Origin of the sequence: Burkholderia sp. PR2, from assembly GCF_052372875.1 — a bacterium.
GTDB lineage: Bacteria > Pseudomonadota > Gammaproteobacteria > Burkholderiales > Burkholderiaceae > Burkholderia > Burkholderia diffusa.
This window is the reverse complement of record NZ_JBQRWH010000001.1, coordinates 1,426,228-1,885,627: the sequence shown is the minus strand read 5'-3', so window position 1 is coordinate 1,885,627 and position 459,400 is coordinate 1,426,228. Positions and strand designations below refer to the sequence as shown.

At 67.1% G+C, this 459,400-nt stretch carries 401 protein-coding genes, 2 tRNA genes, 6 pseudogenes and 1 riboswitch (2 of these 410 running past the window's edge); of the genes and pseudogenes, 252 read left to right on the top strand and 157 right to left on the bottom strand.

The window, feature by feature from the left end:
* Both ACT2FV_RS08215 and ACT2FV_RS08210 read right to left on the bottom strand, forming a co-directional pair.
* Positions 1-706, bottom strand: the 5' portion of a protein-coding gene (locus tag ACT2FV_RS08215; RefSeq protein ID WP_444503607.1) for an isoprenylcysteine carboxylmethyltransferase family protein. It extends 578 nt beyond the left edge of the window; only the first 706 of its 1,284 coding nucleotides appear in the window; the start codon lies at positions 704-706; the stop codon falls past the left edge of the window.
* A 120-nt stretch (positions 707-826) separates the two neighbouring features.
* Entirely contained in the window at positions 827-2,053 is a 1,227-nt protein-coding gene (locus tag ACT2FV_RS08210) for a collagen-like triple helix repeat-containing protein (RefSeq protein WP_444503606.1), read from the bottom strand.
* Between ACT2FV_RS08210 and ACT2FV_RS08205 the strand changes: the two genes are divergently transcribed.
* Together ACT2FV_RS08205 and ACT2FV_RS08200 are read left to right on the top strand one after the other, a co-directional pair.
* Positions 1,998-2,900, top strand: a complete 903-nt coding sequence (locus ACT2FV_RS08205) for a highly repetitive protein (RefSeq protein ID WP_444503605.1) — start codon at positions 1,998-2,000, stop codon at positions 2,898-2,900. The two genes, ACT2FV_RS08210 and ACT2FV_RS08205, sit on opposite strands and share 56 nt — an antisense overlap.
* A gap of 378 nt (positions 2,901-3,278) precedes the next feature.
* Positions 3,279-3,677, top strand: coding sequence for a carboxymuconolactone decarboxylase family protein (locus tag ACT2FV_RS08200; RefSeq protein WP_151048405.1), 399 nt, complete (start codon positions 3,279-3,281; stop codon positions 3,675-3,677).
* A gap of 40 nt (positions 3,678-3,717) precedes the next feature.
* Here ACT2FV_RS08200 and ACT2FV_RS08195 read toward each other — a convergent pair whose 3' ends face one another.
* The 3 genes from ACT2FV_RS08195 to ACT2FV_RS08185 are packed head-to-tail and all read right to left on the bottom strand — an operon-like array spanning position 3,718 to position 7,173.
* Complete coding sequence (locus ACT2FV_RS08195) at positions 3,718-4,704, bottom strand: alpha/beta fold hydrolase (RefSeq protein ID WP_124901402.1); 987 nt, start codon at positions 4,702-4,704, stop codon at positions 3,718-3,720.
* Positions 4,705-4,711: 7 nt separating this feature from the next.
* A complete protein-coding gene (locus ACT2FV_RS08190; RefSeq protein ID WP_444503604.1) occupies positions 4,712-6,274 on the bottom strand; it encodes a flavin-containing monooxygenase in 1,563 nt (520 codons plus the stop codon).
* Complete coding sequence (locus ACT2FV_RS08185; RefSeq protein ID WP_444503603.1) at positions 6,271-7,173, bottom strand: SDR family NAD(P)-dependent oxidoreductase; 903 nt, start codon at positions 7,171-7,173, stop codon at positions 6,271-6,273. Before ACT2FV_RS08185 ends, ACT2FV_RS08190 begins: the two co-directional genes overlap by 4 nt.
* A gap of 88 nt (positions 7,174-7,261) precedes the next feature.
* Here ACT2FV_RS08185 and ACT2FV_RS08180 point away from each other — a divergent pair, with 88 nt between their 5' ends.
* Entirely contained in the window at positions 7,262-7,918 is a 657-nt protein-coding gene (locus tag ACT2FV_RS08180) for a TetR/AcrR family transcriptional regulator (RefSeq protein WP_059601379.1), read from the top strand.
* A gap of 63 nt (positions 7,919-7,981) precedes the next feature.
* On the opposite strand, the gene ACT2FV_RS08175 is transcribed toward ACT2FV_RS08180, so the two are convergent.
* Positions 7,982-8,926: a LysR family transcriptional regulator gene (locus ACT2FV_RS08175; RefSeq protein ID WP_444503602.1), complete on the bottom strand. Its 945-nt coding sequence runs from the start codon at positions 8,924-8,926 to the stop codon at positions 7,982-7,984.
* 126 nt (positions 8,927-9,052) lie between these two features.
* Here ACT2FV_RS08175 and ACT2FV_RS08170 point away from each other — a divergent pair, with 126 nt between their 5' ends.
* From ACT2FV_RS08170 to ACT2FV_RS08160, 3 genes are all read left to right on the top strand, one after another.
* Positions 9,053-9,697: a glutathione S-transferase family protein gene (locus tag ACT2FV_RS08170; protein WP_124901398.1), complete on the top strand. Its 645-nt coding sequence runs from the start codon at positions 9,053-9,055 to the stop codon at positions 9,695-9,697.
* A gap of 31 nt (positions 9,698-9,728) precedes the next feature.
* Complete coding sequence (locus tag ACT2FV_RS08165; protein WP_444503601.1) at positions 9,729-11,786, top strand: pyridoxamine 5'-phosphate oxidase family protein; 2,058 nt, start codon at positions 9,729-9,731, stop codon at positions 11,784-11,786.
* A gap of 124 nt (positions 11,787-11,910) precedes the next feature.
* On the top strand, positions 11,911-12,114 hold the full coding sequence (locus ACT2FV_RS08160; RefSeq protein ID WP_021164122.1) for a DUF2970 domain-containing protein: 204 nt from the start codon (positions 11,911-11,913) through the stop codon (positions 12,112-12,114).
* A gap of 47 nt (positions 12,115-12,161) precedes the next feature.
* Here ACT2FV_RS08160 and ACT2FV_RS08155 read toward each other — a convergent pair whose 3' ends face one another.
* The 7 genes from ACT2FV_RS08155 to ACT2FV_RS08125 all read right to left on the bottom strand — a co-directional run bounded on the left by ACT2FV_RS08155 (position 12,162) and on the right by ACT2FV_RS08125 (position 21,378).
* Complete coding sequence (locus ACT2FV_RS08155) at positions 12,162-13,301, bottom strand: porin (protein WP_444503600.1); 1,140 nt, start codon at positions 13,299-13,301, stop codon at positions 12,162-12,164.
* 318 nt (positions 13,302-13,619) lie between these two features.
* Positions 13,620-14,945, bottom strand: a complete 1,326-nt coding sequence (qhpG, locus tag ACT2FV_RS08150; RefSeq protein ID WP_444503599.1) for a flavin-dependent monooxygenase QhpG — start codon at positions 14,943-14,945, stop codon at positions 13,620-13,622.
* On the bottom strand, positions 14,942-15,634 hold the full coding sequence (gene qhpE, locus ACT2FV_RS08145; RefSeq protein ID WP_444503598.1) for a subtilisin-like serine protease QhpE: 693 nt from the start codon (positions 15,632-15,634) through the stop codon (positions 14,942-14,944). Before qhpE ends, qhpG begins: the two co-directional genes overlap by 4 nt.
* Positions 15,627-17,354, bottom strand: a complete 1,728-nt coding sequence (locus tag ACT2FV_RS08140) for an ABC transporter ATP-binding protein (protein WP_444503597.1) — start codon at positions 17,352-17,354, stop codon at positions 15,627-15,629. The genes qhpE and ACT2FV_RS08140 overlap by 8 nt, the downstream gene beginning before the upstream one ends.
* 49 nt (positions 17,355-17,403) lie before the next feature.
* A complete protein-coding gene (locus ACT2FV_RS08135) occupies positions 17,404-19,335 on the bottom strand; it encodes a sigma-54-dependent Fis family transcriptional regulator (protein WP_444503596.1) in 1,932 nt (643 codons plus the stop codon).
* A gap of 232 nt (positions 19,336-19,567) precedes the next feature.
* Positions 19,568-19,864 (bottom strand): hypothetical protein, encoded by a 297-nt coding sequence (locus tag ACT2FV_RS08130; protein WP_444503595.1) that lies wholly within the window; start codon positions 19,862-19,864, stop codon positions 19,568-19,570.
* A gap of 20 nt (positions 19,865-19,884) precedes the next feature.
* Positions 19,885-21,378, bottom strand: a complete 1,494-nt coding sequence (locus ACT2FV_RS08125) for an aldehyde dehydrogenase family protein (RefSeq protein ID WP_175814759.1) — start codon at positions 21,376-21,378, stop codon at positions 19,885-19,887.
* 447 nt (positions 21,379-21,825) lie between these two features.
* On the opposite strand from ACT2FV_RS08125, the gene peaA reads away from it, so the two are divergent.
* From peaA to ACT2FV_RS08060, 13 genes are all read left to right on the top strand, one after another.
* On the top strand, positions 21,826-23,433 hold the full coding sequence (gene peaA / locus ACT2FV_RS08120; RefSeq protein WP_444503594.1) for a quinohemoprotein amine dehydrogenase subunit alpha: 1,608 nt from the start codon (positions 21,826-21,828) through the stop codon (positions 23,431-23,433).
* A gap of 71 nt (positions 23,434-23,504) precedes the next feature.
* Positions 23,505-24,935, top strand: coding sequence for a quinohemoprotein amine dehydrogenase maturation protein (gene peaB, locus ACT2FV_RS08115; protein WP_175814762.1), 1,431 nt, complete (start codon positions 23,505-23,507; stop codon positions 24,933-24,935).
* 1 nt (position 24,936) lies between these two features.
* Positions 24,937-25,260 (top strand): quinohemoprotein amine dehydrogenase subunit gamma, encoded by a 324-nt coding sequence (gene qhpC, locus ACT2FV_RS08110; RefSeq protein WP_059466008.1) that lies wholly within the window; start codon positions 24,937-24,939, stop codon positions 25,258-25,260.
* 28 nt (positions 25,261-25,288) lie between these two features.
* The gene (peaD, locus tag ACT2FV_RS08105) at positions 25,289-26,407 is read left to right on the top strand and encodes a quinohemoprotein amine dehydrogenase subunit beta (RefSeq protein ID WP_174908902.1); all 1,119 of its coding nucleotides are present in this window, start codon (positions 25,289-25,291) and stop codon (positions 26,405-26,407) included.
* Positions 26,408-26,451: 44 nt separating this feature from the next.
* On the top strand, positions 26,452-28,170 hold the full coding sequence (locus tag ACT2FV_RS08100; RefSeq protein WP_444503593.1) for an AMP-binding protein: 1,719 nt from the start codon (positions 26,452-26,454) through the stop codon (positions 28,168-28,170).
* Positions 28,171-28,648: 478 nt separating this feature from the next.
* Positions 28,649-30,880, top strand: a complete 2,232-nt coding sequence (locus ACT2FV_RS08095) for a TonB-dependent siderophore receptor (RefSeq protein WP_059601385.1) — start codon at positions 28,649-28,651, stop codon at positions 30,878-30,880.
* A 59-nt stretch (positions 30,881-30,939) separates the two neighbouring features.
* Positions 30,940-31,551 carry a nicotinamide riboside transporter PnuC gene (gene pnuC / locus ACT2FV_RS08090; protein WP_059531890.1) on the top strand — a complete coding sequence of 204 codons (612 nt, stop codon included), beginning with the start codon at positions 30,940-30,942 and terminating at the stop codon, positions 31,549-31,551.
* Positions 31,552-31,587: 36 nt separating this feature from the next.
* Entirely contained in the window at positions 31,588-32,796 is a 1,209-nt protein-coding gene (locus tag ACT2FV_RS08085) for a phosphotransferase enzyme family protein (protein ID WP_151048411.1), read from the top strand.
* 243 nt (positions 32,797-33,039) lie between these two features.
* Entirely contained in the window at positions 33,040-34,350 is a 1,311-nt protein-coding gene (locus ACT2FV_RS08080; protein WP_444503592.1) for a TolC family protein, read from the top strand.
* 26 nt (positions 34,351-34,376) lie between these two features.
* Entirely contained in the window at positions 34,377-35,846 is a 1,470-nt protein-coding gene (locus ACT2FV_RS08075) for an efflux RND transporter periplasmic adaptor subunit (RefSeq protein ID WP_151048413.1), read from the top strand.
* Positions 35,847-35,902: 56 nt separating this feature from the next.
* Positions 35,903-39,115 carry an efflux RND transporter permease subunit gene (locus ACT2FV_RS08070; RefSeq protein ID WP_444503591.1) on the top strand — a complete coding sequence of 1,071 codons (3,213 nt, stop codon included), beginning with the start codon at positions 35,903-35,905 and terminating at the stop codon, positions 39,113-39,115.
* The gene (gene irlR, locus ACT2FV_RS08065; RefSeq protein WP_124620948.1) at positions 39,115-39,798 is read left to right on the top strand and encodes a heavy metal response regulator transcription factor IrlR; all 684 of its coding nucleotides are present in this window, start codon (positions 39,115-39,117) and stop codon (positions 39,796-39,798) included. The genes ACT2FV_RS08070 and irlR overlap by 1 nt, the downstream gene beginning before the upstream one ends.
* Positions 39,795-41,222: a heavy metal sensor histidine kinase gene (locus ACT2FV_RS08060; RefSeq protein WP_444503590.1), complete on the top strand. Its 1,428-nt coding sequence runs from the start codon at positions 39,795-39,797 to the stop codon at positions 41,220-41,222. The genes irlR and ACT2FV_RS08060 overlap by 4 nt, the downstream gene beginning before the upstream one ends.
* A gap of 94 nt (positions 41,223-41,316) precedes the next feature.
* Here ACT2FV_RS08060 and ACT2FV_RS08055 read toward each other — a convergent pair whose 3' ends face one another.
* Entirely contained in the window at positions 41,317-41,601 is a 285-nt protein-coding gene (locus tag ACT2FV_RS08055; RefSeq protein ID WP_124620952.1) for a DUF4148 domain-containing protein, read from the bottom strand.
* 383 nt (positions 41,602-41,984) lie between these two features.
* Here ACT2FV_RS08055 and ACT2FV_RS08050 point away from each other — a divergent pair, with 383 nt between their 5' ends.
* On the top strand, positions 41,985-42,143 hold the full coding sequence (locus tag ACT2FV_RS08050) for a hypothetical protein (RefSeq protein ID WP_226114784.1): 159 nt from the start codon (positions 41,985-41,987) through the stop codon (positions 42,141-42,143).
* Positions 42,144-42,347: 204 nt separating this feature from the next.
* Here ACT2FV_RS08050 and ACT2FV_RS08045 read toward each other — a convergent pair.
* A pseudogene (locus ACT2FV_RS08045) lies at positions 42,348-42,638 on the bottom strand (porin); the annotation flags it as partial.
* A gap of 104 nt (positions 42,639-42,742) precedes the next feature.
* Between ACT2FV_RS08045 and ACT2FV_RS08040 the strand changes: the two are divergent.
* Together ACT2FV_RS08040 and ACT2FV_RS08035 are read left to right on the top strand one after the other, a co-directional pair.
* Positions 42,743-43,087, top strand: a complete 345-nt coding sequence (locus tag ACT2FV_RS08040) for a DUF4148 domain-containing protein (protein WP_444503911.1) — start codon at positions 42,743-42,745, stop codon at positions 43,085-43,087.
* A 33-nt stretch (positions 43,088-43,120) separates the two neighbouring features.
* Positions 43,121-43,618 carry a hypothetical protein gene (locus tag ACT2FV_RS08035; RefSeq protein WP_444503589.1) on the top strand — a complete coding sequence of 166 codons (498 nt, stop codon included), beginning with the start codon at positions 43,121-43,123 and terminating at the stop codon, positions 43,616-43,618.
* Between the two features lie 10 nt (positions 43,619-43,628).
* On the opposite strand, the gene ACT2FV_RS08030 is transcribed toward ACT2FV_RS08035, so the two are convergent.
* Both ACT2FV_RS08030 and ACT2FV_RS08025 read right to left on the bottom strand, forming a co-directional pair.
* Positions 43,629-44,354, bottom strand: a complete 726-nt coding sequence (locus ACT2FV_RS08030; protein ID WP_444503588.1) for a ZIP family metal transporter — start codon at positions 44,352-44,354, stop codon at positions 43,629-43,631.
* Between the two features lie 154 nt (positions 44,355-44,508).
* Positions 44,509-45,804, bottom strand: a complete 1,296-nt coding sequence (locus ACT2FV_RS08025) for an O-acetylhomoserine aminocarboxypropyltransferase/cysteine synthase family protein (RefSeq protein WP_174908462.1) — start codon at positions 45,802-45,804, stop codon at positions 44,509-44,511.
* Positions 45,805-45,937: 133 nt separating this feature from the next.
* Between ACT2FV_RS08025 and ACT2FV_RS08020 the strand changes: the two genes are divergently transcribed.
* The gene (locus ACT2FV_RS08020; RefSeq protein WP_151048419.1) at positions 45,938-46,606 is read left to right on the top strand and encodes an O-methyltransferase; all 669 of its coding nucleotides are present in this window, start codon (positions 45,938-45,940) and stop codon (positions 46,604-46,606) included.
* 108 nt (positions 46,607-46,714) lie between these two features.
* On the opposite strand, the gene ACT2FV_RS08015 is transcribed toward ACT2FV_RS08020, so the two are convergent.
* From ACT2FV_RS08015 to ACT2FV_RS08005, 3 genes are all read right to left on the bottom strand, one after another.
* A complete protein-coding gene (locus ACT2FV_RS08015; protein WP_444503587.1) occupies positions 46,715-47,530 on the bottom strand; it encodes a nucleotidyltransferase domain-containing protein in 816 nt (271 codons plus the stop codon).
* Positions 47,531-47,586: 56 nt separating this feature from the next.
* Positions 47,587-48,810, bottom strand: coding sequence for an RtcB family protein (locus ACT2FV_RS08010; protein ID WP_444503586.1), 1,224 nt, complete (start codon positions 48,808-48,810; stop codon positions 47,587-47,589).
* Between the two features lie 62 nt (positions 48,811-48,872).
* Complete coding sequence (locus ACT2FV_RS08005) at positions 48,873-50,012, bottom strand: slipin family protein (protein ID WP_226114789.1); 1,140 nt, start codon at positions 50,010-50,012, stop codon at positions 48,873-48,875.
* Between the two features lie 668 nt (positions 50,013-50,680).
* On the opposite strand from ACT2FV_RS08005, the gene rtcR reads away from it, so the two are divergent.
* Positions 50,681-52,297, top strand: a complete 1,617-nt coding sequence (rtcR, locus tag ACT2FV_RS08000) for an RNA repair transcriptional activator RtcR (RefSeq protein WP_444503585.1) — start codon at positions 50,681-50,683, stop codon at positions 52,295-52,297.
* A gap of 84 nt (positions 52,298-52,381) precedes the next feature.
* Here the strand turns inward: rtcR and ACT2FV_RS07995 are convergent, their stop codons facing one another.
* Both ACT2FV_RS07995 and ACT2FV_RS07990 read right to left on the bottom strand, forming a co-directional pair.
* A complete protein-coding gene (locus ACT2FV_RS07995; protein WP_059531846.1) occupies positions 52,382-53,008 on the bottom strand; it encodes a LysE family translocator in 627 nt (208 codons plus the stop codon).
* 128 nt (positions 53,009-53,136) lie between these two features.
* Positions 53,137-54,045 carry a LysR substrate-binding domain-containing protein gene (locus ACT2FV_RS07990; RefSeq protein ID WP_444503584.1) on the bottom strand — a complete coding sequence of 303 codons (909 nt, stop codon included), beginning with the start codon at positions 54,043-54,045 and terminating at the stop codon, positions 53,137-53,139.
* A gap of 108 nt (positions 54,046-54,153) precedes the next feature.
* On the opposite strand from ACT2FV_RS07990, the gene ACT2FV_RS07985 reads away from it, so the two are divergent.
* From ACT2FV_RS07985 to ACT2FV_RS07975, 3 genes are all read left to right on the top strand, one after another.
* On the top strand, positions 54,154-55,236 hold the full coding sequence (locus tag ACT2FV_RS07985) for a tartrate dehydrogenase (protein ID WP_444503583.1): 1,083 nt from the start codon (positions 54,154-54,156) through the stop codon (positions 55,234-55,236).
* A 195-nt stretch (positions 55,237-55,431) separates the two neighbouring features.
* The gene (locus ACT2FV_RS07980; protein ID WP_444503582.1) at positions 55,432-56,742 is read left to right on the top strand and encodes an MFS transporter; all 1,311 of its coding nucleotides are present in this window, start codon (positions 55,432-55,434) and stop codon (positions 56,740-56,742) included.
* A 109-nt stretch (positions 56,743-56,851) separates the two neighbouring features.
* Positions 56,852-57,217 (top strand): nuclear transport factor 2 family protein, encoded by a 366-nt coding sequence (locus tag ACT2FV_RS07975; RefSeq protein WP_444503581.1) that lies wholly within the window; start codon positions 56,852-56,854, stop codon positions 57,215-57,217.
* A 36-nt stretch (positions 57,218-57,253) separates the two neighbouring features.
* Here the strand turns inward: ACT2FV_RS07975 and ACT2FV_RS07970 are convergent, their stop codons facing one another.
* The 4 genes from ACT2FV_RS07970 to ACT2FV_RS07955 form a co-directional block, all read right to left on the bottom strand.
* Entirely contained in the window at positions 57,254-57,766 is a 513-nt protein-coding gene (locus tag ACT2FV_RS07970; protein ID WP_444503580.1) for a shikimate kinase, read from the bottom strand.
* A gap of 340 nt (positions 57,767-58,106) precedes the next feature.
* On the bottom strand, positions 58,107-59,444 hold the full coding sequence (argG, locus tag ACT2FV_RS07965) for an argininosuccinate synthase (protein WP_059601426.1): 1,338 nt from the start codon (positions 59,442-59,444) through the stop codon (positions 58,107-58,109).
* A gap of 329 nt (positions 59,445-59,773) precedes the next feature.
* Positions 59,774-60,844 carry an FUSC family protein gene (locus ACT2FV_RS07960; RefSeq protein WP_444503579.1) on the bottom strand — a complete coding sequence of 357 codons (1,071 nt, stop codon included), beginning with the start codon at positions 60,842-60,844 and terminating at the stop codon, positions 59,774-59,776.
* 151 nt (positions 60,845-60,995) lie between these two features.
* Positions 60,996-62,528, bottom strand: coding sequence for a GGDEF domain-containing protein (locus ACT2FV_RS07955; protein ID WP_124620981.1), 1,533 nt, complete (start codon positions 62,526-62,528; stop codon positions 60,996-60,998).
* 597 nt (positions 62,529-63,125) lie between these two features.
* Here ACT2FV_RS07955 and ACT2FV_RS07950 point away from each other — a divergent pair.
* The 4 genes from ACT2FV_RS07950 (at position 63,126) to ACT2FV_RS07935 (ending at position 67,284) form a co-directional block, all read left to right on the top strand.
* Positions 63,126-64,661 (top strand): amino acid permease, encoded by a 1,536-nt coding sequence (locus ACT2FV_RS07950; protein WP_151052481.1) that lies wholly within the window; start codon positions 63,126-63,128, stop codon positions 64,659-64,661.
* 264 nt (positions 64,662-64,925) lie between these two features.
* Positions 64,926-65,171, top strand: coding sequence for a DUF3717 domain-containing protein (locus ACT2FV_RS07945; RefSeq protein WP_006761486.1), 246 nt, complete (start codon positions 64,926-64,928; stop codon positions 65,169-65,171).
* Between the two features lie 240 nt (positions 65,172-65,411).
* Positions 65,412-66,329, top strand: a complete 918-nt coding sequence (locus ACT2FV_RS07940; RefSeq protein WP_444503578.1) for a LysR family transcriptional regulator — start codon at positions 65,412-65,414, stop codon at positions 66,327-66,329.
* Between the two features lie 112 nt (positions 66,330-66,441).
* Positions 66,442-67,284: an alpha/beta fold hydrolase gene (locus tag ACT2FV_RS07935; RefSeq protein ID WP_151051639.1), complete on the top strand. Its 843-nt coding sequence runs from the start codon at positions 66,442-66,444 to the stop codon at positions 67,282-67,284.
* Positions 67,285-67,335: 51 nt separating this feature from the next.
* Here the strand turns inward: ACT2FV_RS07935 and ACT2FV_RS07930 are convergent, their stop codons facing one another.
* Both ACT2FV_RS07930 and ACT2FV_RS07925 read right to left on the bottom strand, forming a co-directional pair.
* The gene (locus ACT2FV_RS07930; protein ID WP_059601439.1) at positions 67,336-67,689 is read right to left on the bottom strand and encodes a hypothetical protein; all 354 of its coding nucleotides are present in this window, start codon (positions 67,687-67,689) and stop codon (positions 67,336-67,338) included.
* A gap of 376 nt (positions 67,690-68,065) precedes the next feature.
* Positions 68,066-68,686, bottom strand: a complete 621-nt coding sequence (locus ACT2FV_RS07925; RefSeq protein WP_151051641.1) for a TetR/AcrR family transcriptional regulator — start codon at positions 68,684-68,686, stop codon at positions 68,066-68,068.
* Between the two features lie 94 nt (positions 68,687-68,780).
* Between ACT2FV_RS07925 and ACT2FV_RS07920 the strand changes: the two genes are divergently transcribed.
* Complete coding sequence (locus ACT2FV_RS07920) at positions 68,781-70,022, top strand: glycosyltransferase (RefSeq protein ID WP_151051643.1); 1,242 nt, start codon at positions 68,781-68,783, stop codon at positions 70,020-70,022.
* A gap of 16 nt (positions 70,023-70,038) precedes the next feature.
* Here ACT2FV_RS07920 and hutC read toward each other — a convergent pair whose 3' ends face one another.
* Positions 70,039-70,734 carry a histidine utilization repressor gene (gene hutC, locus ACT2FV_RS07915; protein WP_059466626.1) on the bottom strand — a complete coding sequence of 232 codons (696 nt, stop codon included), beginning with the start codon at positions 70,732-70,734 and terminating at the stop codon, positions 70,039-70,041.
* 495 nt (positions 70,735-71,229) lie between these two features.
* Here hutC and ACT2FV_RS07910 point away from each other — a divergent pair, with 495 nt between their 5' ends.
* The 7 genes from ACT2FV_RS07910 to ACT2FV_RS07880 all read left to right on the top strand — a co-directional run bounded on the left by ACT2FV_RS07910 (position 71,230) and on the right by ACT2FV_RS07880 (position 75,853).
* A complete protein-coding gene (locus tag ACT2FV_RS07910) occupies positions 71,230-72,003 on the top strand; it encodes an ABC transporter substrate-binding protein (RefSeq protein ID WP_151051645.1) in 774 nt (257 codons plus the stop codon).
* A 178-nt stretch (positions 72,004-72,181) separates the two neighbouring features.
* Positions 72,182-72,871, top strand: a complete 690-nt coding sequence (locus tag ACT2FV_RS07905) for an ABC transporter permease (RefSeq protein ID WP_059601448.1) — start codon at positions 72,182-72,184, stop codon at positions 72,869-72,871.
* Complete coding sequence (locus ACT2FV_RS07900; RefSeq protein ID WP_059601450.1) at positions 72,868-73,581, top strand: ABC transporter permease; 714 nt, start codon at positions 72,868-72,870, stop codon at positions 73,579-73,581. The genes ACT2FV_RS07905 and ACT2FV_RS07900 overlap by 4 nt, the downstream gene beginning before the upstream one ends.
* 33 nt (positions 73,582-73,614) lie before the next feature.
* Positions 73,615-74,382 carry an ABC transporter ATP-binding protein gene (locus ACT2FV_RS07895; protein WP_151051647.1) on the top strand — a complete coding sequence of 256 codons (768 nt, stop codon included), beginning with the start codon at positions 73,615-73,617 and terminating at the stop codon, positions 74,380-74,382.
* Positions 74,383-74,452: 70 nt separating this feature from the next.
* Positions 74,453-74,887, top strand: coding sequence for a cupin domain-containing protein (locus ACT2FV_RS07890; protein WP_444503577.1), 435 nt, complete (start codon positions 74,453-74,455; stop codon positions 74,885-74,887).
* A 292-nt stretch (positions 74,888-75,179) separates the two neighbouring features.
* On the top strand, positions 75,180-75,317 hold the full coding sequence (locus tag ACT2FV_RS07885; protein WP_167359252.1) for an HHHH-motif protein: 138 nt from the start codon (positions 75,180-75,182) through the stop codon (positions 75,315-75,317).
* A gap of 68 nt (positions 75,318-75,385) precedes the next feature.
* Positions 75,386-75,853: a DUF3761 domain-containing protein gene (locus ACT2FV_RS07880; protein WP_059503738.1), complete on the top strand. Its 468-nt coding sequence runs from the start codon at positions 75,386-75,388 to the stop codon at positions 75,851-75,853.
* 123 nt (positions 75,854-75,976) lie between these two features.
* On the opposite strand, the gene ACT2FV_RS07875 is transcribed toward ACT2FV_RS07880, so the two are convergent.
* Entirely contained in the window at positions 75,977-77,335 is a 1,359-nt protein-coding gene (locus ACT2FV_RS07875; protein WP_444503576.1) for a polyhydroxyalkanoate depolymerase, read from the bottom strand.
* Positions 77,336-77,635: 300 nt separating this feature from the next.
* On the opposite strand from ACT2FV_RS07875, the gene ACT2FV_RS07870 reads away from it, so the two are divergent.
* The 6 genes from ACT2FV_RS07870 (at position 77,636) to ACT2FV_RS07845 (ending at position 84,165) form a co-directional block, all read left to right on the top strand.
* Positions 77,636-78,298 carry a glutathione S-transferase family protein gene (locus ACT2FV_RS07870; protein WP_124620993.1) on the top strand — a complete coding sequence of 221 codons (663 nt, stop codon included), beginning with the start codon at positions 77,636-77,638 and terminating at the stop codon, positions 78,296-78,298.
* A gap of 235 nt (positions 78,299-78,533) precedes the next feature.
* The gene (locus tag ACT2FV_RS07865; protein ID WP_444503575.1) at positions 78,534-79,781 is read left to right on the top strand and encodes a Crp/Fnr family transcriptional regulator; all 1,248 of its coding nucleotides are present in this window, start codon (positions 78,534-78,536) and stop codon (positions 79,779-79,781) included.
* 22 nt (positions 79,782-79,803) lie between these two features.
* Positions 79,804-80,568 (top strand): flagellar motor protein, encoded by a 765-nt coding sequence (locus tag ACT2FV_RS07860; RefSeq protein ID WP_059531800.1) that lies wholly within the window; start codon positions 79,804-79,806, stop codon positions 80,566-80,568.
* A gap of 18 nt (positions 80,569-80,586) precedes the next feature.
* Positions 80,587-81,264, top strand: a complete 678-nt coding sequence (locus tag ACT2FV_RS07855) for an OmpA/MotB family protein (RefSeq protein WP_444503574.1) — start codon at positions 80,587-80,589, stop codon at positions 81,262-81,264.
* 149 nt (positions 81,265-81,413) lie between these two features.
* Positions 81,414-83,276: a methyl-accepting chemotaxis protein gene (locus ACT2FV_RS07850; protein WP_444503573.1), complete on the top strand. Its 1,863-nt coding sequence runs from the start codon at positions 81,414-81,416 to the stop codon at positions 83,274-83,276.
* Complete coding sequence (locus tag ACT2FV_RS07845) at positions 83,269-84,165, top strand: hypothetical protein (RefSeq protein WP_444503572.1); 897 nt, start codon at positions 83,269-83,271, stop codon at positions 84,163-84,165. The genes ACT2FV_RS07850 and ACT2FV_RS07845 overlap by 8 nt, the downstream gene beginning before the upstream one ends.
* A 116-nt stretch (positions 84,166-84,281) precedes the next feature.
* Here the strand turns inward: ACT2FV_RS07845 and wecB are convergent, their stop codons facing one another.
* Positions 84,282-85,499: a non-hydrolyzing UDP-N-acetylglucosamine 2-epimerase gene (wecB, locus tag ACT2FV_RS07840; RefSeq protein ID WP_151048341.1), complete on the bottom strand. Its 1,218-nt coding sequence runs from the start codon at positions 85,497-85,499 to the stop codon at positions 84,282-84,284.
* A gap of 1,244 nt (positions 85,500-86,743) precedes the next feature.
* Between wecB and ACT2FV_RS07835 the strand changes: the two genes are divergently transcribed.
* The 8 genes from ACT2FV_RS07835 to ACT2FV_RS07800 all read left to right on the top strand — a co-directional run bounded on the left by ACT2FV_RS07835 (position 86,744) and on the right by ACT2FV_RS07800 (position 97,202).
* Entirely contained in the window at positions 86,744-88,279 is a 1,536-nt protein-coding gene (locus tag ACT2FV_RS07835) for a glycosyltransferase family 2 protein (RefSeq protein ID WP_151048343.1), read from the top strand.
* A 3-nt stretch (positions 88,280-88,282) separates the two neighbouring features.
* Entirely contained in the window at positions 88,283-89,278 is a 996-nt protein-coding gene (locus tag ACT2FV_RS07830) for a polymer-forming cytoskeletal protein (RefSeq protein ID WP_226114805.1), read from the top strand.
* Between the two features lie 11 nt (positions 89,279-89,289).
* The gene (locus tag ACT2FV_RS07825; protein WP_124901360.1) at positions 89,290-90,306 is read left to right on the top strand and encodes a YaiO family outer membrane beta-barrel protein; all 1,017 of its coding nucleotides are present in this window, start codon (positions 89,290-89,292) and stop codon (positions 90,304-90,306) included.
* 14 nt (positions 90,307-90,320) lie between these two features.
* Positions 90,321-91,091 (top strand): hypothetical protein, encoded by a 771-nt coding sequence (locus ACT2FV_RS07820; RefSeq protein ID WP_444503571.1) that lies wholly within the window; start codon positions 90,321-90,323, stop codon positions 91,089-91,091.
* A gap of 309 nt (positions 91,092-91,400) precedes the next feature.
* A complete protein-coding gene (locus ACT2FV_RS07815) occupies positions 91,401-93,554 on the top strand; it encodes a hypothetical protein (protein WP_151048346.1) in 2,154 nt (717 codons plus the stop codon).
* 92 nt (positions 93,555-93,646) lie between these two features.
* On the top strand, positions 93,647-94,735 hold the full coding sequence (locus tag ACT2FV_RS07810; RefSeq protein WP_151048347.1) for a hypothetical protein: 1,089 nt from the start codon (positions 93,647-93,649) through the stop codon (positions 94,733-94,735).
* A 47-nt stretch (positions 94,736-94,782) separates the two neighbouring features.
* On the top strand, positions 94,783-96,600 hold the full coding sequence (gene glmS / locus ACT2FV_RS07805; protein ID WP_444503570.1) for a glutamine--fructose-6-phosphate transaminase (isomerizing): 1,818 nt from the start codon (positions 94,783-94,785) through the stop codon (positions 96,598-96,600).
* A 191-nt stretch (positions 96,601-96,791) separates the two neighbouring features.
* Positions 96,792-97,202 carry a TIGR02594 family protein gene (locus ACT2FV_RS07800; RefSeq protein ID WP_175915679.1) on the top strand — a complete coding sequence of 137 codons (411 nt, stop codon included), beginning with the start codon at positions 96,792-96,794 and terminating at the stop codon, positions 97,200-97,202.
* A gap of 63 nt (positions 97,203-97,265) precedes the next feature.
* Here ACT2FV_RS07800 and ACT2FV_RS07795 read toward each other — a convergent pair whose 3' ends face one another.
* From ACT2FV_RS07795 to ACT2FV_RS07775, 5 genes are all read right to left on the bottom strand, one after another.
* Positions 97,266-98,714: an efflux transporter outer membrane subunit gene (locus ACT2FV_RS07795; RefSeq protein WP_444503569.1), complete on the bottom strand. Its 1,449-nt coding sequence runs from the start codon at positions 98,712-98,714 to the stop codon at positions 97,266-97,268.
* Between the two features lie 16 nt (positions 98,715-98,730).
* Positions 98,731-100,305: a DHA2 family efflux MFS transporter permease subunit gene (locus ACT2FV_RS07790; RefSeq protein WP_151048350.1), complete on the bottom strand. Its 1,575-nt coding sequence runs from the start codon at positions 100,303-100,305 to the stop codon at positions 98,731-98,733.
* 13 nt (positions 100,306-100,318) lie between these two features.
* Positions 100,319-101,410, bottom strand: a complete 1,092-nt coding sequence (locus ACT2FV_RS07785) for an HlyD family secretion protein (protein ID WP_151048351.1) — start codon at positions 101,408-101,410, stop codon at positions 100,319-100,321.
* 64 nt (positions 101,411-101,474) lie between these two features.
* Entirely contained in the window at positions 101,475-101,906 is a 432-nt protein-coding gene (locus ACT2FV_RS07780) for a MarR family winged helix-turn-helix transcriptional regulator (protein ID WP_059601511.1), read from the bottom strand.
* 107 nt (positions 101,907-102,013) lie between these two features.
* Complete coding sequence (locus ACT2FV_RS07775) at positions 102,014-102,934, bottom strand: LysR family transcriptional regulator (protein ID WP_124621032.1); 921 nt, start codon at positions 102,932-102,934, stop codon at positions 102,014-102,016.
* A gap of 110 nt (positions 102,935-103,044) precedes the next feature.
* Here ACT2FV_RS07775 and ACT2FV_RS07770 point away from each other — a divergent pair, with 110 nt between their 5' ends.
* The 3 genes from ACT2FV_RS07770 to ACT2FV_RS07760 all read left to right on the top strand — a co-directional run bounded on the left by ACT2FV_RS07770 (position 103,045) and on the right by ACT2FV_RS07760 (position 105,230).
* Positions 103,045-103,473, top strand: coding sequence for a MarR family winged helix-turn-helix transcriptional regulator (locus ACT2FV_RS07770; RefSeq protein WP_059601516.1), 429 nt, complete (start codon positions 103,045-103,047; stop codon positions 103,471-103,473).
* A 67-nt stretch (positions 103,474-103,540) separates the two neighbouring features.
* Positions 103,541-104,788, top strand: a complete 1,248-nt coding sequence (locus tag ACT2FV_RS07765) for an aconitase X (protein WP_444503568.1) — start codon at positions 103,541-103,543, stop codon at positions 104,786-104,788.
* A complete protein-coding gene (locus tag ACT2FV_RS07760; protein ID WP_151048352.1) occupies positions 104,781-105,230 on the top strand; it encodes an aconitase X swivel domain-containing protein in 450 nt (149 codons plus the stop codon). Before ACT2FV_RS07765 ends, ACT2FV_RS07760 begins: the two co-directional genes overlap by 8 nt.
* 278 nt (positions 105,231-105,508) lie before the next feature.
* Here the strand turns inward: ACT2FV_RS07760 and ACT2FV_RS07755 are convergent, their stop codons facing one another.
* Positions 105,509-106,591, bottom strand: coding sequence for an AraC family transcriptional regulator (locus ACT2FV_RS07755; RefSeq protein ID WP_174908528.1), 1,083 nt, complete (start codon positions 106,589-106,591; stop codon positions 105,509-105,511).
* A 76-nt stretch (positions 106,592-106,667) separates the two neighbouring features.
* Here ACT2FV_RS07755 and ACT2FV_RS07750 point away from each other — a divergent pair, with 76 nt between their 5' ends.
* Complete coding sequence (locus ACT2FV_RS07750; protein WP_444503567.1) at positions 106,668-108,701, top strand: oxidoreductase; 2,034 nt, start codon at positions 106,668-106,670, stop codon at positions 108,699-108,701.
* A 199-nt stretch (positions 108,702-108,900) separates the two neighbouring features.
* On the opposite strand, the gene ACT2FV_RS07745 is transcribed toward ACT2FV_RS07750, so the two are convergent.
* The gene (locus tag ACT2FV_RS07745) at positions 108,901-109,305 is read right to left on the bottom strand and encodes a DUF2471 family protein (protein WP_059601528.1); all 405 of its coding nucleotides are present in this window, start codon (positions 109,303-109,305) and stop codon (positions 108,901-108,903) included.
* Positions 109,306-109,491: 186 nt separating this feature from the next.
* On the bottom strand, positions 109,492-110,385 hold the full coding sequence (locus ACT2FV_RS07740; protein ID WP_124901346.1) for a LysR family transcriptional regulator: 894 nt from the start codon (positions 110,383-110,385) through the stop codon (positions 109,492-109,494).
* A gap of 86 nt (positions 110,386-110,471) precedes the next feature.
* On the opposite strand from ACT2FV_RS07740, the gene ACT2FV_RS07735 reads away from it, so the two are divergent.
* Entirely contained in the window at positions 110,472-111,257 is a 786-nt protein-coding gene (locus tag ACT2FV_RS07735) for an NAD(P)H-dependent oxidoreductase (RefSeq protein WP_444503566.1), read from the top strand.
* Between the two features lie 288 nt (positions 111,258-111,545).
* On the opposite strand, the gene catC is transcribed toward ACT2FV_RS07735, so the two are convergent.
* From catC to ACT2FV_RS07720, 3 genes are read right to left on the bottom strand one after another with little or no spacing between them, the layout of a single operon-like run.
* The gene (gene catC, locus ACT2FV_RS07730) at positions 111,546-111,836 is read right to left on the bottom strand and encodes a muconolactone Delta-isomerase (RefSeq protein ID WP_011355923.1); all 291 of its coding nucleotides are present in this window, start codon (positions 111,834-111,836) and stop codon (positions 111,546-111,548) included.
* Between the two features lie 43 nt (positions 111,837-111,879).
* Entirely contained in the window at positions 111,880-112,782 is a 903-nt protein-coding gene (gene catA / locus ACT2FV_RS07725; RefSeq protein WP_124621045.1) for a catechol 1,2-dioxygenase, read from the bottom strand.
* Between the two features lie 36 nt (positions 112,783-112,818).
* Positions 112,819-113,952, bottom strand: a complete 1,134-nt coding sequence (locus tag ACT2FV_RS07720) for a muconate/chloromuconate family cycloisomerase (protein WP_059601568.1) — start codon at positions 113,950-113,952, stop codon at positions 112,819-112,821.
* 91 nt (positions 113,953-114,043) lie between these two features.
* Between ACT2FV_RS07720 and ACT2FV_RS07715 the strand changes: the two genes are divergently transcribed.
* Positions 114,044-114,934 carry a LysR family transcriptional regulator gene (locus ACT2FV_RS07715; protein ID WP_059601570.1) on the top strand — a complete coding sequence of 297 codons (891 nt, stop codon included), beginning with the start codon at positions 114,044-114,046 and terminating at the stop codon, positions 114,932-114,934.
* A 172-nt stretch (positions 114,935-115,106) separates the two neighbouring features.
* Here the strand turns inward: ACT2FV_RS07715 and andR are convergent, their stop codons facing one another.
* The gene (gene andR / locus ACT2FV_RS07710; protein ID WP_059601572.1) at positions 115,107-116,063 is read right to left on the bottom strand and encodes an anthranilate 1,2-dioxygenase regulatory protein AndR; all 957 of its coding nucleotides are present in this window, start codon (positions 116,061-116,063) and stop codon (positions 115,107-115,109) included.
* 212 nt (positions 116,064-116,275) lie between these two features.
* On the opposite strand from andR, the gene andAc reads away from it, so the two are divergent.
* From andAc to ACT2FV_RS07630, 16 genes are all read left to right on the top strand, one after another.
* The gene (gene andAc, locus ACT2FV_RS07705; protein ID WP_124621047.1) at positions 116,276-117,565 is read left to right on the top strand and encodes an anthranilate 1,2-dioxygenase large subunit AndAc; all 1,290 of its coding nucleotides are present in this window, start codon (positions 116,276-116,278) and stop codon (positions 117,563-117,565) included.
* A complete protein-coding gene (gene andAd, locus ACT2FV_RS07700; RefSeq protein WP_059601577.1) occupies positions 117,562-118,050 on the top strand; it encodes an anthranilate 1,2-dioxygenase small subunit AndAd in 489 nt (162 codons plus the stop codon). Before andAc ends, andAd begins: the two co-directional genes overlap by 4 nt.
* A 16-nt stretch (positions 118,051-118,066) precedes the next feature.
* Complete coding sequence (gene andAb / locus ACT2FV_RS07695; protein ID WP_039344765.1) at positions 118,067-118,393, top strand: anthranilate 1,2-dioxygenase ferredoxin subunit AndAb; 327 nt, start codon at positions 118,067-118,069, stop codon at positions 118,391-118,393.
* Complete coding sequence (gene andAa, locus ACT2FV_RS07690; RefSeq protein ID WP_444503565.1) at positions 118,383-119,603, top strand: anthranilate 1,2-dioxygenase system ferredoxin--NAD(+) reductase; 1,221 nt, start codon at positions 118,383-118,385, stop codon at positions 119,601-119,603. The genes andAb and andAa overlap by 11 nt, the downstream gene beginning before the upstream one ends.
* Positions 119,604-119,768: 165 nt before the next feature.
* Positions 119,769-121,055: a DUF445 domain-containing protein gene (locus ACT2FV_RS07685; RefSeq protein WP_444503564.1), complete on the top strand. Its 1,287-nt coding sequence runs from the start codon at positions 119,769-119,771 to the stop codon at positions 121,053-121,055.
* Positions 121,056-121,496: 441 nt separating this feature from the next.
* Positions 121,497-123,137: an acetolactate synthase large subunit gene (locus tag ACT2FV_RS07680; protein ID WP_059601583.1), complete on the top strand. Its 1,641-nt coding sequence runs from the start codon at positions 121,497-121,499 to the stop codon at positions 123,135-123,137.
* 29 nt (positions 123,138-123,166) lie between these two features.
* Positions 123,167-124,600 (top strand): aldehyde dehydrogenase family protein, encoded by a 1,434-nt coding sequence (locus tag ACT2FV_RS07675; protein WP_444503563.1) that lies wholly within the window; start codon positions 123,167-123,169, stop codon positions 124,598-124,600.
* 245 nt (positions 124,601-124,845) lie between these two features.
* Complete coding sequence (locus ACT2FV_RS07670) at positions 124,846-126,429, top strand: Na+/H+ antiporter (RefSeq protein WP_059601587.1); 1,584 nt, start codon at positions 124,846-124,848, stop codon at positions 126,427-126,429.
* A gap of 475 nt (positions 126,430-126,904) precedes the next feature.
* On the top strand, positions 126,905-128,038 hold the full coding sequence (locus tag ACT2FV_RS07665; protein WP_059601589.1) for a hybrid sensor histidine kinase/response regulator: 1,134 nt from the start codon (positions 126,905-126,907) through the stop codon (positions 128,036-128,038).
* Between the two features lie 121 nt (positions 128,039-128,159).
* Positions 128,160-129,836 carry a methyl-accepting chemotaxis protein gene (locus ACT2FV_RS07660; RefSeq protein ID WP_059601590.1) on the top strand — a complete coding sequence of 559 codons (1,677 nt, stop codon included), beginning with the start codon at positions 128,160-128,162 and terminating at the stop codon, positions 129,834-129,836.
* Positions 129,836-130,345: a chemotaxis protein CheW gene (locus tag ACT2FV_RS07655; protein WP_239007130.1), complete on the top strand. Its 510-nt coding sequence runs from the start codon at positions 129,836-129,838 to the stop codon at positions 130,343-130,345. Before ACT2FV_RS07660 ends, ACT2FV_RS07655 begins: the two co-directional genes overlap by 1 nt.
* A complete protein-coding gene (locus ACT2FV_RS07650; protein WP_444503562.1) occupies positions 130,342-131,757 on the top strand; it encodes a CheR family methyltransferase in 1,416 nt (471 codons plus the stop codon). The genes ACT2FV_RS07655 and ACT2FV_RS07650 overlap by 4 nt, the downstream gene beginning before the upstream one ends.
* Before the next feature lie 45 nt (positions 131,758-131,802).
* A complete protein-coding gene (locus tag ACT2FV_RS07645; RefSeq protein WP_444503910.1) occupies positions 131,803-132,507 on the top strand; it encodes a chemotaxis protein CheW in 705 nt (234 codons plus the stop codon).
* Positions 132,504-134,819: a hybrid sensor histidine kinase/response regulator gene (locus tag ACT2FV_RS07640; protein ID WP_444503561.1), complete on the top strand. Its 2,316-nt coding sequence runs from the start codon at positions 132,504-132,506 to the stop codon at positions 134,817-134,819. Before ACT2FV_RS07645 ends, ACT2FV_RS07640 begins: the two co-directional genes overlap by 4 nt.
* On the top strand, positions 134,816-135,835 hold the full coding sequence (locus ACT2FV_RS07635; protein ID WP_444503560.1) for a chemotaxis response regulator protein-glutamate methylesterase: 1,020 nt from the start codon (positions 134,816-134,818) through the stop codon (positions 135,833-135,835). Before ACT2FV_RS07640 ends, ACT2FV_RS07635 begins: the two co-directional genes overlap by 4 nt.
* A 60-nt stretch (positions 135,836-135,895) precedes the next feature.
* A riboswitch (Fluoride riboswitch) is annotated at positions 135,896-135,998 on the top strand.
* Positions 135,999-136,077: 79 nt separating this feature from the next.
* Positions 136,078-137,319, top strand: coding sequence for a voltage-gated chloride channel family protein (locus ACT2FV_RS07630; protein ID WP_444503559.1), 1,242 nt, complete (start codon positions 136,078-136,080; stop codon positions 137,317-137,319).
* 87 nt (positions 137,320-137,406) lie between these two features.
* Here the strand turns inward: ACT2FV_RS07630 and ACT2FV_RS07625 are convergent, their stop codons facing one another.
* Positions 137,407-138,120: a riboflavin synthase subunit alpha gene (locus ACT2FV_RS07625; protein ID WP_124621070.1), complete on the bottom strand. Its 714-nt coding sequence runs from the start codon at positions 138,118-138,120 to the stop codon at positions 137,407-137,409.
* Between the two features lie 116 nt (positions 138,121-138,236).
* Positions 138,237-140,099: an ABC transporter ATP-binding protein gene (locus ACT2FV_RS07620; protein WP_444503558.1), complete on the bottom strand. Its 1,863-nt coding sequence runs from the start codon at positions 140,097-140,099 to the stop codon at positions 138,237-138,239.
* A gap of 484 nt (positions 140,100-140,583) precedes the next feature.
* On the opposite strand from ACT2FV_RS07620, the gene ACT2FV_RS07615 reads away from it, so the two are divergent.
* On the top strand, positions 140,584-141,465 hold the full coding sequence (locus ACT2FV_RS07615; RefSeq protein WP_444503557.1) for a Dyp-type peroxidase: 882 nt from the start codon (positions 140,584-140,586) through the stop codon (positions 141,463-141,465).
* Between the two features lie 101 nt (positions 141,466-141,566).
* Here ACT2FV_RS07615 and ACT2FV_RS07610 read toward each other — a convergent pair whose 3' ends face one another.
* The gene (locus tag ACT2FV_RS07610; protein ID WP_059466564.1) at positions 141,567-141,968 is read right to left on the bottom strand and encodes an OsmC family protein; all 402 of its coding nucleotides are present in this window, start codon (positions 141,966-141,968) and stop codon (positions 141,567-141,569) included.
* A 118-nt stretch (positions 141,969-142,086) separates the two neighbouring features.
* Positions 142,087-143,007, bottom strand: coding sequence for a LysR family transcriptional regulator (locus ACT2FV_RS07605; RefSeq protein ID WP_444503556.1), 921 nt, complete (start codon positions 143,005-143,007; stop codon positions 142,087-142,089).
* A 467-nt stretch (positions 143,008-143,474) separates the two neighbouring features.
* On the opposite strand from ACT2FV_RS07605, the gene ACT2FV_RS07600 reads away from it, so the two are divergent.
* From ACT2FV_RS07600 to ACT2FV_RS07575, 6 genes are all read left to right on the top strand, one after another.
* Positions 143,475-144,536 (top strand): helix-turn-helix domain-containing protein, encoded by a 1,062-nt coding sequence (locus ACT2FV_RS07600; protein WP_124901329.1) that lies wholly within the window; start codon positions 143,475-143,477, stop codon positions 144,534-144,536.
* Positions 144,485-145,801, top strand: a complete 1,317-nt coding sequence (locus ACT2FV_RS07595) for an Nramp family divalent metal transporter (protein ID WP_175814852.1) — start codon at positions 144,485-144,487, stop codon at positions 145,799-145,801. Before ACT2FV_RS07600 ends, ACT2FV_RS07595 begins: the two co-directional genes overlap by 52 nt.
* A gap of 80 nt (positions 145,802-145,881) precedes the next feature.
* The gene (locus tag ACT2FV_RS07590) at positions 145,882-146,469 is read left to right on the top strand and encodes a phosphatase PAP2 family protein (RefSeq protein WP_444503555.1); all 588 of its coding nucleotides are present in this window, start codon (positions 145,882-145,884) and stop codon (positions 146,467-146,469) included.
* A gap of 432 nt (positions 146,470-146,901) precedes the next feature.
* The gene (locus tag ACT2FV_RS07585) at positions 146,902-147,690 is read left to right on the top strand and encodes an SDR family oxidoreductase (protein WP_444503554.1); all 789 of its coding nucleotides are present in this window, start codon (positions 146,902-146,904) and stop codon (positions 147,688-147,690) included.
* 34 nt (positions 147,691-147,724) lie between these two features.
* On the top strand, positions 147,725-148,741 hold the full coding sequence (locus ACT2FV_RS07580) for an NADP-dependent oxidoreductase (RefSeq protein WP_059601622.1): 1,017 nt from the start codon (positions 147,725-147,727) through the stop codon (positions 148,739-148,741).
* Positions 148,742-148,907: 166 nt separating this feature from the next.
* Positions 148,908-149,411, top strand: a complete 504-nt coding sequence (locus tag ACT2FV_RS07575; RefSeq protein WP_444503553.1) for a thioesterase — start codon at positions 148,908-148,910, stop codon at positions 149,409-149,411.
* Positions 149,412-149,420: 9 nt separating this feature from the next.
* Here the strand turns inward: ACT2FV_RS07575 and ACT2FV_RS07570 are convergent, their stop codons facing one another.
* The 3 genes from ACT2FV_RS07570 to ACT2FV_RS07560 all read right to left on the bottom strand — a co-directional run bounded on the left by ACT2FV_RS07570 (position 149,421) and on the right by ACT2FV_RS07560 (position 151,727).
* Positions 149,421-150,473 (bottom strand): AI-2E family transporter, encoded by a 1,053-nt coding sequence (locus ACT2FV_RS07570; protein ID WP_059678859.1) that lies wholly within the window; start codon positions 150,471-150,473, stop codon positions 149,421-149,423.
* Between the two features lie 231 nt (positions 150,474-150,704).
* Positions 150,705-151,289 carry a BPSL1445 family SYLF domain-containing lipoprotein gene (locus tag ACT2FV_RS07565; protein ID WP_059601628.1) on the bottom strand — a complete coding sequence of 195 codons (585 nt, stop codon included), beginning with the start codon at positions 151,287-151,289 and terminating at the stop codon, positions 150,705-150,707.
* Positions 151,290-151,340: 51 nt separating this feature from the next.
* Positions 151,341-151,727 carry a DUF883 family protein gene (locus ACT2FV_RS07560; RefSeq protein ID WP_059531622.1) on the bottom strand — a complete coding sequence of 129 codons (387 nt, stop codon included), beginning with the start codon at positions 151,725-151,727 and terminating at the stop codon, positions 151,341-151,343.
* Here ACT2FV_RS07560 and ACT2FV_RS07555 point away from each other — a divergent pair.
* The 10 genes from ACT2FV_RS07555 (at position 151,726) to ACT2FV_RS07510 (ending at position 159,476) form a co-directional block, all read left to right on the top strand.
* Positions 151,726-151,998, top strand: a complete 273-nt coding sequence (locus tag ACT2FV_RS07555; protein ID WP_444503552.1) for a hypothetical protein — start codon at positions 151,726-151,728, stop codon at positions 151,996-151,998. The two genes, ACT2FV_RS07560 and ACT2FV_RS07555, sit on opposite strands and share 2 nt — an antisense overlap.
* A gap of 393 nt (positions 151,999-152,391) precedes the next feature.
* Positions 152,392-152,745, top strand: coding sequence for a YciI family protein (locus tag ACT2FV_RS07550; protein ID WP_059466554.1), 354 nt, complete (start codon positions 152,392-152,394; stop codon positions 152,743-152,745).
* Positions 152,746-152,869: 124 nt separating this feature from the next.
* Positions 152,870-153,289, top strand: coding sequence for a YciI family protein (locus tag ACT2FV_RS07545; protein ID WP_059466553.1), 420 nt, complete (start codon positions 152,870-152,872; stop codon positions 153,287-153,289).
* 35 nt (positions 153,290-153,324) lie between these two features.
* On the top strand, positions 153,325-153,741 hold the full coding sequence (locus ACT2FV_RS07540) for a VOC family protein (RefSeq protein WP_059601629.1): 417 nt from the start codon (positions 153,325-153,327) through the stop codon (positions 153,739-153,741).
* Entirely contained in the window at positions 153,738-155,006 is a 1,269-nt protein-coding gene (locus tag ACT2FV_RS07535) for an RNA polymerase sigma factor (RefSeq protein ID WP_444503551.1), read from the top strand. The genes ACT2FV_RS07540 and ACT2FV_RS07535 overlap by 4 nt, the downstream gene beginning before the upstream one ends.
* A 283-nt stretch (positions 155,007-155,289) precedes the next feature.
* Entirely contained in the window at positions 155,290-155,712 is a 423-nt protein-coding gene (locus ACT2FV_RS07530; protein WP_059466550.1) for a rubrerythrin family protein, read from the top strand.
* Positions 155,713-155,835: 123 nt separating this feature from the next.
* A complete protein-coding gene (locus ACT2FV_RS07525; RefSeq protein ID WP_151048598.1) occupies positions 155,836-157,173 on the top strand; it encodes a heterodisulfide reductase-related iron-sulfur binding cluster in 1,338 nt (445 codons plus the stop codon).
* 45 nt (positions 157,174-157,218) lie between these two features.
* Positions 157,219-157,800: a DUF3501 family protein gene (locus ACT2FV_RS07520; RefSeq protein ID WP_444503550.1), complete on the top strand. Its 582-nt coding sequence runs from the start codon at positions 157,219-157,221 to the stop codon at positions 157,798-157,800.
* A 236-nt stretch (positions 157,801-158,036) separates the two neighbouring features.
* Positions 158,037-158,306 (top strand): hypothetical protein, encoded by a 270-nt coding sequence (locus tag ACT2FV_RS07515; protein ID WP_444503549.1) that lies wholly within the window; start codon positions 158,037-158,039, stop codon positions 158,304-158,306.
* 228 nt (positions 158,307-158,534) lie between these two features.
* The gene (locus tag ACT2FV_RS07510; RefSeq protein WP_175814860.1) at positions 158,535-159,476 is read left to right on the top strand and encodes a transposase; all 942 of its coding nucleotides are present in this window, start codon (positions 158,535-158,537) and stop codon (positions 159,474-159,476) included.
* A gap of 121 nt (positions 159,477-159,597) precedes the next feature.
* Here ACT2FV_RS07510 and ACT2FV_RS07505 read toward each other — a convergent pair whose 3' ends face one another.
* Entirely contained in the window at positions 159,598-161,124 is a 1,527-nt protein-coding gene (locus ACT2FV_RS07505) for a mannose-1-phosphate guanylyltransferase/mannose-6-phosphate isomerase (protein WP_124621106.1), read from the bottom strand.
* A gap of 427 nt (positions 161,125-161,551) precedes the next feature.
* Between ACT2FV_RS07505 and ACT2FV_RS07500 the strand changes: the two genes are divergently transcribed.
* The 10 genes from ACT2FV_RS07500 (at position 161,552) to ACT2FV_RS07455 (ending at position 174,370) form a co-directional block, all read left to right on the top strand.
* Complete coding sequence (locus ACT2FV_RS07500; protein ID WP_124621107.1) at positions 161,552-162,925, top strand: undecaprenyl-phosphate glucose phosphotransferase; 1,374 nt, start codon at positions 161,552-161,554, stop codon at positions 162,923-162,925.
* A 71-nt stretch (positions 162,926-162,996) separates the two neighbouring features.
* Complete coding sequence (locus tag ACT2FV_RS07495) at positions 162,997-164,412, top strand: UDP-glucose dehydrogenase family protein (RefSeq protein ID WP_059531601.1); 1,416 nt, start codon at positions 162,997-162,999, stop codon at positions 164,410-164,412.
* Between the two features lie 40 nt (positions 164,413-164,452).
* Positions 164,453-164,896: a low molecular weight protein-tyrosine-phosphatase gene (locus tag ACT2FV_RS07490; RefSeq protein ID WP_059531598.1), complete on the top strand. Its 444-nt coding sequence runs from the start codon at positions 164,453-164,455 to the stop codon at positions 164,894-164,896.
* Positions 164,890-166,068: a polysaccharide biosynthesis/export family protein gene (locus ACT2FV_RS07485; protein ID WP_444503548.1), complete on the top strand. Its 1,179-nt coding sequence runs from the start codon at positions 164,890-164,892 to the stop codon at positions 166,066-166,068. The genes ACT2FV_RS07490 and ACT2FV_RS07485 overlap by 7 nt, the downstream gene beginning before the upstream one ends.
* Positions 166,069-166,118: 50 nt before the next feature.
* Positions 166,119-168,344 carry a polysaccharide biosynthesis tyrosine autokinase gene (locus tag ACT2FV_RS07480; RefSeq protein WP_444503547.1) on the top strand — a complete coding sequence of 742 codons (2,226 nt, stop codon included), beginning with the start codon at positions 166,119-166,121 and terminating at the stop codon, positions 168,342-168,344.
* Between the two features lie 62 nt (positions 168,345-168,406).
* The gene (locus ACT2FV_RS07475) at positions 168,407-169,366 is read left to right on the top strand and encodes a glycosyltransferase family 2 protein (protein ID WP_059601641.1); all 960 of its coding nucleotides are present in this window, start codon (positions 168,407-168,409) and stop codon (positions 169,364-169,366) included.
* A 43-nt stretch (positions 169,367-169,409) separates the two neighbouring features.
* Positions 169,410-170,546, top strand: a complete 1,137-nt coding sequence (locus ACT2FV_RS07470; protein WP_059601642.1) for a glycosyltransferase family 4 protein — start codon at positions 169,410-169,412, stop codon at positions 170,544-170,546.
* 10 nt (positions 170,547-170,556) lie between these two features.
* On the top strand, positions 170,557-172,023 hold the full coding sequence (locus ACT2FV_RS07465; RefSeq protein WP_059531583.1) for an O-antigen ligase family protein: 1,467 nt from the start codon (positions 170,557-170,559) through the stop codon (positions 172,021-172,023).
* Positions 172,020-173,204 (top strand): glycosyltransferase family 4 protein, encoded by a 1,185-nt coding sequence (locus ACT2FV_RS07460; RefSeq protein ID WP_151048591.1) that lies wholly within the window; start codon positions 172,020-172,022, stop codon positions 173,202-173,204. The genes ACT2FV_RS07465 and ACT2FV_RS07460 overlap by 4 nt, the downstream gene beginning before the upstream one ends.
* Positions 173,204-174,370 carry a glycosyltransferase family 4 protein gene (locus tag ACT2FV_RS07455; RefSeq protein WP_124621117.1) on the top strand — a complete coding sequence of 389 codons (1,167 nt, stop codon included), beginning with the start codon at positions 173,204-173,206 and terminating at the stop codon, positions 174,368-174,370. The genes ACT2FV_RS07460 and ACT2FV_RS07455 overlap by 1 nt, the downstream gene beginning before the upstream one ends.
* Before the next feature lie 158 nt (positions 174,371-174,528).
* Here ACT2FV_RS07455 and ACT2FV_RS07450 read toward each other — a convergent pair whose 3' ends face one another.
* The gene (locus tag ACT2FV_RS07450; protein ID WP_444503546.1) at positions 174,529-175,761 is read right to left on the bottom strand and encodes an MFS transporter; all 1,233 of its coding nucleotides are present in this window, start codon (positions 175,759-175,761) and stop codon (positions 174,529-174,531) included.
* A gap of 156 nt (positions 175,762-175,917) precedes the next feature.
* Here ACT2FV_RS07450 and ACT2FV_RS07445 point away from each other — a divergent pair.
* Positions 175,918-176,373 (top strand): annotated as a pseudogene (locus ACT2FV_RS07445) (winged helix-turn-helix transcriptional regulator); the annotation flags it as partial.
* Between the two features lie 109 nt (positions 176,374-176,482).
* On the opposite strand, the gene ACT2FV_RS07440 reads toward ACT2FV_RS07445, so the two are convergent.
* The 3 genes from ACT2FV_RS07440 to ACT2FV_RS07430 all read right to left on the bottom strand — a co-directional run bounded on the left by ACT2FV_RS07440 (position 176,483) and on the right by ACT2FV_RS07430 (position 179,248).
* Entirely contained in the window at positions 176,483-177,940 is a 1,458-nt protein-coding gene (locus ACT2FV_RS07440; protein WP_444503545.1) for an MFS transporter, read from the bottom strand.
* Between the two features lie 172 nt (positions 177,941-178,112).
* Positions 178,113-178,880, bottom strand: coding sequence for a helix-turn-helix domain-containing protein (locus ACT2FV_RS07435; protein WP_444503544.1), 768 nt, complete (start codon positions 178,878-178,880; stop codon positions 178,113-178,115).
* 26 nt (positions 178,881-178,906) lie between these two features.
* Positions 178,907-179,248, bottom strand: a complete 342-nt coding sequence (locus ACT2FV_RS07430; protein WP_059601657.1) for an FKBP-type peptidyl-prolyl cis-trans isomerase — start codon at positions 179,246-179,248, stop codon at positions 178,907-178,909.
* Positions 179,249-179,829: 581 nt separating this feature from the next.
* Here ACT2FV_RS07430 and ACT2FV_RS07425 point away from each other — a divergent pair.
* From ACT2FV_RS07425 to ACT2FV_RS07415, 3 genes are all read left to right on the top strand, one after another.
* Positions 179,830-180,747 (top strand): metal-dependent hydrolase, encoded by a 918-nt coding sequence (locus tag ACT2FV_RS07425; protein WP_444503543.1) that lies wholly within the window; start codon positions 179,830-179,832, stop codon positions 180,745-180,747.
* A gap of 438 nt (positions 180,748-181,185) precedes the next feature.
* The gene (locus ACT2FV_RS07420) at positions 181,186-182,649 is read left to right on the top strand and encodes a sigma-54 dependent transcriptional regulator (RefSeq protein ID WP_124621126.1); all 1,464 of its coding nucleotides are present in this window, start codon (positions 181,186-181,188) and stop codon (positions 182,647-182,649) included.
* A 61-nt stretch (positions 182,650-182,710) separates the two neighbouring features.
* Positions 182,711-183,184 (top strand): hypothetical protein, encoded by a 474-nt coding sequence (locus ACT2FV_RS07415; protein WP_444503542.1) that lies wholly within the window; start codon positions 182,711-182,713, stop codon positions 183,182-183,184.
* Positions 183,185-183,628: 444 nt separating this feature from the next.
* Here the strand turns inward: ACT2FV_RS07415 and ACT2FV_RS07410 are convergent, their stop codons facing one another.
* Positions 183,629-184,411: an ABC transporter substrate-binding protein gene (locus tag ACT2FV_RS07410; RefSeq protein WP_059466532.1), complete on the bottom strand. Its 783-nt coding sequence runs from the start codon at positions 184,409-184,411 to the stop codon at positions 183,629-183,631.
* Between the two features lie 234 nt (positions 184,412-184,645).
* Between ACT2FV_RS07410 and ACT2FV_RS07405 the strand changes: the two genes are divergently transcribed.
* Together ACT2FV_RS07405 and ACT2FV_RS07400 are read left to right on the top strand one after the other, a co-directional pair.
* Complete coding sequence (locus ACT2FV_RS07405; protein ID WP_059601665.1) at positions 184,646-185,065, top strand: MbcA/ParS/Xre antitoxin family protein; 420 nt, start codon at positions 184,646-184,648, stop codon at positions 185,063-185,065.
* Between the two features lie 2 nt (positions 185,066-185,067).
* On the top strand, positions 185,068-185,766 hold the full coding sequence (locus ACT2FV_RS07400; RefSeq protein WP_226114840.1) for an RES family NAD+ phosphorylase: 699 nt from the start codon (positions 185,068-185,070) through the stop codon (positions 185,764-185,766).
* Between the two features lie 64 nt (positions 185,767-185,830).
* Here ACT2FV_RS07400 and ACT2FV_RS07395 read toward each other — a convergent pair whose 3' ends face one another.
* Positions 185,831-186,556: a metallophosphoesterase gene (locus ACT2FV_RS07395; protein ID WP_444503541.1), complete on the bottom strand. Its 726-nt coding sequence runs from the start codon at positions 186,554-186,556 to the stop codon at positions 185,831-185,833.
* 136 nt (positions 186,557-186,692) lie between these two features.
* Between ACT2FV_RS07395 and ACT2FV_RS07390 the strand changes: the two genes are divergently transcribed.
* Positions 186,693-187,346 carry a DUF1345 domain-containing protein gene (locus tag ACT2FV_RS07390; RefSeq protein ID WP_059601672.1) on the top strand — a complete coding sequence of 218 codons (654 nt, stop codon included), beginning with the start codon at positions 186,693-186,695 and terminating at the stop codon, positions 187,344-187,346.
* Between the two features lie 129 nt (positions 187,347-187,475).
* Here the strand turns inward: ACT2FV_RS07390 and ACT2FV_RS07385 are convergent, their stop codons facing one another.
* On the bottom strand, positions 187,476-188,186 hold the full coding sequence (locus ACT2FV_RS07385) for a class I SAM-dependent methyltransferase (RefSeq protein WP_124901310.1): 711 nt from the start codon (positions 188,184-188,186) through the stop codon (positions 187,476-187,478).
* A gap of 302 nt (positions 188,187-188,488) precedes the next feature.
* Here ACT2FV_RS07385 and ACT2FV_RS07380 point away from each other — a divergent pair, with 302 nt between their 5' ends.
* Positions 188,489-190,138: a DUF3459 domain-containing protein gene (locus tag ACT2FV_RS07380; protein WP_444503909.1), complete on the top strand. Its 1,650-nt coding sequence runs from the start codon at positions 188,489-188,491 to the stop codon at positions 190,136-190,138.
* Between the two features lie 39 nt (positions 190,139-190,177).
* On the opposite strand, the gene ACT2FV_RS07375 is transcribed toward ACT2FV_RS07380, so the two are convergent.
* The 5 genes from ACT2FV_RS07375 to ACT2FV_RS07355 form a co-directional block, all read right to left on the bottom strand.
* The gene (locus ACT2FV_RS07375) at positions 190,178-190,762 is read right to left on the bottom strand and encodes a thiamine phosphate synthase (RefSeq protein ID WP_151051376.1); all 585 of its coding nucleotides are present in this window, start codon (positions 190,760-190,762) and stop codon (positions 190,178-190,180) included.
* Between the two features lie 22 nt (positions 190,763-190,784).
* Positions 190,785-192,125 carry a hemolysin family protein gene (locus ACT2FV_RS07370; protein WP_059601678.1) on the bottom strand — a complete coding sequence of 447 codons (1,341 nt, stop codon included), beginning with the start codon at positions 192,123-192,125 and terminating at the stop codon, positions 190,785-190,787.
* A gap of 76 nt (positions 192,126-192,201) precedes the next feature.
* On the bottom strand, positions 192,202-192,981 hold the full coding sequence (locus tag ACT2FV_RS07365) for a sensor histidine kinase (protein WP_151051374.1): 780 nt from the start codon (positions 192,979-192,981) through the stop codon (positions 192,202-192,204).
* 67 nt (positions 192,982-193,048) lie between these two features.
* On the bottom strand, positions 193,049-193,972 hold the full coding sequence (locus ACT2FV_RS07360) for a DMT family transporter (protein WP_059601682.1): 924 nt from the start codon (positions 193,970-193,972) through the stop codon (positions 193,049-193,051).
* Positions 193,973-194,013: 41 nt separating this feature from the next.
* The gene (locus tag ACT2FV_RS07355) at positions 194,014-194,871 is read right to left on the bottom strand and encodes a LysR family transcriptional regulator (RefSeq protein ID WP_174919759.1); all 858 of its coding nucleotides are present in this window, start codon (positions 194,869-194,871) and stop codon (positions 194,014-194,016) included.
* Between the two features lie 109 nt (positions 194,872-194,980).
* Here ACT2FV_RS07355 and ACT2FV_RS07350 point away from each other — a divergent pair, with 109 nt between their 5' ends.
* From ACT2FV_RS07350 to ACT2FV_RS07340, 3 genes are all read left to right on the top strand, one after another.
* Positions 194,981-195,364, top strand: a complete 384-nt coding sequence (locus ACT2FV_RS07350) for a tautomerase family protein (protein WP_151048564.1) — start codon at positions 194,981-194,983, stop codon at positions 195,362-195,364.
* A 139-nt stretch (positions 195,365-195,503) separates the two neighbouring features.
* Complete coding sequence (locus tag ACT2FV_RS07345) at positions 195,504-197,135, top strand: CHAD domain-containing protein (RefSeq protein WP_444503540.1); 1,632 nt, start codon at positions 195,504-195,506, stop codon at positions 197,133-197,135.
* A gap of 48 nt (positions 197,136-197,183) precedes the next feature.
* Entirely contained in the window at positions 197,184-198,029 is an 846-nt protein-coding gene (locus ACT2FV_RS07340; protein ID WP_444503539.1) for a TOBE domain-containing protein, read from the top strand.
* Positions 198,030-198,202: 173 nt separating this feature from the next.
* Here ACT2FV_RS07340 and ACT2FV_RS07335 read toward each other — a convergent pair whose 3' ends face one another.
* The 4 genes from ACT2FV_RS07335 to ACT2FV_RS07320 all read right to left on the bottom strand — a co-directional run bounded on the left by ACT2FV_RS07335 (position 198,203) and on the right by ACT2FV_RS07320 (position 201,332).
* Positions 198,203-198,904 (bottom strand): sulfate/molybdate ABC transporter ATP-binding protein, encoded by a 702-nt coding sequence (locus ACT2FV_RS07335; protein ID WP_124621150.1) that lies wholly within the window; start codon positions 198,902-198,904, stop codon positions 198,203-198,205.
* Between the two features lie 106 nt (positions 198,905-199,010).
* Positions 199,011-199,688: a molybdate ABC transporter permease subunit gene (gene modB / locus ACT2FV_RS07330; protein ID WP_059601856.1), complete on the bottom strand. Its 678-nt coding sequence runs from the start codon at positions 199,686-199,688 to the stop codon at positions 199,011-199,013.
* 10 nt (positions 199,689-199,698) lie between these two features.
* Complete coding sequence (gene modA / locus ACT2FV_RS07325) at positions 199,699-200,496, bottom strand: molybdate ABC transporter substrate-binding protein (RefSeq protein WP_124901301.1); 798 nt, start codon at positions 200,494-200,496, stop codon at positions 199,699-199,701.
* 140 nt (positions 200,497-200,636) lie between these two features.
* On the bottom strand, positions 200,637-201,332 hold the full coding sequence (locus ACT2FV_RS07320; protein WP_059601697.1) for a phosphatase PAP2 family protein: 696 nt from the start codon (positions 201,330-201,332) through the stop codon (positions 200,637-200,639).
* Positions 201,333-201,581: 249 nt separating this feature from the next.
* Here ACT2FV_RS07320 and ACT2FV_RS07315 point away from each other — a divergent pair, with 249 nt between their 5' ends.
* Both ACT2FV_RS07315 and ACT2FV_RS07310 read left to right on the top strand, forming a co-directional pair.
* Positions 201,582-202,691 (top strand): extracellular catalytic domain type 1 short-chain-length polyhydroxyalkanoate depolymerase, encoded by a 1,110-nt coding sequence (locus ACT2FV_RS07315; protein ID WP_444503538.1) that lies wholly within the window; start codon positions 201,582-201,584, stop codon positions 202,689-202,691.
* An 81-nt stretch (positions 202,692-202,772) separates the two neighbouring features.
* Positions 202,773-202,949 (top strand): DUF3563 family protein, encoded by a 177-nt coding sequence (locus ACT2FV_RS07310; protein ID WP_069228557.1) that lies wholly within the window; start codon positions 202,773-202,775, stop codon positions 202,947-202,949.
* A 108-nt stretch (positions 202,950-203,057) separates the two neighbouring features.
* On the opposite strand, the gene ACT2FV_RS07305 is transcribed toward ACT2FV_RS07310, so the two are convergent.
* The 5 genes from ACT2FV_RS07305 to ACT2FV_RS07285 form a co-directional block, all read right to left on the bottom strand.
* On the bottom strand, positions 203,058-203,477 hold the full coding sequence (locus tag ACT2FV_RS07305) for an organic hydroperoxide resistance protein (RefSeq protein WP_031399791.1): 420 nt from the start codon (positions 203,475-203,477) through the stop codon (positions 203,058-203,060).
* Between the two features lie 154 nt (positions 203,478-203,631).
* The gene (locus ACT2FV_RS07300) at positions 203,632-204,084 is read right to left on the bottom strand and encodes a MarR family winged helix-turn-helix transcriptional regulator (RefSeq protein ID WP_059601701.1); all 453 of its coding nucleotides are present in this window, start codon (positions 204,082-204,084) and stop codon (positions 203,632-203,634) included.
* Between the two features lie 127 nt (positions 204,085-204,211).
* On the bottom strand, positions 204,212-205,021 hold the full coding sequence (locus tag ACT2FV_RS07295; RefSeq protein ID WP_059466514.1) for a BPSS1780 family membrane protein: 810 nt from the start codon (positions 205,019-205,021) through the stop codon (positions 204,212-204,214).
* On the bottom strand, positions 205,012-206,010 hold the full coding sequence (locus ACT2FV_RS07290; protein ID WP_174908630.1) for a homoserine kinase: 999 nt from the start codon (positions 206,008-206,010) through the stop codon (positions 205,012-205,014). Before ACT2FV_RS07290 ends, ACT2FV_RS07295 begins: the two co-directional genes overlap by 10 nt.
* A gap of 107 nt (positions 206,011-206,117) precedes the next feature.
* The gene (locus tag ACT2FV_RS07285; protein WP_444503537.1) at positions 206,118-206,516 is read right to left on the bottom strand and encodes a hypothetical protein; all 399 of its coding nucleotides are present in this window, start codon (positions 206,514-206,516) and stop codon (positions 206,118-206,120) included.
* Between the two features lie 140 nt (positions 206,517-206,656).
* Here ACT2FV_RS07285 and ACT2FV_RS07280 point away from each other — a divergent pair, with 140 nt between their 5' ends.
* Together ACT2FV_RS07280 and ACT2FV_RS07275 are read left to right on the top strand one after the other, a co-directional pair.
* A complete protein-coding gene (locus tag ACT2FV_RS07280) occupies positions 206,657-208,183 on the top strand; it encodes an AMP nucleosidase (RefSeq protein ID WP_059601858.1) in 1,527 nt (508 codons plus the stop codon).
* A 246-nt stretch (positions 208,184-208,429) separates the two neighbouring features.
* Entirely contained in the window at positions 208,430-208,756 is a 327-nt protein-coding gene (locus ACT2FV_RS07275) for a helix-turn-helix domain-containing protein (RefSeq protein ID WP_444503908.1), read from the top strand.
* Positions 208,757-208,900: 144 nt separating this feature from the next.
* On the opposite strand, the gene ACT2FV_RS07270 is transcribed toward ACT2FV_RS07275, so the two are convergent.
* Positions 208,901-209,752 carry a LysR substrate-binding domain-containing protein gene (locus ACT2FV_RS07270; RefSeq protein ID WP_444503536.1) on the bottom strand — a complete coding sequence of 284 codons (852 nt, stop codon included), beginning with the start codon at positions 209,750-209,752 and terminating at the stop codon, positions 208,901-208,903.
* 113 nt (positions 209,753-209,865) lie between these two features.
* Here ACT2FV_RS07270 and ACT2FV_RS07265 point away from each other — a divergent pair, with 113 nt between their 5' ends.
* Positions 209,866-210,534, top strand: coding sequence for an FMN-dependent NADH-azoreductase (locus tag ACT2FV_RS07265; protein WP_444503535.1), 669 nt, complete (start codon positions 209,866-209,868; stop codon positions 210,532-210,534).
* Between the two features lie 154 nt (positions 210,535-210,688).
* Here the strand turns inward: ACT2FV_RS07265 and ACT2FV_RS07260 are convergent, their stop codons facing one another.
* Both ACT2FV_RS07260 and ACT2FV_RS07255 read right to left on the bottom strand, forming a co-directional pair.
* Positions 210,689-210,979: a hypothetical protein gene (locus tag ACT2FV_RS07260; protein ID WP_124621246.1), complete on the bottom strand. Its 291-nt coding sequence runs from the start codon at positions 210,977-210,979 to the stop codon at positions 210,689-210,691.
* Positions 210,980-211,369: 390 nt separating this feature from the next.
* Positions 211,370-212,128 carry an LOG family protein gene (locus ACT2FV_RS07255; protein ID WP_059601715.1) on the bottom strand — a complete coding sequence of 253 codons (759 nt, stop codon included), beginning with the start codon at positions 212,126-212,128 and terminating at the stop codon, positions 211,370-211,372.
* Position 212,129: 1 nt separating this feature from the next.
* Between ACT2FV_RS07255 and polA the strand changes: the two genes are divergently transcribed.
* The 3 genes from polA to ACT2FV_RS07240 all read left to right on the top strand — a co-directional run bounded on the left by polA (position 212,130) and on the right by ACT2FV_RS07240 (position 217,787).
* Entirely contained in the window at positions 212,130-214,883 is a 2,754-nt protein-coding gene (gene polA / locus ACT2FV_RS07250; RefSeq protein WP_444503534.1) for a DNA polymerase I, read from the top strand.
* A gap of 279 nt (positions 214,884-215,162) precedes the next feature.
* Positions 215,163-216,497 (top strand): NAD(P)/FAD-dependent oxidoreductase, encoded by a 1,335-nt coding sequence (locus tag ACT2FV_RS07245; RefSeq protein ID WP_059601719.1) that lies wholly within the window; start codon positions 215,163-215,165, stop codon positions 216,495-216,497.
* Between the two features lie 414 nt (positions 216,498-216,911).
* Entirely contained in the window at positions 216,912-217,787 is an 876-nt protein-coding gene (locus tag ACT2FV_RS07240) for a dienelactone hydrolase family protein (protein WP_444503533.1), read from the top strand.
* A 49-nt stretch (positions 217,788-217,836) separates the two neighbouring features.
* On the opposite strand, the gene ACT2FV_RS07235 is transcribed toward ACT2FV_RS07240, so the two are convergent.
* Together ACT2FV_RS07235 and ACT2FV_RS07230 are read right to left on the bottom strand one after the other, a co-directional pair.
* Positions 217,837-218,706 (bottom strand): sulfurtransferase, encoded by an 870-nt coding sequence (locus ACT2FV_RS07235; RefSeq protein ID WP_124906248.1) that lies wholly within the window; start codon positions 218,704-218,706, stop codon positions 217,837-217,839.
* 115 nt (positions 218,707-218,821) lie between these two features.
* Positions 218,822-219,928, bottom strand: coding sequence for an aromatic ring-hydroxylating oxygenase subunit alpha (locus ACT2FV_RS07230; protein ID WP_059601725.1), 1,107 nt, complete (start codon positions 219,926-219,928; stop codon positions 218,822-218,824).
* A 271-nt stretch (positions 219,929-220,199) separates the two neighbouring features.
* Between ACT2FV_RS07230 and ACT2FV_RS07225 the strand changes: the two genes are divergently transcribed.
* The 4 genes from ACT2FV_RS07225 (at position 220,200) to folE2 (ending at position 224,323) form a co-directional block, all read left to right on the top strand.
* Entirely contained in the window at positions 220,200-220,493 is a 294-nt protein-coding gene (locus tag ACT2FV_RS07225; RefSeq protein ID WP_006479428.1) for an exodeoxyribonuclease VII small subunit, read from the top strand.
* Positions 220,490-221,374: a polyprenyl synthetase family protein gene (locus ACT2FV_RS07220; protein WP_059601727.1), complete on the top strand. Its 885-nt coding sequence runs from the start codon at positions 220,490-220,492 to the stop codon at positions 221,372-221,374. The genes ACT2FV_RS07225 and ACT2FV_RS07220 overlap by 4 nt, the downstream gene beginning before the upstream one ends.
* Positions 221,375-221,454: 80 nt before the next feature.
* On the top strand, positions 221,455-223,359 hold the full coding sequence (gene dxs, locus ACT2FV_RS07215) for a 1-deoxy-D-xylulose-5-phosphate synthase (protein ID WP_059601729.1): 1,905 nt from the start codon (positions 221,455-221,457) through the stop codon (positions 223,357-223,359).
* 154 nt (positions 223,360-223,513) lie between these two features.
* The gene (folE2, locus tag ACT2FV_RS07210; RefSeq protein ID WP_444503532.1) at positions 223,514-224,323 is read left to right on the top strand and encodes a GTP cyclohydrolase FolE2; all 810 of its coding nucleotides are present in this window, start codon (positions 223,514-223,516) and stop codon (positions 224,321-224,323) included.
* A gap of 92 nt (positions 224,324-224,415) precedes the next feature.
* Here the strand turns inward: folE2 and tsaD are convergent, their stop codons facing one another.
* A complete protein-coding gene (tsaD, locus tag ACT2FV_RS07205; RefSeq protein ID WP_151048552.1) occupies positions 224,416-225,456 on the bottom strand; it encodes a tRNA (adenosine(37)-N6)-threonylcarbamoyltransferase complex transferase subunit TsaD in 1,041 nt (346 codons plus the stop codon).
* A gap of 122 nt (positions 225,457-225,578) precedes the next feature.
* Here tsaD and ACT2FV_RS07200 point away from each other — a divergent pair, with 122 nt between their 5' ends.
* The 7 genes from ACT2FV_RS07200 to ACT2FV_RS07170 all read left to right on the top strand — a co-directional run bounded on the left by ACT2FV_RS07200 (position 225,579) and on the right by ACT2FV_RS07170 (position 234,290).
* Complete coding sequence (locus tag ACT2FV_RS07200) at positions 225,579-226,808, top strand: NAD(P)/FAD-dependent oxidoreductase (protein WP_444503907.1); 1,230 nt, start codon at positions 225,579-225,581, stop codon at positions 226,806-226,808.
* Between the two features lie 106 nt (positions 226,809-226,914).
* Positions 226,915-227,127, top strand: coding sequence for a 30S ribosomal protein S21 (rpsU, locus tag ACT2FV_RS07195; protein ID WP_006479415.1), 213 nt, complete (start codon positions 226,915-226,917; stop codon positions 227,125-227,127).
* A gap of 185 nt (positions 227,128-227,312) precedes the next feature.
* Entirely contained in the window at positions 227,313-227,759 is a 447-nt protein-coding gene (locus tag ACT2FV_RS07190; protein WP_059524656.1) for a GatB/YqeY domain-containing protein, read from the top strand.
* A 72-nt stretch (positions 227,760-227,831) separates the two neighbouring features.
* The gene (dnaG, locus tag ACT2FV_RS07185) at positions 227,832-229,703 is read left to right on the top strand and encodes a DNA primase (RefSeq protein WP_059601735.1); all 1,872 of its coding nucleotides are present in this window, start codon (positions 227,832-227,834) and stop codon (positions 229,701-229,703) included.
* 88 nt (positions 229,704-229,791) lie between these two features.
* Positions 229,792-232,209, top strand: a complete 2,418-nt coding sequence (gene rpoD / locus ACT2FV_RS07180; RefSeq protein WP_082728921.1) for an RNA polymerase sigma factor RpoD — start codon at positions 229,792-229,794, stop codon at positions 232,207-232,209.
* 138 nt (positions 232,210-232,347) lie between these two features.
* Positions 232,348-232,426 (top strand) — tRNA-Ile (locus ACT2FV_RS07175).
* A gap of 313 nt (positions 232,427-232,739) precedes the next feature.
* Positions 232,740-234,290: a phospholipase D family protein gene (locus tag ACT2FV_RS07170; protein WP_151048550.1), complete on the top strand. Its 1,551-nt coding sequence runs from the start codon at positions 232,740-232,742 to the stop codon at positions 234,288-234,290.
* A 139-nt stretch (positions 234,291-234,429) separates the two neighbouring features.
* Here the strand turns inward: ACT2FV_RS07170 and ACT2FV_RS07165 are convergent, their stop codons facing one another.
* The 4 genes from ACT2FV_RS07165 to ACT2FV_RS07150 all read right to left on the bottom strand — a co-directional run bounded on the left by ACT2FV_RS07165 (position 234,430) and on the right by ACT2FV_RS07150 (position 241,078).
* Positions 234,430-236,265, bottom strand: coding sequence for a S53 family peptidase (locus ACT2FV_RS07165; protein WP_059601741.1), 1,836 nt, complete (start codon positions 236,263-236,265; stop codon positions 234,430-234,432).
* 640 nt (positions 236,266-236,905) lie between these two features.
* Positions 236,906-237,193, bottom strand: coding sequence for a hypothetical protein (locus ACT2FV_RS07160; RefSeq protein WP_170296409.1), 288 nt, complete (start codon positions 237,191-237,193; stop codon positions 236,906-236,908).
* A 288-nt stretch (positions 237,194-237,481) separates the two neighbouring features.
* On the bottom strand, positions 237,482-239,908 hold the full coding sequence (locus ACT2FV_RS07155) for a mechanosensitive ion channel family protein (RefSeq protein ID WP_444503531.1): 2,427 nt from the start codon (positions 239,906-239,908) through the stop codon (positions 237,482-237,484).
* A 210-nt stretch (positions 239,909-240,118) separates the two neighbouring features.
* A complete protein-coding gene (locus ACT2FV_RS07150) occupies positions 240,119-241,078 on the bottom strand; it encodes an LLM class oxidoreductase (RefSeq protein ID WP_444503530.1) in 960 nt (319 codons plus the stop codon).
* A 1,259-nt stretch (positions 241,079-242,337) separates the two neighbouring features.
* Here ACT2FV_RS07150 and ACT2FV_RS07145 point away from each other — a divergent pair.
* Together ACT2FV_RS07145 and ACT2FV_RS07140 are read left to right on the top strand one after the other, a co-directional pair.
* Positions 242,338-243,234, top strand: coding sequence for an NAD-dependent protein deacetylase (locus ACT2FV_RS07145; protein ID WP_151048547.1), 897 nt, complete (start codon positions 242,338-242,340; stop codon positions 243,232-243,234).
* Complete coding sequence (locus tag ACT2FV_RS07140) at positions 243,231-243,872, top strand: DUF938 domain-containing protein (protein WP_151052497.1); 642 nt, start codon at positions 243,231-243,233, stop codon at positions 243,870-243,872. The genes ACT2FV_RS07145 and ACT2FV_RS07140 overlap by 4 nt, the downstream gene beginning before the upstream one ends.
* 15 nt (positions 243,873-243,887) lie before the next feature.
* Here ACT2FV_RS07140 and ACT2FV_RS07135 read toward each other — a convergent pair.
* Positions 243,888-243,962 (bottom strand): annotated as a pseudogene (locus ACT2FV_RS07135) (6-phosphogluconate dehydrogenase); the annotation flags it as partial.
* A 6-nt stretch (positions 243,963-243,968) separates the two neighbouring features.
* Here ACT2FV_RS07135 and gndA point away from each other — a divergent pair.
* Complete coding sequence (gene gndA, locus ACT2FV_RS07130; RefSeq protein ID WP_059601753.1) at positions 243,969-245,381, top strand: NADP-dependent phosphogluconate dehydrogenase; 1,413 nt, start codon at positions 243,969-243,971, stop codon at positions 245,379-245,381.
* 200 nt (positions 245,382-245,581) lie between these two features.
* Positions 245,582-245,926 carry a DUF4148 domain-containing protein gene (locus ACT2FV_RS07125; RefSeq protein WP_044845294.1) on the top strand — a complete coding sequence of 115 codons (345 nt, stop codon included), beginning with the start codon at positions 245,582-245,584 and terminating at the stop codon, positions 245,924-245,926.
* 114 nt (positions 245,927-246,040) lie between these two features.
* Here ACT2FV_RS07125 and ACT2FV_RS07120 read toward each other — a convergent pair whose 3' ends face one another.
* The gene (locus tag ACT2FV_RS07120; protein WP_006760526.1) at positions 246,041-246,361 is read right to left on the bottom strand and encodes a hypothetical protein; all 321 of its coding nucleotides are present in this window, start codon (positions 246,359-246,361) and stop codon (positions 246,041-246,043) included.
* A 425-nt stretch (positions 246,362-246,786) separates the two neighbouring features.
* On the opposite strand from ACT2FV_RS07120, the gene ACT2FV_RS07115 reads away from it, so the two are divergent.
* Positions 246,787-247,521 carry a peptidoglycan DD-metalloendopeptidase family protein gene (locus tag ACT2FV_RS07115; RefSeq protein ID WP_174919761.1) on the top strand — a complete coding sequence of 245 codons (735 nt, stop codon included), beginning with the start codon at positions 246,787-246,789 and terminating at the stop codon, positions 247,519-247,521.
* Between the two features lie 48 nt (positions 247,522-247,569).
* Here the strand turns inward: ACT2FV_RS07115 and ACT2FV_RS07110 are convergent, their stop codons facing one another.
* Positions 247,570-248,208: a Pr6Pr family membrane protein gene (locus tag ACT2FV_RS07110; protein ID WP_124621186.1), complete on the bottom strand. Its 639-nt coding sequence runs from the start codon at positions 248,206-248,208 to the stop codon at positions 247,570-247,572.
* A 231-nt stretch (positions 248,209-248,439) separates the two neighbouring features.
* Between ACT2FV_RS07110 and ACT2FV_RS07105 the strand changes: the two genes are divergently transcribed.
* The 5 genes from ACT2FV_RS07105 to ACT2FV_RS07085 all read left to right on the top strand — a co-directional run bounded on the left by ACT2FV_RS07105 (position 248,440) and on the right by ACT2FV_RS07085 (position 254,075).
* Positions 248,440-248,976, top strand: a complete 537-nt coding sequence (locus ACT2FV_RS07105; RefSeq protein WP_226114864.1) for a cytochrome b — start codon at positions 248,440-248,442, stop codon at positions 248,974-248,976.
* Positions 248,977-249,132: 156 nt separating this feature from the next.
* Complete coding sequence (locus ACT2FV_RS07100) at positions 249,133-249,501, top strand: DUF2946 domain-containing protein (RefSeq protein WP_059601761.1); 369 nt, start codon at positions 249,133-249,135, stop codon at positions 249,499-249,501.
* Between the two features lie 83 nt (positions 249,502-249,584).
* Positions 249,585-251,711: a TonB-dependent copper receptor gene (locus ACT2FV_RS07095; RefSeq protein ID WP_444503529.1), complete on the top strand. Its 2,127-nt coding sequence runs from the start codon at positions 249,585-249,587 to the stop codon at positions 251,709-251,711.
* 231 nt (positions 251,712-251,942) lie between these two features.
* On the top strand, positions 251,943-253,037 hold the full coding sequence (locus tag ACT2FV_RS07090; RefSeq protein ID WP_124904735.1) for a triacylglycerol lipase: 1,095 nt from the start codon (positions 251,943-251,945) through the stop codon (positions 253,035-253,037).
* Positions 253,038-253,040: 3 nt separating this feature from the next.
* Positions 253,041-254,075: a lipase secretion chaperone gene (locus ACT2FV_RS07085; RefSeq protein ID WP_174919766.1), complete on the top strand. Its 1,035-nt coding sequence runs from the start codon at positions 253,041-253,043 to the stop codon at positions 254,073-254,075.
* A 9-nt stretch (positions 254,076-254,084) separates the two neighbouring features.
* Here ACT2FV_RS07085 and pdxR (ACT2FV_RS07080) read toward each other — a convergent pair whose 3' ends face one another.
* Positions 254,085-255,605: a MocR-like pyridoxine biosynthesis transcription factor PdxR gene (gene pdxR, locus ACT2FV_RS07080; RefSeq protein ID WP_444503528.1), complete on the bottom strand. Its 1,521-nt coding sequence runs from the start codon at positions 255,603-255,605 to the stop codon at positions 254,085-254,087.
* 107 nt (positions 255,606-255,712) lie between these two features.
* Here pdxR (ACT2FV_RS07080) and ACT2FV_RS07075 point away from each other — a divergent pair, with 107 nt between their 5' ends.
* From ACT2FV_RS07075 to ACT2FV_RS07055, 5 genes are all read left to right on the top strand, one after another.
* Positions 255,713-256,804 carry an ABC transporter ATP-binding protein gene (locus ACT2FV_RS07075; RefSeq protein WP_059601771.1) on the top strand — a complete coding sequence of 364 codons (1,092 nt, stop codon included), beginning with the start codon at positions 255,713-255,715 and terminating at the stop codon, positions 256,802-256,804.
* 78 nt (positions 256,805-256,882) lie between these two features.
* Positions 256,883-257,929, top strand: coding sequence for an ABC transporter substrate-binding protein (locus ACT2FV_RS07070; RefSeq protein ID WP_151050422.1), 1,047 nt, complete (start codon positions 256,883-256,885; stop codon positions 257,927-257,929).
* Positions 257,930-258,031: 102 nt separating this feature from the next.
* Positions 258,032-259,288: an ABC transporter permease gene (locus tag ACT2FV_RS07065; RefSeq protein ID WP_444503906.1), complete on the top strand. Its 1,257-nt coding sequence runs from the start codon at positions 258,032-258,034 to the stop codon at positions 259,286-259,288.
* Positions 259,289-259,334: 46 nt separating this feature from the next.
* Positions 259,335-260,171, top strand: coding sequence for an ABC transporter permease (locus tag ACT2FV_RS07060; protein WP_059525632.1), 837 nt, complete (start codon positions 259,335-259,337; stop codon positions 260,169-260,171).
* 242 nt (positions 260,172-260,413) lie between these two features.
* Positions 260,414-261,841 (top strand): MFS transporter, encoded by a 1,428-nt coding sequence (locus ACT2FV_RS07055; RefSeq protein ID WP_444503527.1) that lies wholly within the window; start codon positions 260,414-260,416, stop codon positions 261,839-261,841.
* Between the two features lie 82 nt (positions 261,842-261,923).
* Here ACT2FV_RS07055 and ACT2FV_RS07050 read toward each other — a convergent pair whose 3' ends face one another.
* Positions 261,924-263,663 (bottom strand): S53 family peptidase, encoded by a 1,740-nt coding sequence (locus ACT2FV_RS07050; RefSeq protein ID WP_124621204.1) that lies wholly within the window; start codon positions 263,661-263,663, stop codon positions 261,924-261,926.
* 700 nt (positions 263,664-264,363) lie between these two features.
* Between ACT2FV_RS07050 and ACT2FV_RS07045 the strand changes: the two genes are divergently transcribed.
* From ACT2FV_RS07045 to ACT2FV_RS07035, 3 genes are read left to right on the top strand one after another with little or no spacing between them, the layout of a single operon-like run.
* On the top strand, positions 264,364-264,687 hold the full coding sequence (locus ACT2FV_RS07045) for an ArsR/SmtB family transcription factor (protein ID WP_151050426.1): 324 nt from the start codon (positions 264,364-264,366) through the stop codon (positions 264,685-264,687).
* Positions 264,687-265,118 carry an SRPBCC family protein gene (locus tag ACT2FV_RS07040; protein ID WP_444503526.1) on the top strand — a complete coding sequence of 144 codons (432 nt, stop codon included), beginning with the start codon at positions 264,687-264,689 and terminating at the stop codon, positions 265,116-265,118. Before ACT2FV_RS07045 ends, ACT2FV_RS07040 begins: the two co-directional genes overlap by 1 nt.
* On the top strand, positions 265,115-265,546 hold the full coding sequence (locus tag ACT2FV_RS07035; RefSeq protein ID WP_444503525.1) for a DUF1801 domain-containing protein: 432 nt from the start codon (positions 265,115-265,117) through the stop codon (positions 265,544-265,546). Before ACT2FV_RS07040 ends, ACT2FV_RS07035 begins: the two co-directional genes overlap by 4 nt.
* A gap of 122 nt (positions 265,547-265,668) precedes the next feature.
* Here ACT2FV_RS07035 and acnA read toward each other — a convergent pair whose 3' ends face one another.
* The 5 genes from acnA to ACT2FV_RS07010 all read right to left on the bottom strand — a co-directional run bounded on the left by acnA (position 265,669) and on the right by ACT2FV_RS07010 (position 273,105).
* The gene (gene acnA / locus ACT2FV_RS07030; protein ID WP_444503524.1) at positions 265,669-268,386 is read right to left on the bottom strand and encodes an aconitate hydratase AcnA; all 2,718 of its coding nucleotides are present in this window, start codon (positions 268,384-268,386) and stop codon (positions 265,669-265,671) included.
* 336 nt (positions 268,387-268,722) lie between these two features.
* Positions 268,723-270,174, bottom strand: a complete 1,452-nt coding sequence (locus tag ACT2FV_RS07025) for a bifunctional 2-methylcitrate dehydratase/aconitate hydratase (protein WP_444503523.1) — start codon at positions 270,172-270,174, stop codon at positions 268,723-268,725.
* Between the two features lie 22 nt (positions 270,175-270,196).
* Positions 270,197-270,706, bottom strand: coding sequence for a hypothetical protein (locus tag ACT2FV_RS07020; RefSeq protein WP_124621213.1), 510 nt, complete (start codon positions 270,704-270,706; stop codon positions 270,197-270,199).
* Positions 270,707-270,929: 223 nt separating this feature from the next.
* Positions 270,930-271,934, bottom strand: coding sequence for an HpcH/HpaI aldolase/citrate lyase family protein (locus tag ACT2FV_RS07015; RefSeq protein WP_444503522.1), 1,005 nt, complete (start codon positions 271,932-271,934; stop codon positions 270,930-270,932).
* Positions 271,935-272,118: 184 nt separating this feature from the next.
* Entirely contained in the window at positions 272,119-273,105 is a 987-nt protein-coding gene (locus ACT2FV_RS07010) for a malate dehydrogenase (RefSeq protein WP_044843799.1), read from the bottom strand.
* Between the two features lie 288 nt (positions 273,106-273,393).
* Between ACT2FV_RS07010 and ACT2FV_RS07005 the strand changes: the two genes are divergently transcribed.
* The 7 genes from ACT2FV_RS07005 (at position 273,394) to gltA (ending at position 279,316) form a co-directional block, all read left to right on the top strand.
* The gene (locus ACT2FV_RS07005) at positions 273,394-274,218 is read left to right on the top strand and encodes a GntR family transcriptional regulator (RefSeq protein ID WP_082728923.1); all 825 of its coding nucleotides are present in this window, start codon (positions 273,394-273,396) and stop codon (positions 274,216-274,218) included.
* 170 nt (positions 274,219-274,388) lie between these two features.
* Positions 274,389-274,805, top strand: coding sequence for a succinate dehydrogenase, cytochrome b556 subunit (gene sdhC / locus ACT2FV_RS07000; RefSeq protein ID WP_059601793.1), 417 nt, complete (start codon positions 274,389-274,391; stop codon positions 274,803-274,805).
* A 4-nt stretch (positions 274,806-274,809) separates the two neighbouring features.
* Positions 274,810-275,178 carry a succinate dehydrogenase, hydrophobic membrane anchor protein gene (gene sdhD / locus ACT2FV_RS06995; RefSeq protein ID WP_006399546.1) on the top strand — a complete coding sequence of 123 codons (369 nt, stop codon included), beginning with the start codon at positions 274,810-274,812 and terminating at the stop codon, positions 275,176-275,178.
* A 3-nt stretch (positions 275,179-275,181) separates the two neighbouring features.
* On the top strand, positions 275,182-276,957 hold the full coding sequence (gene sdhA, locus ACT2FV_RS06990; protein ID WP_151052550.1) for a succinate dehydrogenase flavoprotein subunit: 1,776 nt from the start codon (positions 275,182-275,184) through the stop codon (positions 276,955-276,957).
* Between the two features lie 21 nt (positions 276,958-276,978).
* Positions 276,979-277,680: a succinate dehydrogenase iron-sulfur subunit gene (locus ACT2FV_RS06985; protein ID WP_011658352.1), complete on the top strand. Its 702-nt coding sequence runs from the start codon at positions 276,979-276,981 to the stop codon at positions 277,678-277,680.
* Positions 277,681-277,688: 8 nt separating this feature from the next.
* Positions 277,689-277,961 (top strand): FAD assembly factor SdhE, encoded by a 273-nt coding sequence (locus ACT2FV_RS06980; protein WP_011355742.1) that lies wholly within the window; start codon positions 277,689-277,691, stop codon positions 277,959-277,961.
* A 53-nt stretch (positions 277,962-278,014) separates the two neighbouring features.
* Positions 278,015-279,316: a citrate synthase gene (gene gltA, locus ACT2FV_RS06975; RefSeq protein WP_050011289.1), complete on the top strand. Its 1,302-nt coding sequence runs from the start codon at positions 278,015-278,017 to the stop codon at positions 279,314-279,316.
* A 91-nt stretch (positions 279,317-279,407) separates the two neighbouring features.
* Here the strand turns inward: gltA and ACT2FV_RS06970 are convergent, their stop codons facing one another.
* Complete coding sequence (locus ACT2FV_RS06970) at positions 279,408-280,373, bottom strand: helix-turn-helix domain-containing protein (protein WP_151050116.1); 966 nt, start codon at positions 280,371-280,373, stop codon at positions 279,408-279,410.
* A gap of 72 nt (positions 280,374-280,445) precedes the next feature.
* Here ACT2FV_RS06970 and ACT2FV_RS06965 point away from each other — a divergent pair, with 72 nt between their 5' ends.
* From ACT2FV_RS06965 to iaaH, 6 genes are all read left to right on the top strand, one after another.
* Complete coding sequence (locus ACT2FV_RS06965; RefSeq protein WP_124628513.1) at positions 280,446-280,835, top strand: VOC family protein; 390 nt, start codon at positions 280,446-280,448, stop codon at positions 280,833-280,835.
* A gap of 112 nt (positions 280,836-280,947) precedes the next feature.
* Positions 280,948-282,201, top strand: a complete 1,254-nt coding sequence (locus tag ACT2FV_RS06960) for a DUF1479 domain-containing protein (RefSeq protein WP_444503521.1) — start codon at positions 280,948-280,950, stop codon at positions 282,199-282,201.
* Positions 282,202-282,429: 228 nt separating this feature from the next.
* Complete coding sequence (locus tag ACT2FV_RS06955) at positions 282,430-283,188, top strand: dimethylarginine dimethylaminohydrolase family protein (RefSeq protein ID WP_444503520.1); 759 nt, start codon at positions 282,430-282,432, stop codon at positions 283,186-283,188.
* 101 nt (positions 283,189-283,289) lie between these two features.
* A complete protein-coding gene (locus ACT2FV_RS06950) occupies positions 283,290-283,754 on the top strand; it encodes an Lrp/AsnC family transcriptional regulator (RefSeq protein ID WP_059524722.1) in 465 nt (154 codons plus the stop codon).
* Between the two features lie 111 nt (positions 283,755-283,865).
* The gene (locus tag ACT2FV_RS06945) at positions 283,866-285,383 is read left to right on the top strand and encodes an amino acid permease (protein ID WP_301845673.1); all 1,518 of its coding nucleotides are present in this window, start codon (positions 283,866-283,868) and stop codon (positions 285,381-285,383) included.
* Positions 285,384-285,505: 122 nt separating this feature from the next.
* Positions 285,506-286,927 carry an indoleacetamide hydrolase gene (iaaH, locus tag ACT2FV_RS06940; protein ID WP_444503519.1) on the top strand — a complete coding sequence of 474 codons (1,422 nt, stop codon included), beginning with the start codon at positions 285,506-285,508 and terminating at the stop codon, positions 286,925-286,927.
* Between the two features lie 32 nt (positions 286,928-286,959).
* Here the strand turns inward: iaaH and ACT2FV_RS06935 are convergent, their stop codons facing one another.
* Positions 286,960-287,865, bottom strand: coding sequence for a LysR substrate-binding domain-containing protein (locus ACT2FV_RS06935; RefSeq protein ID WP_444503518.1), 906 nt, complete (start codon positions 287,863-287,865; stop codon positions 286,960-286,962).
* Positions 287,866-288,003: 138 nt separating this feature from the next.
* Between ACT2FV_RS06935 and ACT2FV_RS06930 the strand changes: the two genes are divergently transcribed.
* From ACT2FV_RS06930 to ACT2FV_RS06910, 5 genes are all read left to right on the top strand, one after another.
* Positions 288,004-289,386, top strand: a complete 1,383-nt coding sequence (locus ACT2FV_RS06930; RefSeq protein ID WP_444503517.1) for an MFS transporter — start codon at positions 288,004-288,006, stop codon at positions 289,384-289,386.
* 8 nt (positions 289,387-289,394) lie between these two features.
* Complete coding sequence (locus ACT2FV_RS06925) at positions 289,395-289,793, top strand: DUF4440 domain-containing protein (RefSeq protein ID WP_151050128.1); 399 nt, start codon at positions 289,395-289,397, stop codon at positions 289,791-289,793.
* 156 nt (positions 289,794-289,949) lie between these two features.
* Positions 289,950-291,296 (top strand): aromatic ring-hydroxylating dioxygenase subunit alpha, encoded by a 1,347-nt coding sequence (locus ACT2FV_RS06920; protein ID WP_444503516.1) that lies wholly within the window; start codon positions 289,950-289,952, stop codon positions 291,294-291,296.
* A complete protein-coding gene (locus ACT2FV_RS06915) occupies positions 291,274-291,756 on the top strand; it encodes an aromatic-ring-hydroxylating dioxygenase subunit beta (protein WP_444503515.1) in 483 nt (160 codons plus the stop codon). Before ACT2FV_RS06920 ends, ACT2FV_RS06915 begins: the two co-directional genes overlap by 23 nt.
* A 39-nt stretch (positions 291,757-291,795) precedes the next feature.
* Complete coding sequence (locus tag ACT2FV_RS06910; protein ID WP_444503514.1) at positions 291,796-293,493, top strand: flavin monoamine oxidase family protein; 1,698 nt, start codon at positions 291,796-291,798, stop codon at positions 293,491-293,493.
* A 14-nt stretch (positions 293,494-293,507) separates the two neighbouring features.
* Here ACT2FV_RS06910 and ACT2FV_RS06905 read toward each other — a convergent pair whose 3' ends face one another.
* Both ACT2FV_RS06905 and ACT2FV_RS06900 read right to left on the bottom strand, forming a co-directional pair.
* Complete coding sequence (locus tag ACT2FV_RS06905) at positions 293,508-294,233, bottom strand: glutathione S-transferase (protein WP_444503513.1); 726 nt, start codon at positions 294,231-294,233, stop codon at positions 293,508-293,510.
* Positions 294,234-294,360: 127 nt separating this feature from the next.
* A complete protein-coding gene (locus ACT2FV_RS06900; protein WP_124628493.1) occupies positions 294,361-294,693 on the bottom strand; it encodes a cupin domain-containing protein in 333 nt (110 codons plus the stop codon).
* Positions 294,694-294,967: 274 nt separating this feature from the next.
* On the opposite strand from ACT2FV_RS06900, the gene leuC reads away from it, so the two are divergent.
* From leuC to ACT2FV_RS06810, 18 genes are all read left to right on the top strand, one after another.
* Positions 294,968-296,377 carry a 3-isopropylmalate dehydratase large subunit gene (gene leuC, locus ACT2FV_RS06895; RefSeq protein WP_057923944.1) on the top strand — a complete coding sequence of 470 codons (1,410 nt, stop codon included), beginning with the start codon at positions 294,968-294,970 and terminating at the stop codon, positions 296,375-296,377.
* A gap of 3 nt (positions 296,378-296,380) precedes the next feature.
* A complete protein-coding gene (locus ACT2FV_RS06890) occupies positions 296,381-296,527 on the top strand; it encodes an entericidin A/B family lipoprotein (RefSeq protein WP_444503512.1) in 147 nt (48 codons plus the stop codon).
* A 65-nt stretch (positions 296,528-296,592) separates the two neighbouring features.
* Entirely contained in the window at positions 296,593-297,243 is a 651-nt protein-coding gene (gene leuD / locus ACT2FV_RS06885) for a 3-isopropylmalate dehydratase small subunit (RefSeq protein ID WP_059599548.1), read from the top strand.
* 73 nt (positions 297,244-297,316) lie between these two features.
* The gene (leuB, locus tag ACT2FV_RS06880; protein ID WP_444503511.1) at positions 297,317-298,384 is read left to right on the top strand and encodes a 3-isopropylmalate dehydrogenase; all 1,068 of its coding nucleotides are present in this window, start codon (positions 297,317-297,319) and stop codon (positions 298,382-298,384) included.
* A gap of 120 nt (positions 298,385-298,504) precedes the next feature.
* Positions 298,505-298,624, top strand: a complete 120-nt coding sequence (locus ACT2FV_RS06875) for a 3-isopropylmalate dehydrogenase (RefSeq protein ID WP_151050140.1) — start codon at positions 298,505-298,507, stop codon at positions 298,622-298,624.
* Positions 298,625-298,706: 82 nt separating this feature from the next.
* Positions 298,707-299,828: an aspartate-semialdehyde dehydrogenase gene (gene asd, locus ACT2FV_RS06870; RefSeq protein ID WP_444503510.1), complete on the top strand. Its 1,122-nt coding sequence runs from the start codon at positions 298,707-298,709 to the stop codon at positions 299,826-299,828.
* Between the two features lie 513 nt (positions 299,829-300,341).
* Entirely contained in the window at positions 300,342-302,387 is a 2,046-nt protein-coding gene (locus tag ACT2FV_RS06865) for a FimV/HubP family polar landmark protein (protein ID WP_444503509.1), read from the top strand.
* Positions 302,387-303,199 (top strand): tRNA pseudouridine(38-40) synthase TruA, encoded by an 813-nt coding sequence (gene truA, locus ACT2FV_RS06860; RefSeq protein WP_059599546.1) that lies wholly within the window; start codon positions 302,387-302,389, stop codon positions 303,197-303,199. The genes ACT2FV_RS06865 and truA overlap by 1 nt, the downstream gene beginning before the upstream one ends.
* Positions 303,196-303,897 carry a phosphoribosylanthranilate isomerase gene (locus tag ACT2FV_RS06855; RefSeq protein ID WP_444503508.1) on the top strand — a complete coding sequence of 234 codons (702 nt, stop codon included), beginning with the start codon at positions 303,196-303,198 and terminating at the stop codon, positions 303,895-303,897. The genes truA and ACT2FV_RS06855 overlap by 4 nt, the downstream gene beginning before the upstream one ends.
* A 55-nt stretch (positions 303,898-303,952) precedes the next feature.
* On the top strand, positions 303,953-305,146 hold the full coding sequence (gene trpB, locus ACT2FV_RS06850; protein WP_059599544.1) for a tryptophan synthase subunit beta: 1,194 nt from the start codon (positions 303,953-303,955) through the stop codon (positions 305,144-305,146).
* A gap of 9 nt (positions 305,147-305,155) precedes the next feature.
* On the top strand, positions 305,156-306,007 hold the full coding sequence (locus ACT2FV_RS06845; protein ID WP_059524755.1) for a DNA-methyltransferase: 852 nt from the start codon (positions 305,156-305,158) through the stop codon (positions 306,005-306,007).
* Between the two features lie 88 nt (positions 306,008-306,095).
* Positions 306,096-306,911: a tryptophan synthase subunit alpha gene (gene trpA / locus ACT2FV_RS06840; RefSeq protein WP_059599542.1), complete on the top strand. Its 816-nt coding sequence runs from the start codon at positions 306,096-306,098 to the stop codon at positions 306,909-306,911.
* Between the two features lie 64 nt (positions 306,912-306,975).
* Positions 306,976-307,848 carry an acetyl-CoA carboxylase, carboxyltransferase subunit beta gene (gene accD, locus ACT2FV_RS06835; protein WP_044843820.1) on the top strand — a complete coding sequence of 291 codons (873 nt, stop codon included), beginning with the start codon at positions 306,976-306,978 and terminating at the stop codon, positions 307,846-307,848.
* Positions 307,849-307,948: 100 nt separating this feature from the next.
* On the top strand, positions 307,949-309,259 hold the full coding sequence (gene folC / locus ACT2FV_RS06830) for a bifunctional tetrahydrofolate synthase/dihydrofolate synthase (RefSeq protein WP_059599541.1): 1,311 nt from the start codon (positions 307,949-307,951) through the stop codon (positions 309,257-309,259).
* A 29-nt stretch (positions 309,260-309,288) separates the two neighbouring features.
* Positions 309,289-310,110 (top strand): SPOR domain-containing protein, encoded by an 822-nt coding sequence (locus ACT2FV_RS06825; RefSeq protein ID WP_174920228.1) that lies wholly within the window; start codon positions 309,289-309,291, stop codon positions 310,108-310,110.
* Between the two features lie 6 nt (positions 310,111-310,116).
* Complete coding sequence (locus ACT2FV_RS06820) at positions 310,117-310,611, top strand: CvpA family protein (protein ID WP_059524763.1); 495 nt, start codon at positions 310,117-310,119, stop codon at positions 310,609-310,611.
* Between the two features lie 51 nt (positions 310,612-310,662).
* Positions 310,663-312,195, top strand: a complete 1,533-nt coding sequence (gene purF / locus ACT2FV_RS06815) for an amidophosphoribosyltransferase (protein WP_059599539.1) — start codon at positions 310,663-310,665, stop codon at positions 312,193-312,195.
* Positions 312,196-312,453: 258 nt separating this feature from the next.
* Positions 312,454-313,644 carry an O-succinylhomoserine sulfhydrylase gene (locus ACT2FV_RS06810; RefSeq protein WP_124628480.1) on the top strand — a complete coding sequence of 397 codons (1,191 nt, stop codon included), beginning with the start codon at positions 312,454-312,456 and terminating at the stop codon, positions 313,642-313,644.
* A gap of 97 nt (positions 313,645-313,741) precedes the next feature.
* On the opposite strand, the gene ACT2FV_RS06805 is transcribed toward ACT2FV_RS06810, so the two are convergent.
* From ACT2FV_RS06805 to ACT2FV_RS06795, 3 genes are read right to left on the bottom strand one after another with little or no spacing between them, the layout of a single operon-like run.
* Positions 313,742-314,716 carry an NAD-dependent epimerase/dehydratase family protein gene (locus ACT2FV_RS06805; protein WP_444503507.1) on the bottom strand — a complete coding sequence of 325 codons (975 nt, stop codon included), beginning with the start codon at positions 314,714-314,716 and terminating at the stop codon, positions 313,742-313,744.
* A complete protein-coding gene (gene gmd, locus ACT2FV_RS06800) occupies positions 314,703-315,749 on the bottom strand; it encodes a GDP-mannose 4,6-dehydratase (RefSeq protein ID WP_059599537.1) in 1,047 nt (348 codons plus the stop codon). The genes ACT2FV_RS06805 and gmd overlap by 14 nt, the downstream gene beginning before the upstream one ends.
* Before the next feature lie 35 nt (positions 315,750-315,784).
* Entirely contained in the window at positions 315,785-316,849 is a 1,065-nt protein-coding gene (locus ACT2FV_RS06795; protein WP_059679259.1) for an acyltransferase family protein, read from the bottom strand.
* Positions 316,850-317,034: 185 nt separating this feature from the next.
* Between ACT2FV_RS06795 and ACT2FV_RS06790 the strand changes: the two genes are divergently transcribed.
* The 4 genes from ACT2FV_RS06790 to ACT2FV_RS06775 all read left to right on the top strand — a co-directional run bounded on the left by ACT2FV_RS06790 (position 317,035) and on the right by ACT2FV_RS06775 (position 323,506).
* Positions 317,035-317,238, top strand: a complete 204-nt coding sequence (locus ACT2FV_RS06790; RefSeq protein ID WP_170296470.1) for a hypothetical protein — start codon at positions 317,035-317,037, stop codon at positions 317,236-317,238.
* A gap of 103 nt (positions 317,239-317,341) precedes the next feature.
* Entirely contained in the window at positions 317,342-319,534 is a 2,193-nt protein-coding gene (locus ACT2FV_RS06785) for a hypothetical protein (RefSeq protein ID WP_444503905.1), read from the top strand.
* 43 nt (positions 319,535-319,577) lie between these two features.
* A complete protein-coding gene (locus ACT2FV_RS06780; protein ID WP_059599534.1) occupies positions 319,578-321,044 on the top strand; it encodes a flippase in 1,467 nt (488 codons plus the stop codon).
* The gene (locus ACT2FV_RS06775) at positions 321,041-323,506 is read left to right on the top strand and encodes a glycosyltransferase family 4 protein (protein ID WP_444503506.1); all 2,466 of its coding nucleotides are present in this window, start codon (positions 321,041-321,043) and stop codon (positions 323,504-323,506) included. The genes ACT2FV_RS06780 and ACT2FV_RS06775 overlap by 4 nt, the downstream gene beginning before the upstream one ends.
* 415 nt (positions 323,507-323,921) lie before the next feature.
* On the opposite strand, the gene ACT2FV_RS06770 is transcribed toward ACT2FV_RS06775, so the two are convergent.
* Complete coding sequence (locus ACT2FV_RS06770; RefSeq protein WP_444503505.1) at positions 323,922-325,097, bottom strand: acyltransferase family protein; 1,176 nt, start codon at positions 325,095-325,097, stop codon at positions 323,922-323,924.
* 213 nt (positions 325,098-325,310) lie between these two features.
* Between ACT2FV_RS06770 and ACT2FV_RS06765 the strand changes: the two genes are divergently transcribed.
* Both ACT2FV_RS06765 and galU read left to right on the top strand, forming a co-directional pair.
* Complete coding sequence (locus ACT2FV_RS06765) at positions 325,311-325,454, top strand: hypothetical protein (protein ID WP_006479318.1); 144 nt, start codon at positions 325,311-325,313, stop codon at positions 325,452-325,454.
* Between the two features lie 228 nt (positions 325,455-325,682).
* Positions 325,683-326,570 (top strand): UTP--glucose-1-phosphate uridylyltransferase GalU, encoded by an 888-nt coding sequence (galU, locus tag ACT2FV_RS06760; RefSeq protein ID WP_034179975.1) that lies wholly within the window; start codon positions 325,683-325,685, stop codon positions 326,568-326,570.
* A 323-nt stretch (positions 326,571-326,893) separates the two neighbouring features.
* Here galU and ACT2FV_RS06755 read toward each other — a convergent pair whose 3' ends face one another.
* A complete protein-coding gene (locus ACT2FV_RS06755) occupies positions 326,894-328,012 on the bottom strand; it encodes an acyltransferase family protein (protein ID WP_226114890.1) in 1,119 nt (372 codons plus the stop codon).
* A 311-nt stretch (positions 328,013-328,323) separates the two neighbouring features.
* Between ACT2FV_RS06755 and ACT2FV_RS06750 the strand changes: the two genes are divergently transcribed.
* Positions 328,324-328,773 (top strand): HU family DNA-binding protein, encoded by a 450-nt coding sequence (locus tag ACT2FV_RS06750; protein ID WP_011548077.1) that lies wholly within the window; start codon positions 328,324-328,326, stop codon positions 328,771-328,773.
* Between the two features lie 174 nt (positions 328,774-328,947).
* Entirely contained in the window at positions 328,948-329,274 is a 327-nt protein-coding gene (locus ACT2FV_RS06745; protein ID WP_444503504.1) for an aminoglycoside adenylyltransferase domain-containing protein, read from the top strand.
* 304 nt (positions 329,275-329,578) lie between these two features.
* On the opposite strand, the gene ACT2FV_RS06740 is transcribed toward ACT2FV_RS06745, so the two are convergent.
* From ACT2FV_RS06740 to ACT2FV_RS06730, 3 genes are all read right to left on the bottom strand, one after another.
* Positions 329,579-330,052 (bottom strand): VOC family protein, encoded by a 474-nt coding sequence (locus ACT2FV_RS06740; RefSeq protein ID WP_444503503.1) that lies wholly within the window; start codon positions 330,050-330,052, stop codon positions 329,579-329,581.
* 469 nt (positions 330,053-330,521) lie between these two features.
* Positions 330,522-331,679, bottom strand: coding sequence for a porin (locus ACT2FV_RS06735; protein ID WP_151050440.1), 1,158 nt, complete (start codon positions 331,677-331,679; stop codon positions 330,522-330,524).
* A 424-nt stretch (positions 331,680-332,103) separates the two neighbouring features.
* Positions 332,104-333,024 (bottom strand): YihY/virulence factor BrkB family protein, encoded by a 921-nt coding sequence (locus tag ACT2FV_RS06730; RefSeq protein WP_124628458.1) that lies wholly within the window; start codon positions 333,022-333,024, stop codon positions 332,104-332,106.
* A 142-nt stretch (positions 333,025-333,166) separates the two neighbouring features.
* On the opposite strand from ACT2FV_RS06730, the gene fdnG reads away from it, so the two are divergent.
* The 10 genes and pseudogenes from fdnG (at position 333,167) to ACT2FV_RS06680 (ending at position 344,167) form a co-directional block, all read left to right on the top strand.
* Positions 333,167-336,238 carry a formate dehydrogenase-N subunit alpha gene (gene fdnG, locus ACT2FV_RS06725; RefSeq protein WP_444503502.1) on the top strand — a complete coding sequence of 1,024 codons (3,072 nt, stop codon included), beginning with the start codon at positions 333,167-333,169 and terminating at the stop codon, positions 336,236-336,238.
* 10 nt (positions 336,239-336,248) lie between these two features.
* Positions 336,249-337,163 (top strand): formate dehydrogenase subunit beta, encoded by a 915-nt coding sequence (gene fdxH, locus ACT2FV_RS06720; protein WP_059679246.1) that lies wholly within the window; start codon positions 336,249-336,251, stop codon positions 337,161-337,163.
* Positions 337,160-337,786 (top strand): formate dehydrogenase subunit gamma, encoded by a 627-nt coding sequence (locus ACT2FV_RS06715; protein WP_059679245.1) that lies wholly within the window; start codon positions 337,160-337,162, stop codon positions 337,784-337,786. The genes fdxH and ACT2FV_RS06715 overlap by 4 nt, the downstream gene beginning before the upstream one ends.
* Positions 337,787-337,893: 107 nt before the next feature.
* Entirely contained in the window at positions 337,894-338,829 is a 936-nt protein-coding gene (gene fdhE / locus ACT2FV_RS06710; protein WP_444503501.1) for a formate dehydrogenase accessory protein FdhE, read from the top strand.
* Positions 338,830-338,902: 73 nt separating this feature from the next.
* On the top strand, positions 338,903-340,342 hold the full coding sequence (gene selA, locus ACT2FV_RS06705) for an L-seryl-tRNA(Sec) selenium transferase (protein WP_444503500.1): 1,440 nt from the start codon (positions 338,903-338,905) through the stop codon (positions 340,340-340,342).
* Positions 340,339-342,264 carry a selenocysteine-specific translation elongation factor gene (selB, locus tag ACT2FV_RS06700; RefSeq protein WP_444503499.1) on the top strand — a complete coding sequence of 642 codons (1,926 nt, stop codon included), beginning with the start codon at positions 340,339-340,341 and terminating at the stop codon, positions 342,262-342,264. The genes selA and selB overlap by 4 nt, the downstream gene beginning before the upstream one ends.
* 28 nt (positions 342,265-342,292) lie before the next feature.
* Positions 342,293-342,388: transfer RNA gene (locus tag ACT2FV_RS06695), tRNA-Sec, on the top strand.
* A gap of 287 nt (positions 342,389-342,675) precedes the next feature.
* Positions 342,676-342,897 (top strand): annotated as a pseudogene (locus tag ACT2FV_RS06690) (alcohol dehydrogenase); the annotation flags it as partial.
* Between the two features lie 56 nt (positions 342,898-342,953).
* Positions 342,954-343,448, top strand: coding sequence for a DUF2964 family protein (locus ACT2FV_RS06685; protein ID WP_151050448.1), 495 nt, complete (start codon positions 342,954-342,956; stop codon positions 343,446-343,448).
* Positions 343,449-343,855: 407 nt separating this feature from the next.
* Positions 343,856-344,167, top strand: a complete 312-nt coding sequence (locus tag ACT2FV_RS06680) for a hypothetical protein (protein WP_124904861.1) — start codon at positions 343,856-343,858, stop codon at positions 344,165-344,167.
* Positions 344,168-344,287: 120 nt separating this feature from the next.
* Here ACT2FV_RS06680 and ACT2FV_RS06675 read toward each other — a convergent pair whose 3' ends face one another.
* On the bottom strand, positions 344,288-344,662 hold the full coding sequence (locus ACT2FV_RS06675) for a DUF3564 family protein (RefSeq protein WP_444503498.1): 375 nt from the start codon (positions 344,660-344,662) through the stop codon (positions 344,288-344,290).
* A 70-nt stretch (positions 344,663-344,732) separates the two neighbouring features.
* Entirely contained in the window at positions 344,733-345,062 is a 330-nt protein-coding gene (locus tag ACT2FV_RS06670) for a c-type cytochrome (protein ID WP_444503497.1), read from the bottom strand.
* Positions 345,063-345,288: 226 nt separating this feature from the next.
* Between ACT2FV_RS06670 and ACT2FV_RS06665 the strand changes: the two genes are divergently transcribed.
* The gene (locus tag ACT2FV_RS06665) at positions 345,289-345,510 is read left to right on the top strand and encodes a DUF3562 domain-containing protein (RefSeq protein ID WP_124904845.1); all 222 of its coding nucleotides are present in this window, start codon (positions 345,289-345,291) and stop codon (positions 345,508-345,510) included.
* Positions 345,511-345,524: 14 nt separating this feature from the next.
* Here ACT2FV_RS06665 and ACT2FV_RS06660 read toward each other — a convergent pair whose 3' ends face one another.
* Positions 345,525-346,307 carry a helix-turn-helix domain-containing protein gene (locus ACT2FV_RS06660; RefSeq protein ID WP_151048755.1) on the bottom strand — a complete coding sequence of 261 codons (783 nt, stop codon included), beginning with the start codon at positions 346,305-346,307 and terminating at the stop codon, positions 345,525-345,527.
* Positions 346,308-346,708: 401 nt separating this feature from the next.
* The gene (locus tag ACT2FV_RS06655) at positions 346,709-347,053 is read right to left on the bottom strand and encodes an oleate hydratase (protein WP_239007257.1); all 345 of its coding nucleotides are present in this window, start codon (positions 347,051-347,053) and stop codon (positions 346,709-346,711) included.
* 89 nt (positions 347,054-347,142) lie between these two features.
* On the opposite strand from ACT2FV_RS06655, the gene ACT2FV_RS06650 reads away from it, so the two are divergent.
* Positions 347,143-347,862, top strand: coding sequence for a Bax inhibitor-1/YccA family protein (locus tag ACT2FV_RS06650; RefSeq protein ID WP_444503496.1), 720 nt, complete (start codon positions 347,143-347,145; stop codon positions 347,860-347,862).
* A gap of 114 nt (positions 347,863-347,976) precedes the next feature.
* On the opposite strand, the gene ACT2FV_RS06645 is transcribed toward ACT2FV_RS06650, so the two are convergent.
* On the bottom strand, positions 347,977-348,156 hold the full coding sequence (locus tag ACT2FV_RS06645) for a hypothetical protein (RefSeq protein WP_226114898.1): 180 nt from the start codon (positions 348,154-348,156) through the stop codon (positions 347,977-347,979).
* A gap of 334 nt (positions 348,157-348,490) precedes the next feature.
* Here ACT2FV_RS06645 and ACT2FV_RS06640 point away from each other — a divergent pair, with 334 nt between their 5' ends.
* From ACT2FV_RS06640 to mgtA, 3 genes are all read left to right on the top strand, one after another.
* Positions 348,491-349,144 (top strand): response regulator, encoded by a 654-nt coding sequence (locus ACT2FV_RS06640; protein WP_124904851.1) that lies wholly within the window; start codon positions 348,491-348,493, stop codon positions 349,142-349,144.
* Between the two features lie 471 nt (positions 349,145-349,615).
* Complete coding sequence (locus tag ACT2FV_RS06635) at positions 349,616-349,837, top strand: hypothetical protein (RefSeq protein WP_059599497.1); 222 nt, start codon at positions 349,616-349,618, stop codon at positions 349,835-349,837.
* Between the two features lie 213 nt (positions 349,838-350,050).
* Positions 350,051-352,750, top strand: coding sequence for a magnesium-translocating P-type ATPase (gene mgtA, locus ACT2FV_RS06630; RefSeq protein WP_444503904.1), 2,700 nt, complete (start codon positions 350,051-350,053; stop codon positions 352,748-352,750).
* A gap of 313 nt (positions 352,751-353,063) precedes the next feature.
* Here mgtA and ACT2FV_RS06625 read toward each other — a convergent pair whose 3' ends face one another.
* Positions 353,064-353,267 carry a hypothetical protein gene (locus ACT2FV_RS06625; RefSeq protein WP_226114901.1) on the bottom strand — a complete coding sequence of 68 codons (204 nt, stop codon included), beginning with the start codon at positions 353,265-353,267 and terminating at the stop codon, positions 353,064-353,066.
* A gap of 373 nt (positions 353,268-353,640) precedes the next feature.
* Here ACT2FV_RS06625 and ACT2FV_RS06620 point away from each other — a divergent pair, with 373 nt between their 5' ends.
* From ACT2FV_RS06620 to ACT2FV_RS06605, 4 genes are all read left to right on the top strand, one after another.
* Positions 353,641-354,093, top strand: coding sequence for a type II toxin-antitoxin system HicB family antitoxin (locus ACT2FV_RS06620; RefSeq protein ID WP_444503495.1), 453 nt, complete (start codon positions 353,641-353,643; stop codon positions 354,091-354,093).
* 61 nt (positions 354,094-354,154) lie between these two features.
* A complete protein-coding gene (locus ACT2FV_RS06615; RefSeq protein WP_444503494.1) occupies positions 354,155-362,761 on the top strand; it encodes a GH36-type glycosyl hydrolase domain-containing protein in 8,607 nt (2,868 codons plus the stop codon).
* A gap of 92 nt (positions 362,762-362,853) precedes the next feature.
* A complete protein-coding gene (locus ACT2FV_RS06610; protein WP_341774564.1) occupies positions 362,854-363,141 on the top strand; it encodes a glycine zipper 2TM domain-containing protein in 288 nt (95 codons plus the stop codon).
* A gap of 88 nt (positions 363,142-363,229) precedes the next feature.
* Positions 363,230-364,411, top strand: coding sequence for a DesA family fatty acid desaturase (locus ACT2FV_RS06605; RefSeq protein WP_444503493.1), 1,182 nt, complete (start codon positions 363,230-363,232; stop codon positions 364,409-364,411).
* 66 nt (positions 364,412-364,477) lie between these two features.
* Here the strand turns inward: ACT2FV_RS06605 and ACT2FV_RS06600 are convergent, their stop codons facing one another.
* From ACT2FV_RS06600 to ACT2FV_RS06585, 4 genes are all read right to left on the bottom strand, one after another.
* Positions 364,478-364,657 carry a hypothetical protein gene (locus tag ACT2FV_RS06600; RefSeq protein ID WP_082728782.1) on the bottom strand — a complete coding sequence of 60 codons (180 nt, stop codon included), beginning with the start codon at positions 364,655-364,657 and terminating at the stop codon, positions 364,478-364,480.
* 323 nt (positions 364,658-364,980) lie between these two features.
* Complete coding sequence (locus ACT2FV_RS06595; RefSeq protein ID WP_226114905.1) at positions 364,981-366,270, bottom strand: cation:proton antiporter; 1,290 nt, start codon at positions 366,268-366,270, stop codon at positions 364,981-364,983.
* A gap of 40 nt (positions 366,271-366,310) precedes the next feature.
* Entirely contained in the window at positions 366,311-366,571 is a 261-nt protein-coding gene (locus tag ACT2FV_RS06590; RefSeq protein WP_444503920.1) for a hypothetical protein, read from the bottom strand.
* An 80-nt stretch (positions 366,572-366,651) separates the two neighbouring features.
* A complete protein-coding gene (locus tag ACT2FV_RS06585; protein WP_444503903.1) occupies positions 366,652-367,431 on the bottom strand; it encodes a PRC-barrel domain containing protein in 780 nt (259 codons plus the stop codon).
* A gap of 679 nt (positions 367,432-368,110) precedes the next feature.
* On the opposite strand from ACT2FV_RS06585, the gene ACT2FV_RS06580 reads away from it, so the two are divergent.
* Complete coding sequence (locus ACT2FV_RS06580) at positions 368,111-368,293, top strand: hypothetical protein (protein WP_082728783.1); 183 nt, start codon at positions 368,111-368,113, stop codon at positions 368,291-368,293.
* A 151-nt stretch (positions 368,294-368,444) separates the two neighbouring features.
* Here ACT2FV_RS06580 and ACT2FV_RS06575 read toward each other — a convergent pair whose 3' ends face one another.
* The 4 genes from ACT2FV_RS06575 to ACT2FV_RS06560 form a co-directional block, all read right to left on the bottom strand.
* A complete protein-coding gene (locus ACT2FV_RS06575) occupies positions 368,445-369,164 on the bottom strand; it encodes a Crp/Fnr family transcriptional regulator (protein WP_124628431.1) in 720 nt (239 codons plus the stop codon).
* Positions 369,165-369,722: 558 nt separating this feature from the next.
* Positions 369,723-369,995, bottom strand: coding sequence for a hypothetical protein (locus ACT2FV_RS06570; RefSeq protein WP_444503492.1), 273 nt, complete (start codon positions 369,993-369,995; stop codon positions 369,723-369,725).
* A 62-nt stretch (positions 369,996-370,057) separates the two neighbouring features.
* The gene (locus ACT2FV_RS06565; RefSeq protein WP_409360410.1) at positions 370,058-370,282 is read right to left on the bottom strand and encodes a hypothetical protein; all 225 of its coding nucleotides are present in this window, start codon (positions 370,280-370,282) and stop codon (positions 370,058-370,060) included.
* A gap of 662 nt (positions 370,283-370,944) precedes the next feature.
* Positions 370,945-371,481: a papain-like cysteine protease family protein gene (locus ACT2FV_RS06560; protein WP_124628425.1), complete on the bottom strand. Its 537-nt coding sequence runs from the start codon at positions 371,479-371,481 to the stop codon at positions 370,945-370,947.
* Between the two features lie 84 nt (positions 371,482-371,565).
* Here ACT2FV_RS06560 and ACT2FV_RS06555 point away from each other — a divergent pair, with 84 nt between their 5' ends.
* Positions 371,566-372,072: a hypothetical protein gene (locus ACT2FV_RS06555; RefSeq protein WP_151048747.1), complete on the top strand. Its 507-nt coding sequence runs from the start codon at positions 371,566-371,568 to the stop codon at positions 372,070-372,072.
* Positions 372,073-372,330: 258 nt separating this feature from the next.
* Here the strand turns inward: ACT2FV_RS06555 and ACT2FV_RS06550 are convergent, their stop codons facing one another.
* Complete coding sequence (locus ACT2FV_RS06550; RefSeq protein WP_124628419.1) at positions 372,331-373,488, bottom strand: DUF4382 domain-containing protein; 1,158 nt, start codon at positions 373,486-373,488, stop codon at positions 372,331-372,333.
* Between the two features lie 336 nt (positions 373,489-373,824).
* Here ACT2FV_RS06550 and ACT2FV_RS06545 point away from each other — a divergent pair, with 336 nt between their 5' ends.
* Entirely contained in the window at positions 373,825-374,037 is a 213-nt protein-coding gene (locus ACT2FV_RS06545) for a hypothetical protein (RefSeq protein ID WP_059598746.1), read from the top strand.
* A gap of 48 nt (positions 374,038-374,085) precedes the next feature.
* Here ACT2FV_RS06545 and ACT2FV_RS06540 read toward each other — a convergent pair whose 3' ends face one another.
* The 3 genes from ACT2FV_RS06540 to ACT2FV_RS06530 form a co-directional block, all read right to left on the bottom strand.
* Complete coding sequence (locus ACT2FV_RS06540) at positions 374,086-374,388, bottom strand: hydrogenase maturation factor (protein ID WP_151048745.1); 303 nt, start codon at positions 374,386-374,388, stop codon at positions 374,086-374,088.
* Between the two features lie 86 nt (positions 374,389-374,474).
* Positions 374,475-374,897 (bottom strand): NUDIX hydrolase, encoded by a 423-nt coding sequence (locus ACT2FV_RS06535; protein ID WP_059598748.1) that lies wholly within the window; start codon positions 374,895-374,897, stop codon positions 374,475-374,477.
* A 98-nt stretch (positions 374,898-374,995) separates the two neighbouring features.
* Entirely contained in the window at positions 374,996-376,384 is a 1,389-nt protein-coding gene (locus ACT2FV_RS06530) for a nucleobase:cation symporter-2 family protein (protein ID WP_059598749.1), read from the bottom strand.
* 107 nt (positions 376,385-376,491) lie between these two features.
* On the opposite strand from ACT2FV_RS06530, the gene ACT2FV_RS06525 reads away from it, so the two are divergent.
* Entirely contained in the window at positions 376,492-376,893 is a 402-nt protein-coding gene (locus ACT2FV_RS06525) for an SDR family oxidoreductase (RefSeq protein ID WP_444503491.1), read from the top strand.
* 31 nt (positions 376,894-376,924) lie between these two features.
* Here ACT2FV_RS06525 and ACT2FV_RS06520 read toward each other — a convergent pair.
* Positions 376,925-377,902 (bottom strand): annotated as a pseudogene (locus ACT2FV_RS06520) (LysR family transcriptional regulator).
* Between the two features lie 133 nt (positions 377,903-378,035).
* Here ACT2FV_RS06520 and ACT2FV_RS06515 point away from each other — a divergent pair.
* The 3 genes from ACT2FV_RS06515 to ACT2FV_RS06505 all read left to right on the top strand — a co-directional run bounded on the left by ACT2FV_RS06515 (position 378,036) and on the right by ACT2FV_RS06505 (position 380,520).
* The gene (locus tag ACT2FV_RS06515) at positions 378,036-378,752 is read left to right on the top strand and encodes an SDR family oxidoreductase (protein WP_444503490.1); all 717 of its coding nucleotides are present in this window, start codon (positions 378,036-378,038) and stop codon (positions 378,750-378,752) included.
* A gap of 278 nt (positions 378,753-379,030) precedes the next feature.
* Positions 379,031-379,366 carry a putative quinol monooxygenase gene (locus tag ACT2FV_RS06510; RefSeq protein ID WP_444503489.1) on the top strand — a complete coding sequence of 112 codons (336 nt, stop codon included), beginning with the start codon at positions 379,031-379,033 and terminating at the stop codon, positions 379,364-379,366.
* Positions 379,363-380,520: an iron-containing alcohol dehydrogenase gene (locus tag ACT2FV_RS06505; RefSeq protein WP_444503488.1), complete on the top strand. Its 1,158-nt coding sequence runs from the start codon at positions 379,363-379,365 to the stop codon at positions 380,518-380,520. Before ACT2FV_RS06510 ends, ACT2FV_RS06505 begins: the two co-directional genes overlap by 4 nt.
* Here the strand turns inward: ACT2FV_RS06505 and ACT2FV_RS06500 are convergent.
* Entirely contained in the window at positions 380,502-380,798 is a 297-nt protein-coding gene (locus ACT2FV_RS06500; RefSeq protein ID WP_444503487.1) for a hypothetical protein, read from the bottom strand. The two genes, ACT2FV_RS06505 and ACT2FV_RS06500, sit on opposite strands and share 19 nt — an antisense overlap.
* 137 nt (positions 380,799-380,935) lie before the next feature.
* Between ACT2FV_RS06500 and ACT2FV_RS06495 the strand changes: the two genes are divergently transcribed.
* Complete coding sequence (locus ACT2FV_RS06495; RefSeq protein ID WP_175814991.1) at positions 380,936-381,520, top strand: putative glycolipid-binding domain-containing protein; 585 nt, start codon at positions 380,936-380,938, stop codon at positions 381,518-381,520.
* Positions 381,521-381,532: 12 nt separating this feature from the next.
* On the opposite strand, the gene ACT2FV_RS06490 is transcribed toward ACT2FV_RS06495, so the two are convergent.
* Together ACT2FV_RS06490 and ACT2FV_RS06485 are read right to left on the bottom strand one after the other, a co-directional pair.
* Positions 381,533-382,525: a sulfonate ABC transporter substrate-binding protein gene (locus tag ACT2FV_RS06490; protein ID WP_059598755.1), complete on the bottom strand. Its 993-nt coding sequence runs from the start codon at positions 382,523-382,525 to the stop codon at positions 381,533-381,535.
* A 211-nt stretch (positions 382,526-382,736) separates the two neighbouring features.
* On the bottom strand, positions 382,737-383,144 hold the full coding sequence (locus ACT2FV_RS06485; protein ID WP_151048738.1) for a DUF427 domain-containing protein: 408 nt from the start codon (positions 383,142-383,144) through the stop codon (positions 382,737-382,739).
* A 357-nt stretch (positions 383,145-383,501) separates the two neighbouring features.
* On the opposite strand from ACT2FV_RS06485, the gene ACT2FV_RS06480 reads away from it, so the two are divergent.
* Both ACT2FV_RS06480 and ACT2FV_RS06475 read left to right on the top strand, forming a co-directional pair.
* Entirely contained in the window at positions 383,502-385,163 is a 1,662-nt protein-coding gene (locus ACT2FV_RS06480) for an ABC transporter substrate-binding protein (protein ID WP_444503486.1), read from the top strand.
* A 469-nt stretch (positions 385,164-385,632) separates the two neighbouring features.
* On the top strand, positions 385,633-386,007 hold the full coding sequence (locus tag ACT2FV_RS06475) for a phage protein NinX family protein (RefSeq protein WP_151048736.1): 375 nt from the start codon (positions 385,633-385,635) through the stop codon (positions 386,005-386,007).
* A gap of 16 nt (positions 386,008-386,023) precedes the next feature.
* On the opposite strand, the gene ACT2FV_RS06470 is transcribed toward ACT2FV_RS06475, so the two are convergent.
* The gene (locus ACT2FV_RS06470) at positions 386,024-387,013 is read right to left on the bottom strand and encodes an ABC transporter substrate-binding protein (RefSeq protein WP_174919877.1); all 990 of its coding nucleotides are present in this window, start codon (positions 387,011-387,013) and stop codon (positions 386,024-386,026) included.
* A 166-nt stretch (positions 387,014-387,179) separates the two neighbouring features.
* Here ACT2FV_RS06470 and ACT2FV_RS06465 point away from each other — a divergent pair.
* Positions 387,180-387,389 (top strand): annotated as a pseudogene (locus tag ACT2FV_RS06465) (MFS transporter); the annotation flags it as partial.
* A 62-nt stretch (positions 387,390-387,451) separates the two neighbouring features.
* Here the strand turns inward: ACT2FV_RS06465 and ACT2FV_RS06460 are convergent.
* From ACT2FV_RS06460 to ACT2FV_RS06445, 4 genes are all read right to left on the bottom strand, one after another.
* On the bottom strand, positions 387,452-388,630 hold the full coding sequence (locus ACT2FV_RS06460; protein ID WP_059598771.1) for a LysR family transcriptional regulator: 1,179 nt from the start codon (positions 388,628-388,630) through the stop codon (positions 387,452-387,454).
* Between the two features lie 24 nt (positions 388,631-388,654).
* Positions 388,655-389,383, bottom strand: a complete 729-nt coding sequence (locus ACT2FV_RS06455) for an aspartate/glutamate racemase family protein (protein WP_124628374.1) — start codon at positions 389,381-389,383, stop codon at positions 388,655-388,657.
* A 22-nt stretch (positions 389,384-389,405) separates the two neighbouring features.
* A complete protein-coding gene (locus ACT2FV_RS06450; protein ID WP_444503485.1) occupies positions 389,406-390,938 on the bottom strand; it encodes an NCS1 family nucleobase:cation symporter-1 in 1,533 nt (510 codons plus the stop codon).
* Between the two features lie 320 nt (positions 390,939-391,258).
* A complete protein-coding gene (locus ACT2FV_RS06445; RefSeq protein ID WP_444503484.1) occupies positions 391,259-391,507 on the bottom strand; it encodes a hypothetical protein in 249 nt (82 codons plus the stop codon).
* 114 nt (positions 391,508-391,621) lie between these two features.
* Here ACT2FV_RS06445 and ACT2FV_RS06440 point away from each other — a divergent pair, with 114 nt between their 5' ends.
* Positions 391,622-392,170, top strand: coding sequence for a DUF3005 domain-containing protein (locus tag ACT2FV_RS06440; RefSeq protein ID WP_124628370.1), 549 nt, complete (start codon positions 391,622-391,624; stop codon positions 392,168-392,170).
* A 51-nt stretch (positions 392,171-392,221) separates the two neighbouring features.
* On the opposite strand, the gene ACT2FV_RS06435 is transcribed toward ACT2FV_RS06440, so the two are convergent.
* Both ACT2FV_RS06435 and ACT2FV_RS06430 read right to left on the bottom strand, forming a co-directional pair.
* Positions 392,222-392,986 (bottom strand): DUF4397 domain-containing protein, encoded by a 765-nt coding sequence (locus tag ACT2FV_RS06435; protein WP_059598774.1) that lies wholly within the window; start codon positions 392,984-392,986, stop codon positions 392,222-392,224.
* Between the two features lie 410 nt (positions 392,987-393,396).
* A complete protein-coding gene (locus ACT2FV_RS06430; RefSeq protein WP_444503483.1) occupies positions 393,397-394,704 on the bottom strand; it encodes an MFS transporter in 1,308 nt (435 codons plus the stop codon).
* 548 nt (positions 394,705-395,252) lie between these two features.
* Between ACT2FV_RS06430 and ACT2FV_RS06425 the strand changes: the two genes are divergently transcribed.
* Positions 395,253-395,699, top strand: a complete 447-nt coding sequence (locus tag ACT2FV_RS06425) for a MarR family winged helix-turn-helix transcriptional regulator (protein ID WP_059598821.1) — start codon at positions 395,253-395,255, stop codon at positions 395,697-395,699.
* A gap of 36 nt (positions 395,700-395,735) precedes the next feature.
* Here the strand turns inward: ACT2FV_RS06425 and ACT2FV_RS06420 are convergent, their stop codons facing one another.
* The 5 genes from ACT2FV_RS06420 to ACT2FV_RS06400 form a co-directional block, all read right to left on the bottom strand.
* The gene (locus ACT2FV_RS06420) at positions 395,736-398,015 is read right to left on the bottom strand and encodes a xanthine dehydrogenase family protein molybdopterin-binding subunit (protein ID WP_151051323.1); all 2,280 of its coding nucleotides are present in this window, start codon (positions 398,013-398,015) and stop codon (positions 395,736-395,738) included.
* Positions 398,016-398,217: 202 nt separating this feature from the next.
* Positions 398,218-398,865, bottom strand: coding sequence for an isochorismatase family protein (locus ACT2FV_RS06415; RefSeq protein WP_124628362.1), 648 nt, complete (start codon positions 398,863-398,865; stop codon positions 398,218-398,220).
* Positions 398,866-398,884: 19 nt separating this feature from the next.
* On the bottom strand, positions 398,885-399,925 hold the full coding sequence (locus ACT2FV_RS06410; protein WP_059598778.1) for a hypothetical protein: 1,041 nt from the start codon (positions 399,923-399,925) through the stop codon (positions 398,885-398,887).
* 47 nt (positions 399,926-399,972) lie between these two features.
* On the bottom strand, positions 399,973-400,803 hold the full coding sequence (locus tag ACT2FV_RS06405) for an alpha/beta fold hydrolase (RefSeq protein ID WP_444503482.1): 831 nt from the start codon (positions 400,801-400,803) through the stop codon (positions 399,973-399,975).
* A 26-nt stretch (positions 400,804-400,829) separates the two neighbouring features.
* On the bottom strand, positions 400,830-401,582 hold the full coding sequence (locus ACT2FV_RS06400; RefSeq protein ID WP_151051327.1) for a maleate cis-trans isomerase family protein: 753 nt from the start codon (positions 401,580-401,582) through the stop codon (positions 400,830-400,832).
* 298 nt (positions 401,583-401,880) lie between these two features.
* On the opposite strand from ACT2FV_RS06400, the gene ACT2FV_RS06395 reads away from it, so the two are divergent.
* From ACT2FV_RS06395 to ACT2FV_RS06380, 4 genes are all read left to right on the top strand, one after another.
* Complete coding sequence (locus ACT2FV_RS06395) at positions 401,881-403,044, top strand: FAD-dependent monooxygenase (RefSeq protein ID WP_151051329.1); 1,164 nt, start codon at positions 401,881-401,883, stop codon at positions 403,042-403,044.
* 193 nt (positions 403,045-403,237) lie between these two features.
* Positions 403,238-403,744 (top strand): (2Fe-2S)-binding protein, encoded by a 507-nt coding sequence (locus ACT2FV_RS06390; protein WP_151051331.1) that lies wholly within the window; start codon positions 403,238-403,240, stop codon positions 403,742-403,744.
* Positions 403,734-406,169: a c-type cytochrome gene (locus tag ACT2FV_RS06385; protein ID WP_444503481.1), complete on the top strand. Its 2,436-nt coding sequence runs from the start codon at positions 403,734-403,736 to the stop codon at positions 406,167-406,169. Before ACT2FV_RS06390 ends, ACT2FV_RS06385 begins: the two co-directional genes overlap by 11 nt.
* A gap of 214 nt (positions 406,170-406,383) precedes the next feature.
* Positions 406,384-406,716 (top strand): hypothetical protein, encoded by a 333-nt coding sequence (locus ACT2FV_RS06380; protein ID WP_059524879.1) that lies wholly within the window; start codon positions 406,384-406,386, stop codon positions 406,714-406,716.
* Between the two features lie 112 nt (positions 406,717-406,828).
* Here the strand turns inward: ACT2FV_RS06380 and mmsB are convergent, their stop codons facing one another.
* From mmsB to ACT2FV_RS06365, 3 genes are all read right to left on the bottom strand, one after another.
* Positions 406,829-407,719, bottom strand: coding sequence for a 3-hydroxyisobutyrate dehydrogenase (gene mmsB, locus ACT2FV_RS06375; protein WP_174919881.1), 891 nt, complete (start codon positions 407,717-407,719; stop codon positions 406,829-406,831).
* A gap of 64 nt (positions 407,720-407,783) precedes the next feature.
* Entirely contained in the window at positions 407,784-409,310 is a 1,527-nt protein-coding gene (locus ACT2FV_RS06370; protein WP_124628348.1) for a CoA-acylating methylmalonate-semialdehyde dehydrogenase, read from the bottom strand.
* Between the two features lie 124 nt (positions 409,311-409,434).
* Positions 409,435-410,754 carry an MFS transporter gene (locus ACT2FV_RS06365; RefSeq protein WP_226114933.1) on the bottom strand — a complete coding sequence of 440 codons (1,320 nt, stop codon included), beginning with the start codon at positions 410,752-410,754 and terminating at the stop codon, positions 409,435-409,437.
* A gap of 156 nt (positions 410,755-410,910) precedes the next feature.
* Here ACT2FV_RS06365 and ACT2FV_RS06360 point away from each other — a divergent pair, with 156 nt between their 5' ends.
* The gene (locus ACT2FV_RS06360) at positions 410,911-411,864 is read left to right on the top strand and encodes a LysR family transcriptional regulator (RefSeq protein ID WP_444503480.1); all 954 of its coding nucleotides are present in this window, start codon (positions 410,911-410,913) and stop codon (positions 411,862-411,864) included.
* 122 nt (positions 411,865-411,986) lie between these two features.
* On the opposite strand, the gene ACT2FV_RS06355 is transcribed toward ACT2FV_RS06360, so the two are convergent.
* Positions 411,987-412,709 (bottom strand): haloacid dehalogenase type II, encoded by a 723-nt coding sequence (locus tag ACT2FV_RS06355; RefSeq protein WP_059598787.1) that lies wholly within the window; start codon positions 412,707-412,709, stop codon positions 411,987-411,989.
* 303 nt (positions 412,710-413,012) lie between these two features.
* On the bottom strand, positions 413,013-413,651 hold the full coding sequence (locus ACT2FV_RS06350) for a hydrolase (RefSeq protein WP_059679170.1): 639 nt from the start codon (positions 413,649-413,651) through the stop codon (positions 413,013-413,015).
* Between the two features lie 234 nt (positions 413,652-413,885).
* Between ACT2FV_RS06350 and ACT2FV_RS06345 the strand changes: the two genes are divergently transcribed.
* Positions 413,886-414,779, top strand: a complete 894-nt coding sequence (locus ACT2FV_RS06345; protein ID WP_444503479.1) for a LysR substrate-binding domain-containing protein — start codon at positions 413,886-413,888, stop codon at positions 414,777-414,779.
* 243 nt (positions 414,780-415,022) lie between these two features.
* Entirely contained in the window at positions 415,023-417,272 is a 2,250-nt protein-coding gene (locus ACT2FV_RS06340; RefSeq protein WP_444503478.1) for a putative bifunctional diguanylate cyclase/phosphodiesterase, read from the top strand.
* Between the two features lie 4 nt (positions 417,273-417,276).
* Here the strand turns inward: ACT2FV_RS06340 and ACT2FV_RS06335 are convergent, their stop codons facing one another.
* The 3 genes from ACT2FV_RS06335 to ACT2FV_RS06325 form a co-directional block, all read right to left on the bottom strand.
* A complete protein-coding gene (locus tag ACT2FV_RS06335) occupies positions 417,277-418,377 on the bottom strand; it encodes a diguanylate cyclase (protein ID WP_444503477.1) in 1,101 nt (366 codons plus the stop codon).
* Between the two features lie 55 nt (positions 418,378-418,432).
* A complete protein-coding gene (locus ACT2FV_RS06330) occupies positions 418,433-419,437 on the bottom strand; it encodes a chemotaxis response regulator protein-glutamate methylesterase (protein ID WP_124628337.1) in 1,005 nt (334 codons plus the stop codon).
* Positions 419,438-419,831: 394 nt separating this feature from the next.
* The gene (locus tag ACT2FV_RS06325) at positions 419,832-420,056 is read right to left on the bottom strand and encodes a hypothetical protein (RefSeq protein WP_039357299.1); all 225 of its coding nucleotides are present in this window, start codon (positions 420,054-420,056) and stop codon (positions 419,832-419,834) included.
* Positions 420,057-420,429: 373 nt separating this feature from the next.
* Here ACT2FV_RS06325 and ACT2FV_RS06320 point away from each other — a divergent pair, with 373 nt between their 5' ends.
* The 4 genes from ACT2FV_RS06320 (at position 420,430) to ACT2FV_RS06305 (ending at position 423,571) form a co-directional block, all read left to right on the top strand.
* Positions 420,430-421,119 carry a DUF969 domain-containing protein gene (locus ACT2FV_RS06320; RefSeq protein ID WP_226114936.1) on the top strand — a complete coding sequence of 230 codons (690 nt, stop codon included), beginning with the start codon at positions 420,430-420,432 and terminating at the stop codon, positions 421,117-421,119.
* Positions 421,116-422,066, top strand: coding sequence for a DUF979 domain-containing protein (locus ACT2FV_RS06315; protein ID WP_444503476.1), 951 nt, complete (start codon positions 421,116-421,118; stop codon positions 422,064-422,066). The genes ACT2FV_RS06320 and ACT2FV_RS06315 overlap by 4 nt, the downstream gene beginning before the upstream one ends.
* A 43-nt stretch (positions 422,067-422,109) precedes the next feature.
* On the top strand, positions 422,110-423,132 hold the full coding sequence (locus tag ACT2FV_RS06310; protein WP_124628331.1) for a DUF2891 domain-containing protein: 1,023 nt from the start codon (positions 422,110-422,112) through the stop codon (positions 423,130-423,132).
* 115 nt (positions 423,133-423,247) lie between these two features.
* Positions 423,248-423,571 carry a hypothetical protein gene (locus tag ACT2FV_RS06305; RefSeq protein WP_059598795.1) on the top strand — a complete coding sequence of 108 codons (324 nt, stop codon included), beginning with the start codon at positions 423,248-423,250 and terminating at the stop codon, positions 423,569-423,571.
* A gap of 47 nt (positions 423,572-423,618) precedes the next feature.
* Here the strand turns inward: ACT2FV_RS06305 and ACT2FV_RS06300 are convergent, their stop codons facing one another.
* Positions 423,619-424,443: an IclR family transcriptional regulator gene (locus ACT2FV_RS06300; RefSeq protein ID WP_059598796.1), complete on the bottom strand. Its 825-nt coding sequence runs from the start codon at positions 424,441-424,443 to the stop codon at positions 423,619-423,621.
* Between the two features lie 184 nt (positions 424,444-424,627).
* On the opposite strand from ACT2FV_RS06300, the gene ACT2FV_RS06295 reads away from it, so the two are divergent.
* The 7 genes from ACT2FV_RS06295 (at position 424,628) to ACT2FV_RS06265 (ending at position 436,132) form a co-directional block, all read left to right on the top strand.
* The gene (locus ACT2FV_RS06295; RefSeq protein ID WP_444503475.1) at positions 424,628-426,283 is read left to right on the top strand and encodes a GMC family oxidoreductase; all 1,656 of its coding nucleotides are present in this window, start codon (positions 424,628-424,630) and stop codon (positions 426,281-426,283) included.
* A gap of 128 nt (positions 426,284-426,411) precedes the next feature.
* Positions 426,412-427,716: an MFS transporter gene (locus ACT2FV_RS06290; RefSeq protein ID WP_444503474.1), complete on the top strand. Its 1,305-nt coding sequence runs from the start codon at positions 426,412-426,414 to the stop codon at positions 427,714-427,716.
* A 488-nt stretch (positions 427,717-428,204) separates the two neighbouring features.
* Positions 428,205-429,620, top strand: a complete 1,416-nt coding sequence (locus tag ACT2FV_RS06285; protein WP_444503473.1) for an NAD(P)/FAD-dependent oxidoreductase — start codon at positions 428,205-428,207, stop codon at positions 429,618-429,620.
* Between the two features lie 180 nt (positions 429,621-429,800).
* Positions 429,801-431,222 carry an amino acid permease gene (locus ACT2FV_RS06280; protein ID WP_124904467.1) on the top strand — a complete coding sequence of 474 codons (1,422 nt, stop codon included), beginning with the start codon at positions 429,801-429,803 and terminating at the stop codon, positions 431,220-431,222.
* A 223-nt stretch (positions 431,223-431,445) separates the two neighbouring features.
* Positions 431,446-434,382, top strand: coding sequence for a molybdopterin-dependent oxidoreductase (locus tag ACT2FV_RS06275; protein ID WP_444503472.1), 2,937 nt, complete (start codon positions 431,446-431,448; stop codon positions 434,380-434,382).
* A gap of 16 nt (positions 434,383-434,398) precedes the next feature.
* On the top strand, positions 434,399-435,145 hold the full coding sequence (locus tag ACT2FV_RS06270) for a 4Fe-4S dicluster domain-containing protein (RefSeq protein WP_124904463.1): 747 nt from the start codon (positions 434,399-434,401) through the stop codon (positions 435,143-435,145).
* A 39-nt stretch (positions 435,146-435,184) separates the two neighbouring features.
* Entirely contained in the window at positions 435,185-436,132 is a 948-nt protein-coding gene (locus ACT2FV_RS06265) for a dimethyl sulfoxide reductase anchor subunit family protein (protein WP_124904461.1), read from the top strand.
* Between the two features lie 32 nt (positions 436,133-436,164).
* On the opposite strand, the gene ACT2FV_RS06260 is transcribed toward ACT2FV_RS06265, so the two are convergent.
* Entirely contained in the window at positions 436,165-436,917 is a 753-nt protein-coding gene (locus ACT2FV_RS06260) for an IclR family transcriptional regulator (RefSeq protein ID WP_124904459.1), read from the bottom strand.
* A gap of 186 nt (positions 436,918-437,103) precedes the next feature.
* On the opposite strand from ACT2FV_RS06260, the gene ACT2FV_RS06255 reads away from it, so the two are divergent.
* Both ACT2FV_RS06255 and ACT2FV_RS06250 read left to right on the top strand, forming a co-directional pair.
* The gene (locus ACT2FV_RS06255; RefSeq protein ID WP_444503471.1) at positions 437,104-438,093 is read left to right on the top strand and encodes an AAA family ATPase; all 990 of its coding nucleotides are present in this window, start codon (positions 437,104-437,106) and stop codon (positions 438,091-438,093) included.
* The gene (locus tag ACT2FV_RS06250) at positions 438,090-439,811 is read left to right on the top strand and encodes a cobaltochelatase CobT-related protein (protein ID WP_444503470.1); all 1,722 of its coding nucleotides are present in this window, start codon (positions 438,090-438,092) and stop codon (positions 439,809-439,811) included. The genes ACT2FV_RS06255 and ACT2FV_RS06250 overlap by 4 nt, the downstream gene beginning before the upstream one ends.
* 97 nt (positions 439,812-439,908) lie before the next feature.
* Here ACT2FV_RS06250 and ACT2FV_RS06245 read toward each other — a convergent pair whose 3' ends face one another.
* From ACT2FV_RS06245 to pdxR (ACT2FV_RS06225), 5 genes are all read right to left on the bottom strand, one after another.
* Positions 439,909-440,676 (bottom strand): sulfite exporter TauE/SafE family protein, encoded by a 768-nt coding sequence (locus tag ACT2FV_RS06245; RefSeq protein WP_444503469.1) that lies wholly within the window; start codon positions 440,674-440,676, stop codon positions 439,909-439,911.
* Positions 440,673-441,707, bottom strand: coding sequence for a phosphate acetyltransferase (pta, locus tag ACT2FV_RS06240; protein WP_444503468.1), 1,035 nt, complete (start codon positions 441,705-441,707; stop codon positions 440,673-440,675). Before pta ends, ACT2FV_RS06245 begins: the two co-directional genes overlap by 4 nt.
* Positions 441,708-441,835: 128 nt before the next feature.
* Positions 441,836-443,653 (bottom strand): sulfoacetaldehyde acetyltransferase, encoded by a 1,818-nt coding sequence (gene xsc, locus ACT2FV_RS06235; RefSeq protein WP_059598808.1) that lies wholly within the window; start codon positions 443,651-443,653, stop codon positions 441,836-441,838.
* Positions 443,654-443,824: 171 nt separating this feature from the next.
* Positions 443,825-444,223, bottom strand: a complete 399-nt coding sequence (locus tag ACT2FV_RS06230) for a nuclear transport factor 2 family protein (protein ID WP_444503467.1) — start codon at positions 444,221-444,223, stop codon at positions 443,825-443,827.
* 154 nt (positions 444,224-444,377) lie between these two features.
* The gene (gene pdxR, locus ACT2FV_RS06225) at positions 444,378-445,904 is read right to left on the bottom strand and encodes a MocR-like pyridoxine biosynthesis transcription factor PdxR (protein WP_444503466.1); all 1,527 of its coding nucleotides are present in this window, start codon (positions 445,902-445,904) and stop codon (positions 444,378-444,380) included.
* 271 nt (positions 445,905-446,175) lie between these two features.
* On the opposite strand from pdxR (ACT2FV_RS06225), the gene ACT2FV_RS06220 reads away from it, so the two are divergent.
* The gene (locus ACT2FV_RS06220) at positions 446,176-446,532 is read left to right on the top strand and encodes a GNAT family N-acetyltransferase (RefSeq protein WP_124904443.1); all 357 of its coding nucleotides are present in this window, start codon (positions 446,176-446,178) and stop codon (positions 446,530-446,532) included.
* 44 nt (positions 446,533-446,576) lie between these two features.
* Complete coding sequence (gene phnY / locus ACT2FV_RS06215; protein ID WP_444503465.1) at positions 446,577-448,031, top strand: phosphonoacetaldehyde dehydrogenase; 1,455 nt, start codon at positions 446,577-446,579, stop codon at positions 448,029-448,031.
* A 45-nt stretch (positions 448,032-448,076) separates the two neighbouring features.
* Here phnY and ACT2FV_RS06210 read toward each other — a convergent pair whose 3' ends face one another.
* Positions 448,077-450,314 (bottom strand): TonB-dependent receptor, encoded by a 2,238-nt coding sequence (locus ACT2FV_RS06210; protein WP_444503464.1) that lies wholly within the window; start codon positions 450,312-450,314, stop codon positions 448,077-448,079.
* A 323-nt stretch (positions 450,315-450,637) separates the two neighbouring features.
* On the opposite strand from ACT2FV_RS06210, the gene ACT2FV_RS06205 reads away from it, so the two are divergent.
* Entirely contained in the window at positions 450,638-451,702 is a 1,065-nt protein-coding gene (locus ACT2FV_RS06205; protein WP_124900524.1) for an asparaginase, read from the top strand.
* 81 nt (positions 451,703-451,783) lie between these two features.
* Here ACT2FV_RS06205 and ACT2FV_RS06200 read toward each other — a convergent pair whose 3' ends face one another.
* Positions 451,784-452,758 carry a LysR family transcriptional regulator gene (locus ACT2FV_RS06200; RefSeq protein ID WP_151051470.1) on the bottom strand — a complete coding sequence of 325 codons (975 nt, stop codon included), beginning with the start codon at positions 452,756-452,758 and terminating at the stop codon, positions 451,784-451,786.
* Between the two features lie 154 nt (positions 452,759-452,912).
* Here ACT2FV_RS06200 and aspA point away from each other — a divergent pair, with 154 nt between their 5' ends.
* Positions 452,913-454,319 carry an aspartate ammonia-lyase gene (aspA, locus tag ACT2FV_RS06195; protein ID WP_444503463.1) on the top strand — a complete coding sequence of 469 codons (1,407 nt, stop codon included), beginning with the start codon at positions 452,913-452,915 and terminating at the stop codon, positions 454,317-454,319.
* A gap of 113 nt (positions 454,320-454,432) precedes the next feature.
* Positions 454,433-455,938, top strand: a complete 1,506-nt coding sequence (locus ACT2FV_RS06190; RefSeq protein WP_151051474.1) for an amino acid permease — start codon at positions 454,433-454,435, stop codon at positions 455,936-455,938.
* A gap of 33 nt (positions 455,939-455,971) precedes the next feature.
* On the opposite strand, the gene ACT2FV_RS06185 is transcribed toward ACT2FV_RS06190, so the two are convergent.
* Together ACT2FV_RS06185 and ACT2FV_RS06180 are read right to left on the bottom strand one after the other, a co-directional pair.
* Complete coding sequence (locus ACT2FV_RS06185; RefSeq protein WP_444503462.1) at positions 455,972-456,661, bottom strand: alpha/beta hydrolase; 690 nt, start codon at positions 456,659-456,661, stop codon at positions 455,972-455,974.
* A 218-nt stretch (positions 456,662-456,879) separates the two neighbouring features.
* Positions 456,880-457,053 (bottom strand): hypothetical protein, encoded by a 174-nt coding sequence (locus tag ACT2FV_RS06180; RefSeq protein WP_444503461.1) that lies wholly within the window; start codon positions 457,051-457,053, stop codon positions 456,880-456,882.
* Between the two features lie 96 nt (positions 457,054-457,149).
* On the opposite strand from ACT2FV_RS06180, the gene ACT2FV_RS06175 reads away from it, so the two are divergent.
* A protein-coding gene (locus ACT2FV_RS06175) for an MCP four helix bundle domain-containing protein (RefSeq protein WP_444503460.1) crosses the window boundary here: on the top strand, positions 457,150-459,400 show its 5' portion. 143 nt of this gene lie beyond the right edge of the window; 2,251 of the gene's 2,394 nt are visible here — the first part of the coding sequence; it begins with the start codon at positions 457,150-457,152; its stop codon lies beyond the right edge, outside the window.

Here is a 459,400-nt window from a genome sequence, read left to right as displayed (position 1 = left end):
ACATCAGGTCCATCGTGAACGACAGGTCGTACAGGAACACGAAGGTCGCGATCGTCATCGGCGCGTTCACGGCGTGCGCGAGCGACGCGCTCAGGTGATCGGCGTCCTTCGACAGGTAGACGGTCATCAGCGGCAGGAAGAACGCCTTCACGCCCCAGCCGGCAAGCATCTCGCGCACGGGCTGCCAGCTCGCGGGCTGCTCGTGACGGAACAGGAAGCGGCCCCACAGCAGGTACGCGTCGTCGGTTTCGCGCTGGTGGCGATCCATCCACGCGAAGTAGAACGGCGCGGCGACGATCACGTACGGCGCGAGCGAGCGCAGCAGCGACCAGAACGGCAGGTAGAACGCGCCGTGATATTCGGGCAGGAGCCAGTAGATGACGCCGATGCCTGCGTAGATCGACGTCAGCGCGCCGAGCCGCGTCGCGACGCGGGCGAGCCCGAGCGGGCGCACGGCCTGCCGCGACAGTCCCGCGCTCGGGCGCAGGTAGACGCGCGAGATGAAGATTTCGTGCAGCGCGATCGTGCCGATGATCGCGAGGCTCGCGATGACCGCACGGGCGGCCGCGTCGAGGCCCGGCTGGTCGCGCGTTGTCCACAGCGCGAACAGGCCGGCCGCGATGCCGAGCAGGCCCGCGCGGAATGGCGTGGCGGAACGGGGCGGGCGGTCCTGGACCGCGGCGATGCCGTCGATGGTGGAGTTCATGATCGGATCCTCGTCGGGATGACGGCCGGCGCCCCCGCCTGGCGGGTGACGCCGGCCATCGGCCGGGCTTTGGTTTGGTATCTGCCCGGCCATTGGCCTGTGGTTCTGATACGTGAAGCGTTACTTCTTGGGGGTGGTGCCGCCGAGCAGACCGCCGAGCAGGTTCGTCACCGGCGCCAGCAGGTTGGTCGCGCCAGCCGTGCTGCCGCCGTTCGAACTGCCGGTCAGGCCGGCGGTGACGGTGCCGCTGCCGGACGGCGTCGTCACCGTGCCCGCCGCGCCGCTCGGGCTGGCCGTGCCGACTGCGCCGAGCGTGCCGGCTGCAGAGGTCAGCGAACCCGTCAGCGTGCCGACCGGGCCGTTCGTCAACGCACCGCCGAGGTTGCCGGTCAGGCCGCCGCCCGGCGTCGTGACCGTGCCGGTGAGGCTTGCGCCGAGCGGCGTCAGCGAGTTGACGAGGCCGGTGATCGGCGCGAGCAGGCCGCCGACGCCCGAGCCGCTGGTGCCGCTGGTACCGCTGGTACCGCCCGTGCCGCTCGAACCGAGGCCGCCGAGCGCGCCCGTCACCGAGCCGAGCAGGCCGGTGATCGGCGCGAGCGGGCCGCCGCTGGTGCCGCTCGTGCCACCCGAGCCGCTCGAGCTACTGCCGCCGCCGAGCGCACCCGTCAGCGAACCGAGCAGGCCCGTGATCGGCGCGAGCGGATTGGTGCCGCTGCTGGAGCTGCCGCCGGACAACAGGCCGCCGGCCGATGCCACAGTGTTGCCGAGCTGTGACACGCTGTTGCCGGCGCTCGTGCCGACCGGGTTGCCGGTCGCGCTGCCGATCTGCGAACCGGCGAGGCCGAGGCCGCTGCCGAGCGTGCTCAGCAGGCCGTTGAGCGGGGCGCCGAGCAGGGTGACACCGCCGAGGGTCTGCGTCGCGCCAGGCGTCGTGACGCCGCCGGTCAGCGTATTCGTGATCGGGTTGATCACGCTGCCGAGCTGCGTCTCGAGTTGCTGGACCGGCGCGCTGTTCAGCGCCGTGTTCAGCGCCGATGCGGTCGAGTTGACGGCCGTGCCGACCGTGTTGACGAGGCTGCCGACCAGGGTCGTGGCCGGCGCGAGCGGCGACAGCGGGCCGGTGCCGAGGCTCGTCACCGCGTTGCCGAGATTGTTGACCGCGCTGCCGGCGCCGGTCAGCAGACCGGTGGTCGACGTGAGCGTCGGGCCGAGCGGGTTCGGCGACACGCCGATCGAGCCGAGGCCGGCCGCGACGCCGTTTCCGAGCGACTGCACGCCGTTGCCAAGGCTGGTGACCGCGTTGCCGATGCTGGTGGCCGTCGTCGGGTTCGTGCCCGGAACTTGCACGCCGCCGATCTGCGAACCGCCGTTCGCGACCGTCGTGCCGAGTGCCGTGACGAGCGTGCCGGTTTGCTGGAGGACGTTGCCGAGCGGGGTGACGTTGGTGCCGGAGGTGCCGGAGGTGCCCGACGTGCCCGACGTGCCCGACGTGCCCGACGTGCCCGACGTGCCGGAGGTACCGGAGGTGCCCGACGTGCCGGAAGTGCCCGACGTGCCGGAGGTGCCCGACGTGCCGGAGGTACCCGACGTACCGGAGGTGCCCGACGTACCAGAGGTGCCCGACGTGCCGGAAGTACCGGAGGTGCCCGACGTGCCGGAAGTGCCCGACGTACCGGAGGTGCCCGACGTGCCGGAAGTGCCCGACGTGCCGGAAGTGCCCGACGTACCGGAAGTGCCCGACGTGCCGGAAGTGCCTGACGTACCGGAAGTGCCCGACGTGCCGGAAGTGCCCGACGTACCGGAGGTGCCCGACGTACCGGAAGTGCCCGACGTACCGGAAGTGCCCGACGTGCCGGAAGTGCCCGACGTACCGGAGGTGCCCGACGTACCGGAAGTGCCCGACGTGCCGGAAGTGCCCGACGTGCCGGAAGTGCCCGACGTGCCGGAAGTGCCCGACGTGCCGGAAGTGCCCGACGTGCCGGAAGTGCCCGACGTACCGGAAGTGCCCGACGTACCGGAGGTGCCCGACGTACCGGAGCTACCCGACGTACCGGAGGTGCCCGAGGTACCACCGCCGGACGTACCCGACGAGCTCGGCTTGATCGACGGTGTGACCGGTCCGTCGACCGAGCCGCAGCCGTACAGTGTGAGCAGCGACAGGACGGCCAGCGATACCGCCGTCTTTTTCAAGTAATGGTGCATGGTGGCCTCGACATTGGAAGTTGTGTCCGGGCCATCACTGCAAATTCCGCGCCATGACACCTTTCGCGCAATGCGTCAGCGCATTGTTGTGGGAATCGGGAATATCGGCGCGATTTAAACGGAGGAATGGCGGTTTCGCGCGACGGAGACGCCAGACGCGCCGACGCGCTCGCCGTGATGTTCCCGTAAGGAACCGTAACGCCGGGCCGGATGTTACGTAGCGTTCGACCCGACGTTCCGTGTGTGACGTGGCCGGCCGCGACCCGAGGCCGGCGTCTTTGACGAAACGCCCGTGCGCCGGGAACATGACGTGAACCAACCCGGCCGCGGGCGACGCCGAAGCGGCCACGACTCAAGACAGGGACACGACATGAGCGAACAGGACATGGAGCAGGGCAAGGCGCGCCGCACCGAGGTGATGGGCGAGGCGTTCGTCGAGCGCGCGATGCGCGACCTCGACGGTTTTTCGCGTCCGTTGCAGAACTGGCTGAACGAGCACGCGTGGGGCAGTACGTGGCAGCGCGGCGGGATCGACCTGAAGACGCGCAGCCTCTGTACCTGCGCGATGCTGGCCGCGCTCGGCCGCAGCGCGGAGCTGAAGGGCCACGTGCGTGGCGCCCTCAACAACGGCGCGAGCCTCGTCGAGATTCGCGAGGTGCTGCTGCATAGCGCGCTGTACGCGGGCGCGCCGGCGGCGGTCGAGGCGTTCCGCAGCGCGCGTGAGGTCATGACGGAGCTCGGGCTGTCGCTGCCCGACGACGAAGCCTGACCGGCACACGGCGCATGCCAGCCGTCAGGCCCGCCGACGATCAATGCTCGACGTGCGCGCCTTGCGTCGGCGCCTCGACCGGCGCGGCGGCGACTTCGAGCAGCCAGTCGGCCGTCGCGTCCGGAATCGTGACCGGCAGCATGTGCCCGCCCTCGACGACCTTCAGCCGCACGCGCGCCGACTTCCGCGCCAGCGCTTCGCCGTGCGTACGCCAGTTCAGGATCGGATCGGCGCGGCCATACAGCACGTCGACCGGCAACGAGAGGTCCGCGTAGCGGCGCTCCATCGCAGGGAGGTCGACGGGCGCCGACAGCAGGTCCGTTGCCGTCGCGTAGAACACGTGCGGCCGCAGCCCGAGCAATCCGCCGCCCTTCACCGGGAAGTCGCGCGGCACGGCTTCCGGCGCGAACACCTGGCTCACGGCCTTGCGGCCGGTCAGGATCGTCAGCGGGATCGCGAAGGTCCACGACACGAAGCGGCGCACCAGCGGCGACGGCAGCATCAGCGGCTTGAACGGCGCCGGCGGCTCGGTCTGCTCGTGCGACAGCGGCGCGATCAGCGCGAGCCGGCTGACGCGTTCCGGATGGTTGAGCCCGACCGCGAGCGCGATCGCGCCGCCGAGCGAGTGGCCGACGAGCACGGGCCGGTCGAGCTTCAGCGCGTCGATGAACGCGGCGACCGTGCGGGCCTGCGCGAACACGTTCGCCTGCGAACTGGCGCCGCGCAGCGAGCGGCCGGCGCCGGGCCGGTCGACGAGGATCACGCGATGGTGCTGCGCGAGCCGCGTGAGCGGCAGGTACGCGAAGTTGCGCCACTGCCCGGCGAGCCCGTGCACGAACACGAGCGGCGGGCCGCTGCCGTATTCGACGTAATGGATGTGGTCGCCGCCGATGTCGACGAAGCGGCCTTCGGGCGGAAACGCGCGCGTCACGCGGCGCGCGACGTAGCCGGAAAACAGCGCAAGCGCGGCGAGCACCGCGACGACGCCGAGCAGCACGTTCTGGATCAGGTGGAGCGTATGGGTCATGTCGGCCTCAACGGGATTCGAGTACGGGTTCGGCAACCGGCGCGGCGGCCGGGCCGGCTTTCGCGCGGCGTTCGAACTGCATCGCCGAATCGGCGAGCCCGCTGAATTTCAGCGACGCGAGATCGAGCACGTAGTTCTGATGGAATTTCCAGGGCTTGCGATGCCCCTGCTTCGGCAGGATGCCGGCCGCGCGCTGGATGTAGCCCGAGCTCAGGTTCACGGCCGGCATGTCGCCGAGGTCGCCGGCGCCGAGCCGCGGCACGCAGGTGTCGTAGCCGTTCGCGCGCATGTGGTTCAGCAGCCGGCACACGTAGCGCGCGATCAGCTCGGCCTTCAGCGTCCACGACGCGTTCGTGTAGCCGAACGACGACGCGAGGTTCGGCACGTCGCTGTACATCATTCCCTTATAAGACACGGTCTGCGGCAGATCGACCGTGCGGCCGTCGACCGTGACGCGCGCGCCGCCGAGCATCTTCACCTTCAGCCCGGTCGCGGTGACGATCACGTCCGCGTCGAGCTGCTGGCCGCTCTTCAGCTTCAGGCCGGTCGGCGTGAAGCGCTCGATCTCGTCGGTGACGATCGAGGCGCGGCCCGCACGGATCGACTTGAACAGGTCGCCGTTCGGCACGAGGCACACGCGCTGGTCCCACGGCATGTAGCGCGGCGTCAGATGCTTCGCGACGTCGAAGTCGGGGCCGAGCTGCTTGCCGGCCGCGCGGATGATGAACCGTTTGGTCTGCTCGGGCTTGCGGCGCGACACGTTGTACAGGTACATCGTCAGCAGTACGTTCTTCATGCGCACGATCCGGTGCGCGAGCCTGGACGGCAGCACGCGGCGCAACGCGTTCGCGATCTTGTCGCGCGCAGGCAGCGACACGATGTAGGTCGGCGAGCGCTGCAGCATCGTCACGTGCTTCGCATCGGCCGCCATCGACGGCACGAGCGTGACGGCCGTCGCGCCGCTGCCGATCACGACGACGCGCCGGTTTGCATACGACAGGTCCTTCGGCCATTGCTGCGGATGCACGATTCGGCCTTCGAACGAGTCCATGCCGGCCCAGTCGGGCAGGTAGCCGCCGTTGTAGTCGTAATAGCCGCTGCACATGTAGAGGAAGCGGCACGTGTAGGCGAGCGTGTCGACCGTGCCGTCGCGCGTGCGCTCGATGCGTACCGTCCAGCGTGCGCGATTCGAATCCCAGTCGGCCGCGACCACCTTCTGGCCGTAGCGGATCATCTTGTCGATGCCGTGTGCGCGCGCGGTGTCGCGGATGTAGTCGAGGATCGTCTGGCCGTCCGAGATCGCCTTGTCGCTGTGCCACGGGCGGAAGCTGTAGCCGAGCGTGAACATGTCGGAATCCGAACGGACGCCGGGATAGCGGAACAGATCCCAGGTGCCGCCGATCGCGTCGCGCGCCTCGACGATCGCCACGCTCGCATACGGGCAGCGCTGCTTCAGGTGATAGGCGGCACCGATGCCGGACAGGCCGGCGCCGACGATCAGCACGTCGAGGTCGCGGTTGTCGCCGCAGGCGGACGGCGCATCGCGCCGGTCGGTCGTCGTCGAGGTCATGCGGGATCCTTGGTCGGTGTGGTCGGGAGCGCGGCCGGTGCATGGGTGCGCTCGAGATTGCGTGCGCGGGCACGGCGCACGTGGCGCAGCACCAGCCGCTGGTAGCCGGCGCCGAGCAGGCGCGCGAGCTTGTCGAGGCGGCGGGCGTCGGCGCCGACCAGCACGCGGCGCGCGTTGCGCTCGACGCCGGCGAGGATCTGCCGAGCGGCATCGTCGGCCGTCGTCGCGTTGATCAGGCGATTCGCCTGACGGCGGTGGGTTGCTTCGTCCTGGCCCGTGAGCCCGCGGATGCTGGTGTCGACACGGCTCGCGTCGACGATGTTGGTCGCGACGCCGCCCGGATGCACGCAGGTCGCGCTGACCGGCGCGCCATCGAGTTCGAGCTCCATCCGCAGCGCCTCGGTGAAGCCGCGCACGGCGAACTTGGTTGCGTTGTACGCGCTTTGCGTCGGCATCGCGACGAGCCCGAACAGGCTCGACGTGTTGATCACGTGCCCGTCGCCCGACGCGCGCAGATGCGGCAGGAACGCCTGCGTGCCGTGCACGACACCCCAGAAGTTGATGCCGACGATCCATTCGAGATCGGCGATGCGCGCGGTCTCCGCGCTCGCGGCCAGCGACACGCCCGCGTTGTTGAAGATCAGGTTGACCTTGCCGTGTTCGGCGCGCACGAAATCGGCCCACGCGAACACCGCATCGCGATCGGCGACGTCGAGCCGACGCGTGCTCGTGCGCACGCCGTGCGTCGCGCACGCGGCCGCCGTGCCGGCGAGCCCGACCTCGTTGACGTCGGCGAGCGCGACGTCGCAGCCGCGCCGCGCAAGCTCGACCGCGAGGCTGCGGCCCATGCCCGAACCGGCGCCCGTGATCGCGGCGACCTTGCCGGAAAAACCCTTCATCCGTCGTTCCTCCCGTTCCGCTTGCGCTGCGTCGGCGGCGCGCTTATTGTGGTGTTGTTCGTCACCACTTTAGTTTTCGGGTGTCCTGATGTCAAATAGCGAAATGGAGAAAGCACTCGAAACGGAAAAACGGGGCCGGGCATACGGCGGCGTGGCGCCCGAGGTGCGGGCGGCCGAGCGGCGCGATGCGCTGATCCGTGCGGCGACGCGCGTGTTCGGCACGGTCGGCTTCCGCAAGGCGACCGTGCGGTCGATCTGCCAGGAAGCGAAGCTCAACGACCGCTATTTCTATGCGGCGTTCGACAGCACCGAGGATCTGCTGCGCTGCACCTACCTGCATCACGCGCAGCAGTTGCACGACGCGGTCGAGCGGGCGGTGGCCGAGCGCGGCGGCGATTTGCGCGAGCGCATCGACGCGGGGCTCGCCGCATTCTTCGGGTTCCTGCGCGACCCGTGCGCGGCGCGCGTGCTGCTGCTCGAGGTGATGGGCGTGAGCGCGGACACCGACATGACGTATCAGCGGATGCTGATCGACTTCGGCAAGCTGATCATGGCGATCGGCGCGACGGGCGAGGCCGTGACGCCCGCCGAGCGCACCGAGCAGCGGCTGGTCGGGCTCGCGCTGGTCGGCGCGATGACGAACGTCGGCGCGGCGTGGCTGCTCACCGGCTATCGCGACCCGGAGGCGCAGATGGTCGCGAGTTGCAGGAAGGTGCTGCTGGGGACGTTGCGGGAAGCGGGCTAGGATGCGGCGACGAACGGACTTGCGCGATTCGCATCCGGTTGCGTCGCAAAGCCATCCGACGCGTCACCCCCTCGAGCGTTTCGATCGTGCCGCCATCACTGACCGCGCGTCCCCGATCCTCGCCTTCATCGCATCGATGAACGCACGCACCTTCGGCGAAGGCAACCGCGTCGACGGATACACCGCGTGAATCCCGGCCGGCGCCGAGCGCCATGCGGGCAGCAGCCGGACGAGCCGGCCGGTCGCGACGTCCTCCGCGATCGAGAAATCCGTCAGGAGGCCGAAGCCACCGCCCGCGAGCGCGATTGCACGGCAGGCCGTCGCCGTGTTCGACACGATCGGTGCGATGCAGCGTACCGACGCGTGGCTGCCGCTCGGGTCGTGAAGTTCGAGCGTATGCGGGCGCGACAGCGTCGACAGCATCACGAACGGCAGCGCGGCGAGCGCGTCCGGATCGCGCGGCAGGCCGTGACGCGCGACGAACGCGGGGCTTGCGACCAGCCACTTCTCGTACTCGCCGAGCTGCACCGCGCGATAGTTCGAATCCGCGAGGCGGCCGATGCGGATCGCGACGTCGAGATTGTCTGCGACCAGATCGACGATGCGGTCGTTCGCGATCAGCTCGACGTCGAGGCCCGGATGCACGTCGCGCAGCGCGACGATGGCCGGCGCGACGACCAGCGAGCCATAGTCGATCGGCACGCTCACCCGCAGCGTGCCGCGCAGCGGCCCCGTGTCGGACGATACCGCGTCGAGCGCGCTTTCGGTCGCGCGCACGATGTCGCGGCACGCATCGTAGAACGCGCGCCCCGCATCGGTCACGCTCAGCCGCCGCGTGGTGCGTACCAGCAGGTTCGCGCCGACCTCTGATTCGAGGCGCTGCATGTGCGTGCTGACGACCGTTTTCGCGAGACCGAGCCGTTCGGCCGCGGCCGTCAGCGAGCCGGCATCGACTACCGCGACGAAGATCGCCAGCCGGTTCAGGTTCACGTCGCGCAGATCGGCCATCGTCGATTGTCCTATGGGAGAGGATAATGTTTCAGCGATTATCCGTCTTCTGGGCGTGAACGGCGAGCGCTACGCTGGGGCCGTTCGTCGCCGATTCCCGGCGGCGCGAGATCCAGGAGCCTTTCCATGCCCGCCGCCAGCAAGCCCGCCCGTCCGGTTCGTGTCTATTCGTTTCCGTTGTCGGGGCACGCGCATCGCGTCCGGCTGTTCCTGTCGCTGCTCGGGTTGCCGTTCGAGACGATCGACGTCGACCTCGCGGCCGGCGCGCAGCGCGAACCCGCGTTCCTCGCGCTCAATCCGCTCGGCCAGGTGCCGGTGATCGACGACGACGGCACCGTGCTCGCTGATTCGAACGCGATCCTCGTCTATCTCGCGAAGCGCTACGGCGACGCGCACTGGCTGCCCGACGATGCCGCCGGCGCCGCGACCGTGCAGCGCTGGCTGTCGTACGCGGCCGGGCCGATCGCGTCCGGGCCGGCCGCCGCGCGGCTCGTCACCGTGTTCAGCGCGCCGCTCGATCACGACGCCGCCAAGCGCACGGCCGCGAAGGTACTCGCGGTGATCGACGGCGAACTCGCCGGCAAGCCGTTCGCCGCCGGCGCGCAGCCGACGATCGCCGACATTGCCGCCTACACGTACATCGCGCACGCGCCGGAAGGCGGCGTGTCGCTGGAACCGTATCCGCACGTGCGCGCGTGGCTCGCCCGCGTCGAGGCCCTGCCGGGTTTCGTCGCGATGCCGCCGACCCGCGCCGGCCTGCTTGCCGCCTGACGCGAAGCCGCGCCTTTACCGGGAGAACGCGATGACCACGCCGACCGCCGCCGTACCGGGCTGGGAACTCGACGTTGCGCCGTTTCATGCGGGCGAACTTGCCGTGCAGCAGCGCGCGGGCGTGACGGAGGTCGCGGGCACGGCCGGCCGGCGCGGAATTCGCCGCTTCATGCCGGACCAGCACCGGACGTTCTTTGCGCAGTTGCCGTTCTTCGTGCTCGGCGGCGTCGATGCGGGCGGGCAGCCGTGGGCGACGCTGCGGGTCGGGACGCCGGGCTTCGTGACGACGCCGGACGCGCGCACGCTGCGCATCGACGGCGATGCGCTGCCCGGCGATCCGCTGGCGGGCGCGTGGCAGCCGGGCGCGCCGTTCGGCGGGCTCGGGATCGAGTTCGACACGCGCCGACGCAATCGCGTGAACGGCATCGTGCGCGCGGTAGACGACGGTGCGCTGACGATCGCGGTCGAGCAGAGCTTCGGCAACTGTGCGAAGTACATCCAGGGGCGCAAGTCGACGTTCGTGGCGCGTGAAGGCGATGCACTCGGCGAGGCCGACGTGTCGGACCGGTTGACCGATGCCGACCGCGCGCTGCTCGCGCAGGCCGATACGTTCTTCGTCGCGAGTGCGAACACGTCGGCCGGTGCGGGCGCCGCGCGCGGCGCGGACGTGTCGCATCGCGGCGGCATGCCGGGCTTCGTGCGCGTCGACGACGCGCAGACGCTGACGACGCCCGATTTCAGCGGCAATCGCTTCTTCAACACGCTCGGCAACCTGCAGCACGATCCGCGCGCGGGGCTGCTGTTCGTCGACTTCGACAGCGGCGACCTGCTGTATGTCGCCGCGCGGGCGGAGATCGTGTGGGACGGGCCGCTCGTCGCGTCGTTCGACGGCGCGCAACGGGTCGTGCGGTTTCATGTGCGGGAAGTGCGGCGCACGCGCGGCGTGCTGCCGTTCCGGTGGTCGGCGGTCGAGCGGGCGCCGCAGTTTGCGGGGATGGCGGGGGCGGCGAGCGCGGGCGGGGCGGTGGCGGCGTCTGTCTCATCGTCGGCATCGGCATCGCCCTCCACCTGGCGCCCGCTGCGCGTCGCGAAGATCGTCGACGAAGCGCGCGCGATCCGCTCGTTTCATTTCGAACCGGCGGATGGCGGCGCGTTGCCGGCCTACGAAGCCGGTCAGCATCTGACGCTGCGCGTCGCGCTGCCGGACGGCGATGTACCGACGATCCGCAGCTACACGCTGTCCGATGCGCCCGGCGCGTCGCATTACCGGATCACCGTGAAGCGCGAAGGACGTGTATCGGCCTGGTTGCACGACCATGCGCGCGCCGGGATGACGCTCGACGCGCAGATGCCGCGCGGCCGCTTCACGTTCGACGTCGCGAGCCCGCGTCCGGCCGTGCTGGTGTCGGCCGGCATCGGCATCACGCCGATGATCGCGATATTGCGCCGCGCGCTGGCCGACGACGCACCGTCGCGCCGCGTGGTGTTCGTGCACGGCGCGCGTGATACGGCCGACCGGCCGTTCGCGACGGAACTGACGCGCATCGCGGACGCCGACGCCCGCGTATCGCTGCACTGGTTCGACAGCCGGCCGCAGCGCGACGGCGCGGCGCGACCGGGCCGCATCGACGTCGCGCAACTGAAGCGCATCCTGCCGTTCGACGACTACGACTTCTACTTGTGCGGGCCGTCCGCGTTCATGCGCGATTTGTACGACGGATTGCGCGCGCTGAACGTGCCGGACGAGCGGATCCGCTTCGAGGCGTTCGGGCCGTCGAGCGTCGTGCGCAGCGTGGCCCGCACGGCAGGGGCGGCGGTGGCAAGCATGCCCGTCGTGTTCCGCCGCTCGGCGCGCGACGCCGCCTGGACCCCCGCGGACGGTACGCTGCTCGAATTCGCCGAAGACCAGGGGGTGGCGGTGCCGTCCGAATGCCGGTCGGGGGCGTGCGGTACGTGCGCGACGCGCGTGCTGTCCGGTGCGGTCGATTACGTGCAGCCGCCCGATGCGACGGTCGAACCCGGCTGCGCGCTGCTGTGCGTCGCGCGGCCGGCGGAAGGTGCCACGGAGCCGCTCGTGCTCGACCGCTGAACAACCCATGCGACATGCCGCCGCAGACGGCCTGCTGCGTGAAAAGCGCGCGCAACTGCTTCTTTTTTCGGATGCCGGTCGGATCGACGATAGCGTCAACCGATTCGATGAAAGGAGCATAACCATGAAACTGCTCGGCATGATCAAGCTGGTCCTATGGAGTTTCTTCGGCGTACGCAACAGCAAGGCGCACGCCGCCGATCTCGCGAACGTCAACTACACGTTGTTGCCGTTCGTGGCGATCGTGCTCGCGCTGCTCGTCGGCGCGGTCATCTACGGTGTCGTGCATCTGGTCGTCGATCCGACCGCGACGATGCAGGGGTTCTGAGCGGCGCGCGTGCCGCGCATTCCCGTTGCGGCACGCGACACCGTCGATCAGAACGTATGATTCACCGCGACGCGCGCGACGAGCTGGTGCCCGTTCGACGACGCACCGGGCGAGCCGGGCACGAGCCCGCCGTCGAGCGGCGTGCCGGTCGCGCTGCCGCCGACCAGTTGATACGCGACCTGCGTATAGACCGACGTACGCTTCGACAGCACGTACTGCGCCATCGCGCCGAACTGGTGCCAGTGCAGCGACGACTTCGCGCCGGCCTGGTCGAGCCCGCCGCGCGTATACGTGTACATGCCGCCGACGAGAACGGCCGGCGTGACGTTGTACTTCGCGTTGACTTCGAAGTTGTCGAACGTGAGCCGCGCATTCGCGAGACCGAGGCTGCCTGCATACAGCGACGCATCGGGCTCGCCGACGTTCACATGCGAATAGACCGCGCCGAGCGTCGCGGGTCCGATTCCGTAGTTCACGCCGATGCCGTAGATCTTCTGGTTGCCCGCGACGAAATCCGTGTCGTCCGGCGTGAGCGCCCCGCCCGTCGTCGTGCCGGGGTTCGACATGTTTTCATAGACCGCGGCGACCGACAACGTCTGGTATGTGTAGTTCAGGCCGACGCCAAGCATCCGATTCCGCGCGAAGCTGCCGGCCAGGTTGCTCAGTCCGTACATCACAGTGCCGGAAAAGCCGCCGAATGCGGGGCTCGTGTACTTCACCGCGTTGTTCGCGTGGAACGACGCATCGGTGTTGTCGTTGTCGAGCGGATGGGAGAACAGAAAGCCCGCCCAGCTGCCGTTGGCGGTCAGCGGCCCGATCGTGTCGGAGACGGTATCGAACTGGCGGCCGAGCGTCAGTGTGCCGAGTCGGTCCGACTGCAGCCCGACGTACGACTGGAAGCCGAACAGGCGGCCGCCGTAGCCGAGCTGGCCGCTTTCGACCGCGAAGCCGCTCTCCAGGTCGAAGATCGCGTGCAGTCCGCCGCCGAGATCCTCGTTGCCCTTGATGCCCCAGCGGCTCGTCGCGAGATCGCCGCTCGCCATCTGCCATGACGACTTGCCGCCGACATTGCTCGTGTAGTTGATGCCCTCGTCGAGGACGCCGAACAGCAGGACGGAACTTTGTGCATGCGCGTTCGCGCAACCGATCAGGAATCCTGCAGACAGGATGAAGCGTGCTTTTTTCATGTGGGATGCGGGCTCGAAAGATGAAACGGTCGATGGTCCGGCGCGCGGCGTGAGCGGCGCGTGACCTTCGATAAGCAGATGGCATGCCATCACCCGTTTCAAGACCGCGATGCGCCGGCTGCGTTCCGTTTCATCGGGATGTGGCCGTCGAATCGGGTTCGACCGCGCGCAAGTCGCGTAGCAACTCGCATCGCGTGTCGCATGTTGCGTCTCAGATTGAGACGAGCGCCGAAATTGAATGGCGCGGGCGAACAGGCGCATGCCGGGATGCGTGAGTCGCGGCATGGTGGAACGGAGGAAGGGGAGCGCGCGCGCGTGTCACGCGCGTACGAACGGATAACCCTGCGTCTCGAGCCAGCGCCGTACCAGCGCGGCCTGCGGCGGCGTGAATTCCGCGAGTACTTGCGCAACTGGCCGTTCGCGCAGCGCCGCGACGATCGGCGCGAGCGGGATGCCTTGCAGATGCCAGATCCCGAGCGGCTGGTCGGGGCTCGTGACGACATCGGCTTCGGCGATGGTGTCACCGTCGATCACGGGCGCCCGCTCGATCGCGAGCGCGTCGAAATCGGGCGCACGATGCGACGGCGCATCGTCGGGCCATGCGCGGCGCGCGTGCCAGAACGGACGGTCGGCCCATTGCGTGTCGAGCGCGTAGAAGTCGCGGCCGATCCGCGCGAAGCGCATGAAGAGTGCGCCGATGCGCCGTTCATGAAAGCGCAGCGCGAGTGCCGCGCGTTCGGGATGCGTGAGCAGCGTATGGATGACGGCCGGCGCCTGCAGCGCGGAAGACAGCGACTGGAAGATGCCGTTGCCGGACAGCGGATCGACGGCCATCGCCGCGTCGCCGACGCGCAGCCAGTTCGCGCCGCCGGTGTCGCCGCACAGCGTCGCGCTGCTGGTGCGCGCGAACACGCGCGCATCGGCGTCGGTATCCGCGCCACCCGCACCGAAGAAGCCGCGCGCGAGCGGCGTTTGCCGCAGCGTCGCGCACCACGCGGGCAGCGCGTCGCGCGGCGGGAGCGTAGTGGTCGCGACGTCGAGCGTCACCTGCCAGTAGCAGCAGCCGTCGGGCAGGCGTGCCATCCACGCCCAGCCGTCCGGCACGCTCTCGATCGCCGACGCCGCGTCGCCGGGCGTGCCTTGCCACACGTTCAGGAGGCTGAGCGTCTGCGGGCCGCGGATCGCGTCGCGCGTGCGCGGTGCAAGGCGACCGCGCGCCTCGACGACGAACGCCGCGTGCAGCGTGTGCTCACCGTCCGGCGTGTCGATGCGGATCGCATGCGCGTCGCCGTCGGCCTGCACCGCGCGGACCGTCGCTTCACGCACCGCAATGCCTGCATCGGCGAGATCGCGGCGCAGCGCCGTGTCGAAACGGCGGCGGTCGATCAGGTGTTCGTGGTTGAGCGTGCGCGTGTCGCCGTTCCAGCGCGTCGTGCGCGCACAAGGCGGCAATGCGCATGCGGCGGCCTGCGCGAGCCCGGCATGGCGCAGTCCTTGCAGCACGCGATCGGACACGCCTTCCACCGCGTCGAAGTGCCGCCATTCGCTGACGACCGTGACCGGATAGCCGAGCCGCGCGAGTCCGAGCGCGGTGGCGGCGCCCGCCGGCCCCGCGCCGAGCACGACGATCGATGGACGGCTCACGATGCCTGGGTGCGTCGCTCGACGCCGATGTACGTGGCATTCGCGCGCAGGTGCTCGAGCAGCGCTGCCGTGTCGGCATCCGGATGCCGCGCGAACCAGTCCGCCGCATACCCGCTGAGCGCCGCGCACGCGATGCTCGCACCGGCTGGTGCGCGCGGTGCGCCGCTCGACACGACCGCACCGAAATCGGCCTGCGCGCTGTCGAGCCACGACCATTGCCCCGGCGCGCAGCGCGCATCGCCCGTGACGCGCACGATCCCCGGATAGCTCGCCGGAAACACAGGCGCGCCTTGCGCGGGGCACGAAGCGAAGACGGTCACGCGTTGCGCGACGGCTGCCGCGCATGCGTCGCGCAGCGTGTCGCGATCGGCGCGCACACCGAGACTCAGGTTGATCAGGCGAACGCGTTGCGTGAGCAGCCAGTCGATTGCATGCGCGATCTGCGCGGCGCTCGTCACGCCGCGTGCCTCGAACACCTGCGCGACGACCAATCCCGCATCGGGCGCGACGGCCGCGAGCGTCCCGCAGATCGCGCTGCCGTGACCGACGCGATCGGGTTCGACGGCACGCGCCTGTACCGTCGAAGCATCGTCGAACGCGAAGCGCCGCGCGTCGACGACACGTGCGCTCAGCGACGGCGGATAGCCGCTGTCGACGATCCCCACGCGCACGGCCCGGTCGTCAGGCATGGGCCACATCGCGGTGCGCGCGTCGTGCGAGTCGTCCGTCCGCGAGTTCGAAATGCAGGTCGACGCCGACGAGCGTCGATGCACGGTGGCTGACGAGGATGCGCGTGCGGTCGCCGAACAGCGTGTCGATCTGCGCGATGACCTGTCGCTCGGTGGCTTCGTCGACGGCGGACGTCGCTTCGTCGAGCACGAGGATTGCCGGCGCCTGCAGCAGTGCGCGCGCGATCGCGATGCGCTGCTTCTGGCCGCCGGACAGTTGCTGTCCGCGTTCGCCGATGGGCCCGTCGAGGCCGCCCGGCAGCGTTGCGATCAGTTCGTCGAGCTGTGCGGCGCGAGCGGCATGCACGACGTCGTCGTGTGTCGCGAACGGCGCCGCGTAGCGGATATTGTCGGCGAGGCTGCCGCGAAACAGCACGATGTCCTGGCTGACGACCGCGATGTGGCGGCGCAGCGCGTCGAGATCGACGTCGCGCAGGTCGATGCCGTCGATCCGCACGCTGCCCCGCTGCGGGTCGTAGAAGCGCTGCAACAGGTCGATCAGCGTCGATTTCCCGCTGCCCGACAGTCCGGACAGCGCGACCTTGCTGCCGGCCGGCACGCGCGCGCCGGCACCGCGCAGCACCGGCCGCGCGCGCTCGTCGTGCGCGAACCACACGTCGACGAATTCGAGATCGCCGCGCGGTGGCAGTTCGCGCGCGTCGGTCGGCGGCTGCACGGCCACCGGCGCGCGCTGCAGTTCCATCACGCGGCCGAGGCTGACCGTCATCCGCTGCAGCGCGACATAGAGGCCGAGCAGGCTCTTCACGGGGCCGATCGCCATGCCGAGATAGCTCGAGAACGCGATCAGGGAGCCGAGCGGCCAGTCGCCGCGGATTACCCAGTAGCCGCCGACGATGAATGCGCCCGCGCGCGACAGCGACGTCAGCGTGCCGGGCACCGACTGCGTGATGAACTCGGTGACCTGCAGCTTCAGCAGGCGTTCCATGTAGCGGTCGCCGAGGCCGTCGAGCCGCGCCTGTTCCGCACGCTGGCGTCCGGCGGCCTGGATGAACTTCATCGCGGGCAGCGTCTCGACGAGGAACGACGACACGTCGGCCGCGCCTTCGCGCACCGAGCGCGCATCGCGCTCGACCTTGCGGCGCATCGTGCGCAGCCACAGAATCTCGAACGGAATCAGCAGCAGCGCGAGCAGCGACAGCTTCCACGACAGCATGACGAGCAGCGCCAGCGTGCCGGCCAGCCCGATCACGTTCGACACGGCGGAGAACAGCGCGTCGAGCGCGAAGCGCTGGATCTCGGCGACGTCGCCGTCGAGGCGCGACAGCAGGTCGCCGAGGCGGCGCTGGCCGTAGAACGACGGCGACAGCCGCTGCAGGTGCGCATAGACGGCGCCGCGCAGCGAGAACAGCACGCGGCCGGACAGCCGCGTGTGCAGGTAGCGGTTGACGCCGCCGAGCAGCGTGCCGATGAAGCCCGCGAACACCATCGCGAATGCGATCGCGACGAGCATCCGGAAATCCTTGCCGACCAGCCCGCGGTCGATCAGTTCCTTCGTGAGCCACGGTTGCGCGAGCGCGAGCAGTGACGCGCAGGCCGACAGCGCGAGCAGCCTGGCGATCGCGAGCCGGTGCGGCCGGACGAAACCGTACAGCCAGCCGAACGCGCGCGCGAGCTGCGCGCGGTCGTCAGTCTTCACGAAACGCAGGACGAGTTTCAGCATCGGCGCGATCGGTCCGTGACGAATGCAGTGGACGAACGCGCGGGCGACATCATGACTGCAGCCGCTTGAGGCGGCGGTACAGCGTCGCGCGGCTGATGCCGAGCGTCTGCGCGGCGGCCGCGACGTTACCGTCGTGGCGCACGAGCGATTCACGGATCAGGTCGTCCTCGTGGCGGCGGATCAGCCCGAACGACGCGTCCGGCGCCGGGCAAACGCCGTCGATGAAGCGGTCACACAGATGATCGAGGCCGAGCACGTCGTCATGCTCGTCGCGCACCGCGAGCGCGGTGCGCAGCACCATCTCGAGCTGGCGGATGTTGCCGGGCCAGCGATGCTGGCGGAACACGTCGGCGAGTTCGGCGTTTACGCTGACGTGCGGCGCGCCGAGCCGCGCGAGCAGCGCCGCGACGATCAGGTCGACGTCGTCGCGTTCGCGCAGCGCGGGCAGCAGCACGTTCACGCCGTGAATGCGGTAGTAGAGGTCTTCGCGGAACGACTTGTCGCGCACCATCGTCTGCAAGTCGCGGTGCGTCGCGCAGATCACCGCGATGTCGATCGACTGCTCGTCGCCCGCGCCGAGCGGCGCGACCTTGCGTTCCTGCAGCACGCGCAGCAGGCGCGCTTGCAGGTGCAGCGGCATGTCGCCGATCTCGTCGAGAAACAGCGTGCCGCCGTGCGCCTGCATCAGCCGGCCGGTCATCCCGCCCTTGCGGGCGCCCGTGAACGCGCCGTCGCGATAGCCGAACAGCTCCGACTCGATCAGCCCTTCGGGAATCGACGCGCAGTTCACCGCGACGAACGGCTTGCCGGCGCGTGCGCTCGCATCGTGCAGCGCGCGTGCAACGACTTCCTTGCCGGTGCCCGTCTCGCCCTGCACGAGCACGGGCAGCCCGTTGTTGAGCCCTTGACGCGCCATCGTGAGCGCGCGCAGCAGGCGCGGCTGGCGGCCGGCGAGGGCCGCGAGCGCCTGAGTGCCAGCATCGTCGCGGGCAGCGGCGGCCGGTGCCGGCGCGCGTTCGCGCGAGGCCGGCACGACGGTTGCGCGCGGCAGGCGCAGCGCCTTGCAATGGAACGCGGCGTCCACGCCTTCGACGCGCAGCATTCCGCCTTGCTCGGCGAATGCGACGAACGACGGCGTGCGCGCAACCGCCGCGCTTTCGCAGCGGCGACCGACGAGTGCGTCGCGCGCCGCGCCGAGCAGCTCGCACGCATGCGCGTTCGCGGCGACGATGTGGCCGGCTTCCGACACGGCCAGCACGCCGCTCCAGCTTGAACCGAGATACGCATGGCGCGGGTGAAACACGAGCACGACATGTTCGGGGAAATACGCGTCGAACAGGCGCGTCTCGATGTGCGTGGCCGCGGCGCTCATCAGCATCGACATGCCGTCGAGCGTGAGCGGCAGATCGCCTTCGCGCGTGAGGTCCAGCACGCCGATCGGCTGGCCGTGCGGATCGCATAGCGGCAGCGAGCGGCACGAGAAGCGGCTCAATCGGCCGAGGAAATGCTCGCCGCTGTCGATCGCGACCGCACAGCCTTCGACGAGCGCGGTGCCGAGCGCGTTCGTGCCGCGCAGCGATTCGCACCAGTTCGCGCCGGCGCGGATGTCGCCGATGCCGAGCGCGGCGAGCTGGCTCGCGTTGCCGTCGACCGACAGGATGGTCGCACGTGCATCGGCCAGCAGGATCATCCCGTCGTGTCCGCAGCGCTCGGCGAGGAAGGCGAGTTCGGGGGCGGCCGCGTCGAGCAGCAGGCGGTTCGCGTCGCGCAGCTCGTCGAGATTGCAGAATTCGTGCAGGTTCAGCCGCGTGTCGTCGTCCCAGCGCACGCCGTGATCGAGACTGCGCCGCCACGACTGATCGATTTCGAGGCGCAGGCAGCCTTGTGGCAGCACGCCGTCGGCCGTGAGGCGTTCGCGAATCAGGCGGGTTGCCTGCAGCCGGTCCGGCAGGCGTTGGCCGGAAGGGAAGTAGTCTTGCACGTCGCCCCTCCTCAGGAGAATGTCGGGCCGTCCGATCCGGCGCGGCCGCTCGCAAAAAGGCCCGCCGAGTCTGGCACAAGCCCGGGCATAAATCCATCCGGTCAAAAACCTAAAACCCAGGCGGGGCGCGGCCGTGCGGGCGATTGGCGCACGCGTGCGGGCCGCATTCGGCGTGCGTGACGGAGTGGCGTGCATGGCTCCAGGGCGGGCGAGCTTCGCGCGACGGCGGCGCTTACGTCCGCGGCTTGTACGCGTTGCACCGGCCGCCGTTCGCGACCCGTTTTCCGGCGAATATCGCGCTCGGTGCGTTCGGATCGGTTTCGTCCAGCAGCGGTGACGCGGCGCAGGCGGCGCGCGGCAGCGCGGCAGCCGACATCAGGCCGGCGGCCGCGACCGTGAACGCGCGGCGGGAAGCGGGAAGGCGCGGCATCGGGTGTCTCGTTGACGTGATGGATCGGGGAAAGGCGCGGGAGATACGCACGCGGGCGGAACTGGCGCGCCGCGCGACATCGTCGCGCGGCGCATGCATCGCTCACATCCGCGACGCGATCACACGTTCATCAGCACCGATTTCAGTTCCGTGTAGTGTTCGATCGCAGCCGCGCCCATCTCGCGGCCGAAGCCCGACATCCGGTAACCGCCGAACGGCAGTGCGGGATCGAGCGCGCTGTGGCAATTGACCCAGACCGAGCCCGAACGGATCTTCGGGATCATCCGGTGCGCGGCCGACAGGTTGTTGGTCCAGATGCTCGCGCCGAGCCCGTAGCGCGTGTCGTTCGCGAGGCGGATCGCATCGTCGATCGTGTCGAACGGCATCGCGACCAGCACCGGCCCGAAGATTTCCTCTTGCACGAGCGGGCCCTTCTGGTCGACGTCCACGAGCACGGTGGGCTTCACGAAGTAGCCTGGGCCGAACGCTTCGCCGCCGCACGCGAGCTGGGCGCCCAGTTCGCGGCCGCGCTCGATGTAGCCGGCCACGCGCTTTTGCTGCTTCGCCGAGATCAGCGGGCCCATGTCGACCGACGGGTCGAGCGCGTTGCCGAGCTTCATGTTGCTCGCGATGCCCGCGATGTCGCCTACCACGCGATCGAAGTGCTTGCGTTGCACGTAGAGGCGCGAGCCCGCGCAGCACACCTGGCCATGATTGAAGAAGATCGCGGTGGCCGCGCCCGAGGCCGCGACGGCCGGGTCCGCATCGTCGAACACGATCGTCGGCGACTTGCCGCCGAGTTCGAGCGTCACGCGCGTCATCGATTCCATCGCGGCCTTGCCGATCAGCTTGCCGACTTCGGTCGAGCCGGTGAAGGTCAGCTTGTCGACGTCCGGGTGATGCGCGAGCGCGGCACCCGCTTCGACGCCGGTGCCGGTCACGACGTTGAACACGCCGGCCGGGTAGCCGGCTTCCTGCACGAGTTCGGCGAGCCGCAGCGCGGTGAGGGGCGTTTCGTCGGCGGGCTTCAGCACCATCGTGCAGCCGGTCGCGAGGGCGGGGCCGAGCTTCCAGCACGCGAGCAGTAGCGGGAAATTCCACGCGACGATCGCACCGACCACGCCGACGGCCTCGCGCCGGATGAAGCCGTGGAACTGGCTGTCGGGCATCAGCGGCATCGACACGTCGACGGTCGCGCCTTCGATCTTGGTTGCCCAGCCGGCCATGTAGCGCAGGAAGTCGATCGCCAGCTGCACGTCCATCACGCGCGCGATCTGCGCGCTCTTGCCGTTGTTCACGCATTCGAGCTCGGCGAGCTGCTGGGCGTCGCGTTCGAGCAGATCCGCGAGACGCCACAGCAGGTTCTGTCTTTCGCGGGGCCGCATGCGGCTCCACGCGGAATCGTCGAACGCCTGGCGCGCGGCGCGCACCGCACGGTCGACGTCGGCCGCGCCGGACGCCGGCACGCGGCACAGTTCGTCGCCGGTCGCGGGGTTGTGGACGGCAAGGGTGGCGCCGCTTTCGGCGCTGCGCCACGTATCGCCGATCAGCATCGACGGCGTGCGTGCGATGAACGACTGGGTTTGCGGAAGTAACGACAACGTTGCCTGCATGGAAGCTCCTCGCTCATCGGGGTTCGGGTGTCGAGGCGAAAAGCAGCTTCCATACCAACGGCCGGGCGGCGGCGTGCGTGCACGCCGCATGCGCCATGCGGCGCGGGGCGTGCGGCGTGACGCCCGTCGTCGGCATACACGACCGGCATCGCGCCGCGTTCGCGGTGCGGCGTCTCAATTTGAGAATCCGGATGCAATGTGAGATGCGACATGCGGCACGCGCGCCGCCGGCCGCTCCAGCGACACCGCCGCAGAGGCGCGCGAGTGCCGGTTTCGCGCGCCGCTTTGAATCGGGATTTTCCCGAGCGTTCGGCGATAAAAGCGCGTGTTTTCCTTGTGGCAAACCCGACGTCGGCAATTGGCACGGGCTGTGCTTGAAGAGCGAGAGACAAGCGCCGCAGCGCTGCATGCCGGACGATTCGAGACCCCACGTAAAGGAGCAGAGCCTTGTTCAAGACTTTCATTCGACGCAGCAGGCCGCCCCGTGCGGCCGCGACCGTCGCTGCCGCCGGCGCGCTGGCGCTGGCCGCGGGTGCCGTGCACGCCCAGGCCCAGGCACCGCGCGACGCTCACGCGATCCTGAGCCAGACATGCGCGGCCTGTCACGCGGCCGAGTCGAAGGATTCGTGGAGCCGCATCAGCCATCAGCGCAAAACGCCGGAAGGCTGGCTGATGACGATCGCGCGGATGCAGACGATGCACGGCCTCACGATCAGCGACGACGAGCGGCGCATTCTCGTGAAGTACCTGTCGGATACGCAGGGCCTCGCGCCGTCGGAGACGAAGGATTTCCGCTATGCACCCGAGCGTCGCCTGAACACGCAGGAGACCGTCAACAACGAGGAATTCAAGCAGATGTGCGCGCGTTGCCACTCGGCCGCGCGCCCGCTGCTGCAGCGCCGCCCCGTCGCCGAATGGGACAAGCTCGTGAACTTTCACCTCGGGCAGTGGCCGTCGATCGAGTATTCGGCGATGGGCCGCGACCGTGACTGGCTGAAAGTCGCGCTCACCGAGATGGCGCCGATGCTCGCGAAGGACTACCCGTACGACAGCAAGGCATGGACTGCGTGGAAGCAGCACCATCCGCCTGCCACCGCGCTCGCCGGCACCTGGAGCTTCGGCGGCCACATGCCGGGCAAGGGCGACGCGTACGGCACGATGACCGTGAAGGGCGGCACGGGCGAGCGCTTCGACGTCGAGCTGAAGGGCCGCTTCGCGGACGGCAGCCCGCTCGTCGGCACCGGCACCGCGACGCTTTATACCGGCTACGAATGGCGCGCGAGCGTGAAGGTCGGCGACACGACGATGCGTCAGGTGCTGATGGCGCGCGACGGCACGCTGCGCGGCCGCATGTTCGACGATGCGCATGACGAGCGCGGCCTCGACTTCAACGCGGCGAAGCTCGGCAACGCACGGATCGTCGCGGTGCAGCCGGCGTACGTGAAGGCGGGTAGCGAGACCGACGTGACGATCGTCGGCGCGAACCTGCAGGGCACACCCGCGTTCGGCGCGGGTGTCACGGTCGCATCGGTGCTCGAGCGCACGCCGGGATACGTGCGGGTGCGGGTGAAGGCGGCCGACGGCAGCGCGGCCGGCGTGCGCCGCGTGAGCGTCGGCGCCGCGCATGCGGACGGGTTTGCCGTGTATCGCGAGATCCACGACGTGAAGGTCGAGCCCGACTTCGCGGTTGCGCGCATCGGCGGCAACGGCGGCTCGACGCCGAAGGTCGAAGGGCGGTTCGACGCGGTCGCGTGGGGCGTCGACGGGGCGGGCAAGCCGTTCCGCATCGGCGTCGTGCCCGCGCAATGGTCGGTCGCGCCGTTCGACGATCAGTCGAAGGGCGATCGCGACACGCAGTTCGCGGGCGTGATGCAGGCGTCGACGGGGATCTTCACGCCGGGCGACGCGGGCCCGAATCCCGCACGCCGGATGGGCACCAACAACACGGGCAACCTGAACGTCGTCGCGACGGTGACGGACGGCTCGCGCACGGTGACGGGCACCGGGCACATGATCGTCGCGGTGCAGCGCTGGAACAATCCGCCGCTGCCCTGACCGGCCGCCCATCCACTGGCGCCGGGCCGCGACGCGGCCCGGTTCGAATCGACGAACGCAAGGAGAATCCGATGAGCGCCCTGCTGAACGTGGTCGAACGCAACGTGCACGAAGTGCGCGTCGACGACGAGCGCCTGATGTTCCATGTGCCGAGCAGCTCGCTGTTCGCGGCCGATCGCGTGACGGCCGACATCATCGACGCATTGCGTGCGAGCAGCTGCACGGCCGACGAGCTGTTCGCGCGGCTGGCCGGCCGCTCGCCGCACAGCGAACTCGCCGAGACGCTCGGCGAGCTGATGGCCCTCGAGGTCGTCAGCGACGGCTCGCCGCTCACCCCCGAGATCGCGGTGAAGCGCGTCGAGCGCACCGCGATCGACACGGTCGTGCTGAACGTGAACACCGGCTGCAACCTGAGCTGCACCTATTGCTACAAGGAAGACCTCGACACGCCGTCCGCCGGGCGACGGATGGACATCGACACCGCGAAGGCATCGGTCGAGATGCTGCTGAAGGAGTCGCCCGACCTGCCGCGCTACACGGTCGTGTTCTTCGGCGGCGAACCGCTCAGCAATCGCAAGCTGATCGAGTGCATGGTCGAGTATTGCGAGCTGCGCTTCGGCGCGCTCGGCAAGCAGGTCGAATTCGTGATGACGACCAATGCGACGCTCTTGACCGAGGAGATCGTCGAGTGGCTCGACGCGCATCGCTTCGGGCTGTCGGTCAGCATCGACGGACCGCGATCGATCCACGATCTGAACCGCCGCACGGTCGGGGGCGCGGGCACCTACGACGTCGTGCGTCGCAAGGTCGAGATGCTGCTCGCGCGCTACCGCAGCCGCCCGGTCGGCGCGCGCGTGACGCTGACGAGCGGCGTGACCGACATCGAAGGCATCTGGGATCACCTGTTCAACGAACTCGGGTTCGCGGAAGTCGGCTTCGCGCCGGTCACGTCGGGGCAGCTCGACACGTTCAACCTGCAGCCCGCTGAGCTCGCACAGGTGTTCGCGAACATGAAGGCGCTCGGTCGCCGTTATCTCGCCGCCGCGCTCGAGAACCGCAACATCGGCTTCTCGAACCTGCACCAGCTGATCACCGACCTGCACGAGGGGCACAAGAAGTCGCTGCCGTGCGGCGCGGGGCTCAAGATGCTCGCGGTCGACCACAAGGGCGACCTGAACCTGTGCCACCGCTTCACCGGCTCGGCGCTGCCGACCTTCGGCAACGTGCATGAAGGCGTCGCGCAGGCGGAGCTCAACGACTTCCTGTCGCAACGCCTCGAGCGCAGCGGCACGGGCTGCGAAACCTGCCGGATCCGCAACCTGTGCTCGGGCGGCTGCTATCACGAGAGCTACGCGCGCTACGGCGATCCCGCGCATCCGACCTACCACTACTGCGAGCTGATGCGCGACTGGATCGATTTCGGCATCGAGGTCTACAGCCGGATCCTCGCCGGCAACCCGGCGTTCATCGGCAACCACATCACTCCGCGCAAGGCGAACTGACATGAAACATCTGAAGCCGCTCAACAACAAGGCGAAAAAGCTCGAGGAGGCCGTGCAGCAGGATCGACTCGAGGAAGTCGTCGCGATGACGTCCGTCGCGGGCTGCACGTCGACCACCGACCCCGGCTGGGAAACGGACGTGTTCGGCGGGGTCGCGTCGCTGTGCCAGCCGATGGAGGCCGACCTGTACGGCTGCTCCGACCCATGCTGGTGGCCCGCGCAGGTGCCCGACATGATGAGCACCTATCCCGACTGGAACAAGCACGCGGCCGATTCCGGCGCGGACTGGCGCCAGCTCGGCAGCGTGTTCCCCAAAGACAAGTGATCCACCCGGCACCGATCAAGGATTCTCCATGCGATTCACGACACCCCTGAGCCGCGCGCTCCTCGCCGCCGCGCTGGTCTCGGCCGCGTCGCTGTCGGCCGCGGCCGACGGTCCGCTGCAGACCGGCCACGAATACCTCGCCGTCACGAACTACCCGAACAACCTGACGGTGATCGATACGGGCACCGACAGCATCGTCAAGACCTGTGCGCTGCCCGACGCGTTCGGCCCCGGCACGATCCAGATCAGCCCGGACCGCACGCGCGCGTACGTGCTGAACAACCACTACGGCGACCTGTACGGCGTCGATCTCGATTCGTGCAAGACCGTGTTCCATGCGGAGCTGGCGGAAGCGGGCAACGAGCGGGCGCGCGCGATGTTCTCGGTCGCGCTGAGCCCGGACGGCAAGGAGATCTACAGCGTCGTCAATCCGACGAAGCTGAACCGCGACAGCTACGAAGTGCAATCGCCGCGCCTGCAGGTTTACCGTACCGACGCCGGGGCCGACGCGAAGCCGGTGCGCACATTCCCGGCGCCGCGCCAGACGACGATGCTGCAGGCCGCCGACGACGGATCGCTGTTCATCGTCGGCGCGGACATTTACCGGATGAACGTGCAGACCGGCAAGTACGACGTCGCGGTGCCGCTGCGCAACTGGAAGCGGCCGCTGCATGGCCAGCCGGACGTGTTGTACGTGTGGCCGCAGCAGCGTCCGCAGCACACGCTCAACCTGCTCTATACGGCCGACCGCTTCAAGGACGAGAAGAAGGATCCGGCCTCCGCGCAGACGATGTACGGCTACGTCGACATCGACCTGAGGACGGGCAACGCGACGGTCAAGGATTTCGCGCCGCTCACCGAGGTGTATTTCACGGGCGGGCTGTCGCCGAGGGATCCGAATGCGATGTACGGGGTGCTGAACCGGCTCGCGAAGTACGACGTGAAGAACGAGAAACTGGTCGAGGCCGCGCCGCTCGATCACTCGTACTACTGCCTGTCGTTCAATCGTGAGGGCAGCAAGCTCTATCTCGCGGGCACCTTCAACACGGTCGCCGTATACGATGCCGACACACTGAAGAAGCTGAAGGACATTCGCGTGCCGGGCGGCGACATGGCGATCACCACCGCGCAGATTTTCACACGATGATGGATGCGCCGGCCGCGCGCCGGCGCCGTAAATCAGGAGACTCCATGACCACCGCCATCGCCACCGGCGTGCCGTGCGACGGCCTGTCGATCGTGCGGGGCCGCACCGATGTGCCGCTGTCGGATGCGACCGTCGCCGCGCTGCTGCACGACACCGCGTCGCGCTTTCCGGCGCGGCCGGCCGTCGTGTTCCGCGAGCAGGGCATTTGCAGGGACTGGCGCGCGTTCGCGCACGAGGTCGACGTGCTCGCGGCCGGCCTCGCCGCGCTCGGGATCGTGAAGGGCGACCGCGTCGGCATCTGGTCGCCGAACCGTAGCGAATGGCTGCTCACGCAATTCGCGACCGCGCGCATCGGCGCGGTGCTCGTCAACATCAACCCGGCCTACCGGCTTGCGGAACTCGACTATGCGTTGAACAAGGTCGGCTGCCGCGCGCTGATCGCGGCCGAGCAGTTCAAGTCGTCGAAGTACCTGGAGATGCTGCAGGCGCTCGCACCGGAACTCGCGCATTGCGTGCCGGGTGAATTGCATGCGGCGCGGCTGCCGACGCTGCGCACGATCGTATCGATGGGCGAGGCGGCGCCGGCCGGCATGTTCCGCTTCGCGGACGTGATGGCGCGCGGCCGCGACACGCTCGATGTCGCGCGGCTCGACGCGATCGGCGCGACACTCGCGGCCACCGATCCGATCAACATCCAGTTCACGAGCGGCACGACAGGCAGCCCGAAGGGCGCGACGCTCACGCATCGCAACGTCGTCAACAACGCGCGCTTCATCGCGCTCGCGATGCGCTTCACCGAACAGGATTCGCTCTGCATCCCGGTGCCGCTGTATCACTGCTTCGGGATGGTGCTGGCCGTGCTCGCGTGCGTGTCGACGGGGGCCGCGATGGTGTTCCCCGGCGAGGCGTTCGATCCGGTCGCGACGCTCGCGGCCGTCGCCGAGGAGCGCTGCACCGCGCTGCACGGCGTGCCGACGATGTTCATCGCGGAGCTCGATCATCCGGACTTCGCGAAGTTCGACCTGTCGACGCTGCGCACCGGGATCATGGCCGGCTCGCCGTGCCCGATCGAGACGATGAAGCGCGTCGTGTCGCAGATGCATCTGTCCGAGATCACGATCGCGTACGGAATGACGGAGACGAGCCCCGTGTCGTTCCAGAGCTCGACCGACGACCCGCTCGAGAAGCGCACGACGACGGTCGGCCGCATCCAGCCGCACCTGGAGGTGAAGATCGTCGACCCAACCGGCGAGATCGTGCCGGTCGGCGCGACGGGCGAGCTGTGCACGAAGGGTTACTCGGTGATGCTCGGCTACTGGGACGACGAAGCGAAGACGCGCGAGGTGCTGGTCGACGGCTGGATGCATACGGGCGACCTCGCGACGCTCGACGCCGACGGCTACTGCAACATCGTCGGCCGGCTGAAGGACATGGTGATTCGCGGCGGCGAGAACGTGTATCCGCGCGAGATCGAGGAATTCCTGTTCAGGCATCCGAAGATTCAGAGCGCGCAGGTGTTCGGCGTGCCCGACGCGAAATACGGCGAGGAGCTGTGCGCGTGGATCGTGCTGCGTGCGGGCGAGCAGATGACGGAAGACGACGTGCGCGCGTTCTGCACCGGTCAGATCGCGCACTACAAGATCCCGAAGTACGTCTGCTTCGTCGACGAGCTGCCGATGACGGTGACAGGCAAGGTGCAGAAGTTCGTGATGCGCCAGCAGATGATCGACGCTTGGGGGCTGAAAGCCGCCGATACCGCGTAGTAGCGCACGGGCGGGCGTGTTGCCGCCCGCCACGCCTGTCATGACCGCCCGAGCGGCGGTTTTCCCTGCCGCCCCTTCCGCCCGGGGTAAAATGCGCGCCACGCCGCGATGTCGCGCGCGACGGGCATTGCGGCGTTCCGACGAACGGCGCAACGCCCGGCGCCCGCACCGGGGCTTTCGAAGCGTCCCCCCGCGTGACAAGACCGCGCGATGCGGCTGGCTGCCCGACCCGAACCCGATCCATGGACCGGCGGCCGCGTCGGTGCCGGGCGCGTCACCGGTATCCGATGCCCCTTCCCGCGCTTTCCAAATCGATCGGCACGCATGCGGCCCGATCGTCTGGCGAATCGTGTCGACGTTCGTGCCCGGTGGTTGCCGGGCACGGTCGCGGATTCTTGCGCGAGGTCGCGCTTCGCGGCTGCATAACGAGTTTCGAGTGTTTCGACAGGGTCGAGTGGCGAGTTTTCCATCCAGAACAATGACGGTGAATAGAACAACAGCGGCGCCCGCACGGCGGCGGCGCACGAAGGCCGGGCTTGGCGTCGGTCTCGGCATCACGCTTTTCGCGGCGCAGGCCGCTGCGGCACAGGGCGACGCACTGGCGCCGGACGCCGATGCGGCCGGCAGCGCAGCGCTACCGACGATCACGGTTACCGGCGCGCGCGGGAACACGTTTCGTGCGCGCGAAGCATCGGTCACGGGGCTCGACGATGCGCCGCTGCGCGACACGCCGGCGTCCGTCAACGTCGTCACGCGCGCGCAGATCGACGACCAGCAGGCGAAGCGCCTGAGCGACGTGGTGCGCAACGACGCATCGGTCGTCAACGACTACGCGCCGGTCGGCTATTTCGAAGGCTTCGCGATCCGCGGCTTCCCGGTCGATCTCGCGAGTGCGATCCGGATCGACGGTCTGACGGTGTCCGGCGAGCAGAACGTGCCGCTCGAGAACAAGGAGCGCGTCGAGATCCTGAAAGGGCTGGCCGGCATCGACAGCGGCGTGGTCGCGCCGGGCGGCGTGATCAACTTCGTGACGAAGCGCTCGGCGAACGTCGCGAGCGTGACGGGCGGCGTCGACAGCCGCGGCTCGACGTCGGCGGCCGTCGATCTCGGCCGCCGCTTCGGCCCCGACCATCAGTTCGGCTTCCGGATCAATGCCGCGAAGGAGAACATGCACTCGTACATCGACGGCACGAACGGACGGCGCACGTTCGGCTCGATCGCCGCCGACTGGGACATCAGCCCGCGCGCGAGCCTGCAGCTCAACGCCGAATTCCAGCAGTGGATCCAGCGCTCCGCGCCCGGCTACCAGTTGCTCGGCGGCACCGTCGTGCCGTCGGTCAAGACGACGTCGAAGGCGCTCGGCACGCAGCCGTGGGCGAAGCCGGTGACGACCGATGCGCTGAACCTGAACGCGCGCTTCGACTACCAGTTCAACGACGACTGGAAGGCGTATGTCGCGGCGGGCCGCAGCCGCACGATGATCGACGACAACAGCGCGTTCGCGTACGGCTGCTATTACGCGGCGAGCTGCGCGGCCGGCACGACGTCGCCGTTCTTCTTCGGCGCGAACGGCGACTACGACGTCTACGACTTCCGCAGCCCAGGCGAATACCGTCGCAACGACGACTTGCGCGCGGTGACGACGGGCAAGTTCGCAACGGGCCCGCTGCGCCATGAGCTGACGCTCGGCGTGAGCGTGCAGCGCCGCGTCGTGCACATGGCGAACGCCGTGTACGACTATGTGGGCAGCGAGAACGTCTATGGGCCCGACGTCGCGTTTGCGCCGTCGCCGAATACGGCCGGGCCGTCGTATCCGCAGCTCGATTCATGGCAGTACGGTGTGTTCGGGCTCGACCGCATCAGCATCGGCGAACACTGGCAGGTGCTCGCCGGCGGCAAGGAAGTGCTGCTGCGCCAGCGCAGCTGGAGCAGCCTCGACGGCGAGGCGACGCACACCGATCGCTCGGTGTTCCTGCCGCAGGTCGCGCTCGTCTACAAGCCGGTGAACGTGCTGTCGCTTTACGCGTCGTACAGCAAGGCGCTGTCGCTCGGCGACCAGGCGCCGGTGCGCGCGACCAACGCGTATGCGTTCCTGCCGCCGGTCGAATCGCACCAGTTCGAGCTCGGCGCGAAATACGACTGGCTCGACCGGCTGAGTCTGACGGCCGCCGTGTTCTCGATCAGCAAGCCGTTCCAGTTCGCCGATCCCGATGCGTCCGGCACGAGCTATACCTTCGTGCAGCGCGGCACGCAGCGCCACCAGGGGATCGAGCTCGGCGCGGCCGGGCGGCTCACGGAGCGGCTGTCGCTGACGGCGAGCGTCGCGGCGATTCGCGCGCGCGCGTACGATTCGGGTTCGCCGGCGTACGAAGGGCACCAGATCATCAACGTGCCGGCGCTGCGCGCGTCGCTGTATGCGGACTACGCGGTACCGGGCGTCGCGGGACTGAACATGCTCGGCGGCGTCGAATACAGCGCGGGCCGCAACGCGAACGAAGAGGGCACCGCGCGCGTGCCGTCGTGGTTCGTGTTCAATCTCGGCGCGCGCTACACGACGAAGATCGCGGGCCATCGCACGGTGCTGCGCGTGTCGGTGGACAACCTGTTCAACAAGTTCTACTGGCGCGACGCGGGCGAGCAGCAGGGCGACGCGTACCTGTTCCCGGGCGCGCCGCGCACCGCCCGCGTATCGTTGACCTATGATTTCTGATCGTCCGGACCCGGCCGCATGATGCGCGGCCCCGGCAGCCAACCAGGAGAGTACAGACGATGTCCCCACTCGAAATCGCCGGCGTGATCGTCAGCGCGCTCGCGATCTGGCTGACCGCGAAGCGGCGCATGCTGTGCTGGCCGGTCGGGCTCGCGTCGGTCGCGCTGTACGGCTGGATCTTCTTCGACGCGAAGCTGTATTCCGACATGCTGCTGCAGGGTGCGTTCGCGGTGCTGCAGGTGTACGGCTGGCGCCGCTGGATCGCGCAGCGTACGCTCGAGGCGAGCGGCGGCGCGGCGCCGGCAGGCGACGTCGCGCCCGTCACCGGCGTGCGGCCCCGGCAGATGTTGCCCGACCTGATCGCGGCCGTTGTCGGCAGCGCGTTGCTCGGCGGAATGATGGCGCGCTGGACCGATGCGGCGCTGCCGTTCGTGGACGCGTCGCTGACCGCGTTCAGCCTCGTCGCGCAATACTGGACCGCGCGGCGCTACATCGCGTCGTGGGGGTTGTGGATCGTCGTGAACGTCGTGTACGTCGGGATGTTCGTGTTCAAGGAACTGTATCTGACGGCCGGACTCTATGCGCTGTTCATCGCGCTCGCCGTCATCGGCTGGCGCGACTGGAGCCGGACGGCCGACGCGCTGCGTGCAACGGCGAGCCCGGCGGGCTGATTCACGGGCCGATTCAACTACGGAGCTGCGTCGTCCATGACATTTCCTCTCGAGCCGAACGCGCCTGCGTCGCGTGACGCTGCCGACGCGCGGGACGTCGCCCCGCCGCAATTCGGCGTCGACGGCGAGCAGGCCGAACGCGACTGGCCGCTGATGACGCACGACGAAGTCGCGGGCGTGCTCGCGCGGATCGATGGCGTCGGCGCGCCGGCGCGGCTTGCGTGGCACAGCCCGCGGCCGTTCTCGGCGGCCGTGCTGGTGCGCACGACAGACGAGCGCACGCTGTTCGTCAAGCGTCATCACGTGAGCCTGCGTGATGTCGCCGGGCTCGAGGAAGAGCATCGCTTCATCGCGCATCTGCGTGAACGCGGCATTCCGGTTGCCGACGTGCTCGCCGGTCGCGACGGTGCGACCGCGTTTGCATCCGGCGACTGGACCTACGAAGTGCACGCGGTCGCGCCCGGTGTCGACGCGTATCGCGGCGTGATGTCGTGGCAGCCGTTCACCCATGCTTCGCATGCGTACGCGGCCGGCCGCGCACTGGCCGAACTGCATCGCGCGTCGGCCGGCTACGATGCGCCGGCGCGGCCCGTGCGCACGCTGTTGTCGAGTTTCCGGGTGCTGTCGTCCACCGATCTGGCGGGCGCGCTCGAACGCTGGGTCGATGCGCAGCCGCTGCTGGTGCGCGCGCTCGGCACGCGCGACTGGCGTGGCGCTGTGGCGGATGCGATCGGCCCGTATCATGCGCGCCTCGTGCCGCTGCTGCCCGCGCTGCCGCCGCTGTGGACGCACGGCGACTGGCATGCGTCGAACCTGCTGTGGACCGATGCCGGCCCCGGCGCGCGGGTGCGCACGGTGCTCGACTTCGGTCTGTCCGATCGCACGTGCGCGGTGATGGACGTCGCGCTGGCGATCGAGCGCAATGCGATCGACTGGATGGCGCCGGCCGATGCGCGCCGCATCGAATACGCGCACATCGATGCGCTGCTCGACGGCTACGAATCGCTCGAACCGCTGAGCGACGATGCGTACGCGGCGCTGGTCGCGATGCTGCCGATCGTGCATGTGGAGTTCGCGCTGTCGGAGGTCGCGTATTTCGGGTGCATCATCGACGCCCCGGCGATCGTCGACATCGCGTACGACGGCTACCTGCTCGGGCACGCGCGCTGGTTCGGCGAACGCGACGGACGTGACCTGCTCGACTGGCTGGTGCAACGCCGGCGCGCGAAGCGGGGCAGCGTGTAACGCTGCGTGCCGGACATTGACGAGCCGGCAGTGTCGGCTGGCCGGGCCTCATTTTTCTTCCGCGCGGCAATCGCACCGCACATTCACTGAAATCCTCTGATCTACGAAGCGGATCCTGCTGCCGCAGGACGCCGCACGTCCGCACTCCGTCGCATTCAACATGACGGAATTGTCATCTTCGGCTCATGTTCGCACTGCACCCGATCCGTAGCATCGGTGCGAACCGTTATCGCAGAACCGAACATGCTCAAGCTCACCCTCGCCGTGGCCGTCGTCTTCGCGACGGCCGCGACGGCCCATGCGCAGTCGCTGCAGGTCACGGCACCGGTCCAGGCCTTGGCCCCGACGGCTTCCGGTGCCGCGTCGCCGTCCGACATATCTTCTTCCCCGTCGCTGACGCTGTCCGACGCGCTCGCGGCGGCAGCCAGCAACAACCCGGCACTGCGCGGCGCGCGTGCGGACGTCGATGCATCGGCCGGCGCGCTGATGCAGGCCGGTGCACGTCCCAATCCGGAAGTGTCGTTCCTGCAGGAAGGCTTCAGCCGCGCGGAACGCACGTCGACCGCGCTGATCAACCAGACCCTCGAGCTCGGGGGCAAGCGTCGCGCGCGGCTCGACGTCGCATCGTACGGCCGGGAGGCCGCGAACGCGTCGCTCGACGAGCAGGTTGCCGCTGTGCGCGCCGATGTGATCGCGGCGTTCTACGGATTGCTTGCCGCGCAGCGGCAACTTCAGGTTACCGAAGAGTCGGCCGCGATCGCCGCGCGCTTGGCGCACCTCGCGGGGCGCCGCGCGCAGGCCGGCAAGGTGTCGCCGGTCGAGGCGACCAAGGCGCAGGTGGCGGCGGCCGGCGTGCAGATCGAGGTGACGACCGCGCGCGGCCGTGTCGACGTCGCGCGCGAGAAGCTGAATGCGGCGATGGGTGAAGCGCGCGGCGACCGGCGCGTCGCGCTCGGCGATCTGGAAACGGTGCCTGCGGTCGAGCCGCTGTCGGCGCTGACCGCGCAGCTCGAAGACGCGCCGCTCGCCCGCGTCGCGCGTGCGGAGATGCTGCGCTCGAACGCGGCCGTGTCGCTCGAACGCGCGCGGCGTATTCCCGACGTGACGGTCAGCGCGGGCGTGAAGCGGGTGACGACCGGCGGCGTGCCCGACAACCAGGCGGTCGTCGGCGTGTCGATTCCGATTCCGCTGTTCGACACGAACCGTGGCGCGCTGCTCGAAGCGACGCACAAGGCCGAGCGCGCGAATGCCGATCTCGACCGCGAACGTACGCGGCTGCGGCTCGAACTTGCACAGGCGTATGCGAATTTCGACGCGGCGGCGCAGGAAGCGCGGCGGCTGAAGACCGACATCCTGCCCGGCGCGCGGCGCGCGCTCGACGCGATGTCGCGCGGCTACGAGCTCGGCAAGTTCAGCTTCCTCGACGTGCTCGACGCGCAGCGCACGCTGTTCCAGGGGCAATCGCAATACGTGCGCGCGCTCGCCGACGCGCATGCGGCCCGCGCCGACATCGGCCGGCTCGTCGGGACGCCGCTCGCGGCCGTCGCGCAATAGCCGCGCTTCTTACCTGAAGGATCATCATGTCACGCAGCAGAATCTTCATCATTGCGGCGGCCGTGCTCGGCGGCGTCGGGATCGTGCTCGGCGCGCTCGCCGTCACGCGAGGCAGTGTGTCCGCCCCCGCGGGCACCGAAGCCGCACAGGCGGCCGACGGCGTTGGCACCGGCTCGCACGGTGGCGTCGTGCTCACGCGCGGCAAACTGTCCGTCGAGATCGTGATGACGGAAAAGCCCGGCGACGCGCGGCTCGTCGTCTATCCGTTCGTCGACGGCAAGCCGGTCGATAAGGGCGTTGCGGTGTCCGGCACGCTGGTGCGGTACGACCGCTCACACGAACCCATGCGTTTCGACGCGGCAGGCCAGAAGTTCGTTTCGGCGCAGTCGATCGCGAAGCCGCACGTGTTCGACGCGACGATCGACATCAAGGCGGGCAACCAGGCCGCGTCGTTCCCGTTCGCCCGCGCGGACGGCGCGATCGCGCTGACCAACGCGCAATTGCGGACGTCGAAGATCGCGCTCGCGAAGGCCGGCCCCGCGCAGATCGCCACGCCGTTCCAGCTCCCGGGCGAGATCAAATTCAACGAGGATCGCACCGCGCACGTCGTGCCGCGCGTGGCCGGCATCGTCGAACAGGTGTCGGTGTCGCTCGGGCAGAACATCGCGAAGGGGCAGGTGCTGGCCGTGATCGCGAGCACCGATCTCGCGGACCGTCGCAGCGAACTACTGACCGCCGAACGCCGGTTGTCGGGTGCGCGCGCGACCTATGAACGCGAACGCACGCTGTGGCAGGAGCGCATCTCGGCGGAACAGGACTATCAGCAGGCGCAGGTTCAGTTGCGCGAGGCCGAGATCGCCGTGCAGAACGCGCGGCAGAAACTGGCCGCACTGAACGCGCCGGCGGGCGCGGGCGCGCTGAATCGCTACGAGTTGCGCGCGCCGTTTGCGGGCACGATCGTCGAGAAGCATGCGACGCCCGGCGAAGCGATCGCGGCCGACGCGAGCATGTTCGTGATCTCCGACCTGTCGACGGTGTGGGCCGAGATGGCCGTGCCCGCGCAGCGGCTGAACGACGTGCGTGTCGGCCGCGACGCGACCGTCAGCGCGACCGCATTCGAATCGCGCTCGAGCGGCCCGATCGCTTACGTGGGCTCGCTGCTCGGCGAACAGACGCGCACCGCGCCCGCGCGCGTCGTGCTGCCGAACCCGGACGGCGTGTGGCGGCCGGGGATGTTCGTGAACGTGTCGGTCGACGCGGGCAAGCAGGCCGTTGCGCTCGCGATCACGAGCGACGCGCTGCAAGACGTCGACGGCGTGCCGTCGGTATTCGTGCGCTCGCCGAAGGGCTTCGTCGCACAGGCCGTCGAGACGGGGCGGCGCGACGAACGCGCGACCGAAGTGCTGAAGGGGCTCAAGCCGGGCCAGGAATATGTGGCCTCGAACAGCTTCGTGCTGAAGGCCGAGCTCGGCAAGGGGAGTGCGGAACATGAATGAACGTCACGCACCGACGGCCCACGCAGTGGCCGGTCCCCGCCTCAAGGAATCCTGCCATGTTTGAACGCCTGATCCGCTTTGCGATTGCGCACCGCTGGCTCGTGATGCTGGCGATCGCGGCCGTGGCCGCGCTGGGCGTGTTCAGCTACCAGAAGCTGCCGATCGATGCGGTGCCCGACATCACCAACGTGCAGGTGCAGATCAACACGGCCGCGCCCGGCTACTCGCCGCTCGAGGCCGAGCAGCGCATCACCTACCCGGTCGAGACGGTGATGGCCGGGCTGCCGGGCCTCGAACAGACGCGCTCGATTTCGCGCTACGGGCTGTCGCAGGTCACGGTGATCTTCAAGGACGGCACCGACATCTATTTCGCGCGGCAGCTCGTCAACGAGCGCATCCAGGAAGCGAAGGACAAGCTGCCGGCCGGCATCGCACCCGCGATGGGACCGACGTCGACCGGCCTCGGCGAGATCTACCTGTGGACGGTCGAGGCCGACGCCAACGCACGCAAGCCCGACGGCACGCGCTATACGGCGGCCGACCTGCGCGAGCTGCAGGACTGGGTCATCCGGCCGCAGCTGCGCAACGTGCGCGGCGTGACCGAGGTGAACTCGATCGGCGGCTACGTGAAGGAATACCGCGTCGCGCCCAATCCGGCGAAGCTGATGTCGTACGGGCTGACGCTCGCCGACGTCGTGCGCGCGCTGGAGCGCAACAACGACAACGTCGGCGCCGGCTACATCGAAAAGCGCGGCGAACAGTATCTCGTGCGCGTGCCGGGCCAGGCGCGCACCGTCGACGACATCGCGAACATCGTGCTGACCAACGTCGGCGGCGTGCCGGTGCGGATGAAGGAGGTCGGGCAGGTCGACATCGGCCGCGAGCTGCGTACTGGCGCCGCGACGTCGAACGGCGAGGAGGTCGTGCTCGGCACGGTGTTCATGCTGATGGGCGAGAACAGCCGCTCCGTTGCGAAGGCCGTCGCCGCGAAGATGGAGGACGTGAACCGCACGCTGCCGGCCGGCGTGAAGGCGATTCCCGTGTACGACCGCACGGTGCTCGTCGAGAAAGCCGTCGCGACGGTGAAGAAGAACCTGCTCGAAGGCGCGGTGCTGGTGATTGCCGTGCTGTTCCTGTTCCTCGGCAACATCCGCGCGGCGCTGATCACCGCGCTCGTGATTCCGCTGTCGATGCTGATGACTTTCACCGGCATGGTCAACGCGAAGGTGAGCGCGAACCTGATGAGTCTCGGTGCGCTCGATTTCGGGATCATCGTCGACGGCGCGGTGGTGATCGTCGAGAACTGCGTGCGGCGGCTCGCGCATGCTCAGTCGGCGGCCGGGCGGCCGCTCACGCGCGACGAGCGCTTTGCGGAAGTGTTCGGCGCGTCGCAGGAAGCGCGGCGCGCGTTGATATTCGGGCAACTGATCATCATGGTGGTGTACCTGCCGATCTTTGCGCTAACCGGCGTCGAAGGCAAGATGTTCCATCCGATGGCCGTGACCGTCGTGATGGCGCTCGCGGCCGCGATGGTGCTGACCGTCACGTTCATTCCGGCGGCCGTCGCGTTGTTCATCGGCGAGCGGGTCGAGGAGAAGGAGAACCGGCTGATGGGCTGGGCGCGGCGCGCGTACGAGCCGGTGCTCGCCGCGTTCATGACGCGCCCCGCGCGCGTGATGCTCGGCGCCGGTGCGATCGTGCTGGCAACGCTCGGGCTCGCGACGCGGCTCGGCAGCGAGTTCATCCCGAGCCTGAACGAGGGCGATCTCGCGGTCGCCGCGCTGCGGATTCCCGGCACGAGCCTGTCGCAGTCGGTCGAGATGCAGAAGGCGATCGAGAAGACGTTGAAGGCGCGCTTCCCGGAAATCGAGCGCGTGTTCGCGCGCACCGGCACGGCCGAGATCGCGGCAGATCCGATGCCGCCGAACCTGTCTGACGGCTACATCATGCTGAAACCGGCCGACCGGTGGCCCGACCCGAAGAAGCCGCGCGATCAGCTCGTGCGCGAGATCGAGGCGGCGCTCGCGGAACTGCCGGGCAACGCGTACGAGTTCTCGCAGCCGATCCAGCTGCGCTTCAACGAGCTGATCTCGGGCGTGCGCAGCGACGTCGCGGTGAAGATCTTCGGCGACGACATGGCGGTGCTGAACCAGACCGGCGAGCAGATCGCGGCCGCGCTGCAGAAGGTGCCGGGCGCTTCCGAAGTGAAAGTCGAGCAGACCACCGGCCTGCCCGTGCTGACCGTCAACCTGGACCGCGACAAGCTCGCGCGCTACGGCGTGACGGTCGCCGACCTGCAGGATACGGTGGCCGCGGCCGTCGGCGGGCAGAAGGCGGGGACGCTGTTCCAGGGCGACCGGCGCTTCGACATCGTCGTGCGGCTGCCGGACGAGCTGCGCTCCGACATCGAGGCGATCAAGCGGCTGCCGATCGCGCTGCCCGCGCCGGCCGCGGGCGCCAGCGCGCCGCTCGCGCAGGCGCCGTACGTGCCGCTTGCCGAACTCGCGACGATCGAGGTCGCGCCGGGCCCGAACCAGATCAGCCGCGAGGACGGCAAGCGGCGCGTCGTCGTCAGCGCGAACGTGCGTGGCCGCGACGTCGGCTCGTTCGTCGCCGACGCGCGCGAGCAGCTGCAGCAGGACGTGCGCGTGCCGGCCGGCTACTGGGTGTCGTGGGGCGGCCAGTTCGAGCAGTTGCAGAGTGCGAGCGAGCGGCTGAAGCTCGTCGTGCCGCTCGCGCTGTTCATGGTGTTCGTGCTGCTGTTCGTGATGTTCAACAACGTGAAGGACGGGCTGCTGGTGTTCACCGGCATTCCGTTCGCGCTGAGCGGCGGCGTGGTGTCGCTGTGGCTGCGCGGGATTCCGCTGTCGATCACGGCGGCGGTCGGCTTCATCGCGCTGTCGGGCGTCGCGGTGCTCAACGGGCTCGTGATGATCTCGTTCATCCGCAACCTGCGCGACGAAGGGATGCCGCTCGACGCGGCCGTGCGCGAAGGCGCGCTCACGCGGCTGCGGCCCGTGCTGATGACCGCGCTCGTCGCGTCGCTCGGCTTCCTGCCGATGGCGTTCGCGAGCGGCACCGGCGCCGAGGTGCAGCGCCCGCTCGCGACGGTCGTGATCGGCGGTATCCTGTCGTCCACGGCGCTGACGCTGCTGGTGCTGCCGGTGCTGTACCGCGTGAGCCACGCGGTGTCGTGGCGCGCGATCTTGCGCGGCGGGTTCGGCGCGGGCGTGCTGCGGCGGCTGGGTTTCTTCAAGGGTAATGCGTGATGCGAATTCTGATTGTCGAGGATGAACCGAAAACGGGCGCCTATCTGCGCAAGGGCCTGACCGAAGCCGGCTATGTCGTCGACTGGGTGGAGGACGGCATCACGGGCCAGCACCAGGCCGAGACCGAGGAGTACGACCTGCTCGTGCTCGACGTAATGCTGCCGGGGCAGGACGGCTGGACGCTGCTGCAGAACCTGCGCCGCAGCAAGTCGACGCCCGTGTTGTTCCTCACCGCGCGTGACGACGTCGGCGATCGCGTGAAGGGGCTCGAACTCGGTGCCGATGATTACCTGGCCAAGCCTTTCGACTTCGTCGAACTCACCGCGCGCATCAAGTCGATCTTGCGGCGCGGCCAGCCGCGCGATTCGAACACGCTGCGCGTGGCCGATCTCGAACTCGACCTGACGCGCCGCAAGGCCATGCGGCAGCGCGACACGATCCTGCTGACCGCGAAGGAATTCGCGCTGCTGTGGCTGCTGATGCGTCGCGAAGGCGAGATCCTGCCGCGCGCGACGATCGCGTCGCAGGTGTGGGACATGAACTTCAACAGCGATACGAACGTCGTCGATTCCGCGATCCGGCGACTGCGCTCGAAGATCGACGACGCCTATGAACCGAAGCTGATCCACACCGTGCGCGGGATGGGCTACGTGCTCGAAGTGCGCAACGGCGCGGCGAAATGATCGCGCGCCTGCTGCCGCGCACGCTGCGCGGACGCCTGACCGCGCTGATCATCCTGTCGACGTCGGTGATCCTCGCATCGAGCGGCGTCGCGCTGTACGAGGCGTTGAGCAATCGCATCGAGACGACGGCGGCCGAGCAGATGGCCGGTATTTCGGCCGCGCTGGGCACGCACCTGGCGGAGGCGCGTTCGACGGCCGACGTCGCGCGCAACCCCGATATGTGGGTCGACCAGTTGCATGGGCATCCGAACATGGACCTGGCGATCTACGATGCGGCCGGCACGCGCATCGTCGGCACGCCGGGATTCCGGACCTACGCGCCACTGCTGTCGACGGATGCGGGCCGCCTCCCGGTATTCGTCGCGCCGCCCGGCGTGCGGCACCAGTATCTGGTGATGACCGTGCCGCTCGCCGGCGCGGGCGCGCCCGTCGTGCGCGTCGCGGTGCAGTACGACCGCAGCGCCGACATGCTGCTGCTGCGCACGCATGCCTATACGATCGTCGTGATCGAGGTGTTCGGCGTCGTGCTGGCGGCCGCGATCGCATACGGCATCGCCGCGCTCGGGCTGAGCCCGCTCCGGCGCTTCGCGGCGCGGGCCGAGCAGATGTCGACGAGCCGCCTGGCCCATCCGCTGCCGGAACTCGATACGTCAGGCGAGCTGAAGGAGCTGGAGCATGCGTTCAACGGGATGCTTGCTCGCCTGGACGAATCGTTTACGCGGTTGAGCCAGTTCTCGTCGAATCTCGCGCACGACATGCGCACGCCGCTCACGAACCTGCAGGCGGCCGCGCAGGTCGTGCTGTCGCAGCCGCGTAGCGCGGACGAATACCGGAGCGTGATCGAGTCGAGCATTGACGAGTATCAGCGGCTGTCGAGGATGATCGAAGACATGCTGTTCCTCGCGCGCTCGGAGCAGGCCGGCACGTCGATCGACGTGCGGCGGCTCGATGCGGCCGAGGAAGCCTCGCGTGTCGCCGGCTATTACGAGCCGCTTGCGGAGGATGCGGGCGTGTCGGTGAAGGTCGACGGTTACGCATGGGTCGATGCGGATCTCACGCTGTACCAGCGCGCGTTGAGCAACCTGCTGTCCAATGCGCTGGCGTACGCGCCGCGCGGCAGCGTCGTGACGATCGATTGTTCGGAACAGGCCGGCGCGACGACGATCGCCGTATCGGATACGGGGCCGGGCATCGATGCGCAGCATGTCGCGCGGATTTTCGAGCGCTTCTATCGCGTCGATCCGTCGCGGCACAACTCGGCGTCGGGGACGGGCCTCGGCCTCGCGATCGTCCGGTCGATCATGAACAATCATGGCGGCGAATGCGGCGTCGACAGCGATCCCGGCCGGCGCACGACATTCTGGCTGCGCTTTCCGCAGCGGCCGCCGGTCGCGCCGAACACGGTGCCGGCGGCCCATGCTTGAGATCGCACGCCGGCACGGCCGCGCGTTCGCTGCGATACGGCGGTGCGCGGCACGCTGCCCGCGATCGCGCGGCAGCGCCCGCGCCTGACCGCCATCAGCGGGTCGCGAGGCTGTCGTGATTGTCGGCCTGCGGCGCCTTCTCGCCGGCATGTACCGAAAGCCCGTGAAGCTCCTTGTTGCGCGCGACGATCTCGCTGGCCGGCGGGTACTGCGTCTTGCTCGTCGGCACCACGCCATCGTGCTGCGCCTGCTTCAGTTCGTTGATGACTTCCGCGCGGGTCTTGCCCTGCGTTTGAGTTTGGGCGAACGCGGCTTGCGAGGCGATGCCGAGCGACAGCGTCGCGGTGACGAACAGGGCAGCGAGTTTGACCGTTTTCATGGAGTTCTCCTTGGTGGGGCCGCCGGGTGGCGATCCATGGACCCAGTATGCGAAAACAGCCGAGCGTGACGGTGATCGGCAGATGAAAAATCCGTCACATTGCGTGGCGGCGTGTGCAACGTGCGGGCCGCGCCGACATGACGCAATCGTCATGTTCGGGTCATGCGTGCGATGAGCGGAAAGCGGAGCATGGCGCTTGCCGACCGCCGACGGTGTCGACGGCATGCGCACCGTTCGCCGCGCCGGCATGGAAGGCGGGCGGTCTCGTTTCAACTTTCGTTCCGGACCCAACCGTGGATCGCCTCGCCATTCGCCTGTCGTTGTTTGCCCTGCTGATTGCCCCGTTGGTCGCCGGTTGCGCTTCATCCCGTCCCGATATCGGAATGGCCGGATCGTCCGCACCGAAGGCCGCGCGCAATTCAGTGCCCACCGGCCTGATGCCTGGCGAGCAGATCGACTATGCGGGGCATCGCTGCGGCAATCCGAACTTCTACGTGAAGACCCATCCGTGCCTGTTCCCGAAACGCAACGTCACGCGTTGATCCGTCACGCGTACGAAAAAAGGCCCGGCACACGCTGTGTCCGGGCCGAACGCGTAATCGTGCCGTGTGACAGCGATCCGCTTGCGTGGATTGCAACGGGCATCGCCCGTCGCGCATTCGATCGTAGCGACAGGGTCCATCGCAAACCTGATCGGAAGATGAAATTTTCGTCACGCGCGAGCCCGCGCGTTGCCGCTGCCCCGATCAGAAGCGATGGCGCAGCCCGCGATTGACGATCCATTGCGTGCACGTGCCGTCGTAGCCGTAGGAGCCGGTCGACGCCTGCGCCGTCTGCGTGCCGTCGTCGAACGTGCGTTGCTCGACGTTCGCGCGTTGCCACGCGCCGACCGCATAGAGAGTGGCGCGTGTCGACAGCACGTAGTCCGCGCCAGCCGACACCTGGTGATTGGTAGCGCTCGTATCGCCACGGGCTTTCGTGTAGCGGTAGCCGACGCCGATGAGCAGGCTCGCGCTCGCCTGATAGTTGAAGAATCCGCTGTCGTCCGCGCTTCATTATGTGTGCCGAGGCATCCCGTTGATTTGCTTCGCACTGCGATCAATAGAGAAGCGCGCGATGACGAAATCGTCATCCCGTGTTCATGATCGCGCACCGACGCCGGATCAATCTTGGAACTCACGTTACCCATTCCGGACAAGGAGCCAATTTCATGAACATGCGACGACCCCTGATTTCGATCGCCATTGCCACGCTGTCGATCGCCGCTTTCTCGCAGTCGGCCACCGCGCAGTCCAGGACCCGGCAGGAAGTGCGCCAGGAAATGCTGCGCGCCCGCCACGACGGCGTGATCCCGAGTCCGAAGCACGACTATCCGCCGAGCCCGGCCACCATCGACCGCAATCAGGAAATCCATCGCTCGACGGTGCATCGCGGCGAATCGGCGCCGGTCGTCGATGCGCATGACGACAGCTTCGCGGTGCGTTGATATTTTTGCGAGGAGGAGTGGACGATGCGCAACATGATGAAAGCGATCCTACTGGCCGCGTGCCTGACGACGACGGGCGCGATGGCGGCCGGCTGGCCGGAACGCGCGCTGTCGCATGCGCCGGAGCACGACGTTGGCCGCCGCGCCAGCGAACGGATGCGCTGCGAGTTCGCGGCCGTGCCGGCGGGCGAGTGGAGCGCGACGTTCACGCGCGGGCAATGCGAAGTCGGGAACGGGCAGCTGACGTTGCTGCCCGCCGCTGCGGGCGCTGCGCCGGCTCCGCTCACCGAGCAGCGGATCGCGCTCCGGGAGGTCCGTACCGTGTCGCATCAGTCGCGCAAACTGAAGGAGCAACTGCAACTGACCGCGCGCGACGAAGTGATCGCGCTGAACGTGCTGACCGACGACGGCAGCCGCAAGTCGCGCGAACATGCGATCGACCTGTGGGCCGCATTGCGCAACGAGGGCGTGACGCCCGTCAACGGCACGCGCATCGTCGATACGTATCCGACGGCCGCGACGACCTGGTGACGCTCGCGCTTCAGCCGGCCTTCACCGAACCTTCGATCAGGAAGAACACGATGAAGCCGATGAAGAATGCGGCGGTTGCAAATGGCGTCTCCGGCACTTCGTGTGCTTCGACCAGCAGTTCCTCGGTGACGAGGTAGAGCAGCGCGACCGTGCCGAGCCCGAGCAACGCCGCGTAGAGATTCGCCGGCAACCCCGCGAACACCGCATTGCCGGCGACGGCAGCGATACTCAGCAGCGCCGCCAGCGCAACGGGCACGACGATCGCGAGCAAGCGGCCGACGCCTGCCGACGCCAGCGCCGCACTGACCGACAGCGCGAGGAACAGCACTTCGAGCGTCAGCGCGATGGTCAGGATGATGCCGCTTTCGTCGCTCGCGGAGAACGCGATGCCTAGCACGAGGCCGTCGACGACGAGATCGATCGCGGTGATGAGGATCAGGCTGACCGGTAGCCGCGCGTCCTCGAAGCGCGTTTCGACCGCGCCGGACAGCGCGCGGATCGCGAGCATCAGCGCGAGGCCGAACACGAAGCCGACGACGACCGGAAACAGCGCGTGCGCGCGATCCTGCGGCAGCAACTCGAGCGCCGCCGCCGCGAACACGATGCCGCCGGTGAAATGCTGGATGACGCTCGACGTTTTCGGGCCCGGTGCGCGCCATGCGGCGGCGAGGGCGCCGAAGCAGGCCGCCAGCAGCGGCGGGAGCGTGAGCAGCGCGAGCTTCGCGGTCGGTGTCATGGGGCCTCGGCAGTGGAGCGCGCCGCAGCGGTCGCTGCAGCGCACGACGGTTTCGTGCCGGGCGTCGCCCCGGCATCAACCGGGGATTGAACACCTTGAAGCCGCTTCAAGGTCAAGACATCTGAAGCGGGCGTGTCGGCACGCCCGCGTCGGGTCACAGCTGCGCGAGCGCCTGGTCGAGATCGGCGAGCAGGTCGTCGATGTGCTCGATGCCGATCGACAGCCGCACCGTTTCCTCCTTCACGCCGGCCTTCGCGAGTTCGGCCGGCGACAGCTGGCGGTGCGTAGTCGAGGCCGGATGCGTCGCGAGCGATTTCGTGTCGCCGATGTTGACGAGCCGCGTAAACAGCTGCAGCGCGTCCTGGAACTTCGCGCCGCCGTCGCGGCCGCCCTTCACGCCGAACGTCAGGATGCCGGGCGCACGGCCCGACAGGTAGCGCGCGACGAGCGGATGATCCGGGTGATCGGGCAGCCCCGCGTAGTTCACCCACTCGACGTGTTCGTGGCGCGCGAGATGCTGCGCGATCTTCAGCGCGTTGTCGCTGATGCGCTCGACGCGCAGCGCGAGCGTCTCGATGCCCTGCAGGATCTGGAACGCGTTGAACGGCGAGATCGCTGCGCCCATGTTGCGCAGCGGCACGACCCGCGCGCGCCCGATATAGGCGGCCGGCCCGAACGCTTCCGTGTACACGACGCCGTGATAGCTGACGTCGGGCTCGTTGAGCCGCTTGAAGCGGTCCGCGTGCTGCGCCCACGGGAACTTGCCCGAATCGACGATCGCGCCGCCGAGGCTCGTGCCGTGGCCGCCGAGATACTTCGTCAACGAGTGCACGACGATGTCCGCACCGTGTTCGAACGGGCGCAGCAGGTATGGCGACGGCACCGTGTTGTCGACGATCAGCGGGATCCCGTGGCGATGCGCGACTTCCGCGAGCGCGGCGATATCGGTTACGTTGCCGAGCGGGTTGCCGACCGATTCCGCGAAGATCGCCTTCGTGCGCGCGTCGATCAGCGGCTCGAACGACGCCGGGTCGCGCGGATCGGCGAAGCGCGTCGTGATGCCGTATTGCGGCAGCGTATGCGCGAACAGGTTGTAGGTGCCGCCGTACAGCGAACTGGCGGACACGATGTTGTCGCCAGCTTCGGCGATCGTCTGGATCGCGTACGTGACGGCAGCCTGGCCCGACGCCAGCGCGAGCGCGCCGATGCCGCCCTCGAGCGCGGCGATCCGCTGCTCGAGCACGTCCGTCGTCGGGTTCATGATTCGCGTGTAGATGTTGCCCTGGACCTTCAGGTCGAACAGGTCCGCGCCGTGCTGCGTGTCGTCGAATGCGTACGCAACGGTCTGGTAGATCGGCACCGCGACCGCGCGCGTGGTCGGGTCGGGGCGATAGCCGCCGTGCACGGCGATGGTTTCGAGGCGCCAGTTCGAAGAGGCCTGATCGGTCATGGGTGCTCCGTCTGTTGTTGTCGTGGTCGAGCGATTATAGGAGCAGGTGCGCGGCTGCCCTTAGAACGAATGGTTGGTTGCTTATGGGGCCGTCGCGCATAGAATGCATTTTTCCGCGGACGAAGGGTGCGCGATGGATCAGGATCAGTGGAACAGGGTGGATGCGTATTTCTCCGCGACGCTCGTGCCGTCCGACGACGTGCTCGACGCCGCGCTTGCGGCCAGCGACGCGGCCGGGCTGCCCGCGATCAACGTCGCGCCGAACCAGGGCAAGCTGCTGCAACTGCTCGCGACGATTCGGGGCGCGCGGCGCATCCTCGAAGTCGGCACGCTCGGCGGCTACAGCACGATCTGGCTCGCGCGAGCGTTGCCGCCGGGCGGCACGCTCGTGACGCTCGAACTGAACCCCGAGCACGCGAAGGTCGCGACGCGGAACATCGCGCGCGCCGGGTTCGCGGACGTGGTGTCGGTGATCGTCGGCAGCGCGAAAGACAGCCTCGCGCGGCTCGTCGATGCGGGCGAGGCGCCGTTCGATTTCATCTTCATCGATGCGGACAAGGACAACAACGCCGTGTATCTCGACGCGGCGTTGAAGCTGTCGCGGCCGGGCACGGTGATCGTCGTCGACAATGTGGTGCGCGGCGGGCGCGTGGCCGATCCGGACAATCGCGAGCCCGATGCGGTCGGCGTGAGGGAAGGGTTCGCGCGTCTCGTGGCCGAGCCGAAGCTCACGACGACGGCCGTGCAGACGGTCGGGCAGAAGGGCTGGGACGGGTTCTCGATTTCGATCGTCGGCGAGTGAGGTGACGGCGGCGCGCGTGTGCGGCGCGCACACTGCTCACCGGCCACGGCCGGGCGCGTCCCGATGCGGAAACGGCGCGATGCCCTCAGGCATCGCGCCGTTCGTTTTTCACCGACCGTCGACCACGTCGCGCAGGAACCTGTCGAGCATCGCGACGTCGCCCCACGGTCGCTTGTATTCGCGATCGTGTTCGGCATCCGCGAGCATCGTCTCGACGAGCGCGTGGATCGCGGGTCGGCATGGCCCGTATTCGCTTTCGTTCGCGCTCATCTTCAACGCGAGCAACGCATCGAGTTCCGCGCGCACCGCCGGTTCGTGCACGGTGCCTTCGACGAGCGCCGCGAAGCGCATCGGCGGCATGCCGAGCCCCATGTCGATCCAGCGCACCGCGAGCAGCGGCCGAAGCACGTACAGGTACTTCTTGTAACGCACCGTGTCGCCTTGCAGGTAGCCGCGAAAGTTCTTCTTCGCCATCGCGAGGTAGTGATGGCGCCCGCGCACCGGCGAGAAGAACGCCGACGCCAGCGACCTGAGCCGCGGCGCCCAGCGCGCGTCTTCGCGATACACGACAGGCGAGTCGAGCCATTCGAGCAGCGTCGGGTTCGACCGGCGCAACAGTTGCAGCGCCTTGCGCAACTCCCAGCCGCTGACGTCGAGCTCGTCGTCGAGTGGCCGCTCGATCACGTCGCGTTGCGGTTCGACACTCAGGTACCAGTCGCGCCGGTGCACGTACACGAAGCGCACGTCGTAATCGCTGTCCGGCGATGCGAAGCCCCAGCCGCGGCTACCCGATTCGCATGCGAACAGCACGCTCACGTCGTGGCGGCGCTCGACTTCCGCGAGTTCCGCCATCACGCGCGCACGCACGGCCGGGTCGACCGGATGTGCGCTGCGCACGGTTGTCATTGCCTTTTCCGTTTTCATTCTTGTCGTTTCCCTTTCATTGCGCGCGGCCGCCCGGCCTTCGGCCGCGCGCCGCGCTATCCTTTCACGCACACCACCTGGCGCAGCGTGTGCACCACTTCGACGAGGCTGCGCTGTGCCGCCATCACCGCATCGATGTCCTTGTAGGCCATCGGAATCTCGTCGACGACACCCGCGTCCTTCCGGCATTCGACGCCGCGCGTCGCTCTCACCTGGTCGTCGACCGTGAAGCGGCGCTTCGCCTCGGTCCGGCTCATCGAGCGTCCGGCGCCGTGGCTGCACGAACAGAAGCTCTCCGGATTGCCGAGCCCGCGCACGATGAAGCTCTTTGCGCCCATCGAGCCCGGAATGATCCCGAGCTGCCCCTTCTGCGCGGACACCGCGCCCTTGCGGGTCACGAGCACGTCCTCGCCGAAGTGGCGTTCGCGCTGCACGTAGTTGTGGTGGCAGTTCACCGCGTGCGCGTCGACCGCGAACGGTTTCGCGATCACGCCGCGCGCCGCACCGATCACCGCTTCCATCATCGCCTGCCGGTTGCGGCGCGCGTAGTCCTGCGCCCAGCCGACCGCTTCGACGTAATCGTCGAAGTGGCGGCTGCCCTCGGTGAAATACGCGAGGTTGCGATCCGGCAGGTTCCCGATGTGCTGCCGCATGTCGGCCTGCGCGAGCTCGATGAACAGGCTGCCGATCGCGTTGCCGACGCCGCGCGAGCCGCTGTGCAGCATGAACCACACGCGATCGGCTTCGTCGATGCAAACCTCGATGAAGTGATTGCCCGTGCCGAGCGTGCCCAGATGCGCATAGTGGTTCGTCTTCTCCAGCTTCGGATACTTGTCGACGATCCGCTGAAAGCCCGGCAGCAGCGACTTCCACGACTCGGTCACGGCGGCCGGCGTGCGATCGCCCCATGCACCCGGATCGCGGCGCCCCGGCACGCGGCCGTGCGGCACCGCGCGTTCGATCGCGCTGCGCAGCCCGCCGAGCGAGTCCGGCAGGTCGGACGCCGTGAGCGTCGTGCGCGCGGCCATCATCCCGCAGCCGATGTCGACGCCGACCGCGGCCGGAATGATCGCGCCCTTCGTCGGGATCACGCTGCCGATCGTCGAGCCCTTGCCGAGGTGGACGTCCGGCATCACCGCGACGTGCCTGAAGATGAACGGCATCTGCGCGGTGTTGCGCAATTGCGCGCGCGCGTCGTCCTCGACCGCGACGCCTTGCGTCCACATCTTCACCGGCTTTCCGTTCGCCAGTTCCATCACCTGATAATCCATGTCAGTCATTTGCTTCACCTGATTCATTCGTGCGGCGCGGCACCCATGCGCCGCGCCGTTTGCTTCGAGCATCACGCGCCCTTGATGCTGACGAGTCCGTTCAGCACCTGGTCGAGGCCGCCGAACACCGAGATGCGGTCGATCCGTTCCGCGACGCGCTCGAGCGTTTCCAGCTCCTTGAGCCGCAGCGCGGTCGGGTTTTCTTCCATCACCTTCGCGGTGTTCAGCAGCGAACGCGTCGCCGCCGTTTCCTCACGGCGTCGGATCACGTTCGCCTGCGCGGCCTTTTCGGCCTCGACCACCTGCGCGAGGATCGTCTTCATGTCGCCCGGCAGCACGATATCCTTCACGCCGACGCTGCGCACGTCCACGCCCGATTGCTCGAGCCGCGGGCGCACCTGGGCAATCACGATGTCGTCGATCGCCTGCTTGTCCTCCAGCAGCTCGTCGAGCGAGCGCGTGCCGACCGCCGCGCGCAGCGCGAACTGCAGTTCGCGATACAGATGTTCGACCGGCTTCTGCAACTGGCCGAACGCATGCAGCACGTCCGCATAGCGCCACGTTGCCGACAGGTTCAGCCGCAGCGCGACCTTGTCGCGCGTCAGGATTTCCTGGCCGGCGACTTCGAGCGCCTGCAGGCGCAGGTCGACGAGCTCGACCGCGACATCGCGGTTGAAGCGCCAGAACGCTGCGACACCCGCATCCAGCAGCCGCTCGATCTTGCCGTCGATCTTCAGCACACCGACGTGATACGCCGGCACCTGCGCCAGCAGCACGCCCGTCAGGCCCGCCACGCCGCGAGCACGCAGCGCCGGTTGCGCGATGCGCTTCGCGAGCGCGGCCGGCAGCATGCTGTCCTGCGCGAGGTCGACGCGCTCCAGCCGATGGGCGATGAGGCCGCGCCAGTACAGCCGGCGCGTGCCGGGCGGCAGGATCTCGACGAGCACGTCGTCTTCGTAACGTAGCCCCGCTTCGTCGTCGGCCAGATCCATCGCGACGAAGTGTTGCGCGAGCACGTCCTGTGCGTCGTGACGCAGGTAGTCGGCCAATGCCGCGTCGGCGAGCGGCGCGTCGAGACGCGTGGTCTGCACCGACAGACGCTTGAACGGATCGAAGGCCTTGAACACGCCCGGTTCCAGCACCTTCACGAAATCGCCCTCATTCATCAGCAGCGCGCGTTCGTTCTTTTTCACCACATGACGCTTCCACATATTCTTGTCCTTTTCTTCAATGGCCGCCGGGCGACACGCATCGCACGGATCGGGGTGCGACGCGATCGGGCGGGCGGCGCGTGGGTCCGGCGCGGCTGCACGCGGCGACGCATCCTGCATCGCGTCGTCGAGCGCATTCGCGCGGGCCGTCCGGCCGCCCGGCCGATCGCGCGGAACCGCAACCGGTCCGACGCGCGGCGGGCCTGTCGGCCCGCACCGGCGGGTACTGCTTCTATCGACAGACCGTCCTTGCGGACGGGGTTCGGACGGGATTCGAACCCGCCACACACCGGCTCGCGCCGGCTGCTCCACCTGAATGAGCTTCCGAACAGTGGGCGCTCCGGGATTCGAACCCGGACAAGGCTGCCTCGCGCGCCCCTTTGCCTTCATCTGTCCATGGCGGCATGCGCTGCCGCGACGAACCAGGTTCGGCGGCGGCGCACCAGCAGGGCTTTGTGAACCCTGGCTCGCGGGCCAGCGGGACATCCGGCGTCTTCTATTTAGCGAGGAGCGTGCCAGCGGGCGGGGCAGGCCGCGGGGAAGGCGATCAAGCCTTTGAAGAGAAAGGACAATTCATGATTTCCGATGATTGCGGAGGGAAGGCCGCCGTATCGCGTCGTCGCTGAGTTCCGATACAATCGGATCGTTCTTTATCCCATGAGATAAACATGCGCAAGACCGTCGCCATCGGCTTTCTCGGCACCGTGCTCGACCAGGGCGGCCGTGCGCCGCGCCGCTACCGCAAGTGGCGGCCGACGGTGTCGCTCTGCATGCAGCCGGACTTCGCGATCGACCGGCTCGAGTTGCTGCATCCGCCTGACTACGCGCGCCTCGCCAATCAGGTGCGCGACGATCTTGCGAACCTGTCGCCGCATACCGAGGTGCGGCTCACGCCGGTCACGATCCACGACCCGTGGGATTTCGAGGAGGTCTACGCGACGCTGCACGACTTTGCGCGCGCCTATCCGTTCGACCTCGACCGCGAGGACTACCTGGTCCATATCACGACTGGCACGCACGTCGCGCAGATCTGCTGGTTCCTGCTGGCGGAGGCGCGCTACCTGCCCGCGCGCCTCGTGCAGACGGGGCCGCCGAAGCAGACCGACGAGGGGCCGAGCGGGCCGGGCACGGTGTCGGTGATCGATCTCGACCTGTCGCGCTACAACCGCATCGCACAGCGCTTCACGCGCGAGCGCGACGAGACGGTGTCGTTCCTGAAGGCGGGCATCGCGACGCGCAACGCGCGCTTCAACGCGCTGATCGAGCAACTGGAGCGCGTGGCCGTGCGCTCACGCGCGCCGATGCTGCTCGTCGGTCCGACGGGCGCCGGCAAGTCGTTTCTCGCGAAACGCGTGTACGAACTGAAGCGCGGCCGCCATCGGCTCGCGGGGCCGTTCATCGAGATCAACTGCGCGACGCTGCGCGGCGACGCGGCGATGTCGACGCTGTTCGGTCACGTGAAGGGCGCGTTCACCGGCGCGCAGTCCGCACGTGCGGGCTTGCTGCGCGCGGCGGACGGCGGCCTGCTGTTTCTCGACGAAATCGGCGAACTCGGGCTCGACGAGCAGGCGATGCTGCTGAAGGCGATCGAGGAGAAGCGCTTCCTGCCGGTCGGCGCGGACGTCGAGGTGGCCAGCGATTTCGAGCTGATCGCCGGCACGCACCGCGATTTGCGGCAGATGGTGGCGGCCGGCACGTTCCGCGAGGATCTGTATGCGCGGATCAATCTGTGGACGTACGACTTGCCGGGGTTGGCGCAACGGCGCGAGGACATCGAGCCGAACCTCGAATTCGAGCTCGATCGCTTCGGCCGCGAGCAGGGCGAGCAGGTGCGGTTCAACGTGGAAGCGAAGCGGCGCTATCTCGCGTTCGCGGCATCGCCGCGCGCGGCATGGGCCGGCAACTTCCGCGAGTTGTCCGCATCGGTCACGCGGATGGCGACGCTCGCCGATGCGGGGCGGATTACCGAGACGATTGCCGAGCAGGAGGTCGAGCGACTGACGCGCACGTGGTCGCAGCCGGGCGGCGCAAGTGCGTCGGACGGATGCGTCGACGCGGTATTCGGCGCGCGTGCGGCGGAACTCGACCTGTTCGACCGCGCGCAGCTCGAACGCGTGCTCGACGTGTGCCGTGCATCGGCGAGCTTGTCGGAGGCCGGCCGCGCGCTGTTCGCGGTGTCGCGGCAGAACAAGAAGCAGCCGAACGACGCGGACCGGTTGCGCAAGTATCTGGCGCGGTTCGGGCTCGATTGGGACGGCGTGCGGGACGCGCTGGGCGCGAGGTAGTCAGGCGGGCGCCGCATTCAACCGCTCACGCGCGGCAGGCCGTCGAGATCGCGCGCGAGCCAGCCGGCCGCGCCGGCGCGCACGTCAGCGCTGCTGAACCGCGACGCGCAGCCCGAGCGCGATGAAGATCGAGCCGATGATCTTCCCCTGCCAGCGCGTGAGCCACGCAAGCCGCTTCACGAGGCGGCCGAGCGGGCGGATCGAGCACGCGATCAGCGTCGTGTAGAGCGAGCTGAGCACGACGAAGATCAGCCCGAGCACCGCGAACTGCACGAACGTCGAGCCGCGTTCCGGATGCACGAACTGCGGCATGAACGCGAGGAAGAACAGCGCGGTCTTCGGGTTCAGGACTTCGGCGGGAATCGCCTGCAGGTACGCCTTCAGCGGCGTGACGGGCGACACCTTCGGCAGCGACGGATCGGACGGCCTGTCGAGCAGCGCGCGCACGCCGAGGTAGATCAGGTACGCGGCGCCGACCAGCTTCACGACGTTGAACGCGAGCGCCGACGTCATCAGCAGCGCCGACAGCCCGACCGCCGCGAACAGCGTATGCACGAAGTCGCCGCTCGCGACGCCGAGCCCGGTCAGGATGCCGGTCTTGCGGCCGCCCTGCACGGTGCGGCTCAGCACGAGCAGCACGGCGGGGCCGGGAATCAGGAACAGACCCAGTACGACGGCGGTGAAGGTGGTCAGCGTGGTCAGGTCGAACATGGCGGCTCCGGCAAGGTTGGCGCAGCGGCGAGCGATGATGCGGCGGCGCAAATTTCCCGATCATTCAGTGGTCGATTTGCCAGAATATCAGCGTTTCCGGCACCCATGCCCACTCCGCCCGCCGCCCGTCACCCGCCAAGCGCCTCCGCCAGAAAGTCCACAAAGGCCCGTATCCGCGCGGACATCTGATGCCGCTGCGCATACACCGCATAGATATCCGCGCTCGGGGTCTCGTAGTCCGGCAGGACGACGACGAGACGCCCGTCGGCCAGATAGTCGCGAATATCCCACTCGGCGCGCATCAGGATCCCGTGTCCGTCGAGCGCCCACTTCACCGCGATCTCGCCGTCGTTCGTCGTCAGGTTGCCGTTGATCCGCACGGCTTCCGTGTTGCGCGCCGCGCCGCGTCCGCTCGTCAGCCGCCAGACCCCGTAGCCTTCGTCGCCCTGCCGGATGCCGATGCAGTTGTGCCGCGTCAGCTCGTGCGGCGTGCCCGGTGTCCCGTGTCGCGCGATGTACGCGGGCGCCGCGCACAGCAGCCGCCGGTTCGGCGCGAGCCGCCGCGCGACGACGCGCGTATCGGGCGGCTCGCCGAACCGGATGCACACGTCGAACGCGTCGTCGGTGAGCGGCGGCGGCATCACCGACAACTGCAGCTGCACCGACACCTCCGGATAGCGCGCGACGAAGCGCGAGATCGCCGGGCCGACGTGGCTGCGTCCGAAGCCGAGCGTCGCGTTCACGCGCAGCAGCCCCTTCGGCCGCTGCTTCGCGCTGCCGAGCAGTTCGCCCAGCTCGTCCATCTGATCGAGGATCCGGCGCGCGTAGTCGAGATACACGTCGCCCTCGGGGGTCAGCATCATGCGCCGCGTCGTGCGGTTGACGAGCGTCACGCCCGCGCGCCGTTCCATTTGCGTGAGCCGCTTGCTGACGGCGGCCGCCGTCAATCCGAGTTCGCGCGCGGCCGCGCTCAGGCTGCCGGACGCGGCCAGCGTCGAGAAGAAGGCGAGATCGGCCGGCTGGACGGTATCCGTCATGACGGGATTCGTGAATTGAAGTTAAAGATGCTTTGAGTCTAGCACCGGTTCCCGCACTTCCAGTTGGGTAAAGTGCGTTCACGCTCACGATCAATCGAGGATGTTGGCATGAAGACCTACCGTATCGCGACCATTCCCGGCGACGGCATCGGCAAGGAAGTGGTGCCGGCCGGCAAACAGGTGCTGGAAGCGCTGGCTAGCGGCAGCGACCGCTTTGCGTTCGAGTTCGAGGATTTCGACTGGGGCGCCGATTACTATCGCCGGCACGGCGCGATGATGCCGGCCGACGGCCTCGATGCGCTGCGCGGCAAGGACGCGATCCTGTTCGGCTCGGCGGGCGACCCCGACGTGCCCGATCACGTGACGCTGTGGGGCCTGCGCCTGAAGATCTGCCAGGGCTTCGACCAGTACGCGAACGTGCGCCCGACGCGCATCCTGCCCGGCATCGATGCGCCGTTGAAGCGCTGCGGGCCGGACGACCTGAACTGGGTGATCGTGCGCGAGAACTCGGAGGGCGAATACGCGGGCGTCGGCGGCCGCGTGCATCAGGGGCATCCGATCGAGGCCGCGACCGACGTGTCGATCCTCACGCGTGCCGGCGTCGAACGCATCATGCGCTTCGCATTCCGGCTTGCGCAGTCGCGTCCGCGCAAGCTGCTGACCGTCATCACGAAGAGCAACGCGCAGCGTCATGCGATGGTGATGTGGGACGAGATCGCGAAGCAGGTCGCGCAGGAATTCCCCGACGTCACGTGGGACAAGGAACTCGTCGATGCCGCGACCGCGCGCATGGTGAACCGCCCGGCGTCGCTCGACACGATCGTCGCGACCAACCTGCACGCCGACATCCTCAGCGATCTCGCCGCCGCGCTGGCCGGGAGCCTCGGCATCGCGCCGACCGGCAACATCGATCCCGAGCGCCGCTATCCGTCGATGTTCGAGCCGATCCACGGCTCCGCGTTCGACATCATGGGCAAGGGCCTCGCGAATCCGGTCGGCACGTTCTGGTCGGTCGTGATGCTGCTCGAGCATCTCGGCGAAACGGAAGCCGCGGCGCGCGTGATGCAGGCGATCGAGGCGGTGACGGCCGATCCGTCGCTGCATACGCGCGATCTCGGCGGCAGCGCGACGACCGCGCAGGTGACGGCGGCCGTCTGCGAGCGCGTCGCGCACGCGGCGGTCGCAGCCTGACGGCAGCACGGACTGCGCCGGCAGCGCGCGTGCGCAGCCGGCCGCCTTCCGTTCACCGCTCACCGGATTTTCCTGCCCGCGACTCGCGCATTCGACGTGAGCCGGGCGCCGGCGCACACGATTCGTCGTGACGCCGGCAAGCACCCACGGGGCTCGTGCGGACAGCGTGCGGCCCGACCTCGAAGGAGGAGACACATGCAAGCGGATCTGGAAACCCGCGTCGCGCGGAAACTGATGTGGCGCATCATTCCGTTCGTGATGCTGCTTTACTTCGTCAGCTTTCTCGATCGCGTCAACGTCGGCTTCGCGGCGATGACGATGAACAAGGCGATCGGCCTGTCGCCCACCGCGTTCGGACTCGGCGGCGGCCTGTTCTTCATCGGCTACTTTCTCTTCGAAGTGCCGAGCAACCTGATTCTCCATCGTGTCGGCGCCCGCATCTGGATCGCGCGCGTGATGATCACGTGGGGCATCGTGTCGGCGGTGTCCGCGTTCGCGGCCGGGCCGACGAGCTTCTACGTGCTGCGCTTCCTGCTCGGCGTTGCGGAAGCCGGTTTCTTTCCCGGCATCATCCTGTACCTGAGCCTGTGGTTTCCCGCGAAGCAGCGCGCAGTGGCCGCCGCGTGGTTCATGGCGGCCGCGCCGATCTCGACCGCGATCGGCTCGCCGCTGTCGGGCGCGATCATGCAGATGCCACCGATGTTCGGCCTCGCCGACTGGCAGATGCTCTACATCGTCGAGGCGCTGCCCGCGGTCGCGCTCGGCTTCGTCGTGCTGAAGTGCCTGACCGATGCGCCGTCGAAGGCCGCGTGGCTGCAGCCGGACGAGCGCGACTGGCTGATCGCGAAGCTGAAGTCCGAGGCCGACGCGCGGCACACGCATGCCGGACACACGGCCGGCGCATGGCAGGCGCTGCGCGACCCGCGCGTGCTGGCGCTCGCGCTGATCTACTTCGGCACGTCGGCGGGCCTCTATACGCTCGGCCTGTGGGCGCCGCTGATGGTCAAGCAGTTCGGCTTCACCGCGTTGCAGACGGGCTTGCTGACCGGCATCCCGAGCATTGCCGCAGTGGTCGCGATGATCGGATGGGCACGACATTCGGATCGCACCGGCGAGCGCACCTGGCACGTCGTGATTCCGTGCGTGCTTGCCTGTATCGGCTTCGTGTTCGCGGGTCAGGCGAACACCGCGCTCCTGACCGTGCTCGCGCTGGTCGTCGTCAACATCGGGATCAGCGCCGCGAAGGCGCCGCTGTGGGCGATGCCGAGCGCGTTCCTGTCAGGCGCCGGCGCGGCCGCGGGGATCGCGATGATCAACTCGATCGGCAACCTCGGCGGGTTCGTCGGGCCATTCGCGATCGGCTGGCTCAAGCAGTTGACGGGCGGGTATGCGGCCGGGCTGTACCTGGTGGCGGGCACGCTCGCGGTGTCGGCGGTCGTCACGCTGCTGCTCAGTCGCAAGGGGGCGCGCGAGCAGGTTGTGTCGGGGGTGCGGCACCATCATTGAGCGCGCACATGCCAGCCGCGGCGAGTGCGCGGAAGCCGTGCGGCCGCTGATACACTGGGGCGCACGGGCCGGCATTCACGCCGCGCCCGATATGGAGACGACGAGCCGCATGGAACCCATCACCGAGGCATTCGCGCGGCACTTCGCGCAGGAATGGATCGACGCATGGAACGCGCACGATCTCGACCGCATCCTGTCGCACTACGATGACGCCTTCGTCATGCATTCGCCGATGATCGCGCGGATCGCAGGCGAGCCGAGCGGATGCCTGCATGGCAAGGCGGCGGTGCGTGCGTACTGGGCGAAGGCGCTGCAACTCATTCCGGACCTGCGTTTCGAGTTCATTGCGGTGCTGGCGGGCGTAGACAGCGTCGCCATTCACTATCGCGGCGCAAACGGACGCGGCGCGGTCGAGGTGTTCCGCTTCGGAGCCGGCAATCGCGTGAACGAGGCATTCGCCCACTACGCGGCGTGAGGCGGTGGCCGCGAATCGTTCGCCGGGGCGTTGCCGCTATGCGCGCGACGCGTGGACGCGTTGCGCAATCTCTCGCGCGCATGCATCCACCGATGCCTTCGACGTATCGATCACGCAATCGCTGAATGCGCGCGCCGCATACCCTTCCCGATACATCTCGGCGATACGTTGACGCTCCCATTCCGTCAGCACCCGCGTGCCGCGATCCGACGCCGCGATCGCCTCGGGCGGCGCGAGCGTGACGACGATCAACCGTGCATCACGCGCATCGCAGGCCGCGCGCAGCCGTACGAATTCGGCTTCGCCGATCGGATAGGCGATCACCAGATGACGTTCTCCGGCCTGCGCGATCTGCGTGACGAGGCGCTCCAGCGCGATCGCCCACTGCACGTCGAACGGTGCGTCTTCGGGGGCAGCGTGATCGTCGCCGTCGATGAAGCGCGCATCCGGCAGCACGCGGGCGAGCGCGCGACCGATCGTCGTCTTCCCGCTGTTGATCGGGCCGTTCAGGTGAATGACGGTGAGAGGCGGGTTTGCTGGAGGAATCATGAAGGCGTGCTGGATCGGAACGCCTGCATTGTGCCTCGACATGCAATCTGTTTGTAATGCCGAAGCGATGAGAACGATTTGTTCGATGAAGCGCGCCACGTGAGGCGGCTCGGCGAAAACGTTCCGTCAACGACAAAACGCCACTCACTTCAGCTGCGACGACGATTGCGACTGCGACTGCGACCGGGACGGCCACGGCATCGAAATGATCCTGATGCGACTGCAGGATCGTCGTGATGCGCGTTCCGAATCCGGCAGTGCCTGAAGAAAGGCGGGAGGGGAGTGCTGCATGCGGCCGGGCGGTTCTTATGCCGCCCGGCCGCTCGCGAAAACGGCTTGCTTACTCGCCGCTATCGCCCTTGATCTGCGGCAACGCCGACGATTCACCCGGCGTGAGCAAACCGACCTGCGTATAAACGCGCAGCTTGTCGCGCGTATCGGTGATGTCGAGGTTGCGCATCGTCAGCTGGCCGATCCGGTCGCGCGGCGAGAACGTCGACGCCACCTTCTCCATCGACAGGCGTTCCGGCTGATACGTGAGGTTCGGCGACTTCGTGCTCAGGATCGAGTAGTCGTTGCCGCGGCGCAGTTCGATCTTCACTTCGCCGGTGATCGCGCGCGCGACCCAGCGCTGCGCCGTTTCGCGCAGCATGATCGCCTGCGGGTCGAACCAGCGGCCTTGGTACAGCAGGCGGCCGAGACGGCGGCCGTTCTCGCGATACTGTTCGATCGTGTCTTCGTTGTGAATGCCGGTGACGAGACGCTCGTACGCGATGTACAGCAGCGCGAGGCCCGGGGCTTCATAGATGCCGCGGCTCTTCGCCTCGATGATGCGGTTCTCGATCTGGTCGCTCATGCCGAGGCCGTGGCGGCCGCCGATGCGGTTCGCTTCCAGCAACAGCTCGACCGGGTCCTTGAACTCGACGCCGTTCAGCGCGACCGGCTGGCCCGCTTCGAAGCGCACCGTCACTTCCTCGGCGGCGATCTTCACGTCGTCGCGCCAGAACGCGACACCCATGATCGGGTTCACGATCTTGATGCCGCTCTCGAGGCTTTCCAGATCCTTCGCCTCGTGCGTCGCGCCGAGCAGGTTCGAGTCGGTCGAATACGCCTTCTCGGCCGACATCTTGTACGCGAAACCGGCCTGGTTCATGAACTCGGACATTTCGGCGCGGCCGCCGAGTTCGTCGATGAACGTCTGGTCGAGCCACGGCTTGTAGATCTTCAGATCCGGGTTCACGAGCAGGCCGTAGCGGTAGAAGCGCTCGATGTCGTTGCCCTTGTACGTGCTGCCGTCACCCCAGATGTTGACGCCGTCTTCCTTCATCGCGGCGACGAGCATCGTGCCCGTCACGGCGCGGCCGATCGGCGTCGTGTTGAAGTACGTGACGCCGGCCGTCGTGATGTGGAACGCGCCGCTTTGCAGCGCGGCGATGCCTTCGGCGACGAGCTGCGCACGGCAGTCGATCAGGCGGGCGCCCGCTGCGCCGTATTCGATCGCGCGTTTCGGGATCGCGTCGTAATCGTCTTCGTCGGGCTGGCCGAGGTTCGCCGTATATGCGTACGGGACGGCGCCCTTCAGTTTCATCCAGTGCAGCGCGGCGCTGGTGTCCAGGCCGCCGGAGAAGGCGATACCGACCTTCTGGCCGGTCGGGAGGCTTTCGAGAATCGTGCTCATAGGAATTACCGTGGATTGAAGCCGGTGGGATCGTATTTCGCGGAATATGCGAGTATCGGCTGTCCGGGAAGTTGGGGCAAGACCTGATTTTCGCGCCAATACGTTGTCGGGCCTGTCGCGGCGGGCCCGGCGGGCGGCGAATCAGGCGGAGAACGCCGCGCAAACCGGCGCCGAGCGGCGGCCGAAACGGTCGCGGCCGAGCGCCGTCGCTTGCCGTGCTTCCGGGGCCGGATCGGCTGAAGGGCGGGGCAGCCGCCGTCGGGATGCGAGCCCGCCGCGCCGAAAGGATTATGAAAGATTTTGGCGTGAAGCCCGGCGTCCCGCGACCTTCAGATATTCCACGCCTGCGCGGTATCGAGCAGTTTCTCACGCAACTGATCCACTTCGCCGGCCAGCTTGGCCGTGATCGACACGTAGCCCGACAACTGCGGCGGAGGCATGTCGTGCGGCGGCTCGGCCGGCCGGCGGCGCGCCGCGAGCCGGCTCGGCGTGCCGACCTTGAGCGCGCGGCTCGCGCCGACGAGCGTGTCGCGGATGCGCCGGTTCACGGCCTTCATTTCGTAGCGCATGTATTCGCGGGCAGTCACGTCGTCGCGGGCCGGCACCGTGCTCGACAGGATCTCCAGGTAGCCGATGCACAGGCGCAGGCTGCGCTGGATCGCTTCGAGGTGCGTGACCGAGATCTCGCATTCCTTCGACACCGACGGCATCAGCGAACGCAGCTGCACCAGCAGCGCGCTCAGCGCGGCCATTTCCTTCAGGTGCGCGTCGTCGCTCACGCGGCGGTCGCCCGCGAGCCGCGTATGCACGGCCGCGCACGCGCGCAGCGCATCGGCGAGCTTGTAGCGCCACGAGTAGGTCGCGTAGAGCGGCAGCGCGAACGAGAACGCCAGCGCGATCGCGATGCCGGTCAGGACGTTTACCGCGCGCCACAGGCCGTCGACGATCTCGTTGTCGCCATGCCCGGCGACGATCACCATCGTGATCGCCGACAGCAGCGCGATGTAGCCGGCCTTGCCGATCGCGTGATACGCGCAGAATCCGCACGCGATCGCCATCAGCAAGTAGATCGCGAACGGCGCGTGCAGCATGGAGTAGAGCAGGATCAACCCGAGCCCCGCGAGCGCGCCGATCGACGTGCCGAGCGCGCGCTCGGCCGCCTTCTTGCGGATGTTCCCGTGGTGCTGCAGCCCGCCGACGACGATCAGCACGGTGATCGTCGACCATTCGCCGTGCGGCACGCGCAGCCCGGTGGACAAGGCGATCGACACGAGGATCGCAAGCGCGACGCGCGCCGCATGGATCAGCTTCGCGTGCCGGTAGCGGCGGTAAGGGTCCAGCAGGGGACGGAGGGCGTGGCGCAGGAGCGACGGCAGTCGGGCAGGAAGCTGGGCGTTCATGACGGAGCGGAGATGGCCGGCGGGGTGGCCGGAATACGCGCGGGCGGCCCGCGCGGGCCGGCGCCGCGCCGCACGCGCAGCTGACGTAACGCTAGCCGAACGCGCGCGGGCTGTCCACGGCGACGCGGTGCGGGCGCCGCCGGCCGCCGCGTTACGCGTCGGCGGTGTTCGCCTCGGCGTTCGATACGCGATTGCGTCCGCCGGACTTCGCGCGGTACAGCGCCTCGTCGGCCTGCCGCAGCAGCGTCGCGGCGTCGATGCGCCCGCCGGCGGCGGTCGCGGCGCCGATGCTCGCTGTCACGTGCCCGTACGGGCTGCGGCCGTGCGCGATGTCGAGCCCGGCGATCGCGCGGCGGATCCCTTCGGCGACGGTCGCCGCGCCCCGCGCATCGGTGTCCGGCAGCGTGACGACGAATTCCTCGCCGCCGTAGCGCGCGACGTGGTCGCTGTCGCGGCGCAGGCAGCGCGACGCCGATTGCGCGACGCGGCGCAGCACATCGTCGCCGGCGAGGTGGCCGTAGTAGTCGTTGAACGCCTTGAAATGATCGACGTCGACGAACAGCACCGACAGCGGGCGGCCGCTGCGCGACGCGCGCAGTGCTTCCTTCGCGAGCACCGTGTCGAACGTGCCGCGGTTGTCGAGCCCGGTCAGTGAATCGGTGTGCGCGAGCCGGTACAGCTTCGACTCGGCGATCTGCCGGCGCTTGAGTTCGCGCGACAGCGCGAGCGAGCCCCACGCGATGAACACGGTAAACAGGGCCATCAGCACGGCGGTCCAGATCGTGCGATGGCGCCACGACGCATAGATGTCGATCTCGGCGGGCGCGACGTCGACGACCAGCGGCAGATTCGCGAGATGCTTGTAAACATAGATGCGCCGCACGCCGTCGATCGCGCCGACGCCAGTCAACGCGCCTTCGCTGCTGCGCTGCGCCTCGATGAAGAGCGGGGCGTTGTGAAGGTCGAGGCCGACCACGCGCGCATCGAACGGCAGGCGGGACACGAGCGCGCCGTTGTCCTCGACGATTGCCGCGCTGCCGTGCTTGCCGACCGCGAGACCGTCGAGCAGCGCGCGGAAGTAGTCGATGCTGAGCGTGCCGACGACGATCCCTCCGAAGCGGCCATCGGCCAGCGTGATCCGTCGGCTGAGCGCGATCGTCAATGCGCCGCCGCGCAGCCGGGACGCATAGGGCCGGCTGATGAAGAGGCCCTGCGCGAGCCGGTCGCGATGCACGGCGAAATATTCGCGGTCGGCGAAATTGCCTTGTCGCGGCGGCGATTCGGCCGAATCGATCACGATATTGCCGTGCGGATCCATCACGAAAATGGCGCCGAGATACGCGCCGCTCGCGGCGCGGTCGAACAGCAGCCGGTGACGCTGGTGCGGCGGCAAAGCCATCAGTTCCGGATCGGCGAGGCCGTCGACGACGTTTTGCAGCGACAGATCATACAGTTCGATATTGCGGGAAATATCGCGCTCGATCAGCAGCATCAGGTTGCGCGCATTTTCGACCGCATGATCGTACGCGTCGTGGCGTGCCTCGATTAAAAGCGACGTCGAGAGTCCCCAGCTGAACAGGAGCAGCATGATGCCCGCGACGAGTACGCCGCGGGGCGACAGAATGCGTGCCACGGCCGACGCGGTATGACGGCGCGCCGTGGCGAGCGGCGTGTGTGGCTTCATCCTCGGGGGTGGGCGGCGGAAATTTGCGTCGTAGACGATTCCGCGCAGTGATTAATTCGCATTAATCGGCATTATCTCGCGAATCCCGGAATTTCGCCGCGCGATGCAAAACATGCATGCGCCGACCGCGATTCGGAACGATTACACACCATTACTGTGAGCCGGGTGTCGGTTTGATTTGAATCAATTGTGAGTGGCCGGTATTTTGTCTGATTATTAGCGGCGCTTGCGGATCGATTTGTCGTTTTAATACAGGATCGGGCGTTTGCGCCGGAACGATTACGCCTTGCACGGTTCGCCATCGCGGATGACCACTCGAATGGCATGACCCGTACCGCGCAACCCGCAGCCGTGCCGCCGTCTGGTCGCCCCGCCGTGTCCAACTTGTTGATTCTGCTGCGTCTGCATGCGGCGGCGGGGCGTTCGGCGCTCAGCTGCCCCCGCGGCGAATCAGGTAGAATCCGCGCTTCGCCGCAGGCGCCCGGCGCGCAACGCGTATCGGGGCCGCATCGAATGCATCGCAGCAGGCGGCGCGCCGCGCCCCGATCCCGCATGCGCCGGCTCCGGATGCCGGCCCGCTCAACGTTCGTCTCGTTTATGTCCGCAATTCCGAATTCCGACCAACCCGGTTCGTCCGCGAACCCACCCAAGCTTCATCGCGCGCTGAAGGCGCGCCATCTGACGATGATCGCCATCGGCGGCTCGATCGGCACGGGCCTGTTCGTCGCGTCCGGCGCGTCGATCTCGCAGGCCGGCCCTGGCGGCGCGATGGTCGCTTACATGCTGATCGGCCTGATGGTCTACTTCCTGATGACGAGCCTCGGCGAAATGGCTGCGTTCATGCCGGTGTCGGGCTCGTTCGCGACCTACGGCGCGAAATACGTCGACGAAGGCTTCGGCTTCGCGCTCGGCTGGAACTACTGGTACAACTGGGCCGTGACGATCGCGGTCGAACTCGTCGCCGCGCAGCTCGTGATGCACTACTGGTTCCCGGACGTGCCGGGCGTCTGGTGGAGTGCCGCGTTCCTCGGCGTGATGTTCCTGCTCAATGCGCTGACCGTGCGCGGCTTCGGAGAAGCCGAATACTGGTTCGCGCTGATCAAGGTCGTCACCGTGGTTGCGTTCATCGGCGTCGGCCTGCTGATGATCTTCGGCATTCTGAAAGGTGCGCCGGGCAACGGCTGGGGCAACCTGATGATCGGCGACGCGCCGTTCGCGGGCGGCCTGCCGGCGCTGATGGGCGTCGCGATGATCGCGGGCTTCTCGTTCCAGGGCACCGAGCTGATCGGCGTCGCGGCCGGCGAATCGGAGAACCCGCGCACGACGATCCCGCGCGCCGTGCGTCAGGTGTTCTGGCGCATCCTGCTGTTCTACGTGCTGGCGATCTTCGTGATCGGCGTGCTGATTCCCTATACCGATCCGAACCTGCTGAAGAGCGACGTGACCGACATCGGCGTGAGTCCGTTTACGCTCGTGTTCCGCCACGCGGGCCTCGCGTTCGCGGCCGGCGTGATGAACGCGGTGATCCTGACGGCCGTGCTGTCGGCCGGCAACTCGGGCATGTACGCGTCGACGCGGATGCTCTACAACCTCGCGACGGAAGGCCGCGCGCCGAAGCTGTTCGCGAAGCTGTCGCCGGGCGGCGTGCCGCGCAACGCGCTGTACGCGACGACCGCCGTCGGCGCGCTGTGTTTCTTTACGTCGCTGTACGGCGACAAGACGGTGTACCTGTGGCTGCTGAACACGTCGGGGATGACGGGTTTCATCGCGTGGCTCGGCATCGCGATCAGCCACTACCGGTTCCGCAAGGGCTACGTGACGCAAGGCTACGCGGTCGACCAGCTGCCGTACCAGTCGAAGTGGTTCCCGTTCGGCCCGCTGTTCGCGTTCGTGCTGTGTCTCGTGATCGCGCTCGGCCAGGACTATCAGGCGTTTCTCGCGAACCGGATCGACTGGGCGGGTGTGGCCGCGACCTACGTCGGCATTCCGCTGTTCCTCGTCGTGTGGCTCGGCTACCGGCTCCTGAACAAGAGCCGCTTCGTGCGTTACGAGGACATGGAGATCGCACCGTGGGTCGCCGCGAGCCGCGGCGCGCAGCTGCAGCGCGTGGAGAACCGCGAAACCGCGGGCTGATGCCGGCGCGGCACGCGGCCGCGCGATGGCGCAACGAAACGGGAAGCCGCACGCTTCCCGTTTTTTTTGTCCGCTTTCCCCTGCACGGGGTCAAAGCCGGTTATATTGCCCGACCCTACCGGGCCACACGGCCCGGCCGGCGCGACGAGCGCGGCGCGGATCGGGCATCCGGCGCGTGCCTCTCGCGGCGGCCGGCGGCGCCCGGCGTTTCCATCGTTCCGCCGCGCCGGCACGGCCCGCGGAGCGCGCAACCCAGAGGAATCCATGAGTGCATCACCCGCCGAGCGGAAGGCCGGACCCGTTTCCATCGTGCGAATCGAAGCCGCGATCAACGCGTGGCGCGAAGTGTATCCGCCGGCGCCGGACGGCGAGGACGGCTACGCGCTCGACGCCGGCAGCAACTGCCTGGCCGAGCTGTACGGCGCGATGATCTGCTATCGGCTGCCGGACGTGCCGCTCGACTCGTTGAGCGACGCGCAGCGCGATGCGCTGTACGCGACCGAGGCGTGATGCGCGGTCGAGACGCTGCCGCGACGCGGCGTCGATGAAGAAACGGGAAGCCTGGCGGCTTCCCGTTTTGCTTTGCGCGGTGCCGGACGCGAGGGCGGCACGACGCTGCTCGCGCCGGTTTCGGCGCGGGCTGAGGTATCGTCATGGCATCGGGATCGGGCGATCACGGGACGACCGGCTCGGCACGCGTCTGCGCGGGGCCGAATGAACGTCCGTTGCCGGTCCGGGAGGGATCGAAAAATGGAGTTGAGACATCTCCGCTACTTCGTCGCGGTTGCCGAGGAGCGGAATTTCACGCGTGCGGCCGAGCGCCTGCACATCGCGCAGCCGCCGCTCAGCCGGCAGATCCAGCAGCTCGAGGACGCGCTCGGCGTGCCGCTGTTCGAGCGCAACGCGCGGCCGCTGAAGCTGACCGACGCGGGGCGGTTCTTCTATTCGCATGCGGTGCAGCTGCTCGCGCAGACGACCGAGCTCGAATCGATGACGAAGCGGGTCGGCAAGATCGAGCGCAGCATGTCGGTCGGGTTCGTCGGTTCGACGCTGTACGGGATGCTGCCGAAGATCATCCGGCGCTTTCGCAGCGAGTATCCGGCCGTCGAGCTGAGCCTGCACGAGATGTCGACGATGGACCAGATCAAGGCGCTGAAGGAAGGGCGCATCGACGTCGGGTTCGGGCGCATCCGTCACGAGGATCCGAGCGTGCGGCGCGTCGTGCTGCGCGAGGAGCGGATGATCGTCGCGCTGCCGGTCGGTCACGTGCTCGACGGCGCGAAGCCCGTGCTGTCGCTGCACGATCTCGTGAACGACACGCTGATCATCTTCCCGAAGGCGCCGCGGCCCAGCTATGCGGACCAGGTGCTCGCCGCCTTTCACGATCGCGCGTTGCAGCCGCGCAAGATCTACGAGACGCGCGAACTGCAGATCGCGCTCGGACTCGTCGCGATGGGCGAGGGCGTGTCGGTCGTGCCGCACAGCGTGTACGGCCTGAAGCGCGACGATATCAGCTACAAGCCGCTCGACGACCCGAACCTCGTGTCGCCGATCATCATGAGCATGCGGATGCTCGACGAATCGGAGGACATCCGCGCGATGCAGGCGCTGATCTACCGGCTGTACGACGAAGCGCAGATGGAGTATCTGCCGCCGCAGCCCGAATGAGCGTGCGGGCGGTGGGGCCTTGCTTGACGCCGCGCGGGTCGCCGGGCCACCATCGTCGGCATTCGATGCGGCCCGCCCGCGTGCGGCCGCCTTCATGCAGACGACGACACACATGACTGAAATCGTGACCGAGGAGACCTGGGTCGAGACGCCGCAAGGGCGTCTCTTCGCGAAGCGCTGGCGCGGCGTGCCCGCGCGGGCACCGGCCGCACCTACGCCCGTCGCACCTGAGCCGGCCGCACCTGCGCCGGTCGCACCGATCGTGCTGCTGCACGATTCGCTCGGCTGCGTCGAACTATGGCGCGACTTCCCCGCGCAACTCGCGCGCGCCACCCGGCGCGACGTGATCGCATACGACCGGCTGGGCTTCGGGCGGTCCGATCGTCATCCGGGGCAACTCGGCATGACGTTCGTGCGCGACGAGGCCGATCACGGATTCCATGCGCTGCTCGAGCGGTTCGGTATCGATGCGTTCGTGGCGTTCGGGCACAGCGTCGGCGGCGGCATGGCGGTCGGATGCGCGGCGGCGTATCCGGCGCGTTGCCGCGCACTGGTGACGGTCTCCGCGCAGGCGTTCGTCGAGGATCGCACGCGCGACGGCATTCGCGAGGCGGGGCAGCAGTTCGACGCGCCCGGCCAGCTCGACCGGCTCGCGCGTTATCACGGCGACAAGGCCGAATGGGTGCTGCGTGCGTGGGTCGACACGTGGTTGTCGCCGGCGTTTCGCGACTGGAGTCTCGACGACGAACTGCCGCGCGTGCATTGCGCGACGCTCGCGATTCACGGCGAGCAGGACGAATACGGGTCGGACGTGCATCCGAAACGGATCGCCGCGCGCGTCGCGGGGCCGTCGTCGTTCCTGCTGCTCGACGGATGCGGACACATGCCGCATCGCGAGCGGACCGACGACGTACTCGCGGCCGTGGCGACGTTCCTGCGCGACGCGCTCGCCTGAACGCCCGGGCGCGGGCGTGCGATGCAACCGGCGGGCCCGGCCCGCCGGTGCTCAGAACGACAGCTGGATTGCGAGGTCGACGGCGAGAATCGCGATCGAGCAGCCGATGCCGAGAACCACGTTCGGCAGCCGGTGTTCGAAGTCGCGATTGTCACGGCGCATCGCGGCACCGAGCAGGAAGACCGCCTCGACGACGATCTGCAGCCCGACGAACAGCAGCATCAGCAGATACTCGTAACCCATCTGCTTGAACACGGCGAATTGCATCCCGTGATCGCGGATCCATTGGCCGACGCGCAGCAGTTCGTAGACGAACAGCAAGGCGGGAAACAGGTAGCTGATGAAATACGTCGGCGCGGTGGCGTGCCGTAGTTCGAGGTGGAAGTGCGGATGCGTGGTAGCCATCAGGAAGCCCTCCTTGCAACGCATGATTGCGGTCGCGACGGCGGCGCGACGACGTGCGGACTAAGGGATTGCCCGAGGCATCGTGCGCGGTCGTACGGCACCAGCATACTGCTGCGCGGGAAATTTGGCATCCCGTCCGTGCGATCGTTGTAAAAATCCCTCCGCATCACGCGATGCCTTCAACGGTCGCCGCTCGCGGTGCGCGGTGTGTCCGCCGGCTGCGTGTCGCCGGCAGTGCCGGGCACCTGCCGTTCCCGATGGCGTTCCGGATCGCCGGCCGGCGCGCGGTGCGCTCGACGTGCGCGCGAATGGCGTGAGCGCGGTGCACGTCCGATGCGGACGCACCTTCCCGGCCGTGCGTCGCCTGCGCGGGCGCTCACGCTTTCGCGTGCGCGCCTTCGACGAACAGCTTCGCGACCGACCGGAATTCCCGCTTCAGCGACAACCCCGGCACGGTCAGCCAGCGCAGCATCGCCGCGAGATACAGGTGATGGAACCACGTGGCGAGCTGGTCGGCGGCTAGCGCCGGGTTCAGTTCGCCCGCCTGCTGTCCGGCCGCGATCAGCTGCTGCCACACGAGCGCGATGTCGCCGCCGCCATTCTCCCCGCTTTCCGCTTGCGCCACGCCGATGCTCAGGAACCGATGCCGCAGGTATGCGAGCAGATACACCGGATGCTGTTCGCACCATGCGGCCGACGCGTCGAGCACGCAGGCGATCCGCGACGCGAAGGTCTTCCGTCGCGCGACGTCGCGCTGCAGGTGCGCGAGGTCGCGCGCGAGTTCGCCTTCGAGCCAGTGCGCGAGCACGGCCTCCTTCGTCGGAAAGTGGTTGTACAGCGTACGTTTCGCGACATCGGCCTGCGCGGCGATCTGTTCCATCGTCACTGCGTCGTAGCCGTGCGCATCGAACAGGCGTGCGCCGGTGTCGGCGAGATGCGCGAGCATCTGGATGCGCTTGCGTGCGCGGCGCCCCGGATCGTCGGTCGTCGTTGGCATGGTTCGGTATCGACTGAAAGTGCACGAATTGCATTAGTATACGACGTGCATTTTTATGAATCCACTCGCCTGCATCATGCAGGAGGAGCCACGCATGAAGCTCGTCATCGCCACTTACGGCACCGAAGGCGACACGCGCCCGCTCGCGGCGCTCGGCCGCGCGCTGCTGGATGCCGGCCATGAGGTCCGGTTGCTGGCCGACGTCGCGACGCTCGGTTCGGCCGCCGCGCTCGGCGTGCCTTGCGAGCCGCTGTCCGGCGACATCCGCTCGGCGATCGCGCCGGATGGTGCGTTGTCCGAAGCGGTGCGCGGGCGCGGCGGTTTCAACGACACGTCGAAGGCGCTCGCGGCGATCGCGAATGCGAACACGGCGGCATGGATGCGCGAAGTCGCGGCCGCATCGGCCGGTTGCGATGCGATCCTGGTGTCGGGGCTGGCGTCGTTCGTCGGGCTATCGGTTGCCGAGTATCGCGGCGTGCCGGCGATCGGTACGGGGATGATCCCGATCACGCCGACCGCGACGTTCGCGTCGCCGTTTCTGCCACCCGGCAAGGTGCCGCGCTGGTTGAATCGCGCGAGCCACCGGTTCGTGAACGCGCTGCTGTGGCACGCGTTCAGGCGGGCGACCAATGCGGCGCGCGCCAGCGTGTGCGGACTGCCGCCGCGCCGGGCCGTATGGACCGATCATCCGATGCTGTACGGCTTGTCGCCCGCGCTGCTCGCCGATCCGGCCGACTGGCCGTCGCATGTGCTGGCATGCGGTCAGTGGCGCGTCGACGCGCCGGCGTGGACGCCGCCGCCCGCGCTGTCGAGCTTTCTCGACGCGGGCGATCCGCCCGTGTATATCGGCTTCGGCAGCATGGCCGGGTTCGACCGGGCCGCGATGGTCGACGCGCTGTTGCAGGCGCTCGACGGCCGGCGCGCGTTGTTTTATCCGGGCTGGAGCGGCATCGATGTGTCGATGCTGCCGGCGCATGTGTGCGTGATCGGCGAGACGCCGCACGACCGGTTGTTTCCGCATGTATCGATGGCGATCCATCACGGCGGATCGGGTACCACGCATTCGGCCGCGCGGGCGGGCATTCCGTCGGTCGTCGTGCCGTTCGCGGGCGATCAGTTCTTCTGGGCGAGCCGGCTGCAACGCGCCGGTGTGGCCGATGCGCCGGTGGCGGGGCGGCGTGTGGACGCCGCGGCGCTTGCACGCGCGATCGCGTTCGCTGCACGAGCCGACACGCAAGCGCGTGCCGCCGAACTCGGTGCGCGGATCGCGCGGGAGGACGGGGTGGGGCTGGCGGTTGGCGCGATCGAGCGCTGGGGGCGCCCCGGCGTGCGCTGAACGCGTCCGCCTCGCGTCAGAAATGCCCGGTGAACCGGTAGCGACTGCCCGGATGCCACAGATTGGCCACCGACGCGACCATCCCTTGCGACCACGTGCGCCGATGCAGCAGCAGGCACGGCTCGCGTTCGTCCGTCGTCAGGTGCCGGCGCGTTGCCGCATCGGGCATCGCAGCCTCGATCCGGTATTCGACCCGCTGCAGCGGCGCGACGCGCGTCAGGTACTGGTTCGGCGTCGTCGTCGTGAAGTCCTGCAGCGCGTATTCGGGTGCGCAGGCCGGGTTGACCCAGCGCTCCTCGAGCTGCACGGGCGTGTCGTTCTCGAAGTGCAGCACGCGCGAATGGAAGATCGGGCTGCCGGTGTCGAGCTGCAACTCGTCGGCGAGCTTCGCGTCGGCGACGGCCGCGCCGACCTCCAGCACCTGCGCACGATACGCATGGCCGCGCGCGGCGACTTCATCCGAGATGCTGCGGATCGCGACCAGTGTCGATTCGTATTTCGGCGACGCGACATACGTGCCCGAGCCGCGCGTGCGCGTGAGCACCTGTTCGGCCGTCAGCTCGCGCAGCGCGCGGTTGACCGTCATCCGCGCGACGTTGAATTCGCGCGCGAGCTCGTTCTCCGACGGCACCTGGTCGCCTTCCGCCCACTCGCCCGCATGAATGCGCGCGAGGATGAAGTCCTTGATTTCCTGATAGATCGGTGTGGTCATTGCATTGCTGTTCAAGAGACGGCGGCCGCGTGCCGTCGCGGGCCGGCCTTCGTGCGGTGTTCGGGCGGAGTGTACCGGGTTCGACGCGGTGCGGGCCCGACTGTGGGCCCGGGATTCGGGTTATTCCGGCCTGCATCCGGAGCGCCCATCGGGGGCCCGCCGGGGCCGCACGGACCGCGGCCACCGCGTCGGCGAGCGCGACAGGCGGAAAAGTATAGACAAATGCAGACGCGACGACGACGTGCCGAAGCCGCACAGAAAGCTGGATTTCATCTGCATGTAATCTGTAGCGAATTGAAATATAAGGGAAATTCGCTCATGGAAACAATCCGCCGACAATTAGAGATAAACACGGATTGCTGGCGGTGACCTGAAAAAGGCAAAGTTGTATGTACAACTTCGGAAGTCACCGGACGGGTGGCTTCCGGGTTGGAACGGTTCGCGGCGGCGACGCCCGACCGGACCCGTGCCCAGTTCGCCTATGACAGGAACGCCATGAAGAAACTCGCGCTCAGTATTGCCCTTGCCTGCCTCGCGGTCGGTGCCCACGCCAAGGATTGGTCGACGATCCGGTTTGGCGTCGACGCCAGCTATCCGCCGTTCGAATCGAAGGACGCAAGCGGCAAGGTCGTCGGCTTCGACGTCGATCTCGGCAACGAGATCTGCGCACGGCTGAAGGCGAAATGCGTGTGGATCGAGAACGACTTCGACGGGATGATCCCGGCGCTGAAGGCGAAGAAGTTCGACGGCGTGCTGTCGTCGATGTCGATGACGCCGGCGCGCGCCGAGCAGATCGCGTTCTCCGACAAGCTGTTCAACACACCGACGCGCCTGGTCGCGAAGAAAGGCGCGAACCTGCAGCCGACGGCCGAATCGCTGAAGGGCAAGACGGTCGGCGTCGAGCAGGGCACGATCCAGGAAACCTACGCGAAGGCCTACTGGGCGCCGAAGGGCGTGCAGGTCGTGCCTTACCAGAACCAGGACGGCGTGTACCAGGACCTGATGTCCGGCCGCCTCGACGCCGCGCTGCAGGACGCGGTGCAGGCCGACCTCGGCTTCCTGAAGACGCCGCGCGGCGCGAACTTCGAATTCGCCGGCAAGGACATCGACGATCCGAAGACGCTCGGCAACGGCGCCGGCATCGGGCTGCGCAAGGACGACGCCGACCTGAAGGCGAAAATCGACCACGCGATCGCCGACATGATCAAGGACGGCACGTACAAGAAGCTCGAGAAGAAGTACTTCGCATTCGACGTCTACGGCGGCTGACCGTCGATGCGGCGCGCATCCGCTGCGGCGCGCCGTGTCGTGTCGGTTCCCGGGTGCCGCTTGCTTCGCATGACGCGTCCGGCTTGATGAGCGGACGACATCAGGTAATGCGCAGATATCGTTTGATGCGCGGGTAATGGCTATTGACAATCCAGCCACATCGTTCTGGATCCCAAACATGATCTTCCAAGGATTTGGCCCGCTGTTGTGGGCCGGCACGGTCGAGACCGTGAAGCTCGCGGTGCTGTCGCTCGCCGCGTCGCTCATACTGGGCCTCGCGGGCGCGGGCGCGAAACTGTCGACCAACCGCGTGCTCAGGTCGGTCGGCACGTTCTATACGACGCTGATCCGTGCGGTGCCCGATCTCGTGCTGATGCTGCTGCTGTTCTACGGGATCCAGATCCTGCTGAACGACGCGACCGACCTGCTCGGCTGGGACCAGATCGACATCGATCCGTTCGTGGCCGGCGTCGTGACGCTCGGCTTCATCTACGGCGCGTACTTCACCGAAACGTTCCGCGGCGCGTTCCTCGCGGTGCCGCGCGGCCAGCTCGAAGCCGGCTTCGCATACGGGATGAGCGGCTGGCGCGTGTTCCACCGGATCATGTTCCCGCAAATGATGCGCTTCGCGCTGCCGGGCATCGGCAACAACTGGCAGGTGCTCGTGAAGGCCACCGCGCTCGTGTCGATCATCGGCCTCGCCGATGTCGTGAAGGCGTCGCAGGACGCCGGCAAGAGCACGCTCGACTTCTTCTTCTTCACGCTCGCGGCAGGTGCGATCTACCTCGCGATCACGACGGTGTCGAACGTCGTGCTGCACCACCTCGAGAAGCGTTATTCCGTGGGCGTCCGGAGGCTTGCACTGTGATCGAACTCATCAGCCAGTACTGGCAAAGCTATCTCTACACCGACGGCTACCGCTTCAGCGGCCTGGCGATCACGCTGTGGCTGCTGGTCGTGTCGATCGCGCTCGGCTTCGCGCTGGCCGTGCCGCTCGCGATCGCGCGCGCGTCGTCGAACCGCTGGATTTCCGGCCCGGTGTGGCTCTATACGTACGTGTTTCGCGGCACGCCGCTCTACGTGCAGCTGCTGATGTGCTACACCGGCATCTACAGCCTGCAGGTCGTGCACAACCACGTGCTGCTCGACACGTTCTTCCGCAACGCGATGAACTGCACGCTGCTCGCGTTCGTGTTGAACGAATGCGCGTATGCGACCGAGATCTTCGCGGGCGCGATCAAGGCGACGTCGGCCGGCGAGATCGAGGCCGGGATGGCCTACGGGATGTCGCGCTTCAAGCTCTATACGCGCATCATCCTGCCGTCCGCGCTGCGCCGTTCGCTGCCGAGCTACAGCAACGAAGTGATCCTGATGCTGCACGCGACGACGCTCGCGTTCACCGCGACCGTGCCCGACATCCTGAAGGTCACGCGCGATGTCAACTCCGCGACGTACATGTCGTTCCAGGCCTATGGCATCGCGGCCGTGCTGTACGCCATCGTCGTGTTCGCGCTCATCTGGGCGTTCCGCAAGCTCGAGACGCGCTGGCTCGCGTACCTGTCGCCGCGCGGCCATTAACGCATTCGCAAGATTCGCAAGGAAGGACCAAGCATGTACAAGCTCACCGTTGACAACCTGCACAAGAAATTCGGCGACAACGAGGTGTTGAAGGGCGTGTCGATGAAGGCGAAGGCCGGCGACGTGATCAGCATCATCGGCTCGAGCGGCTCCGGCAAGAGCACGTTCCTGCGCTGCATCAACTTCCTCGAGCAGCCGTGCTCGGGGCAGATCACGATCGGCAGCGAGCCGATCGAGACCACGCGCGACCGCAACGGCTCGCTGCGCGTGGTCGACCAGAAGCAGCTGCAGCGCATGCGCACGAAGCTGTCGATGGTGTTCCAGCACTTCAACCTGTGGGCGCACATGACGGTGCTCGAGAACGTGATCGAGGCGCCGATGGCCGTGCTCGGGATCGGCAAGGAAGAGGCCGTCGCGCGGGCGCGCAAGTATCTGGAGAAGGTCGGCCTCGCGCCGCGCGTCGAAGGCATGTATCCGTCGCACCTGTCGGGCGGACAGCAGCAGCGTGTCGCGATCGCGCGTGCGCTCGCGATGGAACCGGAGGTGATGCTGTTCGACGAACCCACGTCGGCGCTCGACCCGGAACTCGTCGGCGAAGTGCTGAAGGTGATGCAGAAGCTGGCCGAGGAGGGCCGCACGATGGTCGTCGTTACGCACGAGATGGGCTTCGCGCGCAACGTGTCGAACCACGTGATCTTCCTGCACCAGGGGAAGATCGAGGAAGAGGGCGATCCGCGGGAGATTCTCGTCAATCCGAAGAGCGAGCGGCTCGGGCAGTTCCTGTCGGGGCGGCTCAAGTAAGCGGGCGCTGCTGCGGCCTGGAACGCTAAATGCTTGTCCCGGATGACTCTTTCGATCGAGGAGCACCGCGATGAGCACGCCGACCCCTGCCGCGTTTTCCCACGTGAGGCCGCAGGACACCGCGTATCAAGGCGAAGGCCTGCGCGACTTCTTCCTGTATCGCGATCTTGGCATCGCGGCCGCGACGAACGGCAAGGTCGTCGCGCAACTCGTCAGGGCGAATCATGCACCGGCGGCGGGCACCGGCTGGCACCGTCACGAGGCCGAGTTCCACATCGTGATCATGCTGAAGGGCTGGGCGCGCTTCATGTACGGCGACCGCGAGACGCTGGTGAACGCCGGCGACTGCGTGCACCAGGCACCGGGAATCGTGCATTACCTGTTCGACTATTCGCCCGACATGGAGTATCTGGAGATCGTCGGGCCGGCCGATTTCAAGTCGATCGACGTCGACGGGCCATGCGAAGTGCCTGCGCCGACGCCGTGGGGCGACGCGGGCGCGTAGCCTCCGTTGTTTCGCACGCGAGGCATCCACGTGCCTGTGAAAGACCGCCTTCGGGCGGTTTTTTTATTGATCTTGTCCGGACACGTCGTCCTGCTTCGGTCATTCGATATCCAAAGCATTCGCCATGTAATGAAATGGAAAGAACTGACGGTTGTTTGTCAGTCACGCGTGACGTTTCGTTACACGCTGTCAAAGATGGTCAATTCGACACGGGTGCGGTGCACGGCGCATCGTCGGCCGGCGTTAAGGGGATAACAGCCGGAGCGCCGGCTGGCTTACCCAGGAGAATGTCATGACCCGCATCGCGAAGATCCTGACCGTAACGGCCGTCGCCTGCGCCGCGCTCGTGCCGGCGCTGGCCGAAGCCCATTCGCACCGCGTGTGCCATTTCGATCACCACCATCACCGCGTGTGCCGCTGGGTCCGTTGACCCGTGGCGCGGTATTCCCCGCATCGCGTCGGGACGTTTTTCCCATTCAGGCAAATCAGGAGAGGACTATGAAAAAGACGATGTTGATCGCCGCGCTCGTCGCGGGCATGGGCATGTCGATCGGTGCGTTCGCACAGGTTCCGGCCAGCGCGCCGGCCGGCACGACCGGGCTGTGCAAGGACGGTTCGTTCTACTCGGGCGCGTCGAAGAAGGGCGCATGCGCCGGTCACAAGGGCGTGAAGACGTGGTACGGCGCATCGTCGGCAGCCGCGGCCAGCGCACCGGCCGCAGCCCCCGCGACCGCGGCTTCCGCTTCCGCCGCATCGGGCGCGGCACCGGCGAAGAGCGCGCCCGCGACGACCGCGGCAGCGGCGCCCGGCGGCGGCGCGGGCAAGGTGTGGGCCAACGACAGCACGAAGGTCTACCACTGCTCGACCGACAAGTACTACGGCAAGACGAAGCACGGCAGCTACATGTCGGAAGCCGATGCGAAGGCGAAGGGTTACCACGCATCGCACGGCAAGGCCTGTTCGTAATATCGACGGCGTGCGCGAGCCTTGCCGCTCGCGCACTGACCGACATCGCGCCCCGCCATCCGTGCGGGGCGATTCGTTTGCAGCGCCGATGTGCCGCGTACATCGCTGCCGTACCGCGCGCGTTCAGTGCACGCGATCGGATTGCGTCGCGGTCGCCGCCGCATCGTGATCGGCCGCGCGCGCGTCGAGCAATGACCGCAGCGTCACGTAGTGCGCGCCGCTCGCTCCGCCGTCCGTATCGGCGCTGCGATCGTACGGTTCGTTGTCATGGATCGTCGCACGTACGATCGGATAGATCTGCGTTTCCCAACGGCTGCCGTTGAACACGCCATAGTGACCCACGCCCGTCTGCACGTGGTGCGTTTTCAGGTAAGGCGGCAATCCGGAACACAGCTCCTGCGCGGCCACCGTCTGGCCCACGGCGCAGATGTCGTCCTTCTCGCCCTCGATCGTCAGCAGCGCGGTGCGGTGGATCGCCGCCGGTTCCACCAGCCGGTCGCCGACCATCAGCTCGCCGCGCGCGAGCGCGTATTGCTGGAATACTTTCTCGACCGTTTCCAGATAGAACTCCGCGGTGAGATCGGCCGTCGCGAAGTATTCGTCGTAGAAGTGGCGCAGCGTGTCGGCTTTCGCCAAGTCGCCTTTCGCACGCTCGTAGTAGAGGTCGGCAAACGAAGCGGCATGGCGATCGGGATTCATCGACATGAACGCGCCGACCTGCACGAAGCCCGGATACACGCAACGCTGCGCGCCGACGAAGCCCGGCGGCACGACACTGATCAGGTTGCGCGCGAACCATTCGATCGGCCGGCTCGTGGCGAGCGCATTGACTTTCGTCGGATTCACGCGGCAGTCGATCGGCCCCGCCATCAGCGTCAGGCTCGCGGGTTGGGTCGGATCTCCGCCGGCGGCCATCAGCGCGACGGCCGACAGCGCGGCGACGGTCGGCTGGCAGATCGCGAGCACGTGCGCGTCCGGGCCGATCTGGTGAATGAAATCGATCACGTGCCCGACGTATTCGTCGAAGCCGAAACGCCCGGCCGAAAGCGGGATGTCTCGCGGGTTGTGCCAGTCGGTGATGTACACGTCGTGATCGGCCAGCATCGTGCCGACGGTGCCGCGCAGCAGCGTCGCGAAATGCCCGGACATCGGCGCGACGATCAGCACGCGCGGCTGGCGCGCAACCGGCCGCGCCTTGCGGAAATGCAGCAGCGTGCCGAACGGCGTGGCCGCCGCGGCTTCCTCGACGATCGGCACCGATTCGCCGTCGACGACCACCGACGCGATGCCGAACGGCGGGCGCCGGTGCGAGAACGCGCAGCATTCGAGCAGTTCGCACAGCGCGTCGACCATGCGGCCCGTCGGCGTCGACGTGGCGGGCGGCCACATCGACATCGTCGCGCGTGTGGCGGCCGCCCATGCGCGCGCCGGACGCAGGCATTCGGCAGACCATTGGTAGAACGGGTAGGCAAGCAGGTTCATGGTCGTCGCTCGTTGCGTCACGTTGCATGGAGCGAGGCAAGCCGTATGCCAGCATGCGGCTGGCACGCGCGTTGCACGCGGTTCGCGAACACGGCGACTCACACGGCGACCCATGTGGCTCCGTGCAGCCGGACGACCGAACGCCACGCGCAACTGCAGCGGTTCGGGGTAACGGCCGTGCCGCCACACCGTGCGGCGGCGCGCCAGTTCGGCGAACGCGCCGCACTGGCGTGGTGCGGTTCGCGTGGCGCGGCGCGCTTTCGGTGCAGGGGCACGAACGGCAATCAGCAGGAGAGCGACATGGAAGCTACCGGACAGACGACGTTGACCATCAGCAGCCGCAACTACTCGTCGTGGTCGATGCGCGGCTGGCTGCTCGCAAGGTTGAGCGGGCTCGTGTTCGAGACCGTCAGCGCGCCGATCGACGCGGCATCGCGCGCGGAACTGCTGCTGCTGTCGCCGTCGATCCTCGTGCCGTGCCTGACGCACGACGGCAGCAGGGTGTGGGACACGCTTGCGATCGCCGAATATCTGAACGAGATCCGGCCGCAGGCGCAACTGTTGCCCGACGACCGGCATGCGCGCGCGCATTGCCGGTCGATCTGCGGCGAGATGCATTCCGGTTTCAGCGCGCTGCGCTCCGCGCTGCCGATGAACCTGCGCGCGCATTTTCCCGGTTTCCGGATCTGGTCGCGTGCGCAGCACGACATCGAACGCATCGTGACGATCTGGCGCGATTGTCTGGCCGCATACGGCGGCCCCTGGCTGTTCGGCGAGCGGATCGGTGTCGCCGATGCGATGTACGCGCCGGTCGTCACGCGATTCCTGACCTACGACGTGAAACTCGAACCCGATATCGCCGAATACTGCATGCGCATCCTCGCGCATCCGTTCGTCGCGGAGTGGATCGATGCCGCAAAAGCAGAGCAGGAAGACATCGACGAACTGGACATGGAGTTCTGACGCGCGACGCACCTTCGTTCCCTGAATCGGACGCAGGCACGTCCATCGAAACGAATCACCGCTGCGGCCGTGCAGCTCGCAAACGTTTCACGTTGATTTTCGCTGGAAACAAGCACGAATTCCCTAAAGGATGCCGGTCCGGATGACGTTAAGCGGGCACGGGGACGACTGTCGATCGCATGCATGTGACATGCGACGCGCAGTCCGCAACAACCAGCGCAGCAGGGGAACCAACTTGAATCGTCAGCAATCTTGGACGCGTACGGCCGCGCCCGGCGAGATCATCTACTCGGAGGGCTTCGCCGGCGAGCCCGTCATCTTTCTGATCGCCGACGGCAAGGTCGAGCTGTCGACGCGCTGCGAAGACAAGCGTGTCGTCGTCGCGACGCTCGGGCGCGGCGAGTTCTTCGGCGAATCCGCGCTGCTCTCATCCGAGCCGCGCGCGCATACGGCGAAGGCGCTGTCGTTCTGTCAGCTCACGGTCGTGCCGGCCGCGCTGCTCGACGAGGAAATCGAGCACGTGTCGGCGCTGCTCCGTCATGTCGTGCGCACGATGATCCGGCGCGTGAAGCGCAAGGACGACCAGCTCGCGACCTATACGCACGCGGACTTCATGCCGGGCGTGCTGTCGTATGCGCATGTGCTGTCGCTGATGGCGGGTGCCGACACGCGCGGATCGGACGACGCGTGGTCGCGGCGGCCGATGCAGGCGCAAGCGGCCGAGGCATCGGTGCCGCTCGCGGACGTGATTCGCCGCTGTCGCGCGATCGCCGGGCATTCGCGCCCGCACGTGCTTGCGATGCTGCGCCGCATGGAGAAGCTCAATCTCGTCACGATCGAAGCCGCGCAGGCCGACCATGCCGGCGGCGCGGTCGATTACTCGGCGTCATCGGATGCGCGCCAGGTCGTCACGTTCGATGCCGCGCGCGTGGTCGATCGCGCGCAGCAGGTCGCCGATCACGATCTCGACCTGTCGATCAACAGCGAGCTTGAACTGATCGAACTGGCCGATCTCGAGGCGCTGATCGGCGTCGACCGGAAGTTGCTGCTCAACAAGCTGTCGCACGGCGAGATCGCCGACGAGGTGTTCGCGTTCCGCAAGTCGAAAGTGCTCGGTTACGTCGAGCAGAAAGGCGTTGCGTATTTCTCGCGGCGCAGCCCGCGCGCCGGCGGCGACGTGCGTGCGCTCGAGGATATCGTGTGGGTCGATCAGCGTACGCTGTTCGATGTGATCAGTGCATTCGATACCTACGATCTCGCAAAGCTGATCGCGAGCCTCGACGATCGCGCGGTGGCCGACAAGTTGTTCTCCGTGATGACGGAAGCGCGGCGCAACGAGGTGTCGTGGGTGATGCGCCGTGAGCTGAAGCTCGACCCGATCGAGATCGAGGAGATCGAACGGCGCGTGCTCGATGCCGTGCGCGCGGCCAAGGCGCCGGCGGCAGGTGCGGCACCCATGCCGCTGGCTTCATCCGACGTGTGACGCGCGACCGACGGAGACATCTATGGACTTGTTGACCCTGGCCGGCGTGCTGCTCGGCGGCGCGGCCATCGTATTCGGCTTCGCACTGGAAGGCGGGCATTTTTCGACGCTGTTCCAGTTCGAGGCGCTCGTGATCGTGCTCGGCGGTACGCTCGGCGCGGTGATGATCCAGAACACGTGGGCGCGGTTCTTCGATGCGGTGAAACAGTTGCGACTCGCGTTCGTGCGTGCGCAGGAAGTCGACCGCAAGCACCTGACCGACCTGCTGGAGTGGGGCGATCGCGCGAAGCTCGACGGGTTGCTCGCCTTCGAATCGATGGACGTGAGCGGCATCCATCCGTTCGCGCGGCGCGGGCTCGAACTGCTCGCGAACGGCGTGTCGACCGCCGTGCTCGAGGACGCGCTGCACCGCGAGCTCGACGCATACGAGCGCAGCCGGCTCGCGGCCGCGCGCGTGTGGCAGCAGGCCGGCGGCTATGCGCCGACATTCGGCATTCTCGGCTCGGTGCTCGGGCTGGTTCAGGTGACGAGCCACATTCTCGAACCGGCGCAGCTCGGGCCGGGCATCGCGGTCGCGTTCATCGCGACGCTCTACGGCCTCGCGTTTGCGAACCTCGTGTTTCTGCCGCTCTACGGCAAGCTGCGCGCGCAGATCGACAGCGAATTGCGTTTCCGCAAGCTCTATCTCGACGGCCTGCTCGCGATCTCGCGCAAGGAATCGCCGCATACGATCGAGACGCGGCTGACCGGCGACGTGCGCGGCCGCGCGGCTGAGTCTCTCGCATGACGCACCGGGAGCTTCGACATGACCGCTCGAACTGACGGCGCGCGGGCGGGCTCGGCCGCCGCCGATCGCGACGACGAAGCCGAAGGCACGCAGTCCGGACGCTGGCTGATTTCCTACGCGGATCTCATCACGACCCTGATGGTTCTGTTTCTCGCGCTGTACGTGCTGCAGCTCGCGAAATACAACGCGCTCGACGCGCGCTATCAGACGCTCGCGCGGCACGACAACGGGACCGCGAGCGCGCCGGGCGCAGCGATGCCCGAGCGTGCCCCCGCATGGCTGGCATCGCTCGACGCGCTGAAGTCGAACGGGCGCATCTCGCTTGTGCGCGCGCCGCACGGCATCGAGATCGGCATCGACGCGAAGGTCCTGTTCAACGTCGGCGATGCACGTTTGCTGGCCGATGCGACGCCGGTGCTGAGCCAGATCGCGCGGGCGCTGAGCGAGCATGCGACCGGCGACATTCTCGTCGAAGGGCACACCGACAGCGTGCCGATCGCGAATGCGAAATACGAATCGAACTGGGAGCTGTCGTCCGCGCGGGCGGGCAGCGTGGTGCGCTATCTGGCCGATCGCGGCGTCGCACCTCACCGGCTCGCCGCGATCGGGCGGGCCGATACGCAGCCGCTCGTCGCGGGCGACGATGCGGCCGCGCGGGCGCGCAACCGGCGCGTGACGATCTTCGTCGCGTATTGAGCGTGCGAGCCTCGACAGGCGCGCGACGGTCATCCGTCAACGACATATCGGATCCCGCATGACGAACATGTGAACCCGGCGATGCGATTCCGCGCGCGCCTGCCGATAACCCAAGCTGGCTCAGACCGAGCGGTTATCGAGGGTTCCCCATGCATTTCTGGCGCACGCTGTCCATTCAGAACAAGCTGGTTCTCAGCATGACGAGCTGCCTGCTCGTGTTCGTCGCGATCTCGAGCGGGTTGAGTGTCCGCCTGATCGGCAACGCCGTGCGCGATCGCGTCGTCCACGAAGAGCTGCCGACGGCCGTGAGCGGCATCCGCGCCGACGTGCAGCGGCAGATGGCCGGGCCGATCGCCGCGTCGCGCGTCCTCGCGCGCGATGCGTTCCTGCTGCAATGGGAAGCCGACGGCGGGCCCGACGCCGGCACGCGCAGCTGGACCGAGCTGGCGAGGAACGTGAAGGACGAGCAGAAGGCGGCGTCCGTGCAGTGGGTGTCGATGAAGAGTGGCAACTACTACAACGAGGCCGGCCTGCAGCGGAAGGTCACCGACAACGATCGGTGGCTCGCGACCTTCCTCGCGTCGGGCAAGACCTACGAAGTGAACATGGATCGCGAGGTCACGGCCGGCGGCTACATGATGTTCATCAACAGCCGCGTGGAACTCGACGGCACGCCGGTCGGCGCGACCGGCATGAGCCTGTCCGTCGATGCGCTCGCGAAGGGGATCGCCGCGTACCGGATCGGCGATACCGGGTTCGCGTTCCTCGTGCGGCCCGACGGCGCGATCATGATGCATCGCGATACGTCGCTGATCGACGGCAAGCACTTCCTGAAGGACGAACCGGGGCTGCCCGGTGATGCGTCGTCGACGCTGCTGGCCGGCAAGCCGTATGCGTACCTGAGCTACGACGGCGACGGCGGTGCGCGCTTCATCGCGACGTCGTTCATTCCGGAGCTGAATGCGTATGTGGTCGTCGAAGTGCCGCAGGCTGAACTGCTCGGCCCGGTGACGCGTGCGATTCGCAGCGCGGCGCTGGTCGCTGCGGTCGCGGGCCTCGCTGTCGCGCTGATCGTGATCTGGCTGGTCGGACGCGCGATCGCCGCGCCGATCCGCCGCGCGGCGACGCTGCTGTCGGAGATCGCGAGCGGCCAGGGCGACCTGACGCGCCGGATGACGGTCGAGAGCGAGGACGAGATCGGCCAGCTGTCGGACGCGTTCAACCGCTTCGTGTCGTCGTTGTCGACGCTCGTCCACCGCATTCGCGCTGCGTCCGCGTCGATCGCGACCGGATCCGCGCAGATCGCGTCGGGCAATGCGGACCTCAGCGAGCGGACCGAAGGGCAGTCGAGCAACCTCGAGCGGACGGCTTCGTCGATGGAGGAAATCACGGCGGTCGTGCGCAACAACACCGAAACCGCGACGACGGCCGCGAAGCTGATCACCGGCGCGTCCGATACGGCGACGCGCGGCGGGCACGTCGTGAGTGAAGTCGTGACGACGATGGAGCAGATCAGCGATGCGTCGCAGCGGATCTCCGAGATCATCGTGATGATCGACAGCATCTCGTTCCAGACGAACATCCTCGCGCTGAATGCGGCGGTCGAGGCCGCACGCGCCGGCGAGCAGGGACGCGGGTTCGCGGTCGTTGCGTCGGAGGTGCGCAACCTCGCGCAGCGCAGCGCGCAGGCGGCGAAGGAGATCAAGGCGCTGATCGAGCACAGCGCGGGGACGGTGAACGCCGGGTCGCGGCTCGTCAGCGAGGCCGGGAAGGTGATGAGCGACGTCGTATCGCAGGTGCAGGGCGTCAGCGCGATGATGAGCGAGATCGCCGAGGCGAGCCTTGAACAGAGCGCCGGCATCGACCAGATCGGCGACGCGGTGCAGTCGCTCGATCAGATGACGCAGCAGAATGCGGCGCTGGTGGAGGAAAGCGCGGCGGCAGCGGAAAGCCTGAAGCAGCAGGCGGCGGAACTGACGCGGCTGGTATCGGCATTCAAGGTTGATGAATGAAGCGCGCACGACGTTAGAATGGTGCGCTTCTCAGGGACGTCGGCCGCGGGATCACGGCAGACGTTTTCGCTGTCGGCGCGGGATTCGGTACGTCATAAAAATGAAGCGCATTTCAAGACTGAAGGTCGGGGTAGGGGCGGTGGTGGTCGCGGCGGTGCTCGCCGCAGTCGGGGCGAAGGTGATCGCATCACCGGCGGATTCGTATCTTGCTTATCGGAAGAACGCCGCGGCGGCCGTGGCGGCGGCGCGAACGGAAGATCGGCCGAGTGTCGACCGACAGTACACGGCCGACGTGAATGCACGGCTCGCCCGGCTCATCGGCACGGTGCGGGCGAAAGGGTTTGCCGCGAAGGCGGCGGGCACGGTGCAGAGCGTCGGCCCCGTCGACGGGGTGCGGCCGGGGCCGGACGGGCTGGCCTTCAAGTCGGCCGACGGCAAGACGAATCTCGTCGTGACGATGGTTCCGTTGCTGAAGGCATGGGCGAGCACGGCGGATGCGGGCATCAAGCCGACGGACGACGTGGCCGCGATTCTCGACAATGAAACGCTTTACACGGACGTATTCAGCGACGACGCCGCTGCGTTTCGCTTCGCCGAGTTGCCCGTCAAGCGGCAGCCGGCCGACGGCGTGGTGAAGGCATGGCTGCTGGGTGAAAGCCAGGACGGCGTGCCGGACGGGCCGAACACGCTGGCCGTGTCGGTCCGGCAGGGCGAACGGGTTTATATCCAGTGGAAGAGCGTGACGCTGCGCCCGATCGTGGCGTGCAGCGTGGGGCGCGTGCCCGAGGACGCGCGGCAGGCGTGTTTCGCCAGGCAGGTGGTGTCACAGCGGATCTACCCGCGGCTCGTCGCACTGGCGCAATCGATGGCCGATGCCGTGGTCCGGTAGCGGTCGGCGCTCGCACGGCGCGATTCGATGGCGAGGGACAGCGGTTCGCATCCGACCAACGACGGACGGCGACATCGCGCGTCGTCGCCCGTCGGCATATCGTCCGATGACCGGATTCAAGGCGACCGCAACGCCTGCAACCCCAGCGTGAGCGCGTTGAACGGCATCTCGGCGGCCCCCAGCGAAAAGCTCGTCGCCTTCGCAGTCGCGCCCGGCGAATGCATCAGCGCGTGAACGATCCGCTCGCTCGCATGGCCGTCGCCATACGGATTGCTCGCGCGCGCCATTTCCTCGTACGCGCTTTCGCTGTCGAACAGCCGCGACGCCTCCCAGACGATTCGGTCCTGGTCCGTGCCGACGAGCCGCGCGGTACCGGCCTGGATCGCTTCGGGCCGCTCGGTCGTCTCGCGCGTGACGAGCACCGGCTTGCCGAGCGCAGGCCCTTCCTCCTGGATGCCGCCTGAATCGGTGATGATGAAGTACGAGCGAGACATCAGGAATACGAACGAAAGGTATTCCTGCGGCTCGATCAGGTAAATATTCGGCACGCTGCCGAGCAGCGCACGCGCCGGCTCGCGCACGTGCGGATTCAGGTGCAGCGGATAGACGAACTGCGCATCGCGATAGCGGTTCGCGAGCGTGCAGAGTGCCTCGCAGAAATGCCGGAATGGCTCCCCGAAGCTCTCGCGGCGATGGCCGGTGATCAGCACGACGCGACGGGACGGATCGAGAAAAGGAAAGTGCGCGGCGACCTTGTCATTGAGCACGGAATCGTGGTCGAGCATGCGTTTGACGTCGTGCAGCGCATCGATCACGGTGTTGCCCGTCATCACGACCGCGCCGACCGGCACGCCTTCGCTGAACAGGTTGTCGCGTGCCTGACCGGTCGGCGCGAAATGCCATGACGACACCGCATCGGTTACGCGGCGATTCAATTCCTCCGGCCACGGCGACCAGATGTCGCCGCTGCGCAGTCCCGCTTCGACGTGTCCGACCGGCAGATAGCGGTAGAACGCCGCGAGACTGACGGCCAGCGTCGTCGTCGTGTCGCCGTGCACCAGGACGACGTCGGGGCGAAAGTCGTCGAAGACGATCCCGATCGCCTGAAGAATGCCGGTCGTGACGTCGGTCAGCGTCTGGCTCTGGCGCATCAGGTTGAGATCGTAGTCTGGCTTGATGTCGAACAAGGTGAGGACCTGATCCAGCATTTCCCGATGCTGGGCGGTAACGCACACACGGGCGTCGACATCCTTGCGCGACTTCAGCGCGCGGACGAGCGGCGCCATCTTGATGGCTTCCGGCCGGGTCCCGAATACAAGCAAGATCTTCTTCATCGTTTTCCTCGTTGAGCATCTTCGCGCTGGAAGCCCCGGCATCTGGCGCCAAGCTTGGTTGCAGGCGACCCGTCCCGTCCCCGCGTGCGGCCACGCCGGCCGGCATCGGCCGCGCGACATTCAGCGATGTGGCGGGGCGAGCGCACCGTTCTTGTCCGCGCGGTCTCCGCCACGCAATCGTCGGACTACGGAGGCACCCTTGCACCTCGTCAATCACGTCATGAGCGTTCCTCACTGTGTCGATCGCCACGTCCTTCCGTCACACGATTCGCGTTGCCGCGCGCCGACGCGCCGGTAAGGTGATCCCGCTTTCCATACAGCAATATTCAAACCAGCGGCCCCTGCGTCCGGTTCCAATTCGCGCGGCACTCGCGGTTCGCTACGGAACGTTTCACAACTGCTACGAAGGTCACATCGGTGGACGGCCACGGTGCAGATAAACGGTCGACCGTGCGCGCGAGCGGTCCGGTCGCGTCATTCGAAGAATGGCGGCGTGGCTCGAGCGTCGACTGCCGCTCGAACGGTACCCGTCTTTCGAAGCGCATTGAATCGATTCGATATGCGAATTTTGTCTGGGCAATGAAAGGCGCGACGCGGATCATCCGGATCGGGGCATGGACCAATGACTTGCCCGTCGCGCCGCATCGCTCGCGCTGCCCGAGTCGACAGGCGCGAAATGTTGCGTATCTGTAACGCGTGGCCGGAATGCGGCTGGCGTGCCCGCATGACGGCCTTCCGGCGCGCGCGCCAGTGGTAGCGCGCACGCTTTCCGGCCGTGGTCCGTGCGCCGGCGCTTCGCGACTGACCGCGTCGCGAAGCGGCATCGTTCGAGGCGATGCACGTGCGATGAACAGACAATTCGCCGCGCAACGCGAACGGATCGCGATGCCGACCGCACATGCCGTGCCAAAAGCTGATTCGCCGGTGAATCAAAAACACTCGGCCGCCGTCCCGGCCGCGCCCGCTGCCTGATCGCCGGTCCTTGCCGCACGGGGCCCGGCGGACGATGGCTCGCCGCTTGCTTGTTCTGGGCGGACAGGTGCGTTCCGACGTGTTCCAACGACAGCAGACGGACAGGGACGCCAAAGCAACGAATCCGGAAAGCGGCACGACACTTTCGTCCGGCGCGGAAGACGCCCGCGCTTGCACGACGAACGTGCGGCCGCTTCCCATTGACATCCGCGCGATTCACGGCCCGGGCGCAAGCGCTCGGCTGCCGCCGTCGCCGGCACGGGGGCCAGGACATGAAGAACCGTCGGACGGTGTCGCTCTGCGTCGAAGGCATCCTGCTGCTGATCGTGCTGGCCTGCTCGCAGGTCGTGCACGACACCGCATCGCGGCCGTTCGTCGACGCGGTGCGCATCGGCATGCCAGCCGCAGGCGCGGCAGAGCGCAGCACCGCGTATGTCGGTGCCGCGCCGTTCGCGGTGCGCGCGTCGACCGACGCGGACGCGTTGCTCGAACCGGCGCCAGCCCATACCGAGCCGGTCACGTTCGATCCCGACTGGCTATTGATCCCCGGTGTCGCCTACCTGTGGCTGTTCACGCTTCTGACCTGCGTCTACGCGGCGCGGCATTACGTGTTCAGTCTCGACCGTCTGTTCAAGCCACAACACGCACCTTATCAGGCGGTGACCCACGGCGAATGGCCGCGGCTCACGGTGTTCGTCGCCGCGCACAACGAAGAAGCCGTCGTCGTCGATTGCCTGATGGCGCTGCTCGCGACGACCTATCCGCACGACCGGCTGACGATCATCCCGGTCAACGACCGCTCGACCGACAACACGCGCGCGCTGATCGACGAGGTGCAAGCGCTGGCGCCCGAGCTCATCAAGCCGTTTCACCGCGAGAGCGGCAAGCCGGGCAAGGCGGCCGCGCTGAAGGACGCGCTGCGCTTCATCCGCGGCGACATCATGGTGGTGTTCGATGCCGACTACCTGCCGCGTCCCGGGTTGTTGAAGGAACTCGTCGCGCCGTTCTTCGATCCGGAAGTCGGCGCGGTAATGGGCCGCGTCGTGCCGCAGAACGCCGACAGCAACCTGCTCGCGCGGCTGCTCGATCTCGAGCGCGCGGGCGGCTATCAGGTCAACCAGCAGGCGCGCAACAACCTGAACCTGGTGCCGCAGTACGGCGGCACGGTCGGCGGCATCCGCAAGGGTGCGCTCGATGCGGTCGGCGGATGGTGCGACGACATGCTCGCCGAGGATACCGACATGACCTATCGCCTGCTGCTGAGCGACTGGCGCACGGTCTACCTGAATCACGCCGAATGCTATGAGGAAGTGCCCGAGCGCTGGGCAGTGCGCGCGCGGCAACTGACGCGCTGGGCGAAGGGGCACAACCAGACGCTGCTGCGCTATTTCGGTCCGGTGTTGCGCAATCCGCTGATCTCGCGACGCTGCCGGCTGGACGGCGCGCTGCTGCTCGGCGTGTTCCTGATGCCCGCGCTGCTCGCGATCGCGTGGGGCACCGCGATCACGCTTTATCTGCTCAATGGCGTCAACTCGACCGCGCTCGGCCTGCTCGTGTCGTTGTTCGCGCTGTTCGCGTTCAGCACCTTCGGCAACTTCGGCGTGTTCTTCGAGATCGTCGTCGCCGCGCGGCTCGACGGTCGCGCGACGCGCCTGCGGCTCGTGCCGGTCAACGTGGTCGGTTTTTGCGTGACGATCGCGGCCGTGGTCTCCGCGCTATGGGGGCTCGTGCTCGATGCCGCGTTGCGGCGCGAACTGAAATGGGACAAGACCGAGCGTTTTCGCCGGCAATTGAAACCGGGGCGGTGAACGATGACGACCTTCAATGTGATGGTGCCGGTGGCAGGCGTGCTGAGCCTGCCGTTCCTGCCGCTGCTGCACGAGCTGATCCGGCGCAGCGACGTGGCGGCACTGCCGATCGGCGACGGGCCGTTCGTCGATCAGGCGCTGCTCGCCGCGCGCTGGCGCGATGCGCTGCGCGTGCACGTGGGCGGTGCGCGGCCGGCCGATTCGTCCGCAACGGCGCCGTGGCACGCGCTCGGGCTCCTGGTCCGGCATGACGACGAGATCCGCGTCGTGCACGACGAGCATTGCGAGGACGTGCTGTACGCCGATCGCGCGATCACGCTCGACCGCGGCGCGCGGGCCACGTATGCGTTCGCCGAGCAGCGCATCGACGTTCATGCCGGCGCGACGATCGGCATGCTCGCACACGCGCCGCATATCGACGTCGATAGCGCGGTGCTGCGCGGCGTCGTGGTGGGCGGGACGGTATACCTGCATGGTGCCGGCGGCTTCGCGTGCCTGTACGGCGAGCCGATCGTCTTCGGCAAGGTGCCGGTGCTACCGGCCGACGATACGGCCGTCGCGCCGCGCCGTGCGGTCTCGCTGACGCGCCACTTTTCCAGGCTGCCGCATCGCTACGTGCACGGCCGCTACCTGCTCTCCTGCGACGTGCGTCTGCCCGCACATACGGTCGTGCAGGGCAACCTCGTCGTGGACGGCACGCTGGTGCTCGGTGACGGCTGCGTGCTGCGCGGCAGCGTCAAGGCGCATCGCGTCGAGCTCGAGCGCCATGCATTCCTGCACGGCTCGGTGTTCGCGCGGGACGACGTGCTGCTCGCCAGCGGCAGCTGCATCGACGGCGTCGTGTCGGCCGGTGGGCTGCTGCGTCTGACCGGCGCGCGCATCGGCGTCACCGGTCATCCTGTCAGCGCCTGTGCGCGCGACGTCTCGGTCGTCGGCCATGCATGCGTGCACGGCGACCTCGTCGCATGCCGCAGCGGCTGGTTCCATGCATCCCGTTAAGGAGCACCTCCATGTCCGATCGATCCCGCCGTCGCCGCTCGCGCGCACCGGTCGCCGCACTGGCGGTGCTGTGCGGCGTTGCCGTCGGCCCGCTGCCGGTGCTCGCGGCGCAGCCGGATGATGCCGGCGCGCCGGCACCCGCGCAGTCGCCCGACGCCGCCGTGCCCGTCATCGTGCCGCGCATGCTCGACACGCCCGCGTTCGTGCGCGTGTCCGCCGATGGCCTGCCGGACGGCACGTCGCTCGCGGAATTCTCGCCTGACGATACGAACCGGCCGCCGTTGCCAGACGCCGTGATCGCGCACGTGCAGGCGCCGAGCGAACGGCATGCCGAGATGTCGCTCGGCGTGTCCAGCGCACACCTGACGCACGGGTATGGCGACTGGTACGGCGTGCACGTGCGCGGCGTCTATCAGGACGGTGGTCGCACGATACTCGGCGAGCTGGCGCAGTTGCATCGCTTCGGCGAGAGCACGCAGCTGGGCGCATTGACGTATGTGCAGGACCTGGGACCGGACTGGTTCGGCGGCATCGGTTTTTCCGGCACCACGTCCGGGACGATCCTGCCGAGCGCGCGCGTCGACCTCTCGATCAACCGCAAGCTGCTGTCCAACCGGTCGCTGATCGTGTCGCTGGGCGCGGGCTATGCATGGAACCGCAGCGGCCACAGGGATCAGCTGTATCACGCGGGCCTGATCTGGTATGCGCTGCCGAAGTGGATCTTCGAGGCGGGTACCAACTACACGGTCGATTCGCCGGGGTCGGTGAAGGCGCCGCAATACTACGGCGCGGTCACCTACGGCGAGGTCGGCAAGAGCGTGATCACGCTGCGTGGCGGGTTCGGGCGCGAGGCGTACCAGGTCACCGGATCCGGTTCGCAGATCGCCGATTTCCGCAGTCATGAAATGAGCGCGAAATGGCGCTACTGGTTCACGCGCAAGTGGGGTACGCAAGTCGAGTTCGACTACTACCATAACCCCTACTATTCACGGATCGGCGGCGAGCTGAGCGTGTTCTATCGCTGGTAGCGGGAGCGGACGCCGTGCAGACGCATCCCGTCCGTCCTTCCGTCGACCGTTCGCTGCGGATCCACCCGCATCCGCAGCGCTGGCTGATGTCGATCGTGCTGCTGACCCCGACGCTCTATGCGTTGCTGTGGCTCGGTCTGCCGCTCGCGTGGCGCTACTGGCGCGCGGTCATGACGTGGGGGGCGCACGAGATCGACCCGGCATTGCACGTGATCGTGATCGGCTACCCGCCCGATGCGCCGCGCGTACTGCTGCTGTCGATCGATCTCGCCGCGAGAATGCCGAGCGGCACGCAGCTTGCCGTGACCGCCGTGCTATGCGCGATCGGCTTCGGCGCGTCGTTCTTCCGGCGTGCGAACTGGTTGCCCGTTGCATATCTGTTACGTATCGCGAGCTTCACGCAGCTGCTGATCTGCGCGTATTTCTGGCTCGCACCGGGCGCGTTCCCGTATGTGCCGATGCTGCATCTGCGTGACATGTTCGTGCTGCACGGCGCGGCGATCACGCTGATTCCGCTGGTGATGGCGGCGCTGTACTATCCGCTCGATTTCACGCCGCTGCAGAAGATCGCCGCATCGCTTCTCGTGGTCGGCTACTTCGTGTTTGCGCTGCCGTTCGTGATGCTGCTGCACGCGGTCGTCATCCACCATGGCTCGTTGCTGTTCCTGCCGTTCTGCTATTTCCTCCTCGGCGGCCCGCTGCTGATCGGCCTGCTCGTCACGCTCTACACCTACTGCGCGAGCTGGCCCGGCTCGCTGACGAATCCGTCCGACGATTCGCGCTGATGGCGCGTGAAAACGCCGCCGTATCAGTGATGAAACGAATCGGCCGCGTTTTTTGCCGCACCGCACGGCACGCGACGCACGGAGCGAGCACGACAGGGCTTCCGGAGCCAATGGCACGTTGTTCGCTTCTCTTCCTGCGTCGCATCGATTCCTTTCCAACGGAGAAGACGGCCCGGCCGCCGACGGCCGACGTCTCTCGATGTTCGACGAACTGGGCAGCCGCACACATCTACCGGGCAAGGTGGGCCGAGCTGGCGGCACGCGCTTCGCTGCTGTGGCGCCACCCATTCCTTGAGCGAGGAGCACACCATGTTGGCAAAGTCAGGCAAGTTCTTGCGGATACTATTCGCGCTGTTCGCGCTGGCGTTCGCATTCAGTCCGGGCGGCGTTCGGGCGGCCACCAACCAGCTTCTCCTGTTGGTGCCCGACACGCTGACGCTGCCTGATCCTCGCGTGTCCGCATGGCTCGATACCGCGCAGGAGGAAGGGTTGCAGATCACGGTGATGACCGACAGCCAGTTCATGGCCGCCGGGTCGTCGCTGTCGCAGTATCCCGGCCTGATCCTGCCGGACCAGGTTCATACGACGGCCGACGACACGCTCGTGACGGCGATCCAGAACTACGCGCTGAACGGCGGCAAGGTGATGCTCGTCTACGATTTCGGCGTACTGAATTCGGCCGGATTCTACGTGAGCCCGAAGTCTCGTTTCAGCAACATGGTCGGCGTCGACTACGTGTTGTATGACCAATACGGCGGCAACATGATCGGCCTCGGCAACGTGACCGGCATGAGCAGCTGGCTGCGCACGCTGCAGGTGCCCCCCGGCAAGTCGATGGCATGGACGACGACGACTTCGGCGACCACGGCCGCCAGCCCCACGACGTCGTTCGCATCGACGAGCAGCTCCGGCTCGTCGAAGACGTCTGCGTCGACGTCGGGCACCAACGCGCTGTTCCTGCCCGCCAGCCCGTCGAACCCGGGCGGCCTCGCCAATTACAACCACCAGGCATGGTTCCAGTACACCACGTCGCCCACCGGCAGCGGCCTGCTGACCCAGACGCTGCCGAAGCTGACCGGCACCGTGACCGGCAAGCTGAAGAAGACCACCACGTATAGCGCCGGTTCGCTGCTGAGCACCTCGACCGGCACGACGTCGACCGCGCTTGCGTCCACGCTGGCCACCACCGACACGCTCGAAGGCATCTCCGGCTACGTGTACGGCTTTCTGACCTATCCGAGCTTCGTGACGCAGGGCACGTATTCGGGCACGACGATCCTGACGTCGCCGAACTTCGGGCTGGTGTCCGGCTACAACCCGTACGGCAACGGCGGCGTGCTGTTCGTCAACCTGCCGCTCGCCTACCTCGACGGCCAGACCGACGGGATGCTGATCCACGGTTACCTGCATTATTTCGGCACGCAGATGCTGAACCTGCCGTCGCTATCGCCGCTGCCGAAGGCGGTGGGAGGGATCGTGTTCGACTGGCACTTCTGCGCTGAGGACCAGATCCAACCGGCGCTTTACCTGAAGAGTCTCGGCGTATGGAACAACGGTCCGTTTACATTTTCGGTGACGGCGGGGCCCGACGAGGCAACGTTCGGCGACGGCAATGGCATCAACCTCGCCAACAACCCGACGGCACAGAATCTCCTCAAGTATCTGGTGAACAAGGGACATCGCGTCGGCAGCCAAGGCGGATGGATTCACGACTACTGGGGGGCGTATGCCAGCGAAACGAACCAGAGCACGTTCCAGCAGTATCTGGTGATGAACCATCAGGCGGTCCAGGCCGCGACCGGCGTGCCGGACGTGGAGTATGCGGCGCCTGAAGGCAATACGCCCACCTGGTCCGTAAACTGGCTGGAAAGCAACGGTTTCAACGGATATTACTTCACCGGTCACACCGGCTCGGCGCCGACCCGCGCATATAGAAATGGTGCGCTACTGAATCCCGGACTGTGGGCTTATCCGGTGTCGCCTTTCGGCAAGTACGCGACCTTTGAAGAATTCCAGCAATACGGGGTGCCGACATCCGACGTGAACAACTGGTACGCGAGCCTGCTGAATTTCGTCGCCGCAAACCATACCAGCCGGATGATTTACGCGCACCCGATCGGCGCGTCGTCTTATACGTCGACGTTGTCCGCGATCTTCACGCAAGCCAATACGCTGAAGTTCGCGGGGCAGTTCCGGTGGTACACGATGAGCGACATCACGATCTTCGACCGGGCGCGCCTGAACGTCACGTGGTCGGCCACCGACACGGGCAGCGGCTGGGCATTCTCGGCCAGCCACCCGACGAGCCTGACGAACATGACGTGGCTGCTGCCGAAGGCTGCGTATGCGTTACCGATCATCACGCAAGGTAGCGGCAGCGTGAATATCACCGACTCGACGTACTGGCTCGTAACCGCGAATAGCGGCACCAGCCTCAAGTTCACCAGCGCCAAGGTGCACTGAGCCGCAACGTCGATACACTCGCCGGCGCGCGACGCGGCCAACGCCGCGCCCGGCGAATTGCGCAGGACTACCGCGCAGGAGCCCCCCCCATCATGAACCGGCCCGCGCTTTTCCCGGCCGCACGCGCGTGCGTGGCGGCCTTCGTCAGGCAGTGCCATGCGTGGCGCGTTGCCTGTTGCGTCGCCGCGTGCTGCTCCGTGCTGCACGTCGGCGCCGCCGAACTTCAGCTGAACGGGCTGTATCAACGCCCGGACGGTGCGATCACAGTGCGCCTGAACGGCGCCGGCATCGATCCATATTTCGCGGCGAAGGCGCTGCTTGCCGCCGCCGACACCCGCATGGATGCCCGCCAGGCGGCACTCGCATGGATCGCATGGGTGTTGCCACGCCAGCGTCTGGACGGGGGATTCGACCGCTTCTGCGTGAAGAGCGGACTGACCAGCCCGTGCGCGGAAGCCGACGCGGACGACGCGATGATGGCGACCTGGATCGAGCTGCTCGCGCGCTTTGCGCCGCCCGACGGGATGCCGGCGGCCTGGGAACTCAGCCTGAACCGCGCGGGCGCGCACCTGGACACGCTGCTCGACAAGGCGAGCGGCGTCTATCAGATTTCGTCGTCGCTGCATGTCGCGCTGCTGATGGATAACGTCGAGGTGCACAGTGCGTTCCAGGCACTCGCCGCGTATTACGTGCGCCGCGCCGATTACGTGCATGCGGGGCCGTGGAGCCAGCGTGCCGACCGGCTGTCGTCCGCGATCGTCAAGGTGTTCTGGCGCGGCACGCAATCCGGCTTTCGCGCGAGCACGCAGAAGATCAGCGACACGAGCTTCTATCCGGCGAAAGTCGCGCAGATCTTTCCGATCCTGTCCGGCATCCAGGTGCCTGACCAGTCGAACGAGACGATCTATGCGCAGTGGATGCAGAAGTACGGCAAGACCTGGATGCAACTCGCCGGCTCCGATTTTCCGTGGGGGCTGATCGCGCTGGTCGCCTACAAGATGAACGACTGGAGCACCGTCGCCTGCTGGTATGCGCGCTCGGGCCCGTACCGTCATGGCGCGCACTGGAACGTACTGGAGGAGGCGCTGTACCTGGCATTCGAAAGCCGGATGACCGATCCGCTCGCACCCGCCAAATGCGGGTTCACGACGGCGGAGGTAACGGTGACCGGATCGCGCTGACACGACGGCGCACGGTCGATGAACGGAAACAGGGAAGGAGACGTGTCATGTGTGGCATCGTCGGCGCGGTCGCGCAACGGAACATCGTTCCGATTCTGATTGAAGGTTTGCGCCGCCTCGAATATCGCGGCTACGATTCATGCGGCGTGGCGACTGTCGTCGACGGGCAGGCGCGCCGAGAGCGCAGCGTGTCGCGCGTCGCCGATCTCGACGCACACGTGCGCAGTGCCGGGCTGTCCGGCAGCACCGGCATCGCGCACACCCGGTGGGCGACGCATGGCGCGCCCGCGACCTGCAATGCGCATCCGATCTTCTCGCGCGACGAAATCGCGCTCGTGCACAACGGCATCATCGAGAATCATGAAACGTTGCGCAGGCAACTGTCTGACGAGAACTATCAGTTCGATGGCCAGACCGATACGGAGGTCGTCGCCCATCTGATCCACAGCAAGTACCGCGGCGATCTGCTCGCCGCCGTGCGCGATGCGACGTCGCAGCTGCACGGCGCCTACGCGATCGCGGTGTTCAGCAAGCATGAGCCGGAGCGGCTGATCGGCGCGCGGGTGGGATCGCCGCTCGTCGTCGGCCTGAAGGATGACGAATGCTTTCTCGCGTCCGACGCGCTCGCGCTCGCCGGCATCACCGATCGCTTCATCTTTCTCGAGGAAGGCGACATCGTCGAACTGACGCCGGGCGGTGTGCGAATTCTCGAACGCGGCGGCACGCCGGTCGATCGCCCGATCCAGACTGTCTCGTCGGCGCAGGCCGCGGTCGAGCTCGGGCCGTACCGGCATTTCATGCAGAAGGAGATTTTCGAGCAACCTCAGGCCGTGGCCGCGACGATTCCCGATGCGGGGCTGTTCGATCCGGCGATATTCGGCCCGGATGCCGCGCGCGCGTTCGAACAGATCGACAACGTGCTGATTCTCGCGTGCGGCACGAGTCACTATTCCGGCCTGACCGCGCGCCGCTGGCTCGAGACGATCGCGCGCCTGCCCGCGCAGGTCGAGATCGCGAGCGAATACCGTTACAGCGACGCGCTCGCGCTGCCGAATACGCTGGTGGTCAGCGTGTCGCAATCCGGCGAGACTGCCGACACGCTCGCCGCGCTCAAGTTTGCACAGGCGCTCGGCCACATCGATACGCTGGCGATCTGCAACGTGCCGACCAGCGCGATGATGCGTCAGACCGGCCTGCGGTTCCTCACGCGCGCGGGCCCGGAAATCGGCGTCGCGTCGACCAAGGCGTTCACGACGCAGCTCGTCGCGCTGTTCATACTCGCGGTGACGCTCGGCCGGCTGCGCGGCTACGTCGACGATGCGCAACTCGCACGTTATACGACGCAGTTGCGACGGCTGCCGAGCGCGCTCGAGGATGTGCTCACGCTCGAACAGCAGATCGAGCGCTGGGCCGCGGAGTTCTCGCGGCACGAGAACGCGTTGTTCCTCGGGCGCGGGCTGCATTACCCGATCGCGCTCGAAGGGGCGCTGAAGTTGAAGGAGATTTCGTACATTCACGCGGAAGCGTATCCGGCCGGCGAACTGAAGCACGGGCCGCTTGCGCTCGTGACGCACGCAATGCCGGTCGCGACGATTGCGCCGAACGACGCGCTGCTCGAGAAGCTCAAGTCGAACATGCAGGAAGTGCGGGCGAGGGGCGGGCAGCTTTACGTATTCGCCGATGCCGATACGCGGATCGATAACAGCGAAGGCGTGTCGGTGCTGCGAATGCCGGATTACTACGGGCTGCTGTCGCCGATCCTGCACGTCGTGCCGCTTCAGCTGCTCGCGTATCACGCCGCTTGCCTGCGCGGCGCGGATATCGACAAGCCGAGGAACCTGGCGAAATCGGTGACGGTGGAGTAGCGCAAGGGAGTCGAAGACGCGTGTGGCAGTCACGCATTCCGTCCGACCTCGCAACCGAGGCGGCCCGAACCGGCGCTGTCATACCGACGCATTCGTGCGAAGATTCACGATCCGTTCCGGCAACCGAACCCGAGACCGTCGTGATCCGATCGAACCCCGAGGGCAACCCGCAAGCCGGCCATCCGCCGTGGATGGCCGTCGCACTGGCCGAGCTGGGCATTCGCCGCTTCCCGCCCGGCAGCATCAATCCGCGCATCGTCGAGTACAACAACCACACGAACCTCGTCGGCTACGACGACAAGATTTCGTGGTGTTCGTCGTTCGTCAACTGGTGCATGACGCATGCCGGCATCCGCGGCACGGGGTCGGCGCTCGCGCGTTCGTGGCTCGAATGGGGGCGGCCGCTGGAGCGCCCGGTGTACGGTTGCGTCGCGATTCTGACGCGCGACGACCCCGTGAGCTGGAAGGGGCACGTCGGGTTCTATCTACGTCACGACGACGAGCGTGTCCACCTGTTCGGCGGCAATCAGCTCGAAGAGGTGCGCGAACTTGCGTATCCGGTGAGCGAGGTGATCGGATACCGGTGGCCGGACGCAGGCTGATCGCGCCGCACGCCCGGCCTCCCGCGCACGGACGACGGCGCCGGCGTCGCACGGCGGCCGTGGTCAATCCTGTGCGGCGGTGGCAGCGGCGGCCACGGCCTGCGGTTCACCCGCCGCCTCGTTCCTGCTCCACCCGCCGCCGAGCGATCGATACAACGCGACCGCCGCCAGCGCATGCTCTCGCCGGACCTGATTGAGCGCATCCGAATCCCGCAGATACACTTCCTGCGCCGACAGCACGTCCAGAAAATCCGTCGCGCCGCCCTTATAGAGCTGGTTCGCCAGCCCGAGCGCCTTGTCCGACGCCGAGAGCGCGCTGTCGAGGCGCCGCGTCGCTTCATCGCTGCTGACGAGGTTCGCACGCGCATCCTCGACTTCCCGCAGCGCCTGCAGCATCGTCTGCCGCAACCCGAGTTCCGACTCGCGCATTCGGCTTTCGCTTTGCGTGATGTCGGCGGTGATTCGCCCCGCGTTGAAGATCGGGCTCGTCGCGCTCAACGCCGCGCTGAACAGGTTATCGGTCAGCGTCGGCAACCCGAGATACGACGCGGCCAGAATCCCGTCCGTCAGGTTCAGCGAGAACTTCGGATACCGCTCGGCCTTCGCGACACCGACCTGCGCCGCGCGCCGCTCGACCTGTGCGTAGGCGGTGAGCACGTCCGGCCGGCGCAGCAGCGCCTGCGATGGCAGCGTGGCGGGCGACCCGGCAGGCGGCGCCGGAATCGCGCCGGCCTGCGCGAGCATGATCCGGTCGTTCGACTCGGGCGTGCGGCCCGAATACACGGCGATCAGGTTGAGCTGATGCGCGATCTGCGCGCGCGTCGGCGGAATCCGCGCTTCGAGCGCATCGAGCTGGTTCTGCGCGCGCGTGACGTCGAGCTCCGTCGACAGCCCGAACGCCTGCCGCTTGCGCGTGAGTTCGAGCGCATGCCGGCGGATCGCCGCGTTGTCCTGGAGGATCTTCAGCTCCTGTTGCGCCCAGCGCAGGTCGACATAGGCCGAGGCCGCATCGGCCGCGAGCGCGAGCCGCATCGCGTCTTCCGCGTGCTTTTGCCCGACCAGCTCGGCCTGCGCGGCCAGCAGGTCGAGCCGTTCGCCGCCGAACACGTCCGGCGACCAGCTCAGCGCGAGTCCCGCGCCGGCCTGCCGCACGTAGCCGAGCGGCGGCGGCGTGTTCTGGCGCGTGTCGGCCGCCCGCGCGGTCGCGTCGAGTTCGGGCAGCAGCACCGCGCGCTTCTGCACGGTCAGCGCCTGCGCCTGCTTCACGCGTTCGGCCGCGGCCTGCAGATCGAGGTTGCCGTCGAGCACGGTCGCGATCAGCCGGTCGAGCTCGGGGTCGTTGAACTGCGCCCACCATGCGGCGGCGTCGATGTCCGCACGCGGCACGTCGGTGTCCCACGCGGCGGGCGCGAGCGATTGCGCGGAATCCTGCAGCGCCGGGTGCTGCGCGGGCTGCACCGCACACCCCGCGGCGAATGCGCTGACGGCCAGCGCGACGAGTAGCTTTTTCATGATGACGACCTTGGCTTCAGTGCGCGTCCGGCGGCGGCGCGTTCAGGGTGATGGGACGGGAAAACGCGACGGCAAGCAGCGCGACCACGAAGCACAGCGACAGCGTGTAGTACGCATCCGCGTAGGTGAGCGTCAGCGCTTCGCGATAGATCAGGCGATGCAGGTTCGCGAGGCCGGCCTGCGCGGTATCGAGCGTGTTGCCGGCCACCGAGGTCCAGTACGCGGCCTGGCGGTCGAGCAGCGACGCGACCTGCGGCTCGCCCGCGCTCACGTGTTCGTTCAGGCGCAGGTAGTGGAAGTTGAGCCGGTCGTTGAGCATCGTCGCGCTCACCGCGATGCCGATCGCACCGCCGAGGTTGCGCATCAGGTTGAACAGGCCGCTCGCCGACTTCAGCCGCGACTGCGGCAGCGAGCCCAGTGCCATCGTGACGATCGGCGGCACGCTGAATTGCTGGCCGATGCCGCGCAGCGCCTGCGGCAGCAGCAGCTCCCGCCAGCCCCAGTCATGCGTGATCGGCGTGTACAGGTAGCAGCCGAGGCCGAAGCAGATCAGCCCGAACACGAGCAGCACGCGCATGCTGAGGTAGCGTGCGGCGAATGCATACGCGCAGAGCGCGAGCAGCTGGAACGCACCGACCGACAGCAGCGCGATGCCGATCTGCAGCGAGCTGAACGCGCGCACCTGCGCGAGAAACAGCGGTGTCAGGAACACGGTGACGAATATCCCGATGCCCGTCACGAACGACAGCAGGCTGCCGATCCCGAAGTTGCGCACGGCGAGCGCGCGCAGGTCGACGATCGGGTCTTCCGCGGTCAGTGCGTGCACGATGAACAGGAAGCCGCAGATGCCGGAGATCCACGCGCAGATGACGATCGCATCGTCGCTGAACCAGTTCTTGCGCGGGCCTTCTTCCAGCACGTATTCGAGGCAGCCGAGGAAGCCCGACATCAGCGCGATGCCGAGATAGTCGCCGCGCTTGATGAGGCTGAGATCGGGTTCGTCGATGTGCACGTAGCGCGGCACCAGCGCGGCCACTGCGATGCCCGGTACGAGATTCAGGTAGAACAGCCAGTGCCACGACCATTGATCGGTGATCCAGCCGCCGATCACCGGCCCGATCGCCGGCGCGAGCGACGCGAGCGCGCCGATCGTCGTCGACGCGATCAGCCGCTGCTTGCCTGGAAACAGCACGAACGCGGTCGTGAACACGGTCGGGATCATCGCGGCGCCGAGCGCGCCCTGCAGCCCGCGGAACAGGATCATCGAGTTGATGTCCCACGCGAGCCCGCACAGCATGCTCGTGATCGTGAAGCCGACGGCCGACGCGACGAACAACCAGCGCGTCGACATCACCTTCGACAGCCAGCCCGACATCGGGATCACGATGATCTCGGCGATCAGGTAGGCCGTCTGCACCCAGGACAACTCGTCCTGGCTCGCGGACAGGCCGCCGCCGATGTCGCGCAGCGACGACGCGACGATCTGGATGTCGAGCGTCGCCATGAAGAAGCCGACGCACATCAGCGCGAACGCGAAGACGCGCTGCTTCGTCGGTTGCGACGCGGGGTCGCCGGAAAAGGCGGTGGTCATCGCAGGCTCCCGTTCAGTTCGCGTGGTCGGTATGCACGGTCACGACCGCGGAGAGGCCTGGACGCAGCACATGCTCGATGCCCGGCTGCGGATCGAGATGCACGCGCACCGGCACGCGCTGGACGATCTTCGTGAAGTTGCCGGTCGCGTTCTCGGGCGGCAGCACGCTGAAGGTCGCGCCGGTCGCGGGCGCCAGGCTGTCGACGCGGCCGTGCAGGCGCGTGCTCGACGCGTCGAGCGCGACGTCGACGCGATCGCCGGCGCGCATCTTGCGCAGCTGGTCTTCCTTGAAGTTCGCGTCGATCCACAGCCCGGACACGGGCACCACCGTCAGCAGCGGCACGCCGACGTTGGCGAGCATCCCGACGCGGCCCGTGCGGTTGCCGACGTAACCGTCGACGGGCGAGCGGATCGTCGTGTACTCGACGTTGAGCGCCGCGACGCGTTGCGCAGCGAGTGCCGTGTTCACGCGGGCCCGCGCATCGGTGAGCTGCGCGCCGAGCACGTCCAGCTGCCGCTTCGATGCGAGCAGCGCGGCGTCGCTGCGCGCGACGGCCGCATCCGCCTTCGAATAATCGGCATCCGCGCGTTCGACGATCTGGTTCGACACCGCATCGGATTTCACGAGCTCGCGGTAGCGCACACGGTCGGACGACGCACGCGTGAGCTCGGCGGACGACGCATTCCTGTCCGCGGCATGCTGGCCGATCACGGCGTATTGAAGCTGTTGCTTCGCTTCGAGTTCGGCCACCGCGGCGCGCGCGCTGTCGACTTCGGCGGTCGCCTGCGCGAGCTTCGCATCGTAGTCGCGCGCATCGAGCTGCACGAGCACGTCGCCGGCCTTCACGCGCTGGTTGTCGGTCACGAGAATCCTGTCGACGAAGCCGTTTACCTTCGGCGCGAGCACCGTGACGTCGCCGCCGACGTACGCATCGTCGGTGCTTTCCTGGAAGCGCAGCACGAACAGCCAGTCGAGCGTCGCGGCCGCGACCGCGACGACGACGGCGGCCACCGCGATGCGCATCCACGGTACGCGGCGCTGCTGCCTTGCCGGCCGGTCGGTTGTGGCTGCCTCGCGGGAGGCGGCGGCTTGGGTCGTTTCCATCGAATCACCTATGTATATGCACTTACTGAAGCGACCGACGATGCGTCGCCGATCGGGGAGGGGGTTAGCGTTCCGGGAGGTTGTGCGTGATCCGGAACAATTCGTCTCTGAGGCGGGCGGCCTGCGCCGACCCGAACCGCTGCTCGAACGCCTCCTGCGCGGCGAGCCAGTGCACCTGCGCTTCGGCGATCTTCGTTTCGCCTTGCGCGGTCAGCGCGAACGTCTGGCGGCGGCAACGCGGCTCGATCCTGCCCGTGACCAGCGCCGCGCCGACCAGCGGCTTGAGCGCGCGCAACAGCGCGGTGCGCTCGATCACCAGCACCGCCGACAGCATCGCCATCGTTACGCCCGGGCGCTCCCTCAGCAGCGCGAGAATGCTGTACTGCGACGGCGTGACGCCCGCCCGCGACAGGTAGCGCTCGTAGAACTGCGAGATCCGCCGGGCGGCTTGCCGGACCGCGAAGCAATCGTCATCGGTAAGCGTGGTCTTGTGCATGTGCACATGTTAGGTGGCAGAGCGGCCTGAAGCGAGTGGCGGTGCGGGATCAGATTGGTGCCGTGGCTGTACCAATCGACGATGGAACGGCGCGTTTTCGCGCCGGATCAGGCAGCGGCCGGAACAATCCCGCCTTGGCGGTCGCAGTACGCGGCCGTGTAGTCGATGAACGCCTTGACCTTCGCCGGCAGCAGCGCGCGGTTCGCGTAAGCGAGCTTGATTTCGACGAACGCGTCGACGAGGTCGGCATCGTCGAGCAACTGCACGAGCGCGCCCGACGCGAGCTCTGCTTCGACGAGCGTTCTCGGCACGACGCCGATACCGAAGTCGTGCATCACCATTTCGCGGTTGAAGACGGGGCTGTTCGACGAGATGTCGAAGCTCAACGGCACGACCAGCGTGTCACCGTCGACGCGGAACGACAGCGCGGGCCGGCGCAGCGACGGCGACATCGGGATGAACGCATGACCGGCGAGGTCGGTCGGCGTTTCGGGACGCGGATGCGTGCGCAGATACGCGGGCGTCGCGACGATCACGACGGGTATGCGTTCGACCAGCCGCACGACGGTCGTCTCGCTCGTCAGCATGTACGGCACGACGATGCCTATGTCGTAGCCTTCGCCGACGAGGTCGACCGGGCGCTCGGTCAGCGTGACGTCGAGGCGCACCTTCGGATGCGCGGCCTTGAAGCCGGCGATCAGCGGCACGAGCCGGTTGAGCGCGGCCGTCGTGTGCGCGACGAGGCGCAGCAGCCCCTCGGGCTCGCGCGTGTGCGACTGCGCCTGCGCTTCCAGCGAATCGAGTTCGTCGAGCACGGCCGCGCAGCGTTCGTAGATGCGCTCGGCGGTCTCGGTCAGCGAGACCTGGCGCGTGGTCCGGTGCAGCAGGCGACTGCCGAAGCGCGCCTCCAGATCCGCGACCGCCCGCGACACGACCGGCCGCGCGAGGCCGTGCATGTCGGCGGCGCGCGTGAAGCTGCGCATTTCCACCACCGACCGGAAGATCCGCAGCTTGTCGATGTAGTCCATGTCCGTCTCCTCGAGGCGATGGCGGGGCGCCTGATGCACGCGGCCGGCCCGGCCATGTTACGGCGGAGTGTACATTGACTTTATGCATATGCACATATAAATTGCCGTTCATGAACGATATCCAGATCGCCCAGGCCTGCAATTGCCTCGCGCTGCGTCAGGCGGCGCGCTTCGTCACGCAACTTTACGAGCGACATCTGGCCCCGGTCGGTGTCACGCCCGCGCAGTTCTCGATCATGGCGAATCTGTCGCACCGGCCCGGCCTGGTGATGAGCGAACTCGCCGACACGCTGGTGATGGATCGCACGACGCTGTTGCGCGCGCTGAAGCCGCTGCAGCGCGACGGCTTCGTTGCCGCGGCCGCATCCGAGCATGACGCGCGCGCGCACGCGCTCAGCCTGACGAAGCTCGGCGAGCGCACCTACGCGCAGGCGAAAGTCGCGTGGCAGGCCGCGCAGGACGAGTTCGAGACGCAGTTCGGCCGCGGCCGCGCCAAGGCGCTGCGCGACGAGCTGTTCAGCCTGACGGCGCAGCGATAGGCGCAACGCGCGCGGTAGTATGACAAAAGCGATCCGGATCCACCGGACGAGACACGAGGAGTCCCCCATGCTGCAGTTGAGCGAGCGCGACGATGCGATGTTGCGCGGCGCATTCGGCGACGGCGTCGCGCGCGCGATGCGGATCGTCGCGCGCACGGCCGACGTCATGTCGGCGCCGCACCTGATCGACATCACGTCCGCGCATATCGACGGCTGTCTTTACCACGGCCAGACCAGCCTCGACTTCGTCGAATATTTCGTCGACACCGGCGCGCAGGTCGCGGTGCCGACCACGCTGAACGTCGGGTCGCTCGACCTGATCCATCCCGAGCTGTATCACGGCGACCGCACGATCCAGCGAGATGCGCAACGCCTGATGGACGCGCATCTCCAGCTCGGCTGCGAGTCGAGCTTCACGTGCGCGCCGTATCAACTGAAGAATCGTCCGCGCCTGGGCGAGCAGATCGCGTGGGCCGAATCCAATGCGATCGTGTTCGCCAACTCGGTGCTCGGCGCGCGCACCAGCCGCTACGGCGACTTTCTCGATCTGGCCGCCGCGATCACCGGGCGCGCGCCGTATGCGGGGCTGCACGTCGAATCGAATCGCGCGGCACGGATCGTGTTCAACGCGCCGGACTTCGGCAACCGGCCGTCGCGCGACATCTACTTCGCGGCGCTCGGATTGCTGATCGGCCGGATCGCCGGTGCAACCGTGCCGGCGATCGTCGGGCTGCCGGCCGACACCACCGAAGACGAACTCAAGGCGCTCGGCGCGGCCGCCGCATCGAGCGGCGCGGTCGCGCTGTTCCATGCGGTGGGCGTCACGCCCGAGGCGCCGACGCTCGACGCCGCGCTGCACGGGCAGGCGTCGCAGCGAACCGTCGATGTCGCGATGGCCGATCTCGACGAGATCCGCCGCACGCTGAACCACGGTGCGGCCGGCGATGCGCTCGTCGCGGTCGCGCTCGGCACGCCGCACTTCTCGCTGGCCGAATTCCGCACGCTCGACGCGCTGCTCGACCAGTTCGACGGCAAGCCCAAGTGCGATTTCTACGTGAACACGAGCCGCTTCATCCTGTGGGAACTGGACGAGCTCGGGCTTGCCGGCAAGTTCGACGCGCGCGGCATCCAGATCGTCGTCGACACCTGCACGTACATCACGCCGGTGATGAAACAGCTGTCGGGCCTGGTGATGACGAACTCGGGGAAGTGGGCGTCGTACGCGCCCGCGAACATTGGCGTCACGGTGGCGTACGGCAGCATGCGCGAGTGCGTGCGCTCCGCGTTCGAGGGAAAGGTGCGATTCGATGACTGAAGCAATGGTTCGGAAACTGACGGGCGATACGCTCGTGCCGGGCAGCGCATGCGCGAAGACGATCGTGCTCGACAAGCCGCTCAGCTTCTGGGGCGGCTACGACTCGGGCGCGGGGCGGATCGTCGATCGCGGGCATCCGCAGGCGGGCGCGAGCCTGGCCGGCCGGATCATGGTGATGCCGCACGCGAAGGGATCGAGTTCGAGCAGCAGCGTGCTCGCGGAAGCGGTGCGCAATGGCACGGGGCCGGTCGGGATCGTGCTGAAGGAGCGCGACCTGATCATCTCGATCGGCGCGATCGTCGCCGCCGAACTGTATGCGATCGCGGTGCCGGTGGTGTGCGTGACCGATGCGGTGTACGACGCGATCGTCGCCGCGACGGGCGACGTGCGGATCGAGGCAGGCCAGGGTGACGGCTGCGCGCGGATCGACGTCGGCAGCTGACGCGTCACGCGCTCGCCGGCTCGGAGGAAGCGGGTGTGCGGCGTGTCTTCCCGCACGAGCGACAGCGCATTTCTTGCCGGCCATCTCGCGCTTGCCGCCCGGTCGTGCGGGCCGCCGGATTTCGGACCATACAATTAGGCCGAACGCCGAACGCCGAACGCCGAACGCCGAACGCCGAACGCCGAACGCAGGATCGTGCTCGGCGCGAAGCGGCCGATTGCCGTTCGACCGAACGATGAAATCCCGACCGGGCGCGTGGTGCCGCCTGCGTTCGCCGGTCATTCGCGCGTGGTCGCGGCGGCGGCTTCCCGATAGGCGCTCGGCGTCTGCCCGGCCCAGCGCCGGAATGCCCGCGTGAAATTCGCCGGATCGGTGAACTGCAGCCGCTCGGCGATCGTCTTCAGGTCGAGATCCGACGCGGACAGCAACTGCTTCGCGTCGCGAAACCGCGCTTCGTCGAGCAGTTGCCGGTAGCTCGACCCGGCTTCCTCGAGCCGGCGCCGCAACGTGCGCGTCGATACGAGCAGCGCGTCGGCGAGCGCCTCCGGACTTGAATAGTTGCCGGCCGTTCGCGCCAGTTCCGCGCGCACGCGCTCGACGAGATCGCCTTCCTCCTGACGCACCTGCGCATACTCGCGCTCGACCTGCACGAGCGCTTGCCGGTGCGCGACTTCGTCGGCGAGCGGCAGCGGCCAGTCGAGTACGTCGCGGGCGATCCACAGCGCGTTCGCCGCACAGCCGAATTCGACCGGCGGCAGCTGGTCGCGATAGCGTGCGAAGTAATCGGGCTGCGGCCATGCGAAGCGCAGCGCGATCGGCGGCGATGCGCGCCCGGACCACTGCGAGATGTTCTGCGCGAGCCCCGTCAGCACGAACTCGAACATCACGTGATGTTGCAGCACCGGGCTTGCCTGCACGCCGTGCAGTTCGAGCGTCGCGCCGTGTTCGTCCTCCGCATAGGTCAGCCGATACTGGCGGTTGCGCATCCGGAAGTAGCGCTGCGTGACGACCAGCGCTTCGCGGATGTCCCGCGCGGTCAGCGTCGCATAACCGAGGAAGCCGTGCACGGTCGGCTTCAGCAGCAGCCCGAACGCGAGCCCGATGCCCGGATCGCCGCCGATCTCGATCGCGTTGAGCACGAGCCGGCCCCATTGCGACGGCGCGACGCGCGCGTCCGGTTCGGCCAGCACGGCGTCGCGCAGCCCGGTTCCCGCGCGCACGGCGGCCGGATCGACGCCGCGCTCGGCGAGCGCCTGCAGCAGCAGGCGCGTATAGGCGACCGGAATCGTCGGCCGGCGTAGCCCGAGGTGGTCCTTGCGTGACGGGGAGGTCATGTCGATTTGGCCGGAAATGACAAGCATTATGGCTGTTTGCCCCCTCACGTTCAAGGCGGCGCGCGGCCTACGATGGCACGTATCGATTATCGGCAGACTCACCATGACGACTTCCTTTCCCCACCTGCTCGCGCCGCTCGACCTGGGCTTCACCACGCTGAAGAATCGGGTGCTGATGGGCTCGATGCACACGGGCCTCGAGGACAGCCGCAAGACGCTGCCGCGGCTCGCCGACTATTTCGCCGAACGCGCGCGCGGCGGCGTGGGCCTGATCGTGACCGGCGGCTTCGCGCCGAACGTGGCCGGCTGGACCAAGCCGTTCGGCGGCACGCTGATGACGTCGGCCGGCGCGCGGCGCCATCGCGTGATCACCGATGCCGTGCATGCGGACGACGGCAAGATCGCGCTGCAGATCCTGCATACCGGCCGCTACGGCTACCACCCGTTCGCGGTCGCGCCTTCGAAGATCAAGTCGCCGATTTCGCCGTTCGCACCGCATGAACTCAGCGCGCGCGGCGTCGAGCGGCAGATCCGCGCGTTCGTCCGCTGCGCGCAGCTTGCGCGCGAGGGCGGCTACGACGGCGTCGAGATCATGGGCTCCGAGGGCTACCTGATCAACCAGTTCATCTCGATGCATACGAACAAGCGCAGCGACCAGTGGGGCGGTTCGTACGAGAACCGGATCCGGCTGCCGATCGAGATCGTCGAGCGCACGCGCGAGGCGGTCGGCCGCGACTTCATCCTGATCTACCGGCTGTCGATGCTCGACCTGATTCCGGACGGCAGCGACTGGAGCGAGACCGTGCAGCTCGCGAAGGCCGTCGAGCGCGCGGGCGCGACCATCATCAATACCGGGATCGGCTGGCACGAGGCGCGCGTGCCGACGATCGCGACCTCCGTGCCGCGCGGCGCGTTCGCGTGGGTGACGAAGAAGATGAAGGGCGAGGTCGGCATTCCGCTCGTGACGACCAACCGGATCAACCGGCCCGAGGTGGCCGAGCAGATTCTCGCGGACGGCTGCGCGGACATGGTGTCGATGGCGCGCCCGCTGCTCGCGGATGCCGAGTTCGTCGTCAAGGCCGCGCAAGGCCGGGCAGACGAGATCAACACCTGCATCGGCTGCAACCAGGCGTGTCTCGATCACGCGTTCAAGAACAAGATCGCGTCATGCCTGCTGAACCCGCGCGCATGCCACGAGACCGAGCTGGTTTATACGCGCGTGCAGCAGCCGAAGCGCATCGCGGTGGTCGGCGCCGGGCCGGCCGGGCTCGCGTGCTCGACCGTGCTCGCGCAGCGCGGCCACCACGTCGACCTGTTCGACGCGGCGCCGGAGATCGGCGGCCAGTTCAACATGGCGAAGCGGATTCCGGGCAAGGAGGAGTTCGACGAAGCGCTGCGTTACTTCGGCCGTCAGGTCGAGCTGACCGGCGTGAACCTGCACCTGAATCGTCGCGTCGACGCGAGCGACCTGATCGCTGGCGGCTACGACGAGATTGTGCTCGCGACCGGTGTGGCGCCGCGCGACCCGAAGATTCCCGGCCAGGATGGGCCGAACGTGCTCAGCTACATCGACGTGCTGGCCGGCGGGCAGCCGGTCGGCCGGCGTGTCGCGGTGGTCGGCGCGGGCGGCATCGGCTTCGACGTCGCCGAATATCTGGTGCAAGGCGGCGAGTCGCCGACGCTCGATCTGGAAGAGTGGAAAGCGGAGTGGGGCGTGACCGATCCGGCCGCGACGCGCGGCGGCGTGACGCGCGCGCAGGTCGCGGCGCCGGCTCGCGAAGTGACGCTGCTGCAGCGCAAGGCCGCGCCGCTCGGCAAGGGGCTCGGCAAGACGACCGGCTGGATTCACCGCGCGACGCTGAAGATGAAGCAGGTGAAGATGATCGGCGGCGTGAACTACGAAATGATCGATGCGCGCGGGCTGCACGTGTCGTACGGCGAGCAGCGCACCGATCATGAACTGATCGAAGCCGACACGATCGTGCTGTGCACGGGGCAGGAACCGCAGCGCGCGCTGCTTGCGCCGTTGCAGGCGGCCGGACGCTCGGTGCATCTGATCGGTGGTGCGGAACTGGCCGCCGAGCTCGATGCGAAGCGGGCGATCGATCAGGGCTCGCGGCTCGCGGCGCGGCTGTAACGGGTGTCGTTCCGGGTTGCGAAGCGGCGGAGTGCGTCACGCGGCGATGGCCCGCCTGCGCGACGCCTCGCGACTTCCCGCGCGGTGATTCATTCGACGTGCCGGGGCATGCGGACGACCTGGAAAGGATGCACCGCGTCGCCATGCAACGTGGCGACGCGATTCTGGCAGAACGCCATTCGCCACCGGCCGGCGGACGTCAGGCCGCTTCGGCCCGCTCTTCCTCTTCCGCTTCCAGCATCGCCTTGACGATCAGGTAGACGGCCGGCAGGTCGTCGTCGTCGCGACGCCAGTCGACCGGCTCCTCGACATCCGCCGCGACCAGCCGGCTATCGCGCAGGCGGATGAACGCATCGACGACGGTCGGATCGTTGCGGCTCAGGAAACCGGTATTCGAGAACGCGAGTTCCTCGACGTTCAGCAGCGCCTGCCAGCTCATTGTGCGGACGGCGGCCGGATGCGTGCGGCGTCGCAGGCCGAGCGCGCGTTGCGCGGGGCCGCCGACGACACGCTGCAGGTCGACGACTGCCCGCTGCGCGGCACGCTCGAAGTGCGCGGGGTTGAAGCCGGGTTGCTCGGGATCGAATGCGGATGACTGGAACATGGTCGCCTCACAAAAGTCCGTCCGTCATGGGTGACGGAATTCGGGTCAAATGGTGCAAAAGCACTGTAAATATATACAGTGTTCAAGGCGGTTTCAAGTCCTGAATGCATGTCTGTTTGCCGGCATGGGGGCGAGCGCGGCGGCGACGCTGGCCGACGCGCGCACCGCGCGGCTTTCGCGAACGATTTACACCGACGCCGCGATCGTCTCCCGCAACCACCGATGCGCGGGATCGCGATGCACGCGCTCGTGCCAGAGCATCGACATTTCGTAGCCCGGCACCTCGACCGGCGCTTCCACCACGCGCAGCGCGGGCACGTCGCGCACCAGCCGCTCGGGCAGCATCGCGACGAGATCCGTGCTGGCGACGGCCGACATCACGAACAGGAAATGCGGAACGGACAGCACGACACGCCGTGCGGCGCCCGCCTTCGCGAGCGTTTCGTCGGTCACGCCGAAGAAGCCGCCCCCGTCGGGCGACACGATCACGTGTTCCAGCGCGCCGAACTGCGCGAGCGTCGGGCGCCGCTTCAGCTTCGGATGCCCGGCGCGGCCGACGAGCACGTAGCGCTCGACGAACAGCGGCAGGCGCCGCATCCCCTCCGGCGAACCTTCTGTCGTGTGGAAGGCCAGGTCGATGCCGTTTCGCTCCGCGTCCTGCTCGATGCGCGGCGGCACGAGCTCGACGACGGCGAGTCGCGTCGCGGGGGCGGCCGATCGCAGCGTGTTCAGCGCGGGCAGGACGATCGTCGATTCGCCATAGTCGGTCGCGGCCACGCGCCACGTGTTCGTCGCGGTCGCGGGATCGAACGGCGTGGCCGTCAGCACCGCGCGTTCGACTGCTTCGAGTGCATCCCGTAGCGGCGCGCGCAGCGTTTCCGCGCGCGCGGTCGGCCGCATCCCGCGCGGCCCCGGCAGCAGCAGTGGATCGCCGAACAGATCGCGCAGTTTCTGCAACTGCACGCTGACCGACGGCTGCGACATGTTCAGTTTCTCGGCCGCCCGCGTGACGTTGTGCTCGGCGAGCAGCACGTCGAGCGTGACCAGCAGGTTCAGATCCAGTCGTCTGAGATTGTTCATGGCTATACCTGGAATGTCGGGAATTCATTTCCAATATACCGTCGGCGACGGCATCCTGCAGTCATTCAATCAACGGAGTGACGAACATGAATGTGCTGATCGTTTATGCCCATCCGGAACCACGTTCGCTGAACGGCGCGTTGCGCGACTTCGCGGTCGAGCATCTCGAAGCCGCGGGCCATGCCGTGCAGGTGACCGATCTGTACGCGATGAACTGGAAGGCCGCGTTCGATGCGCATGACGTGACCGACCGTGCGCCCGACGCGCGCTTCGATCCCGCGCTCGATTCGAAGCGCGCGTTCGAAACGGGCACGCAGCGCGACGACATCGCGCGCGAACAGGCCAAGCTGAAGTGGGCCGACGCGGTGATCCTGCAGTTTCCGCTGTGGTGGTTCTCGATGCCGGCGATCATGAAGGGCTGGGTCGAGCGCGTGTATGCGTATGGTTTTGCGTACGGCGTCGGCGAGCATTCCGACCAGCATTGGGGCGACCGTTACGGCGAGGGCTCGCTGGCGGGCAAGCGGGCGATGGTGATCGTCACGACGGGCGGCTGGGAGTCGCACTACAGCGCACGCGGCATCAACGGGCCGATCGACGACGTGCTGTTTCCGATCCAGCACGGGATCCTGTATTACCCGGGGTTCGACGTGCTGCCGCCGTTCGTGATTTACCGGACGGGGCGGATGAACGACGTGCGCTTCGACGAAACGCGTGCTGCGCTCGGCAAGCGTCTGGACGAACTGTGGACCGCGCAGCCGATTCTGTTCCGGCGGCAGAATGCGGGCGATTACGAGATTCCGGCGCTGACGCTGAAGGCGGAGATCGCGCCGGGCAAAGAGGGATTTGCCGCTCATCTTGCGCATGCGTATTGATTGCGCGTGAGAGGCCGTCGCGGGAAAGTGCGGTGTGGGCCTATCGGCGCCTGCAATCAAATCGAGTCGTTTCCGGAGATCGACGCGACGCGTCTGCGCAATAGGCCCGCACGGACCGCGCAGCGAATCCGTCGCGACGGAGGGTGTGTGGCGACAATGTCGCCGACAAGATGGGGGCGCAGAAGTAGCCGTGCGGCAACCTGATCCGACGCTCCGGATGTCGAAATGAAACGGGCGGCCCGCAATGTGATCGCAGGCCGCCCGTTTTGTCAGTGCTCGACCGCCTGGTTACCGATCATCCTCCCGCACCGAAGAAGGATGCCGGCACAGCGCCCGCACCTCCATCTCCATATACGGAAACAACGGCAGCTGGCTCAACAGGTCATGCAGCTGCTGCACGCTTTCCACATCGAAAATACTCACGTTCGCATACTGCCCCGCGATACGCCACAGATGCCGCCAGGTCCCTTCGTTCATGAGCCGCTGGCACATCGCCTTCTCTTCGGCCTTCAACGTGGCCGCCTTGACCGGATCCATGTCCGTCGGCAGACGGACGGTCATTTCCACATGAAACAGCATCCTGTGCTCCTTGCGTTGTCGATTCGTCGAACGGGACGGCCGCTCAGGCCTGCGCCCGCGCCCGCGCGACTTCGCTCGCCGGCACGTCCTGCTTGTCCTTGAGCAGCGAGAAATCGAAGTCGATCAGCGCGAACGGCCCGTCGATGCCATACGGCTTGCCTTGCGCGCCCTCGGCCTGCTTGACCTTCGGGATCAGCCCTTCGCGGGTCGCGAATGCGAAGTCGTCCCAGATGTGCGGGTCGCCTTCGATGTTGATCTGCGTCGTCAGCTTACGATATCCGTCCGCGGAAACGAAGAAGTGGATGTGCGCCGGACGATGGCCGTGGCGGCCGAGCTGGTCGAGCAGCTGTTCGGTCTTGCTGCCCGGCGGCACGCTGTAGCCGACCGGCAGCACGCTGCGGAAGCTGTAGCGGCCCTCGGCATCGGTTCGGATCGAGCGGCGCAGGTTGAACGCCGGCTGCGACTGATCGAAGTACGAATAGTTGCCCAGATGGTTCGCGTGCCACACTTCGACGAGCGCATTCGGGATCGGCGCGCCGTCCTGACCGAGTACCTGACCGCGCATGATCAGCGTCTGGCCCGGATCGGTGCCGTCGTCGAGACGCGCATGGCCGACCGATTCCGGCGCGCCCGCGACGTACAGCGGCCCTTCGATCGTGCGCGGCGTGCCGCCCTGGAAGCCGGCTTTCTCCTCGGCCTCGTCCATCCGCACGTCGAGGAAGCGCTCGAGGCCGAGGCCCGCGGCGATCAGCCCGAATTCACGGCCGGCTTCGTTCAGGTAGTTGAGCGCGGTCCAGAACTCGCTCGGCTGCACGTCGAAGTCCTCGATCGTGTAGCAGATGTCCTTCACGATCCGGTTGACGATCGCGCGCACGCGCGGGTTGCCGGGCTTTTCCGCGGCGTCGTCGAAGGTTTTCAGCAGGGCGTCGATGGCTTGCTTGTTCATCTGTGTCTCCGGTTTCGGTTGTCGTGTCATGCGGGATCAGCGGGCGTCGCGTCGCATCCGTTCGATGCGGGCCCAGTCGAAGGTGATGCCGAGGCCGGGCGTCGCCGGCAGGTGCAGCTTGAAATCCTGGTAACGCAGCGGCTCGACGAGGATTTCCTCGGTGAGCAGCAGCGGGCCGAACAGCTCGGTGCCCCATTTCAGCGAGCCGAACGTGCTGAACAGCTGCGCGGACGCCATCGTGCCGGCCGCGCCTTCGAGCATCGTGCCGCCGTACAGGTCGATGCCGGCGGCCGACGCGATCGATGCGACGCTCGCCGCACCGAGCAGGCCGCCCGATTGCGCGATCTTCACCGCGAACACGTCGGCCGCGCGGTCCTGCGCGAGCGCGAATGCATCGACGGGGCCGTGCAGCGCCTCGTCGGCCATGATCGGAATCTGCGCGAGTTGCGTGAGGCGCTTCAGCCCCGCACGGTTGGTCGCCGCGATCGGTTGTTCGACGAGGCTCACGCCGGCCTCCGCAAGTCGGGCGCCCGCGCGGATCGCGTCGGTTTCGGTCCATGCCTGATTCACGTCGACGCGGACGTCGCCGCGCTCGCCGAGCGCGCGCTTGATCGCGATCACGTGCGCGACGTCATCGTCGACCGCATTCGAGCCGATCTTCAGCTTGAACGCGCGATGGCGGCGCGCGTCGAGCATCGCCTCGGCTTCCGCGATGTCGCGCTGCGTGTCGCCGCTCGCGAGCGTCCACGCCACGTCGACCGCATCGGTCGTGCGGCCGCCGAACAGCTCGGACAGCGGCACGCCGAGGCGGCGCGCCTGCGCGTCGAACAGTGCGGTCTCGAGCGCGCATTTCGCGAACCGGTTGCCCTGGAACAGCTTGCGCGCACGCGCCATCGCGGCGCCCGGTCGCGTCGCGTCCATGCCTTGCAGCAGCGGTGCGAAGTAGGTGTCGATGTTGACCTTGATGCTCTCGGGGCTTTCCTCGCCATACGCGAGACCGCCGATCGTGGTCGCCTCGCCGACGCCCTCGATACCGTCCGTGCATCGAACGCGGACCAGCACGAGGGTCTGGCAATTCATCGTGGCGACCGACAGTTTGTGGGGTCTGATCGTCGGCACGTCGACGAGCAGCGTCTCGACGCGTTCGATGGTGGCGGTAGTTGCTATCATGCGATTCCTCCTGTTGGTGCACATGGTAGGAATTTCCGCCGAGCGGCGTCCAACACTCTTTCCGACTACTTCCATACCTTTGAGGCATGAAATGGAATTGCGCCAGCTCCGGTATTTCATCGCCGTCGCGGAGGAAATGAACATCACGCGGGCGGCCGAGCGCCTGCACATGACGCAGCCGCCGCTGAGCCGTCAGCTCCAGGCGATCGAGGACGAGGTCGGGCTGCCGCTGTTCGAGCGCGGCGCGCGGCCGCTGAAGCTGACCGACGCGGGCCGCGTGTTCTATGCGCAGGCGACGCGCGTCGTCGAACAGGCCGACGAGCTCGGCCCGCTGACGCGCCGGCTCGCGCAGTTGTCGGAGCGGATCGTGATCGGCTTCGTGCCGTCGACGCTCTATGGCGCGCTGCCGGACGTGATCCGCGCGTTTCGCGAGGCGCACCCGGGCGTCGAGCTGTCGCTGATCGAAATGTTCACGCTCGAGCAGCTGGGGGCACTGAAGGGCGGGCGGATCGACGTCGGGTTCGGCCGCCTGCGCTTCGACGACGACCAGCTCGTGCGCGAGGCGCTGATCGAGGAAAAGCTGATCGCGGCGCTGCCGGTCGGGCATCCGCTCGCCGATCCTGGCCGGCCGTTGACGCTCGCGGACATCGCGAACGAGACGCTGATCGTCTATCCGAGCACGCCGCGGCCGAGCTTCGCGGACCAGCAGCTGTCCGCGCTGCGCGACGGCGCGCTCGTGCCGGCGGCCGTGCACGAGGTGCGCGAACTGCAGACGGCGCTCGGGCTCGTCGCCGCGCAGGTGGGCGTGTCGCTGGTGCCGGAAAGCGTGGAAGGCGTGCGCGTGAAGGGCGTCGTCTATCGGCGGCTGCCGGAACCCACGGCGACGTCGCCGATCATCATGAGCCGCCGGCTGCACGGCGAAAGCGCCGCGACGACCGCGTTCTGCGCGATCGCGCGGGAGATGATTGCGCCGGCAGCGTAGGGGCGGTATTTCCGTATTGACCGCAACTAACGGTCAAATTCGGCGTGCCAGGCCGAATGCGGAGCGGGTGTCGCGATGCGATGTCATCTGCCGCTGATGCTGGCGGACAGCGAGCCGGCAAGCCGGGCCGGCCGGCAACCGGCAAGCCGGCGTCCCCGCTTCCACTTACCACTTACCGCTTCCCGTCGAGCGTCTCCGAAGGCGATTCGCCGAACTTCTCCCGGTACGCGATCGCGAATCGCCCGAGGTGCGTGAACCCGCAATCGAGCGCGATATCGGCGATCCGTCGCTCGGACACCGACCCGCGCAGCAACTCCCGCGCATGCTCGAGTCGCGTCGCGCGCAGGTATTGCATCGGGCTCATTCCGCGGAACTGCAGGAAGGCGTCGCGCAGCGTCCGCTCCGGTACGTTGGCGGCCTGGACGATATCGATGAGCTGCAACGGCTGCGCGTAGTGTGCGTTCACGAACTCCTGCGCGCGCCGCACGAAGCCCGGCGCGGGATCCTGGCGCGCGCTCGGTACCGACGGCGGGTGGCCTTCGATCAGCAAATCGATCAGCAGATGCTCGAGCTGCGACGCGACGCGCGGGTTCGCGTTCGCCCGTTCGAGCAGCGCCGGCGAGCGGGCGACGAGCATCAGCTGCTGGCGCCACGCGGTGAGCGCGGCATCGCTGATGTGCAGCACGGGATCGAGCATCGCGCGCGGGTCGCCGGTCAGCGAACCGACGGTCGCGGCATCGATGCGCAGCACGAACTGCTCGCAATCGGCGGACAGCACCGCGTCGAAGCGCTCGCCGGGCGCGCACAGCACGCCGGTCTGCCCGTCGACGCCGAGCCGGCGCCCCATCGCGTGGACTTCCGCCTGCCCGGACAGGCAGAACATCAGCAGGTAATAACCGTCGACGGCGTCGACCTGCACGCGCATCGCGTCGCCGAACGCGATGGTGCCGATGCCGAGCCCGCCGAGCCGCACGAAATCCATATGCGATGCGCCTTGCACGCGGCCGCTCGGCAGCAGCGCGTGCGGCTGCATCACGCGCGAGATCCGCTCGCGCGTCTCGTCGAGATCGCGGGATTCGAACAGCCGGTGCGCACGCAGCGCAAGCGGCTCGAACGACGTTGGGGACATGGGCATCAGCCTTGGTATGAACGACGGGCGCTTCGATCCGACGAATGGGTCGGGATCGCGCTCGGGTCGCGTGTGTCGCCATGCTAGCGCAGAAATCCGCCGAAAGTGGATATTGCGCCGCCGCAATCGCACTTTCCGGATAGACGCCGAATTTTAGCTTTTCAAAAATCGGCTCCATGCAATCAACGAAACGGAACCAGAAGGAGTCCGACATGGAGCAGACAGAATCGCCCGTCGTATTCGCCGCGCGCGACGACGCGTCCGATGTGCGCTTTCCGCACGACGACGGCTCGCGCGTGCCGTACAAGGTGTTCAGCTCGCGCGCCGTCTACGATCGCGAGCAGGAACGCATCTTCCGCGGGCCGACATGGAACTTCGTCGCGCTGGAAGCGGAAATCCCGAACGCCGGCGACTTCAAGAGCACGTTCGTCGGCGACACGCCGGTCGTCGTCACGCGCACCGAGGACGGCACGCTGTCCGCATGGGTGAACCGCTGCGCGCACCGCGGCGCGCAGGTGTGCCGCAAGTCGCGCGGCAACGCGAGCTCGCACACGTGCGTCTATCACCAGTGGAGCTTCGACAACCAGGGCAACCTGCTCGGCGTGCCGTTCCGGCGCGGCCAGAAGGGGATGACCGGGATGCCGGCCGACTTCGACCCGAAGCAGCACGGGCTGCGCAAGCTGCGCGTCGACAGCTATCGCGGGCTCGTGTTCGCGACCTTCAGCGATGAAGTGGCGCCGCTGCCCGACTATCTCGGCGAGCAGATGCGTCCGTGGATCGACCGGATCTTCCACAAGCCGATCGAGTATCTCGGCTGCACGCGCCAGTATTCGAAGTCGAACTGGAAGCTGTACATGGAGAACGTGAAGGATCCGTATCACGCGAGCATGCTGCACCTGTTCCATACGACCTTCAACATCTTCCGCGTCGGGATGAAGGCGCGCTCGATTCCGGATGCGAACCACGGGCTGCACAGCATCATCACGGTGACGAAGACGAACGACGACACGTCGGCCGCGTACAAGCAGCAGAACATCCGCTCGTTCGACGAGGGCTTCCATCTGGAAGACGAATCGATCCTCGATCTCGTGTCGGAATACGACGAGGACTGCACGAACCATATCCAGCCGATCTTTCCGCAGCTCGTGATCCAGCAGATCCACAACACGCTGGTCGCGCGCCAGATCCTGCCGAAGGGGCCGGACAACTTCGAGCTGATCTTCCACTTCTTCGGCTACGCGGACGACACGCCCGAACTGCGCGCGCTGCGCATCAAGCAGGCGAACCTGGTCGGGCCGGCCGGCTACATCTCGATGGAAGACACGGAAGCGACCGAGCTCGTGCAGCGCGGCACGGTGCGCGACGCCGACGCGACGTCGGTGATCGAGATGTCGCGCGGCAACCCGGATCAGCAGGACACGGTGATCACCGAAAGCCTGATCCGCAAGTTCTGGGTCGGGTACCAGAAGCTGATGGGCTATCGAAGCGGGAGCGCGCAATGATGGAAAACCTGACGGAAGACATGAAGACGTGGTTCGAGATTTACATGCTCCAGAACCGCTACATCGGCCACCTCGACAACGACCGGCTCGAACACTGGCCGGAAATGTTCACCGAGGACTGCACGTACGAGATCGTGCCGAAGGAGAACGCGGATCTCGGGCTGCCGGTCGGGATCGTCCACTGCACGAACCAGCGCATGCTGCGCGACCGCGTGGTGTCGCTGCGGCACGCGAACATCTTCGAAGAGCACACGTACCGGCACATGACGTCGGGGCTCACGATCGTTGCGGAGCGCGACGGCGAGATCGACACGGAGAGCAACTACGTGGTCGTGCAGACGCGCAGCAACGGCGAATCGAACGTGTACCAGGCCGGCAAGTATTACGACACGGTCGTGCGCACGCCCGACGGGCTGCGCTACAAGACCAAGCGCGTGATCTACGACACGTCGCGCGTGCAGACGCTGCTCGCCACCCCGATCTGACAGCCAAGGAAATGACATGACCGAAGCAACGCTCGCCGAATGGCATCCGCTGGGCGCATTCGACGAATTCTCCGAAGACGAACCGGCGGCGCGCGTCGCCGGCCAGAAGCCGATCGCGGTGTTCCGGATCGGCGACGAACTGTTCGCGATGCACGACCTCTGTTCGCATGGTCACGCGCGGCTGTCCGAAGGCTATGTGGAAGACGGTTGCGTCGAATGCCCGCTTCACCAGGGGCTGATCGACATTCGCACGGGTGCGCCGAAGTGCGCGCCGATCACCGAGCCGGTACGGACTTATCCGATCCGGATCGTCGACGGTCAGGTGGAAGTCAATGTCGGCTGACCCGTTCGTGATCGTCGGTGCCGGCCATGCGGCGCGGCGCACCGCCGAGGCGCTGCGCGCGCGCGACGCCGACGCACGCATCGTGATGATCGGCGCGGAGCGCGAACTGCCGTACGACCGGCCCGCGCTGTCGAAGGACGCGCTGCTGGGCGACGGCGGCGAGCAGCGTGCGTTCATCCGCGATGCGGCATGGTACGACGCGCAGCGCATCGAGCTGCGGCTCGGCACGCGCGTCGATGCGATCGAGCGCGATGCGCAGCGTGTGCGGCTCGACGACGGCGCGACGTTGCCGTTCGCCCGCCTCGTGCTCGCGACGGGTTCGCGCGTGCGTGCGTTCGGCGGGCCGGTCGACGAAGGCATCGTCCCGCATTACGTGCGCACCGTTGCCGACGCGCGTGCGTTGCGCGCGCAGCTCGCGCCGGGGCGCCGCGTGGCGGTGCTCGGCGGCGGCTTCATCGGCCTCGAGGTGGCGGCCGCGGCACGCCAGCTCGGTTGCGACGTGACGGTGATCGACCCGGCTGCGCGCTTGCTGCAGCGTGCGTTGCCGGAAGTCGTCGGCGCATATGCGCGGCAACTGCATGACGCGCGCGGCGTGATCTTCCAGACGGCGACGCTGCCGCGCGCGATTCGCCGCGCACCGGGCGGCGGCGCGATCGTCGAGACCGATCGCGGCGACGTGCAGGCCGATATCGTCGTGGTCGGCATCGGCGTCGTGCCCAACGTCGAACTCGCGCAGGCGGCCGGCCTCGAGGTCGACAACGGTATCCGTGTCGATGCGGGATGCCGGACGGCCGATCGCGCGATCTTCGCGGCGGGCGAGGTGACGATGCACTTCAATCCGCTGCTCGGGCGTCACGTGCGGATCGAGTCGTGGCAGGTCGCGGAGAATCAGCCGGCGGTCGCGGCCGCGAACCTGCTGGGTGCGGACGAAACGTATGCCGAGCTGCCCTGGCTGTGGTCCGATCAGTACGATTGCAACCTGCAGATGCTCGGGCTGTTCGGCGGCGAGCGAACGATCGTCGTGCGTGGCGATCCCGCGAGCGGGCCGTTCACGGTGTTCGGGCTGGACGACACCGGGAAGATCGCTGCGGTGGCTGCGGCGAACCTGGGGCGCGACATCGGTGCATCGCGGCGCCTGATCGCGGCAGGCGCCGTGCCCGATCCGGTGAAGCTCGCCGATCCGGCGGTGAACCTGAAGACCTTTCTCTGAGGCAGTGCGCGAACGCGGCCAGCGCGGCCGTGTTCGCGCCGGGGTAGCTGAAACGTCGAGCGCAACCTGTTCCGGACAACCTTTCCGGCTCGGGCAACGCGCGCGGGTTTGTCGCGGGCCGGCGATCGGTGCATATTAGCGGCATTGCCGTTTCACCGGTCGCCCATGACGCCAGACAAAGCCCTCGAACTGAAACGCAGCAAGCGCCGCGCGCTATGGCTGCTGCTGGCCGCGGTCGCTGTATTCGTCACGACGATCCTGCTGCCGCGCGGCCCGTGGGTCGACGGTTTCAAGGCGGTGGCCGAGGCCGCGATGGTTGGCGCGCTCGCCGACTGGTTCGCGGTCGTCGCGCTGTTTCGCCGCGTGCCGATTCCGTTCGTATCGCGCCACACCGAAATCATCCCGAAGAACAAGGACAAGATCGCCGACAACCTCGCGGTGTTCGTGCGCGAGAAATTCCTCGGTCCCGACGCACTCGTCGCGCAGATCCGCCAGCACGATCCCGCACGGAAACTCGGCGCATGGCTCGGCGAGCCCGCGAACACCGACGCGCTCGGCGGCTACGTGACGAAGCTGATGAGCTTCGCGCTCGACATGACCGACGATGCGCGGATCCAGTCGTTCGTCCACGACGCGTTCCGCGCGGTGATCGACCGCATCGACCTGTCGCAATCGCTGGGCGCGATCCTCGACACGCTGACGAAGGACGGCCGCCACCAGGCGTTGCTCGACGATGCGATCGAGCAGGTGGTCGACGTGCTCGACAAGGAGGAGAACCGTGAGGTGATCGCGGGCTTCATCGTCGAATGGCTGAAGACACAATACCCGAAGGTCGAGAAGATCATGCCGACGCAGTGGTTCGGCGAGAACGGCGCGCGCATGCTGGCGAGCGCGGTGAGCCGCGTGCTCGAGGGCGTGGCGGCCGATCCGGAGCACGAGTTGCGGCAGCGCTTCGACCGCACGGTCGTGCGGCTCACCGAGCGGCTGAAGCATGACCCTGCGTTCATCGCGAAGGGTGACGAGATCAAGCGCTACATTCGCGACGGCGACGCGTTCAATGACTATGTGCGCGATCTGTGGGACCAGTTGCGCGCTTGGCTGAAGGCCGATCTCGCGCGGCCCGATTCGACGCTGCACCGGCAGGCCGCGACGCTCGGCGGCTGGCTCGGCGCGCGGCTCGCGCAGAGCCCGGCGCTGCGTGCGTCGCTGAACGAGCACATCGAGAAGGCCGTGCACGAGATGGCGCCGGATTTCGCGGATTTCCTGATGCGTCACATCCGCGATACGGTGCGCAACTGGGATGCGCGCGAGATGTCGCGGCAGATCGAGTTGAACATCGGCAAGGACCTGCAGTACATCCGCATCAACGGCACGCTGGTCGGCGGGCTGATCGGGCTCGGGCTGTATCTGGTCTCGCTGGTGCCGCGCTGGGCGACGGCGTGGCTGCATTGATGCGGGCGCGGCCGGTCGGTTGTCCGGACACTGAACGTGGCGCACGGCAGGGCATGGGTCGCAGTATGTAAGCCATGGTTTACATGTTGGGTGAATGAAATCGGCGTGCCTCCGACAATACGGTACGGCCGCGCGCGCCGTTTGACGTCGAATTGACCGTCAGGCCGATCCTTTCGCGCGGCCGGACCCGGCCATTCGGCCGAAGTCGGAATTCCGCGAATCCGTCTACAATCAAAAACGTCCTTGCCGCCCGTGCGTGCTTGCCGCGCGCGGGCGAATCCGTTTGTCCTCCTGCACAGGGAGGCGCCGCCGTGCGTTGCGCGGCGGGCAGTGCCGTGGTCAGTGTCCAGTAGGTAAAGCGTCCGCGTGCCGTAGGCCGGCGCGCGTTCTGAACGTCGCGCGCCCGTAAGCCGGGCAGGCGGCATCAACCGAGAGTCCCCCATGAAAGCATCGGATCTGTTCGTGAAGGCGCTGGAAGCCGAAGGTGTCGAGTACGTGTTCGGCATCCCCGGCGAGGAAAACCTCGATCTGCTCGAATCGCTGCGGCGATCGAAGATCAAGCTCGTGCTGACCCGGCACGAGCAGGCGGCCGGGTTCATGGCTGCCACCTACGGCCGCCTGACGGGCCGCACCGGCGTGTGTCTCGCGACGCTCGGGCCGGGCGCGACCAACTTCGTGACGGCTGCCGCCTATGCGCAGCTCGGCGGCATGCCGATGCTGATGATCACCGGGCAGAAGCCGATCAAGTCCAGCAAGCAGGGTCACTTCCAGATCGTCGACGTCGTCGGCATGATGCAGCCGCTCACGAAGTTCACGCGGCAGATCGTGTCGATCGGCAACATTCCGTCGGCGGTACGCGAGGCGTTCCGTCGCGCGGAGGAGGAGCGCCCGGGCGCCGCGCACCTCGAACTCCCGGAGGACATCGCGCACGAGGAGGGCGACGGCAAGCCGATTCCGCGCAGCTACAGCCGGCGGCCGGTGGCCGAGGAGAAGGCTGTCGCGCATGCGGTCGACGCGATCCAGGCCGCGCGCCACCCGCTGTTGATGATCGGCGCGGGCGGCAATCGCAAGACGACCTGCAAGATGCTGCTCGAATTCGTCGACAAGACGGGCATCCCGTTCTTCACGACCCAGATGGGCAAGGGCGTGATCGACGAAACGCATCCGCTGTGGCTCGGCAACGCGACGCTGTCCGACGGCGACTTCGTGCACCGCGCGATCGAGCATGCGGACTGCATCATCAACGTCGGCCACGACGTGATCGAGAAGCCGCCGTTCTTCATGCGCACGGACGACAAGACCGTGATCCACGTGAACTTCCTCGGTGCGCAGGTCGATCCCGTCTACTTCCCGCAGATCGAGGTGGTCGGCGACATCGCGAACGCGGTGTGGCAGATGAAGGAGGCGATCGCGCCGCAGCCGCATTGGGATTTCGCCCGCTTCGCGATGATCAAGGAGCATTTCGACGCGCATCTGGCGAAGGGCCAGCACGACCCGCGCTTCCCGATGTACCCGGTGCGGATCGTGAACGACCTGTACAACGCGCTGCCGACCGACGGGATCGTCTGCCTCGACAACGGGATGTACAAGATCTGGTTCGCGCGCTACTGGCGTGCGCACGAACCGAACTCGCTGCTGCTCGACAACGCGCTCGCGTCGATGGGCGCGGGCCTGCCGTCGGCGATCGCGACGAAGATCGTGCATCCGCAGCGAAAGGTGATCGCCGTGTGCGGCGACGGCGGCTTCATGATGAATTCGCAGGAACTCGAAACCGCCGTGCGGCTGAAGCTCGACATCGTCGTGATGATTCTGCGCGACGATGCCTTCGGGATGATCCGCTGGAAGCAGGAGAACATGAACTTCCCCGATTTCGCGATGACGCTGCAGAACCCCGATTTCGTGTCGTATGCGCAAAGCTACGGCGCGCACGGGCATCGCGTCGAAGCGGCCGACGATCTCGAGCCGCTGCTGCGCGAGTGCTTCTCGTCGCCTGGCGTGCACGTGATCGACGTGCCGATCGACTATTCGGACAACGAGCGCGTGCTGAACCGCGAGATCAAGCGGTTGTCCGCGCAACTCTGAATTCCCCGTTCACAGGAAGGAGTCGTTCCATGCTGAAGGAAACCTATCCGTATTACCTCGCCAACGAAGCCGTCTACGCGAACACCGATCTGGAAGTGACCGACAAGTTCAGCGGCAAGGTCGCGACGCGCGTCGCGCTCGCCGACGCGAAGGCGATCGATGCGGCCATCGGCGCGGCGGTCGGCGCCGCGAAGCCGATGCGCGAGTTGCCGGCCTACAAGCGACAGGCGGTGCTCGACCACTGCGTCGCGCGCTTTCGCGAGCGCTTCGACGAGCTGGCGGAGGCGCTGTGCATCGAGGCCGGCAAGCCGATCAACGATTCGAAGGGCGAGGTGACGCGGCTGATCGATACATTCCGCGTCGCGTCCGAGGAGTCGGTGCGCATCGACGGCGAGGTGATCAACCTCGAGATCTCGGCACGTGCGCAAGGCTACACCGGCTATACGCGGCGCGTGCCGATCGGCCCGTGCTCGTTCATCTCGCCGTTCAACTTCCCGCTGAACCTCGCCGCGCACAAGGTCGCACCCGCGCTGGCCGCAGGCTGTCCGTTCGTGCTGAAACCCGCGAGCCGCACGCCGATCGGCGCGCTGATCATCGGCGAGGTGCTCGCCGAAACCGACCTGCCGAAGGGGGCATTCTCGGTGCTGCCCGCACATCGCGACGGCGCGGACCTGTTCACGACCGACGAGCGCTTCAAGCTGCTGTCGTTCACGGGTTCGCCGGCCGTGGGCTGGGCGCTGAAGGAGAAGGCCGGGAAGAAGAAGGTCGTGCTGGAGCTCGGCGGCAACGCGGCGGCGATCGTCGACGCGGACCAGCGCGAGCAGCTCGACTACGTGGTCGAGCGTCTCGCGTTCGGCGCGTATTACCAGTCGGGCCAGAGCTGTATCGGCGTGCAGCGGATCCTCGTGCATGCGGATCTGTACGACGCGCTGCGCGACAAGCTGATCGCGAAGACGCGTTCGCTGAAGATGGGCGATCCGAAGGATCCGTCGACGTTCGTCGGCCCGATGATCTCCGAATCCGAATCGCGCCGGCTGTCCGGCTGGATGGAGGCGGCCGTCGCGGCGGGCGCGAAGATCGTCGCGGGCGGCAAGGTCGACGGCGCGATGTTCGAGGCGACGCTGCTGGAAGACGTCGGTCGCGAACAGGACCTGTACCGCAAGGAGGCATTCGGTCCCGTCGCGATCCTCGAGAAGTTCGAGCGCTTCGACGATGCGCTCGCGCGCGTCAACGACAGCGATTTCGGGCTGCAGGCCGGCGTGTTCACCGATTCGCTCGCGCATGCACAGCGCGCGTGGGACGAGCTGGAGGTGGGCGGCGTCGTGATCAACGACGTCCCGTCGTTCCGCGTCGACAACATGCCGTATGGCGGCGTGAAGGATTCGGGGCTCGGCCGGGAAGGGATCCGTTACGCGATCGAGGACATGACCGAGCCGCGCCTGATGGTCGTGAGGCGCCGCTAGCGCGAAGGGACGCGGCATGACGGCACGCGGGCAGGCGATCACGCAGGCCCGCGTGCCGTTTTCGTTTCGGCGCGTACCGACGGGCGCGGCGCCGCCCGCGCGGTGCGCCATCGTGACGGCACCGCGTGCCGTGCTCGCCGAACGCGCTCGACTGCGCGCATCGCATCGTGATGTAATCGCGCGAATTGGCCAACCGGGGTACGACATCGGCTGGCGTGCGCATTCATTCTTCACGAGATCGATTCATGTCTCCTGTCTCGGCATTCAAACTGGTTCTGTTGTCATTCCTCGCGATCGTCGCGCTCGAATGCATCGCCAAGCGGCTGCGATTGCCGCCCGCGGCCGCGCTGCTGATCGGCGGCATCGGCATCGCGTTCATTCCCGGCCTGCCGCCGATCAACCTCGATCCGGAGCTCGTGCTGCTCGTGTTCCTGCCGCCGCTGCTGATGGACGGCGCGTATTTCTCGGTGTGGGAGGAGTTCAAGCACAACGTCGGCGGCATCCTGATGCTCGCGATCGGCGCGGTGGTGTTCACGACGTTCGCGGTCGGTTTCGCCGTGCACTGGGTCGTGCCGTCGCTGCCGTGGGCCGCGTGCTTCGCGCTCGGCGCGATCGTGTCGCCGCCCGACGCGGTGGCCGCGAAGGCGGTGCTCGAACGCGTCGCGCTGCCGCGCCGACTGATGGTGCTGCTCGAAGGGGAAAGCCTGTTGAACGACGCGGCGGGCCTGGTGCTGTTCCGCTTCGCGGTCGCCGCCGCGCTGACGGGTGCGTTCAGCCTCGAGCACGCGGTCGTGCGCTTCGCGGAACTCGGGCTCGGCGGCGTCGTGGTCGGTTTCCTGGTCGGAAAGCTCGTCGTGTGGTTCCTGAAGCTGCTCGATGACGACTATCTGGTGATCACCGTCGCGGTGATCGCCGGCTGGATCGCGTACATCGCGGGCGAGATGGTCGAGGTGTCGGGCGTGATCGCGACGGTCACGGCCGGCATGATCGTCGGCTGGCATCAGCACGAGGTGTTCTCGGCGGCCGTGCGCACGCGCGGCACCGCGTTCTGGCAGGTCATCGTGTTCCTGCTCGAAGCGCTGGTGTTCGTGCTGATCGGGTTGTCGCTGCGCGGTGCGATCCACCGGCTCGGCGGCTTCGAGCAGGTGCTCGCGACGATGGTCCCGCCGGTGCTCGCGGTGCTGGTGGCGGTGGTCGTGTCGCGCTTCGTGTGGATCTATGCGGTCGAGGCGCTGAAGATGCCGGTGCGCGGGATCATTCGGCGTGGTGTCGCACCCGACTGGAAGGCCGCGACGATCATGAGCTGGGCCGGGATGCGCGGGGTCGTGACGCTGGCGATCGCGCTGTCATTGCCGGAGGCGATGCCGGGCCGCGACGTGATCCTGGTCGCGTCGTTCGCGGTGATCCTCGTCACCGTGCTCATGCAGGGCACGACCATCGGGCCGCTGATCCGGCTGCTGCGCCTGCCTCAGCGCGAAGAGCGCGCCGCGCATCACCTGACCGAGCCGCAGGCGTGGGCGCATATCGAGGCTGCGCAGCTCGCGGCGATCCAGCCGCTGGTGCGCGACGAGAGCGGCAAGGTGATTCACCCGCGCCTGCTGGAGCAATACACGTATCGCGCGGAACTGACCGAGCGGGCGAAGAACGAGCCTGCTTATCCGGCGGAGGTACGCATCGCGCACTACGATGTCGTGCTGGCCGCGATCAAGGCCGGGCGTGTGGAATTGTTGCGCCTGCATCGTTCTGGCCGCATTCACGACGAGATGCTGCACATGCTCGAGCGCGATCTCGACCTGCAGGAAGTGTCCGCGCAGCACGCGCGCGGGTAACTGGCCGCGCAAATCGGGTTCGGCGCGCGGTGCCGCGAGCCTTCGCGTCGCGTCGCGCCGATCCGGTCGCGGCGCGCGATTTTCCCCCTCCATCTCTGCCGATTCCATCGCATCGGAATCCGGCCCCAAAACGTTCGATACGACGGCTTGCAGCGCATGCAAACCTCGCGGCGCCGGCTGCGCAAACGTTATCGTCTTTCGCGTCCGGAAATGATCTGATTTAACTGAATCCCGCTCTTTCACCATATTTGGCAAAACTAAACCGGAAGGAGATAGATGCTGTGTTCTAATTTCATTTAGAATCAGCCGGTTATCTTTATTGAGAGAAAGCGCGCGGAGGTAATGCGACCGTCGTCGGGGTGAAATCGGCGTTCGGATCCCCGCGAGGCAATGCCGACAGGCCAGATCGGCAGCAATAGGCGGATTTCTTCGCCGCCATATTTAAGATGGCGTCCAAGTCGGATAAACAACTCCTATGAAAGAATCAATTGGAGATTTGGCGTTTGAAACGGTATTTATGAAAGAATCCGGCGGTGAAAATGCGCTGGATTGTCTCGAGTCCGGGCTATCGGTTCTGCTCGTCGACGATCAGCCGTTCGTCGGCGAGGTGATCCGCCGCGCGCTGCGCAGCGAGCACGATATCGACCTGCATGTGTGCACCGACGCACATCGGGCGATGGCGGTCGCGCGCGACGTGAAGCCGACGGTCATCCTGCAGGATCTCGTGATGCCGGAAATCGACGGCCTCGATCTCGTTCGCGCGTGGCGCGCGAACACCGAGACCGCACGCGTGCCGATCATCGTGCTGTCGGCGAAGGAGGAGCCGATCGTCAAGCGCGAGGCGTTCATCGCCGGCGCGAACGACTACCTCGTGAAGCTCCCGGACGCGATGGAGCTGACCGCGCGCATCCGCTATCACTCGAATTCGTACCTGATGTCGCGCCAGCGCGACGAAGCGCTGGATTTCCTGTCGCACGACATGCGTTCGCCGCAGACGTCGATCCTCGCGCTGCTCGAGGTCTACCGGACCGAGCACGGCGACATGCCGCCGATCATGGAGCGCATTGCCGGCCACGCACGGCGCGCGCTCGCGCTCGCGGACGGCTTCATCCACCTGACCCGCGCGCAGTCGGAACGCCGCGCGCACGAGGTCCTGAGTCTGAACGAGATCGTGCTCGACGCTGTCGACCAGCTGTGGGAGAAGGCGGCCGGATTCGGCAGCCGGGTCGTTGCCCACGTGCCCGACACCGAGTGCGTGACGATGGGCGACCGCATGATGCTCACGCGCGCGGTCGCAAACCTGATCGACAACGCGCTGAAGTACGGCCCGGCCGGCACGGACGTGCACTGCACGCTGAGCGACGACGACGGTGCGTGGCTGATCGGCGTCGAGGACGCCGGCTCCGGCATCGCGCCCGAGCAACGCACGGCCGCGACCGAGTCGTTCGTGCGGCTCGAATCCGTGCATGGCGCGGCGCGCAGCGGCTTCGGCCTCGGGCTTGCGTTCGTCCGCGCGACGGCCGCGCGGCATCGCGGCCAGATCCTGATGCGCAATACGGTGCGCGGCTTCATGGTCGCGCTTCGGCTGCCGGCGCAAGCGGACCGATGATTTCGCGGCGCGGCCCGGTGCCGCGCTGCCCGAGAGACCCCGATGCGCTCGTGGCGCGCCGTCCGGCGCGCGGGCGGGCGCGGTTTTTTTCAACGCTGATTCTAGAAAGCCCATAACGAACATGGCCACCGTGACGCCCCGCGCGACCAATGAAAGCCTGCACCCGACGATCGGCGCCGCCCGGCTGACGCTCGGCAACCGTATCCTGTTCAGCTTCGGCGTGCTGTTCGTGCTGATGCTGGTGACGGCCGGCGTGTCCTACGAGCGCCTGCGCGCGATCAACGCCGAGGCCGTCAGCATCGAACACGACTCGCTGCCGGGCGTGTATCTGGCGGCGTCGCTGCGCGGGACGGTCAATGAATCGTTCGCGATGCTGCAGCAGGCGACGTTCGTCGATACCGATCCCGAACTGGTGCAGCGTGATTTCGCGAGGATCGGCGAGACGCTCAAGGAGGTCGAGTCGCTGTCGGTCGATTACCAGAACACGACGTTCCGCGATGACGACCGCCAGCGCTTCGCGGCGTTTCGCGGCGCCTTCGACCGCTATCTGCCGCTGCTGAACGACGCGGTGCAGAAGAGCCGCGTGTCGCGCGAGGAGGCCGTCGCCGCTTATGCGAAGGTGCAGCCTGCGTGGGCCGAGGTCGTGCGCAACGCGAATATCCTGGTGCAGGAAAACCGCAAGTTCGCCGACCAGTCCGCGAAATTGATCCGCCAATCCGGGCAGGACACCGAGATCGTCCTCGCGACCGCGCTGGCGATCGTGCTGCTGTCCGCGCTGGGGCTGGGCTACGGGCTGTACCGTTCCGTCACCGTGCCGATGGCGCGGCTCGTCGAGGTGCACGACGTGATGCGCACCGGCAACCTGACGCGCCGCCTCGACCTGCGCCGCCGCGATGAGTTCGGCACGCTCGAGTCGGGCTTCAACCGGATGGCCGACGAGCTGACCGAGCTGGTTGCGCGCGCGCAGCAGTCGTCGCTTCAGGTGACGACGTCGGTCGCCGAAATCGCGGCGACGTCGCGCGAGCAGCAGGCGACCGCGAACGAAACCGCGGCGACGACGACGGAGATCGGTGCGACCTCGCGCGAGATCTTCGCGACGTCGCGCGACCTGCTGCGCACGATGAACGAGGTGGCCGGCGTGGCCGAGCAGTCGGCGACGCTCGCGGGCGTGAGCCAGAGCGGCCTCACGCGGATGGGCGAGACGATGCGCAGCGTGATGGACGCGGCCGGTTCGGTGAACGCGAAGCTCGCGATCCTCAACGAGAAGGCGCTGAACATCAACCAGGTCGTCGCGACGATCACCAAGGTGGCCGACCAGACCAACCTGCTGTCGCTGAACGCGGCGATCGAGGCCGAGAAGGCCGGCGAGTACGGCCGCGGCTTCGCGGTCGTCGCGACCGAGATCCGCCGCCTCGCCGACCAGACGGCGGTGGCGACGTACGACATCGAGCAGACGGTGAAGGAGATCCAGTCGGCCGTGTCGGCGGGCGTGATGGGGATGGACAAGTTCTCGGAGGAAGTGCGCCGCGGGATGCTCGACGTGCAGCAGGTCGGCGGGCAGCTGTCGCAGATCATCGCAGAGGTGCAGACGCTCGCACCGCGCTTCCAGATGGTCAACGAAGGGATGCAGACCCAGGCGAACGGCGCCGAGCAGATCACGCAGGCGCTGTCGCAACTGTCGGAAGCCGCGCAGCAGACGGCCGAATCGCTGCGCCAGTCGTCGCAGGCGATCGACGACCTGACGCTCGTCGCGAACCAGTTGCGCACCAGCGTGTCGCGCTTCAAGGTCGACGCGTGATGCGCGCCGAGGCGCACGGCGGCGCGCACGCGCTGTTCCTGATGTTCGAGCTCGACGGCGAGCGCTATGCGCTCGATGCGGCCGACATCGACGAGGTGCTGCCGCTTGCAACCACCAAGGCCGTACCCGGCGCGCCCGAATGGATTGCCGGGTTGCTGATGCGCGGCGGTCAGCCCGTGCCCGTGATCGACGTGCCGATGCTGGCGCTCGGACGGCGCGCGCATGCGCTGCGCTCGACGCGGCTGGTGATGGCTCGCTATCGCGTCGGGCAGCTCGACCGCGATCGCGTGATCGGCTTGATCGTCGAACGCGCGACCCAGACGCTGCGGATCGACCGCACCGCGTTCCGCGCCAGCGGCGTATCGACCGCGCGCACGCGCTGGCTCGGGCGCGTCGCGAACACGCCCGACGGGATCGTGCAGCAGGTCTCGGTGTCCGACCTGATCGACGACGTGGCGCGCCTGTATCTGTTCGACGACCTGCCGGGCCACGGAGGGGCATCCGCATGAAAGAGTCCGATTCGCGATTTCGCGGCTGGCTGCTGCGCGAGACCGGCATCGACCCCGATTCGCTCGGCAACGATTTCCTGAGCCGCGCGCTGACGGAGCGCGTGCAGGCGCTGCAGGGCGACGGCGAGCGGCTGCCGTCGGCGGCGCGGCCGCCCGTCACGCCGGAAGCGCTCGACGCCTACTGGCAGCAGCTCAACGCGTCGGCCGACGAACGGCGCGCGCTGATCGAACTGTTCATCGTGCCGGAGACGTGGTTCTTCCGCGATCGCGAGGCGTTCGCGACGCTCGCGCGGCTCGCGGCCGAGCGGCTTGCCGCGATGCCCGGGCGCGTGATCCGCGTGCTGAGCGCGCCGTGCTCGACCGGCGAGGAACCGTATTCGGCGGCGATGGCGCTGCTCGACGCCGGGCTCGATCCGGCCAGCTTCACGATCGACGCGATCGACCTGAGCGCGCGCGCGATCGAACAGGCGCGGCTCGGCTGCTACGGGCGCAATGCGTTTCGCGGCACGACGACCGAGTTCCGCAGCCGCTACTTCACGCCGGTCGCCGACGGCTGGCTGCTCGACGAGCGCGTGCGCGCGTGCGTGCAGTTTCGCCAGGCGAACCTGGTCGAGCCGGGCTTCGATACGGGCATCCGCTACGACTTCGTGTTCTGCCGCAACGTGCTGATCTATTTCGACCGCGACGCCCAGGACCGCGTGATCGATTCGCTCGACAGCTCGCTCGCCGACGACGGCATGCTGTTCGTCGGCCCCGCCGAAACGGGCGTCGCGATGCGGCACGGGATGCGCTCGGCGCGCGTGCCGCTGGCGTTCGCGTTTCATCGCGCGCGCGGTGGTGCCGCGGCGGACGGCTATGCGGCACCGATGCCCGCGATCGCGCCGTACTGGCGCGGCGAGCGCTTCGCGGTGGTGCCGCCGGCCGCGACGCGCCCGCTGCTGGCCGTCGTGCCGCCGACGTGGAGCGATGCCGCGCCGTCGCGCGCCGCGTTCGCGCCGGCCGAGCGCCCGACGGCGCCCGAGCCGCGGGCCGACTGGCGCGTCGACTCGCCGGCGCATGTGGCCAACGTGGCCGAGATGCCCGCGAAGGGGGCGCCGGTCGCCGACAGCGCCGCACCGACGCTCGAGGAAGCGCAGGCGCTGGCCAATGCGGGCGCATTCGACGAGGCCGAGCGCGTGCTCGCGCAGTTCTCCGCGCACGCCGGGCCGCACGCCGACGCGTTTTACCTGAACGGGCTGATCGCGGATGCGCGCGGGCGCGTCGCGGAAGCGGGCGACTTCTACCGGAAGGCGCTGTATCTGCGGCCGACGCACCACGAAGCGCTGACGCATCTCGCGACCTTGCTCGACGTCGGCGGCGACGGCGCCGGCGCGCGATGGCTGCTCGAGCGTGCGCGGCGCTCGGCCGGATAACGAGAATACGGGTTGGGAGCCGACATCGGGATGACCGAGGAAAGAATGAACCGCGACGCCGTTGCCACTGACGACACGACGATCGGCGTCGACGATTGCTGGAACCGGATTGGCACACGCGGCGATCGCTCGTGCGAGCGGCTGGCCGACTGCCTGCGCTGCCTGAACTGTCCGGTCTACGCGTATCACGCGGCGAAGCTGCTCGAACGCCCGCTCGCCATCGCCGAGATGGCCGACGCCACGCAGCGGATCGGCGCGTTCGACGCGACCCGCGCGCACGGCGAAGACGATACACACCAGGCGGCGCTCGCGTTTCGCGTCGCCGACGAATGGCTCGCGCTGCCGATCGGTGTGCTGCGCGAGATCGCCGGCACGCGCCCGATCCATTCGCTGCCGTATCGCCGGCATTCGGCCGTGCGCGGCGTGGTCAACATTCGCGGCACGCTGCGCATCGCGATCTCGATCGGCGCGCTGCTCGGCCTCGACGCGGGCAAGGGGGGCAACGGCGGTGGCGACGGCCGTTTCACGCGGCTGCTGGTCGCCGCGCACCAGGGCGAGCCGGTCGTGTTTCCGGTCGACGAAGTCGAGGGCGTGCTGCGCTTCGGCGCATCCGAATGGGTGCCGGTGCCGGCGACGGTCGGGCGCGCGAGCGCCGGCCTGTCGCGCGGCGTGCTGTCGTGGCGTGGCAAGTCGGTAGGCCTGCTCGACGACGATCGGCTGTTCGACGCCGTGACACGGAGCATGCGATGAGCGGCGATGACGATCTGAGCCACCTGTCGCTGCTCGAGCTGTATCGCGAGGAGACGCGCACGCAGACCCAGGCGCTGTCGGAACGCCTGCTCGCGCTCGAATCGGGCGAGCCCGACTCCGTCGCGCTCGAGGCGTGCATGCGCGCCGCGCATTCGCTGAAGGGTGCCGCACGCATCGTCGGCGTGCCGCTCGGTGTCGACATCGCGGGGCGCATGGAAGAATGCTTCGTCGCCGCGCAGGCCGGCACGATCGCGCTGACGGCCACGCACATCGATGTGCTGCTCGCCGGCGTCGACCTGCTGGTGCGCGTCGCCGATCCGGAGGCGCAGCCCGTGTCGTCGACCGAGATCGAGGCGTTCGCGCTGGCGCTGACAGGTGCCGACGGCGCGCACGCGATGCCGGCCTCGGCCCCGGCGTTCGCGCCGCCGCCGGCACCGCCGTTCGTCGTGCCGCTTCGCGAGCACGACGGCGCCGCGAACGAATCCGTGGGGGCCGGCGCCGCGGTGCCGCCGCTCGCGGTGTCGGCGGCCGTGCCCGATCCGGTCCAGGCGGGCCGCGCGGCCGGCGCGGGTGCCATGCGCCGCGTGCGGGCCGATACGCTGAACCGGCTGCTGAGCCTGTCCGGCGAGTCGCTCGTCGAATCGCGCTGGCTCAAGCCGTTCGCGGAGTCGATGCTGCGCGTGAAGCGCGCGCAGCGCGATGCGGCCCGGTCGCTCGATCTGTTGTACGAACAGTTTGCCGACGATCTCGACGCGGGCGTGCTCGCGTCGGTGAACGAAGTGCGGCACATGCTCAACGACCTGCAGCGCTCGCTCGCCGAGCGCATGGACGAATTCGATCGCTTCGAGCGGCGCAGCACGCACATCGCCGAGCAGCTGTACGACGAGGCGCTGCAATGCCGGATGCGGCCGTTCGGCGACGCGACGCGCGCGTATCCGCGCATCGTGCGCGATCTCGCGCGCTCGCTCGGCAAGCAGGTGCGCTTCTCGATCGTCGGCGAAGGCACGCAGGTCGATCGCGACATCCTCGATCTGCTCGACGCGCCGCTCGGCCACCTGCTGCGCAACGCGATCGATCACGGTGTCGAATCCCCCGACGCGCGTCGGGCGCGCGGCAAGGCGGCCGAGGCGAGCGTCACCCTCGAGGCGCGCCACAGCGCCGGCTCGCTGCTCGTCAGCGTGATCGACGACGGGCCGGGCGTGGACATGGATGCGTTGCGCGCGTCGGTCGTGCGCCAGCGCCTGACCGACGACGAGACGGCCGCGCGGCTGTCCGATCCCGAACTGCTCGAATTCCTGCTGCTGCCGGGCTTCTCGATGCGCGATGCGGTGACCGACGTGTCGGGGCGCGGCGTCGGCCTCGACGCCGTGCAGGAAATGGTGCGCGGCGTGCGCGGCGCGGTGCGCATCTTCAACGAGCCCGGCGCGGGCATGCGCTTCGTGCTGCAGCTGCCGCTCACGCTGTCGGTGATCCGCAGCCTGCTGGTCGAGGTCGGCGGCGAGCCGTACGCGTTTCCGCTTGCGCACGTGCGCCGCACGCTCGAACTCGCGCACGACGATATCGACGTGCTCGAAGGGCAGCCGCATTTCCCGTTCGACGGCCGGCGCGCAGGCCTCGTCGCCGCACACCAGTTGCTCGACGCGGGCGAGCCCGACGTCGCGCGCACGAGCACGGCGGTCGTGGTCGTCGGCGGGGAACCCGAGCTGTATGGCGTCGCGGTCGACCGCTTCCTCGGGGAGCGGATGCTCGTCGTGCAGCCGCTCGACAGCCGCCTGCACAAGATCCAGAACATCGCGGCCGGCGCGCTGCTCGAGAACGGCGACCCGGTGCTGATCGTCGACGTCGAGGACCTGATCCGCTCGGTCGACAAGCTCGTGCGTGGCGGGCAGCTCGCGCGGCTCACGCGTGATCCGCAACTCGCGCTCGTCGATCGCCGCCGCCGCGTGCTCGTCGTCGACGATTCGCTGACGGTGCGCGAGCTCGAGCGCAAGCTGCTGGAAAAGCGCGGCTACGACGTGACGGTCGCGGTCGACGGGATGGAGGGCTGGAACGCGGTGCGCAGCGACGCGTTCGATCTCGTCGTCACCGACGTCGACATGCCGCGCATGGACGGCATCGAACTCGTCACGCTGATCAAGAACGACCCGATGCTCAAGCGCGTGCCGGTGATGATCGTGTCGTACAAGGATCGCGACGAGGATCGCCGGCGCGGGCTCGATGCCGGCGCCGATTACTACCTCGCGAAGAGCAGTTTCCACGACGAGGCGCTGCTCGATGCGGTGCACGACCTGATCGGGGACGCACGCGGATGAACATCGGCATCGTCAACGATCTGCCTCTGGCCGTCGAGGCGCTGCGCCGCGTGCTCGCGCTGCGCACGGACCACCGCGTGCTGTGGGTCGCGACCGACGGCGACGAGGCCGTGGATTTCTGCATTGCCCATCCGCCCGATCTCGTGCTGATGGATCTCGTGATGCCGAAGGTCGACGGCGTGGAGGCGACACGGCAGATCATGGCGCGCGCGCCGTGCGCGATCCTGATCGTGACGGTCAGCGTCAGCGCGAACACGTCGTCGGTCTACGAGGCGATGGGTGCCGGCGCGCTCGATGCGGTCGACACGCCGACGCTCGCGCTCGGGCTGTCGACCGACGCGTCGCCGCAGGCGCTGCTCGCGAAGATCGACCAGATCGGCCGGCTGCTCGAAAGCCGGACCATGACGCTCGTGCCGCCCGGCCCGGCCCCCACGCGCGGCCTGCCGACGCTCGTCGCGATCGGCGCGTCGGCGGGCGGGCCGACCGCGCTCACCGCGCTGCTGCGTGCGCTGCCGGCCGATTTTCCGGCTGCACTCGTGATCGTGCAGCACGTCGACCAGGCGTTCGCGGTCGGCATGGCGGAGTGGCTCGACGGCTATACGCAGCTGCCCGTGCGTGTCGCGGGGGAGGGCAGTGTGCCGCGGGCGGGCGAGGTGCTGCTCGCGGCGACCAACGATCACCTGTACATGTCGCCGCGCGGCGTGCTCGGCTATACGCGGCATCCGGCCGAGACGCCGTACCGGCCGTCGATCGACGTGTTCTTCAACAGCGTCGCCGACGGCTGGCAGGGCGATGCGCTCGGCGTGCTGCTGACCGGAATGGGCCGCGACGGGGCGCTGGGGCTGAAGGCGATGCGCGCGAAGGGTTGCTACACGATCGCGCAGGACGAGGCGACGAGCGCCGTCTACGGGATGCCGAAGGCGGCCGCGGCGATCGGTGCCGCATCGGCGATCCTGCCGCTCGAGCGAATCGCGCCGCAGCTGATCTCGCGCGTGACGCGCATGCCGCGCGACTGACGGCGCGTGGCGGCCCCGGCGGGGCTGCATTGCGCGCGCCGCGCGGCGTCGCGTACAATTGCCGCCTGCGGAGATGGCATGCCTCCCTGCGGTCGATCCCGGCGCGTCGCGCGCGGCTCGGCCCTCAACCGCCGGTGACCCGGCTGATGATGCCTGCGTGTTCCTGGGTTGTCAGGAGGTCGCAGGCCGTCCATGCGGTATTCTGCCGCCCAGGTTTTGATGTCCCGTCGAATCTGGAAATCATGTTTTTCTCGACTTCTGCCGATTTTTTCGCGACCGTGCGCTACGTGTGCCGCTGGCTCGCGCTCTCCGCCCTGCTTGGTGCGCTGGCCGGCACGGCTTCCGCGTGGTTCCTGATCGCGCTCGAGTGGGCGACCGGCACGCGTGTCGCGCATCCGTGGCTGTTGTGGGGACTGCCGGGCGCCGGTTTCGCGACCGGCTGGGTCTACCACCGGTTCGGCCAGTCGGTCGCGCGCGGCAACAACCTGCTGATCGACGAAATTCACGACCCGAAGGCGCTCGTGCCGAAGCGGATGGCGCCGCTCGTGCTCGTCGCGACCGTCGTCACGCACCTGTTCGGCGGGTCGGCGGGCCGCGAGGGCACGGCCGTGCAGATGGGCGGCGCGCTCGCCGATCGCGTCACGCACCTGTTCGGGCTCGATCGCGAGCATCGGCGCGTGCTGCTGATGGGCGGCATCGCGGCCGGGTTCTCGTCGGTATTCGGCACGCCGCTCGCGGGCGCCGTGTTCGGGCTCGAGGTGCTCGCGATCGGCCGCGTGCGGTACGACGCGCTGCTGACCTGCGTCGCGTCGGCGATCGTCGCGGACATCGTGTGCCGCGCGTGGGGCGTGCATCACACCGTTTATGCGATTCCGTTCGTGCCGGCCGTGTCGGCCTCGGGGTTGATCGCGACGGTCGTCGCGGGTGTCGCGTTCGGCGTCGTCGGCCGGCTGTTCGCGTTCGCGACGCATGCGCTGAGCGCATGGTTTCGCCGCGTCGTGCGCTACGCGCCGCTGCAGCCGGTGCTCGGCGGCGCGCTGGTGGCGGTGGCCGCCACCGTGCTGAAGGTGCCGCAGTATCTCGGGCTCGGGATCCCGACGATCGAGGCCGCGTTTCACGGGCCGCTGCCGGCTTACGATTTCGCGGGCAAGTTCGCGTTTACCGTCGTCACGCTCGCGTCGGGATTCAAGGGCGGCGAAGTGACGCCGCTGTTCTATATCGGCGCGACGCTCGGCAACGCGCTCGGCCAGGTTCTCGCGCTGCCGGTGCCGGTGCTCGCGGGGCTCGGCTTCGTCGCGGTGTTCGCGGGCGCGGCCAACACGCCGGTCGCGTCGACGATCATGGCGATCGAACTGTTCGGCGCGGATATCGGCGTCTATGCGATCGTCGCCTGCGTGGTCGCCTATCTGTTTTCCGGACACGCGGGGATTTATCGATCGCAGCGGGTGGCGGTGGGGAAGGGGGCGCGGGTGGAGGCGGACTGACGGCGCGGGCGGGGCGGCCGACCGCCGTGTGTCGACGGAAACGGACACCCGGTGATCGCGCCGATCACCGGGAACGGGGGGCGTCCGTCACGCCTTCGGCAGTTTCGCGACGTTGCGCGCGAGCAGTTCCTCGATGTCGATGCCTTTCTCCGCGAGCAAGGTCGTCACGACACCGGTCAGTTCCCCGAGCGTTTCCTTGACCGACTCTCGGATCGTATCCACGACGACCTGGGTGCTGCGCTCGATCTCGATATTGACCTTGTCGTTGACGCCTTTGGCGTCGAAGGTGGTCGCGCGTCGCGTTTCGGGAATCAGCCAGACTTCGAACCAGCCTTCGTCGCGATTGACGTCCGATACGGTGAGGCTGCAGCCGTTGATGGCGATATAGCCCTTCGCGAACACATAGCGTTTGAAATCGGCCGGCACGCCGATGCGGATCATCCGGTTGTGTTCGGACGACGCGATATGCAGGATGGTCCCCATGAAGTCGACGTGACCGGACAGCGGATGCCCGCCGATTTCCGCGCCGTCCTTTGCGGCCCGTTCCACGTTGACCCGGGCGCCGGTCGTCAGGTCGGCCAGCGTGGTGATTCTCAGGCTCGGCAACATCACGTCGAAGTCGATCAGCAGCGGCGAGTGGATGGTCGTCACCGTCAGGCAGACGCCGTCGACCGAGACGCTCGCGCCGATCTCGATGTCGGTGGTGAACCGCTCGGGGAATTCGATGCTGAACGTTCTCAGTTCGCCGTGATCCTTGATGGTCTTGATGACGCCAACACCCTGAACAATGCCTGTAAACATGATCCGCCTTTGGTCGCAAATTGCCTGGCCGGTATGATAAGTGATCGCGGCGGGTGGCGTCGGGGCCGGAAGCGCGGCGGCAGTGCACCGCACGTCCGGCCGCAACCGGGTTGCCATCAAGCCTCCGCCGGCTGCCCCCGCGGGCCGGCATCGCCGTTGACCGCGCGCGGCGGCGAATCGATCAGGCCCTTCGCCAGCTCCAGCGCCTGCCGCTCGAACAACCGGCGATAAATCCCGCCGTCGATGCGGATCAGCGCGTCGTGGTTGCCTTCCTCGATCACCTTGCCGCGATCGAGCACGAGCAGGCGGTCGAGCGAGCGCACCGTCGACAGCCGGTGCGCGACGACGAGCGTCGTGCGGCCGACCATCAGCCGCTCCATCGCCTGCTGGATCAGCACCTCGCTTTCGCTGTCGAGGCTCGACGTCGCTTCGTCGAGGATCAGGATCGGTGCATCCGCGAGGAACGCGCGCGCGATCGCGACGCGCTGGCGTTCGCCGCCGGACAGCTTGATCCCGCGCTCGCCGACGAGCGTGTCATAGCCGTCCGGCAGCGCGGCGATGAAGTCGTGCGCGCTGGCGAGACGCGCGGCGCGCTCGATCTCCGCACGGCTCGCGTCGGGGCGCGCATACGCGATGTTCTCCGCCAGCGTGCGGTGGAACAGCACGGGCTCCTGCTGGACGATCGCGATCTGGCTGCGCAGCGAGTCCTGCCGCACCTGCGCGATATCCTGGCCGTCGATCGTGATGCGGCCGCCCGACACATCGTACAGACGCTGGATCAGCTTGATGAACGTCGTCTTGCCCGACCCGGAATGGCCGACGAGGCCGACCCGCTCGCCGGGCGCGATGCGCATCGAGAAGTCGTCGTACAGCGGCACGGGATGGTTGCCGTAACGGAACGTCACGTGCTCGAAGCGGATCTCGCCTTGCCCGATCCGGATCGCCGGCGCGCCGGGACGATCGTCGATGCCGAGCGGCTGGCGCTCGAGCGCGACGAGCTCTTCCATGTCGTTGACCGAGCGCTGCAGGTTGCGGATGTGCATGCCGACGTCGCGCAGGTAGCCCTGAAGCATGAAGAACATCGTCAGCGAGAACGCGATGTCGCCGACGCTCGCTTCGTCGTTCGCCCACAGCCGCAGCGCCACGCCGATCATCGCCGCCTGCATCGCGACGAGCATCGCACCCTGCAGCCCGCCGTTGAGCGTGCCGCGTACCCACGTGCGGCGCGTGCGCTGGCGCCACTTGCCGATCACGCGCGCGAGCCGCGCTTCCTCGCGCGTTTCCGCGCCGAACGCCTTGACGACCGCGTTGCAGCTCACCGCGTCCGCGAGTGCACCGCCCATGCGCGTGTCCCACATGTTGCCGAGCCGCGCGGCCGGCGCGACGATGCCGAGCGACACGGTGACCGTCACCGAGATGTACAGCAGCGAACCCGCGCCGACGACGAACCCCATCACCGGCCAGTGCGTGCCGAGCAGCACCGTCGCCCCGACGAGCATCGTGACCGACGGCAGCAGTGCGATCAGCACGGTGTCGTTCAACAGGTCGAGCGCCCAGATTCCGCGCGTGATCTTGCGCACGGTCGACCCCGCGAAGCTGTTCGCGTGCCAGTCGGTCGAGAAACGCTGCACGCGATGGAATGACGCGGCGGCGATCTCGCTCATCATCTTCAGCGTAAGCGTAATGATGTTCAGATAGACGCCCTGCCGCAGCAGCGTCGCGCCGATGCCGAGCGCGGCGAGCGTGCCGAACGCGACGACGGCCGAATGCCACGCGGCGGCGCGGTCGGTCAGGCCGATCGACAGCGCATCGACGAGGCGGCCGGCGAACAGCGGCGTGAGCACGTCGGCAAGCGCGCCGAGCAGCGCCAAGGTCGTGATCGTCGCGATGCGTACCGGCTGCTTGCGCCAGTAGCGGAACGTGAAGCCGAAGACGGCCTGGAATGCCCGGCCGCCCTGATGGGTGGTTTTTCTGGTCATGTATCGTTGCCCGGCGCATCGCGCGACGGGACTTTCCGGTTCGGAGAACGTCGAAAACGCAACAGTCCGGCCGCGCGGACGACGCGGGCGAAACGAAACGGACTGTCGGAAAATGCGCGGGCCGTCGAGTTAGCGGAGCACTCGGGAGCCGGCGCGGACGACGGGCTGGATCAGCCGCGCCGTGGGACCACGTTCGGGAAGGCTGCTGGCATTCGGAACATCTGCACCTCCCTGAAGTGAACGGTTGAAAGGACGCCGAAAAGACGTGAAGGGATTTTATCAGCAGTGCCGGAGTCGCTGCAACGTCTGACGAATGCCGCGTTGCAGCGTCGATACGGTTAGTATTCGGGGTTTCGGCCCTTTTTGGTGCGGATTCCGCGGTGCGGTGCCGCACGGGTCGGCGGGCCGCATCGATTACACTTTGCCGTTGCGCGTCGGCCGCTGCGGCCCCGCGGATTCACCCCGATACATTCCTGAGGAAACGATGAGCGACGTTCAGCAAGGCATCCTGGCTCCGATCGACACGGCGGCCCGATACCTCACTTTCACGATTTCGAACAACGGTAACGTGGCAGCGGCGCTGAGAGCTTTGCGCGAGCTCGTCGACGGGCGCGACACGGTCGTGGGCTTCGGACAGGCGCTGGCCGCACACCTCGGGCGTCCGGTCCCGGGCCTCACCGAATATCCGGCGTTCGCGGTGAACGACCGCACGCTGCCGATCACGCCGGCCGACGTCTGGGTCTGGCTGCGCGGTGACGATCGCGGCGAGCTCGTGCTGCGTGCGCGGACGATCGAACGGGCGCTTGCGCCGGCGTTCGCGCTGCAGGACGCGGTCGACGGGTTCCGCTATTCGAACGATCGCGACCTGTCGGGTTATGAGGACGGCACCGAGAACCCGAGCGGCGACGACGCGCTGGCCGCGGCGATCGTCACGGGGCAGGGCGCGGGTCTCGACGGTTCGAGCTTCGTCGCGGTTCAGCAATGGCTGCACGACTTCGACCAGATGGAGCGCATTGCGTCCGGCGACATGGATCACATCATCGGTCGCCGCCGCTCGGACAACGAGGAACTCGACGATGCGCCCGAGTTCGCGCACGTGAAGCGCACCGCGCAGGAGAGCTTCGAGCCGGAGGCGTTCATGCTGCGCCGTTCGTCGCCGTGGTCCGACGCGCGCCGCGCGGGGCTCTACTTCGTCGCGTTCGGCCGTTCGTTCCGCGCGTTCGACGTGCAGATGCGCCGGATGAGCGGCGCGGACGACGGCATCGTCGACGGCCTGTTCCGTTTCACGCGACCGCTGACGGGCGCGTATTTCTGGTGCCCGCCGGTGAAGGACGGCAAGCTGGACCTGTCCGCGCTCGGACTGTAAACGCCGGACGACATCCGCAAACGGGCGGGCCGCGCATCGTGCGCGGCCCGCCCGTTTTACTTGCTGCGTATCGATCGTGTGCGGCGCGGTGCGTCGTCCCGTCAGTTCAGCGTCGTTTCGATGCGCGTGCCGCGCTTGATGAACAGCGTCACCGGCGTCTTCTCGCAGATTTCCGCGAGCCGCTGGCGCTGCGCATCGTCGAGCGGGCCGTCGAGCGTCACGACGCGGCGCACGTATTGCTGCCCTTCGCGATCGGCGTGCAGTTCGGTGCGCACGTCGATGCGCACGGCCGGCCACGTCTTGCGCTGCATGTACATGCGCAGCGTCGCGGCCGTGCATTGCGCGAGGCCGGCCAGCACGAACTCGAACGGCGCCGGCCCGAGGCCCTGTCCGCCTTCGCGCGGCGCTTCGTCGCCGGTCAGCGCGTGCGTGCCGGCCTGCAGCTGGACGACGTAGTCGGGTGCGTCGGCGGCGAGGGTGGCGGCAGCATGGATGAGCGGCATGGCAAGAACTCCGGCAAGCGGGGAAAGAGGCGGCCGCGACGATGCGGCGTACGAGCCGCCAGCATACCGTCTCGCGGAAAATCGTGGGCGCTGCGCGCGTCGGCGGGGCTCGCCAGGATCAGCCGGCGACGCCGGCACTCCGGCGCACGAGCATGGCGACGCGTTCGCGCACCCACTGGTGCGCGCGGTCGGTTTCGCGCGACTCGTGCCAGTACGCGAGCAGCGGAAACGGCTTGAGCCGCAGCGGCAGCGGCTGCACGGCGATCGGCAGCATCGCCGCCATGCGCAGCGCATACGTGCGCGGCAGCGTCAGCAGCAGGTCGCCCGTCGCGGCGATCTGGCAGGCGGCGAAGTAATGCTGGCAAACGAGCTGGATGTGACGGAGGCGCCCGTCGTTGCCGAGCAGCACGTCGAGCGATTGCTGTTCGCCGAGCGACGACACCGCGACATGCCCTGCGGCGAAATAGTCGCCGCGCCGCAGCGGACCGCCGGTCAACGGATGATCGTGCCGCATCGCGACGACGAGCGAATCGTCGAGCAGGTGTTCGGTCGCGATGCGCGGACCGGTCTGCACGCGTCGATCGACGACCAGATCGAGATTGCCTGACGCGAGTTTGCGTTCGATGTCGTGCACCGCGATGCGGCGGCTCACGAATCGCAGGCCCGGCGCTTCGTCGGCGAACGCGGCGACGATCTGCGGCAGCGCGATCGATTCGAGCACGTCGCGAATGCCGACCGCGATGCTCAGGTCGAGCGTCGCCGGGTCGAATGCCGACGGGGCGCGCACGGCGCGTTGCAGGCCGGCGAGGTGAAGCTGCACGTCCGCGATGATCGTGCGCGTGCGCTCGGTCGGCACGACGCGGTTGCCCTGGCGGACGAACAGCGGGTCGTCGAAATGCGCGCGCAGACGGTTGAGCGCATGCGTGACTGCCGGCTGCGTCAGGTGCAGCGCACGGGCGGCCGCGCCGATGCCGCCGTGCACGTAGACGGCATCGAGCACGCGGAACAGGTTCAGGTCGAGACGATGATCGGCGGGCACGGACGAAGTCGGCGTGGTGGACGGTGGAGCGATTCTACGGGATGCGCGAACAACGGAACGCGGGTGCGTGCATCAGAGCGACGATCGATGCCGTTCGATGCGTGTCGATGACGATCGAGCCGATACGTGCGTGCGCGCATCCGATGCGCGACGCGAATCATGCGCACGATGCGAGCCTGCCCATCGGCATGCGCATTTCCGCGCGGCCGCACCAGTGGTCGGCGATAGCCTGTTGAAATCCGCCATCATACTGTCCCGGTCTGCCATTTCATGCCAAAGACACGACCCGTTCGGCTAAGATGCCGTCGCTTCATATTTCGAAATAGCCGTCGCTGTCGCACGAGTTCAAACCAAATATAAGCCTGACAGTTCGACGGTATTACAAGAAGTCGAAAAAGTCCGGGGGCTTGGCAGTGGAAGCAGCAGATCAGAGGTGGGTCGTAATCTATTTGAGTACGGGGTTTTCCTTGGCGCAGGCCGCGCGCCTTGGCGAGGCCTTCAACCTGGCGAATCGCCTGCACGCGTTCAGTGCGGATTACGAGTTGAAGTACGTATCGGAAAGCGGGGGGTTGCTGCAGTCGTCGTCGGGCGTGCAGATCGCCGCCGATCCGCTCGGCGATGAGCACGGCCCTCGTGCACTCGCGTTCATTCATCTTCATGGCGACCGCGCGTCGATCAACTGGAACGATGCATTGCGGCGTCGCCTGAGCGACATCCGCCGGCATGCGCGATGGATCGTCGATGCGATGGACCTGTCGACGCTCGCGGCGTCGCAGCGGCAGACGGATGCCGGTCACGCGCGAACCGGTCGCGCGCGCGGCGCGGCGGCCACGATCGAACTGCAGGCAGGCGAGGCTGACGTGTTCGCGGCCGTGCTCGACATGTTCCGCGCCGATCTCGGCGACAGCGCCGCGCAGGAGATCGCCAGCAACCTGATGCGGCCGGTCGAGCAGCGCTACGCGCAGTCGATGTGGGCGTTTCGCGAGCTGAGCGCGAGCCCGTCGATCCGGATGTCGGCGCAACGGCTGCGCGCGCAGAGCGCGAACCGCATTTCGATCGCCGAAGTCGCCCAGACGGCCGCGATGAGCGAGCGCAATTTCCTGCGGCGCTTCAAGAAGGAAATCGGCGTGACGCCGACCGAGTTCGTGCAGCACGTGCGGCTCGAGCGCGCATGCCACATGCTGATCCACACGACGCTGCCGGCCGACAAGGTCGCGCGGCGCACGGGCTTCGGCAGCGGCGAGCGTCTGGCGAAGCTGTTTCGCCAGCGCCTGCAGGTGTCGCCGACCGAATTTCGCGTCGCCGAGCGCGAGCGTATCCTGACGAACGGCGCCGGCGCGGCCGATCCGCAACTCGTGCCGCGGCCCGCGAAATCCGGCGGCGAGCGGGCGAGCCGGGGCGCGCGTGTCGATGCGCGGGAGAAAACGGGGCGGATGACCGTAAAATCACCGTGTCGCGATCACGATCCCCGGTTTCCATGCCCTTGCTCCCCACTACCGCCACCGCCCCCTTCTGCCCGTCGGAAGTAAAGGGCAGCATCACGATCGACGCCGGCGCGTCGCGCTGGATGAAGCTCAAGCGCTTCTTCGGCCCGGGCCTGCTGGTCGCGATCGGCTACATGGATCCCGGCAACTGGGCCACCGACATTCAGGCCGGCTCGCAATTCGGCTATTCGCTGCTGTGGGTCGTGGCGTTCTCGAGCCTCGCCGCGATCTTTCTGCAGATGCTCGCCGCGCGGCTCGGCCTCGTCGCGGGCAAGGATCTCGCGCAGGCCAGCTACGACCGCTATGGCCGCTTCGGCCGCATCGTGCAGTGGGTGACCGCCGAGGTGTCGATCATCGCGTGCGACATCGCCGAAGTGCTCGGCTGCGCGCTCGCGTTCAAGCTGCTGCTCGGCGTGCCGCTCGCGTGGGGAATCGTGCTCACGGCGCTCGACACGGTGATCGTCCTCGGGCTGCAGGGCAAGGGCGTCCGGCAGATCGAGGCGATCGTGCTCGGGCTGATCGCGACGATGGCGTTCTGCTTCGTCGCGCAGGTCGCGATCACGCCTCCCGACTGGCATGCGGTCGCGGCGGGGCTCGTGCCGGGCGATCCGGGCCATGACCGCAAGGACGCGATCGTGCTCGCGCTCGGCATCGTCGGCGCGACGATCATGCCGCACAACCTGTATCTGCATTCGTCGGTCGTGCAGACGCGTCATGTCGTCGGCGGCGCGCGCGGCCTGATCCGCGACACGCTCGCGCTGGTGCGGATCGACACCTGCGTGTCGCTGTTCGTCGCGATGCTCGTCAATGCGGCGATCCTGGTCGTCGCGGGTGCGGCGTTTCATGCGACCGGCCAGCACGACGTGACCGACATCGAACAGGCGTACCGGCTGATCACGCCGATCGCGGGCGGCGCGGCCGCGCTGCTGTTCGGCATCGCGCTGCTCGCGTCGGGGCAAAGCTCGACGCTGACCGGCACGATCGCCGGCCAGGTGATCATGGACGGCTTCCTGCACACGAAAATCCCGTGCTACCAGCGCCGGCTGATCACGCGCGGGCTCGCGCTGATGCCCGCGCTGATCGGCGTGCTGTGGCTCGGCGAGAACTCGGTCGGGCAACTGCTCGTCTGGAGCCAGGTGCTGTTGAGCCTGCAGTTGCCGTTCGCGATGTGGCCGCTGATCCGCTCGGTGAGCGATCGCGACACGATGGGCGAGCATGCGATCGGCCGCAGGATGCAGGTCGCCGCGTGGACGCTGTTCGCCGTCATCACCGGCACGAACCTGCTGCTGATTACGGGTGTCGCGGGTTGATACAGCCTGTCACAGGCTGAAACAGGCGCGTGGCGCGCGTGCGTTAAACTGCGCGTTTTGCCAGCCGTTCGACGTCCGTTATGTGGAGTGAAATCAGCAACATCGGCGACGCCGCGCTGACCCTGCCGGTCGCGCTGACCTGCGCGGTCTGGCTCGCCCTGTCCGACTGGCGGCTCGCGGTGCGCTGGATCGTGCTGCTCGCGGCCGGCATGAGCCTGGTCGGGGCGACCAAGATTCTCTATGCGGGCTGCGGTGTCGAAATTCCGCAGTTCGACTTCCGCGTGATCAGCGGCCATACGATGCTGTCGACGTCCGTGTGGACCGTCGCGCTGTCGATGCTGTGGCAGGCCTTCCGTGCCGGCAAGGTGCCGGGTGTGGCGGCGGGCCTCGCCGTCGGCGCGGTGACAGCCGTCGCGCGCGTGTTCGACCATTCGCACACGATTCCCGAAGTCGTCGTCGGCTGGCTGCTCGGCGCGCTGGTCGCGCTGGTGTTCCTGCGGATCTACGACCGGGCGCACAAGCGCTCGGTCTCGCCGCGCATCGCAGCCGTCTGCCTGCTCCTCGTGTCCGGCATCGCGTACGGGAATCGCGCACCGTTCCAGCAGATGATCGATACGCATTCCCCGCAGTTCTGCGCATTCATGCGCACGTCCGGCAACGGGTCCTGATGGCCGTTCTTTCCGGGGCGTCAGCACCCCCGGTGTCACGGTGTCAGGTGAGGTGGTCACCCGCGGTGGCGGCACCTCCGACTCTCATCCCGTTCTTTCCTCGTCATTGTCAAAATCCGGCGTTCTGCCTTCATTGAATCGATATTCGCGGTGATCCGGCGCGCTCGACAGGCTCGTCCCGTCGCCCGGCGATACGCAGGTCATGAACTGCGTCTATGACCGGGCATTACGAATATTCATTTCATCGATCGCCGGCAATCGCGTACGCTGGCGTTCGTTCGATCGTGGCCGCAGCGGCGGCTTGCCCGATTTGTCCGGCGCGGTCCGGCCGGCTCGCTATACTCGCGCAAACCATGCGGCGGTCGGCCGGCGCACGGCAACCGCCGTCGCTGCACCGGTCCGCCTCGACGATTCACGATAGGAGCAGGTCCCATGACAGTCGTTTCCCCGCGCCTCGCAGGCAAGTGCGCGTACATCACTGGCGCGGCCGGTGGCCTTGGCCGCGCGATCGCGCGCCGGATGGTCGAGCAGGGCGCGCGCGTGTTCCTGACCGACATCGCCGACGCGGCGGTGCTCGACGCGTTCGTGCATGAACTCAACACGGGGCACGCGGCGCCGGTCGCGTTCGCGGCCACCCAGGACGTGCGCGACGAGGCGCGCTGGCAGGCGCTGCTCGCGCAGGCGAACGAGGCGATGGGCGGGGTGTCGGTGCTCGTCAACAATGCCGGCGTCGGGTCGATCGGCGCGCCCGCGCAGATCCAGCTCGACGAGTGGCGGCGCGTGATGGCGATCAACGTCGAGAGCATCGTGCTCGGCTGCAAGCACGCGCTGCCGTACCTGGGCGCAAGCCGTCCTGCGTCGATCATCAACATCTCGTCGGTGGCCGCGTTCAAGGTCGAGCCGGATTTCACGGCGTACAACGCGTCGAAGGCCGCGGTCGCGTCGCTGACGAAGTCGGTCGCGATCGACTGCGCGCGCCGCGAGCTCGACGTGCGCTGCAACTCGATTCACCCGGCATTCATTCGCACGGGCATCGTCGAGCCGCTGTTCCAGTCGCTCGGCGAACGCGATGCGACGCGCAAGCTCGCACGCGGCATTCCACTGCGCCGGCTCGGCGATCCGGACGACGTCGCGCATGCGGCCGTCTATCTGGCATCCGACGAAAGCCGCTTCGTGACGGCCGCCGAACTCGTGATCGACGGCGGCATGTGCGCGGTCTGACGCGCATCGACGACAACAACCGGAGGAGAACATCATGTCGACACCCGTGAACCGCCAGCTGCTTCTGAAGACGCGCCCGGAAGGGCGGGTCGGCCGCGAACACTTTTCGCTCGTCGAAACACCGGTGCCGGCGCTCGCCGACGGCGAAGTGCTCGTGCGTGTGCTGTATCTGTCGATGGATCCGACCAACCGCGTATGGATGAGCGACGTGCCGCAATACCTGCCGCCCGTCGCGATCGGCGAAGTGATGCGCGCGCTCGGCATCGGGCGCGTGGTCGCGTCGCGCCATGCGGGTTTCGCGCCAGGCGATCTCGTTCAGGGGCTGGTCGGCTGGCAGGACTATGCGGTCGTGCCGGCCGACCAGGCCGCGCAGCTCGTGAAGCTGCCCGCGCAGTCGGGCCTGCCGCTGCCGACGCTGCTCGGCGCGTGCGGGATGAGCGGCCTGACCGCGTATTACGGGCTGACCGACATCGCGCCGGTGCAGCCCGGCGAGACGCTCGTCGTGTCGGCGGCGGCCGGCTCGGTCGGTTCGATCGCCGGCCAGATCGGCAAGATCCACGGCGCGCGCGTGGTGGGGATCGCGGGCGGCGCGGACAAGTGCCGCTACCTGACCGAGACGCTCGGCTTCGACGCGGCCGTCGACTACAAGGCCGACGATTTTCGTCAGCAGCTCAAGGCAGCGACGCCGGACGGCGTGCACGTGAACTTCGAGAACGTCGGCGGCGAGGTGATGCGCGCGGTGCTGTCGCGGATGGTGATCGGCGGGCGCGTGGCGCTGTGCGGCGTGATCTCGAACTACAACAGCGGCCGCGCAGCGGACGACGTCGGCGTGCTGATCTCGAAGCGGATCACGATGCGCGGCTTCCTGATCCTCGACTACCGCAAGAGCCGCGAAGCCGTGCAGACGCTCGCCGGATGGCTGCGCGACGGCCGGCTCAAGGCCGAGGAAACCGTCGCCGACGGGCTCGAGAATGCGCCCGACGTGCTGAATCGCCTGTTCGACGGCGACCATCGCGGCAAGCTCGTGCTGCGCGTCGATCCGGACGCATGAGCTGCCGCGCTCGCGCGGGTTGAGTCTGCATAGTCCGGGATCAATTTAGGACGTATCCCATATATCGTTCCGGCCGCTCTCCTTAAAGTAATTGCCAGCAAACGGCGGCGTGACATGCGCGTCACGCCGCCGTCTTTCATTTGCACGGCAAAACGGGAGGCGAAACATGCAAACGAAGACGGGGCAGGCAGCACCGGCGGCGGTGCGCGATCGAACGAAGCGGTGCATCGACGCCAGACTGCGGAGCGTCGCAGCGGGGTTCGGCATCGCATTCGCGATGTCGGGCGCGGGTGCGGCTGAGCCGGTGCACGCGAATGGCATCGTGCGATTCAGCGGTGCGCTCGTCGATCTGTACGACGTGAGATTCGACGCGCCGTCGATCGCGGCGTCAAGCAGTGCGACCGCGGCGACACTCCGGTTCGATGCGCATGGCCGGCGCCTGCCCGGCGCGCATGTGGCGCTCGTGGAACTGGATGGCCAGCCGCTTTCGCGGCCCGCGGGAGCGGAGGTTCGCGCGACATGGCGCGATGCGCGCGACGATCGAATCGTGCCGCTGGATCCGGGGCGCGCGCATCGTGTCGGCCCGTATGGCGGCGTGCTGACGGTCGCGGGGCCGGACATGGAAACGGGCGCCGTGGCGCCCGTCGTGATCAGGATTCGACATCCGTGACGCGTTGCGTCATTCGCCCTGTTCGGCTCGCGCGTAAATATCCCAGCTCGCCATGAACAGCGCGGCGACGAGCGGTCCGATCACGAAGCCGTTGATGCCGAACAGCGCCATCCCGCCGAGCGTCGAGATCAGCACGACCCAGTCAGGCATCTTCGTGTCCTTGCCGACGAGGATCGGGCGCAGCAGGTTGTCGACGAGGCCGATCACGCCAACGCAGAACGCGACGAGGATCACGCATTTCCAGATCGCGCCGATCGCGAGGAAGTAGAGCGCGGCGGGCACCCACACGAGGCTCGCGCCGATCGCCGGCAGCAGCGACAGGAACGCCATCAGCGCGCCCCACAGCACGACGCCCTCGATCCCGAGGATCCAGAAAATCAGGCCGCCGAGCGCGCCCTGCACGAGCGCGACCGCGATGTTGCCCTTCACGGTTGCGCGTACCACCGTCGTGAACTTCGCGAGCAGCAGGTTCTTGTGCTCTTCGTCGAGCGGCATCGCGCGGCGCACGCGGCGGCCGATCTCGCCGCCGTCGCGCAGCAGGAAGAACACCATGTACAGCATCACGCCGAAGCTGACGACGAACTGGAACGTGTTCTGGCCGATGCTGAGCGCCTGGGTTGCCGCGAACTGGCTGATCTGCGCGGCACCGTCGGTCAGCTTCTTCTGGATGCCGGGGATGTTGGTCAGCCCGTATTTCTGCAGCAGGTTCTGAATCGACGTCGGCAGCGCGTGGATGATGTCATGGAAGTACTGCGAATAATTCGGTTGCGCGCTCTTCAGCTCCTGGTACACGTACGCGATTTCCTGCACGAGCGTCGCCGCGACGAATACGAGCGGCAGGATCACGATCAGAATGATCAGCGACATCGTCACGAGCGCGGCGAGGTTGCGCCGCTTGCCGAAGCGCGCGGCAAGCCAGCGCTGCACCGGCTGGAACAGGATCGCGAGAATGGTGCCCCAGAAGACGGCGCCGGAGAACGGCGCGAGTATCCAGCACAGTCCGACGGTGACCGCGAACAGCAGGAAATAGAAGAATTTTTGGTGATCGTGTCCGCTTTCCATGGATGGTTCGCGCAGATTGATGCCTGGTTTGATTGAATCTCGTTGCCTCGGGCGCGATCGGCTCGCGAACGTCACGGGTTCGCGGTGAAGCGCGCGCAGGGCGGCCCGATCGGCAGTATGCCCGCAAAGGTGCCGCCATCATAGCCGCCGCGCGCGGCGCACGCGAAAACGCCGCGACCGGAGTCGCGGCGTTGCCGGGAAGCAAATCGGCCCTGGGGCCGTGTCGACACGTCAGATGTGGAGCCGGGTGATCTTGGTGCCGTTGACCGACAGGTCGCCCATCAGGCCCGCGTTGGTCAGGATAAGCACCTCGACTGGAGCGGTGGCCGTATTGGAGTCGACCGCACCGTTCGCGCCGACCTTCACGACCGCGACGGAGGCGTCGGCGCCGGCCGACCAGCCTTCGGACTTGCGGAACGAGTCGAGCGCATCCTGCGTCATGAACAGGAACACGATGGCCTTCGATTGCGCACCGGCCTGCAGGCCCACCGACAGCGACGACGTGTTGTAGTAGCCGACGGTGCTGCCGCCGACACGCAGCGCACCGTTGCCGGACTGGCCACCGACGATGAAGCCGGCCTGCAGCACGTTCGGGAACACGAGCACGCCGCGCGATTTCGCAACGAGCTCACGCGAGCCCGGCACCGTCGAATAGAGGCGCGATAGCGTCGCGTTCACGCTCGCATCGATCGACTCGCGTTTCGACGCGCTGGCCGATGCGTTGTCGGGTTTGTCGGGCGTGGTGGTGCAACCGGCAAGGGCGAGACTGCCGAGCATGACGGCGGCGGCGGCTTTCAGGGCGAGAGACTTCTGCATGGCGTTTCTCCTTCGTTGTCGGGTTGAGAACGGATGGGCGGCCAGCCCCGTTCAACGGCGGGCAAGCAGCAGGCCCGCGACGAACGCGAGGCCCGCGACGACGCCCGCCGTCTGCCATGGGTTGTCGTGCACGGCTTGCGACACGCGCTCGGCCGAATCGCGCAGCCGGGCGGCCGCTGAGCCCGACGCGTAGTCGAGCGTGCTGCGCGCTTCGTCGAGCCGTGACTGCACGCGCTTGCGCAGCGCGGCGATATCGCCGTCGCCGTCGTTCTTCAGCAGGTCTTCCAGTTCATCGACCAGCCCGCGCAGATCGTCCGATACGTCCGCATGCAGATCGCGGGCGGCCGAGCGCGCCGAGCGTCCCACGCGCCGGCCGGTACGACGGATATCGGACAGGCCGCGGTCCAGCTTGTGTTCGATCGAGTCAGTGAGCGCCATGATGTTTATCCTCCTTCGATTTGATTTGCTGGCCGGATTTGCAGGCCAATTTGAAGATAAGACCAATCCCAGCAACCAATGTGATTCACATCAGCCAATTGAGTTTCGAGACAAATTTTCAATTCGTCGGCAAGTTTCCCGGGAAGCCCCGCGCGACGGGGCGGGGCGGTGGTTGAAAAAATTTCGCGCATCGGGCAAAACGGCGTGGCGAGCCGTTGCGCGACATGAAAGTCCGGTAAATATGGCGTCGCGCGATGCGTCAGGTAAATAGTGCCGTTGCATCTGCCAGACCCATGCAATTGCACTAGTCGTCCATTTCTTCGTGGAGCAGGGTTTGTGCCCGCGACGGCTCAGGCGGCACTGTCGTCCAGCGCCAGGTCGATGACGACTGGATTCGAGCGCGCGCAGCGGAGACGACGAGCGAGGCGGCAAGCATGAGCGGCGGCAGGCGTGACAAGGCGCGCTCCACGAGAAGAAAATTCGAGGGTTCGTGCAAGCATTCTGACGGCAACATCGCGTGTTGTGATCGAATTGGCCATCAGGCCAGTGCCGAACGGCCAACGACGACGGCAGGGCCGGCCAAGGCTGCTACGCTGCGCATCTGACACGTCGTTCCGGCCTGCGATCCGAACGCTTGCGCGCACGGCCCCCACAGGAGAATTCCATGTCCTACATGCTGTTGATTGTCGAACCGACCGGCCAGCGCGCCGAACGCACGCTCGAAGACGGGCAGGCGCTGTACGCGCGAATGGTCGATTTCGCGGAGACGCTGAAAGCGCGCGGCGTGCTGCGCGGCGTCGAGTCGCTGGAGCGCTCCGAACGCGCGACGCGCGTGCAGGTGCGCGAAGGCGAGACGCGCCTCGTCGACGGCCCGTTTGCCGAGGCGAAGGAAATGGTCGGCGGCTTCTTCATCGTCGACGTCGACACGCGCGACGAAGCGATCGAGATTGCGCGCCAGTGTCCGGCCGCGCAATGGTGCACGGTCGAAGTGCGCGCGGTCGGCCCGTGCTTCCTGTGACAGCTGCGTCTCGGTATTTACCCTGATTCGTCGCGCGGCACGTCGATCCGGCGGTCTGCCGCCCGTCGTCCGGATAAGGCGCCGATGAGCGGACGCCCTTTTCACCGATGACAAGGAGTGAGCGATGCGATTCATGATCATGATCCGGGCGAACGCCGTCAGCGAATCCGATGCGTTGCCGGACAACCGGCTGGTCGAGGCGATGACGGTCTACCACGAGGAACTGGCCAGGGCCGGCGTGCTGCTCGATGCGAACGGCTTGCGGCCGAGCGCGCGCGGCTGGCGCGTGCGGTACACCGGCGGCAAGGGCACGGTAGTCGACGGCCCGTTCGCGGAGACGAAGGAATTGATTGCCGGCTACACGTTGATCCAGGTGCGCTCGCGCGACGAGGCGCTCGAATGGACGCGCCGGTTTCCCGCGCCGTTCGGTGCCGAAATGGACTGCGAGATCGAGGTGCGGCCGTTGTTCGAGCTCGACGACCTCACACCGAGCGACGCGGTCGAGCGGTTTCGCGATCTCCACGTCGGCCGCACCCACGCCTGATTCTGCGCGAATCCAATCTCACCGGAGCATCCGTCATGCACAAGATGGTTTTCATCAACTTGCCCGTGGCCGACCTGCCGCGCTCGAAGACGTTCTACCAGGCACTCGGCTTCGAGGTCGTGCCGGCCTATACCAACGAACAGGCCGCCTGCATCAAGATCAGCGACACGATTTTCGCGATGCTGCTCGTGCGGCCGTTTTTCCAGACCTTCACCGGCAAGACCATCGTCGATCCGGCGACGCAGGTGCAGGTGCTGTCGTGCCTGTCGTGCGACAGCCGCGCCGAGGTCGACGCGATCGTCGCGAAGGCGCTCGCGGCCGGCGGGTCCGCGCCGCAAGCGCCGCGCGAGTATCCGAACATGTACGGCCACGGATTCGACGATCCGGACGGTCACGCATGGGAGCTGATGGCCATGCCGCTGGATGCGTCCGCCCAGGGGCAGGCGTCGTGATGCGTGAGGCGACTCACCGTGCGATCGAAGCGGTCTGGCGGATCGAGGCGCCGAAGATCATTGCCCGCGCCGCGCGCGTGGTGCGCGACGTCGGCGTGGCCGAGGAGCTCGCGCAGGACACGCTCGTCGCGGCGCTCGAGCACTGGCCCCTCGACGGTGTGCCCGACAACCCGGCCGCGTGGCTGATGACGGCCGTGAAGCGGCGCGCGCTCGACCGGGTCCGGCAGGAGTCGCTGCATGCGGCGAAGCGGGACCAGCTCGGGCATGAAATGGACGTGCTCGAAGCGCATGTCGTCCCCGACATCGCGGACGCACTCGCCGATGCGAGCGCCGACGATATCGGCGACGACCTGCTGCGGCTGATCTTCACGTCGTGCCATCCGGTGCTGTCGACCGATGCGCGCGTTGCGCTGACGTTGCGGCTGCTCGGCGGGTTGACCACGAGCGAGATCGCGCGCGCGTTCCTGTCGCCCGAGCCGACGATCGCGCAGCGCATCGTGCGCGCGAAGCGCACGCTCGCGGCGGCGCGCGTGCCGTTCGAGGTACCGGCCGCCGATGCGCGGCCCGCGCGGCTCGCGTCGGTGCTCGAAGTGATCTACCTGGTGTTCAACGAAGGCCATGCGGCGACCGCGGGCGACGACTGGACGCGCCCGGCGCTGTGCGACGAGGCGCTGCGTCTCGGCCGCGTCCTGGCGGGGCTCGTGCCGGATGAAAGCGAAGTGCTCGGGCTCGTCGCGCTGATGGAACTGCAGGCGTCGCGCATGCACGCGCGGACCGATGCGCAGGGGCGGCCCGTGCTGCTGCTCGACCAGGACCGCAGCCGCTGGGATCCGCTGCTGATCCGGCGCGGCCTCGCCGCGCTCGAGCGGGCGACGAAGCTCGGGGGCATGCGTGGCCCGTACGCGCTGCAGGCCGCGCTGGCGGCGTGCCATGCGCGCGCGCGGCACGCATCGGAAACAGACTGGGCGCAAATCGTCGCGCTCTACGACGCGCTTGCGGAAGTCGCGCCGTCGCCGGTCGTCGAGCTGAACCGCGCGGTGGCGGTGGGGATGGCGTTCGGGCCCGCCGCGGCACTGGAAATCGTCGACGTGCTGCGCGACGATCCGGCGCTCGCCCGCTATCACTGGCTGCCGAGCGTGCGCGGCGACCTGCTCGCGAAGCTCGGCCGCGCCGACGAAGCGAAGGTCGAGTTCCGTCGTGCGGCGGAATTGACCCGGAACGAACGCGAAAGGGAATTGCTGCTGAAGCGTGCGACGGATGCGTGACGCATGACGAGCGACGCCGGTGCGAGTGCACCGGGCGTCGCGCCGGAAGCCCGGAAGCCGAATCTCGAGCGAAACGCCGACCCACCCGGCGACGCGCCCATCAACTTGTCCCTTATTCCCGCCCTCCGCTATCGCGCGGATTGAAAAAGCCTATTGGGGGATGCGAACGCCAGCGCCTAGATTAAAAGGCACGAAGCGTGCGCGTCCGGCATACGCTTCGTGCCCCACATACATCATCGGCCAGGCTTCGCACGCGGCCGCGCCGGCTCGAACGGAGGCACACATGGCTCAACTCAAGGGCAGCAAGACCGAAGAGAATCTGAAGGCCGCATTCGCGGGCGAATCGCAAGCGAACCGGCGCTATCTGTATTTCGCTTCGAAGGCCGACGTCGAAGGCCAGAACGACGTCGCCGCGCTGTTCCGCTCGACTGCCGAAGGCGAAACGGGCCACGCGCACGGCCACCTCGAATACCTGGAGGCAGTCGGCGATCCGGCGACGGGGCTGCCGTTCGGCTCGTCGCGGCTAAACCTCGAATCGGCGATCGCCGGCGAGACGCACGAATACACCGACATGTATCCGGGCATGGCGAAGACGGCGCGCGACGAAGGCTTCGACGAAATCGCGAACTGGTTCGAGACGCTCGCGAAGGCAGAACGCAGCCACGCCAACCGCTATACGAAGGCGCTCGACGCACTCGTCGACTGACGCGGGTCCGGCAGCAAGGCAGCACGGCCCGGCCGGACATCCTGCGGCCGGCCGTGCGTCGATCGCTGCCCGCATCACGCGGGCGGCGAGTCCGCGCGCATGCGCGCCACGCTGGAGCGCCCCATGCCACACAAGGAAGGCAGTCTCGAAGCCCCGACGCGGCATCCGCTCGACTGGCAGTCCGAAGCGTTCTACGACCAGGCCGCGATCGATGCGGAAATGACGCGCGTGTTCGACATCTGCGCCGGGTGCCGGCGCTGCGTGTCGTTGTGCGGCGCGTTTCCCACGCTGTTCGATCTCGTCGACGAAACGCCGATGGGCGACATCGAGGAAGTGCCGAAGGACGCGTTCGGCAAGGTCGTCGACCAGTGCTACCTGTGCGACCTCTGCTACATGACGAAATGCCCGTACGTGCCGCCGCACGCATGGAACGTCGACTTCCCGCACCTGATGCTGCGCGGCAAGGCAGCGCGCTACAAGCGCGGAGAGGCGCCGCTGCGCGACAAGGTGCTGTCGAACACCGACGCGCTCGGGCATTTCGCGGGCATTCCGATCGTCACGCAGACGGTGAACGCGGTGAATCGCACGCCGCCCGCGCGTCACGCGCTCGAAGCGGCGCTCGGCGTCGATCGCAACGCATGGCTGCCGGAGTTCGCACCGCGCAAGTTTCGGCGTGCCGCGAAGCGCTCGGACGGCCCGCCGGTACGTGACGGCGAACGCACGCCCGGCAAGGTCGCGATCTACGCGACGTGCTACGTGAACTTCAACGAGCCGGGTATCGGCCACGACCTGCTGGCGATCCTCGCGCACAACGAGATCCCGTACGAGCTCGTCACGCGCGAAGCGTGCTGCGGGATGCCGCTCCTCGAGCAGGGCAACCTTGAGGGCGTCGCCGCGAAGAAGGCCGTGAACATTCCGGTGCTGGAGCGTTATGCGCGCGAAGGCTATGCGCTGATCGGCGCCATCCCGAGCTGCGTGCTGATGTACAAGAGCGAACTGCCGCTGATGTTTCCCGGCGACGACGCCGTGCGCGCGGTGGCCGATGCATTCTGGGATCCGTTCGAATACGTGATCGCGCGGCATCGCGACGGTTTGCTGAAGACCGACTTCAAGCAGGGCCTCGGCACCGTGTCGTATCACGTGCCGTGCCACGCGCGTGTGCAGAACATCGGCCGCAAGACGGCCGACACGCTGTCGCTCGTGCCCGATACGCGCGTGAACGTCGTCGAGCGCTGCTCGGGGCATGCGGGCACGTTCGGCGTGAAAAAGGCCTTCCATGCGGACGCGATGCGGATCGGTGCGCCGGTGTTCAAGGCGATGGCCGAGCCGAAGCCGGATGTCGTGTCGTCGGACTGCGCGCTCGCCGGGCATCACATCGTGCAGGGCATCGACGAGAAAGGGTTGCCCGCCGCGCCGCTCGCGCATCCGCTGACGCTGCTGCGCCGCGCGTACGGTATCTGAACCGGCCGCTCCACGAAGACATTCGACGCTATCCAAGGACACGCCATGACGCTGACCCGCGACTCGCTGCTGACGCTCGAAGCGTACGCGAAGATCCGCAAGACCGAACACGCGCGGCTCGTCGCGTACAAGCGCCGCCGCGCGGTGGCGCTGGGCAACCATCTGCGTTTGCTGTTCGAGGACGAGACCACGATCCGCTACCAGATCCAGGAAATGCTGCACATCGAGAAGATCTTCGACGAGGCCGGCATCGAAGGTGAACTGGAAGCCTATCTGCCGCTCGTACCCGACGGCACCAACCTGAAGGCAACGCTGCAGATCGAATACGAGCACGAGGCCGAACGGCGGGCGGCGCTCGCGCGGCTGATCGGCGTCGAGGATCGCGTGTACCTGCGGGTCGACGGGCACCCTGACGTCTATGCGATCGCCGACGAGGATCTGGACCGCGACAACGCGGAGAAGACCTCGGCCGTGCATTTCGTGCGCTTCGAACTGGGCGAGCCGATGCGCGCGGCGCTCAAGGGCGGCGCGACGCTGTCGATCGGCTGCGATCACCCGGCCTATACGGTGCCGCCGCAACGGGTGGACGCGGACGTTGCCGCGTCGCTGGCCGGCGATCTGCGCTGATGCGTGCGGCCGGGTGCCGCTTTCCGTATCGCGCGGATTCCCCCATCGTTCCGACCCGGAACGCGGCGCCCGATCGTTGCGCCCGCCACTGTCGGCTGTCTGCTACGCCGAGGATGTAACAGACCCGTCGACGCTTGCATGCCGGGAGACGATGTGCATCGACCCGCGACCGCTTTCACTACTCGCAGAGAAACAATAAAAAGATTGTGCACGGGGAAAATTCAGTTCAATCGAGTTTGAACGATTTACCGATCCGTGAATATCTTGTTACGATTTTTTCCCTGATTTACCGATTTTCGGCGGCAATTCCCGGAATTGTTTCAGGCAAGGGTCGGAACAAGTCGGGCGGCCTGCCGGACGGGCCGCATCCGCACCCCGCAGAGCCCCGCCAGACGGGGCTTTCCAGCGCCCCGCATAACGATCGCGTAAAAAAATTCAAGCGTAAATGGATTGCGCATCCATGGCAGGTTGTTTCAGTGCGTAACATTAAGTCATTGTCATATTGAGATAAACCCTGAGGATGGTATGCTTCGTGCACAAAAATTCCCACATTGGAGTGAGACCGTAGTTTGTGCGCCATTGCCGTGAATGGCGGCACCGTGAAAGTGCGGTGTCGCACCGGCATGCACAACGACCGGATAACCATAATGTGCAACCGGGCCGCCCCGTGACGCGATGCGTGACGACGGCGCCGACAATCGCAGCCCCGGCCTGGCTGCGTGGAGAAATCGACTATGTTCTTCGATGAGCTTAACGATGAAGAGTGGTTTCGACTTTCAACGCTGATCGCCGATGAACCCATTCGGCTGAACCGTCGAGGCCGTCCGCGAGCCGAACCGCGCGTTGTCGCCAACGCGGTTCTCTGGATCCTGACGACCGGTGAAGCGTGGTCCAAACTGCCCGGGCGCTATCCGTCCGGGCCGACGTGCCGTCGCCGCTACGAGGAGTGGCTCGCGAACGGCACGCTGCTGCAGATGATCGACGTGCTCACCCAGTTCAGCGGGCGCACGTTCGCGTACGTGCCGCCGCCGCCGGTGCCGGTCGCGCCGGCATGCCGCGCGGAGCCCGTGCCCGACAACGACCGTCTGCGCGGCGTGTTCTGGCAGAACCCCGAGTCGTGGCAACTGCCGGTCGCTCAGGCAAACGTTTGGGATGGCGAGGGCGCGACGCTGACCGCGATGCCGAACGCCGCCGACGACGCGTCGCGCGGTGCATCGTTCGCGGTGCCGGGCGCGCAGCCCGCGGGGCTGCGTCACGGGCGTCCGTCCGCCGCGAGCTTCGCCGCGGCCGAGCCGCAAGTCGACGAATACCGTGGCTATACGATCTGCGGCAGCGCGCAACCGGTGCAGAACCTGATGTACCGCGCGTGGGCCGAGATCACTCAGGACGACCGGCGCGTCGAGCGCTCGGGCCTGATCGGCCCGCGCTTCACCGATGCGGAGGAAGCGGAGCAGTACGCGCTCGACTGGGCGCGTCAGTGGATCGATCGCCACGGGGCGAGCGACGAACCGGTGCGTGCGCCGCAAAGCGAGGTGCTGGCCGGCCTGTCCGAGCTGGCACGTGCCGAGTCGGACATCAAGCGCTTCATCGCCGAGCGTCGTGCGGGCGCGTTGTCCGAGAGCCGCAACGATCCCGTGCAGGCGGACCGCCGCGAATACGCGTATCGCGTAGGTTGATCGTCGTCCGAACGAAAACGCGCGGGTCGTCGTCCGTCACGACGCCCGCGCGTTTTTTTGTCTTCGGCATGCCCGTGATGCCGGGTGCACCGTCGAGACGGCGCGCCCGGCAGGCGTGGCATCACTGGCGACCGTAGGTATCGTCGAAGCGGACGATGTCGTCCTCGCCGAGATACGCGCCCGACTGCACTTCGATCAGCTCGAGGGGCATCTTGCCCGGGTTCTCGAGACGGTGCGACACGCCGAGCGGGATGTACGTCGATTCGTTTTCCGACAGCAGGAAGGTTTCGTCGCCGCGCGTGATGCGCGCGGTGCCGCGCACGACTATCCAGTGTTCGGCGCGGTGATGGTGCATCTGCAGCGACAGTCGTGCGCCCGGCTTCACGACGATGCGTTTCACCTGGAAGCGCTCGCCCATGTCGACCGAGTCGTAATGCCCCCACGGGCGATGGACCTTGCGATGATCGGTCGCTTCCGCGCCGCGTTCGGCCTTGATGCGCCCGACGATCTTCTTCACGTCCTGCACGCAGGATTTGTCGGCGACGAGCACGGCGTCCGGCGTTTCGACGACGACGAGATTGCGCGTGCCGACACACGCGATGAGCCGGCTTTCCGAATGCGCGAAAGTCGATTCGGCGTTTTCGAACAGCACGTGGCCGCGGCCGACGTTCTCGGCTTCGTCCTTCGGCAGGATCTGCCAGATCGCGTCCCACGAACCGACGTCCGACCAACCCGCGTCGAGCGGCACGACGACGCCTTCGCACAGCTGCGGCAGGTTCACGAGCCGCTCCATCACCGCGTAGTCGATCGAGTTCGACGGCGACGCGGCGAACGCGTCGCGGTCGACGCGGAAGAAGTCGCCGTCGTCCTTGCCGCCTGCGACGGCCTGCTCGCAGGCTGCGAGGATCTCCGGTTCGAGCTGGCGGATCGCGTTCAGCCACACCGACGCGCGCACGATGAAGATCCCGCTGTTCCACCAGTATTCGCCGGACGCGACGTACTGCTGCGCGAGTTCGAGATGCGGCTTCTCGACGAAGCGGTCGAGACGGCGCACGTCGAGGTTGCCGGTAGCGGCGTCGCCGAGCGGCGCGCCGACGCGGATGTAGCCGTAGCCCGTTTCGGCACGGCCCGGCACGATGCCCATCGTCGCGATCTTGCCCTGGGCCGCGCAGTGCACGCCGGCCGCGACGGCCGCATGAAAGCGCGGCTGGTCTGCCACCGCGTGGTCGGCCGGCATCACGGTCATCACGGCATCGCCGCCGCCGGCGACGATTCGCAGCGCGGCGAGCGTCAGCGCGGGCGCGGTGTCGCGGCCGAGCGGCTCGAGCATGATCGATGCACGCTTGCCGGTCAGGCGCAGTTGCTCGGCAGTCGTGAAGCGGTGATCCTCACCGCACACGATCAGCACGTCGTCGTTCAGCGGATGACCGGTCGCGAGGCCGTCGAGCCTCAGCGCGGTGGATTGCAGCAGCGAATGATCGCCGAGCAGGCCGATCAGCTGTTTCGGATAGTGTTCGCGCGACATCGGCCACAGACGCGTGCCCGAACCGCCTGCAAGGATCACCGGCTGCACCGCGACCCGCGTCGCGGCGTCGGTTGCGGCGGAAGAAGAAGGGCGCGTATCGGCTGCCACGGCCGGAGCATTCATGATGACACTCTCCTCGATTGAAGTCAGTGCCTGTTTGTAGCATGAAGTAAATCGACAATAAAACCGGGGCGATTTGCGCGATATTCGACGCGCACGTATCAGGAAAATTTTTCTTCGATGGCACGCGATGCAAATAAAAAAATAAAAAATAATTCGACGAATCGGGCTGGAGCCCCGTCCTGAAAAGGGTTCGTGGGAACCGTAAAGTTCTCGAAAAAATCCCGATTCACGATCGATTCGGGAAAACGTGCCGATTTAATTCGGAAATGTCGCGGCAAGAATTTCCGATTATTTTTCGAAATACTTGAGCGCTTGAGGAGCGATTTTCTTGTCGCTTCAATAGCGTCATGCAACGTTTGAATCGAAGGTGCGGCACGGGCTGCACGAGGAGCTGTTCGGCAAACGCCTGTTCAAAGAGGAAGCAGACATGTTGAGCGTGCTGGCGAGAGTCATCGATATTGCGATGGTCGTGTTGGGGGCGTTGATCGCCGCCGCGCTGCACGGCGGCAGCATCTGGCTCAACGACCTGCAGCGCACGACGGTGCTGTTCGACTGCCTGCTGGTCGTCGTGTTCTTTCCGGCCATCGGCATTTACCAGTCGTGGCGCGGCAAGCGTCTCGTCGGTCTGGTGGGGCGCGTCGCGTTCGCGTGGCTGGTGGTCGAGCTCGCGGGCATCCTGATGAGTTTCAGCTTCCACCAGTCGGGCGACCTGTCGCGACTGTGGCTCGGTTACTGGGCGGTGGTGACGATGGCGCTGCTCGCCGGCTCCAAGGCTTGCGTGCACGTCGTGCTCCGGCAACTGCGCCGCGGCGGCTACAACCTGAAGGCAGTGGCGATCGTCGGCGGCACGCCGGCGGCGCGGCGGCTGATCGCACAGATGCGGGCGCGTCCGGAAGCGGGCTTCAACCCGGTGTGCGTGTACGACGAAAGCGAAGTACCGGGCGAAGTCGCGCTCGACGACGTGCGTATCGAGCGGCAGTTCGAATCGCTGGTGTGGCTGGTGCGCAGCCGCGCGATCAGCGAGCTGTGGCTCACGCTGCCGATCACGGAGGAGCGCCGGATTCATCAGATCGTGACGGTGTTCCGCCACGACTTCGTGAACATCCGTTTCATTCCGGACGTGCGCACGCTGTCGTTCTTCAACCAGGAAGTGGTCGAGGTGCTCGGCGTGCCGGCGATCAACCTCGCGGCGTCGCCGATCACCGACGTGCGGATCCTGCCGAAGTTCGTGTTCGACCGGCTGTTCGCACTGGCGGCGCTTACCGCGCTCGCGCCGGTGATGCTGCTGATCGCATGTCTGATCAAGCTCACGTCGCGCGGGCCGGTGTTCTTCCGCCAGAAGCGCAAGGGCATCGATGGCCACGAGTTCGAGATCTACAAGTTCCGCTCGATGAAGGTGCATCAGGAAGTCGCGGGGCAGGTCACGCAGGCCACCAAGAACGACACGCGTGTGACGCCGGTCGGCCGCTTCCTGCGCCGCACGAGCCTCGACGAACTGCCGCAGTTCATCAACGTGCTGAAGGGCGAGATGTCGGTCGTCGGTCCGCGTCCGCATGCGCTCGCGCACGACGACATCTACAAGGATCTGGTGAAGGGCTACATGTTCCGCTACCGGATCAAACCGGGCATCACCGGCTGGGCGCAGATCAACGGCTTTCGCGGCGAGACCGACCAGATCGAGAAGATGATGGGACGCGTGAAGCTCGATCTGTACTACATGCAGAACTGGTCGTTCTGGCTCGACATCAAGATCGTCGTGCTGACGCTCTGGAAAGGCTTCACCGGCAGCAACGCTTACTGACGCGGTTTCGTCCCGCGCAGACACTCCGGTTTCACGAATTTCGAATCATTGGTCACGAGGTCCGACACATCATGAATCTGACTATCATCGGCAGCGGTTACGTAGGTCTTGTCACCGGCGCCTGTCTCGCCGACATCGGGCACGACGTGTTCTGTCTCGACGTCGATCAGGCAAAGATCGACGTCCTGAACAACGGCGGCGTGCCGATCCACGAGCCGGGCCTCAAGGAAGTCATCGCGCGCAACCGCGCGGCCGGCCGCCTGCGCTTCTCGACCGACATCGAGGCCGCGGTCGCGCACGGCGACGTGCAGTTCATCGCGGTCGGCACGCCGCCCGACGAGGACGGCTCGGCCGACCTGCAGTACGTGCTCGCGGCGGCGCGCAACATCGGCCGCTACATGAAGGGCTTCAAGGTGATCGTCGACAAGTCGACGGTGCCGGTCGGCACGGCCGAGCGCGTGCGCGCGGCGGTGGCCGAGGAACTTTCGAAGCGCGGCGGCGACGCCCCGATGTTCTCCGTCGTGTCGAATCCGGAATTCCTGAAGGAAGGCGCGGCGGTCGACGATTTCACGCGGCCGGACCGCATCGTGATCGGCTGCGACGACGACGTGCCGGGCGAGCGCGCGCGCGAACTGATGAAGAAGCTCTACGCGCCGTTCAACCGCAACCACGAACGCACGCTGTACATGGACGTGCGCTCGGCCGAATTCACGAAATACGCGGCGAACGCGATGCTCGCGACGCGCATCTCGTTCATGAACGAACTGGCGAACCTGGCCGACCGCTTCGGCGCGGACATCGAGGCCGTGCGCCGCGGGATCGGTTCCGATCCGCGCATCGGCTATCACTTCCTGTATGCGGGTTGCGGCTACGGCGGCTCGTGCTTCCCGAAGGACGTCGAGGCGCTGATCCGCACGGCCGACGAGCACGGCCAGTCGCTGCAGATCCTGAAGGCCGTGTCGTCGGTCAACGCGACGCAAAAGCGCGTGCTTGCCGACAAGATCGTCGCGCGCTTCGGCGAGGACCTGACTGGCCGCACGTTCGCCATCTGGGGGCTCGCGTTCAAGCCGAACACCGACGACATGCGCGAGGCACCGAGCCGCGAGCTGATCGCCGAGCTGCTGTCGCGCGGCGCGCGCATCGCGGCGTACGACCCGGTCGCGCAGCAGGAAGCGCGCCGCGTGCTCGCGCTCGATCTCGCGGATCACCCGAGCTGGCTCGAGCGTCTCACGTTCGTCGACGACGAGGCGCAGGCCGCGCGCGATGCCGACGCGCTCGTGATCGTCACCGAATGGAAGGCGTTCAAGAGCCCGGATTTCGTCGCGCTCGGCCGTCAATGGAAATCGCCGGTGATCTTCGACGGCCGCAACCTGTACGAGCCGGAGACGATGAGCGAGCAGGGCATCGAATACCACCCGATCGGCCGCCCCGGCTCGCGTCAGGCCGTCGCCGCCCGCGTGCCGGGCGCCGCGCGCGCGAACGCGTGACCCGCGCGTCGCCGTTACCCGTAACCCGAATCGAGACGCCATGTTCCGGAACATCCTGATCGTCTGTCATGCGAACGTCTGCCGCAGCCCGGCGGCGGAACTGCTGTTCAAGTCGCACGCGGCGTCGCGCGGCGGCCCGCGCGTGACGTTCCACTCCGCCGGCGTGCGTGCGAACGACGGCGACGGCATCGATCCGGTGATGCGGCAACTGCTCGCCGAGCGCGGCGTCGATGCGACGACGCACCGGTCGCGGCGGCTGTCGCGCCGGATCGTGCGCGACGCCGACCTGATTCTCGTCAGCGAGCGCGAACAGATCAAGGCCGTCGAATCGGTCGATCCGTTCGCGCGCGGCAAGGTTCACCTGCTGGGCAAGTGGGAGGACGCCGAGATCGCGGATCCGCATGGCGGCCCCGAGGCCGACTATCGCGAGAGCTACTCATTGATCGAACGTCTGGTTCAAGGATGGCTGCAAAAACTATGCTGAAACGTCCCATGCGCCCGCTGGCGCTCGCCGTCGCGATGACGACCTTCCTGTCGGCCTGCGCGACTGCGCCCGGCAACTATCTCGACTCGTCGAACCTGAAGGACGAAGGCCGGCAAGGTCAGGCCGAAACCTATCCGGTTCATTACATCGACGCGAAGCTGGTGATGGATCAGCTGCAGAAGCAGCAGGTCGAACACCCGCTGCCGCCGGGCCGTTACACCGATCCGTCGCAGTACGTTTACCGCATCGGCCCGCAGGACATTCTCGGCGTCACCGTGTGGGACCACCCCGAGCTGACGACGCCGCAGGGCCAGTCGTTCTCGAGCGGCGGCAACACGACGCAGACGATCGCGGGCGCGCTGCAGCAGCCGTATTCGTCGTCGCTGCCGGGCCAGGCCGATCCGTACGGCCAGACCGTGGCCGCCGACGGCACGATCTTCTTCCCGTTCGTCGGCCGCATCCACGTGGCGGGCAAGACGATCGCGCAGACGCGCGACGAGTTGGCCACGCGCCTTGCGCGCTACGTGAAGAATCCGCAGCTCGATGTGCGCGTGCTGTCGTTCCGCAGCCAGAAGGTACAGGTGACGGGCGAGGTGAAGACGCCCGGCCCGCTCGCGATGAGCGACGTGCCGCTGACGCTCGTCGACGCGATCTCGCGCTCGGGCGGCTCGACCGCCGAGGCCGACCTGCAGCGCGTGCGCCTGACGCGCGACGGCAAGCTCTACACGCTCGACGCGAACGGCGTGCTCGACCGCGGCGAAGTGAAGCAGAACGTGATGCTGCAGCAGGGCGACATCGTCAACGTGCCGGACCGCAGCGACAGCCGCGTGTTCATCATGGGCGAGGTCAAGACGCCGGTCACGGTGCCGATGCTCAAGGGCAGGCTGACCATCGCCGACGCGCTGACGGCTGGCGGCGGCATCCTCGACACCGATGCGAACCCGCGCAAGATCTACGTGATGCGCGGGATGCGTGACAACCCGACGAAGCCGGAAGTGTTCCGTCTCGACATGACGCAGCCGGATGCGCTGATGCTGTCGAGCCGCTTCCCGCTCCAGCCGCTCGACGTCGTCTACGTCAGCACGGCCGGCTCGGTGCAGTTCAACCGTGTGCTGCAGCAGGTGCTGCCGACGATCCAGACGATCTTCTACATGCGGCAAATCACGCGCTGATAGCCCGCCGGGGCGGCGCCTGCCCCCCGGCACCACTCAAGCGGGAACGAATGGTGAACACGCAAGCAAAACACGCCTACGCGGATCTGACCGCGAAAACCGAGGAAGAGGACGTCGTCCTCGGCCAGCTGCTCCAGGTGCTGATGGACGACATCTGGCTGCTGCTCGGCATCGCGGTGACCGTCATCGCGCTCGCCGGCCTCTACTGCTACATCGCGAAACCGGTGTACCAGGCCGACGTGCACGTGCGGGTCGAGAGCAACGACAACACGTCGCAGGCGCTCACGCAGACGCAGACGGGTGCGACGATCAACAGCGGCCCGCAGCAAGCGCAGACCGACGCGGAAATCGAGATCATCAAGAGCCGCGGCGTCGTCACGCCGGTCGTCGAGCAGTTCAAGCTGAACTTCTCGGTCGTGCCGAAGACGATTCCGCTGCTCGGCAGCCTGTCCGCACGCGTCGCGACGCCCGGCGTGCCGTCGCGCGCCTGGTTCGGCCTGCGGTCGTACGCATGGGGCGGCGAAGTCGCCGACATCGACACGATCAACGTCGTGCCCGCGCTCGAAGGCAAGAAGCTGACGCTGACGGCCGGTCTGAACGGCACCTACACGCTCGTCGACGCGAACGGCAGCCGCCTGCTGTCGGGCCGTGTCGGCGAATCGGAGCAGGGCGGCGGCGTGACGCTGCTGGTGCAGAAGCTGGTCGCGCGTCCGGGCACGCAATTCACGGTGGTCCGCTACAACGATCTCGATGCGATCACCGGCTTCCAGTCGGGCATCCAGGTGTCCGAGCAGGGCAAGCAGACGGGCGTCGTGCAGATTTCGCTCGAAGGCAAGGACCCGGACCAGACCGCCGCGATCGCGAACGCGCTCGCGCAGTCGTACCTGAACCAGCACGTGATCGCGAAGCAGGCCGAAGCGACCAAGATGCTCGACTTCCTGAAGGGCGAGGAGCCGCGCCTGAAGTCCGATCTCGAGCGGGCGGAAGCCGCGCTGACGCAGTATCAGCGCACGTCCGGTTCGATCAACGCGAGCGACGAGGCGAAGGTCTATCTCGAAGGCAGCGTGCAGTACGAGCAGCAGATCGCGGCCCAGCGCCTGCAGCTCGCATCGCTCGCGCAGCGCTTCACCGATTCGCACCCGATGGTGATCGCCGCGAAGCAGCAGCTCGCGGAACTGCAGGGCGAGAAGGACAAGTTCAGCAACCGCTTCCGCAGCCTGCCGGCGACCGAAGTGAAGGCCGTCCAGCTCCAGCGCGACGCGAAGGTCGCCGAGGACATCTACGTGCTGCTGCTGAACCGCGTGCAGGAGCTGTCGGTGCAGAAGGCCGGCACGGGCGGCAACATCCACCTCGTCGATTCCGCGCTGCGCCCGGGCGATCCGGTCAAGCCGAAGAAGGTGCTGATCCTGTCGGCCGCGGTATTCCTCGGGCTGATCCTCGGTACCGGCATCGTGTTCCTGCGCCGCAACCTGTTCCAGGGCATCGAGGATCCGGATCGCGTCGAGCGCACGTTCAACCTGCCGCTTTACGGACTGGTGCCGCAAAGCACCGAGCAGGTGAAGCTCGACGCCATGGCCGAGAAGGGCGGCGGCCGCGCGCGGCCGATCCTCGCGAGCCTGCGTCCGAAGGACCTGAGCGTCGAAAGCATGCGCAGCCTGCGCACCGCGATGCAGTTCGCGATGATGGATGCGAAGAGCCGCGTGATCGTGCTGACCGGCCCGACGCCGGGCATCGGCAAGAGCTTCCTGACGGTCAACCTCGCGGTGCTGCTCGCGCATTCGGGAAAGCGCGTGCTGCTGATCGACGCCGACATGCGTCGCGGCATGCTCGACCGCTACTTCGGCCTCACCGCGCAGCCGGGCCTGTCCGAATTGCTGAGCGATCAGTCGCCGCTCGAGGAGGCGATCCGCGAGACGCCGGTGCAGGGCCTGTCGTTCATCTCGGCCGGCACGCGCCCGCCGAACCCGTCGGAGCTGCTGATGTCGACGCGCCTGCCGCAATACCTCGAAGGGCTCGGCAAGCGCTACGACGTCGTGCTGATCGACTCGCCGCCGGTGCTGGCGGTGACCGACGCGACCATCATCGGCCGCATGGCCGGCGCGACCTTCCTGGTGCTGCGCTCGGGCATGCATACCGAAGGCGAGATCGCCGACGCGATCAAGCGCCTGCGTACCGCGGGCGTCGATCTGGAAGGCGGGATCTTCAACGGCGTGCCGCCGAAGGCGCGCGGCTACGGCCGCGGCTATGCGGCCGTCCACGAATACCTGAGCGCCTGACGGCATTGCACGAAACCGGGCCGGCGTGCGCAGCGCCGGCCCGGCCGACTGGAGAACCCTCGATGAAAATTTCCGTGCTCGTTCCGACCTACAGGCGTCCCGCCGACCTCGCGCGCTGCCTGCTGGCGCTGCAGCGCCAGCAGCGGCTGCCCGACGAGGTGATCGTCGTCGCGCGCCCGGAGGACGATGCCACGCACGAGCGCCTCGCCGATCCATCGGTCGGCGGCATGCTGCCGCTGCGGATCGTGCCGGTGGACGTGCCGGGGCAGGTCGCCGCGCTGAACAAGGGGCTCGACTCGGCGAGCGGCGACATCGTCGCGATCACCGACGACGACGCGGCGCCGCGCGCCGACTGGCTCGCGCGCGTCGAAGCCGTGTTCCTGGCCGACCCGCGCGTCGGTGCGGTCGGCGGCCGCGACTGGGTGCACGAGAAGGGCCGCGTGCTCGACGAGTCGCGCGAGCTCGTCGGCCAGCTCACGCTGTCCGGCAAGATCGTCGGCAACCATCATCTGGGCGTCGGCGGCGCGCGCGAAGTCGACATGCTCAAGGGCGCGAACATGAGCTACCGCCGCGCCGCGATCGAACGTCTGCGCTTCGACACGCGGCTGCGCGGCGCCGGCGCGCAGGTGCACAACGACATGGGTTTCAGCATGCAGGTGCAGCGTGACGGCTGGAAGCTCGTCTACGACCCGGCGATCGCGGTCGATCATTTTCCGGCCGAGCGTTTCGACGACGACCGGCGCGATGCGGCATCGCTGAATGCGATCAGCAACGGCGCGTACAACCTGCACCTGATCCTGCGCGAGCATCTGCCGCCGGTGCGGCGCGAAATCGCTTGGTGGTGGTGGACGCTGATCGGCACGCGCGTCTATCCGGGCTTCGCGCACGTGCTGCTGTCGCTGCATACCGCGCGGCGCGACCGTGTGCGCGAGCACTGGCGCGCGGTGCGCCGCGGCGCACGCGATGCGCGCCGCGCCGACCTTGCCCCCCATCGTGCGGCGATGCCGCCGGTGACGTCTTGAACGGGCTGCGCGCACGACGCGCGGCCATCCCCGGAGGGCTTGCATGAATTCCACGAAGGTTCACGTCCACCTGTTCTACGGCGCCGATCCGCGTACTTACCGGAAAGGCGAGAACATCGGCTGCCTGTACGGCTATCACCACGCGGAATCCGACGAATTCCGGCTGACCTATTCGCAGGACCGGCGCGAGAACCGCGTCGCGAGCCTCGTGCGCCGTGCGCTCAAGGCGGCGCTTGGCTTCGACGTCGTGCATGCGTGGCGCAATCGCGCGGCGTTGTTGGGCACCGACGTGATCTGGACGCACACCGAGCAGGAGCATCTCGCCGCCGCGCTGATCCTGAAGCTCGCCGGCGCACAAGGCAAGCGCCCGCTGCTGCTCGCGCAGAGCGTGTGGCTGTTCGACAAGTGGAACACGTTCGGCGGCCCGCGCCGCTGGCTGTACCGCAAGCTGCTCGCGCGCGCCGACGCGCTGACGACGCTCGCCCGCGACAACGCCGAGCTGTGCCGCCGCTTTCTCGGGCGCGAGGCCGAGTTCGTCTACTACGGGCTGAACACGCAGGACTTCCCGCTCACCGAGCCGCAGCAGTGGCAACCGAACCGGCCGCTGCGGATCGCCGCGATCGGCAACGACCGCGATCGCGACTGGCGCACGTTCCTCGCCGCGTTCGGCGGCGACGAGCGCTACGACGTGCGGCTCGCGACGCGGCGCCGCGTGCCGCGCGAGTGGCATGCACCGAACGTGAAGATCGGCTCGGCGTCGGGCCTCGCGAAGCAGCACGAACTGTACGCGTGGGCCGACGTGATCGTCGTGCCGCTGCGGCCGAACTTCCACGCGTCGGGCATCACCGTGATGCTCGAGGCGGCGGCGGTCGGCAAGCCGATGATCGTGTCCGACGTCGGCGGGCTCAGCGACTACTTCCCGCACGATACGGCCGCCTACGTGCCGGCGTTCGACGCAGCGGCGATGCGCCAGGCCGCCGATCGCTTCGTGGCCGATCCGGCCGCCGCGCTCGAATGCGCGCGTGCCGCGGCCGCGTGCCTGCGCGAGCGCGACCTGACCACGCAGGCATTCGCCGAACAGCACGTGCGGATCACGCGCGACATGCTGCGCCGGCGTCGCACGCCGGCGGCGGCCGGTCTCGCGATGCCGCTCGCGGATTCGCGCCCGTCGTCGCGGTGAGAACGGATCGATGAGTACGATTGCCGCCGAACGCGCACCGTCGCGCAGCCGCAGCCGGTTGCCCGAACCGAAGCACTGGGTCGGGCAGGCGGGGCTGTGGACGTTTACCGCCGCGCTGATCGCCATTCACCAGGGCAAGGTGCTGACGCTCGCGTTTCCGGTGCTGGCCATCGCGGTCGGCATCTGGCTGTATTTCAAGAGCCCGGCGCGCTACGTCGGCTTCATGTGGTGGGTGTGGTTCCTGAGCCCCGAAGTTCGACGTCTCGCCGACTGGTCGAAGGGCGCGTTCACGCCGACGAGCCTGATCCAGGTCGCGCCGCTCGCGGTGACGATGATCGCCGGGTTCGGGCTGCTCAGGCATTACCGCGTGCTTGCGCAGCGGCGCGGGATTCCCGTGCTGCTGATGCTGTTCGGGCTGACGTATGCATATCTGGTGGGGATCGTGTCGAGCGGCGTGATGGCCGCGACCTACGACCTCGCGAACTGGGTGTACCCGGTGCTGATCGGCTTTCACATCATGGTCAACTCGCGCGACTATCCCGAGTACCGCGACGTGCTGCTGTCCACGTTCATGTGGGGCATGCTCGTGATGGGCGTGTACGGCGTCGTGCAGTACTTCGTGATGCCGCAGTGGGACGTGCTGTGGATGATCGGCTCGGACATGGGTTCGCAGGGCGAGCCGGTGCCGTACGGTGTCCGCGTCTTCAGCACGATGAACTCGTCGGGGCCGTTCGCGTTCGCGATCATGGGCGCGCTGGTGTTCGTGTTCGCCGCGCCGCAGAAGGTCCGCTGGTTCGCGGGCGCCGCCGGCTTCGTGTCGTTCGCGCTGTGTCTCGTGCGCTCGACCTGGGGCGGCTGGGTGATCGCGCTCGCGATCCAGCTCGTGCAGTCGAGCAACCGCGTGCGGATGCGGATCCTGATCAGCGGTGTCGTGCTGGTCGGGCTATGCGTGCCGCTGCTGACCGTCGGCCCGGTGGCCGACCGCCTCGGCGCGCGCCTGCAATCGATCACGAACCTGAAGGACGACCGCAGCTACGACGACCGCAACAAGTTCTACGCGACCTTCGCGCAAACGGCGTTCACCGACGTCGCCGGCGAGGGGATGGGCGCGACCGGCGCGTCCACCAAGCTGTCGAGCGACAGCGGCGAGCTCGGCAAGTACGGCAGCTTCGACAGCGGCGTGATGAACGTGCCGTTCGTGCTCGGCTGGCCCGGCACGCTGCTGTACCTGTCGGGCGTCGTGATGCTGCTCGCCCGCACCCTGCGCGCGGCATTCAAGCTGCGCAAGGACAAGTTCGTCGGCGCATGCCTGAGCCTGTGCCTGTCGGTGTTCGCGATGCTCGTGTTCACGAACTCGCTGATCGGCACGGGCGGCCTGCTGCTGTTCACGGCCATTTTTTCAATACTATCCGCGGCGCACTGGCAGAAGGCACAGCGCCTGCTGGCCGCCGCGCGTTCACGGGGAGGCGACCATTGAGAATCGCGATCGTCACGCACGTCGTGCGACATAACGACGGGCAGGGCCGCGTCAATTACGAAATCGCGCGCGCGGCGCTGGCCGAGAACTACGAGGTCACGCTGGTCGCGTCGCATGTCGCGCCCGAGCTGCTTGCCGACCCGCGCGTGCGCTGGGTGCCGGTGAAGGTCGGCGGCTTCTGGCCGTCGAATCTCGTCAAGCAGCAGGTGTTCGCGCTGAAGAGCGCGTGGTGGCTGCGCGCGCATCGCAGCGAGTACGACGTGCTGCACGTAAACGGCTTCATTTCGTGGATCAAGGCCGACGTGAATACCGCGCACTTCGTGCACGGCGGCTGGTTCAAGAGCCCGTATTACCCGTTCGGGCTGACGAAGGGGCTGTGGTCGGCCTACCAGTACGTCTACACGCGCGTGAATACGGCGCTCGAGCGCTGGGCGTACCGGCGTTCGCGCGCGATCACGGCCGTGTCGCAGAAGGTGGCCGACGAGATCGCCGGGCTCGGCATCGACAGCGGCAAGATCAGCGTGATCTACAACGGCGTCGACGGCAGCGCGTTCGCCGGCGCGCAGGCCGATCGCGCGGCGTTCAAGCTGCCGGACGATGCGTTCCTGCTGCTGTTCGTCGGCGACCTGCGCACGCCGCGCAAGAACCTCGGCACCGTGCTGAAGGCGCTGACGAAGCTGCCGGCGAACGTCCATCTCGCGGTGGCGGGCTATCTGCCCGGCAGCCCGTATCCGGACGAGGCGCGCGCGCTCGGCATCGATTCGCGCGTGCATTTCCTCGGTCTCGTGAAGAACATGCCGACGCTGATGCGCTCGGTCGACGCCTACGTGTTTCCGTCGCGCTACGAAGCGATGAGCCTGTCGCTGCTGGAAGCAATGGCGGCCGGGCTGCCGGTCGTCACCGCGCGCACCGCCGGCGGCGCCGAAATCATTACGCGCGACTGCGGGGTCGTGCTGGAGGACCCCGACGATCCGGCCGCGCTCGCGCAGGCGATCGGCTCGCTCGCGGCGTCGCGCGACACCTGTCGCGCGATGGGCGACGCGGCCCGCGAACTGATGACCCGTTTCGGCTGGGCCCACATGGGCGCCCAGTATGTCGCGCTCTACCGGCGCATCGGCCAACCCTCGCAGCCGTCCGCCTTCGAGCGGGTCGAGCATGCGGTTACGCAGGAGCAGTCGTAATGTCCCAATCTTCCCGGCCGATCAAATCGTTGCAGATTGGCATGCACTGGTTCCCCGAACGCGCGGGCGGCCTCGACCGGATGTACTACTCGCTCGTCGGCGCGCTGCCCGGTGCGGGCGTCGAGGTGCGCGGGCTCGTTGCCGGCTCGCCGAAGGTCGCCGACGACACGGGCGGTGCGATCCAGGGCTTCGGACCCGCGTCGCAGCCGCTTGCGCGCCGCATGCTCGCCGCGCGCCGCGCGTTGCGCGACGAGATCCGCAGCGAGCGTCCGGACGTGATTTCGTCGCACTTCGCGCTGTACACGTTCCCGGGCCTCGACGTGACGCGCGGGATTCCGCAGGTGTCGCATTTCCAGGGGCCGTGGGCCGACGAAAGCCAGGTCGAGGGCGCCGCGTCGCTCGGGCAGCGCGCGAAGCGCTATCTCGAACAGGCCGTCTATACGCGCTCGTCGCGCCTGATCGTGCTGTCGCAGGCCTTCGGCCAGATCCTGACGAACCGCTACGGCATCGATCCGTCGCGCGTGCGCGTGATTCCCGGCTGCGTCGATACCGCGCAGTTCGATACGCCGCTCACGCCGGCCGAGGCGCGGCACAAGCTGCAACTGCCGCAGGACCGGCCGATCGTGCTGGCCGTGCGCCGGCTCGTGCGGCGCATGGGGCTGGAAGACCTGATCGACGCGATCGGTCTCGTCAAGCACCGTCATCCGGACGTGCTGCTGCTGATCGCCGGCAAAGGCAAGATCGGCGAGGAACTGCAGCAGCGCATCGACGACGCGGGGCTGCAGGACAACGTGAAGCTGCTCGGGTTCGTGCCCGACCATCATCTCGCGGCGCTGTACCGCGCGGCGACGGTCAGCGTCGTGCCGACGGTCGCGCTCGAAGGCTTCGGGCTGATCACGGTCGAATCGCTGGCGTCCGGCACGCCGGTGCTGGTGACGCCGGTCGGCGGGCTGCCGGAGGCGGTGGCCGGGTTGTCCGACGATCTCGTGCTGCCGTCGACGGGCGCGGATGCGATCGCGGAAGGGCTCGGCGGCGCGCTGTCGGGCGCGATCACGCTGCCGGACGAGGCCGCGTGCAAGCGCTACGCGCGCGACCATTTCGACAACGCGGTGATCGCGCGACGCGTCGCCGGCGTGTACGAAGAGGCGATCCAGGCGGCGGGGTAAGCGAATGCGGCACGCCGCCGCGACGGTCGGGCCGGCGCACGCGCACGCGCACGCGTCCGGTCCGCATGCCGGCCGCTCGATCCGGGCGAGCCGGTTTTTTTTCGTTCCGTGCGAGGCAGGCCGCGGTTCGCGCTCGGTGTTCGACACTTCGACACGCGTCATGCACGCCGGAGCGTCACGGCCCATACGGCGAATGCACCCACGCTGACCGCCGCCCCGAGCCCGCAGACGCCGACCCATCCGGCGTGCGCATACATCATCGTCGACGCAATCGCGCCGAGCCCGCTGCCGACTGAATAGAACAGCATGTAGCACCCGACAAGGCGTGCATGCGCATCGGGCCGCGCGCCGAGGATCATGCTCTGGTTCACGACGTGGACGGCCTGCCCACCGACGTCGAGCAGCACGATGCCGACGACCAGCAGCGCGATCGACGTACCGGCGAACGCGAGCGGCAGCCACGAGAGCGCGAGCAGTGCGAGCGCGGTGCCGGTCGCGGCTTCACCGAGGCCGCGATCCGCGAGCCGGCCGGCGCGCGCGGCGGCTGCCGCACCCAGCGCGCCGACCAGACCGAATGCGCCGATCTGCGTATGCGACATCGCATGCGGCGGCGCGCTCAGCGGCAGCACGAGCGCGCTCCAGAAGATGCTGAACGCCGCGAACAGCAGCAGTGCGATCGCCCCGCGCACACGCAGCACGCGCTCGTCGCGCAGCAGCGTGACCATCGAACCGAGCAGCGCCGCGTAGCCGATGCGCGCGCGCGGCGCGTCCGCATCGGGCAACAGCCGCGCCAGCGCGACCAGCATCGCGATCGCGAGCGCGCCCGACACCAGATAAACCGCACGCCAGCCGGCGACATCCGTGACGACACCCGCGAGCGCACGCGCGGCGAGCAGGCCGATCACGACGCCGCCCTGCGCCGCGCCGACCACGCGGCCGCGCTCGCCGGCGCCTGCAAGCGCGGCCGAGCAGGCGATCAGCCCTTGCGTCATCGCGGTGCCGAGCAGCCCGACCGCGACCATGCCCGCCAGCAATGCGATGCGCGTCGGCGAGGCGGCCACGCCGATGCATGCCGCCGTCAGCAGCAAAAGTTGAACGGTGATCAGGCGTTTGCGGTTCAGCAGGTCGCCGAGCGGCACGACGAACAGCAGCGCGAGCGCGCAGCCGAGTTGCGTCGCGGTGATGACGCCGCCGATCGCTGCCTGCGATACGCCGAAGTCATGTGCGATCGAGTCGAGCAGCGGCTGTGCGTAGTACACGTTCGCGACGCTCGCCGCGCAGCAGACGGCGAGCAGCACGACGCGCGCCGTCGACACCCGCGAGACGGCGATCGGACGAGCGGTGCGCGACGTCGCGTTCGACGCGACCGTTCCTGAACTGGGTGATTCCATGGGGTGTCTCACGCTCACTCAAGTGGTTGCAATTTGAAACTAGTGTGAGTGTAGGAAAAGTGGTTTTAAAATGCAACCTGTGTGACGGCGGGCGATGGGCCTGCGCACGGACGGCCGGCGGCCCGCGAAGGCGCCGGCGCGACAGCGGAGAGCAATATGGCCAGGCAGAAAAGTCTCGCGGATTCGCCGTGCCCGGTGGCGCGTGCGACCGATATCGTCGGCGATCGCTGGGCATTGCTGATTGTGCGCGATGCGTTCGACGGCGTGCGCCGGTTCGGCGATTTCCGCGCGAGCCTCGGCGTCGCGAGCAACATCCTGTCGGACCGGCTCAGGATGCTGGTGGACGCTGGCGTATTCGAAGTCGTGCCCGCGTCGGACGGCAGCGCATATCAGGAGTACGCGTTGACGAAGAAGGGCGAGGGACTGTTTCCGGTGATCGTGATGTTGCGGCAGTGGGGCGAGGCAAACCTGTTCGAGCGCGGCGAGCCGCATTCGGTGCTGGTCGAGCGCAAGACGGGCCGGGCGATCCGCAAGCTCGCGCTTCGGCACGACGACGGCCGGCCGCTGAAGGCGGCGGAGACGGTCGTGCGGAAGGTGGGCGACGAGGGGGGGCGGGACGCGGGCGTGAGTGTTCGTTCGCCACGGCACGCAAGAACCAATCGTTTCCGCTTCGCGGCGTCGACGCACCGGTCACGCGCCCGATGACGGCCGACCGCACCGTTCAATCGGCTGCCGACGCCGCGCGACGCGCACCGGATGCACCGCGATGCGCATCCGGCCTGACCAGCGTGGCGAGCAGCGCGGCCGCGACCAGCAGCCCGGCCGACACGCCGGTTTCGACATGCAGGCCCTCGACGGTCTGCCACGCGGCGCCGCTGCCCGCGACCGCGCCGAACGCGGCGACGCCCATCGCGCCGCCGGTCTGTCGCGCGGTGTTCAGCACCGCAGATGCGATACCCGCGCACTCATGCTCGACCGACGCGAGCACGGCCGTCGTCATCGCCGGCACCGCGAAGCCCATGCCGGCCGGAATCAGCAGGAACGGCACGAGCAGCAGCGGCAGCGGCGTCGACGCATCGATGAAATGCAGCGCGCCGTAGCCGAGCGCGGCAACCAGCGCGCCCGCGAGCATCGGCGCGCGCGGGCCGTGACGCGCGACCGCGCGGCCGCTCGCGAGGTTCGCCAGCAGGAAGCCGCCCGTGAGCGGCAGGAACGCGAGCCCCGCCTGCCACGCCGATTCGCCGCGCACGCGCTGCAGGTACAGCGCAAGCACGAACACGGTGCCGTAGTACGTGAGGTTCACGCAGATGCCGAACAGGACAGCCGCGCTGAACGTGCGGCGGCGGAACAGCGACAGCGGCAGCATCGGCATCGCGGTGTGCGACTCGACCGCGACGAACGCGAGCCCGGCCAGCGCCGCGAGCGCGAAGCCGCCGGCGACGACCGGATGCGTGAAGCCGAGCGGTTGCCATTCGATCACGGCGGCGGTCAGCGCGGTCAGCATCGCGATCGCGATGAGCTGACCGCGCAGGTCGAGTGCCCGCACGGCGCGCACGGGCGTCGTCGGTTGCTTCGATGTAGCGCCGATGTGACGCGCGGGCACCCATGCGAGCGTGGCCGCCAGCCCCGCCGCACACAGCGGCAGGTTCACGAGAAAGATGCCGCGCCAGCCCCATGCTGAGATCAGCAGGCCGCCCACGACCGGGCCGGCCGCGATCGAGATCGAGCCCGCGGCCGTCCACCAGCCGACGGCACGGGCGCGCAGAGGCGGATCATGCCGGCACGCATCGTTGAGCAGTGCGAGCGAATTCGGCAGCATCGCCGCGGCGCCGACGCCTTGCAGCGCGCGGGCCGCGATCAGCATCGCGGGCGCGATGGCGGCGCCGCACGCAAGCGACGCGAGTGCGAACAGCACGAGGCCGACGACGTACATGCGGCGTGCGCCGAAGCGGTCGCCAAGTGCGCCGCCCGACAGCATCAGCACCGCGAACGCGAGCGTATACGCATCGACGACCCACTGCAGGCCGGCGACCGGCAGATGCAGATCGCCGGCCAGATGCGCGAGCGCGATGTTGACGATCGTTACGTCGAGTTGCGTGACGACGAAGCCGATGCTGACGGTCGCGACGATGCGGGCAAGCCCGGGCGGAAAGGCGGCGGAGCGGGTGGTCGTGTCCATGCACCCATCGTAGGACGCGACGGGCGGGCAACGTTTCAGGGAGGCGTGAAGCGTCGATACCGTCGCGATGTGGCCGGCTTGCCGGCCGCAGCGCGACAGGGGAACGGAGGCCGTGAGGCTAAGCGAGCCGTGACACGGCTTTCCGGCAGGCCGGGGCGACGTGCGTGAGGGCTCAGTGCCGCTCGCCGCGCCAGCGCCCCGGTGCGACGCCGAAGCGCTTCTTGAAAGCGTGCGTGAAGGTGCTCTGGTCGGCGAAGCCGACCATGCCGGCGATGTCGACGAGCGGATGGCGGCCGTCCGCCAGCAGCACGACGGCGGCGTCGAGCCGCAGCCGCTGCAGGTAGCGATGCGGGGTTTCGCCGAACGCGTCGACGAACAGTTGATGAAAGCGGCGCATTCCGTAACCACAGTGCGCGGCAAGATCGGCGATGCGCAGCGGTTCCGCGAGCCGCGCGCGCAGCCAGCGGTCGATGCGCGCGAAATCCAGGCCCGCCGCGGGCGCGGCGAGGCCGGCATCGTCGAGCAGCGCGTCGCACAGACGTGCGGCGGCCTGCCACTGGAAGCGATGCGCGCGCTGCGTGTCGCCGGCTGTCCCGTCGAATTGCGCGGCCGCCGCCGCGACCTGCGCGACGAGCGACGTGAGCGCCGGGTCGATCGACACGGCACGCGCGCTGTCGAACAGCCGCTGGGGCACCGCGAGCGACGCGGCGGGCAAGTCGAGCACGAGCTGGCGATTCTCGCCGAGGCCCGAGTAATCGTGGCGCGCGCCGGCCGGAATCAGCCACGCCGCGTGCCGGTCGATGCGCTGGCCGACGCCGTCCACCGCCATCACCATCGCGCCGTCGACGCCGATCACGACCTGATGAAAGTCGTGCACGTCGGATGCTTCGCACGTGTCGTAACGGCGCAGCGCGATGGCCGGAGACGGGATGCGTTCCATCGGAAGGACGTCGGCCGACGGCGTCGTCAGACGGCGAGCAGTTCGACTTCGAACACGAGCGTCGCGTTCGGGGGGATCACGCCGCCTGCGCCGCGCGGGCCGTAGCCGAGTTGCGGCGGGATCGTCAGGCGACGCACGCCGCCGACCTTCATGCCCTGCACGCCTTCGTCCCAGCCCTTGATGACCATGCCGCCGCCGAGCACGAACGCGAACGGGTCGTTGCGATCCTTGCTCGAATCGAATTTCTGACCGTCGGTCAGCCAGCCCGTGTAGTGGACGCTGACGGTCTGGCCGGCTTGCGCTTCCGCGCCGCTGCCTTCGGTCAGGTCTTCGATTTTGAGGCCCGATGCGGTCGTGGTGACAGACATGACTTCTCCTGAAAGGGGTTGGGTAAAACCGCTATTGTAGGCGAGCGGGCAGGGGGCCGCCTTACGCGACAAGCGCCCCGCGGCATGCCGATCGCGCGCCGGCCGCGGTGGTGGTCTTGCATTCCGCGTGAAACGCGAATGGAACGCGCGTTTGAATTTTTCGCGAACCGGATCGACGGGGTTGCGCCGCGCGAACGGGGCGCGCGTATGAATCGGTGCCACCCGGCTGCTCGGCGTCACGTCGGGCGGCACCGCGTGATCCCGCGAAACGCCCGTCGCGCGGGGTGTGTGTGCCGATTTCGGCGCGTGCGTGCGCCGTCTGGCTGCCGGTCGCGTACCGGCGTGCGCGTTCGAATCCCGGCGCGCCCGAATGCCGCTCGAACCTCGTTTTTTCCGCGCTGCCGACCGTGCCCTGTTTGGAAGCGCGCGTCTACCGCGCGGCTTGCGCGCGGTACCGGCCGGCGCCTATCTTTACAGTTATCGATGTCAAGATTTCGGCGTTGCGCGATGCGCTGCCCGGGCCCGCGCCGACAAGGCCGCGACGGCTGACGGGCCGCCCGAAAACCAGGAGAACGACGAACATGAAGTCAGCCGCTTCAGCCATTGCAGCCGAGGTGATGCCAGTGCGCCGCGACTTGCGCTTCGACCTGCCGGTCGAGCGCGCGAAGGACTGGCATGGGCTCGGCCCGCACGTGACCCACTTCTTCAACGCGCTGTCGCTGCTGTTTCCGGCCGGCGAACGCTTTTTCATGGATTCGGTGCGCAATTATCGCGACCGGATCGACGACCCGGTGCTCAAGCGGCAGGTGCTCGGCTTCATCGGCCAGGAGGCGATGCATACGCGCGAGCATGTCGAATACAACGAGCTGATGCAGGCCAACCGCCTGCCCGCGCGCAAGCTCGACAAGCGAGTATGGACGGTGCTCGGCTTCATGAAGCGTACGCTGCCGCATTCGGTGCAGCTCGCGCACACGGTCGCCGCCGAACACTACACGGCGATGCTCGCGGACTGGCTCCTGCGCGACCCGACGCGCCTGGACGGTTCGGTCGAAGGCTACCGGCAGATGTGGCTGTGGCATGCGCTCGAGGAAACCGAGCACAAGGCCGTGTCCTACGACGTGTGGAACGCCGTGATGAAACCGGGCCTGCGCCGCTACCTGATCCGCGTCGGCGTGTACCTGGTGACGACGCTGACGTTCTGGCCGACCGTGTTCCTGATGCACTTGACGCTGCTGTCGCGCGATCGCGACATCAGGCATCGTGTGCGCGGCATGCTGCGCATGATTGCATTCCTGTACGGGCCGCGCCGCGGGCTGTTCCCGCGCATCGCGGGTGAATGGCTGAGCTTTTTCCGGCCCGGCTTCCATCCGTGGGACCACGACAATCGCCACCACCTCGCGCGCGTCGACACGCTCGCCGCCGCCTACGGAGAACACGACGGCGCGTCGGCCGGACGCGGCCGCGCTCACGCACTCGCGCTGCTCGCATCGGGGCGCTGACGCCGCCACGCCGCGCGGCACGTGTTGCGTTCGTGCATCATCCCCACTTCTTCTGACGATTGACCGGCGTCAAGCGGAAAACGGTTGCGCGAGCGCGTGCCGGCGCGGCCGCCGGGGCCGCGCCGGCGCCTGCCGCCGGGCCGATTCCACGTGCCCGGCGCCGCGCGCCGCACCCGCGCGCCCGCACCGGCGCGGCTTCGCGCGCCCGATATCCGTACGGCCATGTTTTCGCAGCCGCCTCGCCACCGGGATATCACCCATCTAGCCGCGCATCGGCGGCACCGATATACCGTTCATGAAAGGATCCGCCCGGCGCGCGATTATTGCCCGGGGGGATTTTATTCGGACGGAAATGCGGCCAATATGTCGGTTCGATCGAGGTCCTTCGGATGCGGCGGCGAGCCGGCGCACGATACCAACGCCAAGCGGGGAACAACGATGGTTGCAAGGTCACCCGACGCAAGCGGGACGGCGGCGTCCGAGATGCCGCCCGTGTCCGTTACCGCTCCCGAGGCTGGGCGCAAGCTGTTCGTCATCATGCGTTCGCCGGACGAGCCGTTGCTGGCGCAACTGCGGGAGTTCGGCTGGGACATCTCGGTCGCGAAGACGGCCGGCGCCGCGCAGAACATGACGTCCGGCGTGAATGTCGCAGCCGGGCTCGTCGATTTCTCGGGCTTCACGTCGCGCGACTATCCCGCGCTGAAAGCGTGCCTGAGCCAGCCGGCGATCGGCTGGATTTCCGTCGCGCAGGCCGGTGTCACGATCGGCGTTGCCGTGCGCGAACTCATCCGCAGCTATTGTTTCGATTACGTGACGCTGCCGTTGCCGTACGAATGGATTTCGCACGTGCTCGGCCATGCGCGCGGGATGGCCGCGCTCGATCGCGTCGACGGCGCGGCGTACGCGGCGTCGATCGGCGAGCACGGGATGATCGGCAACTGCGAAGCGATGCAGCAGCTGTTCAGCACGATCCGCAAGGTCGCGAAGACCGACGCGAGCGTGTTCATCTCCGGCGAGTCGGGTACCGGCAAGGAGCTGACGGCGCTCGCGATCCACGAGCGCTCGGTGCGTGGCAAGGGGCCGTTCGTCGCGATCAACTGCGGCGCGATTCCGCATCACCTGCTGCAGTCGGAACTGTTCGGCTACGAGCGCGGCGCATTCACCGGGGCGAACCAGCGGCGCGCAGGCCGGATCGAATCCGCGAACGGCGGCACGCTGTTTCTCGACGAAATCGGCGACATGCCGATCGAAAGCCAGGCGAGCCTGCTGCGCTTCCTGCAGGAAGGGAAGATCGAGCGGCTCGGCGGCCAGGAGTCGATTCCGGTCGACGTGCGGATCATCTCGGCGACGCACGTGGATCTCGACGGCGCGGTCGAAGCCGGACGCTTTCGCGCGGACCTCTATCACCGGCTCTGCGTGCTGCGCATTCACGAGCCGCCGCTGCGTGCGCGCGGCAAGGACATCGACATCCTCGCGCATTACGTGCTGCAGAAATACAAGGCCGACAGCGGCCGCAAGATCAGCGGCTTCACCTCGGCCGCGCTCGACGCGATGCGCCGCTACGAGTGGCCCGGCAACGTGCGCGAGTTGATCAACCGGGTGCGCCGCGCGATCGTGATGGCCGAGAGCCGGCTGCTGACGCCGCACGACCTCGGGCTCGAGGTCCCGGGCGAAACGGAGCCCGTGACGCTCGAGCAGGCGCGTTCGCTCGCCGAGCGCACCGCGATCGAAAACGCGCTGCTGCGCAACGATCACCGGATCAACAAGGCCGCCGCCGAACTCGGCATCTCGCGCGTCACGCTTTACCGGATGATGATCGAGCACGGGCTCAACGACCACGACAACAACGGCGGAAAGGACGGCGTGCCGCCCGACGACGCCGACCATCAGCGAGTCGGCTGAACGACGGCGGGAAGCGTCCACGGCCGTCCCGTGCGCGGGCGTCCGGCGCCATGTAAAGAGCGTGAAACGTTTCGTGCCGGCGGCCACCCGGATCGACCCGGCAAACGTGCGCGGCGGCGTGCCGCCCGTGCCGGGAAAATATTCCGGATCGTCCGTGCGCCTTGTCCGGCAAGGCATCGCCGCCACACGGGCGCGCCCGCCCGCGCCCCGCATGTTTCAGTTTCGCAACGTCCTGCCTGCCCCGCCCGTTGCGGCCGCGGGCTTGTCCGATGAAAGCCTTGTGCGGCCGGCCCGGAACGAAGCTGGCCCGCTCCTTGCGGAGTTTGAGGTGCGAAAGTCGATGACGTGGCGTCCGGCCGGTCCGGCAGCGAATCATGCGAGGACCGGCAAGAACGCAGTCCACGGGGATGACCTGACGGACGGGCAGCATAGCCCTGCTCCGAACGGCATGGGCCGTCATCGACGGATCGTCGGGGCGCCGGCTGTGTCCGGTTGCCGGTACAAGCTACGGATCGAATACGGGGTAGAAAAATGACGAACGATCGCCACACGCAGCGGCCGGCAGGCCGCGATCGCAGTGATTCGACCCATCGCCGGTCGACCGCGCATCTTGCTGCCGGCCGGCATGCGTCGACAGGCCACCTCTCCGCGCCCGGTGCGAGGCGGATCCGGCTGATACCCGGTCATCCGCGCCGGGCCGGCGCTTTCTCGCTCGCCAACCCGATCCGCATGGGGATGTGCACGCGGGCACCGGTTCCCCGGCGCCCGATCTTGGCTTATTGACGACGTCGAGCGCCTGCTGTCGCCAGAGCAGGTGATCCGTTTGCAATGCGAATGACGTGCGGCGTCCGGATGCGCGATACGGACGATGAACCGGCGCGACGGCGAACGTCAGGGAGGCGTCGCCGTCCGGCGAGCAGGGGAGGGGCGGTCAGACCGCGCGCGACGGGTATCGCACCCGTCCGCGCGCGGCGCCGCTTCAGCCGCCGTAGATGTCGAAGTCGAAGTACTTCGACGCGAGCCGCTTGTACGTGCCGTCCTTGACCATGTCGAGGATCGCGCGATCGATCTTCGCCTTCAGGTCGGTGTCTTCCTTGCGCAGCCCGATGCCGGCGCCGATGCCGAGCACCTTCTCGTCGACGAGTTCGGGCCCGACGAACTGGTAGCCCGCGCCGCGCGGCGACTTCAGGAACCCGATCGCGGCCTGCACCTCGTCCTGCAGTGCGGCGTCGAGGCGGCCCGACGTCAGGTCCGCATACACGCCGTCCTGGTTCTGGTACGACACGACGTTCGCACCCTGCTTCGCCCAGTACGCCTTCGCATACGCTTCCTGCGTCGTGCCCTGTTCGACGCCGATCGACTTGCCCTTCAGCGATTCGGCTGTCGGCAGCAGCGGCGAACCCTTCTTCACGACGAGCCGCGTCGGCTGGTTGTAGATCTTCGTCGTGAAGCCGATCTGTTCCGCGCGCTGCGGCGTGATCGACATCGACGACAGCACCGCGTCGAACTTCTTCGCCTTCAGCGCCGGGATCATCCCGTCGAAATCGTTCTCGAGCCACACGCACTTCGCCTTCAGCCGTGCGCAGATCTCGTTGCCGAGGTCGATGTCGAAGCCGACGAGCTTGCCGTCGGGCGCCTTCGATTCGAACGGCGCGTAGCTGGCATCGGTGCCGAAGCGCAGCGTGGTCCAGTCCTTCGCGACGGCGGGGCCTGCCGATACCGCGAGCAGGGCGATCGAAACGGCGGCAATCAGTCTCTTCATGGTGGTTCCTTGGCGTGGTCTATCCGGTTCTGGGCGACACGGTTGCTGCGGGGGACGCTCCGCGTCCCGGTGCGCTGTCCGCACGCTCATTAACGCAGAAAATAAAATTACAGTCCAGAATGGACAAAAAATATCGATCCTTCGGACGGAATGCCGACGCCGTGGGGGGCGACCCTTGCAAAAATGCGAAAATGGACTAATCTTGTTAGTAAATTCGTTTCGAGACTAACGATCATGTCACAGCCCGCCTTCGATTCGCATTCCGCCCCGCGGCAGGCCTCGGTCGCGCGGATGTCGGCGGCCGGCCTGCGTGCGTTCTTCAACATCGCGCGCGACTGGGAGCTGACGATCGACGAACAGATCGTGCTACTCGGGTCGCCCGGCCGCTCGACGTTCTTCAAGTGGAAGGCCGCGCCTGAATCGGCCCGCCTGCCGCGCGATACGCTCGAGCGGCTATCGCTGCTGCTCGGCATCTACAAGGCGCTGCAGATCCTGCTGCCGCAGCCGGCCGCGGCCGACACCTGGGTCAAGCGGCCCAACGACGCCGCACCGTTCGGCGGCAAGCGCGCGCTCGACCGCATGCTCGCCGGCAACGTCGGCGACCTGGTTGCCGTCCGTCAATATCTCGACGCGATGCGGGGTGGCTGGGCGTGACGATGCCGATTGAAGAAGTACAACACTGGCCCACGACCGTCGTCGACTGGGCACCTGCCTATCGCGTGATTCCCACCCGTTTTCCGGCCATCAACCTGTTCGACCGCGTGGCGGCCGCCGAGGATTTCGACGCGCTCTATGCGCTCGAATCGCTGACCAACGACCGCATTCGCAACGAAGTCGGCACGCTCGACCTCGTGCCGCCGGCCGAGCGTCGCTACGGCCCGGGTTGGGGGCCGATCATGGCCGCGTTCACGCACCTGAATCCGCAGGGCAGCCGCTTTTCCGACGGCAGCTACGGCGTGTTCTACTGCGGACGGTCGCGCGATACGGCGATCGCCGAGACGCGCTATCACAGCGGGCTGTTCCTGGCCGCGACGAAGGAGGCGCCGATGCGCCAGCAGATGCGGCTGTACACGGTGTACGCGCAGGGCGACGTCGCCGACGTGCGCACGTGGCCGCAGCGCAGCCCGGGGCTGCTCGATCCGCTCGACTACAGCGCCGGGCAGGCGCTCGGTCGCACGGTGCGCAATGCGGGCGGCGCGGGGATCGTCTATCCGTCGGTGCGCGACCCGCGCGGCGAGTGTCTCGCGGCGTTCCGCACGACGTTGCTGCGCGACTGCCATCACGCGGCGTATCTCGAATACAACTGGAACGGTTCCGCGATCGATGCGGTGTTCGAACTGAACCAGGTCGGCTAGCCAGCGCGTTGGGCATGGCATGAACGCTGCCGGCCCCAAGCCCCGTCATTGGCGTGAACAGGCTTTAAGGCAGCGGCAGGTCGCCCGCATGACGTGCGCGCGCGTCGGCCTGGGTGAGCGACCACGTCTCGCCCGTGCGCGGCTCGACGATCGTCAGGCGTCCGGACGGTGCGAACGCGCCGGTGTCGATGAACCATTGCGCGCCGATGCGCTGCGGCGCGCGCACGGGCGTGTGGCCGGTGCAGGTCAGCGACAGGCCGGCCTGCCGGGCCGGGTCGGCGAGCCCCTGCACCAGGTCGCGCCCCCAGATCAGCCGCTCGCGCACGTCGGGCGAATAGCTGCCCGTGTCGAGTTCGGCGTCCGAACCGAAGAATTCCGCATGCAGCACGTTGAAGCGCGCGGGGCCGTCGCCGATCACGCGCACGAGCGGCAGCGCGTCGACGCGTGCCGCATGCGCGTGCAGCCGTTCCGGCGGAAGATCGGCGCCCCAGTCGCCGCCGATTCCGCGCCACGCGTCGGGCGACAGCTTGCCGCGCGACACGAGGCTCAGCACTTCTTCGTGATTGCCGCGCACCACGTGGCACCACGGGCGGTCGAGCAGCTCGAGCGCGGTTTCGGACGCGGGGCCGCGATCGACGAGATCGCCGACCGAGAACAGCCGGTCGCGAGCCGAGTCGAAGCCGATGTCGTGCAGCAGCGCGCGCAGCACATCCACGCAACCGTGCAGATCGCCGACGACGAAGTCGCGGCCGGCCGCGTTCGCGGGATGATGGCAGAGGACGGGAGTCATCCCGATATCTTAGGCGCTCACGCCCATCGCAACGTCATGCAGGAATGGCGATAATCGGGGCGGTACCGCCCGGCACGGCGCAGCGGGCCGTTCGCACGCCGGCTGAACCCTTTCCATCCGCTTTCGGAATCGTACGATGACGCTTTATCCGCAGGTGTTACGCAATCGGCCGCGCATGGTCGCCGCCTTCGCCGCCGGCGTGCTGTGCGCGGTGCTGCTGCCGTGGCAGTTGAGGCCGACCGCGCGCGCGCTGATCGGCTGGGATTGCACGATCTGGCTGTATCTCGTGCTGATGTGGGTGCGCATGGTCACCGCGCATCATCACCAGGTGCGCGAGATCGCGATCCGCGAGGACGAGAGCGCGACGACCGTGCTGACGGTCATCTGCATCGCGACAGTCGCGAGCGTCGCCGCGATCGCGATCGAACTCGCGACCGCGAAGAACGTGGGCTTTCGCGCCGGGCTCGGCCATTACGCGGTCACGGGCGCGACGCTGTTCGGTGCATGGTTCCTGATTCCGACGATCTTCACGTTGCACTATGCGCGGCTCTATTACGGCTCGCCGAGCGGCGATCGCGCGCTACGGTTCCCCGACCGCAACCCCGAGCCCGATTACTGGGATTTCCTGTATTTCGCGTTTACGCTCGCGGTCGCGTCGCAGACGGCCGACGTGTCGCTCGCGAACCGTTCTGCTCGGCGCGCGGTGCTCGCGCAATCCATCTTGTCGTTCTACTTCAACATGGCCGTGCTCGGGCTGTCGATCAACGTCGCGGCAGGGTTGTTGAGCTGACGCGGGTGACTTGAGCCGTTCGTACGCACTGCCACGCTCGAGCGTGCGGCGGTCGGCGGGCCGCGCGAGGATCGCTTCGAGAAAGCACGCGATTGCCGTGTGCGTGCCGCCTCGTGCCGTTTCTCGTGGTCACGCGCCGCGCCGCATCGCGATCCACGCCCCCCAGAACAGGCTCGAGAAAAAGCGCAGCGGCGCATCGAAGCCCGCATCGTGCAGCAACGCGAACACGGCTTCCTCGGCAGCCGGCGGATCGGCGCCCTGCAGGATTTTCGCCAGCTGCGCACGCACGGCGTCGGGCGTCGCGCCCTTCATCCGCCAGCGCTGTTGCCACGCGTCGAGCAGGCGAGGGTGGTCCGCATAGCGGCGATAGTTGCCCGCGATCACGAGCGGTGCGCCGGGCTTCAGGCGGCGCGCGATCGCATCCAGCAGCGCGGCCTTCGCCGCGTCGCCGGGGACGTGATGCAGCACGCCGATCAGCGTCGCGCCGTCGAAGGCCGGCGCATCGGGCAGCGCATCGACGCCGGCCTCGACGAATTGCGTGCGTGCGGCGAACCCCGCCGCTTCGACGTTGGCACGCGCGAGCGCGAGCATCGGCGCGGACGGATCGACGGCCGTGAACTGCCAGCCGGGTTCCAGGGCCGCGGGTACGCAGATTTCCTGCCCGGTGCCGCCTGCTCCCACGACGAGGAGCCGCGCCTGCGGCACACCGATCGCCGATGCGAGCATGCACGCGGCCAGCTCGTGGCACGCGTCGTAGCCGGCGAGCGCGATGCGGGATTGTTCGGCGTATTCGTGCGCGCGTGCCGGATCGAACTTCGCGGCGCTGGCGGGGAGCGACATGGCGGATTCCTCGGGTTCGGGCGCGGACGGGGTGCCCACGCGCATCGCACGGAGCGTAAGCGCGGGTCGGCCGCGCAACAAGGCGAGCGGCCATTCCGGTATGCGGACTACCCGACTCGGCGCGCCACATGCGCAACGATTGACGGGGTCGATTCGCATTAAAAAATGTGAGGAGTCGATGCATCGCGGCCGTGAAACCGGCGCATACTTTTCTTCCCCCCTGCCTGGCCGTCGCATGCCGGGCCCCGATGCGCCGCGTCGACCGCGCGGCCATGCCGCTCGGCACGCACGAGGAGCGCATGATGTCAGATTGTCCGCACGATCCGTATGCGCAGCACTACATTCACTGCCTGCCGTCCGGCGCGCAGCCCTGCGGCGCGCTCGGCACGTCGCCGCGCACGCATTTCCGCGTATGGGCACCGGGCAGCACGCATGTTCAGCTCGAACTCGATACCGGTATGGGCCCGACGCTCGTCCCGATGACGGCGGCCGGTCCGCACTGGTTCGAGGCGTTCGTCGAATGCGGTGCGGGCGCGCGTTACCGTTATCGGCTCGACGACGTCACGTCGATTCCGGATCCCGCATCGCGTTCGCAACCCGACGGGCTCAACGGCCCGAGCGAGGTCGTCGATCCGCGCGCATTCACGTGGCGCAACACGTTCTGGCGCGGACGTCCGTGGGAGGGCATTGCGCTGTACGCGATTCGTCCGCACGCGGTCGGCGGCTTCGAGGGCGTGCGCCGCCGGTTGCCTCAGCTTGCCCGTCTCGGCGTGACCGCGCTGGAGGTGCTCGCGTCGCCGCACGACAGCCTGCCATTCGCGCCGCTCGCGGCGGAGGGCGGCCCCGACGCACTGAAGGCGCTGATCGACGATGCGCACGGCTACGGTCTCGCGGTGCTGCTGGAGCTCGATTACGCGCGCTTCGGCAGCGGCACCGACGCGCTGCGTCATTACGCGGCACCATTCTTTCATACGCGCGACGATCCGCTGCAGGTGCCGCCGCTCGCGCTCGACCATCCGGAGGTTTGCGACTTCTTCTGCGACAACGCGCTGTACTGGATCGACGAATACCGTTGCGACGGCTTGCGGCTGCGCGAGGCCGACCGGATCGGCACGTCGTGGCTGCGGGAGATCGCCGATCGCGTGCGCGCGGCCGTGCCGGCCGACCGAATGATCCACCTCGTGCTCGGCAGCGAGCGTCATCCGGTGCATCTGGCCGATACGCATTTCGATGCGCAGTTGAACGGTTGCGGAGAACGTGCGCTGCATCGGCTGACGGGGCGCGACGTGTCGGTGCACGAAGGGATTTCGCCGAACCAGTCGATCCACACGCTTGCTCGCGCGCTGACCGCGGCAGGCGCGGCATTCCAGCCGGCCACGGCGGGCGACGGTCCAGGCGCCGAAGGGTTGTCGCTCACGTCGCTGGTGCTGTCCGACGGCGCATGGCGCGAAAGCGAGCATGGTGACCACGAGCAAACTCCCGACCTCGCGGCGCTTGCGCTATCGCTGCTCACGCCGCAGATCCCGCTGATCTTCGACGAAACCGCGCGCGATGTCGATCGTGCGCATTTCGTGCAGTCGGCGCTCGCGGTGCGCGCGAAGCTGATTGCGCCGCGGCTGTCCGATTGCCGGCCGCAGGACGCGCATGCGCTGAAGGCGAGCGGTGACGGGGACGCCGATGCGCTGCTTGCATCATGGCGGCTCGCCGATGACGAGACGCTGACCATCGCATTGAACCTGTCACCCGACGCGGTGCCGTTCGAGGCGCCGAGCGGGCAGGTCGTGTTCGAGACGCCGGCACGCGCACGCGACCGGGTCGATGAAGGGGAGTTGCCGCCGTATTCGCTCGTCGCATGGCTGACGGGCGACGTCAACCGGTACGCGCTGACGCACGACGTGCGCCGGATCGACGGCAGCGCACGGCACGCAATGCGTCCCGTTCCGGGCGCATGATGCCTGCGGCCGGCCGGATGCTGGCGCACCCGGCCGCACTTACCAGAAGCTGCGAATGCCCGCGACGCCGTACGCGCCGTGGCGGCGCGCTTCGTCGAGATGCGCGCGTGTCATGCCGCCGAGCGCATAGACCGGCATCGTGGCCTGCGCGGCCAACGCGGCGAATCGCGTCCAGCCGAGCGTCGGCGCCCCCGGATGGCTGAGTGTCGGCAATACGGGCGACAGCGTGACGAAATCCACGCCCGCGCGCGCGGCCAGCACGAGATCGTCGGCCCCGTGGCATGCGGCCGACATGAGGCGCGCGGCCGGCAGCGGCCGTTGCGCGACCGCGCGCAGCGCGGCGCCGTCGAGGTGCCAGCCCGCGCCGTCGAGCTGCATCACGCCCGCCACATCGATCGGCCCGTTGAGCATCAGTTGCGCGTCGGCCGCGTCGCAGCGCGCGAGCGCATCGGCGGCCAGCCGCGCGAACGCGTCTGCATCGAACGACTTCACGCGCAACTGCACGAGCGTCCCGCCGCGCGCCAGCACGGCCGACAGCCTGTCGAGGAATGCGTGGCAATCGGCGGCCGACGCGGACGCCGGCTCCGGCGTGATCACGTAGCAGCGCGGCAACGTCGGACTCATCGCGCGCGGCGAGCGGCGGCCGTCATTCGTCCGCCTCCTTCGCGATCTTCGGGTAGACGCGCACCAGCACGATGCGCGGCCCGTTCATCTTCTTCACGACGACGTCGAAGCGATCGAACGACACGCGCTGCCCTTCGGTCGGCAAATCGTTGAGCGCCTGGATTACGAGGCCGCCGACCGATTCCGCGCGCCCTTCGTCGATGTCGATGCCGAGCGCCTGCTCGAGCGACACGACGGGCAGGCTACCCTTGCCCATCAGCGTGCCGTCGTCGAGGCGGCTCCAGTCCGCATCGCCCTGGCGGAACTCGTCGTGGATCTGGCCGACCAGCGCGCCGAGCAGGTTGTCGAGCGTCAGGAAGCCGATCGGCTTCTCGCCCTTGTTGCCGACCAGCGCGAAGTGCGGCGCGCCCTTGCGGAAGCGGCGGAACAGGTCGAGTGCCGGCGTGTCGGGCTTCACGTACTGCACAGGGCGCACGTAGTCGGACAGGTCCTCGAGCGCAGCCCCGGCATGACGCGCGAGCAGCAGGTCCTTCAGGTGGATCAGCCCGCTCACCTCTTCGCGCGACGCATCCTCGAACAGCGGATAGCGGCTGAAGCGATGCCGCGCGACGATCTCCATGTTGTCGGGCAGCGGCAGGTCGCGGCGCAGGCCGATCATTTCATGGGCCGGCCGCATCAGGTCCGATACCGTCATCGACGAGAAATCGAGCGAATGCGCGAGCGTGTTCCACTCGTCGTTGGAGTACGTGCCGCGGGCCGGCTGAGCCGCGTTGCCCGCGCTGCGGCGGCTGCGCAGGATCAGCTTCAGCTCGTCGGTCGAGTAGTGCGCATCGCCGCCGTGGTCGGCCGACAGCCCCGCGAGCTTCAGCACCGCATTCGCGCTGCTGTTGAGCACCCAGATCGCCGGATACATCGCCCAGTAGAACGCGTAGAGCGGCAGCGCGACCCACAGGCCGACCTTTTCCGACTGGCGGATCGCCATCGATTTCGGGGCGAGCTCGCCAACCACGATGTGCAGGAACGAGATCAGCGAAAACGCGAACACGAGCGAGATCAGGTGGACGATGCGTTCGGACTGCACGCCGATCAGGTCGAGCAGCGGGCCGATCAGTTCCGCAAACGCCGGCTCGCCGACCCAGCCGAGGCCGAGCGACGCGAGCGTGATGCCGAGCTGGCAGGCGGACAGATAGGCGTCGAGCCGGCCGTGCACGATGGCGAGGATGCGCCCGCGCAGGCCGTGCTTGCGGGCAAGTGTCTTGACGCGCGTCGCGCGCAGTTTGACGAGGCCGAATTCGGCTGCGACGAAAAACCCGTTCAGGGCCACCAGGAACAACGCGCCGATGAGCGCGAAGATCTGTAACAAAGAATCGCTCCAGTCATGAAAGGCCCATCAGTATAGGGCCTGAAAGTGAAGTGTAATGAGTCGGGCTGCCGATCGCTTACACCTGCGCCTCGCAGGGGACGCAGAGCGAGAGGGTGGCGGCGGAGTTGTCGGCGAACGGGGTGTGGGTGAAGGTGCCGCCGTGCGCGAGGGCGACACGCTGGCACAGCGCGAGCGTCCCGGCGACGCGCTTCGCGTCGCGCGCGCGCAGCATCTCGTGGCGGGCGAACGGTTCGAATGCGTGCGGCAGCGCGGGATCGACGAGGGCGTCGGCGTTCACGTCGCAGGTGACGTGCGCGACGCACAGCGCGCCGTCGCGCGTGCATGTGAGGGTCACGCGACTACCGGCGGCGCTGGCTTCGACGGCCGTCGTCAGCATCGTCCAGAACGCCTGCGCGATGCGTTCGCGATCGGCGGTCAGCGACGGTTCGCCGTCGGGCAGCGTCGCGTCGATGGTCACCCGCCGCGCGTCGGCGAGCGCGAAGCGCACCAGCGCAAGCGTGTCGTCGAGCAGCGGGCGCAGCGCGAACGGCTGCACGGCGATCGCGAGTGTGCGCGTTGCGGCGCGCGGCGCGTCGAGCACGTCGTCGATCAGCGCGACCTGCTGGTCGATCCCTGCGCGGATGCCAGCGAGCGCGCGTTGCAGGTTCGGGTCGGCACCGGCGAGCTGGCGCTCGAGCACGTACGCCCAGCTGTGCATCGCGTTCAGCGGGCTGCGCAGGTCGTGCGATGCGGTGGACAGCGCCTGGTCGCGCAGGAACAGCGCCGCCTCGGCGGCATAGTGCGCTGCGCGTTCGCGCAGGAGGTCGGCGGCGGGATCGACGGAATTGGACGTCACGGAGCTGGCCTGTCGGAAGCGGTTGGCATGAAAAACACGCGAACCGCCATTATAGGGACCGCGCGTGTCACGCCGGCAGCGCGTCCTCGTCCTTTTTCCGGGCGTCGCCGTTCGGCAGCAGCTGGCAGGCGAGCAGGCCGGCCAGCATGAGCGCGCAGCCGACCAGCGCGCGCAGCGTCAGCGTCTCGCCGAGCGCGGCCCAGCCCGCGATGGCCGCGAACACGCCTTCCATGCTGAAGATCACGGCCGCGTGCGCGGGCGCCGCATCGCGCTGCGCGACGACCTGAAGCGTATAGCCGACGCCGACCGACAGCAGCCCGCCGTACAGCAGCGTCGGCAGCGCGCTGCGCAGCATCGCGACGCTGACCGGCTCGATCACGAGGCCGGCCGCGAGGCACAGCGCGCCGCACGCGACGAACTGCAGGAACGCGAGCACGAGCGGATCGTGCCGCTTCGCGAAATGGCCGACGGCCATCACGTGCGCGGCGATGATCACGGCGCCCGCGAGCTGGAACCAGTCGCCGTAGAGCACCGAGAAATGCTCGTCGATGCTGAGGAAGTACAGGCCGATCGCCGCGAGCAGCGCGCCGAACCACGTGCCGGCGCCGATCCGGTGGCGCGCGAACACGCCCATCAGCGGCACGATCACGACGTACAGCGAGCTGATGAAGCCCGCGTTCGCGACCCGTGTGTACTGCAGGCCGAACTGCTGCAGCGAGATCGATACGGCGAGCAGCCCGCCGAGCGCGAGGCCCGGCGCGAGCAGCGCCGGCTCGCGCCGAATCGCCGCGAGCTGCGCGCGCGAGCCCGCGTTGAACGTCAGCAGCGGGATCAACACCAGTGCGCCGAGCAGGAAGCGCAGCCCCGTGAACAGAAACGGCCCGATCACGTCGAGGCTCAGCCGTTGCGCGACGAACGCCGAGCCCCAGATCGCGGCGGCGGCGAGCATCAGCAGGTTGGCACGGAGGTGCTTGCGGGCTTCGGGCTTCATCGGAATTCTTCGGAATATTGCGAACGGCGGAACCGATCAGTTTACGCCGAGATTGCAAGACTGTCGGAAAACCTTCGGAGTGCGGCCGCCGCGCGGGCGTCGCGCACGCGCGAATACAGCACGACCTGCGAGTGCGGCAGCGGTGGCAAGCCGAATTTCGCGCCGACGTCGACCAGCGTGCGCGGGGCGACGCGCCGCGCCAGCGGACAGACCGCGAGCCCGGCTGCGGCGGCCGCCGTGACCGCTGCGACGCCGCCGCCCGTAAAGCGCTCGCGCCACGGCCGTCCGGCATGCTCGAGCGCGCGCAGCGCGGCGGCCCGCACGCCGCACGGCCCGGCCAGCACCGCGAGCGGCAGCGGCTCGCCGGCGCGCGGCGTCCAGTCGGGCGCGGCGAGCCACGCGAGCGGTTCGGTGAACAGCAGCGTGCCGTCGTCGCGCGGAGGATCCTCGCCTGGTTCGTGCCGCACGATCGCCGCGTCGAGTCGCCTTTCGTCGTATTGCACGATCAGGCTCGCCGACGTGCCCAGGTGCATTTCCAGCGACAGCCCGGGATCCTGCCGGTGCAGGCTCGTCAGCACGGCCGGCAGGTCCGGCACCGCAACGTGCTCGCTGACGCCGAGCGACAGGCGGTGCGTTCCGGCCGAAATCGCGCCGAGCGCCTGATCGTGCGCGTCGAGCAGCACGCGGGCGGCCGGCAGGAAGTTCTCGCCGTCAGCGGCCAGCTTGACGACACGCGGCGTGCGCGCGAGCAGCGGCTTGCCGAGGTGCGCTTCGAGCCGTTTCAGCTTCAGGCTGACGGCCGATTGCGTGGTGCCGAGCGCGTCGGCGGCACGCGTGAAGCTCGCGAGATCGGCGACCAGCACGAACGCGCGCACCGCATCGAGGTCGAGGACTTTCATTTCGAACGTAAATGGATGAAATATTGATTGATGACTGTTCATTATAGTCACGCGCGCCTAACCTGACGTGGCGTTTCCATTTTTCAACGTCACCGAAAGGAGCAGGATCATGCCGTTCACCCGTATCGCAGTGCGCGAAGGCAAACCGGCCGCCTACCGTGCGGCGCTCGTCGACGGCGTGCATCGCGCGCTGATGCACACGTTCAACGTGCCCGAGGACGACATCTTCATGGTCGTGACCGAGCATTCGGCCGAGAACTTTGTATTCGGCCGCCACTACCTCGACATCGAACGCAGCGGCGATCTCGTGATGATCCAGATCACGGCGAACAACACGCGCACGCTCGAGCAGAAGCAGGCGCTGTACCGGACCATCGCCGAAAACCTCGCGCGGCAGCCCGGCGTGCGGCCGCAGGACGTATTCATCAGTCTCGTCGAAGTGCTGAAGGAGGACTGGTCGTTCGGCAACGGCATCGCGCAATACGTCGTCTGATACGTCGTTTGATGCGCGACAGGCGCGACAGGGCCAGGTCGTCTCCCGCGCGATTTTGCGGCGTGTACTATGGAAGCTGCTTCACGGGCGACGCCGGCGCGGACGATGCGCCGGCGATTCTTCATGTGCAGGAGCCTCCATGTCGCGTGTGCTGGAAATCGTGTTGTGCCTGTCGCTGGAAGGTTGGCCGGTCAAGACGGGAAGCCGGGCCCGTGGCGAGCAGCGCGACTTCGGTGCCGAACTCGTCCGTGCGTGGCGGATCTGCCCGCAGGTGCGGATGCGGCGCGGCCAGGAGCGCGTGACGATCGAGCCGTGCCAGGTCGAGGAAGCCGAGACGAACCCCGGCGAGTGCTGGTGGACGTGGATCGAGTCGAACGCGCAGGGGCGGCGGGTCGTCGCGTCGCGCACGAAGGCATTCGCGCCCGGTGTCGTGGCGCGTGAGTTGTTCGATGCCGAGCATGCGGGCATCGTCGTGGCCACGCCGGTGTCGGTGCCGATCGCCGATTCGGAATCCGCGGAGGCCACGGACGAGGGCGACCGCGTGACGGCCGGCGCCGTCGACGAAGCGGCGGTTGCCGCATCGTCGGCACCGGCACCGCCGCGGCTCGTCAGCGAGCGGCGGCGCGGGCGCTGGGCGGACGACAGCGGCGTGGTGGTCGAGATGACGCTCGACGACATCACCCTGCACGGCGGCACCGAGCCGCCGCGCCGCCATGTCGAGCTGCGCCTCGCGGCACCCGACTGGGAAACCGCCGCCGCACGCATGGCCGCGCTGCGCGCGCTGTTTGCCGCCGCGCGCGAGCTCAGCGGCGCATGGCCCGCGTTCGTGCAACTGACCAGCGTGATCGATCGCGCGTGCGCGGGCGAGCCTGCCGTCGCCGGGCCGGTCAAGGCGCAACTCGTCGACCTGACCGGCATCCGCACGCAGCGGGCAGCGCTGTTCGCGCTGTCGGGTGACATCGCCGCGCAATGGCTCGGCAACGAGGGCGGTGTGCTCGACCGCGACGATCCCGAATTCGTGCACCAGATGCGCGTCGCGCTGCGGCGGCTGCGTACGCTGATGCGCTTCTTCCCGCGTTTCGCGGACGATCAATGGCAGGACACGTTCGGCGTCGACTTGAGCTGGCTTGCGGCGCTGCTCGGCACGGTGCGCGACTGGGACGTGTTCTCGACCGAGAGCCTGCCCGCGCTGATCGCGGCCGACGGCGGCAGCGCGGACTGGGACGGCACGCTCGACGCCGCGCGCGTACAGGCGATGGCCGCGCGCGTCGAACTGCGCCAGGCGCTGCATTCGGCGCGCTATGCGCGACTGACGCTCGGGTGGCTCGAGTGGCTGAGCGGGCTTGCGCTACCGCCGACCGATGCCGACGACGATGCACCGTCGCTGCGGCGTCACGCAACCAAGCGCGTGCGGCGGCTGTTCGGTCACCTGTATGCATCGCCGTCGCTCACGTCGCTCGACACGGCCGCGCGGCACCAGGTGCGGATCGACACGAAGCGGCTGCGCTACGCGCTCGAATTCTTCGCGTCGCTGGCATCGCGCCGCACGCGCAACGAAACGGTCAAGACGCTCGCGCGCGTGCAGAGCGTGCTTGGCGAGGCGAACGACACGATCGTCGCGCTGCATCATCTCGAGCAACTGGCGGCGCCCGCTTACCAGCTGGGTTTCGTGCGCGGCTACGGCGCCGCGCTCGAGCAACGCGCGGCGAGGGACGCCGAGACGCTGCTCGCGAGCCTGCGCCCGCCGAAGCTGGATGGCAAGCCGCGTTGAGCAGCGCGCGCTCACTATAATGGCCCCCCGTTTTCTTCAGACAGACCGATGAGCGACGCGTCGCCTCCTTCCTCTTCTGCCGGACCGCTCGAGCTGGGCGGCGAACTGTGGCTGCGCGCGGGCGAGCAGACGCTCGGCGGCGCCACCCGCATCGCGCTGCTCGCCGCGATCGGCGACACCGGGTCGATCACGCGCGCGGCGAAGGCCGTCGGCCTCAGCTACAAGGCCGCGTGGGATGCGATCGATACGATGAACAACCTGGCCGGCGAGCCGCTCGTGACGCGCTCGACGGGCGGCAAGGGCGGCGGCGGCACGACGCTGACGCCGCGCGCAACGTCGCTGATCGCCGCGTTCCGCACGATCGAGCGCGAGCATCGCCGCTTCATCGACGCCGCGAGCGCGGCGGTGTCCGGTTTCGACGTCGACTGGGCACTGATCGGCCGGATCGGGATGAAGACGAGCGCGCGCAACCAGTTGTTCGGCAAGGTCGAGTCGATCGTGCGCGGCACGGTGAACGACGAGGTGACGCTCGTGCTGCCCGGCGGGCAGGTGATCGTCGCGGTGCTGACGCACGAAAGTGCCGATGCGCTCGGCCTGCGGCCGGGCGCGGATGCGTGCGCGCTCGTGAAGGCGTCGTGGGTCGTGCTGGCCGTCGACGACGAAGGCGGAGCCGAAGCGTCTCTGAAGGTATCCGCACGCAACCAGTTGCACGGGACGGTCGAAACCGTCGCGGCGGGCGCGGTGAACAGCGAGGTGACGCTGGCGCTCGACGGCGGCGGGACGCTCACGGCCGTGGTCACGAACGACAGCGTCGGGGCGCTGCAACTCGACGCCGGCCGGTGTGCGATCGCGCTGTTCAAGGCATCGAGCGTGATTCTCGCGGTGACGGGCTGATTGCGCGCGGCGGCGGTGTGAGCCGTTTCCGGCGATGACCATGGGCGGGCGAGGCGAAACCGGCGCCGCCCAACGTACGCGAGGCGCCGGCTTCGATCCCGTTTTCAGCTTGTGCCGCCAGTGCGGCTTCTCTCAGGTCAAACGTGGCCGCTTGGGCCACCGCCTTCGCACGATCAGGTGACGCGCGTCGGCCACTCGGCGTGCGGCGTGGCGGCCTGCACGCGTCCTTCGCTCAATTGCACGACCTGGTCGCCGAATGCGGCGACGTCGTCGGGGTCGTGCGTGATGAGCACCATCGGGATATCGAGCCGCGCCTGCAGTTCGGCGAGCTCGTGGCGCATGCGCTGGCGCATCGCGCCGTCGAGTGCCGCGAACGGTTCGTCGAGCAGCAGGATGCGCGGCTGCGCGACCAGTGCGCGGGCAAGCGCGACGCGCTGCTTCTGTCCGCCCGACAGCTGCGACGGGAATTGCCCGGCGAGCGTGTCGAGTTCGAACGCATGCAGCCAGTACGCGACTTCGGGCGGCACGGTCTTCGCACGCGGATTGCGCAGGCCCGACGTGAGCCCGAACGCGATGTTCTGGCGCACGTTCAGGTGCGGAAACAGCGCATAGTCCTGGAACAGGTAGGCGACGCGGCGCGCACGGGTCGGCACGTCGATGCCGCGCGCGGAATCGAACAGCGGTTCGCCATTCAGCGCGATCGTGCCTTCGTCGGGCGACAGCAGGCCGGCGATCGCCTGCAGCGTCATGCTCTTGCCTGCGCCGGACGGCCCGAACAGCACGACGCGCTGCGTGGCGGCCGTGAACGACACGTCGAGTGTGAAGCGGCGCTCCGCATTCACGTAGGTCTTGCGGATGTCGACGGCGACGCTCATGCCGGTCTCCGTCGTGCCGCGCCGCGCGTGCGGGAAGCCGATCGCGCGACGGCAAGGCGTTTTGCCGCGACCCGTGAGGCGCGGCGGTACGGATGCGGCAGGCGCGTCATGTCAGCTGGCTCCGCCCGGCGCGCGACGGCACGAGCCAGCCGGTCGCGAGCAGCACGAGCACGCAGGTGATCGACGTCACCAGCACGAGGAAGTTGGCCGTGCTGTCGTCGCCGGCCTGCACCGCCGCATAGATCGCGACCGAAAGCGTCTGCGTGCGGCCGGGCAGGTTGCCGGCGATCATCAGCGTCGCGCCGAATTCGCCGAGCGCGCGCGCGAAGGCGAGCAGCGCACCGGCCAGGATGCCGCGCGTGGCGAGCGGCAGCGTCACGCGGAAGAACACCGCGGCTTCGCCGAGCCCGAGCGTGCGTGCCGCGCGCTCGAGATGCGGATCGACGCTTTCGAACGCCGTGCGCGCCGATTTGAGGATCAGCGGGAACGCGACGACCATCGATGCGATCACCGCGCCCTGCCACGTGAAGACGAGTTCGATGCCGAGCTTGTCGAGCCATGCGCCGAACACGCCGCGCCGGCCGAGCAGCACGAGCAGGTAATAGCCGAGCACCGTCGGCGGCAGCACGAGCGGCAGCGTCAGCAGCGAATCGACCACGTCGCGCATCGGCGAGCGCCAGCGCGCGAGCAGGAAGGCGGCGGCGACGCCGAGCACGATGTCGAGCGCGGTCGCCCAGCCGGCGACCTTCAGCGACAACAGCAGCGGCACCCAGGCGTCCTGCATCATGCTCTGCTCACTTGCCCGCGGGCTTGAAGCCGAACGTGGCCAGCACGGCCTGGCCCTGCGGCGACGCGACGAAGTCGATGAACGACTGCGCCTGTGCGGCATGGCGGCTGTCCTTGACCACCGCGATCGGATAGGTGATGGCCGTCTGCGTCGGCACGGTCAGCACCACCTTCACGCGGCCCGGCATGATCGCCGCGTCGGTGCCGAATACGAAGCCGGCGTCGACTTCGCCGCGTGCGACGTAATCGAGGCTCTGGCGCACGTTGGCGGCCAGCACGCCCTTCGCGCTGACGGCGTCCCATACGCCTGCCGCACGCAGCGCGCCTTCCGTGTAACGGCCGACCGGCACCGACGCCGGGTCGCCGTACGCGATGCGCTTCACGCCGGGCGCCGTCAGGTCGTTCAGCGACGTCGGCGCGGCCACGTGGCTGTCGGCCGGCACGATCATCACGAGCGAGTTCGCCGCGAAATCGCGGCGCGTACCCGGCACGATGACCTTTTCGCCGACCGCACGATCCATCGCCTTCTGGTCGGCCGATGCGAACACGTCGGCCGGCGCGCCCTTGGCGATCTGCTGCATCAGCACGTCCGACGCGCCAAAGTTGAACAGCACCTTGGTGTCCGGATGCTGCTTCTGATAAGCATCGCCGACGGCCTTGAACGCATTCGTCAGGCTTGCCGCCGCCGACACGACCAGCTCGTCGGCAGCGGAAGCCGGCCCGCTGAACGAGACGGCTGCGGCAAGCGCGGCGAGCGGCAGCAGGCGGAGCAGGGTGCGGCGAAGCGGGCGGACGGTTGAGCGCATGGACTGGTCGTTCGAATGGAATGGTTGGAACCGTAATCGTAATATAGGGCGGGTTATAACGCTCGACATACCGTTCATGCGACCGCGCGCATGAAATCTTCAGGCCTGAATGGCGACGGGAATGACGTGCGCGCGGCCCGTCACGCGTGCAGCAACGGCGGCGATCCGGTGCGGTGCAGCGACGACGGCTGATATGCGGGCCGGTAGTTGGGATTGGCTTTCCAGCGGGCGCGGACGAACGGCCGCTCGTGCCCCGACAATTCCAGCGCCACCCTGGTGACCCAGCGATGCGACGGCACCGTGACGCCGTGCAGCGCGACGGTGACGAGCGCGAGGCTCACGACGACCGCCGGCACCGACCAGCGGTGCGGCACTGCGTGCCACGAGCCGGCGATGAATGCCAGCGCGGCGATCGCGCCGACGATGCAGCCGGTGATCGATTCGGACGGCGAATGCGCGTCGAGCGCGACGCGCGACACGCCGACCGCGATGCCGGCCGCGAGCCCGAGCGCGATGCCGGCGATCCGCACCGTCGTGCGCGTGCGGATCAGCGCGAGGAAGATCGCGACGGGATAGACCGACGTCGACAGCATCGCGTGGCCGCTGAATCCCGTGAAGTCCCATGCGCGGATGCCGACGCCCCAGCCGAGGAATGCGATCTTGGTGAGCGCGACGACCCCGATCGCGACGGCGAGCACGCCGAGCCACGCGGCCGCGCGCTGCCACGAGTAGCCGAGCGCGAGCCACACGGCGATCGTGATCGCGAGCGGCAAGGTCAGTCCGGCGCCACCGAACGCGGTGATCGTGATCCACAGGTGAGAGGACAGGTCGAACATCGGGAGAGGAACGAGCAGAGGCGGGACGAATGCTTAAATCAACGCACGAGCCGGAGAGAACGACTACAACGGATACAAGCGGCTAAACCCCAGTATAGCGCCGCGTATGCTCGAGGCCCGTTTTTTGCGCCGCGGGGGAACTATCCGCGTGCAGGAAAAATCCCATAAACAATGCTATGGTGCATTGCACAAAGTCGAACGATCCACCGAGTGTTGTATCCCTATTTTTCCTGAACGCGAGCCCGATCGATGACCAAAAGTCTGACGAAGGTATGGCTGGGCGGCATGAAACGTATGCTGTCTCCGGCTGCCAAACGAGCGGCACGTGATGCACAGCGTATCGCGCGCGATACGCTCGAGGCCGCCGCGTCGCCCGCCGCAACCGATCTGTCCCCGCCGCGTGAGTCGCGCGTGCGGCCGCGCGCGGCTGCATGGGCGGCCGGCGAGTGGACGCGCGGCGAGCATCCGATGGCGCCCGCGCTCGGTCGCCTGGTCCAGCAGCTCGCCTACGGGCTGTACGTTCCACCTGGCCGCCGGCGCGGTGCGATACCGCTCGTGGTGATGCTGCACGGCTGCCAGCAATCGGTCGACGAGTTCGCGCAGGGCACCCGGATGAACCTGCTGGCCGACAAGCATGGCTTCGCGGTGCTGTATCCGGAGCAGTCGCTGCGCGCGCACGCGCACGGCTGCTGGCACTGGTACGAAGACACCGACCGCGCGGGGCGCGGCGAGGCGGACGCGGCCGCGTCGCTCGTCGACGCCCTCGTCGACGAGCACGGCTTCGACGCATCGCGCGTCTACGTCGCCGGGCTGTCGGCCGGCGCGGGCCTGGCAGCACTGCTCGCGCTGCACCACCCGGATCGCTTCGCGGCTGTGGCGCTGCACTCGGGCCCCGCGCTCGGCGAGGCGAATTCCGGGATCAGCGCGATGGACGTGATGCGGCGCGGCCTGCGGCAGAACCCGGCCGCGGTGGTCGACACGCTGGTCGATGCGGGGGCGTATCCGGGCATGCCCGTGTTGATCGTGCAGGGCGACCGGGACCATGTCGTCGCGCCGAAGAATGCGGACCAGTTGATGGTGCAGTTCATGCGCCTGAACGGGCTCGCGGACAGCCGCGGCGCACTGCGCGGCGGCGAGCGTGTGGAAACGCGCGAGGCTGGCGCGCAGATCACCGACGTGCGTCGCGATGGCGAGTCGATCGTGCGGCTCTGTCACGTGAAAGGGCTCGATCATGCGTGGGCGGGCGGTGACGAAGCGGTGCCGTTTCATGCGGCGGTCGGTCCCGATGCGAGCGCGATGATCTGGTCATTTTTCGAAGAAAATCGGCGCACTGTGGCGACCGAACGACGCGCCGTCTGATCGACGCTGGCCAAAGCCTAGGGTTTTCCCTATAATTCGGGAAAACCCTAGTCAAAGAACCTTTGGATTGCGAGATCAAACATGTACCTGCTGAGCCACCTCTTCCTGATGTTGACCAAGAACGCTGAAAAGGCCGCGAAAGAGCGCGCCGATGCCTATCTGGCCGAAGCAACCGACATCTACGATCTCGAATTCCGCATGCGCAAGATCGATCGCGAAGCGGCGATGAACCGTCCGTTCTCGTTCGGCTCGCGTTAAGCAGCGCAGCGCGGGCCGGCTCACCAGCCGGCCCGGCGAATCACGCAAAAGGGCGTGTGTGGCGAGCAGCCGCACACGCCCTTTTTGCATTCGGTGCCGCGCGTTGCGTCAGACGACCGTCAGGCGCACCGGCACGTTGTTGCGGGTCGCGTTCGAGTACGGGCACACGTGGTGCGCCTTGTCCACCAGCGCCTGTGCGTCGGCCTTGTCGAGCCCCGGCAGCGACACGCGCAGTTCGATGTCGAGCCCGAAGCCGCCGGCGTCGTTCGGGCCGATGCCCACTTCCGCGGTCACTTGCGTGTCGGCCGGCAGCGCCTGCTTGTTCTGGCCGGCGACGAACTTCATCGCGCTCAGGAAACAAGCCGAGTAACCTGCTGCAAACAGCTGCTCCGGATTCGTACCTTCCGCGCCCGTACCGCCGAGCTCGCGCGGCGCGGCCAGCTTCACTTCCAGCTTGTTGTCGGCCGATACCGCACGGCCGTCGCGGCCGCCCGTGCTCGTGGCGCTGGTCTTGTACAGAATGTTCATGGTGCAGCTCCTGTCGGAAGAATGGTAGGAAGCGGTCCGGTCGGACGGGGTGTCGCCGGCCACGAAGGAAATATAGAACACAAATGATTAGTGTGCAAATGAAATTTGAAGAAAAAGCCCGGCAGTGCCGGGCCTGTTTGAGATCGACGTGACGTCAGCCTTCGTTGGCGGCCGACAGCGCGTTGCGTAATTGCTGGAGATCCGCGCGCAGCCTGACCAGGAACTCGGGCGTTTGCTGCATCGCGCAAAAGAGATCGGCGGGCACCGAGCGCGCCTTGAGCTTCAGCGCTCGGCCTTCCGTCGTCACGCGCACGTTCACGACGCGCTCGTCGGTCGCACTGCGCACGCGTTCGACGTAGCCGAGCGCCTCGAGCCGCTTCAGCAGCGGTGTGACGGTGGCCGGGTCGAGGTCGAGGCGGGCGGCGATATCCTTCACCGCGATATCGTCACGTTCCCACAGCACGAGCATCGCCAGATATTGGGGATAGGTCAGCGACAGCTTGTCGAGCAGCGGCTTGTACGCCTTCGTCATCGCATGCGAAGTCGAATAGAGCGCGAAGCACAGTTGCTCGTCGAGCGTCTGGGGCAGCGGGGGCAGGCGGTCCATGATTCGGGTGGCGCGGCGGACGCGCTAATGATTTGCATGCAAATTATTTTGCGCGCAACAGATTCGATTGAACAGGGGGCAGCGTGAAGGTTGGGGCGGCCGGCGGCGTGCGCCGGCCGAGTCTGCGTCAACGGCCCGAGGCGGGCGTTGCGGCCCCTGGTTCCTGCACGCCGAAGCAGCCGCGATAGGTCGCATAGAACGAGCAGTACATCATCGTCACGATGATGATCGTCACCGGCATCATGATCGTCAGCACGTAGGCGCCGGCGCCGAGCGCCTGCAGCAGCAGCGACAGGCCGAACGACGTGCCGAGCGCAACGCCGAACCACAGCAGCCCGTACACCACGAATGCGCCGCGATTGCGCCAGCAACTGACGATGCTGAAGAACAGCGCCTTGGCGGGCGGGATGTCGTGCCACGCGGTGAGCACCGGCGCGAACCAGAACAACATCGCGACCGGCGCGTAGAGCAGCGTCGCCAGCAGCAGCGCGCCGAGCGTGCCTTGGGCGGCAAGCGCTTCCGGCGTCGGACTCGTTTCGCTCGTCGCGCCCAGCATCATGGTGAGCAGCCCGCCGCCGTCCACGATGGACGACGCGGCGAACACCAGCACCATCAGCGCGACGTAGACCACGCCGAGCACGAGCAGCCGCTGCGTCGTCACGGAGCCGTACGAGCGAAAGCCGTCGATGAGGATCGTCGGCATCACCGGCTTGCCGGCCACCGTGTCGCGGCACGCGGCCATGAAGCCGACGGCGATGCCGGGGATGAACAGCAGCGGCAGCGCCGCGCCGATGACAGGCACCATCGACACCAGCGTGATCGCCAGCAGGTACGTGAAAAACAGCGTGATGAACGCGAGCGGGTTCCGGCGGAACAGCCAGATACCTTGACGGAACCAGACATAGCCCGCTTTCGCGGGCACTTCGATCAGTTGCATGCGGTATGGGTCTCGGGAAGCGCGGGCGTGTGGGCGATACGCTCACGCAGGATGCGTTCGAAATGACCGGGGTCGTGCGGTTTGAGCATTTCGGCCGCGCGCGGCAGGTAGAAGTCGTACAGGCGCGACACCCAGAAGCGGTACGCGCCCGCGCGCAGCATGTTGCTCCAGTGGCGGCGCTCTTCGGCCGTGAACGGCCGGACCGTCTGGTACGCGCGCAGCAGCGCGTCCGCGCGCGCGACGTCGAGCACGCCCGTCGCGAGGTCGACGCACCAGTCGTTGACGGTCACTGCGACGTCGAACAGCCATTTGTCGCAGCCCGCGAAATAGAAATCGAAGAAGCCGCCGAGCCGGATGTCGTGACCGGTGCCGGGCGCCGCGTGCGCGAACAGCACGTTGTCGCGGAACAGGTCGCAGTGGCACGGGCCGCTCGGCAGCGCCGCGTAGTCGTCCGACGAGAAGAACGCGGCCTGATGCGCGAGTTCGTCCTCGAGCAGCGTGCGCTGCGCGTCGGAAATGAACGGCACGATCGCCGGCACGTTCTCCTGCCACCACGGCAGGCTGCGCAGGTTCGGCTGGTGGCGCGCATAGTCGCGCCCCGCGAGATGCAGGCGCGCGAGCATCTGCCCGACCTCGATGCAGTGTTCGACCCCCGGTGCGAGTTCGGCGGCGCCGTCGAGCTTCGTGACGATCGCCGCCGGCTTGCCGTGCAGTTCGCCGAACAGCGCGCCGTCGTCGCGCGGGACCGGATCCGGCACCGGCACGCCGTGGCTGGCCAGATGGCGCATCAGGTCCAGGTAGAACGGCAGCTGTTCCGCCGTCAGCTTTTCGAAGATCGTCAGGACGTATTCGCCGCGCGTCGTCGTCAGGAAGAAGTTGCTGTTTTCGATGCCGGACGGAATGCCGCGGAACGCCAGCACGTCGCCCAGTTCGTAGTGGCGCATCCATTGCGCGAGATCGGAGTCGGAAACAGCGGTGAAAACGGCCATGCGAGATGCGTCTGGTCAGTTGTCGGCACGCGCGCGGCGTGCGGCGCGACAGGAGGTGAAGGGAAAGCCGGTGCGCCGCGTCGGGATCGACGCGGCGCGGCAGGAAATCAGTAGCGGAGGTTGACCGACGGCAGGCGCGTGATCGGGACGCCCGCGTCATGCGGCTTCGGCGAGGTGTCGAGCGTCGAGCTCATCTGGTAGCGCGTGCCGAAGTTCGACTTCACGTCGATCTCGACCGGCTTGCCGCGATCGCGATACTCGGTGACCTCGGTGCCGTTCTTGCTCTTTTCATGGAAGCTCGGCGTGCGACGAATGTCGGCGAAGTCGACTTTCGACGTGACTTCCGCGCCGGGCCGGTTGATCTTGCGGAGATCGGGCAGGCCGGCGGCTTCGTTGGCCTCGGCCCGGGCCTGCGTGTCGGCGTCGGGCGTGCCGCCGGCGGCGTAGGCGGCGGCAAACGTGCCAGCAAGCACGCCGGCAGCGGCGACGAGAATGAGCGGCTTCATGATGAGTCTCCAGTGAACCTTTGGATTTTAGCAAATACTGCGCGCGGCCCGGCCCTCGCGTGCAAGCGGCGTGCGAGCGGGCGGCCATGAGCGTGACCGGGTTCCGTGGTAATGTCGTCCGATCAGACGAGGTGATGAAAATGAAGAACGATTTGAGCCGCCGGCATCGGGTGCTGACGCCTGAGAGCCCGCCCGTCGAAGCATTCGACGATTCCGTTGCCGCCGTCGCGCGGCTGTCGGCCATCTACGACACCAATACCGGCTTCCTGCGCGACGCGTTCGCGCGTTATCGCCGCCATGAATCGATCACCGAGCACGTGCGCGCGTGCTACCCGTTCGTGCGGATTCGCACCGACGTCAACACGCACGTCGATTCGCGCCGTTCGTACGGGTTCGTCGCGGGCCCCGGCGTGTTCGAGACGACCGTCACGCGTCCCGACCTGTTCGCGAACTACTATCGCGAGCAGCTGCGCCTGCTGTCGAAGAACCACCATGTGAAGATCGAGATCGGCGTGTCGTCGCAGCCGATTCCGGTTCACTTCGCGTTTCCCGAAGGCATTCACCTCGAAGGCGAGCTCGACCGCGACCGGCTGCTCGCGATGCGCGACATCTTCGACACGCCCGACCTGTCGTACCTCGACGACCGCATCGTCAACGGCACGTTCGAGCCGGCACCCGGCGAGCCGCATCCGCTCGCGCTGTTTACCGCGGCGCGCGTCGACTTCTCGCTGCACCGGCTGCGTCACTACACGGCGACATCGCCCACGCACTTCCAGAATTACGTGCTCTACACGAACTACCAGTTCTATATCGACGAATTCGTGAAGCTCGGCCGCACGCTGATGACGGAAAGCACCGATCCCGACGTGCGCGCGTACCGCAGCCAGTACAGTTCGTTCGTCGAGCCGGGCGACGTCATCACGTACAACGCGAACCTCGGCAGCGAGCCGGCCGAGGGCGCCGCGCCGCCGCGGCTGCCGCAGATGCCCGCGTATCACCTGAAGCGCGCGGATGGCAGCGGGATCACGATGGTCAACATCGGTGTCGGTCCGTCGAACGCGAAGACGATCACCGATCACATCGCGGTGCTGCGTCCGCATGCCTGGGTGATGCTCGGTCACTGCGCGGGCCTGCGCAACACGCAGCGCCTCGGCGACTACGTGCTCGCGCACGGTTACGTGCGCGAGGATCACGTGCTGGATGCGGACCTGCCGCTGTGGGTGCCGATCCCTGCGCTCGCCGAAGTACAGCTCGCGCTCGAACGCGGCGTGGCCGAGGTCACCCGTCTCGAAGGCGCCGAACTGAAGCGCGTGATGCGCACGGGCACGGTCGCGAGCGTCGACAACCGCAACTGGGAACTGCGCGATCACCGCGAGCCCGTGCAGCGGCTGTCGCAGAGCCGCGCGATCGCGCTCGACATGGAAAGTGCGACGATCGCCGCCAACGGTTTCCGTTTCCGCGTGCCGTACGGCACGCTGCTGTGCGTCTCGGACAAGCCGCTGCATGGCGAGCTAAAGCTGCCGGGCATGGCCGACACGTTCTATCGCGGCCAGGTCGACCAGCATCTGCAGATCGGCGTGAAGGCGATGGAGATTCTGCGCACGAACGGGCTCGACAAGCTTCATAGCCGCAAACTTCGGAGCTTCGCGGAAGTGGCGTTTCAGTAACAAGCCCTTGCGGTATAAGGCTCCCCGGATGATCCGGGGAGCCTTCGCGTCCAACATGGGCGGCGGTGTCTAACTTGGACGCGTCAATGGAACGGGTTGAACGCGTTCTACTTCACGTGATTTCGCGTAGTGCGCCGTCATGCTTTCGGTCGTGTGGCCGGCCAGTGATTGCGCTGCCGCGGCCCCCCGCTGCCGCTTCAGATCGGTCGGCGCTTTCGCCCGCAGGTCGTGGAAGTGCATGCCGATCTGAACGCACGTACCAACATCCAATTCATCAACGGGCCGGACGGAGCACCGGCCTTTGTGGTGATCCCCTACGCGGACTACATGGCGCAGCACGAAGAGGAGCGCGACCTGACCCCGCACGAAGTGATCAGCGCCACAGTAGACGGGGCGACGCCGCTGCGCGCATGGCGCGAACATCTGAAACTGACGCAGGCCGATATCGCGGCCCGACTCGGCATCTGCCAGTCCGCTTACGCGCAGCAGGAGCGAAGCGAGAAGCTGCGCAAGTCGACGCGCGAGAAGATCGCCGCTGCGCTTGGCATCACGGCCGCGCAGCTCGATTTCTGACGCGCGGTCAGCCGCGAAAGAAAGCCGCCAGACACTACGGTGCTGGCGGCTTTTTTAGGGTTCTTCGTGGAATTTCGTGAACCGATGACGATGCGTATGCTTCTGGCCGCGAAAATCCCAACCGTGTCGCCGCGATGACCGTGGTCATCCTTTGTGCGCGAATGCCAGCACGATCGCGTTGCCCAGTTCGTCGACAACCCTGGTCGACGCGCCCGGCGCCGCGAACATCGTGAACTCGACATCGGGCAGGGCCGGCAGGCCGGCATCCGGCGGGACCGCACGCAAGCCGTGCGCAAGTTGTGTGTGCACGATCGGTGTCACCGCAAAGCCCGCGTGCGCGGCGGCGCACAGGCCGGCGCCGCTCGGGCACACGAGCACGATCCGGTAATCCACGCCCGCGCGGGCCAGTGCTGCCAGCGAGGCCTCACGATACGGGCAGGGTTCCGGCAGCAGCGCAATCGGCACCGGTACGCCAGGCGTGAGCGTCATCCAATCCGCACCGGCCCACACAAGCGGCTCGCGCCAGAGCACGCGTCCGGTGGGCCCGTCATGGCAGCGTCCACCCATCACCACATCCAGTTCACCGTGATCCAGCGCCTGGAGCAATTCGCCCGGGATACCGACTCTGATGCTGAATGCGATGCGCGGGTACCGCACGGCAAACGCCTGTATCACATGCATCAGCCTGACATTGGCGAGGTCTTCCGACAGCCCCACGCGGATCGTGCCTGCACTCGGTTCGCGCAGCAGTTGCGCGCGCGCGTCCTGATTAAGCGCGAGGATGGCGCGCGCGTAACCCAGCAGCAGCTCGCCGTCCACCGTGAGCGTGACCGAGCGCGTGGTGCGCACGAGCAGGTCACGGCCGGTCTGTTTTTCCAGGCGTCGCAGATGCGCGCTGACCGCGGACTGCGTCAGATTCAGACGGGCCGCGGCATGCGTGAACCCGCCTTCCTGGACGACGGCCACGAAAGAGCGCAGCAAAACGGTATCGAACATGACATGCCCCGAAATACAGTGCGAATGCTACTGAGTACCGCGATGATACTTCGTTTATATTTTGAATCGAACTATGTTCTGATGAGGGCCGTCAACCCGTCAGGAGTCGTTTCATGTCGACCTTGCTGCATATCGAATCCTCCCCGCGCAAGTCGCGGTCCGCATCACTCGACGTTGCGCGCGCGTATCTGGAAGCCTGGCGCAACGCGCATCCGGAGCATCTGGTCGACGTGCTCGACCTGTGGGCGACGCCATTGCCGGAGCTCGACGGCGATGCGCTCGATGCCAAATACGCGGACTTGAGCGGTACACCGCTCAGCGAAGGCCAGCAGCAAGCGTGGGCAGGTTTCCGGCAGCTGGCGCAGCGGATGCACGACGCGGATACGCTGCTGTTCTCCGTGCCGCTGTGGAATTTTTCCATCCCATACAAGCTCAAGCATTTCATCGACGCCGTGTCCCACCGCGACGTCCTCTTCTCATTCGACGAGCGTGGGTTAGCGGGATTGCTGAACGGCAAGAAAGCAGTCGTGATCTATGCGAGAGGCCTCGACTATTCAAGGCAATCGAGCACGCCTGCCGAGTCGTTCGATTTTCAGCGGCCGTTTCTTGAAGCGTGGCTGCGCTTCATCGGTATCACCGACATTGAATCGATCATCGTCGAGAAAACGCTGTTCGGACCTGAAGTCGATCACGCGGGCAGAGAGGCTGCGCGCAAACGGGCGGTGACGCTGGTACACGCAGCTTCAGCATCAGCATCAGCATCGGCTTCGGTTGATGGCTGAACTGGCCAATGGCTGGAGACCGCCGAGCACCGGCGGGTGAATGCCGCGCAAGCCGCGGGCGTAACGACAAAGGCCGCACGCGAACTTTCGTTCACGTGCGGCCTTGTTCTTTGTCCTGCGGTGCGCGACCCCGATCGACCCCGCACTCAGATGCTCAGCACTCACCCTTCTTCGCGTGTCCCGGCGGGCAATGGTAGCCGCCGTGACCGCGATGGCGCTGATGATCTTCCCACTCGCGACGCTCCCAGTAGCGGCGGCCGTCCCAGTAACGATCGCCGTGCCAGCCGATCACGACCGCAGGCCCCGGAGCGACCACGACAGGCGCGGGCGCGACGACGACCGGCGCGGGCGTGCCGATGTTGACGTCGACGTTGACGGCTTGGGCGAGGCCGGACAGCGAAAGACCGAGGCCGGCGAAGGCGAGGGCGATCAGCGAGCGTTTCATGTTGTTTTCCGTGATGTCGTTGTCAAAAGGCCGGCGCGACGCGATGGACGCGAGGGGGGATCGTTCCACCGGGGGACGCCACGCCGACGAGATGCAGTGTGCAGGCGCCACGCGAAAAAGGCGAGACGGGTTTGTTACGTCGGATTGACGTCAGATGCGCCGGCCGGATCGATGACAGGCTGCATGATTTGACAATGGCGGGCCACGCATGGGAGGCGTCGACCGCATTGCGCGATGCAGGCTGCCCGGATTTGACATTCGCCGGCGCGCGGCTGCGCGGCGGGATTAATACGGCGTTACAAAATGACGCGCGACGGGTGGCGGAATTACCGTGCCTGCCGCGCGGGAGACGCGACGCCGGCCGCGAGGCCGGCCATCGCACCGATCGAATTACAGATAGAACATGCGGTCTTCTTCGGGCCGCGGCGGATGGTCTTCGCCGTCCGCGCCTTCTTCCTCGCCGCTGTCCTCGTAGAACGCGAGCACGGCGTCGAGCACCTGGTCGGGATCGTCGATCACCTGCATCAGATCCATGTCTTCCGGATTGATGAGGCCCATCGGAATCAGCTGGTCGCGGAACCATTGCAGCAGCCCCTGCCAGAACGTGCTACCCACGAGAATGATCGGCACGAGGCGCGACTTCTTCGTCTGGATCAGCGTGAGCACCTCGGACAGTTCGTCGAGCGTGCCGAAGCCGCCCGGCATCACGATCACCGCGTCGGAGTTCTTCACGAACGTTACCTTGCGCGTGAAGAAGTGGCGGAAGCGCAGCGAGATGTCCTGGTAGTGGTTGCCCGCCTGCTCGTGCGGCAACTCGATGTTCAAGCCGACCGACGGCGCCTTGCCGGCGTGCGCACCCTTGTTCGCGGCTTCCATGATGCCGGGGCCGCCGCCGGAGATCACGGCGAAGCCGGCGTCGGACAGCTTGCGCGCGATCTGCACGGCCAGCTTGTAGTGCGGCGTGTCGGGCTTGAGACGGGCAGAACCGTAGATGCTGACGGCCGGTCGGATCTCCGACAGGTACTCGGTCGCCTCGATAAACTCTGCCATAATCGTGAACATCTGCCACGATGCGCGCGCCTTCTTGGCCGTCGCGCGTTCTTGATCTGCGAGCGAACGCAGACTCGGAATCACTTTTCTCTTGTTCATAATGCCTGAAGAACGAAATCTGGAAGGTAAGACCCTGCTATTGGTTGACGGTTCGAGCTATCTGTATCGGGCTTACCATGCGATGCCTGATTTGCGTGGCCCTGGCGGGGAGCCGACCGGAGCGCTCTACGGAATCATCAACATGCTGCGCCGTATGCGCAAGGAAGTCAGTGCAGAGTATAGCGCTTGCGTGTTCGATGCAAAGGGCAAGACGTTCCGTGACGACCTTTATGCCGACTATAAGGCAAACCGTCCGTCGATGCCGCCCGATCTTGCACTGCAGGTCGAGCCGATTCACGGCGCGGTACGTGCGCTCGGCTGGCCGCTGCTGATGGTCGAGGGCGTCGAGGCCGACGACGTGATCGGCACGCTCGCGCGCGAAGCCGAGCGGCACGGGATGAACGTGATCGTGTCGACCGGCGACAAGGACCTCGCGCAGCTCGTCACCGATCACGTCACGCTCGTCAACACGATGACCAACGAGACGCTCGATCGCGGCGGCGTGATCCAGAAGTTCGGCGTGCCGCCCGAGCGGATCATCGACTATCTCGCGTTGATCGGCGACACCGTCGACAACGTGCCCGGCGTCGAGAAATGCGGGCCGAAGACAGCCGTGAAATGGTTGTCGCAATACGACAGCCTCGACGGCGTGATCGAACACGCGAGCGAGATCAAGGGCGTGGTCGGCGACAACCTGCGCCGCGCGCTCGACTTCCTGCCGCTCGGCCGCAAGCTCGTGACCGTCGACACGGCCTGCGATCTCGCACCGCATCTCGAATCGATCGAAGCGTCGCTGAAGAGCGACGGCGAAGCACGCGACCTGCTGCGCGACATCTTCGCGCGCTATGGCTTCAAGACGTGGCTGCGCGAAGTCGACAGCGCGCCCGCCGAAGGCGGCGGCGCCGACGCGCCGGAAGGCGAGCCGGCACAGGTGGTCGCGGCGGACATCGTCCGCGAATACGACACGATCCAGACCTGGGAACAGTTCGATGCATGGTTCGCGAAGATCGACGCGGCCGCACTGACCGCGTTCGACACCGAAACGACCTCGCTTGATCCGATGACCGCGCGGCTCGTCGGCCTGTCGTTTTCGATCGAGCCGGGCAAGGCCGCGTATCTTCCGGTCGCGCACCGCGGCCCCGATCTTCCCGAGCAGTTGCCGATCGACGACGTGCTCGCGCGCCTGAAGCCGTGGCTCGAATCGGCCGACCGCAAGAAGGTGGGCCAACACCTGAAGTACGACGCGCAGGTGCTCGCGAACTACGACATCGCGCTGAACGGTATCGAGCACGACACGATGCTCGAATCGTACGTGCTCGAATCGCACCGCACGCACGACATGGACAGCCTCGCGTTGCGTCATCTGGGCGTCAAGACGATCAAGTATGAAGACGTGGCCGGCAAGGGCGCGAAGCAGATCGGCTTCGACGAAGTGGCGCTCGAGCAGGCCGCCGCGTACGCCGCCGAAGATGCGGACATCACGCTGCAGCTTCATCATGCGCTGTATCCGCAGGTTGCGCGCGAACCGGGCCTCGAGCGTGTGTATCGCGAGATCGAGATGCCGGTGTCGCTCGTGCTGCGCAAGATGGAGCGCACCGGCGTGCTCATCGACGACGCACTGCTGCAGGCGCAAAGCAGCGAGATCGCGACGCGTCTCATCGAGCTCGAAGGGCAGGCGTACGAACTGGCCGGCGGCGAATTCAATCTCGGCTCGCCGAAGCAGATCGGGCAGATCTTCTTCGAGAAGCTGCAGTTGCCGGTCGTGAAGAAGACGCCGAGCGGCGCCCCGTCGACCGACGAAGAAGTGCTGCAGAAGCTGGCCGAGGATTACCCGCTGCCGAAGCTGCTGCTCGAGCATCGCGGGCTGTCGAAGCTGAAGTCGACCTACACCGACAAGCTGCCGCGCATGGTGAATCCCGCAACGGGCCGCGTGCACACGAACTACGCGCAGGCCGTCGCGGTAACGGGTCGCCTTGCGTCGAACGATCCCAATCTTCAGAACATTCCGGTGCGCACGGCCGAGGGCCGGCGGATCCGCGAGGCGTTCATCGCATCGCCGGGTCACCGCATCGTGTCGGCCGACTATTCACAGATCGAACTGCGGATCATGGCGCACATTTCGGGCGACGCGTCGCTGCTGCGCGCGTTCTCGCAGGGCGAGGACATCCACCGCGCAACGGCCGCCGAAGTGTTCGGCGTGACGCCGCTGGAAGTCAACTCCGACCAGCGCCGGATCGCGAAGGTGATCAACTTCGGGCTCATCTACGGGATGAGCGCGTTCGGCCTCGCGTCGAACCTCGGCATCACGCGCGATGCGGCGAAGCTGTACATCGACCGCTATTTCGCGCGCTACCCGGGCGTCGCGCAGTACATGGAGGACACGCGTGCGGCCGCGAAGGAAAAGGGCTACGTCGAAACCGTTTTTGGCCGCCGCCTGTGGCTGCCGGAGATCAACGGCGGCAACGGCCCGCGCCGTCAGGCCGCTGAACGTGCGGCCATCAATGCACCGATGCAGGGCACGGCTGCCGACCTGATCAAGCTGTCGATGATCGCGGTGGACGACTGGCTCACGCGCGACCACCTCGCATCGCGGATGATCATGCAGGTGCACGACGAACTGGTGCTCGAGGTGCCCGACGACGAACTGTCGCTCGTGCGCGAGAAACTGCCGGAAATGATGTGCGGCGTGGCGAAGCTGAAGGTGCCGCTGGTCGCTGAAGTGGGTGCCGGCGCGAACTGGGAAGAGGCACACTGACGCACCCCAGCGTGATTCCCGCGTCCCGCGGCATATTGTTGCAGGGATGCTGAATATCGAGATGGTTTGCTTGTGGTCAACGCGCAAGCTCCCGGACAATGCATGTCAGTCAGGTCATTGTCGCGGGGGCAGCGCGCCCCGCGTTCCGGGATCGGCGCATCGAAGTGTTTCGAACTGCACATCGATGATGTCCGAACCGGTTAATCCAGCGGGCGGCGCGAACGCATTGCGTCTGCATCGTCCGGCGGCAGCAGTTTCGAATCGCAAAGGGGGAATCGGATGCATCGGATCATCATCGTAGGCGGAGGCGCGGGCGGCCTGGAACTGGCGACGCGGCTCGGCGATCGTTACAGCGCGCGCGGCAATCGTCCCGCGCGTGCGCTTGTCACGCTCGTCGACCGCAATCCGACCCACATCTGGAAGCCATTGCTGCACGAGGTCGCGGCCGGCAGCATGGACCCGTTCACGCAGGAACTCGAATACGCGGCGCAGGCGCGCTGGCATGGCTTCGAGTTTCAGCAGGGCGAGCTGACCTCGCTCGATCGCGCGGCGAAGCGCATCACACTGTCGCCCGTCAACGACAGCGATGGCGAGGAGCTGCTGCCGGCGCGCGACCTGGAATACGACACGCTCGTGATCGCGATCGGCAGCACGACGCATTTCTTCGGCGTGCAGGGCGCGGCCGAAAACGCGATTGCGCTCGATACGGTCGGCGAGGCCGAGCGCTTCCGCAAGCGCCTGATCGCCGCGTGCATGCGCGCCGAGCACCAGGCGCCGGCGCAGCCCGCACCGGGAGCGCCGGACGAGCCGCGCATCCAGGTGGTGATCGTCGGCGGTGGCGCGACGGGCGTCGAGCTGTCCGCGGAACTGCGCAACACCGCGCAGGTGCTGTCCGTCTATGGGCTGCACAAGCTCGACCCGCAGCACGACGTCGGCATCGTGCTGATCGAATCGGGGCCGCGGATTCTGCCTGCGCTGCAGGAACGCGTATCGACCGCAACGGCCGAGTTGCTCGAAAAGCTCGGCGTGCGATTGATGCTTGCGGAGCGCGTGACCGAGGTCGCGCCGGGTTTCGTGCATACCGCGAGCGGCAAGTCGGTGCGCGCGGATCTCACGGTCTGGGCGGCCGGCATCAAGGCGCCGTCCGTGCTGTCGAATCTTGACGGCCTGCAGGTCAACAAGCTCGGCCAGCTCGACGTGCGTCGCACACTGCAGACCTTCACCGACGACAACGTCTTCGCACTCGGCGATTGCGCGGCATGCGTATGGCCCGGCAACGAGCGCAACGTGCCGCCGCGTGCACAGGCCGCGCACCAGCAGGCGAGCTTTCTGCTGAAGGCGATCGGCTGCCGGCTCGACGGACGTCAGCTGCCCGAGTTCACATATCGCGATTTCGGTTCGCTCGTGTCGCTCGGTCACTTCAGCGCGGTCGGCAACCTGATGGGCGGCCTGATCGGCGGCAACATGCTGATCGAAGGGCTGTTCGCGCGCTTCATGTATATGTCGCTGTACCGCCTGCACATCGCGGCGCTGCACGGCTATCCGCGCATGATGCTCGATACGTTCGCGCACTGGCTGCGCCGCACGACGCTGCCGCGCGTCAAGCTGCACTGACCTCACGGTTCGTGCTCCGACGGGCAGGGAACGCGTATCGAGCGCGTCTACTGCCCGTTGTCGTTTCAAGTGCGGTTGACCCCGGATTCGCGCACCGGCCTGTTTATTGCGCATCGTTTCGTTTCAATCCGTGGACATTCGAGCGCGCGACGGCGCTCGCCACATGCGTGCCCCGCATGGACTTGCCGGGCCGGGGCGCCGCGGTTGTCGATACCGTTGGATGCCACCGCATGACACCGTCGTAATCGAGTCTTACACATCTGACAGTTGACGCGACAACGGATTATTGGGCATCTTGTCCGGGTTTCCGCTTGCGGCGGGGTGCCAACCGCCGCGACATCCGCGCCGTCCGCCGGCATGACGCCGGGTCGAGTCCCTGGCCGCGACGGCGGTGCCCAATCGAGGAGTGCATTCATGTTGAAACCCGAAGTCGACAGCCTGGTTCCCCACGTTCCGTTCTCGCGCCGCAAGTTCATGCAGGCCGCGCTGGGCGGCACCTTCGCGGCGGCCGTGCTGCCCGTGTCGGCGCAGACGATCACGACCGACAGCACCGGGCTGGACGTCGACACCATCGAGATCCGCTCGGGCGACGCGAGCATCCCCGCGTATCGCGCGCAGCCGGTCGACAAGACGAACCTGCCGGTCGTCATCGTGATCCACGAGATCTTCGGCGTGCATGCGCATATCGCCGACGTCTGCCGCCGCTTCGCGAAGCTCGGCTATCTGGCGATCACGCCGGACCTGTTCGCGCGCCAGGGCAATGCGTCGAAGTATCCGACGATGAAGGAGCTTTTCGACAACATCATCAGCAAGGTGCCTGACCGGCAGGTCACCGAGGATCTCGATGCGACCGTCGCGTGGGCCGGCAAGAACGGCGGTGACCTGTCGCGTCTCGGCGTGACGGGGTTCTGCTGGGGCGGCCGCCAGGCGTGGCTGTACGCGGAGCATAATCCGCACGTGCGCGCGGCCGTCGCATGGTACGGGTTCGTCGAGGGCACGACCGACGAGATGACGCCGTTCAATCCGGTCGATCATGCGTCGTTGCTGAAGGTACCCGTGCTCGGGCTGTACGGCGAGAAGGACACGAACATCACGCAGGCGTCGCTCGCGGACATGCGCAAGGCAATCCAGACGAGCGATTCGAAGCTCGCGCGTCAATCGGAGATCGTCGTGTATCCGGATGCCGGCCACGCGTTCTTCGCCGATTATCGGCCGAGTTACGTGAAGGGCGACGCCGAGGACGGCTGGAAGCGCGCGATCGAGTGGTTCCACAAGTACGGCGTGATGTGAACGACAAGGCGGCAGATGCCGCCGCCTTGTCGTCGCGCCGCGCAGGTGCTTACGGGTTCGGGCCGGTCGCGATCGGACGCGACGGATCGGCGCTCCATTCGCTCCACGAGCCCGGATACAGCGACGCGCCATGCAGCCCCGCGATTTCGAGCGCGAGCGCGTTGTGGCATGCGGTCACGCCGGACCCGCATTGCAGGATCACGCTGTTCGGTTCGGTGCCGGCCAGCAGCGTGGTGAATGTCTCGCGCAGCTCATGGCCGGTCTTGAAGCGGCCGTCGGCGGCCAGGTTGTCCTTGAAGAACCGGTTGCGTGCGCCGGGAATGTGGCCGCCGACACGATCGATCGTTTCGTTTTCGCCGCGATAGCGATCCGGTGCGCGCGCATCGATCACGACGCGCGTGGCCGACGTCACGTTCGCGAGCACGGCTGCCGCGTCGACCGTCGATTCGAGCGGGGTCGTCGCGCGGAAGTCGCCGGCGGCCGGATGCGGCACGTCGGTGGTCAGCGGCTGGCCGGCCGCTTCCCACGCCTGCAGGCCGCCGTCGAGCAGCGCGACGGAATCGTGCCCGAGCCAGCGCAGCAGCCACCAAAGCCGCGCCGCATAGGCGCCGCCTTGTGCGTCATAGGCGATGACCTGCTGGCCCTGCTTGACGCCGCGGCTGGCGATCAGCGTCGCGAATGCGTCGCGGGTCGGCAGCGGATGGCGCCCGTTGGTGCCGGTCTTGCGGCCGGACAGGTCGCGGTCGAGATGGAGATACTGCGCGCCGGGGATATGGCCGGCCGCATAGGCGGCTTCGCCTGCGCCCGGATCGACGAGGTCGAAGCGGCAGTCGAACACGGCGACGCTGCCCGGCGCCGCGGCCAGCCGCTCGGCGAGATTGGCTGCGGAGATGAGCGTGGTGTAGTGGGTGTGTGGCATGACGGCTCCCTGGAGTGCAAACGGCCTGATACTCCAAGTCTAAACAAAAAAAGACGGGCCGAAACCCGTCTTTTGATATGCCGAATGCCATGCGGCGCTGGCGCGCCGCGCGCGGTCAGATGTCGCCGAGGTGGCGGCGCAGGAACTCGTGGAAGTGCTGCATGCCGTCTTCCATCGGGCTCTGGTATGGCCCGACCTGCGATTCGCCGCGCGCCATCAGTGCGCGGCGACCCGCGTCCATCCGCATCGCAATTTCGTCGTCCTCGATGGCCGTTTCCATATAGGCTGCGCGCTCGGCCTCGACGAACTCGCGTTCGAACAACGCGATTTCCTCGGGGTAATAGAACTCGACGATGTTGGTCGTCTTCTGCGGCCCGCGCGGAATCAGCCACGACACGACGAGCACGTGCGGATACCACTCGATCATCAGGCCCGGGTAGTAGACCATCCAGATCGCGCCGAACTCCGGCGGCACGCCGTTGCGGAACTTGAGCACCTGCTCGTGCCACTTCTGGTAGGTCGCGCTGCCCGGTTTCGCGAGGGCGTTGTGCACGCCGACCGTCTGCACGCTGTACCAGTCGCCGAACTCCCATTTGAGATCGTCGCACGACACGAAGCTGCCGAGGCCCGGGTGGAACGGGACGACGTGATAATCCTCGAGGTAGACCTCGATGAACGTCTTCCAGTTGTAATCGCACTCGTGCACTTCGACGTGATCGAAGTGATACTCGGAGAAGTCGAAGTGATGCTTCGTGCCGAGGTTCGCGAGATCGCGCGCGACGTTGCGGCCTTCGGCCTCGAACAGCAGCCCCTGCCAGTTCTGCAGCGGGCTCTTGCCGAGGTTCAGGCACGGCTTGTCGGGGAAGTGCGGCGCGCCGAGCAACTGGCCTTCCAGATCGTACGTCCAGCGGTGCAGCGGACACACGATGTTCTGCGTGTGGCCGCGCCCGTTCAGCATGATCGCCTGCCGATGACGGCACACGTTCGACAGCAGTTCGATCTGGTTCGCCGGGTTGCGGACCAGCACGCGACCTTCCATCTCGGACGGCAGCGCAAAATAATCCCCCGCCTCGGGCACCATCAATTCGTGCCCGACGTAACGAGGTCCTTTCTTGAAGAGGGTTTCGATCTCGCGCTCAAGGAGCGCCTCATCGAAATATGCAGTGACTGGAAGCTGGCTGTGGGCCGACTTCAACTGAAGCGCATCGCTCAGATTGGACATTCCCACTCCCGGTGTTAGCGTGAAAGCAGTGAACAACCCAACCATCGAAAAATCGATTTAGGGAAACGGGGAATTATACCCGGTTCGCCTCGCAAGGCTAGGATTAAGTGCCTGATTTGTGTCAATTTTTTGTCGGGAGACAATCGGGGTGCGCACCCCGTGTGTCGAAGATGGGGCCGGAAGATGTGCCGGGCTGCCCACGTCGGCAGATCGGAGAATTCTCTTTTGCCGTAGAATGTCCGACTTGTTTTGAAATTTGACACCCTCGTCCATGGCGAAAACCGCATCCCCAGGCGCCACGCCGCCCGGCAATGGCACCGAACCGTTGCCGGACAATTATGAGATGGCGCTCGCGGAACTCGAGACGCTGGTTGCACGGATGGAAGGCGGCGCGTTGAGCCTCGAGGATTCGCTGGCGGCGTATCGCCGCGGTGCGACCCTCGTTGCGTTTTGCCAACAGCAGCTCGAGAAAGTGGAGCAGCAGGTTCGCGTGCTGGACGGCGCGACCCTGAAGCCGCTTTCGTCCGGCACGGCCGCCACGGACGGCGAAGACGACGATCTATGACATTCGAACAATGGATGCGGTCCGTGCTCGACCGCGTCGAGGACGCACTCGGCCACTATTTGCCGGCTGATAATGTGGTGCCCACGCAGCTTCACGAAGCGATGCGTTACGCGGTCCTCGGCGGCGGCAAACGCGTTCGCCCGCTGCTGTGCCATGCAGCAGGCGAACTGACCGGCGCGACCGAAGCGGCGCGCAACGCAGCGGCGGCGGCGCTGGAGATGATCCACGTTTACTCGCTCGTGCACGACGACATGCCGTGCATGGACGACGACGCGCTGCGACGCGGCAAGCCGACCGTGCACGTGCAGTATGACGAGCCGACGGCGTTGCTGGTCGGCGATGCGCTGCAGTCGCAGGCATTCGTCGCGCTGACCGACGCCGTGGCACTGACTCCGGTGCAGCAGGCTGCGCTCGTGCGCGAGCTGGCGCTGGCGAGCGGCTCGATCGGCATGGCCGGCGGGCAAGCGATCGACCTGGCGAGCGTCGGCCTCAAGCTGACGCGCGAACAGCTCGAGACGATGCACCGGATGAAGACGGGCGCGCTGCTGCGTGCCGCCGTGCGGATGGGCGCGCTGGCCGGCGACACGCCGTCGGCGGAAGCGATGGCCGCGCTCGACGTTTACGCGGGCGCCGTGGGTCTGGCCTTCCAGGTCGTCGACGACATTCTCGACGTCACGACCGATTCGGCGACGCTCGGCAAGACGGCAGGCAAGGATGCGGCGAACGACAAGCCGACCTACGTATCGATCCTCGGCCTCGACGCATCGCGTGAGCTCGCGGCCCAGCTGCGCGCCGAAGCGCACGATGCGCTGAAACCGTTCGGCGCACGCGCACAGCGTCTCGCCGAACTTGCCGACCTGGTGGTGAACCGGGTCAGCTGACGCGAAGCCCGCCGCTGCGCACACGCTACGGTGCGTGCAATAGAATGCGGGCGCGTTTGATTTCCTACAATGGAACGACGATGTACGACTTGCTGAAAACCATCGACGACCCGGCGGATCTGCGCCGCCTCGATCGTCGCCAACTCCAACCGCTCGCGGATGAACTGCGCGCGTTCGTGCTCGACAGCGTGTCGAAGACGGGCGGCCATCTGTCGTCCAACCTCGGGACGGTCGAGCTGACGATCGCGTTGCACTACGTGTTCAACACGCCGAACGACCGGATCGTCTGGGACGTGGGTCACCAGACCTACCCGCACAAGATCCTGACGGGCCGCCGCGACCAGATGCATTCGCTGCGCCAGTACGGGGGCATCTCGGGTTTCCCGCGCCGCAGCGAGTCCGAATACGACACGTTCGGCACCGCGCATTCGAGCACGTCGATCTCGGCGGCGCTCGGGATGGCGATCGGCAGCCAGCTGAACGGCGACGACCGCTTCTCGATCGCGGTGATCGGCGACGGCGCGATGACGGCTGGCATGGCATTCGAGGCGATGAACAACGCGGGCGTGTCGGAGGATGCGAAGCTGCTCGTGATCCTCAACGACAACGACATGTCGATTTCGCCGCCGGTCGGCGCGCTGAACCGCCATCTCGCACGCCTGATGTCGGGCCGCTTCTACGCGGCCGCGCGTGCGGGCGTCGAGCGCGTGCTGAGCGTCGCGCCGCCGGTGCTCGAACTCGCGCGCAAGCTCGAGGAGCACGCGAAGGGCATGGTCGTGCCGGCCACGCTGTTCGAAGAGTTCGGCTTCAACTACATCGGCCCGATCGACGGTCACGATCTCGATTCGCTGATCCCGACGCTGCAGAACATCCGCGAACTGCGCGGCCCGCAATTCCTGCACGTGGTGACGAAGAAAGGCCAGGGCTACAAGCTCGCCGAAGCCGATCCCGTGCTCTACCACGGCCCCGGCAAGTTCAACCCGGCAGAAGGCATCAAGCCGTCGGCCACGCCCGCGAAGAAGACATACACGCAGGTGTTCGGCGAATGGCTGTGCGATGAAGCCGAGCGCGATTCGCGCGTCGTCGGCATCACGCCCGCGATGCGCGAAGGGTCGGGCATGGTCGAGTTCGAGAAGCGCTTCAAGGATCGCTACTACGACGTCGGCATCGCCGAGCAGCACGCGGTGACGTTCGCCGGCGGCCTCGCGACCGAAGGGCTGAAGCCCGTTGTCGCGATCTACTCGACGTTCCTGCAGCGTGCGTACGACCAGCTGATCCACGACGTCGCGCTGCAGAACCTGCCGGTCGTGTTCGCGATCGACCGCGCGGGCCTCGTCGGCGCGGACGGTGCGACGCACGCGGGCGCGTACGATCTCGCCTTCATGCGCTGCATTCCGAACATGACGATCATGGCCGCGTCCGACGAGAACGAGTGCCGCCAGATGCTGCACACGGCGCTTCAGCAGCCGAACCCGACTGCGGTGCGTTATCCGCGCGGCGCGGGCACGGGCGTGGCGACGGTGAAGGAATTCACCGAAATTCCGCTCGGCAAGGGTGAAGTGCGTCGCCGCACGTCGCAGCCGGAAGGCAAGCGCGTCGCGATCCTCGCGTTCGGCACGATGGTTGCGCCGTCGCTTGTGGCAGGCGAGGAGCTCGATGCAACGGTCGCGAACATGCGCTTCGTGAAGCCGGTCGATGCCGCGCTCGTGCGCGAACTCGCCGAGACGCACGACTACCTTGTCACGGTCGAGGAAGGTTGTGTGATGGGCGGCGCGGGCTCGGCCTGCGTGGAAGCCCTGATGGAGAGTGGGGTTATCCGACCCGTACTACAATTGGGCCTCCCTGACCAGTTCGTCGATCACGGCGACCACGCAAAGCTGTTGTCGCAATGCGGCCTCGACGGCGCGGGCATCGCGAAATCGATTCGCGAACGCTTCCTCAACGCGGCGGCCGATGTCGCCGGTCAGGCCAAGCGCGTCGCATAAGCTGGCGCCGCCTGCGGGCGGCGTCGGTGCGACTGGCGCAACCGGTCTACATTGATGCGGAAAACATGGGCCTGCGGGCCCATGTTGCTTTTCCGGCTGCCGCATGACGCGGCGTGCGCGTCGTCGGACGCGCGGCTTACAAGGATTGAAAAAGATGAACCAGATGAATCCCGCCTTCGTGATGCCCGACGTGCAGAGCACGGTGGATACCCGCCAGATTCCGATTCAGCGCGTGGGCGTGAAGGCGGTCCGGCATCCGTTGACGGTGTGCACCGAGAGCGGCGACGTGCAGCCGACCATCGGCGTCTGGAATCTCGACGTGCGCCTGCCTGCCGATCAGAAGGGCACGCACATGTCGCGCTTCGTCGCGCTGCTCGAGGAGAATCGTGCGCCGCTGACGGTCGAGCGCTTCCGTGCGATGCTCGCGTCGATGCTCGAGAAGCTGGAAGCCGAGGCCGGCCGCATCGAGGTCACGTTCCCGTACTTCGTGAACAAGACGGCACCGGTGTCGGGCGTGCAGAGCCTGCTCGACTATGAAGTGACGCTCGCGGGCGAAAGCCGCAACGGCGAAGCGCGCCTGTTCCTGAAGGTGCTCGTGCCGGTGACGAGCCTGTGCCCGTGCTCGAAGAAGATCTCGCAGTACGGTGCGCACAACCAGCGCTCGCACGTGACGATCGACGCCGAGCTTGCGGCCGACCTGCCGGTCGAGGCGCTGATCCGCATCGCGGAAGAAGAAGCGTCGTGCGAGCTGTGGGGCTTGCTGAAGCGTCCGGACGAGAAGTTCGTCACGGAGCGTGCGTACGAAAATCCGAAGTTCGTCGAGGATCTGGTGCGCGACGTCGCGCAGCGTCTCGATGCGGATGACCGCGTCGTCGCCTACGTGCTCGAAGCCGAGAACTTCGAGTCGATCCACAATCACAGCGCGTATGCGCTGATCGAACGCGACAAGCGGCACGCTGCGTGACGTTGTGCCGCTGTAACGGAAAAGGCCGCTCGATCGAGCGGCCTTTGTGTTTTGGCTGGTGATGTCCGGTGCGTGCCGGTGCGTCGTGCGAATCAGCGCGCGAGCGACGCGAGATCCCAGCGCGGTTTCACCGTGAACGCGTAGTCGGCGTTCGCCTGCTCGGGCCAGCGGCCGAGCCGCAATGCGCCGGCAAGCGCGATCATCGCGCCGTTGTCGGTGCAGAGCGCAAGATCCGGATAGTGCACGTCGAAGCCGCGCTTGGTCGCGGCGGCCGACAGCGCGGCCCGCAACTGGCGGTTCGCGCCGACGCCACCCGCCACGACGAGGCGCTTGAGCTTCGTCTTCTTGAGTGCGGCGAGCGACTTCGCGACGAGCACGTCGACGGCCGCATCGACGAAGCCGCGCGCGAGATCGGCCTTCGCGCGTTCGAGCGCTTCGCCTTCGAGTTTTGCCGCCTCGAACTTCTTCATCTGCGTGAGCACGGCCGTCTTCAGGCCGCTGAAGCTGAAGTCGAGATCGCCCGAATGGAGCATCGGGCGCGGCAGCACGACGGCGCCCGGCGTGCCCGTTTCCGCGAGCTTCGACACTTCCGGGCCGCCCGGGTAGCCGAGGCCGATCAGCTTCGCCGTCTTGTCGAATGCTTCGCCGGCCGCGTCGTCGAGCGTCTCGCCGAGCGTCTCGTACACGCCGACATCGGTCACGCGCATCAGCTGCGTGTGGCCGCCCGACACCAGCAGCGCGATGAACGGGAACGGCGGCGGTTCGTCGACGAGCAGCGGGGACAGCAGGTGGCCTTCGAGGTGATGGATGCCGACGGTCGGCTTGTTCCATGCCAGCGCGAGCGCATTCGCGATGCTCGCGCCGACCAGCAGCGCGCCGGCCAGGCCGGGGCCTTGAGTGAATGCGATCGCGTCGATGTCCTCGCGGCGCGTGCCGCTTTGCGCCATGACTTCCTCGAGCAGCGGCAGCGCGCGGCGGATGTGGTCGCGCGATGCGAGCTCGGGTACGACGCCGCCGTATTCGCGGTGCATCGCGATCTGCGAATGAAGCGCATGCGCGAGCAGGCCGCGCTGCGTGTCGTAGAGCGCGAGGCCGGTTTCGTCGCAGGAGCTTTCGATGCCGAGAACGAGCATGGGTAGAGGCGGTGCGAGCTGCGTCGAGCGCGCCGCACGAAGGTAAACGTAACCGCAAATTATAGCAGGCGAGGGCCCGCCGCCGCTGGGGTGCGGCACGGGTGCGCGGCCAGGCAGGTACAATCCGCGCCATGGAAACTTACGATATCGCCGTGATCGGCGCGGGCGCCGCCGGGATGATGAGCGCCGCAGTCGCCGGGCAACTCGGCCGCCGCGTGGTGCTGATCGACCACGCGCCGCGGCTCGCCGAGAAAATCCGCATCTCGGGCGGCGGCCGCTGCAACTTCACGAATCTCCATGCGGGCCCCGACAATTATCTGTCGTCGAATCCGCATTTCGCGCGCTCGGCGCTTGCGCGCTACACGCCGCGCGACTTCCTCGGGCTGCTCAAGCGCCATCACGTCACCTGGCACGAAAAGCACAAGGGGCAGCTCTTTTGCGATCACGGCAGCGACGCGATCATCGACATGCTGAAGCACGAATGCGATGCGGGCGGGATTGCCTGGCGCCGGCCGGTGGCCGTCGACGCGGTGCGCCACGCGCCGGCCGACGGCTTCACGCTCGACACGCAGCAGGCGGGGTCGATCCGCGCACGCGCGCTGATCGTCGCCACCGGCGGACTGTCGATCCCGAAGATCGGCGCGACCGACTTCGGCTACCGGCTCGCGAAGCAGTTCGGCCACAAGCTCGTCGATACGCGGCCCGCGCTCGTGCCGCTCACCTTTGCGCAGCGGGACTGGGAGCCGTTCGCGGCGCTGTCCGGCGTGTCGCTCGAAGTGCGCGTGTCGACCGGCGACAAGAAGCACGGCGGCGAATTCGTCGAGGATCTGCTGCTGACCCATCGGGGCTTGTCGGGCCCCGGCATCCTGCAGATTTCCAGCTATTGGCAATCCGGCGACCCGATCCGCATCGACCTGCTGCCGCAGCGCGACGTGGTGGCCGACCTGCTCGACGCGAAGCGCACGTCGAAGCGCCAGATCGGTTCGCTGCTCGCGGACTGGGTGCCGTCGCGCCTCGCTCACGTCTGGCTCGACACGCATCGCGTCGCGGCGGACGCGCGGCTCGCGGACCTGCCCGACAAGATGCTGCGTCAGATCGGCGATGCGCTGTCCGGCTGGACGCTGACGCCGAACGGCACCGAGGGCTACAAGAAGGCCGAGGTGACGAAGGGCGGCGTCGATACGCGCGAACTGTCGTCGGCGACGATGATGAGCGCGCGGGTGCCGGGGCTGTTCTTCATCGGCGAGGCGGTGGACGTGACGGGCTGGCTCGGCGGCTACAACTTCCAGTGGGCGTGGGCATCCGGCACGGCGGCCGGGCAGGCGGCGGCGGAGTTTGCGCGGGGCGCCTGACACGGCTGCGCGGGCCCCCCATTGACGGGGGCCGGCCCTTATGTCTTTGCGCGGCGCTCTGCTATACTTGCAAGTCTTCCCTGCAAACCTTTATTCGTGTCGGATCATGACGATCATTCGCGTTAAAGAAAACGAGCCGTTCGAAGTCGCCATGCGCCGCTTCAAGCGCACGATCGAGAAGAACGGTCTGCTGACCGAGCTTCGTGCGCGGGAGTTTTACGAGAAGCCGACCGCCGAGCGCAAGCGCAAGAAGGCTGCCGCAGTGAAGCGTCATTACAAGCGGATCCGCAGCCAGACGCTGCCGAAGAAGCTGTACTGAACGATTGAGCGCCGCGCGATTCACCGAGCGGCGCACCGGCGACCTCCGCACGATCGGCCTCGATCTGGGGCTGCGAGTCGCCGATGCCGGATTCGAGCAACCCGCTTGAGACTTAGTCCCAAGCGGGTTTTTGTGTTGACGCCCGTTCGCGGGCGTTGAAGTCACGTTTCCATCCCGGGTGCAAGATGAGTTTGAAAGAGCAGATCAGCGAAGACATGAAGGCCGCGATGCGCGCGAAGGAAAGCGAGCGTCTGGCGACGATTCGCCTGCTGATGGCCGCGATCAAGCAGCGCGAGGTCGATGATCGGGTGACCCTCGACGACGCGGGCATCACCGCCGTGATCGACAAGATGATCAAGCAGCGCAAGGACTCGATCAGCCAGTTCGAAGCCGCAGGCCGCGACGATCTCGTCGCGAAGGAACAGGCCGAGCTGACCGTGCTGGGCGCCTACATGCCCGCGCAGCTTTCGGACGCCGAAGTGGCTGCCGAAGTCCAGGCCGCTGTCGCGGCAACGGGCGCGGCCGGCCCGCAGGACATGGGCAAGGTGATGGGCGTGCTGAAGGGCAAGCTTGCCGGCCGGGCCGACATGACGGCCGTTTCCGCGCAGGTCAAGGCTGCGCTGTCGAAGTAAAACCCGCTTCCCGGCGCGCCGCATGCGCGTGCGCCGGGGCGTCGTATTGTCTTTTTTTCGCTCGATCCCACGGTGATTCCGCATTCGTTCCTGCAGGATTTGCTGAACCGCGTCGATATCGTCGACGTGGTGGGCCGGTATGTGCAGCTCAAGAAGGGCGGCGCCAACTTCATGGGGTTGTGCCCGTTCCATAACGAGAAGAGCCCGTCGTTTACCGTCAGCCCGACCAAGCAGTTCTATCACTGCTTCGGCTGCGGCGCGCACGGCACGGCGATCGGTTTCCTGATGGAGCATGCGGGGCTCACGTTCCCGGAAGCCGTGCAGGAGCTCGCGCAATCGGTCGGACTGACCGTGCCGCACGAGCCGTCCATGCGCGGCGGAGGCGGTGCGGGTGGCGGTGACTATCCGGCGCCCGTGTCGAAATCGGTCGCGACCGCGCTGTCCGACGTGATGTCCACCGCGTGCGACTACTACCGCAAGCAATTGCGCGGCGCGACCGTCGCGATCCAGTATCTGAAGAACCGGGGCCTGACCGGCGAGATTGCCGCGCGCTTCGGGCTGGGCTATGCGCCGGACGGCTGGCAGAACCTCGAAACCGCGTTCCCGGACTACCGCGACGACTCGCTCGTCGAATCGGGGCTCGTGATCGTCAGCGAGAAAACCGATGCGCAGGGCGTCGCGCGACGCTACGACCGGTTCCGCGAGCGGATCATGTTCCCGATCCGCAACGTGAAGGGGCAGGTGATCGGGTTCGGCGGCCGCGTGCTCGGCAGCGGTGAGCCGAAGTACCTGAATTCGCCCGAAACGCCGTTGTTCAACAAGGGCAGCGAGCTGTACGGGCTGTTCGAGGCGCGCCTTGCGATCCGCGAGCGCAAGTACGTGCTGGTCGTCGAAGGCTACATGGACGTCGTCGCGCTCGCGCAGCTCGGCTTCCCGAACGCGGTTGCGACGCTCGGCACGGCGTGCACGCCGATCCATGTGCAGAAGTTGCTGCGTCAGACGGACACGGTCATTTTCAGCTTCGACGGCGACTCGGCCGGCCGGCGTGCGGCGCGCCGCGCGCTCGAGGCGTGTCTGCCGCATGCGGCGGACAACCGGACGATCCGATTCCTTTTCCTGCCGTCCGAGCACGATCCGGACAGCTACGTACGCGAATTCGGCGCGGACGCGTTTTCCGAGCAGGTCGAGCGCGCGATGCCGCTGTCACAATTTCTGTTGAACGAAGCAATTGCCGGCAAGGCGCTCGACCAGCCGGAAGGTCGAGCGAAGGCGCTGTTCGACGCGAAGCCGCTGCTGCAGGCGCTGCCGGCGAACGCGTTGCGCGCGCAGATCATGCACATGTTCGCCGACCGGCTCGATATCCCGTTCGAGGAAGTCGCGGCGCTGTCGGATGTCGATGCGCGCATCGCGGCGCCGGCGCGCCAGGCGCCCGCGCGCAGCGAGCGGCGGCGTGTGACGGACAGCGAAAAGCGCGCGTTGCGTACGCTCGTGATGCATCCGCGGATCGCGTCGCAGCTCGACGACGAACAGCTTGCGACCCTGCGCGCGCTGCCGCGGATCGGCGAGCTGTTCGCCGAAGTCGTCGAGCATGCGCGTGCGCTGGGCGACGGCGCGGAGTTCCGGCTGCTGTCGGATGTCCTGCGGACGTCCTCGAACGGCGCGACTTACGAGGAAATCTTCCGCGAAATTCTGGACTATGATGAAAACGTCCGCGATTTGCTGTTACAGAATCCGGAAGACGAGACGGTGCCCGAGCGGCAGCGTGAACAGGAACGGATCGCGGGGGAGGAGCTGCAGGCCGCGGTGCTCAAGATGCGCTATGACGCCTGCTGCGACCGGCTCGATCGGCTTGCGCGGCAGTCCACCTTCACACCCGAGGAACTGGCGGAATTGACGGAATTGAACCAGCAGCGAACCGACATGAAGCGTCGGCTCGGGCTGTAGGCGGCCGGGGCGCCAAGAGAGGGCGCCCCAGCGTGCTATAATATAAGGTTTCCAGCGGTTTGTTTTCTAAGCAGAGGCGAGATTCGCGATGGCAAAGACGACAGGCGGAAAGAAAGCAACAGGCAAGGGCTCGACGGAGCCGACCACGAAGGTCACAGCGGCCAAGTCTGCTTCTTCCACCAGGACAGTGTCTTCAGCCACGTCAGCCCCGGCAGGAAAGAAAACCGCGGCCGGCACTGCTCAGGCTGCGCCGGCGCCGGCAGCCAGAACACGGGCTGCCGCCAGACCCGACTCCGGGCCGGCCAAGCCGGCGGCGAAGCGGGCAAGTGCGAAAAGCGCAAGGGACACGACTGCCGCCGCGGACGAAACGGCAGTACGTACTACTCATGCACCCACGGTTCAACCGGCTGTCGTCCAGCAGCCGCGAGTCGATATAGCCGGTACGGCGAACTCCATGACCAAAAAGCTGAACGAAGTATCCGTCGATGACGACGCAAATCAGAGCGACGAGCAGCCCGCAGCCGCGGCTGCCCCGGGCAAATCCAAGGTGCGCGATCGTCGCGCCAAGGAAAAGGCGCTGCTGAAGGAAGCGTTCGCGACGAGCACGCCCGGCACGGCCGAGGAGCTCGAAGAGCGCCGCGTGAAGCTGCGCGCGCTGATCAAGCTCGGCAAGGAGCGTGGCTTCCTCACGTATGCCGAAATCAACGACCACCTGCCGGACAACTTCACCGAGACCGAAGCCCTCGAAGGCATCATCGGCACGTTCAACGACATGGGCGTGGCGGTTTACGAGCAGGCGCCGGACGCGGAAACGCTGCTCCTGAACGACAACGCGCCGGCCGCGTCGTCGGACGATGAAGTCGAGGAAGAAGCGGAAGTCGCGCTGTCGACCGTCGATTCGGAATTCGGTCGCACGACCGATCCGGTCCGGATGTACATGCGCGAGATGGGCACGGTCGAGCTGCTCACGCGCGAAGGCGAAATCGAGATCGCGAAGCGGATCGAGGACGGCCTGCGCCACATGGTGATGGCGATTTCCGCGTGCCCGACGACGATCGCCGACATCCTCGCGATGGCCGAGCGCGTCGCGAACGAAGAGATCCGCGTCGACGAACTCGTCGACGGCCTGCTCGATCCGAATGCTTCGGACTCCGCCGATACGGACGGTTTCTCGGCGAAGGAAGCCGAAGCGATCGAGAACGAGGACGAGGAAGCAGAAGAGGAAGAGGAAGAAGAGGAAGAGGAGGATGATGACGGTGCCGCCCAGGCAACCGCCAACGCCGCCCAGCTCGAAGCCCTCAAGCGCGCATCGCTCGACAAGTTCTCGCAGATCAGCGAGTGGTTCGACAAGATGCGCCGCGCGTTCGAGAAGGAAGGCTACAAGTCGAAGTCCTACCTGAAGGCGCAGGAAACGATCCAGACCGAACTGATGACGATCCGCTTCACCGCGCGTACCGTCGAGCGTCTGTGCGACACGCTGCGTGCGCAAGTGGACGAAGTGCGTCAGGTCGAGCGCCAGATTCTGCACATCGTCGTCGACAAGTGCGGCATGCCGCGTTCGGAATTCATCGCGCGCTTCCCCGGCAGCGAGACGGATCTCGACTGGGCCGAGAAGATCGCGGCCGAAGGTCATTCGTACAGCGCGGTCCTGTCGCGCAATATCCCGGCGATCCGCGAACAGCAGCAGCGTCTGCTCGACCTGCAGGCGCGCGTCGTGCTGCCGCTGAAGGACCTGAAGGAAACCAACCGCCAGATGGCGGCCGGCGAACTGAAGGCACGTCAGGCGAAGCGTGAAATGACCGAGGCGAACCTGCGTCTCGTGATTTCGATCGCGAAGAAGTACACGAACCGCGGCCTGCAGTTCCTCGACCTGATCCAGGAAGGCAACATCGGCCTGATGAAGGCGGTGGACAAGTTCGAATACCGTCGCGGCTACAAGTTCTCGACCTATGCAACGTGGTGGATTCGCCAGGCCATCACGCGTTCGATCGCGGACCAGGCGCGCACGATCCGTATTCCGGTTCACATGATCGAAACGATCAACAAGATGAACCGCATCTCGCGGCAGATCCTGCAGGAAACCGGTCTCGAGCCGGATCCGGCAACGCTCGCCGAGAAGATGGAGATGCCGGAAGACAAGATCCGCAAGATCATGAAGATCGCGAAGGAGCCGATCTCGATGGAAACGCCGATCGGTGACGACGACGATTCCCATCTCGGCGACTTCATCGAGGACAACAACACGGTCGCGCCGGCGGATGCCGCGCTGCATGCAAGCATGCGCGACGTCGTGAAGGACGTGCTCGATTCGCTGACGCCGCGCGAGGCGAAGGTGCTGCGGATGCGCTTCGGTATCGAGATGAGCACCGATCACACGCTCGAGGAAGTCGGCAAGCAGTTCGACGTCACCCGCGAGCGGATCCGTCAGATCGAGGCCAAGGCGCTGCGCAAGCTGCGTCACCCGAGCCGTTCCGACAAGCTGAAGTCGTTCCTCGAAGGGAACTGATTTCCAGCGTCTTACTTGCGAACGCCGCCGGTATCCGCGTGATACCGGTGGCGTTTGTCCTCTTTAGCGTCTTTGTTGTTACAATGCCGGCCCGGCTTGGTTGCCGGAGTGGCGTGTAGCACACGTTGCTTCTTGTCTGGGCCCCTAGCTCATGCTTGGTTAGAGCAGCGAACTCATAATTCGTTGGTGCCGGGTTCGACTCCCGGGGGGCCCACCAGATTCCCTTCCAAGGCTATCCAAGGAAGTCTCGAAACCCGCGACGCCGCAAGGCTTCGCGGGTTTTTCTTTTGCGCGCTGCCTGAATGTGTCGAGCGTGTTGAATGCGTTCACGCCGGCGTCGCGTGTCGCATCGCCGCCACCGGGAAAACGCGCGGAGCGTGCCGTGCCGATATCAATCGAAGTATGCTGTAGCGCGGTCGGCGCGCACGATCGAGAATCGTCGAGTGCGCGAACGGCAGGGCAGCGCCGCGTTCCGTCCGGCAGCCAGAACAAACACAAACAGACTTCGCCCGACAGTGGGGGCGGCCATCATGATCACGTTGCGTTCGTGGAGTGCGATTCTATCGTTGCTGATGCTTGCCGCATGCGCCAGCCTGCCGCCGCAGGCCGGTCGCGCGCCAACGCACGCATTTACCGATACGGAAACCACGCGCCTCGGCGTCGCGTTCCGCCAGCAGGCCGCCGCCCATCCGGGGCAGGACGCGTTTCATCTGCTGCGCGATCCCGTCGATGCACTCGATGCGCGCGTGCTGCTCGCCGATCGCGCGGACCGCTCACTGGACCTTCAGTACTACATCTGGCACGACGACCTGACCGGGCACGAGCTCGCGGATGCGATCATCCGTGCGGCCGATCGCGGGGTTCGCGTGCGCGCGCTGCTCGACGATCTCGGGACGAATGCGGACGACCAAAAGCTGCTCGAGATCAGTTCGCATCCGAACATCGAGATCCGGCTCTTCAATCCAGTCGCCACACGCCACTTCAAGAAGATCGGCACGGTGCTCGAATTCTCCCGCGTCAACCGGCGCATGCACAACAAGGCGATGATCGCGGACAACCAGGCGGCGATCGTCGGCGGCCGCAATATCGGAGACGAATATTTCGGCGCGTCGTCGATGCTGGAGTTCGGCGATCTCGATGTGGTCGTGCACGGCCCCGTCGTGAACGACATCTCGACCGAATTCGATACGTTCTGGAATTCGCCGTATGCGTATCCGATCGATGCGCTGGTCGGGCACGACGCGGCGCCGGGCGGCCTCGACCGGGAGCGCGAACGGTTGCGCGATTACCTGCGCGCGATGGAGGACAATCCGTACGTGCTCGAGGCGCGACACAGGCTCGACCAGATCGTGCACGGGCAGGGCACCGAGCTGTCCTGGGGCCAGGCGACGGTCCTGTACGACGATCCGGCGAAGATCGCACGCTCGCCGAAGGACAGCGACGGGCACCTCATGCCGCAACTGCGCGCACTCGCGTTGCGGCCCGAGCAGGAGCTGCTGATCGTGTCGCCGTACTTCGTGCCGGGCAAGGACATGGTCGAACGCCTGCACGCGCTCACGACACGCGGCGTGCGCGTGACGATCCTGACCAACTCGCTCGCATCGACCGACGTCGCGGCCGTGCATGCCGGCTACCGGCGCTATCGGCGTGCGCTGCTGGAAGCCGGCGTGAGGCTTTACGAACGGCGGCCGTCCGGCGACAAGAGCATTTCGAAGCAGGTCATCATCGGCTCGTCGCGTGCTTCGCTGCATGCGAAGACCTATGTGTTCGATCGCAAGAGCATCTTCATCGGTTCGATGAATCTCGATCCGCGTTCGCTGAATCTCAATACCGAGATCGGCGTTTACTGCGAGAGCGCGGCGATTGCGTCGGAAGTCGCGGCGGACCTGGAGCCGCGGCTCGATCAAATCGCGTGGCGAGTCGAATCGAGGACCGACCCGGCCGGGAAGGGGCGGCTCAAGTGGATTCAGACTGACGCGGACGGGAAAGTGACCGAACTCGATCACGAACCGGAAGTATCGGCGGCGCGGCGCATGGAAGTATGGTTTCTGGGCTTGTTTCCGATCGAATCGCAGCTGTGATTTCGCTTGCCCGCGACGACCGCGGGCGGCGTGTGCCGACGCGCAGCGTCGATCCGGAGGCCGTGCGCGCACTGGCGCTGATGCGGCTCCGGGCGCGCAAAACGACCCGCACCCGGAATCCGCACCATTCATCGCGCGGTCAGCGCGCGAAATCAGACGTGCTCTGGATGAACGTGTTCAGCTTCGAGATGTTCACGCTGCCGAAGCCCGTCGTCGCGTCCCAGCCGGCCTTCGCCTTGTAGCCGTACGTGCCGCTGCCGTTGTTGCCGGACGTCACGTCGTGCACCAGCGCCGCATTGCTCGGAAAGTACTTGTAGATGCTCGACGCCGGGAATCCGAGCGCGTTGTTGTTGGCCGATTGCAACCGCGCCCAGATGCCGGTGAAGATCGGTGCGGCGAGGCTCGTGCCGCCTTCGTTGTTCAGGTAGCCCGAGCCCCACAGCGTGTCGGACGTCTGGCCGTTCACCACGAGGATCGCGCCGGTGCGCAGGTCGGCGTCGAAACCGACGTCCGGCAGTGCGCGCTTGGTCGACCCGGTGAGGCTCGACGATTGCCACGACGGCGCCGCTTCGTACTTGCTGTAGCCGCCGCCCGTCGACCATACGGTGCCCGGCTGCCAGCTCGGATCGTTCCACACGATTTCGCTGTTGTATGCGTTGGTCGACGTGTTGGTGAATAGCGTCGTGCCGCCCACTGCGATCACGTACGGCGACGTCGCTGGCTCGCTCACCGTGTAGGTCGAGCGCGACGGCGTGCCGCTCGCGCATTCGTACGCGCCGTGGTCGCCGGCCGATACGGAGAAGGTCTGACCTTGCGCGATGGCTTGCTTGAAGATGGTATCGTCGGTCGCCTGCGAGCCGGTGCTGTACGCGGACGATTCGCACACGCCGAGCGACACGTTGATGACCTTCGCGACGTTGTCGCTCACCGCCTTGTTGTACGCGGCGGTAATCGCGGTGAGCGACATCGACGGCGCCACGTAGAACACGACCTGCTTCACGCTGCCGCCGGCGGCGCCGACGATAGACTGGCTGTCGAGGTTCCATTCGACGGTGCCGGACGTATCGGTGTACGAACTACCTGACGGACCCGTCTGCACGACGCTGCTGCTGATCGTGCCGAGGCCGTTGTTGGCGGCGAACGTATTGAGGTCGCTGACCGTCTGCGACAGGTCGCCTTCGGAGATGATGCCGACGGTGGTTTGCGAGGCCGTCGGCGTGCCGTCGCCGCCATAGAGCGACGAGAATTCCGTCGGGTAGTGCGGCACCGCGGATGCGCCTGCCGGAATCGTCAGGTTGCTGGTGTTGCCTTGCGGTTTGCTGCCCGCGCCGGTATGCATGAGCTCGACGTTCTGCAGCCCCAGCACGGCACCGACGATGCCTGAGATTGCGTTCGGCACCTGCGCGGCATCGGTGTTCGCGTAAACGTTGCGGCCGTTTCGCGTGAAGCGCTTGAGCGTCGTGCGGAACGCCGATTTGACCGTTGCCGCGGTGCCCGACGCGGACACGAGCAGGCGGTTCGGCGCAACGACGATGTTGACGAAGCCGGCCTGGCGCAGGTGCGCGACGACGGAGGCAACCTGCTGGTCGGTCGGCGCGTATTGCGCGGCGAACTGCGCCGACGTGAGGAACTGCTTGTAGTGCGGCGAGCCGGGTGTATGCAGATCGTGCAGGTACTGGTCGAGTTGCGCTTCGCTGCGCAGGTTCAGCCCGAGCACGATGTCGACCGATTCGCCGGGCGCCATCTCGGTGGCAGCCGCGGCAGCGGCGGCGGTACTGGCCGCCGGCGCGCCGGCGGTACTGCTGCTTTCACCTTGCTGGACGAGCGGCAGGAATCCCTTGGTGCGCGTTTCCGTCCAGCCGGCGGCCGGTGCGGCATGGGCGGCCGTCATGCCGAACGAAGCGGCTGCTGCTGCGGCGAAGGCGAGCTTGGCGATGCGGATGTGCTTTAGTTTCTTGTCTGCAACCTGATTCATTTTGAATTACCCCTCCGGTTGAACATCGAACTGCACGAACAACAACGGTCGACGGCGGCGCGGATCGTGCGCCGCCGATATCCGCCGCGCTCGCGCGGATGGCGCGGACGCGACGGGGCCTTTCGCCCGACCCGGATGGGTGGTGATCCTCCGGGGGCGAAATGCTGGAATGCTCGGTAACGGGGGCGCTCCGCCGCGATGCGGCCCGGTCGCGCCGGCAGGCCTGATGCAGGCGAGCTAGAGCAAAAGTTTCGGTATCCTGCTCATCTGGTTCGGTCCTTCGGCCTGCTGCCGGACGGCAGCTGCCCAATGAATGCATCGGGATGTTGCATGCGCCAACGGAAGAAGCGACGGTCGGCGGCGAGAACTTCGGTGCGGCGGAAGCGAGATGCGTTGAGCGGGAACGATTGCGTGGTCTGCAGTTCATCGGATTGCTTGCATCGGACGGTATCAAGAACGAAAGTTCGGTGTCAAACTTTTTTTGATTATATGAAACAAAGTTAAATGGAATTGGATGAAATGCTTTTGAAAAGTCATTAGGTATTTTGTAATTTTCAAACCATAAACCGAGTGCAATTGCGGGTCCGTCCTGTGGATAATTCGCGATTCGATTCGTAATGCACGAACCGTATTCGAGAAATCATTCGAATCTCCCGTGCCCGTTTTCCGTCCCGGAACGCAAGGTTCGACGCGCGTCGGCCGCGTCCGGCGACTCAACCTGATCAGATCGACGGCTCGTCGCGAGCAGTCCAGCCAGCGACAGCGTCTCGAGAGCGGGGTGGGTCGGCGCATCGTGATGGATCGCATCGGGCGGCGAAGCGACCGGATGACACAATGTGTCGACGATTAGTGCGGCGATGCTGACGATCAGCACGGCGGCAACCAGTTGCACGCGATGAGTCCGTTCGGCCAGTTGACGGTATTCCACCTCGTGCCGCGTTCCACGCTGCAACTGCTCGATTGGGATCGTTCTAGCGGTGAAGGTGCCGCGCGCTGCTGATGGCGACCATTGCGGATCAGACGCGGGTTCTGCGCGAACACTGGCATGTGCCGCGCGGCGCATCGGGTGGCGAGCGGGCCGCCCCGGCGAATGCGGCGAAGCGCGTTCAGCGCGCGATGAAAACCGCCGCGCGTCGAGCGCGGCTATCGGTCGTTCGATGGCACGAGCACAGGCACGGCGCGACGCGCGGTGGCCGGGTCAACGGCATCCGCACGATCAGTCCGGCTTGCGCTCCGGTGCAGCACGCGGTGGCGGCTCGGCGACCGGGGTGCCGGCGGTAGGGCCACCATTCTCATCGTTCTCGGGCGCCACGGGCCGCGAACCGTCGTCATACGCGACGAGGCTGCGCTGCGGATTCGCGATCCGGATTCCGCGTTCGCGGAACAGCACCGCGATACGCCGGTTGAATTCGCGCTGCACACCCCAGCGCGCAGAGTCCTTGCACTGGATCTGTCCGGCCAGCGCGATCGTCGCGCCGTCGACCTGGTCGATGCCCCAGTAGCTGAAATCCGACAGGATGCCGTCCTTGTAATTCGGATCGTCGCGCAACGCGGCGCCGATCTCCTTCAGCGTCTCGATCGCGCGATCGATGTCCTGGCCGTACGCGATGCTGACCTTGACGGCTGCGTTGCCGAGCCCGCGATTCGTGTTGTTGACGGTCGTAACGGAGCTGAACGGGATCGTGTACAGCGACCCGTCGCCCGCGCGCAGCCGCACGGTGCGGATCGACAGGTATTCGACCGTGCCGGACACGCCGGCGAGCGTGACCCAGTCTCCCACCTGCATCGCGTTCTCCATCAGCAGGAAGATCCCGGTGATGAAATCCTGCACGAGCTTCTGCGAGCCGAAGCCGAGCGCGACGCCGAAGATGCTGGCGCCGGCGAGCAGTGGACCGATGTTCACGCCGATTTCGCTGAGGCCCGTCAGCACGACGACGAGCGCGATCATGATGAACAGCAGCGAACGCAGCATCGGCAGCAGCGTGCGTAACCGCGCCGCGCGCACGAGGTTGCCTTCGTGTGTCCACTGCTGCAGGCGGCGCTCGATCGCGATGTTCGCGGCTTCCCATACGATCAGCGCGACGACGGCCGCGATCGCGATCGTGATCAGCGCCGACGCGAGCCGATGGCCGATCGTGCTGGTCTGGAAGGCGTGGAAGATCGGCACGCCCCAGATCTGCAGCAGCACCACGACGGTCGCGACGGCGATCACCGCCGACACGATCTGGCGCACCAGCGGGTAGTAGCGGTACGCGTGCAGGTGGACCAGCGTGCGATCGTCGTCGCGGCGCTGGAACAGTCGAGCGAGCGCACCGAACACGACGATCGACACGATCCGCATGCCGATCACCGCGGCGATCGAGCGGCCGCCGAGCGTGATCAGCACGCGGTAGCCGTTGTGGACGTCGAGCGCCCACACGAACCACAGCGCCATCACGACGAATACCGAAACGGGCGCCCACGCGTCGGCGAGCGCGTTGCCGATCATCGCGAAGGCCGGCCGATCGTCGCCGGCCGCGCGGATGCGGGCGGCGACCGGCTGGCGGCACCGGAGAATCAGCGCCGAGATCATCAAGTGGCCGACGAGCGCGACGGCTTTCAGCAGCGCTACGTGACCGGCGTCGCTGAGGCCGAAGCTCGCGGCGATCTCGACCGCGGCCGTGCAGACGCCGACGACGATCGCGATCCGCGCGATCGAGCGCTGCGCGATCGCGGCCCATGCGTCGCTGACGTGCAGCAGCCGCAATTGCGGCGCATCGGGCTGGAAGAACAGCCGGCTGACAATCGTCACGAGGCGGCAGATCACGTAGATGTCGATCAGCGATTCGAGTGCGGTTTCGGTCGGCGTGCCGGCGCCGTCGAGCACCGACATCGTCAGGCTCGCGACGCCGACGAACGCCAGCAGCGGCACCACGCGCAGCGCGAGGCTGACCAGCGCGCGCGGCATCCGGCGCAGCAGCGTGGTGTGGCGCCGCGCATGGCCACGGCCTTGCGACGACGTATCGGGCGCGGCGCTGGCGTCGGCGCCGGCGCTGGCGCTGGCGTCGTCCGTCCCGGCTGGCTCGGGCTCGGCCCGACGCGACGATTCGGCCCGACGCGTGCCCATGGCGGCCAGCGCGCGCCGCAGGAGCCGCTTCGCGAACCATTCGACGACGAACGCGGGCACGAGCACGGCGAGGATGACCAGGATCGCGCGCGTGAGGTCCGCGCGTTCGTCGGTTCGCACCAGCCGCTCGTGCCACCAGCGGCCGACGGAGCCGACATCGAGTAGCGAGCGCAGCGATTCGTTCAGCGCGGCGCCGATTTCGCCGGCCCAATGTGCCCCCTGCCGGACGAGCATCGACGCGAGCCCGTTCGTCGTGAGCGCGGCTGGGGCGGCGGATGCCGCGCTGGCCGGTGTCGCGGCGCTCGCCGGAAGCGCGGGCGTGCTCAGCACGCCGACGGCCGCGATCGCGCGCAACGTCGTTTCGACCTGCTCGCGCTCGCGTGGATTTTGCAGGACGGAGAGGGCCTGCTGCGCCTGTTGCGGCGTCAATGCCGGCACGGCGCCGGAGGCCGCCGATGGGGCGGCTGGTGCAGGGGTAGCCGCGTGGGCGATCGATACGACGGCGGCGAGCAGCCAGCCGAGCAGGAAATGTCGCATGGGGAGGCATGCGGGCGCACATCGAAATGTGGCCCGCCGGTCTGGACGATGGACGGAAGTTAACATGATCGCGAACGGACCCGAATAGTTCCGCCGACGAATATTCGCTTGCGACGTGGCGGGTCGGGAACGAAACGTGCTCGCCGGCACATCGATTCGGTGCAAACCACGACTGCGGCTACATGCGGCGAACTCCGGATTCCTGATGAATCAGCCCTGCTCGTCGTGAAAGATCGGCAGCACGTGCTCGGCGATTTCCTCGATGACCTCGCGCACGGGCCGGTCCGAGCCGGGATTCAGCGTGACGTGGTGCGTGCCGGCTGCGCGCATGTCCCGCAAGATGCCGACCAACGCATTCCGTCCGGTCGCGTAGCCGAGCGACAGCGCGCGGGCCGGCGCATCGCGATTCGCATCGAGATCGAGCCGCATCGATACGCCGAACGCGCGAAAGCCCGGTTGAGCCAGCCGGTCGACGGCCGCGCGCCACATCGAATAACGAGAACGCTGCGTGTCCGGATCGCGGTGGTACGTCATCCAGCCGATCGCGTTCCGAGCGATCCAGTCGACGCTCTGTCCGCCCGAACCGACCGCGAGCATCGGCACCGCGGCATCGCCGCGCGGCAGCAGCGTGAAGTCGGGCGCGTCCGGCGGTGTTTCGTCGGGCAGCACGCGGGACGGCACGCGGAGCGCGGCCGCAACGATGTCCCAATGCCGGCGATACCGGTCGCGCCGCGTTTGAGCATCGACGCCGAACGCCGCATATTCGGGCGGCCGGTCGCCGGAGCCGAGGCCGAGGACGAAGCGTCCGCCGGACAGCGTCGCGACCGACAGCGCGCCTTTCGCGATATGCAGCGGATGACGCAGCGGCAGCACGATCGCGCCGCTGGCGAGCACGATCCGGCGCGTGCGCGACGCGAGCGCGCCGAGCAGCACCCACGGATCGAGGTGCCCGACCGGGTCGGGATAGTCGGCGCTGTTCAGCGGTACGTCGCGAATCCACAGTGCGCGAAAGCCGAGCGAATCGGCCCGCGCCGCGAGTTCGAGCTGCTCGTTGAAATCGGCGACGGTCCGGCCGCTGCGCAGCAGCGGCAGCGTCAGGCCGATCGACAGCCGCTCGGCCGAGAAGATGCGCTGCGCGACGTCGGCGCGGCCGGAGGCGGGCAGGGGCATGTCCATTCCTTGAAGACGGAGCGAAGCAGGCGCGCTCCGTAGGGTGTTCGCATGCTAGCGTGTTTGCGCGACGCTTGCGACGCGCGGCGAGCGATACACGGCGGCATCGGCGGGTCCGGCATGATCGGCGCCTTCGGTTATCGGGCAATCAATCGGCATGAACTGACCTCGGCAAGTGGTGGTCGGTCTCGTGGCGGGCACGGTGCTGTTCGTGTTCGGCGGCGCTCGCACGGTTGAGGCGACGCACGCCGATCTATGCAGGACCGCCGAGGAGTCGGGCATCACGCGGGCCTCCGGGACGGGTTGCCTCGGATCACGTGCGCGCTCGACCACGCATGCGCGGCCAGGGGCGGGCGATTGTAAGCGGATCGTCGGGCGTCGTGCAGGTGCAGACGTCTCGCCGGCGCACACGTCACATTCCTGCAACACCGGCGCCGCGCCCGTCCGCCGATCGCGCGCGCCGTTTCCCGTCGTTTCACTTTCGAAACGTTCACGCATTTCTGTCGCCGCCCGATCTGCATCGGGGTCACTTCACCGGCCGCGCCGCCTTGCGCCGCGAAGCATGGTGCGCTCCTTGCATATCTGTGTGTGCCGTGAGCGCGATCGCCGGCGCGGTAGAGGGCCGGCCATCGCTTCAGTGGGTCGGACGCATCGAAGACGGGGACAAGAGAATGAGAACAGACCGAATCGCAACGTGTCGTGTTGCAAAAATGAATCGCCGACCTGCCCGAGAATTCGTTTCGCCGTTGATTGCGGTGACATGAGCGTGCGGCTTTTCGTTCCATCCGAACAATCCGGGTTCGTTCCGAACGACGACGTGCAGGCGTGACGCACCAGGCCGACCGGTGCCAGTCGGCCGTCGGGGATGAACCGCCGAGCACGTGGATGGGCAATCAATCATGAGATATGGATCGTCATGCCGACGCGCGAAACGCCTGCGTGCCGAGCGCGACGCATGCGTGTGCCTGCCGCACGCACCGCCGCGCGGCGATCCGCCCGACATCGGGAAATCGAAGGTGTAGTCCAGGGGAAAGGTCCGCCGGCGGCGCCGCGGTGGATCCGACGACATTGTGCTGTCAGTTGATCCACTACCCCGATGGATCAATTGTTGGAGCGCCCATCGCCATGTGGTCGATGGGCGTCTTTTTTTGCTGCGCCGGTGTCGCGCGCGCCGCCGGCCCGATCGCCCGGCGTTCTGTATCATGTGCTGGCGCGCTGGCCGCACGGCTTGCCACCGCGCCCGATCACGCGCCGCCAACATGAACGACATCGCCTTGCCCGACACCTCATCCGCCAGCCTCGATCCGGCCGCGCTCGATGCGCTGCACGCGTTCGTCGAGCGCCATCCGCGGCTGCTCGTGCTGACCGGTGCAGGCATCAGCACAGATTCCGGCATTCCCGGCTATCGCGACCGCAACGGTCAATGGATGCGCTCGCCGCCGATCCAGCTCCACGAATTCCTCGGGTCCGACACCGCGCGCCGCCGCTATTGGGCGCGCAGCATGATCGGCTGGCCCGTGGTGGGCCGCGCGCGGCCGAACCGCTCGCATGTCGCGCTCGCGCGGCTCGGCGGCACCGGCCGGATCGAGCGCCTCGTCACGCAGAACGTCGACGGGCTGCACCAGCGTGCAGGCAGCGGCGACGTGATCGAACTGCATGGCGGCATCAACGGCGTCACGTGCCTCGATTGCGGCGCGCATCACGCGCGCGCGACGATCCAGACCTTGCTCGAAACGGACAACCCCGAGCTGCTGGGCACGCAGGCGGAACCCGCCGCCGACGGTGACGCGCACCTCGAATGGGCCGCGCTCGACACGTTCCGCATCCCGGCCTGCCCGGCCTGCGGCGGGCTGCTGAAGCCGGCGGTGGTGTTCTTCGGCGAGAACGTGCCGCGCGAACGCGTCGCGCTGGCGTCGCAGGCGCTCGATGCGGCCGATGCGCTGCTCGTCGTCGGCTCGTCGCTGATGGTGTATTCCGGCTACCGGTTCTGCGTGTGGGCCCAGGCGCAGAACAAGCCCGTCGCCGCGTTGAACCTCGGCCATACGCGCGCCGATCCGATGCTGACGCTGAAGGTCGAGGCGCGTTGCGCGCCCGCGCTCGACGCGCTGAACGCGCGGCTGGGCGTCGCCGGCGGCGCGCCGGAGCACGCATCGTGACCGGGCCGACGTCCTCGCCCGATCCGTCCGCGCGGCTGTCGGCGCCGGCGGCCGAGCGCAATCGCGGGCCGATCCTCGACGTGCTGCGTCGCGTGCTGCCGGCCAGCGGCGACGTGCTCGAGATCGCGAGCGGCACCGGGCAGCATGCGGTCCATTTCGCGCAGGCGCTGCCGGCGCTGCGCTGGCAGCCGAGCGATCCTGACGCACACGCGCGCCGCTCGATCGCCGCGTGGGTCGCGCATGCCGGCCTCGCGAACCTGGCCGAGCCGCTGGCGTTCGACGTGCGGGATGCGTCGTGGCCGGCCGCGGCGTTCGACGCGATCGTCTGCATCAACATGGTCCACATCTCGCCGTGGGCCTGCACCGACGCACTGTTTGCCGGCGCGTCGCGCGTGCTGCGTCCGGGCGGCGTGCTGTTCCTGTACGGCCCGTATCGCCGCGAAGGCCGGCACACGGCGCCGTCCAACGAAGCGTTCGACCAGCAGTTGCGCAGCCGCGACCCGTCGTGGGGCGTTCGCGATCTCGAGGCGGTCGTCGCGCTCGGCCTCGACCGCGGGCTCGACTGCATCGAGGTCGTCGAGATGCCGGCGAACAACCTGAGCGTCGTGTTCAGGCGCCTGCCGCACGCGGAGCAGTGATACGCAAGCGCGCATCGCAGCCGGGTTTCCACTATCCTTTCGCCTGTGCGCGCGACCCGGTTCGGTCGCGCCCTGTTTTTTCCGGAGAATTGACTAATGGGCAAACAAGCAATCGGTGTGATCGGGCTCGCGGTGATGGGCCGCAATCTCGCACTCAATATCGAGAGCCGCGGTTACGCGGTGTCGGTGTATAACCGCAGCCGCGAGAAAACCGACGAACTGATCGCCGAATTCCCCGGCCGTAATCTGGTACCGACCTATACGCTCGAAGAGTTCGTCGCGTCGCTCGAGACGCCGCGCCGGATCCTGATGATGGTGAAGGCCGGCGAAGCGACCGATGCGACGATCGCATCGCTCAAGCCGCTGCTCGAGAAGGGCGACGTGCTGATCGACGGCGGGAATACGCACTTCACGGACACGATCCGCCGCAACCAGGAACTCGCGCAATCGGGCCTGCACTTCATTGGCACCGGCGTGTCCGGCGGCGAAGAGGGCGCGCTGCGCGGCCCGTCGATCATGCCGGGCGGCCAGCGCGACGCGTACGACCTGGTCGAGCCGATCCTCAAGCAGATCGCCGCGAAGGCCCCGTCGGACGGCGAGCCGTGCGTCGCGTACATGGGTCCGGACGGTGCGGGCCACTACGTGAAGATGGTCCACAACGGCATCGAATACGGCGACATGCAGCTGATCGCCGAAAGCTATGCCGTGCTGAAGGACGTCGCGGGCCTGACCAACGACGAACTCGGCGCGGTATACACCGAGTGGAATCAGGGCGAGCTCGACAGCTATCTGATCGAGATCACGTCGAAGATCTTCGGCAAGAAGGACGAAGAAACCGGCAAGCACCTCGTCGACGTGATCCTCGATCGCGCCGCGCAGAAGGGCACCGGCAAGTGGACGAGCCAGAACGCCCTGGATCTGGGCGTGCCGCTGCCGCTGATCACCGAGTCGGTGTTCGCGCGCGTGCTGTCGTCGTTGAAGACCGAGCGCGTCGCGGCCAGCAAGATCCTGTCGGGCCCGGCCGCCGCGTCGTTCGACGGCGATCGCGCCGCGTTCGTCGAAGCGGTGCGCCGCGCGCTGTACCTGAGCAAGGTGATCTCGTACGCGCAGGGCTTCGCGCAACTGCGCATGGCGTCCGAAGAGTATGGCTGGAACCTCGATCTCGGGACGATCGCGAAGATCTTCCGCGCGGGCTGCATCATCCGCGCGCGATTCCTGCAGAAGATCACCGACGCGTACGCGAAGGATCCGGCGCTCGCGAACCTGCTGCTCGACCCGTATTTCAAGGACATCGCCGCGAATTACCAGGCGTCGCTGCGCGACGTCGTGGTGGCTGCCGTAAAGGCAGGCGTGCCGGTGCCGGCGTTCGCGTCGGCGGTCGCGTACTTCGACAGCTACCGTTCGGAGCGGCTGCCGGCGAACCTTGTGCAGGCGCAGCGCGACTTCTTCGGCGCCCATACGTTCGAGCGTACCGACCGGCCGGGCAGCTTCCACGCGAACTGGTCGTGACCGGCTGGCGAGGACGGTATTGTTGCGAAATTCTATTCTTTGAGTAGGGTTTTTCGTTCCCGGATCCCGGAATTGTTGGCTCCGAGGAAACAGTGTTTTCGTTTTTTCATGGTTTTCCCTAGGTGATCTCGGGACTAAACTTTGTTCAATCGCTGCAGACATGGTGTGTGCGGCGGAGCAAAAAAATCCCGGAGGTAATCATGAAATCGCTGATCGCAACGTTCGCTGCTGCTGCTGTCCTCGCCGTTCCTGCCGTCTCGTTCGCCCAACAGAACGCCCCCGTCACCCGTGCGCAGGTGAAGGCCGAACTGGCCCAACTGCAACAGGCCGGCTACAAGCTGGGCAGCGACCGTACCGACTACCCGGCAAGCATCCAGGCAGCTGAAGCCCGTGTGAACCCGCAACAGAACGTGGCCGCTGCCGATACGAGCGGCTACGGTGCGCAACCGGCCGCTCAGCAGGAATCGGGCGCTCCGGCGGCCGCCAAGACCGGCTGGCAGGTCAAGCGCGTGTCGGATGGCGCACCGGTCTACAAGGGTCGTTGATCGTCATCGATCGCCGGCCGCATGTGCGGCCCGATGCGACCCCACGCAGTACCCGCAGCCCGTCGTTCCGCATCACGGAACGACGGGCTGTTTTCATTGGCGGCACCCGTCGTGTCAATGCAGCGGCCGTGGTCCGCGGCCGATGTCCCGGAACAGCGCGTCGGCCGGCTCCAGCGCCTGCAGCCAGGCCTCGTCGTAGCCGCTCAGCGTGTCGAGCGCGTCGCGCAGCCGCTCGATCGCGAGCACCGGCAGCTCGACGCTGTGCCGGGTGGCGCCGCTCAGGTGCGCGACGCTCGCCAGTTGGACGAGTGCGTCCGCTGCTTCGGCGACGTCCGTCGCGAACAACAGGTGCCGGTTGAGCAATTCGACGAGGCCGCTGGAACCGGCGAAATCCTCGGCGTTGAGCTGCACGGACAGAAACGTCGCATTGTTCATGGTTTTCTCCTCGTTATCGCTGGATCGTGCGGTGCACCTCCGAGTATAGGAGGCGGCCGGCGGCGGGGCGGCAGTCATCGGTGCGACACGGCTGGCGGCCGTGGAACCGTGGCCTGAAGCCTCCGGACGCCGCGCGCGATGGGGCTCGCGGCCCGCCGACACGCGTCGGCGATACCGCAAGATTGTTGCCGGATCGGGCGCCTGCCGCGGTCCTGTCCACGACAGATGGTATCTTTGACGGCCGGGGCGATACGAAAATGGCGCGAAAAAGGGGCCGATGAGCCCGTTCGCGCCGACGTCCCGCCGTGGAAACTGACGGCCGCGAGAGCGGTCGGATACTGGTTGGTCCGGCCGCCTGGCCGGACATCGTGCGTCGCACGCCGGAGGGCGGTGGGCGGCGCAACGACGCAAATCCGGGAGGACCCTTGAGAAAAACGATTCCGATCCACGATGCGCTGGCGCGCTGGTTGCCGCAGGCGGCGCTCGTCGCCGCGGCCGCCGTGCTGACGGGCTGTACGATGACGCCGTGGACCGACAGCTGGCAGCCGGTACGACCGTCGACGCCGGCGTCGGTCGCCACGCCGGGCGTGATTGCCGGCTATTACCGCGTGAATCCGGGCGACACGCTCGCCGGCGTCGCCGCCGCCTACGGGCAGCGCGTTCAGGACGTGGCCAGCTGGAACCACATGTCGCCGAATGATGCCCTGTCGCCCGGCCAGGTGCTGCGCGTCGCGCCGCCGCCTGCCTCGACCTCGCTCGGGCAGGCGCCCGCCGCGGCCGCGCAACCGGGCTCGCTGGCCTGGCCGGCCACGGGCATGGTCGCCGCGCCATTCCTGGCCGGCAAGACGCGCGGCATCGTGATCGCCGCGACCGGGCCCGACCGTTCGGTGCGGGCCGCGGCAAACGGGCGCGTGGTCTATGCCGGGTCTGGCGTCAAGGCATACGGCCCGCTCGTGATCCTGAAGCACGATAACGGGCTCATCACGGCCTACGGGCACAACGGCAAGCTGCTCGTCAACGAAGGCGATGCAGTGCGTACGGGCCAGCCGGTCGCCGAGATGGGCACCGACGCGAGCGGTCGCGCGACGTTCGACTTCGAAGTCCGGCAGAACGGCAAGGTCGTCGATCCGATGAACTTCCTGCCGCGCAACGGCGGCTGACGCGCCGCGTCACGACGTGTGCGCCGCGCGGCGCACACGTTCCCGTCTTCACCCTTCCTTGAGCTCCGCGGTGCCGGACTGCCGCGCACGATTGCCGAGCCAGCGAATGCCCAGCGCGAGTCCCGCCGCGCCGAGCGCGATCAGCGAACACTGGATCGCGACCGGCAGGTACCCGTGCGGCCGCGGATCGACGAACGGATAGGGATACCAGTTCTCCAGCGCGCCGCGCACGAGCGTATAGCCGAGATAGACGACCGGAAAACCGAGCCACGCGAACGCGCTGCGCCACGCGATCGGCGAGCGCGGTTCCACGTACAGCCAGTCGCACAGCACCACGAGCGGCACGATCCGGTGCAGGACCCAGTTGTTGAGGGCCGGCGTGACGTGGCGCAACGCATCGAGCCGGGCGAGCAGCAGCTCGTAGACGATCGCGGTGATCAGCATGTAGAGTACGGCGGCGCCGCGCATCGATTCGTAGCGCGCCGAGCCGGGACGCGTGACACGCGACAGCCCCACGACCAGCATGGCCGAGGCATAGAGGCTGCTCAGTTGCGTGAAGTAGCTGAGGTAGTTGCCGAGATGGACGGCAGGCATGCCCCAGTAGCCTGCGACGCTGTGCAGCGTGGTCGACACCGCGAGCAACGCGGCGATCAGCCGGTAGGCCGCAACGAAGAACGCTTTGCTCATGATGCCCGCGCAACGTCGCACCAAAGCTTCATCGTGCCACAGCCGCAGGCCCGCGCGATTCGGACTTTCCATATGCGGGCCAGTGGACGGGCCGCGCGGATTCCTCGGATATTTGATCCGGTCGCACAACGATGGTCGCGCGTGAGGCTACAATCGGGGCAACCGCCGGGGTGCCGTCAGCCGCGGCGTGTGTCTGCCCCGCATACCACACGAGAAATTTCGAGACACAGCATGAAAAACATCCTCGCGAAACAGACGCGCTACAGCTCACCCGCGATCTTCTTCCACTGGGCCATCTTCCTGCTGGTGGCGCTGGCCTATCTGGCCATCGAGATTCGCGGACCGAAAGGCAGTGACAGTCGCGTGTTCTGGATGAACGTGCACCTGCTGGCCGGTACCTTCGTGCTCGTGCTGTCGGTGCTGCGCGTGCTATGGCGGATGATCAGCCGCGTGCCGGACGCCATTCCGCAGACGACGCTGCTCAAGTGGATGTCGAAGCTCGCGCATTTCGCGCTGTACGTATTCATCATCGCGCAGCCGCTGCTCGGCATCATGCTGGTCAACATGGGCGGCAAGCCCGTGTCGCTCGACTGGATCGGCGTGTCGTTCACGCTGTTCGGCCCGGACAAGGCGCTGCGGCCGACGATCAAGGAAGCGCACGAACTGATCGGTAACGCGTTCTACTTCGTGATCGGCCTGCATGCGCTGGCCGCGCTTTACCACCACTTCATCCGGCGCGACGACGTGCTGCGACGCATGGCACCGTGATTGCCGCGCGCTGAAGCCGCGCAGCCGCCGGGGGCGCATGGTTGTATCGGCAACCATGCGCCCCCGGTCCGTTTACCGCAATGCGCGACTGGCCATCGCGGCGAACATTCTGTAACATCTCGGCTGCTTTTACATTCCGCTTACGCATCGCCGCGCATGCTGCACCGACATCGTCACCTGACCGCCTGGCTCGGCGTGTTCGCGATCTGGCTCGCGATCGCGGCACCGCTGGTGTCGCAGTGGCGCATCGCGCAGGCAGCCACCCCCGACGCAATCGTCTGCAGTGCAGAACATGGCGCACACCGCGCGCCCGATGCGGGCCGCGCGCAGGACCATGCACTGCATCTCGATGCGTGCGGCTATTGCGGCTTCTTCGCGCACAGTCCCGCGATCGGCGGCGCGGCCGCCGTATCGTTCGCCTTCGTCCCCCCTCATGCCGTTTCCGCCACCGCACCGCATGCGGTCGCGGCACGCGCCGACCGCTATCCGCGCGCGTACCCACGCGCACCGCCCGAGCGCGCCTGACGCGCTGTCTTCCGTTCCATTCATCGCCGATATCCGTGCGGTCTGTCGAGGTCGCGTGGAGGGCGTCACTCGGGCTTTCGATCATGACCATTCTTTCCTTGCGCGCGCCGAGGGCGGCGCGCCATTCCCGTGCGCGGCGCGTGCCGCGCATGCTGAAACTCACTGTTCCCGCGCTGGCCGTCGGCGCGATGACCGCGGCCGCGGCCGAATCCGCGCAGGCCGCCGGTGCGCCGACGAACGACGCGGCCGCGCTGCTGCCGCCCGTCGAGGTCGTTGCGTCGCCGCTGACGACGCCGCTCGTCGTCGTCACGGATCCGAAGACGCCGCGCCAGCCGTTGCCGGCGAGCGACGGCGCGGACTACCTGAAGACGATTCCCGGCTTTACGTCGATCCGCAGCGGCGGGACGAACGGCGACCCCGTGCTGCGCGGGATGTTCGGGTCGCGGCTGAACATTCTCGCGAACGGGATGCCGACGCTCGGCGCGTGCCCGAACCGGATGGATGCGCCAACCTCGTATATCGCGCCGGAAAGCTATGACAAGGTCACCGTCGTGAAGGGCCCGCAAACCGTGCTGTACGGCCCCGGCGCATCGGCCGGCACCGTGCTGTTCGAACGCGTGACGCCGCGTTTCGACCGCCCCGGCATGCGCTTCGACGGCAGCCTGGTCGGCGGATCGTTCGGCCGCAACGACCAGAACGTCGACGTGACGGCCGGCACGCCGGATGTCTACGGCCGCGTGACCGCGAACCATGCACATGCGCAGGACTACGAGGATGGCAACGGCAACACCGTGCCGTCGCAATGGGACAAGTGGAACGCGGACGCGGCGCTGGGCTGGACACCCGACGATCACACGCGCGTCGAGCTGACGGCGGGCACCGGTGACGGTTATGCGCGCTACGCGGGGCGCGGCATGGATGGCGCGCATTTTCGTCGCGAGACGTTCGGCCTCTCGTTCGACAAGCGGCATCTCGGCGACGTGCTCGACCGGATCGAAGCGCGCGTGTACTACAACGAAGCCGACCACGTGATGGACAACTACACGCTGCGGCAGCCCGACCCGACCAGCAGCATGCCGATGCGAATGGCATCCGAGGTTCGGCGCCGCACGCTCGGTGCGCGGGCGGCCGCGACGTTCCGTTTCGGCGACGACTTCAAGCTCGTGACCGGCGTCGATGCGCAGTCGAACCGGCTCGATGCCCGCTCGGCGATGGGGCGACAGAACTACGGCGACCAGCCGTGGGATGCGCAGGCGACGATGTGGAACGCGGGCGCGTTCGGCGAACTGACGTGGTATGCGAGCGATGCATCGCGCGTGATCGGCGGCGCGCGGGTCGACTACGCGAGCGCGCGCGACAAGCGTACGACGACGAGCGGGATGATGGCGAGCAAGCCGAACCCGACCTTCGACGACGATCGCGCGCGCGTGCTGCCGAGCGGTTTCGTGCGGTACGAGCGCGATCTCGCGGCGCTGCCGGTCACGTGGTACGCGGGGATCGGTCACGCGGAACGCTATCCGGACTACTGGGAGCTGTTCTCCGCGAAACGCGGGCCGGCCGGTTCGATCAACGCGTTCTCGGCGGTGCAGCCGGAGAAGACCACGCAGCTCGACATCGGCGCGCAGTACAAGAGCGACCGGTTCGATGCGTGGGTGTCGGCCTACGCGGGATATGTGCAGGACTACATCCTGTTCAATTACGCCGCAGGGATGATGGGGCCGACCACGCAGGCGACCAACGTCAACGCGCAGATCATGGGCGGCGAAGCCGGCGTGTCGTGGCGGCCGGTCGCACCGCTGCGCGTCGAGACGTCGCTCGCGTATGCGTGGGGGCGCAACGCGACGAGCGGCGATCCGCTGCCGCAGATGCCGCCGCTCGAGGCGCGCTTCGGGCTCGAATATACCCGCGGCGCATGGTCGGCCGGCGGTCTGTGGCGAGTCGTTGCGCCGCAGCATCGCTATGCCCTGAACGAAGGCAATGTGGTGGGCAAGGACTTCGGTCCGAGCGCCGGCTTCGGCGTGCTGTCGCTGCATGCGCAGTACAACGTCAGCAAGAAGGTGCAGATCTCGGTCGGCATCGACAACGTGCTGGACAAGGCCTACACCGAGCACCTGAACCTCGCCGGCAACGCGGGCTTCGGCTATCCGGCGAACGCGCCGGTGATGGAGCCGGGGCGCACGGCATGGTTGCGTGTGAGCGCGAAGCTGTAACGCGCGGCGCTCGTGTGCGATGCAGCATGCGCACGCGCAAACGCAGCCCCGCCCGAATGGGCGGGGCGCGTCAACCGATTAGAGAACCGTATCTAGTCAGGGCGCAAACGTTCGCGACTCGTGATTCACTCCCGCATTCGACGCACACGTTGCCCGCGACCGTTCGCGACCTGCCGTGCGCGTCGATCCGATCTCATTCGCACCGGCAACACAATAATCAGGAGAACATGCATGGCCAGATCGATGCGTTCCAGGGTGGTGGCAGGGGCAGTGGCTTGCGCGATGAGCGTCGCGCCGTTCGCGGGGACGACCGCGCTGATGACGCTCGCGACGACGCACGCGGCGATGGCGGCAACCGCGCCGGCGGACGACTATGCGACGACGCGTTATCCGATCATCCTCGTGCACGGGCTCACCGGCACCGACAAGTACGCGGGCGTGCTCGAGTACTGGTACGGCATCCAGGAGGACCTGCAGCAGCATGGCGCGACCGTCTACGTCGCGAACCTGTCGGGATTCCAGAGCGACGACGGGCCGAACGGGCGCGGTGAACAACTGCTCGCTTACGTCAAGACGGTGCTCGCCGCGACCGGTGCGACCAAGGTGAACCTGGTCGGTCACAGCCAGGGCGGCCTCACGTCGCGCTATGTCGCGGCCGTCGCACCCGATCTCGTCGCGTCGGTGACGACGATCGGCACGCCGCATCGCGGCTCGGAGTTCGCAGACTTCGTGCAGAGCGTACTCGCCTACGATCCGACCGGATTGTCGTCGTCGGTGATCGCAGCGTTCGTCAATGTGTTCGGGATCCTGACGAGCAGCAGCAACAACACCAACCAGGACGCGCTCGCCGCACTGAAGACGCTGACGACTTCCCAGGCCGCCACGTACAACCAGAATTACCCGAGCGCGGGCCTCGGCGCGCCGGGCAGCTGCCAGACGGGTGCGCCGACGGAAACCGTCGGAGGCAATACGCACCTGCTGTATTCGTGGGCAGGCACGGCGATCCAGCCGACCATCTCCGCGTTCGGCGTGACGGGCGCGACGGATACCAGCACGATTCCGCTGATCGACCCGGCGAACGCGCTGGACCTGTCGACGCTTGCGTTGTTCGGCACGGGCACGGTGATGATCAATCGCGCCTCGGGCCAGAACGACGGGCTCGTGTCGAAGTGCAGTGCGCTGTACGGGAAGGTGCTGAGCACGAGCTACAAGTGGAACCATCTCGATGAGATCAACCAGTTGCTCGGCGTGCGCGGCGCGAATGCGGAAGATCCGGTCGCGGTGATCCGCACGCATGCGAATCGGCTGAAGCTCGCGGGCGTGTGATCGATGACGGCACGTGAAGGACGCGCGCCGCTCGCGCGACGCGTTGCGGTCTACGGCGCGGTGGGGCTGGCGGCGATCGCCGGCGTCGCGATCTGGAGCGGCACGGCATCGCAGCGCGGCGCCGACGCGGCGCATGTACCGGCCGGCGCGGCAGTGCTCGGCGGCACGAGCGCCGCACCGCCGCAGGCCGCATTGCCCGCGAGCGCGGGACTGCCGCCGCCGCTTGACGGTTCCAGTGCGCCGAGGCTGCCGCTCGATGCCGGCGGCCGTCTCGCGAAGTCGCGCGCGGTGCGCGATTTCTTCGACTACTGCCTCACCGCGCGGAGCGACCTGAACGCGGCCGCGCTCGATGCACTCGTCGTGCGCGAGATTGCCGCACAGCTCGACGGCGCGGCCGCGCAACCCGAGGCGCTCGACGTCTGGCATCGATATCGTGCGTATCTCGACGCGCTGGCGAAGCTGCCGGAGGCGGGCGCGGTCGACAAGTCCGATCTCGGTGCGTTGCAGCTCGCGCTCGATCAGCGCGCGTCGATCGCGTCGCGCACGCTCGGCGATTGGAGCCAGCCGTTCTTCGGCGCGGAGCAGTGGCGGCAGCGCTACGATCTCGCGCGGCTGAAGATTGCGCAGGACCGCACGCTGACGGATGCGCAGAAGGCGGAGCGGCTCGCGGCGCTCGCGCAGCAGATGCCCGCCGACGAACGCGCGGCGCGGCAGAAGGCCGACCGGCAGCAGGCCGCGATCGACCAGATCGCGCAGTTGCAGAAGAGCGGGGCGACGCCCGATGCGATGCGCGCGCAACTGACGCAGACACTCGGCCCCGAAGCCGCCGCGCGCGTCGCGCAGATGCAGCAGGACGACGCATCGTGGCAGAGCCGCTACGCCGATTATGCGGCGCAGCGTGCGCAGATCGGCGCCGCCGGATTGTCGCCACAGGATCGCGACGCGCAGATCGCCGCACTGCGGCGGCGCATGTTCACGAAGCCCGGCGAAGCGATGCGCGCGGCGTCGCTCGACCGCGGCACGGCTGCCGCGCAGTGACGCACGCGGTCATGCCGCGCGCGTGAAGTGCCGCGGCAGATGCTGTTCGATGGCAGCCGCGAGCGTGTCGAACGCGGGGCCGATGCCTTCGTGCGCGACGCACGCATAGCCGAGCAGCAGCCCGCGCCGCGCGGTGTCCAGGCTGCTGTAGTAGCTGGTCAGCGGGCGCACGATCACACCCGCGTCGAATGCGCTTTGCGTGACCGCGCGATCGTCGCACGTGTCGGGCAGGCCGAGCACCAGATGCAGGCCGGCCTCGTCGCCCATCACGGGCAGCGCATCGCCGAAGCGCGCATGGATCGCATCGATCAGCAATTGCCGGCGCTCGCCGTACAGCGTGCGCATCCGCCTGACGTGTGAAGTCAGGTGCCCGTCCATGATGAATTCGGCGAGCACGGCCTGCTGCATCAGCTGGCCCTCGCGATACAGTTCCGACAACCCGGTGCGGAACGTGTCGACCAGATGCTCCGGCACGACCATGTAACCCATCCGCAGGCCCGGGAACAGCATCTTGCCCAGGCTGCCGACGTAGATCACGCGGCCGCCGTCGTCGAGCCCCTGCAGCGACGCGAGCGGGCGGCTGCCGTAGCGGAATTCGCTGTCGTAGTCGTCCTCGATGATCCAGCAGCGATGCTGGCGCGCGTACTCGAGCAGCATCCGGCGCCGTGCGAGGCTCATCACCATCCCGAGCGGATACTGGTGCGACGGCGTGACAAGCACGAGCCGCGGCGGATGCTGCATGTCGCTCGCGCTCGGATCGATGCCTTCCTGGTCGACCGGCACCGGCGTGAGCGCGAGGCCGGTCGCCTGCAGCACGCTGCGCACGCCCCAGTAGCACGGCTCCTCGACCCACGCACGATCGCCGATGTCGGATAGCAGCCGCACCGCGAGGTCGATCGACTGGTGGATGCCGGTCGTGATGATCACCTGGTCCGGCGAGCATTTGACCGAGCGCGCGACGCGCAGGTAGTCGGCGAGCGCACGGCGCAGCGGCCGGTAGCCGCCGCCCGGCGAATAGGTCAGCAATTCGGGATTCGCTTCTTTCCACAGGCGCGCCTGCAGGCGGCTCCATGTCCGGCTCGGGAATTCCGACACATCCGGCACGCCCGGCATGAACGCGCCCCACTGGCGCCGCGACACGCCCGCATGCTCGATCAACTGCCGGCCCCGCATCGACAGGCTGCCTTGCGCGTCCTGCTGCGCCGCCTCACCGGCGTCGGACGGCGGCGCGGCGCCCGGCACGCGGATCGCGGCCGCGTCCGGGCGCGTGTCGGCCACGTAGGTGCCGCTCCCGGTCGTCGTCAGCACATAGCCTTCGGCCGTCAGCTGGTCGTACACGTGCAGTACGGTATTGCGCGCGATCGACAGGTCTGCCGCAAGGGTGCGCGAACTGGGCAGCTTTGTCCCTGGCCCTAATTCTCCGGTAAGAATCGCTTGCTGCATCAGTTGCAGCAACTGCCGGTACATCGGCTCGGACGAGCTGCGGTCGAGACGGGCGGAGAGCCAGTCGGCCAGGATCACGGTATCCAAAGTGGTCCTACTAGGAATATTGAAATGGTTCCCTATTGTAGAACCGTACGCACCGTATAGTGGGCCCATCTCAAAAACGTTTGTCGCGCAGCAAGGGGACAGCCACGATGAAGTCCGATGATGTGATCGTCAGCTTTCGCGGCGTGCGGAAGACCTACGACGGGGAGACGCTGGTCGTCAAATCGCTCGACCTCGATATCCACCGAGGGGAATTCCTGACGCTGCTCGGGCCGTCCGGCTCGGGCAAGACCACCTGCCTCATGATGCTGGCGGGCTTCGAGTTTCCGACGGGCGGCGAGATCCGCCTCGACGGCGAACTGCTGAACACCGTGCCGCCGCACAAGCGCAACATCGGCATGGTGTTCCAGAACTACGCGCTGTTTCCGCACCTGACGGTCGAGCAGAACGTCGCGTATCCGCTCTCGGTGCGCAAGCTGCCGGCGGCCGAGCGCGCGGAGCGCGTCGCGCATGCGCTGAAGATGGTGCAGATGGAGCGTTTCGCGAAACGCTATCCGGCGCAGTTGTCGGGCGGCCAGCAGCAGCGCATCGCGCTCGCGCGGGCGCTCGTGTTCGAGCCGAAGCTCGTGCTGATGGACGAGCCGCTCGGCGCGCTCGACAAGCAGTTGCGCGAACACATGCAGTACGAACTGAAGGCGCTGCACGAGAAGCTCGGCGTGACCTTCGTCTACGTGACGCACGACCAGGGCGAGGCGCTGACGATGTCCGATCGCGTCGCCGTGTTCGACAAGGGCATCGTGCAGCAGCTCGATACCGTCGATCGCCTGTACGAATCGCCGTGCAATGAATTCGTCGCGAACTTCATCGGTGACAGCAACCGGCTGCGCGGCACCATCGCGCGCGTCGACGGCGAATTCTGCGAATTCCGGCTCGACGACGGCACGCAGCTCGTCGGTCGCCGCATCGGCGACGCAGCTGAAGGCGCGCCGGCCGTCGCGTGCATCCGCCCCGAACGCATGAGCCTCGCGAACGGGCACGCGAACGGCACCGCCAACCGCGTGACCGGCGAAGCGCGCAGCCTCATCTATTTCGGCGATCACGTGCGCATGCGCTGCGCGCTGCCCGGCCAGGATGAATGCTTCGTGAAGGTGCCGCTCGGCACGGGCGCGCTCGATGCGTTCTCGCCCGGCGCGCCGGTATCGCTCGCATTCGCGCCCGAGCATCTGCGCATATTCGCCTGACGCAGGGTTTTCCCGCTTTATCGCAGCACGTCGTCAACAACAACTGCCCACTTCCACCACGAGAGGAGAGGAACCATCATGAACGGAGCAAGCTCTACCGCGCGTCGCACCGCGCTCGCACTGGCGCTCGCCGTCGTCGGCGCATCGGCCACCGCGGCCGAACTCACGGTCGTCAACTTCGGCGGCGCGAACGGCGACGCGCAGAAGGCCGCATTCAACCAGCCGTTCGAAAAGGCGACCGGCAACAAGGTCACGGCCGTCGAGTACAACGGCGAGCAGGCGAAAGTGAAGGCGATGGTCGAGGCGAAGCACGTCAACTGGGACGTGGTCGAAGTCGAATCGGGCGACCTGAACCGCGGCTGCGACGAAGGGTTGTACGAGAAGCTCGACTGGTCGAAGATCGCGAAGAAGTCCGATCTGATTCCCGAATCGCCGCAGGTGTGCGGCGTCGGCTTCTTCGTGTGGTCGACCGCGCTGTCGTACAACGCGGACAAGCTGAAGACCGCGCCGACCGGCTGGGCCGATTTCTGGAACGTGAAGAAATTCCCCGGCAAGCGCGGCATGCGCAAGGGCGCGCGCTACAACCTCGAGTTTGCGCTGATGGCCGACGGCGTCGCGCCGAAGGACGTGTACAAGGTGCTCGGCACGAAGGCCGGCCAGGACCGCGCGTTCAAGAAGCTCGACGAGTTGAAGCCGTACATCCAGTGGTGGGAAGCGGGCGCGCAGCCGCCGCAGTTCCTGGTGGCCGGCGACGTCGTGATGTCGACCGCGTACAACGGCCGTATTGACGCCGCGCAGAAGGAAGGCAAGAACCTGAAGGTCGTGTGGAACGGCAGCATCTACGACCTCGACTACTGGGCGATTCCGAAGGGCTCGCCGAACAAGGCGTTGGCCGAGCAGTACATCGCGTACACGCTGACGCCGAAGCCGCAGCAGGCATATGCGCAGCACATCGCGTACGGCCCCGCGAACGTCGCGGCGATCAAGTCGCTCGACGCGAAGACGCTCGCGAACCTGCCGAACTCGCCGGCCAACGGCAAGAACGCGGTGCTGGAGGACATCGGCTTCTGGACCGACCACAGCGACGAGCTCGAGCAGCGCTTCGCCGCGTGGGCGACGAAGTAACCGCTACTCAGGTGTCCTGATGCAACCTGCCGCGCGGCGCATCGATTGCGCCGTGCGGCATTCCGCCGGATCGAGCCCGGCCGGAGAGAACCGTTGAACACGATGACGATCGCTCCTTCCTCGCCGTCGTCAGCCGCGCTCAAGCGCGAGCTGAAGGCCGCCGAGGCCCGCAAGCGCACGATGGCGTTGCTGCTGATCGCGCCGCTCGCGATCTTCCTGCTGCTCATTTTCGTCGTGCCGATCGGCACGCTGCTCACGCGCGCGGTGCAGAACCCCGAGATCGCGACCGCGCTGCCGAACACGATCGCCGCGCTGTCGGGATGGGACCGCAAGGCGCCGCCGGCCGACGCCGCGTACGTCGCGCTCGCGGCCGACATGACAAAGGTTGCCGACAGCGAGGCGATGGGCGCACTCGCGAGGCGCCTGAACACCGAGATTCCCGGCTACCGCTCGCTCGTCGCGAAGACGGCGCGCGCGATGCCGCTGAAAGGCGACAACGACGCGGCACTGACGCCCGCGCAAACGCGCGCGAAACTGATCGACCTCGATTCGCGCTGGGGCGACGTTGCGTACTGGCAGTCGATCGCAAAGAACGGTAGCCAGCTGTCGCCGTTCTACCTGCTCGCCGCGCTCGACCACAAGCAGGACGGCTTCGGCCAGATCGTGCAGGCCGATCCCGATCAGTCGATCTATCTCTCGATCTTCGGCCGCACGTTCGTGATCGGCGTCGCGGTCACGCTGTTCGCGCTGTTGCTCGGCTATCCGCTCGCGTACTGGATCTCGACGCTGTCGGAGCGCCGCGCGAACCTCGTGATGATCCTCGTGCTGATTCCGTTCTGGACCTCGGTGCTCGTGCGCGTCGCCGCGTGGATCGTGCTGCTGCAGAGCGAAGGGCTCATCAACACGGCACTGATCGGCAGCGGGCTGATCTCGCATCCGCTGACGCTGCTGTTCAATCGCGTCGGCGTGTACATCTCGATGACGCACATCCTGCTGCCGTTCATGATCCTGCCGCTCTACAGTGTGATGAAGTCGATCCCGCCGACATACCAGCGCGCGGCCGTGTCGCTCGGCAGCCATCCGTTCGCCGCCTTCTGGCGCGTGTACGTGCCGCAGACCTATCCGGGCGTCGGCGCCGGCGCGCTGCTCGTGTTCATCCTGGCGATCGGCTACTACATCACACCCGCGCTGCTCGGCGGGCCGAGCGACCAGATGGTCAGCTACTATGTCGCGTACTTCACGAACGTGACGATCAACTGGGGCATGGCGTGCGCGCTCGGCGGGCTGCTGCTCGCGGCGACGCTGGTGCTGTATGCGGTGTACGGGCGCTTCACGCGCACCAACGTGAGCCTCGGCTGAGCGGTCGAGCAGCAACACGCAACGAAACGGGAAGGGGATACCGACCATGAAACTCGCCAGGCCGCTGTTCGCGCCGCACATGTCGTTCGTCGAGCGCGCGTGGTATGTCGCGCTACGTGTGCTCGTCGTGCTGACGCTGCTGTACCTGATCCTGCCGGTGCTTGCCATCGTGCCGCTGTCGTTTTCGTCGAGCACGTTCCTCGTCTATCCGATTCCGGGCTTCTCGATGCGCTGGTACGAGAATCTGATCGCGTCGGACGAGTGGCGGATGGCCGCGAAGAACAGTTTCATCGTCGCGCCGTCGGCGACCGTCGTCGCGACCGTGCTCGGCACGCTCGCCGCGATCGGCCTCACGAAGGCGGACTTCCGCGGCAAGGGGCTCCTGATGGCCGTGCTGCTGTCGCCGATGATCGTACCCGTGGTCGTGGTCGGCGTCGGCATGTACCTGTTCTTCGCGCCGCTCGGCCTCGCGAATACCTACACGGGGCTGATCGCCGCGCACGCGGCGCTCGGCGTGCCGTTCGTCGTGACGACGGTGGCCGCGACGCTGCAGGGCTTCAACCAGAACCTGGTGCGCGCGAGCTTGTCGCTCGGCGCGAATCCCGTCACGACGTTCTTCCGCGTGACGCTGCCGGTGATCGCGCCGGGCGTGATGTCGGGTGCGCTGTTCGCGTTCGCGACGTCGTTTGACGAAGTCGTCGTCACGCTGTTCCTCGCGGGCGCGGACCAGACGACGCTGCCGCGCCAGATGTTCACCGGCATTCGCGAGAACATCAGCCCGACGATCGCCGCGCTCGCAACGATCCTGATCATCTTCTCGACGAGCCTGCTGCTCGCGCTCGAATGGCTGCGCGGCCGCAACGCGCGACGCGCGGTGTCTTGACGGCCGGAACCGCAGCGGCCGCCGTATCGTCGATCGTTGCGGTCTCAACGATGCCGCGCACTCGACGCGGCGCACGGAAGCTTTCGTTTCGCTGACTGGCGACGCGGTTGCCTGCACGCTCGATGAGGCTCTGCAACAATACGGCTCGCGACATCGCGCGTTCCGTTCTTGCAGCAGGGGGCGCCCGGTGCCGCGCCGCTCAATCCGCGACGCCGCGCGTCGCTCGTCAGCCGAGCCTCATCTTGTCCGAATTCGTATCCCCTGCCGGCGCCCGGGAGCCGGCCGTCAACTGGCGCGCGATGTCCGCCGTGCTGCTGGCCGTCGCGCTCGCGACGCTCGACACGGCAATCGCGAACACCGCGCTGCCCGCGATCGCCACCGACCTGCACGCGTCGCCGGCCGCATCGGTTTGGATCATCAACGCCTACCAGCTCGCGATGGTCGCGACGCTGCTGCCGTTCGCGTCGCTCGGCGACATCGTCGGTCACAAGCGCGTGTATGTCGCGGGCCTCGCGGTGTTCACGCTCGCCTCGCTCGGCTGCTCGCTCGCGGCGACGCTGCCGCAGCTGACAGCGGCGCGGATCGTGCAGGGCTTCGGCGCGAGCGCGATCATGAGCGTGAACGTCGCGCTGATCCGCAACCTGTTTCCCGCGCACCGGCTCGGGCGCGGCGTCGGCTTCAACGCACTGGTCGTCGGCGTGTCGTTCGCCGTGGGGCCGACGATCGCGTCGCTGATCCTGTCGGTGGCGGCCTGGCCGTGGCTGTTCGCGGTGAACGTTCCGCTCGGCGTGCTTGCGCTTGCCGTGGCGATTCCGTCGCTGCCGCAGACGGCGCGCGGCAAGCATGCATTCGATCCGCTCGCCGCGCTGTTCAACGTGATCACGTTCGCATCACTGATCTTCGCGCTCGGCGAATTCGCGCAGCGCGGGCCGCTGTCCGTCGTGTTCGCGGCTGCCGCGGTCGCGCTCGCGTTCGGGTCGCTGCTGATCCGCCGCCAGGCCGGGCACCCGGCACCGATGCTGCCGGTGGACCTGTTCCGCCGGCCGGTGTTCACGCTGTCCGCGCTGACGGCCGTGTGCGCGTTCGCCGCGCAGGGGCTCGCGTTCGTATCGCTGCCGTTCTACTTCGAAACCGTGCTGCATCGCGATGCGGTGGAGACCGGCTTCCTGATGACGCCCTGGTCGGCGATCGTCGCGCTCGCCGCACCGATCGCGGGCCGGCTGTCCGATCGTTATCCTCCCGGATTGCTCGGCGCGATCGGGCTCGCACTGCTGAGCGCGGGAATGGTGTCGCTCGCCGCGCTGCCGGCGGCGCCGAACGTCGTCGACATCGGCTGGCGGATGATGCTGTGCGGCGCGGGCTTCGGCTTCTTCCAGTCGCCGAACCTGAAGGCGTTGATGTCGAGCGCGCCGCCCGAGCGCAGCGGCGGCGCGAGCGGCATCATCGCGACCGCGCGGCTGATCGGGCAGGCGACCGGCGCGGCGCTCGTCGCGCTGTCGTTCGGGATCGCCGGGCGTCACGGGCCGACGCTCGCGCTGATGCTCGGTGCGGGCTTTGCCGGCGCCGCGAGCGTCGCGAGTGGGCTGCGGCTCTTCGCGCCGTCGCATCGGGCCGGCGCGCCGGTCGCATCGGTCGCGGCGACGCCGGCGAAGGAGCGGGCGACGGAGTAGCGCTCCGCGCGCGCTCGCTGCCCGAGAGTTTCCCGGCCGGCACACGGCAAACGACCGCCGCGCGCCAGCCTTCGCATCACGCTCAGAAGCCGCCCGTCTGGATCAGCTTGTTGAGGTTCGCGATGTTCAGGCTGCCGAAGCCGGTCGTCAGATCCCAGCCGGTGCCTGCGTTGTAGCCGTACCCCTGATAGCCGTTGTTCCCCGACACGACGTCATAGCGCACGAGCGACGGGTTCGACGGAATGTCCGCATAGAACTTGCCGGCCGGGAAGCCGAGACCCGTGCCGTTCGCCGCGAGCAGACGCGCCCAGAAACCGGTGAAGATCGGCGCGGCGAGGCTCGTGCCGCCGATCTGCTGCAGCTGGCCATAGTTGTAGATGTACGCGCCCGTGCTTTGCGCGGCGTCGAACGACACGTCGGGCAACTGACGATTGCTGCCCGACTGCCACGCCGGTGCCGGCAGGACCGTGCTGACGCCGCCGCCCGTGGCCCACAGCTTGCCGTTCCCGTCGAGGCCTTCGTTCCACACCGTTTCGTTCGAGAATGCGCCCGCCGACGTGCTGTACAGCGTCGTGCCGCCGATCGCGAGCACGTGCGGCGACGCGGCCGGCCACGACACCGTGTAGTTCGCGCCGTCCGGATAGCCGCGGTTGTTGCACTCGTACACGCCTTCGTCGCCCGACGATACCGAGAACGTCTGGCCCTGCGCGGCAGCCGTCGTGAAGATCTGCTCCTCGGCGTCGATCGTGCCGTCCGCGTTCGCGTCGGTTTCGCACCAGCCGAGCGACACGTTGATCACCTTCGCGGTGTTGTCCGACACCGCGCGGTTGAACGCTTGCGTGAGGCCCGTGTTGCCTGAGGCGTTCAGGTCCGCCATGTAGAACACCAGCTTGCCGACCTGGCCGCCGGCCGAGCCCACGATCGACTGGCTGTCGAGATCCCATTCGCCCTGGCCGTCCTGGTCGTCGCTGTAGCTGCCGCTCGTGCCGGTGCCGTTGGTCTTGACGGTCTGGGTCGTGACCGTGCCGTAACCGTTGCTCGACGTGAACTGCTTCAGGTCCTGCAGTGTCTGCGACACGCCGCCGATCGTGATGATGCCGACGGTCACGCCGGCCGCGGTCGGCACGCCGGTCGCGTTGTAGAGGCCCGGGAATTCCTTCGGATAGTGGCCGGTGGCCGTGCCGGCCGCGAGCGCCTGCGGCTTCGCCACGTTGCCGATGCGCAGCATCGGATGCGCACGCGCGACGTTCTGCAGCCCGAGCACCGAACCGACGACGTCGCCGAGCGCGCGTGGCACCTGTGCGGTCGATGCGTTCGCGAAGCCCGAGCGGCCCGCGTACTGGAAGTGCACGAGCGACGTGTTGAACGCGGTCTTCACCGTTCCTGCCGTGCCGCGCGCGGACACCAGCAGCCGGTTCGGCGCCACTTCGATGTTCACGAAGCCGCTCTTGCGCAGATAGTCGACGACCGACTTCACCTGCGCGTCGGTCGGCGCGTAGCTGGCGAGGAACTGCTCGTGCGTCAGGTACTGGCGGTAATGCGCGTTGCCGGGCCGGTTCACGTCGTGCGCGAGCTGCTTGAGCTGCGCGGCATTGCGCAGCTTCAGGCTGACGACGACGTCGGTCGTCTCGCCGGCCGCGAGTTCGAGCGACGGCGCCGCGCTGCGCGCCATCAACTGCGGGCCGGTCAGAAAGGCCTTCGTGTGGGTATCGACCCAGTCCGTCGTCGCGTGTGCGGCGCCGGCGGCGAGCACGAGCGGCCACACGCATGCAAGGCGGCGGGGCGACGGAAGGGGCAGGGCAAACCGGGCGTTCCTTTTCATCGGGAGTCCTTTTTAGGAGAGGCGACGTTGCTGGAGCCCCCGGCCCTTGTGGGGCCGCGAGCGGTGACGAGCGTAGGGCGTCGGTGCGGTTCCGGTAGCTGCCAGTTTCCATAGCTGTCAGTTCTGACATCGGCGTGTTCGCGCGCATGCGCCGGCGTCGTCGGTACACGCGGCATCGATGCCGGCAAAAGGAACCGGTTCGCGACGCGATCGCGCTGCGGTCGACGACGTTTGCACGCATGACTCGTACGTTGCGGTATCGGAATGCGCGCGATTGCGGAGCGAATCGCCGCGAGAGCGCTTCGCGTGCGATCGGGCGCGGGTGCGCCGCGCGTTGCACTATGTGGTCAGGCGTCGCCATGATGGCAACGCGACGCCGCCGCGACGCGCGGATGCACAAAAAAGGGGCCGGTCGATCGCGAGCGTTTCCCGAACTGTGGAACAGCCCGTAGCCGAGTCTTGCAGCGTGCTTTCGGTTCGCGGGTCAGGTGAGCGGATTAGAGGAAATACTCGAATGCGGGCGATGGCGCCGACTCGGCGCGCGCCGGATGTCCATCGCGAGCCGGTTCGTTGCCGCGCGGCTCGCTCCGGCGAACGAGCGCGCTGCGGGATCGAACGATGTCGCCGCGAAACGCCTCCTTGACGCGTTTCGTTCGGCGGCTATTCTTCAATCCATAACCATCGGGTTATTGATTCGAACATGCAAAGCGCTCACGACCTGCTTTTCAGGACACTTGCCGATCCGACGCGCCGCGCGCTCTTCGAGCGGCTGTGCGAGGAGGGCGAGTTGACGGTCGCCGCGCTCACGGCCCATGCAGGCGTGTCGCAGCCGGCGGTATCGAAGCATCTGGGCGTACTGAAGCAGGCCGGGCTCGTGAGCGACCGTCACGAAGGCCGGCAGACGCACTACAGCGCGCAGCCGCAGGCGCTGACTCCGTTGATCGACTGGACCAGCCAGATGGCCGGCTTCTGGCAGACCCGGTTCGACGCCCTCGAAGATCTGCTCAAAAGGATGGATCAGTAATGAACCAGGCCACTACCGAAACGCGCTCCGTCGTCGTCGAACGGGAGCTGTCGCATCCGCCGGAGAAGATCTGGCGTGCGCTCACGCAACCGCACCTGATCGAGGCGTGGCTGATGCAGAGCGACTTCGAACCCGTCGCGGGCCGCGCGTTCAGCTTCCGCGCGGACTGGGGTTCGGTCGACTGCACGGTGCTGACGATCGAGCCGCAGCGCGTACTGTCCTATACATGGGCCGCGTATGGCCTGGAAAGTGTCGTCACGTGGACGCTCACGCCGACGCCGGGTGGCACGCTGCTGCGCATGGAGCAGGCCGGCTTCCGCGCGGATCAGGAACAGGCGTATCGCGGTGCGCAGCACGGCTGGGTGCGGTTCTTCGAATCGCTCGAACAGCTGCTGGCGCGGCCCGATGGCGAATCGGAGGCCGGGGCATGAGCGCATCGGACCTGGAGCCGTCGGCACGCATCGACGCGCTGATCGCGGGAATCACCGACTGGCGAGGCAAGACGTTCGCCGAGCTGCGCGAGACGATCCTTGCTGCCGAAGACGGCATCGTCGAGGAATGGAAATGGATGGGCAGCCCGGTGTGGTCGTGCGACGGGATGATCGCGGTCGCGAATGCGCACAAGGGCAAGGTGAAGCTGACGTTCATGCACGGCGCACAGCTGCCCGATCCTGGCGGGCTGTTCAATGCGGGCCTCGAAGGCAATGCACGGCGCGCGATCGATTTTCTCGAAGGCGACCGGATCGACAAGCGGGCGCTGAAGGCCCTCGTGCGCGCGGCGATCGAATACAACCGCACCCACCTGAAGAAGAACACGCGAGGAGCGGGAGCGAAGGCGCGCGGCGACAAGGCGGCGTGACACGCCGGACACGCGACGGCATCGCGTAGCGAGCAGGCAAAAAAAGCCCGACACGAGGTCGGGCATCCAAATCGGCCGCAACCGCCCGCGAGGCGGCTGCGGCACCTGCAACGGCAGGGCGCTTACGCTGCGAGCAGCGAGCGCAGCACGAACGGCAGGATACCGCCGTGCTTGTAGTAGTCGACTTCGATCGGCGTATCGATGCGCAGCAGCACCGGTACGCGGGTCGCTTCGCCGTTCTTGCGGTGGATCACGAGCGTGACGTCCTGCTGCGGCTTGAAGTCGTCGCCGAGGCCTTCGATGTCATAGGTCTCCTCGCCGGTGATGCCGAGCGACTGGACGCTGTCCGAGCCCTTGAACTGCAGCGGCAGCACGCCCATGCCGACCAGGTTCGAGCGGTGGATCCGCTCGAAGCTGCGTGCGATCACGGCCTTCACGCCGAGCAGTTGCGTGCCCTTCGCGGCCCAGTCGCGCGACGAGCCCGTGCCGTACTCTTCGCCCGCGAACACGACGGTCGGCGTGTCGGCCGCGACGTACTTCATCGCCGCATCGTAGATCGACAGTTGTTCGCCGCTCGGTTGATGAATCGTCAGGCCGCCTTCGACGCGCGTGCCGTCGGCCTTCACCGGGATCATCAGGTTCTTGATCCGGACGTTCGCGAACGTGCCGCGCATCATCACGTCGTGGTTGCCGCGGCGCGAGCCGTAGCTGTTGAAGTCGGCCTTCTGCACGCCGTTTTCCTTCAGCCACTTGCCTGCCGGCGAGTCTTCCTTGATCGAGCCTGCCGGGCTGATGTGGTCGGTCGTGACCGAGTCACCGAAGATGCCCAGTGCGCGCGCGCCCTTGACCGTCGGGATCGAATCCGCCGGCTCCATCGAGAAGTCGTTGCCGAAGAACGGCGGCTCGGCGATGTAGGTCGACTTCGGCCAGTCGTAGACCTGGCCCGTTTCGCCCTCGATCTTGCTCCAGAGGTCGCCCTTCTTGGTCAGCTTCGAGTAGTTGTCCTCGAACTTCTTCGGGTCGAGCGCGAACTTGAGCAGCGCGTGGATTTCATCGCTCGTCGGCCAGATGTCGCCGAGGTAGATGTCGTAGCCGTCCTTGCCCTTGCCGACCGGCTCGGTCATCAGGTCGCGCGTGATGTTGCCGGCGATCGCGTAAGCGACGACCAGCGGCGGCGACGCGAGGAAGTTCGCGCGGATGTTCGGGTGGATACGCGCTTCGAAGTTGCGGTTGCCCGACAGCACCGCAGCCGCGACGATGTCGTTCTTCGTGATCGCTTCGTTCAGTTCCGGCGTCAGGTCACCCGCGTTGCCGATACAGGTCGTGCAGCCGTAGGCGGCGACTTCGAAGCCGAGCTTCGCGAGGTAGGGCAGCAGGCCCGTCTTCGTCAGGTATTCGGTGACGATGCGCGATCCCGGCGCGAGCGACGTCTTGATGTGCGGCGCGACGGTCAGGCCGGCTTCGACGGCCTTCTTCGCGAGCAGGCCGGCGGCCAGCAGCACGCTCGGGTTCGACGTGTTCGTGCACGACGTGATCGCGGCGATCAGCACGTCGCCGTTCTTCACGTCGACGCCGTTGCTCGTCGTGTACTGCGCGTTCAGGTCGTCCGCCTTCTTCGCGAAGCCGTTTTCCGCGACCGGCTTCGAGAACAGGTCGGTGAACGTCGACTTGACGTTGCCGATCTCGATGCGGTCCTGCGGGCGCTTCGGGCCGGCCAGCGACGGGGCGACCGTTGCCAGGTCGAGCGTCACCGTCTTCGTGTAGTCGATGTCGCCGGCCTTCGGAATGCCGAACAGCTTCTGTGCCTTGAAGTAGTTTTCGAACGCGGCGATTTCGGCCTTCGTGCGACCGGTGCCTTCGAAGTACTCGATCGTCTTTTCGTCGACCGGGAAGAAGCCCATCGTCGCGCCGTATTCCGGCGCCATGTTGCCGATCGTCGCGCGGTCCGGCAGCGACAGCGACTTCGTGCCTTCGCCGAAGAACTCGACGAACTTGCCGACGACCTTCTCCTTGCGCAGCATTTCGGTGATCGTCAGCACCAGGTCGGTGGCCGTCACGCCTTCGCGCAGCTTGCCCTTCAGCTCGACGCCGACGACGTCCGGCGTCAGGAAGTACACCGGCTGGCCGAGCATGCCGGCTTCCGCCTCGATGCCGCCCACGCCCCAGCCAACCACGCCGATGCCGTTGATCATCGTCGTGTGGCTGTCCGTGCCGACGAGCGTGTCCGGGTAGTACACGGTGTCGCCGCCGTCCGTCTTCTTGTGGACGCCGCGCGCGAGATACTCGAGGTTCACCTGGTGGACGATGCCGACGCCCGGCGGCACGACCTTGAACGTGTCGAACGCCTGCATGCCCCACTTCATGAACTGGTAGCGCTCGTTGTTGCGCTGGAATTCCAGCTTCATGTTCAGGTCGAGCGCGTCCTTCTGGCGGAAGTAGTCGATCTGGACCGAGTGATCGACGACGAGATCGACCGGGACCAGCGGCTCGATCTTCTTCGGGTTCTTGCCCGAACGCTCTGCCACACCACGCATGGCCGCGATGTCGGCGAGCAGCGGCACGCCCGTGAAGTCCTGCAGCACGACGCGCGACACCACGAACGGAATCTCGTCGACGCGCTTCGCGGTCGGCTTCCAGTTCGCGAGCTGCTCGATGTGTTCTTCGGTGATCTTCTTGCCGTCGTAGTTGCGCAGCACGGACTCGAGCACGATACGGATCGACACCGGGAGGCGCTCGATCTTCGTCTTCAGTTCCTTGCCGAGCTGCGGCAGCGAGTAGAACTTGCCTTTGCCGGAACCGCTGTCGAATTCCTTGAGGGTCTTGTGGAGATTGTGGGCCATGGTGATTTTCCTGGGTTTAAGGCTAGGAAACAAAGAGTCCTGTAGATGACCTGGGGGCTGTTTGCGGATGAAACGGACATGCGTTGCCCCGAGAAAGGCCGCTCGCGAGGACTGCGACGCAGCGAACACTGGACGCATTCGCAAGGAGCGTGACGCAGCGAGCGGCCTGTCTCGGGGCAACCCCAAATTTAAACTTTATTCCACGGGAATGCCCCAAATCGGCCGCATGACGGCGTCGTTCGTCACTTGTTTGGCACGGCCAAACGGCGCTCATCACTTCTTGTCCTGCGGCCGATTTGGGGCATTCGCATGTCCGTTTCATCCGCAAACAGCCCCCTATATCACATACAAGTCGACGTACTCATCGACCGGCATCGCTTCGAGCTTTGCCTGGTCCAGCGACGCGTCGAGAATCGCTTGTTGCTGCTTTGCCGGGAAGCGCCGGGCGAGGTTGGTCCTGAACTTCTCGACCAGGAGCGGGATGCCGTCCGCACGGCGTCGCTGATGACCGATCGGGTATTCGACCGCCACTTCGGCAAGCTTCGACCCATCCGCGAATTCGATCGTCAGCGCATTCGCGATCGATCGTTTGGCCGGGTCATGGTAATCCTTCGTGAACTGCGGATCCTCGACGCACACGGTTTTTGCGCGCAGCGCGTCGATGCGCGGATCGGCGGCGACCGTGTCTTCGTAATCGGCCGCGGTCAGCCGGCCGAACAGCAGCGGCACGGCGACCATGTACTGGATGCAGTGGTCGCGGTCGGCCGGATTGGAGAGCGGACCCTGCTTGTCGATGATGCGGATCGCGGCCGCGTGCGTGCGGATCGTGATCCGGCTGATCTCGTCGGTCGTGCGGCCCGCCGCGGCGAGCTGCGCGTGCAGCTTCAGCGCGGCCTCGGCGGCCGTCTGCGCATGGAATTCGGCGGGGAACGCGATCTTGAACAGCACGTTCTCCATCACGTACGTGCCGTACGGGCGCTGGAAGCGGAACGGCTGCCCGTCGAACAGCACGTCGTAGAAGCCCCAGGTTTTCGCGGTGAGCGCCGACGGGTAGCCCATTTCACCCGTTTTCGCGATCAGCGCGAGGCGCACCGCGCGGGACGTCGCGTCGCCGGCTGCCCACGACTTGCGCGAACCGGTGTTCGGCGCGTGGCGGTACGTGCGCAGCGCCTGGCCGTCGACGAATGCGTTGGATACCGCGTTGATCAGCTCGTCGCGCGTGAGTCCGAGCAGGCGGCCGACGACGGCCGTCGACGCGACCTTGACGAGCAGCACGTGGTCGAGCCCGACCGCGTTGAACGAATTTTCGAGTGCGAGGCAGCCCTGGATCTCGTGGGCCTGGATCATCGCGACGAGCACGTCGCGCATGGCAAGCGGCTTCCTGCCGGCCGCGACGGCCGTGCGGGACAGCCAGTCGGCAGTCGCCAGAATTCCGCCGAGGTTGTCCGACGGATGCCCCCATTCGGCGGCGAGCCAGGTGTCGTTGAAGTCCAGCCAGCGGATCATCGCGCCGATGTCGAAAGCGGCCTGGACGGGATCGAGCTGGAAGGACGTGCCGGGCACCTTCGCGCCGTTCGGCACGATCGTGCCGGGCACGACGGGGCCGAGCAGCTTGGTGCAGGCAGGGTAGGACAGCGCCTCGAGTCCGCATCCGAGCGTGTCGATCAGGCAATGACGCGCCGTCTCCAGCGCGAGCGCGCTGTCGATTCCGGTGTTCAGCACGTAGTCGACGATATCGACGAGTACCGTATCCGGAGCAGGGCGGACGTTGGAGACCGGGGCGGACATCGAGGGGCCGGGGGAAACGTGCTTAGTTCGTTGCCGGCTTCAGCTCGTTCGACTGCGTCGGTGCCGGCGTGCCTTGCGCCATTTCCGACGTCACGCACTCGTCCGCGAGGCGCTCGCCGCCGTTCGCGTCGGAGAACAGCATCGCCTTGCTCGGAATCACGACCAGCTTGAAGCCAGCTGCCGGATCGTAGAACGTGTCGGCGCCCGTCGTCGTGGCCTGACGCGGCAGCTTGTAGTTCTTCTTCGCCCAGTGAACCGTGACGACCTGGTCGCGCTTCATGTCGCCGGCGAGGTCGAACGACAGACCTTCCTTACAGGCCCACTTGACCGCGCCGTCCGGTACCGGATCGACCTTGGCAGCGGCACGCGCCTGCGCCTTCTTGCTGCGCGGGATGATGCGCTTGGCCGGCGCCGGGCGCTTGGCCGTCTTCTTCGCGGTCGTCGCCGTATCCTGGGCGAACGCGCTCGGAGCCGACACCAGCATCGTGGCGGACAACGCGCCGATGGCGGTAGCGATCAGGAGTTTCTTCATGGAGTCAGAACCTTTCGATAATCAGTTGACAAGGGCCGGCGGCAGACACCGTCGGCCGGTTTGAAACTGCACGCGCCCCGGAAGCGCGCAGCGGCCGCTATTTTCACCTATTTGGCCGCGCATATTTCAGGTTTTCGGGCTCCGTTACGTTTTTTGTCGTTTCGCAAACCTGTCGCGGGTTCACGCTCCGGTGATTCGATGAAATGCGTGTGTCGGCGCGCGCTCACCGCCCGTCTCCCGCGGCCGGGCCGAACAGCGGCGCAGCCTCGGCCGGCACCGGCTGGCCGGTCGCCCGTGCGCGGCGCAGCACCGACCAGTAATAGCGGTAGCTCGCGCGGTCGTGCAGTGTATCGCCGTGGCGCGTCGGGCCCCAGTTTGCGGCCTGCGCGGCCAGCAGGATCTCGGCGGCCAGTGCGACTTCATCGGTGCGCGGCGCGAATGCGTCGACGATCGGGCGGATCTGCGCGGGATGGATGCTCCACATCCGCGTGAACGCGAACTCGTCGCGCGCGCGGGCCGCGTCGCCGGCGACGACGGCCATGTCGCGCACTTCCGTCGTCACGTTGTGCGACGGCGTCTTGCCGTGCGCGTGGCAGGCCGCGGCGATTTCCAGCTTCGCGCGGCGCACGAGCGGGTGGTCGAACTGGCCGGGCGAGCGCATCGCCGCATCGGGAATCGCGCCGTGATGCGCGGACACGAAGTCCATCAGCCCGAAGCTGAGCGTGCCGACCAGCGGCAGCGCGGCGAGGCTGGCCGCCTGCGCAAGCGCGCCGTGCGTCTCGACCAGCACGTCGACCGGGATCGGCTGCGCGAGGCCGAGCTCGCGGCGCGTGCCTTCGATGAACGCGATCATCTCGGCCGCGTCGGCGGCGCTCGCGATCTTCGGCAGCGTGACGTAGGCCGGCGCGCGCGCGGCGCGCAGCACGATGCGCACGTCGTCGCGCCAGTGGGGGTGGGAAAAGTCGTGGATGCGGACGCCGACACGCCCGAAGCGGTTCTCGGCGCTGCCGAGGAATTCGGCGACGAGTTCCGCGTGCGCGGCTTCCTGGCCGACGGCCGCGCCGTCCTCGCAGTCGAGCGTGATGTCGAACACGGGGCCGAGTTCGGCCTGGAGCGCGAGCGACTTGCGCATCAGCTTCTCGCTGCCCGCGTAGTGATCGCAGCAGGGCAGGATCGCGGGCGGGGACGCCCCGTCGTACAGCACTTGTGCAGGAGTGAGCGCGGACATCTCTTCTACGTCAAGGAGGCGGGCAACGTGGAGAAAATCGGATTCGGGCGCGTTCTGGGCCGGCGCGCGGGGCGCCTGGAGCGGCAAAACGTGCCCGGATCGGATCGGGCGGCGGGGCCGGCTGCCGGCCCGCCGCCCGTGCCGTGACCGGGCCGCCCGGAGGCGGCCAGGCCGTGCAGTCTGCTTAGTTCTTCAGCAGGTGGGCGACGCCATCGCGCTCTTCGAGCAGCTCGGCCAGCGTGCCGTCCATCTTCTCGCGCGAGAACGCGTCGATTTCCAGGCCTTCGACGCGCTTGTACTCGCCGTTTTCGCACGTGACGGGCACGCCGTAGATGATGTCTTCGGGGATGCCGTACGAGCCGTCCGACGGGATGCCCATCGTGACCCACTTGCCGTTCGTGCCGAGGACCCAGTCACGCACGTGGTCGATCGCCGCGTTCGCTGCCGACGCTGCCGACGACAGGCCGCGCGCTTCGATGATCGCCGCGCCGCGCTTGCCGACGGTCGGGATGAACGTGTCGCGGTTCCACACGTCGTCGTTGATCAGCTTCAGCAGCGACTCGCCTTCGACGGTCGCGAAGCGGAAGTCGGGGTACATCGTCGGCGAGTGGTTGCCCCACACGGCGAGCTTCTCGATCGATGCGACCGGCTTGCCCGACTTCGCTGCGAGTTGCGACAGCGCGCGGTTGTGGTCGAGGCGCAGCATGGCCGTGAAGTTCTTCTTCGGCAGATCCGGTGCCGACTTCATCGCGATGTACGCGTTGGTGTTCGCCGGGTTGCCGACGACCAGCACCTTCACGTCGCGGCTCGCGACTTCGTTCAGCGCGGCGCCCTGGACCGTGAAGATCTCGGCGTTCGCCGACAGCAGGTCCTTGCGCTCCATGCCCTTCGAGCGCGGACGTGCACCGACCAGCAGCGCGACGTCTGCATCCTTGAATGCAACCTTCGGATCGTCGGTGATCACGACGCCCGCGAGCAGCGGGAACGCGCAATCGTCGAGTTCCATCACGACGCCTTTGACGGCGGCTTGGGCTTGCGGGAGGTCGAGCAGTTGCAGGATGACCGGCTGGTCCTTGCCGAGCAGGTCGCCGTTCGCGATGCGGAACAGCAGGGAGTAAGCGATTTGACCTGCGGCGCCGGTGACGGCAACGCGCTTTGCGGGCTTAGCCATTGAAAATCTCCAGGACGGGTGAAGCGGTGGACGCTAGGCAAAACGCCATTCTATGCGCGTTACGCGTAGCGTTGCATTGAAGCAGGGCGGAGGACTCGCGAAAGGCAGACGCGGTGAACCTGGAGACGGCCGTGGCACGTAGCCGGGGACGCGTTTTGCACCCGCGAACCCTTGCTCGCCCCGGAGTGTAGGAGCCGACGGGCCCAAAGTCAAACGGTATCATATGTCTTATATAAGACAGATGTTTTGCGGAATTTGAGTGGACGGAAAAGCGCGGTTTGTGATGAAATGCGCGCCATGACATCGAACCAGGCGAACAACGCGAATCCGACCGGCGCAGGCGGCCCAGGGCAGCCGGGCGCGGCCGATTCCGTGCCGGCGCCTGTCGCGTCGCCGTCGCCGACCTTCAGCCCGTTATACCAGCAGATCAAGTCATTGATCACGCAAAGCCTGGAGTCCGGCGAGTGGAAGCCGGGCGAAATCATTCCGAGCGAAGTGGAGCTCGCGGCCCGTTACAAGGTCAGCCAGGGCACCGTTCGCAAGGCGATCGACGAACTGGCTGCGGAAAACCTCGTGGTCCGGCGGCAGGGCAAGGGCACGTTTGTTGCGACGCACAACGAAGATCGCGCGCAGTTCCGCTTCCTGCGTCTGCTGGCCGACGACGGTGCCGAGCATCCGCACGTGAGCCGCCTGCTCGAATGCCGACGCCTGCGCGCGCCGGCCGAGATCGCGCGGCAACTCGAGCTGAAGCCGGCCGACCCCGTCGTGCAGGTGCGCCGCCTGCTGGAGTTCGAGAACGAAGTGACGGTGCTGGACGAGATCTGGCTGCCGGGCGCGATGTTCCGCGGGCTCACGTTCGAGCGGCTGAGCGAGTACAAGGGGCCGCTCTACGCGATGTTCGAGACGGAATTCGGCACGCGGATGATCCGCGCGACGGAGAAGATTCGCGCGGTGGCGGCGGAGCCGGCGGTGGCCGACCTGCTGCACGTGCCGGCCGGTTTTCCTTTGCTATCGGTCGAGCGCGTGTCCTATACATACGGAGACCGGCCGGTGGAAGTGCGACGCGGCTGGTATGTCACAACCGGGTATTACTATCAGAATGACTTGAGCTGACGACGTATCGGCACAAGCAGCGTGTGCGCGTACTCCCCATGTTCGCGTAGCACGTTTCGGGCCGCCTTTATTCCCGTTCGCGTAATGATCCAGAGCAGACTTTCGCTGCAGCGCGATATAAAAAGGCGCTAAAATCGCGGATTAGTGTGACAACATAGTAGGGGTCTAGCATGACTGACGCAGTAAGAAAGCCGAGGCCGGAATACCGGAACATCGGATTCGGCGATATCACGATGAAATATCGCATGCCCTTGGCGGCGATATTGTCGATCCTCCATCGAGTCAGCGGCGCGCTGCTGTTCCTGTTCCTGCCGTTCCTGCTGTTCCTCTTCGACCAGAGTCTCACCTCCGAGCTCAGCTTCGAAGTCTTCAAGGCTTTCCTCTCCAACATCGTCGTCAAGCTGATCGTCCTCGCGCTGTCCTGGGCGTTCCTCCACCATTTCTGCGCCGGCATTCGCCACCTGCTGATGGACGTCAACCACGACGCCGTCTCGAAGGAAGGCGGCAAGCGGACGGCCGTCGTCGTCTTTGTCGTCTCGATCGCCCTGACGATCGCCATGGCACTCAAACTGTTCGGAGCATTCTAAGAAAATGGCAGCCAATAACCGAATCGGCTCGAAGCGCCTCGTCGTCGGCGCTCACTACGGCCTGCGCGACTGGCTCGCGCAGCGCGTCACCGCCACGATCATGGCGGTCTACACGGTCATTCTGCTCGTCCTGTTCTTCGGCGCGCACGACTTCTCGTACGAAGGCTGGGCATCGATCTTCTCCGCGCAATGGATGAAGCTCGCGACCTTCGTGACGCTGCTTTCCCTCTTCTACCACGCATGGGTCGGCGTGCGCGACATCTGGATGGACTACGTGAAGCCCGTCGGTGTGCGCCTGCTGCTGCAATCGCTGACCATCGTCTGGCTGCTCGCATGTGCGGGCTACGCCGCGCAGATTCTCTGGAGAGTGTAAAGAATGGCTGCAATCAAAACTTCCCTGCCGCGCCGCAAGTTCGACGTGGTGATCGTCGGCGCGGGCGGCTCGGGCTTGCGCGCAGCGCTGCAACTGTCGCGTGCGGGCCTGTCGGTCGGCGTGCTGTCGAAGGTGTTCCCGACCCGTTCGCACACGGTGGCCGCACAGGGCGGCATCGGCGCGTCGCTCGGCAACATGAGCGAAGACAACTGGCACTTCCACTTCTACGACACGATCAAGGGTTCCGACTGGCTCGGCGACCAGGACGCGATCGAGTTCATGTGCCGCGAAGCACCGAACGTCGTGTACGAACTGGAACACTTCGGCATGCCGTTCGACCGTAACGCGGACGGCACGATCTACCAGCGTCCGTTCGGCGGCCACACCGCGAACTACGGCGAGAAGCCGGTCCAGCGCGCGTGCGCGGCCGCCGACCGTACCGGTCACGCGCTGCTGCACACGCTGTACCAGCAGAACGTCGAGGCGAAGACGCAGTTCTTCGTCGAATGGATGGCGCTCGACCTGATCCGCGACGCGGAAGGCGATGTGCTCGGCGTGACGGCCCTCGAGATGGAGACGGGCGACGTCTACATCATGGAAGGCAAGACGACGCTGTTCGCGACGGGCGGCGCAGGCCGGATCTTCGCGGCATCGACCAACGCGTTCATCAACACCGGCGACGGCCTCGGCATGGCTGCACGCTCGGGCATCGCGCTGCAGGACATGGAGTTCTGGCAGTTCCACCCGACCGGCGTGGCCGGCGCGGGCGTGCTGATCACCGAAGGCGTGCGCGGCGAAGGCGGCATCCTGCGCAACGCGAACGGCGAGCGCTTCATGGAACGCTACGCCCCGACGCTGAAGGATCTGGCGCCGCGTGACTTCGTGTCGCGTTCGATGGACCAGGAAATCAAGGAAGGCCGCGGCGTCGGTCCCAACAAGGACCACGTGCTGCTCGACCTGTCGCACATCGGCGCCGAGACGATCATGAAGCGTCTGCCGTCGATCCGCGAAATCGCGCTGAAGTTCGCGAACGTCGATGCGATCAAGGAACCGATCCCGGTCGTCCCGACGATCCACTACCAGATGGGCGGCATCCCGACCAACATCCATGGTCAGGTCGTCGGCACGTCGCGTGGCCACAAGGATCCGGTCAACGGCTTCTACGCAGTGGGCGAGTGCTCGTGCGTGTCCGTGCACGGCGCGAACCGCCTCGGCACGAACTCGCTGCTGGACCTCGTGGTGTTCGGCCGTGCGGCCGGCAACCACATCGTCGAGCACGTGAAGAACCAGAAGGAACACAAGCCGCTGCCGGCCGATGCAGGCGAATTCTCGCTGGCGCGTCTGAACAAGCTCGACAAGTCGGCCTCGGGCGAGTACACGCAGGACGTCGCCAACGACATCCGCGCGACGATGCAGAAGCACGCAGGCGTGTTCCGCACGTCGGCACTGCTGAAGGAAGGCGTTGATCAGATGGCCGGCCTGAAGGCGCGCGTGGAAAACATCCACCTGAAGGACAAGTCGAAGGTGTTCAACACCGCGCGCGTCGAAGCGCTCGAGCTGGAGAACCTGATCGAAGTCGCGCGCGCGACGATGGTGTCGGCGGAAGCGCGCAAGGAAAGCCGTGGCGCGCACGCACACAGCGATTACGAACACCGCGACGACGACAACTGGCTGCGCCACACGCTGTGGTACAGCGAAGGCGATCGCCTCGACTACAAGCCGGTTCAAATGAAGCCGCTGACGGTCGACTCCGTGCCGCCGAAGCCGCGCACGTTCTAAGCCGAGTCAAAGGAATCCGAAATGGCAAAACGCATTTTTGAAGTCTACCGCTACGATCCGGACAAGGACGCGGCGCCGCGCATGCAGACGTACGAGCTCGAGATCCAGCATGAGCGCATGCTGCTCGACGCACTGGTCAAGCTGAAGGCCGTGGACGAGACGCTGTCGTTCCGCCGCTCGTGCCGCGAAGGCGTGTGCGGCTCCGACGCGATGAACATCAACGGCAAGAACGGTCTGGCGTGCCTGACGAACCTGAACGACCTGCCGCAGAAGATCGTGCTGCGTCCGCTGCCGGGCCTGCCCGTCGTGCGCGACCTGATCGTCGACATGACGCACTTCTTCAACCAGTATCACTCGATCAAGCCGTACCTGATCAACGACGCGCCGCCGCCGGAGAAGGAACGCCTCCAGTCGCCGGAAGAGCGCGACGAGCTTGACGGCGTGTACGAGTGCATTCTGTGCGCGAGCTGCTCGACGTCGTGCCCGAGCTTCTGGTGGAACCCGGACAAGTTCGTCGGCCCGGCCGGCCTGCTGCAGGCGTACCGCTTCATCGCGGATAGCCGCGACACGGCCACCGGCGAGCGCCTCGACAACCTGGAAGACCCGTACCGTCTGTTCCGTTGCCACACGATCATGAACTGCGTCGACGTTTGCCCGAAGGGCTTGAACCCGACGAAGGCGATCGGCAAGATCAAGGAACTGATGGTTCGTCGCGCGGTTTGACGTTTGTGATGAGCGACGATTCGCATCAATCCGACCCGCACCGTCGCGCGCGCCTCCGCTGGCGCGCGCGGCGGGGTCTGCTGGAAAACGACATCATCTTTGAGCGTTTCTTCAGCAGATACGAGCATGACCTCACCGATGCAGACGTAGGCGCGTTGTCGCGCCTGCTCGATCTGAGCGACAACGACCTGATGGACTTGCTCCTCGCGCGCAAGGAACCAGAAGGCGACCTAGACAGCCCGGACATTCACCGGCTGTTGGAGATGCTGCGCAACGTGTAACGCGTTACGCCCGTTATCGAATCCCGTTTCTTTATTTCGATTGAGGATGTGCCATGACTCCGTCTGATGTTAAAGCCACGCTATCGTTCAGCGACAACTCGCCGAGCGTCGAAATGCCGATCTACAAGGGTACGATGGGCCCGGACGTGATCGACATCCGCAAGCTGTACGGCCAGACCGGTAAGTTCACGTACGACCCGGGCTTCATGTCGACGGCAGCTTGTAATTCGGCGATCACGTACATCGACGGCGACAAGGGCGAACTGCTGTACCGCGGCTACCCGATCGACAACCTCGCGCAGAACGCAGACTTCCTCGAGTCCTGCTACCTGCTGCTGAAGGGCGAACTGCCGAACGCGGCGCAGAAGAAGGAATTCGTCGACACCGTCACGAAGCACACGATGGTGCACGAGCAGATGCACTTCTTCTTCCGTGGCTTCCGCCGCGACGCGCACCCGATGGCGGTGCTGGTGGCGGCCGTCGGCGCGCTGTCGGCGTTCTATCACGACTCGCTCGACATCAACGATCCGCGTCACCGCGAAGTGTCGGCGATCCGCATGATCGCGAAGCTGCCGACGCTCGTCGCGATGGCGTACAAGTTCAGCATTGGTCAGCCGTTCGTTTATCCGAAGAACGAACTGTCGTACAGCGCGAACTTCATGCACATGATGTTCTCGAACCCGTGCGAAGAGTACAAGGTCAACGACGTGCTCGTTCGCGCGCTCGACCGTATCCTGATCCTGCACGCCGATCACGAGCAGAACGCATCGACGTCGACGGTCCGCCTGGCCGGCTCGTCGGGCGCGAACCCGTTCGCATGTATCGCTGCCGGTATCGCATGTCTGTGGGGCCCGGCGCACGGTGGTGCGAACGAAGCCGCGCTGAACATGCTCGAGCAGATCGGTTCGCCGGACAACATCCCCGAATTCATCAAGCAGGTGAAGGACAAGAATTCGGGCGTGAAGCTGATGGGCTTCGGCCACCGCGTGTACAAGAACTACGACCCGCGTGCGAAGCTGATGCGCGAAACGTGCTACGAAGTGCTGAACGAACTCGGCCTGCACGACGACCCGCTGTTCAAGCTCGCGATGCAGCTCGAGAAGATCGCGCTGGAAGACGAATACTTCGTGTCGCGCAAGCTGTACCCGAACGTCGACTTCTACTCGGGTATCGTCCAGCGCGCGCTGGGCATCCCGACGTCGATGTTCACGTGTATCTTCGCGATGGCACGTACGGTCGGCTGGATCGCACAGTGGAACGAAATGATCGCGGATCCGGAACAGAAGATCGGCCGTCCGCGTCAGCTGTTCATCGGCGACACGCCGCGCGAAGCGAAGCCGCTCAACGCACGTTAAGTCGTGCGCGGCGCGAACGGCCGCAAGGCCGCTAGCGCCGGGCAATCGCAACGCCCCGACACCCCGGTGGGTTTATCCCGCCGGGGTGTTTTCATTTGTGCTCCGGATTCGCGCGACGCTCCAGCGACGGCGGCCGCGTGTCGAGCGCCGGCGCGTCTTCGTCGGGCGCGTGGCCGTGCTGCAGGAAGAACTGCCGGTACGCGCCCGGCGTCATTCCGCGCGCGGCGAGGAACTGGCGGTTGAAGTTCGCGGCATTCGGAATGCCGCAGCGCGCGGCCACTGTCGCGATCGGCCAGTCGGTACCGACGAGATGACGGCACGCGTGCGCAAGCCTGAGCCGTTGAACGTAGCGGCCGACGCTTTCGCCGAGATGCCGGACAAACAGGCGCTGCAACGTGCGCTCGGACATGTGCGCGGCAGCGGCGAGCGCATCGATGCGCAGCGGTTCGTGGAAGCGCCGGTCGATCGCATCGAGCACGCGATCAAGGCGCTCGGCTTCGGGCGCGGCCGCGTCGGCGCGCGGTGTCGTGCCGTCGGGCCGGCCGTACGCATGCGCGGTGGCGAGCGGCTCGCCGCCTGCTTCCGCGAGATCGGCGAGCGTGTCGAGCGCGGCTGCGAGTCGTACACGCGGAGCGGGATCGAGCAGCTGCGGCAGCCGTGCGCGCATCGCGCGGGCCGTGTTGGTGTCGAAGCGCAGGCCCGGCGCCGCGCGCCGTAGCAGCGAGCGCAGCGGCGCGTATTCGGGGCAGCAGTCGGCGAGCCGTCGCACCCAGTCGCCGTCGAACCAGACGACGAGCGCGACCTCGGGCGCATCGCGATCGATGCGCGCATTTGACGACCAGGTGTGCGGCAGGTTCGGCGGCACGAGCACCAGATCGTCGTCCGCGTAGCGCGCGACATGATCGCCGATGAAGCGCTGGCCGCGGCTGTTGAGCGTCAGCGTCAGTTCGTATTCCGGGTGGCGATGCCATTCGAACGGGATGCGCGCGAGCTGGCGGTGATACACGCGGATCGAACAGCCGGTGGCGAACGTCACATGCTCGTATTGCGGCTTCATCGCGATCTCCGGTCGAGCGAGGCAACGCGCCGTGGCATGATCGTGATCGATCGTCACGACGGGAGCGATGCCATGTTTTCACATGTTTGCGTAGGCGTCAGCGATACCGCGCGCGCGTACGACTTCTACGCGCCGCTGTTCGCGGAACTCGGGCTGCGTCTGAAGTTCAGCGAGCCGGACGGCTGGTCGGGCTGGATGCCGGCCGATACCGACCGGCCGCTGTTCTTCTTCGGCCCGCCCCTCGACGGCCTCGCGCCCGAACCGGGCAACGGCCATACGATCGCGTTCGCCGCTCCGACGCGCGCGCAGGTCGACCGCTGTCATGCGCTCGCGTTGCAGCAGGGCGGCTCCTGCGACGGGCCGCCGGGCCTGCGGCCACACTATCACCCCGACTACTACGGCGCGTATTTCCGCGACCCGGACGGCAACAAGCTGTGCGTGGTCTGCCATCGTCCCGAGTAGCGAGTCATTGTCAGGATTGTATCGATAGTTGACCGGATAGTGTCGATGACGGCGACGTGTCGGCCGTACGCTGAATGCTCACCACGACACACGATTCAGCGAGGAGACGACGATGCACCTGACGATTGACGATCTGCCGGCCGCGATCCGCACGGCAAAAAGGGCGCTGCGCGCTGATTTGCCCGGTTACGCGGCCACGTTCCGCGAGCTGGAGGGTGACATCGCTCGGCAGGTCGACGCGATCCGCCGCGCGCACGCGCAAGGCCGCGACGTGATTCCGGTGCTGCGATTCGCGGATATCGCGAACGGCACCGTCGATCCGCAGGCGGTCGGCGCGATCCGTACGCATGGCGCGGCGGTGATCCGCGGTGTGTTCGACGCGCAGCAGGCGCGCGACTGGAACGACGAGATCGGCGCCTATCTCGATGCGAACCGCTTCGCCGAGCGGCTGCATGCGCGTGCCGAGGACCGTTATTTCGGCAATCTCGCGTCGGGCAAGCCGCAGATCTACGGCGTCTACTGGTCGAAGCCGCAGGTGGCGGCGCGCCAGTCGCCGGCGCTCACGCAGGCACGCGTGTTCCTGAACCGCCTGTGGCGTCATGCAGACGGCCTGCGCAGGCATTTCGATCCCGACCAGGTGCCGGCCTACGCGGACCGGATCCGCCGCCGGCCGCCGGGCTCGACGTCGCTCGGACTGTCGCCGCACGTCGACGGCGGTTCGGTCGAACGCTGGCTCGGCGCGAATTTCCGGCAGGTCTATCGCCACGTGCTGGCCGGCCGCTGGCGCGATTACGATCCGTTCGACGCCGCGTTCCGCCCCGACGTCGAGGAAATTCCGTCGCCGGCCGTGTGCTCGATGTTCCGCACGTTCCAGGGTTGGACCGCACTGACGCCGCAAGGGCCCGGCGACGGCACGCTGCAGCTGATCCCGGTCTCGAACGCAATGGCGTACGTCGTGCTGCGTGCGCTGCAGGACGACGTCGCCGACGACGACCTGTGCGGGGCGCGTCCGGGGCGCGCGCTGTCGATCTTGCCCGAATGGCATGCGCTGCTGCTCGACGCGCAGGTGCCGATCCCGCACATGGAGCCGGGCGATGCGGTGTTCTGGCACGGCGACGTCGTGCATGCCGTCGAGGATGCGCATCGCGGCAGTGGCGACAGCAACGTGATGTACATCGCGGCCGCGCCCGGTTGTGCGAAGAACGACGCGTACCTGCAGCGCCAGCGGCTCGCGTTCCTGCGCGGCGACAGCCCGCCCGATTTCCCGGCTGATCATTTCGAGGTCGATTTCGACGGACGAGGCGGCGAGGGCAATCTGACGGCGCTGGGGCGTGCGCAAATGGGGTTCGTGCCTGTCGCTGCATAACGGACGCAGCGGACGAGTCAGCCGCTCCGCTACACGCGTAGGGCGCGTTTGCGCCGCGCACGCCAGCCGTCTGCCGAATCCGCTGCGTCCCGCTTGCAATTCGACGTGATCGGCTGCGTGCACGCCCGAATTCGACGCGAATTGCGCAATTTGGCTTCCGATAATGGTCCGGACACAACGCAGCTGCCCCGTGCGCCGCACGGGGGCAGCGTGACCATGGAGGAGTCGATGCAATTCACGCAAGCGATCGTTCGCCGTCCCGCGCCGTCCTGCGGCGCGGGTCTCACCACCGCCGCGCTCGGCGCGCCCGACTACGACAAGACGCTCACGCAGTTCCACGCTTACTGCTACGCGCTGCGCGGCCTCGGCGTCGAACTGACCGAACTGCCGCCGCTGGAAGCGTTCCCCGATTCGCACTTCGTCGAGGACGTCGCCGTCGTCACCCCCGAATTCGCGGTGATCACGCGCCCCGGAGCACCCGCGCGGCGCGGCGAGACGGCACACATCGAAGCAGCGCTCGGCGCGCATCGCGATCTGCTGCCGATGCAGGCGGGCCGCCTCGACGGCGGCGACGTGATGCAGGTCGGCAAGCGCTTCTACATCGGCCTGACGGGCCGCACCGATGCCGAGGGCATCGCCGCGTTCGAGTCGCTGGTGTCGCGCTACGGCTATGCCGTTGTCGCGGTGCCGGTCGGCGCCGGCCTGCATCTGAAATCGGTGGTCAACGCGCTCGGCGACGACACGCTGCTCGTGACCGAGGCGCTGGCCGAGCATCCGGCGTTCGCCGACTACCGCCGGATCGCCGTCTCGGCCGCCGATGAATACGCGGGCAACACGTTGCGCGTGAACGGCACGCTGATCACACCGGCCGGCTATCCGCGCGTGCACGACGCGATCGGCTCGCTCGGACTGCCGCTGCATGTGATCGACACGAGCGAGTTCCGCAAGATGGACGGCGGCCTGACCTGCCTGTCGCTGCGCTTCTAGCCGATTGGCGCGCGGCCGCTTCAGCCGGATAATGTGGCCCCCGCGCGGAACTGGAGGAGATGCTCCGCGCACCAGCCACGACCCGACCGGAGCGAACGCCGATGACCGACAAGAAGATGCAGCTCGACAAGATCGACCTCCGGATCCTCGACATCCTGCGCACCGACGGACGGATCTCGTACCGGAAGCTGTCGGAGCTCGTGAACCTCACGCCGCGTCCATGCCAGGCCCGCGTGGAGCGGCTCGAGGCGCTTGGCGTGATCGAAGGCTATCGCGCGGTGATCAAGGCGCCGCGTGCGACCAAGCCGATCGTCGTGATCGCGCAGATCGTGCTGGCCGACCACGGGCGTTCGCAGGCGCCGTTCGAGGACGAGATGCGGAACAACCCGGCGGTGCTCGACTGCTGGCTCGTCAGCGGCACGTTCGATTTTCTGGTGCGGCTCGCATGCGAGGATCTCGACGAATACCGGCGGATCGCGAACATGTGGCTGGAGAGTCAGCGGTTCCGGATCGAGAAGATCGTGACGACGGCCGAGTTGCAGGCGATCAAGCGCAGCGTCGTCTGACTCGGCCGTGCGGCCCGGCGTGCAGGACCGGTTTTCGACGCGAATAACCGGGCCAATCGATTGGTATTCCGAATCAATCGGAGCGGCCCGAATCCAATCAGGGTGAACACTATGGATGCTTTGCAAGCGGCAGTGGAGACGGCCGCGCCGTCCGGGACGGCGCTGAAGCGCCGGCTGCAGAGCCGCCACATCGCGATGATCGCGATCGGCGGCTCGATCGGCACGGGGCTGTTCGTCGCGTCGGGCGCGTCGGTCGCGCAGGCGGGGCCGGGCGGCGCGATCGCCGCGTATGTCGCGATCGGGCTGATGGTCTACTTCGTCGTCACCGGGCTCGGCGAAATGGCGGCGCTGATGCCGGTGTCGGGCTCGTTCGCGATCTACGGCGAGAAGTACGTCGACGAAGGCTTCGGCGTCGCGCTCGGCTGGACCTACTGGTACAGCTGGGCAGTGACGATCGCGATCGAACTCGTCGCCGGGCAGATCGTGATGCGCTACTGGTTTCCAGCCGTGCCGGGCGTGTGGTGGGGCGCGGGGTTCCTGGTGCTGATTTTCCTGCTGAACACGCTGTCCGTGCGCGGCTTCGGGGAATCCGAATACTGGTTCTCGCTGATCAAGGTCGTCACCGTGATCGCGTTCATCGCGGCGGGGTTGCTGATCGCGGCGGGCCTGCTCGGCAACGGGCATCCGGTCGGCTGGCGCAACTTCAGGACCGGTGATGCGCCGTTCGTCGGCGGCGTGCACGCGATGATGAGCGTCGCGCTGATCGCGGGCTTCTCGTTTCTCGGCACCGAGCTGGTCGGCATCACGGCCGGCGAATCGGAAAACCCGCGCAAGACGATCCCGCGCGCGGTGAAGCAGATCTTCTGGCGGATCATGCTGTTCTACGTGCTCGCGATCTTCGTGATCGGCCTGCTGGTGCCGTACACCGACCCGAACCTGCTGAAGAGCGACGTGACCGACATCGGCGTGAGCCCGTTCACGCTCGTGTTCAGCCATGCGGGCTTTCCGCTCGCCGCGGGCGCGATGAACCTCGTGATCCTGACGGCCGTGCTGTCGGCAGGCAACTCCGGCACGTATGCGGCCACGCGGATGCTGTACAACCTCGCGGCGGAAGGCCGTGCGCCCGCGATGTTCGCGACGCTGTCGCCGGGCGGCGTGCCGCGCAACGCGCTTTACGCGACGATGGCGGTGGGCGGGCTGTGCTTCCTCACGTCGCTGACCAACAACCAGCGCATCTATCTGTGGCTGCTCAATACGGTCGGCATCACCGGCTTCATCGCGTGGCTCGGCATCGCGGTCTGCCACTACCGGTTCCGCAAGGGCTTTCTGAAGCAGGGCTACCGGCTCGATCAACTGCCGTATCGCGCGAAGTGGTTCCCGTTCGGGCCGCTGTTCGCGATCGCGATCTGCATCGTGATCTCGCTCGGGCAGGATTACCAGGCATTCTTCGCCGCCCGCATCGACTGGATGGAAGTGTTGTCGATCTATGTATGGATCCCGCTGTTCGTCGCGATCTGGTGGGCGTATCGCCGCGTGCGCAAGAGCCGGCTCGTGCGGTACGAGGAGATGGAGATCGGGCCGTGGCTGACGCGCCCGGTCGGCGACGCGGAGGAAACGCGCGAGCGGTAGGCGCGCGGCGCATCGTGTGCGTGCGGCCGCGGGCCGGGATACCATCGCGTTCGCGCTGCGTGTCGGAGAGGGCCTCCGGCACGTTGCGCGTTTCCCGATCGATTCCGCGTCCAGCACACAACATGACAACACAGCCGACCCGCGTTTCTTCCCCTTCATTCGTTTCCGCCGCGTGCGTGCACGAGCTTGCCGATGCCGTGCGCACGGCCGAGCGCCGCGCTGTCGACCTCGCCGACGACGCGCTCGCGCGTCTCGCGGCGATCGCGCCGCTCAATGCGATGGTGCACGTCAATGGCGAACTCGCGCGCCGCACGGCCGAGCACGTCGACGCGCGCGTCGCCGAAGGCGCCGCGCTGCCGCTTGCCGGCGTGCCTTTCGTGATCAAGGACAACCTCGATACCGCCGGGATGCCGACGCTCGGCGCGAGCCCGGCGGTGCGAGGCTACCGGGCGGCCGCGGACGCGCTGACCGTGCGGCGCCTGCTTGACGCCGGCGCGGTGCCGCTCGGCAAGGCGAACATGCATGAGCTCGCGTTCGGCATCACGAGCGGCAACCGGCACTTCGGCGCAGTCGGCAATCCGCATGATCCGCGGCATATCGCCGGCGGGTCGAGCGGCGGCACGGCGGCGGCCGTCGCGGCCGGTATCCCGTTCGGTCTCGGTACCGACACGGGCGGCTCGGTGCGGATTCCGGCCGCATTCTGCGGTGTCTACGGATTGCGGCCGTCCGCGCAGCGCTATTCGGCGCACGGCGTGCTGTCGCTGTCGCCCACGCGCGACACGGTGGGGCCGATCGGTCATGGCATCGACGATCTGCTGCTGCTCGACGCGGTGCTGACGCGCGACGACAGCACGGCGACCGCACCCGAATGGCCGCAGTTGCGCATCGGTGTGCCGGGTGCACCGTACTTCGACGAGCTCGATCCGGGCGTCGCTACTTGCATCGAGCGTGCGCTCGCGTCGTTCGCGGCGGCCGGCGCGACGCTCGTGCCGTTGCCGGCGATGCCGCTGCACGACGCCAGCGAAGCATGCGGCTTTCCGCTCGCGGGATACGAGGCAAACCGATACTGGCGCCGTTTCGCGACGGAACGGCTCGGCATCCCGTTCGACACGTTCGTCGAGCGGATCGCGAGCGACGACGTGCGCGCGATCTTCCGTTCGTTCGTGTCCGCGCCGGTCGATGCGCAGACCTATGCGGACGCGATTGCGTGCCGTCAGCGTCTCGTGCGCTGGTACGACGACGCGTTCGGTACGCCGGTCGACTGCATCGCGATGCCCACGGTGCCGGGTGAGCCGCCGTCGCTCGACGACACGGCCGCGATGACCGCTGCGCAGGATGCGGCGCTATTCGCGCGTGTCGTACGCCAGACTTCGCCGGCGACGCTCGCCGGCGTGCCGTCCGTCTCGATCCCGGCCGGACGCTCCGCGCAAACGGCGCTGCCGGTCGGGCTGATGCTGGAAGGGCCATGGGGCGGTGATCGCCGTCTGCTCGCGATCGCCCGGCGGATCGACGCGCTGCTGCGGGACGATACGGCGCGCGCGTGAGTCGCCGCGCTCCTGCCGCGTTCACGCCGCGTTCAGGCGAGATATGCCTTCATGAAGTCGACCCACGCACGTACTTTCTGCGGTACGTGCGGGGTTGACGGGTACAGCGCATAGACCGCCTGCGGCGGGAACCGGTAGCCGGGGAGCGCATCGACCAGCGCGCCGCTCGCGAGATCGTCGCGCACGAGCCATTCGGGCAGCAGTGCGACACCGCTGCCCCGCCGCGCGAGCACGCGCAGGACCGACGCGTTGTCGACCACGACGCGCGGCTTGGCGCCGGGCCGGAACGCGTGCGGGTTGCCGTCGCGATCGGCGAGCGGCCACGTGGCGATGCGCTCGAGCCGCGTATGGCCGAGCTGCGGCAGCCGGGCGAGCGTGTCCGGCGAATCGATGTGCGACAGGCCGGCGGCGGCGAGCAGTGACGGCGCGATAACGGGTCGCACTTCGTACGTCGCGAGGCACGCGCCGCGGTACGGCAGATCCTGGAACTGTTCGAGGCGACCGAGCCGGATCGCCACGTCGACGCGCTCGCGCACCAGGTCGACCTGCGACGCATGCGTTTCGAGCCGCACGCGCAGCGCGGGATGCCGCTGCATGAACGAGTGCAGTGCGGGGGCGACGACCATCGTCCCGTACTCGACGGTCGACGTCACCCGCAGCACGCCGTGCATCCCGCCATGCTCGCTGCGCGCATCCTCGATCGCGCTTTCGGCTTCCTCCAGCACGCGCAGGCAGCGCGCATGGAAGCGCTCGCCCGCGTCGGTCAGCTCGACGCGCCGCGTGGTGCGCGTGAGCAGGGTGACGCCGAGTTCGGCCTCCAGTTGCTTGATGTTGAAGCTCACCGCGGCCCGGGCCTGGTTCAGCTGGGCAGCGGCGGCCGTAAACGACCCTGCTTCCACGACGGCGCGGAAGACGGCGAAACGATCGAGACTCACCATGGCGTGTCGGATACGAGACGGAAAACCGACATGGTGCCCTGATTGTCAAAATTTTTCGACCAGTCTTGCCGTCCGGCCGGGCTTATCGACGTGCGCGGCGAACCTTACACTGCGGCGTTTCGTTCGTTTTCCACCGCCATGACCGATCGCTCGAAAATCGCCGCCGTCTACCTGCTCGGGTTCGCGATCGATCTCGCCAACATGTTCGTCATCAACGCCGCCTATCCGACGATCCAGCGCGAGCTGCACGCGTCGATCGCGCAACTGGCGTGGATCGGCAACACATACGTGCTCGGGCTGACGGTCGTGATCCCGCTCGGCACGTGGCTCGCGCGACGCTTCGGCGAGCGCCGGCTGCTGATCGCGTCGCTGCTGCTGTTCGCGCTCGGCAGCCTCGGCGTCGGCCTGTCGGCGTCGATCGGCGCACTGCTGGCATGGCGGCTGATCCAGGGGCTCGGCGGCGGACTGCTGATCCCGGTCGGGCAGACGATGGCCTATCGCGCGTATCCGCCCGATGCGCGGGCGCACCTGACGTCGATCGTGATGATGGTCGCGCTGCTCGTGCCGGCGCTGTCGCCGGCGCTGGGCGGCGTGGTCGTGGATCGCGTGTCGTGGCGGGCGATCTTCTTCGGCATGCTGCCGCTCGCCGCGGTCACGAGCATGCTCGCGTTCGCGTGGTTGCCGGCCGACGAACCGGATGGCAGCCCGCCGGCGCTCGACGTGCGCGGCCTCGGGCTGAGCGTCGTTGCGCTCGTTGCGCTGCTGCTCGGCCTGACGTTCGCGGGACAGCCGGGCGCGGGTCGCGACGCGTTCGTTGCGCTCGCGATCGCGCTCGTCGCCGGCAGTGCGTATGCCGCGCACGCGCGCCGGGCTGCTGCGCCGCTGCTCGACCTGCGCCTGGTTGCGCAGCCGCTGCTGCGGATCGGGCTGATCGTCTACCTGTGCGTGCCGGGCGTGTTCACCGGCGTGAACCTCGTCGCCGCCCTGTATCTGCAGAACGCGCTCGGGCTCAGCGCGACGCACACGGGCGCGCTGATGGTGCCATGGGCGATCGCGTCGTTCGTCGCGATCGCGACGACGCGCCGCTGTTTCCCGAAGTGGGGGCCGAAGCCGCTGTTCATGTGCGGGATCGCGATCGACGCGCTTGGGATCGTGTTGCTCGCGACCCCGCTTGCCGGTTTCGAGGCCGGGCGCGTACTCGCGTTCGTCGCGATGGGGCTCGGCGCCAGCATGTGTACGAGCACGTCGCAAAGCGCGGCGTTTCTGGATGTCCCCGCCGCGCGAATGGGCGACGCGAGCGCGCTCTGGAACATCAACCGGCAACTGAGCTTCTGCCTCGGCGTCGCGGTGCTGGGCAGCGCGTTGAACTTCCTGCTGTCGATGCACGGGGACGACGGGCCGCTGCCGTACCGGCAATGTTTCGGCCTGGCCACCCTGGCGACGCTGCTGCCGCTGCCGTTCGTCGCGCGCCTCGCCGCGCACCGTGCGCCCGCCGGGCGTGCGGCTTCTCAACGTTCGTGAGTTTCGAGATGAATTCGTCAAACCCGTTTTTCCAGGAAGTGGTCGACGCACACGTCGACATCGAGCAATGGTTGTCCGGCAGCGCGGCGCGCGACGGGCTCGCGCCGCTGCTCGCGCGGTTTTCGCGGGACTTCTCGATGATCTCGCTGCACGGCCATGCGCTCGACTACGCGGATATCGACATCCTGTTCTCGCGCGGCTTCGGCGCGCGGCCCGGCCTGCGGATCGCGATCGACGAACTGCACGAAGTGAGCGCGTGGCAGGATGGCGCGACGATCGCCTATCGCGAGACGCAGACCGACGCAGCAGGGCGGCGAACCGTGCGCCGTTCGACCGTCGTGTTCGAGCGCGACACGGATGGCCGCATCGGCTGGCTGCGCCTGCATGAGACGCCGGTGACGGGCTGACCGTTACCCGTAACGCCTGCCGCCCGTCGCGCGGCGGCAGGCACACGCTCCTCCGAGCGGCATACCAACCAGAACCTGAGAGATGACAATAAAAGCAATCGACATTGCGCGTCGCGAGGACGCGCGGCCGCATCGCGTCCGCAGTCGGGGGCGCGCATGACGGCACCATCGTTCACCGATGCGGTGGCTTCGCTCGTGCGCGATACCGAGGTGCACAAGGACCTTTATCTGTCGCCGCGCATCTTCGAGCTGGAGATGCGCCATCTGTTCTGGAACACCTGGGTCTATGTCGGCCACGTCAGCCAGATTCCGGCCACGGGCGACTACGTGACGACGACGATCGGCGCCGAGCCGGTCGTGATGGTGCGCCACGTCGACGGTTCGGTGCGGGTGCTGCACAACCGCTGCTCGCACAAGGGCACGCAGCTCGTAACGGATGCCTGCGGCAACACGGGCACATTCTTCCGGTGCCCATACCACGCATGGTCGTACCGGACCGACGGCAGCCTCTACGCGATTCCGCTGCGGCGCGGCTACGAAAACACGGCCTTCGAATCGTGCGAGGCGAGCAAGGGCATGCAGGCGGTCGGCGCGAGCCATGAGCATCGCGGTTTCGTGTTCTGCCGCCTCAGTCAGTCCGGTGTCGATTTCGATGCGTACTTCGGCAACGCGCTGTCGTCGCTCGACAACCTCGTCGATCGTTCGCCGGAAGGGCGCGTGGAAGTCGCGGGCGGGGTGTTCCGCTACGTGCACGGATGCAACTGGAAGATGCTGGTCGAGAATCAGACCGACACCTGTCATCCGATGGTCGCGCACGAGTCGTCGGCCGGCACGGCCGTGCGCGTGTGGGAGCGTGACGGCACGCAGCAGGCGAAGCCGATGGCGGTCGAGCTGCTGGAGCCGTTCATCCAGCCGCACGCGTTCTTCGAGCAGATGGGGTTGCGCGTGTGGCCCAACGGACATGGTCACACCGGCACCGCCGATTCGATTCACGCGCGCTACACGCCGATTCCCGGTTATCACGAGAAGATGATCGCGGCCTACGGCGAAGCGCGCGCCGCGCGGATTCTGGGCGAGGTGCGTCACAACACGGTGCTGTTTCCGAATGCGATGGTGAAAGGGCCGATCCAGATCCTGCGCGTATTCAAGCCGCTGGCGGTCGACCGCACGCTGGTGGAGTCGTGGTCGTTTCGTCTCGTCGGCGCGCCCGATTCGCTGTTCGAGCGCACGCTCGCCTACAACCGCCTCATCAACGCGCCGACGTCGATCGTCGCGCACGACGATCTCGAAATGTACGAACGGGCACAGCGCGGCCTCGCCACGCAGGCGCGCGACTGGGTGCATGTCGGGCGGCTGTTCGATCCCCAGGAATTCGCGCAGCCGACGTCGGAAACGAACGGCACCAGCGAGCAGCAGATCCGCAACCAGTTCCGGGCATGGCTGCAGTACATCGCGCCCGTATCGACGCAGGAGGCCGCAGATGCGCGCATTTCCAAACGATGAGCTCGTCGCGTTCGTGTATCGCGAGGCACGCCTGCTCGACGAGCGGCGCTATGAGGAATGGCTCGCGCTCTACGCGGACGACGCGCGTTACTGGATGCCACTGTCGCCGGATCAGCCCGACACCGGGCTGCACGGCGCGCTGATGGACGAGGACCGGCTGCTGCTGCGCATCCGCATCGAGCGGCTGGCCGGGCGCCGGACGTTCTCGCAGCAGCCGGCGAGTCGCTGTCATCATCTGCTCCAGCAGCCGCATGTCGATCAGGCCGACCACGGGCGCGGCGCCTATGTGCTGCGCACGCCGTTTCACTACGTCGAAACGCGACGCGACGAGCAGACGCTGTTCGCCGGCTGGTACACGCACGAACTTGCGGTATGCGACGACACATTGCGCATCCGCGTGAAGCGTGTCGATCTCGTCAATGCCGACGCGCCGCACGGCAGCATCCACCTGCCTGTCTGACCGCGTGCGGCCAGCACGTCCTTTTTCGTTCCCGACCACATGAATGCTCCTGAATTCCTGACGCACACGTTGCCGTACATCGACACGCTGTACGACTACGGCGCCTTCCTGTCGCGCACCGGCGGGCACCTCGGCACGCTGCCGGCGCAGTGCGCACGCGACGCGCGGATCGCGATCGTCGGCGCGGGCGTCGGCGGTCTCGTCGCCGCCTGCGAGTTGCTGCGCGCGGGTGCACGGCAGGTCGTCGTGTTCGAGGCGAACCGCGCGCGCGTGGGCGGGCGCCTGCTGTCGCAGTCGATCAATCCGGCCCATCCGCACCTGCTCGCCGAAATGGGCGCGATGCGTTTCCCGCCGTCGCAGGCCGCGCTCTACCACTATCTCGAGCGATTCGGCGTCGACAGTGCATCCGCGTTTCCCGATCCGGGCATCGTCGACACCGAGATCCACTATCAGGGCCGTGCGTACCGCTGGCCCGCGGGCGATGCGCCTCCCGCGCTGTTCGATCGCGTCGACCGCGGCTGGCGCGCGTTCATTCGCGACGGCGTGCGGCTCGACGACGGCACGCAGCTGCCCGCCCCGGCCGAACTGACAGCGCTGCTGCGCGCGCATCGCTACGACGAGGCGCGGCATGGCTGGCAGCAGTACATCGACCGATTCGGCGACGAGTCGTTCTACTCGGCGATCGTCAAGATCTTCACGGGCGCGACGCCGCCGGGCGGCGCGCGCTGGCGCAAGGGCGAGGACCTGCGCCTGTTCGGCACGCTCGGTATCGGCTCGGGCGGCTTCCAGCCGGTCTATCGCGCATCGTTCCTCGAAATCCTGCGGATCGTGGTCAACGAGCTCGAAGTCGACCAGCGGCTTATCCCGGCCGGCATCTTCGCGCTCGCGCAGGGACTGCTCGACGATGGCGGGGACGGCGTGCGGGTACGCGATTGCATCGTCCATGCGGCCGTGCGGCACGTGGCGAAGCAGCCGGACGACACCTTTGCGCTCACGCTCGACGACGGAGCGACGCACATATTCGACCGCGTGATCGTCGCGACCACGACGCGGGCGATGCAGGTCGGCATGGGCATCACCGGCATCGCGAACCTGTTCGCACCGGACGTCGTTCGCGCGATCAACGAGACGCACATGGTCAGCTCGTCGAAGCTGTTCGTGCTGACCCGCGACAAGTTCTGGCTCAAGCACGGGCTGCCGCACAACATTCAGACGGACACGCTGGCGCGCGGCATCTACTGTCTCGACTACGCGCCCGACGATCCCGACGCGCACGGCGTCGTGCTGATCAGCTACACGTGGGAGGACGATTCGCACAAGATCCTGTCGCTCACCGACAAGGTCGAGCGGTTCAAGCGTCTCGTCGCCGAGATCGGCATTGTTTCGCCGGCGTTCGCCGCACACTTGCGTCCGCTCGACGACGATTACGCGCGCAATGTCACGAGCCACGACTGGTTGTCGGACCGCTATGCGCTCGGGGCATTCAAGTTGAACTATCCGGGCGAGGACATTCACTCGCAGGCGCTGTTCTATCAGTTCCAGACGGCCGCCGATCCGTCGTCGGACCGAGGCATCTACCTGGCCGGCTGCTGCTGCTCGTTCACGGGCGGCTGGATCGAGGGCGCGGTGCAGACCGCGATCAACGCGGCGAGCGCGGTGATCCGCAGTCTCGGCGGGACGCTCGCCGACGGCAATCCGCTCGACGCGATGCGTAGCCGCTATCGCTACGGCGACTGACGTGGCGTCCGGCGCTACCGGTCCAGCTCCGGATAGTGCCGGAAGATCCCCATGTCGTTGAACGGGATGCGGCGCGCCGACGCCAGATAGCGCGCGACGGGCGGATGCCGCGCAACGCGGTCGTGCAGGCCGACGAGCCCCTCGACCTTGCGCTCCGCGCGCTGCATCGCCTTCGGGAACGCGTAGCGCAGCCCTTCGATCAGCTGGAAGATCGACAGGTCCGCATAACTGAGCGCGCCGCCGGCGATATAGCCGCCTTTGTGCGGATTCTGCTCGAGCACGCGATCGAAGTAGCCGAGGAACTTCGGCAGGCGGTGCGCGAGGAAATCGGCCGCGCGCTCGGCGGCCTCGGCTTTCTGGTCCTCGTAGTACAGGCCGCTGCCGATCGGGTGATGCGTGTCGTGGATCTCGGTGACGAAATCGGCGACGGTCAGCTGGAGTTGATGCACCCACAGCCGTCCGGCTTCGTCGTCGGGCGCGAGCCCGAGCCGCGCGCCGAGAAACAGCAGGATGTTCGCGGTCTGTCCGACGAGCACATCGCCGGCCTTCAGGAACGGCGGCGCGAACGGCACGCATTCGGCCTTCGTGCTGTCCATCAGCCGCATCATTGCCGATACGCCCATGCCGCGCCCCGATTCGCGCGCCACATCGACATAGTCGGCCTCGGCCGCCTCGAGCGCGAGCCGCACGTATTCGCCGCGGCCCTGGATCTCTGGCCAGTAATAAAGTTCGTATCGCATGCCGTGCTCCTGTCCGGTCGATGCGCCGGGCGATGCGCGCATCGTGATGGCGGGGAGGGCGGCCGCGCCGCCCGTTGCGAATAGACAGTCTAGGAGATCGTGCGGGAAGCGCGGCGCTTGCCGCGCGTCACGCACCGCGCTCGTCGCGTTCGCCGCCTTCGGGGCCGTAGAAGAACACCCAGGTCGAGAAATCGTCGGAGAAGCCGACGAAACGGTGCGACGCGAATGCGGGGACGAACAACACGTCGCCCGTCGCGACGCTGCATTCGCGCCCGTCGACGACGAAGCGGGAGGTGCCGGCGGCGATCACGTAGACCTCGTCGCGCGTATGCGGCGTCTGCAGGTCCTCGCCGCGCGGACGGTACAGCTCGACGTCGAGCGTGCCGTGGCGAAACAGCGTCGTGAACAGCGTGCCTTCGTCGTCCAGGCGGGCGAGCGATGGGGTGATGCCGAGCTTCATCGTCGTGGGCTCCGGGTCGGGACCGTTGGGACGTGCGAATGCACGTCGTCCCATCGTATGCCGGAACCGGCCTCGAGGCGAACATCGCGAGCGCGGGGCGTCGCGGCGTCCGATGCCGCCGTTTGGCTGGTAATGCCGATACAGGTATTGGCACTACCAGCCAAACCACTGTTTTTAATGGGTTTTTTCGCGTCTGGCCTGCGCCGTGGCGCGTTCTGCGTGGCATAATCGACCGCATCCGCAAGGCTTGTAGTCACAACGACCCCGCATACCCATGGCACAGACTCTCTACGACAAACTGTGGAATACCCACGTCGTCCACACCGAGGACGACGGCACGGCATTGCTCTACATCGACCGTCAGCTGCTGCACGAAGTCACGAGCCCGCAGGCGTTCGAAGGGCTGAACGTCGCGCACCGCCCGGTGTGGCGCATCAGCGCGAACCTGGCCGTGTCGGACCACAACGTCCCGACCACGGATCGCAGCCACGGCATTGCCGATCCGGTCTCGAAGCTGCAGGTCGACACGCTCGACGCGAACTGCGACGCCTTCGGCATCACGCAGTTCAAGATGAACGACGTACGCCAGGGCATCGTGCACATCATCGGGCCGGAGCAGGGCGCGACGCTGCCGGGCATGACGATCGTCTGCGGCGATTCGCACACGTCGACGCACGGCGCATTCGGCGCGCTCGCGCACGGTATCGGCACGTCGGAAGTCGAGCACGTGCTCGCGACGCAAACCTTGCTGCAGAAAAAGAGCAAGAACATGCTCGTGAAGGTCGAGGGTGCCCTGCCGCGCGGGTGTACCGCGAAGGACATCGTGCTCGCGATCATCGGCAAGATCGGCACGGCCGGCGGCACGGGCTACGCGATCGAATTCGGCGGCTCGACGATCCGTGCGCTGACGATGGAAGGCCGGATGACCGTCTGCAACATGGCGATCGAAGCCGGCGCGCGCGCGGGCATGGTCGCCGTCGACGACACGACGATCGATTACCTGAAGGGCCGTCCGTTCGTGCCGACCGGCGCGGAATGGGATCAGGCCGTCGAGTACTGGCGCGAATTCAAGTCCGATGAAGGCGCGCAGTTCGACCGCGTCGTCGAGCTGAACGCGGCCGAGATCGTCCCGCAGGTCACGTGGGGCACGTCGCCGGAAATGGTCACGTCGATCGACGGTCGCGTGCCCGATCCCGAGCGCGAGAAGGATCCGGTCAAGCGCGACGCGATGGAACGCGCGCTGGCTTACATGGCGCTCGAGCCGAACACGCCCATCGAGTCGATCAAGGTCGACAAGATCTTCATCGGTTCGTGCACGAACGCGCGCATCGAGGACATCCGCGCGGCCGCGTACGTCGTGAAGAAGCTGAATCGCCGCATCGCATCGAACGTGCGCCTCGCGATGGTCGTGCCGGGCTCGGGCCTCGTGAAGGCGCAGGCCGAGCGCGAAGGCCTCGACAAGGTGTTCACGGATGCGGGCTTCGAATGGCGCGAGCCGGGCTGCTCGATGTGCCTCGCGATGAACGCCGACCGGCTCGATCCGGGCGAGCGCTGCGCGTCGACGTCGAACCGCAATTTCGAAGGCCGGCAGGGCGCGGGCGGCCGCACGCACCTGGTGAGCCCCGCGATGGCGGCGGCGGCGGCGATCGAAGGCCATTTCGTCGACATTCGCAAGCTGGGGTAACGCGTGACGGCATCGAAGCTCATCGCGCGGCTGGTTGCCGCGCTGGCGCTTGCGGGGCTGGGCGTCGGCCTTGCGGGCTGCAATACCGTCCGAGGCTTCGGCCAGGACGTCAATGCCGCCGGCAACGCGCTGCAGCGCGCCGCGGAGTGACATCCGCCGAGAATTTGTCGATGTGCGCCGGCTGAATGCCGGCCCCTCAACCGGATAGACGGATCATGGAAAAATTCAATGTGCATACCGGCGTCGTGGCGCCGCTCGATCGCGAGAACGTCGACACCGACGCGATCATCCCGAAGCAGTTCCTGAAGTCGATCAAGCGCACGGGCTTCGGTCCGAACGCGTTCGACGAATGGCGTTACCTCGATCACGGCGAGCCGGGCCAGGACAACTCGAAGCGCCCGCTGAACCCGGATTTCGTGCTGAACCAGCCGCGCTACCAGGGCGCATCGGTGCTGCTCGCACGCAAGAACTTCGGCTGCGGCAGCTCGCGCGAGCACGCGCCGTGGGCGCTGCAGCAGTACGGCTTCCGCGCGATCATCGCGCCGAGCTTCGCCGACATTTTCTTCAACAACTGCTACAAGAACGGGCTGCTGCCGATCGTGCTGACCGAGCAGCAGGTCGATCACCTGTTCAACGAGACGTACGCGTTCAACGGCTATCAGCTGACGATCGACCTCGACGCGCAGGTCGTGCGCACGGGCGACGGCCGCGAGTATGCGTTCGACATCACCGCGTTCCGCAAGTACTGCCTGGTGAACGGTTTCGACGACATCGGCCTGACGCTGCGTCACGCGGACAAGATCCGCCAGTTCGAAGCCGAGCGGCTCGCGAAGCAGCCGTGGCTCAACAACAAGCTGGTCGGCTGAGATTGCCTCCGGGCGGGCGTGCATGACGCGCTCGCCGACCTGCCATTCATACCTACCCAGTCAGGAATAACGCATGAAGATTGCAGTGCTGCCCGGCGACGGCATCGGTCCGGAAATCGTCAACGAAGCGGTCAAGGTGCTGAACGCCCTCGACGAGAAGTTCGAACTCGAACAGGCGCCGGTCGGCGGCGCGGGCTACGAGGCGAGCGGCCACCCGCTGCCGGACGCGACGCTGAAACTCGCGAAGGAAGCCGACGCGATCCTGTTCGGCTCGGTCGGCGACTGGAAGTACGACTCGCTCGAGCGCGCGTTGCGCCCCGAGCAGGCGATCCTCGGGCTGCGCAAGCATCTCGAGCTGTTCGCGAACTTCCGTCCGGCGATCTGCTATCCGCAACTCGTCGACGCGTCGCCGCTGAAGCCCGAGCTGGTCGCAGGCCTCGACATCCTGATCGTGCGCGAACTCAACGGCGACATCTACTTCGGCCAGCCGCGCGGCGTGCGCGCTGCTCCCGACGGCCCGTTCGCCGGCGAGCGCGAAGGCTTCGACACGATGCGCTATTCGGAACCGGAAGTGCGCCGCATCGCGCACGTCGCGTTCCAGGCCGCGCGAAAGCGTGCGAAGAAGCTGCTGTCGGTCGACAAGTCGAACGTGCTCGAAACGTCGCAGTTCTGGCGCGACATCATGATCGACGTGTCGAAGGAATACGCTGACGTCGAGCTGTCGCACATGTACGTCGACAACGCGGCGATGCAGCTCGCGAAGGCGCCGAAGCAGTTCGACGTGATCGTGACCGGCAACATGTTCGGCGACATCCTGTCGGATGAAGCGTCGATGCTGACGGGCTCGATCGGCATGCTGCCGTCGGCGTCGCTCGACAAGAACAACAAGGGCCTGTACGAGCCGTCGCACGGTTCGGCGCCGGACATCGCGGGCAAGGGCATCGCGAACCCGCTGGCGACGATCCTGTCGGCCGCGATGCTGCTGCGCTACTCGCTGAATCGCGCGGAGCAGGCCGATCGCATCGAGCACGCGGTGAAAACGGTGCTCGAACAAGGCTATCGCACGGGCGACATCGCGACGCCGGGTTGCAAGCAGGTCGGCACGGCGGCGATGGGCGACGCGGTGGTCGCTGCGCTGTAACGCGCACGGCAATGCAGTAATGCAGTGAATTGTGGAAAGGGCGCGAACGGGCCGCGAAATCGGCCGGTTCGCGCGTGGTTGGCCGTTGTGCGGCCAACCGGCTTTGTGTAGACTCGAACGATGGCGCTGATTTCCCTGATCTCCCCGGTCCTGAAACTCCACGGCAACACTGCCCGTGCGGGTACGCGCGCCATCGTCATCACGAACACCATTACCACGAAAACGATCATTAAACGCTGATCGTCCGTCGTGCCCGCCTGTTTCCCCGCGCGGTCACGCCGGGGGCGGAAATGGCGGGGAAGCTCCATTCAAAGGGTTAGTCATGAACGTAGGTCTCGTAGGTTGGCGCGGCATGGTCGGCAGCGTGCTGATGCAGCGCATGCAGGAAGAAGGTGATTTCGACCTGATCGAGCCGGTGTTTTTCAGCACCAGCAATACGGGCGGCAAGGCGCCGTCGTTCGCGAAAAACGAGACTACGCTCAAGGACGCGACCAACGTCGACGAGCTGAAGAAGTGCGACGTGATCATCACGTGCCAGGGCGGCGACTACACGAACGACGTGTTCCCGAAGCTGCGCGCGGCCGGCTGGAACGGCTACTGGATCGACGCGGCCTCGTCGCTGCGGATGCAGGACGACGCGGTCATCATCCTCGATCCGGTCAACCTCGACGTGATCAAGGACGCGCTCGTCAAGGGCACGAAGAACTTCGTCGGCGGCAATTGCACGGTCAGCCTGATGCTGATGGCGCTCGGCGGCCTGTTCCGCGAGAACCTCGTTGACTGGATGACGGCGATGACCTACCAGGCCGCATCGGGCGCGGGCGCGCAGAACATGCGTGAACTGCTGTCGCAGATGGGCGCGCTGCACGGTTCGGTGCAGGAACAGCTCGCCGATCCGGCTTCCGCGATTCTCGACATCGACCGCCGCGTGCTCGCGACGATGAACAGCGATGCAATGCCGACGAGCCAGTTCGGCGTGCCGCTCGCGGGTTCGCTGATTCCGTGGATCGACAAGGATCTCGGCAACGGGATGTCGAAGGAAGAGTGGAAGGGCGGCGCGGAAACCAACAAGATCCTCGGCAAGCCGGCCATGGGCGAGCCGGGTTCGATCCCGGTCGACGGGCTGTGCGTGCGGATCGGCGCGATGCGCTGCCACTCGCAGGCGCTGACGATCAAGCTGAAGAAGGACGTCCCGCTGGACGAAATCAACGGCATCCTCGCGTCGGCGAACGACTGGGTGAAGGTCGTGCCGAACGAGCGCGAAGCGTCGATGCGCGACCTGTCGCCGGCGAAGATCACCGGCACGCTGACGGTGCCGGTCGGTCGTCTGCGCAAGCTCTCGATGGGTGGCGAATACCTGTCGGCGTTCACGGTCGGCGACCAGCTGCTGTGGGGCGCGGCCGAGCCGCTGCGCCGCATGCTGCGCATCCTGCTCGACAAGTAAGAATCGGGCTGCGCCGCGCGCGCCCCGTCGGCGCGCGACGCGAAACGCCTGCCAGCCCTTCGCGGGGCGGCAGGCGTTTTTTTATTGGTTGGCGCCGCGGCATACGCGCGAAAACCCCGAGACGCTTGTGAGCGGGACGGGACGCGATCCATACGGACATGAATTCATGTCGGGGGCGATGCGGTTGCCACAATTTTCATTGATTGATGATCCATTTTTGATAAAACTGCCGTGCGCGATTGATGGTGAGGATCGGCGTGGCCGTCGCGCGATTTGCGCGCCGGCGGCGCGGTGCGGGTAACGGTCGCGCCGATGCGCCGGCATGGACGGCCGCATCCGCCGGCGACGAATTCGGCCGGAACCCGATCGCGTGAAGTAAACTATGCGGTTACGACGCGCGGAGTCGCCAAAAGCGTCGCGTTCAGCGCGACGCTTTTGCATTTCTGCGGCGATTTTATTGACGCTTCCCTACGCGAATCCGAGCCGCGCCCGCGCGCGGCGATTGAGTCTACGATGTCCCGAATTTCCTTGTTTCCGCGTCAGTCCCGTCTGTCGCGCGCCGTGCGTGGCGCGCTGGCGATCCTGGCGCTCGGCGCGGCCGCGTCGGCCTGGGCGACCGGCGCCGTCGAACTGCCGGCTTCCGCCGCAGGCGGTCCCGCGCCGCTTACCGTGACGGTCCAGCCGGGCCAGTCGTTGAACGATCTCGCGAAGGCGGCCACGCAGTCGCACGATCCGGGCGTGCTCGCGCGCGCCGGACGCGCATTGTTCGACGCCAACCCGCAGGCATTCATGAAGCACGATCCGAGCCGCCTGAAAGTCGGCGCGACGCTGACGGTGCCGGCGCTCGACGCGACGGGCGCGGCGCTCGCGGCGGCCGGTGCTTCCGGTGCATCGGCAGTATCCGCGGTGGCCGCCGCGTCGGGTACGGTCGCGGCTGCGCAGCATGGTGCGTCCGCGCCGCATCCGGGGTCGGCCGTGCAAACGGCGCCGGCCGCACCGGCTGCGCACGCGGCACCGGTCAGCGGCGCAAGCGTCGCGGCGGCGGTCGTGGCAGGGGCGTCGGCTTCGACCGGCGCGTCCGCAGCATCCGCCGCGCATGGCGCGTCGACGGTCGAACCGGTTCAGCCGGCCGCGCCTGCGGCCGGTGCAAGCGGGCCGCACGTGTGGAGCGGCGCGATTCAGTCCGCGACCCCGTCGTCCGCGAGCGATGCCGCCATCCCGCCCGCGCAGGGCGGCCCGGCTCAAGGCATGCACGAACCGTCCGCGGCAGCACCCATCGCGGGCGCATCGCAGCCGCGGCCGTCGAGCCTGCAGCAACTGCTCGCGCTGAAGAACCGCGTGCTGATGGAGCTGCAGAAACACGGCATTGGCAAGCCGGCCGCGACGAACAACGTTGCACCCGCGCCGGCGCCTGCTGCCCCCCGTCCCGCTGCGAATGACGGCGCATCTGCTGCCGCGTCGTCGCCCGCCGCGAGCGAGGCGGCGTCCGGCGTGGCCGCCAGTGCGGCGCAGCCGGCATCGGCATCCGTGCAGCCGGCCGTGCCCGTGGTGGCGACGCCGTCCGTGCGTGGTTCCGAACAGATCGACTGGCGCCCGGCCGCGGCGGCCGGCGCGGCCGTGGTCGTTCTCGCGGCCGGGTTTGCGTGGCGCAAGCGCCGGAAAGCGCGGCGCGCCGATGCGCTCACTCCGGAATCCGGCGGGGCGGCTGCTTCGGATACCAGCGCCTCGTCGTCCGTCGAACCCGTGCCGCCGATTCTTCCCGAGACGCCGGTCGCACGCGACGCAGCCGCCGATGTGAATCTCGTTTCGGCCGCCGCGGTAGCGGCAGAGGTGGCCGAAACGCGCGATCTCGACGTGCCTTCGTCGCCGGAAGCGGCAACGACGCAAGACGATCAAAAGCAAGCGCCTGCCGCGCTGGCGGGCGCCGCAGAGGCGGCACCGCACGACGCGCAGCCCATCGCGGAGACACCCCCGGGTGAGCCGATCGAAGCACCTGCCGCGCCGGCGACGCACGACGCGCAGCACGCGGCGCTGTTGCAGAACGCGATCAGCGCGCTGAACAGCCTCGACATGCCGCTGCCGCCGCGTGCGGCGGAAGAGCCGGCCGCCCGGGAAGAGCAAGTCGAGAGCAATCGAATCGCAACTAACGGTCAACCCGCGTCGCACCCGCCCGTTGGTGCGAACGATCCGGCACCGGAACACCCGGCCGACCAGGACGACGAGTTCGACTGGGATCCGGATGCGGCAACGCCCGCGCCGCACGCGGGTGGCGCATCCGCGCCGTCGTCGCTGCCGCCGCTCGGCGGCGCGCAGTTCGGTGCGTTGAAACTGGATTTCGATCTCGACTTGCCGTCCGCGCCGGGCGCCGTGCTGCCCGCGCTGACACCGGAAGAGCTTGCGCGCATCGCGCGCAACAAGCTGGATCTCGCATCCGAGTACGTCGAGCTGGGCGACCTGTCCGGCGCGCGCACGCTGCTGCAGGAAGTCGTCGATGCGAACGACGCCGCGACGCGCGACGATGCGCGCGCGCTGCTCGCGAAACTGGCGGACGAGGCGTGATGCGGATCGCGCTGGGGATTCAGTACGACGGCGCCGCGTTCTGTGGCTGGCAGGCGCAGCCGCACGGCAAGACCGTGCAGGACGCGCTCGAGCGCGCGCTCGGCGAATTCGCGTGCGTGCCGCTGCATACGACGGTCGCGGGACGGACCGATACGGGCGTGCACGGGCTCGGGCAGGTCGCGCATTTCGACACGGACCTCGACCGCGCGGATTTCTCGTGGGTGCGCGGTACCAACGCGTTCCTGCCGCCGACCGTTTCCGTGCAGTGGGCGAAGCCGATGCCGGACACGTTCCATGCGCGTTTCTCGGCGTTCGAACGCACCTACTACTACGCGCTGTACGTACATCCCGTGCGCTCGCCGATGCTGGCTGGCCGGGCGGGCTGGATCCACACGCCGCTCGACGACGACGCCATGCGCGCCGCCGCCGCGCACCTGATCGGCGAGCATGACTTCTCGTCGTTCCGGTCGTCGGAATGCCAGTCGAAAACGCCGGTCAAACACCTGTACCAGATCGACGTGCGGCGTGCGGGCCACTTCATTCATTTCCGCTTCCGCGCGAACGCGTTCCTTCACCACATGGTGCGCAACCTGATGGGCTGCCTCGTCGCGGTCGGCCGCGGCCGCTACCCGGCGGACTGGCTCGCCGACGTGCTGGCCGGGCGCGACCGCAATCTCGCCGCGCCCACGTTCATGGCCGACGGGCTGTACCTCGCCCATGTCGGCTACCCGGCGGAATTCGCCGTCCCGCCCGCGCAGCTCGGCAGCGTGCCGTGGAGCAGCGTCTGGGCCGACCTGGACCCACAACCATGACGAATCACGCCGTGTCTTCTTCGACTCCCGCCGCGGGCGGCCTCGCACCGCGAACGCGCATCAAGCTGTGCGGCCTGTCGCGGCCCGAGGACGTGCTGCATGCCGCCGCGCTCGGCGCCGACGCGATCGGCCTCGTGTTCTATCCGAAGAGCCCGCGCGCGGTGTCGATCGCGCAGGCAGCCGAGCTTGCACGCCTCGCGCCGCCGTTCGTGTCGGTGGTCGGACTGTTCGTGAACGCGACCGAAGCCGAGATCGACGCGGTCGTGCGCGACGTGCCGCTCACGATGCTGCAATTCCACGGCGACGAGACGCCCGGGCAGTGCGACGCCCTCGGCCGCGCGGCACGCCTGCCGTGGTTGCGCGCGGTGCGCGTCGGCCCCTCGACGCAGCCGGCCGATTTGGTAGAATTGGCTCTTCATTATTCGAAAGCGCGCGGCCTCCTGTTCGACACCCTGGTGCCGGACTACGGCGGTAGCGGCAAGGTCTTCGATTGGTCACTTATTCCCGCAGAGCTCGCGCATCGGGCCGTTTTGAGTGGTGGCTTGAACGCGCAAAACGTCGGTGATGCGATCCGCCAGTTGCGTCCGTTTGCTGTCGATGTCTCGAGCGGCATCGAAGTGGACGGCGCGAAGGGCGTGAAGGATCACGCCCGGATGGCGGCGTTCGTACGCGCGGTGCGCGAAGCGGACGCCGGGTGATGCAAGCCGGTGCGGCCCCGACAGCGGGGCGCGCCGACCGATCGAGAGTGACACCATGTACAACCTTCCTGATGATCACGGCCACTTCGGCCCGTATGGCGGCGTGTTCGTCGCCGAAACGCTGATTCACGCGCTGGACGAACTGCGCGCGGCGTATGAAAAATTCCGTCATGACCCCGATTTCGTCGCCGAGTACGAGCGGGAACTGAAGTATTTCGTCGGTCGTCCGTCGCCGATCTATCACGCGCAGCGGTGGAGCGAGATGCTCGGCGGCGCGCAGATCTACCTGAAGCGCGAGGACCTGAACCACACCGGCGCGCACAAGATCAACAACGTCATCGGCCAGGCGCTGCTCGCGAAGCGGATGGGCAAGAAGCGCGTGATCGCCGAGACGGGCGCGGGCCAGCACGGCGTCGCGACGGCAACGATCTGCGCGCGCTTCGGGATGGAGTGCATCGTCTACATGGGCGCCGAGGACGTGCGTCGCCAGGCCGCGAACGTCTACCGGATGAAGCTGCTCGGCGCGACGGTCGTGCCGGTCGAATCGGGTTCGCGCACGTTGAAGGACGCGCTGAACGAAGCGATGCGCGACTGGGTCACGAACATCGAAAGCACGTTCTACATCATCGGCACGGTCGCGGGCCCGCACCCGTATCCGGCGATGGTGCGCGACTTCCAGCGCGTGATCGGCGACGAGTGCAAGGTGCAGATGCCGGAACTCGCCGGCCGGCAGCCGGACGCGGTGATTGCGTGCGTCGGCGGCGGCTCGAACGCGATGGGCATCTTCTATCCGTACATCGACGACACGTCGGTGCAGCTGATCGGCGTCGAAGCGGCCGGCGACGGCCTCGACACGGGCCGTCACGCGGCGTCGCTGATCGCCGGCAGCCCCGGCGTGCTGCACGGCAACCGCACGTACCTGCTGCAGGACGACAACGGCCAGATCATCGAGACGCATTCGGTATCGGCCGGGCTCGACTATCCGGGCGTCGGTCCCGAGCACGCATGGCTGAAGGACAGCGGCCGCGCGCAGTATGTCGGCATCACCGACGAAGAGGCACTGAAGGCGTTCCACGACTGCTGCAGGATCGAGGGGATCATCCCCGCGCTCGAGTCGAGCCACGCGATCGCGTACGCCGTGAAGCTCGCGCCGACGTTGTCCAAGGACAAGATCCTCCTCGTCAACCTGTCGGGCCGCGGCGACAAGGACATGCATACGGTCGCCGAGCGATCGGGCATCGCGCTCTGACCCCGACCGATGCGTGACCTGATCGAACAACCGGGCGGCGGCGCCGCGAGCGAAGCGGAGGCGGTGCAGTCTGCCGTCGCCGTGCCGTGCGCGTTGCCGTCCGGGATCGAGCTGCACAACCGCGATTTCATGTCCGAAGCCGCGCGCCTGCCGGATGCGTCGATCGACCTGATCGTCGCCGATCCGCCGTACGGGCTCGGCAAGGACTATGGCAACGACTCGGACAAGCGCTCGGGCGACGATTTTCTCGCGTGGACGCGCGAGTGGCTCGAACTCGCGATCCCGAAGCTCAAGCCGAGCGGGTCGATGTACATCTTCTGCACGTGGCAGTACGCGCCGGAAATCTTCAGCTTCCTGAAGACGAAGCTCACGATGGTCAACGAGATCATCTGGGACCGGCGCGTGCCGAGCATGGGCGGCACGACGCGCCGTTTCACGTCGGTGCACGACAACATCGGCTTTTTCGCGGTTTCCAAGGCGTATTACTTCGATCTCGATCCGGTCCGCATCCCGTACGACGCCGACACGAAGAAGGCCCGCTCGCGCAAGCTGTTCGAAGGCAGCAAGTGGTTGGAGATGGGCTACAACCCGAAGGACGTCTGGTCGGTCTCGCGCCTGCACCGGCAGCACGCGGAGCGCGTCGATCATCCGACCCAGAAGCCGCTGGAAATCATCGAGCGGATGGTGCTCGCAAGCTGCCCGCCGGGCGGCCGCGTGCTCGATCCGTTCATGGGCAGCGGCACGACCGCGGTGGCCTGCGCACGGCAGGGGCGCGACTTCGTCGGCTACGAGATCAACGAAAGTTATTGCGCGATCGCGCACGAGCGCGTGAACGCGCTCGCCACGCCGGCGTGCGCGTGAGTCGCGCCGCCGCTGTGCCGATCGCTGCTTTGCATGGGACCGGAGTAAGCGCTGAAGCGCGAACTCCGGTCGACAAAGGAAAATTGCCATGAATCGTATCCAGCAGACCTTCGCCGCACTCGCCGAACAAGGCCGCAAGGGCCTGATCCCGTTCATCACGGCCGGCGACCCCGATCCCGCGAAAACCGTCGAATTCATGCACGCGCTCGCCGAAGGGGGCGCCGACGTCATCGAGCTCGGCGTGCCGTTCTCGGACCCGATGGCCGACGGCCCGGTGATCCAGCGCTCGTCGGAGCGTGCGCTCGCGCGCGGCGTCACGCTCAAGAGCGTGCTCGCCGACGTGAAGCGCTTCCGCGAGACCGACCAGAAAACCCCCGTCGTGCTGATGGGTTATGCGAACCCGATCGAGCGGATGGGTGTCGACACGTTCGCGACCGAGGCGCAGGCGGCCGGCGTCGACGGCGTGCTCGTCGTCGACTATCCGCCCGAGGAAGCGGGCGTGTTCGCCGAGAAAATGCGCGCCGCGCAGATCGATCCGATCTTCCTGCTCGCGCCGACGTCGACCGACGAACGCATCGCCGACGTGGGCAAGATCGCGAGCGGCTACGTGTACTACGTGTCGCTCAAGGGCGTGACCGGCGCCGGAAATCTGGATGTTTCGAGCATTGCGGGTAAAATCCCGGCCATCAAGTCGCGCGTGCCGGTTCCGGTGGGCGTCGGCTTCGGCATCCGCGACGCCGAAACGGCGCGCGCGGTGGCCGAAGTGTCGGACGCCGTCGTGATCGGCAGCCGGCTGGTGCAACTGCTCGAGAGCGCCGCGCCGGAAGGCGCCGTCGCCGCGCTGAAGACTTTCATCGCCGAGCTGCGCGCCGCCCTGGACGGCGCCGGCAAGACGGCGCGATAAACACAACACAGGAAGCGGGAACGGGCCGGTCGGCCCGCCCCGCCACGGAACAGGAAACCATACGATGAGCTGGCTCGACAAACTGTTGCCGCCGAAGATCAAGCAGACCGACCCGAAAAGCCGCAAGGGCATTCCGGAAGGCCTGTGGGTCAAGTGCCCGTCCTGCGAGGCCGTGCTGTACCGCAACGACGTGGACGCGAACCTGCACGTGTGCCCGAAGTGCGATCACCACATGCGCATCGGTGCGCGCGAGCGTCTCGACGGGCTGCTCGATCCGGAAGGCCGCTATGAAATCGGCCAGGAAATCGTGCCGGTCGACTCGCTGAAGTTCAAGGACAGCCGCAAGTACCCCGATCGTCTGAAGGAAGCGATGGACGAAACGGGCGAGACCGACGCGATGGTCGTGATGGGCGGCGCGATCCATACGCTGCCCGTCGTCGCTGCCTGCTTCGAGTTTTCGTTCATGGGCGGCTCGATGGGCTCGGTCGTCGGCGAGCGTTTCGCGCGCGGCGCGCAGAATGCGCTTGAGCAGCAAGTGCCGTTCATCTGCTTCACGGCGTCGGGCGGCGCACGGATGCAGGAAAGCCTGCTGTCGCTGATGCAGATGGCCAAGACCACCGCGATGCTGACCAAGCTGGCGGAGGCCAAGCTGCCGTTCATCTCGGTGCTGACCGACCCGACGATGGGCGGCGTGTCGGCGAGCTTCGCATTCCTCGGCGACGTCGTGATCGCCGAGCCGAAGGCGCTGATCGGCTTCGCCGGCCCGCGCGTGATCGAGCAGACGGTTCGCGAGAAACTGCCGGAAGGCTTCCAGCGCGCGGAATTCCTGCTGAAGACGGGCGCGATCGACATGATCGTCGACCGCCGCAAGATGCGCGACGAGATCGCGCAACTGCTCGCGCTGCTGCAGCGGCAACCGGCCGACGCGCTGGCCTGATTGGCGCGAGGTTGTGAACACTGCGCGTCGCCTGGCTTCAGCGTCAGGCGGCGCGCTTCGTTTTTTGGCGTAGTGGCGGTCCCGATCCAGATTTGATCCGATGAGCACTTTTCCCACTCTCGACGCGTGGCTTTCGCATCTCGAACGCGCGCACCCGGTCGGCATCGACATGGGCCTGACCCGCATCGGGCAGGTCAAGGCGGCGCTGCAGCTCGAATTCGCGTGCCCCGTCATCACCGTCGGCGGCACGAACGGCAAGGGCTCGACCTGCGCGTTTCTCGAGACGATCCTCGTGCGCGCGGGCTACAAGGTCGGCTGCCATACGTCGCCGCACCTGCTCGAATTCGGCGAGCGCGCGCGCGTGAACGGCCAGCAGGTCAGCGACGCCGAGCTGCTGCCGCACTTCGAAGCCGTCGAGGCAGCGCGCACGTCGCTGCCCGAGCCCGTGTCGCTCACGTACTTCGAATTCACGACGCTCGCGATCCTGCACCTGTTCGCGTCGCGCGGGCTCGACGCGGTGATCCTCGAAGTCGGCCTCGGCGGCCGGCTCGATGCGGTCAACATCATCGATACCGATTGCGCGATCGTCACGAGCATCGACATCGATCACACCGAATACCTCGGCGACACGCGCGAGAAGATCGCCTTCGAGAAGGCGGGGATCTTCCGTGCCGGCAAGCCGGCGATCTGCGGCGATCCGGCCGCGCCGCAAACGCTGATCGATCACGCCGAAGCGATCGGCGCCGACCTGTGGCTCGTCGGCCGCGATTTCCGCTACGAGGCGCAGGCGGGCGCCGAGCGCCAGCAGTGGAGCTACCTCGGTCGCGAGAAGCGCTACCCGGCGCTCGCGTATCCGGCGCTGCGCGGTGCGAATCAGCTGATCAATGCATCGGCCGCGCTGGCCGCGCTCGAGGCGCTGCGCCCGGTGCTGCCGGTGTCCGCGCAGGACATCCGGCTCGGGCTCGCCAACGTCGAACTGCCGGGCCGCTTCCAGGTGTTGCCCGGCAAGCCGGCGATCGTGCTGGACGTCGCGCACAACCCGCATGCGGCGGCCGTGCTCGAGCAAAATCTCGGCAACATGGGCTTCTTCCCGTACACGTACGCGGTGTTCGGTGCGATGCACGACAAGGACATCGACGGCGTGTTGCGGCATCTGAAGGGCGAGGTCGACCACTGGTGCGTGACCGACCTGCCGCTGCCGCGCGCGGCGAGCGCGGAGCAGCTCGAAGCCGCGCTGCGCAAGGTCGGCGTGGAGGAGGGGGCCGATTCGAGCGTGACGCGGTTCGCGTCGCCCGCCGAAGCATTTCGCGATGCACTAAAAAGAGCATCCGAGAATGATAGAATCGTGGTTTTCGGCAGTTTCCATACGGTGGCAGGTGTGATGGCCTACCGGAAATCGCAGCAACACTGACTGACGGGCAGTTTCGGACTCAGCCATTCATGGGAATTTTCTCGTTCGGCAAGAAAGACGACGACGCGCCCCCGCGGCGCGGCGGTCGTACCGGGGCCTCCCGGAATGTGCGCACGGAGCGCACTGAACGCGTCGAGCGACGCACGCGCCGCACCGAGCGTCCGGAATCGGACGCACTGCTCCTCGATCCGACCCTTCCAGAAAAGCAACGCGCCCGCCGGCGTCTCGTCGGCGCGATCGCGCTCGTCGTCGCCGCGGTGATCGTGCTGCCGATGGTGCTCGATTCGCACCCGAAGCCGGTGACGGACGACATCGCGATCGACATCCCGAACCGGCCCGCGCATCAGGCGGTCGCGCCGCGCGACGACGACGCGTCCGACGTGCAGGCAGGTGTCGCGCATGACGAACCGCCGGCATCCGATGTCGTCGTGGCGGCCGTGCCCGCGCCGGCGGCCAAGGATGCGGCCAAGCCGGCCGCGAAGCCCGATACCACGGCCCCGGCGACCACGGCGAATGTGACGCCGCCGAAGCCCGCTGCGAAGCCGGCCACGGCCGCACCCGCGCCGAAGCCGGCGCCCGCGACGGTCGCGAACGCCGACGCCGCGGCCGACGGCGGCGACGCATCGTCGGCCGGTGCGCGCTTCGCGGTGCAGCTCGGTTCGTTCAAGGACGACACGACGGCCCGTTCGTGGGCCACCAAGTTGAAATCGGCGGGGGTGCCCGCATATGTCGAGCATCGCAAGCAGGCGGACGGCAGCACGGCTACACTGCTGCGTGCCGGCCCGTTCGCGGATCGCGCGGCGGCGTCCGCCGCGATTGCGAAGGTGCGCGAAGCCGGACTCACGCAGTAACGTGCGATGCTGACGGCTTTCGACTACGCTGTATTGGCGGTGATCGCGTTGTCCGCGCTGCGTGGCGCGTGGCGCGGTTTCGTCTCGGAGATTTTCGGGCTGATCGGCTGGATCGCGGCGATTGCGATCGCGGCCCGCTATGTCGGACTGGTGGTGCCATATATCCCGGCGAACTGGCCGGGCGGCGCGCTGACACAGTGGGTGCTGGCGTTCGCGCTGATCGTGATCGGCGTGGTGTTCGTCGCGGGTGTCGCGAACGCGCTGTTGTCGCGGATCGCGCAGGCGACGGGCCTCGGCGGAGTCGATCGCTCGCTGGGCATGATGTTCGGGCTCGTCCGCGGCTGCGTGCTGGTGGTGCTGCTGGTCGCGGCGGCCGGGCTGACCGAATTGCCCAAACAGGATTTCTGGCGCAATGCGCTATTGCGTCCTTTCGCCGAACAGGGCGTGCATGAGCTGAAGCAGCTCCTGCCCGACGGCATGGCCCAGTACGTACGCGTGTGACGACGCGGCCGGGCAGGACGGAACCGATTTTGTCATTCTGAAGGACATGCCATGTGCGGCATCGTAGGCGTTATCTCCCAATCCCCGGTCAATCAGCTGATCTATGACAGCCTGCTGCTGCTGCAGCATCGCGGTCAGGACGCAGCGGGCATCGCGACGGCGGACGGCAGCAATTTCCACATGTACAAGGCGAACGGCATGGTGCGCGACGTGTTCCGCACGCGCAACATGCGCAGCCTGCCCGGCACCTTCGGCATCGGCCAGGTCCGTTATCCGACGGCCGGCTCGGCGTCGAGCGAAGCCGAGGCGCAGCCGTTCTACGTGAACGCGCCGTTCGGGATCATCCTCGCGCACAACGGCAACCTGACGAACTGGGAACAGCTGAAGGACGAGATGTTCCGGATCGACCGCCGGCACATCAACACCAATTCCGACAGCGAAGTGCTGCTCAACGTGTTCGCGCACGAGCTGCAGCTGTCGACGACGGGCCTCGAACTCGATCCGGCCGCGGTGTTCAAGGCGGTCGCGGGCGTGCATCGCCGCCTGCAGGGCTCGTACGCGATCGTGTCGCTGATCGCCGGCTACGGCCTGCTCGCGTTCCGCGATCCGTTCGGCATTCGCCCGCTCTGCATCGGCAAGCTCGAGACCGAACACGGCACCGAGTGGATGGTGGCGTCTGAGTCGGTGGCGGTCGAAGGCATCGGGTTCGAATTCGTGCGCGACGTGCAGCCGGGCGAAGCGATCTTCATCGACAAGGCCGGCAACTTCCACAGCCAGCAGTGCGCGGAGAACCCGACGCTGAATCCGTGCATGTTCGAATACGTGTATCTCGCGCGTCCGGATTCGTGCCTCGACGGCGTGCCCGTCTACAACGTGCGCCTGCGCATGGGCGACTACCTCGCCGAGAAGATCAAGCGCGAGCTGCCGAACGTGCCGATCGACGTCGTGATGCCGATTCCCGATTCGTCGCGTCCGGCCGCGATGCAGGTCGCCGCGAAGCTCGGCGTCGAGTATCGCGAAGGCTTCTTCAAGAACCGCTACGTCGGCCGCACCTTCATCATGCCGGGCCAGGCCGTGCGCAAGAAGTCGGTGCGCCAGAAGCTCAATGCGATGAGCATCGAGTTCAAGGACAAGAACGTGCTGATCGTCGACGACTCGATCGTGCGCGGCACGACCTCGCACGAGATCGTGCAGATGGCGCGCGATGCGGGCGCGAAGTCGGTGATCTTCGCGTCGGCGGCACCGCCCGTGAAGTTCCCGAACGTGTACGGCATCGACATGCCGACGCGCGGCGAGCTGGTTGCCCACGGCCGCACCGACGAGGAAGTCGCGAAGATCATCGGCGCCGACCACCTGATCTACCAGGACGTCGACGACCTGCGCCGCGCGGTGCGCGACATCAACCCGAAGCTCGAGCAATTCGAGGCGTCGTGCTTCGACGGCAACTACATCACCGGCGCCGTGACGCCCGAGTACCTCGATGCGATCGAGCGCGCGCGTCTCGCACCGGCGTCGCAGGCTGATCGCGACACGGCCGGCGATGCCGCGCGTTCGCAGATGAACCTGCAACTGTCGGTCGAGTGATGCAGCCGCACGCTTCCGACGAAGCGTGATAGGATGTCGCCGTGCGTCGATTTGATTCAGCTTGCGGACGCGGGGCGACTTCCCAAAACAGCTAAAGCGAAGGCCGGCGGCAGCCGGCCCGAGTCGATCGCTGTCGTACCGCACCGAAGCCCGCTGATGCCGACGCATAGCGGGCTTTTTGTTTTGGCCTGATTTTGTGGCTGGGTTCGCGCCCGACGCATGACCTGCGGCGCGACCCTCGAATACGGAAAACGGAACATGGACGACTCCCTCAACTTCGACACGCTCGCCGTGCGCGCGGGCACGTTGCGCAGCAACTTCAACGAGCATTCGGAAGCGCTGTTCCTCACGTCGAGCTTCTGCTTCACGAGCGCGGCCGAGGCGGCCGAGCGCTTCGCGAATTCGGAAGACTATTTCACCTATTCGCGCTTCACGAACCCGACCGTCACCATGTTCCAGGATCGTCTCGCCGCGCTCGAAGGCGGCGAGGCCTGCATCGCGACGGCATCGGGCATGGCCGCGATCATGTCGGTCGTGATGTCCGCCCTGCAGGCGGGCGATCACCTCGTCAGCTCGCGCAGCCTGTTCGGCTCGACGCTCGGGATGTTCTCGCAGATCTTCAGCAAGTTCGGCATCACGACGACCTTCGTCGATCCGACCGACCTGAACGCATGGCAGGAAGCGGTACGGCCCGAGACGAAGATGTTCTTCCTCGAAACGCCGTCGAACCCGTTGACCGAACTCGCCGATATCGAGGCGATCGGCAAGATCGCGAAGGCCGCGAACGCGCTGTTCGTCGTCGACAACTGTTTCTGCAGCCCGGTGCTGCAGCAGCCGCTGAAACTCGGCGCGGACGTCGTGATGCACTCGGCGACGAAGTTCCTCGACGGGCAGGGCCGCGTGCTCGGCGGCGCGCTGGTCGGCTCGAAGGAATTCATCATGGGCAAGGTGTTCCCGTTCGTGCGCAGCGCGGGGCCGACGCTGTCGGCGTTCAACGCGTGGGTGCTGCTGAAGGGGATGGAAACGCTGTCGCTGCGCGTCGAGAAGCAGTCGGCGAACGCGCTGGAAATCGCGCGCTGGCTCGATTCGCACCCGGCCGTCGCGCGCGTGTTTTATCCCGGGCTCGAATCGCATCCGCAGCACGAACTCGCGAAGCGCCAGCAGAAGGCGGGCGGCGCGATCGTGTCGTTCGAGCTGAAGGGCGACACGCCGGAGCAGCAGCGCGCGAATGCGTGGCGCGTGATCGACAGCACGAAGCTGATCTCGATCACCGGCAACCTCGGTGACACGCGCACGACGATCACGCATCCGGCGACGACGACGCATGCCCGCATCACGCCGGAAGCGCGTGCGGCCGCGGGGATCACCGAAGGGCTGATCCGCCTCGCGGTCGGCCTGGAAAACGCGGGCGACCTGCGCAACGATCTCGCGCGCGGTCTCGCGGGCTGAGCGCGGCGGCAGGTTACAGGGCCGACATGACGACGGGCCGCTCGATCTGATCGAGCGGCCCGTCGTTTTTTGGCCGGCGCCGCGCGCGTTGACGCAATCAGCCGGCGTGCCCGGCCTGCGCGGGCCGAGGCACGTCACGCATCGCTTCCATCATCCAGCGCAGCGTGTCGTCGAGCGGCGTCACCGGAAGCTCGCCCACCGCGCGCCGCAGCTTGTCGCGCGACCCGCTCAGGCGCTTCACTTCGTTGTGCCGGACGAAACGTGGATCGATCGTCACGTCGATCACGTAGCCGGCGATCCGCGACAGCATCGCCAGCACTTCCTTCAGCGAATACGCGCGCTCCGAGCAGACGTTGAACGTCTCGCCGGCCGGCGCGGTTTCGAGCAGCTTCAGATAGGCGGTCGTCACGTCGCGCACGTCGGAGAAATCGCGGCTCACGTCGAGATTGCCGAGCGAGATGCGCGGCGCATTGCGCGCATAGTGCGACACGAGTTTCGGCAGCAGATACGCCTCGTCCTGGCCGACGCCGGTGTAGTTGAACGGCCGCGCGATCACGATTGGCAGGCGGTCGGCCCACAGCTTCGCCGCGTATTCCATCGCGAGCTTGCTGACCGCATAGTCGTTCGCGGGGGCGGGTGAGACGGTTTCGTCGAGCACGCCGGCCGTCGAATTGCCATAGATGTTCGCGCTGCTGGCGAGCAGCACCGCCGACGGACGGCGATCGAGACCCGCGAGCGCGGCCAGCAGGTTGCGCGTGCCGACGATGTTGACCGCGTAAGTCTGCGACGGCTCGTCCTGCGCGACGTGTGCGCGCGCAGCCAGATGCACGACCGCATCGGGTCGCGCATCGGTGGCCGCCGCGCGCATCGCCTGCGCGTCGAGCAGGTCGACCGGCAGCAGCGTGCAGTTCGCGAACGCCGGATCGTCCGGCCGCGCCGCGCCGGGCGCAACGGTGCCCCACACGTCGTAGCCGGCCGCCTCGAGCTGCTGCGCCATGTAGCGGCCGGTGAAGCCGGTCAGGCCCGTGACGAATGCGCGGCGCGACGAGCGTCCGGCATCAGTACGTGTCATGGTGACGATTCCGCGTCAGGTCCGCTTCCACCATCATCTGGCAAAGCTGCTCGAGCGTCGTTTCCGGCGCCCAGCCGAGCTTGGATTTGGCCTTGTCCGCGCAGCCGATCAGCAGGTCGACTTCGGCAGGGCGGTAGAACTTCGGATTCACTTCGACGAGCACGTCGCCGTTCGACGCGTCGAGGCCGCGTTCCTGTTCGCCCTTGCCGGTCCATTCGATCTGGTAGCCGGCCGCCGCGAACGCCATCTGCACGAAGTCGCGGACGGTCTCGGTGCGGTTGGTCGCGAGCACGTAGGTGTCGGGCTCGTCGACCTGCAGCATTCGCCACATCCCTTCGACGTATTCGAGCGCGAAGCCCCAGTCGCGCTTGGCGTCGAGGTTGCCGAGCTCGAGTTTGGTCGCCTTGCCGAGCTTGATCTTCGCGACGGTGTCGGTGATCTTGCGCGTGACGAACTCGCGGCCGCGCAGCGGCGATTCGTGGTTGAACAGGATGCCGCTGCAGCCGAACAGGTCGTAGGACTCGCGGTAGTTCACGGTCATCCAGTGCGCGTACAGCTTCGCGACGCCGTACGGGCTGCGCGGGTAGAACGCGGTCGTTTCCGTTTGCGGAATCGCCTGCACCTTGCCGAACATCTCGGACGTCGATGCCTGGTAGAAGCGCGTCTTCGGGCTGACCACGCGGATCGCCTCGAGCAGGTTCAGCGGGCCGATGCCGGTGACCTCGGCGGTCGTCGCCGGCTGATCGAACGACACGCCGACGAAGCTCTGCGCGGCCAGGTTGTACAGCTCGTCGGGCTGCGTGCGTTCGAGCAGCCGCAGGCTCGAGCCGGCATCCGTCAGGTCGTGCTCGACGAGCGACAGGTTCGGGTGCGTATCGACGCCGAGCTCGGCGATACGCCAGAAGTTCACCGAGCTGGTGCGGCGGTAGGTGCCCGTGACTTCGTAGCCCTTGTCGAGCAGCAGCTTGGTCAGGTAGGCGCCGTCCTGTCCGGTGATCCCCGTGATGATGGCCTTCTTGCGAGTTTGGCTCATGGCAATGTCCTGGTCGAATCGATGGATTGAGAAAGTCAGGCTGTCGTGCGCGCGGCGGCGGGCACCGTGGCGCGTGCGGGGCCGCGCGTCAGGCGCCGCTCGAAGCCGTACCAGCTCACGGTGGCGTACGCGAGCGTGATGGCGAGGGCGAGCGCGGCCGTGACGAAGCGGTTCAGGTGCAACGGCCACAGCGCGTACAGCACGCTCAGGTGAATCAGGTAGACGGTGTAGCTGACGGTGCCGACGTACACGAGCAGCGGGTTCGTCAGCACGCGCTGCACGAGGCCGCGTCCGCGCAGCGCGATCACGACGATCGACGTGCACAGCAGCAGCGAGATGCTGTAAAGCGCGGCGTTCGACAGCGGCGTGTTCGCCGCGCGGAAACGCGGGAACGACAGGTGCAGCCAGCCGAGGATCGCGAGCGACACGAGCGCGCCGACGATCGCGAGCGGATAGAACGGCTCCAGCGCGCGCCGGTCGCGGCGCAGCACGATCGCGAGCAGCGCACCCGCGGCGAGCAGGTCCATGCGGAACGGCGTCAGGTAGTAAATCGGCCAGAACGAATCGAACCACGGCGTCGCGATCGCGCGCAGCACGGGCGCCGCGACGATCAGCGCGGCGGCGATCCACAGCAGCGCTCGCTCCGAACACCACAGCACGACGAACGGCCAGAAGATGTAGAACTGCTCCTCGACGGCGAGCGACCACAGCACGTTCAGGCTGTCGTGACCGATGCTGCCGAGCGACAGTCCGATGTTGGTCGAGAAGAACGCGAACCACGGCCAGTGCGGCAGCCAGCTCGCGCCGAACAGCAGCGTCGACACGATCAGCAGCAGCACGTACGGCGGCAGGATCCGGCGCACTCGGCGCGCGTAGAAGTGGCTGAAGTACGACTGTCCGCGCGCCTTGCGATCGAGCAGGATGCCGGTGATCAGCAGGCCGCTCAGCACGAAGAACAGGTCGACGCCCATCCATAGCGGCGCCTTCAGCGCGTGCTGGAGGAACACGGCGCCGACGGCGATCGCGCGCAGCCCGTCGAGCTGCACGATGCGGCCGTGTTGCGGCGGGGCGAGGTCGGTGGTGCGCGAAATGCCCGTCATCGCGCCGCTCCTTCGCGACGCGCGGCCGATGCCGCGGCGCGCCGCGCATCCGATGCGTGAACGTAATGCATGCGTTTAAATGAAATATTGAATCGAAATCGATTCTAGGGAAAAGAAATCGGCAAAAAAACGCATGTCATTTATCCGGCTGAAAACATTCGAATGCCGGTTGTTTCAATCGCGACATGAAAGGTTTGCAGGCTACGCGCCCCGGCGCGCGGGCCGGAGCGGCATTTTCTACGGATCGCCGCGTGAAAGGCGGTCGATATTTCCGCTTTGCCGGGCCAATTTCTCGTTGTTCCGGCTCGATATTTCAGCTCGAAACATCCCCAAATATTTCCAAATTTCTTGTGATTATTTTTGCTTGTAACCTGCATCGCGACGTTTGAAACCTATTTAGCGACAGGGCATCAGGCCAGGCAGCATGCCGCGGCGCCAGTCGCTTCCGTATCGAGTCTGGAGAGCGCATTGCGACGTCTGATTCTGGTTGGCATGACGGTATGCGCGGCGCTGTCCGCGAGCGCCGCACCGGCCGAAACCGTGTTGCCCGCGACCACGTCGTGGATCGGCAACACGTTCGGCTATGGCGACGGCAGCTGGACGCAGATCGACATTCGCGCGATCGCGGTGACACCCGACGGCAAGGTGTATACGAACGCGCCGTGGGACGAGAGCGGCGCCGAGGCGAGCGTCTACCAGGACGGGAAGATGCTCGGCTTCGCCGGCGGCACGCACGGCTGGGGCAACCTCGGCGGCAACGCGGTCGCGGTGAACGGCAAGTATGCGTACGTCGCGATCGGCGTGGGCAACGAGCGCGGCCATCTGCAGTCGCCCGGCATCTGGCCGGACAAGGGCAAGCAGTGGTTCGGCATTTCGCGCCGCACGATCGGCGACATGAAGCAGCCGGCGCCGTTCCGCGCGGCGCCGCAGGTCGCGCCGGGCGGGCGTGCCGATGCCGGTCGCGCGCGGATGGCCGCCAGCTTCATGATGGTCAACGAGGTGCCGGCCCCGGCCCGGTCGGAAGTGGGCGAGGCGAAGGCGGAAGTCGGCGGCCTCGCGGCCGACGACAAGACGCTGTTCGCGACGAATCCGTCGCACGACGCGGTGGACGTGTACGACGCCGAGACGATGCAGAAGAAGGCCACGTGGAGTGCGCACGAGCCGGGCCGCATCGCGCTCGCCGGCGACGGCACGCTGTGGCTGCTCACCGATACGATCGGCGGGCCCGCGCATCTCGTGCACGTGCGCGCGGACGGCCGCAAGCTCGATGACGCGCCGCCGCTGCCGGAAGGTACCGATGCGGTGGACGTGGCGGTCGACGCGAAAGGGCGCGTGCTAGTCGCGGACAACGGGCCGCGCCAGCAGATCCTGATTTTCTCGAAAGGCGGCAAGGGCTATGCGCCGTCGGGCACGCTCGGCGAGCGCGGCGGAATCTTCGCGGGCCCGGTGCCTGGCCGTCCGGGGCCGCAGCGCTTCAACGGGCTGACGGGCGTGGGCGTCGATCGCGCCGGCAACATCTATGTGTCGATGAACGGGATCGGGCCGCGCCACGACACGATCGGCGCGGGGCTCGGCGCGGTGCTGGAAAGCTACACGCCGGACGGCAAGCTCCGCTGGCAGGTGCAGGGGCTGCTGTTCGTCGACGGCGCGTGGCTCGACCCCGCGCGGCCGAACAGCATGTATACGGGCAACAAGCGCTTCGAGCTCGACCTGTCGAAGCCGCCGGGCCAGGACTGGAAATATGTCGGATTCCTGTCGAACCGCTTCAAGTATCCGGACGACCCCGTGTTCCACACGGACCAGTATCCGGGCATGCCGATGGCGCGGCGCGTCGACGGCCGCACGTTCCTGTACCTGACCGACATGTACGCCGATCACCTGAAGATCTACCGCTTCGATGCGAAGCGCGACGGCGAGGTGGCGATTCCGTCGGGCCTGATCGCGGGCCGCGCGCGGCCGGTCGACAAGGTGCCGAACAAGCCGCCGGGTGGCGACTGGATCTGGCGCGACGCGAACGGCAACGGCCGGCTCGACGAGGACGAGTTCACGACCAACACGACGGGCAAGGCGAAGGCGGGCGGCTGGGGCTGGTGGGTCGACACGAAGGGCGACATCTGGCGCACGAGCGACGTGCGCGGCATATACCGCTTCAGTTACGGCGGCATCGACAAGGCCGGCAACCCGATCTACTCGTACGACAAGGTCACGACCTATCCGATGCCGCAGCCGTTCACGCAGCTGCGCCGCGCGATCTACGAGCCGCAGACGGACACGCTGTACGTGACGGGCTACACGGCCGACGCGCCGCCGCAGCCGGGCATCAACAAGGAAGTCGGCCGCGTGCTGGTGCGCTTCGACAAGTGGTCGACCGGCTCGCCGGTGGTGCGCTACACGGTCGCGCTGCCGTGGCAGCTCGACGCGAAGCCGATCCTCGACCTGATCGGCATCACGGTCGAGGGCCGCTACATCTTCACGGTGGAGCCGGTCGGCAAGATCCACGTGTACGACAAGGAAACCGGCAAGGAAGTCGGCGTGATGAGCCCGGGCGCGGAGGTCGGCAAGGCGTCGGGCTGGGTCGACGTGCCGTTCGGCATCAGCGCGTTCCGGCGCGAGAACGGCGAATACCTGGTGTTCGTCGAGGAAGACGCGCGCGGCAAGGTGCTGATGTATCGCTGGAAACCGTGACGGGCGGCGCGCCGTCGTCGTTGGCGTCACACAAGGCAGAAGCATGGACAAAGGCATACTCAAGAACGTTTCGATCAACTTCATCGGGCTGATCCTGCCGACCTTCGTGTCGCTGGTGACGGTGCCCGCGTATATCCACGCACTGGGCGTCGAACGCTACGGCGTCGTCAGCCTCGTGTGGACGCTGATCGGTTATTTCGGGATCCTCGATCTCGGGATGAGCATGGCCGCGCAGAACCACATCTCGAAGGCGCTCGCGAGCGGCAACGCGGACGAAAGCGCGCGGGTCTTCTGGAGCGCGTTCTGGCTGAACCTGGGCACCGGTATCGTTGGCGGCCTGCTGATCTATTTCGGCGCGTTCGTCTACACCGCGTATTTCACGAAGGTGTCGGCGGCGATGCAGCACGAGGTGTATCTCGCGTTGCCGTGGCTCGCGCTCGCGATTCCGCTCGCGAACGTGTCGTGGGTGTTCGCCGGCGCGATCAACGGTGCCGAACGGTTCGGCGTGTTCAACACGAACCAGACGATCGGCACGTTCCTGTTCCAGTTGCTGCCGCTCGGCGCCGCATGGTGGATCGCGCCGAACCTGCAGACGGTGCTGGCCGCGGCCGTCGTCGCGCGGCTGATCGCGGCGGTGATGCTCGGTCACGCAAGCATCAAGGTGCTCGGGATCCGGCGCATCGATCCGCCGCAGTGGGGCACCGCGAAAGGGCTGTTCAACTTCGGCGGCTGGATGCTGATCGCGAGCACGACGAGCATGATCGCCGACACGCTCGATCGCGTGATGCTCGGCGCCGGCATGGGCGCGAAGTTCGTCACCTATTACACGGTCCCGCAGAACCTCGTCACGCGGCTGAACATGCTGCCGAACGCGCTGGTGCGCACGTTGTTTCCGCGCCTGTCGGCGGTCGGCCGCGAGCATGCCGACGCGCTCGCGCGCCAGTCGCTCGAATTCCTGAATGGCGTGTTCACGCCGGTCGGCATCATCGCGATCTTCGCGCTCGCGCCGTTCCTCACGTTGTGGGTCGGCGCCGATCTCGCCGCGCATTCGGCGCCCGTCGGGCGCGTGCTGGTGATCAGCGTATGGCTCGTCGGCCAGGCGAGCGTCACGCGGATCCTGATCCAGTCGCAGGTCAATCCGGCACGGGCGGCGTTCGCCGGGCTCGTCGAGATGCCGTTCTTCGTCGGCGGCCTGTGGTTCGGCATTCATCACTTCGGGCTGATCGGCGCGGCGGTGGTCGTCGCGACCCGCGCGCTGGTCGATTACGGTGTGCTGCTTTACCTGTCGGCGATCCGGATGCGCGCGATCGTGCTCGACATGCTCGCGCATCTCGCCTTCCTGCTCGCGAGCCTGTTTCTCGCGCAAGCGTGGTCGGGGCTCGGTGAGTCGATCGGCCTCTGCGCGGTCGTGCTGGTGCTGAACCTTGCGTGGTCGTTCACGATGACGCCGGCCCTGCGCGCGCTGGTGCGCGACCTGTTCGTCCGTCTCAATGCGAGGAAAACCGTATGAATCGCGATCTGGCGGAACACGCCATCCTGAACCTCGCCACGGCCGGTGCCGCCGTGGCCGAAGCGGGCGACACCGCCGCGCTGCGCCGGGCCGAACCGGCCGCACCGGCGGGCGCACGCGATGCGTCGCGCCCGCTGCGCGTGGCGATCGTCCACGACTGGCTCGTCACGTACGCCGGCGCCGAGCGCGTGCTCGAACAGATCGTCGCGTGCTTTCCCGACGCGGACCTGTTCAGCCTCGTCGATTTTCTCGACGATCGCGCATTCGTGCGCGGCAAGCGGGTGACGACCTCGTTCATCCAGAAACTGCCGTTCGCGCGCACCAAGTACCGCAGCTACCTGCCGCTCATGCCGCTCGCGATCGAGCAGCTCGACGTGTCGGACTACGATCTCGTGATCTCCAGCAGCCATGCGGTCGCGAAAGGCGTGCTGACCGGGCCGGACCAGATGCACATCAGCTACGTGCATTCGCCGATCCGCTACGCGTGGGACTTGCAGCACCAGTATCTGGAACAGTCGAACCTCACGCACGGGCCGAAGTCGCTGCTCGCGCGGATGATCCTGCATTACATCCGCAACTGGGACACGCGCACCGCGAATGCGGTGGACGGCTTCGTCGCGAACTCCGCCTTCATCGCGCGACGCATCCGCAAGGTGTATCACCGCGACGCGGCGGTGATCTTCCCGCCGGTCGACGTCGACGGCTTCTCGCTGAACGAGGCAAAGGACGATTTCTACCTGACCGCGTCGCGGATGGTGCCGTACAAGAAGATCGACCTGATCGTCGAAGCGTTCTCGCGCACGCCGGAGCGCAAGCTCGTGGTGATCGGCGACGGCCCCGAGATGCAGAAGATCCGCGCGAAGGCCGGCCCGAACGTCGAGATCATGGGCTATCAGCCGTTCGCGGTGCTGCACGACCGGATGCGGCGCGCGAAGGCGTTCGTGTTCGCCGCCGAGGAGGATTTCGGGATCTCGGTGGTCGAGGCGCAGGCATGCGGCACCCCCGTGATCGCATACGGCAAGGGCGGTGCGCTCGAGACGGTGCTCGAACCGTGCTCGCACGCGAATCCGACCGGGCTGTTCTTCGACGAACAGACGCCGCACGCGATCGTCGCGGCGGTCGACGATTTCGAACGCGCGCCGCAGCGCTTCACGCCGCACGCGTGCCGCGCGAATGCGGAGCGCTTCTCCGCCGACACGTTCCGGCGGCGCTTTCTCGATTACGTGGAGGCGGCGCTGCCAGGCTCGACCGCGCAGCGCGGCACGGCCGTCGCGCTGATGCCGCCCGCGCGCGGCCCGGCGACGCTCGTGCTGGACCAGAGCGGTGTGCTCGGCGGCGCGGAGCTGTCGCTGCTGGAGATCATGAAGCACATGCGCGCGAACGCCGACGTGGTGCTGTTCGACGACGGCCCGTTCCGCGCGGCGCTCGACGAGATCGGCGCGCGCGTCGACGTGCTCGACCAGGGCGCGCTCGCCGGGGTACGCAAGGAGGGCGGCGTGTCGGCCGGCGCGTTGAAGCAGCTTTTCGCGCTCGTGCGGGACGTCGCACGGCGCGCACGCCGGGCCGAGGTGATCTACGCGAACACGCAGCGCGCGATGGTGGTCGCGGCGCTGGCCGGGCGGCTCGCGCGCAAGCCGGTGGTCTGGCACCTGCGCGACATCGTCAGCGGCGACCATTTCGGCAGCAAGCAGCTGATGGCGATCAAGTACTGCGCGCGGTTCGGCGTCACGCGCGTGATCGCGAACTCCGACGCGTCCGCGCAGGCATTCCGTGCGCTGACGGGCTTCACGCCGCAGCACGTCGACGTCGTGTTCAACGGCATTTCGGCCGAACCGTTCGACGCGCTGGACGCGACCAGCCAGGCCGCGCTGCGCGCGCGCTTCGGGTTGCCGGAGCACGCATGGCTGGTCGGCTCGTTCAGCCGCCTCGCGCACTGGAAGGGGCAGCACCTGCTGCTGGAGGCCGCGGCTCGTCATCCCGAGATGCACGTGGTGCTGGTCGGCGCACCGCTGTTCGGCGAGGACGAATATGCGGCGCAGCTGCACGAGATCGTCGCGCGTCACGGGATGGACGATCGCGTGCACTTCCTCGGCTTCCAGCGCGACGTGGCCGCGTGCATGAAGGCGGTCGACGTGGTCGCGCATACGTCGATCACGCCGGAGCCGTTCGGGCGCGTGATCGTCGAGGGCATGCTTGCACGGCGGCCGGTGGTCGCGGCCCGCGCGGGCGGAGTCGTCGAGATCATCGAGGACGGCGAAAACGGGCTGCTGTGCGAGCCGGGCAATGCGGCCGCGCTGGCCGATGCGCTGGGCAGGCTGCGGCACGACGCCGCGCTGCGCGAGCGGCTCGTCGCGAGCGGGCGGGCGACCGCGGTGCGCCGGTTCGGCACCGAGACCTATGTGGAGCGGGTCGAGAAGATCCTCGCGGATACGGCGAAGGCCGCGAAGGCCAAGAAGCGGTAGGTGCGGTGCGGCGGCGCGAATCGACGCCATGCGCCGGGAAACGGGCCCTCATGCGGCGGTGTGCTGCATGAGGGTTCCGCTTTTTGGGCGGGCGGGAGCCTGATACGCGTCAGGCGCGGGTTGCCGGAGGCGAGCTGGTGATGCGTTCGCGCACGGGGCCTTGCGGGAACCCTCGCCGTCTGGATCGGCATTGCTTCACGGAACGCCGTGAGGCCATGCAGTGAGGCCGGCGAGGGGGCGGGCGATGCGACGGTAGTGCAGCCGCCCGGGCGGCGTGTGACGCCGCATGTGCACTTCGGTGCGTCATACCAGCCGCACCTGCCGCGCAAATGCATCCCGCGCGCGTCACGCCCATGAAAATGCCCCCGCACGACTCGAGGCCGCGCGGGGGCAGGGAGCGCCGGTAATGGCGCGCTCAGACAGCCCGTTCGGGTGCCGGTGCCACGACGCGGGCCGCGCGCGTCGGCTTCAGGCTGGCCGACCACATCATCGCAGGGCGTTCGAACAGCCGGTAGAACACGTAGGCGACCGGAATCGCGGCGGCCATGAACGCGATCGACGGCCAGATCGACAGTTGCAGTTCGGAGTGGAACAGCACCGAGCCGAGGCAGACGAACAGCGGCAGATGGATCAGGTACAGCGAGTAGCTGAAGTCGCCGAACCAGCCGAGGACGCGCAAGAGCGGCGTCGGGCGCGGCGGGCAGGCGAGCGCGCGGTACAGGAAGCACGCGAAGCCGGCAGCCCACAGCTGGAACGCGCCGTACTGGCCGAAATGGAACGCGCCGCAGCCCGCGGCCAGCAGCGCGGCCGCCGCGAGATACCAGGCGCGCGACGGCACGGCGGCCGTGCCGCGCGCCGGCTGCGCGCGCACGTCGGCGATCCACGCGCCGACCGTCCAGGACAGCCAGTACGACGTGAAGAGCTGCAGGTCGTGCCGTTCGAGCAGCCACGCCGACGCGACGTTGACGAGCGCGACGGCCGCCACGATGGCCGGCATGCCGATCCGGCGGCGCAGCGCGAACAGCAGCGGGTAGATCGCATAGAACTGCACTTCGAGCGACAGCGTCCAGAGCGCGCCGTTCGACCCGTACGTGTAGCCGGCGACGCCCTGCAGCGAGAACAGGTTCACGAGGAACGCGGTGAGGCCGACGTCGCGGATCTTGTGGCTGACCGGCGCGATCTGCAGGCTGACCGCGTCCATCGCGAGCGTGAACAGCAGCGCGGCGAGCAGCACCGGGTAGATGCGCGCGAAGCGGCGCGCCCAGAAGTTCGGTGCGTCGAGCCGGTACGCCGGGTTGGCCGCGAGCTTGAGCGCCGCGTTGCGATGGATGCAGTAGCCGCTGATCACGAAGAAGATCGGCACGCCGGCGGAGCCCCACGCGAACGGGAAGGTCAGGTAGCCGGCGATCACGCTCGGGTTCAGCGCATGACCGTAAGCGTGATGGAAGCTCTGCATGCCGACCCAGACGACCTGGCGGCAGTGGAAATAGGCGACGAGCAGCGCCGCGAACCCGCGCATCGCGTCGATCACGTGTTCCTTGTGGTCGGCGACGGGTGGCGCGGTCAAAGACGATCCGCTGAAAGCTTGCATGCGATTCGATTCCTTGCGACGGATGAAGGGGATGGTCCAATCGTAATGCGCAAGAATTCGATCGAATGAATAAAAAAATCTCGCCGGGAAATAATGATGTTTCAGATGGTGGTTTTATTCCGGTCTGAAAGCGGTTCCGTCGCCGCCACAATTATTTGCCGATTTTTTTCTGATAGTTTGAAGCTCCAGTTGATTGATGCAAGGAGCGGCAAGATGGACATGCATTGGATCGCGAGCGCGGCAGTACTGCTGGTCATGGCCGTGCTGTCGGCGTACCGCGAGGCGCTGAAGAACGAGCCGATTCGCCCGGGCCTCGAGCGGGGCGGCGTCCCGTATATCGAGGAATTCGAATCGTAAGAATTTGTATCCGGAAAATCGGTAATTTGTTTATGTTTCGGCACTGGGTTCGGCAATATCGACCGGGTGCGCGGATTATCCATTTTCCGGAAACATGGGCAATAGGTCCATATCGAAAATGAGCGGAGTGGAATTGGCCGTGCCGCCGGTTCTCGATATGCCGTTCGAAAAACAATCGCGCCGGGTCGTCCAGTGACGCGGCGCAGTCAACGCAACCAGGATGCGAACATGTTGAAAGTCACCAAGGCCGTGTTCCCCGTCGCCGGTCTCGGCACGCGGTTCCTCCCGGCAACGAAGGCGAGCCCGAAGGAGATGCTGCCCGTCGTCGACAAGCCGCTGATCCAGTACGCGGTCGAGGAAGCGATCAACGCCGGTATCACCGAGATGATCTTCGTGACCGGGCGCAGCAAGCGCGCGATCGAGGATCACTTCGACAAGTCGTACGAGATCGAGGCTGAACTCGAGGCGCGCGGCAAGGAAAAGCTGCTCGAACTCGTGCGCGGCATCAAGCCGAGCCATGTGAACTGCTTCTACGTGCGCCAACCGGAAGCGCTCGGTCTCGGCCACGCGGTGCTGTGCGCGGAAAAGCTCGTGCACGGCGAGCCGTTCGCGGTGATTCTCGCCGACGACCTGCTGCACGGCGAACAGCCGGTGCTCAAGCAGCTCGTCGACGTGTTCGACCACTATCACAGCTCGGTGATCGGGGTCGAGACGATCCCGCGCGAGGACAGCCGCTCGTACGGTGTCGTCGAAGGCCGCGAGTGGGAAGAGGACATCATCAAGCTGTCGGGCATCATCGAGAAGCCGGCGCCGGAAGACGCGCCGTCGAACCTCGGCGTGGTCGGCCGCTACGTGTTCATGCCGACGATCTTCGATCACCTGCGCAAGCTCAAGCCGGGCGCCGGCGGCGAGTTGCAGCTGACCGACGCGGTCCAGACGCTGCTCGCGAACGAACAGGTGCTCGCGTATCGCTACTACGGCACGCGTTTCGATTGCGGCAGCAAGATCGGCTACCTCAAGGCGACCGTCGAACTCGCGCTCCAGCATCCGGAAGTGAGCCGCGAATTCGAGGCGTACCTGCGTACCTGTCTGCCCGCGCTGGCTGCTGTCGCATAAGCAGCCGCGCTGCTCCGTTGTTTCAGGTGGTGGTTGTTCCGTTGGCCCCGGCTGCCTCGTGCGTCGGGGCTTTTTTGCGTGTGGACGAAGCGCGGGCGTGCGGCGGCGGGTGAGCGGCGATGCTGATTTCGGGCGGATTCCAGCGGGTGCGTGCGCGACGATTCTGGTATGCCGCCAGACGGTGACGTCGGCTCGAGCGCGTTGCATGGTGCGCCGGATGCGGGACATCGCGGCGATGAAACCGGTGCCGACGCGCCGGTCGCTTGCGGCCTGACGAGCGACGGTTGCTTCCCGGCTGCGTGGCGTCCGAGCCGGTATCGCGCTCAGCGCGGCGACGTGCTCGGCCGCGCGACGAAGTACCGGTCCAGCATCGCGGCGATCGGCTTCTTGAAGTCGAGCAGGCGCTTTTCCAGATAGCGCCACGACAGATGGGCAAGCAGCACGGCGAGCGCGAACTGCAGCAGTTCGGGCAGCACGTCCCGGACGATTGCGGGCATCGGCACGTGCGCGAACAGCGCGGGCATCTCCCCGAAACGTGCCGGAATCAGGTTGTGGAACAGATAGAAGCCGTAGCTGATCGTGCCGAGATAGACGAGCGGTGCCCAGTCGAGCAGTGCCACGGCCGGATGGTCGGGTTCGGTGACGATCCACAGCATCAGCGCGCCGAGTGACGCGGACAGGCCGAGATCCGCGAGCCCCGTGACGACGTCCGGCAGCATCGTGAACGCGGGCAGTGCGAGGAAGAACACGACGCCGGCGGCGCCGAGCCAGCCTGGCGGAATGCGGCGGACGACGTCCTGGCCGCGATCGGCGAGCGCCATCGCACCGACGCCACCCAGCGCGATCAGCGCGAAATTCCACGGGGAAAACGCGTAGATCAGCACCGGCGATGCGTCGAGGGCGTAGAGCGCGAGATGCGCGAACGCGCAGAGCGCGACGGCCGCGACGCCGAGCACGACGTGGCGTGCGGCCGGCACCGCGAGCAGCGTGAGCGGCGCAATCAGATAGAACTGCTGCTCAACCGCGAGGCTCCAGAAGTGCGACGTGGAGCCCGGCCAGCCGTCCTTGACGGCACCGATCCAGTAATTCGACAGGAACGTGGCGTGCCACGCGAGCCCGAGATCGACGCCGCGCTGGTAGAACAGCGCGTGCGCGATCGCGAGCGCGGCGAGCAGCAGGTAGTAGACGGGAAAGATCCGCAGCGCGCGCTTCGCGAGAAACAGCGCCAGCGCATGGCGGCGCGTCATCGCGCCGCACTCGATCGCCTGACGATTGCGATGCAGTTCGCCGACGATCAGGAATCCGCTGATGAAGAAGAACGTCCACACACCGAGCTTGCCCACGTCGACAGCGAGGACGTGGCCCTTGTGGGACAGGAAAACGAGGATGACGGCGATGGCTCGCAGGCCGTCGAGTCCTTTGACGTATCTGACTTCGCGCATGAAGGCATCCGGGGCACTGAGCGAAGTCAGTATAGGTGCGCAAATATCGAACGTAATTCGCGATCGGACGCGTTTGGACGTATACGTGAAGGCGTTTTTCGATGCCAGGGTCTGTTTGCGCATGCGCGTTCCAGGCGTAAACAGACGCTGGCGTGCCGTCGAAGTCGGTCGCGCGCAACAAAACCTGCGGGAAACCCCGCGAAAACGCATAAAAGTACTCCACGAAGCGTCAAGGCGCTTGTAGAATCCGGCGTTGAAGCGCGCGCGTTGCACGCTTCGTGTATCCAACGACCACACCTGGTAGGAGAAACATGGCGACTTCCGCAAAAAAGGTGGCCAAGAAGGCTGCCGCACCGGCCACCAAGAAAGTGGCTGCCAAAAAGGCTGCGCCCGCGAAGAAAGTAGTGGCCAAGAAGGCTGTCGCGAAGGCAGCACCGGCTGCTCCGACGCCGCTGAAGGACAAGTTCACGAAGGCATCGCTCGCAACGCACATCGCTGAGCGCGCAGCTGTCGAAGTGAAGGCGGTCAAGGCAGTGCTCGTCGCACTCGAGAACGTCGTGCTGGGCTCGGTTCACAAGAAGGGCGCAGGCGAGTTCACGCTGCCGGGTCTGCTGAAGATCACGGCGCAAGTCGTGCCGGCGAAGAAGAAGCGCTTCGGCAAGGATCCGTTCACGGGCGAAGAGCGCTGGTTCCCGGCAAAGCCGGCCAGCGTGCGCGTGAAGGCACGTGCGCTGAAGAAGCTGAAGGACGCGGCTGCGTAATGCCGCGTAACGGTCGCCGAATGCGGCGGCCGTTGCGATGTCCGACGGTCCCCGTACGCGAAAGCGTGCGGGGATTTTTATTGCGCCGCGCAAATCGCGCGGCCGCGTCGGCATCGCATGGCGCGGATACGGCATGACGTGATGCGCATCCGGTGTTGCGGGCCGCTTGCACGGATGGCCGGATCGTCGTGTTCGTGCTGGCGCGCGGCCGTGCATCGCCACGCGTTGCGCGTGTGTCGCGCGGGTATCGTCGAGCCGGCGTGCGTCGATCACGATCTGGCGATTCTGTTGACCAAGGTGCGGCAGCACGACGTTGCGCTGCGCGGGCCGCGCGCGGCCGCATGGTTCGACGCGGTGCCCGCAGGCGACTTCACGGTTGCGCAGTGGGATGCCGAGGCGGACTGGCGCGGCGACGAATGCAACGTCGTGCTCGCGCTCGCACGCATCCGGTACAGCGCCGCAACCGACGGCATCGCGCCGAAGGATGTCGCCGCGACGTGAGCGCCGGCGCGCCTGCCCGACACGTACCGGCGTGTCCTGTCGGCCGCGCGTACCGTCTATCTGCGCGGCGGCGGTGAGGGTGCCGACACGCTGTTGTCGGGCGAACCGGTCGCCGCATTCGTGCGTTCCGTGCGACGGATCGTCGAAGCCATGTTGTCGGCGTAGCAGCGCGCGAACGGCCGCAGCCCGCGGTTGCATCGCGGCGCGAGGCAACCGCGTCGACGACCGCGATCACGCGCGTATCGCACGCGTTCCACAGGCGTGCCGATGCCCGCGCGAAGGAGGCCGCAGCGCCCGCGCTTCGTCAGCCCGCCGTGCCGGCGTAGGCAGCCTTCAGCGTGGCGACGTCGAACTTCGTCATCTGCATCATGGTCGCGGCCACGCGCGCCGCCTTGGCCTCGTCGCGGTCGGCCATCATCGGGATCAGCGCGTCGGGCACGATCTGCCATGAGACGCCGAAGCGGTCACGCAGCCAGCCGCAACCGTCGGCCGTGCCGCCGTTGTCGAGCAGCGCGCTCCAGTAGCGGTCGAGTTCCGTCTGGTCGGCGCAACTGACCATCAGCGAGATCGCGTGGTTGAACGTCTCGGTGCGCGGGTGGCTCATCGCGATGAACGGCTGGCCGAACAGCTCGAATTCGACCATCCGGGTGCCGCTGGTGCCGGCTACCGCCGTGACGCGCACGACGCGCGAGTTCGGGAAAATGCCGGCGTAGAAGGCCGCGGCTTCTTCGGCTTCCGTCGCGTACCAGAGGAACGGCGTGATCTTCTGAATCGTCATGGAGCGTCTCCTGTCGGATGTCGATGAGGGACGGCGCAATCCGCGTGCCGCCATCGATACGACGGGCGAAGGCCGTCGAAATCGACACGTCGAAGCATAGTGCTTCGCGTCACGGTATCGAAATCGGCAGGGCGCACGGACACGCGTCCGTTGCGATGACGGATCCCGTTGTCAGGCGTCAAGAGGGATGTGGCGTGGCCCGTGCGGCGGTGTGCGCCTGACCGGCCGTATGCAGATCTCGGACAGCAAGGGGTGTCCGGATGCGTTGGACAGGCTTCCAGCGCGCGACAGGCGGCTCAGGAACCGCTCCCGGCCGGTTGCCGTACCCAGAGTGCCGACCGCGGCCATCGCCCGCCACGGCGCCGCCGGCAACGGACGAAAAAAAACCAGCCATGGCCGAAGCCGGTGACTGGTTTTGCAGTTCGGCGACATGGCGTCGGAGACGCCATGCACACCGGAAACGTACTTCTTAGAACTTGTGGCGCAGGCCGAGTGCAACGATTTCCTGCGACTTCGTGCCGGCGATGCCATACGAACCGACCGAAGCTTGTGCCGGCGACGTCGTGCCGTCGGCGTTGAGCTGCGTGCCGCTTGCGTGCTGGTATGCGCCAACCAGGTAGATGTCCGTGCGCTTCGACAGCGAGTAATCCGCGCCCAGCGAAACCTGATGGTACTTGGCGTCCGTGTTGCCGCTCGCCTTCGTGTACGAGTAGCCGACACCCAGCAGCACCGGCGGCGTGACCTGATACGTCACGAACGCGCGGCCCGTGTTGTACTTCTCGGTCGAACCGAAGCCCGACGATGCGTCCGGCTTGTACTGTGCGTTGCTGTAGCCGAGGCCGAGCGTCACCGGGCCGATGGCGTACTGGCCGGCGACTTGCGCGATGCCGATCGACTTCGCCGAGACGTAGCCCTGGTTGATCGGGCCGTCGACGATGTTGTCCGACGTCGTCGACGTCCAGTCGGTGCGCGCGCCGGCGGTCGGCGTCGGGTTGTTTGCGTAGAAGTAACCAGCAGCAACGCCGATCGGGCCATTGTTGTAGGCGGCTGCGACCGACCAGGTTTGGCCTGAGCCCGTCTTGCCTGCAACACCGCCGAGGGCGTACATGCCTTCGACCTGCAACCCGGCGAACACCGGCGACGTGTACTTGATCGCGTTGCTGACGCGCAGGCTGTTGTCGTTGTTGTCGACGTCGCCCGGCGTTGCGAAGACGCTGCCGAAATAGTTGTCAGCCGTGACGCCCTGAACCAGGTCGACGATCGGGTCGTACTGGCGACCCAGCGTCAGCGTACCGTACTGGTTGCTTTCCAGACCGACGTAAGCTTGGCGACCGAACATGCGCTTACCCTGACCCAGCGCACCCGATGCAGAGTTGAAGCCGTTTTCCAACTGGAAGATCGCCTTCAGGCCGCCGCCGAGGTCTTCTGCACCCTTCAGGCCGAAGCGGCTGCCTTGCAGGTTGCCGCTGCCCATCGACCACGAGTTGTTGGCTTGGCCGTCGTTACCGTGAACATACGTGATCGACGTATCGATCACACCATACAGCGTGACGCTCGATTGAGCGTGAGCAGCGCCAGCGGCGCCCAGCAGGGCGAGCGAGAGGGTCGAGAGTGCGAGTTTCTTCATCGTTGAGTATCTCCACGCAAATGAATCGTCATTCGTTATTTGTTGCGGATTGGAGAATAGCTCAGTGCCATACATGCAAGAAAGCTTAAAAAATAAAGTGTCTCGAAAAGGTAACAGCGGGAAAAAGTCCATATATATCAAGCACATCAAGGACTGTTCCTCTTTTTGAAATAGTTGACAATTGCTGCGCTGCGATTGTTGCAGCGGGTGATGCGCCCGGCAGGAGAAGGGCAAGTTTCGCGGGTTCGCGCACGGAAATCGAGGCATGCAAACGTTTGCCTTCGCAGCGCGCATCGCCTGCCTATGTAAAGAGCGCATCAACGTGCAGAAATGCGCGGCGGGGCCGGGTGGTTGCGCAAAGGGCGGCGGTCGCGTAGGGCGGCGATACGATGCGCGCGGTGCGCGGGAAGCAATACGTGGGGATTCAGTCGCCGCTTGCGCGATCCGTCTGTGCGGACACGGCCGCATCGCTGCCGCCGCGCCGATGCGCATCGCCGCGCGCGGCCGCGAATTCCGCGCCGAGCAGCAGCACGGCCGCGGAGAAGTACAGCCACATCAGCAGGACCGCGAACGATCCGGCCGCGCCGAATGCGCTTGCCGTGCCCGCACGCGCGAGATACAGCGCGAACAGCTTCTTGCCGCCCGAGAACAGGATCGCGGACACGATCCCGCCGGTCATCGCGTCGCGCCATGCGACGCGCGCATCGGGCAGGAACTTCATCAGCGCGGCGAACGCGCCCGCGAGCACCGCGATGCCGACGAAGAACTGCAGCAGGTTGGTGATCGCGACGTACGGCGAATCGCCGAGCAGCCACGTGCCGATGAACGTGATCGCGGTGTCGAGCACCAGCGACACGATCAGCAGGAACGCGACGCCGAGCACGAGCCCGAACGAAACCAGCCGCACGCGCACGAGCCCGAGCATGCTCGACCAGCGGCTTTCCGTGCTCGGCCAGATCACGCTCAGCGCGGTGTTCAGTGACGCGAACGTCGCCGACGCGCCGATCGCGAGCGCGGCGAACGAGATCAGCGTCGCGATTCCGCCGCGCTGGCCCGCGCGATGGGCGTTCTGCACGATCGTCTGGATGCTGGCCGCCGCGTCGTCGCCGATCAACTGATGCGCCTGCTCGAATACCTGGCCGCGTGCGGCGTCGTCGCCGTAGAACCAGCCGGCCACGGCGATCACCATCACGAGCGTCGGCGCGAGCGAAAACGCGGAGAAGAACGCGATGCTCGCGGCCATCGCCGAGCAGCGGTCGGACGAGAAGCGCTTGAACGCGTTGAGTGCCCAGTTGGCCTGTTGTTGTGCGAGACGGGTGGCTTCGGACGTAATCTGTCGTTTCATGACGGTTCGGTTGGGCGTTTAACGCAAGGACATCGGCGGGATCCGACACATCGGTATTGATCCGAGGATTCGATCATAGTTGCCTGAACTGTCTATAATTCCTTTCAGTTTCACCCCACCCCACAAAAACGCCGAGACCATCATGCTACAAATGTCCAGGCGCCAGTTCCTGAAGGTGACGGCCACGTCGCTTGCCGGATCGAGTCTTGCCCTGATGGGCTTTTCTCCGACGGAAGCGCTCGCCGAGGTCCGACAGTACAAGCTGGCGCGCACAGTCGAAACGCGCAACACCTGCCCGTATTGCTCGGTGGGTTGCGGCATCCTGATGTACAGCCTCGGTGACGGCGCGAAGAATGCACAGCCGAGCATCATCCATATCGAAGGCGATCCCGACCATCCCGTCAATCGCGGCACGCTGTGCCCGAAGGGCGCGAGCCTGATCGACTTCATCCATAGCCCGAGCCGCCTGACGCATCCCGAATACCGGGCGCCCGGCTCGGACAAGTGGGAGCCGATCTCGTGGAACGACGCGCTCGACCGGATCGCGAAGCTGATGAAAGCTGACCGCGACGCGAACTTCGTCGAGACGACCGAAGACGGCGCGAAGGTCAACCGCTGGCTGACGACCGGCATGCTGGCCGCGTCGGCGGGCAGCAACGAAGTCGGTTACCTGACCCACAAGACCATCCGCAGTCTGGGGATGCTCGCATTCGACAATCAGGCGCGTGTCTGACATGGCCCGACGGTGGCAGGTCTTGCCCCGACGTTTGGCCGTGGAGCGATGACGAACCATTGGGTCGACATCAAGAACGCGGACGTGATTCTCGTGATGGGCGGCAATGCAGCCGAGGCTCATCCGTGCGGTTTCAAGTGGGTAACGGAGGCGAAGGCGCACCGCAAGGCGCGGCTGATCGTCGTCGACCCGCGCTTCACGCGTACGGCCTCGGTGGCCGACTACTACGCGCCGATCCGCACCGGCACCGACATCGTCTTCCTGGGCGGCGTGATCAACTATCTGCTGACGAACGACAAGATCCAGCATGAGTACGTGAAGAACTACACGGACTTCTCGTTCATCGTGCGCGAGGACTTCGCGTTCAACGACGGCATCTATTCCGGCTACGACGCGGAGAAACACGCGTACCCGGACAAATCGACCTGGGACTACGAACGCGGCGACGACGGCTTCGTGAAGGTCGACCCGACGCTGCAGCATCCGCGCTGCGTGTACAACCTGTTGAAGCAGCACTACGCGCGCTATACGCCGGACATGGTCCAGCAGACGTGCGGCACGCCGAAGGAGAAATTCCTGAAGGTGTGCGAAATGCTCGCGACGACGGCCGTTCCCGGCCGCGCCGGCACGGTGCTGTACGCGCTCGGCTGGACCCACCATTCGATCGGCTCGCAGATCATCCGCACCGGCGCGATGGTGCAGCTGCTGCTCGGCAACATCGGCATCGCCGGCGGCGGCATGAACGCGCTGCGCGGCCACTCGAACATCCAGGGGTTGACCGACCTCGGGCTGATGTCGAACCTGCTGCCGGGCTACATGACGCTGCCGATGCAGGCCGAGCAGGATTTCGACGGCTACATCAAGAAGCGCGTGCAACTGCCGCTGCGGCCGAACCAGCTCAGCTACTGGAAGAACTACAAGGCTTTCCACGTCAGCTTCATGAAGTCGTGGTGGGGCGATGCGGCGACAGCCGAGAACAACTGGGCCTACGACTACCTGCCGAAGCTGGACAAGCAGTACGACCTGCTGCAGGCGATCGAGCTGATGAATGCCGGCAAGATGAACGGCTACATCTGCCAGGGCTTCAACCCGCTCGCGGCGGCGCCGTCGAAGGTGAAGACGGCAGCAGGCCTCGCGAAGCTGAAATGGCTCGTGATCATGGATCCGCTCGCGACCGAGACCTCCGAGTTCTGGAAGCATCACGGCGACTACAACGACGTCGATGCGTCGAAGATCCAGACCGAGGTGTTCCGTCTGCCGACCACGTGCTTCGCGGAGGAAAACGGCTCGCTCGTCAGTTCGAGCCGCGTGCTGCAATGGCACTGGAAGGGCGCGGAGCCGCCGGGCGAGGCGAGGAGCGACCTCGAGATCATGGCGGGGCTGTTCCTGCGCATGCGCAAGATGTACCAGACGGACGGCGGCAAGTATCCGGACCCGATCGTGAACCTGACCTGGCCGTATGCGAACCCGGAAAGCCCGACGCCCGAAGAGCTCGCGATGGAGTTCAACGGGAAGGCGCTCGCCGATCTGCCCGACCCGAAGGATCCGACCAAGACGCTCGTGAAGAAGGGCGAGCAGCTCGCCGCGTTCGCGCAGCTGAAGGACGACGGCACGACCGCGAGCGGCTGCTGGATCTTCTGCGGTGCCTGGACGCAGGCCGGCAACCAGATGGGGCGGCGCGACAACTCGGACCCGACCGGCATCGGCCAGACGCTGAACTGGGCGTGGGCGTGGCCGGCCAACCGGCGGATCCTGTACAACCGCGCGTCGTGTGACGTCGCCGGCAAGCCGTTCGACCCGACCCGCAAGCTGATCGGCTGGAACGGCAGTGCGTGGAAGGGGGCCGACGTGCCGGACTTCAAGGCGGACGAGCCGCCCGAAAACGGGATGGGTCCGTTCATCATGAACCCGGAAGGCGTCGCGCGCTTCTTCGCCCGCGCAGGGATGAACGAAGGTCCTTTCCCCGAGCACTACGAGCCGTTCGAGACGCCGCTCGCGGCGAATCCGCTGCACCCTGACAACCCGCAGGCGCTGAACAACCCGGCTGCCCGCGTGTTCCCGGACGACCGCGCGTCGTTCGGCAAGGTGTCGGAGTTCCCGCACGTCGCGACGACTTACCGGCTGACCGAGCATTTCCACTACTGGACCAAGCATGCGCGGCTGAATGCGATCATCCAGCCCGAGCAATTCGTCGAGATCGGCGAAGATCTCGCGAAGGAAGTCGGCGTCGCGCACGGCGATCGCGTGAAGGTTTCGTCGAAGCGCGGCTACATCGTCGCGGTCGCGCTCGTCACGAAGCGGATCAAGCCGCTGACGATCGAGGGCAAGAAGGTCCAGACGGTCGGCATCCCGTTGCACTGGGGCTTCAAGGGGCTGACGAAGCCTGGCTATCTCGCCAATACCCTGACTCCGTCCGTAGGCGACGGCAACTCGTACACACCGGAATTCAAGTCGTTCCTGGTGAAGGTCGAAAAGGCGTAAGGGGGACGAGATGGCATTGCAATCGCTGGATATCAAGCGCGTCTCGGCCACCACGACGCCACCGCCCACGGTGCGCGAACCGGTGACCGGGAGCGTCGCGAAGCTGATCGACGTATCGAAGTGCATCGGCTGCAAGGCATGCCAGACGGCATGCATGGAGTGGAACGACCTGCGCGACGAGGTCGGCACCAACGTCGGCGTGTACGACAACCCGGCCGACCTGTCCGAGCACTCGTGGACGGTGATGCGGTTCTCCGAATACGAGAACCCGGCAGGCGACCTCGAGTGGCTGATCCGCAAGGACGGCTGCATGCATTGCGAGGATCCGGGCTGCCTGAAGGCGTGTCCGTCGCCGGGCGCGATCGTGCAGTACAACAACGGGATCGTCGATTTCCACGAGGAGAACTGCATCGGTTGCGGCTATTGCGTGACCGGCTGCCCGTTCAACGTTCCGCGGATCTCGAAGAAGGATCATCGCGCGTACAAGTGCACGCTCTGTTCCGACCGTGTCGCGGTCGGCCAGGAACCGGCCTGCGTGAAGACCTGCCCGACGGGCGCGATCGTGTTCGGCACCAAGGAGGACATGAAGCAGCACGCGGCCGAGCGGATCGAGGACCTGAAAGAGCGCGGCTTCGAGCATGCGGGGCTGTATGACCCGCAGGGCGTCGGCGGCACGCACGTGATGTACGTGCTGCACCACGCGGACAAGCCGTCGCTGTACCACGGGCTGCCCGACAATCCGTCGATCAGCCCGATGGTGAAGCTGTGGAAGGGCATCGCGAAGCCGCTCGCGGTCGCCGGTCTCGCGCTCACCGCGCTGGCCGGGTTCTTCCACTACACCCGGGTCGGTCCGAACGAGGTCAGCGAGGACGAGGAAGCCGCCGCCCGCGACGAGGCGCGACGCATCAAGGAGGACGGAAAATGAAGCACGACGACCCCAACCTGATCGTCCGCTACTCGGCGAACGAGCGCACGAACCACTGGATCACCGCGATCACGTTCGTGCTGCTCGCGCTGTCCGGGCTCGCGCTGTTCCATCCGTCGATGTTCTGGCTCACCGCACTGTTCGGCGGCGGCCAGTGGACGCGGATCCTGCATCCGTTCGTCGGCCTCGTGATGTTCGTGTCGTTCGCGATCCTGGTGGTGCGCTTCTGGCACCACAACACTCTCGACGCGGACGACCGGCAGTGGCTGAAGCAGATCGGCGACGTGCTGACCAACCAGGAAGACAAGCTGCCGCCTGTCGGGCGCTATAACGCCGGGCAGAAGCTGCTATTCTTTACGTTGGTGGCGTGCCTGCTGCTGCTCCTGCTGTCGGGAGTGGTGATCTGGCGGCGCTACTTCTCGTTCTACTTCCCGATCGGGGTGATCCGCGCGGCCGCTGTCGTGCATGCCGTGGCGGCCTTCGTGCTGATCGCGAGCATCATCGTGCACATTTACGCGGCGTTGTGGGTGAAGGGCTCGATCGGCGCGATGGTGCGCGGCACCGTCACGCTGGGCTGGGCTCGCAAGCATCACCCGAAGTGGTTCCGTGAAAGCGTGAAATAACGCACCGGAGCGGGGCGGCTCGCCGATCGCGGCGGGCCGGCCCGTCCGCCGTCGGAACCGCCCGAAGCGCCGACCTGTCGGCGCTTGTTTATTTGGAAGACATTTTTGTGACACAACGCATTCTCGAACCGACCGAGATCTCGGCACTCGATCATTCGGCCATCCCGCGCTTTCGCCTGCCGGAGCGCGCCACCGCGTTCTCGGCCCGCGCCGCGCGGCTGCGCAAGCTGGCCGACCTGAACCCGATCAGCGGCTACCTGCGGCTGATGGCCACCGTCGCCGATGCGCAGCACGCGACGCTGCAGACGCTGGAGCTGCCGCTGCCGTCGAAGGAAGCGATCGCACGTGCTCAGCAGCATTCGATGCCGCTCGTGCCGGCGCTCGACGGCGAGCGCGACCCGCGCTGGCGCGCCGTGCTGTACGAACTGCTCGACCGGGTCGAAGGCGCCGGGCTGGTCAACCCGCAGCTCGCGAAGCTGCTCGACCGGCTGCGCCTGATGTCGCCCGCCGAACTCGACGCACAGGCCGACGCGGTCCTCGCGCTGCGCTTCGCCGAAGTCGACCCGGCCACCGCGCCGTTCCTGATGGCGGCGCTACAGGTCGTCTGGACGGATCTCGCCAGCCGCGTTTCGCCGGCCGACGTTCCGTACCTCGACCAGCCGGGGCTGTGCCCCGTGTGCGGCACGCATCCGGTCGCGAGCGTCGTGCGGGTCGGCGGCCAGTACCAGGGCTACCGCTTCCTGCAATGCGGGCTGTGCACGACCGAGTGGCACATGGTGCGCACGAAGTGCTCGCATTGCGACTCGACGAAGGGCATCGCGTATCACGGGATCGAGGGTGGCAGCGAAGCCGTCAAGGCCGAATCGTGCGACGAGTGCAAGACCTATCGCAAGATCGGCTATCAGGACAAGGACTACGAGTTCGAGCCGCTGGCGGACGACCTCGCGAGTCTCACGCTCGACCTGTTGATGAACGAGGCCGGCTACCAGCGCAGTTCGCCGAACCCGCTGCTGTGGCCGGACGTCTCGCGGGAAGCGGATTGACGGCAGTCGCCGGGGCGGTGCGCGAGCGCCCGCGCCGGCCGACTGCGAAGCATGAGACTGGAGCCACCACGACGTGACCGAACCGGGTTTGAATGAACTGAATGCCGTGCTGGCGCGCGTGCCGTCAGTCGAGCGTGTGCTGTCGTCGGCGCCGCTGCAACCGCTGCTCGCCGACTATGGCCGCACGCGCGTGCTGAACGCAGTGCGCGCCGAGCTCGAACGCTGGCGTACCGCCGCGCAGCACGATCCGGCGGCCGCCGAACCGCTCGACGAGCCGCGCATCGCCGCGGCCGTCGCGCGCACGCTGGCCGCGCAGAGCGCGGGCGCGGTGCGTACCGTGTTCAACCTGACCGGCACCGTGCTGCACACGAACCTCGGGCGCGCGCTGTTGCCCGACGACGCGGTGCGCGCGGTGGTCGACGTGCTCACGCGGCCGGTCAACCTCGAATTCGATCTGGCCACGGGCCGTCGCGGCGATCGCGACGACCTGATCGACGATCTGCTGTGCGAACTGACGGGCGCGGAAGCCGCGACCGTCGTCAACAACAACGCGGCGGCCGTGCTGCTGGCGCTGTCCGCGCTCGCGACGAAGCGGGAAGTCGTCGTGTCGCGCGGCGAGCTGGTCGAGATCGGCGGCGCATTCCGCATCCCCGACATCATGAGTCGCGCGGGCGCAAGGCTGCGAGAGGTCGGCACCACCAACCGCACCCATCTGCGCGACTACGCGGACGCGATCGGCCCGCGCACCGCGCTTCTGATGAAGGTGCACTGCAGCAACTACGCGATCAGCGGCTTCACGAAGGAAGTGACGCTGGCCGAACTCGCGCCGCTCGCGCGCGAGCACGGGCTGCCCGTCGCCGTCGATCTTGGCAGCGGCACGCTCGCCGATCTGTCGCAATGGGGCCTGCCGCACGAGACGACAGTGCAGGAGACCGTCGCGGCCGGCGCGAACCTCGTCACGTTCAGCGGTGACAAGCTGCTCGGCGGGCCGCAGGCCGGCCTGATCGTCGGCGATCGCGCGCTCGTCGCGAAGATCAAGAAACATCCGCTCAAGCGCGCGCTGCGCGTCGGCAAGCTGACGCTCGCCGCGCTCGAACCCGTGCTGCGGCTCTACCGGGCGCCGGAGTTCCTGCGCGAGCGGCTCACCACGTTGCGCCTGCTGACGCGGCCGCAGCGCGATATCGCCGAGGCCGCCGAACGTGTGCGCCCGGCGTTGCAGGCCGCCCTCGACAGCGGTTTCGACGTGACGGTCGAGCCGATGTTCAGCCAGATCGGCAGCGGTGCGCTGCCGGTCGATCAGTTGCCGAGCGCCGGGCTCGTCGTGCGCACGTCGGACGGCAAGCGCGGCGGCCGTGCGCTCGCGCAACTCGAAAAGAAACTGCGCGAATGGCCGCGTCCGGTGATCGGCCGCATCGCCGACAATGCGCTGCGGCTCGACCTGCGCTGCCTCGAAGCGGCCGATGAAGCGGCATTCGTCGCGCAATGCGTGCAGGTCGCGGGGCCGGCTGCATGATCGTCGGAACCGCAGGGCACATCGACCACGGCAAGACGACGCTGGTGCGCGCGCTGACGGGCGTCGATACCGATCGCTTGAAGGAAGAGAAGGCGCGCGGCATCTCGATCGAACTCGGTTATGCGTATACGCCGCTCGAGAATGGCGACGTGCTTGGCCTGATCGACGTGCCGGGCCACGAGAAGCTGATTCATACGATGGCGGCCGGCGCGTGCGGAATCGACTTCGCGCTGCTCGTGATCGCCGCCGACGACGGCGTGATGCCGCAGACCCGCGAGCATCTCGCGATTCTGCAACTGCTCGGCATCACGCATGGCGCGGTCGCGCTGACGAAGTGCGATCGCGTCGACGCCGCACGCCTGTCGGCGGTGCGCGACGAGATTGCCGCGTGGCTGCACGGCACGACGCTCGACGGCGCGCCGATCTTCGAAACCTGTGCGACGCGCGCGGACGATCCGGGTGTCGCCGCATTGAAGCGTCATCTCGCCGATGCGGCGCTCGCGTGGCGTGCACGCCGCGACGACGGCCTGTTCCGGCTCGCGGTCGACCGCGTGTTCACGCTCGCCGGGCAGGGCACCGTCGTGACGGGTACCGCGTTCGCGGGCCGCGTGGCGACCGGCGACACGCTCGCGGTCGTGCGCACCGGCGCCGCCGCGCGCGTGCGCAGCATCCATGCGCAGAACCGGTCGGTCGACGCGGGCCGCGCGGGCGAGCGCTGCGCGCTGAACCTGGCCGGCATCGACAAGGCGGACGTCGAGCGTGGCGATACCGTCGCGGACGCGCGGCTCGTCGCGACGTCGCCGCGTCTCGACGTCGACCTGAAGTTGCTGGCCGATGCGGGGCTCACGCTGACGCACTGGGCGCCGCTGCACGTGCATCTCGGCACGCTGCATCGCGTCGCGCACGTCGCGCTGCTCGACGGCGATACGCTCGCGGCCGGCCAGCAGATGCGCGTGCAACTGGTGTTCGACGAACCCGTATTCGCGCTGCCGGGCGATCGCTTCATCGTCCGCAATCCGCAGGCGACGCGCACCGTCGGCGGCGGCCGCGTGCTCGACCCGTTCGGTCCCGCACGCAAACGCCGTACGCCCGCGCGTCGCGCATGGCTCGACGCATTGGCGGCATGGCTCGACGAAGGGCGGCTCGATGCACTGCTTGCGCAGGCGCCGCTCGGTATCGCACGCACGATGCTCACGCACCTGACGGGCTTCGCGCCCGGCGCGCTCGCGTTGCCGGACGATGCCCTGGCGATCGGCCAGCGCGAGCGCGCGTCGAACGACGGCGCGGTGATCGCGCGCGCGCACTGGAATACGCTGCAGGTGCGGGCGATCGACACGCTGCGCGGGTATCACGAGCGCATGCCGGACGAGCAGGGGCTCGATGCGGCGCGCCTGCGGCGAATGGCGGCGCCGCTCGTCGGCGATGCGCTGTGGCGTGCGCTGGTCGATGCGCTGGTGGATGGCGGGGAGGTTGCGCGAAGCGGGCCGTGGCTGCATCTGCCGTCGCATTCGGTGAGTTTCGATGCGCGCGAGGAAGCGCTGGCGCGGCAACTGCTGCCGCTGATTCGTGCGGGGCGCTTCGATCCGCCGTGGGTCCGCGATCTGGCGCGCGACACGGGCGCGGCCGAGGATGCCGTGCGCACGCTGCTGCGCAAGCTCGCGCGACGCGGCGACGTGCACCAGGTCGTGCGCGACCTGTTCTATCACGCGGATGTCGTGCGCGAGCTGGCCGGGCTGGTGGCGCTTCTCGCCCCGACGCGCGGCGGCGGGCTCGATGCGGCGACGTTTCGTGACGCGACCGGGCTCGGCCGCAAGCGCGCGATCCAGATTCTCGAATTCTTCGATCGGGTTGGGTATACTCGCTTCCACCGCGATCTTCACTTCCTGCGGCCTGATAGCGGTTGGGTGGGTATACAGGCGTAGGCGCTCGTCGTTCTTTTGTTTTTCCCACGGAAGGCATTCGTATCCGGTGGTACGGCCGGGCTTCAAACCCGGTTGGGGGTGTCAGACACTCCCGGGTCGGTTCGACTCCGGCTGCCTTCCGCCACATTGGCCTTCCGGCCTGTTCCGATCTCTTTCGGTGACGTCCTCTGCATCGCTGATTTCAAAGCGTTTTGCGGGTGGCGGCGTGCTCGCGGCTACCGTTGACGTCCCGCACGATTTCCTCACGAAGTGCGGGTAGCGATGTGGGTTGGTGGGTAGGGGGGCGACATGGCTGGACGACGGTTGCATCGACTCAGCGCGCTGCGGGTCGGGGAGGCGGTGGCCTCTATATGCAGATCGCGTGTTGATTTTCACCGAGTCCTCATCCACGGTATGTCAATTCGGCATGCTTACCAAAGCGGGTGGATCATCATGATCGATCCCGACTGGAACCGGCTCGAGGTTGCGCGCCGGTTCGGCGCAACCGACTGCATCGACGCTCGCGCGGGCGACACGGCCGGCGAGATCATGACCTTGACCTTGACCGACGGGATCGGCGTCGACTGCGCGATCGAGGCGGTCGGCATCGCCTGGCGTGAACGGGGGACGCTGCGAGTCGTCGACGGCGCAGTCGGGCAATCCGGGCGGCACCGCGTTTTTTCTACGGACAGCCGGAACGGTGTCAGCGCTTGATAAAAGTCAACGCTGCGGATTCCGAAGCTTCGAAGATGAACGTGTGGCTACGCCTGCCGCGTTCGATGGTTTCGTGCGGCAGGCGGCGCGGGCGGGGGCAGAACCCGGTCTGCCGTCTTGCAGGCCGCCGCCGCGGCATCCGGCGCGCAGTGCCGGGCAGCGCGGCCGTGCGGTTCCCGCGCGTGGCCGGCTGTCCGGTGCCGATGATTTCCGCGGCCCGGGCTACCCATGAGGATGCCTTAAACGTCGTAGTCGTCATCCCTTTCCAGGAGAGCGGCATGTTTCCCACCGATTTTCGCCAGTGTTTTGCCAACGTTGCGATCTTCGCGTCGCAAGCCGGGCTCATCGCAACGGTGCACGCCATGCTGGCCCACGACGGCTGGGCGCTCTATGTCGGCATGCTGTCCTGTTGTTCCGGCGTCGGGGGATTGATCGCGATGCGGCGGCCGGCGATCCCGCGAGTCGTGCGGGTCCGGCGCGATCGCCTGTAGCCGGATGCCTGATGGCGCCCGGGATGAAACCGCCCCGGCTTTCGTGCGGGTCCAGCCGTGCGTGTTGCCGAAGGTCCGGTTGTCCGACCCGCGCACCGATCGGGCCTGCGGCTGTTGCCGGCGCGGATCGCCGATGCCGGCACCGTCTCCAGAGGAACGAGCCGGCGGCGGGTTGCCGCCGCGCTGCCGGCCGGCTGGATTCTCGGCACCGACTTCGCGAGACCGGCGCGGGTTGGCGGACAGCGTGCGGCGATGTCCGTCGCTTGACTCATATCAACGATGCAAACCCAGCGCCACGGAAGATGGATGCACGAAATCGGGCATTGCGAACGCACCACACTGAAGATGAAGAACCGGCTCTCGCCGTCAATCGGTGCGATCAACAGGAGCGGAACATGGGAATCGGGATGCAGATCGCCTACTTCGGCTTCGCCGGGTCGGCTCGGCTGGAGGCGGAAGCGAGCATCCAGCTGATGCGCCTCGAGCCGTTCTGTACGCAACTGGCCGGCTGCCATCTCGCGATCGAGGCCATGGGCATGTCGGCCCGCGAGCCGACGTATGACGTACGACTCGATCTGATCACACGCAACGGGGAATTCCGTCCCGTTCCGCATATGACGGGCGCGGATCCCTTGGACGCGCTGCAGCGGGCGTTCGATCTTGCGGAGTGGCAGCTCGCCGGGACCGCCACCGCCGAAACCCACGAGAACCCGCGCTGACACGTTCCGCGCTTCGGACTCGATTCGCCGTGGCACGACGCTTCGGTCCGCCGCGGTTCGCCTGGCGTGAGTCGATCCGCCAGGGCGACGGGGGCGGCGCAGCCGGCGCCGCTGGTCCGGCTAATCTTCTTCGTCGCCCGTGAATATCTCGTGCTCCGGGATCTCCGCCGTATCGTCGACACACTGCACCCGCCATTCGCCAGGCACGGGCGCCTGCCGGGCATCGCGCAGCCAGCGCGCGATGCCGGCCTGGCCTTCGAACGGCGCGGACGGTGTGTCGAGGCTGAAATCGTCGAGCCAGCACAGGGCGCCGGCGCTGTCGGGGCCCGTCATCACGGTGGCGCTGCCGTCGCGGACGAGCGTCCCCCACGCGGGCAGGTCCATCCCCGCATGACCTTCGCGCGACCAGCGGCCCATGGCCGTGTCGATCCAGAGAATGGCATAGGCCGAAGGGTTGTCGCAGGCGAAAGTATCGAGATGCAGGGTGATTCGCACGATGGGCTCCGAATCGATGAAGGAGGGCGGCCGCCGTCACCGGCGGCTGACGTTTTTGCTGGCTCATGACTCAGCGAGTCAACGTATGCGCGTGCCAGGAGGACAGCGAGCCGCCACGCTCGGCGGGCAGCCGCATCGCGGTGTCGCCCCAGTGCGCGCGGCCGCCCAGTCTCAGCTTGTTCGCGAGCAAGTCCTCGACACGCGGCGTGTCCCGATACCGTTCCGCGATCTGGTGTAACGACGGTGCGAGGAACGACATGTCGGCGGTGTGGCAGAACATGCATTGATGCGGGTCGACGAGCGCGGCGGGCGCCGGCACCCGGGCGGACGCCGTCCCAACCGCGAGCCACGCGAGTGCGGGCAGGTCTCCCGGCATGCGTGTCACACGAGCGCTCGCCATCGCGCGGTGTCCGGCAAGTTATCCAGTCTATGCGTGGTCCCAGGTCGGCGATTGACGCAAGTCAAACTCCGGAACACCCTCGCCGGCCGGCTGGATCCGCGGTCAGGGCCGCGTATCGATCCGGGGCTTGTTGACTCATGTCAAGCGCGTTGGCGCTGCCGCGCGTATCAATGGATTCAGCCAGGACGACCGTGGATGAAGGCCTTGGCCTTGCGGGAGGGCGGTGATGAACCAGGATCGGTTGTTCGCGTCGTTGGCGGCCTTGGCGCGCGACCTGTCGATTTCGGATGACGCATTGCGACGGATGCTCGACGACGAAATCGCGACGCTGACGAAAGATGCCCGCGTGCATGATTACCTGCGGATATTCGCGATCCGTCGCCTGAGCCTGCGCATGCGGTCGCCGGACGCTGCAGGCCGGTATCCGGGGCCGAAACCGGGAGGATAGGCGGCGGCCAGCGCTCAGACGCGCGCGAGCCCGGCCAGATCGATGATATGGATCTGCTTGCCGTGCGGCGCGATCAGTCCGTCGCGCTGGAATTTCGACAGCATCCGGCTGACCGTTTCGAGCTTGATGCCGAGGTAGCAGCCGATCTCCTCGCGCGTCATGCGCAGGTTGAAATCCGCCGACGAATAGCCGCGCGCCTTGAAGCGTTCGGACAGGTTCAGCAGGAACTCCGCGACTCGCTGTTCCGCCGACATCGTGCCAAGCAGCATCATCAGGCCCGACTCGCGCACGATCTCGCCGCTCATCATCTTGTGGAGATGGTGCTGCATCGACTTCACCTTGGCGCAAACCTTCTCCAGCTGGCCGAACGGGATGATGCAGACCGTGCTGTCCTCCAGCGCGATCGCATCGCCGTTGTGACGCCCGCTGCACACGCCGTCGAGACCGAGCGTTTCCCCGACGATCTGGAATCCGGTCACTTGCTCCTGGCCGTCGCGATGCATGACGATCGTCTTGAATGAGCCGGTGCGGACCGAATAGAGGCTCTGGAACGTATCGTGCGCGCGGAACAGCGACTCGCCCCGCTTGACCGAGCGGGTCGTGCAGACGACCTCGTCGAGGATGGCCAGGTCTGCATCGTCGAGTTCCGCCGGCATGCACGCCGAACGGACCGAGCAGGTCGAGCAATGCGCGCCGGGGTGCTTCAATCGCTCGTCCCGATCGACGGGATGAAGTGCGAGCGTCATCCCGTACGCGACGGCGGGACGGGCATTTTCGTGGGCTTGGGCGGTCGGCATGATCTGCTCCTCGTCACTCGGTCGGGTGCGGCGCCACTGCATGGATGGTGCGTCATGCAGTGGCGCGGTCGATCTGGCCGAAAAATTCGTTCCTGGTCATTTGCAGGCCGTGCACAGCTCGGAATCTGGCGATCCAGTCTGCGCGACGGCCGCGATCCGGTACGCGGAACAACAGTGCTGCGCCATTGTCGCGCGACGCTGGCGACGGCATGATCGGCGCCCGGACCTCCCTATGAATCAGTATGGTTCGCGCGCGGCCAGACCGAAATCGGCAGGGATGGAAAGTCACGTAGGGTTTGGAGAACGGCTGTAGGAGGATGCTGACAACGGCTGCGGCGGTTGAAAACCCTCGTTGGCGTCGCCCGGGTGCTCCAGCGTGGGTAAGCGCCTGCCGTCGGCTGTCAGATGCCGTCCTGGTCGTCGAACCGCGAGTGCTGCATCGCATGACGCTCGAGCGCCGCATCGTGCGGCATGGCGCCGTCCCGGATCAGAAAGGCTGCCGCTGCCATCGATGCGATGCCGCCGCCGACCAGATAGAACCGGCTGCTGTCCCGATCGATGCCGGCCGCGCGTCGGCGAGCGGCTCGATCCGAATCCTGTGTGCTGCGTTGCATGGAAAAGCCCTTGGGAAGATTGGTTGAAACCTCTGTCGACGTTCGAGGAGGCCGTAGCGCGAAGCTGCAATTCGCAAGCGTGCGAGGCCCTGTAATGCGGGTACGGCGCCGGATGGGCTTGATGTGAGTCAAGGTGCTCGGTTGCCCGAGGGGCGAGATTGAGTATGGGCGTGGCCAGGACGAAGCACGGCCGCACGACTGCGATCCGAGGAGAATCGACGATGGGAAACGACTTTCGACAGGGGGCGCGAGCAGAAGAGTCGCCGCGCGTATTGGGCGGCGACGACGTCGGCCTTCGGCAGTATGTGCGGCGCATCTACAACTATATGGCCGGGGGTCTGGCGCTGACGGGTGCCGTTGCGTACCTCGGCGCGTCAACCGGGTTTTACCGGTCGATCGCCGGAACACCCCTCTTCTGGGTGCTGCTGCTCGCACCGCTGGCGCTGGTCATGCTTCTGAGCTTCCGCATCGAGCACATCAGCTTCGGCGCGGCGCAGATCAGTTTCTGGGCCTACGCCGCGCTGGTCGGGCTCTCCCTTTCCGGCATCTTCCTTGTGTATACGGGCGAGAGCATTGCGCGCGTTTTCTTCATCAGCGCGGCCACGTTCGGTGCAACGAGCCTCTACGGCTACACGACACGGGCCGATCTCTCGCGCTTCGGCTCCTTTCTGTTCATGGGACTGATCGGCATCATCATCGCGGGGGTCGTGAATCTCTTCCTGGTTTCGTCGGCGCTGCAGTTTGTCGTTTCCGTGATCGGCGTGCTCGTGTTCACGGGACTCACCGCGTACGACACGCAACGCATCAAGCGCATCTACATAGCGGACGAAGAATACGAGATCGCCGGCAAGAAGGCGATCCTGGGGGCGCTTGCGCTCTATCTCGACTTTCTCAACCTCTTCCTGATGCTGATGCGGCTCTTTGGTAGCCGCCGCAGCTAGGCGAGCGGTGGCGGCCAGGGGCAGGGGGCCGTACGACAAGCCCCGGCGGGATCACCGCCGGAGCAAACAGGCGCCGGGATGAATCTGGCCCGGCCGCCCGACACCGGTCGCACATTACGTCGGTTTGGTTTGAACGTTGACGCCGCCCAACGCCTCGAGCGCGGCGAGTCGGGCATTCACCAGCTCTGCATGCAGCTTGATCGCCCGGATCAGAAATTGAACATCCTCGCTTTCGCTTTTCGAAGCAAGGTCATCAAATTCGGCCCATAGCTCATTTATCCGTTCGGTGCGCATGGCGACCTCCTTTGGTGTGTATAGATGACGTTGTACGGCAGGCTGGAATACCCTTGACGCCGTATGAACAGCATCGGCACGTGCCTGTCTTGCGTGCTGATCTGGATCAAGGGGGGGCCACTTCGGGGTATCGCTCGATATTCGGCACCGGATTCGAAGGACCCTTGCCTCGCCGTAGGTGCGCGTGTCGCGGCGCTCGGTCCGTGCCGCCGGACTTTGTACGGCAGCGTGCAGACGAGACGCATTCCCGATCCCATGCTTTAAAACAAATCAGTGCCAGTAAATCGCCCGCCATCGCGGGTTGGTTCGCTTGCCGAATGAATGGGTGTTTGCCATGATCAAAATGGTGATTTCCGATGCGCATGCCGTCATGCGGGCAGGTGTGCGTAGCGTCCTCGCGGAGGTTGACGACGTCGAGGTCGCCGGTGAAGCCACAGATGGGGCCGGCACGCTGGAACTCGTGAGCGCTGTGAAGCCGCGCGTGTTGTCACTCGGATTGGCAATGTCCGGTATTCACGGGGTCGAACTCATCAGGAAAATCAAGAAGGAGCATCAGGAGGTTCGGGTGCTCGTTCTGACCGCGCAGTCCGAACAGACCCATGCGGTGCGGGCGTTCAGGGCCGGGGCTTCGGGATATCTTTCGAAGACTTGCTCGCGGTCGGACCTGATCGACGCGGTTCGAAAGCTTGCCGACGGTGGGGTATACGTGAGCACGATGGTGGGCGATCTGCTGGCGCAAGTCACCAACGGCGACAGTGAGGCGCTCGCACATCATCGCCTGACCGCGCGGGAGTTCGAGATCCTGGTCGGCCTGGCATCAGGACAATCGATTTCGCAGATGGCCGGAAGCCTGGACCTCAGCATCAAGACAGTCAGCACATACAAGTCGCGCATTCTGGAAAAACTGGACCTGAATAACGAATCAGACATGGTTCGCTTTGCGCTACGCCACCAGTTGCTGGATCTTGGTGTTGACGGAAGCCGTTAAAAGGACCGGGAATCGTCCGCGTGGAAGCGCATCGCTCGCTAACGTCGAGATGCGTAGCCGCCATGCGATGCACGATCGTTCTTGAGTTCGATAATGGCGATGGGAGTGCGGTGAGGGGGGCGAAGGTCATGCGGTTTCACAGGGCCACGGAGGAAGTGTAGCGGTCGACTCATCCCGGACGCTGCGTCAAGCTTTTCTTCCGCAACAGCTGGCGGCAGTCCGTCGTTGAACTGATGGGGCCGTATCCGGTTGTACCGGTTTCAGGAGTAGTACGTCGACGAGAATTCGACTGCAGTAAACCGCAGCGATAATGACCGGCTGCCGTCCGGATAAATTGTGGCGCAAAATTTGCGCACGGGTCCCCGCCCTGAAAGAAGCCGAGAGCGACTCGGCATCTATCTGTCTGGAATCAAGGTGATGTTCCTGATCGCCCGGAGTGATAGGATGACAAAATATGAATGAAGGGCCATCATGGACGATCTCATATTCAGTACAACAACACATTGCGCACGCATTCGTGTAATGGAATCTGCTCACGGTACGTTCCGGGGATATGTGTATCTGCGCCGCGCCGCTGAAGGGCCGAACGATGATTCCCCATACCAGACTGATACTGACAGAGAGCAGTACGATCTCGCGCTGGAAGACGCCAAGATCCTCGCGCAACGTCTGCTTCGCGAACTCGAGTCCTAAGCGCGACGCCTCGCGTCGCCGGAGCATGTGGTAGACGCTGCATCACGAGTGACGTGTGTCTGGTCAGCAATCCATCATCGAGAATCATTTTCTGGCAGCATTGCCGGAAGTAGTTCCTGTGCAAATTTCGCACGCGTCCTGAAAGACGAGTTCCGCCAAGGCGCGTCGGTGCAGCGACTGTTGTTGCGCTACATCCAGGCGCTCATCACTCAAATGGCGCAGACTTCCGGGAATCCGTCGACAAGAACCGCAACAGGCGGGCTGCCGCTCACGGCGAACCTCGGGGCCGTGACAGACTCTTGTGCTGACGTTTGGACCTCGAGCAGTCTTCGGTTGCCTGGCGCGAACGCGCAGTTTCCGCATAAGGTGTACGCAATGGATCAGCCGGGATCTTACTTTTGGAACCAGCCTTCTGCTGCACTCCAGGCCCGTTTGGCATCATCGGGTGAGGGCTTGAGCCAGTCGGAAGCACGCCAAAGGGCAGTGCGCTTCGGCCCCAATACACTGCGCTCGCGCGGTGAACGGTCCCTGTTGCTACAGTATCTGAATCACTTCAGGAATCCCCTCGTGATGATCCTGCTCGCCGCCAGTGCCGTGTCGGCGCTGACTGGCGAGGTCACCGGATTCGTGGTCATTTGGGTCATCGTTCTTGTCAGCGTGACCCTGGATTTCGTTCAGGAGTATCGGGCCGGGCAGGCTGCGGAACAGCTCAAACAAACGGTTGCCGTTCGCGCAACGGTGATACGCGATGGACATCCACAGGACGTGCCGATCGCCACGCTGGTTCCTGGCGATGTGGTTCTGCTTACCGCTGGCGATCTCATGCCAGCCGATTGCCGCTTGATCGAGGCTAAGGATTTCTTTGTCAACCAGGCGTTGCTGACAGGCGAATCTTACCCAGTTGAGAAACATGCAGCCGACCTCGCTGAGCCGACGGGCGACCTCAGTCAGGCCGAAAACGCCGTCTTCATGGGAACGTCCGCCATAAGCGGGATGGCAAGGGCGATGGTGTGCCAGATTGGTTCGGATACCGCCGTTGGCAGCATCGCCGATTCGCTGGTGGAAAAGGCTCCGCCCACGGCTTTTGAGCTGGGTACGCATAGTTTTGGCATGCTGATCATGCGCCTGACCGTGCTGCTGGTGCTTTTTGTGTTTCTGGTCAATGCGCTCTTCCATCGCCCCTTCCTGGAGTCGTTTCTGTTCGCTATCGCGCTTGCGGTCGGGCTGACGCCGGAACTCCTGCCGATGGTGGTTACAGTAACGCTCTCGCGCGGCGCACTGCGCATGGCCCGGCAGCATGTCATCGTAAAGCAGCTCGCTGCGATTCATAACCTCGGCAGCATGGACGTGCTGTGCACCGACAAGACCGGCACGCTGACCGAGGCGCGCATCCATCTGGAACGGCATCTGGATGTGCAAGGGCGAGACAGCGCGCAGGTGCTGCAGTTCGCTTACCTCAATAGCTATTTTGAAACCGGCCTCAAAAGCCCCCTGGACGCCGCCATCCTTGAGCACACCGAGATCGAGGTCGGTCATTGGCGCAAGATCGACGAAGTGCCGTTCGATTTCGAGCGCAGGCGTGTGTCGGTGTTGCTCGATGATGCACAGCAGCGGTTGCTGGTGGTAAAGGGCGCGCCGGAGGATATTCTCAGACTGTCCACACAATACGCGCGTGGAGAAGCACTGGGGACGCAACCTCTGGATGAAGCCACGCTGGCGACCATCCAGGCATTGCACGACAGTCTTGAGCGAGAAGGCTTCAAAGTGCTGGGCATCGCGTGGCGATCGGTCGCGTCGGACTGCTTGCACGCGGGTCTGAGTGACGAAACCGAGCTGATCTTCGCCGGCTTTGCGGCCTTCCTCGATCCCCCCAAGCCCAGCGCGTCCAAGGCGCTCAAGGAGTTGGCGGAAATCGGCGTGGACGTCAAGATCGTCACCGGTGACAGTGAGCTGGTCACCCGACACGTGTTTACACAACTTGGCGTACCAGTCACGGGGGTACTCACCGGCAACGAAATGCAGCAAATGGACGATACCGCGCTAGCGGTGCAGATCAAGAAGGCCAACCTGCTTTGCCGCGTCACGCCCGCGCAGAAAAACCGCGTCATCCTGAACCTGAAAGCCCAAGGACATACCGTCGGTTATCTTGGCGACGGGATCAATGACGCACCCTCGCTTCATTCCGCGGATATCGGTATTTCGGTCGATAGCGCGGTAGACGTGGCCAAGGCGGCGGCAGCGATGATCTTGCTGCGGCAAGACTTGAACGTATTGCGTGCTGGCGTGCTGGAGGGCCGACGGACCTTCGCCAACATCATGAAGTACATCATGATGGGAACCAGCTCGAATTTCGGCAACATGTTCAGCATGGCGGGCGCAACGATGTTTCTCGCCTTTTTGCCGATGCTGCCGGCGCAGATTCTCCTCAACAATCTGCTTTACGATGTTTCGGAATTGCCTATTCCGATGGATAACGTAGACGACGATTTTCTTGCTCATCCCAAGCATTGGGATACGAAGTTCATTCGAAATTTCATGTGGGTGGTCGGCCCAGTGAGCTCGGTCTTCGATTTCTTGATGTTCTTCATCATGCTGAAGGTGTTCAATGCGGGCGAGGCACTATTTCACACGGGCTGGTTCATTGAATCGATTGCCACTCAGGTACTGGTCATATTTATCATTCGAACGCAGGGCAGTCCGTTCAAGAGTCGGCCAAGCCGTGTGTTGACAATTACCTCGCTCGCGGTCGTGCTGATCGCCGGCGCATTGCCCTTCATGCCGGTTGCAGCGCTTCTCGGCTTCGTCGCACCCCCACCGCAGTTCTTCCTGATTCTACTGGCAATGCTGCTCTGCTATTTGGTCGCGGTGGAATGGATTAAACAATTGTTTTACCGATTTTTTGCGGCGCATTGATCCGGCGCAACACGACTGCGGCCACTGGTTTTCCGATAGCCAGGGCCGTCGACATGCCGTCGCACTTCTATGCTGCTGTCTTGAGCGTCGGCACCGAAGTCGAATCGGTCACGTCGTGCCCGGCAATTGCCAATGCCAGAACCGGGTTCAGGCTGTCCACCATCGAACTCGGAATCAGAATCGACCGAGCGCCGTTCATCGTGACGGGCGACTTGCAAAGGTAAAAAGCCGGCGTTTCGGCCGGCTTCCCATTCCGCCTTGCTGGGGCGGCTCCCCGTTCTGTTTGAGCGCGAGGAGGTTGACTACGGAAACGTTACAGGGTCGATAGAAAACCCATGCCGAGACGTTTCCTTGCGTCGGAAATATATCGTCTGGGCGTGACGGCTTTCCACAAAAGGGGATACCGCTTTTTTCGCTGCGGACTCACGACCGGCATGCCGTCGTCGGTTGCGCGCGCTTCAGCCTGTTCTTGTTGGTTATCCTTGGTATTTTTTTCTCGCTTCGGGTGATCTTTCATCAAACGGCTCCGTCAGGGAATCGCGTTGCGTCATGGTTCAGGCTTGTACTGCTTGAGTCGAATCAAACAGCGCAGACGATATGGGGCGAAACGGGGGCGCAACGGCCTACGTCCATCACGACGTCCCCCTCGTCATGAAGTCCACTGTCCATCGCCAATCTGCGCGTGAACTACCACCATGCGTCTGCACGCTTCGGCAGTCGGTACGCTGCCGTACATGGACGACGGCGTATACAGGCCAGGCGTGCGGGATCGCGTCCCTCGCACCTCAAGCGCGATCAAACACGCCGCGCAGACTGTTCTTCAGCGTACAGATTCGTCGAGCCCCGCCATGCATGATGACTTTCGGTGCATTTTCCGTCAGGAGCGCGTCATGAAATATCCGGTCTATATCACGCGGCGCGGGAATCCTCGCTATCACGGCGCGCTTCCGGATTTTCCGGAAATCGATGTGGAGGGTGACTCGTATGACGAGTTGCTGGTGGCTGCGGCGCGACAGGTCAGGGCCTACTATGACCGTTCCGAGCGTCTTGTACCGCCGCCGACCACGGATATGTCGATATTGCAGGCGTCGGATTTAGACGTGGGTGATGGAATCTGGCGGTTCTTCGATATCGACCTGACCGGCATGACCTCGAGTTCCGTGAGGATCGAGCTGTGCCTACCGAAATGCATTGTGCGCGACATCGACCTGAAGGCGAGCGCGCTGCACACGACTCGCGATGCATTCGTGTCGATGGCGTGTGCGAATGCCACCGACCGATCTGCACCGCACGTCGCGGTGCGTTTCGAACCCGACGTGAAATCGCTGTCGGAAGCGGTTTGACGGTGCGACGCTTCGGGCGTGAAGCCTGGGCGGATGGAGTGGTCATTCGGGAGAAGGGGCCTTGAAGATTCCCGTTGCGTGTGTTTCGCGACGCCGGACATCGCCATGGAGCAATGCACGGCCGATTCGCGAGGAGTTCCTCGGCGATGAACGGCTGGCGCAGCATGCGGGAATTCTGGCGCGTGCGCAGAAGGTCGTTCCCGGGGCGGCCTCTGGCCCGTCTCTGGCGACGCGGCTGAAGGACAACGCGGATCATCTGCTGAAGGCGTACCGGAACACCGTGGCCGCAGACGCGCGCGGCGAAGAAATCACGCCGGCAGCGGAGTGGCTGCTCGACAACTACTATCTCGTCGCGGAGCAGGTGCGGCAGATCCGCGACGATCTTTCCCCGCGCTATTACCGGCAACTGCCCAAGCTCGGCAACGGGCCGTTTGCCGGTTATCCGCGCGTGTTCGAGATCAACTGGTCATTCGTCGCCCACACGGACAGCCGTTTCGATCCCGATATGCTATGCCGGTTCATGCTTGCCTATCAGGCGGTGGAACCATTGACGATCGGCGAACTGTGGGCGGTGGCGATCACGTTGCGGATCGTGCTGATCGAAAACCTGCGGCGACTCGCAGATCAGATCATCGACGACCGGCGCGCGCGGCTCGACGCCGACGCACTTGCGGATCGCCTGCTGGGCGAACGCGGGCATGCGCGGGTGGAGGCCGAGCCGCTCGTCACCCGTTACGAACAGGCCGTATTGCACGATGCGTTCGCGGTGCAGCTGATTCAGCGGCTGCACGATCCCGATCCGGCCGTCGCGCCGGCACTGGCGTGGCTGCATCGGCACCTGGCGGCACGCGGCGCGACGCCGGATCAGATCGTCGCCTCCGTCAACCATCAGCAGGGCGCAGCCAGTCTGACCGTGCGCAACGTGATCACCAGCATGCGGCTGATTTCGGAAGTGGACTGGACCGTTTTGTTCGAGCGCATCAGTCTGGTCGATCAAGTGCTGCGTAATCACCCGGGCTTCGCGGAGATGGATTTCCCCACGCGTAACCTGTATCGAGACGAGGTTGAAGTGCTTGCCCGTGGCGCGCCCGTCAGCGAACTCGAGATTGCCCGCCGCGTCGTCGCCGATGCGGCGGCGCAGGGGACGCGCGGCACGCTGGCCGCCGGTGCCGTGCCGGGTCGCGAGACGGATCCGGGTTACTACCTGCTGGCGGACGGCCGCGCCGCATTCGAGGCGGAGATCGGCTATCGGCCGCCCGTTGCGTTATGGTTGCGACGCCTGACGCGCCGCGCCGGTCTCGCCGGCTATCTCGGTCGTATCGGGCTAATTGCGGCCCTGCTGCTGGCGGCCATGCTGGCGTGGCTGACTCGCATCGAGCCGCCCGGTCACTGGCTGATCTGGCTCGGCGTCGCCGGCCTGCTACCCGCGCTGGATGCCGCGGTCGCGCTCGTCAATCGCAGCGTGATGCGCGATGTCGGCGCGAAGATCCTGCCCGGCCTCGCGTTGCTTGACGGCATTCCGCCGGACCTGCGCACCCTGGTCGCGGTGCCGGTGCTGCTGACGACGAAAGCGGCGCTCGCCGAGCAGATCGAGCAACTGGAAATTCATCACCTGGCGAGCCCCGATGGCACGCTTTACTTCGCACTGCTCTCCGACTGGGTGGATGCGCCCACCCCGCACACCGACAGCGATGACGGGCTGCTGGCATTCGCGGTGGCGGGTATCGACCGGTTGAATGGCCTTTATCCGGCGGCGCCGGGGGAGAGCGAACGCTTTCTGCTGCTGCACCGCAAGCGCGTGTGGAACGACGGCGAACGCTGCTGGATGGGCTGGGAGCGCAAGCGCGGAAAGCTGCACGAGCTGAACCGGTTGCTGCGCGGGGCGTCGGACACGACGTTCGTCGCGCCGGGAGGCCAACCGCCGCGCGTGCCGCCTGACGTGCGCTACGTGATCACGCTCGATGCCGATACGCGGCTGCTGCGCGATACCGTGCGGCGCCTGGTCGGCAAGATGGCGCACCCGCTCAACCGGCCGGTATTCGACCCGGCGAGCCGGTGCATCGTCGAAGGCTACGGTGTGCTTCAGCCGCGCGTTGCGTCGTCCCTCGCGAACGGCGACGAGGGGTCGCTTTTTCAGCGCGTGTCGTCGAGCGCGCACGGCATCGATCCTTACGTGTCGGCCGTGTCGGACATTTATCAGGACCTGTTCGACGAAGGCTCCTATGCGGGTAAGGGCATCTACGACGTCGATGCGTTCGAGGCGGTGCTCGCCGGCCGTGTGCCGGAGAACACGGTGCTCAGTCACGATCTGTTCGAAGGCATTTTCGCGCGGGCCGGGCTGGCGTCGGATGTCGAGGTCGTCGAAGCGTCGCCGTCGCGCTACGACGTCGCGGCGGGACGCCTGCACCGATGGGCGCGCGGCGATTGGCAACTCCTGCCATGGTTGATCTTCGGCCACGAGCCGCTGACGGCGGTCGGCCGCTGGAAGATGCTGGACAACCTGCGCCGCACGCTCACGGCGCCTGCCATGCTGATCGCGCTACTGGCCGGATGGATGCAGCCGCTCCCCGTATCGCTCGGCTGGAGTGCCTTCGTGCTGGTGACGATCGCGCTGCCGTTCCTGTTGCCCGTAATGAGCGGACTGGTGCCGCGCTGGCGCCGCACGCACGTGAAGATGACCACGCGCAGCGTGCTCCATGCGTGGTCGACGGAGCTGCAGTTCGCGCTGACGCGGTTCGGCCTGTCGATCGTCATGCTGCCGCAGCAGGCGTGGTCGATGGGCGACGCGATCGCGCGCACGCTGTTTCGCTTGGGGATCAGCCATCGCCACCTGCTCGAGTGGACCACGGCGGCCGAAGCCGGCGCGCGCGACCGCCGGACCCTGGCGTCCACCTATCTGCAGATGCGCGGCGGCTTGATGCTCGCGCTGCTTGGCGCGGCAGCCAGTCTGATGGTGGGCTGGCGCGTCGATCATCATGCGGGCTGGCTGACCGCCCCGTTCGCGCTAGTCTGGCTTGCAGCGCCCGCGATCGCCTACTGGTTGAGCCGCGCACCGCGGCCGGCGGGCGAGTTGGCGGTGACGCCGCACGATGCGCATCAACTGCGGTGCGACGCGCGCCGGACCTGGCGTTATTTCGAAACATTCGTGACGGCCGACGATCAGATGCTGCCGCTGGACAATTTCCAGGAGAACCCGAAGCCCGTTTGTGCGCACCGGACTTCGCCCACCAATATCGGGCTGTACCTGTTGTCCGTCGTCAGTGCCCGCGAGTTCGGCTGGCTTGGCACGCTGGATGCGGTGTCGCGTCTGGAGGCGACGCTCGCGACGATGCGGCTGATGTCGCGCTATCGTGGCCATTTCTACAACTGGTACGACACGCGCGACCTGCGGCCTCTCGAGCCGCGGTATGTGTCGACGGTCGACAGCGGCAATCTCGCCGGGCACCTGATCGCGCTCGGCAACGGTTGCCGGGCGTGGGCGAATCAGCCCGCTGGCGTGGGACGGCAGGCCGCGCATGAAGGGATCGGCGATACGCTGGCGCTGTTGCGCAAGGCCGTGTGCCGGGATGGCGACGCCCGGACGACCTTGCACGGCGAATTCGAGCGGGCCGCGACCGAACTGGAGGACATGCTCGCCGCGACGGAATGGAACGCGATCACGATCCTCGCTGCGACAGTCGCCGATGTCGCGCGCGCGCTGATGGACGAGATCGGCCGGGTGCGAGGCGGCGACGTCGACGACGTGTTGTTCTGGGCGCAGGCGCTGGAGCACGTGGTGCAAGGGCATTGCCGTGATGCGACGCGCACGCCGGACGAGGCGGACGTGCTGAACAAGCGTCTTCAGGTGCTGGCCGATACTGCGTTGCAGATGGCCTATGCAATGGAGTTCGGCTTTTTGCTCGACCCGGTGCGCAACCTGCTGTCGATCGGCTACGCGGTGGCCGATGGACGGCTCGATCCGGGCAACTACGATCTGCTGGCGTCGGAGGCTCGCCTGGCGAGTTTCGTCGCGATCGCGAAGGGCGATGTTCCGGCGCGCCACTGGTTCCGGCTGGGCCGCCTGGCGACGCCGATCGGGCACGGCGCGGCGTTGATCTCATGGTCGGGATCGATGTTCGAATACCTGATGCCGTCGCTCGTGATGCGCGCGCCGGACAGCAGCCTGCTTGCACGCACCAATCACCTGGTGGTGCGACAGCAGATCGCCTATGGTGACGGGCTGCGCCTGCCGTGGGGCATGTCCGAGTCGGCATACAACACGCGCGACATCGAGCTGACCTATCAGTATTCGAGCTTCGGCGTGCCGGAGCTGGGGCTCAAGCGCGATCTCGACCAGAATCTGGTGGTCGCGCCCTATGCGACCGCGCTTGCGGCGATGGTCGCGCCGCATGCCGCCGCGTGCAACTTCGAACGGCTGCGTACGGCCGGCGCGTGCGGGCGCTTCGGCTTCTACGAAGCGCTCGACTATACGCCCGCGCGCGTTCCGGAAGGCATGCCGGTTGCCATCGTGCAGGCGTTCATGGCGCATCACCAGGGCATGTCGATCGTGTCGATCGCCAATGCATTGCTGGGCGGGCGCATTCGCACCTTCTTCCATGCGGAACCGGCCGTTCGAGCCACCGAGCTGCTGTTGCAGGAGCGGGTGCCGGGCCGGGTCGCGGCAGGGAGGCCGCGGGTCGACACGCGCCCCGCCGGCAGGATGCATGGGATCGATGCCGGCGTCGCGCGGCGCCTGCTGTCCGCGAACGATCCCACCCCCGTCACGCATCTGCTGTCCAACGGCCGTTACGCCGTGATGCTCACGGCCGCGGGGTCCGGCTACAGCCGTCGCGACGATCTGGCCGTTACGCGCTGGCGGGAGGACGCGACGCGCGACGATTGGGGCAGCTATCTGTATCTGCGAGACGCCGAGAACGGCGACGTCTGGTCGGCCACGTGGCAGCCCACTGGCGTGGTACCGGACAGCTACGACGTGACGTTCACCGAGGATCGCGCCGAGTTCGTGCGTCGCGACGGCACCTTGACGACGTCGCTCGAGGTGGTGGTATCAGCCGAGGACGATGCAGAGGTGCGCCGGGTGTCGGTGGCCAACACGGGCACCCGGCCGCGCGTGATCGAATTCACGTCGTACGCGGAAATCGTGCTCGCGCCAGCCGCCGCCGATCACGCGCATCCCGCATTCTCGAAGCTGTTCATCGAGACCGAGTACATGCCGGCGTCCGGCGCCATTCTGGCGACGCGCCGCAAGCGCGCGCCGAACGAGGCGGAGGTGTGGGCCGCTCATCTGGCGGTGACTTCCGGCGAAACCGTCGGCGCGGAAGAATTCGACACCGACCGATTGCGTGTCATCGGACGCGGACGCAGCGTTCGCTTGCCGCTTGCGCTGACCGAACGGCGTGCGCTGAGTGCTTCCGAAGGCGCGGTGCTGGACGCGGCGTTCACGTTGCGGCGGCAGTTGCGGATCGAGCCAGGCGCGAAGGCGAGCATCGTCTACTGGACCATCGTCGCGGATTCGCGCGCGCAGTTGCTCGATCTGGTCGACAAGCATCGCGACGGTGAATCGTTCGCGCGTGCGGCGATGCTCGCGTGGACCCAGGCGCAGGTGCAACTGCGGCACAGCGCGGTGAGCCTCGACGAGGCCGCGTTGTTCCAGCAGCTGGCCGGATACATGCTCTACAGCGATGCGTCGATGCGGCCGGGCTCCGCCGCGCTGCTGCGCCATGCCGCGGCGATATCGGCGGCGGGTGGCGTGGGCGCGTCGCCGTTATGGACGCATGGCGTATCGGGGGATCTGCCGATACTGCTTGTCCGGATCGACGACATCGAGCACATCGCCATGGTGCGGCAGTTGATTCGCGCGCACGAGTACTGGCGGATGAAGCGGCTCGAGGTCGATCTGGTCATTATCAACGAGCGCGCGGCGTCGTATGTGCAGGATTTGCAGGCGGCGCTCGAAGGGCTGGTGCGGCCCCGGCAGCCGCCGGGCGAAGCCGGACGCGGCAATATTTTCGTCCTGCGCGAGGACCTGATGGCGGTGGCGGCGCGCGCACTGTTTCCGGCCGTTGCGCGGGCCGTGCTCGCCGCGCGCAACGGCCGGCTGGTGGACCAGTTGCGGCGCCTCGCGGCTTCGCCGCTGCCCGCACGCCCGGATGCCGCGAGCCCGCCGTTGCCGCCGCCCGCGATTTCTCCACCGAAGGGCGCACAGGCCGGCGCCGGTCTCGAATACTTCAACGGCATCGGCGGTTTCGCGCGCGGCGGCCGCGAATACGTCGTGATCCTGCAGCCCGGTCAATGCACGCCGATGCCGTGGGTCAACGTCGTCGCGAATCCATCGTGCGGCTTCCTGACATCGGCGGAGGGGGGCGGCTATACCTGGGTGACGAACAGCCGCGAGCATCCGCTGACGCCGTGGTCGAACGACCCGGTCACCGATCCGCCGAGCGAAGTGTTCTACATCCGCGACGACGAGACTGGCGTGCGCTGGGGGCCGCAGGCGGGTTCCATCGGCGACGACGCGCCGAGCGCGAGCGCTTTCGTGGCGAGTCATGGCCAGGGCTACAGCCGGTTTGCGCATTCCGCCGCCGATGTCGCCGTCGAGTTGCTGCAGTTCGTGCCGCTGGACGATCCTGTCAAGATTTCCCGCCTGAGCCTGCGCAACCTGTCGGACCGGCCCCGCCGGCTGTCCGTCGCAATCTATGCGGAGTGGGCGATGGGTGCGTCGCGCAGCGCCTCGGCGCCGCACACCGCGAGCGAGATCGATCCGCCCACCGGCGCGCTGTTTGCCCGCAACGACTGGAGCCAGGTGTATCGCGGCAGAGTGGCGTTCGCCGATCTATGCGGCCTGCAAACCTCGTGGAGCGCCGACCGGCGCGAGTTCATCGGCCGTAATGGCGTCCTGAGCGATCCCGCCGGTTTTCCGGGCAGGGCAGGCGCGTCGCCGTTGTCGGGCCGCGTCGGCGCCGGGCTCGACCCGTGTGCCGCGTTGCAGACCACGGTCGATCTCGACCCCGGCGGCAGCGTCGAAATCGTCTTGCTGCTCGGCGAAGGCGCCGACGCGGCAACGGCGCGTCAGTTGATCGCGCATTACCGTCAGGCGAATTTCGACGCGATATTCGCCGCCGTGACGGCGTTCTGGGACGAGACGCTCGGCGCCGTTCAGGTCGAAACGCCTGATCGTGCGATGGATCTGATGCTGAATCGCTGGCTGCTGTACCAGACGCTGTCGTGCCGGATCTGGGCGCGTGCGGGCTTCTATCAGGCGAGCGGCGCGTACGGTTTTCGCGATCAGCTGCAGGATGGCATGGCGCTCGCGGTCGCCCGCCCGGCCCTGACGCGCGAGCATCTGCTGCGGGCGGCGGCGCGCCAGTTTCCCGAGGGCGACATGCAGCACTGGTGGCTGCCCGAAAGCGGCAGCGGCGTCCGCACGCGGATCTCCGACGACCGGGTCTGGCTCGCCCATGCGGTTGCGTCCTACGTCGACGTCACCGGCGACCGGGCGATTCTCGATGCGTCGATTCCGTTCATCGACGGACGACCGCTGGCCGCCGACGAGCACGACGCGTTCTTCATCCCGCGCATCTCGGAGACGAGCGCGTCGCTGTTCGAGCATTGCGCGCGCGGGTTGGAGTCCAGTCTGGCGCATTTCGGCGAGCATGGTCTGCCTCTGATCGGCACGGGCGACTGGAACGACGGCATGAATCGGGTCGGCGAGGCCGGGCGGGGCGAAAGCGTCTGGCTCGGGTGGTTCCTGCATGCGACGCTCACGGCGTTCGCCCCGCTCGCCACGGCGCGCGGCTCGGGCGAACTGGCTGCGCGCTGGCTGACGCGCGCCGACGCGTTGCGCGACGCACTCGCCGATGCGGGGTGGGATGGCGCGTGGTATCGGCGCGGCTACTTCGACGACGGCACGCCGCTCGGCTCGGCCGGCAACGCCGAATGTTCGATCGACTCGATCGCGCAGTCGTGGAGCGTGCTGTCGGGCGCGGCGGACCCGGCGCGCGCCGCGCAGGCGATGGGCGCGCTGGACGCGCGACTGATCCGCCGCGACGATGGCCTGGCGTTGCTGTTCGCGCCGCCGTTCGATCGTTCGCCGGTCGATCCCGGCTATCTCAAGGGCTATCCGCCGGGCATCCGGGAAAACGGCGGCCAGTACACGCATGCGGCCACGTGGTCGGTGCTCGCGTTCGCGCAAATGGGCGACGGCGATCGTGCCGCGAATCTGTTCGCACTGCTCAATCCGATCAATCGCAGTCGCACGCGCAGCGGCGCGAATCGCTATCGGGTGGAGCCATACGTGGTTGCGGCCGACGTCTATTCGGTCGCGCCGCATGTCGGCCGGGGCGGGTGGACCTGGTATACCGGCTCGGCGGGCTGGCTGTATCGCGCGGGCGTCGAAGGCCTGCTCGGCCTGCGCAAGCATGGCGACATGCTGTCCGTTCAACCGTGCATCCCGCGGTCCTGGCCGGGCTTCAGGGCCACGCTGCGTCACGGGGCGGCGCACTACGACGTCGTGGTCGAGAATCCCGACGCCGTCAGCAGCGGCGTGTCCAGCCTCGTCGCGGATGGTGTGCGGCTCGCCGCCGGCGAAGTGGCGGTACGACTCGTGGACGACGGCCGGCGCCACCGCGTGGTCGTGACGCTGGGGGCGGCGCAAGCGGTGCTTCTGTGAGGCGACAGGTCGGCATCCGGGCCGGTACGTTAGCGGACGGACTGCGCGCGATGTACCGCCCATCATGAACCGACGTCCCGAATTTCATCGGGATGTCAGCGCATGGGTTTGCGTGCGTCGTGCCGGATCGGACGGCGCGGCGGCAACCCGAGGGGATGATCATGAGAAAGCTACATTCCGTGGCAGTCGAGATGGCGATAGTCACGTTGACGATTGTCGTGCTGGCGGGTTGCGGCGGTATGTCTCGCCGCGGAACGGATACCGTGATCGGGGCGGGTGTCGGTGGCGTCGCCGGCGCGGTCCTGACGGGCGGCAGTGCGTTGGGCACGGTGGGCGGCGCGGCCGTCGGCGGCGTTGTCGGCAACCAGGTCGGGAAATAGGCCGGCCGAACGGTAGGGAATCGGCACGCGCACTCGCCGTCACGGCGAAGCGCGCGCGGATACGTGCGCGACCCGGAGTGCGACCGATATGTCGGCATTTCTCCTGAACGGCGGGCTGAGGCTGTCCTGGTGGCAGCTTGCGTGGGTCGTGTTCGCGCTCACGCACGTCACCATCATCAGCGTGACCGTGTACCTGCACCGCTGTCAGGCGCATCGGGCGCTGGATCTGCGCCCGTGCGTCAGCCACTTCTTCCGGTTCTGGCTGTGGTTGACGACCGGCATGCTGACCATGCAGTGGGTCGCGGTGCATCGCAAGCATCACGCGAGGAGCGAGACCCCGGAGGATCCGCATAGCCCGCGAACCCGTGGCCTCGCGACCGTGCTGCTTCGCGGCGCGGAACTGTACCGGGAGGAAGTGCGGAACGAGGAAACGCTGCGCCGGTATGGATCGGGCACGCCGGACGACTGGCTCGAACGCCACGTCTATGCCCGCTATCCGAATCTCGGCGTCGGGCTGCTCGCCGTGATCGACGTCGGGCTGTTCGGGCTCCCCGGCGTGGCGGCATGGGCGATCCAGATGATGTGGATTCCGTTCTGGGCCGGCGGCGTGATCAACGGTTGCGGCCACTTCAGCGGTTACCGGAATTTTGCGACGCCCGATGCGAGCACCAACCTCTTCCCGCTAGGCATCCTGATCGGCGGGGAAGAACTGCATAACAATCACCATGCATACGTGACGTCCGCCAGGCTGTCGAACCGATGGTTCGAGTTCGACATCGGCTGGCTGTACATCCGCCTGCTGGCGGCGTTCAGACTGGCGACCGTTCGGCGAGTCGCAACGAAGCCGCGCCTGCTCCCGAACAAGGCAGTGGTCGACGACGCAACGCTGCAAGCGGTCATCCGCAACCGGCATGCGGTGATGGCCGCCTATGCGCGCATGCTCGAACCCGCCTGCCGGCGGGAGCTGCGCCGCATCAAGGACATGAGCCGCGACGACAAGCGCGCGTTCGCGCTCGCCATGAAACGCTGGCTGCGCCAGGCCTGGGGCCATCGGGGCAAGCCCGATCTGCGGGCGCTGACGAGCCCCAATGCCAACCGGCGAATGCGTGTGTACGTCGATATGTACGAGGCGTTGCTCGAGCTATGGACGTGGTCACACGCGTCGCACGAGCAATTGCTGGTTCAGTTGCAGGATTGGTGCCGTTGCGCGGAGCGGAGCGGCATCAAGGCGATCGCCGATTTCTCGATGCGCCTGCGCCGGTATGCGTGATTATCCCGGGCCGCCCGCGACCTGCGATACAGGACACCGGCGTGCCATGGCGCGTGCACGTGCCGCTCATTTCGCCCGATTGTCGGGGCGCAAATAGCGCCACTTGCTCGCATTCGAATTGATGCCGGCATCCTGACGGATGCGCCTTTCGGACCGCTCGATGTCGGCGCGGGCGAGATCCTCCCGCTGCTTCTGCCGGGTCGCCTGATCGCGTTGATCAAGTGGTGTGCCTGAATGTTGTTTCATAGATCCTCCTGACTGGAGCGTGCCGTGTATCGATATCGACCACTGCCGCGAATGCGTGCAGACACAGAATGGGCGAGAAAAAGGGGGGAGTCGGTACGATGCCGTGCAGTGGCGGTTAGCGTCGCTTCAAATCTTCATGCAGATGCTTTTCGGCGATGTCCGCCGTGACCCGCGTGCGCCCGGTACTTTGCCGGACAGACTCCACGCCCGCGCTCGTCCATTTTGAGATCGAAAGAGTCGATGCACGTGACGAACCGGCGCCGGGGCATCGCACTGGATCGCTCGACGCCGGCATGCAGCGCCCCGCGGCGTCCGCCCGGATCTCACGCATAGCGGCGCATGAGCGGTGTCGCTGAAATGCCGTGCAGCACGATCGACACGGCGATCAGGGCCAGTACCAGCGGAACCAGCGGCAACACTTCCGCGCGCGGCCCTTGCTCGAGGGACAGCATCAGGTAATACAGGGAACCCACGCCACGGATGCCGAACCAGCCAATCAGCCGGCGCTGGTGGCGCGACGCCCGGGAACCGATCAGCGCAAGCCAGGTGGCGGCCGGCCGGATGACGAACAGCAGCGACGCAACCACGGCCGCGCCCGTCCAGGTGAGCATATCGGTCCAATAGCGGGAGACGAGCGCGCCGATCAGCAGGATCAGCACGGCTTCGGCGATGTGTTCCAGCTCGATCGTGAATCCCATGACCGATTCAGCGACGAAGGCATGAGCTTTGTCGGGGTCGGTGGAGGTGGCTTCGACATCCTCGCTGTCCACGACGCCGACCGTCTCTTTCGACGTCTTCCGGCCGCTCGTGCGATGCTCGACGCGCCGCATCGCGACGCCCGCGGCGAACACGGCCAGGAACCCGTAGCCATGAATGGCGAGCGCCACGCCATATGACAGCATGATCAGGCCCAGCGCGAAGAACCCTTCGAGGCCGAGGGCCTGGCCGTGCCGGCTGCGCAGGAATGCGACGAGCCGGGCGGTGGCGAAGCCCAGCAGCCAGCCGGCGCCCACGCCGGAGGTGACACCCCATGCAATGCCGCCGACCATGCTCAAGTGAAGCTCCGACATCGTGCCAGACCCGCACACAAGCAGGCCGATCACCGCGCAAGGGTAGGCGGTGCCGTCGTTGATTCCGCCTTCGCCGGATAAGGAAAAACGCACCAGTTCGACGTCACCCGCGTCGCGCACACCGACGTCATGAGCGAGCACGGGATCCGTCGGCGCGATCATCGCGCCCAGCAGTACCGCGACGCCGAGACTCAAATGCAGCGCCAGCACGCCGAGCGCGGCGATCGCCGTGACGGTGAAGATCATCGCGACTACGCCAAGCCGCAGCGGCAGCATCCAGCGGCGATCGGCGGGCGGAACGCGCAGCCTCAGGCCGATCGCGAACAGCGAGATCAGCAAGCCGATTTCGGCAGCGATGCGCAAATGCGTGACGTCGTCCGGCAATGTCAGCGACAGGAAGCCGGTGCCGGCCGGTCCGATCAGAAAGCCGATCCCGAGATACACCATGGCCGCGCTCAGCGGCAGGCGCTTGAGCGATGATCCGATGAGTCCCATGAAAATCAGCAGGGCCCCGAAGATGAGGCATCCAATCGTTTCGGTCACTTTGAATGTCCTGCGTGGATAGCGTCGCGCTCGCCGCGCGTCACGCTCGGTGCGCCTTCGCCATGGGCCCTCTGGCGATTACGGCTGGAATCGATTCTGGAACACGGCGTCGCGCCGTCCTCGCCGACTGCGAGGCTGGCGAGTGGACCGATCGTCCTTTCGACACCCGGCGCGTGAGGCCGCGCTCCGGATGGCCGCTCGCCGCTTTCTGCACGGCATCGATCGACAGGAAGCGCAGCGTATTCATGCAGAGCGCATCGAGTAGCGAATCTTCGGTTGACGGGAAACGGGTTGAGGTCATACGGGTGCTCCCTGGCGTCCGGTTACGCTATATCCTGCACGGGGTCGGGTTGCGTTGGCTGCCCCTCGCGCGGGTCTGCGTTATCGGTCTGCGTTCCAGTAACCATGCTTGCCGTAGAACTCATGCAACTCGATTTCGTAGCTTCGATGAAGGAGCTGCGAATTGTCGTAGAGAGGGCTCCGGCGGATTGCATCGCGCGTGAGCGTGGTCGATACCGTTTTCGTTGACCAGTCCACGTGGTCGAGCCAGTGGGTCGCGATCAGCACTTCCTTGCCGGTCGACCACCAGCTCGACGTGTCGATCGCCAGGTAGCGGATCACCCACGCTTCGTCGTCGTAAATGAAGTCCGACACGTGGCCGATATGTCCGTCCGTGGCTTCGATCCGATATCTGTCGACCTCGCCGGTGCTATGCAAATGCGTATCCGCCGGTGCGCTGGACGGCGCGGTGCCCGAGAAAAGCGGATCGCCCGCTTCAGGGTCCTGCGACGGCCCGGCGGGATCGAAAGCCGGGTACGCGCCCATTCCCCAAAGGTTCGGCCCGCCCCAGTAAGTCGGGTAGTTGTAGTAACGCAGGATCTCGATTTCGTGCTGGCGGGATACCGGCTTGTGCGTGTCCAGATTCGGGCTGTCTCTCACTTGCTGTTGCGTCAGGTTGACATATAGCGTGCGGAACTCGGCATGCGTGACGGAATACGGCGAGATCAGCACCTGCCTGTCGTGCAGCCAGTCGCCCGTCTCGACGACGAGGTAACGGATGCACCAGTTGTCATCGTCGAAGTAGGCTTGGTGGATGTGCCCGATATCGCCGTCCTTCGCTCGAACCGTGTCTCCGTGCAGCTTTCGGATGCTTCGCAACATGATGTCCTCGCCAGAGCAATGCCCGGCGCTTTGCTGATCCGGCCGACATGCCTGCCGTGCGGTGGCGTCCAGCCGTTCGTCCGCTGATGCGGAGCGTTTCTTGCCGAGCGCGTCCCCTCGGATGGCCGGCATATTTGAAACGCTACACGCGACGAATGGCCGATGCGGTACGAGACCGTACAAAGCGCGAACGGAGGCACTAGGTCGGCCCTCCTGCAGGCATGTCGCGACATCCAACCTGACGCTATCATGAGGATGGCGAATAAGTTAGGGTTGACACGTTGATGAGCTACCGGGCCTCATTGGGGCAGCGGCGAATTCGGTCAGGTGGCATAGCTCTACGTGCGGGCTCAGTCTGTCCGATGCCGACGGTTTGTCGGTGCGCGTGAGGAGCGGATCCGGAGCGGCTCCGGAGCGTGCGCGGACCGGCTGCGTGGCTGTCAGTGCGGTCCGGCTGAGTCGAGGTCCCGGTCGATGCGACGGCGATGCGAAGCCGCGAGCGTGTTCGTCCCGCGGTGTCCGGTGTGTTGCGGCGAAACACGCGCGTGCCCGGCGGAATATTCAGATCGGGCCTATGCTGGCGTTGTGACCGGCGGCATTCCACGCTGGCGTGTCGCCAGCACGCAGCCCGTCGAATCCGGGCCAGCCTCATCCGGCACTCAGCTCCACGGAGGTGGATATGCGCAGCAGGTATCGAGAGCAGCATACGAACGGCGGCAAGAGCGAACGCAATGTCGACGAGGCGGTCGAGGGGACGTTCCCCGCGAGTGATCCGCCGTCGATCGGCGGTGTCACCCGGATGATTTCCCGCCCGGCCCATCGAAAGCATCACCGGAAGTCGCACCACATCAAGCACCGTTAGCGCAGGTTGCGCGGCGCTGATCGGCGCGTTGCGTGACCGGAATACTGGGAAGCCTGAAGGTAGGTAATCCGTTTCGTCGAGAGCGCGAAGGTGTCGATCCTCCTGTTTCGCGCCTTCGGGAGCGTCACGGAAATCTGCGGTGCGATAGCGGCTAGAGTCGCTTCAGATCGGGAAGCAGGCGATCGAATTCGCGTTTGACCACCCCATAGCATTCGCACACGCGCTTTTCGAGTCCGGGGCGGTCCAGCACTTCGATATGGCCGTAGTTGTAGCGGATGAGGCCTGCGTCTTGCAGCTTCAATGCCGCTTCCGTTACTCCCGACCTGCGCACGCCCAGCATGTTGGCGATCAGCTCCTGCGTCATGCGCAGCTCGTTCGAAGGCAGGCGGTCGAGGCTGAGCAGCAGCCAGCGGCACAGTTGCTGATCGATCGAGTGATGCCGGTTGCACACCGCGGTCTGGGCCATCTGCGTGATGAGCGCCTGGGTATAGCGCAACAACAGGCGTTGCATCGAATTGCCGCGCCGGAATTCTTCTTTCAGGATGCGCGCGTCGAGCCGGTAGGCTTGCCCCGCGCTTTGTACCACGGCGCGGCTCGGCGTCGTTTCGCCGCCCATGAACAGCGCCACGCCGATCATGCCCTCATGGCCGACGATCGCGATTTCAGCGGAAGAGCCGTCCTCCATCACATACAGCAGGGAAACGATCGACGTGGTCGGAAAATAGACGTGATGAAGCTGGCCACCCGACTCGTACAGCACGTTTCCCAACGGCATGTCGACAAGGGTCAGGTGAGGGGCGAGGTGATCTCGTTCATCTTCTGGCAGCGCGGCAAGCAGGTGATTTTCGGTAATGGGCGGGTTGTCCAGCATGCGTGGCTCCTGCGCTCGCGCGCGGCTGACGATGGAGAATCCGGCCGATATGGGCGCAGCGGGAATTGGCGGGACGGGGCAACCATCATACTTTACCGATCCGACGACCGGACAGGATGGTGGGGGCAATGCGTCCTTTTTTTTCGATGAGTTCGGAATGATCGTTCGAATGCGTATCTACCTTCAAGAATTATAGTGTCGGCACATGTCTCATCAAGGTTGCGCGCTCTCGATACGGCACCGATATTTCACTGCGCGGTTGACGGAAAATCCTGGTCTCGCACGCGTGCGCAGCGTCGACCGCGGAAGATGCGCGTCGATGACTCGGGTGCGTCGGTGTTCAGCGTTCAGGTGGGGGTACGTCGAGGCGGTGGATCCAATCGAAGCGCGCGAAGGCGGAGGGAACGCGAGGCACTGGCGATATCATGCCGGTTACGAATGCGATTGAAAGTCTGATCACGCAACTGCGCAAGATCATCAAGACGCGTGGTCACTTCCCGAATGATGATGCGACTGCGAGCGACATCCGACTGACGGAGTGCCCGCAAGCTGGGCGCTTCATTTCCGGCGCCGCAGCCGACTTAGAAGCTCGAGCGCTACCATGTCAGCATCGTTGTTCATCATCTCCGCTCGCAGCAGCAAACCGCCGACACGAACGGCCGCATCCCAGCTCGCCTCAGACATCGTCTGGTGATTGGTGGCCAGTTGCTCGGCGAGAGCAAGTAGCGCCGTCATCGTTCCCGGCTCGCCGGACGTTCGGCACTCTTCATGCCCTGCAACTAGCTGGAACAGAGCTAGAATCGATTCGGCATTGACGGGAGGGGTGGCCATATGATCCTTATACGCCCTTTATCCTTGCCGGGCGAACTTTCAAGTCTGGCCCTTGAGCTTGCCTAGTATCGCCGCGCGTACCCTTCTCGATACAGAGTCGCACCGATAGACGTCAGCAGGGCGATGTCTTCCTCGCTCAATGTGTTCCATGCCCCTGCCAGCCAACCAGCAAAGCCTGCGCAGGCATGGTCCATGTCGATCATCGCTCTTCCTTCGGCGTTCAGTTGTTCGAAAACAGTGATCACATCGTGGGGAGTCATGAAGTGCTCCTGATGAGCTTCCAGCATACTCGGTATCCAGTCCGGCGCCACCTAAATCGACCGACGCTGTTGATGTCCACGCTGAATTGACCCATCGGGGACGCGGTATGCATATCGGCAAATGCGGGCTTCGACGCCATGTGTAGTCACTACCTGTACGCCATTCGCGATTGCCGTCTGTGGGGAGGCCGCCAATGTTTTGAAACGGCACTTGCCATGCTTGGTGAATCACCCAGGCAGGTCGGCACGCCAGCTCCGGCTGATGCGGACATTCATGCAGGGGTAGACAATGGCCGATGCGATGCAGCGGTATAGGAGCGAACTGTCCGCAGCCACGCGCGGCAGAGGTGCACCGGCTTCTATTTGCCCTGGAAGTAGCGTGAAGCAGGCCACTGTGTTCCTCCCAGAACGTTAGCAGGACCTGTTGCATGCTGACTGGCACGAGGAGACAGCCGGCGTTCAGGTCAACGGCGTTTGCTGGCTCCGCCCGGATTGCGCTGGATCGAGTTTGACGGTAGCGACGACGGTACCTCGACAGAACTCGTCTTGAGATATTGCGCGTTGGTGATTATTCATAGAAGGCGCGCGATGATGCTCCAATGCACGCGACCCAAAGTCGACAACAGCCGATTGAATTTATCGGTATCGTGGACGGGGTCGTCGTTGCCCGACTGCGCGGAATGGAGTACTTAATAGTGCGTCTTGAGTGAGCCCTTCACCAATAAGCAATTGTCGTGGGGGCCCAGTGCGCTGCGGAACATTTTGATATCCATGGTCTTTGCGGCCGGCTCCCAAGGGTCGTTGTAAAAGACAACTGTATCCTTGACTCCAGTCACGACAATGGCATGCTGCTGCCCCATGTGGAAGGCGCCGCCGGCCCAGATTGGACCGTATCTCCATAGAGCGTCTTCCAACCACTCCGTTGTGACTTCTGTTTTGAATGGCTTCGGGGGATCGAGGGGCATGAGGCCCTCGACACGGATAAGCTTCGAGATGGACGCTTGGGCCATCCCCTGATCCTTGCGCCATACATCCGGTAAGCCAAGCCGTGGCCCTGGACGAAAGTAATATGAAACCATGCACGCGGCTGCGTACCAGCAAGCCATGTCTCCATGTGGTTGCGGGCCTTTGCCGTCGCCCTTGTCGAGCGTCAGCCACTCACCGTCGGAATTTCTTCGTTGCCCGACGAGAGGCACAGTAAGTAACCGATAGTTCGGGCGCTTCATTCCTGATCTCCCGAGCGATGCTATGTGCTGAAGAATAGGAAGTATTGCAACGCGAAGCAACGGCGGGACTCAACTCGCACCGCGATGCGAATTATTCAATCGCTGCAGAATAGGGCGTCGTGCGCTGTCCCATTGCAGCGTCGTGGCAAGGACCAGTTCCGCTACGATGAGCACGCCCAGGATTTTGAGCCAGAGGATCAGGCGCGCGTTCGCGACCATACTCCCATCAGCGCTGTCGTGACGATTCGGCGCGACTTCCTCGACACGCAAGGGCCACGACGGTGGGTTGTTGTTCGTGGCGAAGAGCGCGTCCAGGCGGTCTGGCCGATCCGGTCGATATTCGCGCTGACTCGTAGCGAGCAAAGCGCATGGTCCTTGCTCCAGACGACAAGCACTTTGGAAATCGTCTCATCGCAGCCGGCCGTAGGCGGAACGGTCCTTCCCGGGCTCAGGCGCGAGATCGACGCGATGGATCTCCACATCGCCCGGATTGCGACCGTCAGCGGCCGGTTGATCACGGCCGCCGAGATGGCGATCGTGGCAGGCGCGGCGTTGACCGGGCTCGCTGCGTACCCGTTGCGGCAGCGTTGAAAATAGAAGGCCCGCGATACGCGGGCCTCGTGCAATCAGCAATTGCCTTTCTTTGCCTGTCCGGGCGGGCAGAACCCGTTCCCCGGTCCGCCTTGCGGCGCAATAACCACCGGTGGGCCCGGCACGTATGCGACGCACCCGCTGAGCGCGCCGACCACGCTCGCCGCTGCAAGCAATGCGATAACCCCTTTCTTCACTTCGTTCTCCCGTTTATTGAGGAAAGGGCCGTGAGGCCCTTTCGATGATGCTGCCGACGCGTCAGAAGCTGAAATTGACGTTCGACTGGCTGGTCGTTGCGTTGACGTTCGTCGATTGCGTTGCGCCCGACGCTGCGTCCGCCTCGATCGTATATTGTGCCGCGGCACCCGGCGACGCAGCCAGCGCGACCGGCAGCGAGCCCGAGTAAGTGCCGACGATCGGCGCGGCCGTGGGTACATTGAGCGCATAGGCGCCCGTATCCATGTTCGCGTTGATCGACGTGATCTCGTACGCGTTTGCATCGACGGTCTGCAATGCACGCACGAACGCATCGGCGCTTGCCGTCACCGTGCCGCTGACCGTGCTCATCGTCGATGCCGGCAGCGTGATCGGCGCGTTCGACGCCGACACCGCCGTGGTCGTGTTCACGACGACAGGAACCGAGCGCACGATGCCTGACGCGAAGTTGTTCTGCACGATCACGACGTCGTAGTTGCCTTGCGTCGAGCTCTGGATCAGCGGCGACAGCACGAACTTCCCGGTACCGTCGGCAACCGTGCCGCGGACCACCTTGCCGCCTTGTTCCGCATACACGGTCGCGCCTGCTTCGGCCGATGCGACGTAACCGGAGATCGCACCGCTCACGACGGTCGGGATCGCGGTGACGACCGGCTTCAGTGCGTACGTGCCGTTGCCGCGCTGGACGATCGACTTGCACGCGTTGAAGTCGAGCACGAGGTCGACGAGCGTGTTCGGCTGAACCGTGAAAGGCTGGATGATCTTGTAGCCGCTTTGCGTTGCGCTCGGCGTCGCGAGCGCCTGTTCCGTGCCGCCGGTCGGAACGACCGAGTTCGCGAGGGTATTGCCCTGGTTCTGCGCGAGAACCAGGCGGACCTGTTGATACTGGCCCGCCGGCAGCGCGGTCTGACCGATATCGGCGAGCACGCCGTTGGTCAGCGACAGCAGGTCGATCTTCTGTGGTGTCGCCAGCGTGATCGTCGACCAGCCGGCGTCGTTGTCGGAGGCATTCCCATTCGCATTGACGCGGACCTGCGAGACGGTTATGAAGACATGATCGAAGCCGCATGAAGGCGCATCGGTCATCGCGACATGCAGCGTGCCGGTTTGCGGGCTGCCGTCATCGCCGCCACCGCATCCTGCGAGCGCCAACGGCACCGCTGCCGCACATAGTGCGGCCTTCCAGAACGTCTTGTTCATTGTCTTGTCCCCCTCCGAAGTTATTGTGGGTGCAACGAAGCATAGCGTCGGGAATTGCCCACAGTATGGACAGTTTTGAAACGAACCGTAAATTCTGCGTCGGAGCGTAAGGACTGACGGTTCTCGATCGGTATTCGCGATGCAAGGGCCGGTAATGCGGTTCGCGGCGAATGAATCACGTCCGGGAACACGGCCCGTTTCGCGATCGGCGAAAACTTGATCGGTGAAAGCACTGAATCCGCCCCGATTATTTCGCCGCTATAGTCGAAGCACGAACGGTAGTCGCGTGCGCCATGCGCCGCCACCGTTCAGGTAACGACTGTAGACGGGTGCTGTATGAAAAACACAATCGAAAAGACCACCGGACCGGTGTGGGGTGTGGCGGCAGGCGTAATCCTCGCTGCCGCGGGACTGAGTCTCGGCATTTTCCCGAAATCGCTGAACAGCATGGGAACCGTAAACGACTTCATGGCATCCGGCGTCGCGATGCTGGGGATCTTCCTCGTCGTCTATTCCACTCACGAACTACGACGAAAACGCCTGAACTGAGCGTCGGGGCACCGTCTCCGCGCCGAACGCTCCAGGCCGACCGCCGGCTCAGGAATGCGCGCGCCCGTCGGTGGAGCCGGAATCGACCAGCAGGTCGTCGACGATGATTTCGCCGGCCGCCCGGCCCGCGCGTAACGCGTTGAGGGTGTCGTCGAACAGGCGGCCGCCATCGTCGCCGAGCCGGACCGGCGCCAGCAGGCGCGGCGCGCAGCCGGCCGCGCGAACCTGCACGACCGCCACGAACCCGAACCGAAGCGTGGCGGGTGGCGGCGCGTGGTCGCGCGGTTCGTCTAGCCGGAATTCGCAGCGGACATCGATGGTGTATCCGCGGTAGGTGTACGCACTGTTCATCTGCAGCTCGCTCGGAAGGGAACGCGACGACGGACCGTGGGCGCATGATATCGGCTCGTGCGAGCCGGTGGGGATGGGGTGTCTACCTACTTGAGGATTTCGTGCCGGTAGACGAGCTCGACGATGCGCTTCGTCGGGATGCTCGCGCGCAGCGCATCGACGTTGTCGATACGAAACCACTTGCACGTCTCGATCTCGTTGCTGGCCTGGGCCGTATGCTCCGGGCCGACTTCCGCGAAGAACACATGGTGCACCTTCGCGAGCCCGGTGAACTGCATCGAATAGACGAGATTCTGGCCGACGATGCCGGTTTCTTCCAGCAGTTCCCGATGTGCAGCCTCGAGCGGCGTTTCGCTGCGCTTGATCGTGCCGCCGGGCAACGCCCAGCGCGACGATACGCGCGCAACGAGCAAGACCTGTTCTTCGCGGTAGCAGACGACGGTTGCGCGTTCCTTGACGGGAACCGCACTGGCTTCCGGCGTATTCGTGGAGACGGGAGCTTGAGGCATGATCCGATTCTAGCGAGAGTCGGCCGCCCGTCCAAGCGGGAGCCGCCGAGCGCGCCGCGGCCCGTCGGTCGGGCCGCGTTGCGATGGAATCCGTAGCGTTACTTCTGTTCCGGCAAGAACCAGTTCATCACGAGCGCGCAGATGCCGCCCGTCGCGACGCCCGATTCCAGCACGTTCTTCAGTGCATGCGGCAGGCTGTTCAGGATATCCGGCACTTGCGACACGCCGAGGCCGAGCGCGAGCGACACCGCGATGACCAGCAGCGCACGGCGATCGAGATGGACGCCGGACAGGATGTTGATGCCCGATGCGGCCACCGCGCCGAACATCACCATCGCCGCACCGCCGAGCACGGGCTCGGGCACGGCCTGCAGCGCGCCCGCGACGACCGGGAACAGGCCGAGCACCACGAGCATGCCCGCGATCCAGATGCCGACGTAGCGGCTCGCCACGCCGGTAATCTGGATCACGCCGTTGTTCTGCGCGAACACGGAGCTCGGGAACGTGTTGAACACGCCGGCCAGCAGCGAGTTCGCGCCGTTTACGAGCACGCCGCCCTTGATCCGTTGCATCCACACCGGTCCCTCGACCGGCTCCTTCGAGATCTTGCTGGTGGCGGTGACGTCGCCGATCGCCTCGAGCGACGTGACGAGGTAGATGATCAGCATCGGCACGAACAGCGACCACGAGAAACCGATGCCGAAGTGCAGCGGCGTCGGGACCTGGAACAGCGCGGCCTGATGCACGCCGGTAAAGTCGAGGCGGCCCAGCACCGCAGCCGCGGCATAGCCGATCACGAGCGCGATCACGAGCGCGGTGCTGCGCACCCACACGATCGGCACGCGGTTCAGCAGGATGATCGTGCCGAGCACGAGGCACGACAGCGTCAGGTTCTGGGCGCTCGCGAACGTGCCGTTGGCCATCGCGCCGTAGCCGCCGCCCATGCTGATCAGGCCGACCTTGATCAGCGTGAGGCCGATCAGCAACACGACGATGCCGGTGACGAGCGGCGTGATCAGGCGCTTCACGAACGGCAGGATGCGCGACACGCCCATCTCGACGAACGAGCCGGCGATCACGACGCCGAAGATCGCGGCCATCACGGTCTCGACCGGCGTGCCCTGCTTGACCATCACGCTGCCGCCGGCGATCAGCGGGCCGACGAAGTTGAAGCTGGTGCCCTGCACGATCAGGAGGCCGGCGCCGAGCGGACCAAAGCGCTTGCACTGCACGAAGGTCGCGATACCGGAAATCACCAGCGACATCGACACGATAAGGGTCGTATCGCGGCTCGATACGCCGAGCGCCTGGCAGATCAGCAGGCCGGGCGTGACGATCGGCACGATGATCGCCAGCAGGTGCTGGAGCGCGGCGACGAAGGCGACCATCGGCGCGGGCCGGTCGTTGGGGCCATAGACGAGGTCGCGCGACGAATCGGCGTCGTCGGTGCCGTGGGAGGCAGATCGGGCGGGGGAGGCGGGTTGCATGGCGAGCGGGCCGGACAGGATGGAAAGTGCGGCATTTTAGCCGAAGGGCCGGCTGGCGCCCCCGGCGCGATGCAATGGTCGGGATTCGGGAAAGCGGTGCCGGATCCGTGTCGTCGAGTGCGCGGCGCCGCCCCGGTTTGTCGGCGCGTGCGGCCCGGCGGGCGCTCCGGCGGACAGCTGGCGGGCAACTGGCGGACCGTCCGTCCGGGCAGGGCACGTCGGTCATCGCGGCCGCCGTGCGCGGCGTCGAGGCGCTGGCACAGTCGCTTGCGCTGGAGCTCAGGCCGATTCGCGTGAACGTCGTCGCGCCCGGTTTCGTCGACACGCCGCTGTACGACGCATTCGGCCCGCAAGCGCGCGACGCGATCCTCGGCGGGGCCGCGTCGTCGTTGCCGGGCGGCCGCGTCGGTCGCGTCGATGAAGTCGGGGAAGCGATCGCGTTCCTGCTGGGCAACCGCTTCATGAACGCCGAGATCCTGCACATCGACGGGGGCGGCCGGCTGGTGTGAGGCGCGGGCGTTGCGTGCGGATCGTGATGCTTCAGTCGGCGGCGCCCGTTTTCGTGCCGCGCGCCCGTGCGCGCGGTGCGCGGGCCGCCGGATACGCGCGTTTGCACACGTCGATGACGACATCGCGCAGATGGCGATGCACCGGGTCGCGCTACATCCGCGGATGCCAGAGCGCGGAGATCAGGATCTCGGGCAGCCGGACCGGTATCGCGAAGGTGCGCAGCCCCAGCGCGTCCACGAGCCCCGGCGTGAATGCGTTGCCGAGGCTCGAGCGCGGCACGAGCGCAATCAGGTCGGTGCCGGCCGCGACGCGCATCGCATCGGGATAGCCGGGCACCACGACCTGAACGATTTGGGCGGGCGCGAGCGTGCCTGCCGGATCGTTCGCCGGCCCGCCGAAGTCGCCGAGCTGCGATGCGATCACGTGACGGCAGGCCGCGTAGCGCGCAGGCGTGATCCTGGCCGCCGCGAACAGCGGATGCCCGGCGCGTGCCACCGCGACGTGTCCGTCGTGAAAGAGCTCGCGCGTGTGCAGTTCGGGCGCGTCGTCGCCGCGCTTGCCGATTTCCAGGTCGACCATGCCGTCGCGCAGCGGCCCCGGATCGCGGTCGAGCCTGGCGACGAAACGCACGCGCACGCCGGGTGCGATTTCGCCGATCGCGGCGACCACCGGGCCGGCGAGCATGTCCATGAACGACGCCGCCGCACGAATGGTGAACGTGGACGACAGCGTGGCCATGTCGAGATCGGCCGTGGCCGGACGAAGCACGGCACGGGCATCGCTCGCGATGGCATGCACGCGATCGCGCAACGCCGATGCGTGCGGCGTCGGCACGAGCCGGCGTCCGGCGCGCACGAGCAGCGGGTCGCCCGTGGCGGTGCGCAGCCGCGTGAGCGTGCGGCTCATCGCGGAGGTGCTCAGTCCGAGCCGGCGCGCGGCGCCGGTCACGCTCCCTTCGGTCAGCAGCAAGTCGAGCGCGGTGACGAGGTTCAGGTCGATGTCTTCCATCCGGACAGCATACGGCATCGCACGCCGTGACAGGGCGTTTAATGCAACTATTGATTGAGTTCGGTGCGTCTGGTGCATGTGAAGGTGCACGCCTATAGTGGCTGGATGACGAACGCCGGCAAAGGTGAAATCCATGCAATCGACCGTATCGAACCCGAGGACACCATCGATCCTGCTCGTCGCAGCCTCGCGCGGCCTCGGGCTCGCGATGGCGGAACAGTTCCTGAACAAGGGCTGGCACGTCACCGGAACCGTGCGCGCGGCATCGGGGCGCACGCAGCTGCACGCGCTCGCCGAACGCTTCGACGGACGGCTCGAGGTCGAGACGCTCGACATCTGCGAGCCGGAACAACTGACCGCGCTGCGCGCGCGCTTGTCGGGCCGGCGCTTCGACATGCTGTTCGTGAACGCCGGCACGACCAACGATCCGAACGAAACGATCGGCGAAGTCACGACCGCCGAATTCGTGCGTGTGATGATCACGAATGCGCTGGCGCCGATGCGCGTGATCGAGGCGCTGCAGGATCTCGTGACCGCGGACGGCCTGATCGGCGCGATGTCGTCGGGGCAGGGAAGTGTCGCGAACAACGTGAGCGGAATGCGCGAGGTCTACCGCGGCAGCAAGGCCGCGCTGAACCAGTTCATGCGCAGTTTCGCGGCGCGCCAGGCCGGCACGCCGCGCGCGATGGTGCTGATGGCGCCGGGCTGGGTCCGCACGGAACTCGGAGGGCCCGATGCGCGATTGACGATCGACGAAAGCGTGCCGAGCCTCGTGAACGTGTTGATCGAGAAGCAACGGCGCGCGGGGCTCGAATACCTCGATTACCAGGGGCGCACCGTGCCGTGGTAGCGGCCGGAGCAGCGGCGCGCGTGACGCGGGCAAAGCCGGCCGGCCAGGGCATCGCGCCGGCATGCGACGAACCTGCCGCGAACCCACCGCGAACCGGTCGCGCGGAGCGCTGCCGCCGCGTGCGTGACGATGCGCTGCGCGCACGGCGCCGATTCAATACAATGCGACGTCTGGGCGTCGGCATCGTGTCGGGCCGCCGACCGCCACCTTCGACGAGCAACCGCGCATTGTGGAATGACGACCCGTCATGACGGGCGCTGGCGAATACGGAGCGCAGCATGAACGAACCTTACCTGCAGGTCATCGCGCATTTCTTCGCGAAACCCGGCAACGGCGACCGCGTGATCGAACTGCTGGCCGAACTCGCGCCGGCCACGCGCACCGAGCCGAAAAACCTCGACTATGCGTACTTCCGGTCGCCGGTCGATCCCGACCACATCGTGATCCTCGAGCGCTACAGCGATGCCGACGGCCTCGACGTCCATCGGGAAACGCCGCATTTCCAGCGGATCGGTGTCGGCGCGAGCATTCCGCTGCTCGATCGCCGCGACGTGACGCGCTACATGGTGCAGCCGGACACCGGCACGGCGACGCCAACGGGAGACGCCCGATGAACCCGTTTCAATTCCGTACCGTTCCGACGCAGATCGTCGAATTCGGCGCCGCGCGCCGGCTCGGCCCGCTGTTGCGCGAACGCTTTCCGGCGCTCGCGCGGCTATGCGTCGTCACGGACGCGTTCCTGCATCGCAGCGGCGTGCTTGCGCCCGCGCTGGAGAGCCTCGCCGCGCACGGCTGGCAGGTGACCGTGATCGACGACGTGATCGCCGATCCGCCCGAGCACGTCGTGCTCGAGGCGACCGCGCGGGCGGTGGCGGCCGATGCGGAAATCGTGCTCGGCCTCGGCGGTGGTTCGTCGATGGACGTCGCGAAGCTGATCGCGGTGCTCGCGCCGGGGCGGCAGGCGCTGGCCGACATGTACGGCGTCGACAAGGTTGCAACATCGCGGCTGCCGCTCGTGCAGATGCCGACGACGGCCGGCACCGGCTCCGAAGTGACGGCCGTGTCGATCGTCACGGTCGGCGAGGCGCGCAAGATGGGCGTCGTGTCGCCGCACTTGTTCGCGGACGTCGCGATCCTCGACGCCGAGTTGACACTCGGGCTGCCGCGCGCGGCAACGGCCGCGACGGGCATCGACGCGATGGTGCATGCGATCGAGGCCTATACGTCGTCGAGGCTCAAGAATCCGGTGTCCGACATGCTGGCCGTGCAGGGATTGACGCTGCTGTCGCGCAACCTGCTGAAGGCCTGTGACGACGGCCGCGATCGGCACGCGCGCGAAGCGATGCTGGTCGGCGCGATGTTCGCCGGCCAGGCATTCGCGAACGCGCCGGTCGCGGCCGTGCATGCGCTGGCCTATCCGGTCGGCGGCATTTTCCACGTGCCGCACGGGCTGTCGAACGCGCTCGTGCTGCCGCATGTGCTGCGCTTCAACGCACCGGCTGCCGCGCCGCTGTATGCGGAGCTCGCGGCGACCGTCGCGCCGTCGGCGAGCGGTAGCGACGAAGCGAGGACGCAGGCGCTGATCGACGAGATCGATCGCCTGATCGTCGCGACGGGCATTCCGCGCACGCTGCGCGAGGTCGGCATCGGCGAGGGCGACCTGCCGAGGATGGCGTCGGACGCGATGCTGCAGACGCGCCTGCTCGTGAACAATCCGCGCGAAGTCACGGAAGGCGATGCGCTGGCGATCTATCGGCAGGCGTGGTGATGCGGCGCGCGTGACTTGCCGCGCGCGAGCGCATTGACGCAGGCCTGTGCCTGCACGACGCCGATGCCACCGCAGGCCCGGATCGTGTCGAACATCGGGCGCCAATGGCTCGTCGTCGTCACCGTCCGGGTCCGCGCGTATTCGAGCTTGTTGTCTTCGCTCTGCAGCGGCAACTGCTCGTTCGCGAGGATGCCCTTGACGCGGATGAACGGGTGCTCCACCAGATCGGCCTTCGTTGCGATCGGGCCGAAGCGGTCGGGACTGGCGGGGGCGGCCACGAGCACGCGGTCGACTGTGCCGAGCGGATGCGCGACGAACCGATACTCGGTATTGGTTCGGCGGCACGCGCCAAAGGCCCATGAGACTACCGATACCGTGAGTGAAAATCCGGTTCATGCAATCGACGGGAGACGACATGACGCAACGGGACGAAGCAGCGCGCACGCGATGCGTCGCGTGGCAGATCACGCAGACCTGGCACGCGGCGGAATGGTGCCGGCTCGTCGAGACGCGCGCGGGCATCGACCTGTCGGGCGCGGTGGCGGGCGCGATCGACGGCACGCCGTTTCGCGTCGACTATACGATCGCGTGCGGCGCCGACTGGCTGACGCGATCGGTGCACGTGACGGTCTGGCTCGGCGCAGCGCCGGCCCGGCGATTCGCAATCGAGCGCGACGCGGGGCGCTGGACGATCGACGGCGTCGACGCGCCGGCCCTTGCGGGCGCGACCGACATCGATCTCGGCTTCAGTCCGTCGACCAATACGCTGCCGATCCGGCGTCTCGGGCTGGCGGTCGGCGCGTCGGCCGTCATCCACACGGCCTGGCTGCGATTTCCCGCGTTCGAGATCGTGCGCGGCGAGCAGCGCTATACGCGCACGGCGGAGCACGTTTACCGCTACGAGAGCGGCACGTATGCAGCCGATATCGCGGTCGACGATGCGGGCCTCGTTACCGATTACGACGAGTGGCGGCGGACCGGCGCGACGTGTTCGCCCTGACGCGACGCAGCGTCAGCGTGCGTTGGCCACGGTCACCTTGCCGGGAATCAGCTTCAGTGCGCTGAACGCGTCGGCGATGTTCTGCTGATACGCGAGCGTCGCATCGGTGACGGGCTGCACGCCATAGCCGGTGCGCTTGAGCGCGACTTCGAGCGTCGGCGCGTCGAGGCCGACGAGCGGCGACAGTTGCGCGGCGACTTCCTGAACGTGGTCGCGTCCCCAGCGATCGACCGCGTCGACTTCGTCGAGCAGCGTGCGCAGCACCTGCGGCTGCGCGACGGCATACTTGCGCGCGGCGAGGTAGTACTGTGTGTTGCGCACGAGCCCGTCGCCGTTCGCGACCACGCGTGCGCCGAGCTGCCGTTCGGCGGCCGCCAGGTACGGATCCCAGATCACCCACGCGTCGACGCTGCGCTGCACGAACGCGGCGCGTGCGTCGGCGGGCGTCAGATAGATCGGCTGGATGTCGGCATACGTGAGGCCCGCATGCTCCAGGGCCTTCACGAGCAGATAGTGGACGTTCGAACCCTTGTTGAACGCGACCTTCTTGCCGCGCAGCTGCGCGACGGTTCGGATCGGCGAATCGGGCAGCACGACGATCGCCTCGCCGTGCGGCGCGGGCGGTTCGTTGCCGAGATAGACGAAATCGACGCCCGCGGCCTGCGCGAAGATCGGCGGCGTCTCGCCGACCGTGCCGACGTCGATCGCGCCGGCGTTCAGCCCCTCGAGCAACTGCGGGCCGGCCGGGAACTCGAGCCATTGGACCGTCACGCCCTGGCTCGCGAGCCGCTTCTCGAGCGTGCCGCGCGCCTTGAGCACGACGAAGTTGCCATATTTCTGAAAACCGATGCGCAGCCGCTTGTCGCTGCCCTGCGCCAGTGCAGGCGTGCCCGCGAGCGGGCCGAGCGCGAGCCCGGCCAGTCCGGCGGCCGCGCCGTGCAGCCACTGGCGGCGTCGCGGATTTGCCGGGGTCGTTTCAAGATCTGCGTACGGTGTGTCGTTCATCGAGGCGTCCTGCTGACGGGTTCACGGAAGCGCACTTGAGGCGCTACCGGCACTGGATGCAGCCGGATGCGTGCGCTGCGCGCGGCCGGCCGGCCCGCGCCGGATGCACGACGATACGGCCGCGCGAATCGGCGGCCAACCAATGAATCCGCATATGCAAATCAGCGGCCGGACGATACGTGAACGACGAGCAGGCAGGGCGTCGCCGCACTCAATCGGTGCCGAGCGGGCTTTCCTCGATCGAGTCGACGCGATCAGGGTAAAACGCGAGGTGCGCGCGAATCGATTCGACGGCCGGGTTCGGATGCTCGTACGTCCACACCGCGTTGGTCGCGCGTTCGCCGCCGACGGGAATCGAGTAATACGCGCAATCGCCCTTGTACGGGCAGTACGTCGCATGGTCGGTGCGTTGCAGCAGCGCCATGTCGGCGTCCTCGCGCGGAACGTACAGCACGACCGGATAGCTGGCTTCGCGCAGCGCCAGCGCGTGGCGCGTATCGGCGACGATCTTGCCGGCCACCTTGACCACGACGCGCGATGGATGCGGTTCGATCGTGATCGGGTGATCGGGGCCCGGAGACTTCACCGGACCAGAGGGCGTATCGGGGCTGATCGACATCGTGGGGCCTCCAGGAAGGGGGCGCGCCGACGGGCACGCCGTGCCGCAACGTGCACGCGGGCGAATCCCCGCGCGCCGGTGCTGGCGTTGACCAGCCGATACGATGCGCCAATTCCGGAGAACCTGCAGGGGGCCGGAAGGCATTGCGCGAATGGCGTCGCTGCATGACGCACAACGGCGGCGCATGGCAGCCGGAATTCGCCGGCATGTCCTCGACGCTCGCGCGGACATCTTCATGCAGCGGCAGCGGGATGCATCCGCCGCGATAAGCAACGCGGAATTAATTGGTAAGCGATCGGCGGGCGGCGCGCGAAGATCGGCGGTCGTCATTCGCATGACAGTCCTTTGATCGCCACCATGAAGATTCCATTCGTCTCGTTCGCCGCGCATCGTGCGCGGCCCGCATCCGTTGCGGTTGGAGCGCTGCGCGGCATGGCCGCGTCGCTGCTGCTCGCCGGCGCGGTCGCGCAAGCGTTCGCGGCGCCGGCCGGCAAGACGCTCGCATTCTGCAGCGAAGGCAGCCCTGCCGGCTTCGACCCCGGCCAGCACACGACCAGCACTGATTTCGACGCGAGCACGTACACCGTCTACAACGGGCTCGTGCAGTTCAAGCGCGGCACGCTCGAGCTCGCGCCGTCGCTCGCGACGAGCTGGGACGTGTCGTCCGACCAGCGCGTCTACACGTTTCACCTGCGGCGCGGCGTGAAGTTCCAGACGACCGCGTGGTTCAAGCCGACGCGGCCGTTCCAGGCGGACGACGTCGTGTTCACGTTCCGCCGCATGCTCGACCCCGATGATCCGTTCCGCAAGGCCTATCCGGTCAGCTTCCCGTACTTCAGCGATCTCGGATTCGACCGCAACATCGAGCGCATCGAGAAAGTCGACGACGATACGGTGCGCTTCGTGCTGAAGTCGCCCGACGTCGTGTTCGTGCGCAATCTCGCGATGGCGTTCGCGTCGATTCTGTCGGCCGAATACGCGTCGCAGTTGACGGCGCACCATCGCGAGGCCGACATCAACCAGTTCCCGGTCGGGACGGGGCCGTTCCAGTTGCGCGCATACCAGAAGGACGCGACGATCCGTTACGACGCGAACCCCGACTACTGGAAGCCGGACGACGTGAAGCTCGCGCATCTCGTGTTCGCGATCACGCCCGATCCGGCCGTGCGGTTGCAGAAGCTCACCGCGGGCGAGTGCCAGGTGTCGGTGTTCCCGCGGCCGGCCGATCTCGAGACGGTGCGGCGTGATCCGAAGCTGACGCTGTTTTCGGGGACGGGCTTCAACGTCGGCTTCGTCGCGTACAACACGCAGCATCCGCCGCTCGATCGTGTCGACGTGCGGCGCGCGCTCGACATCGCGATCGACAAGACGGCGATCATCAAGACCGTATTCAACGGCGACGCGACGATCGCGACGAACCCGATGCCGCCCGCGCAATGGTCGTACAACCCGCGCCTGAAGGACGCGCCGCGCGATCCGGCCGCGGCGAAGGCGCTGCTTGCGCAAGCAGGATTCCCGAACGGTTTCGACCTGACGCTGTGGGCGATGCCGGTGCAGCGCCCGTACAACCCGAACGCGCAGCTGATGGCGCAACTGATCCAGCAGGATTGGGCGAGGATCGGCGTGCGCGCGAAGATCGTCAGCTACGAGTGGGGCGAGTACAACCGCCGCGCGAAACGCGACGGGCAGCACGATGCGATCCTGTACGGCTGGTCGGGCGACAACGGCGACCCCGACAACTGGCTCGGCACGCTGCTCGGCTGCGACGCGGTGCACGGCAGCAACCTCGCGAAGTGGTGCAATGCGGATTTCGAGCGGCTCGTCGGTGCGGCACGCACGAACGCGGACGTCGCGAAACGCACGTCGCTTTACGAGCAGGCCCAGGTCGTGTTCAAGAATCAGGTGCCGTTCACGCCGATCGCGACGTCGATCGTGTCGCTGCCGATCTCGAAGCGCGTGCACGGGGTGACGTTCTCGCCGCTCGGCGGGCACCGGTTCGACGGTGTCTGGCTGGATTGAGGAAGGGAAGCCGGCGCGCGTGCGCCGGCTGTCGGCGCGGAGGTCGGTTCAGTGCGACCGCGGCGTGTGCGGCGGCAGCGGGAAGACCGAGGGGCGTCGAACCGCGGCGTCGCCGATTGGAAATGGCGATCCGCGCGAGCCTCGGGGTGCGGATTCCGCCTGCCGATCCGATCGGCGGCGTGCACGAGAGGATTGCAGCGCCACGATGAAAAAAGCGGTAAATGACGTGCGCGTATTTCATCGCTGAAGCGCTCCGCCCATAAATGCACTCCGACGCCAAATCATTTAAATTCGATTAGTAAATTGCCCGCGCTTTCTACTTCCGCAAAGCTCATTTGCCGTTTCATCGTCGTGGGTGCGTTCCGCGAACTATCTTCTAGGGCGTCCTCGGCTGCGTCAGCGATGACCACTGAGATGGATAATTCAGTGTTTCCCTAGAATGACGTTTTCGAGACCGCTGGAGGGCGCGATGCAGGTTCAGGACCTGGCCGGTGCGTCGCTCGATTTCTGGGTGGCGATGGCGGAAGACCTCGGCGCGCCGCGCGTCGACGCCGCGGGGTGCACGGTCATTCACAAACCGGGTGGCATGCCGGTGCCGTATGCGCCGTCGTCGTCGTGGGCGGACGGCGGCCCGCTGGTCGAGCGCTTGCCGTTCGGCGCGTTCGAGCGCGACGGCGGGCACGGCGCGTGGCGCGCGGTGCTGCATCGGGCCGTGCCGGCGGCGGGCGAGCGCTGCACGTTCAACCAGTCGGGGCCGACGCTGCTGGTCGCCGCGATGCGCACGCTGGTCGCGTCGACGTTCGGCGACGACGTGCCGGATCTCGACATGTCGAAGCCGCGTTGAGCGCGCGTGAAGCCGGTCATGCGGCCGACAGGTTGCGTACCGCGATCGACGCGACGTCGACGCGCTTTGGCAGGATCGCGTCCGCGGTTGCGCGGTCGGCGACACGCTGCAGCACGTCGATATCCGCGCCGGTGACGCCGCGCTGCGCGAGCGCCGCCCGGCGCACGATGTCGGCGGCCGCATCGCGCGGCAGGCGCGTGAGCGACGCATAGACGGCCGCGTAATCGACAGGGTGCGACAAGGCCCACTGGCCGGCGCGCGTCAGCCGCGCAAGCACGTCCGAGAGCGCCGCGCGCTTCGATCGATCGTCGAGCGTGTCGACCGGCGACGTGAGGAACGCGAGCCCCGAATTGATCCCGCTGCCGTCGCGCACGATGCGCGCACCGCGCCGCACCACGTGCCCGTAATACGGATCGAAGGTCGCCCAGATGCCGATCTGCTTCGCCTCGAACGCCGCGAACGCATCGACCGGCAGCACGAAGCGCACGTCGACGTCGCCCGGTGCCAGGCCATGTTCGCGGAGCGCGCCGTACAGCTGGTATTGCGAGATGCTGCCGCGCGCCGACGACACGACGACGGTGCGCCCCTTCAGGTCGGCGACGGTGCGCACCGGCGAATCGGGCTGCACGACGATGCCGAGCGACGCCGGTGAGCCGACGCGCGTCGCGACGATCCGCAACGCCGGATCGCCGAGCGCTGCCGTCAGGACGGGCAGGTCGCCGGCCGGCGCGAGATCGATCGCGCCCGCGCGCTGCGCTTCGAACAACGGTGCCGCGCCCTGGAAATTCGCCCAGCGAAACCGGTACGGCACGCCGTCGAGCACGCGTGAGGCGTCGGCCAGCGCGCGCAGGCCGCCGGCCTGATCGCCGAGCACCAGGGTGACGTTCGACAGGTCGGGGTCGGCCGCACGCACGGGCAGTGCGGCGCCGCCGAGCAGCGGTGCGGCGGCCAGGGCGGCCACGCGCAGCAGGGCGCGGCGGCGGGCCGGGGCGGGGGAAGAAGTCATCGACGGCGGGTCCTCGGTGATCCGCGCGCACGCCGCGCGGCTGCCGGGCAGGTTACGGAATCGGTTTCGCGTCGGCAAACATCGAATCGCGAAATGCTTATTCGTTTATTCGCGTGAGTGCGGTGCATGGCGGCGGGGAGAGGCCGAGGCCGCGGCCGCGGCCGCTACGGTGCCGTTCATGTCGAGCCTGCTGGCCGGCGATCTCGCGCAGGCGCTTGCGCACGTGCCGCCGTCGGCCGCGCGCACGCTCGCGAATGCGGCACCCGTGGCCTTTGCGCGCGGATTCGCCGCCGCGCTGACGGCGAGCGGCGTGCTCGCGCTCGCTGCCGCCGCCATTGCATGCAAGTTGCTTGCGCAACCGATGCGCGACGCGTGACGGATGCTGCGATACGCGCCCCCCCGTTGCACGCGACGCCGCCGAGCCATCGAGCGTGCGATTCAGCGCGGCTTCGTCGCGAGGCGATGGATGCGCGCCGCGCGCGCGACGCGCGATTGCCGCGATGAACCGCAATGCGTCGCCTGCCGGCGGCGTGTGCGCCGCGTCGCTTCGGGCGGGGCATCGGCAATCGGCGCGTTCGTTCGCGTGTCCGCATCCGCGTCCACGTTCGCGGCGACCGCCGCAACGGACGGCTGTGCGGCCTCCGCGTCGAGCCAGCTGCGCGTCGCTTCGGCGATCAGTGCGCGCAGCCAGCGCACGCCGTCGGCGCATGATCCCGCTTCGTTCCACGTCATCCGGTACACGATGTCGGGCGGCTCGGCCGGCAGCGCAACCGCGCCGAGCGGCAGCAGCTTCGCGTAGTGGCGCGCGAGCCGGTACGTGGTGGTCAGGATCAGGTCGGAGCGCACCAGCGCATGCGCGGCGAGTTCGAAGTGCGGCAGCGTGACGACGATCCGCCGCTGCAGGCCGACGCGTTCGAGCTGCCGGTCGATCGCGCCGGATGCTTCGAGCCACGACGGCGTCGGGCACAGCTGCGGCGCCTGCGCGAATTCGGCGGCCGTCATCGCGCCGCGCCGCGCGAGCGGATGCGTCGCGCGCATCAGGCACACGACGCGATCGTCGAACAGGTCGTCCTGCCGGAACCGCGACGAGCGGGCGGGGCGGTTGTCGATCACGACGTCGAGCTCGCCATCGGCGAGTGCCCGTTCGTCGTCGAAGCCGTCGCCGAGCGGATGGAACACGAGCTGCGCGTTCGGTGCGCGTTCGCGGAACAGCGCGACGAGCTTCGGCACGAACAGCACGTTCAGGTAGTCGGGGCAGCCGATCCGGTAGGTGCGCACCGACGTGCGCGCGTCGAAGGTCGGCTGCTGGATGCGGATGAAGTCGATCACGCGCAGCGCGTTGCGCAGCGGCTCGATCAGCCGCGCGCCGAACTCGGTCGGCACCATCCCGTAGCGGCTGCGCACCAGCAGCGGATCGCCGAGCAGCGTGCGCAGGCGCTTGAGCGCGGCGCTCGTCGCCGGCTGCGACATGTTCAGCCGCACGGCTGCGCGCGACACGGTGCGCTCGGTGAGCAGCACGAGCAGGATGCGCATCAGCCGCGCGTCCAGCACGTCGAGCGCGCCCGTTGCGTCGGACGCGTCGAGGGCAAGGCCGTTCGGCTCCGGTGCGTCCCGCATGTCGCTACGCGTTTGCGCGGCCCGTCATCTGGCGAAGGTGCCCGGCCAGCCGACGATCCGCTTCGGACGCGGCGGCGCATACGTGCGCACCTTCGACGTCTTCAGCTTCAGTCGCACCAGCGACTCGGCGAGGGCGACCGCGGCCGACACGCCGTCGACGACGGGCACGCCCGTGCATTCCTCGATCTGCCGGTCGAGGCCGGCCATCCCGCCGCAGCCGAGGCAGATCACTTCCGCGTGATCGTCCTTCACCGCGCGCGCGGCCTGGTCGACGATCGACTCGATCGCGCGGGCCGGGTTCTCCTCGAGTTCGAGCACCGCGAGACCGCTCGCGCGCACCGATGCGCAACGCGCATCGAGTCCGGCGAGCTTCAGGCGATCCTCGATCAGCGGCACCGTGCGGTCGAGCGTCGTGACGACCGAATAGCGGTGGCCGAGCAGCATCGCGACGCTCGCGGCCGCTTCGGTGATGTCGACGACGGGCACCGTCAGCAGTTCCTGCAGCCCTTCGCGGCCGTGTTCGCCGTAGCCGGCCTGGATCACCGCGTCGTATGGCTCGTCGTAGCTCAACACGCGGTCCATCACGGCGATCGCCGCGAGGTAGCTCTCGAAGTTGCCCTCGACCGACTCCGCGCCGAAGCGCGGCGTCAGCCCGACGATCTCCGTGCCGGGCGATGCGGCGGCGCGCGCTTGCGCGGCGATGGCGTCGGTGATCGATTCGGTCGTGTTGACGTTGACTACCAGGATTCTCATCGGTGCACTCCGTATGCTGCGTTCAGTGTCGGGCGCAGGCGACCGCGATGTGTTCGCCCGAGCGCTCCTCGTATTGCCGTTTGCGATCGGCCGTCAGCCAGTACACGCTGCCCGCGATGGCCGCGCCGAGCAGCCAGGAGAACGGCGTCATCGCGCTGAAGGCCGGCACGACGGCGAGCGTGATCGAGATCAGCGCGGACGGCACGAGGGCCGCAAGCGCCTTGCGGTTCACGCCGCGCGTATGGAAATAGGCGCCGGTCGGCGCTTCGGTATAGAGATCCGGCACGTTCACGCGCTGCTTGCGCACGAGCCAGTAGTCGACCGTGATGATGCCGTACAGCGGGCCGAGCAGCGCGCCGAGGCCGGACAGGAAATAGACGATCACGACCGGGCTGTTGTACAGGTTCCACGGCAGGATCAGCACCGCGACCGTCGCGCTGATCAGGCCCGCGCGGCGGAACGTCAGGCGGTGGGGCGCGAGGCTCGTCAGCACGAAGGCCGGTGCGACGAAGTTCGCCATGATGTTTACCGCGACCGTCACGATCAGGAAGGCGAGGCAGCCGAGCACGAGGAACAGCTTGTTCGGCACCGTCGCGATGATTTCCGTCGGGCTGTGGATGATCTGGCCGTTCAGCTTGAACTGCGCGCCCGCGAGCACGAAGCTGATCGCCGCGAACACCAGGATGTTCACCGGCAGGCCCCAGAAGTTGCCGACCCGCACCGTCTTCGCACTCGGCGACGAGCGCGCGAAATCGCAGAAGTTGAGCACCAGCGTGCCGTAGATCGCGAGCCACAGCGAGCCGCCCGCGAACACCTCGATCCACATCTTCAGGCCGGTCATCGGCTTGCCGATCGACATTGCAAGATGGCCGCCGGTGCGGCTGAACATCCATGCGGCGAGCGACAGCGTCGTGACGAGAATGACCGGGCCGGCGAGCCCCTCGTACTTGCGGACCATCTCCATCCCGTAAGCGAGGATGCCGATCTGCACCAGCCAGATCGCGACGAACGTGATCCAGCCGAGCGTGGACAGCCCGAGGATCGCATCCTGGTCGAAGGCGGCGAGGCCTGGCCAGATCGCGGTGAGCAGCACGCGCAGCACGACCGATGCGAGATAGGTCTGGATTCCGAACCATGCGATCGCGATCACCGCGCGGATCATCGCGGGCAAGAGCGCGCCGTAGATGCCGAAGCTCATCCGGCTGATCACCGGGAACGGCACGCCGGTCTTCTGGCCCATGTAGCCGGTGAGGTTCATGAAGCAATACACGAGCACGGCGCCGATCGCGAGCGACGCGAGCATCTGCCAGCCCGACAGGCCGAGCGCGAACAGTCCGATCGCGAACGAGTAGTTCGCGATGTTGTGCACGTCGTTGGTCCACAGCGCGAAGATGCTGTAGCGGCCCCAGGTGCGGCCCTCGGCCTTGGTGGGCGCAAGGTCGGCATTGTGTAGTCGCGGGCTCAGCGCGGGACCGCGCGTGGCCGTATCGGTTCGATGCAATGCGTCGCCCGCGCCGGGCACGATGCCCGCGCGGTGGGTGGCTTCCAGTTGCACGCCTTGTCTCCTTCCATGTGCGGGGCGCGAACCGGCAGCGTGTGCACGCAGCGCGGGCCCGGCCGCCGTGGACGTTATGTCTCGGATTTGTTCGCGAGTATGGGCGGCGGGCACGGCGATGGGAAATTAAATATTCGGGTAGGCGTCATTTGAAAAATGAATGGGGCTGGATCGTCGGCGAGGCATGCGAATTGCGTATTGGCGGGTTCCATCCACATCGACATCAGCGGAGGTGTCATGCAGCGATATTCCATTCGTCACGTATCGCGGGCCGTCTTCGCCGGCATCCTGATCGCCGGTCTGGCAGCGGGTGCGGGTTGTCAGAAAAAGAGCGACACGGGCACCGGCGCGAGTTCGGACACGAGCGCCACCGGCGGCATGGCGCCGGCGCCGTCCACCGCACCGTCGGGCATGCCGGGCAGCGGCGCGGCCGGCGGCGAGGCGAGCATGCCGGGCGCGGCATCCGCGCCAACGGGCGCAAGCGGCGGCTGATCGGCGGGTGCGCGCGGCGTGCGCGGGCAGGTTGCCCGTGCCGCCGTGACGGCATTGCGGCTCGGTACGTGCGTCACAGGACGCGCGGACAGTGCGCCGCGCGTGAAAGATTTGCAAGGACCGTTGTAGCGATTCCCGGCGCGGCGCCGGTTGCGTCATGCCGGCGCACGCCGTCGGGAGCAGGAGGTGCGATGCAGAACGCGGAATCGAATCCAACCCCGGAACAGCAGCGAGAACAGATCGAGAAGAGCCCGGTGAAGACGCCGGCGGCCGGCGACATGCCGGATGCGGCGACCCAGGCTGCCGAGGTCGCGAAGCGGCCGCTGACGCCGGAGGCGGTCGCGGCGAAAATGCCGACCGGCCTGCCGCCGATCGACGTCGACGCACATGCGGTCGACAGCGGCGACCCCGTGCGTCGCGCGGCCGGCCGGATCGTCACGCTCGACAACGCCAACATGGCGATGACGGACAACACGGTCGACGTCGACGGCAAGGGCCTGGAGGCGCGCGCAGGCGCGACCGAGTGGCACGACAACGTGATCTATTCGAACGCGTCGCTCGACGACGCGGTCGACACGCCCGACGAAGGGCTCGGCGGGATCGAGAGCCGGCCGGGCGGTAACGTGCCGCAGATCGCGACGCGGCCGGGCTGGCGCGTCCGGTATGTCGGCGACGTCGATGTCGAGCATGGCGACAGCACGCGGGCCGAGCACGTGATCCGCCTCGAGCGGACCGACTGACGTATCGACGGGTGCCGGGCGGACCGCCGGCCGGCGGTCCGCCGATGGCCATTACTGCGGGCCGAGTTCCTGCGCGGACGTGTCCGCATCGTTGCCTTGCGCAACGAGCACGTGGACGTCGTTCGGTGTCACGTCGCCGATGCCACCCGACGGAATCGTCACCAGCAGCCAGTCGGCGTTGTTGTTGATGCTCACGGGCGCGGTCTTCAGGATCGGCGTCTTGCTGCCGGCCGTCGTGACGATCACCTGGTAGCTGCCACCGTTCAGGTAGATCGAATCCTGTCCGGAGGCCGGCACGGCGTTCTGATACGCGGCGCCCGCCAGCGTCGGGCTTTGCGCGTTGATGTCGGTGCCGGGAGGCACGACGTACACGTCGACGTTCTGCGCGTTCGGCGACGCGTTGAAGCTGCGCACGCGCGCCTTGTCGGACAGGAGCTTCTTGTCGAACGGATCATCGATCACCGAAATCGCCGACGACGTGCTGGGCAACGCGATCGTGGTGTAGTGATGGCCGTTCGCCGCGCCGAAGGATTGCGACGCGACCGTCGCGGTCGTGCCCGAGATGTCGTAGCTTGCGGTCGTCGTTCCCGAGTCGATGTCGTGATAGCGGGTCACGCCCTTGTACGCGACACCCGACGCGTCGACCTTCGCATTCAGGTAGTAATCGAGATTCGGGCCAGCCGGCACCGCGTTGATGAAGCGCGCCTGCGGTTTCGAGATGCCGAGTTCGGTGCCGACGTCGTTGCCGTCTCCGCCGCATGCCGCGAGCACGGAAATGACCGAGCACAGGGCCACTATCGTTCGAATGGATTTCATTGTCGTCCTCTCGTTCAGGGAGCCTGATTGCGATGCGGTATCGCCGCGCGAGGCATCGCGCGGTACGCAGCGCCGGATTGAAGGAAGGAATTGCCGTCCGCCGGGGTGGCGGGCGCACGGATGTCGCAAGCGACGTGCCCGCGCGACGGAATCGGCGCGGGCGCCCGTATGGCGAAGGTGCGGCACGCAGTGCCGTTGCGTGCCGTGCCGGATCGTGCGAGTCCGGGTTGCATGCTTGTAAAAAGGCGATGCAACCAGCGAGAGAGTGACGCGCGCCGCAAGGGCGTTTCAAACGTCGTCCGTTGTGCGCTGCGGGTGACGATTTTTGCGCATATCGTTGCGTGCGCATCGATATGAGGAGAATCGTGCAGTCGCGCGACGACCTGGCGGCGCCGCGCGCGTGATGTGCATCAGCGATTCACGAGCTTCGCCGGATACGCGAGCGCGAGTGCGCAACCGACCAGCATGCATGCGGCGAAGGCATACAGTCCCGCGCTTTGCGAGTGGAACGTGTCGCGCAGCCAGCCGATGAAGTAAGTGCTGCCGAAGCCGCCGAGGTTCGCGATCGAGCATGCGAACGCGATCCCGCCGGCTGCGGCCGAGCCCTTCAGGAACGTGGACGGCAACGCCCAGACGACCGGCATCGCGGCGGCCGCGCCCGCGTTGATCAACGAGAACAGCAGCACGGTCGCGAGCGTGCCGTGCGACGACGCGGCGGCAAGTGCGAGCGCGACGGCCGACACCAGGAACGGCACGACGATATGCCAGCGGCGCTCACGCGCACGGTCGGAGCTCGCGCCGCAATATAGCGTCGCGAGAACGGCCGCGGCATTGGGGATCACCATCAGCCAGCCGATGTGATACGCGTCCTTCACACCGGTGTCGCGCAGGATCGTCGGCAGCCAGAAGCTCACCGCATACAGCCCGAGCAGCACGCACAGGTCGATGAGGCCGAGCGCCCACACCTTCGGGTCGGTGAACGCGCGGCCGAGCGCATGGCTCTTGTTGCCGGACGGGTCGGCGTCGAGGTTCGCGCGCAGCGCGCGCTTTTCGTCGGCGTTCAGCCAGTGCGCGGTTTCGATGCCGTTGGGCAGCCAGCGCAGTACCGCGAAGCCGAGCAGCACCGACGGCAATGCCTCGAGCAGGAACAGCCACTGCCAGCCGCCGAGCCCGTGCGCGCCGTCGAACGCGCGCATGATCCAGCCGGAAATCGGGCTGCCGATCATGCTCGACAGCGGCAGGCCGACCATGAACAGCGCGACGATCCGCGCGCGGCGCGCATCGGGATACCACTGCGTCAGGTACAACAGCACGCCGGGCAGGAAGCCGGCTTCGGCGGCACCGAGCAGGAAGCGCACGACGTAGAACTGCATCGGCGTCTGCACGAACATCGTCGCGCCCGACAGCAGGCCCCACGTGATCATGATCCGCGCGATCCACATCTTCGCGCCGACGCGCTGCAGCACCAGGTTGCTCGGGACTTCGAACAGGATGTAGCCGCCGAAGAACAGGCCGGCGCCGAGCCCGTACACGGTGTCGCTGAACTTCAGCGCGTCGAGCATCTGCAGCTTCGCGAGCCCGATGTTGATGCGGTCGAGATAGGCCGCGAAATAGCACAGGCAGAACAGCGTGATCAGGCGCAGCGTGACCTTGCGGTAGAGCGCGCCGTGCAGCGTGTCGTCGGCGGAGACGGCGGCGCTCGGGTGTGCGGTAGACATGGGATTGCCCCTGTTCGAATGTGACGGATGAAGTGGGTGGCCGTTCGACGCGAGCGAAGATTCACCGCGCGCTGGAGTCTGTATAGCACGCCAATTACATAGCGTACACACTAGAAAATACGGAATCGCACAGGCATGAAAACGGATGGATGAAGATCGCTCGATGGGCCGGATAAACCTCATGTTTTTCGGGGAATTATTCGGAAAAATTCACGTATCTCCGTGAGCGTCATGAACGGGTCCGGATGCACGAAATTCGTGCGTGTGCACTCAAAAGTGAAGTGTATGCACGCAAGTGCTCCGGCGCTGCGCATACGTGCGCCCGGCTTCGTGCATCCGGCGACCCGCCGAACGGCGCGAATGGCTGGCACCGCGGTGCGATGTTCGTGAGCGGGCCTGCACGGTCGGGCAATCGTCAGGTGAAAGACGGAAAGGGCGCGACGAACCTGACGTACCGCAACGAAGCGGCGGGCGCGCGAACGATCGTGCCGATTCGAGGGTGTACACTGCTTGCCTTTCTCATTCATGCCGCGCGGGCCTTCATCTTCATGGCGTCTTCCAAGGATTCCTACGACTTTCACGACCAGGTCGGGCACCTGCTGCGCCGCGCCTACCAGCGGCACGTTGCGATCTTCCAGGAAGCGATCCCCGATTCGGACCTGACGGCCGCACAGTTCGTCGCGCTGTGCGCGGTCAAGGAAAAGCAGGCGTGTTCGCTGAACGACATCGTCAAGGCGACCGCGATCGACCAGGCGACGATCCGCGGCGTCGTCGATCGGTTGAAGACGCGCGCGCTGATCGAGGTGCTGCCCGACCCGAACGACGGCCGCAAGCTGATCGTGCGCGCGACCGCGGCAGGCCTCGCGCTGATCGACCGCACGGTGCCGTTCGCGCGGCAGGTGACCGAGCGCACGTACGGGCCGCTCAATCCGGGCGAGCGCGTCGCATTGCAGTACCTGCTGCGCAAGATGATGGAGGCCGACGGCGACGCGTGACGCGCGGCGCGGCGGGGCCCTCGACGCATACCACCCTTACACGGCGCGTGCTGGGACAGGTGCTTTCATACCGGGAAGCCGGCCGGCCTCGCGAAGCGCGGCGCGCACCGTCTCGGGCGTGAACGGCGGCGCGTAGAAGCGCACGCCGGTCGCGTCGAACAGCGCGTTCGCGACGGCGGCGGGCCCCGGCACCGACGCCGATTCGCCCGCGCCGAGCGGCGGCTCGCCTTGCCGCGGCATCAGCACCACGTCGACCTCCGGCACTTCGTCGAACGTCAGAATCGGATAGCTTGCCCATTCCCGCGACGCGACCTTGCCTTCGGCAAACCGCACACGCTCCTTCAGCGTGCGGCTCAATACCTGGATCACGTTGCCGTGAATCTGGTGGCGCACGCCGTCCGGGTTGATCATCGTGCCGGTGTCCTGGCCGACCGTCACGCGTTCGATGCGGATTTCGCCGGACACGCGATCGACGCTCAGGTCGACGATCCATGCGGACCATGCCGCGCCGAAACCGGGGAAGCGACTGTGCACGTAGCGCGCATACGCGACACCGCGTCCGCGCACGACGCGCGATCCGTCGTGTTCATGGTTGCGGCCCGCGCGCGGCGTCCAGCCCGCGCGATCGGCCACGGCCTGCAGCAGTTCGCTCGCGCGCGTGTCCTTGAGATGCCGAAGCCGGAACGCGAGCGGATCGATGTCCATCAGCGCCGCGCATTCGTCGACGAACGCGTCGTGCGCGAACGAGTTCGGCAACGCCGACACGCCACGCAGCCACGATGCGCGCACGAGCGGCGCGAGATCCTCGCAGACTATGCGACGGTTCGGGCTTTCATACGGCGACACGGCCGTGCGGTCGCCCATCTCGAATACGCGCGGCTCGGGCGCGATCGCGCCGGTCAGGAGCGTCGCGAGGAGCGGCGCGTCGTTCGACGGATAGCGCGTCGTGAAGTCGTAGCCCAGCAGGCGGCCGTCGCGCGTCACGGTGCCCGTCACCCGCATCAATTGCCCGGCGCCCTTCGGTTCCCACAGATGTTCGTCCGCGCGTGACAGTTGCACGCGCACCGGACGGCCGACCGCGCGCGACAGCAGCAACGCGTCGCCGCATACGTCGTCCGCGCCGTTGCGGCCGTAGCAGCCGGCTGCTTCCATTCGCACGATGTCGAAATCGGCCTCGTCGCGCGCCACGAGCGTCGCGAGGTCGTAGCGCAGCGATACGGGGTTCTGCGTGCCGGACCATACGGTGATCCGGCCGTCGCCCGGCGCGCGATAGTCGGCGAGCGCGCACGACGGGCCGATCGAGCCGTGCATCTGGAACGGCCATGCATAGGTGCGCGACACCGTGATCGTGTCGGGTTGCGTGCGTGCCGCGTCGACGTCGCCTTCGTCGAGCAGCACGCGGCGTTGCGCGGGTGCGGCGGCGATCGCGGCCGCGGGCGTATCGAGCGGCGGCAGCGCGGGATGCGGCCGCCACGTGACGCGCAGCTGGCGCGCCGCGCGGATCGCGTGTTCCTCGCGCTCGGCGACGACGCCGACGAAATCACCGATCGCGACGACCGCGACGAGCCCCGGCACGTCGGCGACCGACGCGCGATCGACGTCGACCAGCGACGTGCCGACGAACGCGCCGCTGTCGTGGCCCGCATACGGCGGCCGCACGACGCGGCCATGCAGCATGCCCGGCACGCGCATGTCATGCACGAACGTGAGCTGGCCCGTTGCTTTCGCGGGCAGGTCGACGCGCGGCGACGATCGGCCGACGATCCGGTAGTGGGCGGGGTCCTTCGTGCGGGCGCTCGGATCGAGCGTCAGCGTGACGCGGTGCCCCGCGACGAGCGCGGCGAACGTCGCGGCGTGCCCGTGTGCCGGCGCGGAGATCGTTCCGTCGTCGATGCTCAACTGCGCGAGGTCGACACCGAAACGCTCGGCGGCCAGCGCCAGCAATGCGTGCCGTGCCTGAGCGGCCGCGCAACGCAGCGGCGTTGCGGAAATCTGGATTGTCGCGCTCGCGATGGTCGGACCCTGGTTCGGTGTCGCGGCCGTATCTCCGAGCACCATCGTCACGCGCGCGGGCGGCACGTCGAGTTCCTCGGCAACGATCTGCGCGAGCGACGTGCGAATGCCGGTGCCGAGATCGACGTGGCCGTTGAACGCGAGGATGCGTCCGTCGTCGAGAATCGCGACGAACACCTCGGGCAGCGCCGGCACGTACGACGACAGGCTGCCCGGTTGGCCGGGCGCCGGCTTGACGGGCGGCGTGGGTGGCCGGATCACGGTCAGGCAGCCGTCGCGCGCAAGCAGTTCGGAGCGGTTCACGATCGAGGTGTCCTGTCGGGGAGGGGCGGTCGGCGGGCGCGCGGGCTTCGGTGCGCGGACGCGGCGTGCCGCGCGCGGGGTGACGGCCTGGGCTTGCGCGACGGCGCACGCGGTCAATCTAGGTCGCCAAAACCTCAGCGTCAATCACGGGCGGGTGAGGGTGCGGGCGACGGCCGGGCCGCCGCCCGCGCGGCGCGGCGGCTCAGCGCGCGTGCACGGCATCGATTGCCGCGATCGCATCGTCGAGCGGCATCACGGCCGCGTATTTCTGCTGCATGTCGAACAGGTTCGCGTCGTGCGGCGCGATCGCGCGATCGCCGACGCAATCTGCGAGCACGAGCGGACGGAACCCGTGCGACATCGCGTCGACCACGCTCGCGCGCACGCAACCGCTCGTCACCGCGCCGGCAACGAGCAGCGTTTGTACCGCACGCTGCGCGAGCCAGGGTGCGAGCTGCGTGCCGAAGAACGCCGACGGCACGGTCTTGCGCACGACGAGTTCGCCGGCGGCGGGCGTGAGTTCGGGCACGATCGCGCTGTTCGGATGGTGCTCGGTCAGCGTCGCCATGCCCGGCACCTTCAGCGAGAACACGTTGTCGTCGCTGCCGTCGTCCGCATACACGATGCGGCTGTGCGCGACCGGCCAGCCGCGTTCGCGCGCGAGCGCGAGCGCCCGCGTCGTGCGCGCGATCGCCGGCGCGATGTTGCCGCCGCCGAACGTCGCGGGATCGGCGAAGCCGACCACGAAGTCGACGATCAGCAGCCCTATGTTGCCGTGCGGCGGCAGCGGCGTGCCGAAACCCTGCTGGCGGTAGACGTTCGCTTCGGCGTGGTGGGAAAGATCGGTCATGGTGTCGGGCACTCGTCTGTCAGGCGGGTTGGTCGGTCACGCGGCCTTCGCGCACGACGGTCTCGCCGTCGAGCTCGACCGTGCAGCGGCGCAGCGGGATGTCGATATGGCAGGTCGTCGTGCGGCTGCCGCCGCCTTCGTTGTTCGGGCCGAGCGAGAACAGGAAGTTGCCTTCGAACGCGCGCGCATCCATCCCGATCGTCGCCTCGCGGTCGTACAGGCCGAGCGTCGACCAGCGGGCGCGCGGCTGCAACCCCCAGCCGATGTGCGAGATCGCATAGCCTTCGGGGTCGGCGAAGGTTTCCATGTAGTCGCGCAGCAGGTCGGCGTCGACGCCGCCTTCGATGCGCGTTGCGTAACCACCTTCGACGGTCAGCGCGATCGGCTCGCTCACGTAGTGCTTCTGAGGCAGCAGGATGTCGCCGCGGTCGATCACGATCGTGCCGCGCGCGGTGCGGTCGTTCGGGTAGGTCAGCGCGAAGCCGCTCGGCCAGTGATCCCAGCGGCCCGGCGCGTCGACGAAGCCGTATTCGGCCGTCGGCGGAAACTCGCCGAGCGGGCATACCAGCGCGGTGCCGGCGGCCGACGTCACGCGCATCTCGCGCGCGGCAGCGATTTTTTTCGCAGCGGCGAGCACGCGCGTACGGTCGGCCAGCGTCGGCACCATGCGCACCAGCACCTCGGGCGGCTCGACCGCGAGCAGGATCTTCGTGCCCGCTTTCAGGATGTCGTGCTGTTCGGGCGAGAACAGCAGCGTCATCAGGTCGAGCACGAGGTCGCTCTCGCGCAGCGCGGCGATCGCGGCCTTGTTGCCGGTCAGCGGCGTCGTGCCGAGATACGCGAGCGGGTCCCGGCTGAACGCTTTGTCGCCATTGACGGGCGGCAGGTCGAGCCGGTTGACGATCGCGCCCATCGATTGCGTCGCGATCAGCGCGCACGACAGCGTCTGCGGATGGGTGGCCGCGCTCGTCAGGATCGTGACGGTCTGGCCCGGTTCGAGGCGCGACAGCGTGAGGACCTGCTTCCACGCGTCGATCAGTTGGGTATCGCTGACTGGCATCGTCGGCTCCGGTAAAGGCGTGAAAGAAAGGGGCGGGCGCCGCGCGATCAGGCCGCGAGCGGCGCGCCGAGGAAATCGCCGAACGCCGCGTAGAAGCCCGCCGCGTTGTCCCACGGAATCATGTGGCCCGCGTCGGGCACGCGCATGTGCCGCATCGACGGCGTCGCGCGCTGCAGTTCGGCGACGTCGTCGTCGCGCACCACGTCGCCGCGCTCGGCCGTAATCAGCAGCGACGGCACGGTCAGTCGCGCGGCATCCGCGTGGAAGTCGTCGGTGTGGAAGCCTTCGTATGACGTGCGCACCGCGCGCTCGTCGCAGGTATGCAGCCATTCGGCGCGCAGTTGCAGTTCGGCATCGGTCCAGGTCGGGCAGAACGCGCGCATCCCTTCGGCGTCGGTGCCGGCGCGCGCGAGCGCCATCGAGTCGATGTACCACGGCAGCTTGCCCGGATAGTCGCGGCGGTTCGGGCCCGACACCGGGGGATCGACGAGTACGACCGACTCTAGCCCGCCGATGCCGCGCAGCGCCGCGCGCGCGGCGATCCGCGCGCCCATCGAATGGCCGACGAGGCTCGTACGCGGCAGGCCGAGCGCGGCGACGAGCGCCGCGACGTCGTCGGCCTGCGCGTCGAGGCCGTAGTCGAGCGACGGCGACGCGTCGGACAGCCCGCGGCCGCGCACGTCGAGCACATAGGTGTCGAACGCCGCGCCGAACACGTCGCCGACGAAGCCCCACGTGATCGCGGGGCTCGTGATGCCGGGAATCAGCACGATCGCGGGGCGCGACGCGCGTGCGCCCGTCGCGCCGCCGTAGCGCAGATAGTGCTGGCGGATGCCGTTCGCGCGGACGTTCGCGCCGTACAGGAAAGTCGAGGGCATGGAGAGGCTCCGAAGTGGCGGGATGCTCAGTACGCGCCGGACAGCAGCGCGCCGGCGCCGGGTACGACCGGTTCGAGATCGAGTTCGCGCAGCATCGCGTAGGTCGTCGCGATCGCCGCCGTGATCACGGGCTTGCCCGTCATCGCCTCGACCTTCGCGACCGCCGGCAGCGACGGCATCTGCACGCACGCGGACAGGACGATCGCATCGGCCTCCTGGTACGGCAGCGTCTTCACGATGTCCGGCAGGCGTGCCGGGTCGTGGCGGCCGACTTCGAGGTTGTCGGGAATCTCGAGCGCGCGGTACGCGATCACGTCATAGCCTTCGTTGCGGATGTAGTCGACCACGAGTTCGGTCAGCGGCAGCATGTACGGTGCGACCACCACGATGCGCTTCGCGCCGATCACCTTCAATGCGTCGACGAGCGCGCCTGCGCTCGTCAGCACGGGCGCCTGCGCGCCGTTGTCCGCCGTGTGCTTCGTGAGGCGCGCCTGAGACACGCGGTGATAGCCGTGGCCCATCGCCATGATCGCGACGAGGCACGCGTAGCCGAGCACGTCGACGCGCGCATCGCTCAGCTCCACCGCGCAGCGGTCGGATTCGGCATCCATCGTCGCGAGTTCTTCCTTGACGACCTTCTTCATCCGCATCCGGCTCGAGTGATACGTGAAGCGCTCGGGCCGGATCGCCTCGCGCAACCGCAACATCGCGGGAATCTCGGTTTCCATCGTCGTGTTGGAACTCGGCACGATCTGGCCGATGCGGTAGGTCTTGTTCATGACGGGAGGCTCCGTGTCGGTAAGAGTGGGGCGGCACGCTGGCGCGAGATCGCCTGGTTTCGAGCAAAGTCTAGTGTGTACATTTGAAAATGACAATGGATCAAAAAGATTTCCGTCCGGCCGTCATCGTTGATGAGTGTATGAATTCGTGAATTTATTGGTGTTTTCCCGAATAACTGGATTGCCAAAAACAATCCGCTTGTCCTGAATAAATTGAGTGTGTACGCTACATACACGCCATTCAATCCGCCCGTTCTCGTACCGCGTTCGGCGACGGGCTCACGATCAGGAGATCCGCATGAGCAAACCCCGTATCGCAATCATCGGCGCCGGTCTCGGCGGCACGGCCGCCGCGGCGCTGCTGCAGCGCCGCGGCTACGATGTCGCGCTTTACGAGCAGGCGCCGGCGTTCTCGCGCCTCGGCGCGGGCATTCATCTCGGCCCGAACGTGATGAAGATCATGCGGCGCATCGGCTGCGAGGACGCGCTGGAGAAGATGGGTTCCCATCCGGATTGCTGGTACAGCCGCGACTGGCGGACGGCCGACGTGCTGTCGAAAATTCCGCTCGGCGACTACGCGCGCACGACCTATGGCGCGAGCTACCTGACCGTGCATCGCGGCGATTTCCATGCGTTGATGACGCAGGCGGTGACGCCCGGCACGATCCGCTTCGGCAAGCGGCTCGCGTCGGTGGAGGACACCGGCGACGCGGTGCGCCTGACATTCACCGACGGCAGCGTCGAGACGGCCGACATCGTCATTGGCGCGGACGGCGTGAATTCGCGGATCCGCGAGCATCTGCTTGGCGCGGAACCGCCGCGCTATACAGGCTACGTTGCGCATCGCGCGGTGTTCCCGGCATCGCTGCTCGGCAACAAGCCGTACGACATGTGCGTGAAGTGGTGGTCGGAGGATCGTCACATGATGGTCTACTACGTGACCGAGAAGCGCGACGAGTACTACTACGTGACGGGCGTGCCGCAGGCCGAGTGGCCGGAAGGCGTGTCGATGGTCGACAGCAGCCGCGATGAAATGCGCGAAGCGTTCGCGGGTTTCCATGCCGACATCCAGCATCTGATCGACGTGTCGCCGTCGATCACCAAGTGGCCGCTGCTCGAACGCGACCCGCTTCCGTTGTGGAGCCGAGGCCGTCTCGTGCTGCTCGGCGATGCGTGTCATCCGATGAAGCCGCACATGGCGCAGGGCGCGGCGATGGCGATCGAGGATGCGGCGATGCTCGCGCGCTGTCTCGACGAAGTCGGCATCGGCGATCACGCAGGCGCGTTCGCGCTGTACGAGGCGAATCGCGCGGCACGCGCGTCGAAGGTGCAGCTCGTGTCGCACAACAACACGTGGCTGCGCACGAACGAGGATCCGTCGTGGGTGTTCGGCTACGACGTGTTCGACGTGCCGCTCGTGTCGCCGTCGCCGTCGCGTGGCAACGTGGCGGCCGTCGCCTGACACGCGCCGTGTCCGAGCCGGATGCCACGCCGCCGTATCGTCGATCGATGCGGCGATACGCGCGCATTTCGGCGTGTTATACCTGAGCGCTGTGCGCGACGCCGGCCATCGCGAGCCGGCGGCCGTGCCCGCCGCCGGCCCCAGGCATCGGCCCACCGGTCTTCCGGCCCGCGCCCCCATTCCGGACCCATTCATGTCCCATCCCGCTTCCCCGTCGCGGCCGCTCGCTTTTCGCGTGAACGGCATGCCGCACATGTTCGACGCAGCCGCGCCCGACGCGCCGCTGCTGCTGATCCTGCGCAACGACTGCGCGCTCAACGGCCCGAAGTACGGCTGCGGATTCGGGCAGTGCGGCGCGTGCACGGTGCTGGTCGACGGGCAGGCCACACGCGCGTGCGTCGTGCCGGCCGCCGCCGCGCACGGGCGCGACGTGACGACGCTCGAAGGGCTCGGTGCGCGCGAGGCGCCGCATCCGATCCAGCGCGCCTTCATCGACGAGCAGGCCGCACAGTGCGGCTATTGCCTCAACGGGATGATCATGAGCACGAAAGCGTTGCTCGACCGCAATCCGTCGCCGGACGATGCAGCGATCCGCGATGCGCTGCGCTTCAATCTTTGCCGCTGCGGCACGCACCTGGAGATCATCCGCGCGGTGCATCGGGCCGCGCGCTATCTGCGGGACGACGGCGATGAAGCATGACCCGAGCGTGCTCGCGCAGCCCGAAACCGATGCAGGCGATGTGCGATGCGATGAAGTGGCGGCCGGTTCGGCGCGGCGTGCGGACGACGCGGCGCGCATGCATCGAGCGCGTTACGAGTGGCCGATCGGCGATGCGCGCGCGCAGGCGTCGTTCGATGTCGAAACACGGACCGCCGCCGACGGCAGGATGACGACGTGGCGCTATCGCGCGCAGGCCGGCACGGTGGCGGACGCGCGGCGCGCGACGGCGGAGGGCGGGGCGTCGACGCCATCGTCGCCGTTCGTCTATCGACATGCGCAGACGTCGATCGAGATGGCCGACACCCACCACACGATTCCCGGCCACGCGCACGCATTCGCGCGCGAATCGTTCGTCGACGAGCTGGCCGGTGCGCTGAAGCGCGATCCGGTCGCATTGCGTCTGCAGCATCTCGATGCGTCGCGCGATGCAGGGCCGCGCGAGATTATCCGGATGGTCAGCGAACGCGCCGCGTGGGGCGAACCGGCGACGGCGCGCATGCCTGACCGCTTGAGCGGACGCGGCTTCGCGTTCGACGGTGCGGGTGCGTCCGATGCGTTGTCCGCGGACGAAAACCCGCAAGCCGATGCGGGCGGTGACAACGCTCCCCACTGGTCCGCGTGGGTCGTCGATCTCGACGTCGATCGCGCGACGGGCGACGTCGCGGTGCGCCGCGTCGTCGCCGGGCAGGGCGCGGGCGAACCCGGGCAGGCGTCGATGGCGGGCGTGCCCGCATGGCAGATCGAGGCGGCGATTTCGCGCGTGATGGGCGCGCGGCTGTCCGCACGGCCGGCGCATGACGAGACCGGCGGCGATGTCGCGCCGGATGCGATCGCGCATGAACTCGTCGCGTTCGACGACGCCGCACCGGGCGCGGATCGCATCCGGTCGCTGTCGGCATACGATGCGCAACGGATCGAGCAGGCCGCTGCGCCGGCGGCGGCTGCGATCGCGAACGCGCTGCATGACGCGACGGGCGTGCGTTTTCGCGCGCCGCCGTTCGATGCGGCGCGCATTCGCGAGGCGCTGGCCCGGCCGGTGCCGGTCGATTCAGGTGAGAGCCATTCCGGCACGCCGCGTCGTGCGTCATCGCGCTGGCGCCGCTGGCTGGCCGGTGGCGGCGCGGGCGGGGTGGTCGGCGGGCTGATCGGGCTCGCGTGCGCGATCCTGCCGGGCCCGGCGCCGATTGCGCCGATTGCGACGGGCGGTGCGGACGGCGCGATGTGGAGCGCGGCGACGCTCGAACGCGGCCGCCTGATTGCGCTCGCCGGCGATTGCGCGGTCTGTCATACCGCGCCCGGCGGGGCGCCCAACGCGGGTGGTCTCGCGCTCGACACGCCGTTCGGCACGATCTACACGACCAACATCACGCCCGATCTGGAAACCGGTATCGGCGCATGGTCGTATCCGGCGTTCGCGCGTGCGATGCGCGAAGGCATCGGCCGCGACGGATCGCATCTGTATCCGGCATTTCCGTACACCGCGTTCGCGAAGCTGAGCGAGCCCGACCTGCTCGCGCTCTATGCCTATCTGATGTCGCAGCCGCCGGTGACGCATGCACCGCCGAAGACGAAGCTGCCGTTCCCGCTCGACCAGCGGCGCCTCGTCGCCGGATGGAACTGGTTGTTTCACGATGCGCGGCCGTTCGCACCGGACCCGGCGCGCTCCGCGACGTGGAATCGCGGCAAGTATCTGGTCGACGGCGCCGGGCACTGCGGCGCGTGCCACACGCCGCGCAACGCGCTCGGCGCGGAACAGGGCGGGCGCGCGTACCTGGCCGGCGGCGAGGCCGAGGGATGGGTCGCGCCGCCGCTCATCGCGTCGCCTGCGTCGCCGGTGCCGTGGACCGAAGGCGCGCTGTTCGACTACCTCCGCACTGGTTTCTCCGCCCAGCACGGCGTCGCGGCCGGGCCGATGGCGCCGGTCGTCGCGGGGCTCGCGGCGCTGCCCGAATCGGACGTTCGGGCGATCGCGCATTATCTGACGTCGCTGTCACCGCCCGTCGATGCGGCCATGGCGGCCGACGCGGCGACCCGCCGTGCGCACGGTGCGGAAGCCGTCGCGACGCTCGGCCTCGAGAGCGGCCGGCGTGCGTTCGATGCCGCGTGCGCGGTGTGTCACGCGGAATCGGGCGGGGTCGGGCATTTGGGCGTGCGTCCGCTGATGGGGCTCAACACGAGCGTCAGCCAGGCGGCGCCCGACAACCTGCTGCGTGTGCTGCACGACGGGATCGACCATCCGGCCACCGACGCGCTCGGCTACATGCCGGGCTTCCGCGACGCGTTCGACGACCGGCAGATGGCCGAGCTCGCCGCATATATCCGCGCGCGCTACGCGCCCGGTCAACCGGCGTGGCAAAACCTGGAGGAGGCCTCGGCGAGAATCCGGCAGGCGCGCTCGCACTAACCGGCGCACGTGAAGAAGGCGCACGGCGGCCGGGAAAAGCGACTCACGGGGCAACGCCAGGCGCGACGCCGCCCGTAAATCTTGCCTGGATCACCTATCGTTTAACCATTCGAAACAATGTGTTCACCGAAAAGGGCATGATCTCCGGCAATCGGGCAGGCATACTGTCGCCTATGTTGCTCAATGCCGTCGAATCGACGTGCGCTTGCCTCCCATGTCCATCCCTGTACCTTTTCGATCCCTGCGAGGGTTGACCATCGCGGCCGCTGCATGCTTGCTCGCCGCGTGTTCGACCGCTTCCGACGTGACCACGACGTCGAACCCGAACGTCTTCACCGTGACGACGCGCACGCTCGGCGTGTCGACGACGTGGGCCGACGCCCATGAAAAAGCCGTCAACGAAGCGACCAACTATTGCACGCAGCGCGGCATGCGCGCGAGCCTGAAGCAGGAGTCCGTGACCGGCGGCCGCCGCGTCGACGCGCGCTCGGAACTCGCGTTCGAGTGCCATCCGACCTTCGAGACGGCGTCGAACCCGCGCGGATAAACGCTGCGTCGCCCGTGCGGCCGCGGCCTGCGTGCCTGCGCTGCTCCGGAAGTGAATCGACCCGCGATGCCGTTGATGGGCATCGCGGGTCGGCGCACGTCCGTCGGCCGCGTTACGCGGGGTGCGCTTCGTACAGCTTCACGCAAGCGGAGAAGTCGAGCGTGCCGAGCCCCTGCTGGCTCATCGACTGATAAAGCTGCTGCGCGAGCGCGCCCATCCACACCGGCTGCCGTGCGCTGCGCGCGGCTTCGGTCGCGAGCCCGAGATCCTTCAGCATCAGGTTCGCGGCGAAACCGCCCGAGTAGCCGCGCGCGGCGGGCGCCGCGTCGTTCACGCCCGGGTAAGGGTTATATGCGTCCGAGCTCCAGCAGCGGCCGGTCGACGTGTTGATGATGCCGGCCAGCACGGCCGGATCGATGCCGAGCGCGGCGCCGAGCGCCATCGATTCCGACACGCCCATCATCGAGATCCCGAGCAGCAGGTTGTTGCAGATCTTCGCGATCTGCCCGGTGCCGGTGCCGCCGCAGTGCACGACGTTCTTTCCCATGTCGAGCAGTACCGGGCGGATGCGCTCGAACAGCGCGCCTTCCGCGCCGACCATGAAGGTCAGCGTGCCGGCTTGCGCGCCGCCGGTGCCGCCCGACACTGGCGCATCGGCGAGCGGGAAGTCGCGTTGCGCGGCGGCGTCGGCCACTGCGCGCACGGTGCCCGGGTCGATCGTGCTGCAGTCGACGAACGTTGCGCCGGCGCGCGCGCCGGCCAGGACGCCGTCGTCGCCGAGATAAACCGCGCGCACGTGCTGCGCGGCCGGCAGCATCGTGATCACCAGCGACGCGCGGGCGGCCGCCTCACGCGGCGACGCGGCCGCCGTCGCGCCCGCGCGCGTCGCGGCGTCGACTGCGTTCGCGTCGAGGTCGAACACCGTCAGGGCGTGTCCGGCCTTGAGCAGGTTGGCGGCCATGGGGCCGCCCATGTTGCCGAGTCCGATGAATGCAATTTCCATGTACAGGCTCCAGTGTCGACCGGACTTGGCGCTTCAGCGCCTAGTCCGGTCCCATGCTTCGCAATCAGCGCAGCGCGATCGTCGTGTTCACGCCGCCGGCCGTCGCGTCGTCGTCGAACCAGCGCGCGGTGACCGTCTTCGTCTGCGTATAGAACTGCACGACCTGCTTGCCGTACGGGCCGAGATCGCCGAGCTTCGAGCCGCGCGAGCCGGTGAAGCTGAAGTAGGGGACCGGCACCGGGATCGGGATGTTGATGCCGACCTGGCCGACGTCGATCTCGCTCTGGAACTTGCGCGCGGCCGCGCCGCTCTGCGTGAAGAGGCCGACGCCGTTGCCCATCGGGTTGCGGTTCACGAGCGCGATCGCTTCGTCGAGCGTGTCGACTTCCATCACGACCACCACCGGCCCGAAGATTTCTTCCGTGTAGATCGACATGTCGGTCGTCACGCCCGAGAAGATCGTCGGGCCGACGAAGTTGCCTTGCTCGTAGCCGGGCACCTTCACGTCGCGGCCGTCGAGCAGCAGCGTCGCGCCTTCCTTCACGCCCGCGTCGATCAGCGACAGGACGCGCGCCTTCGCCGCCTTCGACACGACCGGGCCGACGTCCGTGCCGGCTTCGGCGCCAGCGTTGACCTTCAGCGCCTTCGCCTTCTCGACCAGATCGGGCAGCCAGTCGCGCGCGCGGCCGACCAGCACGACGACCGACGTCGCCATGCAGCGCTGGCCGGCCGCGCCGAAGCCCGCGCCGACCAGCGCGTTGATCGACTGCTCGCGATGCGCATCCGGCAACACGACCGCGTGGTTCTTCGCGCCCATCATCGACTGCACGCGCTTGCCGTGCTGGCTGCCGAGGTTGTACACGTGCGTGCCGACGCGCGTCGAGCCGACGAACGAGATCGCCTTGATGTCCGGGTGCGTGCAGAGGCGATCGACCACCGTCTTGCCGCCGTGCACGACGTTCAGTACACCTTGCGGCACGCCGGCCTCGATCGCGAGCTCGACGAGCTGCATCGTCGACAGCGGATCCTGTTCGGACGGCTTCAGCACGAACGTGTTGCCGCACACGATCGCCATCGGGAACATCCACAGCGGGATCATGCCGGGGAAGTTGAACGGCGTAATGCCCGCGCACACGCCGATCGGCTGGCGCAGCGTGTAGGTATCGACGCCGCCCGCGACGTTCTCCGCGAATTCGCCTTGCTGCAGCGTGCCGATCGAGCATGCGTGCTCGACCACTTCGAGGCCGCGGAAGATGTCGCCCTGCGCATCGGGCAGCGTCTTGCCCTGCTCGGCCGTCAGCGTGTGCGCGATCCGTTCGAGATTGCGGCGCACCAGATCCTGGAACTTCAGCATGATGCGCAGCCGCGCGCCGATCGGCGTCGTCTTCCAGGTCTGGAAAGCGCGCTGCGCGGACGCGATCGCGGCATCGACCTCGTCGAGCGTCGCGTACGGCACGCGGCCGATCACTTCCTGCGTCGCGGGGTTGACGATGTCGCCCCATTCGGCGCTTTGCGAATCGACGAACGCGCCGTCGATCAGCAGCTTGGCGGTGGGCAGGGCGAGGGTGGTCTGGGGAACTGCGGCGTTCATGGAACTCTCCGGAAAACGATGGTGCGACGAAAAAGAGGTGGCTTGCGTCCGTCGCGCGTGCAGCCACGACGAACGGCAAGTCGAATGGAAACCGGGTAAAGACGGGCCGGCGTATGTCGATGCGTCAGGGACGTGCCGGCCGCATCAGCGCGGTACACACGAGCGCGAACACACCGAAGCCGACGAGGTACGCGATCACGTAGTGCGGCTGGCCGCCGCCGGCCTTGAGCAGCGACGTCGCGATCATCGGCGCGAAGCCGCCCCCGATCACGCCGGCGAGCTGCACCGACAGCGAGATGCCGCTGTAGCGGATCTCCGCGGGGAACTGCTGCGCGAACAGCAGCGACTCCGGTGCATAAAGAATCGGGAACACGACGCCGAGGCCGAGCACGATCGCCCACCATGCGTACGACGTCTGCTGCGTGCCGAGCATCATGAAGAACGGTGCCGCGAACGCGCACATCAGCACGAGGCCGATCGCGAACATCCGGCGCTGGCCGATGCGGTCGCTGAGATGCCCGCACAGCGGCATCGTGACGAGCGACAGCGCCGCGCCGGCCGTGATCGCGTGCAGCATTTCGGCCTTCGGCAGATGCAACTGCTGCGTTGCATAGGCGAGCGCGAACGTGACGACCATGTAGAACCACGTGTTCTCGGCGGCGCGCGCGCCGACGATCGTCAGCACCTCGCGCGGATGGCGACGCAGCGCGGCCGTCACCGGCGACTTCTCGGCCTTGCCCTGGCGCTGCATCTTCTCGAAGTCCGGCGACTCGGGCACCTTCGCGCGGATGAACCAGCCGAGGCCGACGAGCGCGATGCTCGCGAGGAACGGCACGCGCCAGCCCCACGACAGCATGTCGGCTTCCGGCAGCGCGGCCACCGCGGCCATCGCGACCGACGAGAGGATCAGCCCGAGTCCGACGCCCGTTTGCGGCAGGCTGCCGAACAGCCCCTTGCGACCCTTCGGCGCGTGTTCGACGGCCATCAGCACCGCGCCGCCCCATTCGCCGCCGACCGCCATCCCCTGCAGGAAGCGCATCGCGATCAGCAAGGCGGCGGCCCAGTAGCCGATGCGGTCGTACGACGGGATCAGCCCGATGATCATGCTCGGCACGCCCATCAGCAGCAGCGTGATCATGAGCATCGACTTGCGGCCGATGCGGTCGCCGAAGTGGCCGAATACGATGCCGCCCATCGGCCGCCCGATGAAGCCGACCGCGAACGTGCCGAACGCGGCGAGCGTGCCGACGACGGGGTCCAGCGACGGGAAGAAGATGCGGTTGAACACCAGCGCGGCGGCGGTGCCGTAGAGGAAGAAGTCGTACCACTCGATCGTGGTGCCGGCCATGCTGGCCCAGCCGGCCAGCAGGTAGTGCCTCGCGGTGCGGGCGGGGGCCGGCGTCGCGACGGCTGCATGCTCATCGAGGGTGGATCGTGTCTGCATGGTGTCTCCGTATTTTTTGCCCGCGGCTCATGGTCCGCAGGTCACGGTCGAGTATAGTTATGCGCAGATCCACAATGTACCGACAAGAAAACCGGTTGGATGTGCATTTATGCATATCGACGGCCGGCCCGGAAATTCCTGCCCTTTTTCCCGCAGATGCGACACGCCACCGAGCCGGTTTCCGGCAACCTGAACTGGGACGACCTGCGCTTCTTCCTCGAAGTCGCCCGCACGCAGCGCGCGAGCGGGGCGGCGAAGCGTCTCGGCGTCGACTACACGACCGTCGCGCGGCGCATTCGCGCGCTCGAGGCCGCAATGGGCACGCTGCTGTTCGACAAGTCACGCTCCGGTGGCTTCACGCTGACGGCCGAGGGGCAGCGGCTCGTCGCGTATGCGGATGCGATGGAGACGACCGTGCAGTCCGCGTGCGACCAGGTCGCGAATACCGGCGAGGCGCTGTCGGGCCACGTGCGGATCGGGTCGACCGAAGGGTTCGGCTGCTTTTTCCTTGCGCCGCAGCTTGCGCGGTTTCGCGTCGAGCACCCGCACGTGACGGTCGATCTGCTGCCGGTCCCGCATTTCGTCAACCTGCCGAAGCGCGAGGCCGACCTGGCGATCACGCTCGAGCGGCCCGAGCGCGGGCCTTACGTGGTCACGAAGCTGTGCGACTACCAGTTGCGGCTCTATGCGACGCGCGACTATCTGGCGAACCACGCGTCGATTACCTGCACCGACGATCTCGCGCACCATGCGTTCATCAGCTACGTCGACGATCTCGCGTTCAGCAGCGAGCTGCTGTACCTGGAGCGCGCGGTGCCCGGCGCGACCGCCGGATTGCGCACGACGAGCGTGATCGCGCAGGTGTTCGCGGCGTTGCAGGGCGGCGCGCTCGCGATCCTGCCGTGCTTCATGGCGGCCACGCAGCCGGCGCTGGTGCCGGTGCTGCCGGACGACGTGGTGGTCACGCGGTGCTTCTGGCTGACGTGTCGCGAGGACCTGCGCAAGCTGCGCCGCGTGACGGCGCTGTGGGATTACCTGCGCGCGGCGGCGGACGCGAATCGGGCATTGCTGATGGGAGAGTCGGAGCAATTGCGATTCGTCGGGGATTGAGCGCGGCGGTGCGTCACGGGCCAACCGTCCCGTGTCGATCAGCTACGACGACGAACTTGACCGGGCCGCGGTGACGCTTGCACGTTCACGTCGCGAACGCCATCCGGGCACGTGGCCGTGCGTCAACCCGGACAACCGAGCCGGTCCGCGAGTTCGTGCAGGTCCTTGACGTCGAAATCCCACGCGCCGTCGGCTTTCAGATCCGTCGTCTGGTTCGGCCCGTGTTCGGTCGGCCGCAGCACGAACGCGGTCGCGAGCCCCAGTTGCCGCGCGGCGGCCAGATCGCCGTTGTGCGCGGCGACCAGGCACAGCTCGGCCGGCGCGACGCCGAGAATCTCGACCGCTTCCGTATAGACCTTCGGCGACGGCTTGTACGCGTGCGCGACTTCGGCGCCGAGAATCGCGTCCCACGGCAGGCCGCCGTGTTTCGCGACGTCGACCATCAGCCGGATGTTGCCGTTCGACAGCGGCGCGATCATGTAGCGCTGTTTCAGCCGCTGCAGCGCGGCGACGGAATCGGGCCATGGATCGAGCCGGTGCCACGCGAGGTTGAGCGCGTCGATCTCCGCGTCGGGCACGCCGTCGATCCCGTAGCGGTCGAGCGTGCGCACGAGGTTCTCGCGATGCAGTACGTCGAGCCGCACGTAGCGCCTGCGCCCGCTGCGGATTTCCTCCATCGACGGCGAATATTCGCGGCGCCATGTATCGGCGAATTCGAACGGATCGCGATCCGGCGCATGGCGCGCCAGGAACGTGGCAGCTTCGCGCGCGACGCCGTTTCTCCAGTCGACGATCGTTCCGAACACGTCGAAAACGAGCGCCTTGATGTCGGCAGGGTTCGTCATGGGATTCCGTGCAGGTCGGTCGGGGGAGGCGGTGCGCGGCGGGGTGGCAACGCGCGACGCCGGTTCGAACGACATTGAAGCACGTATCCGCGAACGCGGCTGGCCGTGTCGTCGCGAGTGAAGCGCGCGGTGCGGCATCGAAGGTGCCTGGGAGGGCGGGCACGGCGTCAGACGCGGATCTCGGGGCCGCGCTGGAGACGGCTTCCCCGTCAGCGAGCTACCCGCCCGGGCCGACCGGCTCGGGCGGGTCAAGTCACGCAGCGCGCGCTTGCGGCCGCGACGCGTATCGGGTCCGCGCCGGAATCAGCTCTTGTCGTACGCGAACTGGATGCCCGCGGTGCCGCCGGTTTCGATGAACAGTTTCATGAACGCGGGAACGGTTTCACTGCGCGCCCAGTCGCGCTGCAGCTCGCAGAACAGCTGCGCGACGCTGATCATCTGGCCGCCGGCCTGCTCGATGCGACGCAGCGCGGCTTCGTGCGCGGCGACCGACGTGCCGCCGACCGCGTCGACGACCACATAGACTTCATAGCCGGCCTTCAGCGCGTCGAGTGCCGGGAAGGTCAGGCATGCCTCGGTCCACAGCGCGGTCATGATCAGTTTCTTGCGGCCGGTGGCCTCGACGGCCTTGCGGAACTCGACGTCTTCCCACGAGTTGATGCTGGTGCGGTCGTAGGTCGGGTAGCCTTCGAGCGCGGCGCGCAACTGCGGGATCGGCGGCTTGTTCAGGCCGGTCTTCACGTTGACGGTCGAGTGGACGATCGGCAGGTTGTACGCGACCGCGGCCTTCGATGCGCCGACGATGTTGTTGATCAGCAGCTGGCGATCCATCGACGCGATGGAGTTCACCTGGACCGGCTGGTAATCGATGACGATGAACGCCGCGTTCTGCGGGGTGAGCAGGTGGTCGTTCGCGGGATCGCGAATCGGTTCGCTTGCCATGGTTGCCTCCAGAGACAGAGCAGGAAGTGGGAGAAATCCCGACGGCTCGGGGGAGTGCCGCTGTGGCGTCGGGATCGTCGTCGCGGCGGTACGCCCGTGCCGTCGCAGACGTCCGATGCGGTTGCACGGCGGGCGAATGCTGCCGGCTTGGCCATCGAATAAAGATGCTATTCGCGCAACAAACGGGTTTCCAGCCCCTTAAAATGCCGTCAGTGTTCTATGAGTGGAACAATCATGGATGACCTGAACGACCTCTACTATTTCGTGAAGGTGGTCGAGCACGGCGGATTCACGCAGGCGGGGCGCGTGCTGAATGTCCCGAAGTCGACGCTGAGCCGGCGCATCGCCGCGCTGGAAGCGCAATACGACGTGCGGCTGCTGCAGCGGACGACGCGTCATTTCACGGTCACGGAAACCGGCCGCGAATTCTACGAGCGCTGCCTCGCGGTGCTGGTCGAAGCCGACGCGGCGCGCGAGGTGATCGAGCGCCGGCACGCGGAGCCGCGCGGGATCGTCCGGGTGAGCTGCCCGACCGCGCTGCTCGAATATCGCGTGAGCGAGCTCATCGCGCGCTTCATGGCGATCCATCCGGCGGTGCACGTGCATCTCGAAGCGACGAACCGCCGCGTCGACCTGCTGAGCGAAGGCTTCGACCTGGCGCTGCGCGTGCGTTTCCCGCCGCTGGAGGACAGCGACCTCGTGATGCGGATCCTCGCCGACAGCCCGCAGCGGCTGGTAGCCGCGCCGAAGTGGCTGAACGGGCGCACCGTGCCGACCGAACCGGCCGAGCTGGCCGGCGAACCGAGCCTCGATTGGGGGCCGCCGCGGCATCATGTGTGGCAACTGATCGGGCCGAACGGCGAGCAGGCGCAACTGCGCCATCACCCGCGCTACATCTCCGACGACATGCACGCGTTGCGCGACGCGGCGATGCACGGCGTCGGCATCGTGCAGCTGCCGTGCATGGTCGTCGAGGACGCCCTGCGCGACGGCACGCTGATCGACGTGCTGCCGGGGTGGGCGCCGAAGGGCGGCGTGATTCACGCGGTGTTTCCGTCCCGGCGCGGGCTCCTGCCGCGCGTGCGGTTGCTGATCGACTTCCTCGCCGAACATATCCGCAAGGACTGACGGCGGCGCAACCATCAGACGAAACGGATTCCGGCGGCAGGCCGGCCGCGACCGCGCGTTAGCCCTGATGCGCAGGGACGCGCAGGGCTGCACGGATTGGTGTTAAATGTATTTTGGTGCGCATCAGGGGCGCGCCGGAATGGGGACGCACCGGGGTCGCTAAGCCCGGCGCGGAAAACGGCACGAAGCATCGCTCACGAATCGGGCGCATCAGACCCGGTTGAACTGACGGCAGGATTCAGCTTGAATACCGAACCGCAAAGTTCTCGGTACAGCCTCGGCCTCGCGGCGGAAGTGCTCGCATCCGAGCAGAGCGTGCTGAGGCTGATCACGCGCAACACACCGCTGCCGGAACTGCTCGTCGAAGTATGCCGGCGCGCCGAGGCACTGCTCGGCGACGGCGCCTCGTGCACGATCCTGCTGCTCGACACGGACGGCGTGCACGTGCACGTCGGCGCCGCGCCGTCGCTTCCCGCGCAGTACAGCGCGGCGATCGACGGGGCATCGATCGGGCCCGCCGCGGGCTCGTGCGGCACGGCGATGTACGAGCGGCGGATGATCGCCGTCGAAGACATCGAAACCGATCCGTTGTGGGCCGACTTTCGTTCGCTCGCGTTGCCGCTCGGCCTGCGTGCGTGCTGGTCGGTGCCGTTTCTGGACGACTCGGGCACCGTGCTCGGCGCGTTCGCCGTCTATCACCGCACGCCGCGGCGGCCCACCGACGCGGAAACCGACCTGTTGCGCGATATCGGCAACAGCGTCGGCCTCGCGGTGCATCAGGACTCGATCGCGCGGCAGCTCGTGCGCAGCGAGGAACATCACCGCCTGGTCGTCAACAGCCTGAACGAAGGGATTCTCGTCGTGTCGCCCGACGGCGTGGTGGTCGCGAGCAATCCGAGCGCGAACCGGATGATGCGCGTGAAGGGCGACCTCGTCGGCCGCCGCCTGTCGACGGTGATCCTGTACAAGCTGTACGAGGACGGCACGCCGGTCGCGCCCGACGACTGGCCGAGCCGGCGCGCGTTCACCACGGCCATGCCGCAGCTCGACTACACGGTCGGCTTCGGGCTCGCAGACGGCGACGTCATCTGGGTGCGCGGCAACGCGGTGCCGATCGTGAAGCCGGGCGAGACTGAGCCCGAATCGGTGCTCGTGTCGTTTCACGACATCGGCCCCGTGCGCGAAGCGCAGCAGCAACTGCGCTATCTGGCGACGCGCGACGCGCTGACGGGCCTCTACAACCGGCGCTGGCTCTCCGACCGGATGCGCGAGCTGTTCGGCGCGCGCGATGCGGCGGCAGGGTCCGCGCGTGTCGCGATCCTGTTCATCGATCTCGTCGGCTTCAAGAAGGTCAACGACACGGCCGGGCACGACGCCGGCGACACGCTGCTGCGCAGCGTCGCGGCGCGTCTCGCGGCCTGCGGGGGCGGGCGCCATTCGCTCACGCGCGTCGGCGGCGACGAGTTCGTGATCCTCGTCGACGATTGCGACGATCCCGACGCGCTCGCCGTGCTCGCGCGCGAGGTGATCGACACGATCGCGAAGCCGTTCGCGATCGCGAACAACGAGTATTGGCTCGGCGTGTCGATCGGGATCAGCGTCGCGCCGCGCGACGGCGACGATGCGGCCACGCTGATGCGCAACGCCGATTCCGCGATGTACGACGCGAAGCAGCGCGGCCGCAACCACTTCACGTTCTTCACCGCGCAGTTGAACCTGCGCCTGCAGCGACGCTTCGCGATCGAGCAGTCGCTGCGGCGCGCGATCGCCTCGGATGCGCTGCGGCTGGTCTACCAGCCGGTCGTCGATGCGCGCAGCGGCCGCACGGTCGGTGCCGAAGCGCTGCTGCGCTGGACGAGCCCGGAGCTCGGGCCGATGTCGCCTGCGGAATTCATCCCGGTCGCGGAAGATAGCGGGCTCATCGTCGCGATCGGCCAGTGGGTGCTCGAAACGGCCTGCCGGCAGGCCGCCGAATGGCGCCGCACGATCGCACCCGACCTGATGCTGGCGGTCAACCTGTCGCCGCGGCAGTTCCACGATGGGCTGGTCGAATCGGTCGACCGCTGCCTCGAACAGACGCGGCTCGATCCGGGCGCGCTCGAACTGGAGATTACCGAAGGACTGCTGATGAACGACACGGACACGGTGCTGCCGATGCTCGAGGCGCTCACGGACATGAACGTGCGGATCTCGGTCGACGACTTCGGCACCGGTTATTCGTCGCTTGCGTACCTGAAGCGTTTTCCGCTGCACAACCTGAAGGTCGACCGTTCGTTCGTGTCGGGCGTGCCCGATCATCGCGACTCCGTCGCGATCACGCAGGCCGTCGTCGCGATGGCGCATTCGCTCGGGATGAAGGTCACGGCCGAAGGCGTCGAGACCGAGGCGCAGTCGTGGTTCCTGCAGCAGATCGGCTGCGACATGCAGCAGGGGTACCTGTTCGGCAGGCCGCTCGATCCGGCCGACTACGCACGCCGGCTCGTCGCCGTCTAGGGGTTCACGCGAAGCCGCCGCCGTCCGGTGGGGCAGCGGGAGCCGGCGGTGCGGGCGGCGCATCGACCTCGACGCGATTCTTGCCGTCGTGCTTCGCGCGGTACAGCGCGCGATCGGCCGCCTCGATCAGCGACGTCGTCGGCAGGCTGGCGGCCGGCACGATACTCGCGCCGCCGATGCTGATCGTCACGTGGCGTCCCGTCGACGAGTGCGCGTGCTCGAGCCGCAGCGACTCGACCGCGAGGCGGATCTTCTCGCCGAGCAGCCGCGCGGCGCCCGGCGACGTGGCCGGCATCACGACCGCGAACTCCTCGCCGCCGAAACGCGCGGCGAGATCGCCGGACTGCCCGAGACAGCGTTCGATGGTGGTCGCGACCTGTTTGAGCACGCCGTCACCCGACACGTGGCCGTACGTGTCGTTGTACAGCTTGAAGTTGTCGACGTCGATCATCAGCAGCGACAGCTCGCTGCGCTCGCGCGTGCCGCGCCGCCATTCGGCGGCCAGATATTCGTCGAGATAGCGGCGGTTCGACAGCCCGGTGAGGCCGTCCGAATGCGTGAGGCGCCGCAGCTCGAGATTGGCCTCCAGCAGTTGCTGCTGCGATTGCCGCAGCGCGCGATAGGCCTCGTCTCGCTGAAGCAGGTTCATGTACGAGCGCGAGTGATAGCGGATCCGCGCGATCAGCTCGATGCGGTCTGGCAGTTTCACGAGGTAGTCGTTCGCGCCGGCCGCGAACGCGGCGCTCTTGATCACCGGCTCTTCCTGCGTCGACAGCACGATGATCGGCACGTCGCGCGTCGCCGGATTCGCGCGGTACGCCTTCACGAGGCTCAGCCCGTCGGTGCCGGGCATCACGAGATCCTGCAGGATCACGGTCGGCCGCGTCTCGATCGCGGTCGCCAGCGCGTCGTCCGAGCGCGGGCAGTAGTGGAAGTCGATGCCGTCCTCGTCGACGAGCGCGCGCCGGACGGCTTCCGCGACGATCGTCTGGTCGTCGACCAGCAGGACCATCGCGGGGGCGTCGGCATGCGGCGAGGGTGTCGCGTGCGCGGCGTCGAACGCCGCATGCAGGCCGCCGGGCGCGCGGGTGAAGTCGCTAGTCATGATTGATGCAGGGTTGCGCCAGGGCAGCGATGGGTGTGACAGGGTTTCATCGGGATCAGATCCGCGCGAGTGCCACCAGCTCGCCCGCGATGCGCTCGAGCGGCAGGATCGCGCGCGCGGCGCCGAGCGTCGCGGCCGCCTTCGGCATGCCGTAGACGGCGCTGGTCGCCTCGTCCTGCGCGATCGTGTGACAGCCCTTCATTCGCAGTGCCTTCAGGCCGATCGCGCCGTCGCGTCCCATGCCAGTGAGCAGCACGCCGATCACGCGGCCCGGCCAGCGCTCGGTCAGGCTGTTGAAGAACACGTCGACCGACGGCCGGTACGGCGTGGCGGCCGGTTCGCGCGTGTATTCGAGCGTGCCGGTGCGCGTGATGCGCAGGTGATCGTCGGTCGCCGCGAGCAGCGCGACGCCCGGCTGAGGGCGGTCGCCTTCGTGCGCGACGCGCACGGTCAGCGGCGTCTGGCCGTCGAGCCATTGCGCCATTCCTTCGGCGAATGCGCGGTCGACGTGCTGGACGATCACGATCGGCGCGCTGAAGTCGGCCGGCAGGCTGCCGAGGATCGACGCGAGCGCGCCAGGGCCGCCGGCGGACGCGCCGATCGCGATCAGCGGGCCGCCGCTCGCGCGCGAGGCCGTGCCGGCCGCGCGGACACCGCCGGGCGCCTCGAGCAGCCGGCCGATCTGGTCGATCTTCGCGAGCAGCAGCTGCGCGGTGTCGCCGCCCGTGGCTTCGCCGAGGCGCGGCGTGTCGACCGCATCGAGCGCGCCGGCGCCCATCGCTTCGAACACGCGCCACGCGTTCGCGCCGATGCAGCTCGTCACGATCAGGATCGCGCACGGGCGGCTGGAACGCATGATCCGCCGCGTCGCCTCGACGCCGTCGAACTTCGGCATGATCAGGTCCATCAGCACGACGTCGGGCGGTTGCGCGGCGCACAGTTCGACGGCCTGCGCGCCGTCGGTCGCGACCCACAGCACGCGATGCTCGGGCCGGCGCGCGAGCGCACGGCGCATCGCCTCGACGGCAAGCGGGAGGTCGTTGACGATGCCGATGTTCACAAGCGGGATACTCCGGTCGGTTCGTAGTGTTGGATGTGGGCCGGGTTCATGAAAGGCAGCGCCGGTCGGCGCCGCCGAACGGCATCGGCGGGCGGACGGCACGGAATTCTTTTGGACTGGCGACGCCCCGAATGCTGTCATGCGGCGCGAGCGGCGGCAATCGAAAAAATTGCGCATTGCGTCGGTTCCGACCCTTTCCTCGATGGCCAGGTGGCATTTCTTGCCGCCCGGGAGGCCGGACAGCGATGTGCCGGATGATGCGGCCGCGCGGCAATCCGTCGCCGACGCGTTCGTGACGGCGGGAAGGGCGGCGCCCGGCACGGGCGCACGCGCAGGCACCGGCGAGCCGGCCGCGAGCAGGCCGGCGCACCGCGCCCGGTGCGCGTTCAGTCGTTCAATGGCTGCGGGCGTACCCCTGGATCAGCGCGCGCATCATCCCTTCGACCGTTGCGTCGAGCAGGTCGGCTTCCTGCTCCGATTCCTCGACGAGCGCGGCATAGGCGGTCGCGAGCGTCACGCGATCGACTTCATGGCGTTGTTCCATCAGCGTCACCATCCCGTCCTTCGCCAGATGAGCGGAGAACGCGCGGCTGCCGATGGTCTGGAATACGTCAATCATGGCGGCTCTCCCGAACGTTGCGATGCCTTCCAGTGTAGTCGGCGCACCGACGCTCCGCCATGCGCGGCGGGGCGCGGGCCGTCCCCGGCACGCCGGCCGGAATCGTGCGTGCCGCGCGCGCGTTGCCGCCGCCCGCCGCCCGCCACCCGCCACCCGCCACCCGCCACCCGCCACCCGCCGCGAATCGTCCCGCCGAAACACCCCGGACACACGGGCGACGCAACGTGGCGTTGATTTCAACGTTTACCCGAAGCCTCAAATTGTCGACTTTTTATCGATAAAGTCTCGTGTTAGATTTTTCCGCCTGAAGCCGGTCGAAACCGGGCGGGCGGCGCGCCTTCACGGCGCCGCGCATCCATCACAAGGAGGGGCAATGCTGGTGCTGATTGGGGTGCCGATCGTCGTGATCGGTTTCGCGCTGCGCTTCAACGCGCTGCTGGTGGTCACGATCGCGGGGCTTGCGACAGGGCTGGCGGGCGGGCTGAATCTCGTCGACATCGTCAGCGCGTTCGGCAAGGCGTTCACCGAAAACCGCTACATGGGGCTGATCTGGCTCACGCTGCCGGTGATCGCGCTGCTCGAGCGCAACGGGCTCAAGGAGCAGGCGAAGCGGATGATCTCGCGCGTGCAGGCGGCCACCACGGGCCGCGTGCTGATGCTGTACTTCGTGCTGCGCCAGGTGACGGCCGCACTCGGCCTCACGTCGCTCGGCGGCCATGCGCAGATGGTGCGGCCGCTGATCGCGCCGATGGCCGAGGCCGCCGCCGTCAACCGGGACGGCGAGCTACCGGAGTCGGTGCGCCAGCAGATCCGCGCACACGCGTCGGCCGCCGACAACGTCGCCGTGTTCTTCGGCGAGGACATCTTCATCGCGATCCAGTCGATCCTGCTGATCAAGGGCTTTCTCGAGCAGAACGGGATCTCCATCGAGCCGCTGCACCTGTCGGTGTGGGCGATTCCGACCGCGATCGCCGCGCTGCTGATCCACTGCGCGCGCCTCGCGCTGCTCGACCGCCGGCTGGCGCGCGGCTGCGGCCTGCTGGCGCAGGAGGGCGCGCGATGATCGGCCTCGAATCGCTGTACACGCTCGCGGGGCTGATGTTCGCCGCATTTGCATGCTTCAACCTGACCGATCGCACGAACCCGCGCCGCGTCGTCAATTTCGCGTTCTGGGCGATCTACGCGCTCACCTTCCTGTTCGGTGCGCTGCTGCCGCATTTCGTGACGGGCTGCCTCGCGATCGCGCTCGCGGTCATTGCCGGCTCGGGCAAGCTCGGGCGCGGCAAGTCCGACGAAGCCGGGGAGGCCGCGGCCATGCGACGCGAGACGCTCGCACAGCGTTTCGGCAACAAGCTGTTCCTGCCCGCGCTGCTGATTCCGGTCGTCACGCTGATCGGCACCTTCGCGCTGAAGCACGTGCCGTTCGTCGACCAGAAGAGCGTGACGCTGATCTCGCTCGTGCTCGGCACGCTCGTCGCGTTCGCCGTCGCGCTCGCGATGCTGCGCGATTCGCCGGTGCATGCGGTGAAGGAGGCTCGCCACACGATGGACGCGGTCGGCTGGGCCGCGATCCTGCCGCAGATGCTCGCGGCGCTCGGCGCGCTGTTCGCGGTCGCGGGCGTCGGCGGCGTGGTGTCGGGGCTCGTGAAGGAGTGGGTGCCGATCGATTCGCCGTTCGCGGTGGTCGCGGCCTACACGGTCGGCATGGCGCTGTTCACGATGATCATGGGCAACGGCTTCGCTGCGTTCCCGGTGATGACGGCCGGCATCGGCCTGCCTCTGATCGTCCACCAGTTTCACGGCAACCCGGCGATCGTCGGCGCGATCGGGATGCTGAGCGGCTTCTGCGGTACGCTGATGACGCCGATGGCCGCGAACTTCAACATCGTGCCGGCGGCGCTGCTCGAGCTGAAGGACAAGAACGGTGTGATCAAGGCGCAATGGCCGACGGCCGTGCTGCTGCTGGCCGTGAACACGCTGCTGATGTACGCGTTCGCTTTCCGCTTCTGAGTCCGCTTGTGACTCCGCTTCTGACCCGATGGACGAGATGCTCATGACCGACCGACTCACACCCGAACTCGCCTCGACATTCGCGTCGCTCGCACTCGCGCACCTGACCCGCGAATACCCGAACAAGCTCACGCATTCGCTCGAAGGGCCGCACGACGTGCAGGCGCCGCGCGCGCTGCACCCGATCTTCTACGGCAGCTACGACTGGCACTCGTGCGTGCACGGCTACTGGCTCGTGCTGCGCGTGCTCGAACGCTATCGGGCCTTGCCCGAGGCCGAGCGAATCATCGCGATCGTCGATGCGCACTTCACCGATGCGAACGTCGCCGGCGAGCGCGCGTATCTCGCGCTGCCGCACAACGCCGGCTTCGAGCGGCCGTACGGCTGGGCGTGGCTGCTCGCGCTCGCCGCGCAGCTCGAGCGGCTCGCGCTGAAGGGCGCGCTGCCGCAGGCCGCGCGCTGGGCAAAGACGATGGCGCCGCTCACCGACCTGTTCGTGGCGCGCTTCGAAACCTTCCTGCCGAAAGCGACCTATCCGCTGCGCGTCGGCACGCACTTCAACACCGCGTTCGCGCTGGCGCTCGCACTCGACTTCGCGCGCGACACGCAGCGCGACGGGCTTGCGGCGCTGATCGTCGATACCGCGAAGCGCTGGCACCTGAACGACGTCGCCTGCCAGGCGTGGGAGCCGTCGGGCGACGAATTCCTGTCGCCGGCGCTGATGGAAGCCGAGCTGATGCGGCGCGTGTTGCCGGCCGCCGAATTCGACGGCTGGTTCGCGCGTTTCCTGCCCGATCTTGCGCGCGGCGAGCCGGCGACGCTGTTCGAGCCGGCAACGGTCAGCGATCGCAGCGACGGCAAGATCGCGCACCTCGACGGGCTGAACCTGAGCCGCGCGTGGTGCCAGCGTTCGCTCGCCGGCGCGCTGCCGGAAGGCGATGCGCGACGCGCGAAGCTGCTCGATGCGGCCGACCGGCATCTCGCGAGCGCGCTCGCGCACGTGGCCGGCGACTACATGGGCGAGCACTGGCTCGCGACGTTCGCGGTGCTCGCGCTGGAGGCGTAGCGCGCGAAACCCCGCCGGCGGCAAGGTCTTCGGCGCGCGGCTATACTCGCCGCTCGGGCCGTATCGCGCGGCATGCGTTGCGCGATGCGGCCATCCGATTCGCTGCCGCCTCGCCATGGACAAGCTCATTTCCTATATCGCCGCGATCCACGGGCTCGCGGGCCCGGTGTCGATCGTGTCGCATGCAACGTCGCACGAGCGCTGGACCGACGACGATGTCGAGGTCACGCGCGACGAAACCGAATACCGCTTCGACAACGGCGCGATCGTGCGCCGCTCGGTCGAGCAGGACCGCGCGCCGTCCGATCTGCTGTGCGCCGAATGCTGGATCGACTACGACGTGCTCCGCCATCCCGATGCGCAACCGATCGGCCCGACGCGGATGACGTTCGACAACGCATGCCGTGAAACCTTCTGGCTGCGTTATCACCTTGCGTGACCGCGTGACCGCGTGACCGCGTGACCGCGTGACCGCGCACAGCCTCGTCAACCTGGCGGCGCGCCATCGCTCGCATGCAACAGCGGCGCGAGCCGCGTAGCCGCCTCCCGCATCTTCGGCACGTTCTCCAGCAAATCGTTGAGCGTCGCGCGCGCGGTCGGCGCATGCACGGCGAGCGCCGCGAGCACGCGACCGCTTGCGGCGTCCTTCACCGGCACTGCAACTGCCACCATTCCGCGCACGAATTCCTCGTTGTCGATCCCGACGCCGCGCGCCGCGAGCCGGTCAAGCTCGGCCGCGAGCAACTGCGCGTCGGTCAGCGTCCGGTAGGTCATCTTCTTCAGCGTGAGCCGCGCGAGCATCGCGTTGCGCTCCAGCGCATTCATCTGCGACAGGAACAGCTTGCCGCTCGCCGTGCAATGCAGCGGCACGCGCATGCCGGGCCGCATCTCGAGCCGCAGCGGCTCGGTCGTCTCGACGCGTTCCACATACAGCACCGTGTCGCCATCGAGCGCGGTGAGGTTGCAGGTTTCGCCGAGCACGTCGACGAGCGCACGCAGCACCGAGCGGCAGCCGCGCGTGAAGGTGTTGTTCGACAGCGCCGCGAGCGCGAACTGCGCGGCGCGCGGGCCGAGCGCGATGCCGCGGTCGTGGCCGCGCGAGTCGGGCATGTGGATCACGTAGCCGCGCGTTTCGAGCGACTCGATCAGGCGCAGCAGCGTCGCCTTTGGAATGCGCAGCCGCGCGGCGAGCTGCGACAGCGTGTACGGCTGCCCGGCCGACGCGAGCGCTTCGAGCACGGCGAGGGCGCGCAGGACGCGCGCGTCGTCGGCGAGCGCGCCATCGGGCGGCGCGGGGGCGGTTTCGCGCATGTGTCTCCTCCGTGGGGATCGGCGTGCGTCCCGGGATGGTGTGCGATGGAAATGAAACGAATTGAACGGTTTTTGTACCACATTCGCGCCGTGGACAATAAATCGGCTTGTATGCGTTCCGTGTGCTCAATAAATTTGGACAAAACATACCGGATTTTTCCAATACCCCGGGACGGAGACACGTATGACACGCAGCTTCGACTATGTGGTGGTTGGCGCGGGATCGGCCGGTTGCGTCCTCGCCAACCGGCTGTCCGACGGCGGCCGCCATACGGTGTGCCTGCTGGAAGCAGGCCCCGCCGACAACTACATGTGGATCCACGTGCCGATCGGCTACGGCAAGACGATGTTCCACCCCGTGTACAACTGGGGCTTCTACACCGATCCCGATCCGAACATGCACAACCGCCGCCTGTACTGGCCGCGCGGCCGCACGCTCGGCGGCTGCAGCTCGATCAACGGGCTGATCTACGTGCGCGGGCAGCAGCAGGACTACGACCACTGGGCCGCGCTCGGCAATCGCGGCTGGAGCTGGCGCGAGTGCTTGCCGTATTTCCGCAAGCTCGAACACAACACGCTCGGAGAGGGGCCGACACGCGGCACCGGCGGCCCGCTTTGGGCGTCCGTGATCCGGCAGCGGCACGAACTCGTCGACGCGTTCGTCGCCGCATCGAACCGGCTCGGCGTGCGCACGGTCGACGATTTCAACACGGGCGACCAGGAAGGCGTCGGCTATTACCAGCTCACCACGCGCAACGGACTGCGCTGCTCGACGGCTGTGGCCTACCTGAAGCCCGCGCGCGGGCGGCCGAACCTGCATGTCGAAACCGATGCGCAGGCGCTGAAGGTGCTGTTTGACGGCGCGCAGGCGTCCGGCGTGCGCTATGTCCAGCATGGCAAGGTTCGCGAGGTGCGTGCGTTGCGCGAGGTGATCCTCGCGGCCGGCGCGCTGCAATCGCCGCAACTGCTGCAGGTGTCGGGCGTCGGGCCGGCCGCGCTGCTGAACCGCCACGGGATTCCGGTCGTCGCCGATCGCGCGGGCGTTGGCGAGAACCTGCAGGATCATCTGCAGATTCGTCTGATCTACGAAGTAACGAAGCCGATCACGACCAACGACGAACTGCATTCGTGGGTCGGCCGCGCAAAGATGGGGCTGCAATGGGCGCTGTTCCGCGGCGGCCCGCTCGCGATCGGCATCAACCAGGGCGGCATGTTCTGCCGTGCGCTGCCGGACGAATCGGCGACGCCCGACATCCAGTTCCATTTCTCGACGCTGTCGGCTGATTCGGCGGGCGGCAGCGTGCATGCGTTTCCCGGCTGCACGTATTCGATCTGCCAGCTGCGGCCCGAATCGCGCGGCACCGTGCGAATCCGCACCGACGATGCGCGCGACGCGCCGTCGATCCAGCCGAACTATCTCGACACCGAGCGCGACCGCCGCACGACGGTGGCCGGCGTGCGCTTCGCGCGGCGCGTCGCGGCGGCCGAGCCGATGGCGCCGCTGATGAAGCGCGAGGTGCGGCCGGGCGCGGACGCGCAGACGGACGACGAACTGCTCGAGTTCTGCCGCGAATACGGGCAGACGATCTTCCATCCATCCGGCACCGCGAAAATGGGCGTCGCGAGCGATCCGCTCGCGGTCGTCGACGAGCGGCTGCGCGTGTACGGCACGCGCGGGTTGCGCGTGGTCGACTGCTCGATCATGCCGACCCTCGTATCGGGCAATACCAACGTGCCGATCGTGATGGTCGCCGAGAAGGCGTCCGACATGATCCTCGAGGATGCACGCGCGGCCGATCGCGGCCGCAGCGCTGCACCGGCCGCCGAGGCGCTCGCGTAAGGCATCGCCGCTCATCCACCCGCGCGGCCCGTGCTCCTGCGCCCGGACGGCCGCCGCGCGTTTATCGATGCCCCCGCCGGCACGGCGCCGGGGCAGGTTGCGGCGCATCCTTACCTGGAGAAGCTCGCATGGCAATCGATTCCCGGGTCGTCCGACGCGTGGCCGCAGCCAGCGTGATCGGCGCGACCGTCGAGTGGTACGACTTTTTCCTGTACGGCGTGGTCGCCGGCATCGTGTTCGACAAACAGTACTTTCCGGCCGGCGACGCGTTCGTGTCGACGATGCTCGCGTATGCGACGTTCGCGGTCGGCTTCGTCACGCGGCCGCTCGGCGGCCTGCTGTTCGGCCATCTCGGCGACCGCGTCGGGCGCAAGTCCGCGCTGATCCTGACGATGCTGATCATGGGTGTGTCGACGGCCGGCGTCGCGTTCCTGCCGACCTACGCGCAGATCGGCATGTGGGCGCCGGTGCTGCTGCTGACGCTGCGCGTGCTGCAGGGCATCGGCCTGGGCGGCGAGTGGGGCGGCGCGGTGCTGATGGCCTACGAGTACGCGCCGCCGCACCGGCGCGGGCTGTATGCGAGCCTGCCGCAGATCGGGCTCGCGATCGGGCTGTGTCTCGCGGCCGGTGTGGTCGCGGCGCTGTCGCGTGCGTTGCCGGACGCCGCGTTCCTCGCGTGGGGCTGGCGCGTCGCGTTCGCGGCATCGCTGCTGCTCGTCGCGGTCGGCTTCTACATCCGCATGCGCGTGGCCGATACGCCCGAATTCGTCGCGCTCAAGCGCCAGCGGCGTGATACGAAGCTGCCGATCGTCGAACTGCTTGGAAATTATCGGCAGGCGATCCTGCTCGGGATGGGCGCGCGGTATGTCGACGGCGTGTTCTTCAACGTGTTCGCGGTGTTTTCGATCGGCTACATGACGCGCAACCTGTCGATCTCGCGCGGCGACGCACTGCTCGGCGTGATGAGCGCGGCGGTCGTGATGTGCGTGTTCATCCCCGTGTTCGGCAGCCTGTCGGACCGGCTCGGCCGCGCGCGTGTGTACCGGTGGGGCGCGACCCTGTGCGGGCTGTCGGTGCTGCCCGCATTCTGGCTGCTGCAGACGCAATCGACGAACCTGCTCGCCGTGTGGCTCGCGCTGGTGATCCCGTTCGGGATCTTCTACGCGATGGCCTACGGGCCCGAAGCCGCGCTGTTCGCGGAGCTGTTCGACGCGAACGTGCGTTATACGGGTATCTCGTTCGTCTACCAGGTGTCGGGCATCTTCGCGAGCGGCCTGACGCCGATCGTCGCGACCGCGTTGCTGCGCGTGAACGGCGGGGCGCCGTGGCTCGTCGGGGTTTACGTGATGTTGTCTGCACTCCTGTCGATCGTGTCCGCGCGGGCGATCGAGAAGCGCGGCGGCGTGGCCGGCGTCGCGGCGCGCGCGATGTGATGGCTGGCAGGGTGGATGGGGTGGGGTGCGGCGCGGGGTCGTATCGGCGGCGCGGTCGTCGGTCGGTGCCGCGTCCGTGCCGCTGACCGTTGCCGTCAGCCGGTCAGCCGGTTGTCCGATGCGGCGCGCCGTTCGGCGTCCCGGTTGCCTCGCGGTGCCGCGCCCGCGCCGCGATCGCAGCCGATCGTCGCCCACCGCCGGTCGCCCGCTGTTGTCCGCCACTCGGCCGCCCGCGCGCTGGTCCAAGCGAATCCGGTCCACTGGCCCTACCTGTGAAAAATCGGCCTGCCTACACTTTCCTCGACAGATCGCCGCATTGAAGCATCTGCACACGATCGACCCGAAGAGAACGATCAGGAGACAGGCATGACCAACACGCAGTCGGCAGCATTCGCCCGTGCGGCGAGCGCGCGCCCCGCATCAGTCAGTCGAATCGCCTCGTGCGCCCGTTGCGGCGCGGCGGGCACGCCAGCGTCGGAGGTATGACCATGTCGACCTCATCCATCGAACGCACCGCGAGCGCCTACGCCGGCGGCCGGCCGAACGATACGCGTTACGACCCGACCTACGATCCGCTCGTGTCGCCGGGGCCCGGGTGCGGCAAGCAGTACGCGCCGACCTACTGGGTCGCGACGGCCGGCACCCCGCCGCCCGACGACGGCCCCGTCACGCGCGATCTCGATGTCGACGTCGCGATCATCGGCGCCGGCTATACGGGCCTCGCGACCGCGCTGTGCCTCGCGCGGGACCACGGCATCAAGGCCGTCGTGCTCGAAGCCAACCGCACGAGCTGGGGCTGCAGCAGCCGCAACGGCGGGCAGGGGCAGAACGCGTCGGGCCGGCTGTCGCGCTCGCAGTGGATCGAGCGCTGGGGCAAGGACGTCGCGCTGAAGATGCATGACGAGATCCTCGAAGGCTTCGAGCACTTCAAGTCGCTCGTGTCGGAAATCGACTGCGACCCGCAGCCGGGCGGCCATTTCCTGATCGCGCACCGTCCGCGCATCATGGCGAAGCTCGCGGCCGAGGCGAAGGTGTGGAAGGACGTGTTCGGCTATCCGTCGGAGCTGCTGAGCGCGGAAACCTTCCGCCGCGAATTCATCAACGACCACGAGGCGGCCGGCGCGCTGCACGAGCCGGAAGGCATCGGCATCCATGCGCTGAAGCTCGCGTTCGGCTACCTGCGCCTCGCGCGCGAAGCCGGCGCGAAGGTGCATACGAGCAGCCCTGTGCTCGGCTTCGAGACGATCGACGGCGTGCATCACCTGCGCACGCCCGGCGGCGTCGTGCGGGCCCGCGCGGTCGGCATCGCGACCGGCGCGTACACCGCGCAAACGCTGCATCCGTCGCTGCGCAGCAAGGTGATGCCGATCCTGTCGAACTCGATGGTCACGCGCCCGCTCACCGACGCGGAGATCGACGCGTGCAATTTCCGCACGACGCAGGTGCTGACCGACACGCGTACGCTGCGCTTTTACTACCGGTTCCTGCCCGATCGCCGTCTGCAGATCGGCAGTCGCAGCGCGATCACCGGCGACGATGCGCCGAACCCGCGTCATCTGGAATTGCTGAAGGAAGGGATGGCGCGCAAGTTTCCCGCGCTGCGCGGCGTGGAGATCGATTATTCATGGTGGGGCTGGGTCGACGTCAGCCACGACATGATGCCGCGCGTGTGCCAGCCCGACCCGCGGCAGTCGGTGTACTACGCGCTCGGCTACGGCGGCAACGGCGTGTCGTACTCGCAGCAGGCCGGCCGCAGGCTGGCCGAGCAGATCGCGGGGAAGGGCGCACGCCAGACGCTGCCGATCTTCACGTCGCCGCTGCCTGGCCACCCGTTCGCGCCGTTCCGGCGCATCGGGCAGCGGATGCTCTACCTGTCGTACTTCAGGAATGACGAAAAGCCCTGAACGCAGTGCTCATCGCCGGGCGTGACGTAACCCGCGCCGGGCTGTCCAACACAATAAAAGCAACAGAAATCCGTGCGGCCGGGGCTGCAGGCGCCCCTGCACGCGCCGTCGCCGGCGGCGCCCGCGCTCACCCGACGGTGGCAAGCGGGCGGCGTCCGGACAACTGGATATGGAGAAGACATGCAACCCTCGAACCAGAGTGACCTGAAGTGTGGGCTCAAGCAGCGCCACATGACGATGATCGCGCTTGGCGGCGTGATCGGTGCCGGGCTGTTCGTCGGCAGCGGTGTGGTGATTCAGCAGACCGGGCCGGCCGCGATCCTGTCGTTCCTGATCACGGGCGGGCTCGTCGTGCTCGTGATGCGGATGCTCGGCGAGATGGCCTGCGCGATGCCGGCCGTCGGTTCGTTCTACGAATACGCACGGCTCGCGTTCGGCAACTGGCGTGGGCCCGGCAAGATGGCGGGCTTCCTGACCGGCTGGATGTACTGGTATTTCTGGGTGATCGTCGTCGCGCTCGAAGCGGTGGCCGGCGCCAAGCTGATCCAGTTCTGGCTGCCGGATACACCGGCGTGGATCATCAGCCTGGCGCTGCTGGTCGTGCTGACGCTCACGAACCTGATCTCGGTCGGCAGCTACGGCGAATTCGAATTCTGGTTCTCGTCGATCAAGGTCGGCGCGATCATCGTGTTCCTGTTCCTCGGCGGCCTCTACGTGCTCGGCCTGTGGCCCGCGTCGATGCACACGACGGCCGTGCTGCCGACGCTGCTCGGCCACGGCGGCTTCATGCCGCTCGGCATCGGGCCGGTGATGAGCGGGGCGGTCGCGGCCACCGGGTTCTACTTCGGCGCTGAAATCGTTACGATCGCGGCGGCCGAGGCCAAGGAGCCGGCGAAAGCGGTTGCGAAGGCCACCAATTCGGTGATCACGCGCGTGCTGGTGTTCTACGTCGGCTCGGTCGCGCTCGTCGTCGCGCTGGTACCGTGGAATTCGCATCAGATGGCCACGCCGTACGTGAGCGCACTCGAAGTGATGGGCCTGCCGGCCGCGGCCAACGTGATGAACGCGATCGTGCTGACGGCGGTGCTGTCCGCGCTCAACTCGGGCCTCTATGCGGCGTCGCGGATGCTGTTCGCGCTGACCCGCCACGGCGACGCGCCGGCCGCGCTCGCGAAGGTCAACAAGCGCGGCGTGCCGGTGCGCGCGATCCTGCTCGGCACGGTGTTCGGCTACGTGTCGGTGGTGATGTCGTACGTGTCGCCCGATACCGTGTTCGCGTTCCTCGTCAATTCGTACGGCACCGTCGCGCTGTTCGTGTACGTGCTGATCGCGTTCTCGCAGCTGCGCCTGCGCAAGCGTCTCGACCCGGTGGCCGCCAGCAAGCTGCGCGTCAGGATGTGGGCGTACCCGTACCTGACCTGGGTCGCGATCATCGGCATGGTCGGCATCCTCGTCGCGATGGCGTTCATCCCCGACCAGCGCAAGCCGCTGTGGCTCGGCGTCGCCAGCCTCGGTGTGCTGGTCGTCGCCTACGGGCTGACGCGCCGCAGCCGCCGCGAGCATCTCGACGACAGCGAACTGCTCGCCTATCCGCCGCGGTAATGCGCGGCCACGCATGACGCCGAAGGCCCGGCATGCAAGCCGGGCCTTCGCGCATGCGGCTGCCGGCCCGATCCGATGGATTGCTGGCGCAACTATCGGGCCGGCCGATAGCACCGATCAGAGGATGCGACTTTATGTCGGCCGTGTGCCGGCATAGCATGAATGACCGATTCACGGGTGCGCCCCGGCAGGGCGCGCCCTCATTCGCGAACGAGGACAGACGATGGAACATCGGGCACGCGAGCGCGACGAGCAGGCCGAGATCAAGACGACGACGTGCTACATGTGCGCATGCCGCTGCGGCATCCGCGTGCACCTGCGCGACGGCGAGGTGCGCTATATCGACGGGAATCCCGCGCATCCGCTGAACCAGGGCGTCATCTGCGCAAAAGGTTCGTCGGGCATCATGAAGCAGTATTCGCCCGCGCGGCTCACGCAGCCGCTGATGCGCAAGCCGGGCGCCGAGCGCGGCGACGCGCAGTTCGAGCCGGTGTCGTGGGACGTCGCGTTCGACGTGCTCGAAAAGCGCCTCGGGCACCTGCGCGCTACCGACCCGAAGCGATTCGCGCTGTTTACCGGCCGCGACCAGATGCAGGCGCTCACCGGCCTGTTCGCGAAACAGTTTGGTACGCCGAACTATGCGGCGCATGGCGGATTCTGCTCGGCGAACATGGCGGCCGGGATGATCTACACGATCGGCGGCTCGTTCTGGGAATTCGGCGGCCCCGATCTCGACCACGCGAAGCTGTTCTTCATGATCGGCACCGCGGAAGACCACCATTCGAATCCGCTGAAGATCGCGCTCGGCAAGTTCAAGCGCGCGGGCGGCCGCTTCATCGCGATCAATCCGGTGCGCACCGGCTACGCGGCAATCGCCGATGAATGGATTCCGATTCGTCCCGGCACCGATGGTGCGCTGTTCATGGCGTTGATGCACGAACTGATCGCGCGCAACGCGTTCGACCTCGAATTCGTGTCGCGCTTCACGAATGCGGCCGAGCTGGTCGACCAGCGCGACGGCGCCGACACGTTCGGGCTGTTCGTGCGCGACGCCGGCGCGCCGGAGGTCAACGCGCTGTATCCGCAGAACCGGATGTGGTGGGACACGAAGACGAACCGCGCGGTGCTGCATCACACGGAAGGCGCGGAGCCGGCGCTCGACGGCCGCTATACGCTCGACGACGGCACGCCCGTCGCGCCGTCGTTCACGCTGCTGCGCGAACAGGTGGCCGAGTGCACGCCCGAATGGGCGGCCGACATCACCGGCATCGCGGCCGACACGATCCGCCGCCTCGCGCGCGAGATGGAGACGGTCGCGCGCGAGCACGCGATCGAGCTGCCGGTGCGCTGGACCGATTCGTGGGGCAAGGAGCACGCGTCGGTGAAGGGCGTGCCGATCGCGTTCCATGCGATGCGCGGGCTCGCCGCGCATTCGAACGGCTTCCAGACGATTCGCGCGCTCGCCGTGCTGATGTCGCTGCTCGGCACGATCGACCGGCCGGGCGGCTTCCGGCACAAGGCGCCGTATCCGCGCGCGGTGCCACCGTCGGCGAAACCGCCGAACGACCCGGCGCAGATCAGGCCGAACACGCCGCTTGCCACGGGCCCGCTCGGCTGGCCCGCTGGCCCCGAGGACCTGTTCGTCCATCCGGACGGCACGCCCGCGCGGCTCGACAAGGCGTTCTCGTGGGAATACCCGCTCGCGGTGCACGGGCTCATGCATTCGGTCATTACCAATGCATGGCGCGGCGATCCCTATCCGATCGACACGCTGCTGATCTTCATGGCCAACATGGCGTGGAATTCGTCGATGAACACGACGGAAGTGCGCAAGATGCTGGTCGACAAGCGCGACGACGGCGAATACCGGATTCCGTTCCTCGTCGTGTGCGATGCGTTCGCGTCTGAAATGACGGCGTTCGCCGACCTGATCCTGCCCGACACGACTTACCTCGAACGGCATGACGTGATGTCGGTGCTCGATCGGCCGATCTCCGAATTCGACGGGCCGGTCGACTCGGTACGCGTGCCGGTCGTGCCGCCGACCGGCGAATGCAAGCCGTTCCAGGAAGTGCTGATCGAGCTCGCGAGCCGGCTGAAGTTTCCGGCCTTCACGACGGCGGACGGGCAGCGCAAATACCGCGACTATCCGGATTTCGTCGTCAACTTCCAGACCGCGCCCGATTCGGGCACCGGCTTCCTGATCGGCTGGCGCGGCAAGGACGGCGACAAGGCCGTCGTCGGCGAGCCGAACCCCGACCAGTGGAAGCGTTACGCGGAGAACAACTGCGTGTACCACCACCGGTTGCCGGAGCCGCTGCAGTACATGCGCAACTGCAATGGCCCGTACATGCAGTGGGCGGTCGACAACGGGATGCGCAAGTTCGGCGTGCCGATCGTGATCCAGCTCTACTCGGACGTGATGCAGAAATTCCGGCTCGCCGCGCAGGGCCGCACGTCGGGACGCCAGCCGCCCGATCATCTGCGCGAGCGCATCGCACGCTATTTCGATCCGCTGCCGTTCTGGCATCGTTCGCTCGAAAGCGGGCTGACCGATGCGAGCCGCTATCCGCTCGCGGCGATCACGCAGCGGCCGATGGCGATGTACCACTCGTGGGATTCGCAGAACGCGTGGCTGCGGCAGATCCACGGCGAGAATCATCTGTTCGTGAACCCCGTGACGGCCGCCGCGCAGCAGATCGACGACGGCGCGTGGATCTACGTCGAATCGCCGTGGGGCAAGGTGCGTTGTCGCGCGCGCTACAGCGAGGCCGTCGAGCCCGGCACCGTCTGGACCTGGAACGCGATCGGCAAGGCAGCCGGCGCGTGGAACCTCGGGCCGCAAGCGGGTGAGTCGCAGCGCGGCTTCCTGTTGAACCACGTGATTACCGACGAGTTGCCGGATGCGGCGCGCGACGGCGCACGCCTGTCGAACTCCGATCCGGTCACGGGGCAGGCCGGCTGGTACGACGTGCAGGTCCGGATCTTTCCGGCCGAAGCCGATGCGGCCACGACCTTGCCGCAGTTCGCGCCGATGCCGGCGCTGCCGGGCACGCCGCGCGTGCTGCAGCGCGTGCAGGCATATTTCGCGGGAACCGGCGCATTCGCCGCGCGGCTGCGGCGCGCGACGTCGGCCGGCCCTCAGTCTGACGACCGCTGATCGAAGGAGCGCAACCATGACCCAGATGGCCCTCGTCATCGACCTGAACGTATGCGTCGGCTGCCATGCCTGCGTAACGAGCTGCAAGGAATGGAACACGTCGGGCGAAGCCGGCAGTCTCGCCGATCTGCGCCCGTACGACGACGATCCGTCCGGCACGTTCTTCAACCGCGTGCAGACCTACGAAGCGGGCGTGTTCCCGATGACCGACACGATCCACTTCCCGAAATCGTGCCTGCACTGCGAGGATCCGCCGTGCGTGCCGGTATGCCCGACCGGCGCGAGCTACAAGCGCAAGTCGGACGGGATCGTGCTGGTCGACTACGACAAGTGCATCGGCTGCAAGTACTGCGCGTGGGCGTGCCCGTATGGCGCGCGCGAGCTCGACGAAGGCCGCAAGGAGATGACGAAGTGCACGCTGTGCGCGGACCGCATCGACAACGAAGCGCTGCCCGAACGCGACCGGAAACCGGCCTGCGTGCTCGCCTGCCCGACGTCGGCGCGGCTGTTCGGCGATGTGCACGATCCCGAATCCGACGTGTCGCGTGCGATCCGCGAACGCGGCGGCTATGCGCTGATGCCCGAATGGGGCACGCGACCGTCGAACCATTATCTGCCGCGCGTGAAGACCGAAGCGTCGTGCGGTTGCGGGAGTAGCGGCGGGTGCGGCAGCGCGTCGAACGGCCGTGACGAGGACGCGTCGTTCGAAGCCCGCGCGGCGCGCGGCGACATCGATCTCGTGTCGCTCGCGACGCAGCGCTGAGCGCAAGGCCCTTCATTCATACGAAAAAACGGAGTTTCCATGCGCCCAGCCTTTTCGGTCGTTTTTCTCACCACGCTGTGCGGTGCCGCACAGGGCCTGCTGCTGACGCTCGTGACCGTCGAGGCACTTGCGCGCGCGGCGGGCGTCGATATCGCTGCGTCGTTCTACGTGACGGGTGCCGCGCTGTCGGTCGTGCTCGGCGTGCTCGGCCTGTTCGCGTCGTTCTTCCATCTCGGCCACCCCGAGCGCGCATGGCGCGCGATCGCGATGTGGCGCACATCGTGGCTGTCACGCGAATGTATCGCACTGCCGATGTTTCTCGCGTGCGCGTTCGCGTATGGCGCGGCACATCTGTTCGGCTGGCCCGGCACGTTGCTGATCGGCGCTGCGGGCGCGCTCGCAAGTGTCGTGCTGTTCGTGTGTACCGCGATGATCTACGCGTGCCTGCGGTTCCTGCAGGAATGGGCGAGCCCGCTGACGCTCGTGAACTTCGTGCTGCTCGGCTGCGCGTCGGGCTGCACGCTGGCGACGGCTTGCGCCGCGTGGCTCGCGCCGGCGCTGGTCGGCCGGCTCGCCGTGGCCGCGTGCGCACTGACGCTCGCCGGTGGCGTGGCACGGCTCGCGTCGCTTGCGCGCAATGCCCGGTTGCGGCCGAAGTCGACCGTGCAGAGCGCGACCGGGATCCGCCATGCGAAGGTCGAACAGAAGTCGCGCGGCTTCACGGCCAGCGCGTTCAATACGCGGGAGTTCTTTCACGGGCAAGGCAACGGCACGCTGCGGGCAGTGAAGGCCGGCTTCCTGATCGGCGCGTTCGCGGTGCCGTTCGCGCTGACCGGCGCGGGCGCGCTCGCGCCGACGTCGGTCGCGGCGGCCGTCGCGCTCGGCGCCGCGTTCGTGATCCAGTATGCGGGGCTGGTCGCGGAACGCTGGTTCTTCTTCGCGGATGCGCGGCATCCGCAGAACATCTACTACCAGCGCGCGTCATGACGTTGCGTGCGCGCCGCCACGCCGTGCGGGAACTAGAACGTTTGAGCGAGCGCGCCGGCCGCTTCCTGCAGGCGCGGCACGTGGTCGAGCAGCCGCGACAGCGGCGCGCGCGACACGGGCGCATGCACGGCGACCGCGGCGATGCACGTGCCGTCGTCGCCGACGATCGGCGCCGCGATACACACGATGCCCGCGACGAATTCCTCGTTGTCGATCGCGACGCCCTTGTGTGCGGTGCGGTCGAGTTCGGCTTCTAGCAGTTCGGGATCCGAGATCGTATTCGGGGTGTAGCGCGGCAGCGCCAGCGCGCGCACCAGCGCGGCGCGTTCGTCGCGCGGCAGCAGCGCGAGCAGCAGCTTGCCGCTGGCGCTGCAGTGTGCGGGCACGCGCGAGCCGGGTTTCAGGTCGAGCCGCAGTGGCCAGTCGGCCTCGACGCGGTCGAGATAGACGACTTCCGTGTCGTGCAGCGCGGTCAGGTTGCAGGTTTCGCCGAGATCGGCGACGAGCCGTTCGAGGATCGCGTGGCGCAGCCGGCGCGCGCCCGCATGCAGCATCACGCCGGTGCCGAGCCGCGCGAGGCGCGGGCCGATCGCGTACGCGTTCTTGCGGCCCGGCTCGCGGATCACGAGGCCGCCGGCTTCGAGCGACGCAAGCATCCGGTGCAGCGATGCCTTCGGGATATCGACGTCGCGCGCGAGATCGGCGAGCGACACGGCATCGCCGGCCTGGACGAGATGTTCGAGCAGCGCGAAGGCGCGCAGCGTGGGCGTATCCGCGGGCAGCATGGCAGGCGTTCCGGAAACTGGACTGCGGCCATTGTACCGAACGGCCCGGCAGGCCGGCCGCGCGGGGCAGCGGGCCCGTTGAACCGGTCCGAACTTTCGGCAACGGAACGAATCGTTCCGTAAACACGGCTGGCGCGGGCGCGACGATCGATGCCTGCGCGATCAGCAACGACAGGAGCGCAACGCATGGATGGGGTGGCGAACAAGCCGGACTGCATGGTGTCGGTCCGCGAACGCTTCGGGTTCGATTCGGACCTGATGGTGCCGGCGTTCAGCGCGCGCGACGATCACGTGCCCGATATCGACGACGCCTACCGTTTCAACCCGGACGTCACGCTCGCGATCCTCGCGGGATTTGCGCGCAATCGCCGCGTGCTCGTGCAGGGGATGCACGGCACCGGCAAGTCGACGCATATCGAGCAGGTCGCGGCACGGCTGAACTGGCCGTGCGTGCGCGTGAACCTCGACGGCCACATCAGCCGGCTCGATCTCGTCGGCAAGGATGCGATCGTCGTGCGCGACGACGTGCAGGTGACCGAATTCCAGGAAGGGATCGTGCCGTGGGCGCTGCAGCGTCCGGTCGCGCTGATCTTCGACGAATACGATGCGGGACGGCCCGACGTGATGTTCGTGATCCAGCGGATTCTCGAGCGCGACGGCAAGTTCACGCTGCTCGACCAGAACCGCGTGATCCATCCGCATCCGTCGTTCCGGCTGTTCGCGACCGCGAACACGGTGGGTCTCGGCAACCTGAACGGGCTCTATCACGGCACGCAGATGCTCAACCATGCGCAGATGGATCGCTGGAACGTGGTCGCGACGCTCGACTACCTGCCGCGCGACGAAGAGATCGGCATCGTGCGCGCGCGCGTGCCGGAACTCGCGGACGAAGCCGGCCGCCCGCTGCTCGAATCGATGGTGAGCCTCGCGGAGCTGACGCGCAACGGCTTCGCGACCGGCGACCTGTCGACGCTGATGTCGCCGCGCGCGGTGATCAACTGGGCCGAGAACTGCCAGATCTTCCGCGATCCGGCGCTCGCGTTCCGGCTCACGTTCCTGAACAAGTGCGACGACGCCGAGCGGCCGGTCGTCGCCGAGTATTACCAGCGCTGTTTCGGCGAGGAACTGGCGGTCGCGTCGCGTGCCGGCGGCGGCGAGCCGGGAGCGGGGCGGTGAGCGCCGATCGCGACGCCGCGCGCCGTGCATCGGCGCGCGAAGCGCTGGGCGCGTCGACCGTGCGTGCACTGACACGCGACGGGGCGCTGCATTACCGTGCGGGCCGCGTGTGCCGCGACCTGCGGCCACTGCCGATCCATGCGCCGCACCTGCGCGCGCAGGCGGCCGACGACGATCTCGCGTCGTGGCGCGGCGCGGCCGACGGCGCCGCGCTGCGCATCCTGCATTCCGATGCGGACCTGCATCGCGCGTTGTCCGGCGACGATCCGGTCGAACGCGTGCTGTTCGAAATGCTCGAGCAACTGCGCTGCGAATCGCTGGCGCCACCCGCCATGCGCGGCGTCGTGCAGAACCTGCGCCATCGTTTCGACACCTGGTCACGCGCGTTCCACCGGTCGGGACAGGCCGATACGCATGTCGGAGTCCTTGTTTACACGGTCGCGCAGATCGCATGGTCGCGGCTGACGGGGTGGCCGGTGCTCGAGGAGACGGAAGACCTGATCGAAGCGTCGCGCGCGGCGATCGTGCCCGAGATCGGCGTGCAGCTTGCGGGGCTCAAGCGGTGCCGGCACGATCAGCGCGCATTCGCGGAACATGCGTTGACACTTGCGAAGCGCATTGCATCGATGATTCGCGATGCGCGCGCGGCCGTCGTGGAAACGGAGACGCAAGACGCGCGCGAGCAGGACGATGCGCTGACGAATTTCTCGCTGTGGGTCGATTTCGACGACACGGGCATCGACCTGCCGGCCCTCGTGGAGACGGGCGACAGCGCCGTGCTGCAGGGCGGCGATGCCGTCTACCGTGCGTATACGACGCGTTACGATCGCGAGCTCCGGCCGGCCGCGCAGATCCGCGCGGCACTGCTGCGCGAGTACCGCGACCGGCTCGACGGCCAGGTCACCGCGCAGCGGATCAACGTCACGCGGCTCGCCCGTGTGCTGCGTGCGGCGCTCGTCGTACCGCAGGCCGACGGCTGGTCGTTCGGCGAGGAGCATGGCCGCCTCGACGGCCGCCGGCTCGCGCAGCTCGTCAGTTCGCCGGCCGAACGGCGGCTGTTCCGGCTCGAACGCGTGCGGCCGCACGCCGATTGCGCGCTCGCGTTTCTGATCGACTGCTCGGGATCGATGAAGACGTGGATCGACGGCGTCGCGCTGATGGTAGACACGCTGGCCCGCGCGGGCGATGCCGCCGGTCTCGCGACCGAAGTGCTCGGCTTCACGACGCTCGCATGGAACGGCGGCCGCGCGCGGCAGGACTGGTTCTCGCGCGGCAAGCCGCGCCATCCGGGCCGGCTCAACGAAACCGGCCACCTGGTGTTCAAGGATGCGGACACGCGCTGGCGGCATGCGCGCACGGGTATCGCCGCGCTGTTCAAGGCCGACCTGTTCCGTGAGGGTGTCGACGGCGAAGCGGTCGAATGGGCGTGCGCGCGGCTTGCGGCGCGGCCGGAGGCGCGCAGGATCCTCGTCGTGATCTCGGACGGTAGCCCGATGGACGGCGCCACGGCGCTCGCGAACGATCCGTTCTACCTCGACAACCATCTGAAGCAGGTGGTCTCGCGCCAGGAGGCGGCCGGCCGCGTCGAAGTGCTCGGGCTCGGCGTCGGGCTCGATCTCGGCCCGTATTACCGGCACCGGCTCGCGATCGACCTTGCATCAGCGCCGGACATGAAGCGGCTCGTCGAAATCGCGCACTGGATCGGCGCGCGGCGATGAAGCAGGCGACGGCCTGCAAGGCGGATGCGGCAACACGCACGCGTCGCGACCCAATGCCGGACGCAGGCCGGTTCGCTGCGGCACGCGCCGCGCGGCATCACGCGCCGCGCAGCAGCGGCGGCAGCGACGTCGCGATCAGCCCGATGCCGATCGCCATCAGCACGCCGAACGCAAGCCGGCGCAGCGCGACCGGCGACAGCGGCGGCGGGTAGTGGCGCGCGGCGACCGTCGTCAGCATCACGACCGGCGTCGCGATCGCCGCCAGCAGCCAGATGTCGCGATCGAGCTGGCCTTCGCACGCGCTGTAGAGCACGCGGGTGGCCGAGGTCGTCGTAAACAGCACGATCAGCGCGCAGCGGATCTGCACGAGCGTCAGCGGTTGCCGGTAGAACTGGAAGATCAGCGGCGGCCCCGACACGCCGAACATCCCGCTCAGCAAGCCGCCGAACAGGCCGCTGACGAAGAAGCTGCGGTTGTCCGAGCGCTCGGTGAGCGGCGTCGGCCGCAGCGCCGCACTCAGGCCGCCGTACAGCACGACTGCGCCGAGAATGAGCTGCAGCAGGTCGGCCGCCGAGCGGCTCAGGCATTCGAGCAGCAGCACGCCCGCGACGACCGACGGCAGGATGCCGAGCGTCGCCGCGCCCACCGCGCGCCAGTCGATGTGATGCAGCCGGCCGGGCAGCGCGGTCGCGCCGTTCGCGAGCGACACGACGCTCATCAGCGTGGCGACGGTGGCGAGCGGCGCGAGACCGAAGCCGCTCGTCGCGCCCATCACGATCATCCCGAGCCCGAAGCCGGTGACGGTCTGGAAATAGCTGCCGGCGCCGATCACCGCGATCAGGATCGCCAGTTTGTCGGCTGTCATGCGTGTGCGGCCTCGCCCGTCGCGGCGCGCTGCGCGGCCGCCTGCGCCTGCACGGTGGTTGCGGCGATCACGTGATACACGTCGTCTGCGCTGCAGCCGCGCGACAGGTCGTTCGCGGGCCGGCGCAAGCCTTGCAGCAGCGGGCCGACGGCCTTTGCACGACCGATCCGCTCGGCGAGCTTGTAGCCGATGTTGCCGGCTTCGAGGCTCGGGAACACGAGCACGTTCGCGTGGCCGCCCACCTGCGAATGCGCGATCTTGCGCTCGGCGATTTCCGCGACGATCGCCGCGTCGAGCTGTACGTCGCCGTCGATCGCAAGCGCCGGGCGCAGTTCGCGTACCTGCGCGGTCGCGGCCGTCACCTTGTCGACCGCCGCGTGATGCGCGCTGCCACTCGTCGAGAACGACAGCATCGCGACACGCGGTTCCTCGCCGAGCAGCGCGTGCGCGCTGTCGGCGGCGGCCATCGCGATCTCGGCGAGCTGATTGGCATCCGGATCGACGACCAGCGCACAGTCGGAGAAGATCAGTCCGCCCTTGATCGTGTGAAACGGTTCGCACAGCATCATCAGGAAGAAACTCGATACGATCCGGAACGCGGGATCGACACCGATCAGCTGGATCGCCGCGCGCAAGACGTCGGCCGTTGCATGCACGGCGCCCGCGACCGAGCCGTCCGCATCGCCGAGCCGTACCATCAGGTTCGCATGGCAGAGCGGATCGAGCACCGCGTCGCGCGCGGCATCGGCCGTCATGCCCTTGCGCTTGCGCAGCGCATGCAGCGCGTCGGCATAGGCATCGCGTTGCGCGGCGCTGGCCGGATCGACGAGCGTCATGCCGTCGAGATCGATCGCGTCGCGCGCGGCCGCGGCGTGGATCGCCGCACGGTTGCCGACGAGCACGATGCGGGCGATGCCGTCGCGCGTTGCGCGCGCGGCGGCCTGCAGCACGCGCGGATCGTCGGCTTCGCACAGCGCGATGCGCATCGGCTGGCGGCGCGCGGATTCGAGAATGCGGTCGAGGGCTTTCATCGTTCGCTCGGGTAAGAAAGGAAAAACGGCCGGATGCGGCGGCCCGCACGGGGCACGGCGTCCGGCCGGAGGGCCGGCCGCGCGAGAGGGGCGCGCGACCGGCAACGGGGTGCGTCAGCGACGCGGCATTACACGTAGTCCTTGTACTTGTCGAGCATGCGAACCGGCTTCGACAGCGCATCGCGACGGAACGGATCGCCGAGTTCACGCGTGCACATGATCTCGATGATCGTGGTCTTGCCTTCGTTCATCTGCATGTCGATGGCACGCTTGAGGGCCGGGCCCACGTCCTCGAGGCGGTCGACCGTGATCCCTTCGGCGCCCATCGCACGCGCGATCGCCGCGAAGCTCTGGTTGTCGAGTTCGCCCGCGACGAAGCGGCGGTTGTAGAAGTCGACCTGGTTCTTCTTCTCCGCGCCCCACTGGCGGTTGTGGAACACGACGGCCGTGACCGGGATGTTGTGGCGCACGCAGGTCATCGTTTCCATCAGGCTCATGCCCCACGCGCCGTCGCCCGCATACGACACGGCCGGACGGTGCGGCGCGGCGACCTTCGCGCCGATGATCGTCGGGAACGCGTAGCCGCAGTTGCCCCAGCTCATCGCCGCGAAGAAGCTGCGCGGCTTGTTGAAGCGCAGGTAGCTGTTCGCGACCGAGTTGATGTTGCCGATGTCGGTCGACACCATCACGTCCTCGGGCATCGCCTTCTCGAGTTCGCGCAGCACCTGGCGCGGATGCAGGTACTGGCCGCCGCTGAACGGCTTCTCGTGCTTCTGCTCCTCGATCATGTCGAGGCTGAATGCGTCGCGCTCGTGCGTCCAGTCGTCGAGTTCCTTTTCCCACGCGGCCTTTTCCGTCGCGATCTGGTCGGCGCGCTCGCCGCGCGAGCCATCGCACACGAGCGTGCGGCCTTCGAGGCGTTGCGTGAGCGCGATCGCCGCGGCCTTCGCGTCGCCGCAGATGCCGACCGAGATCTTCTTCACGAGGCCGAGCATCTTGTGGTCCGCGTCGATCTGGATGATCTTCGCGTCCTTCGGCCAGTAGTCCATCCCGTGCTGCGGCAGCGTGCCGAACGGCCCGAGGCGCGAGCCGAGCGCGATCACGACGTCGGCGCGCGACAGCAGTTTCATCGCGGCCTTCGAGCCCTGGTAGCCGAGCGGGCCGCACCACAGCGGATGGTTCGCCGGGAACGAGTCGTTGTGCAGGTAGCTGTTGACGACCGGCGCGCCGAGCCGTTCAGCGAGCGCCTTGCATTCCTCGATCGCGTCGGCCATCACGACGCCGCCGCCCGAGATGATGACCGGGAACTTCGCCTGCGCGATCAGCGCGGCCGCGTCGTCCAGGCTCTGTTCGCCGCCGGCGCCGCGGTCGAGCCGGCGCGGTTGCGGAATCTCGACCTTGACCTTGCCGTAGAAGTAGTCGCGCGGGATGTTCAACTGCGTCGGGCCCATCTCGGCCTGCGCGCGGTCGAAGCAGCGCGCGGTGAATTCGGCCATCCGTGCCGGGTGCGTGACGTGACCCTGGTACTTCGTGAATTCCTGGAACATCGGCAGCTGGTTCGCTTCCTGGAAGCCGCCGAGGCCGATGCCCATCGTGCCGGCTTCCGGCGTGACGATCACCACCGGGCTGTGTGCCCAGTACGCGGCCGCGATCGCGGTCACGCAGTTGCTGATGCCGGGGCCGTTCTGGCCGATCACGACGCCGTGGCGGCCCGACACGCGCGCGTAGCCGTCGGCCATGTGGCCCGCGCCCTGTTCGTGCACGACCGGGATCAGGCGGATGCCGGCCGGCGCGAAGATGTCCATCGCATCCATGAACGCGGAGCCCATGATGCCGAACATGTCGGTCACGCCGTTGGCCGCGAGGGTTTCGACGAAGGCTTCGGACGGCGTCATGTCCTGCGGACCGTTCGCCGATGCACGCAGGGAAGTGGATTGCTCGCTCATGGGTTGTCTCCGATTGTTCAATTAACGGAACGTCTTGTTCCAGATGCTATTTGCTGGGGAAGGCCGGTCAAGTCATTCCGCCCGCTGTCGGCGAATGTGGAATGAAATGAAATGATTCGTTTCAAAATGCGCGCGGGGGGCGGTGGCCCGAGTGGCGCGCGAGGCGCACGCTCAGGCCGGCTGTTTCGGCCGCTCCTTGCGGAACGCGCGCTTGACGGCGATCAGCCCGTCGCGGAATTCGAACAGGTCGCAGCCTTCGGCCTCGATGCGCCAGCCTTCGGCGTGCGTGCCCGTGAACACCCACTCGGAGACGCCGCGCTCGCCGGCGACGGTGTGGCGACCGTGACCCCAGTGCGCGTCGGGGAAGGTCTTGAACACGGCTTCGAACGCGGCGCGTACCGCGTCGCGGCCGACGAAGCGCGTGCCGTGGATGTCGGGGCCGCCGGCCGCGTCGAATACGCAGTCCTCGGTCATGAAGCCCATCAACGCGTTGGCGTCGTGCCGGTTGAATGCTTCGGAAAATGCCGCGAGCGTGGCGGCCGTGACGGGGGCGGCGAGCGTGTCGGACATAACGTGTCTCCTGTCGAATGATGGGCGGTGCGCAAGGCGCTGGCGCGCATGCGGCACGCGGTATCGACACGTTAGTGAGCGCTCGTTTTTGGCGGTAGCGCCAGTCGGGAGGTTTCGCTTGGGCCAGGGGGCGTGACCGGCTGGCGCGATGCGTTCAGACGCTCGGCTTCTGCGCCTGCACACATTGCGCGAGTGCCCGCACCCCCGGCTCGATTCGCTCCAGCGGAATCGCGGAAAACCCCATCCGGAAGCATCGACGCGCGTTGCTGTCGTCGTTCATGAAGAACACGCCGCCAGGCTCGATCAGAATTCCCGCCTCCTGGGCGTCCACCGCGAGCCGCGCCGCGTCGAGCCATGGCGGCCCCTCGACCCAGCACGACGCGCCGCCCGTCACCGGCACGTAGCGCGCTTCCGGCAAGTGCGCGTCGAGCGCGGCCATCAGCGCCTGCGAGCGCTCGCTGTACGCATGCGCGAGCCGGCGCAGCAACGCGTCGTGATGGCCGAGCGCGAGAAAGGTTGCGAACGCCCGCTGGATATACGCAACCGGATGGCGCACCATCAGCCGCCGCAGCGCCCGCAACTCGCGGATCAGCTCGCGCGGCCCGACCACGTAGCCGAGCCGCAGCCCCGGCGCGAACGTCTTCGACAGGCTGCCGACGTAGATCACGCGGTCGGCCGTGTCGAGGCTCTTCAATGCCGGATGCGGCGTGCCGGAGAACGTGTTTTCGCTCTCGTAGTCGTCCTCGATGATCACGAAGTCATGCTGCTGCGCGCAATCGAGCAGCGCGCGGCGGCGTTCGACCGGCATCGTCGCGGTGGTCGGGCACTGATGGCTCGGCGTCACGTACACGTAGTCGCAGCGCGAGAGCGTATCGCCGAGCGCATCGGGTGCGATCCCGTGGCCGTCGACCGGCAGCGGCAGCAGCCGCGCGTCGCGGTTCTCGAAGATGTTGCGCGCATCCGGATAGCCGGGGTTCTCGAAACCGACCGTCGTGTGCTTGCCGCACAGCAGGTCCGCGATCAGGTAAAGCGCCTGCTGGCAGCCGTTCGTGACGACGATCTCGTCGGGCATCGCGAACACGCCGCGCCGCGGCAGCACGCGCGTGCGGATCTGCTGGATCAGCGATTCGTCGTCGCGTTCGATCAGGTCGGGGGCCCAGTTGCGGATTTCCATCACCGACAGCGCCTTCAGGCAGCATTCGCGCCAGTCGTTGGTCGGAAACAGCGACTGGTCGAACTGCCCGTAGATGAACGGAAATTCGTAGTGCTGCCAGTTTGCGGGCTTCACGATGTTGCGCTGCCTCGACGGCGGATGCGTGATGCGCTTTTCCCAAGCGGGGCGTCCGGGCACGTCGTCGCCGCCGGCGGGCAGCGCGCCGGCCCGGGCCTGCGCGAAACCGGGCACGCCTTCGAGCATCTTCGGGTTCACGAAGTGCCCGCTGCGTTCGCGCGAGATCAGGTAGCCCTCTTCGACGAGCATCTGGTACGCGAGCACGACGGTGTTGCGCGCGACGCCGAGCTGGTCGGCAAGCTCGCGGCTCGACGGCAGCGCGGCATCGGGGGCGAGCTGGCCGTCGAGGATCGCGGCCACGAGCATCCGCCGGATCTGGTCCTGCAGGCTCGACGCCGACGACCGCCGGAACTGCTGGGCCCATAAGGCGGTCGGGGTACGACTCGACATGCTTCCTCCTGTGATCGGTACGGGAAACGCGAGGCGGTGCGCGTGGTGTGCACGTGGCCCGCGAGTGGCGCGGTTTCGCGAGAATACGCGCGTCGCGCCGCGGATGTGGACTCAATGAAATGTGTTGTCTGGCACTACTGCGCGCCGACGTGGCAAGACGATACTCAACTCGTCGCGCCCGGACGATCCGGATAACTCCCCGGTACGCGGGCCCAGGAGGGCGTGCGTGCATCGCGTTCGCCTGCAGCGTGATGAAAAGGAGAGGGACGCCATGCACGTCGTCGTGTTCAGGGATCGCTGCGAGCGCGTGATCCGCATCGTGTTCGACGATGCAGGCAAGACGTTCGTCGCGTATCGCGACGGCGACGCGATCGGAGAACTCGACATCGATGACGCAGGTGGCGGTGATGGCCGATCGCCGTCGCTCATGCGGCTATACGTCGAACCCGCCTACCGGCGCAGCGGCATCGCGCACACGCTTCTCGCGTGCGCGGCGCGTGAATTCGGGCAGCCGATTCGCATCGACGCCGGCGCGCGTGCATGGCCCGCTACGCCGGCGTGGTCGACGCTGTGCCGCTGCCTCGAATACGAAGGATTGGTCGTGGTGCGCCATGCCGCGCTGCATTAACCGAAAGCGTGGCCACGATCACGCTGCACCAGGAAGGAGACGACATGAGCACGGTCCTGAAGCCGATTCCCGCATCCGACGTGCGGCGCGAAGCGTTGCGCATCGACGGGCAGCGCGTGTGGCGCGACGCAGTCATCGACGTGCGCAACCCGTACGACGGAACGCTCGTCGGCACCGTGCCGAAGGCGACGCTGGACGACGTGCGGCGCGCATTCGCCGCCGCGCGTGCATACCGGCCGACGTTTACGCGCCACGAGCGTGCGGCGATCCTGCGCCGCGCGGCCGACATCGTGCGCGCGCGCACCGCCGAGATCGCGGCGCTGATCACGGCCGAGGCCGGGTTGTGCATCAAGGATTCGACGTACGAAGCCGGGCGCGTTGCCGACGTGCTCACGTTCGGCGCTGGCGAAGTGCTGAAGGACGACGGGCAGATCTTCTCGTGCGATCTGACGCCGCACGGCAAGAAGCGCCGCGTGTACACGCAGCGCGAACCGCTGCTCGGCGTGATCTCCGCGATCACGCCGTTCAACCATCCGATGAACCAGGTCGCGCACAAGGTCGTGCCGTCGGTCGCGACCAACAACCGGATCGTCGTGAAGCCGTCGGAGAAGGTGCCGCTATCGTGCTATCTGTTCGCGGACATCCTGTACGAAGCCGGCCTGCCGCCGCAGATGCTGCAAGTGATCACCGGTGACCCGAAGGAGATCGCCGATGAGCTGATCACGAACCCGGCGATCGATCTGATCACGTTCACCGGCGGCGTATCGATCGGCAAGTCGATCGCGTCGCGAATGGGCTACCGGCGCGCGGTGCTCGAACTCGGCGGCAACGATCCGATCATCGTGATGGACGACGCCGATCTCGACGAAGCAAGCACGCTCGCCGTGTCGGGCTCGTACAAGAACTCGGGGCAGCGCTGCACCGCGATCAAGCGCATGCTCGTGCACGAGTCGGTGGCCGATCGCTTTACCGAGCTGGTGGTCGAGAAGACGCGCGCGTGGTCGTACGGCAATCCGTCCGATCCGTCGGTGGACATGGGCACGGTGATCGACGAGGCAGCCGCGACGTTCTGCGAGCAGCAGGTGAACGACGCGATCGCGCGCGGTGCGCGGCTGCTGGTCGGCAACGTGCGCGACGGTGCGCTGTATTCGCCGACGGTGATCGATCGCGTGACGCCCGACATGCCGCTCGTGAAATACGAGACGTTCGGCCCGGTGTCGCCGATCATGCGCTTTCGCGACATCGACGAAGCAATCCGGATGTCGAACAGCACCGACTATGCGCTGTCGTCGTCGGTCTGCACGAACCGCTTCGACAACATCACGCGCTTCATCACCGAGCTGGAAGTCGGTAGCGTGAACGTGCGCGAGGTGCCGGGCTACCGGCTCGAACTGACGCCGTTCGGCGGCGTGAAGGATTCGGGCCTCGGCTACAAGGAAGGCGTGCAGGAGGCGATGAAGAGCTTCACGAACGTGAAGACGTATTCGCTGCCGTGGTGAGCGAGGCGGGGAGGGGTGTACCACGCCCTCCCGCCGTCAATGGCGTTACTGATAGAAGTTGAGCGTGACCATCGCCGAACGGCCCGGCGCCCACGTCGCGTAGATCGGATACGCGCTCGCGTAATACTTCTTGTCGAATAGGTTCTGCACGTTGAGCTGCACGTCCATCGTCTTGTTCACGCGCCACGTCGCGGCCGCGTCGAAGCGCGCGTAGCCGGGCGTCCATTTCTTCGTCGTCGCGGATACCGACGCGTAGGTCTGGCTCATCACCGTCGCACCGGCGCCGAGCGTGAGCTTCGGCATCACGTCGTAGCTCGTCCACAGCGTGAAGTTGTGCTTCGGCACCATCACCATCGGCAGGCCCGATGCGCCCGGGCTGCCGGGGCCCGCGTCGGTCGTGATCGCGTTCAGGTACGAGTAGCCGCCGAACACGTGCCACTTCCGTGTCAGGTTGCCCGCGAAGCCGAATTCGAAACCGCGCACGCGTTGCTTGCCCGCGTTGACCGTGTGACCAAGGCCGTCGCTGACGCGCGCGTTGGTCTTCTCGGTCTGGAACAGGGCCGACGTCAGCGACAGCTGGTCCTGCAGCACGTCCCACTTCGCGCCGATCTCGATGTTGCGCGAGCGCTCGGGTGCGAGGTCCTGGTTCGTCGCGGTGATCTGGTCGGTGCCGCCGCCCAGGCCGCCGTTCGACCCCGGCGGGTTCGACGACGTGCCGTACGACGCATACAGGCTCACGTTGGTCACCGGCTTGAACACGAGGCCGAACTGGTAGCTGAACAGGTTCGACGTGTTCGACAGGTCGGCCACGCCGGCCTGCTTGCCGGTCGTGTCGTAGCGGTCGAAGCGTAGCCCGGTGTTGAACTGCCAGCGCTCGGACAGCTTCACGGTATCGAAGATGTACGCGGATACCGTGTCGGTGCGCGTGTTCGTCGTCGGGCCGGGGAAGCTCTTGTCGCCGTTCAGGACGATGCTGCCGGTCCACGGCATGTTCGGGTTCCAGCCGCCGGCGAGCGGCGTGCAGTTGCCGGCCACCGAGCAGGGGCCGCCCGAGCGGATGTTGTGGCCGGCCGAATCCGACACGAGGTAGCCCTCGTAGCGCGCCTGTTCGTGGCTGAACTCGACGCCGGCCGTCATCGTGTGCTTCATGCCGAACAGGCTGGCGCTGCCGGTCACCTCGGTCTGGTTCGAGAAGCCGTTGAGCGCGTACTTGCCGCTCTTCGCCTGCAGCGCGAGCATGTTCGGGTTCGACGCGAGGATCTGCGGATTCGTCGCGACGTAGTCGAGCGTCGAGCGCCCGAACATCGTCGTGTTCTTCAGCTTCCAGTCGTCGTTGATCTTGTGCTCGACGCGCACTTCGGCGGTGTCGGTCTGCCCGTAGCGGTAGTCGCGCGTGTTCAGCCCGAAGAACTGCCCGCGATCGGTCGGCACCGGCGTGCCGCCCGTCGAACGGAACGGCACGCTGAAATCCGGCATGTCGTACGAGTTCATGTGGTAGTAGCTGACCGTGACCGTGGTCGGCGTGTTCAGCCCGAACACGATCGACGGCGCGACGCCCCAGCGCTTGTTGTACACGTCGTTGCGGCCGGCCTGGTTCGCGTCGTGACCCATCACGTTCAGGCGCACGGCCGTCGTTTCGTTGATCTTGCGGTTCGCGTCGACCGTCGCGCGCTTGTAGCCGTCGGTGCCGAAGCCAATGCTGCTGTTGATGAAGTCGTCGTTCTTCGGCGTCTTCGTGACGATGTCGATGCTGCCGCCGACCGAGCCGCGGCCCGCATAGACCGAATCGGGGCCCTTGATCACGCTGATCTGCTCGACCGCGAAGGTCTCGCGGTTCTGCAGCCCCGAGTCGCGCATCCCGTCGACGAAGATCGAGTTGCGCGATTCGAAGCCGCGGATCACCGGGCGATCGGCCGACGGGTTCGCGGCGGCGTCGCCGCCGAGGAACGTGATGCCCGGCACCGAACGCAGCGCATCCGCGAACGACGTGACGTTCTTTTCCTTGATCAGCTGTTCGGGGATCACCGTGACCGAGCGCGGCGTGTCGAGCAGCGGCGCGGTGAACTTGTACGACGGCGAGCGCTTCACCTGCAAGTCCGACAGCGCGGACGACTGGACCGCGATCGTCGGCAGCGTCGCCGGCGTATCGGCGGCGGCCGGCTGGGCGGCAGGGGAGGCGGGTGCGGGAGCGGTTTCGGCGGAAGCGAGCAGCGGCGTCAGGAAAACGGAGCAGGTCAGTGCTGACACGAGGGCACGGGGCCTCGTCTTGAACTGGGCAGGCATGGCGAGAGGCAGCGGAAGTATCGGTGATCGGATGCGTCGTCGCGACGCCGGCGGGCAGGCCCGGGACATCGGAAAACGTCAATGTAAATGAAAATGATTCGCGTTAGCGATCGCAATTCTACGAATTATTACGAGATATGTAAACAATCGAATGGTCGTTGTACTGAACCGGTCTGGCTTGCGTGGCGGGCGCGATGGCTTTGCGTGCTGCGCAATACCGCTTTCCACGGGGCGTCCGGCTCGACCCGGCGGCAGAATCGATACACTGCCGTACCGGTTGCACGGGCCCCGGCAATCAGGCCCCGACGAAGGAGACAGGACAGATGGACACTCAACGCGCAGCGGTCGTGACGTACCGCGGCAATGCGATCGAGAACACGCACGTCGCCGATGTGGCGGTGGTGGATGCAGGCGGCAGGCTGCTGTTCCGGCTCGGCGATCCGTTCCGGATGACGCTCGCGCGCTCGGCAGCGAAGCCGGCCCAGGCGCTGTCCGTGATCGAGACGGGCGCGCCCGAGCGGTTCGGCTTCGACGAAGCGGACATCGCGCTGATGTGCGCATCGCACAGCAGCGAGGAGCGGCACATCGCGCGCACGCGGGCGATGCTGGCGAAGGTCGACGCGCAGGAGTCGGATTTGCGGTGCGGCGGCCATGCGCCGTTGTCGGACGCGGTGTACCGGTCATGGATCAAGCGCGACTACACGCCGACCGGCGTGTGCAGCAACTGCTCGGGCAAGCACGTCGGGATGCTGGCCGGCGCGCGGGCGATCGGCGCCGCGATTGCCGACTACCATCTGCCGGCGCATCCGATGCAGATGCGTGTAAAGCAGGTGGTCGCCGACGCGTGCGGCCTGCCCGACGACGAGGTCGACTGGGCGATCGACGGCTGCAACCTGCCGACGCCGGCATTCCCGCTCGACCGCCTCGCCCGTCTTTATGCATCGCTGGCGGACGGTGCGGATAAGGTTGAAGCCGGCGGCGCGGCGACGACCGATCGCGTGCGCGCGCTGGCGCGCATTCATCATGCGATGACGGCCCATCCCGAGCTGGTTGCCGGAGAAGGGCGCTACTGCACGGTGCTGATGGAGGCCTTCGAAGGGCAGGTCGTCGGCAAGCTCGGCGCGGATGCGTGCTACGGGATCGGCGTACGCGCATCGGCGCGCACGCGGGAACTCGGCGCCGACGGCGCGCTCGGCATCTCGGTGAAGATCGAGGACGGCAACATCGACGTGCTGTACATGATGGTCAGCGAACTGCTCGAACGGCTGCGGATCGGCACGGACGCGCAGCGCGCGCGGCTCGCTGCGTTCCACCGGCCGCGGATGCTGAACACGCAGGGCGTCGAGATCGGCCACGCGACATTCCCGTTCGAACTGCAGCCGGCCTGACGGGGCCGGTCGTGCCGATGCCGCGTGCCTGACGTGCGTGCGGCATCGGTGCTGGCTTGCCGGCCAGCGCGACGGCAGCCGCTACGCGCCCGCGTCGCGAATCTTCGTCAGCTCGACCGCCGACAGATCGCCGATGTGCGCGAGATGCTCCGCGAGGAAGTCCCTCAGCACGCGCAGCTTTGCCGAGCTGCGCCGGTTCGCCAGATACGCGATGTAGATGTAGTCGCCCGTGAGCTTGTTCTGCAGCCGGTAGCGCGGCAGCACGGCTTCGAGCCGGCCGCTCGCGAGCAGGTCGCGCACCAGCCAGATCTCGAATTCGGCGATGCCGAGGCCCGCGCAGGTCGCGTCCAGCAGCAGTTCCGAATGATCGGTGACGAGGTTGCCGGCCGGCAGCACGCTGTGCCGTGCATCGCCGCGCACGAGCTCCCAGCGCGGATCGCCCTCGGGGTGCACGTAGCGCAGGCAGTTGTGATGCTGCAGGTCGTCCGGCGTCGCGGGGCGCCCGCTGCGATCGAGGTAGCCGGGCGTCGCGCACAGGATGCTGTCGTTGCGCGACAGCCGGTGCACGACCAGGTTGTCCAGGTAGTTCTCGCCTTCGTGAATGTCGAGGTCGAAGCCGCCGGCGACGAGGTCGTTGTGGTTGTCGGTGAGCCGCACGTCGAGCTGGATCGTCGGGTAGCGCGCGAGAAACGGTGCGATCAGCGGCGCGAGATGACGGCGACCGAAAGCGACCGGTGCGGTGAGCTTCAGCGGGCCGCTCGGTTGTGAATTGAGCTCCGCGACGACGCGCAACGTGTCGTCGAGATCGGCGATCAGCGTGACCGCGCGTTCCAGGTAGATGTGGCCGGCCTCGGTCAGCGTCACGCTGTGCGTCGAGCGATGCAATAGCGCGACGCCGAGGGCGTCCTCGATCGCCGTGATCTTGCGCGCGACCGTCGACGTCGACACGTGCATCTCCTTCGCGACCGCGGAAAAGCTTCCCATTTCGACGACCCGCACGAACGCGCGCATCGCGCCGAGGTGATCGATGCCGGTGTCTCTCGTCATTGTTTTCATTCGTCTCTCGCTGTTGCGTCACACGCAAAACCGCTTTCGATAATACAGAAGCGAGGTTCTTTATGCAAAGGCATAGAATGCGATCCCGTCGCACGGGGAAGCGGTGAACGCAGCCGGTTTCCTGCGACGGCAGAGACAATTCAGGAGGGGCACCATGACGGAAAACGGCTTCCGCGTCGAGGCAGATCTTTTAGGGAAACGAAGCATTCCGGATTCGGCGTATTACGGCGTCCATACGCTGCGCGCGAAGGAGAACTTCAATATTTCGGGGCGCACGATCGCGTCGCTGCCGTACCTCGTCATGGCGCTCGCGACGGTGAAGGAAGCCGCAGCCGATGCGAACTGCGAGCTCGGGCTGCTGCCGGACGCGTATCGTGACGCGATCGCCGCCGCCTGTGTCGAGATCCGCGAAGGCCGGCTGCACGATCAGTTCGTGGTCGACATCATCCAGGGTGGTGCCGGCACGTCGACCAACATGAACGCCAACGAGGTGATCTGCAACCGCGCGCTCGAAATCATGGGGCATGCACGCGGGCAGTACGAATACCTGCATCCCAACGAGCACGTCAATCTCGCTCAGAGCACGAACGACGTCTATCCGACCGCGATCCGGATCGCGACCTGCTTCGCGGTCGAGCATCTGCTCGACGCGATGGCGCACCTGCGCGATGCGTTCGCGGAGAAGGCCGACGCGTTCTCGGGCCTCCTGAAGCTCGGCCGCACGCAATTGCAGGACGCCGTGCCGATGACGCTCGGCCAGGAATTCTCGACCTACGCCGTGATGGTGACGGAAGACATCGCGCGCCTGCAGGAAGCCGGCTGGCTGATGCGCGAGATCAATCTCGGCGCGACTGCAATCGGCACCGGCATCACCGCGCATCCGCAGTACGCGGAGAAGGCGCTGGCCGCGTTGCGGCGCATCACCGGCCTGGACCTGAGCACCGCCCCGAACCTGATCGAGGCGACGCAGGACTGCGGCGCGTTCGTGCAGATCTCCGGCGTGCTGAAGCGGATCGCGGTCAAGCTGTCGAAGATCTGCAACGACCTGCGGCTGCTGTCGAGCGGCCCGCGCGCGGGGTTCGGCGAAATCAACCTGCCGCCGGTGCAGGCCGGCTCGTCGATCATGCCGGGCAAGGTGAACCCGGTGATTCCGGAGGTCGTGAACCAGGTCGCGTTCGAGGTGTTCGGCAATGACCTGACGGTGACTTTCGCGGCCGAGGCCGGACAGCTCCAGCTCAACGCGTTCGAGCCGGTGATCGCGAGCGCGCTGTTCGGCAGCTTCAGCCACCTGACGGCCGCGTGCACGACGCTCGCGGACCGCTGCGTGAGCGGCATCACCGCGAACCCCGAACGGCTGCGCGAAACGATGGAGCGCTCGGTCGCGCTCGCGACCGCGCTGAACCCGTACATCGGCTACAAGCGCGCGACTGCCGTGGCCGCCGAAGCACACGAGAGCGGCAAGTCGATCCGCGAGGTCGTGCTGGATCACCAGCTGATGACCGCCGCACAACTGGACGAAGCGTTGCAGCCCGAAGCGCTGATCCGCCCGCGCACGTACTGATTCCGGCCGTGCGGCGCCGGCGCAAGCCGCCGGCGGGCCGCGCGCGGCCGTTCCAGCAGCGTCCTGCCGACGGGCGCGACACATCAACACACATCAAGAAACGGAGACATACCATGAAGCAAGCCAGCGAGCGCCCGGTCGACCCGGCCGGCGGCGCCGATCCCCGTCATGCCGACCGCGATGCGATGTTCGCGTCCCACGAGTCCGGCTACGAGCAGAAGTTGAAGCCGCGACACGTGCAGATGATCGCGATGGGCGGTGCGATCGGCACCGGCCTCTTTCTCGGCGCGGGCGGCCGCCTGCAGAGCGCGGGGCCTGCGCTCGCGGTCGTGTATCTCGTGTGCGGCGTGTTCGCGTTCCTGATCATGCGCGCGCTCGGCGAGCTCGTGATGCACCGGCCGACCAGCGGTTCGTTCGTGTCGTACGCGCGGGAGTTCATGGGCGAGCGCGCGTCGTTCGTCGCGGGCTGGATGTACTACCTGAACTGGGCGACCACCGGCATCGTCGACATCACCGCGGTCGCGATCTACATGAAGTACTGGGCCGTGTTCACCGACGTGCCGCAATGGGTGTTCGCGCTCGGCGCCCTGGGGATCGTGTCGGTGATGAACATGATCGGCGTGAAGGTGTTCGGCGAGATGGAGTTCTGGTTCTCGATCGTCAAGGTCGGGACGCTCGCGCTGTTCCTCGCGATCGGCGCCGTGTTTCTCGCGAGCGGTCATCCGGTCGCCGGGCAGATGCCGGGGCTGCACCTGATCGCGGACCACGGCGGGATCTTTCCGCATGGCATCTTGCCGGCCGTGCTGATCGTGCAGGGCGTCGTGTTCGCGTATGCGAGCATCGAGCTCGTCGGCGTCGCGGCGGGCGAGACTGCCGATGCGCGCAAGGTGCTGCCGAAGGCGATCAATAGCGTGATGTGGCGCATCGCGCTGTTCTACGTCGGCTCGGTCGTGCTGCTGACGATGCTGCTGCCGTGGACCGCCTACAGCGCGCACGAAAGCCCGTTCGTCACGTTCTTCAGCAAGCTCGGCGTGCCGTACGTCGGCACGGTGATGAACGTCGTGGTGTTGACCGCCGCGCTGTCGAGCCTGAACTCCGGCCTCTATTCGACCGGACGCGTGCTGCGTTCGCTGGCAATGGGCGGCTCGGCGCCGCGCTTCGTGTCCCGGATGAACGCGCGCGGCGTGCCGTACGGCGGGATCCTCGTCACGGTCGCGGTCAATGCGATCGGCGTGCCGCTGAACTACATCGTGCCGGCGCAGGCGTTCGAGATCGTGCTGAACATGGCGTCGCTCGGGATCATCACGACCTGGGGCTTCATCGTGATGTGCCAGATCCTGTTCCGCCGCGCGGTCAATCGCGGCGAGCTGAGCCCCGTGTCGTTCCGGATGCCCGGCGCGCCGTTCACGTCGTGGCTCACGCTCGGGTTCCTGGTCAGCGTGCTGGTGCTGATGGCGTTCGATTACCCGGGCGGCACGTGGACCGTCGGGATGATCCCGCTCGTCGTGCTCGCGCTCGTGGTCGGCTGGAAGCTGGCGAAGCGCGGGGCCGCGCGGGAAGCGGCGGCTGAGAATGCCGCCGGCGCGCCGCTCGGCGTTGATCCGGCGAGCAACGTCTGACGATACGCACGGGCGGGTCGACCGCCCGTGCGCTCAGTTCAATCCGGTGCGTGCGCCGACCCAGCGGCCGAAGTCGCCGGCCATCTCCGCCGTGAGTTCGTGGCCGGCGTCGTAGAGGCGCGTATCGTGCGCGACGCCGAGCGCCGTCAGCTTCGCGTCGGCGGTTTCGGCCCACGCGACCGGCAGCTTGTCGTCGAAGCGGCCGTGCATCACCAGCGCGTGGAGCGCGCTCAACGCATCGCGCGATGCGATCAGCGGATCGATCTCCGGCAGGATGCGGCCGCACAGCACCGCGAACGCCGCGACGTCGGCCGGCGACGTGAGCGCGACGCTCGCGCTCATGATGCCGCCCTGGCTGAAGCCGGCGATCACGGTGGGCGGTGCGGCGTGTTCGTTGTCGGTGCCCCGGGCGCGCAACGCGCGCAGCAGCGCGATCAGCTGGACACGGCTCGCATCCGCGCGGGCCGCATCGATCTCGGGGCCGTTCGGGCCGAAGCGCACAGGAAACCACGCGTGCTGGCCGGGGCCGAACGTCAGCGGGCCGCGCACGAACGCGATTTCGATGCGCGGGTCGATCGTGCCGGACAGGTTCAGCAGGTTGGTTTCGTTCCCGCCGACGCCATGCAGTAGCAACAGGCGGCCCGCCGGGCGGCCGGCGGCCGTGCGCAGCAGGTACTGGAGGCCGGATTCGGAGTCGGTGGTCAGCGGCAGGACGTCGGTCATTGCAAGGGTCCGGTGGGGAAGTGATCCGATAGTCTAGAACGCGCGGGAGGGAAGGTGAATCGCCGGATGGCGATTGATTGTTTCCTGGCTGGAATGAATCGGCTGCCATTCACCCATGTCGACGCGGCGCGCGAATCCGGTCGCGCTGTAGAAGGTGCATAACCGATTCGATTCGCAGATAATGCGCAAACGTTTTACCGGTATTCAACCGGATTGAATTACGGATCGAAAATAAAAGAATGAATATCCGGATTCGATTTATCGAGGCCGCCAGGCAGGCCCGTCGGGCCGTCAAGGCCAGAGGTTAACGGCCGATTCGAGAAAAACTTTAGGATTTTCTCGTCGCAATTGACCATTGCGATTTCCTCAACGACCGATTGATTTTCAGTCATCGGACGGTCATACACCATCCCCGATAATTCGGCGCTCACATTCTTTCAATAGACAAAAGAGCGATTGAAGCCGGATCGCTGCGGGGAGCTGTACTCATGACCATTCGTCATCGCATTACGCTGCTAGTCGTCCTGACGTTTTTTGCGCTGTCCGCGATCGGCGTGTACGCCGTGTACCAGACACGCAAGAGCGCGTCCGAGGTGCGTCAGGTGACCCAGGGAATCGTGCCGAGCGCGCTCGCGTCGGCGGATCTCGTCGCCGACGTGAAGAACATCCAGATCGCAACGATGACGCTGGTGTATGCGCCCGACGCGAACACCGCCGCGCAGGCGGGCGACGAGCTGAAGGCGAAGCAGGCCGCGCTGCGCGCGGCGCTCGACGCGCAGGCGAAATCGGCGGTCGGGCAGGCGCAGCAAGGGCTCGTCGAGCAGGCCAAGGACAGCGCGGCGAACTACTTCGCGGCGATCGGCGACACCGTGAAGATGAAAGCCGACGGCAAGCCCGAGATGGCGCAGGCGTACCTGTTCGCGAACGTCGCGCAGTATCGCGACGAGCTCGAAAGCATCGTCGACACGCTGCGCGTCGAGAAGAACCGGCAGAAGGACGACGCGATCCGCGCGCTGAACGGCATGCTGTCGACGACGGCGACCGCGATCGCGGGCGTCGCGGGCACGGTGGTCGTGCTGCTGACCGCGCTCGGCTTCGTGCTGTATCGCCAGATCACGCGCCCGCTGATCGGGATGCAGACGGCGATGAGCGAGATCGCGACGAGCCAGGACTTCACGCGGCGCGTGCCGGTGGGCCGGATGGACGAGATTGGTCATTCGATCGTCGCGTTCAACGGGATGATCGAGAAGATCCAGGAGAACGCCGCGCAACTGAAGCAGAAGACGGCCGACATTCAGGCGATGCTGCAGAACATGCAGCAAGGGATCCTGACCGTCGTCGAAGGCGGCGTCGTGCATGCGGAGTATTCGGCTTACCTCGAGACCATCTTCGAGACGAGCGACATCGCCGGCCGCGACCTGATGGCGCTCGTGTTCGACGATTCGAGCATCGGCTCGGACGCGCGTTCGCAGGTCGACGCGGCCGTGCATGCGTGCCTCGGCGAGGACAGCATGAACTTCGCGTTCAATGAGCACCTGCTCGTCAACGAAGTCGCGAAGCGGATGCCGGACGGCCGCGAGAAATGGCTCGACCTGAGCTGGTCGGCGATCACCGACGAGACCGACACGGTCGTGCGGCTGATGCTGTGCGTGCGCGACGTGACCGAGATCCGCGAGCTGACCGCGCAGGCCGGCGAGCAGCAGCGCCGGCTCGAGATGATCGGCGAGATTTTGTCGATCAGCCAGGACAAGTTCCACGACTTCGTGCACAGCGCGAAGGGTTTCCTCAGCGAGAACGAGCGGATGATCCGCCAGCACGAACGCGCGGATCACTCGATCGTCGCCGCGCTGTTCCGCAACATGCACACGATCAAGGGCAATGCGCGCACGTACAGCCTGCAGCACCTGACCAACATCGTGCATGAGGCGGAGCAGGCGTACGAATCGCTGCGCCACGCGGACGGCGGCCCCGAGTGGAACCGCGATGCGCTGATGGACGATCTGGCCCGCGTGCGCGAGGCGGTCGAGCACTACGCGACGATCAACGCGGTCACGCTCGGCCGCCAGGGCGAAGCGGCGCAGCACGGCGGTGCCGACTACCTGATGGTCGAGCGCGCGCACATCAGCGAGAGCCTGCGCATGCTCGACGGCGCCGATCCCGCGAACGCAAGCGACTGGCGCGCGGCGCGCGATTCGGTGCGCCGCCTGCTGAGCCAGTTCGGCACGCAGGGCATCGGCGATGCGCTGGGCGGCGTGATCGAATCGCTGCCGTCGCTCGCAGCCGAACTCGGCAAGCCGGCGCCCGTCGTGCATATCGACAGCAACGGCCACCGCGTGCGCAGCGAGATCGGCGCGACGCTGAAGAACGTGTTCATGCATCTGCTGCGCAACGCGATCGACCACGGGATCGAAACGTCGGAAGAGCGGCGCGCGGCCGGCAAGGCGCCGGCCGGCAAGATCGACATCGCGGTCGATGTCGAGAATGACACGTTGCGTTTCGTGCTCGGGGACGACGGCCGCGGCCTCGCGCTCGACCGGATTCGCGGGATCGCGCGCGAGCGCGGCTGGATCGACGCCGGCGCCGAAGCCGCGCTGACCGATGAGGCGGTGGCGGAGCTGATCTTCCGTCCGGGGTTCTCGACCGCGCGTGCGGTGACCGAAGTGTCGGGGCGCGGCGTCGGGATGGACGCGGTGCGCAACTTCCTGAAGCGCGACGGCGGCGACATTGCGCTGCGCTTCA

Coding starts and splice junctions, on each gene's coding strand:
- ACT2FV_RS08200 (WP_151048405.1), top strand. CDS start 3,279: ATGAGCGAACAGGACATGGAGCAGGGCAAGGCGCGCCGCACCGAGGTG.
- ACT2FV_RS08195 (WP_124901402.1), bottom strand. CDS start 4,704: ATGACCCATACGCTCCACCTGATCCAGAACGTGCTGCTCGGCGTCGTC.
- ACT2FV_RS08190 (WP_444503604.1), bottom strand. CDS start 6,274: ATGACCTCGACGACGACCGACCGGCGCGATGCGCCGTCCGCCTGCGGC.
- ACT2FV_RS08185 (WP_444503603.1), bottom strand. CDS start 7,173: ATGAAGGGTTTTTCCGGCAAGGTCGCCGCGATCACGGGCGCCGGTTCG.
- ACT2FV_RS08180 (WP_059601379.1), top strand. CDS start 7,262: ATGTCAAATAGCGAAATGGAGAAAGCACTCGAAACGGAAAAACGGGGC.
- ACT2FV_RS08175 (WP_444503602.1), bottom strand. CDS start 8,926: ATGGCCGATCTGCGCGACGTGAACCTGAACCGGCTGGCGATCTTCGTC.
- ACT2FV_RS08170 (WP_124901398.1), top strand. CDS start 9,053: ATGCCCGCCGCCAGCAAGCCCGCCCGTCCGGTTCGTGTCTATTCGTTT.
- ACT2FV_RS08165 (WP_444503601.1), top strand. CDS start 9,729: ATGACCACGCCGACCGCCGCCGTACCGGGCTGGGAACTCGACGTTGCG.
- ACT2FV_RS08160 (WP_021164122.1), top strand. CDS start 11,911: ATGAAACTGCTCGGCATGATCAAGCTGGTCCTATGGAGTTTCTTCGGC.
- ACT2FV_RS08155 (WP_444503600.1), bottom strand. CDS start 13,301: ATGAAAAAAGCACGCTTCATCCTGTCTGCAGGATTCCTGATCGGTTGC.
- qhpE (WP_444503598.1), bottom strand. CDS start 15,634: ATGCCTGACGACCGGGCCGTGCGCGTGGGGATCGTCGACAGCGGCTAT.
- ACT2FV_RS08140 (WP_444503597.1), bottom strand. CDS start 17,354: ATGCTGAAACTCGTCCTGCGTTTCGTGAAGACTGACGACCGCGCGCAG.
- ACT2FV_RS08130 (WP_444503595.1), bottom strand. CDS start 19,864: ATGCATGCGCCGCGCGACGATGTCGCGCGGCGCGCCAGTTCCGCCCGC.
- ACT2FV_RS08125 (WP_175814759.1), bottom strand. CDS start 21,378: ATGCAGGCAACGTTGTCGTTACTTCCGCAAACCCAGTCGTTCATCGCA.
- peaB (WP_175814762.1), top strand. CDS start 23,505: ATGAGCGCCCTGCTGAACGTGGTCGAACGCAACGTGCACGAAGTGCGC.
- qhpC (WP_059466008.1), top strand. CDS start 24,937: ATGAAACATCTGAAGCCGCTCAACAACAAGGCGAAAAAGCTCGAGGAG.
- peaD (WP_174908902.1), top strand. CDS start 25,289: ATGCGATTCACGACACCCCTGAGCCGCGCGCTCCTCGCCGCCGCGCTG.
- ACT2FV_RS08100 (WP_444503593.1), top strand. CDS start 26,452: ATGACCACCGCCATCGCCACCGGCGTGCCGTGCGACGGCCTGTCGATC.
- ACT2FV_RS08095 (WP_059601385.1), top strand. CDS start 28,649: ATGACGGTGAATAGAACAACAGCGGCGCCCGCACGGCGGCGGCGCACG.
- pnuC (WP_059531890.1), top strand. CDS start 30,940: ATGTCCCCACTCGAAATCGCCGGCGTGATCGTCAGCGCGCTCGCGATC.
- ACT2FV_RS08085 (WP_151048411.1), top strand. CDS start 31,588: ATGACATTTCCTCTCGAGCCGAACGCGCCTGCGTCGCGTGACGCTGCC.
- ACT2FV_RS08080 (WP_444503592.1), top strand. CDS start 33,040: ATGCTCAAGCTCACCCTCGCCGTGGCCGTCGTCTTCGCGACGGCCGCG.
- ACT2FV_RS08075 (WP_151048413.1), top strand. CDS start 34,377: ATGTCACGCAGCAGAATCTTCATCATTGCGGCGGCCGTGCTCGGCGGC.
- ACT2FV_RS08070 (WP_444503591.1), top strand. CDS start 35,903: ATGTTTGAACGCCTGATCCGCTTTGCGATTGCGCACCGCTGGCTCGTG.
- irlR (WP_124620948.1), top strand. CDS start 39,115: ATGCGAATTCTGATTGTCGAGGATGAACCGAAAACGGGCGCCTATCTG.
- ACT2FV_RS08060 (WP_444503590.1), top strand. CDS start 39,795: ATGATCGCGCGCCTGCTGCCGCGCACGCTGCGCGGACGCCTGACCGCG.
- ACT2FV_RS08055 (WP_124620952.1), bottom strand. CDS start 41,601: ATGAAAACGGTCAAACTCGCTGCCCTGTTCGTCACCGCGACGCTGTCG.
- ACT2FV_RS08050 (WP_226114784.1), top strand. CDS start 41,985: ATGGCCGGATCGTCCGCACCGAAGGCCGCGCGCAATTCAGTGCCCACC.
- ACT2FV_RS08040 (WP_444503911.1), top strand. CDS start 42,743: ATGATCGCGCACCGACGCCGGATCAATCTTGGAACTCACGTTACCCAT.
- ACT2FV_RS08035 (WP_444503589.1), top strand. CDS start 43,121: ATGATGAAAGCGATCCTACTGGCCGCGTGCCTGACGACGACGGGCGCG.
- ACT2FV_RS08030 (WP_444503588.1), bottom strand. CDS start 44,354: ATGACACCGACCGCGAAGCTCGCGCTGCTCACGCTCCCGCCGCTGCTG.
- ACT2FV_RS08025 (WP_174908462.1), bottom strand. CDS start 45,804: ATGACCGATCAGGCCTCTTCGAACTGGCGCCTCGAAACCATCGCCGTG.
- ACT2FV_RS08020 (WP_151048419.1), top strand. CDS start 45,938: ATGGATCAGGATCAGTGGAACAGGGTGGATGCGTATTTCTCCGCGACG.
- ACT2FV_RS08015 (WP_444503587.1), bottom strand. CDS start 47,530: ATGAAAACGGAAAAGGCAATGACAACCGTGCGCAGCGCACATCCGGTC.
- ACT2FV_RS08010 (WP_444503586.1), bottom strand. CDS start 48,810: ATGACTGACATGGATTATCAGGTGATGGAACTGGCGAACGGAAAGCCG.
- ACT2FV_RS08005 (WP_226114789.1), bottom strand. CDS start 50,012: ATGTGGAAGCGTCATGTGGTGAAAAAGAACGAACGCGCGCTGCTGATG.
- rtcR (WP_444503585.1), top strand. CDS start 50,681: ATGCGCAAGACCGTCGCCATCGGCTTTCTCGGCACCGTGCTCGACCAG.
- ACT2FV_RS07995 (WP_059531846.1), bottom strand. CDS start 53,008: ATGTTCGACCTGACCACGCTGACCACCTTCACCGCCGTCGTACTGGGT.
- ACT2FV_RS07990 (WP_444503584.1), bottom strand. CDS start 54,045: ATGACGGATACCGTCCAGCCGGCCGATCTCGCCTTCTTCTCGACGCTG.
- ACT2FV_RS07985 (WP_444503583.1), top strand. CDS start 54,154: ATGAAGACCTACCGTATCGCGACCATTCCCGGCGACGGCATCGGCAAG.
- ACT2FV_RS07980 (WP_444503582.1), top strand. CDS start 55,432: ATGCAAGCGGATCTGGAAACCCGCGTCGCGCGGAAACTGATGTGGCGC.
- ACT2FV_RS07975 (WP_444503581.1), top strand. CDS start 56,852: ATGGAACCCATCACCGAGGCATTCGCGCGGCACTTCGCGCAGGAATGG.
- ACT2FV_RS07970 (WP_444503580.1), bottom strand. CDS start 57,766: ATGATTCCTCCAGCAAACCCGCCTCTCACCGTCATTCACCTGAACGGC.
- argG (WP_059601426.1), bottom strand. CDS start 59,444: ATGAGCACGATTCTCGAAAGCCTCCCGACCGGCCAGAAGGTCGGTATC.
- ACT2FV_RS07960 (WP_444503579.1), bottom strand. CDS start 60,844: ATGAACGCCCAGCTTCCTGCCCGACTGCCGTCGCTCCTGCGCCACGCC.
- ACT2FV_RS07955 (WP_124620981.1), bottom strand. CDS start 62,528: ATGAAGCCACACACGCCGCTCGCCACGGCGCGCCGTCATACCGCGTCG.
- ACT2FV_RS07950 (WP_151052481.1), top strand. CDS start 63,126: ATGTCCGCAATTCCGAATTCCGACCAACCCGGTTCGTCCGCGAACCCA.
- ACT2FV_RS07945 (WP_006761486.1), top strand. CDS start 64,926: ATGAGTGCATCACCCGCCGAGCGGAAGGCCGGACCCGTTTCCATCGTG.
- ACT2FV_RS07940 (WP_444503578.1), top strand. CDS start 65,412: ATGGAGTTGAGACATCTCCGCTACTTCGTCGCGGTTGCCGAGGAGCGG.
- ACT2FV_RS07935 (WP_151051639.1), top strand. CDS start 66,442: ATGACTGAAATCGTGACCGAGGAGACCTGGGTCGAGACGCCGCAAGGG.
- ACT2FV_RS07930 (WP_059601439.1), bottom strand. CDS start 67,689: ATGGCTACCACGCATCCGCACTTCCACCTCGAACTACGGCACGCCACC.
- ACT2FV_RS07925 (WP_151051641.1), bottom strand. CDS start 68,686: ATGCCAACGACGACCGACGATCCGGGGCGCCGCGCACGCAAGCGCATC.
- ACT2FV_RS07920 (WP_151051643.1), top strand. CDS start 68,781: ATGAAGCTCGTCATCGCCACTTACGGCACCGAAGGCGACACGCGCCCG.
- hutC (WP_059466626.1), bottom strand. CDS start 70,734: ATGACCACACCGATCTATCAGGAAATCAAGGACTTCATCCTCGCGCGC.
- ACT2FV_RS07910 (WP_151051645.1), top strand. CDS start 71,230: ATGAAGAAACTCGCGCTCAGTATTGCCCTTGCCTGCCTCGCGGTCGGT.
- ACT2FV_RS07905 (WP_059601448.1), top strand. CDS start 72,182: ATGATCTTCCAAGGATTTGGCCCGCTGTTGTGGGCCGGCACGGTCGAG.
- ACT2FV_RS07895 (WP_151051647.1), top strand. CDS start 73,615: ATGTACAAGCTCACCGTTGACAACCTGCACAAGAAATTCGGCGACAAC.
- ACT2FV_RS07890 (WP_444503577.1), top strand. CDS start 74,453: ATGAGCACGCCGACCCCTGCCGCGTTTTCCCACGTGAGGCCGCAGGAC.
- ACT2FV_RS07885 (WP_167359252.1), top strand. CDS start 75,180: ATGACCCGCATCGCGAAGATCCTGACCGTAACGGCCGTCGCCTGCGCC.
- ACT2FV_RS07880 (WP_059503738.1), top strand. CDS start 75,386: ATGAAAAAGACGATGTTGATCGCCGCGCTCGTCGCGGGCATGGGCATG.
- ACT2FV_RS07875 (WP_444503576.1), bottom strand. CDS start 77,335: ATGAACCTGCTTGCCTACCCGTTCTACCAATGGTCTGCCGAATGCCTG.
- ACT2FV_RS07870 (WP_124620993.1), top strand. CDS start 77,636: ATGGAAGCTACCGGACAGACGACGTTGACCATCAGCAGCCGCAACTAC.
- ACT2FV_RS07860 (WP_059531800.1), top strand. CDS start 79,804: ATGGACTTGTTGACCCTGGCCGGCGTGCTGCTCGGCGGCGCGGCCATC.
- ACT2FV_RS07855 (WP_444503574.1), top strand. CDS start 80,587: ATGACCGCTCGAACTGACGGCGCGCGGGCGGGCTCGGCCGCCGCCGAT.
- ACT2FV_RS07850 (WP_444503573.1), top strand. CDS start 81,414: ATGCATTTCTGGCGCACGCTGTCCATTCAGAACAAGCTGGTTCTCAGC.
- ACT2FV_RS07845 (WP_444503572.1), top strand. CDS start 83,269: ATGAATGAAGCGCGCACGACGTTAGAATGGTGCGCTTCTCAGGGACGT.
- wecB (WP_151048341.1), bottom strand. CDS start 85,499: ATGAAGAAGATCTTGCTTGTATTCGGGACCCGGCCGGAAGCCATCAAG.
- ACT2FV_RS07835 (WP_151048343.1), top strand. CDS start 86,744: ATGAAGAACCGTCGGACGGTGTCGCTCTGCGTCGAAGGCATCCTGCTG.
- ACT2FV_RS07830 (WP_226114805.1), top strand. CDS start 88,283: ATGACGACCTTCAATGTGATGGTGCCGGTGGCAGGCGTGCTGAGCCTG.
- ACT2FV_RS07825 (WP_124901360.1), top strand. CDS start 89,290: ATGTCCGATCGATCCCGCCGTCGCCGCTCGCGCGCACCGGTCGCCGCA.
- ACT2FV_RS07815 (WP_151048346.1), top strand. CDS start 91,401: ATGTTGGCAAAGTCAGGCAAGTTCTTGCGGATACTATTCGCGCTGTTC.
- ACT2FV_RS07810 (WP_151048347.1), top strand. CDS start 93,647: ATGAACCGGCCCGCGCTTTTCCCGGCCGCACGCGCGTGCGTGGCGGCC.
- glmS (WP_444503570.1), top strand. CDS start 94,783: ATGTGTGGCATCGTCGGCGCGGTCGCGCAACGGAACATCGTTCCGATT.
- ACT2FV_RS07800 (WP_175915679.1), top strand. CDS start 96,792: ATGGCCGTCGCACTGGCCGAGCTGGGCATTCGCCGCTTCCCGCCCGGC.
- ACT2FV_RS07795 (WP_444503569.1), bottom strand. CDS start 98,714: ATGAAAAAGCTACTCGTCGCGCTGGCCGTCAGCGCATTCGCCGCGGGG.
- ACT2FV_RS07790 (WP_151048350.1), bottom strand. CDS start 100,305: ATGACCACCGCCTTTTCCGGCGACCCCGCGTCGCAACCGACGAAGCAG.
- ACT2FV_RS07785 (WP_151048351.1), bottom strand. CDS start 101,410: ATGGAAACGACCCAAGCCGCCGCCTCCCGCGAGGCAGCCACAACCGAC.
- ACT2FV_RS07780 (WP_059601511.1), bottom strand. CDS start 101,906: ATGCACAAGACCACGCTTACCGATGACGATTGCTTCGCGGTCCGGCAA.
- ACT2FV_RS07775 (WP_124621032.1), bottom strand. CDS start 102,934: ATGGACTACATCGACAAGCTGCGGATCTTCCGGTCGGTGGTGGAAATG.
- ACT2FV_RS07770 (WP_059601516.1), top strand. CDS start 103,045: ATGAACGATATCCAGATCGCCCAGGCCTGCAATTGCCTCGCGCTGCGT.
- ACT2FV_RS07765 (WP_444503568.1), top strand. CDS start 103,541: ATGCTGCAGTTGAGCGAGCGCGACGATGCGATGTTGCGCGGCGCATTC.
- ACT2FV_RS07760 (WP_151048352.1), top strand. CDS start 104,781: ATGACTGAAGCAATGGTTCGGAAACTGACGGGCGATACGCTCGTGCCG.
- ACT2FV_RS07755 (WP_174908528.1), bottom strand. CDS start 106,591: ATGCTTGTCATTTCCGGCCAAATCGACATGACCTCCCCGTCACGCAAG.
- ACT2FV_RS07750 (WP_444503567.1), top strand. CDS start 106,668: ATGACGACTTCCTTTCCCCACCTGCTCGCGCCGCTCGACCTGGGCTTC.
- ACT2FV_RS07745 (WP_059601528.1), bottom strand. CDS start 109,305: ATGTTCCAGTCATCCGCATTCGATCCCGAGCAACCCGGCTTCAACCCC.
- ACT2FV_RS07740 (WP_124901346.1), bottom strand. CDS start 110,385: ATGAACAATCTCAGACGACTGGATCTGAACCTGCTGGTCACGCTCGAC.
- ACT2FV_RS07735 (WP_444503566.1), top strand. CDS start 110,472: ATGAATGTGCTGATCGTTTATGCCCATCCGGAACCACGTTCGCTGAAC.
- catC (WP_011355923.1), bottom strand. CDS start 111,836: ATGCTGTTTCATGTGGAAATGACCGTCCGTCTGCCGACGGACATGGAT.
- catA (WP_124621045.1), bottom strand. CDS start 112,782: ATGAACAAGCAAGCCATCGACGCCCTGCTGAAAACCTTCGACGACGCC.
- ACT2FV_RS07720 (WP_059601568.1), bottom strand. CDS start 113,952: ATGATAGCAACTACCGCCACCATCGAACGCGTCGAGACGCTGCTCGTC.
- ACT2FV_RS07715 (WP_059601570.1), top strand. CDS start 114,044: ATGGAATTGCGCCAGCTCCGGTATTTCATCGCCGTCGCGGAGGAAATG.
- andR (WP_059601572.1), bottom strand. CDS start 116,063: ATGTCCCCAACGTCGTTCGAGCCGCTTGCGCTGCGTGCGCACCGGCTG.
- andAc (WP_124621047.1), top strand. CDS start 116,276: ATGGAGCAGACAGAATCGCCCGTCGTATTCGCCGCGCGCGACGACGCG.
- andAd (WP_059601577.1), top strand. CDS start 117,562: ATGATGGAAAACCTGACGGAAGACATGAAGACGTGGTTCGAGATTTAC.
- andAb (WP_039344765.1), top strand. CDS start 118,067: ATGACCGAAGCAACGCTCGCCGAATGGCATCCGCTGGGCGCATTCGAC.
- andAa (WP_444503565.1), top strand. CDS start 118,383: ATGTCGGCTGACCCGTTCGTGATCGTCGGTGCCGGCCATGCGGCGCGG.
- ACT2FV_RS07685 (WP_444503564.1), top strand. CDS start 119,769: ATGACGCCAGACAAAGCCCTCGAACTGAAACGCAGCAAGCGCCGCGCG.
- ACT2FV_RS07680 (WP_059601583.1), top strand. CDS start 121,497: ATGAAAGCATCGGATCTGTTCGTGAAGGCGCTGGAAGCCGAAGGTGTC.
- ACT2FV_RS07675 (WP_444503563.1), top strand. CDS start 123,167: ATGCTGAAGGAAACCTATCCGTATTACCTCGCCAACGAAGCCGTCTAC.
- ACT2FV_RS07670 (WP_059601587.1), top strand. CDS start 124,846: ATGTCTCCTGTCTCGGCATTCAAACTGGTTCTGTTGTCATTCCTCGCG.
- ACT2FV_RS07665 (WP_059601589.1), top strand. CDS start 126,905: ATGAAAGAATCAATTGGAGATTTGGCGTTTGAAACGGTATTTATGAAA.
- ACT2FV_RS07660 (WP_059601590.1), top strand. CDS start 128,160: ATGGCCACCGTGACGCCCCGCGCGACCAATGAAAGCCTGCACCCGACG.
- ACT2FV_RS07655 (WP_239007130.1), top strand. CDS start 129,836: ATGCGCGCCGAGGCGCACGGCGGCGCGCACGCGCTGTTCCTGATGTTC.
- ACT2FV_RS07650 (WP_444503562.1), top strand. CDS start 130,342: ATGAAAGAGTCCGATTCGCGATTTCGCGGCTGGCTGCTGCGCGAGACC.
- ACT2FV_RS07645 (WP_444503910.1), top strand. CDS start 131,803: ATGAACCGCGACGCCGTTGCCACTGACGACACGACGATCGGCGTCGAC.
- ACT2FV_RS07640 (WP_444503561.1), top strand. CDS start 132,504: ATGAGCGGCGATGACGATCTGAGCCACCTGTCGCTGCTCGAGCTGTAT.
- ACT2FV_RS07635 (WP_444503560.1), top strand. CDS start 134,816: ATGAACATCGGCATCGTCAACGATCTGCCTCTGGCCGTCGAGGCGCTG.
- ACT2FV_RS07630 (WP_444503559.1), top strand. CDS start 136,078: ATGTTTTTCTCGACTTCTGCCGATTTTTTCGCGACCGTGCGCTACGTG.
- ACT2FV_RS07625 (WP_124621070.1), bottom strand. CDS start 138,120: ATGTTTACAGGCATTGTTCAGGGTGTTGGCGTCATCAAGACCATCAAG.
- ACT2FV_RS07620 (WP_444503558.1), bottom strand. CDS start 140,099: ATGACCAGAAAAACCACCCATCAGGGCGGCCGGGCATTCCAGGCCGTC.
- ACT2FV_RS07615 (WP_444503557.1), top strand. CDS start 140,584: ATGAGCGACGTTCAGCAAGGCATCCTGGCTCCGATCGACACGGCGGCC.
- ACT2FV_RS07610 (WP_059466564.1), bottom strand. CDS start 141,968: ATGCCGCTCATCCATGCTGCCGCCACCCTCGCCGCCGACGCACCCGAC.
- ACT2FV_RS07595 (WP_175814852.1), top strand. CDS start 144,485: ATGCCCTTGCTCCCCACTACCGCCACCGCCCCCTTCTGCCCGTCGGAA.
- ACT2FV_RS07590 (WP_444503555.1), top strand. CDS start 145,882: ATGTGGAGTGAAATCAGCAACATCGGCGACGCCGCGCTGACCCTGCCG.
- ACT2FV_RS07585 (WP_444503554.1), top strand. CDS start 146,902: ATGACAGTCGTTTCCCCGCGCCTCGCAGGCAAGTGCGCGTACATCACT.
- ACT2FV_RS07580 (WP_059601622.1), top strand. CDS start 147,725: ATGTCGACACCCGTGAACCGCCAGCTGCTTCTGAAGACGCGCCCGGAA.
- ACT2FV_RS07575 (WP_444503553.1), top strand. CDS start 148,908: ATGCAAACGAAGACGGGGCAGGCAGCACCGGCGGCGGTGCGCGATCGA.
- ACT2FV_RS07570 (WP_059678859.1), bottom strand. CDS start 150,473: ATGGAAAGCGGACACGATCACCAAAAATTCTTCTATTTCCTGCTGTTC.
- ACT2FV_RS07565 (WP_059601628.1), bottom strand. CDS start 151,289: ATGCAGAAGTCTCTCGCCCTGAAAGCCGCCGCCGCCGTCATGCTCGGC.
- ACT2FV_RS07555 (WP_444503552.1), top strand. CDS start 151,726: ATGATGTTTATCCTCCTTCGATTTGATTTGCTGGCCGGATTTGCAGGC.
- ACT2FV_RS07560 (WP_059531622.1), bottom strand. CDS start 151,727: ATGGCGCTCACTGACTCGATCGAACACAAGCTGGACCGCGGCCTGTCC.
- ACT2FV_RS07550 (WP_059466554.1), top strand. CDS start 152,392: ATGTCCTACATGCTGTTGATTGTCGAACCGACCGGCCAGCGCGCCGAA.
- ACT2FV_RS07545 (WP_059466553.1), top strand. CDS start 152,870: ATGCGATTCATGATCATGATCCGGGCGAACGCCGTCAGCGAATCCGAT.
- ACT2FV_RS07540 (WP_059601629.1), top strand. CDS start 153,325: ATGCACAAGATGGTTTTCATCAACTTGCCCGTGGCCGACCTGCCGCGC.
- ACT2FV_RS07530 (WP_059466550.1), top strand. CDS start 155,290: ATGGCTCAACTCAAGGGCAGCAAGACCGAAGAGAATCTGAAGGCCGCA.
- ACT2FV_RS07525 (WP_151048598.1), top strand. CDS start 155,836: ATGCCACACAAGGAAGGCAGTCTCGAAGCCCCGACGCGGCATCCGCTC.
- ACT2FV_RS07520 (WP_444503550.1), top strand. CDS start 157,219: ATGACGCTGACCCGCGACTCGCTGCTGACGCTCGAAGCGTACGCGAAG.
- ACT2FV_RS07510 (WP_175814860.1), top strand. CDS start 158,535: ATGTTCTTCGATGAGCTTAACGATGAAGAGTGGTTTCGACTTTCAACG.
- ACT2FV_RS07505 (WP_124621106.1), bottom strand. CDS start 161,124: ATGAATGCTCCGGCCGTGGCAGCCGATACGCGCCCTTCTTCTTCCGCC.
- ACT2FV_RS07500 (WP_124621107.1), top strand. CDS start 161,552: ATGTTGAGCGTGCTGGCGAGAGTCATCGATATTGCGATGGTCGTGTTG.
- ACT2FV_RS07495 (WP_059531601.1), top strand. CDS start 162,997: ATGAATCTGACTATCATCGGCAGCGGTTACGTAGGTCTTGTCACCGGC.
- ACT2FV_RS07490 (WP_059531598.1), top strand. CDS start 164,453: ATGTTCCGGAACATCCTGATCGTCTGTCATGCGAACGTCTGCCGCAGC.
- ACT2FV_RS07485 (WP_444503548.1), top strand. CDS start 164,890: ATGCTGAAACGTCCCATGCGCCCGCTGGCGCTCGCCGTCGCGATGACG.
- ACT2FV_RS07480 (WP_444503547.1), top strand. CDS start 166,119: ATGGTGAACACGCAAGCAAAACACGCCTACGCGGATCTGACCGCGAAA.
- ACT2FV_RS07475 (WP_059601641.1), top strand. CDS start 168,407: ATGAAAATTTCCGTGCTCGTTCCGACCTACAGGCGTCCCGCCGACCTC.
- ACT2FV_RS07470 (WP_059601642.1), top strand. CDS start 169,410: ATGAATTCCACGAAGGTTCACGTCCACCTGTTCTACGGCGCCGATCCG.
- ACT2FV_RS07465 (WP_059531583.1), top strand. CDS start 170,557: ATGAGTACGATTGCCGCCGAACGCGCACCGTCGCGCAGCCGCAGCCGG.
- ACT2FV_RS07455 (WP_124621117.1), top strand. CDS start 173,204: ATGTCCCAATCTTCCCGGCCGATCAAATCGTTGCAGATTGGCATGCAC.
- ACT2FV_RS07450 (WP_444503546.1), bottom strand. CDS start 175,761: ATGGAATCACCCAGTTCAGGAACGGTCGCGTCGAACGCGACGTCGCGC.
- ACT2FV_RS07440 (WP_444503545.1), bottom strand. CDS start 177,940: ATGGACACGACCACCCGCTCCGCCGCCTTTCCGCCCGGGCTTGCCCGC.
- ACT2FV_RS07435 (WP_444503544.1), bottom strand. CDS start 178,880: ATGGAACGCATCCCGTCTCCGGCCATCGCGCTGCGCCGTTACGACACG.
- ACT2FV_RS07430 (WP_059601657.1), bottom strand. CDS start 179,248: ATGTCTGTCACCACGACCGCATCGGGCCTCAAAATCGAAGACCTGACC.
- ACT2FV_RS07425 (WP_444503543.1), top strand. CDS start 179,830: ATGAAGTCAGCCGCTTCAGCCATTGCAGCCGAGGTGATGCCAGTGCGC.
- ACT2FV_RS07420 (WP_124621126.1), top strand. CDS start 181,186: ATGGTTGCAAGGTCACCCGACGCAAGCGGGACGGCGGCGTCCGAGATG.
- ACT2FV_RS07410 (WP_059466532.1), bottom strand. CDS start 184,411: ATGAAGAGACTGATTGCCGCCGTTTCGATCGCCCTGCTCGCGGTATCG.
- ACT2FV_RS07405 (WP_059601665.1), top strand. CDS start 184,646: ATGTCACAGCCCGCCTTCGATTCGCATTCCGCCCCGCGGCAGGCCTCG.
- ACT2FV_RS07400 (WP_226114840.1), top strand. CDS start 185,068: ATGCCGATTGAAGAAGTACAACACTGGCCCACGACCGTCGTCGACTGG.
- ACT2FV_RS07395 (WP_444503541.1), bottom strand. CDS start 186,556: ATGACTCCCGTCCTCTGCCATCATCCCGCGAACGCGGCCGGCCGCGAC.
- ACT2FV_RS07390 (WP_059601672.1), top strand. CDS start 186,693: ATGACGCTTTATCCGCAGGTGTTACGCAATCGGCCGCGCATGGTCGCC.
- ACT2FV_RS07385 (WP_124901310.1), bottom strand. CDS start 188,186: ATGTCGCTCCCCGCCAGCGCCGCGAAGTTCGATCCGGCACGCGCGCAC.
- ACT2FV_RS07380 (WP_444503909.1), top strand. CDS start 188,489: ATGTCAGATTGTCCGCACGATCCGTATGCGCAGCACTACATTCACTGC.
- ACT2FV_RS07375 (WP_151051376.1), bottom strand. CDS start 190,762: ATGAGTCCGACGTTGCCGCGCTGCTACGTGATCACGCCGGAGCCGGCG.
- ACT2FV_RS07360 (WP_059601682.1), bottom strand. CDS start 193,972: ATGAAGCCCGAAGCCCGCAAGCACCTCCGTGCCAACCTGCTGATGCTC.
- ACT2FV_RS07355 (WP_174919759.1), bottom strand. CDS start 194,871: ATGAAAGTCCTCGACCTCGATGCGGTGCGCGCGTTCGTGCTGGTCGCC.
- ACT2FV_RS07350 (WP_151048564.1), top strand. CDS start 194,981: ATGCCGTTCACCCGTATCGCAGTGCGCGAAGGCAAACCGGCCGCCTAC.
- ACT2FV_RS07345 (WP_444503540.1), top strand. CDS start 195,504: ATGTCGCGTGTGCTGGAAATCGTGTTGTGCCTGTCGCTGGAAGGTTGG.
- ACT2FV_RS07340 (WP_444503539.1), top strand. CDS start 197,184: ATGAGCGACGCGTCGCCTCCTTCCTCTTCTGCCGGACCGCTCGAGCTG.
- ACT2FV_RS07335 (WP_124621150.1), bottom strand. CDS start 198,904: ATGAGCGTCGCCGTCGACATCCGCAAGACCTACGTGAATGCGGAGCGC.
- modB (WP_059601856.1), bottom strand. CDS start 199,688: ATGCAGGACGCCTGGGTGCCGCTGCTGTTGTCGCTGAAGGTCGCCGGC.
- modA (WP_124901301.1), bottom strand. CDS start 200,496: ATGCGCTCAACCGTCCGCCCGCTTCGCCGCACCCTGCTCCGCCTGCTG.
- ACT2FV_RS07320 (WP_059601697.1), bottom strand. CDS start 201,332: ATGTTCGACCTGTCCTCTCACCTGTGGATCACGATCACCGCGTTCGGT.
- ACT2FV_RS07315 (WP_444503538.1), top strand. CDS start 201,582: ATGACCAAAAGTCTGACGAAGGTATGGCTGGGCGGCATGAAACGTATG.
- ACT2FV_RS07310 (WP_069228557.1), top strand. CDS start 202,773: ATGTACCTGCTGAGCCACCTCTTCCTGATGTTGACCAAGAACGCTGAA.
- ACT2FV_RS07305 (WP_031399791.1), bottom strand. CDS start 203,477: ATGAACATTCTGTACAAGACCAGCGCCACGAGCACGGGCGGCCGCGAC.
- ACT2FV_RS07300 (WP_059601701.1), bottom strand. CDS start 204,084: ATGGACCGCCTGCCCCCGCTGCCCCAGACGCTCGACGAGCAACTGTGC.
- ACT2FV_RS07295 (WP_059466514.1), bottom strand. CDS start 205,021: ATGCAACTGATCGAAGTGCCCGCGAAAGCGGGCTATGTCTGGTTCCGT.
- ACT2FV_RS07290 (WP_174908630.1), bottom strand. CDS start 206,010: ATGGCCGTTTTCACCGCTGTTTCCGACTCCGATCTCGCGCAATGGATG.
- ACT2FV_RS07285 (WP_444503537.1), bottom strand. CDS start 206,516: ATGAAGCCGCTCATTCTCGTCGCCGCTGCCGGCGTGCTTGCTGGCACG.
- ACT2FV_RS07280 (WP_059601858.1), top strand. CDS start 206,657: ATGAAGAACGATTTGAGCCGCCGGCATCGGGTGCTGACGCCTGAGAGC.
- ACT2FV_RS07270 (WP_444503536.1), bottom strand. CDS start 209,752: ATGTTCGATACCGTTTTGCTGCGCTCTTTCGTGGCCGTCGTCCAGGAA.
- ACT2FV_RS07265 (WP_444503535.1), top strand. CDS start 209,866: ATGTCGACCTTGCTGCATATCGAATCCTCCCCGCGCAAGTCGCGGTCC.
- ACT2FV_RS07260 (WP_124621246.1), bottom strand. CDS start 210,979: ATGAAACGCTCGCTGATCGCCCTCGCCTTCGCCGGCCTCGGTCTTTCG.
- ACT2FV_RS07255 (WP_059601715.1), bottom strand. CDS start 212,128: ATGAACAAGAGAAAAGTGATTCCGAGTCTGCGTTCGCTCGCAGATCAA.
- polA (WP_444503534.1), top strand. CDS start 212,130: ATGCCTGAAGAACGAAATCTGGAAGGTAAGACCCTGCTATTGGTTGAC.
- ACT2FV_RS07245 (WP_059601719.1), top strand. CDS start 215,163: ATGCATCGGATCATCATCGTAGGCGGAGGCGCGGGCGGCCTGGAACTG.
- ACT2FV_RS07240 (WP_444503533.1), top strand. CDS start 216,912: ATGTTGAAACCCGAAGTCGACAGCCTGGTTCCCCACGTTCCGTTCTCG.
- ACT2FV_RS07235 (WP_124906248.1), bottom strand. CDS start 218,706: ATGCCACACACCCACTACACCACGCTCATCTCCGCAGCCAATCTCGCC.
- ACT2FV_RS07230 (WP_059601725.1), bottom strand. CDS start 219,928: ATGTCCAATCTGAGCGATGCGCTTCAGTTGAAGTCGGCCCACAGCCAG.
- ACT2FV_RS07225 (WP_006479428.1), top strand. CDS start 220,200: ATGGCGAAAACCGCATCCCCAGGCGCCACGCCGCCCGGCAATGGCACC.
- ACT2FV_RS07220 (WP_059601727.1), top strand. CDS start 220,490: ATGACATTCGAACAATGGATGCGGTCCGTGCTCGACCGCGTCGAGGAC.
- dxs (WP_059601729.1), top strand. CDS start 221,455: ATGTACGACTTGCTGAAAACCATCGACGACCCGGCGGATCTGCGCCGC.
- folE2 (WP_444503532.1), top strand. CDS start 223,514: ATGAACCAGATGAATCCCGCCTTCGTGATGCCCGACGTGCAGAGCACG.
- tsaD (WP_151048552.1), bottom strand. CDS start 225,456: ATGCTCGTTCTCGGCATCGAAAGCTCCTGCGACGAAACCGGCCTCGCG.
- rpsU (WP_006479415.1), top strand. CDS start 226,915: ATGACGATCATTCGCGTTAAAGAAAACGAGCCGTTCGAAGTCGCCATG.
- ACT2FV_RS07190 (WP_059524656.1), top strand. CDS start 227,313: ATGAGTTTGAAAGAGCAGATCAGCGAAGACATGAAGGCCGCGATGCGC.
- rpoD (WP_082728921.1), top strand. CDS start 229,792: ATGGCAAAGACGACAGGCGGAAAGAAAGCAACAGGCAAGGGCTCGACG.
- ACT2FV_RS07170 (WP_151048550.1), top strand. CDS start 232,740: ATGATCACGTTGCGTTCGTGGAGTGCGATTCTATCGTTGCTGATGCTT.
- ACT2FV_RS07165 (WP_059601741.1), bottom strand. CDS start 236,265: ATGAATCAGGTTGCAGACAAGAAACTAAAGCACATCCGCATCGCCAAG.
- ACT2FV_RS07155 (WP_444503531.1), bottom strand. CDS start 239,908: ATGCGACATTTCCTGCTCGGCTGGCTGCTCGCCGCCGTCGTATCGATC.
- ACT2FV_RS07150 (WP_444503530.1), bottom strand. CDS start 241,078: ATGCCCCTGCCCGCCTCCGGCCGCGCCGACGTCGCGCAGCGCATCTTC.
- ACT2FV_RS07145 (WP_151048547.1), top strand. CDS start 242,338: ATGAACGACATCGCCTTGCCCGACACCTCATCCGCCAGCCTCGATCCG.
- gndA (WP_059601753.1), top strand. CDS start 243,969: ATGGGCAAACAAGCAATCGGTGTGATCGGGCTCGCGGTGATGGGCCGC.
- ACT2FV_RS07125 (WP_044845294.1), top strand. CDS start 245,582: ATGAAATCGCTGATCGCAACGTTCGCTGCTGCTGCTGTCCTCGCCGTT.
- ACT2FV_RS07120 (WP_006760526.1), bottom strand. CDS start 246,361: ATGAACAATGCGACGTTTCTGTCCGTGCAGCTCAACGCCGAGGATTTC.
- ACT2FV_RS07110 (WP_124621186.1), bottom strand. CDS start 248,208: ATGAGCAAAGCGTTCTTCGTTGCGGCCTACCGGCTGATCGCCGCGTTG.
- ACT2FV_RS07105 (WP_226114864.1), top strand. CDS start 248,440: ATGAAAAACATCCTCGCGAAACAGACGCGCTACAGCTCACCCGCGATC.
- ACT2FV_RS07100 (WP_059601761.1), top strand. CDS start 249,133: ATGCTGCACCGACATCGTCACCTGACCGCCTGGCTCGGCGTGTTCGCG.
- ACT2FV_RS07095 (WP_444503529.1), top strand. CDS start 249,585: ATGACCATTCTTTCCTTGCGCGCGCCGAGGGCGGCGCGCCATTCCCGT.
- ACT2FV_RS07090 (WP_124904735.1), top strand. CDS start 251,943: ATGGCCAGATCGATGCGTTCCAGGGTGGTGGCAGGGGCAGTGGCTTGC.
- ACT2FV_RS07085 (WP_174919766.1), top strand. CDS start 253,041: ATGACGGCACGTGAAGGACGCGCGCCGCTCGCGCGACGCGTTGCGGTC.
- ACT2FV_RS07075 (WP_059601771.1), top strand. CDS start 255,713: ATGAAGTCCGATGATGTGATCGTCAGCTTTCGCGGCGTGCGGAAGACC.
- ACT2FV_RS07070 (WP_151050422.1), top strand. CDS start 256,883: ATGAACGGAGCAAGCTCTACCGCGCGTCGCACCGCGCTCGCACTGGCG.
- ACT2FV_RS07065 (WP_444503906.1), top strand. CDS start 258,032: ATGACGATCGCTCCTTCCTCGCCGTCGTCAGCCGCGCTCAAGCGCGAG.
- ACT2FV_RS07060 (WP_059525632.1), top strand. CDS start 259,335: ATGAAACTCGCCAGGCCGCTGTTCGCGCCGCACATGTCGTTCGTCGAG.
- ACT2FV_RS07050 (WP_124621204.1), bottom strand. CDS start 263,663: ATGAAAAGGAACGCCCGGTTTGCCCTGCCCCTTCCGTCGCCCCGCCGC.
- ACT2FV_RS07045 (WP_151050426.1), top strand. CDS start 264,364: ATGCAAAGCGCTCACGACCTGCTTTTCAGGACACTTGCCGATCCGACG.
- ACT2FV_RS07040 (WP_444503526.1), top strand. CDS start 264,687: ATGAACCAGGCCACTACCGAAACGCGCTCCGTCGTCGTCGAACGGGAG.
- ACT2FV_RS07035 (WP_444503525.1), top strand. CDS start 265,115: ATGAGCGCATCGGACCTGGAGCCGTCGGCACGCATCGACGCGCTGATC.
- acnA (WP_444503524.1), bottom strand. CDS start 268,386: ATGGCCCACAATCTCCACAAGACCCTCAAGGAATTCGACAGCGGTTCC.
- ACT2FV_RS07025 (WP_444503523.1), bottom strand. CDS start 270,174: ATGTCCGCCCCGGTCTCCAACGTCCGCCCTGCTCCGGATACGGTACTC.
- ACT2FV_RS07020 (WP_124621213.1), bottom strand. CDS start 270,706: ATGAAGAAACTCCTGATCGCTACCGCCATCGGCGCGTTGTCCGCCACG.
- ACT2FV_RS07015 (WP_444503522.1), bottom strand. CDS start 271,934: ATGTCCGCGCTCACTCCTGCACAAGTGCTGTACGACGGGGCGTCCCCG.
- ACT2FV_RS07010 (WP_044843799.1), bottom strand. CDS start 273,105: ATGGCTAAGCCCGCAAAGCGCGTTGCCGTCACCGGCGCCGCAGGTCAA.
- ACT2FV_RS07005 (WP_082728923.1), top strand. CDS start 273,394: ATGCGCGCCATGACATCGAACCAGGCGAACAACGCGAATCCGACCGGC.
- sdhC (WP_059601793.1), top strand. CDS start 274,389: ATGACTGACGCAGTAAGAAAGCCGAGGCCGGAATACCGGAACATCGGA.
- sdhD (WP_006399546.1), top strand. CDS start 274,810: ATGGCAGCCAATAACCGAATCGGCTCGAAGCGCCTCGTCGTCGGCGCT.
- sdhA (WP_151052550.1), top strand. CDS start 275,182: ATGGCTGCAATCAAAACTTCCCTGCCGCGCCGCAAGTTCGACGTGGTG.
- ACT2FV_RS06985 (WP_011658352.1), top strand. CDS start 276,979: ATGGCAAAACGCATTTTTGAAGTCTACCGCTACGATCCGGACAAGGAC.
- ACT2FV_RS06980 (WP_011355742.1), top strand. CDS start 277,689: ATGAGCGACGATTCGCATCAATCCGACCCGCACCGTCGCGCGCGCCTC.
- gltA (WP_050011289.1), top strand. CDS start 278,015: ATGACTCCGTCTGATGTTAAAGCCACGCTATCGTTCAGCGACAACTCG.
- ACT2FV_RS06970 (WP_151050116.1), bottom strand. CDS start 280,373: ATGAAGCCGCAATACGAGCATGTGACGTTCGCCACCGGCTGTTCGATC.
- ACT2FV_RS06965 (WP_124628513.1), top strand. CDS start 280,446: ATGTTTTCACATGTTTGCGTAGGCGTCAGCGATACCGCGCGCGCGTAC.
- ACT2FV_RS06960 (WP_444503521.1), top strand. CDS start 280,948: ATGCACCTGACGATTGACGATCTGCCGGCCGCGATCCGCACGGCAAAA.
- ACT2FV_RS06955 (WP_444503520.1), top strand. CDS start 282,430: ATGCAATTCACGCAAGCGATCGTTCGCCGTCCCGCGCCGTCCTGCGGC.
- ACT2FV_RS06950 (WP_059524722.1), top strand. CDS start 283,290: ATGACCGACAAGAAGATGCAGCTCGACAAGATCGACCTCCGGATCCTC.
- ACT2FV_RS06945 (WP_301845673.1), top strand. CDS start 283,866: ATGGATGCTTTGCAAGCGGCAGTGGAGACGGCCGCGCCGTCCGGGACG.
- iaaH (WP_444503519.1), top strand. CDS start 285,506: ATGACAACACAGCCGACCCGCGTTTCTTCCCCTTCATTCGTTTCCGCC.
- ACT2FV_RS06935 (WP_444503518.1), bottom strand. CDS start 287,865: ATGGTGAGTCTCGATCGTTTCGCCGTCTTCCGCGCCGTCGTGGAAGCA.
- ACT2FV_RS06930 (WP_444503517.1), top strand. CDS start 288,004: ATGACCGATCGCTCGAAAATCGCCGCCGTCTACCTGCTCGGGTTCGCG.
- ACT2FV_RS06925 (WP_151050128.1), top strand. CDS start 289,395: ATGAATTCGTCAAACCCGTTTTTCCAGGAAGTGGTCGACGCACACGTC.
- ACT2FV_RS06920 (WP_444503516.1), top strand. CDS start 289,950: ATGACGGCACCATCGTTCACCGATGCGGTGGCTTCGCTCGTGCGCGAT.
- ACT2FV_RS06915 (WP_444503515.1), top strand. CDS start 291,274: ATGCGCGCATTTCCAAACGATGAGCTCGTCGCGTTCGTGTATCGCGAG.
- ACT2FV_RS06910 (WP_444503514.1), top strand. CDS start 291,796: ATGAATGCTCCTGAATTCCTGACGCACACGTTGCCGTACATCGACACG.
- ACT2FV_RS06905 (WP_444503513.1), bottom strand. CDS start 294,233: ATGCGATACGAACTTTATTACTGGCCAGAGATCCAGGGCCGCGGCGAA.
- ACT2FV_RS06900 (WP_124628493.1), bottom strand. CDS start 294,693: ATGAAGCTCGGCATCACCCCATCGCTCGCCCGCCTGGACGACGAAGGC.
- leuC (WP_057923944.1), top strand. CDS start 294,968: ATGGCACAGACTCTCTACGACAAACTGTGGAATACCCACGTCGTCCAC.
- leuD (WP_059599548.1), top strand. CDS start 296,593: ATGGAAAAATTCAATGTGCATACCGGCGTCGTGGCGCCGCTCGATCGC.
- leuB (WP_444503511.1), top strand. CDS start 297,317: ATGAAGATTGCAGTGCTGCCCGGCGACGGCATCGGTCCGGAAATCGTC.
- ACT2FV_RS06875 (WP_151050140.1), top strand. CDS start 298,505: ATGGCGCTGATTTCCCTGATCTCCCCGGTCCTGAAACTCCACGGCAAC.
- asd (WP_444503510.1), top strand. CDS start 298,707: ATGAACGTAGGTCTCGTAGGTTGGCGCGGCATGGTCGGCAGCGTGCTG.
- ACT2FV_RS06865 (WP_444503509.1), top strand. CDS start 300,342: ATGTCCCGAATTTCCTTGTTTCCGCGTCAGTCCCGTCTGTCGCGCGCC.
- truA (WP_059599546.1), top strand. CDS start 302,387: ATGCGGATCGCGCTGGGGATTCAGTACGACGGCGCCGCGTTCTGTGGC.
- ACT2FV_RS06855 (WP_444503508.1), top strand. CDS start 303,196: ATGACGAATCACGCCGTGTCTTCTTCGACTCCCGCCGCGGGCGGCCTC.
- trpB (WP_059599544.1), top strand. CDS start 303,953: ATGTACAACCTTCCTGATGATCACGGCCACTTCGGCCCGTATGGCGGC.
- ACT2FV_RS06845 (WP_059524755.1), top strand. CDS start 305,156: ATGCGTGACCTGATCGAACAACCGGGCGGCGGCGCCGCGAGCGAAGCG.
- trpA (WP_059599542.1), top strand. CDS start 306,096: ATGAATCGTATCCAGCAGACCTTCGCCGCACTCGCCGAACAAGGCCGC.
- accD (WP_044843820.1), top strand. CDS start 306,976: ATGAGCTGGCTCGACAAACTGTTGCCGCCGAAGATCAAGCAGACCGAC.
- folC (WP_059599541.1), top strand. CDS start 307,949: ATGAGCACTTTTCCCACTCTCGACGCGTGGCTTTCGCATCTCGAACGC.
- ACT2FV_RS06825 (WP_174920228.1), top strand. CDS start 309,289: ATGGGAATTTTCTCGTTCGGCAAGAAAGACGACGACGCGCCCCCGCGG.
- ACT2FV_RS06820 (WP_059524763.1), top strand. CDS start 310,117: ATGCTGACGGCTTTCGACTACGCTGTATTGGCGGTGATCGCGTTGTCC.
- purF (WP_059599539.1), top strand. CDS start 310,663: ATGTGCGGCATCGTAGGCGTTATCTCCCAATCCCCGGTCAATCAGCTG.
- ACT2FV_RS06810 (WP_124628480.1), top strand. CDS start 312,454: ATGGACGACTCCCTCAACTTCGACACGCTCGCCGTGCGCGCGGGCACG.
- ACT2FV_RS06805 (WP_444503507.1), bottom strand. CDS start 314,716: ATGACACGTACTGATGCCGGACGCTCGTCGCGCCGCGCATTCGTCACG.
- gmd (WP_059599537.1), bottom strand. CDS start 315,749: ATGAGCCAAACTCGCAAGAAGGCCATCATCACGGGGATCACCGGACAG.
- ACT2FV_RS06795 (WP_059679259.1), bottom strand. CDS start 316,849: ATGACGGGCATTTCGCGCACCACCGACCTCGCCCCGCCGCAACACGGC.
- ACT2FV_RS06790 (WP_170296470.1), top strand. CDS start 317,035: ATGAAAGGTTTGCAGGCTACGCGCCCCGGCGCGCGGGCCGGAGCGGCA.
- ACT2FV_RS06785 (WP_444503905.1), top strand. CDS start 317,342: ATGACGGTATGCGCGGCGCTGTCCGCGAGCGCCGCACCGGCCGAAACC.
- ACT2FV_RS06780 (WP_059599534.1), top strand. CDS start 319,578: ATGGACAAAGGCATACTCAAGAACGTTTCGATCAACTTCATCGGGCTG.
- ACT2FV_RS06775 (WP_444503506.1), top strand. CDS start 321,041: ATGAATCGCGATCTGGCGGAACACGCCATCCTGAACCTCGCCACGGCC.
- ACT2FV_RS06770 (WP_444503505.1), bottom strand. CDS start 325,097: ATGCAAGCTTTCAGCGGATCGTCTTTGACCGCGCCACCCGTCGCCGAC.
- ACT2FV_RS06765 (WP_006479318.1), top strand. CDS start 325,311: ATGGACATGCATTGGATCGCGAGCGCGGCAGTACTGCTGGTCATGGCC.
- galU (WP_034179975.1), top strand. CDS start 325,683: ATGTTGAAAGTCACCAAGGCCGTGTTCCCCGTCGCCGGTCTCGGCACG.
- ACT2FV_RS06755 (WP_226114890.1), bottom strand. CDS start 328,012: ATGCGCGAAGTCAGATACGTCAAAGGACTCGACGGCCTGCGAGCCATC.
- ACT2FV_RS06750 (WP_011548077.1), top strand. CDS start 328,324: ATGGCGACTTCCGCAAAAAAGGTGGCCAAGAAGGCTGCCGCACCGGCC.
- ACT2FV_RS06745 (WP_444503504.1), top strand. CDS start 328,948: ATGGCCGGATCGTCGTGTTCGTGCTGGCGCGCGGCCGTGCATCGCCAC.
- ACT2FV_RS06740 (WP_444503503.1), bottom strand. CDS start 330,052: ATGACGATTCAGAAGATCACGCCGTTCCTCTGGTACGCGACGGAAGCC.
- ACT2FV_RS06735 (WP_151050440.1), bottom strand. CDS start 331,679: ATGAAGAAACTCGCACTCTCGACCCTCTCGCTCGCCCTGCTGGGCGCC.
- ACT2FV_RS06730 (WP_124628458.1), bottom strand. CDS start 333,024: ATGAAACGACAGATTACGTCCGAAGCCACCCGTCTCGCACAACAACAG.
- fdxH (WP_059679246.1), top strand. CDS start 336,249: ATGGCATTGCAATCGCTGGATATCAAGCGCGTCTCGGCCACCACGACG.
- ACT2FV_RS06715 (WP_059679245.1), top strand. CDS start 337,160: ATGAAGCACGACGACCCCAACCTGATCGTCCGCTACTCGGCGAACGAG.
- selB (WP_444503499.1), top strand. CDS start 340,339: ATGATCGTCGGAACCGCAGGGCACATCGACCACGGCAAGACGACGCTG.
- ACT2FV_RS06680 (WP_124904861.1), top strand. CDS start 343,856: ATGCAGATCGCCTACTTCGGCTTCGCCGGGTCGGCTCGGCTGGAGGCG.
- ACT2FV_RS06670 (WP_444503497.1), bottom strand. CDS start 345,062: ATGGCGAGCGCTCGTGTGACACGCATGCCGGGAGACCTGCCCGCACTC.
- ACT2FV_RS06665 (WP_124904845.1), top strand. CDS start 345,289: ATGAACCAGGATCGGTTGTTCGCGTCGTTGGCGGCCTTGGCGCGCGAC.
- ACT2FV_RS06660 (WP_151048755.1), bottom strand. CDS start 346,307: ATGCCGACCGCCCAAGCCCACGAAAATGCCCGTCCCGCCGTCGCGTAC.
- ACT2FV_RS06650 (WP_444503496.1), top strand. CDS start 347,143: ATGGGAAACGACTTTCGACAGGGGGCGCGAGCAGAAGAGTCGCCGCGC.
- ACT2FV_RS06645 (WP_226114898.1), bottom strand. CDS start 348,156: ATGCGCACCGAACGGATAAATGAGCTATGGGCCGAATTTGATGACCTT.
- ACT2FV_RS06640 (WP_124904851.1), top strand. CDS start 348,491: ATGATCAAAATGGTGATTTCCGATGCGCATGCCGTCATGCGGGCAGGT.
- ACT2FV_RS06635 (WP_059599497.1), top strand. CDS start 349,616: ATGGACGATCTCATATTCAGTACAACAACACATTGCGCACGCATTCGT.
- mgtA (WP_444503904.1), top strand. CDS start 350,051: ATGGCGCAGACTTCCGGGAATCCGTCGACAAGAACCGCAACAGGCGGG.
- ACT2FV_RS06625 (WP_226114901.1), bottom strand. CDS start 353,267: ATGAAAGATCACCCGAAGCGAGAAAAAAATACCAAGGATAACCAACAA.
- ACT2FV_RS06620 (WP_444503495.1), top strand. CDS start 353,641: ATGAAATATCCGGTCTATATCACGCGGCGCGGGAATCCTCGCTATCAC.
- ACT2FV_RS06610 (WP_341774564.1), top strand. CDS start 362,854: ATGTCAGCGCATGGGTTTGCGTGCGTCGTGCCGGATCGGACGGCGCGG.
- ACT2FV_RS06605 (WP_444503493.1), top strand. CDS start 363,230: ATGTCGGCATTTCTCCTGAACGGCGGGCTGAGGCTGTCCTGGTGGCAG.
- ACT2FV_RS06600 (WP_082728782.1), bottom strand. CDS start 364,657: ATGAAACAACATTCAGGCACACCACTTGATCAACGCGATCAGGCGACC.
- ACT2FV_RS06590 (WP_444503920.1), bottom strand. CDS start 366,571: ATGACCTCAACCCGTTTCCCGTCAACCGAAGATTCGCTACTCGATGCG.
- ACT2FV_RS06585 (WP_444503903.1), bottom strand. CDS start 367,431: ATGTTGCGAAGCATCCGAAAGCTGCACGGAGACACGGTTCGAGCGAAG.
- ACT2FV_RS06580 (WP_082728783.1), top strand. CDS start 368,111: ATGCGCAGCAGGTATCGAGAGCAGCATACGAACGGCGGCAAGAGCGAA.
- ACT2FV_RS06575 (WP_124628431.1), bottom strand. CDS start 369,164: ATGCTGGACAACCCGCCCATTACCGAAAATCACCTGCTTGCCGCGCTG.
- ACT2FV_RS06570 (WP_444503492.1), bottom strand. CDS start 369,995: ATGGCCACCCCTCCCGTCAATGCCGAATCGATTCTAGCTCTGTTCCAG.
- ACT2FV_RS06565 (WP_409360410.1), bottom strand. CDS start 370,282: ATGCTGGAAGCTCATCAGGAGCACTTCATGACTCCCCACGATGTGATC.
- ACT2FV_RS06560 (WP_124628425.1), bottom strand. CDS start 371,481: ATGAAGCGCCCGAACTATCGGTTACTTACTGTGCCTCTCGTCGGGCAA.
- ACT2FV_RS06555 (WP_151048747.1), top strand. CDS start 371,566: ATGCGAATTATTCAATCGCTGCAGAATAGGGCGTCGTGCGCTGTCCCA.
- ACT2FV_RS06550 (WP_124628419.1), bottom strand. CDS start 373,488: ATGAACAAGACGTTCTGGAAGGCCGCACTATGTGCGGCAGCGGTGCCG.
- ACT2FV_RS06545 (WP_059598746.1), top strand. CDS start 373,825: ATGAAAAACACAATCGAAAAGACCACCGGACCGGTGTGGGGTGTGGCG.
- ACT2FV_RS06540 (WP_151048745.1), bottom strand. CDS start 374,388: ATGAACAGTGCGTACACCTACCGCGGATACACCATCGATGTCCGCTGC.
- ACT2FV_RS06535 (WP_059598748.1), bottom strand. CDS start 374,897: ATGCCTCAAGCTCCCGTCTCCACGAATACGCCGGAAGCCAGTGCGGTT.
- ACT2FV_RS06530 (WP_059598749.1), bottom strand. CDS start 376,384: ATGCAACCCGCCTCCCCCGCCCGATCTGCCTCCCACGGCACCGACGAC.
- ACT2FV_RS06515 (WP_444503490.1), top strand. CDS start 378,036: ATGCAATCGACCGTATCGAACCCGAGGACACCATCGATCCTGCTCGTC.
- ACT2FV_RS06510 (WP_444503489.1), top strand. CDS start 379,031: ATGAACGAACCTTACCTGCAGGTCATCGCGCATTTCTTCGCGAAACCC.
- ACT2FV_RS06505 (WP_444503488.1), top strand. CDS start 379,363: ATGAACCCGTTTCAATTCCGTACCGTTCCGACGCAGATCGTCGAATTC.
- ACT2FV_RS06495 (WP_175814991.1), top strand. CDS start 380,936: ATGACGCAACGGGACGAAGCAGCGCGCACGCGATGCGTCGCGTGGCAG.
- ACT2FV_RS06490 (WP_059598755.1), bottom strand. CDS start 382,525: ATGAACGACACACCGTACGCAGATCTTGAAACGACCCCGGCAAATCCG.
- ACT2FV_RS06485 (WP_151048738.1), bottom strand. CDS start 383,144: ATGTCGATCAGCCCCGATACGCCCTCTGGTCCGGTGAAGTCTCCGGGC.
- ACT2FV_RS06480 (WP_444503486.1), top strand. CDS start 383,502: ATGAAGATTCCATTCGTCTCGTTCGCCGCGCATCGTGCGCGGCCCGCA.
- ACT2FV_RS06475 (WP_151048736.1), top strand. CDS start 385,633: ATGCAGGTTCAGGACCTGGCCGGTGCGTCGCTCGATTTCTGGGTGGCG.
- ACT2FV_RS06470 (WP_174919877.1), bottom strand. CDS start 387,013: ATGACTTCTTCCCCCGCCCCGGCCCGCCGCCGCGCCCTGCTGCGCGTG.
- ACT2FV_RS06460 (WP_059598771.1), bottom strand. CDS start 388,630: ATGCGGGACGCACCGGAGCCGAACGGCCTTGCCCTCGACGCGTCCGAC.
- ACT2FV_RS06455 (WP_124628374.1), bottom strand. CDS start 389,383: ATGAGAATCCTGGTAGTCAACGTCAACACGACCGAATCGATCACCGAC.
- ACT2FV_RS06440 (WP_124628370.1), top strand. CDS start 391,622: ATGCAGAACGCGGAATCGAATCCAACCCCGGAACAGCAGCGAGAACAG.
- ACT2FV_RS06435 (WP_059598774.1), bottom strand. CDS start 392,986: ATGAAATCCATTCGAACGATAGTGGCCCTGTGCTCGGTCATTTCCGTG.
- ACT2FV_RS06430 (WP_444503483.1), bottom strand. CDS start 394,704: ATGTCTACCGCACACCCGAGCGCCGCCGTCTCCGCCGACGACACGCTG.
- ACT2FV_RS06425 (WP_059598821.1), top strand. CDS start 395,253: ATGGCGTCTTCCAAGGATTCCTACGACTTTCACGACCAGGTCGGGCAC.
- ACT2FV_RS06415 (WP_124628362.1), bottom strand. CDS start 398,865: ATGACCGATCTTTCCCACCACGCCGAAGCGAACGTCTACCGCCAGCAG.
- ACT2FV_RS06410 (WP_059598778.1), bottom strand. CDS start 399,925: ATGCCAGTCAGCGATACCCAACTGATCGACGCGTGGAAGCAGGTCCTC.
- ACT2FV_RS06405 (WP_444503482.1), bottom strand. CDS start 400,803: ATGCCCTCGACTTTCCTGTACGGCGCGAACGTCCGCGCGAACGGCATC.
- ACT2FV_RS06400 (WP_151051327.1), bottom strand. CDS start 401,582: ATGAACAAGACCTACCGCATCGGCCAGATCGTGCCGAGTTCCAACACG.
- ACT2FV_RS06395 (WP_151051329.1), top strand. CDS start 401,881: ATGAGCAAACCCCGTATCGCAATCATCGGCGCCGGTCTCGGCGGCACG.
- ACT2FV_RS06390 (WP_151051331.1), top strand. CDS start 403,238: ATGTCCCATCCCGCTTCCCCGTCGCGGCCGCTCGCTTTTCGCGTGAAC.
- ACT2FV_RS06385 (WP_444503481.1), top strand. CDS start 403,734: ATGAAGCATGACCCGAGCGTGCTCGCGCAGCCCGAAACCGATGCAGGC.
- ACT2FV_RS06380 (WP_059524879.1), top strand. CDS start 406,384: ATGTCCATCCCTGTACCTTTTCGATCCCTGCGAGGGTTGACCATCGCG.
- mmsB (WP_174919881.1), bottom strand. CDS start 407,719: ATGGAAATTGCATTCATCGGACTCGGCAACATGGGCGGCCCCATGGCC.
- ACT2FV_RS06370 (WP_124628348.1), bottom strand. CDS start 409,310: ATGAACGCCGCAGTTCCCCAGACCACCCTCGCCCTGCCCACCGCCAAG.
- ACT2FV_RS06365 (WP_226114933.1), bottom strand. CDS start 410,754: ATGCAGACACGATCCACCCTCGATGAGCATGCAGCCGTCGCGACGCCG.
- ACT2FV_RS06360 (WP_444503480.1), top strand. CDS start 410,911: ATGCGACACGCCACCGAGCCGGTTTCCGGCAACCTGAACTGGGACGAC.
- ACT2FV_RS06355 (WP_059598787.1), bottom strand. CDS start 412,709: ATGACGAACCCTGCCGACATCAAGGCGCTCGTTTTCGACGTGTTCGGA.
- ACT2FV_RS06350 (WP_059679170.1), bottom strand. CDS start 413,651: ATGGCAAGCGAACCGATTCGCGATCCCGCGAACGACCACCTGCTCACC.
- ACT2FV_RS06345 (WP_444503479.1), top strand. CDS start 413,886: ATGGATGACCTGAACGACCTCTACTATTTCGTGAAGGTGGTCGAGCAC.
- ACT2FV_RS06335 (WP_444503477.1), bottom strand. CDS start 418,377: ATGACTAGCGACTTCACCCGCGCGCCCGGCGGCCTGCATGCGGCGTTC.
- ACT2FV_RS06325 (WP_039357299.1), bottom strand. CDS start 420,056: ATGATTGACGTATTCCAGACCATCGGCAGCCGCGCGTTCTCCGCTCAT.
- ACT2FV_RS06320 (WP_226114936.1), top strand. CDS start 420,430: ATGCTGGTGCTGATTGGGGTGCCGATCGTCGTGATCGGTTTCGCGCTG.
- ACT2FV_RS06315 (WP_444503476.1), top strand. CDS start 421,116: ATGATCGGCCTCGAATCGCTGTACACGCTCGCGGGGCTGATGTTCGCC.
- ACT2FV_RS06310 (WP_124628331.1), top strand. CDS start 422,110: ATGACCGACCGACTCACACCCGAACTCGCCTCGACATTCGCGTCGCTC.
- ACT2FV_RS06305 (WP_059598795.1), top strand. CDS start 423,248: ATGGACAAGCTCATTTCCTATATCGCCGCGATCCACGGGCTCGCGGGC.
- ACT2FV_RS06300 (WP_059598796.1), bottom strand. CDS start 424,443: ATGCGCGAAACCGCCCCCGCGCCGCCCGATGGCGCGCTCGCCGACGAC.
- ACT2FV_RS06295 (WP_444503475.1), top strand. CDS start 424,628: ATGACACGCAGCTTCGACTATGTGGTGGTTGGCGCGGGATCGGCCGGT.
- ACT2FV_RS06290 (WP_444503474.1), top strand. CDS start 426,412: ATGGCAATCGATTCCCGGGTCGTCCGACGCGTGGCCGCAGCCAGCGTG.
- ACT2FV_RS06285 (WP_444503473.1), top strand. CDS start 428,205: ATGTCGACCTCATCCATCGAACGCACCGCGAGCGCCTACGCCGGCGGC.
- ACT2FV_RS06280 (WP_124904467.1), top strand. CDS start 429,801: ATGCAACCCTCGAACCAGAGTGACCTGAAGTGTGGGCTCAAGCAGCGC.
- ACT2FV_RS06275 (WP_444503472.1), top strand. CDS start 431,446: ATGGAACATCGGGCACGCGAGCGCGACGAGCAGGCCGAGATCAAGACG.
- ACT2FV_RS06270 (WP_124904463.1), top strand. CDS start 434,399: ATGACCCAGATGGCCCTCGTCATCGACCTGAACGTATGCGTCGGCTGC.
- ACT2FV_RS06265 (WP_124904461.1), top strand. CDS start 435,185: ATGCGCCCAGCCTTTTCGGTCGTTTTTCTCACCACGCTGTGCGGTGCC.
- ACT2FV_RS06260 (WP_124904459.1), bottom strand. CDS start 436,917: ATGCTGCCCGCGGATACGCCCACGCTGCGCGCCTTCGCGCTGCTCGAA.
- ACT2FV_RS06255 (WP_444503471.1), top strand. CDS start 437,104: ATGGATGGGGTGGCGAACAAGCCGGACTGCATGGTGTCGGTCCGCGAA.
- ACT2FV_RS06245 (WP_444503469.1), bottom strand. CDS start 440,676: ATGACAGCCGACAAACTGGCGATCCTGATCGCGGTGATCGGCGCCGGC.
- pta (WP_444503468.1), bottom strand. CDS start 441,707: ATGAAAGCCCTCGACCGCATTCTCGAATCCGCGCGCCGCCAGCCGATG.
- xsc (WP_059598808.1), bottom strand. CDS start 443,653: ATGAGCGAGCAATCCACTTCCCTGCGTGCATCGGCGAACGGTCCGCAG.
- ACT2FV_RS06230 (WP_444503467.1), bottom strand. CDS start 444,223: ATGTCCGACACGCTCGCCGCCCCCGTCACGGCCGCCACGCTCGCGGCA.
- pdxR (WP_444503466.1), bottom strand. CDS start 445,904: ATGTCGAGTCGTACCCCGACCGCCTTATGGGCCCAGCAGTTCCGGCGG.
- ACT2FV_RS06220 (WP_124904443.1), top strand. CDS start 446,176: ATGCACGTCGTCGTGTTCAGGGATCGCTGCGAGCGCGTGATCCGCATC.
- phnY (WP_444503465.1), top strand. CDS start 446,577: ATGAGCACGGTCCTGAAGCCGATTCCCGCATCCGACGTGCGGCGCGAA.
- ACT2FV_RS06210 (WP_444503464.1), bottom strand. CDS start 450,314: ATGCCTGCCCAGTTCAAGACGAGGCCCCGTGCCCTCGTGTCAGCACTG.
- ACT2FV_RS06205 (WP_124900524.1), top strand. CDS start 450,638: ATGGACACTCAACGCGCAGCGGTCGTGACGTACCGCGGCAATGCGATC.
- ACT2FV_RS06200 (WP_151051470.1), bottom strand. CDS start 452,758: ATGAAAACAATGACGAGAGACACCGGCATCGATCACCTCGGCGCGATG.
- aspA (WP_444503463.1), top strand. CDS start 452,913: ATGACGGAAAACGGCTTCCGCGTCGAGGCAGATCTTTTAGGGAAACGA.
- ACT2FV_RS06190 (WP_151051474.1), top strand. CDS start 454,433: ATGAAGCAAGCCAGCGAGCGCCCGGTCGACCCGGCCGGCGGCGCCGAT.
- ACT2FV_RS06185 (WP_444503462.1), bottom strand. CDS start 456,661: ATGACCGACGTCCTGCCGCTGACCACCGACTCCGAATCCGGCCTCCAG.
- ACT2FV_RS06180 (WP_444503461.1), bottom strand. CDS start 457,053: ATGACTGAAAATCAATCGGTCGTTGAGGAAATCGCAATGGTCAATTGC.